This window comes from Stenotrophomonas sp. S4 (genome assembly GCF_054187805.2).
In genome coordinates this window covers 397,501-845,980 of record NZ_CM196188.1, presented here as the reverse complement: position 1 = coordinate 845,980, position 448,480 = coordinate 397,501, and the positions used below count along the sequence as shown (strand labels likewise).

Sequence of the window (448,480 nt, the reverse complement as noted above, 5' to 3'; positions counted from 1 at the left end):
CGACGATCCCGGACAAGACCATCGTGATGACCGGTGCGCTGAGCCCGGCACGCTTCCGCGGCTCGGATGCGGAGTTCAACATCGGTTGTGCGATCGGTGCGGTGCAGTCGCTGCCGAGCGGCGTGTACATCGCGATGAACGGGCGGATTTTCGACCCGCAGCACGTGCGCAAGAACGTGGCGGCGAACCGCTTCGAGTCGGTCTGAGGAACAGCGTGCCGACCAAGGTCGGCACCCACCCAGACAAAAACGCCCCGGCCGAAGCCAGGGCGTGCCCTTGGAGAGGGACTTGGGCTCAGTACTGGGCGTTGAGGGTCAAGCCCGAGAAGGTGCTGTACGCCTTCACCCGCACATACCAGGTGCCGGCGGCAGGGCTGTTGATGGTGCAGGTCTCGCTGTTGCCGCTCAGGTACGGACGGCAGGTGTAGGTGGTATCGGTCGGGGCACTGCCCTGGCGCACGTACAGGTCGGCATCACCGCTGCCGCCACTGATCACCACGCGCAGCTGGGTGCTGCCGGCAGGAACGGCGACGGTATAGTTCAGCTCGGCACCGGTCGCGGCGCCCAGGCCGGTCACCGGCACGTTGTTCTGCAGCACGTTGCCGCCCGGGTTCGGGCCACCGCCATTGATCGCCGCGGCCACGGCCGCGTTGGCGTCGACGATGCCGGCGCCGCAGCCACCCGAGCACGCGCCCGGCAGCGGGCGTGCGGTGCTCTTGATGATGCTTTCGACCTGCGCCGGACTCAGCGGGCTCGGCGCCACCGACTGCATCAGTGCCACCACGCCGGCCACATGCGGCGCCGCCATCGAAGTGCCGTTGTAGGACGCATAGGTGGCGCTGCCCGGCGTGGTGGTGCCGGTGTTGAGGGTGGACAGGATGCTCTGGCCCGGGCCGGAAATGTCGATGCCGGCACCATAGTTGGAGAAGCTGGCACGCGCACCGGCCGAGGTCGTGGCCGCCACCGCGATCACGTTCGCGCAGTTGGCCGGCACCGACGAGGACACGTTGGTGTTGCTGTTGCCGGCGGCGACCACCACGGTGGTGCCGCGGCTGACCGCGCCGTTGATCGCATTCTGGTAGGTGGCCGAGCAGGTGCCGCCACCACCCAGCGACATGTTGATGACTTCGGCCGGGTTGGCATTGGCCGGCACGCCACTGACGGTGCCGCCGGAGGCCCACACGATCGCGTCGGCGATGTCGGAGGTGTAACCGCCGCACTTGCCCAGCACGCGCACCGGGACGACCTTGGCATTGAACGCAGTACCGGCCACGCCGGTGCTGTTGTTGGTCACCGCCGCCACGGTGCCGGCGACGTGGGTGCCGTGCCAGCTGGAGTTGGAGGCCGGGATGCCCGAGCCGCACTCGTTGGCGCCGTACCAGTCGCCTTCGTCGTTCGGGTTGTTGTCGCGGCCACCGCCATCACGTGCCATCGCGGCGTCGCTGATGAAGTCATAGCCGGGCAGGATGTTGGCGTTGAGATCGGGATGGTTGGTGATGCCGGTATCGATCACGGCCACCACCACGCCGGTGCCGGTGGCCTTGTCCCAGGCCGGCTGCACGTTGATCGACGCGTTGGAGGTACCGAAGCCCCACTGTTCGCTGAAGCGGGTGTCGTTCGGGGTCAGCGTCGCACGCATGATCTGGTCGACTTCGACGTATTCCACGTTCGGGTCGGCGGCGAGCTTGCGCATCAGCAGCTCGGATTCGGCCTGGTCGAGCGGGCGATCGGTCCTGACCAGGGTCGGGCCGACGGCCAGCTTGCGGACCTCCTGCAGGCCCAGCGCGCGGCCCTGGCTGCTGGCCAGGCCGGCAGCGGCACTCTTCAGCGAAGAAGCCAGTGCGGTGGTGTTGGCCACCGGCGCACTGCCGTCGCGGTACTTCACGATGAAGCGCTGGTGCGTCGGCGCGGACTGCAGGCCGCTGAGCTGGACGTCACCGGCCAGCGCAGGCGTGGCCAGCAGCAGCGATGACAGAACGGACGCACCAAGGACCACCCACACTCGACGCACACGCGGTTGCGTTACCTGGGACATCGTATTTCCCTTTCTAGTGGTGTGAATGCCGGAATCGGCAGAAGCACCGGCCCGAACCCAGGGCTGGCTTGCGTTGGCGAGGTTCGAAGACCGGTGAGTCAGCGGATCCCCCTAACGATCCGCCGTGCAGATGACGCTAAAGACCAAAACCGGACACCACAAGATTTTCAGCGTCTTTTCAGCAAGATGAAATGTTCGTTCTGAGACTTCTCGGGTCGAGGGTTTGTGAAGGTGAAGGAACTTTCTCGTACCCTGCACGCACCTGACTGGGTCATCACGTGTCCTGCGATGACTTTGCCGACATCGGCGTCCACTGATTCGGGGTCAGATCCCTTTTCCATGGGAAAGGGATCTGACCCCCAGGCCCATAACGCAGAAAGCCCGTCACGGGGACGGGCTTTCCAGAGGAGCCGCCGGGCATGGCCCGGCGCTACCCGTTCAACGCGGGCGATCAGCCCAGCTTGACCAGCCAGTTGTGGCGGTCCGGCAGGCGGCCGTACTGGATGTCGGTCAGTTCCTTACGCAGCGACATGGTCACTTCGCCGGCCGGCGCGTTGATGTCGCCCACCGAGAAGCCCTCGCCCTTCAGCTGGCCGATCGGGGTGACCACTGCCGCGGTGCCACAGGCAAACACTTCGCTGATCGCACCGGAGGCCACGCCGTCCTTCCACTCGTCGATGCTGACCTTGCGCTCTTCGACCTTCATGCCACGGTCGCGGGCCAGCTGCAGGATGCTCTCGCGGGTGATGCCCTCAAGGATGCTGCCGGACAGTTCCGGGGTGACCAGCGTGCCGTCCTTGTAGACCAGGAACACGTTCATGCCACCCAGTTCTTCCAGGTACTTGCCCTCGACCGGGTCGAGGAACAGCACCTGCGAGCAGCCCTGTGCCTGCGCCTTCTGCTGCGGCAGCAGCGAGGCGGCGTAGTTGCCACCGCACTTGGCCGCACCGGTGCCGCCCTTGGCCGCACGTGCGTACTCCGTCGACAGCCAGATCGACACCGGAGCGACGCCCTTGGCGAAGTACGGGCCGGCCGGGCTGGCGATGACGTAGTAGCCGGCCTTGTGCGCGCCGCGCACGCCGAGGAAGGCTTCGTCGCCGATCATGAACGGACGGAAGTACAGGCTCGACTCATCGGCCGACGGCACCCAGGCGCTGTCGACGGCAATCAGCTGCTTCAGCGATTCGACGAAGATCTCCACCGGCAGTTCCGGCAGCGCCAGGCGCTGCGCCGAACGCTGCAGGCGACGGCCATTGGCGTCGGGGCGGAAGGTCCAGATCGAACCGTCGGCGTGGCGGTAGGCCTTGATGCCTTCGAAGATTTCCTGGCCGTAGTGCAGGACTGCCGCGGCCGGGTCCAGCTGCAGCGGGCCGTAGGCACGCACGTTGGCGTTGTGCCAGCCGGCATCCTTGTCCCAGCGCACTTCCACCATGTGATCGGTGAAGTGCAGGCCGAAGCCCGGCTTCTCCAGGATCTTGGCGCGCTCTTCAGCGCTGCGCGGGTGGTCCGAACGGGTGACGGCGAAGCTGGGAATGGACTGGGACACCGGAGGATTCCTGTTCTGGTTGCGGGTAGTGCCGGGCCCGCGTCACTGCGGGCCCTGGGTCAAAGCATGCCGGTCTCGAGCCGCGCCGCCTCGGACATCATGTGCTGGTTCCACGGCGGGTCGAACACCAGGTCGACGTCGGCCTCGGCCACCGTCGGGATCATTTCGAGCTTGCTGCGCACGTCGTCGACCAGGATCTCGCCCATGCCGCAGCCCGGGGCGGTCAGGGTCATCTTCACGTCGATCTCGCGCTTGCCTTCGTCCAGGTGCTTGATCTCGACTTCATAGACCAGGCCCAGTTCAACGATGTTGACCGGAATTTCCGGGTCGAAGCAGGTGCGCAGCTGCTGCCACACCAGCTGTTCCACCTGCTCATCGGTGGCGTCGGCCGGCAGCTCGAGCGGTGCCGGCGCCTCCTTGCCGATGGCGTCGCCGTCCTTGCCGGCGATGCGGAACAGGTTGCCCTCGACGAACACCGAATAACTGCCGCCCAGCGCCTGGGTGATGTACCCATAGCTGCCGGCAGGCAGGGTCACGGTATCGCCCTGCGGGACCATCACGGCCTCGCAATCGCGTTCGAAGTGGACAGGTTCGCTGCTACGGGAATACATGGGGACCGATATGGGGCCGTGGCCGGGGCCACGCAAGACGGCATTCTAGCCCAGCCGCCCCGGCACCGCCGGTGCACTGCGGCAAACCACAGTATCCTGTGGGTGATCTTCAGGGAGCTTCGATGTCCTCCAATGCCGCGCGTGCCAGGACCGTCACCTGGCTCTGGCCCCTCATGCTGTTGCTGGGTCTGCTTGTTGCTCCCCTCGCCTGGATGGTCCTGGCGCTGATGACCGGCCGGCAGGTCGGATGGATGGCGGTAGTGTCCGCCCTGGAACTGGTGTTCATGCTGCGCCTGGGCACACTGGGCCCGGGCCGGCTGCGCATCGCCCTGGTCGTGCTGGGCACCCTGCTGGTGGCCGCCGTGGCCAACTGGGCCATCGCCAGCGCCTGGATGGGCGGCTCGATCGGCCTGGACCTGTGGGACGCCACCACGCGGATGGGCCCGCACCTGGCCTGGACCCTGGTCACCCTGGCCAACGGCGCGATGGAATGGCTGTGGCTGGCCGTGGCCGTGGTCTTGGGCGCCTGGCTGGCGCGCTGAGCGCACCGGCAGGTAGTGCCGGCCGCTGGCCGGCAAAGGGGTCAGAGCCCATTCCTGCGGAAAGGGATCCGACCCCGGCCCTCAATGCCCGCCGTCGAGCGCCTTCAGCTCGCTCACCAGCGATGCGGCCGCTTCAGCGCCGTCGCCGTACAGCATGCGGGTGTTGTCAGCGTAGAACAGCGCATTCTCGATGCCGGCGAAGCCGGTGCCCTTGCCGCGCTTGATCACCACCACGTTGCGCGCATTGACCACATCCAGCACCGGCATGCCGTAGATCGGGCTGGCCGGATCAGTACGCGCGACCGGATTGACCACGTCGTTGGCACCGATCACCAGCACCACGTCGGTGTTGGCGAACTCCGGGTTGATGTCGTCCATGTCGGCGATCAGGTCGTAGGGCACACCCGCTTCGGCCAGCAGTACGTTCATGTGCCCGGGCATTCGCCCGGCGACCGGGTGGATGGCGAACTTCACCTTCACCCCGCGCTGGCCCAACCGCTGCGCCAGCTCCCATATCTTGTGCTGCGCCTGTGCCACGGCCATGCCGTAACCCGGCACGATCACCACGCGTTCGGCGTAGGCCATCATCGCCGCGACGTCCGAGGCTTCAATCGGCTTCTGCGCGCCGGTGATCGCCTGCGCTTCGCCACCGGCGCCTCCGCCGAAGTTGGAGAACAGCACGTTGCGGATCGGCCGGTTCATCGCCTTGGCCATCAGCCGGGTCAGCAGGATGCCGGCCGCGCCGACCATCATGCCGGCGATGATCAGCGCCTCGTTGCCCAGCACGTAGCCTTCGAACGACACCGCCAGGCCGGTGAATGCGTTGTACAGCGAGATCACCACCGGCATGTCGGCGCCACCGATCGGCAACGTCATCAGCACGCCCAGTGCCAGTGCCAGCACGAAGAAGGCGACGATCGCCCAGGTGTCGAGCGTGCTGGCCGCGATGATCGCCAGCACCACCACCGCCAGTGCCACCACCAGGTTCATCACCTGCTGGCCGGGCCAGGTCACGCGCTTGTCGAGGCGGCCATCGAGCTTGGCCCAGGCGATCACCGAGCCGGACAGCGACACCGCGCCGATCGCCGCACCAACCACCGCCAGCAGCAGCACCGTGCCCGACGGCTGGCGTGCGGCCAGGTCGGCCAGCGCCTGTGCGCTCCAGTGGCTGGTATCGCGGTTGGCCAGGAAGGCGTAGCGCAGCAGTTCCACCGCGCCGATCGCCGCCGCCGAGCCACCGCCCATGCCGTTGTACAGCGCCACCATCTGCGGCATGTCGGTGATGGCGACCTTGCCGGCCGACCACCAGGCCAGGCCCGCGCCCAGCAGCAGTGCCACCAGGATCAGCGGCACGTTGTGCAGTTCGGGCAGGAAGAAGGTCGCCGCAGTGGCCAGCAGCATGCCCAGCCCGGCCCAGCGGATGCCGCTGCGCGCGGTCAGTGGCGAAGCCATGCGCTGCAGGCCCAGCAGGAACAGCGTGGCGGCGACGAGGTAGCTGGCCTTGACCAGCCAGTCGAGCAGTTCGACGGTGCTGATGTTCAAGCCTGCGGCTCCTTCGGTTCGTCCTGGCCGCCCTTGGGCGCGCTCGGCTTGAACATTTCCAGCATGCGCGCGGTGACCACGTAGCCGCCGGCGGCATTGCCGGCACCGAGCACCACGGCGAGGAAGCCCAGCGCCTTCTCCAGCGGCGTCTGCGCATGCCCCAGCACCACCATCGCGCCGATCAGCACGATGCCGTGGATGAAGTTGGAGCCCGACATCAGCGGGGTGTGCAGGATCACCGGCACCCGCGAAATGATCACGTGGCCGGCGATGGCCGCCAGCATGAAGATGTACAGCGCCACGAACCCGTCACTCACTGGCAACGCTCCCGCTCTGTCTTCGTCGCCCCATCATAACCACGGGCTGAACCCGTGCGCACCCGGCGTCAACCGCGGCGGCGCTCACGCGTTGTCGATGGTGACCCCGAGCGAGGAACCGTACCCTGTGCTGGTGAGCAGCCCCCTCTCCCCGAGCGCCGAGACCGATGCCCTGCCGGCATCGCTGGAAGCGTTCCTGGCCAGCGTCGGCCCGCGAGCGTTCCGCTTCGCCGAGGCCGGCCTGCGCCAGCGCGAAGACGCCATGGATGCGGTGCAGGACGCGCTGCTGCGCATGCTGGATTACGCCGACAAGCCGGCCGCCGAATGGGCGCCGCTGTTCTGGAGCATCCTGCGCCGCCGGGTGATCGACATGCAGCGCCGGCGCCGCTTCCGCCTGCCGTTCTGGCGCGACAACCAGGACGCGGAAGGTGGCGAGATCGACTGGGCCGACCCCGGCCCGGACCCGGCGCAGGCGCATGAGCAGCGCCAGCAGTACCAGCAGCTGGTGGACGCATTGCGCACCCTGCCCGCTCGCCAGCGCGAAGCCTTCACCCTGCGCGTGCTGCAGGACCTGGACGGGGCCACCACTGCCCGCGCCATGGGCTGCAGCGAAGGCGCGGTAAAAACCCATCTGGCACGCGCCCGCCAGGCGCTGCAGGACTATCTGGAGATCCACCCGTGAACCGCTCCCTGCCTTCCGATGACACCCTGCGCAGCCTGCACGCGCAGTCGCTGCAGGCGCTGTCGCCGGCCACGCTGGCACGGCTGCGCCTGGCGCGCCACGGCGCCACGGCCGCCCATCGCGGACGCTGGCGCTGGTGGCTGGCCAGCGCCTGTTCACTGGTCGTGGCACTGGGCATTGGCCTGCAGTTCACCGGCCATGGCACGCTTGCGGGTCCGGCGCCGGCCCCCGTGCTTGCTTCAGTGGAAGACAACGGCGCGCTCTACGACGAGAATCCCGATCTGTACCTGTGGCTGGGCGATACCGACCTGGCGATGGAGTGAATCATGTCCCGACTGCCTACCCTGCCGCTGCTGTTGACCCTTGCGCTGCTGCCGGCCGTTCCGGCACTGGCGCAGAACGCCACGCCCGCCCCTGCCGCACGTCCCGCACCGGCCACACCGTTGCCTGCGTGGGAGCAACTGAGCGAACCCCAGCGCGAATCCCTGCTGGCGCCGCTGCGCGACCGCTGGAACAGCGCCGATGCCGGCCAGCGCCAGCGCATGCTGTCGCACGGCCAGCGCTGGCAATCGATGAGCCCGGAGGAGCGCGACAAGGCCCGCCGTGGCCTGCGCCGCTTCGAGCACATGAGCCCCGAACAGCGCGAGCAGGCCCGCGCCCTGTTCGGGCAGATGCGCAACATGCCGCCGGCACAGCGCGACGCGCTGCGCGAGCGCTGGTCGCAGATGACGCCGGAACAACGCAAGGACTGGGTGCGCGACAACCCGCCGCCGGCAAAGCCGCGGTAAGCCTTCCGGATACCGGGGTCAGATCCCTTTGCCAGAGGCAAAGGGATCTGACCCCATGTCACTCACGCCTGCCAGCGCGTCTTCGCCAGCAGCTCGTCGTCCCAGTCGAAACCGAGCTGCCCCTCGCGCACGAACAGCGCAACGAAGTTGAGCAGGTTGCGCGCATACATCTCACTGGCCTGGGTCGCGCCGCGACTGGCCAGGCCCAGCGGGCGATCGATGGTCACGCCCTGGTGTTCGATGCACTGCCCCGGCTGGGTCAGCGCGCAGTTGCCGCCGCTCTCGGCCGCCAGATCCACGATCACACTGCCGGTGGCCATGCCCTCCACCATTGCGGCAGTCACGATGGTCGGCGCCGGGCGGCCCGGCACCGCAGCCGTGCAGATCACCACGTCCACGCCGCGCAGGTGGTCGGCCAGCCGACGCTGCTGCTCGGCGCGCTCCTCATCGGTCAGCGCCCGCGCATAGCCGCCCTCGCCCGCCGCGCTCACCCCGAGGTCGAGGAAGCGCGCGCCCAGTGACTGGATCTGCTCGCGGGTTTCCGGGCGCACGTCGAAACCTTCCACCTGTGCACCGAGACGACGTGCGGTGGCGATGGCCTGCAGGCCCGCTACGCCGGCACCGATCACCAGCACCTTGGCCGGCCGCACGGTGCCGGCGGCGGTGGTCAGCATCGGGAAGAAGCGCGGCGCGCGTTCGGCGGCGATCAGCGCGGCCTTGTAGCCGGCCATGCCGGCCTGCGAACTGAGTACATCCATCGCCTGCGCACGGGTGGTGCGCGGCAGCTGCTGCAGCGGGAACAGCTGCAGGCGATCATCGGCCGCCAGCGCGGCCAGCGCCGGATCGTTGGCCGGGGCCAGCAGGCCGACCACGCTGGCACCGGGCCTGAGCTGCTCCAGCACCGTCGCAGGAGGCGCCTGCACGCACAGCAGGATATCGATCTCGGCCCAGCGGCCCGCGTCGAAGGCACCTGCGCCGGCATCGTCATAGGCGGCATCGGTGAAGCCGGCGGCCAGCCCGGCGCCGGCCTCGTACCAGACCGTAATGCCGAGGGCACCGAGCTTGCGCGCGGTTTCCGGCGTCAACGCCACGCGCCGTTCACCCGGCGCGGTCTCCTTGATCCCCAGCAACGCCACGGCCATGCAGGTCCCCGCTGATCGGTGAGTTTTCCCGATCCTAGCAGGCAGCCCGCACTCAGTGCAGGGTGGCGCTGCCCGGGTCGAGGCGGTCGATCACGCCCTGCATGGCGCTGTCGAAGGCCCCATCGTCAACGTGGGCACGCAGGCGGCCCAGCCGCACCATCACCGCCAGCTCTTCCGGCGAGGCCACGCAGAAGCGCACGCCGCGACGGTTGACGAACAGCAGGCGCGAGGAAATCGGGCTGACCCAGGACAGCTTGCCCGCCTGGACCTTGCCGTCCTTGTCGACGAAGTCCAACCAGTTGCCGATTTCCATGCGTCGGAAGCGGTCGGCATCGGCGTTGTCGAAATCATCGGCGTCGATCTGCCCGCTGAGCTCCACCGCTGGCGATTCAGCCACCGGCGGTGCCGGCAGTGCGACCTGCGGCAGCTCGGGCAGCGCGCGCTGCAGTTCCGGCCGCGACTCGGCGATGCCCTGCAACGTGTCATGCAGGGCGTCAATCGCCCCGGTAGCCGCATCGCCGTGCACGCCGACGCTGGCAAACACCTTGGCCAGCACCGGCTGCCAGGCCTGCAGCCACGGCTTGCCGACAATCTGCCGGCGGGCCTCGGCCACTTCCTCCAGCAGGCCGTCGCCGAGGCTCAGTGCCTCGGCCACCGACGCGCCTTCTTCGCCCTCGCGCAGCAGCGCCAGGGTCAGGTGGTGCTGCCAGGGCTGGCGCAGGAACTCGGCAATGGCCGGCGGCAGGGTGGCATCACCGATGCGACGATCCAGTTCCGCACTGGCCCGGCTGCGGGCCATTTCCAGCTTTTCCTGCCCGCGCTGCGTTTCCGCGGCACGGCGCTCGGCGATTTCCACGCGGCGGCGATGCTGCACCAGAAACTCGCGGAATTCTTCTTCCAGGGTCAGGAAGATCGCCAGGTTCTCGTTGAACTCGGCCACCAGGCGCTCGATGATCTCCTCGACCTTGGCCATCAGCATGCGCTCGGCCTGGCTCTCGCCGGTGTTGCCCTCGCAGGCCTCGGCCAGCGAGTTGAGCAGCTTGCGCGCCGGATGGGTCTTCTGCACGAACATGCGGCGGTCGAGCATGGCGACCTTGACGAAAGGCACCACCAGGCGCCCGATCAGTTCGCGCGAGCGGCCTTCCAGTTCACGTTCATCCAGCATCACGTCGAACAGCATGCCGACCAGGTCGATCGCATCCTCGTCCTGCGGATCCAGGCGGGTCTGGCCAGGATCCACGCCAAGCTGGGTGGCGCTGGACAGCACTTCGCTCTTCAGCCGTTGCGCCAGCGATTCGCCGTCCTCGCCGATGGCTGCACGCAGCGTCGCACTGGGCGTGGCCTGCAGCAGCGACAGCACCGACATCATTTCGCGCTGGCTGAGCGGACGCTGCTGGCCGATCGCCACCTGTGCGGCCGACGTCGCGTCCTCACGCACATGACGGGTCTGCTGCAGCAGTTCGTGCAGCGCTTCCAGCAGCATGCCCTGCTGGCCTGCGTAGGCCTCGCCGGCGCCACCTTCCTCGCCCCCCAGGTGCTGCTGCATGTGGCCGCGGCGCTCGGACCAGCGCGCGGCAAAGCGCTGCGCCCAGGCCGGTGCGGCCTGTTCGTCGTCGCTGAGTCCGGGATCGAAGCCTGCAGCCTGTCGCTGTTCGACCAGATCATCCAGCACCCCGGCCATGCGCGGATCCGGCGCGGCCGACAGCGGGCGCTGCGGCGCACCCATCTGCGACATCACCCCGGCCGCGGCCAGCTGCTCGTCCAGCTTCTCGTAGATGCGGCCGACCGGAGCGCGCAGGTCGCGCTCGCACAGCTTGATCAGCACCAGATGTACTTCCGGGGCCAGTTCGCAGCCGGCAAAGGCCTCGTGGATGGCCACGCCCAGATGCTCGGGGCTGATCGGATTGTGGTCGGCGTCCAGTTCCGCGCTGCCGATCAACCGGCCCAGGCGACGGTCCAGCCGCGCCAGCACCGGCTTGAAGTCGCGCAGCAGCACAGTGGCGAAATTGCGCACCGCCAACCGCGATTCCAGTACGTGTTCGGCCAGCAGGCTCAGGCCATCCTCGGCGGGTCCGGACAGGGTCGCCTCGGCCGACAGCGGCTCACCGGCCGCCAAGGCGGTCCAGGCCTGCTGCAGGTGGCCGGCAAAGGCCGCAGCGATGTCCTCACGGCGGCGGCGCAGTTCGCGCATCGCGTCCAGGAACAGCAACTGCGACGAGCCGGCATTGCCGGCACGGTCGAACAGGGCATCGTCGAAACGCGCCAGTGCGGCCCCGAAGGCCTGGCACAGCGCCGGCAGGACCATGTCCCGGGCAAGCTGGAGCTGGGCCGGGTCACGGCCCGGCGATCCCATCGGTGTGGGCACGCTCATCATTCGGGAAGGCTCCCCACCTTCTCTGGTACGACAGACAGCATGGACATCGCGACGACCGGCACACCCCATGTACCGGAACGTCGATGGTAGGCCGGCCAGCCCGTCACGGACAGTGAAACAGTCCTCACTTCAAACCTCATGACCGGCGGCCCGGCAAGACAGATATCGTAAGCCGTGCAAGGCCCACGAGGCGAGGGGAAGCGGCTGTCCGTTTCCCGCCAGTGGCATGATGTTCATCACAGTTTGGTATTCAGGGGCCGGACGCGACACAGACGGCGTCATTGACCACCCCGACTATAATCAAACACCCGTGATGACCGGTTCAGACTCCATGCCCGACCCCGCTGCCCTGCTCGCCCTGGATGCCCGCCGCTCGGTGCCCTCGCGGCAACTGGGCGAGCCCGGACCGGACCCGGCCACCCTGCAGCGGATACTGGCCTCGGCGGTGCGCGTGCCCGACCACGGCAAGCGCGTGCCGTTCCGCTTCCTGAAAATCGCCGGCGATGCACGTCACACTCTGGGCGACTTCCTGGCCGAACGCAGCCGCCAGCGCGACCCGCATGCGGGCGAGGCTGTGTTCGAGAAGGACCGCCAGCGTTTCAGCCACGCCCCGCTGGTGATCGTAGTGGTCGCCAGCCCGCGCCCGGACCCGAAGGTGCCCGAACAGGAACAGCTGATGACCGCCGGCTGCGTCTGCTTCGCCCTGCTGCAGGCCGCGCAGGCGATGGGCTTCGGCGCACAGTGGCTGACTGCCTGGATGGCCTTCGATCCGGCCGTGCACGCCTATCTGGGGCTGTCCGAGGGCGAAGGCATTGCCGGTTTCATCCATATCGGCACGCCGAAGGCCGCCGTCCCCGAACGCGAGCGCCCCGACCCGGCGGCCCTGCTGCGCGACTGGACGCCGCCGGCATGACCCTGCCGGCTCCGCCGCCGTCGCTGTACCTGGTCGACGCCAGCATCTACGTGTTCCGCGCCTGGCACTCGCTGCCGGACCAGTTCCAGGACGCCCAGGGCTGGCCGACCAATGCAGTGCACGGCTTCGCCCGCTTCCTGCTGGACCTGCTGGAGCGCGAGCGCCCGCGGCACATCGCCATCGCCTTCGACGAAGCGCTCGACAGCGGCTTCCGCCACCGGCTGTATCCGGCCTACAAGGCCAACCGTGATCCGGCACCGGAGGCGCTCAAGCGCCAGTTCGTGCACTGCAAGGCGCTGTGCGCGGCGTTGGGCCTTGCCGTCCTGGCCCACCACGAATACGAGGCCGACGACCTGATCGGCAGCGCCCTGCACGTGCACCGCGGCAGCCATCGCGGGGTGATCATCTCCGCCGACAAGGACCTGTCGCAGCTGCTGCTCGACCACGACGAACAGTGGGACTACGCGCGCAACCAGCGCTGGGACGTGGCCGGCGTGAAGGCGCGACATGGCGTGCACGCACACCAGATCGCCGACTACCTGGCGCTGTGCGGCGATGCGGTGGACAACATTCCCGGTGTCAGTGGTGTCGGCAGCAAGTCCGCCGCCGTGCTGCTGGCCCACTTCGGCAGCATGGATGCGCTGTACGAACGCCTGGACGAAGTGCCGTTCCTGCGCCTGCGCGGTGCCGCGCAGATGGCCGTGCGCCTGCGCGAGCAGCGCGAGCATGCCCTGCTCTGGCGCCAGCTGACCACCATCGCGCTGGACGCGCCGCTGGAAGGCAGCCAACCCGGCCTGCTGCGCCAGACCGCCGATCCCGAGCTGCTCGGTGGCCTGTGCCAGACCCTGCGCTTCGGCCCGATGACCCGCCGCCGGCTGTTCGATGCCGCTGGCGTGGCCGATCCCGTTCCCACTCCATCCTTTTCCAATTCCAGCGAGCCCGCATGAGCCAGCGCAACACCGAAGCCCCGCGCGTCGTCTATGAAGGCAAGTACCAGCGCATGCTGGTGCGCGGCACCTGGGAATACAGCGAACGTACCCATGCCGGTGGCCTGGCCGCGATCATCATCGCCGTCACCCCGGAGGACAAGGTGCTGTTCGTCGAGCAGTTCCGCGTACCGCTGCAGGCCCCCACCATCGAAATGCCGGCCGGCCTGGTCGGCGACATCGATGCGGGCGAATCGATCGAAGTCTCGGCCGTGCGCGAGCTGGAAGAAGAAACCGGCTGGACCGCCGACCACGCCGAAGTGCTGATGATCGGCCCGACGTCTTCCGGCGCCAGCAGCGAGAAGATCGCCTTCGTACGTGCCACCGGCCTGCGCCGGATCGGCGAAGGTGGCGGCGATGACAGCGAAGACATCACCGTGCACGAGATTCCGCGTGCACAGGCGGCGGCGTGGCTGGTGCAGAAGATGGGCGAAGGCTACGAGCTGGATGCCAAGCTGTGGGCCGGCCTGTGGATGATCGAGCACCACCTGGACGGGCGCCCGCGTGGCTGACGCCGGCCTGCACGCACTGCCGGCGCTGCTGGACGCCGACGATCCGGCGATCTACAGCCTCCACCGGCCGCAGGGCGCCTCGCCGTACCTGCTGCTGGCTGACCACGCCGGCCAGCAGGTGCCGCGTGCTCTGGGCAGGCTTGGCCTGGCGCAGGCCGAACTTGACCGCCACATCGGCTGGGACATCGGCATTGCTGGCACCACTCGTGCACTGGCCGAACGTCTGGATGCCTGGGCGATCGAACAGACCTATTCGCGGCTACTGATCGACTGCAACCGCCCACTGGCCTCGCCGACGCTTATTCCGGAAGTGAGCGACCACACCGTGGTCCCGGGCAATGCCGGGCTGTCGGCAGCACAGCGGCAACAGCGCATCGATGCGATCCACGCGCCCTACCACGCGCGCATCGACGCGGAACTGGATGCACGCCGCGATGCCGGCCGCCCCACCCTGCTGGTGATGATGCACAGCTTCACCCCGGTGATGAACGGCATGCAGCGGCCGTGGCATGCCGGTGTGCTGTACCACCAGGACACGCGCTTTGCGCATGCGCTGCTGCAGGCACTGCGCGATGAAGGCGACCTGGTGGTGGGTGACAACGAACCGTATTCGGTCAGCAGTACCAGCGACTACGCGGTGCCGGTGCATGGCGAAGGCCGTGGGCTGGTGCACGTGGAACTGGAGATCCGCCAGGACCTGATCGCCGATGCCGCCGGGCAGCAGGCGTGGGCGGAGCGGCTGGCGCGGATCTTCAGCGCGTTGCAGCCGCAGTTGCTGGGCCTGGCGTGATCCCATCCACGCATGGCGTGGATCTACTGGCCGGGTCTGGCATTCAGTAGATCCACGCCATGCGTGGATGGTGTTGTTCAACGCAGTGCAGGCGCATCCATCCACGGGAATGGCTTGAAACCGCGCACCTGCAGCGTTGCGCCAATGGCCGCGAAGTCATCCTTGATCGCCTGCGCACGCTTGCGGTCCAGTGCTTCTCCCAGCATCAGCGGCAACCCACGACAGCGCGGCAGCGCGTCGCCCACCGGAATCTCCAGCAGGCGCGCCACGCGCTGGGCCACTGCCTTGACCTGCGCCTCCGGACACGCGACCAGCACCAGATCAAACGACGCGAAGATGCCCGCACCAATGCCGGCCTCGCGTGCCGCCGCCTGTTCCCCAACACCCGCTTCGCCCAGTGCCTCGTCGATACCTTCAACCTGCTGGAAGGCATCGTACTCGGCGTAGTACGCCAGCGCCCGTGCATGGTCGGCCAGCGTGGACAGCGGCCGCTGCCGCTTCTGCACGTCGAGCACGTCGGCGAAAGTCGCCGGTTCAAGAAAGGTGGACAGGCCCAGCGCGCGCGCTTCGGCGGGGACATCACCGCCGTCGTCGAACGCCGCGTCTTCATCCGCCGGCAACCAGAAACGCGCCTGCAGCAGATCGCCCCCGGTGGCGTGCACCCAACCGAAGGAGGCGTACACCGCATCGTCATCGTTGCAGGCCGCAAAGGCGCACAGAGTCTGTTGAAGGTCCAGCAGTTCGATCATGCGTCGTTGCCCAGGCAGGCGGTCACTGCCGAGTCTACCGGTGCCGGGCGCAGGCCCAGCGCGATCACCACGCCGAACGCGGCGAACAGCGCGGCGCCGTACTGTGCATTGACCATGCCCTGCAGCGCATCAGGACTGGTTGCCGCCTGCGTGCCGCGCGCGGCGTTGGCCACCATCACCAGTACCGCCAGTCCCAACGCGCCGCCGATCTGCTGTGCGGTGGCGGTCATGCCGGACGCCACTCCCTGCTGCGGCCCCGGCACGCCCTGCCCGGCCACGATCCACATCGCCGTCCAGCTCATGCCCTGGCCCACGCTGAGCACCACGATGCCCGGCAGCAGCGGCCAGTAATCTGTGCCATGCGGCATCACCAGCGCCACCGCGGTGATGCCGATGGCACCGGCCGCGAAGCCCCAGGCCAGCACCTGCCGTGGCGAACGGCGCCGCAGCATGCGTTCGGCAACGCGGATGCCGAAGGTGCACACCAATGTCGGCAGCAGGAAGGCCAGGCCGGCCTGCAGCGGGCTCCAGCCATAGCCATCCTGGAAGTAGAGCGCCAGGAAGTAGTACTGCACGCCATAGCTACTCATGAAGGCGAAGGTCAGGCCGAGAGCCGCGCGCAGGCCAGGCAGGCGCAGCAGCGCGAACTGCATCAGCGGGTCACGGCTGCGCTTTTCGATCTGTACGAACACCGTCAACAGTACGGCTGAAAGCAGCAGGCAGATGAGCGTGGCCCGCGCCGTCCAGCCCCACTCCGGGCCCTGCACCAGGGTGGTGACCAGCAGGCTGCCGCCGGCGGTGACGGTGAGGCAACCGGCCAGATCGAAGGAACGGCCCTGCACGCGTGGGCCATCGGCCGGCAACCACGCACCGGCAGCGACCGCGCACGCCGTGGCCAACGGCACGATCACCGCCAGCACCGCCGGCCAGCCGAACGCCTGGGTCAGCACACCACCGAGCAGCGTGCCCAGCGCCAGGCCGACCGCGCTGGCCATGCTCCAGATCGCCAGCGCGCGGTTGCGCACCGGGCCTTCGGCATACAGCGTGTTGATCAACGCCAGCGTGGCCGGGAACAGCAGTGCAGCGCCGATGCCCTGCGCCGCGCGCGCGATGATCAGCAGGGTGGCATTCGGCGCCAACGCACCGAGCAGCGAGGCCAGCGCGAACAGCAGCATGCCCAGCCGGTAGAAGCGGCGGCGGCCGATCAGGTCGGCAGCGCGCCCACCCAGCAGCAGGCTGCCGCCGAAGGCCACGGTGTAGGCGCTGACCACCCATTGCAGCTGCTGCGCGTTGATCTGCAGCGCGCGCCCCATGTCATGCAGGGCAACGAAGATGATGGTGGCATCCAGGGCGATGATCAGCTGTGCGGTGGCCAGCAGGGTCAGCGCCCAGCGCGGGTATTTGAGGGGAGGCATCGGCAGTCTGGCGCGGTGGGGGAGCGCAGTCTCATTGATGCGAAGCAATCAATAAACCCCCTTCCAGCCATATCTGTCATGATTTTCAGCATGAATGGAACCTCGATGGACCTCAATGCGGTACGCATGCTGGTACAGGTAGCCGAAGCCCGCAGTTTCACCGTCGCCGCCGGACAGCTGGGCCTGAGCCAGTCCGGCCTGTCGCGCGCGATCGGTCGGCTGGAGGCCACGCTGGGGGTGAAGCTGCTGCAGCGGAACACCCGCAACGTGGCGCTGACCCCGGATGGCCGCCAGTTCGTCGACCAGGTCGCGCCGCTGCTGGGTGGTTTCGAGGATGCCGAACGCCAGTTGGCCGACCGTCCCTGCACGCCCGCGGGCACCCTGAAGATCAGCGCGCCATCGATGTTCGGACGCAAGGTGCTGGTGCCGATGCTGGCGCCGTTGCTGCAACAGCATCCGCAGCTGCAGGTGGAAGCCGTGCTCAGCGACCGCCTGGTCGATCTGGTCGAGGAAGGTTTCGATGCCGCGCTGCGCACCGGCGTCATCGCCGACCAGCGCATCGTCGCGCGCCCCCTGCGTCCGCTGCGTTGGGTGACGGTGGCCAGCGCCGCCTATCTGGCGCGCTGTGGCGCACCGGACGATGTGGCCGCACTGCAGGATCACGCGTGCCTCGCGGTGCGCAACCTGCGCAGTGGCCGGCTGGTGGACTGGCAGTTCCTGCAGGACGGACAACTGCGCGAGTTCACCCCACCGACGCGGATGGTGTTCGACAGCGGCGATCCGCTGGTGGAAGCGGCCATCGCAGGCATCGGCATCGTGCAGGTGATGGATTTCGCGGTGGCCGACGCGTTGGCTGACGGCCGCCTGCAACGCGTGCTGCAGCCGTTCGAAGGCCGCAGCCGCGCGCTGTCGTTGATCTACCCGCCGTCGCGCCAGCACTCGCCGAAGCTGCAGGTGCTTGCCGACGCGTTGCTGGCCGGGGAGTGGTAGCGCCGGCCGCTGGCCGGCGCCTACGCCGATCCAATCGTTTCGGGGTTGCCGGCCAGCGGCCGGCACTACCGGGCTGTGGTAGATCCACGCCATGCGTGGATGAGGGCAGGTAGCGCCGGGCACGGCCCGGCGCTACCGATCAGGCGAAGCTATCGGTGGCGCGCACCAGCGCGTCCACGTTTTCGGCTTCGAACGCCGAGTGGCCCGAGGCCGGCGTGATCTCCAGCTTCGCCTTCGGCCACACCTTGGTCAGGTCCCAGGCGTTGGCCAGCGGGCAGACCACGTCGTAGCGGCCGTGCACGATCACGCCGGGAATGTTGGCGATGCGGTGGGCGTCGCGCAGCAGCTGGTCTTCCACCTCGAAGAAGCCGCCGTTGACGAAGTAGTGGTTCTCGATGCGGGCAAACGCCAGCGCGAAATGCGGGTCTTCGTGGCTGTTGATGAAGTCGTCATCGACGTGCAGGAAGCTGGTCGCGCCTTCCCACACCGCCCACGCCTTGGCCGCTTCCAGGCGGGTGGTTTCGTCGTCGCTGGTCAGGCGGCGGTGGAAGGCCGAGATCAGGTCATGACGCTCCACCGACGGAATCGGCTTCAGGTAATGCTCCCACGCATCCGGGAACAGGCGGTTGGCGCCTTCCTGGTAGAACCATTCCAGCTCCCAGCGACGCAGCATGAAGATGCCGCGCAGGACCAGTTCGGTCACGCGCTGCGGGTGGGTTTCGGCATAGGCCAGGGCCAGGGTCGAGCCCCAGCTGCCGCCGAACACCTGCCAGCGATCAACCTTGAGGTGCTCACGCAGCTTCTCGATATCGGCGACGAGGTCCCAGGTGGTGTTGTCCACCAGGTCCGCGTGCGGAGTGGAACGGCCGGCACCGCGCTGGTCGAACAGGATGATGCGGTACTTGGACGGGTCGTGGAACTGGCGCATCTTGTCGCTGCAACCACCGCCCGGGCCACCGTGCAGCATCACCACCGGCTTGCCGTCCGGGTTGCCGCACTGTTCGAAGTACAGCGTGTGGCGGTCATCGACCTTCAGGGTGCCGACGTCGTAGGGGGTGATGGCGGGGTACAGCGTACGCATGCTTGCAGCTCCAGGGTGATGCCCTGCCGGGGCAGGAGAACCTCCATTCTAGGCCGGACGCCGGCCCAGGGTGATCCGGTCGCGCTGCTCCAGGTCCTGCACGGTCTGCACCTCCGCAAAACCCGCGGCGTCGAACAGCGCGCGGATCGCCGCGCCCTGGTCCCAACCGTGCTCGATCAGCAGCCAAGCGCCGGGCAGCAGGTGGGCCTGGCCACCGTCGACGATGCGGCGGATGTCATCCAGCCCGTCCACGCCGGAGGCCAGCGCAGTGGCCGGTTCGAAGCGCAGGTCGCCCTGTGCCAGGTGCGGGTCGTCGCTGGCGATGTACGGCGGGTTGCTGGCGATCAGGTCGAACCGCACGCCCTGCAGCGGCGCATACCAGTCGTGCCCGCCCTCGGCGAAGCGGACGTTGCGCAGTTCATGGCGCTCAGCATTGCGCGCGGCCACGGCCAGCGCGCCCGGGCTGGCATCGGTGGCCAGCACCTGCGCCTGTGGCCGCTCGCTGGCCAGCGCCAGCGCGATGGCGCCGCTGCCGGTGCCCAGGTCGGCCATCCGCAGCGCACGGTCCTGCGGCAGGCGCTCCAGCGCCAGCTCGACCAGCAGTTCGGTTTCCGGACGCGGGATCAGCGTGGCCGGGTCGACCTCCAGGTCCAGCGTCCAGAAACCGCGGCGGCCGGTCAGGTAGGCCACCGGCTCGCCGGCCACGCGGCGGGCCAACAGCGCTTCGAAGGCGGCCTGGTCGGCGGCGGCGAGCGGATCGGTGGCATGCGCGAACAGCCAGCTGCGTGGGCGGTCCAGCACGTGCAGCAGCAGCAGTTCGGCCTCATGGCGGGCCTCGACGCCGCCGAGGCGGGCACTGGCCTCGGCCACGACCTGGCGCAGGGTGGGTTCGGGTTGCAGAGACATTCCGCAATTGTAGAGCCGAGCCCATGCTCGGCTGCTCCACCCGCAGCCGAGCATGGGCTCGGCTCTACAAAAGCTGCAATCCGTTCAGGTTCTGGCGGAGGGAATAAGGAGGGGCTATCGGCCACATTCTGCGCCTCCGGGGGCTTTCCCTTGTCACACAGGCAGTTGCAGGATGAGGGCGGCAAGGTTCAGTGCCGGCTCATGGGCTTTTGATAGACTCCATCTATCAAATAGATGCAATCAATGGATTGTTCTTATCGCGAGCGAATCGGTAACCTAGCTCCTGTCGATTCACCCACTCCCCTTCACCAGAGGAAAAATGATGTCCCTCATCAACACCCAGATCCAGCCGTTCGAAGCCAACGCTTACCACAATGGCGAGTTCATCAAGGTTTCCGACAACAGCCTGAAGGGCCAGTGGTCCGTCCTGATCTTCATGCCGGCCGCCTTCACCTTCAACTGCCCGACCGAGATCGAAGACGCCGCTGACCACTACGCCGAGTTCAAGAAGGCCGGCGCCGAGGTCTACATCGTCACCACCGACACCCACTTCTCGCACAAGGTGTGGCACGAAACCTCGCCGGCCGTCGGCAAGGCCCAGTTCCCGCTGGTCGGCGACCCGACCCACCAGCTGACCCGCGCTTTCGGCGTGCACATTGAAGAAGAAGGCCTGGCCCTGCGCGGCACCTTCATCATCAACCCGGAAGGCGTGATCAAGACCCTGGAGATCCACTCCAACGAGATCGCCCGTGACGTCGCCGAGACCCTGCGCAAGCTGAAGGCTGCCCAGTTCACCGCCGCCAACCCGAACCAGGTGTGCCCGGCCAAGTGGAAGGAAGGCGAGAAGACCCTGACCCCGTCGCTGGACCTGGTCGGCAAGATCTAAGGCAGTACCGGCCTGCCGTGGCCCCACGCCACGGCGCGCCCTTCATCCCCGTGCCGGTCCCCCCGCCGGCGTGGGGGTGAACCCAAGACAGCCAACGCTCGCCCGCCTTGGCCAGCCAGCCCCTTCCACGGTCGCTGTCTTGGGTTCACCCCTACCCCCTGCTGGTCCGCTACCTTCTACAGCGGTGCCACGCCCCCTGTTTGCCTGAAGCCAGGAGATGACCCGATGTTGGACGCCAACCTGCAGTCGCAGCTGAAGACCTATCTGGAGCGCGTGACCCGCCCGATCCAGATCACCGCGCACGCCGACGACGGCGCCAAGTCGCAGGAAATGCTGGAACTGCTGCAGACCCTGGAAAGCCTGTCGGACAAGATCACGCTGCAGGTCCTGCGCGATGGCCAGGGCCGCGTGCCGTCCTTCGACCTGGGCACCCCGGGCCAGGACATCCACCTGACCTTCGCCGGCCTGCCGATGGGCCACGAGTTCACCTCGCTGGTGCTGGCGCTGCTGCAGGTCGGCGGCCATCCGTCCAAGGCCACCGCCGAGCTGATCGAGCAGGTGCAGAACCTGGAAGGCGAATACCGCTTCGAAACCTACTTCTCGCTGTCCTGCCAGAACTGCCCGGACGTGGTGCAGGCGCTGAACCTGGCCGCGGTGCTCAACCCGCGCATCCAGCATGTGGCCATCGACGGCGCCCTGTTCCAGGATGAAGTCGAGCAGCGCGAGATCATGTCGGTGCCGACCGTGTACCTCAACGGTGAAGTGTTCGACCAGGGCCGCATGACCCTCGAACAGATCGTGGCCAAGCTGGATACCAACGCCAGCAAGCGCGATGCCGAGAAGATCGCCGCCAAGGACGCCTTCGACGTGCTGGTGGTCGGCGGTGGCCCGGCCGGTGCTGCAGCGGCGATCTATGCCGCACGCAAGGGCATCCGCACCGGCATCGCCGCCGAGCGTTTCGGTGGCCAGGTGCTGGACACGATGGCGATCGAGAACTTCATTTCGGTGAAGGAGACCGAAGGCCCGAAGCTGGCCACGGCGCTGGAACAGCACGTGCGCGAGTACGAGGTGGACATCATGAACCTGCAGCGCGCCAGTGCACTGGTGCCGGCCGGTGAAGACGGCCTGGTGCAGGTGCAGCTGGAGAACGGTGCGGTGCTGAAGTCGCGCTCGGTGATCCTGTCCACCGGCGCGCGCTGGCGGCAGATGAACGTGCCGGGCGAAGACCAGTACCGCAACAAGGGCGTGGCCTACTGCCCGCATTGCGATGGTCCGCTCTTCAAGGGCAAGCGCGTGGCGGTGATCGGCGGCGGCAACTCCGGCGTGGAAGCGGCCATCGACCTGGCCGGCATCGTGTCGCATGTAACCCTGCTGGAGTTCGATTCCAGCCTGCGCGCCGATGAAGTGCTGCAGAAGAAGCTGCGCAGCCTGGCCAACGTCACCGTGCTGACCAGTGCGCAGACCACCGAAGTGCTGGGCGACGGCAGCCGCGTCACCGGCCTGGTCTACAAGGACCGCGTCGGCGGCGATGCCCACCGCGTCGAGCTGGAAGGCATCTTCGTGCAGATCGGCCTGCTGCCCAACACCGAGTGGCTGAAGGATGTGGTGGCGCTGTCGCCGCGTGGCGAGGTCGTCATCGACGACCGCGGCCAGACCAACCTGCCGGGCGTGTTCGCTGCTGGCGATTGCACGACGGTGCCCTACAAGCAGATCATCATCGCCATGGGCGCCGGTTCGACCGCCGCACTGAGCGCGTTCGACCACCTGATCCGCTCGTCGGTGAGCAACAGCAGCGGTGCCGTTGCTGAAGCAGCCTGATCCACCGTTCCCAGATCACCGGGAACATTGTCTGCCTGTCGGGTAACCACGCCGTCAGCCGGTCCGTTACCCCTGGGGTGTAAGGATGAACCTACGTGATCTGAAGTACCTGGTAGCCCTGGCCGACCACAAGCATTTCGGCCGGGCTGCCGCCTCCTGCTTCGTCAGCCAGCCCACGCTGTCGACGCAGATCCGCAAGCTGGAAGAAGAGCTGGGCCTGCCGCTGGTGGAACGCGCACCGCGCAAGGTGATGCTGACCCCGGCCGGCCAGGAAGCGGCGGCACGGGCGCGGGTGATCGTGTCCGAAGTGGAACAGCTGAAGGAAGCGGCGCGACGCAGCCGCGATCCGGAAGCCGGTACGGTGCGCCTGGGGATCTTCCCGACCCTCGGCCCGTACCTGCTGCCGCATGTGATCCCGCGCATCCGCGAGCGCTTCCCGGAGCTGGAACTGCTGCTGGTCGAGGAAAAGAGCGACGTGCTGCTGGATCGCCTGCGCGAAGGCAAGCTCGACGCCGCGCTGCTGGCCCTGCCGGTGATCGACGACCAGCTGCATGCCGAATTCCTGTTCGAGGAACCGTTCCTGCTGGCCGTGTCCGGGCGCCATCCGCTGGCCCGCCGCGAACACCTGGACGTGCAGGAACTGGCCACGCAGAAGCTGCTGCTGCTGGAAGACGGCCATTGCCTGCGCGACCAGGCGCTGGAAGTCTGCCGCCTGTTCGGCGCCAACGAGAAGTCCGAGTTCCGCGCCACCAGCCTGGAAACGCTGCGGCAGATGGTCGCCGCCGACGTCGGCATCACCCTGCTGCCGAGCCTGTCGGTGCAGCCGCCGGTGCCGCGCTCGAACAACATCCGCCTGCTCGACTTCACCGGCGAAGGCCGTCCCAGCCGCCGCATCGCCATGATCTGGCGCCGCAGCTCGGCCATGAACGACTTCCTGATGGAGCTGGCCGACCAGTTCAAGCGCCTGCCGCAGGCGCTGTTCACGCTGGAGGCGCTCGATGCCGGCAGCGATGCACCGGCCCTGCCCGGCCCCGCGCTGAACGGCTGAGCCCCCGCAGTACCGGCCCGGAATCGGCAGGAGTCGATTCCGGCCGCATTTGTCCCCACAATACAGACAGGCGGCGCCAGCAGGTGCCGCCTTTTGCATGGCTTTCAACCAAGGAGCTTCACCATGAACACCGCCAGCGGCCTGCCGCCGTCGATCACCGTTTCTACCTTCGACATGGACCGCCTGGACGCCATGCTCGAATCCCCTGCGCTGAGCCAGACGCCTGCCGCGCTCGCGCTTGCTGAAGAACTCAACCGGGCCACCGTGCTGGCGCCGGACCAGATTCCCGAAGGCATCGTCATGATGCATTCGCGCGTGGAGTGCGAAGATGAAGTGTCGGGCGAGAAACACGTCCTGACCCTGGTCTTCCCCCGCGAAGCCAACGTCGATGAAGGCAAGGTGTCCGTGCTGGCCCCGGTCGGCAGTGCCCTGCTCGGCCTGGCCATCGGCCAGAGCATCGACTGGAACGCGCCCGGCGGCCGCAAGCTGCGCCTGCGCGTGACCGCGGTCCACAACGACCGCCCCTGATTACCGCTGCGCACCGCGCGCGATTCGATCCCCCTGCACCAGGAGCCGTAATGAGTACCCCGTCCAAACTGTCCCAGCTGCGCGAACTGTCCGTGGTCGTTGCCGATACCGGTGACTACGACGCCATCAAGCGCCTGCAGCCGGTGGACTGCACCACCAACCCGACCCTGGTGAAGAAGGCGCTGGACCTGCCGGTCTACGCCGAGCTGATCGAACGCGAACTGGCCTGGGGCCGCCAGCAGACGGGCGACCGCGAAGCGGTGGTGCACGCCGTGGCCGACCGCCTTACCATCGGCGTCGGCGCGCTGCTGAGCACGCTGGTGCCGGGCCGCGTGTCCACCGAAGTGGATGCCGACCAGGCCCACGACACCGCCGCCACCGTGGCCAAGGCCCGCCAGTTCATCCAGATGTACGCCGATGCCGGCGTGCCGCGCGAGAAGATCCTGATCAAGATCGCCGCCACCTGGGAAGGCGTGGAAGCCGCGCGCATCCTGCAGGCCGAAGGCATCGACTGCAACCTGACGCTGATCTTCAACCCGACCCAGGCCCTGGCCTGCAGCGAAGCCGGCGCGTTCCTGATCTCGCCGTTCGTCGGCCGCATCCTGGACTGGTACGTGGCCAACGGCCAGACCCCGGCCAGCATCGACGAAGACCCGGGCGTGAAGTTCGTGCGCGGCGTGTACGCCGAATTCAAGCGCCGTGGTTCGCCGACGGTGGTGATGGGCGCCTCGTTCCGTTCGACCGCGCAGATCGAAGCACTGGCCGGCTGCGACCGCCTGACGATTTCGCCGGACCTGCTGGAGAAGCTGGACGCCGACCACGGCGAGCTGCCGCGCAAGCTGGTGGCCGGTGCGGCGGATGGCGTGGCGGTGACCCCGATCGATGCGGCGAAGTTCGCAGCCGACCTGGCGGCCGATCCGATGGCGACCGAGAAGCTGGCGACCGGTATCGATGCGTTTGCCAAGGATCTGGAAGCACTGCGCGCGCGCATTCGTTCGGAACTGTGAGGATTCCGGCCAACGGCTGAGCCCCTCGTGGCGGGGGGCTTGGTCGCGAAGAGCGGGTCATGCGGTTGGCAGGGTGGGTAGGCCGTGCAGGGGACGCTGCAAGTACGTCCATGTAAGCTCGGTCGCCGCATCCATGCGGCTCACGCCCCTGCACGGCCTACCCACCCTGCCTTCGACAGTTTCCGGCGGCCGCCCGCCACGGAAGAAAGAAAGAAGAGCAACAGCGGGTTGCGCGCTGCGCTTGCTCGGAGCGGAGCATCGCTCCGCTCTACAGAAAGCACTGCAGGACCAAACAAAAAGGACGCGGCGAAGGCCGCGTCCTTTTTGTTTTCCTTCAGTTCGTCAGTAACCCATGCTCTTGCCCACCGTCACCGGGAAACTGTCGGAGGTGGGGCGGTGTGGGTGGGCAGGACCGTTGGCGCCATGGATGGCGCCATCGAGCCCCCAGGGACGGGTTTACGGCGTGTCCTGCCCACCCACACCGCCCCGCCCCGCCCAACCCGCAGCAATCCAGAGCCGCTTTGGCTTTGGCTTTGGCAGTTGCTTTCAGCTTCTGCCCGCCGCAGGCGGACCACCGCGCGTCAGCGCGGCGCCTCCACATCCAACCCGATCGGGCAGCTCACCCCGGTGCCGCCGATGCCGCAGTAGCCGTTCGGATTCTTCGCCAGGTACTGCTGGTGATAGTCCTCGGCGTAGTAGTACTCCGGCGCCGGGTGCACGATCTCGGTGGTGATCGGGCCGTAGCCGGCTGCATCCAGCTGCGCCTGGTAAGCCTCGCGGCTGACCAGCGCGGCGGCGTACTGCGCCTCGTCGGTGGCGTGGATCGCCGAGCGGTACTGGGTGCCGGTGTCGTTGCCCTGGCGCATGCCCTGGGTCGGGTCGTGGCTTTCCCAGAACAGCTGCAGCAGCCGCTCCAGGCTTACCACCGCCGGGTCGAACACCACCTGCACCACTTCGGTGTGGCCGGTCAGGCCCGAACAGACCTCTTCATAGGTCGGGTTCGGGGTGATGCCGCCGGCATAGCCGACCGAGGTGCTGTACACGCCCGGTTCGGTCCAGAACTTGCGCTCGGCGCCCCAGAAGCAGCCCAGCGCGAAGCGGATCTGCTGCAGGCCGGCGAAACGGTCCTTCAGCGGATGGCTGTTCACGAAGTGCTGGTTGCTGTGCAGCGGTAGCGGTTGCTCGCGCCCCGGCAGTGCTTCTTCCGGGCGCGGCAGGCGCTGCTTGAAGGCGCCGATGCCAAGAATGCCCTGGCCAATTCCCAACATGATGCGCTCCTACGCCGGAAGGCCGGCTATGTCGTCTGCATCGGAAATGGGGGCGTCCGGCGCGTGGCCCAAGTCCAGCGCCGCCACGATGTCCTCGGCCTGCGGCCGTGCCGCATCAGGGATGCCCACCCGCAGCACGCCGAACAGTGGCAGCTCGCCCATCCCGCCCAACAACGACTCGCCGAACACGAAGGCCGGGATGCCGGCATCCTCCAGCGCGTGCTTGACCAGGTGGGCGTCGAACAGATTGTCGGCCTTGTACACGATGTGCATGCGGCGGCTCCTCGGGGCAGGGGTCCAGCATACGCCCGAGGGCTGAATGCCGCCGGTGACGGCGAATGACCGTTCTGCCGGCCAGCGGCCGGCACTACCCATCTGCACGTCGATCCACGTTCCGCCGGCCGGCGCTACCGGAAAGTGGGCTGGTAGTGCCGGCCGCTGGCCGGCATCCCCACGCCCCACCGGGCAGCCCTGCCCCGTACGCGCTAGACTGTTGGTCTTTCTGCCTTTCTTTTCGCCGACTCATGTCCGAGCACACCCCCGCCAGCCCCGAGACCCCCGCCGACAGCCACGAAAAGCGCGATTTCATCCGCCAGATCGTGCGCGAGGACCTGGCCAGCGGAAAGCACCAGGCGATCAAGACCCGCTTCCCGCCGGAGCCGAACGGCTACCTGCACATCGGCCATGCCAAGTCGATCTGCCTGAACTTCGGCATCGCCGGCGAGTTCAGCGGCGTGTGCAACCTGCGCTTCGATGACACCAACCCGGCCAAGGAAGATCCGGAATACGTGGCCGCGATCCAGGACGACGTGCGCTGGCTGGGCTTCAGCTGGAACGAGCTGCGCCACGCTTCGGATTACTTCCAGACCTATTACCTGGCCGCCGAGAAGCTGATCGAACAGGGCAAGGCCTATGTCTGCGACCTGTCGGCCGAGGAAGTGCGCGCCTACCGCGGCACCCTGACCGAGCCGGGCCGCCCGTCGCCGTGGCGCGACCGCAGCGTCGAGGAAAACCTCGACCTGTTCCGCCGCATGCGCGCCGGTGAATTCCCGGATGGCGCTCGCACCCTGCGCGCCAAGATCGACATGGCCAGCGGCAACATCAACCTGCGCGATCCGGCGCTGTACCGCATCAAGCACGTCGAGCACCAGAACACCGGCAACGCGTGGCCGATCTACCCGATGTACGACTTCGCGCACGCGCTGGGCGATTCCATCGAAGGCATCACCCATTCGCTGTGCACGCTGGAGTTCGAAGACCACCGCCCGCTGTACGACTGGTGCGTGGACAACGTCGATTTCGCCCACGACGACGCGCTGACACAGCCGCTGGTCGACGCCGGCCTGCCGCGCGAAGCGGCCAAGCCGCGCCAGATCGAGTTCTCGCGCCTGAACATCAACTACACGGTGATGAGCAAGCGCAAGCTGATGGCACTGGTCACCGAGCAGCTGGTGGACGGCTGGGAAGACCCGCGCATGCCGACCCTGCAGGGCCTGCGTCGACGTGGTTACACCCCGGCCGCGATGCGCCTGTTCGCCGAGCGCGTGGGCATCAGCAAGCAGAATTCGCTGATCGATTTCAGCGTGCTGGAAGGCGCGCTGCGCGAAGACCTGGACAGCGCTGCACCGCGCCGCATGGCCGTGGTCGACCCGGTCAAGCTGGTGCTGACCAACCTGCCGGAAGGCCACGAAGAACAGCTGACCTTCAGCAACCACCCGAAGGACGAGAGCTTCGGCAGCCGCGAAGTGCCGTTCGCACGCGAAGTGTGGATCGACCGCGAGGACTTCGCCGAAGTGCCGCCGAAGGGCTGGAAGCGCCTGGTGCCGGGTGGCGAAGTGCGCCTGCGCGGCGCCGGCATCATCCGCTGCGACGAAGTGATCAAGGACGCCGACGGCACCATCACCGAGCTGCGCGGCTGGCTGGATCCGGAATCGCGTCCGGGCATGGAAGGCGCCAACCGCAAGGTCAAGGGCACCATCCACTGGGTCAGCGCCGTGCATGGCGTGCCGGCCGAGATCCGCCTGTACGACCGCCTGTTCTCGGTGCCGAACCCGGACGACGAATCGGAAGGCAAGACCTACCGTGACTACCTCAATCCGGAATCGCGCCGCACCGTCACCGGCTATGTCGAGCCGGCCGCGGCCAGCGCCGCCCCGGAGCAGTCGTTCCAGTTCGAGCGCACCGGCTACTTCGTCGCCGACCGCCGCGACCACACCGAGGCCAAGCCGGTGTTCAACCGCAGCGTGACCCTGCGCGACACCTGGTCGGCCTGAGGACCTGCGCGGGCGCCAGCATGGCGCCCGCACGCCCCCGATGATGATCACCGCCCTCTCCGCCCTGCTCTGGTTCATCTCGCAGCATCCGCTGCTGACGTTCTTTGCAGCGATGGTGCTGGCCGGGCTGGTCTCGTGGTGGCGGCGCTTTCCGGGCTACGCCATCGTGGTGTTCCCGCTGGCGATGCTCAACATCTTCCTCGGCCACTTCCTCAACGCTACCTTCCTCAACGTGGTGGGCGAACGCGGTGAAGCGGTGATCGTGAAGTCGGAGCGGACCAGCTCGACGCTCAACGAGCAGTACATCTGGCGGTACGAAGCGGTGCTGCGCACGGCCGAGGGCCGCGATGTGGAAGTGGTGTTCCACACCAACACCGCCTCGCTGTGGCCGCTGGAAAACGCCATCCGCATCCCGGCGCGCGACCAGCCATTCGTGGTGAAGTACACGCCGGGCTTCGCGCGCAACTTCGTCATCCTCACCAACGAATCTCCGCACGGCATCGCCCAGGCCCGTGCCAGCGCGCGCGAGCGCGTGGAGGTAGCGGCGCGCAAGCTACACTTCAGCCCCGGCAATGCCGATTTCCGCGCGGACTATCGCCGCGAGCTGGAAACCTGGCTGCGCGACCACGGCAACGATCCGCAGCAGCAGCCCGACGCGCAGCGATATCGCGCCGAACTCGACGCGCTCGAGCGCTAGTTCCAGGCCCTGCCTGGATGTTCCGCCCCATCCATCCACAGGCCTGACATGACCACGACCTCCACCGCCCTCCTCCCGCTGCTGCAGCAGGTCCTGCAGGGCGCCAGCATCGCCAGCCGCGCCGACGGTGGCGCGCTGCTGCTGGACAGCGGCCTGCGCCTGACCCCGCATGCGATGGCCGCGCACGCGCGCGACAACGGCGGCTGGCAGACCTCCACCGTCATCGAGGCCCAACATCCGGTGTTGTTCGCCGATGGCCTGTTCGAGTACCAGCACGCCAACGGTGCCGATGAGCAGGCGTCGCTGTTGTCCGGCTTCCAGGCCTGGGTGCGGGTGGACCTCGCGACCCTGCAGACCGCGATCGGCGCCGAAGATGCACAGGGCCTGCCGATGATGGGCCTGACCTATCCGGCCGGTGACGATGGCGAGGAACATCAGCGCACCGTGGTGCTGGGGCCGTTGGCGCACTACCGTGCGCAGGAAGTGGATGCATCCACCTGCAGCGAGGACGACCACGGCTCCTGCCCCTGCTGCCTGTTCACGCGCAGCATGGAGGCCTTCGATGAGCTGCTGAAAGCCCGCCAGTTCCTCGCCATCCGCCTGTTCGCCTCGCGCGATGCCGAGGGCCTGTGCGAGGCCGATTGCCGGGTCAACGGTCACGACTTTGCCGCCGCCCTGCCCCTGCTGCGCGCCTATGCCGCCAGCTGGCCGCAGGCCGGGCTCGAGTTCCGCAAGCAGTACGTGGTGATCCGCACCGGCTCGCCTGACTAACCCACCACCACACCCGATACAGGCCGGTGCAGCTACACTGCGCGCCGGTTTCCCAAGCAACCGCACCTTCTTCCATCCCATTACGAGGCACCCCCGCGATGCTGTACGCGCAAGTCCACCTGACCCTTCCCGCCTGGATCCACGACCAGATCGACCTGGATCGTCGATATCCGGGCGATGAGGCCAAGGTCGCGCTGGCGATCGAGCTGTCGCGGCTGAATGTCGAACACGCCAGTGGCGGCCCTTTCGGCGCGGTGGTGTTCGGCCCGGATGACAAGGTCATCGCCGCCGGCGTGAACCGGGTGATGCCGCACGCGACCTCGCTGGCGCACGCCGAGAACATGGCCTACATGCTGGCCCAGCAGCGCCTGCAGACGCCGCGCCTGAACGCAGTGCTGTCGCCGGTCACCCTAGCCACCAGCTCGCAGCCGTGCTGCCAGTGCTACGGCGCCACCGTGTGGGCCGGCATCGACCGCCTGCTGATCGGTGCCAACTCGGCCGACGTCGAGGAACTGACCCCGTTCGATGAAGGCCCGCTGCCGGCCGACTGGGTGGGCGAACTCAACAAGCGCGGCATCGAAGTGGTGCAGGGCCTGAACCGCGACGCCGCACGCAGCGTGCTGCGTGCCTATGGGGAAAGCGATGGCGCCCGTTACTGAGGCCGGCATCGGCCTGCTGTGCCTGTGCCGGCAGGGCTTCGAGCCCGAGCTGGCCGGCGAACTGCAGTTCCGCGCCGGTGAAGCCGGTTTCGCCGGCTACGCGCGCACCCAGCGCAATGACGGCTATGTGCTTTTCATGTGCGACGAAGCGGCTGCCCTGGCGCCGCGCCTGCGCTGGCGCGAGCTGATCTTCGCGCGGCAGAAACTGGTGGTGCTGGCCGAGCTGCCGCAGCTGGATCCGGCCGACCGCATCACCCCGATGCTGGAGGTGCTGGCCGATGCGCCGCGCTTCGGTGACCTGTGGGTGGAGCACCCCGATTCGGAGGCCGGCAAGCCGTTGTCCGGTCTGGCGCGCGCCTTCGGCAACGCGCTGCGCCCAGCGCTGCGCAAGGCAGGCAAGCTCAGCGACAAGCCGAACAACCGCCTGCCACGCCTGCACGTGGTGTTCGTCGACGGTACCCATGCCTTCGTCTGCGTGGCCGACCCGGCAGACAGCGCGCCGTGGGCACTGGGCATCCCGCGCCTGAAGCTGCTGCCCGAAGCACCTTCGCGTTCGGCGCTGAAGCTGGACGAAGCGTTGCTGACCCTGCTGACGCCGGAAGAGCGCGAGACGCTGGCCAGGCCGGGCATGCGCGCGGCCGACCTCGGCGCTGCACCGGGTGGCTGGACCTGGGTGCTGACCCGCCAGCACATGCACGTGCTGAGCATCGACAACGGGCCGCTGCGCCAGCATGTGCTGGATACCGGCCTGGTCGAGCACCTGCGCGCCGATGGCTTCCACTGGCATCCGGAACAGCCGCTGGACTGGATGGTCTGCGACATGGTCGAGCAGCCGCGCCGCGTGGCCGAGCGCATGGCCACCTGGTTCCGCGAAGGCTGGTGCCGGCATGCGATCTTCAATCTGAAACTGCCGATGAAGAAGCGCTGGGACGAAACCCGGCTGTGCCTGGACCTGTTCCAGGACCAGGCCGGCAAGCCACTGGTGGTCCGCGCCAAGCAGCTCTATCACGATCGTGAAGAGATCACCGTATTGGCTTCGCCGCTGCGCTGACCCGTCATCGGCGGCACAGGTTGCCGGGAGTACGCTCCCGGTACCCTCTGGCAAGGAGCCTGTCATGAACATTCCGCGTTCCGCCCTGCTGTTGGCCACCCTGCTGGCAGCCGTGCCGGCCATGGCCCAGCACGGCCCGTCCACACCGGCGCAGAGCCAGCCGCTGGGCCCGACCGGCGGTGCCATCCGCCAGCAGCCGCTGGGCGCCGGCCAGGTCACCGGCAGCGTCGACATTCCGCAGCCCGCCGGCGAAGCACACGTCACCGTTCGCTCGCTGGAGCCGAGCAGCGTGATCGGCCAGTACCGCATCCGCTTCAGCGACCTCGACGTGAACGGCGATGGCTTCATCAGCCGCCAGGAAGCACAGGCCAACCCGGCACTGGCCGATGAATTCAATTCACTGGATCGCAGGCACCGCGGCAAGCTGGACCGTGCCGACCTGGCCGGTTGGCTGGTTGATTGATCCGCCGTCGCGATCTTCATCCACGCATGGCGTGGATCTACTGACGCCGGGCACACGACCCGCGCTCGGTGGGTGCCAACCTTGGTTGGCACAATGTCGGAGGCGTGCCAACCAAGGTTGGCACCTACCAGAGCGGTCTGTATTCCGGTCAGACGCCGGCGGCGCGCTTCCAGAACGCCTGCACCAGCGGCGGCCATCTGCCGACGCAGCCCAGTGCGCGGCCGCGGGCCAGGGTCAGGTGCATTTCGTCGTTGGAGAACAGGCGGTTGATCGCATCGAAGCTGTAGGCGGCGATCTGGTTGTCGCTGCGCCGTTCGCGTGCCCAGCGCTGCAGGCGCTGCGGCGACAGCCGCGGCTGGCCGCGGCGTTCGGCCGACGGCGCCAGCCACTGCTGCAGGGCGGCGACATCGCGCAGGCCCAGGTTCACGCCCTGCCCGGCCAGCGGATGCACCACATGCGCAGCATCACCTAGCGCCAGCACGCGGCCGGCCACGTAGTGACGGGCCAGTTGGCGACGCAGCGGGAAGGCCGCACGCGGTGACGCCAGCCGCAGCTCACCCAGGCGCGCCGCGAAGGCGCGGGTCAGTTCGCGGTTGAACGCATCTTCGTCCAACGCCAGCACGCGAGCCGCTTCATCTTCGGGCAGGGTCCAGACGATCGAACTGCGGCGCTCGGCCACCGGCAGCAACGCCAGCGGTCCGCTCGGCAGGAAGCGCTGCCAGGCCGTGGCCTGGTTCGGCAGCTCACTGTCCACGTAGGCCACCACTCCACGCTGGTGGTAGTCATGGCGCTCGACCTCGATCCCGGCCAGCTGGCGCAGGGTAGATTCGGCGCCGTCGGCGGCCACGGCCAGCGCCGCTTCCAGGCGGCGCCCGTCATCCAGCCGCAGGCGCACGCCATCCTCGTCCTGCTCCAGCGCTTCCACCCGTGCCGGGCAATGCAGCTGCACGCCCGCCGCCGGCAGCGCCGACCACAGGCGATCCTGCAGCAGGCCGTTCTCGACGATGTAGCCCAGCTCACGCCGACCGAAGCGGTCAGCGTCGAACAGCAGATCCTCGCCACCGGCCGCATCCCATACCTGCATGCGCCGGTAGGGCCACGCGCGGGCCTGCGCGATGGCCGGCCACACCCCCAGGCGGTTCAACAGCTGCACGTTGTCGGCGGCGAAGGCGAACACCCGCAGGTCCGGCTGCGCGGCCTGCCACGGTGCCGGTTCGCGGCCCTCCACCAGCGCAACCGACAAGCCGGCATCGGCCAGCGCCAGCGCACAGGCGGCACCGACCACGCCGCCACCGACAATGGCCACGTCCAGGCGCGTGCGCCGGCTCATGCGGCTTCTCCACGGCACAGGCGCGGCACTTCACCACGGAAGCCCATCGCACCACCAACCAGCATCGACTGCACCGAGGCGCGTTGTGCGGCCACCAGGCCGAGGCTGCGCAGCGGCCGCATCAGCGGTGCCGGGTTGCTGGTCAGGCGTGCCAGGCCACCCGAGAACGCCACCGTCTGCCGGCGGTCTTCCTGGCGGCGAGCGACATAGGCCTGCAGCAGCGCATCGCTGCCGGCATCCTCATGCGCATCCTCCAGCAGCTCGGCCAGGGTCAGCGCATCGCGCAGGCCCAGGTTGAAGCCCTGCGCACCCAGCGGATGGATGGTCTGCGCGGCATTGCCCAGCAGCACCGTGCGTTCACCGGCCAGCGCGCGCGCCAGCACCTGGATGAGCGGGTACGCGCTGCGTGGGCCGGATTCGAGCAGGCGGCCGGCACGCCAGCCGATCGCATCCTGCAGCCGCTGCAGCCAGGCCGCGTCGTCCAGCGCCATCACCGCATCGGCCTGGTCGCGCGCCACGCCATGCACGGTGCCGAAGTGGCGGTCGCCGCGCGGCAGCAGGGCGGTCGGCCCGGTATCGGTGAAGCGCTCCCAGGCCGTGCCATCCGGCGCGCGCTGGCTGCGCACGCGGGCCACGAACAGGGTCTGCTGGAAATCATGCCGGTCGACCTCGATGCCCAGTGCGCCGCGCACACCGCTGGTCGTGCCATCGGCACCGACCACCAGCCGTGCCAGCAGCACGCGCTCGCCGGTCTCGTCGGCCACCCGCACCTGGCGGTAGCCGTCGACCACCTCGCCCAGGCCCAGGAACCGCATCGGCCGGTAACGGCGCAGCTGCGGCAGCTCCTGCAGGCGCGCTTCCAGCGCCTGGCCGAAGTCACGCGCCACCACCACCTGGCCGAACCACGGCCGGTCGTAGTCGGCCGCCTCCAGCTGCACGCGGCCGAAATCACCGGCGCGGCTGACGTGGATGCGACGGATCGGGCCCGGCGCCATCGCCAGCTTCTGCATGACCCCCAGCGCGGTCAGCGCGTTGACGGTAGCCGCAGCGAAACTGAGGTTGCGCTGGTCGAACACCGCCGGCAGCTCGCCGGCCGGGCTGGCTTCGAGCAGGCCCACATCGCGGCCCAGCCGGTCCAGGGCGATGGCCAGGCTGGCACCGACCAGGCCGCCACCGACGATCAGCACGTCATGTCGTTCACTCATGGTGTTCATGATACGCGCTCGCCCCGCCCGAACACCCAACGCCCCCGACCTGCGCCAACCGGCGTGGCGGGCTAGAATGAAACCTGAATCCGCTCCGGGCCCGCTGCCATGTCCGCCACCGCCAACCGTGCCTTCGTCCTGTCCGTACTCGTGCTGTTGCTGGCGACGACCCGGGTCAACCACTTCGCGGCAATCCCCGATGCCTCCTGGGCGGTGTTCTTCATCGGTGGCTTCTACCTGGCCGGCTGGACCCGCTGGGCGTTCCCGCTGCTGATGGTGTTCGCGGTGCTGGTGGACTGGATCGTGATCCGCAGCAGCGGCCTGGATTTCTGGCAGCACTACTGCGTGTCGCCGGGCTACTGGCTGCTGCTGCCGGCCTACTTCTCGCTGTGGGCCGGCGGCATGCTGCTGGGCCGCAACTACCAGGGGGCACGCTGGCCGGTGCTGGCCAAGGGCGCGCTGCTGCTGGTGGCCTCGGTGGCGGTCTGCCACCTGCTGGCGCAGGGCGGCTTCTACTGGACCAGCCGCAACGTGGCCGAACCGACCCTGGCCGGCTGGGCACAGAACTACGCACAGTGGTTCGGGCCGTACCTGCGCACCACCGCGATCTACGTGGCGCTCGGCGCCGCCCTGCAGCTGGCCGTGGAGCAGGTACTGAAGCTCCAGCAGGCACGCCGCGACATCCGCCACTGAGCCGCGCCATGGGTCATCGCCTCTCGCGCATCTACACCCGCACCGGCGACGACGGCAGTACCGGCCTTGGCGACGGCCAGCGCGTGGCCAAGGACGACGCCCGCGTGGCGTCCTACGGTACCGTCGACGAAGCCAATGCCGCGCTCGGCCTGCTGCTGGCCACGGCGCTGCCCGAGGATGTCCGCGCGCTGGTGGTGCATCTGCAGCACCAGCTGTTCGACCTGGGCGCCGAACTGTGCATCCCCGGCCACGCCGCGATCCACGCCGCCGATGTCTCGGCACTGGAACAGCAGCTGGACCACTACAACGCCAGCCTGCCGATGTTGAAGGAATTCATCCTGCCGGCCGGTGGCGAGGCCGCCGCACGCTGCCACCTGGCCCGCACCATCGTCCGCCGCGCCGAGCGCGAGACGGTCACCCTGGCCCGTCACGAGGCCGTGCGCAGCGAGGCGCTGCAGTACCTCAACCGGCTGTCGGACCTGTTGTTCGTGCTGGCCCGGGTGCTGGCCCGTGCCGATGGCCACGGCGAAGCGCTGTGGCAACCACAGCAGCGCCAGCGCTGAGTCGGCACGATGCTGGTCTTCACCCATCCGTCCTGCCTGCTGCATGACCCCGGCCCCGGCCATCCGGAGTGCCCGCAACGCCTGCAACATGTGCTGGATGCCCTGCACGCCGCATTCCCCAGCCAGCTGGACTGGCGCGAGGCGCCGCCGGCCAAGTTCGGCGAACTGACCCGGGTCCACGACAGCGCCCTGCTCGACTTCGTGCTGCAGCCGCAGACCGTGCCGCTGCGCCAGCTGGACATGGACACCTGGACCTCGCCCGGCTCGGCCAGTGCCGCCGTGCATGCCGCCGGTGCCGGCGTGGCGGCGGTAGATGCGGTGATGCTGGGCGAAGACCCGCTGGCGTTCTGCGCGGTGCGGCCGCCGGGCCACCACGCCACCAGCAGCACCGCGATGGGCTTCTGCCTGCTCAACAACATCGCCATCGCCGCCGCCTACGCCCGTGACCGTCATGGGCTGGAGCGCATCGCGGTGGTCGATTTCGATGTCCACCATGGCAACGGCACCCAGGACATCTTCCAGCACGACGCCCGGGTCTCGTACTACAGCACCCACCAGGCCGGCCTGTTCCCCAACTCGGGCCTGCGCCGCGACCGCGGTGCCGGCAACCTGATGAACATCCTGCTGCCACCCGGCAGTGGCGGTTTCCGCTTCCGTAATGTGTGGGCCGACGAGATGCTGCCGGCCATCGACGACTTCCGGCCGCAGCTGCTACTGATCTCGGCCGGCTTCGATGCCCACCTGCGCGACCCGCAGGCCGACCTGATGCTGGAAACCGACGATTTCGCCTGGATCACCCGCGAACTGCATGCGCTGGCGCGCCGCCATGCGGCCGGCCGGGTGGTCTCGATGCTGGAAGGCGGCTATGACCTGCAGGCCCTTGCCGAGTGCAGCGTGGCCCATGTCCGGGCCTTGATACCGGCCCCTCCGGACAGCGTCTCCGGATGAACCCGAACCGGCAGGATCCGACGCCCTTCATTGCCCCTATGCAAGGGATGGGGCAAGCTACCGTCCGTTTTCGCCCGAATCCGAACCGCGTGCGCCGAGCCCTCCGCCTGCTTCCCCTGCCTCTGAGCATCGCCATCTGCCTGCCGGCAATGGCCGATGAAAAGCCGCTCAACTGGGGCCTGTGCCCGGCTACCGACGTGATTCCCGCGTTCACCGATGCCCCTGTCCCGGTCCCGGGGCAGGACAAGGCCGCCGCCAGCGCCGCGCGCGAGCAGCAGCCGACCGACATCGAGGGCGACCAGCTGCTGGGCACCACCACCGTGCCGCAGTACGAAGGCAACGTGGCCCTGCGCCGCGGCGACCAGTTCGTCGGCACCGACAAGCTCAGCTTCGATACCGAGACCGGCAACTACATCGCCGACGGCAATGTCCGCTACCAGGACTCCTCGATCCGCATGGTCGCCAAGCGCGCCGAGGGCAACCAGGAAAGCGACACCCACAAGATCACCGACATCAAGTACCAGCTGGTGTCGCGCCGCGGCAACGGTGATGCCGAGTCGGTCGACCTGCAGGGCGCGGTCGGCCAGATGCACCGCTCCACCTACACCACCTGCGACCCGTCGCAGCCGGTGTGGAAGCTGTCGGCGCCGCAGATCGAAGTGGACAACGACGAAGGCTTCGGCACGGCCCGCAACGCCGTGCTGCGCATCGGCAAGGTGCCGGTCCTGTGGGCGCCGTACTTCAAGTTCCCGATCGACGACCGCCGCAAGACCGGCCTGCTGTTCCCGCAGCTGGGCATGTCCGGCCGCAACGGCTTCGACTACACCCAGCCGATTTACCTGAACCTGGCGCCGAACTACGACGACACGCTGATGCCGCGCTACATGAGCCGGCGTGGCCTGATGCTCGACAACGAGTTCCGCTACCTCTACAACGGCGGCCGCGGCGAGCTGCTGACCGCCTACATCCCCAACGACAAGCTGCGCGACCGCGACCGCGGCCGGGTGATGTTCAGCGGTTACCACAACGTGGACAGCCACTGGCAGGCCCGCGCCAACCTCGCCTGGGTCAGCGACGAGCGCTATGTCGAAGACTTCGCCAACCGCCTGGTCGGCGTGACCGCCTCGAACCTGCAGAGCACCGTGGGCCTGTACGGCACCGGCAAGAACTGGACGGCCGGCATCATGGCCGACCGCTGGCAGCTGACCGACTACACGCTCAATGAAAGCGCGCTGCCCTACAACCGCCAGCCGCGCCTGTACTTCAACTGGGACAAGCCGGTCCTGCCGTGGCTGGAAACCGGCGTCTACGCCGAAGCCGTGCGCTTCACCCACGACGACATCAACTACAAGTACGACGCCAGTGCCGGCCCGGACCTGCAGTACACGCGCAATGGCCAGACCCTGCGCATGTACGGCGGCTCGCGCCTGGACGTGAAGCCGTATGTGTCGTTCCCGATCAGCGGCGCGGCCTGGTACGTCACCCCGACCCTGGCCTACCGCTACACCGGCTACGACCTGGACCAGGGCCTGGCCGACAGCGTCCGCCGCAACGTGCTGGTTTCGCAGGGCATCGACCCGAACACGGCCACGCCGGAGCAGCTGCGCGGCAACAAATCGCCCAGCCGCAGCCTGCCGATCGGCAGCATCGACGCCGGCCTGTTCTTCGATCGCGAGACCACCATCGGTGGCAAGTCGTTCCTGCATACGCTGGAGCCGCGCCTGTTCTACCTGCGCACGCCCTACCGCAACCAGGACGACCTGCCGATCTTCGATACCCGTGACTTCACCTTCAGCTGGGGCCAGCTGTTCCGCGACTCGCGCTATACCGGCGCAGATCGCCAGAACGATGCCAACCAGCTGACCCTGGCACTGGGTACCCGCTTCATCGACCAGACCACCGGCAAGGAACGCTTCTCGGCCTCGATCGGCCAGATCCAGTACTTCGACGAGTCGCGGGTGACCGTCACCCCGGGCGGCGCGCCGGTGGAAAAGGGCAAGTCGGCCTGGATCGCCGACGGCAACTACATGATCAACGACCGCTGGACCCTGGGCGCCACCTACCAGTGGGACCCGAAGTACAAGCGCGAGGATCTGGCCAGCGTCCGTGCCCGCTACCTGATGCCCAACGATGGCGTGATCAACCTCAGCTACCGCTACCGCATCAACTCCGGCGCCCCGGCCACCGCCAACAAGCATGACCGGACGCTGCTGGAACAGGCCGACCTGTCGTTCCTGTATCCGCTGAATGCGCGCTGGAGCCTGGTCGGCCGCTACTACTACTCGCTGCAGGACAAGGAACCGCTGGAAATCATCGCCGGCGTCCAGTGGGACAGCTGCTGCCTGGCCGTGCGTGTGGTCGGCCGCCGCTACGTCCGCAACCGCGAAGGCGAGATGAACAACGCCATCCAGCTGGAGTTCGTGCTCAAGGGCCTGAGCTCCCTGGGGCAGGACACGGACCGCACCCTGCGCCGTGCTATCCTCGGCTACAACCGCGACGACCTCTATCTCGTGCCGCCGAGCAACACCGGGGCGACCCGGGATGACTACGATCCGAACCTGATCCCATGACCAAGCGCTTCCCCGTTCTTCTCGCCTCGCTGCTGGCGGTGTCCAGCGTGTCCGCCCCCCTGCAGGTGCTTGCCCAGGAGGCGCAGCCGCTTGACCGCATCGCCGCCGTCGTCGATGAGGACGTGATCCTGCAGAGCGAGCTCCAGCGTGCGATCGCCAACATCAAGGCGCAGTACGCCGGCCGTGAAAACCAGCTGCCGCCGGAAGACGTGCTCAGCCGCCAGGTGCTCGAACGCCTGGTGCTGGTCAAGCTGCAGGTGGCCCGCGCCCAGGGCAGTGGCATCCGTGTCAGCGACCAGGAGCTGAACCAGGCGATGAATTCCATCGCCCAGCAGAATGGTTCGAACCTGGATGCCCTGCGCCAGCGCCTGGCCCATGACGGCATCGACTTCAACGATTTCCGTGCTTCGGTGCGTGACGAGATCACCGTGCAGCGCCTGCGCCAGAGCTTCGCGCAGAGCCGCATCAGCGTCAGCGAGGGTGAAGTCGACGCCGCGCTGAAGCAGCAGGCCACGGTGGGCAACCAGTACCACCTGGCGCACATCCTGATCGCCCTGCCCGACGGCGCCAACGCCGACCAGATCGCCACCGGCCAGAAGAAGGCCGATGGTGTGAAGACCCTGCTGGACAAGGGCGAGCTGGACTTCAACGCGGCGGCCGTGCGCTATTCGGACAGCCCGAATGCACTGGAAGGCGGCGATCTGGGCTGGCGCAGCCTGGATGAAATCCCGCAGGCCTTCGCCCAGATGATGGAAAAGATGAAGCCCGGCGAAGTGGTCGGCCCGATCCGTGGCCCGAGCGGCTTCCAGCTGCTGAAGCTGGTGGAAGTGCGTGACAGCAGCTCCGCCGCCGCCGGCGAACACACGGTCACCGAGTTCCACGGCCGCCACATCCTGGTGCGCGTGGACGACCACCAGACCGACGCCGCCGCCAAGGCCAAGATCGACACCCTGCGTGCCCGCATTGCCGGTGGTGCCGAGTTCCAGACCGTTGCCAAGGAGTCCTCCGAGGACAACAACAGCAAGGGCCAGGGCGGTGACCTGGGCTGGTTCCCGGCCGACGCGTTCGGTCCGGCCTTCGGCCAGCAGGTGGAAGGCCTCCAGGACGGTGGCGTCAGCCAGCCGTTCCGCACCGATGCCGGTTGGCACATCGTGCAGCGCGTGGCGACCCGCCAGACCGACGTGACCACCGACAACCAGCGTGCCCAGGTCCGCGAGACCATCGGCCGCCGCAAGCTGGAAGACGAGTACAACCGCTTCCTGCAGGAACTCCGTGGCGAAGCCTACGTCAGCTTCCGCAGTGGCGACCGCGCGGAAAACACCGCCACCCCGCCGCAGTCCTGACCGATGCGCCCCGAGCTCGCTCTGGTACCGGGCGAGTCCGCCGGGATCGGCCCGGAGCTGTGTGTCCGCCTCGTCCAGCAGCCGCGTGAAGATTGCCGGTTGCTGGCCTTCGCCGACCCGGACACCCTGCACGCGGCCGCGGCCGCGCTGAACCTGCCCCTGCAACTGCTGCCCGAGGACGCCGAAGCACGCGTCCCCGGCGATCTGCGCCTGCGTGCCGTCCGCAACGCCGCGCCCAGCCGCTTCGGCCAGGCCGATCCGGCCAATGCCGGCGCGGTCATCGGTGCCCTGCTCGGCGCCGGCCAGGCCTGCCTGTCCGGCGAACTGCACGGCGTGGTGACCGGCCCGGTGCACAAGGCGGTCATCAACGAAGGCGGCATCGCCTACAGCGGCACCACTGAACTGCTGGCCGACCAGGCCGGGGTGAAGGTGGTGATGATGCTGGCCAACCACATCGTGCGCGTGGCCCTGGCCACCACCCACCTGCCGCTGCGCGAGGTGGCCGATGCGATCACCGCACCCGGCCTGGAGCACACGCTGCGCACCGTGCATGCCGCACTGCGCCGTGAGTTCGGCCTGGCTGCGCCGCGCATCGCCGTGCTCGGCCTGAACCCGCACGCCGGCGAAGACGGCCACCTGGGCCGCGAAGAACTGGATCTGGTCATCCCGCTGCTGCAGCGCCTGCGCGCGGAGGGCATGGACCTGGTCGGGCCGCTGCCGGCCGATACCGCCTTCCTGCCCGCCAAGCTGGCCGGCTTCGACACCGTGCTGGCGATGTACCACGACCAGGGCCTGCCGGTACTGAAGTATTCCGGCTTCGAACAGGCGGTGAACCTGACCCTGGGCCTGCCCTACCCGCGCGTGGCGGTGGACCATGGCACCGCGCTGGACCTGGCCGGCCGCGGCATCGCCGATCCCTCCAGCCTGCAGGCGGCAACGACGCTGTGTGCGCAGCTTGCGCGGCAACGTACACTGGGCGCATGAATTCCCCGCATTCCCCCTCCGGCCCGGTGTTCACCGCACCGGCCAAGAAGCAGCTTGGCCAGCATTTCCTGGCCGACCGCCACTACATCGACAAGATCGTGATGGCGGTCAATCCGAAAGACGGCGACCGCCTGGTCGAGATCGGCCCCGGCCAGGGCGCGATCACGCTACCGCTGCTGCGCGTGCACCCGAAGCTGACGGTGATCGAGTTCGACCGCGACCTGATCGCGCCGCTGACCGCCGCCGCCGAGCCGCTGGGCGAGCTGACCATCGTCCACCGCGACGTGCTGCGCGTGGACTTCACCGAGCTGGCCGCCGGCCAGCCGATACGCCTGGTCGGCAACCTGCCCTACAACATCTCCTCGCCGATCCTGTTCCATGCGCTGGAGCATGCTGCGGTCATCCGCGACATGCACTTCATGCTGCAGAAGGAAGTGGTCGACCGCATGGCCGCCGGGCCCGGCAGCAAGGTGTATGGCCGCCTCAGCGTGATGCTGCAGGCCTACTGCCAGGTGACCTCGCTGTTCGTGGTGCCGCCGGGCGCGTTCCGGCCGCCGCCGAAGGTCGATTCGGCCGTGGTGCGGCTGGTGCCGCGTGACCCGGCCTCGATCAACATCAACGACCACAAGCGCTTTGCCGACGTGGTCAAGGCCGCCTTCGGGCAGCGCCGCAAGACCCTGCGCAATGCCCTGAACAACGTGGTGTCCGCCGAGCAGTTCATCGCCGCCGGCGTGCGTCCCGATGCCCGCGCCGAACAGCTGGACGTGGCCGAATTCATCGCCTTGGCCAATGCCTCCTGATTACACTGCTGGTATGGAAGACGCTGACGTTTATGCCATCTCCGTCGAAGTCGCGCCGCGCTTCCTCGACGATCAATCCGCCCCGGAAGACGGTCGCTTTGCGTTCGCCTACACGATCCGCATCCACAACCAGGGGCGGGTCGCGGCGCGCCTGGTCGCACGCCACTGGCGCATCACCGATGCCAATGGCCGTGTCGAGCATGTCGATGGCGACGGGGTGATCGGCGAGCAGCCGCGGCTGCGCCCCGGTGAAGACTTCCGTTACACGTCCGGTGTCATGCTGGGGACCGATCACGGGACCATGCAGGGGCACTACGACATGGTCGCCGACGATGGCACCGAATTTGCCGCGCCGGTCGCACCGTTCGTGCTGGCCGTCCCGCGTACCCTGCACTGACACGGAGGCCGAACGATGAGTGTGTGGGCGATCGGCGACCTGCAGGGCTGCTATGACGTCACCCAGCGATTGCTGGAGAAGATCCGCTTCGACCCGGCGCAGGACACCCTGTGGTTCTGTGGCGACCTGGTCAATCGCGGCGGCCAGTCGCTGGAAACGCTGCGGCTGGTGCATTCGCTGCGCGAGCACAGCGTGGTGGTGCTGGGCAACCATGATCTTTCGCTGCTGGCCGTCGGTGCACGCACCGAAGAGGAACAGCGCAAGGTCAACCCGGACCTGCTGCGCATCGTGCAGGCCGAGGACCGCGACGAACTTCTGGACTGGCTGCGCCTGCAGAAGCTGGTGCACGTGGACCGCGAGCTGGGCTGGATGATGGTGCACGCCGGCCTGGCGCCGAAGTGGACCACGCAGATGGCCGAGAAGCATGCCGCCGAGGTCGAGGTGCAGCTGCACGGCGCCGGCTACCGCAAGCTGTTCCGCAACATGTACGGCGACAAGCCGAGCTGGGCCCCGAACCTGTCCGGCTACGACCGCTCGCGCGCGATCATCAACGTGCTCACCCGCATGCGCTACTGCACCCCGCGGGGGCGCATCGGCATCGAGGACAAGGGCACGCCGGGCACGCAGGAACAGGGGCTGTATCCCTGGTTCGAAGTGCCGGGCCGGATCGAGCGCGACCTCAAGGTCGTCTGCGGCCATTGGTCGGCGCTGGGCCTGACCATCACCCAGGGCGTGCACGCCATCGACACCGGCGCGGTGTGGGGCGGCAAGCTGACCGCGATCCAGCTCGATACCGACGAACTGCGCGTGGTGCAGGTGCCGGGCCGCGATGTACCGGCACCGGTGCCCAACGCCCGCCCGCCGGCGCGACCGGCGCACGAGCGCCCCGCCACTGCGGCGCAGGGCAAGGAACAGGGCGGCGGCAACGCCGCCGCTGCCAACCCGGGCAACCGTGGCCCACGCCGTCGTCGCCGTCGTGGTGGCGGCGGCACGGGTGGCGGCAACAACAACAGCACCCCGCCGCAGGCATGACGCGGCGCAGCTGGGCACCATGGACGGTGCTGCTGCTGCCGCTGGCCCTGGCCAGCGGCTGCCAGCCCGGCTCGCCGCCTGCTCCCACGGCTGCGGATAGTGCTGCACATGCGCCGACGCAGCCGCAGGCCCCTTCGCCGCCACTGGTGGCCGCAGCACGCGCGCAGATCGGCGTCACCACCCGTTACGATCCCGCCTACCAGGTGCTGGCCTATCCCGGCGGTGATGTGCCACTGGATCGCGGCGTGTGCACCGACGTGGTGGTGCGCGCCCTGCGCAGCCAAGGCCTGGACCTGCAGGCACGCGTGCACGAGGACATGCGCGGCAACTTCAGTGCCTATCCGGCGATCTGGGGCCTGTCACGACCGGATCGCAACATCGATCATCGTCGCGTACCGAACCTGATGCGCTGGTTCGAACGGCAGGGCTGGCAGCAACCGATCACCGCCCTCGCCACCGACTACGCAGCCGGTGACATCGTTGCCTGGAAGCTCAACGGCAACGGCCTGCTGCACGTGGGCATCGTCTCCGACCGGCAGCTGGCCGATGGCACGCCGCTGGTACTGCACAACATCGCGCGCGGCACCCGCGAAGAGAACCTGCTGTTCCAGCACGCGATCATCGGGCATTACCGGATGCCGTAGGCAATCCTGTAGAGCCAGGCCATGCTCGGCTATGGGATGTGTCCGCGGAAAGCAGCCGAGCATGGCTCGGCTCTACAGGTGCGTTGCGATCAGCGGCGCACGTAGTGCACGAAGCGGAACGCGTACGCGTGGCGTTCGTCGGCCGGGTGCGGCTCGCTGCTCACTTCCTGCCAGTCCTGCGCATCCACTTCGGGGAAATGCGTGTCGGCGGGCACTTCGGCATCCACCCAGGTCAGGTACAGGTCACTGGCCTGGTCGAGCAGCTGGCGGAAGATCTCGCCGCCGCCGATGATGCACAGCTCGCTGGTGCCCTCGCCTTCGGCAATCGCCTTCGCCTCGTCCAGCGACGCCACCGCGCGCATGCCCTCGAACGGCACCTGGCCGCTGCGGGTCAGCACCAGGTTGGTCCGCCCCGGCAGCACGCGGCCGATCGATTCGGCGGTCTTGCGCCCCATCAGGATCGGCTTGCCGAGGGTCAGCGCCTTGAAGTGCTTGAAATCATCCGGCAGGTGCCAGGGCATGGCATTGCCCTGGCCGATGCCGCGGTTGCGGTCCAGCGCCACGATCATCGAGAGCTTCATTGCGCTCACACCGCCACCGGTGCCTTGATGGCCGGGTGCGGGTCGTAGCCGTCGATGCGGATGTCGTCGAACTGGAAGCCGAACAGGTCCGTCACCTCCGGGTTCAACCACAGCTTCGGCAGCGCGCGCGGCTCACGCGACAGCTGCTCGCGGGCCTGCTCGAAGTGGTTCGAGTACAGGTGCGCGTCACCCAGCGTATGCACGAAGTCGCCCACGCCCAGGCCGGTGGCCTGCGCCACCATATGGGTCAGCAGCGCGTAGCTGGCGATGTTGAACGGCACGCCGAGGAAGATGTCGCCGCTGCGCTGGTACAGCTGGCAGCTGAGCTTGCCGTCCACCACGTAGAACTGGAACAGGTTGTGGCACGGCATCAGCGCCATCTGCGAAAGCTCGCCCACGTTCCAGGCGCTGACCACCAGCCGGCGCGAATCAGGATTGCGCTTGATCTCGTCCACCAGCCACTGCATCTGGTCGATCTCGCCGCCGTCGGCAGTGGCCCAGCTGCGCCACTGCTTGCCGTAGACCGGGCCGAGGTCGCCGTTCTCGTCGGCCCACTCGTCCCAGATCCGCACCTGGTTGTCCTTCAGGTAGCCGATGTTGGTGTCGCCCTTCAGGAACCACAGCAGCTCGTGGATGATCGAGCGCAGGTGCAGCTTCTTGGTGGTGACCAGCGGGAAGCCTTCGTTGAGGTCGAAGCGCATCTGCCAGCCGAACACACTGCGGGTGCCGGTACCGGTGCGATCGCTCTTCTCCGCACCGTGTTCCAGCACGTGCGAGAGCAGGTCCAGGTAGGGCTTCATGCCTTGCCCTCGGCAGCCACCGGCAGCTGCGGCTGCAGTACCGGCGCGCGGCGCGACATCACCAGCAGCACCAGGCCGAAGGCGATCAGCGGCAGGCTGAGGATCTGGCCACGGGTCAGCCAGTCGAAGGCCACGTAGACGCCGTTGTCGGGCATGCGCACGAACTCGACGGCGAAGCGGAACAGGCCGTACATCAGTGCGAACAGGCCACCGACCAGATAGCGATGACGCGGCTTGGCCGACACCGTCCACAGCACCACGAACATCACCAGGCCTTCCAGGAACGCCTCATACAGCTGGGAGGGATGGCGGGCGAACTGATTCAGCGCGCCGGTCGCGAACTGCGCCTGCAGCGTTGCGTGGTCGAGCTGGTTCAGTGGGGCCGGCAGGCCGGACGGGAAGACCACGCCCCAGGTACCGTCGGTGTACTTGCCCCACAGCTCGGCACCGATGAAGTTGCCGATACGGCCGAAGCCCAGGCCCAGCGGCACCAGCGGCGCCATGAAATCCATGGTGTCGAAGAAGTGCAGCTTGTGCTTGCGCGACCACCACCAGCAGGCACCGAGCACGCCCAGCAGGCCACCGTGGAAGCTCATGCCGCCGTCCCATACCTTGAACAGCAGCAGCGGGTTGTGCAGGAAATCGCCCAGCGCGTAGAACAGCATGTAGCCGATGCGCCCGCCCAGCACCACGCCGAGCATCGCGTAGAACAGCAGGTCCGAGAAGCCGTTGGCATCGACCCCCGGCAGGCGCCCGTCGGCGATGCGCTTGCGGCCCAGCAGCCAGGCCGCAGTGAAGCCGAGCAGGTACATGATGCCGTACCAATGCACCTTGATCGGCCCCAGCGAGAGGGCGATGGGGTCGATGTCGTGGAAATAGATCATGGAAGGTGCCTTGCGGTTGAACGCCTATTCTCGGGCCAGTGCGGCCCCGGCTCAACCAAGGAGCTGGGGCGTGTTGGGCAGGCCGTCATCGTCTGACCGCATCGAGGCCGGAAAGTGCCCCTCCACCAGGGTCGAGACTTCCTCAATGGCGCCACGCAGCGCCTCGACCGGGTTCGGCCCGCGCAGCCCCTCGCGCAGGTGGGTGCAGACCCGCTGCCACTGCGCCTGGCTGACCCGGCCCTGCAGGCCACGGTCGGCGACGATCTCGATCGCGTGGTCGGCCAGCAGCAGGTAGATCAGTACACCGTTGTTGTGGGTGGTATCCCAGGTGCGCAGGCGCGCAAAGGCATGCTCGGCGGCCTGGCGCGGGGTCACCCTGTGCCACAGCGCACCCAACGGCAGGTCCGCTTCCACCGCGAACATCACCTGCCCGCCGTGGCGCTGCTCACCGGCCGCGATGGCCTCGGTGATCGCCTGCAATGTGGCGGGCGGGAACGCGCGCCGTACCGACGGCGAAAATACATGGCGACATAGACGTTGGATCATCACCAGCCTCCCGAAGCACCGCCGCCGCCGGAACGGCCACCACCGCCGCCCCAGCCACCACCACCACCGAATCCACCGCCGCCGAAACCGCCTCCCCCGCCCCAGCTGCCGCCGCCCCAGCCGCCGCCACCGGCAAAACGGCCCGGATGGCCGGAGAGCATCGCCACGATCAGGCCCACGATGCCGGCCACACCACTGGCCAGGACGGTGGAGGTGAACACGAAGGCCAGCAGCGCTGCACCGGCGCCGCCGAGCAGGCCACGCAGCGGACGCGGCACGCGCGAGAACACACCGCGCAGGATGCTGCCGGCGAACACACCGATGAACAACGCCAGGAACCAGCTGTCGCCGCCACCGCCAGGCTCCCGCCCGCGATGGCCGCTGACCGGTGCCGGCAGCGTTTCGCCATCGATCAGCTTGACCAGCACCGCCGTGGCATCGGTGATGCCGCCGGCGTAGTCGCCGCTGCGGAAGCGTGGGACCAGGTATTCCTGGATGACCCGGTTGGCGATGGCATCGGGGATGGCGCCTTCAAGACCATAGCCCGGCTCGATGCGCACACGCCGGTCATCCTTGGCCACCACCAGCAGCACGCCGTCATCCACGCCCTTGCGGCCGATCTGCCATTGGTCGAAGACCCGCGTGGTGTACTGCGCGATGTCCTCCGGCTGGGTGGTCGGCACCACCAGCACCTGCAGCTGGCTGCCCTTGCGCTGCTGCAGGTCAGTCGCCTGCTGCACCAGCGCCTGCTTCTGCGTGGCGTCCAGCGTGCCGGTGGTATCGACCACCGGCGAATCCAGCGCCGGAATCGGCGCCAGCTGCTGCGCCTGCGACGCCAGCGGCAGCCACAGCAGCAGGGCCAGCAGCGCAGTGGCCAGGCGCATCGGTCAGTGGCCCGGCTGCGGTGCCGGCTGCTGCTGCGGCGCGTTGCCGAAATCGACCGCCGGCGCATTGGAGATCTGCGCTTCGTTGTCCACGGTGAAGTTCGGCTTGGTCTTGTAACCGAAGATCTTGGCGGTGATCACCTGCGGGAACGAGCGGATGTAGGTGTTGTAGTCCTGCACCTGCTGGATGTAGCGGCCGCGCGCGACGGTGACGCGGTTCTCGGTGCCTTCCAGCTGCGCCTGCAGGTCGCGGAAGTTCTGGTCGGACTTCAGCTGCGGATAGTTCTCGCTGACCACCAGCAGCCGCGACAGCGCGCTGCCGAGTTCACCCTGGGCCTGCTGGAACTGCTTGAGCGAGGCTTCGTCGTCGGCGTTGACGTTGATCTGGCCGACACGCGAACGGGCGTTGGTGACTTCGGTCAGCACGCGCTCTTCCTGGCTGGCGAAGCCCTTCACGGTCTGCACCAGGTTGGGCACCAGATCGGCGCGGCGCTTGTACTGGTTGATGACCTCCGACCAGCTGGCCTTGACCGCTTCATCCTTCTGCTGGATGGCGTTGTAGCCGCAGCCGGACAGCAGGGAGGCCAACAGCATCAGGGGCAGGACGCGGGTGAACAGGCGCATGGCGGAGGTTCCGGGTGGGCTTGGCGCCGAGCATGCCATGGTTCGGGTGAAAGACCGGCCATCGGGCGCCGCCCCCTCCGCGGTGGGGCGTGCTCATGGATCGCCTGGGTAGTCCGGGCGGGTGGGCATGGCGGGGGACGCCGTGAATTCGTCCGTGGAGGCTTAGCCGCGCCATCCATGGCGCGGATACCCCCGCCACGCCCACCCGCCCGGCCACGGACAATTTCCTGCGCACCGCGGGAAGATCAAAAGAAAAATCAAAAGCAAAAGCCGGTTCTTCAGGCATTTGTGTCGACCAAGGTCGACACCTACCGGAGGAGGACGCCGTTCCGGCAGACTGCGGGAAACTGTCGAAGGCGGGGTGGGTCAGTTTGCGGGGGCGTGAGCGCCTTGGATGGCGCGACCGAGCCTACATGGACGTACTTGCGGCGTCCCCCGCAAACTGACCCACCCCGCCATCCCACGGAATGCACGCTGTTGCTGTTGCAGTGGCCTCGGCGGGTGCAGGGCTGCAAGCCCTGCCGGAACCCCACATCACTCAGCAGGCTTCGGCCACCGCAGTACGAGGACGCCCCAGCCACGCCAGCAGCAACCCCGAGGCCGCCAGCAGGCCACCGGCTACCGGAATCGCGGCATAGCCCAGGCCCGAGCTGATCACCGCACCGCCCAGCGCCGCACCCACGGCATTGCCCAGGTTGAACGCACCGACGTTGATCGACGATGCCAGGCCCGGCGCCTCGCTGGCCGCCTGCATCACCCGGATCTGCAGCGGCGGTACGAGGGCGAAGGTCGCCGCGCCGAACAGCAGCACACCGAGGGCAGCGGTGGCGTGGCTCATGAAGGCCAGCGGCAGCACGAACATCAGCACCGCCAGGACGGCCAGCAGGATGCGGGTGGCGCCATCCAGCGACCAGTCGGCCATGCGCCCACCGATGCCGTTGCCGAGGGTGAAGCCGATACCGATCAGTGCCAGCGACATCGCGATGAAGCCGTTGGAGGCACCGGTCAGTTCGGTCAGCACCGGCGCTACGTAGGTGTAAAGGGTGAACATGGCACCGGCGCCGAGCACGGTGGTGGCCATCGCCAGCAGCACCGGCGGCTGCAGGATCGCCTTCAGTTCGCGGCGCACGTCCGGGCGCGGCCCCGGTGCGGACGCCGGCAGCGCAAAGCCCAGCGCGGTGATCGCGACCAGGCCCAGCACCGCCGTGCCGGCGAAGGACAGGCGCCAGCCGAGCTGCTGGCCCACCCAGGTGGCCAGCGGTACACCGCCGATGTTGGCGATGGTCAGGCCCATGAACATGGTGGCCACGGCCGCGGCCTGCTTTTCCTTCGGCACCAGGCTGGCGGCGACCACCGCACCGATGCCGAAGAAGGCACCGTGGTTGAGGCTGGTGACCAGGCGCGACAGCAACAGCAGCCCGTAGTTCGGGGCCAGCGCCGACAGCAGGTTGCCGACCACGAAGATCGACATCAGCAGCATCAGCGCGGTGCGCTTGCCGAAACGGCCCATCAGCAGGGTCATCACCGGTGCGCCCAGCATCACGCCCACGGCGTAGGCGGTGATCAGCATGCCGGCGGTGGGAATGCCGACACCCACGCCGTCGGCGATGACCGGCAGCAGGCCCATCGGGGCAAACTCGGTGGTTCCGATGGCGAAGGCGCCGACGGCAAGCGCCAGCAAGGCGGCTCTGGAATTCATGGAGGTTTCCTGGGGGGCGGGAATCGGGAGTGCGTAGCCTGCGCGCTTTGCCACACCGGATTAAGCCTCGCCCCGGGAAAACACTGTTGATCCTGATTCACAAGTGGAGGCCGGAACCCCGCTGCAAGTGCAAAAACCGCAGTGCCGTTGTAGAACCGGGCCCCCACAACGCAGAACCCCCAGCCAGGCCGGGGGTTCTGGGTGACACACGTGCCAGTGGCGCGCTTACCAGTTGCCGGCGCCCGGCACGTGGTGTTCGCGGGCGCGGCGGCGCATCAGCAGGTTCAGCCATTCCACCAGCACCGAGAAGCCCATCGCGGCGTAGATGTAGGGCTTGGGCACGTGCACGTCCAGGCCGTCCAGGATCAGCACCGCACCGATCATCAGGATGAAGGCCAGGGCCAGCATCTTCACGGTCGGGTTGGCGTCGATGAAGCGGCCCAGCGGGTTGGCGGCCAGCAGCATCACCAGCACCGACAGCAGGATGGCGGCCACCATCACCGGGATGTGGTCGGCGATGCCGACAGCGGTGATCACCGAGTCCAGCGAGAACACGATGTCGATCACCGCGATCTGGGCGATCACATAGCCGAACACGGCCGAGGCCTTGGTGGTGCTGGGATCTTCGTCCTCGCCACCGCTGATCAGTTCCTTGATCTCCATGCAGCCCTTGATGATCAGGAACAGGCCGCCGACGATCAGCACCAGATCGCGGATGGAGATGCCCATGCCGGCCACGGTGAACAGGTTGGCCGCCATGTGCGCCAGGTAGGCCAACGACACCAGCAGGCCGATGCGGGTGATGCAGGCCACCGCGATGCCGAGCTTGCGGGCGAACGGGCGACGCTCTTCCGGCAGCTTGCTGACCGCGATGGAAATGAACACCAGGTTGTCGATGCCGAGCACGATTTCCAGCGCGCTGAGCGTGAACAGGGTCACCCAGGCATTGGGGTCGGCGAGGAACTCAAAGGACATGGAAACTCTTCAAGGCAGTGGGGGAATGGGGTTTCAGCCGTAGTTGCCGGCCAGCGCGTGCGGAACCACGACCAGCGCCCAGCACAGCAGCACGTTCATCATCAGCACGAACACCGCCGCCGAGCCCATGTCCTTGGCGCGGCCGGCCAGCTCGTGGATCTCGCTGCCGTAGCGTTCGATCACCGCTTCGATGGCCGAGTTGGCCAGCTCCATCGCCAGCACCAGCAGCATCGAGCCGATCAGCAGCGCGCGTTCGACCGGGGTCTGGCCCAGCCAGATCGCGACCGGAGTCAGCATCACCAGCAGGTACACCTCCAGCCGGAACGAGGACTCGTGCAGCCAAGCGGCGCGCAGGCCCTGCCAGGACCAGCGGGCGGCCTGGAAGATGCGGCGCGGGCCGCGGGGCATGTGGCCGAACTGATCAGCCACGGGTGGAACATCCAGCAACAGGGGCGCGGCGCAGCGACCGCTCAGACGCACGGCAGGGAATCATGGGTGCACAGGAATAGGCAGATGGCCGCCATTTTGCCACAAGGCCGCCAACCGCACCCCGCGCCGGCCCGCTGAACGGCCTGCCAGGGGCAAGCACCGGGCTGGGCCGTGCTCCTATGATGGAGGCCCCCTTGCCTGCTGGAGCGCCTGATGTCCCGTCGCCGTACCTGCCTGCTGATGCTGGGCCTGCTGACTGCCGCACCGCTGGCCCTGGCCCTGAGCCCGGCCAAGCCGCCGCAGGTACCCGAACAGGTCTCCAACGTGGCCTGGGCCGGCGACATGGCCCGCTTCGCCAGCGCCGACCAGTCCAACCCGCCGCCGCGTGGTGGCATCGAGTTCATCGGCAGCTCCTCGATCCGCTTCTGGGAGAGCCTGGCCACCGACTTCCCCGGCCAGCCGGTGTTCAACCGCGGCTTCGGCGGTTCGGAAGTGCGCGACAGCACCTGGTATGCAGACCGCATCGTGGTGCCTTATGCGCCGTGCAAGGTGTTCTTCTACGCCGGCGACAACGATCTCAACAGCGGCCGCAGCGCCGTGCAGGTGCGCGACGACGTGGTCGCCTTCGTGCAGCGCGTGCATCGCGACCTGCCGAAGACCAGGGTGGAGTACCTGTCGATCAAGCCGAGCCCGTCGCGCGCGCAACTGCTGCCGGCGATCAACGAAGCCAACACGCTGATCAAGGCCGCGCTGGCCAAGCTGCCCAATACCGGCTTCACCGACATCTACACGCCGATGCTCGGCGCCGATGGACAGCCCGACGCGACGCTGTTCCGCGAGGACATGCTGCACATGACCCCGGCCGGGTATGCGATCTGGACCAGGGCGTTGGCGCCGAAGGTCAACTGCAACTGAGGCGGACGTGCGCCGGGCATGGCCCGGCGCTACCGCAACACTATCCACGCATGGCGTGGATCTACTGAATTCATCCACGCATGGCGTGGATCCACTGCGGATCGCGGGGAACTGTCGAAGGCGGGGCGGTGTGGGTGTGCAGGACCGTTGGCGCCATGGATGGCGCCATCGAGCCCCCATGGATGGGTTTACGGCGTGTCCTGCACACCCACGCCGCCCCGCCACTCCTCGGAATGCCCGCTTTTGATGTTGATGTTGCCTCGGCGGGTGCCGGGCGCAGCCCGGCCAAAGCCCACTACCGGAAGATCACCGTGGCTTCGGTGCCCTTGCCGGGCTCGCTGGCCAGGCTGACTTTCCAGCCGAAGCGGTCGCACAGCCGGCGTACGATCGACAGGCCCAGGCCGGTGCCCTGCGGGCGGCTTGGCTCAGCGCGGTAGAACGGCTCGAACGCGCGCGACAGCGCCTCGGCGGACATGCCGATGCCAGTGTCGCGCACCACCACCCGGTCATTGAGCACGTGCACGTCGATACGCCCTTCGTCGGTGTAGCTGCAGGCGTTGCGCACCAGGTTGCTGACCACCACCTGCAGCACCCGCGGCGGTGCGTGCAGCTGCACCGGGCCTTCGCTGTGCAGGTGCACCGATACCGGCCGGTTGCCCAGCAGTTCGTTGGCGTTGTCCACCTCGTAGCGGACGATGTCGTTGACGTCGAACAGCTCGATCTGCGGTTCGACGTCGGCCTCGCGGGCCAGGATCAGGAACGCATCGATCACCGCCTCCATGTCACGGCCGGCACGCTGGATGCGCTGCAGGCTGCGGCGCAGGCGCGGCTGCAGGGTTTCATCGCCCAGGGCCATGTCGCTGGCCACGCGGATGACGGTCAACGGCGTGCGCAGCTCGTGGCTGGCATCACGGGTGAAGTTGCGCTCGCGGGCCACATGCGCGCTGACCCGGTTGGCCAGCGAATGCAGCGCGGCCGCCAGCTGCCGGGTCTCGCCCTGCATGTCCGCGGGCAGCTTGTTCGGCTCCAGGTCGGCCGCCTCCGGGTGGCCAGGGTCCCAGCGCGAGACGCGCCGCGCCAGCCAGTTCACCGGCGACACCAGGCGCTTGGAGGCCCGGTAGGTGACCCAGCTGGCGCCATACACCGCCAGCAAGGTCAGCAGCACCGGCACGATGCCGAACCAGAAGGCCAGCATTTCCGCGCGCGATCGCAGGAATACCAGGTACAGGCGGCCGGCCGGGCGCACATCGACCAGCACCAGCTGGTCATCCTTGGGCAGCTCGTGGAAACCGGGCTCCAGGTTGCGCAGGTTGGCCGGCAACGACAGCGCCGACTGCCCGCTTTCCAGCAGGTAGCCGCGGATGTTCTGGGTGTTGGGTGGCGGCTGCACCGGCGAGGCCTCGTGCAGCGTCCAGTAGTACGCCGCTTCCTCGCGCAGGGCCGCGCCGACCAGGCTGTGCTTGATCACCAGCGAGACCAGCCAGGCACCGAGCAGGATGCCCAGGCTGGCCAGAACTGCCTGCAGGATGAAGGCGATACGGATCTTGCGCGGCAGGCCGTGCGGCATTGCGGGGTCCCGGTCAGAGCGCTGCGATTATAGGCAGCGCACTGCGCCGTAGTCGTGCACGGACGATGACCGGCGGCAACGCCGGCCGGTCATCCCCTGCTCCGTGCATGGCCGTTGCCCGGCCGGGCCTGCAGCTGCACCGGCACGGGCCTCGATCAGGCCATCGGCTGGGCGATATCGGCAATGCGGTAGCCGGCGCTCTGCACGGTGTGCAGCAGCGGACGGTCGAACGGCTTGTCGATGATCTTGCGCAGGTTGTACAGATGGCTGCGCAGGGTGTCCGAATCCGGCAGGCCATTGCCCCAGATCTCGCGTTCGATCTCCTGGCGGGTGACCACGCGCGGCGATTCGCGCATCAGGATGGTCAGCAGGCGCAGGCCGATCGGCGACAGCTGCAGCTCGGTGCCGGCACGGGTCGCCCGCATGCTGACCGGGTCGAGCACCAGGTCGGCCACCTTCAGCACCTCCGAACCGACCTGGCGACGTTCGCGACGGATCAGCGCGCGCAGGCGGGCTTCCAGCTCCTGGATCGCGAACGGCTTGGTCAGGTAGTCATCGGCGCCGAAACCCAGCCCGGTGAGCTTGTCGTCCAGGGTGTCGCGTGCCGTGAGCATCAGCACCGGTGTGGACTTGCGCGCATCGTTGCGCAGGCGACGGCATACTTCGATGCCATCCAGGCGCGGCAACATGAGATCGAGCACCACGACGTCATAGCTGTTTTCCGCCGCGAGGCGGTAGCCATCCAGGCCGTCCTGTGCATAGTCGACTTCGAAGCCGCGACCTTCCAGGTATTCCCCGATCATCTCGGAGATGTTGCGGTTGTCTTCGACCACCAGCACCAAGCCGGAAGTCTCCTTCGTCTGACGCATGTGATTCCCTCTAACTTCAGCTTTGTGAAACATGCCGGATCGACGGTGGACGTGATGTGAAGTTCCGTCAAGAGGAAATCAAATGGTTCAGAGCAGCGGCCTGAGCAGCGGCCAGACGTTGTCCAGCACCTTCGGCTGCGCCTGTGCCGTGGGGTGCAGGCCATCGGCCTGCATCATGCCCGGCTGCAGGGCCACGCCTTCCAGCAGGAACGGCAGCAGCGGCACCTTGTACTGCGTGGCCAGCGCCTTGTAGGCCGCCGCCAGGCGCTGGCGATAGGCCGGCCCATAGTTGGGCGGTACGTCGATGCCCAGCAGCAGCACCTTGGCACCGGCCTTCTGGCTGGCCTGCACCATTTTTTCAAGGTTGCCCTGCACCTGCGCCGGGGTCAGCCCGCGCAGCGCGTCATTGCCGCCCAGCGCGATCACCACCACGGTCGGCTTTTCCTTCGCCAGCAGGCCCGGCAGGCGGGTCAGCGCGCCGGCGGTGGTTTCCCCGCTCATGCTGGCATTGACGATCCGCGCCGGGGTTTTCGACTGCTGCCTGACCCGCTGCTGCAGCAGGCTGACCCAGCCGGCGTCGGCAGGGATATTGTGGGCAGCACTGAGGCTGTCGCCGAGCACCAGCACGGTGCCGGCCGGACCTTTGGCACAGGCCAGCCCGGGCAGCAGCAGGAACCCTAGCAGCAGCACCATCATCGCGCCGGCTCGCCGGCTCCATCCCGTCTTGCGCATTGGAGTCTCCTCATCGACAGCCTGTCCCCCCGCAGCGCGTCCGTCGCCATCGCCGTCGACCAGGTCGGCAAATCCGTGCAGGGCCCGGAGGGTGAAGTCCACATACTGGACAACATCACCCTGACCGTCCATGAAGGGACCAGCGCGGCCATCGTCGGCGCCTCCGGTTCCGGCAAGACCACCCTGCTCGGCCTGCTGGCCGGGCTGGACCTGCCCAGCCGCGGCCGCATCGCGCTGTCCGGCCAGGATCTGGGCGATCTCGATGAAGAGGCGCGTGCGCAGCTGCGCGCGCGCGAAGTCGGCTTCGTGTTCCAGAGCTTCCACCTGCTGCCGGCACTGACCGCCGCCGAGAACGTCGCACTGCCGCTGGAACTGGCCGGGCGCGAGGACCGCGTGCGGGTGGACGAGGTGCTGGCGCAGGTCGGCCTGGCCCATCGTGCCCGCCACTACCCGCGCCAGCTGTCCGGCGGCGAGCAGCAGCGCGTGGCGTTGGCACGTGCCTTCGTCACCCGCCCGCGCATCCTGTTCGCCGACGAACCGACCGGCTCGCTGGACCACGCCACCGGCCAGCACATCAGCGACCTGCTGTTCGAGCTCAATGCCGGCAGCGGCACCACCCTGGTGCTGGTCACCCACGACCTGCGCCTGGCCCAGCGCTGCCAGTACATCCACCGCATCGACGACGGCCGCCTGTTGCCGGTCGAGCGTGGGGCACAGGCATGAACGTGCTGCGCCACGCGTGGCGCGCGCTGCGCCGCGAGGCCCTGGCCGGCGACCTGCTGACCGTGTTCGCCGCGCTGGTGCTGGGCGTGGCGGTGATGACCGCGGTGGGCACGCTGGTGAACCGGGTCAACCTGGCGCTGACCGGCAGTGCAGCGGAAATGCTTGGCGGCGACCTCGGCATCGCCGGCCGCGACAACCCGCCGCAGGCATTCGCCGAAGAGGCACAGAGGCGTGGACTGGCCTACACCCGCATCGCCAGTTTCGGCAGCGTGCTGTTCAACGGCGATGCCAGCCAGATGGCCAGCATCAAGGCCGTGCAGGCGGGCTATCCGCTGCGTGGCACGCTGCGGGTACGGGCCACGCCCGGCGGTGCACTGATCGCCGATGCCGGCATGCCGCCCAAGGGCCAGGCCTACGCCGACCCACGCCTGCTGCAGGGGCTGGGGCTGAAGGCCGGCGATGACCTCGAATTCGGCGCCGGCACGCTGCGTATCGCCGGCATCATCGAAGCCGAGCCGGACAGCGGTGGCGACCTGCTGACGCTCTCGCCGACCCTGCTGGTCAATCGCGCTGATGTGGAAGGCACGGGACTGCTCGGGCCCGGCAGCCGCATCAACTACCGGCTGATGTTCGCTGGCGCGGCGGAGCCGATCGCGGCGCTGCGCCAGTGGCTGCTGCCGCAGGTGAAAGGCCTGCGCCTGCTGAGCGTGGACGACACCCAGCGTGGCGTGCGCCAAGCCTTCGACCTGGCCGGGCGCTTCCTCGGCCTGAGTGCACTGCTGGCCGTGCTGCTGGCCGGTGTGGCCACGGCGCTGGCGGCCAACCGCTTCGCACTGCGCCGCATCGACCAGGTGGCGATCCTGCGCTGCCTCGGCGCGCGCCAGCGCGACATCCTGCTGGGCCTGGCGCTGCAGCTGCTGATGCTGGCGGTACCGGCCTGTGCGCTCGGCATCGGCCTGGGCATGGCCGCGCAGGAAGGTCTGGTGCAGGTGCTGGGCAGCCTGGTACCGCAGCGGCTGCCGCTGCCGGAAGCGATGCCGGCGCTGACCGGCGCCGGCATCGGCCTGTTGCTGCTGTTCGGCTTCGGCCTGCCGCCGCTGCTGCGCCTGCGCGGGGTGCCGCCAATGCGCGTGCTCAACCGTTCCTTCGCCGCGCTGCCGCCAGCCTCGTTGCTGGCCTATGTGGCGGCGTTGGCCGCCAGCCTGCTGCTGGCGGTGCAGGTCACCGGCGACCTGAAACTGGCACTGTGGGTGCTGGGCGGCCTGGCCGCACTGGCGGTGGCAGCCGGTGGGGCCGGCTTCGTGCTGCTGCAACTGCTGCGCGGCCTGCAGCACCGCCTGCATGGCAACTGGCGGCTGGGCCTGGCCGCGCTGACCCGGCGCCGGCTGCTGGCGGTGATGCAGCTGGTCGGGCTGTCACTGTCGTTGTGCGCGCTGTTGTTGCTGGCAGTGACCGGCCCCGGCCTGCTGCAGCAGTGGCGCGAGCGCCTGCCCGCGGATACCCCCAACTACTTCCTGATCAACATCCAGCCCGAGCAGCGCGACAGCGTGCTGGCCACGCTGCGTGGACTGGGCGCCAGCGACGCCAGCATCGAACCGATGGCCACCGGCCGCCTGATCGCGATCAACGGCAAGCCGCCGCTGCGCGTGGACCGCTCGCCGGAACAGAACGGGCAGCCGGCGTCCAGCGAGGCCCAGCGCGACGACGATGACGAGAACCGGCCGTTGAACTTCAGCTGGCGCAGCACCTTCCCGCCGGCCAACACGCTGGTCAACGGCACCTTCTGGAAGGCCGACAGCACCGCGGCAGAGGCGTCGGTGGAAATCGGCTGGGCCAAGCGCTACGGCGTGTACCCGGGCGACCGCATCAGCATTGCAGTGGGCGAGCAGGAACGCGAATTCACCGTGACCAGCGTGCGCAAGGCCGACTGGAACACCTTCCGGCCGAACTTCTTCGTGCTGCTGAACCCGAATGCGGTGGGCGACACCCCGCACAACCTGTTGTCGGCGTTCCATCTGCCGGCCGGCAAGGCGGCCGGACTGGGCGAGCTGGTACGCGCGCAGCCGAACCTGTCGCTGCTGGACGTGGACGCAGTGATCTCGCAGGTGCGCGATGTGATGGAACGGGTGGCGCAGGCAGTGCAGCTGGTGATGGTGTTCAGTCTGCTGGCCGGCGTGCTGGTGCTGCTGGCCGCGCTGCAGGCCACGGCCGGCGAACGCCGCTACGACAGCGCGGTGCTGCGCACGCTGGGCGCGACCCGTCGCCAGCTGCGCGGCGCGGTGCTGGTGGAGTTCGGCGCGCTGGGCACGCTGGCGGCGTTGCTGGCGGTGGGCGCCGCCGCGGCTATCGGCGTGGCGGTCTCGCAGAAAGTGTTCGAGCTGCCGTTGCTGCCGCCGTGGCCGGGCCTGCTGATGGGCGGCGTGGCCGGCATCGGGTTGAGCCTGCTGGCCGGCTGGTGGGGCACGCGGACGATCCTGCATACGCCGCCGGCACTGGCACTGCGCGAAGCCTGACGCGGCCGTGACACGCACGGGGTGGGGCCGGCGCTATGCTGCGCGCCCCACCCCACGAGATCGCCCGGATGCCCGGCACGTCGTTCGCCGCTTACCTCTACCCGGTGTTGCTGCTGCTCGGCAGCAACATCTTCATGACCTTCGCCTGGTACGGCCACCTGAAGTACAAGAGCGCGCCGCTGATGATGGTCATCCTGGTCAGCTGGGGCATCGCCTTCTTCGAGTACTGCCTGCAGGTGCCCGGCAACCGGCTGGGCAGCGCGGTGTATTCGGCGCCGCAGCTGAAGGGCATGCAGGAGGTGATCACGCTGCTGGTGTTCGCGGTGTTCTCCGCGTTCTACCTGGGCCAGCCGCTGAAGTGGAACCACTACGCCGCGTTCGGGCTGATCGTGGTGGCGGCGTTTCTGATGTTCAAGGAATAGCAATGAGACACGGCTTCTGCCTGCGCGCGCTTCTCGTCGGCGTGCCGCTGGTGTTGGCGATGCTGCCCGCATGTGCCCGTACTGCGGTGGGCCATGTCCTGGACCCGGTGCAGGCCTTCGTGCTGGAAACGGTACTGGCCGATGAGATGCGCGCCTTCCATGAGGGCCGCCAGACCTATCTGGTTCCGGCCGATGCAGCGCACGCGGGTGGCGATGCCGAGGTGCTGGCCGACCTGCGCGCGGAGTTCGACCGGTTCTACCAGGGGCAACCAACGCCGAGAAAGGAAGTGGCGCACATGGCGATCCTGGTCGCGCAGACCGCGCTGCTGCTGCCCGACCCGCAGGCGTGCAGCACGGACCGCGTGCGCTGCAGCGACGCCATCATGGGCGTCCGTACGCGCGATGACGAGGCGAGCCTGCAGGCCACGCTGCGTACGTTCCAGAACGCCGGGCTGGACCTCACCACGCTGGGTGGACCGGCGTCCTGAGTGCGAGGCAAAGGTCAGTAGATCCACGCCATGCGTGGATGCGGTGCCGGGCAAACCCGGCACCCACCGGCGCCGTGGCGATCAGCCTTCCTTCGGCGCCTTCTCAACGTACTTGGCGAACACCTCGTCGATCTGCTTGTCCTTCACCTTCTTGCCGGACTGGATCTCTTCAGCCTGGGTGAACAGCGGGATGATCATCGCCATGCCGTCGAGCTTGGTCTTCAGGTGCACGCCCGGGGCCTGGCCGAGGAAGCCGTCCCAGCGCTGGCGCACCTTGGCCCAGTAACCGGCGGTGGCCTTCCAGTAGTCGCGGGCCGGAGTGAAGTCGATCTCGGTGGTCTTCACGTAGTCGTTGAAGCCGAACTCGCGGGCGATCTCCACCTGGCTGCCGTCGGCGTTACGCTGCACCTTGGTGTTGAACTGCTCGTGGGTCCAGCCATTGGGCGTGAGCGTGTGGCGGTTGACCACGGCCAACGCGTTGTAGTCGCTGCGCTTGGTGTATTCACGACGCGGCAATGGGCGCCAGCTGAGGTCGCTGGTCCAGGTCGGCACGTTGTTGGTGTAGGTCCAGGTGCCGGTGCCGCAGTAGCGCGGTGCATCGCTCACTTCGTACACGCACTGGGTCCAGGCGCCCTTGTTCACGGCTGCCGGGATGCTGCGCACCTGCCAGGTCTGGTCGGCACTGAACTCGAAGCGGTTCGGCGCTTCGTAGACCCAGTCCTGGCGCCAGTGCTTGGTGATGTGGCCGCTCTTCTCGTCCAGCAGCAGGTGCTGCAGCACGATGCGCCTGGGGGTGTCCTCGACCACGATGACCAGCTCGTTGCCGCCGCTGCGCATCGCCGGCGCACGCTCGTAGCCGGGCTTGAGCAGCACGGTCTCGTCGAAGGCGAAATCGACGGTGTACTCGCCCTGCATGGCGAGGATGCTGTCGTGGTCGCGGGCGATGTCGGAGGGCTGCGCGCTGGCCACGCCGCTGGCGGCGAGCAGCAGCATGACGCTGGCTGTCTGGAACTTCATCGGGGTCTTCCTTCGGGGTTGCAGATGTAGTGAGAGGCCGTCCGTGGCCGACAGGCGTTCCATCAGGAAAGGGTCACAGCCGGATCAGCGGCAGGTCGCCGGGAACCCGCGGCGCCGGGCGACGCGCGGCGTCGGCGCAGCAGCAGTCGTCGATGGCCAGCTCGCCCTCGGCGCCTTCCAGCCGCGCGATGCGACGCGCAGTGGCTGCGCCCAGCGAGGACAACGTCGACAGGCTCGCAGCGAGGGTGCGGCCATCGTCGGCGGCATGCAGGCGCAGCGTGCACAGGCGCCAGCGCTGGCCGCCGAGGTGCCCGGCCAGGCGCCGCCACAGGCGTTCGCCGACACTGCCATCGCTGTCATGTTCCGGGCCCGGCGGCAACGCCGCGACCAGCCGGTCCCAGGCCAGGAAATCGCTGTCGGGCAGCAGGTACAGGCGCCACACACAACGGCCGCGGGCATCAAGGAAACACAGGCTTTCGCGCACGCCCTCGCTGTCCACGCCCTGGCAGGCATGCACGCGTACTGCCTGGCGCCAGCCACCGAGCTCGTTGCCGTCGGCGCGGTACAGGCACAACACGGTGCCGAGCGTGGCCAGCTGTGCCGGCGTCGGCCAGGCCGCGCTGCCCTGCGCGGCGATGGCGTCGTTCCTGCGTGCGGACAAGGCTCGGCTCATGAGGTCACCAGGAAACGGCAAGGCTTGCGGAGAGGGTGCGGCCCGGGCTGGTATAGCGGTCCAGCACGCGGCTGGTTGGCGACAGCGTCGAACCCACGTTGGACCAGTCGATGTAGCGCTTGTCGCCCAGGTTGAACACGCCGACGTTGAAGGTCGCGCCCGGGGCGAAGTTCCAGTGCGCCATCAGGTCGGCCACGCCGTAGCCGGCCGGACGGTACACCGTGGCCGCGGTGACGCGGTCCTTGCGCTTGACGAAGGTACCGGCCAGTTCGACGCCCCAGGTATCGGTGTCGTACATCAGGCCGACGGTGCCACGCAGCGGGTCGACCGAATCCAGCGGCGTGTCTTCGGTCTTGTTGTCGCCGCGCGACCACGCCACCGAACTGCGCAGCGCCCAACCTTGCAGCGCCGGGCTGATCTGGCCGAAGTCGACGCCGGCCTTCATCTCGGCACCGTAGATGCGCGCATCGGCGATGTTGCGCGACTGGAACACCATCAGGCCCTGTGCGTTGGTACCGACCAGCGACTGCGACTCGATGAAGTCCTTGTACTCGTTGTAGTAGCCGCTGAGGCTGACGTAGGCCGCCGGCGACAGGAAGCGCAGGCCCAGTTCCATGCCGTCACTGGTTTCCGGCTTCAGGTCCGGATTGGGAATGGCGGTGTAACCGAAGGCGAAGTTGGTGAAGCCCAGGTTGACGTCGTTGTACGGCGGCGAGCGGAAGCCATGCGAGTAGCCCGCGAACAGCGACCATTCGTCGGTGAATCGATAGACCATGCCCAGCTTCGGCGACACGCTGGTCTTGGTCAGCTTGGCCACCGCAACACCGGGATTATCTTCGGCAAAGATGCTGTCCACCTCCGGCTTCAGTTCGTAGCGGTCCACGCGCACGCCCGGCACCAGCGACAGCTTGCCGTTGGCCATGCGCATTTCATCCTGTGCGTACAGGCCCAGCTCGGTGGTCTTGCTGATCGGGAAATCGCGGACCGGGAAGGCGTCGGGCAGGATGGTGGTGCTGGTCTGGCCATTGGCCAGCACCTGGTAGCCGTCGCGCTTCTGGCGGATCTCGGTGCGCGCGCCCTCGAAGCCGTAGGTCAGCGCGTGTTCGACGCTGCCGGTACTGAACGCTTTGTTGAACTGCGCCTGCAGGCCGTACACGCGCTGGTCGAAGTTGAACTCGCGGTGGCGGCGACTGCGGTTGGCGCGGTCCTCATCGGTGATCTGGGTGGTTTCACTGTGCTGGGTATACAGCTGCCAATGCAGGCTGTCGGCGAAGCCCTTGTCCAGCGCATCCATTTCATGGGCGAACGACACGCGGATGCGGTTCTGCGTGTCGCGCGCCTTCATGCCGGTGGTGGTGGTGCGGTCGATCGAGGACAGCACGTTGGTATCGGTGTTGTCTTCGTTGCCTTCCACGGTCAGCCGGAAGCGCTGGTCCTCGCTGGGTGCATAGACCAGCTTGGCCAGGCCACTGCGGCCATCGCGGTCCTGCGGGTTGGGCGCGGTGCGGGTGTTGTCGAGGCTGCGCACGTCGCCCTTGTTGTCGGTTTCCTGGCCCTGGCGATGGTTGATGTTGACCATGCCACTCCAGTGTTCGCCGCCGAACGCGCTGGTCACGCCACCGAGCAGGCCCTTCCACTCACCGTCGTAGCCGAACTTCAGGCCGACGTAGCTGTCCTTGCCATCCTTCAGGTAATCGGCCGGATCCTTGGTGACGAAGGCGACCACACCACCGAGCGCATCGGACCCGTACAGCGAGCTGGCCGGGCCGCGCACGATCTCCACGCGCTTGAGCGTGTCCAGATCGGTGAAGTTGCGGTTGGCGTTGGAGAACGAGCCGATGTTGAAGCTGGTCGGCATGGCGATGCCATCGGTCTGCACACGCACGCGGTTGCCGTCCAGGCCACGGATGCGGATGCTGCCGAGGCCGAAGCGCGCGGCGCTGCGGCTGACCGACAGGCCCGGCTCGTAGCGCAGCAGATCCTTGATGTCCTGCACCAGGTGCCGGTCCATCTGCTCGCGGTCGATGACGTCCACGGTGGCCGCCACATCGCTCACCGCCCGCTCGGTACGGGTGGCAGTGACCTGCACGCGGTCGAATTCGCGCGCGTCGGGTGCGGCGGTGGCCGCGGCAGCAGCGTGGGCGGACAGCGGCAGGGCCATCCAGACGGCAAGGCAAAGGGCGGTTTGGCGGGTCATCGGGTTCGTTCGGTCAGGCAGGGGAACCCCCGGTTACCGGCACACCCGGAGGGTGTACGCGGTAGACCGAGGGGGAGAGAGCGGGAGCGGACGGGTCGCCCACCCTGTCGGCGCAGCCGGCAGGAGGGAGGGGGGCGGGCGACCAGGCCGCGATTACTTGGTCAGGATCAGCTTGTCGTTGCTGGTGTGCGGCAGGCGGTAGAAGCGGTCGCCGTGCTGGATCAGGATTTCACGACGGCCCTTGAGCAGGGCTTCGCTGTCGATGACCTCTTCCGGCGGAACGACACGGACCGGACGATCGCGGAGGGTCAGCGTTTCGGGGCGCAGCAGTACAGGTTGAGCATTCATGAGCATCTGGACTCGTGCGAGGGACGAGTTAAATGATAATGATTCTCAGTTGACAATCAACAACCATTCTCAATTTCATTGATGAGATTAATGATCGAATCCGCGAATTCGATAGATATCATCAATCAAATGGTGGGCACGGTGCCTTTGTAGCGCCGAGCACGGCTCGACGCTACAAAGGGTTGTCAGGCGAAGACGGCTTCGACCTGCGTCCAGCCGGCGGCGTCGACCTGCTCCAGCACGTCCAGCGCCTGCAGGTTCTGCAGCAACTGGCTGACCCGACTGGCGCCCAGGATCACGCTGGAGACGTTCGGGTTGCGCAGGCACCAGGCGATGGCCAGCGTGGCCGGGGGGTACCCCAGTGCGCGCGCCAGTTCGCTGAAACGGCGCACTCGGGCCAGGCGGGCCTCGGTGTCGTCACCCAGCACCAGCGCCTGCAGCCATTCCATGCCCTCGCGGCCCAGCCGCGCGTCGGCCGGAATGCCCTGGTCGTACTTGCCGCTCAGCAGGCCCGAGGCCAGCGGCGAGAAGATGGTGGTGCCCAGGCCGGCACCGGCATACAGCGGCGCGTACTCGACCTCGACCCGTTCGCGGTGCAGCAGGTTGTACTGCGGCTGTTCCATCGACGGGCCCTGCAGGTTGCGCGCCTCGGCGATGTCCAGCGCCTGCTGGATCTGCACCGCCGACCACTCCGAGGTCCCCCAGTAGAGGATCTTGCCCTGCCGCACCAGGGTATCCATGGCATGCACGGTCTCGGCGATCGGCGCGTCCGGATCCGGGCGATGGCAGTAATAAAGGTCCAGGTAATCCACCCGCAGGCGCTTGAGCGCAGCGTGGCAGGCGTCGGTCACATGCTTGCGCGACAGGCCGCGCTGGGTCGGCCGCGGGTCCTTGGCGCTGCCGAAGAACACCTTGCTGGAGACGCAGATGCCATCGCGCGGCAGGCGTAGGTCGGCGATCACATCGCCCATCACCTGTTCGGCGCGGCCGTTGGCATAGCCCTCGGCGTTGTCGAAGAAGTTGACGCCATGGTCCCAGGCGGCAGCCACCAGGTTGCGGGCCTCGTCGCGCGGGATCTGGTCACCGAAGGTCACCCAGGCGCCGAAGGACAGGGCGGAAATCGGCAGGCCGGTGGAGCCCAGGCGACGGTATTGCATGCAAATCTCCTGCTGCGGGCCCGCATCCGGGCCGGGATCGAGCCCCATTCTACCTGCCGCCGCCGGCCGCAAGCCCTTGCCGTTGCTGGCCTGATCGGTACCGATGGGTGCGCGCACGCTGCTTTTTCTTGCCCCGGCCCCTGCCCTGCACTAGGCTTCCCGTTTTTCGCGACGCCCCAGGGGAGTCACTCACATGGTCGAAGGTTTGGGCAGGATCGGCTTCGGCCTGTTCGGGTTGGCGGTGCTGATCGGCATCACCTGGTTGTTTTCCAACAACAAGCGCGCGGTTGACTGGAAGCTGGTTGCCACCGGTATCACCCTGCAGATCGCGTTCGCGGCGCTGGTGATCCTGGTGCCGGGCGGCCGCGACGTGTTCGATGCGCTGGGCAAGGGCTTCGTCAAGGTTCTCAGCTTCGTCAACGAAGGTTCGGGCTTCATCTTCGGCTCGTTGATGGACACCAAGAACTACGGCTTCATCTTCGCCTTCCAGGTGCTGCCGACCATCATCTTCTTCTCGGCGCTGATGGGAGTGATGTACCACCTCAACGTCATGCAGGCGATCGTGCGCGTGATGGCATGGTCGATCACCAAGGTGATGCGCGTGTCCGGCGCGGAAACCACCAGCGTCTGCGCCAGCGTCTTCATCGGCCAGACCGAGGCGCCGCTGACCGTGCGCCCGTACATCGCCAAGATGACCCAGTCCGAGCTGCTGACCATGATGATCGGCGGCATGGCCCACATCGCCGGCGGCGTGCTGGCGGCCTACGTGGGCATGCTCGGCGGTGGCGACCCGGCGCAGCAGGCCTTCTACGCCAAGCACCTGCTGGCGGCGAGCATCATGGCCGCACCGGCCACCCTGGTCGTGGCCAAGCTGCTGATTCCGGAAACCGGCACCCCGCTGACCCGCGGCACGGTGAAGATGGAAGTGGAGAAGACCTCCAGCAACATCATCGACGCGGCCGCCGCCGGTGCCGGTGACGGCCTGAAGCTGGCGCTGAACATCGGCGCGATGCTGCTGGCCTTCATCGCCCTGATCGCGCTGCTGAACGCACCGCTGACCTGGATCGGCGATGTGACCGGCCTGGCCGCCGCCATTGGCAAGCCGACCAACCTGTCGACCATCTTCGGTTACGTGCTGGCCCCGATCGCCTGGGTGATCGGCACCCCGTGGGCTGATGCCACCACCGTCGGTTCGCTGATCGGCCAGAAGGTCGTGATCAACGAGTTCGTGGCCTACACCGAGCTGTCGCAGATCGTGAACGGCCAGGTGGCCGGCGTGAGCCTGTCCGAAGAGGGTCGCCTGATCGCCACCTACGCGCTGTGCGGCTTTGCCAACTTCAGCTCGATCGCGATCCAGATCGGCGGCATCGGCGGCCTGGCGCCGGAACGTCGCCACGATCTGGCCAAGTTCGGCCTGCGCGCGGTGCTGGGCGGTACCATTGCCACCTTCATGACGGCGACCATCGCCGGCGTGCTGACGCACTTCAGTTGAACCCTTGGTTGAGAAAAGATTCCCTATGAGCAGCAGTGTCGTTGTCGTCGGTTCCTTCAATGTCGATCACGTGTGGCGGTGCGAGTCGCTGCCGGCACCGGGTGCGACCATTGCCGGCCGCTACAGCACCGGCCCCGGTGGCAAGGGCTTCAACCAGGCCGTGGCCGCCTGCCGCGCCGGCGCCGACACCCACTTCGTGTGCGCGTTGGGCGATGACGCCGGTGGCGCCACCGCGCGCGAACTGGCCGCACAGGATGGCTTCGCGCTGATCGCCGAGGCCAGCAGCGAGCCGACCGGCACCGCAGGCATCTACGTCGATGCCCGTGGCCGCAACACCATCGTGATCGGCCCGGGCGCCAATGCCGCGCTGAGCACCGACTTCCTGCAACAGCAGCAGGCCCTGCTGACGGCCGCCAAGGTGGTGCTGGTGCAGCTGGAATCGCCGGTACCGACCATCGAAGCGGCGCTGGCCACGGCCCGCGAAGCCGGTGTCACCACGGTGCTCAACACCGCACCGGCCGACGCACCCTCGACCATCGGCCTGCTCAAGCTGGCCGATGTGATCACCCCGAACGAGACCGAGTTCGCCGCCCTGCTCGGCCGCCATGTCGGCGAGCGCGTGGAAGCCAACGACGTCGCCGCGCTGGATGGCGCCAGCCTGCACGCGCTGTGCCGCAAGCTGGTCGGCAACGGTACCGTGGTGGTGACCCTGGGTTCGGTGGGCGTGTTCGTGTCGCATGCCGACGAGAACCTGCGCGGCGATACCCAGCCGTACTACCGCGTGGGTGCCGAACAGGTGCAGGCGATCGACACCACCGGTGCCGGTGATGCCTTCAACGGTGCGCTGGCCGCATCGCTGGCACAGGTGGCCGACGCCCCGTTCGCCCGCCACGTGCGCTTCGCCAACCAGTTCGCCGGCCGTTCGACCGAGAAGGAAGGCGCCGCTGCGGCAATGCCGCGCTTCACCCCGGCCGATTCCGAAGCAAAGTAGATTCACGCCATGCGTGGATGAGAGGGCCCGGATGTGCAGGCACCCGGGCCTTTCTTTTGGCCAGTTCCCAGCGGCTGCGACTGCCGGTCGCATTGCCCATACCCTGCCCCTCGCCCACCATCCGCGCAGCTTCCTTGCACGGGCAGGACATGGACGGATTCCCCTGGTTGCTGGTCGCGGCCGCCGGCAGTGCCATCGCGGCCCTGCTGCATATCGGCTGCATCGCTTTTGGTGCCCCCTGGTACGGGTACTTCGGTGCCGGCCCGCGCATGGTCCAGCTGGCACAGGCCGGGCATTGGTGGCCGCCGCTGATGACCGCCGGCATCACGGCCGTGCTGGTGGCCTGGACCCTGTATGCACTGGCCGCCGCGGGTTGGCATTCACCGCTGCCGGCCAGCCGCCTGGTCCTGCCCGCCATCGCTGCCTTGCTGCTGCTGCGCGCGGCAATGGGCTTCGGCCTGGCGCTGTTCCGCCCCGGCTACAACGGCGTACGCTTCTGGGCGGCCAGTTCGCTGGTCTGCCTGGGCCTGGGGCTGGCCTTCGCCGTGGGGACCCGCCAGGCCTGGCAGAGCCTGGGGTAGCCGCCCACCATCGCCCGCCCCTGGGGGCGGCGGAAGCAACCGTCAAGCATCTGCTGATGCCGGTACGGCATGAGGTCGGTGCCGATCGGCCTGAACCGGACCGTGCCCGACACGGCCGTACCGCCGCCCGCGCCCTACAATGGGCGCATGCAGATCGGCCCGTACACCATTGCCCCCAACGTCGTGCTGGCGCCCATGGCCGGCGTCACCGACAAGCCCTTCCGCCTGCTGTGCAAACGGCTGGGTGCGGGACTGGCCGCCTCGGAAATGACCATCAGCGACCCGCGCTTCTGGAACACGCGCAAGTCGATCCATCGCATGGACCATGAGGGCGAACCGGCACCGATCAGCGTGCAGATCGCCGGCACCGAGCCGCAGCAGCTGGCGGAGGCCGCGCGCTACAACGTGGACCACGGCGCGCAGATCATCGACATCAACATGGGCTGCCCGGCCAAGAAGGTGTGCAACGCCTGGGCCGGCTCGGCACTGATGCGCGACGAACAGCTGGTGGCGCGCATCCTCGAAGCCGTGGTCAACGCGGTGGACGTGCCGGTCACGCTGAAGATCCGCACCGGTTGGGATTGCGACCACCGCAATGGCCCGGTGATCGCCCGCATCGCCGAGGCCAGCGGCATCGCTGCGCTGGCCGTGCATGGGCGCACCCGCGACCAGCATTACACCGGCCAGGCCGAGTACGGCACCATCGGCGAGATCAAGGCGGCGCTGCGCATCCCGGTGATCGCCAACGGTGACATCGACTCGCCGCAGAAGGCCGCGTACGTCCTGAAGGAAACCGGCGTGGATGCAGTGATGATCGGTCGCTCCGCGCAGGGCCGGCCGTGGATCTTCCGCGAGGTGGCGCACTACCTGGCCACCGGCGAGGAACTGCCGCCGCCGTCGCTGGCGGAAGTGCGCGACATCCTGCTTGGCCACCTGCATGCGCTGCATGCGTTCTATGGCGAGCCGCAGGGGGTGCGCATCGCGCGCAAGCACCTGGGCTGGTACGCCAAGGACCGGCCGGAGAACGCGGCCTTCCGCGCAGTGGTCAATCGCGCCGAAGACCCGCAGAGCCAGATCGCACTGACCACCGAGTACTTCGACCGCCTGATCGCCTGGGAACCGGCGTTGCCCTCTGCTGCCTGAGCGTACTGCCACGCCATCGAGTCGAGCCTGCTCGATTCCTCAAACCGTAGCGTCGAGCTTGCTCGACTGATTTCCCGGAGCCGTCGAGCACGCTCGACGCTACAAGAGCCCGCCCCCATGACCCCGCCGATCTCCTCCCCAACCTACCTGCACGGATTCTCCGGCACCGAACAGCAGCGCCTGATGACCCAGGCCCGGCTGCTGGAATCGAGCATCTTCGGCCAGATCGACTACAGCGGCGCGCGGCGCCTGCTGGAAGTCGGCAGCGGCGTCGGCGCGCAGACCGAGATCCTGCTGCGCCGCTTCCCGGAGCTGCACGTCACCGGCGTGGACCTGAGCGAAACGCAGCTGGCCACCGCGCGCGAGAACCTGGCACGCACGCCGTGGTGCAGCGACCGCTACACCCTGCAGCAGGCCGACGCCGGTGAGCTGCCGTTCGAAGCGCGCAGCTTCGACGCGGCGTTCCTGTGCTGGGTGCTGGAGCACGTCCCCTCCCCTGCCCGGGTGCTGAGCGAAGTGCGCCGCGTGCTGGCACCGGGTTCGCCGGTCTACATCACCGAGGTGATGAATGCCTCGTTCCTGCTCGACCCGTATTCGCCGCATATCTGGCGCTACTGGATGGCCTTCAACGATTTCCAGTACGACCACGGGGGCGACCCGTTCGTCGGCGCAAAGCTGGGCAACCTGCTGCTGGCCGGCGGCTTCCGCGACGTGCATACCGAGATCAAGACCATCCACCTGGACAACCGCGAACCAGCCCGTCGCAAGACGATGATCGCGTTCTGGGAGCAGCTGCTGCTGTCGGCGGCCGACCAGCTGCTGCAGGCCGGCTCGGTGGACGAGGAAACCGTGGAAGGCATGCGCCGCGAGTTCCGCCTGGTGCAGAACGACCCGAACGCGGTGTTCTTCTATTCGTTCGTGCAGGGCCGCGCCACGGTGTATTGAGCCGTACGGTGTTGATTCGGTAGAGCCACGCCATTCGTGGCTGCTTTCGCCAATGTCCCCGCCATCCCTGCATGGCGTGGATCTACGGGTGCGACACTGCGCTGCCGATGGAGGCAGTAGAGCCACGCCATGCGTGGCTGCCTTCGCCGATGCCCACGCCATCCACGCATGGCGTGGATCTACGGGTGCGACACTGCGCTGCCGATGGAGGCAGTAGCGCCACGCCATGCGTGGCTGCCTTCGCCGATGCCTACGCCATCCACGCATGGCGTGGATCTACGGGTGCGACACTGCACTGCCGATGGAGGCAGTAGCGCCACGCCATGCGTGGCTGCCTTTGATCTGGCCCCCCGTCCGCGGACGCCAAGAGGCGATACTTTGATCGCACTTGGAGGTCCCCTTATGTCCCGTATCACCCGTCGTAGCTACACCGATGAGTTCAAGCACCAAGCCGTGGAGTTGGCCGAGTCGCTCGGGCCTGCCGCAGCGGCCCGTCAGCTGGAGATGTCGGTCAAGACGCTGGCAAATTGGATTGACGCGGTCCGTGCTGGCCGGTCGTTGACCTCTGAGGCCCGCAGGCCGGCCACTGACCTGGAAAGCGAGATCAGCCGCCTTCGGGCCGAGAACGCCAATCTGAAGATGGAGCGGGAAATCCTAAAAAAAGCGGCGGCGTTCTTTGCCAGAGAGTCCAAGTGAGGTACGCCTTCGTCGCCAGTCAAAGGACTCGCTACCCGACCAGGTTGCTGTGTCGGCTTTTTGGGGTTTCTGTCTCTGGATTCCATGACTACCTGCGCCGCCAGTGTGCCCAAACGTGCGATGTCGATTCGGCCCTCCGTACCGAGCTTCGGGCCATCCATGTGGCCAGCAAACGCAGTTATGGGCGGCGTCGGCTGGTCAGGGCCTTACGAGCCAGGAATCATCCAGTTGGCCACAAGCGCGTGGCACGGTTAATGGCCGAGGAGCGAATCCAGGGCAAGACCAAAGGCCGATTCCGGCCCAAATCCTCCGGCGGCTCATCTCAGCTCGCCCCCAACCTGCTGGATCGGCAATTTGCCCCCGGAACCGGACCGACGGCGTGGGTCGGAGATATCACGTATGTCCCCACCCGCCAGGGATGGCTGCATCTGGCCGTGGTCATCAGCGTCCAGACCCGGCAGGTGCTGGGCTACAGCGTTTCCAGGCGCCTGACTGAAGAACTGGTAGTGAAAGCATTCGCCAATGCCTGGGCTCTGCATCCACAACGACCTGGCCTGATCTTCCATTCCGATCGTGGCGGGCAGTACTGGGGGAACGAGTTTCGCCAGCTGCTGCAGTCCCATGACGTGGTCCAAAGCATGAGCCGGCCTGGCAATTGCTGGGACAACGCCGTGGTCGAGAGCTTCTTTGCGACGCTCAAGACAGAAGAGGCTGCCGAGCCTTACGCCAGTAAGGAACAAGCCAGCCAGTCCATCGCTGCTTACATCCACGGCTTCTACAATCCAGCCCGGCTACACTCGGCGCTGGGCTACCACTCGCCTAACAACTACGCCCGGCAGCTCCGGGCTGCCGCCTGAAACGGCTTCATGGCGTCCGTTTTCAGGGGGCCAGATCACTTCGCCGATGCCTACGCCATCCACGCATGGCGTGGATCTACGGGTGCGACACTGCGCTACCGTTGGAGGCAGTAGAGCCACGCCATGCGTGGCTGCCTTCGCCGATGCCCACGCCATCCACGCATGGCGTGGATCTACGGGTGCGACACTGCGCTACCGTTGGAGGCAGTAGAGCCACGCCATGCGTGGCTGCCTTCGCCGATGCCTACGCCATCCACGCATGGCGTGGATCTACGGGTGCGCGGCACCCGTCGCGGAGGCTGCCGGCTCCTGCCAGATCCGCTGCCACATCGCGGCCAACCGGCGACCGGCGTCAGCGCGGGCGGCAGGACTGCTGTAATCCACCCGCACCTGCTCGGGCGTGATCGCCCGCCACTGCCCATCAGCCTGTTCGGCCACGACGAAATTGAAGGTGTAGTCCGGTTCCAGGCCCATGCGCAGGTCACTCAGCACCAACCGGCCGTCAACCACCTGCGCACGCATGAAGCCGCGGTTGAACCACTGCAGCTGCTGCACCGCCGGGATGGCCGTCGCTTCGCGCAAGGCCTGCACGTTGGACGCATGGCCTTCGAACCGCATCGGCCCGTGGTCGGCCACCAGCGAGCGGTCGCCCACCACGTAGCCGCTGGGCGTCATCGCCACCACCCGCCACAGCAGGGTGTTGAACGGCATCGGCACCGAGAAGCGCGGCGCATCACCCAGGCCCATCGCGGCCAGGCCCTGCTGCGCGGCACGGTCGACCTGCGCCTTGGCGATCAGCCCCCAACCCAGATAGCCACTGCTGAGCAGCAGGGCCATGCCCAGCACCTTACCCGCCCAGGGCCGGGCGCGACCGAACCAGGCCAGCACGCAGCCCAGCAACAGCCACACCGTGTAACCCGGGTCGATGATGAAGACACTGGAACCCATGGTCGGGTGTGGGCGCAGCGGCCACCACAACTGCGTGCCATACACAGTGAACGCATCCAGCACGGGATGGGTGACCAGTGCCAACTGGATCGCCCAGAACCAGCGCACCGGTGACTGCGCGACGCGGCCATTGCCGAAGCGCTTGAACAACCACCAGATCAATGTCGCCACCCACGGCAGTACCAGCAGCGAGTGACTGAAACTGCGGTGCTCGATCATGTTCGCCACCGGGTCGGCGGCGGTGAAGCCGAGCCACAGGGCGTCGAGGTCCGGCAGGGTGCCAAGCGCGGCACCGGCCAGCAGGGCCGCACGGCGATGGCCGGGCGGGGCGATGGCAGCGGCGACGGCGCCACCGAGCACGATCTGGGTCAGGGAATCCATTGGCCGATGCTAGCGGCTTGCGGGCACGCCGTCTCGATGGCACACCTGCTGAAGAGCGCCGCTCGCGTTTTTTGTAGCGTCGAGCCATGCTCGACTGCGGTACGGGGGGCAGTCTGAGAAGAGCAGTCGAGCATGGCTCGACGCTACAAGAGTAGGTCAGGCCGCTTGCTTGATCCGCGCGCCCGGTAGTTCCACCAGGGTCTGGCCGTTGTGATCAAGCAGGCGCAGCGCACCATCATGGTCTTCGGCCAGTGCGGTCAGGCTCTCCACCCAGTCGCCATCGTTGGCGTAGACCAGACCATCGCGTTCGACCAGCGCCGCGCGGTGGATGTGGCCGCAGACGATGCCGTCCAGGCCGCGCCGACGCACGTCATCCAGCCCGGCCTGCACGAAACGCTCGATGTAGCGTTCGGCGGCGCCGCTGCGCTTCTTCAGGAACTCCGACAGCGACCAGTAGCGCATGCCCAGCCGGCGCCGCACGGCGTTCAGCGCCTGGTTGCCGGTCAGGATGCGGTAGTACAGCCAGTCGCCGAACTTTTCCTGCAGGCCGCCGAAGTGGGTCACGCCGTCGTAGTCGTCGCCGTGCGCGACCAGCAGCCGACGGCCATCGGCGGTCACGTGGATGGCGCGGCGGCGCACCTGCATGGCAGGCAGCATCAGCCCACATACGTGGCGCAACGATGCGTCGTGGTTGCCGGGAATGTAGATGATCTCGGTCCCTGCACGGCGCAGCGCGTGCAGGGCCTGGATGACTTCGCTGTGCGACTGCCGCCAGTTGGCGCGGCGATGCGCCATCCACCACAGGTCGATGATGTCGCCGACCAGGTACAACCGTTCGCAGCGCAGCTGCGAGAGGAACCGCGCCAGCTCGGTGGCATGGCAATGACGTGAGCCCAGGTGCACGTCGGAGACGAACACTGCGCGCCGGTGTGGCGACAGGTTCGCCAGCGTGCTCATGCCGGCGTCCCCGCGTCGCGCAGGTAGCGTTTGCGCTTGTTTGGCCGTATCGCGCACAGGTCCACTTCGATCAGGCCGTCGATCGAATCACTGAAGTCAGGGTCGACGCCGAAGGCGAGGAAACGCGCGCCGCCGGGTTCGCACAGATCGGTGTACTGGCGGTACAGCGTCGGCACGCCGGTACCCAGTGCAGCCAGGTTGGCCTTGAGCACATCGAACGCGGCACCTGCATCCAGCTCGCCGAAACTTGGCGGTGCGGCGAAATACTGGAAGGGGCGGTTCGATTCGGCCAGTCCCGCGGTACCGCTGAAGTAGCGCTGGTAGTACGCCACCAGCTGCTCGCGTGCATCACGCGGCAGCGCCGCGCTGATCGACACTGCGCCGAACAGGTAGCGGATGCCCGGCCGGCACTGCAGGTAGGCACCAATGCCCTGCCACAGGTAGTCCAGGCTGCGGCTGCCCCAGTAGTCGGGTACCACGAAGCTGCGACCCAGTTCCAGGCCTTCGGCAATGTGGGTGATGGCATCGTCGGAATAGCGGAACAGCGACGCGCTGTAGAGCCCGGACAGGCCGTGCCGGGCCAGGGCCTGCGCACCGCGCATGATGCGGTAGGCACCGGCGATGCGCTGCGCGGCGGCGTCCCAGATCACGATGTGCTCGTACTGCGGATCGTAATCGTCCAGGTCACGGCTGCGCCCGGTGCCCTCGCCCACCTGCCGGAAGGTCAGCTCGCGCAGGCGGCCCAGTTCCAGCAGCAGCGGTGAATCGGCGGTACAGGTCGCCAGCAGGATCTGCTTGCCGTCGGCGGTCTGGCCCAGCTGGGTGGCGGCAGCGATGCCGGCGGCGACCTGCGAAGGTGGCACCGGGGACGCCAGCGGCTCGGGGCCCGCAACAGCAGCGGCATCGCCCGCCGCCCCATTACGGCCCAGCGCATAGAGCGCGCGGCGTACCGCCAGCAGTTGGGCGCCCGGATCACCGCCCTTGCCCAGCTGCATCGGCTCGCCGATGCTCAGCCGCAGCGGACGGCCACGACGGGTGAACATCTCGCGCGCCAGCAGCGCGGTGCCCGCCGGCTTGAACAGGGTCGAGGCGCCGTAGAACAGTGCCGAGTTGCGCGCCTCCACCCGCACCGGCAGCACCGGTGCACCGGCCGCGCGGGCAAAGCGGACGAAACCGCGCTGCCAGCGGCCGTCGCGGATGCCGCGCAGCGACAGCCGCGAGACCTCGCCGGCCGGGAACACGATCACGCACTGCTCGGCGGCCAACGCCTCCTCGACGGCATGCAGGCTGCCGCGCTGGGCCTTGCCACCGAGGATGCGCACCGGCAGCAGCAGGTCCTGCAGTGGCGCGATCGCCCCCAGCAGGTCGTTGGCCACGATGCGTACGTCGCGGCGGATGCGGCCGACCGCGTCCAGCAAGGCCAGCGCGTCCAGGGCACCGGAGGGGTGGTTGGCGACGATCAGCAGGCGGCCGGTGGCCGGGATCTTCGCCAGCGCGGCCGGGTCCACCTGGTACTGGCCGTCGATGAACTCCAGGCCGGCGGCGACGAAACCGAAGCCACGCAGGCCTGAGCTGCGCTGCAGGAAGGCTTCGATCTGGTCCAGCCGCGACCAGCGACCGACGCTGCGCAGCAGCGGCCGCGCCAGTTGGCCACGACGGCCATGGAACCAATCGGGGAAGCGTTGCTGGAGACGCTGTTCAAGTTCCTGCATGGCAGATCCACTCATGCCCGGCGGCCGGATTGGCCGACAGCCTGCGCCCGCCAGGCGGCAGCCAGATGGCGGTTTTGGGGCAGAACGATGACGGCCGAACAGCCGCTGCCGGGCTGCTACCGGCCCGCGCAGTCGGGGCCGGTAGCAGCCCGGTGCGTTGTCACGCTGGTGGAACACTGGGCCTCGAGGCTGGGCCCCAATCCCGGCCGGACGGCCCCTGCCGGGCCTACGCGGGCTTAACCACCGGCAACCGGTACAGGTTCACAATGCACAGGCGGCGCACCCCGTGTATCATTCGCGCCCATCTTTCCATCCGAATCAAGGGATATTACGCCTGATGTCCAGCTATCTCTTCACCTCCGAGTCGGTCTCCGAAGGCCATCCGGACAAGGTTGCCGACCAGATCTCCGATGCGGTGCTGGACGCGATCCTGACCCAGGACCAGCGCGCCCGCGTGGCCTGCGAGACCATGGTCAAGACCGGTGTTGCCATTGTGGCCGGTGAAATCACCACCAGCGCCTGGATCGACCTGGAAGCGCTGACCCGCAAGGTCATCACGGACATCGGCTACGACAGCTCCGACGTCGGCTTCGACGGCGCCACCTGCGGCGTGTTGAACCTGATCGGCAAGCAGTCGCCGCACATCGCCCAGGGCGTGGATCGCAAGAAGCCGGAAGAAATGGGCGCTGGCGACCAGGGCCTGATGTTCGGCTATGCCACCAACGAGACCGACAGCTACATGCCGGCCGCGATCCACCTGTCGCACCGCCTGGTCGAGCAGCAGGCCAAGATCCGCAAGAAGAAGAACTCGCCGCTGTCGTGGCTGCGTCCGGACGCCAAGAGCCAGGTCACCCTGCGCTATGAAAACGGCGTGGTCTCGGCCATCGACGCCGTGGTCCTGTCGACCCAGCACGCCCCGGGCATCAAGCAGAAGGACCTCATCGAGGCCGTCCGCGAAGAGATCATCAAGCCGGTGCTGCCGGCCAAGTGGCTGCACAAGGGCACCAAGTTCCACATCAACCCGACCGGCAAGTTCGAGATCGGCGGCCCGGTGGGCGACTGCGGCCTGACCGGCCGCAAGATCATCGTCGACACCTACGGCGGCTGGGCCCGTCACGGTGGTGGCGCCTTCTCCGGCAAGGACCCGTCCAAGGTCGACCGTTCGGCAGCCTACGCGGCCCGCTACGTCGCCAAGAACGTGGTTGCCGCCGGCCTGGCCGACCGTTGCGAAGTGCAGGTCTCCTACGCCATCGGCGTGGCTGAGCCGACCTCGATCTCGGTCACCACCTTCGGCACCGGCAAGATCAGCGACGACAAGATCGAGAAGCTGATCCGCAAGCACTTCGACCTGCGCCCGTACGGCATCATCAAGATGCTGGACCTGGTGCACCCGATGTACCAGCAGACTGCGGCCTATGGCCACTTCGGCCGCAAGCCGAAGGAGTTCAGCTACCTCAACGGCGAAGGCGAGACCGTCAACGCCACGGCCTTCTCCTGGGAGAAGACCGACCGCGCCGCCGCCCTGCGCGCCGATGCGAAGCTGAAGTAAGAAACACGAAGGGCCGCGCAAGCGGCCCTTCTCTTTTCTGGTAGAGCCGGCCGCTGGCCGGCTTTTTCATGGCCTCCAGAAACAATCGCGTGGTTGCCGGCCAGCGGCCGGCACTACCGGTTGCCGATACAATCGCCGCATGTCGACCGAACTGAAAACCCACCAGCTGTCCATGACCGTGCTGATGTCGCCGGAGATGGCCAATTTCTCCGGCAAGGTCCACGGCGGCGCCATCCTGCGCCTGCTCGACCAGGTCGCCTACGCCTGCGCCAGCCGTTACGCCGGCAGCTACGTGGTCACCCTGTCGGTGGACCAGGTGATGTTCCGCCAGCCGATCGCGGTGGGCGAGCTGGTCACCTTCCTCGCCTCGGTGAACCATACCGGCACCTCGTCGATGGAGATCGGCATCAAGGTGGTGGCCGAGGACATCCTCAAGCGCAGCGTGCGCCACGCCAACAGCTGCTTCTTCACCATGGTGGCCGTGGATGAGGAAGGCCGGCCAACGCCGGTGCCGCCCCTGCAGCCGGTCACGTCGGACGAGAAGCGCCGCCAGGCAGCCGCACTGATCCGCCGCCAGCTGCGCCAGGAAATGGAGCAGCGCCATCTGGAACTGCTGGCGTCGAACCCGCCGTCGCCGGAAGAATGAGGGCGTGCGGGGCAAGCCCCGCACCCACCGAGGCAGATAGCGCCGGGCCATGCCCGGCGGATGCGGATCAACCCGTGTTCTGCACGCCCTGCGAAACACCGTTCACGCAGGCCACCAGCGCGCGCAGCAACTCGTCATCCTCGCGCCCGCTGGTCCGCCATCGCTGCAACAGGTCCACCTGCAGCACGCTGATCGGATCGACGTAGGGATTGCGCAGGCGGATCGACAGCGCCAGCCGCGCATCGTGGTCGAGCAGCGTCTTTTGGTCCATCAGCGCCAGCAGCCAGTGCCGGGTCAGTTCCAGTTCGCGTTGCACCTGCGGGAAGAAACGCTCGTGCAGGTCGCCCGACAACAGCGAGAACTGCTCGGCAATGGTGATATCGCCCTTGGACAACACCATCGCGATGTCGTCCAGGAACGTACGGAAAAACGGCCAGTCTCGCGCCATGTCGCGCAGGGTCTGTTCGTGGCCGGCATCAACCGCAGCTTGCAGGCCACTGCCCACGCCATACCAGCCGGGAATCACGGCGCGTGCCTGGCTCCAGGCGAACACCCACGGAATCGCACGCAGGTTGCCCAGTGCAGCGTCCTGGCCGAGCCGGCGCGATGGCCGCGAGCCCAGCGTCATCCGCTCGATCACGTCGATCGGCGTGGCGGTGCGGAAGTAGTCCATGAAGCCGGCCTGGCCAACGAACGCGCGATACACCTCGCTGCTGGCAGACGCCACCGCGTCCATCACCGGGCGCCACTCATCTTCGCGGGGTTCGGCGGCGCGCGGCCGCAGGCTGGCGCGCAGCACCGCACCGGTGGCCTGTTCCAGCGAGCGCAGCGCCAGTGCACGGATGCCGTACTTGCGATGGATCACCTCGCCCTGCTCGGTCACCCGCAGGCGGCCATCGATGCTGCCGCGCGGCGAGGCATCCACCGCGTGCGTGGTCTTGCCGCCACCGCGGCTGATCGAACCACCACGGCCATGGAAGAAGGTCAGGCGGATGCCGGCCTCGGCCGCCACCTCCAGCAGTTCCACCTGCGCACGCTGCAGGCCCCACCGCGAAGCGGCGATGCCGCCGTCCTTGCTGCTGTCCGAATAGCCCAGCATCACCATCTGCACGTCATCACGTGCGTGCAGGTGTGCGCGGTACACCGGGTCGGCCAGCAGGCCGCGCAGGGTCGCGGTGCCGCGCTTGAGGTCGTCCACGGTTTCGAACAATGGCGCAATATCCAGCGGCACCGAACCGCCCTCTTCCACCAGGCCGCCACGGCGTGCCAGCGCCAGTACCGCCAGCACATCGCTGCGGTCATGCGCCATCGAAATGATGTAGCTGCCCAGCGCATCGCCGCCATGGCGCGCACGCGCATCGGCCAACGCCGCGAACACAGCGTCCAGTCGCCGGTTGCCCTCGTCCTCGCCTTTCGGCAACGGCGCGTCACCACTGGCATGCGGCGCCAGCAGCCGCGCGCGACCCAATGCATCCAGACCGTCCCACGCTGCGTCGCCGCCCAGCACGGTGGTCAGCGCGCGCGCGTGCACGCTCGATTCCTGGCGCACGTCCAACCGCGCCAGGTGGAAGCCGAAGGTCTTCACTCGCCACAGCAGGCGCTGCACAGCGAAGCCACCGGCATGTTCGCCGCGGTTCGCGCGCAGGCTGTCGAGGATCAGCTGCAGGTCGTCTATCAGTTCGTCAGGACCGGCGTAGGCGCCTTCGCCGTCATCCAACGTGGCCTGCAGGCGTGCGCGCATGCGGTCGTTGAGCAGGCGGTAGGGCATGTCGGCGTGGCGCGGACGCGACTGCACCTGCGGCAGCAGCTGCTGGTAGTGCGCCACGCGCGCCTGCAGCGCCTCGCTCACGCCCACCCGCTCGGTGGACTGGCTGAGCAGGCTGGCCAGCTGCAGCAGTTCCTTCTGGTAGCGCCCGAGTACCGCCTGCCGCTGCGCATCCAGCGTATTGCGGATGGTGTGGGCATCCACGTTCGGATTGCCGTCCATGTCACCGCCCACCCAGGTGCCGAATCGCAGCAGGCGTGGCAGCGGCAGTTCCTCGCCGTAGGTATCGCGCAGCGCCTGCTGCAGCGATTCGTACAGCACCGGGATCACCCGGTACAGCACCTGCACCAGATAGAAACCGACGTGCTCGCGCTCGTCATCCACGGTGGGCCGCACCGGCGAGGAATCGGTGGTCTGCCACGAAGCGGTCAGCGCCATGCGGAAGCGCGCGGCATCGGCGGCCGCTTCCCCCGGCGTGCGCCGGCCGTCGAGGTTGTCGACCAGGCTGGCCACCATCAGCTGCTCTTTCTCCAGCAGCGCGCGGCGCACGGCTTCGGTCGGGTGCGCGGTGAACACCGGTTCGATATCGATGCGGGGCAGCCACTGCGCCAGCTCGTCCAGGCCCACGCCCTGCGCCTTCAGGTGCTGCAGCGCATCCTGCAGGCCGTCGGGCTGCGCCCCCGCGGTACCGGCACGCTGGTAGTCACGGCGGCGGCGGATGCGATGCACGCGCTCGGCGATGTTGACCACCTGGAAGTAGGTGCTGAAGGCCCGCACCATGGTCTCGGCCTGCTGCGGCGAGCGCCCGGCCAGCCCTTCTGCCAGCTCCGACAGCGGCGCCTGGTTCTCGCGGCGGGCGATGGCGCGGGTGCGCACGTCTTCGACATCGTCGAGGAAGGCTGCCGATACCTGCTCGACCAGCAGGTCACCGACCAGTGCGCCGAGCCGGCGCACGTCATCGCGAAGCGGAAGATCGGGGGAAGCAAACTCGATGCTGCTGCGGTACTCGTTCATCGGCGACGCACAGGCCTCGGTCAACGGATCCAGACCCCAAGCCTAAACCAGAACGGGCGTCGTGCTGCGATGCAAAAATGGTTTCATCTGGTAGTGCCGGCCGCTGGCCGGCAACCTCAGGTTGTGTGGCTCCATGAGGTTGCCGGCCAGCGGCCGGCACTACCGGGTCCGGTCAGCGCTTCTTCTTCGCCTTGCCCTGCCCAGCCGGGCCGATGGTCTGCTCCAGCCAGCGCTCGCTTTCGGCCAGCATGGTCATGATCGATTCGCGTGCGCGGTAGGCATGCGACTCATTCGGCAGCATCACCAGACGCGCGGTGCCGCCCAGGCCCTTCACCGCCGCGAACATGCGCTCGCTCTGGATCGGGAACGTGCCGGAGTTGTTGTCGTCCACGCCGTGGATGAACAGGATCGGATCCTTGATCCTGTCGGCGTAGTTGAACGGCGCCATCTTCTGGTAGACGTCCTGCGCCTGCCAGTAGTTGCGCTCCTCGGCCTGGAAGCCGAACGGGGTGAGCGTGCGGTTGTAGGCGCCGCTGCGCGCGATGCCCGCCTTGAATAGGCGCGTATGCGCCAGCAGGTTGGCGGTCATGAACGCACCGTAGGAATGGCCACCAATGGCGATGTGATCGCGGTCGGTCACGCCACGGCGCACCACTTCATCCACGGCGGCCTGCGCGTTGGCCACCAGCTGTTCGATGTAGGTGTCGTTCGGCTCCTTGTCACCCTCGCCGATGATCGGCATCGACGGGCTGGCCAGCACCACATACCCCTTGGCCAGGAACGCCTGCGGGCCCCAGTAGCTGACCGCATTGAAGCGGTACGGCGAATCGGTCACCTGGCTGGCCGCGGCCGCGCTCTTGAACTCACCCGGATAGGCCCACATCAGCAGGGGGCGCGGGCCGTCGCGCTTCGGGTCGTAGCCCGGCGGCAGCAGCAGGGTTGCGGTCAGGTCGACGCCGTCCTTGCGCTTGTAGCGGATCTGCTCCTTCTGCACGCCCTTCAGCTGCGGCAGCGGATGCGCGAAGTGGGTCAGCGCACGCGGCGCAGCACCGGCATCGGCCAGCGACTGCACGTAGAAGTTGGCCGGCTCGTCCGGGCTCTCGCGGCTCAGCAGCAGCGAACTGCCCTGGTTGTCCAGCAATGCCACCGGCAGCGAATAGCTCGGCGCCTGCGAGTGGAACAGGCGCGTTGCCTTGCCCGTGGCGATGTCGAAGCGGTCCACGAACGGACGGTCGCCTTCCGGCGAAGCGCCGGCACCGGCCAGGTACAGGCTGCTGCCATCGGGGCTGGTCTGCAGCAGCGAACGGCCCCGCTCATCACTGGCCAGCAGCGGCCGGCCCGGATCGGCATAGCGGTCTTGCGCATCGCGGTCCCACAGCAGGCGCGGTTCGGCGCTGGCATTGTCCGGGGCGATCAGCCAGGTCTTGGTCTTGCGGGTCTTCCACCACGATTCGGTCAGCAGGGCCAGGTCACCGCGGCCCCAGCTGATGCCGGCCAGGCGGCTGCCAAGCTGGGCCAGCGTCACCGGCGGCGTGTCGAACGGCGCGGCCTGCATCAGCACCGCATCGCGCACCTTGGCGTCCTTATTCGGGTCGCCTCCATCCTGCGCTTCGGCCCAGACCAGGGTCGCTTCGGCATCACCACGCCAGCCGATGTCACGCACGCCGGTCACTTCGGCATCGTTGCCGGTCGGCAGGCCTTCCACCAGCGGACGTACGGCCACGGTATGCACCAGCTTGCCGCTGGCAAGGTCGATCACTTCGATGCGGCGCGGGAAGCTGCTCACCGGCACCACGTAGGAATACGGACGCTGCACCGGTTGGCGCAGCACGAAGCGGCCATCCGGCGACACCGAGAAGCCCATGAAGATGCCGGCCGCGCCGATCGCCCGGGTGGTGCCATCCAGGCTGACTTCCACCGGCTGGGTGGTGGCGTAGTAGTCGAACTGGCGCGCGTCGGCTTCGTTCTTCAGCAGGTCCTGGTAGGTACGGATCGACACCACGCCATCGCCCTGGCGGGTCTGCTGTACGGCGGGGCCGGTCGGGATGCCGTCGGCGGCCGGGGCCGCACCGAGGTTGGCCGGGCGGGTGAACACCACCAGCCCGCGGCTGTCCGGCAGCCACTGGTAGCCGCTGCCGATCACCGTGTTCAGGCCGGCAACGAGGCGGCGGGCACTGCCGCCGGCCACGTCCACCAGCCACAGTTCGTTGGCGCCGCTGGCGGCGTCGACCTGGTTGAAGGCCAGCCACTTCTGGTCCGGCGACCACATCACACTGGCGATCGACAGCTTGGCCGGCAGGCCGCCGATCGGCCGTTCCTTGCCATCAGCCACGTTCATCAGCCACAGCTTCTCGCCGAAGCTGAAGCGGCTGTCGGAGAACGTGCGCGGGTTGATGCGCAGGCCGGCCAGCTTCAGTTCCGGCTGCGCCACCACCTGGATCGACGGCAGCGACGGCATCTGCATCAACGCGGCCACGTCGCGGCGTGGCGACAGGTACAGCGACGGCGCGCGCGGTGCATCGACCACCGCCTGCAGCGCCGCCGACGGCAGTTCGTAGCCGTTGACGCCCTGGGCTTGCGTCGCCGCAGGCTGCGGGGCCACCGCCCAGGCCAGCGGGGCCACGGCCAGCAGTCCCATCGACAGGACCAGGCCGGTCCAGCGCCGCGTACGGCGCGCGTGCATGCTCATCGTTCCACCTGTGTGATGCGTGAAAACACCGACCTTAACAGGCCGTGCACGCCCGCCCATCTGCCGATGGTTGGGTCATCCGGATGTCATGCCGGGGCCGCGATATAATGGGGGTTCTCCCCTGCCGAGGGGCGCTGCGACCGGATCCGATGAGGCCCGGCCAGGCTCGGTGAGGTGGCTTTGTAACAACGGCGCCCGGCTAGATGCGAGCACCCGCTCGCCCACAACCGGAGCACACGAATGAATGCTGTTGCCAAGACCTTCTCCACCGAAGGTGATTACAAGATCCGCGATATCACGCTGGCCGACTGGGGCCGCAAGGAACTGGACATCGCCGAGCACGAAATGCCGGGCCTGATGTCGATCCGCCGCAAGTACCAGGCCGAGCTGCCGCTGAAGGGCGTGCGCGTGACCGGCTCGCTGCACATGACCATCCAGACCGCGGTGCTGATCGAGACCCTGAAGGACATCGGCGCTGACGTGCGCTGGGCCTCGTGCAACATCTTCTCGACCCAGGACCACGCGGCTGCCGCCATCGCCGCCACCGGCACCCCGGTGTTCGCCTGGAAGGGCGAAACCCTGGAAGAGTACTGGGACTGCACCCTGGACGCGCTGACCTTCACCCTGGCCGACGGCACCCTGACCGGCCCGGAGCTGGTGGTCGACGACGGCGGTGACGTGACCCTGCTGATCCACAAGGGCTACGAGCTGGAAAACGGCAGCGACTGGGTCAACACCGCCTCGTCCTCGCACGAAGAACAGGTCATCAAGAACCTGCTCAAGCGCGTCGCCAAGGAGCGCCCGGGTTACTGGGGCCGCGTGGTCAAGGACTGGAAGGGCGTCTCGGAAGAGACCACCACCGGCGTGCACCGCCTGTACCAGCTGGCCCAGGCCGGCACCCTGCTGATCCCGGCGATCAACGTCAACGACTCGGTCACCAAGAGCAAGTTCGACAACCTGTACGGCTGCCGCGAGTCGCTGGCCGACGGCCTGAAGCGCGCGATGGACGTGATGCTGGCCGGCAAGGTGGCCGTGGTCTGCGGCTACGGCGACGTCGGCAAGGGCTGCGCCGCTTCGCTGCGTGCCTACGGCGCGCGCGTCATCGTCACCGAGATCGACCCGATCTGCGCCCTGCAGGCGGCGATGGAAGGCTATGAAGTCAACACCATCGAATCGACCCTGGGCCGTGCCGACCTGTACGTCACCACCACCGGCAACAAGGACATCATCCGCATCGAGCACCTGAGCGCGATGAAGGACCAGGCCATCGTCTGCAACATCGGCCACTTCGACAACGAGATCCAGGTCGACGCGCTGGTGTCGTTCGCCGGCATCAAGCACGTCAACATCAAGCCGCAGGTGGACAAGTACATCTTCCCGAACGGCAACGCGATCTTCCTGCTGGCCGAAGGCCGCCTGGTGAACCTGGGCTGCGCCACCGGCCACCCGAGCTTCGTGATGTCCAACAGCTTCGCCAACCAGACCCTGGCACAGATCGACCTGTGGGCGAACAAGGACAGCTACGAGAAGAAGGTCTACCTGCTGCCGAAGAAGCTGGACGAAGAAGTGGCCCGCCTGCACCTGGAAAAGATCGGCGTGAAGCTGACCACCCTGAGCCAGGAACAGGCCGACTACATCGGCGTGCCGGTGGAAGGCCCGTTCAAGCCGGACCACTACCGCTACTGATCGTGCCGGGGTCGGATCCCTTTCCGCAGGAAAGGGCTCTGACCCCAGCAACGTAAGTAGAAAGAACGGGCGCCTTCGGGCGCCCGTTCTGCGTTCGCGTGTGGCCGTACACCACGTATCCACGCATGGCGTGGATCTACTGATCGTCCGGCCCCAGTAGATCCACGCCATGCGTGGATATCCCCGGCCAACCCCCGGTAGATCCACGCCATGCGTGGATGCTCCACCCGCAATAGCCTCGGTCAAGGCAACACCCCTGCCCCGCGCTAGGATGCACCCATGACCCCGGCCATCAACCTGCTCAAGCGCGAGAAGATCGCCCACACCGTGCGCAGCTACGTGCACGACGCCCACGCCGAATCCTATGGCGGCGAAGCCGTCGACAAGCTCGGCCTCGACCCCGCCCAGGTGTTCAAGACCCTGCTGGCCAGCACTGAAGCACATGAACTGCTGGTGGCAATCGTGCCGGTCGCCGGTCAGCTCGACCTGAAGGCGCTGGCCGAAGCCGCCGGCTGCAAGAAGTGCGAGATGGCCGCTGCTGATGCCGCACAGCGCGCGACCGGGTATCTGGTCGGTGGCATCAGCCCGCTGGGGCAGAAGAAGCGCCTGCGCACCTTCCTGGACGCCAGTGCCGAAGCGCTGCCCACGCTGCATGTCAGCGCCGGGCGCCGCGGCCTGGAAGTGGAATTGGCACCGGCCGATCTGCTGCGCCTCACCGCCGGCCACTACGCTGCCATCGGCAAGTCACGCTGATGCGCTGGCCGTGGTCTGCAGCGCCGATACCCCGGCTCGACGATGCACAGGCCGACGTGCTGCTGCAGGACCTGTTGTCGCGCGACGGCACGCGCATCACCGACGCCGCACGCACGGTCGCACGGCTGTTCAGCGCGCCCTCGCTGGATGCATTGGCCGCATACGCGGAATTGATTGAACAGCGCTGCCAGGGCGTCGCGCTCGGCGGCATGCTGATCAGCAACCAGGCGCATCTGAAGGCGGCCCTGCGTCGGCTGCATTACTGGCACGCGCGCGAGGGGTGCCTGTGCGCGCTCAATCCCGGCTACCCGTTCTTCGATCCGCGTCGTCTGGTTGAACAGGGCCAGATGCAGCTGCGCTCGGTGGAAGAAGCCGAAGACGGCTGGGGGGATTGCCACATCGTTACGTGCGAACAGTGCGGCCAGCATTGGCGGGCCATCGACCGCGAGTACCACTACCCGTGGTGGGAATGGATAGCCGCCTGACGGGACTGCAGCCACGCATGGCGTGGCTCTACTGCGGCCCGGTAGATCCACGCCACGCGTGGATGGCATGACCACGCGGAACCGCACCTTCATCAACCGCATTGCCACACGTAGATCCACGCCACGCGTGGATGGCGGTCACTCCACCAGCGCGTACCGCATCGGCACCCGCACGATGGTCAACTCCGGCACTGTGCTCTCTGCTTCGGCACGGACGAAAGGCCAGCCACGCAGCTCGTCCACCGCCGCTTCATCCAGCAGCGCATGGCCGCTGGATGTCTCCACGATCACGGCGGCAACCGTCCCCTGCGCATCAATCAGTGCCTTCAGCAGGCTGCGCCCGGAAAGTCCCTGCTGCACGGCCGCCGGCGGATAGTGCGGCGACACGCCGCGTGCCGGCTTCCACGCAACACCCTCACCCGCGAACAGATCGCGGCTGCCGCGCGCCGCGCAGTGCTTCGGCAGGCGCAACTGCAGGGAAAGCCGCGTGTCGTCCACGCTCACCTCCGCCGGCGCCGCGCAGGCGTGTTGCGTGAGCACCTCCAGCATCCGCTGCTGCCGAAGCAACGCCTTGCCGTTGGCCGCCTCCACCTCCACCACGCAACGACCGCCCTCGGGCTGCATCGACAATGCGGTCACCTCCGCATCGCGCAGCGCGGGAACGGCTGCCAACGACGAGCATGCAATGTCGACAGATGGCTTCGCTGCCAGTACAGGGGTGGCGGGCAACGTGCCCGCCAGCAACACCAGGACCATCCTTGCCCAGATAGCCATGCCTTGCCCTCCATGGGTTTGCCTGGCCCGATCATAGAGCAGCCAGGCATGATCGGCCGATACGTCCCCTCCAGGTTCAGGGTCGCCAGTTGGCGTTGTTCTCCCAGAACGCCACCGAGCGCTGGTAGGCCTCCCGATCCAGTGGCACGCCGGAACCGCCCTCCTCCACGCCCAGCGCATTGCGCATCATGGTGATCGGCGCCATCGGTACCTCTTCCGGTTCGGCGGTGTAGATGCAGCCGACGATGCCCCAGTCGGCCTCGATCGGTGAACCTTCCTTCGCCAGCTGCCCGGCACTGTACAGGATCACCACCAGGTAGTTCGCACGCGGCGATTCCACGCCCTCGAACCAGCGCACCAGTACCGGCAGTTCCTCGCGGTTGCGCGCTTCGTAGCCGCTGCGCAGCTGGTGGCGGTTGGCCTCGGTGACCGGCACCGTCAGGCAGCGCGTGCTGGTCCAGTTCTCGTAGACGAACAGCTTGCAGAACGGCGCGTAGCCGTCGAGCACCTTCAGCGGCGCGTGCGCATTGAGGTGTGCCTCGAACTGCTCGGCAGTGCAGTCCTGGATGGTGTTGCCGCGCGGCACGCGCGGGAACAGGCGGGGACGGGCGAAATCGGTGAGGACGATGGACATGGCGCGGCGTGATCTGGGAATCCGCTGCACAGGGTAACCGCTGGCAGCGCCTACAACGCCATCCGCTCGCGCAGTTCACGCGCCTGCCGCCGCGACACCTCCACCTCGCTGCCATCATCCAGCGCCAGGTCGTAGCCGTCGCCGACGCTGGGCGACACCCCACGGATACGGCGCAGGTTGACCAGCGTGTTGCGGTTGGCGCGGAAGAAAAGATCCTGCGGCAGGCGTGCTTCCAGCGCGCTCAGGCTGCGGGTCAACAGGGCGTTCTGGTCGCGGAACCACAGCCGCGTGTAGTTGCCATCCACCACCAGCCGACGGATCTCGGAGACCGCCACGAACCAGCAGCGTTCACCCTCGCGCACGAACACCTGATCCTGCGCACCCAGCGTGCTTCGCAGTTCCGGCGCGCCGCTCGCCACCACGTCGCGCTCACGCGCCCGCTCCAGCGCTTCCAGCAGGCGCGGTGCCTCCACCGGCTTCACCAGATAGTCCAGCGCGTTGGCCTGGAATGCGCGTACCGCATAGGTGTCATAAGCGGTAACGAACACCACCGCCGGCACCGTCTCCAGTCCATCCAGCACATCGAAGCCGCTGCCGGAGGGCATCTGCACATCCAGCAGCACCAGGTCCGGTGCCAGCGTGGTGATCGCCTCGCGTGCGGCGGGCACATCGTCGGCCTCGCCCACGCACTGCACCCATGGCAGCGCCGACAACAGCGTGCGCAGCTCCTGCCGCGCCAGCCGTGCGTCATCAACGATCAACACGCGCAGCATGCCACTCATTGCGGAATCTCCAGCAGGGCCTGCATGCGGTCACCGACCGGTTGCAGCACGAATCGGCCACGCGTGCCCAGCTGTGCACGCAGGTAGGCCAGGCCGACGCCATGACCATGGGTGGGTTCGCTGCCGGTTGAAAGTGGATTGTCCACCTGCAACCGCAGCACGTCATTGTCCAGCGTGGCGCGGATCTGCACCTCGCCGCCGCCGGGGCGACTGGCGATGCCATGCTTGATCGCGTTCTCCACCAGCAACTGCAACGCCATCGCCGGCAGTTGTGCCTGCGTGGCATCGGCATCGATCTGCCGCCGCACCTGCAGGCGCTGTTCGAAATGGACCGCCTCGATGGCCAGGTAATCGTCGACCACCGCCAGCTCCTCGGCCAGCGTCACCTGTTCGCTGCGGTTGTGGGCCAGCGCCTGGCGCAGCGTGCGCGACAAGCGGGTGACCATGTCACGGGCCCGTTCCGGGTCTTCCAGGATCAGCGCACGCAGGTTGTTCAGCGCATTGAACATGAAGTGCGGGTTGAGCCGCGCACGCAACGCATCGCGCTCCAGCGCGCTGCGTTCGGCCTCGGCGCGCAGGCGGGCCAGCTCACTGTGGCGCGCCCGCCGCAGGCCGTGCAGGCCCGCCCACAACCCGGTCCACATCAGCAGGAACAGCGCGGTGTTCATCCAGTACACCAGCACCGAAGACCACTGGTAATCGGCATGGCCACCAGGCAGCTGCACCCAGCCCAGCGCCAGTGCCGGCAGCAGCAGCGCCGCCGTTACCGCCTGCGCGACGCTGGCCCCGACCACCACGCCGGCGGCCAGTTTCAGCACCAGGCTGCCCAGGCTTCCCTCCCACCAGCGCTGGCGCAGTGCAACCGAACGCAACGCGCCGCTGCACAGCCAGAGTGAGACCGCCACGCTGACGGTGATCAGCACGATGCCGCTGAACACCACGCCGCCGCCGATCCGCATGCCGACCCACAGCCCGTACATCGCATAACCGGCCCATGCCAGTGCATTGAGCGTCCAGAAACGGCGGGAAGGCGTGGTGGCGTCCATGCGGGCTCTCGGTGGTGGCAGGAGGGCGGACAAGGGTCAGGGATGCGCGTCGAGGAAACGCTGCACCTGTTCCTGCAACCAGCGCGGATCATCCCACATCAGGAAGTGGAAACCCTGCGCGCTCATCGCGATCTGCACGCCCTGCAGTTTCGCGTACTGGGCCTGGAACACCGCCCGGGTGCCGTCCTCGGTGCCACCCATCGGCTGGTAGCCGGCCCAGCTGCCGAGCACCAGCGTCGGCGCGGTGATCGAAGCGATGCTGTCGCGCAGGTCGGTGGTCATCACCGCATGCATGGCATCGGCCGTGGTCTGGCGGTCGCTGCCTTCGCCCCAGCGGCCCAGTTCGGCCTGGCGCTGCGGATCGCGGGTCATGCCCGGCAGGCCCGCCTTCAACTGCGCCTGCCATTGCGCGGCGTCGGCGGCCAGCATGCCCTTGCGCAGCTGGTCGGCCACCGGCCGCACGCTGTCAGTGGTGGCCTTGGGGTCACGCGCAGCCGGCAGGAATGGCAGGGCGTCGACCACCACCAGCGCGCTGACCGCCTTCGGCTCGGCCTGCGCCATCTGCAGGCCCAGCAGGCCACCGAGGCTGTGGCCGACCACCACCACCGGGCCCAGGTGCCGGTCATGCAGGTAAGCCAGCAGCTGCCCACGCATCGCCGGCAGGAAGTCGACCGGGCGCGGATCGGCCGCTGCCGCGCCGGCAAAGCCCGGCAGCTGCACGAGGTGGCACTGCACATCCTTCAGGGCCAGGCAGGTCTCGCGCCAGACCTCGGCGCTGCTGTTGAGGCCGGGGATCATCAGCAGCGGGCGGCCCTTGCCGACCACCTCGACCTGCACCCTGCCAGCGGTCGAGCCGGTGGCGGCATGCGCGGAACCGGAGCCGAGCACGGCCATCGCCATGCCGATCATCGCCAGCCGGGCCAGGGCCTTCATCGCGTACCAGAGTGCCAGGAAGATCTTCATCGTCTGCTCCTTCATCAGGTGGGTGGTGCCGGGATGGGATCAGCGTGCCGCCGGCCGCGGCATCCGGGTTGCGATTCCGGAGCAGCGGCCGGTCAGCAGGGCGAACGGTCGCGCACCACGGATGACCTGCCCTCACGCCTCAATCGCACATCCATCTTGATGAAGCGATATACTGATCCGCACCCGCCGCCGCCGCCCGTGCCATGACTGCCATCAGCTTCGAGTTCTATCCGCCCAAGACCGACGAACAGCGCAGCCAGCTGGACCGCGCCGCGGCCAGGCTGAAGGACTACGGCCCCGAATACGTGTCCTGTACCTTCGGCGCCGGTGGCTCGACCCTGAGCTATACCTCCGAGACCGTGCGCCACCTCAACCAGCACCATGGCTTCGAGGCTGCACCGCACCTGTCCTGTGTCGGCGGCACCCGCCAGGAAATCCGCGAACTGCTCAAGCTGTACCGCGCCATCGGCTGCCGCCGCCTGGTCGCGCTGCGCGGCGATCTGCCGTCGGGCATGGGCTTCCCCGGTGACATGCGCTATGCCGCCGAACTGATCGACTTCATCCGCGACGAGCACGGCGATGCGTTCCATATCGAAGTGGGCGCGTACCCCGAAACGCACCCGCAGGCTTCCGACGCACTGGCCGACCTGAAGCACTTCAAGGCCAAGATCGACGCCGGCGCCGACGCGGCGATCACCCAGTATTTCTACAACCCCGATGCGTACTTCCACTTCGTCGATGCCGTGCGCCGGCTCGGCGTGCAGGTACCGATCACGCCCGGCATCATGCCGATCGCCAACTTCAGCCAGCTGCGCCGCTTCTCCGAGCAGTGCGGTGCGGAAATCCCGCGCTGGATCAGCCGCAAGATGCAGGCCTATGGCGATGATGCCGAATCGGTGCGGGCGTTCGGTACCGAAGTGGTGGCCAAACTGTGCCAGCGCCTGATCGAGGGCGGCGCGCCGGGCCTGCACTTCTACACATTGAACCTGGCCAAGCCGACCACGTCGGTGTTGAAGCTGCTGCACGGCTGAAAGCACGCCATGCCACCGCGATCGGCGCTACCCTGCGTCGATGAAACGGTTTTCCTTCCTGCTGTTGCTGCTGTCGTTGTGTTCGGCATCGAGCGTGGTCCATGCGCAGTCCCCACGCTTGAACCGCTGCACCGACGCGCAGGGACAGAGCGTGTATACCGACCGTCCCTGCGACAGCGTTGGCGCCCAATCGCGACTACCACCGCCCGCGCCCACAGGCAGCACCCTACCGCGCGACACCCTGGGTGCGCGCTGCCCACGGCGCCTGAGCGAGCTGGTGGAGGCACTGCGCACCGGTATCGTCAGCCACGATGTGAACCGGCTGTCCTCGCTGTACCTGTGGGGTGCGGTCTCCGATGCGGGCGCGCAGCGCATCCTCGGTCAACTCGAATCGCTGGCACGACGGCCGCTGGTGGACGTGGTGCCGGTGTATCCGTCACAGGGGCTGGCGTCCTCGCAGGAGGAGGGTCAGAGCCCTGCGGCGCAGGGATCCGACCCTGAGCCGCCAGCGGCACGGCATCCGGTCGGCCTGCGCCTGGAGCAGACCTTGCCCGGCAGCGTGTCGCGCGCTTCGACCGTGCTGGGGTTGCGCCGGCAATACGGGTGTTTCTGGATCACGTTGTGATCGGGAGGGGTCGGATCTCGGCCATGGGGTCAGAGCCCTGCTGCGCAGGGATCTGACCCCGCGTGCGCGGCGTTACCCTGGCCACAACCCGCGAATCGCAGCGATGCCCTGCCCGCCATGCCGGCGCGCTTCGGCGATGTGGCCAGCGGCCATGCCGCCCAACGCGTAGATCGGCAGCGACACCTGCGCGCGCAGTGCGGCGAAGGCCTCCCAGCCCAGCGGCGCCGCTTCGGGATGGCTGGCCGTGGCCTGCACCGGGCCGAGCACCGCGAAGTCGCAGCCCAGCCGCTGCGCTGCCTGCAGCTGCTCCAGATCGTGGCAGGACGCGGCGACCAGCTGCCCTTCCGGCAAGGGCCGTTCCTGCAGGGCCAGCAATTGCTCGCTGCCCAGGTGCACGCCCACGCCCAGTGCGCGTGCCAACGCGATATCACGGTTCAGCAGCCACTGCACGCCGCGGCGATGCGCGCGCACGGCCTGTTCGATCATGGCCTGCCGCTGCGGATGTTCCGGCGGCAGGCGCAGCTGGATGCGCTGCTGGCCGGCCGCCACTGCCTGCTGCAGCCGGTCATGCCAGTGCTGCACGCTGCCGGCATCGTCGGCCGGCGCCGGCGTGATCAGGTAGCGGTCCGGTTGGCGCAGTGCGGCCACCACCGGCAGGTCGGCCGGCGGCATCGAATAGCGGCCCAGCTTGTCCTGCGCCACCCAGGTAATCGCCTGGCCTTCGCGCCCGCGCGGTGTGCCCTTCCAGCTGCGCACGTGGCGCACTTCCAGGGTCAGGTGCTTGTCTGGATAACGCTGCGGCACGTCCATCAGCCAGGGCCCGACATCGGCCTCGATGCCCAGCTCTTCGCGCAGTTCACGCACCCGCGCCTGTTCGGAGGTCTCGCCGGATTCGCGCTTGCCGCCGGGGAACTCCCACAGGCCGGCCATGTCGCGGTTCTCGGTACGGCGGTTGAGCAGCACGCGGCCACGGGCGTCGGTGATGACGGCGGCCACGACGTGGATCGATCGGGTGGGGGAAGGCATGGGGGAAGCATGCCCAGAACAGGGCGGGCCACGCAATCTCGGATCCGGCCGGATCAGCCCCGCGAAACAGCCGCCATGAAAGAAAAGCCCCGCTTGCGCGGGGCCTTTCGGGGTCAGCTCAGCTGGCCGTGGCAGTGCTTGTACTTCTTGCCACTGCCGCACGGGCACGGATCGTTGCGGCCGATCTTCGGCTCGTCGCGCTGCAGCGTGGCCACGCCCTGCTGGGCGGCTTCGACCTGCGCGGCTTCCTCGTCGGCGCTGTAGCCGCCCGCATCCTGGTGCTGGAACTGCGACTGGCTCAGGCGCGCCTGCACCTGCTGGCGCTCGGCCGCTTCCAGGGCCTGCACTTCCTCGTCGCTGCGGATACGCACGCGGGCCAGCAGGGTCACCACTTCGCGCTTGACGTTCTCCAGCATGTCCGAGAACAGCTCGAAGGCTTCCTTCTTGTATTCCTGCTTCGGCTGCTTCTGCGCGTAACCACGCAGGTAGATGCCCTGGCGCAGGTAATCCATGCGCGCCAGGTGCTCCTTCCAGCTCTGGTCCAGCACGGTCAGCATCACGTGCTTCTCCAGCGCGCGCATGGTCTCTTCGCCCAGGCCGGCTTCCTTCTCGGCGAAGTGCTGGTTGACGCGCTCCTGGACCTTGGTGGCGATGGCCTCTGCGTCCAGCTCTTCGTGTTCCTTGACCAGGTCGGTCAGCGACATCTGCAGGCCGAAGTCCGACTCCAGGGTCGCTTCCAGGCCGCGCAGGTCCCACTGCTCGTCGATCGAGTTCGGCGGCACGAAGCGCGCAACGATGTCGAAGATCACGTCGTCGCGGATGCCATCGACATTCGCCTTCACCGACTCGGCATCCAGCAGCTCGTCGCGCTGGGCGTAGATCACCTTGCGCTGGTCGTTGTTGACGTCGTCGAAGTCCAGCAGGTTCTTGCGGATGTCGAAGTTGTGGGCCTCGACCTTGCGCTGCGCCTTCTCGATCTGGCGGCTGACCAGGCGGTCCTCGATGACGTCGTCTTCCTTCATGCCCATCATGCGCATGGCCTTCTGCACCCAGTCGGAGGCGAAGATGCGCATCAGGTTGTCTTCCAGCGACAGGTAGAAGCGAGACGAACCCGGGTCACCCTGGCGGCCCGAGCGGCCACGCAGCTGGTTGTCGATACGGCGCGATTCATGGCGCTCGGTGCCGACGATGTGCAGGCCGCCCGCAGCCTTCACTGCATCGTGGCGCTTCTGCCATTCGGCCTTCACCGCCGCCTTCTGCTCGTCGGTCGCGCCCTCGCCCAGCTCGTGGATTTCCGCTTCCAGCGAACCGCCCAGCACGATGTCGGTACCGCGGCCGGCCATGTTGGTGGCGATGGTCACCGCGGCCGGACGACCGGCGTTGGCGACGATGGTCGCTTCGCGGTCATGCTGCTTGGCGTTCAGTACTTCGTGCTTCACACCGGCCTTGCGCAGGTGCTCGGACAGCATTTCCGAGGTTTCGATCGAGGTGGTACCCACCAGCACCGGCTGGCCGCGCTTGGCGCACTCTTCGATGTCGGCCAGCACCGCATTGAACTTGCCCTTGCGGTTGAGGAACACCTGGTCCGGGCTGTCCTTGCGGATGGTCGGGCGGTTGGTCGGGATCACCACCACTTCCAGGCCGTAGATGCTCTGGAATTCGAACGCTTCGGTATCGGCCGTACCGGTCATGCCGGACAGCTTCTTGTACATGCGGAACAGGTTCTGGAAGGTGATGCTCGCCAGCGTCTGGTTCTCGCGCTGGACCGGCACGCCTTCCTTCGCTTCCACCGCCTGGTGCAGGCCGTCGGACCAGCGGCGGCCGGCCAGGGTACGGCCGGTGAACTCGTCGACGATGACCACTTCGCCGTCGCGCACGATGTAGTCCACGTCACGCTGGTAGATCGCGTGCGCGCGCAGGGCGGCATTGAGGTGGTGGACAACGGTCAGGTTCTGCGCCGCGTACAGGCCTTCGGTCTCGCCGTCGAGGATGCCGGCGTCGACCAGCAGCTGCTCGGCGTGCTCCATGCCCGCTTCGGACAGATGCACCTGCTTGCCCTTCTCGTCCACCCAGAAATCGCCTTCGCCGTCTTCCGCTTCCTGCTTGACCAGGTGCGGCACGACGCGGTTGACACGGATGTACAGCTCCGGGGAATCATCGGCCGGGCCCGAGATGATCAGCGGGGTACGCGCTTCGTCGATCAGGATGGAGTCGACTTCGTCGACGATGGCGTAGTGCAGGCCGCGCTGGTAGCGGTCGGCCTTGGACAGCGCCATGTTGTCGCGCAGGTAGTCGAAACCGAATTCGTTGTTGGTGCCGTAGGTGATGTCGGCCGCGTAGGCTTCGCGCTTGTCGCTGTGCGGCATGCCCGGGTACACCACGCCCACGCTCAGGCCCAGCCAGTTGTACAGCTTGCCCATCTGCGCGGCGTCGCGGCGGGCCAGGTAGTCGTTCACGGTGACCACGTGCACGCCCTTGCCTTCCAGCGCGTTGAGGTACACCGGCAGGGTCGCCACCAGGGTCTTGCCTTCACCAGTGCGCATTTCTGCGATCTTGCCCAGGTGAAGCACCATGCCGCCGATCAGCTGCACGTCGTAGTGGCGCATGCCCAGCACGCGGCGACCGGCTTCGCGGCAGACCGCGAACGCTTCCGGCAGCACCTTGTCCAGGGCTTCACCGCCGGCGATGCGCTGCTTGAACTCCGGCGTCTTGGCCTGAAGCTGCTCGTCGGAAAGCTTCTCGATCTCCGGCTCCAGCGCATTGATCTTGGCGACGATGCGGTTGAGCTGGCGCAGCTGTCGTTCGTTACGACTGCCAAATACGCGGGTAAGCAGGCTGTTGATCATTGAAGGAACCGGGTTGGATGGACACGACGCCCGGCCTCCCCCTTGGGATCCGTCCGCCGCAAACGAAACAGGGCGCCTGGCGCCCTGTCGATGGCAACACCCATTGTAGCTTGGGACGGCCGCGAGGGGTTTCAACCCCGTGGGGTAGTGCCGGCCGCTGGCCGGCAACCTCGTTCGGGCCCCGCAAAGGAATTGCCGGCCAGCGGCCGGCACTACCAGATCAACCGCATCGGGTCAGAGCCCTTCCGCGGCGCGGAAGGGATCCGACCCGGGCATCAGCCGCGGCTGACCCGGCCGACCGGCGTGTTGCCGCCGTCGCCGAGGAACTTGCGCGGGTTGACCACGTTGCCGTTCTCCCACACCTCGAAGTGCACGTGGGCACCGGTCGAACGGCCGGTGGAACCGGCCTTGGCCACTTCCTGGCCGGCACGGACCAGGTCACCGGCCTTCACCACCAGGCGCGAATTGTGCGCGTAGCGGGTGACGTAGCCGTTACCGTGGTCGACATCGACCACGTTGCCGTAGCCGCCCTTCACGCCGGCGAAGCTGACCACGCCTTCGGCGACGGCCATCACCGGGTCACCGACCTTGGCGTGGAAGTCCATGCCCTTGTGGGTGGCGGCACCGCGGCCGAACGGGTCGGCACGGGTGCCGAAGCCGGAGGTCACGTAGCTGTTGCGGATCGGCATGCGCGAGGGCACGGCGTTCTGCTGCAGTTGGTGGTCGAACATCAGCGATTCCATCACCGACAACTGGCGGCCTGAAGCAGCAAAGCGCTGCTCCAGCACCTGTAAGTCGGCGTTGACGTCCTTGACCGGGATGTCACTGGTCGGGCCGCCTGCGTCGCCGTCACCGAGGCCGGGGGTCTCGTTGAAGTCGAACTCGCCGTCTTCCAGCTTGCCCATCTGGGTCAGCCGTTCGCCGAGGGCGTTGAGGCGGGTGGCCTGGGCCTGCAGCTCGCCGAGGCGGGCGGCCAGCGCGTTGACCTGGGTCTGCGCATCGCGCTTGACCTTGGCCAGCTCCGCATCCTGGCGGTCGACCTTGGCCTGCAGGCGCGAATCATTCAGCGCACTGGCGCCAATGCCGCCGGCAAGGCCGATAATGCAGCCTACCCCGAGCACGCTGCCCAGCAGGGCGCGGGGGCGGTCCTCGAAATAGAACCGCAAACGCGCGATGGGCGACGCCTTGGCCTGTCCTTCACGCGTTTTGATTACGATCTTTTTGAATGCCATCAGTGAGTTTTCATGTCTGAGCCGAAATCCAGCGTTCGCCCCGCGTCAGTGCCGAAACCGGCGCTGGATGCGGTGATGGCGGACAAAAGCGGGAACCCGCTGCGGCGTGCCTTGTGGCTCGACGCGCTGGACCGTCAGTTGCGCCCCCAGTTGCCGCCACCTCTGCGCAGCCGTTGCCGGCTGGCCAATGTGGACGGGGAACACCTCGTTTTTCTCGTCGAGTCCCCGGTCTGGCATGCCAAGTTGCGGCTTGCCGAAGCCCAGTTGCTCGACGCGGCCCGTTCCATCGGGCTGAAGGCCACCAGGGTGACCATCAAGACTGCGTCCACCACTCCCTCACGCTCCCCAGCGATCGACAACCGGAATGGCCCCCACGCAGTTTCAGCCGCCACGCACAAAGGGCTACGCGACGCCTTGGCTTGCCTGCAGGACATTCCCTCGAAGCCGAAGAAACGGTCCTGATGGCAACGGAGCATCCGGCTCCGCTCCCCGTCGCGCGTGTCACCACGGCGTGAAACATTTCGGGGGCCGGGTCGCATCCTAGCTGCCATCCGGGGGCCTGTCGTTAGATTGGAGTTAAAACTTCGTTAAATTCAGGCTTCCGATCCAACAGGTTCACAAAACCGTGACCTTGAACCGGCCTTGACGCCTTTCAAGCACGCTGAATGCGTCGCCGGCGCCGGAAACAACAACGCCGCCCTGGAAGGCGGCGTTTTTATCTTGAAATTCAACGATCTACGGAATCAGGCGTAGGCCGGGGTGGCATATTCCACCGGATCCGGGGTGGCCGGCGAGTCGAAGCTGACCCATTCCCAGGCGCTGGCGTCGGCCATCAGGGCCCGCACCAGCTTGTTGTTGAGCGCGTGACCGGACTTGAAGCCCTCGTAGGCGCCCAGCACCTGGCCACCGGCCAGGTAGAGGTCGCCGATGGCATCAAGGATCTTGTGGCGCACGAATTCGTCGGCGTAGCGCAGGCCGTCTTCGTTGAGCACGCGGAACTCGTCCAGCACGATGGCGTTGTCCATCGAACCGCCCAGGCCCAGGTTGCGCTCGCGCATGTATTCCAGGTCGCGCATGAAGCCGAAGGTGCGCGCGCGGGAAATTTCCTTGGTATAGGCCAGCGTCGAGAACTCGATCTCCTGGCGCGACTGCTTGGCCGGGATCATCGGGTGGTCGAACTGGATGGTGAAGCCCAGCTTGTAGCCTTCGTACGGGGTGAAGCGGGCCACCTTGTCGCCCTCGGTCACTTCCACGGTCTTCAGCACGCGGATGAAGCGCTTGGGCGCATCCTGTTCCACGATGCCTGCCGACTGCAGCAGGAACACGAACGGGCCGGCCGAACCGTCCATGATCGGCAGCTCGGCCGAGGACAGTTCAACGATGATGTTGTCCACACCCAGGCCGGCCAGCGCCGACATCAGGTGCTCGACGGTCTGGATCTTGGCGTCGTTGCAGGTCAGGCCGGTGCACAGGGTCACTTCGGTGACCAGTTCGGCCTTGGCCGGTACTTCCACGACCGGGTCCAGGTCCACGCGGCGGAACACGATGCCATGGTTGACCGGTGCCGGGCGCAGGGTCATGTAGACCTTGTCACCGCTGTGCAGGCCAACGCCGGTGGCGCGGATCGTGTTCTTGAGGGTGCGTTGCTGGATCATGGGGGATGGACCGGAAGTGACACATTAGATTAACACGCGCACTCCCCTACCCTGGCTGAAACGCCAGATGCAGCCACCGGCAGGACGCACCGGCACGCCGCGGGGACGCGCGTGAAGCAGGGCGGCCGGGCCCATCCTGGCCCGGCGCCCGCGTTTTCAGGACATGGTGACGCAACCCGGGGAGGACAACCCCGGGCCGCCCCGCTTAGTCCGCCTGGCGGCGCAGGAACGCCGGGATGTCCAGGTAATCGTTCGGCAGCTCCGCCGCCGCCGGGGCCGAAGCGGCCGGGGCCGACGGTGCGGAGGCCGCTGCGGTATCGCTGCTGGCGCGACGCAGGCCCAGGCCCATGCCGCCCACCGCCTTGGAGACGGCATCGCCGCCGTTGTCGAACTCGCCGAACTCCGGCTGGCCGGTGGTGGCGTTGCGGACCAGCTTGATCGGCGCACGCTCGCCCGGACGCTGGGTCTTGCTGGCCGAGACGCGGTTCAGGCCAGTGGCCACCACGGTCACGCGCACTTCGTCCTGCATGTCCGGGTCCAGCACGGTGCCGACCACCACGGTGGCGTCTTCGGAAGCGAAGCCATCGATGGTGCGGCCGATCTCGTCGAACTCGGCCATGGTGAAGTCGGCACCGGCGGTGATGTTGACCAGGATGCCGTTGGCGCCGGCCAGGTTCACATCATCCAGCAGCGGGTTCTGGATCGCCGATTCGGCAGCGGCCTGGGCGCGGTCATCGCCACGGGCGGTGCCGGTACCCATCATCGCCAGGCCCATTTCGGACATGACGGTGCGCACGTCGGCGAAGTCGACGTTGATCAGGCCCGGACGCACGATCAGGTCGGCGATGCCCTGCACGGCGCCCTGCAGCACGTCGTTGGCAGCGCGGAAGGCCTGGATCATGGTCGCGTTGCGACCCAGCACGGTGATCAGCTTCTCGTTCGGGATGGTGATCAGCGAGTCGCAGTGCTGGCTCAGTTCCTCGATGCCCTTCAGCGCCACCTGCATGCGGCGACGGCCTTCGAACGGGAACGGCTTGGTGACCACGGCCACGGTCAGGATGCCCATTTCCTTGGCCAGCTGTGCCACCACCGGCGCGGCGCCGGTGCCGGTGCCGCCGCCCATGCCGGCGGTGATGAACACCATGTCAGCGCCCTGCAGCGCGTCCATGATGCGCTCACGGTCTTCCAGCGCGGCCTGGCGGCCGACTTCCGGGTTCGCGCCTGCGCCCAGGCCCTTGGTCACGTTGGTACCCAGCTGCAGCTGCAGCTTGGCACCACAATTCTTGATGGCCTGCGAGTCGGTGTTGGCGGTGATGAATTCCACGCCATCCACCGCCGAGTTGACCATGTGCGCCACGGCATTGCCGCCGCCGCCGCCCACGCCAACCACCTTGATCACCGCATTGGGTGCCATCTTTTCGATCAGTTCAAAATGCGCCATGTCCGTGTCCTCGTTGTATCCGCTTTGGCTGGCATGGGCATTCGGGCGTCCTGCCGTCCTGCTGCATGCCGACGTTGCGGCTGTGTGGGTTGTGTGTTGCCGGTATTGCGTTGTGATGCGGGTACTGCGGGTGTTGCGCCCGGGCGAGGCCCGGGTTTACGGGTTCCGCGTCAGAACTCGCCGCGGAACCAGGTCTTGAGTTTCTTGAACATGCTTCCGGCGCGCCCGGTCGGCAGTGACGGCCGCCGCGGATGCTCGATCTGGCTGCCCATCAGCAGCAGGCCCACGCCAGTGGCGTGCACCGGATTGCCGACCACTTCGCCCAGGCCGGTGACGTGCTGCGGGATACCCACGCGCACCGGCATCTGCAGCATTTCCTCGGCCAGTTCGACCACGCCTTCCATCTTCGAAGCGCCGCCGGTCAACACCATGCCGGCGCGCACCAGTTCCTCGAAGCCGGAGCGGCGCAGTTCGGCCTGCACCATCTCGAAGATTTCCTCGTAGCGGCCCTGCACGGCCTGCGCCAGCGAGTGACGCGGCATGCGGCGCGGCGGGCGGTCGCCCACCGACGGCACCTGGATGCTCTCCTCGGCCGTGGCCAGCTGGGCCAGGGCGCAGGCATAGCGCACCTTGATCTGCTCGGCTTCCGGGGTCGGCGTGCGCAGCATGTGCGCGATGTCGTTGGTCACGTGGTCGCCGGCGATCGGCAGCGAGGCGGTGTGGCAGATCGCGCCCTGCACGAACACGGCGATATCGGTGGTGCCGGCACCCATGTCGACCAGCACCACGCCCAGCTCGCGCTCGTCGGCGGTCAGCACCGCCACGCTGGAGGCCAGCGAGGACAGCACCAGGTCGTCCACCTGCAGGCCGCAGCGCTGCACGCACTTGCTGATGTTGGCCGCGGCCGACTGCGCGCACACCACCAGGTGCGCATGCACTTCCAGGCGCACGCCGGTCATGCCGACCGGGTTGCGGATGCCTTCCTGCGAATCGTCCAGCACGTACTCGCGCGGGATCGCGTGCAGGATCTTCTGGTCGGCCGGGATCGCCACCGCCTTGGCCGCGTCGAGCACGCGATCCAGGTCGCCCCAGGTCACTTCACCGTCGCGGATCGGGACGATGCCCGGCGAGTTCTTGCACTGCACGTGGTTGCCGGAGATCGAGGCGTACACCGAGCGGATCTCGCAGCCGGCCATCAGCTCGGCTTCTTCCACCGCGCGCTGGATCGACTGCACGGTCGATTCGATGTCCACCACCACGCCACGCTTCAGCCCGCGCGATTCGTGCGAGCCGATGCCGATCACTTCGATCGGGTTGCCCGGCGAATACTCGCCCACCAGCGCCACCACCTTGGAGGTGCCGATGTCCAGGCCAACGATCAGCGATTTGTCACCCTTGCGATTCATGTCCTTTCCTGCGTGCTTCTGGCCGGGGTCGCCGGCGTTTTCGCCGGCGTGGCCGGGGTACCCCAGCTCAGCGTGAAACCATTGGTGTAACGGAGGTCGGCGCGCTCGATCGGCGCGTCCTGACGGTTGAGCTGCGGCAGTACCTTGACGAAGCGCTGCATGCGCGAGCGCGCGTCGTCACGGCCGACCACCACTTCGGTGCCGTTGCTCAGCACCAGCGACCAGCTGCCGCGTGCATCCATCGTCACCCGGCGCACATCGACGCCGGCCGGTGCGAACAATGCACGCGAGTCGCTGTACAGCTTCATCACTTCTTCGGTCTGGCTGTCCGGGCCATCCAGTTCGGGCAATGCCAGGTCGGACAGTTTCTTCGGCGTGGGGAACAGCTTGCCCTGCTCGGACACCAGGCGGTCGGTGCCCCAGCGTGCGAATGGCTTGTGCTCGACCAGGGTCACTTCCAGCACGTCCGGCCACTGCTTGCGGACCTGCGCGCTTTCCACCCACGGCAGCTTTTCCAGGGCGTCCTGCGCGTCCTGCAGCTTGACCGCGAAGAAACCGGCGCGCGCATACGGCAGCAGCACCTGCTGCAGCTGTTCGGCCGGCACCCGCTTGAACTCACCATGCACGCGCAGCTTCGCCAGCGGCCAGCGCTCGGCGCCGACCCAGCCATTGACCACGGCCACCACCGGCAGTGCAACCACCGACAGCGCCAACAGCCAGACGAAGATGCGCAGCACTGCGTTCATGCGTGCGAGGCCTCCAGGGTCTGTTCCAGCACGCGCCACACCAGTTCCTCGAAACCGATGCCGGCCTGGCGGGCCGCCTTGGGCACCAGCGAATGGCTGGTCATGCCCGGCGCGGTGTTCACTTCCAGCAGGAAGAAACGGCCGCTGGCACGATCACGCATCACGTCCACGCGGCCCCAGCCACGACAGCCAGCAGCGCGGAACGCGGCCAGCGCGATGCAGCGGATCTCTTCTTCGTCGTCACCGTCCAGGCCCGGGCACAGGTACTGGGTGTCCTCGGCGATGTACTTGGCGTTGTAGTCGTACCACTGGCCCTTGGGCACGATGCGGATCGACGGCAGTGCGACGTCGCCGAGGATGGCCACGGTCAGTTCGTCGCCGACCACCATCTGCTCCATCAGCAGCTGGCCGTCGTAGCGCGCGGCCAGGGCCACCGCTTCATCCAGGCCGGCGTCATCGGTGACCCGGCTGATGCCCACGCTGGAGCCTTCGTTGGCCGGCTTCACCACCACCGGCAGACCGAGTTCGGCGGCATTGGCGTGCACGTCTTCTGCAGTGACCTTGCGGTACTGCGGGGTCGGCAGGCCCAGCGACAACCACACCTGCTTGGTGCGGATCTTGTCCATGCTCAGCGCAGAACCCAGCACGTCAGAGCCGGTGTACGGAACGCCGAAGGCGTCCATCAGGCCCTGCACGATGCCGTCCTCACCGCCACCGTTGTGGCCGTGCAGGATGTTGAACACGCGGTCGATGCCACCGGCGGCGAGCGCCGTGGCCAGCGCCGGGATGCCATCCACCGCGAACGCATCGACGCCACGCGACTGCAGGGCTTCGAGCACGTTGCGGCCGGAGTCCAGCGACACCTCGCGTTCGCTGGAACTGCCGCCCAGCAGCACGGCGACGCGGCCGAACCCGGCCGGGTCGGTCACGCGCAGCGGCGGGAAGGTCAGCGTGCTCACGCCTGGCCCTCCCCCTTGAAACCTTCCACCGCGATATGGGTGGCCACGGCACCGATGTCGCCGGCGCCCATCATCAGCAGCAGGTCACCGTCCTGCAGCACGTCCGGCAGCACGCTGGCCAGCTCGGCGGCCTTGCCCACCACCACCGGCTCGCTGCGGCCGCGCGCACGGATGGCACGGGCCAGCGCGTGCGAGTCGGCGCCAGCAATCGGTTCTTCGCCGGCCGGGTAGACCTCGCTCAGCACCAGCGCATCAACGCTCGACAGCACCGCGGCGAACTTGTCGAACTGGTCGCGGGTACGGCTGTAGCGGTGCGGCTGGAAGGCCACCACCAGGCGCTTGTCAGCCCAGCCGCCACGGGCGGCGGCGAACACCGCCTCCAGCTCGCTCGGGTGATGGCCGTAGTCGTCGATGATGCGGACCTTGGCACCGCTGGCGGTGGTCACCTCGCCCAGATCGTTGAAGCGACGGCCGACACCGGCGAAGCCCTCCAGCGCGCGTGCGATCGCGTCCGGTGCCACGCCCAGCTGCCAGCCCACCGCAGCGGCGGCCAGCGCGTTGAGTACGTTGTGCTTGCCCGGCAGCGCCAGCACCACTTCCTGGCTGGTGCCCTGCGGCAGGCGCAGGGTGAAGCGCATGCGCGACCCTTCCTGCACCACGTTCTCGGCGCGCACGTCGGCCTGCGGGCTCATGCCGTAGCTCATCACGTGGCGCGGGGTCTTGGCAGCCAGTGCCGCCACTTCCGGATCGTCGATGCACAGCACCGCCAGGCCGTAGAACGGCAGGCGCTGCAGGAACTCGGCGAACGCCGCCTGCACGCGGGCGAAGTCGTTGCCGTAGTTCTCCAGATGATCCGCATCAATGTTCGTGATGATCGACATCAGCGGGTTCAGGCGCAGGAAGCTGCCATCGCTTTCATCGGCCTCGGCCACCAGCCACTGCCCGCCACCCAGCTTGGCGTTGGCACCGGCGGCCAGCAGCTGGCCGCCGATCACGAAGGTCGGGTCCAGGCCACCTTCGCTCAGCACCGCAGCGGTGAGGCTGGTGGTGGTGGTCTTGCCATGGGTACCAGCCACGGCGATGCCGCGGCGGAAGCGCATCAGTTCGGCCAGCATCGCCGCACGCGGCATGATCGGAATGCGCTGGCTGCGCGCTTCCATCAGTTCCGGGTTGTCTTCGCGGATGGCGCTGGAGACCACCACGCAGTCGGTGCCCAGCACGTTGGCCGCGGAGTGGCCGCGCATGATGCGCGCACCCAGGCTGGCCAGGCGGCGGGTCGCCACGTTGTCGGCGTTGTCCGAGCCGGACACTTCATAGCCCAGCGTCAGCATCACTTCGGCGATACCGCTCATGCCGGTGCCGCCGATGCCGACGAAATGCACGCGCGGGAACGCGCGCACCAGGTCGTTGGTGTCGTGCAGGCGACGGATCATGCGCGGCCTCGCGCAGGGCAGGCGCGGTGGCATGCCTTCTTCATACAGCTTCCTCGAGAATGATATCGGCGATGCGCTCGGCGGCATCGACCTTGGCCAGGGCACGCGCGGCTTGCGCCATCTGCATGCGGCGGGCGGGATTTTCGGACAGATCGCGCAGCAGTGCGGCAATGCCGTCGGCCAGCGTTCCGTCCTGCTTCAGCAAAACCGCCGCGCCGCGCTCGACCAGGTACTCCGCGTTGCGGGTCTGGTGATCGTCGACGGCGGCGGGGAATGGCACCAGCACGCTGCCGACACCGACCGCGCACAGCTCGGCCAGCGTGGATGCGCCGGAGCGGCATACGACCAGGTCGGCCCAGGCAAAGGCCTCGGCCATGTCGGCGATGAACGGGGTGATTTCAGCCTGCACGCCGGCCTTGGCGTAAGCCTCGACCGCTTCGGCATGCATCTTCTCGCCGCTCTGGTGGCGCACCTGCACCGGCACGCCGGCGCCCAGCGCGGCAATCGCCTGCGGCACGCCGGTATTGAGGGCACGCGCGCCCTGGCTGCCGCCCACCACCAGCACACGCAGCGGGCCTTGGCGGTCGGCGAAGCGCTGTTCCGGCGGGGCAATGGCAGCGATTTCCGCGCGCACCGGGTTGCCGACGAATTCCTCGCGCTTGGCGAAGGTGCCCGGGAAACCGGTCAGCAGGCGACGCGCATAGCGCGACAGGATGCGGTTGGTCAGGCCCGGTGCACGGTTCTGCTCATGCACGATCAGCGGCAGGCCATGCAGGCGCGTGGCCATGCCACCGGGGCCGGAGGCGAAGCCACCGAAGGCGACCACCGCGCGCGGCTGGCGCTGGCGGATGATCAGGCCGGCGGCGCGCAGCGCGCGCATCAGCCGCCACGGTGCAGCCAGCAGGGCCAGCTTGCCCTTGCCGCGCAGGCCGGTGATGGCCAGCGTGTCGATGGCGATGTCGTGCTGCGGCACCAGGCGGGTTTCCATCGCACCGTCGGCGCCCATCCAGGTCACCGGCACGCCGCGCTCGCGCAGCACGCGGGCCACGGCCAGGCCGGGGAAGATGTGACCGCCGGTACCACCGGCCAGGATCATCACCGGACGCCCACTCTCGGTGGCTGCAGTCATGACAGCCTCCCGAAGGTGGGTTCGATGCGCGACTGCAGGCGGCTGGTGCCGCGTGCGGCGTTCGCTGCAGCTGACGCGGAGGCGACCGGCTCGGCACTCATCGGCACGCTGGCGGCCACCGGTGCGGCGGGCTCGTCCATCGGCTCGGCAGCGGCGTCTTCGGCGCCACCGATGCGCACGGCCTGGCGGCGCTCGGCGCGCTTGAGTTCATACGACACGCGCAGCAGCAGGCCCATCGCCACGCAGGTCATCAGCACCGACGAACCGCCGGAGGAGATCAGCGGCAGGGTCAGCCCCTTGGTCGGCAGGATGCCCAGGTTCACGCCGATCGAGACGAAGGTCTGCATGCTGATCCACAGGCCGATGCCGAAGGCGATGTAGCCGGAGAAGTGGCGCTTCATTTCCACGCAGCGCATGCCCAGCCAGAAGGTGCGGCCAACCAGCAGCGCGTACAGCGCCACGATCACGCAGGTACCCAGGAAGCCGAATTCCTCGGCGGTGACCGAGAAGATGAAGTCGGTGTGCGCTTCCGGCAGGTAGTAGAGCTTCTGCACGGAGTTGCCCAGGCCGACGCCGGTCCATTCGCCACGGCCGACCGCCATCAGCGCGTTGGACAGCTGGTAGCCGTCACCCTGCTGGTCGGCCCACGGGTCCAGGAAGGAGGTGATGCGGCGCATGCGGTACGGCTCGATGATCGCCAGCGCGCTCATCCCGACCAGGCCGATGATCACCGGCATCGACATGCGCGGCATGTTCACCCCACCCAGCACCAGCATGCCGGCAGTGATCGCCAGCAGCAGGGTCGAGGAACCGAAGTCCGGCTGCAGCAGCAGCAGCACCACCAGCGCACCGGCCACGCCCAGCGGCTTGAGCATCGCCGGCCAGGTCGCATTGACCTCGTCGCGGAAGCGCACCAGGTAGCTGGACAGCCAGACGATGTAGAGCACCTTCACCGCTTCGACCGTCTGGAACTTGGAGATGCCCAGGTTGATCCAGCGGCGCGCACCGTTGACGGTGCTGCCCAGGCCCGGCGTGAACACCGCCAGCAGCAGCACGAAGCAGCCCAGCAGCAGCATCTGGTTGTACTGCTCGATCGACTTCAGCTCGGTGCGGGCGGCAATGACCGCCAGCACGATGCCCACCGCCAGGAAGATCAGGTGGCGGTTGAGGTAGTAGAACGGGCTGCTCATCAGTGCGATCGAGCTGGACGCCACCATCACCACGCCGACACCGGTGAGCGCGATGATCGCGCCCAGCAGCCACTTGTCGTAGCTGCCTTCGATGGCTTCAAGGCGTGTTGCCTGGCGGGACAGGTCGTTCATCTCAGCGCACCTTCAACGTGGCCAGGCCGATCAGCACGAGCACGACGGAGATGATCCAGAAGCGCACGATCACGCGCGGCTCCGGCCAGCCCTTCAGTTCGAAATGGTGGTGGATCGGCGCCATGCGGAACACGCGCTTGCCGGTCAGCTTGAACGAAGCGACCTGGATCATCACCGACAGCGTTTCGATGACGAACACGCCGCCCATGATCACCAGCACCAGCTCCTGGCGGGTGATCACCGCGATCGTGCCCAGCACCGCGCCCAGCGCCAGCGCGCCGATGTCGCCCATGAAGACCATGGCCGGATAGGTGTTGAACCACAGGAAGCCCAGGCCCGCACCGGCGATGGCCGCGCAGATGATGACCAGCTCGCCGGCGCCCGGGATCTGCGGGATCTGCAGGTAGTTGGCGAACACCACGTTGCCCGAGGCATAGGCGAACACGCCCAGCGCGCAGGCCACCAGCACGGTCGGCATGATCGCCAGGCCGTCCAGGCCGTCGGTCAGGTTCACCGCGTTGGAGAAGCCGACAATCCAGAAGTAGGCGATGGCCACGAAGCCGATGCCGGCCAGCGGCAAGGCGATCGACTTGAACATCGGGATGTAGAAGGTCAGCGCGGCCGGCACGTCGGCCGTGTAGAACAGGAACAGGCCCGCGGCCAGGCCGAAGATCGACTGCAGCAGGTACTTCCAGCGCGACTTCAGGCCGTTCGGATCACGGCGGACGATCTTGATCCAGTCGTCATACCAGCCGATGGCGCCGAAGCACAGCATCACCGCCAGCACCAGCCACACGTAGCGGTTGCGCAGGTCGGCCCACATCAGCACCGACAGGGTGATGGTGAGCAGGATCAGCGAACCGCCCATGGTCGGCGTGCCGGCCTTGGAGAAATGGGTCTGCGGACCGTCCTTGCGGATCGGCTGGCCGCCCTTGAACTGGGCAAGCTTGCGGATCATCGCCGGGCCGAGCCACAGCGACAGGAACAGGGCCGTCAGCGCGGCAAGGATGGCGCGGAACGTCTGGTAGTTGAACAGCCCGAACAGGCTCTCCAACTGCTGCAACCATCGAGCCAGTTCATACAACATGCGGGGATTCCTCTCCTTGCGCCAGCAGCGCTTTGACAATCGTGTCCATGGCGCTGCCACGGGACCCCTTGACCAGGCAGCGCACACCGGCGTGCAGCTCGTCCTTCAGCGCCTGCGACAGCGCGTCATGGGTAGCGAAATGACGGCCGCCGTCGCCGAAGGCGGCAGCAGCAGCGACGCTGAGCGGACCCAGCGCATACAGGCGCTTCAGGCCAGCGGCGCGCGCACGGATGCCGGCCTGCGCATGCAGCGCCTCGCCGTCCGGGCCCAGCTCACGCATGTCGCCCAGCACCAGCCAGCCCTCTTCCGGCGCGGCGGCCAGGGCATCGATGGCGGCCGCCAGCGAACCCGGGTTGGCGTTGTAGCTGTCGTCCACCAGCACCGCGCCGTTGCGCAGCTGATGGGCGATCTGGCGGCCCGGCACCGGTTGCGCTTCGGCCAGGCCAGTGGCGATCAGCGCCAGATCGATACCGGCGGCCAGCGCCAGGCTGGCAGCGGCCAGCGCATTGCTGACGTTGTGGCGACCCGGCAGGCCCAGCACCACGCGGGCTTCGCCGGTCGGTGCGACCAGGGTGAACTGGCTGCCCTGCGCACCGGCGCGGATGTCGCGCGCGGTCACGTCCGCCGAGTGTTCCAGGCCGTAGCGCAGCACGCGGCAGCGCGCCGGGGTGCTGATGAAATGCTGTTCGAACCAGCGGCCATAGGCATCGTCGGCGTTGATCACCGCCACGCCATCGGCCGGCAGCGCGGCATAGATCGCGCCCTTGGTCACCGCCACGCCGAGCAGGCTGCCCATCCGCTCCAGGTGGGCGGGTGCGATGTTGTTGACCAGCGCATAGCGCGGGCGGGCGATGTCGGTCAGGTAGGCAATGTCGCCCGGCTTGCCGGCGCCCATCTCGTAGACGGCGTAGTCGGCATCTTCCGGGGCATCGATCACCGCCAGCGGCAGGCCGATCTCGTTGTTGCGGTTGCCCGGGTTGGCGTAGACCACCTTGTGCGCGTGCTGGGCCACCTGCTGCAGGATCGACAGCAGCAGGCTCTTCACGCTGGTCTTGCCATTGCTGCCGGTGATCGCGAACACCTCGGTATCGCGGTCGCGCTGCATGCCGGTGGCGATCTTCGCCAATGCCAGTTCGCTGTCAGCCACCAGCACCTGCGGCAGGTCGATCGGCAGCAGGCGCTCGACCAGCAGCGCGCTGGCACCGCGCGCCTGCGCGTCGGCGGCAAAGTCATGACCATCGAAACGCTCGCCGCGCAGCGCCACATACAGGCTGCCCGGACCCAGGTTGCGGGTGTCATTGCTGACCGCATCGATGGCCACGTCGTCGCCATGGATCTCGCCGCCGGCCCAGTGTGCGATCAGCGAAAGCAGGGTGCGCTTCATGCGATGCCCTCCCCGGCCTGCGCAGCCAACACGCCAGCCTTGGCAGCCAACGCAGCGGCAGCCACTTCGGTGTCGTCGAAGTCATGACGAACGCCATTCACTTCCTGGTACGGCTCGTGGCCCTTGCCGGCGATCAGGATGATGTCGCCCGCGCCAGCACGCTTCACCGCCAGGCCGATCGCGCGCGCGCGGCTGCGCTGCACGGTCACGGCATCGGCGTTCTGGAAGCCGGCCAGGATGTCGGCGACGATCACATCGCCATCCTCGCCACGCGGGTTGTCGTCGGTGACGATGACCTGGTTGGCCAGGCGCTCGGCAATCGCCGCCATCTGCGGGCGCTTGCCGGTATCGCGCTCGCCACCGCAGCCGAACACGCAGAACAGCGCGCCGTGCAGGTGGCCATGCAGGCTGCCCAGCGCCTGTTCCAGCGCGTCCGGGGTATGCGCGTAGTCGACCACCACGGTCGGCAGGCCGTCTTCGCCGCCCAGGCGGTTCATGCGTCCACTGATCGGCTGCAGCGCCGACAGCACTTCGGCGATGCGCGGCAGCGGCTGGCCCTGCGCGTGCAGGGTTCCCGCCACGGCCAGCAGGTTGTCCACGTTGAAGCGGCCCAGCAGCGGCGACTGCACCGCCGCACGCTGGCCGTCGATGACCAGCTCGAAGGCGATGCCACGGCCGTCCAGCTGCAGCGCCTCGGCGCGCACGCTGGCGTCGCTGGCACCGCGCGAGCTCAGGCCGATCGGCTGCACGCCGGCCGGCAGGCCAGCGAACAGCTGGCGACCGAAGGCGTCGTCAAGATTGATCACCGCGGCCTTCAGGCCCGGGCGGTGGAACAGCCGCGCCTTGGCCGCCCCGTAGCTGGCCATGTCGCCGTGGTAGTCCAGATGGTCGCGGGTGAGGTTGGTGAACACCGCCACGTCGTAGTGCACGGCATCCACGCGGCCCTGGTCCAGCGCATGCGAGCTGACTTCCATCGCCACCGCGCGCGCACCGGCGTCGCGCAGCTGCGCCAGCAACGCATGCATCTGCAGCACCAGCGGCGTGGTGAAGCCGGTCGGTTCGACCGCGCCATAAAGTCCGGCGCCCAGCGTGCCGATACTGCCACTGGGCGTTCCGAGCAGATGCCAGGCCTGGGCCAGCAGCTGCACGGTGGAGGTCTTGCCGTTGGTGCCGGTCACGCCCACCATCGCCATCGCCCGCGACGGTGCGCCATGGAACTGGTCGGCCATCGCACCCATACGCGCGCGCAGGGCCGGCACGGCGATCGCATCAGCCGGTGCCGGCAGTTCGGCAGGCGCCGGCGGTTCGAACAGGATGGCGCTGGCACCGGCGGCGCGGGCCTGCTCGACAAAGCCCAGGCCATGCGCGCCGAAACCGGCGATGGCGACGAAGGCATTGCCGGGGCGCACGGCACGGCTGTCCAGCACCAGGCCGGTCAGAACGGGATCGTGCCCTGCCAGGGCCACGTCCGGAAGCAACTGCGAAAGCAACATCGAAGGACTCATTGCGTGCCTCCCGTAGCGGGCGGCGTCTGGGCTTGCGCGCTCGGCAGCGCAGCATCGAATTCGGCAGCGGCATCGACCGGCAGCGCGGCCTCGGCCGGCGGCGCCGGCAGGATCGACGCCGAATGGCCGACCTTGCCCGACTGCTGTGCGGCCAGCCACGACTGCAGGTCGTCCAGCGGCACGTCCATCAGGCGCAGGGTGCCTTCCATCACGTTGTGGTAGACCGGCGCCGACACCAGGCCGCCGTAGAACTTGCCGGCCTGCGGGTCGTTGATGACGATGACGGTGGCGAAACGCGGGTTGGTGGCCGGCACCACGCCAGCAAACAGCGCGTTGTAATGGCCGCGCTCATAACCGCCCGGGCCGGCCTTGCGCGCGGTGCCGGTCTTGCCGGCCACGCGGTAACCCAGCACCGCCGCCTGCTTGGCGCCGCCCTGGGTGACCACCGTTTCCATCATCGCCACCACCTGCCGGGCGACGTTCTCGTCGATGATCTGCTGGCCTTCGTTGCGCTGGCCCTTGACGAAGGTCGGCGCGATCAGGCGGCCGCCGTTGGCCAGTGCCGAGTACGCAGTGGCGATCTGCAGCGGCGTGACCGACAGGCCGTAGCCGTAGGACATGGTGGTCTTGGTGGTGCCCGACCAGCGTGCCGGGCGCATCACCACACCGGCCGATTCACCCGGAAAACCGCTGTGCGGCGCCGAGCCATAGCCGAAGCGGCGCACGCCGTCATAGAAGGTCTGGTCCGGCATCTTCGCCGCGACCTTGGCTGCACCCACGTTCGAGCTGCGGGTGATCACGCCGGTCACGTTCAGCACACCGTTGTTGCGCGGCACGTCGCGGATGGTGAAGCGGCCCAGGGTCATGTAGCCCGGGTTGGTGTCGATGATGGTGTCCTTGGTCACCGCACCGGCCTGCAGCGCGGTGGCGATGGTCAGCGGCTTCATCGTCGAGCCCGGCTCGACCAGGTCGGTCACCGCGCGGTTGCGGCGCGTATCGGGGATCGCGCCGGTCAGCGAATTCGGGTTGTAGGTCGGCAGGTTGACCATGGCCAGGATCTCGCCGGTGGTCACGTCCATGATCACCATCGAACCGCCGGCCGCCTTGTTGGCCACCAGCGCGTTGCGCAGTTCCTTGAAGGCCAGGTACTGGATGCGGCGGTCGATGCTGAGGGTCAGGTCCTTGCCCGGCTCGGCGGCGCGCAGCAGATCGCTCTCGACCGTCTCGCCCTTGCGGTTGCGGATCACCCGCTTGGCGCCGGCCTTGCCGCGCAGCCATTCGTCGAACGCCAGTTCCAGGCCTTCCTGGCCGCGGTCGTCGATGTTGGTGAAGCCCAGCACGTGCGCCATCGCTTCCCCCTGCGGATAGAAGCGGCGGAACTCGCGCTGCGCGGCCACGCCCGGGATCTTCAGCGCAACCACCTTCTCTGCCTCGTCCGGATTGATCCGGCGGCGCAGGTACATGAATTCCTTGTCCGACTTCTGCGACAGGCGGCTGCTCAGCTCATCCACCGACATGCCGACCGCCTGGGCCAGCTCCGGGATGCGCTCGGGCGAACGCAGCAGGTCCTGCGGGTTGACCCAGATCGAGGCAACCGGCGTGGACACCGCCAGCGGCTCGCCGTTGCGGTCGGTGATCATGCCGCGCGAGGTCTTGATCGGCAGCTCGCGCAGGTAACGGGCCTCGCCCTGGCGCTGGTAGAAATCGCTGTTGATGATCTGCACGTAGGCCGCACGCCCCACCAGCGACACCGAGCACAGGCCAAGCGCCAGCGCGACCCAGCGCAGGCGCTGGCGCAGGTTGAAGGCGTTGCGCGGGCGGTTGCGGCCGGTCTTGCTCATGGGCGCACCACGACGATGTCACCGGCCTCGGGGAACTTCATGCCCAGCTTCTCGCGGGCAATGCGGTCCACGCGGTTGGCTTCGGCCAGGGTCGCCTGCTCCAGCTGCAGGCGGCCGAATTCGAGGTTGATGTCATCGCGCGTGCGCTCGGCACGCGACAGTTCGATGAACGTCTGCCGATGACGGTGACGCACGAACACGACGCCGATCGCCGAGGCCACGGTGCAGGCCAGCAGGATGATCAGCAGCAGGCGGCTCATGCATCGACCTCCCGCTTCTGTGCCACGCGCAGCACGGCGCTGCGGGCACGCGGGTTGGCGGCCAGCTCCTCGTCGGTGGCCTTGATGGCGCCCCCGATCAGGTCCAGCGTCGGCACGAACGAAACGGCCTCGGGCAGGCGGCGGTTGGCCGGCGGCGCCTTGGCCAGGCGGTTCATGTACTGCTTGACGATGCGGTCTTCCAGCGAGTGGAAGCTGATCACCGCCAGGCGGCCACCGGGCTTGAGCCGTTCCACCGCCGCATCGAGACCGGCTTCCAGATCGGCCAGCTCGCGGTTGATGTGGATGCGGATGGCCTGGAAGCTGCGCGTGGCCGGGTGGATCTTGTCTTTTCCGCGCGGCATCACCGAGGCGATCAGCTCGGCCAGTTCGGCGGTACGCGTGAACGGCTGCTTCTCGCGGCGGGCCACGATGGCGCGGGCGATACGGCGGCTCTGGCGCTCTTCGCCATAGGTCCACAGCACATCGGCGATCTCGCGGTCTTCGACGCGGTTGATCCACTGCGCGGCGCTTTCACCGCTGTCCGGATCCATGCGCATGTCCAGCGGGCCGTCCTTGCCGAAGCTGAAGCCACGTTCGGCCACATCCAGCTGCGGCGACGACACGCCGAGGTCGAACAGCACGCCGTCCAGGCCTTCGGCCGTCGCCTCCCACTGCAGCAGCTGGGCGAAGCTGCCACGGAAGATGGACACGCGCGGGTCCGGCGCGAAATCGCGCTCGGCAACGGCGATGGCTTCCGGATCCTTGTCCATGACCAGCAGGCGCCCCTCGGGACCGAGCTGGGTAAGCACGCCACGTGCATGACCGCCACGACCGAACGTGCCATCCAGATAACGTCCGTTTTCGATCACCCTCAGGCCTTCAAGGACCTGGGTGTACAGGACCGGCAGGTGCACCGCCGGCGACTGCGACACCGGAAGGTGACCGGCCTGCGCTTCTGGGCGCATCCGGGCACCCCGGCTCACAACTTCAGGTCGAGCAACCCATCACCCAGATCCTCGTCAGACAACGTCTGCTGGATCAGGGCCCGATGCGCCTGCTCGCTCCACAATTCGAACTTGTCGCCCATACCGAGCAATACCGCCTTCTTCTCAATGCCCACCGCACCGCGGTGGCTGGCGGGGATGCTGATGCGACCGTTGCCGTCCAGCTCCAGATGGGCGGCCGAGCCGACCAGCTTCTGCTGCAACAGGCGCACGACGCGCTGGGTGTTGGGCTTGGACATCACATCGTCGCGGACCCGCTCCCATTCCGACTCTGCGTACAGCCACAGGCAGCCGGCTTCGAACGGGTTGTAGGTCAGCACGAGACGGTTGTTGCTGGCGCGCGCGACGAGGTCGCGGTAAGCGGTGGGAACCGCCATGCGCCCTTTGTCGTCAACTGTGATGGCCGTCTCGCCCTGGAACACGACGCCTGCACCTTGTCCTTCGCCCGGTGAAACATTGAACCACGAAAACCCACAAAACACCCGGATTTCCCTCTGATGCCCACCTTAGCAGCGGGCCGAGGGTTGTCAACAACTTTTCAGCAGGGAAATCGCCAGCCGCATCAATGGCTTGCAACAACCTTTAGAGAATTGTTCAAGGCTTATCCACAAGTTGCTGATCCGTCTCAATTTTTGAGATTGAACGGAAGTTCAGGGGCGTGGAGAGGGCGTGAAACATCGGCCGCGCATTCATCCGGAACGGGCCGGAAACGGCGCCAGACTGCGCAAACCGTGCACAATGAAGCCATGTGCCTGCTCGCTCTTGGCTGGATGCACCACCCGCGCTGGCGGCTGGTGATGACCGGCAACCGTGATGAGTTCCACGCCCGCCCGACGGCGGCGCTGGCCCCCTGGCAGGATGAGACGTCCGTCATCGGGGGGCGCGACCTGCGCTCCGGCGGTGGCTGGGCCGGCGTCGGCGCCTCGGGCCGGATGGCGGTGGTCACCAACGTCCGCGACCCGCTGGCGGCCCAGACCGGCCCGTCGCGGGGCGCGCTGGTGGCCGACTTCCTGCGCGGCCGCGACCCGGCCGCCGTGCATATCGACCGCTTGGCGACCGTGGCTGGCGCCTACGCCCCGTTCAACCTGTTGCTGGCCGATGGCGACAGCCTGGAGTACCTGGGCAACCATCCCGCCGAACGGCAGACCCTCGGCCCGGGCGTGCACGGCATGTCCAACGGCGCGCTGGACGCGCCCTGGCCGAAGACCCGGCGGCTGATGGCGGCGCTGTCGGCATGGCTGGAAGAAGACGGGGTCAGATCCCTTTCGCAACGCGAAAGGGATCTGACCCCACTCTGGAACGCCCTCGCAGACGAACACCGCCCTGCCGACAGCGACCTGCCCGACACCGGCATCGGCCTGGAACGCGAGCGCTGGCTGAGCCCGGCCTTCATCCGCGGCGACGACTACGGCACCCGCGCCAGCACCGTGCTGCTGATCGACGCCGACGGCCACGGCGAGATCCACGAACGCCGCTTCGGCCCGCAGGGTGTACCCAGCGGACAGAGCCACGTCATTTTCTGACCGGGTCGTGCCGGCCACTGGGCGGATTCTCTTGCCAGCGGGGTAGTGCCGGCCGCTGGCCGGCAACCTCTGGATCTTCGGATGCGCCATGAAGCTGCCGGCCAGCGGCCGGCACTAGCGGGCATCGCGTTGTCGCGATCCACGCGACGGCAGTCGTCATCGCATCAGGTTCGAAACGTCATTCAGCTTCCAACCGCGACCGCGATCCGCCCGCGCCACAGGGGCTCCGGCCTCTCAACCTGCGCACTGTGCCCTTTTCGTATCCGGCACTGTGTCTATAAATGTCGGCCCTGACCTCCCAGGGTGGTCGCGCCCGGCACCGCGCCGCGCGATCGACCGCAACCACACGGAGGCCCCATGCGCCGCATCCTCATCCTGCTCGCCACCCACCTGCTCACCCTCGGCCTTGGCTTCGGCCTGGGCGTCTACCTCCTGCCCATTCTGATCGCCCCCGATGACCCGCCGGTCGCGCAGGTGCAGGCCGCCATGAACGACGCCACCTACCGCACCACCTTCCGCCGCGACCTCAAAGGCAGCGACGCGGTGCACTGGGCCGAAGGCAAGGTCAGCGTCAGCGCCACCCAGGTCGCCTTCGACGGCAAGATGGGACCGGGCCCGGATTACAAGGTCTATCTGGTCCGCGATTTCGTCGACAACAAGGCCGATTTCCTGAAGATCAAGGCGCAGGCCCAGCGCATCGGCGAGGTGAAGACCTTCAACCGCTTCCTGGTCGAGGTCCCCGCGAACGTGGACGTGGATGACTACACCACGGTGGTGGTGTGGTGCGAGCGCTTCTCGCAGTTCATTTCCGCCGGGCAGTACCGCACGCCGGGCTGACCAGGGCATGGGGTCGGATCCCTTTCCTCCGGAAAGGGATCCGACCCCGCAATCACGGTAGATCCACGCCATGCGTGGAAGAAGAAAGAGGCGGAGCCGGCCGATAAGCCGGGTTCTGTCGTGGACAGTCATTCCTCTAGGCGTTACGTCACCGCAACGCTCAAGCAACCTACCCGGATCCAACGCGGGCCGCGCCAAAGGATCCCTATTTGGTCTTGCTCCAGGTGGGGTTTGCCGTGCCGGTCTGTTGCCAGACTCGCGGTGCGCTCTTACCGCACCATTTCACCCTTACCGGCCTTCCGAAGAAGACGTAGGCGGTATCTTTCTGTTGCACTTTCCGTCGGCTTGCGCCGCCCAGGCGTTACCTGGCACCTTGCCCTATGGAGCCCGGACTTTCCTCGGCACCCCCGAAGGGATGACGCGACTGTCTGGCCGGCTCCGCCAGCGCATATTCTAGCGTACGCACGCCCTTCCTGCCGTGCTGATCGCGGCATCCGGTTCATCCATCCATGCATGGCGTGGATCCACCGGTTCCGCTGCTCTGGTGGGTGCAGATTCCGCTTTGGTGGGTGCGAACCTTGGTCCGCACGATCCATCAACTGCCGTACAACGCCTTGCGCGGTGCGCCGGTCAACTCGGCGGCCAGCTTGGCGGCGGTCGACGGCGGCAGGTGCTCACTCAGTTTGGCGTACACGCGGCGGCCATGGGCCAGCTGCGCTTCTTCATCATCACCCGCGCCCTGCACCATCACCACGAACTCGCCCTTGCGCTGGTTGTCGTCGGCTTCCACCTTGGCCAACAAGCCGGCCAGGTCGCCATCGAGCACGGTCTCGAACAGCTTGGTCAGCTCGCGGGCGAGCACCGCCGGGCGCTCGCCACCGAAGATCGCCGCCATGTCGGCCAGCGACTCGGCAATGCGATGCGAGGACTCGTAGAACACCATGGTGCGCACTTCGCCGGCCAGCGTCTGCAGCCGGTCGCGGCGGCCGCTGGCCTTGGCCGGCAGGAAACCCTCGAAACTGAAACGGTCGCTGGGCAGGCCGGCCACGCTCAGCGCGGCGATGGCGGCGCAGGCACCGGGAACCGGGCTGACCTTGATGCCCGCCGCGCGCGCGGCACGCACCAGCCGGAAACCGGGATCGCTGACCAGCGGGGTGCCGGCATCACTGACCAGTGCCAGCGACTCGCCGGCCTGCAGGCGCGAGACCAGGCGCTGCGCGAGGGCCTCTTCATTGTGTTCGTGCAGGGCCACCAGCGGTTGCTGGATGCCGAAATGGGACAGCAGCTGGCCGCTGCGGCGGGTGTCCTCGGCACAGATGGCGGCCACCGAACGCAGCACCTCCTGCGCGCGCGGGCTCAGATCGGCCAGGTTGCCGATCGGGGTGGCGACGACGTACAGGGTTGGGACACTCATTTCAGCGGTACTCACGGGGCAAGGGTAGAATCGTAGCGTGTACCCGGCCAAGGCCGCTGCCCTCATCGCATGGACCCGATCATGAACAAGCCCGCCGCACGGATCTCCGCCCTGTCGTTGTCGCTGATGCTGCTGGCCGGTTGTGCCACCACCAGCCTGACCAGCACGCCCGATTCGCCGGCCCAGAGCCAGGCGCTGGCGCTGATCGAACAGGGCAAGCCGCGCGACGCCGCACTGCAGCTGGAAGGCCTGGCCGCCACCCTGCGCGGCGGCGCCCGCAGCAACGCACTGGCCGACGCGGCCTGGGCCTGGCACCTGGCCGGCGACAGCGCCCGCGCGCGCAGCCTGCTGGGCCAGCTCACCGCGCGCCAGCTGTCCGGCGCCAGCCTGCAGCGCTACCAGCTGACCGGTGCCGAGCTGGCCCTGGCCGACAAGCAGCCGGCGCAGGCGCTGGCCCTGCTGAAGGATCATGCCGACAGCGTTGCGGTCGGCCTGCGCACCCGCTGGCTGCTGGCCCGCGCCCAGGCCCTGCAGGGCACCGGCGATGCCTTCGGTGCCGCCAACGAGCGTGCCCGCGCCCATGCCGGTCTGACCGGCAGCGCGCGCAGCGAGAACCAGGCCGCCATTGCCGGCCTGCTCGGCACCCTCGACGACGCCACCCTGCGCAGCCGTGCCGCCGCGCTGCCCGCCAACGACCCGCTGTACAACTTCGCCGGCCGTGCACTGATCGCACGCGGCCTGCCGCTGCCGCGCCCGTTCGACCGCGATGGCGCGGCCCAGTTCGACACCAGCAAGCGCCCGCCGGCGATGAGCGACGGCTACCGGCCGCCGGCCAAGCTGGCCGTGCTGCTGCCGCTCAGTGGCCGCCTGGCCACCGCCGCACAGCCGGTGCGCGATGGCCTGTTGAGCGCCTACTACGGTGAAAGCCGTCGCCGCCCGGACATCAATTTCTTCGACACCGCCGGCACCCCGGCCGGTGCCCTCGCCGCCTACGACAAGGCCGTCGCCTCCGGTGCCGACTTCGTGGTGGGGCCGCTGGGCCGCGACGAAGTGGACGCCGTGTACGGCCGCCAGCAGCTGCAGGTGCCGGTGCTGGCCCTGAACCGCGGCAAGGACGCACCGCCGGCCGGCAGCGCCGGTTTCTCGCTGGCGCCGGAAGACGACGGCATCGTCGCCGCCGAATACCTGCGTGGACGCGAACGCAACCGCGCACTGGTGATCAGCAGCAATGACGACACCGGCCGCCGTTCCGCCGCCGCCTTCGCGCAGCGCTTCGCGCAGCGCGGTGGCCAGGTGGTGGCTACCTTCAACGTCAGCGATGCAGTGGGCGACATCGGCGCCCAGGTGCGCAATGCCGGCCAGGTCGATGCCGTGTTCCTCGCCGTGCGTGCGCCGCAGGCCCGCCTGCTGGCGCCGCAGCTGGCGCTGGCCGGTGCCGGTGGCGCCACCCGCGTCGGCACCTCGCAGCTGACCGTCGGCAGCGGCAAGGTGGAAGAAGACGTGGCGCTGGACGGCATCGTCTACCCGAACGAAGCCTGGAACGTGCGCAGCGTGTCCGGACTGCCTTCGGCCAGCCAGGTGGCCAGCACCCTGCCGAGCGCACGCGGTGCGGCCGGCCGCCTGTTCGCCTTCGGCGCCGATGCCTGGAAGATCACCGCCTATCTGGACAAGCTGTCCAACGAAGGCGGCCTGGACGGTGCCACCGGCACCCTGTTCCTGGACAGCAACGGCAACATCCTGCGCCAGCCGGCATGGTCGACCTTCAATGGCGGCCGGCCGATGCCGATCGTCGGTGGTCGCTGAGCGCAGCCAACGCGGCTCGGCGGTGGAAGCCGCCGCCGAGCAGCATCTGCAACAGGCCGGACTGCAGCCGCGTGCGCGCAACGTGCGTTATCGCGGCGGTGAACTGGACCTGGTGATGGACGATGCCGGCACCGTGGTGTTCGTGGAGGTGCGCTATCGCGCGCGCTCCGATTTCGGTGGTGGCGCCGCCTCGGTGGATGCGCGCAAATGCCGGCGCCTGGCGCATGCCGCGCAGCTGTTCCTGCAGGACAACCCGGCGTTGGCCAATGCGCCCTGCCGCTTCGACGTGGTCGAAGCCAGTGGCGAACCACCGCAGCTGCACTGGCTGCGGGATGCATTCCGGCTGGATGACTGCTGATGATTTCCGTCCGCTCTGGTAGAGGCCGACCTTGGTCGACGCTTCTGTGCCAACCAAGGTTGGCACCTACCAGAGCGCAGCCAGGCCGGCACTACCACGGTGCGTGACTGATGCCGTCGATCATCACCCATGCCGCTGTGCCGTTGGCGCTCTGGTGCGCCGCTGATCGTGGCCGCATCCCGTCGCGCCTGCTGGTTGCCGGCGTGATTGCAGCGATGCTGCCGGATGCCGATGTGCTGGCCTTCGCGCTGCACATTCCCTACGCCGATGCGTTCGGCCATCGCGGTGCCAGTCATTCACTGCTGTTTGCCGGCGTGCTGGCGGCATTGGCCGCGGTGTTGGCGTTCTTTGGTAGTCGCCGACCTTGGTCGGCGGTTTCGTGCCAACCAAGGTTGGCACCTACCAAGGCAGGGCCAACGGTGGCATCGACCGTACAAGCGGCGGTGTTCGTCTTCGTCTGCGCCGCCAGCCATCCGCTGCTGGATGCGATGACCTCCGGCGGCCTCGGCGTCGCGCTGGCCTGGCCGTGGAGTGAACACCGCTTCTTCGCACCGTGGCGACCGATCCGCGTTTCACCGTTTGCCCCACAGTTCTTCAGCGCACGCGGCGTGGCTACCCTGCTCTCCGAACTGCGCTGGGTGTGGCTGCCGCTGGCCGGCGCCGTTGTCGCCTGGAAACTTATCCAACCCGCTCCCGCTGCCCCACGAGATCCGTCATGAGTCCTGCCCTGCCCGCCACCCTGGTTGCCGAACTGTCCGCCCTGCTGGGCGCGGAGGGCTGGCGCATGGATGACGGCGCGCTGGAGGCCAACGCGCAGGACAACTCGTGGCGCCACCAGCGTCCGGCGGCGGTGGCGCTGCCTGCCGACATCGAACAGGTGCAGGCACTGGTGCGCGCCTGCCGCGCGCATGGCGTGGCCCTGGTCGCACGTGGCGCCGGAACCGGCACCACCGGCGCAGCGGTCCCGCAGCCGGGCAGCATCGTACTGTCGTTCACCCGCATGGACCGCATCGTCGAAATCCGCGCCGGTGATCGCTGCGCGATCGTGCAGCCGGGTGTGCTCAACGGGACCCTGCAGCAGGCACTGGCCCCGCACGGCCTGTTCTGGGCGCCGGATCCATCCAGCGCCGAGATCTGCAGCATCGGTGGCAACCTCGCCTGCAACGCCGGCGGCCCGCGCGCGGTGAAGTACGGCACCAGCCGCGACAATGTGCTGGGCCTGGTGGCGGTGACTGGCACCGGCGACGTGATCCGCTGCGGTGGCGCCTACACCAAGGACGCCACCGGCTATGACCTCACGCATCTGCTGGTGGGCAGCGAAGGCACGCTGGCACTGATCGTGGAAGCCACGCTGAAGCTGACCCCGTTGCCGGTCAGCCAGGCCGGGCTGCGCGTGTTGTACCGCGATGCCGATGCCGCCGCCGCTGCCGTGTCGCGGTTGATGTCGCAACCGGTGGTACCCACCCGCCTGGAATTCATGGACGCGCGCAGCCTGGAGCTGCTGCGGCTGAATGGTGCCGACGTGCCGGAGGCCGGTGCGATGCTGCTGGTCGAAGCCGATGGTGACCACGACACCCTGCCCTATCTGCTGCAGGCATTGGCCAGCGCCGCCGAAGGCGACGGCATGATCGAGCTGGACGTGGCGATGGAAGGCCGTGCACGCGACCAGCTGTGGGCCGCACGCAAGGCACTGTCGCCTGCGCTGCGCAGCGTTGCGCCGGGAAAGATCAATGAAGACGTGGTGGTCCCGGTATCGCGCATCCCGGAACTGGTGGGCGGCGTGCAGGCATTGGCACGCGACTACGCGCTGACCATCGTCACCTTCGGCCATGCCGGCAACGGCAACCTGCACGTCAATATCCTCTATCACCCGGAGGATGCCGACGAGAACGCGCGCGCGCATGCCGCGCTGCCGAAGATCTTCGAGCTGACGCTGGCGCTGGGTGGCACGCTGTCCGGCGAACACGGCATTGGCCTGGCCAAGCGCGATTTCATGGTGCAGGCATTCACTGCGGAAACGCTGGCGACGATGCGCGCGATCAAGGCCGCGCTGGACCCGGACGGCATCCTCAATCCGGGCAAGGTGCTGCCGCCGGTTTAGGCCGCGCACCTACCTGTAGAGCCGAGTCGTGCTCGGCTCTACAACAGCTTGTCGCTCGCGATATCGATCAGGGTCTGACGGAAGCTGGGCAACAGCACGCGGTTGCCATGCCCGCTCAGATGGTCATTGTCGAAGAACAACGGCTCACCGTCTTCCACTGCCGAGCAGGTCTGCGGCCCGCACAGCAACGGCAACGGGTCCCACACAGTCAACGCGGGATAGCGCGCAGCCAGCTCCGCCAGCAGTGCCATCTGCGGCACGCGCAGCATTTCCAGATCCGCACGCGGCATGCTCAGACCGCCGGCACACGCTGGATTGCGGCGATTGAACCAATCCGAACAGCGGTACGCACCCGCCTTGAACAACGGCAGCGGTGCATCCACAACCACGTGCACGCCCAGCTTCTGCAAACGCCCAAGAACACGATCAGCCTCATCACGCGCCGCCTGCGCATGGGCCGGCGTGCGCTCGTCCAGTAGTTGTTGATAGATCTGCTGTGCGTCCTGCTGCTGCCAATCGAACCCACGCAACTCCGGCATGCGCAGTGCCGCCAGCAGCACGATGTCACCGGCACGTGCCTCGTTCTCGATGGTCGACAACGCGTCCTCAATGAAGTCCTGGCAGTCCGGCGGGCTGGCCCGCAGCAGGTTGACGAAGCTGCAGCCGCCACGATCCTGCTGCTGCACCTCCATGCCGGTCTGCCGCGCGACCATGCTGGTCATCGTGCGATACGCCGCCGCGTGCGAGTCGCCCACCACGAACAGGCGCCGCCCGTCGAGCGCTTGCGCACTCACCGGCTCCAGCGGTCGCCAGGCCGGATAGCGGCGCGCCTGCCATGCATAACCGTCGCGGGTCACGCTCAGCGAGACCTGCTCGTGGTACTCCACCGTGGCCCAGGCGCCTGCGCCGCATAGCGCCACCACCGGCAGCGCCGTCGCCAGCACCTTGCCCGGTGCCAGGCGCAGCAGCGGCGCCGCACTGCGCAGCGGGCGCTCGATGAAGTGATACGACGCAGCGGATACCGCCAGCAGCAGCACCGGATACAGCCACAGCGCCGGGCCCTGCAGCCCGTACGTCCAGCGCAGCAGCACCAGCAACGGCCAATGCCACAGGTACAGCGAATACGAAAGGCGCCCCAGATAGGCCAGTGGCGCCCACCCCAGCGCGCGACCGATGCGGGACGTGCCGCTTACGGTCACGCTGGTCAACAGCAGCAGGGTACCGGCCACGGTCGCCAGCACGCCCGGCACCGGCATCGCCAGCTGCGGTGCGATCACCACGCCTGCGGCCAGCAGCGCCAGGCCGGCCGCCGCAACCATGCCACCGTTCTGGCCCGGCGTACGCGTACGCATCCACTGGTACAGCAGCGCGCCCGCGGCCAGCTCCCAGAATCGCGCCGGCAGCAGATAGAACGCTGCCGCCGGTGCCGATTTCGCCTGCCAGCCCGCCCACGCCAGCGACAACACGGTGAGCACCGGCAACAGCCAACGCGACCACGGCCAACGCTCACGCCCGCGCATCCACACGAAGAACAACAGCGGGAAAATCAGATAGAACTGTTCCTCTACGCCCAGCGTCCACGTATGCAGGAACGGATTGAGTTCAGCACCGGGTGAGAAGTAGTCGTCCTGCTGGCCGGCCAGCACGATGTTGCTGAAGCCGACCAGCGCGGCCCAACCGGTCTGGTCGAACTGCTCATTGCGCCACGCGCGGGGGATGAACAGTGCCGACAGCACGAAGGTCGCCATCAGCATCACCAGCAACGCCGGCAACAGGCGCAACACGCGGCGACGGTAGAAGTCGAGCAGCATGGCACCCAGCGATGCATGGGTGCGCGAGGCCAGCGACTGGCTGATCACGAAGCCGGACACCACAAAGAACAGGTCCACACCGGTGAAGCCGCCGGGCAGCCACGTCGCATTGGTGTGGAAGACGACGACAGCCAGCACCGCCAATGCGCGCAGGCCATCGATGGCCGCGTTGTGGGAACGTTCGGGAGGGGACATATGGGCAACGGGTGGAGAACGACCTAACAGCATCACCACCGCTGCCGCAGTCATTCAATGGATGATCGCGACAGACGTGGACATTGTTCAGCTCCTGTCCCAGCTCGGCTCTAAAGGAATGTCGCAATTGCCACACTGAAGCGCGCGCCGCACATCTGTAACGTTTTCGAATTTTCAAATCTTTCTCATTGGCATACGTGGCCCTTCATGCAAATCATGTAGCGCCACCGACAACGGGTGGCACGGGCTTCCAATCCCGTTTGGTTAATGTTGTTTACGCTTGCCTGCCGGCGTCGCTCTTTCCTTGTTGGGTGGCGTCGGCAGGCAATCTGTCCGTGCATCTATGGCGGGCGGTGCGTGGGGGCCTCGTGCCCGCCGGCATTTGACGACGTTAACCACCGGTATTGGAACCACGCACCGTCCGCCACCCTCGCTGTTAAGCGGGGTGGCCCCTTGCCGCTTGCACAAGGACGCCGCCATGACCGCCTCCCCCTACCCGCACCTGTTCGCCACCCTGGGCGACGCCGCCACGCGCCTGCCGGATGATCTGGCGCGCACACTGGAAGACACGTTCGTTGCACTACAGAGCGGCAATAGCGCCGGGGCCATCACCTTGCAGGCCTGCCTGCAGTACATCCGCCAGGGCGATGCGGCCGATGGCCAGCCGTGGCCCGGCAACAACCGCACGCCCGGGCAACGCCTGGCCCTGGCGCGCATCGACCGCGCCAATGCGGGGCTGAGCTTCCTGCTGGAACTACTGCACGCCACCGAACGCGTCCGCGTGGACGGTGATATTGACCAGCAGATGGGCGATGGCGCGCGCGAGGGCCTGCTGCTGGCCTGTCGAGGGCTGGCCGAGTATGTGGATGTGCAGTTGCGGGCGGCGTGAGCTTCCAACGACGCGAACTGCGGGCAAGCGCCCATTTCAGTCGCACGCTGCGCGCAATTGCAATGATTACGATGGTTCATCATTACAGGCGCACCAATAGTGGGCCCTTCTTTTCAGGGAGTGCCCAGATGCACAAGATGATGATTCCGCTTTCCCGCTATGCGCAGTTCAGCGGGCGCGCCAGCCGCAGTGAGTTCTGGTGGTTCCAGTTGTTCATCGTGATCGTTTCGATCCCGTTGTACATCCTGAGCTTCTATGCCGGTTACAGCGATTCGCAGGGCCTGGCACTCATCGCGACCGGTCTTAGCGTGGTGATGTGGCTGGTGTTCGCCTTGCCTTGTATTGCGGCGACCATCCGCCGCCTGCACGACACCGATCGCTCGGGCTGGTGGATGCTGCTGGCATTCGTGCCGTTCGTCAGCCTGGTGCTGCTGGTATTCCTGCTGCTGCCCAGCACGCCGGGCGACAACCGCTTCGGTGCGCCGGTTCCGCACGCGTAACCTCCCCGCTTCGGTAGGTGTCGACCTTGGTCGACGCATTCGTGCCAACCAAGGTTGGCACCTACCAGAGCAATGCCGAGGTGCCTCTGCGTTGGTAGGTGTCGACCTTGGTCGACACGGTGTTGCCACGGGCGGCTGACACATTCGTGCCAACCAAGGTTGGCACCTACCAGAGCAATGCCGAGGTGCCTCTGCGTTGGTAGGTGTCGACCTTGGTCCACACGGTGCTGCCACGGACGGCTGACACATTCGTGCCATCCAAGGTTGGCACCTACCAGAGCAATGCCGAGGTGCCTCTGCGTTGGTAGGTGTCGACCTTGGTCGACACGGTGTTGCCACGGGCGGCTGACACATTCGTGCCATCCAAGGTTGGCACCTACCAGAGCAATGCCGAGGTGCCTCTGCGTTGGTAGGTGTCGACCTTGGTCGACACGGTGCTGCCACGGACGGCTGACACATTCGTGCCAACCAAGGTTGGCACCTACCAGAGCAATGCCGAGGTGCCTCTGCGTTGGTAGGTGTCGACCTTGGTCGACACGGTGTTGCCACGGGCGGCTGACACATTCGTGCCCACCAAGGTTGGCACCTACCAGAGCAACATCGATCTGACCCCACCCCGAAGGTCGGCACCCACCAGAGCAGTACCGCTGCGGCTACGCGAAGTGCTGGTAACCGCCGACGGCGGCTTCGCCATCCACGTGCACGCCCTGCCCTTCGGCAATACGACCGATGCGGGTGAGCGGCACGTCCAGCGATTCGGCCAGGTAGTGCAGCGCGTCGCGCTGGTCGGCGGCGGCGGTGAAGCACAGCTCGTAATCGTCGCCACCGCGCAGTGCGCAGTCGCGTGCACCGTCGCGGCCGAGCAGCTCACGCAGCGCGTGCGAGATCGGCAGCGAATCGGCGTCAACATGCGCGGCCACGTTGCTGCGCGTGGCGATATGACCGAGGTCGGCCAGCAGGCCATCGGACACGTCCACCGCCGCATGCGCGAAGGCACGCAGGCGCAGGCCGAGCGTTACACGCGGCGTCGGCCGCAGCAGGCGCAGGCGCAGGCTTTCGTAGTCGGCCAGCAGCGTGGCGGTGGTTACGCTCAGCGCGCCCTGCTGCCACAGGCGCAGCGCACCGGCGGCGTCACCCAGCGTGCCGCTGACCCAGAGGTCGTCCCCCACCTGCGCGCGATCGCGGCGCAGCGCCTGGCCACGCCCGACCTGACCCATCGCGGTCACCGACAGCGACAGCGGGCCACGCGTGGTGTCGCCGCCGATCAGCGCGATGTCGTGCTGGTCGGCCAGTGCGAAGAAGCCATCGGCAAAGGCCTCGATCCAGTCTTCAGAGGCCTCCGGCAGTGACAGTGCCAGCGTGCACCACGCCGGGCGCGCGCCCATCGCGGCGAGGTCCGACAGGTTGACCGCCAGGGTCTTCCAGCCGATGTCGAAGGCCGGGGTCTCCACCGGAAAGTGCACGCCGCTGTTGAGCGTATCGGCGGTGACCACCAGTTGTTCGTTGGCGCGCGGCTGCAGCAGCGCGGCATCGTCACCGATGCCGAGCAGGATGTCGTCGCGCTCGAGAGTGCGGGCACGGATGCGGTCGATGAGGGCGAATTCGGCCAGGGACATGGGGCGTTCCCGCTGTTGTACGTGCCGCGCAAGGCGCGGTGGGCGGTAGTGCCGGCCGCTGGCCGGCAACCTCAGGATCCCTGCAGCTGCCGGCCAACGGCCGGCACTACCACAGGTGGGTCAGTGACCCGATTCGACCTTGCGCCATTCCACGGCGGCACGATCCAGCACGCCGTTGACATAGGTGTGGCCGTGTTCGGAACCGAAGCGCTTGGCCGATTCGATGGCTTCGTTGATCACCACGCGGTACGGCACGTCCAGGCGGTAGCGCAGTTCGTAGGCGGCCAGACGCAGCACCGCGCGCTCGATCGCATCCACTTCCTCGATGCCACGGTCCAGGTACGGGCCGAGCGCTTCGTCGATGTCACGACGGTTGTCGAGCACGCCGTGCAGCAGCGCCTCGAAGTACGCCAGGTCAGCGATCTCGCGGGCCTGCTCGTGGGCGAACTGGGCGATCAGCGACTGTGCGTTGCCGCCGGAGATCTGCCAGGCGTAGATGGCCTGGACGGCACGACGACGGGCGCGCGAGCGCAGCACCGGATCGACGCCATCGCGGCGGACGGGTTTACCGGAGGGCTTGCCCTGGGTGTTCTTGTTCATGGCAGCTGCTCCAGAAGATTGACCATTTCCAATGCGGCGAGTGCGACTTCCTCGCCCTTGTTACCGTGGCTGCCGCCGGCACGTGCCTCGGCATCCTCAGCGCGTTCGACCGCCAGTACGCCGTTCAGCACCGGCACGCCGAAGTCCAGCTGCACGCGCATCAGGCCTTCGGCGCAGCGGTCGGCCACGTGTTCGTAGTGGCGGGTGTCGCCACGGATCACGCAGCCCAGGGTGAGGATGGCGGCGTGTTCATGGGCGGCGGCCAGGCGTGCGGCCACCAGCGGCAGTTCCCAGGCACCCGGCACGCGGATCACGTCGATGTTGGCTTCGGTGATGCCGTTGCCGGCCAGGCTCAGGCGGGCGCCTGCGACCAGCGCGTCGGTGATGCGGGCGTTCCAGCGGCTGGCCAGGATGGCGAAGCGCGCCGATTCGGGAGTGCGAAGATCGCCTTCGTAGTGGCTCATATGCGGCTTGGGGGACTCGATAAGGGGGTAATTCTAGCGTGGATGGGCCCCGGCCGTGGCCGATGGGGGCCTGCAGGGTGTGCCGACCAACGGTCGGCACCCACCGGTAGTGCCGGCCGCTGGCCGGCAATCCCGGGGATGCGGTTGCCTGCCAGCGGCCGGCACTACCCATTACAGGGTGACCGTCTCCACCACTTCCAGGCCGTACCCGGCCAGGCCGATCTGGCGGCGCGGGGTGCCCAGCACGCGCAGCTTGCCCAGGCCCAGGTCGGACAGGATCTGTGCGCCGGCACCATTGCGGCGCCACTGGCCCACGTCCTTGTCCTTGCCCGGCACCACCGGCACCGGCTGCTGGCGCAGGCGGGCCAGCAGGGCTTCGCCGTCGCGGGGGGCCGACAGCACCACCATCACCCCCGCGCCCTCGGCATCGATCGCACGCAGGGCATCGGTGGCGGCCACGCCGAAATCATCGCGGCGCCAGTGCAGCAGGTCGGCCAGCGGGTTTTCCACCTGCACACGTACCAGGGTCGGGGTGTCCGCATCCGGGGTGCCGCGGACCAGGGCGAAATGCAGGTCGTGGGCGATGCGGTCGCGGTAGGTCACCAGCTTGAACGGGCCGAATTCGGTGTCGATCTCGCGCTCGTCGACGCGTTCAACGGTCTTCTCGGTGGCCAGGCGGTAGGCGATCAGGTCGGCGATGGAGCCCATCTTCAGGCCGTGCTCGCGGGCGAACACTTCCAGCTCCGGGCGGCGCGCCATGCTGCCATCCGGGTTCAGGATCTCCACCAGCACGCCGGCCGGCTCCAGCCCGGCCAGCATGGCCAGGTCCACGCCGGCTTCGGTGTGGCCGGCGCGGGTCAGCACGCCGCCCGGCTGGGCGATCAGCGGGAAGATGTGGCCCGGCTGGTGCAGGTCCGACGGCTTGGCATTGGGCTTCACCGCGGTGCGGATGGTGTGGGCGCGGTCGTGCGCCGAGATGCCCGTGGTGACGCCCTCGGCGGCCTCGATGCTGACCGTGAAGTTGGTCTGGAACTGCGCGGTGTTGGCCTGCACCATCGGCGCCAGGCCGAGGTCGGCGGCGCGGGTGCGGGTCAGCGGCAGGCACACCAGGCCACGGCCGTGGGTGACCATGAAGTTGATGTCCGACGGCTTGACCAGCTCGGCGGCCATGATCAGGTCGCCTTCGTTCTCGCGGTCTTCGTCATCGACGATGACCACCATGCGGCCCTGGCGGATGTCTTCCAGGATTTCCGGAATGGGGGCGAAATTCATGCGCGTGCTCCTTCGCCCAGCAGGCGTTCGACGTAACGGGCGACCAGGTCGATTTCAAGATTGACCGCACTGCCCACGCCCGAGGCGGAGAAGGCGGTGTTGCCCACGGTGTGCGGGATCAGGGCGACTTCGAAGCCTTCGTCGTCCACTTCGTTGACGGTGAGGCTGACGCCGTCCACGCAGATCGAGCCCTTCTTGGCGATGTAGCGGCGCAGCGAGGCCGGCGCGGCGAAACGCCAGCGCTGGGCACGTGCGTCTTCGTGGATGGACAGCACCTGGCCGAGGCCGTCGACGTGGCCGCTGACCAGATGGCCGCCGAGGCGGTCGGTCGGGCGCATGGCGCGCTCCAGGTTGATGACCGCGCCCTCGCCCAGCTGGCCCAGCGTGGTCAGTCCCAGGGTCTCGGTAGAGGCATCGGCCTGGAAGCTGCTGGCGTCGAACGCGATGACGGTGAGGCAGACGCCATTGATGGCAATGCTCTCGCCCATCTGCACGTTGTCGAACGGCAGATTCCCGACATTGAAGGTGAAGCGGACATCGCCGCCGATGGATTCGCGTGCGGCCAGACGGCCGACGCCTTCGATGATTCCAGTAAACAAGAAACGTTCTCCGCGAAAAGTGAGCGAAAAACGCCGCAAGGCAAACAGGCGCACGCAGGGCATGAGCCCTGTGGCACCGTCTTCTTTCATCCGGACTATGACCGTCGGCTCCGGCATTGGACCGGATCTGCTGACCCCCGGCCGTGGGCCGGGGCGCTCGCGGGCTCGTGCTTGCGCAGCTACCGCCGGTGGGGAATTGCACCCCGCCCTGAAGACGTTTGTGTACCGGCGAACCGGCGCGGCTAGTGTACCAGCCCGGGCTGAACGGGGTGGATGACCGGGGTCGATCCCTTTCCACAGGAAAGGGCTCTGACCCCCGGGACGGGTGGCGCAGCAGCACTGGGGTCAGAGCCGTTTCCCCGATGGGACACAGATTCGCCCCCCAATCCCGGCCTGCCCCGGCCTGTGATGGTCGTCTCTCGCATTCCGTGAAATTTTCATTAAACTCGACCATCGGACGACATGAGGTCGTCACGGGTCGCCCGGAGGGCAGCCCGCCAATGGACTGAAACTCACAGGAATTCCCATGCGCAAGATCCTGATCGTGGCCGCCCTGCTGGCCGCCGCCCCGTTCGCGGCTTCGGCCGACGCCCTGAGCTACACCTACGTTGAAGGCGGCTGGACGCAGCTGCAGCTGGACAATGGTGGTGGCTCGAAGCCCAGGCTGGACGGCGGCTACATTCGTGGTTCGGTAGCCATTGCCGAGCAGGTGCACGTGTTTGGCGGCTACACCGCTGTCACCAAGACCTACAACCACAACTATTACGACATTGCGGTGCGCATCAAGCAGAAGGTGCAGTCGCCGGAATTGGGCATCGGCTATCACATGCCCTGGACCGATCGCGTGGATTTCACCGCTGATGCTGCCTGGGTGCGTCTGGACGAAGAGTTCAAGATGTCGTTCGACGGCCGCCAGGTGGATCGCCTGAAGGATCACACCAACGTGGGCCGCGTCACCATGGGTATCCGCGGCAAGCCGTCGCGCATGACCGAAGCCTGGGCCAAGGCCGGCTACATGGATGGCGGCAACAACTTCAAGGGCACCTGGGTCGGCACCGTCGGCGGCCAGATCAACTTCACCAAGACCTGGGGTCTGGTGGGCGAGATCTCGGGCTACCGCGACGTCACCCAGTACTCGGCCGGCGTGCGCGCCAGCTTCTGATCCAACGATCGCTCCTCGTCGTGCGATCGAACGGGCCCCGCAAGGGGCCCGTTTTTTGGCCGGGGTACACCGCTATGTGACCTCTGGTCGCCATCGAAAGTAGCGCTGGATGCGCTAGGCTTGCGCGCCTCTGGAACAGGAAAGCTCCGTCATGAAGACCCCCTTGCGTACCCTGCTGGCCAGCGCCCTGCTGTCTGCCCCGCTGCTGGCCAGCGCCGCCCCGGCCACGCTGACGCCCGAACAGGCCTTCGACCTGTATGCGCGCGTCCTGCTGGAAGACGACGCCGCCGCGACCCGCACCCTCAACGATGCGCTGAAGCCCGCCTTCGACGGCCAGGATGCGGTAACCCCGAACCCGGGCGCATTGGCCAAGGCGCTGGCCGAACCGTGGCAGGTCGTGCTTGCCAGCAGCGGCGCAAAGGCCGACGCGGCCGCCACCGAAGCGCTGTATGCCAAGGCCCTGCGTGATTCGAAGTGCCGCGCGACCAAGAGCGTGATCGAAGACAACGAGTACGTCGAAGACCAGAAGCTGGCGCGCATCACCTTCAGCTGCCAGGTGCCCGACCTGGGCAACGTGCGCCCGCTGTTCGCCGCCAGCCTTGCATCCGACGCCAGCCCGGCCTCGCGCAAGCAGTTCACCGACGCCTACACCCAGGCGCTGCAGAGCGGTGCGCGCATACCGGTCAGCGGCACCTTCACCCTGTACCCGGCCAAGGACAACGGCTACTGGTACAGCGGCAACTTCGACGACCTGGTGGGCACGGTGGCCGGCGCACTGGCACCGTTCGAGGACTGGATGCAGGACGCGCAGGCGGCCAACGCACCGAAGGTGACCGGCGTACCCGGCTGCGACCTGCTGCTGCAGCAGCACCGCGCCTGCGTGGCGAAGATCGCACCGGACCAGCTCAGCGGCGTGGACGCGATGGCCGAGGAACTGAAGGCCAAGGCCCAGGTGCAGTCTGCCGATGAGATGACGCAGGAGTGCAAGGCGCTGCGCCCGATCGCCGAGATGATGTGGACCGACGCGTGCGCCTGAGATGGTTCCGCTGAAACACCTGGGGCTGGCCGCACTGCTGCTGGCCCCCGGCAGCGCGCTGGCCGGTACCGGGGCGGCATCGCCGGCGCAGCTGTTCGATCTGCATGCACAAGTGATCCTGCATGGCGATGCCGCTGCGCAAAGGGCGCTGGCCGCGCAGCTGGAGACGGATGACGCAAAGGCCTTCGTTGCCGCGTTGACGGCTGCAAGCCAACTGGATGAAGCACCCGAGCTCGCGGAATGGCCCGCTGCTGCGCAGGCCCTGCGCAAGCGGCAGGCCTCGGCGCAGTGCAAGGCCGTGGCGGTGCGTTGGCCACAGGGCCACGACGGCGACGTTGCCGAAGTGGCTTACCGCTGCCGACTTCCGGATCTGTCGGGCCTGCTTCCGCTCTATAGCCAGCACCGTGTGCCCTTCAACGGGCCGCATCCGCCGCAGATGTCCGCGCCCCTGGCGGCCGCTTACACGACAGCGATGCACAACGCGCCAGACCGCGTGCACAGCGGCACGCTGACCTTCCAGCGCAGCGGCGACCGGCGCGCATGGCGCATGCGCGACCCGGGCCCGCTGATGGCGCTGGTGGCCGACGCCTTCCTGCCGTTCTTCGAATGGAACGAGCACCTGCCGGACGATTCCGGGTAGCGCGGGGCCGCATTTCGGCTCACGGCCGCGGATGACGACTGCATCCGCACTTTCAGAACCGTTGCATGGCCCTATGCGGCCTTCATGATCAATGCTGTTGCCCTCTTCCACCGGGGCACCCGCATGAAACATCGTACGACGTCGACCACGGTCATGCTGATGGCGCTGCTGACGCTGACGGCGTGCGGGGAAGCCAAAGTACCCAAGTCCAGGATTACGACCTTCTCGGTCCGCCCAGCAGTTGCCTTCGAGTCAACCCTGCTGAGCGACAGGCAGCTGGATGCGTGGATGAGCGAAGACGACGACTGCCACGCGTTCCTGATGTACCACGATCAGTGCGCCGTGTTGGTATTGCCCCATGAGTACGACGACGGTTTTACCCGTCACCAGCTGCGATTGAAGGCGAAGAAACTGCCGGGCGAGGCACTGGGTGCGTACTGCCGCAACCTGCATGCGCTGTGGAAGCAGCAGTGGAAGGGCCAGTGCCCCGTCGGCGAAGAAGACGACGAAGACGCCTGACGACAAGGGCGTCGCCCCCGTTCCGCGTCATTCCATCACGGGCGCAGCAGCAACCTGATGTCCTCGCCGACCTGGCGCTGATCGACCACGCGCAGGCGGCGCTGCTGGTCCATGGCATCGATGCCAAGACCAGCCAGCAGCGGGCGACCGTTGTCGCCCAGCAGCGTAGGCGCCTGATACAGCAGCAGTTCGTCTACCCAGCCGCCGCGCAGCAAGGCACCGGCCAGCGTCGCGCCGGCTTCGGTATGCACTTCGTTGATGCCACGCTCGGCCAGCAGCGCCAGCACCGCGCCCAGGTCCAGCCGCCCATCGATGCAGGGCACGCTGGCGAATTCGGCGTCGGCCGCATCCGGTGCACTCACTGCAGCATCGTGCAGGTACAGCGTCGGTGCCCCGTCCTCGCGCACGCGGCTGCATTCGAGCGAGCGCAGGCGCGAATCCAGCACCACACGCAGTGGCGGCATCACCTCGGTATCGGTCAGGCGCACGGTCAGCATCGGGTCGTCGGCCAGCACCGTGTCGGCGCCGGTCAGGATCGCACCCGCGCGCGCACGCCAGTGCTGCACGTCTTCGCGCGCGGCCGGGCCGGTGATCCACTTGGAGCTGCCATCGGCCATCGCGGTACGGCCATCGAGGCTGGCGGCCAGCTTCACCCGCAACCACGGCCGATTGCGCTCCACGCGCGACAGGAAGCCCTTGTTGAGCTCACGTGCCTGCGCCGCCATCAGGTCTTCGGCGACCTCGATGCCGGCATTGCGCAGCAGATCGAAGCCCCCCCCATCGACCTTCGGGAACGGATCGCGCATTGCCGCGACCACGCGCGACACGCCTGCTTCGATCAAGGCCAGCGCGCACGGCGGCGTGCGCCCATAGTGCGCGCAGGGTTCCAGGGTGACGTATGCGGTGGCACCGCGGGCCTCGCTGCCGGCCTCGCGCAACGCGAACACCTCAGCGTGCGGTCCACCGGCGCGCTGGTGCCAGCCCTGCCCGACCACGCGTTCGCCGTGGGCGATCACGCAGCCGACCATCGGGTTGGGGCGGGTGGTGTAAGCGGCGCGCTCGGCCAAGCGCAGTGCGTTGGCCATGTGCAGGTGGTCGAGGACGGAGAACGGGGTGGTCATGCGACCATGGTAGCGCCGTTGGTCGCGGTGTAGATCCACGCCATGCGTGGATGAAGCGTACGGCGCCAACCAAGGTTGGCATCTACCGGGGCGGTCAGCCCTTCTTCTTCTTGGTCAGGGCGATCACATCGCCCAGCAGCTGCAGCTGTTCGGTACTGGACGGCAGGTCGCGCTCGAGCTTCTCGATCTCCTCGCGGAAATCGGCGACGTCCTCGAAGCTGCGGTAGACCGACGCGAAGCGCACATAACCCACATGATCGAGCTTGCGCAGTTCGTTCATCACGAACTCGCCGACCTTGATCGAGGGCACTTCGCGCTCGCCGCTGATGCGCAGCTGGTGAACCACCGCACGCACCGCCGCTTCGATCTTGTCTTCGGGCACCGCGCGCTTCTGCAGCGCGCGGTCAAAGCCAGCACGCACCTTGCGTTGGTCGAACGCCTCGCGGGTGCCATCGCTCTTGACGATGGCAGGCAGTTTCAGCTCGACCGTTTCCAGGGTGCTGAAGCGCTCGCCGCAGGCTTCGCACTCACGCCGACGGCGAATCGTCGCGCCGTCTTCGGAGACGCGCGAGTCGATGACCCGGGTATCGGCATGTTGGCAGAAGGGGCAGTGCATGGAACGCCTGGCTCAGGGAAGTACCTATTGCCACGGTCATGGCAGCGTCGCAAAGGTACCTGAGAAGGGGCGCAGCAGCAAATGCTGTCTGCGCGCAAGCGCCTGCATTTCGGCCAATCAGAGCATCCCGTGCAGCCAGGACAACCCGCTCAACCGGGAGCGGGTGGTGCCGATGCCGCGCGGGCCCAACGCAACCACGCCAGATACCCTGCCATCACCAGCAGCGGCGGGCCGAACCCGAGGAAGGCCAGGGTCGAGATCTCCCCGTGCTTGAAGGTGAAGTACAGCGCGGCGGCAACCACGCCGAATGCGGCCAGGGCCCCCAGCACCAGCCCTACCCAGGCGACAACCGGCGATTGGCGCAGGCCTGCAAGACCGCGCCACAGGAAGAGACCGCTCAGCCACAACCAGGACAACACGCCCAGGATTCCGGCCGATGACCACAGCAGCAGGAGCGTGTGCTCGTCGCCCGTCAGGTACTTGCCGTCCCATACGACCATCAGCCCCAGCACGGCACCCGTGCCGCCTGCCGCCACGGTGGGCAGGCCCACCAGCAGGCCGGCAATGGCCATCCAGCGTTTGTGCAGACGCTCATCCATGCGTTCGATTTCCTTCCATGGGCCGCGTCATGCGCGGCGTTTGATCCACACCAGCATCGCAGCCGGCACCAGCATCGACGGGCCCAACAGCAACAAACCGATGCCTTCGGCGTTCACGGCGATGCCCCACCACAGCGCCAGCCCCAGCGGCGGCAAGGCGGCGAGACCACCCGCCAGCAGCATCCACCACCAGACTGGACGCACCTGCAGCCCGGTACGTCCCTGCAGCAGAAAACCCGCGCTCAACCACAACCAGGCCAGGCAGCCGGCAATGCCGGCCAGGCCCCATAGCGGCATCACGGTCACCGAGACCAGCGTGCCATGGCCGAACTGGCCCAGCCCCATCAGCAGCAGCATCGTCGCCGCCGCGCCGCCCATCACCAGGCTGGGCAGGCCAAACAGCACCGCCAGCGCGGTGTACAGGTACTTGAGGCGGCGCTCATCCATGCGCGGGATTCCTGATGGCGGGGTCAGAGCCCTTCCCTGCGGGAAGGGATCCGACCCCTGCTTCGATCCGGGCTTCGGGGTCGGATCCCTTTCCGTCAGGAAAGGGCTCTGACCCCTGCTGCGATCAGCCGTAGACCGGATACTTGCGGCACTGCGCGCTGACGGCATCGCGCACGCGGGCGATGACGGCGTCATCGTTCGGTGCGTCGAGCACGTCGGCGATCCAGTTGGCCAGTTCCACGCAATCCTGTTCGACGTAGCCACGGGTGGTCACCGCCGGGGTACCCAGGCGCAGGCCCGAGGTCACGAACGGCGAACGCGGGTCGTTCGGCACCGAGTTCTTGTTGACGGTGATGTGGGCCTTGCCCAGCGCGGCTTCCGCGTCCTTGCCGGACACGTCCTTGCCGATCATGTCGACCAGCATCAGGTGGTTCTGGGTGCCACCGGAGACGATCTTGTAACCACGCGCAATGAGCGTGTTGGCCATCGCCTGGGCGTTCTTCACCACCTGCTGCTGGTAGGCCTTGAAGCCCGGTTCCAGCGCTTCCTTGAAGGCCACGGCCTTGCCGGCGATGACGTGCATCAGCGGACCGCCCTGGATGCCCGGGAACACGATCGACTGCAGCTTCTTGACCAGGTCTTCGTCGGCGCCCTTGGCGACGATGATGCCGCCGCGCGGGCCGCGCAGGGTCTTGTGGGTGGTCGAGGTGACCACGTGGGCGTGTTCCAGCGGGCTCGGGTAGACGCCTGCGGCGACCAGGCCGGCGACGTGGGCCATGTCGACGAACAGGTAGGCACCGACCTTGTCGGCGATGGCGCGGAAGCGCGCCCAGTCGATCACCTGCGAGTAGGCCGAGAAGCCGGCCACGACCATCTTCGGCTTGTGCTCCAGGGCCAGGCGCTCGACTTCGTCGTAATCGATCAGGCCCTGGTCGTTCACACCGTACTGCACGGCGTTGAACAGCTTGCCCGAGGCGTTGACCTTGGCGCCGTGGGTGAGGTGGCCGCCGTGGGCCAGGCTCATGCCGAGGATGGTGTCACCCGGCTGCAGCAGGGCGAAGTACACGGCCTGGTTGGCCTGCGAGCCGCTGTGCGGCTGCACGTTGGCGTAGTCCGCGCCGAACAGCTGCTTCAGGCGGTCGATCGCCAGCTGCTCGGCGATGTCCACGTATTCGCAGCCGCCGTAGTAGCGCTTGCCCGGGTAGCCTTCGGCGTACTTGTTGGTCAGCTGGCTGCCCTGGGCTTCCATCACCGCCGGGCTGGTGTAGTTCTCGCTGGCGATCAGCTCGACGTGGTCTTCCTGGCGCTGGGTCTCAGCGGCGATGGCCTTGGCCAGTTCGGGATCGTAGGATTCGATGCGGACGTCACGCGGGAACATCGGGTACTCCAGCAGGCAGGGAAAAGGGGTACGACTCAGCCCTTGATTGTAGCCCTGCACCGGCCTGCTGGGGCCGAAACAGACGGGGCCGGCATCCCCGAAGGAATCCGGCCCCGTATGGTTTCGATTGATGCTGTGGGGTCAGAGCCCTTTCCGTCGGAAAGGGATCCGACCCCAGCCGCGATCCTCAGCGGCCGCTGAGCACGTACTGGGCGATCACGCCGGTGGCGATGGCGACCAGCAGCATGTTGCCGCGGTCATCGCGGATCCAGTGGTGGCCATACGGCGGGCGACGCAGGTGGTAGCGCGGGTAGTCGTTCACCACGTAGACCGGGCCGGAGTAGTAATTGCGATAGGGGGAGCCGACCCGCCAGCCGTAGCTGCCGTAGCGCGGCGGCGGCGGTGCCGGGCGATAGACCACGCGCGGCGGCGCTGGGCGGTAGTAACGGTCATGGTCACGGTGCCATTCACGGCGGTCCTGGCGATAGTCGCGGCGGGCCTCGCGGCGGTCGCGCTCCCAGTCACGGCGGTCCTGGCGCCATTCGCGGCGGTCCTCGCGCCACTCGCGGCGATCATGGTCGCGGCGGTGGTCGTTGTCGGCGAAGGCCGGGGCCACGGCGCCGAACGCCAGCACAGAGGCCACGGCGCCGGCCATTACTCGATTGATGCGCATGTCAGACCTCTGCTCGGGTGGGTGGTGAGCCCATATTGCGCACCCGATCTGAACCGTTTCCGGCTGGAAACGCTTCCCGCTGCAGGACTGTGACGAGGTATTCAGGCCGCGGCCAGCCCGGCCACCCCTTCCAGGCGCGGCCCGGAACCGGTTCCGGCTATAATTGGGGGTACACCTTTTCAGTCTGTGCCCGCTGCCGCACCGGGATGTTCCCGTGACGGGCCGGGCGCAGGGCCGCGCCTACGGAGACCTCATGTCCTCGCAATACATCTACACCATGAACCGCGTGTCCAAGGTGGTCCCGCCCAAGCGGCAGATCATCAAGGACATCTCGCTGTCCTTCTTCCCGGGCGCGAAGATCGGCCTGCTGGGCCTGAACGGCGCCGGCAAGTCCACCGTGCTGAAGATCATGGCCGGCGTGGACACCGATTTCGAGGGCGAAGCCCGCCCGCAGCCGGGCATCAAGGTCGGCTACCTGGCGCAGGAACCGGAACTGGACCCGACCAAGACCGTGCGTGAAGCGGTCGAGGAAGGCGTGGGCGAAGTGCTGCAGGCCCAGGCCGCGCTGGACGCGGTGTACCTGGCCTACGCCGAGGAAGGCGCCGACTTCGACGCGCTGGCCAAGGAACAGGAGCGCCTGGAGGCGATCCTGGCCGCTGGCGACGCGCACACCCTGGAAAACCAGCTGGACGTGGCCGCCGATGCGCTGCGCCTGCCGCCGTGGGATGCCATCGTCGGCAAGCTGTCCGGTGGTGAGAAGCGCCGCGTGGCGCTGTGCCGCCTGCTGCTGCAGAAGCCGGACATGCTGCTGCTCGACGAACCGACCAACCACCTCGACGCCGAGTCGGTGGAATGGCTGGAACAGTTCCTGGCGCGCTACACCGGCACCGTGGTGGCGGTCACCCACGATCGCTACTTCCTGGACAACGCCGCCGAGTGGATCCTGGAACTGGACCGCGGCCGCGGCATTCCGTGGAAGGGCAACTACACCGACTGGCTGACCCAGAAGGACGAGCGCCTGAAGCAGGAAGACAACCAGGAAAAGGCTCGCCAGAAGGCAATCCAGAAGGAACTGGAGTGGTCGCGCCAGAACGCCAAGGGCGGCCGCACCAAGGGCAAGGCCCGTCTGGCCCGCCTGGAAGAGCTGCAGTCGGTCGATTACCAGAAGCGCAACGAGACCAATGAAATCTTCATCCCGCCGGGCGAGCGCCTGGGCAACGCGGTGATGGAGTTCAAGAACGTCTCCAAGAAGTTCGGCGACCGCCTGCTGTTCGACAACCTGAACTTCCTGGTGCCGGCCGGCGCCATCGTCGGCATCATCGGCCCGAACGGTGCCGGTAAGTCGACCCTGTTCAAGATGATCACCGGCCAGGAAAAGCCGGACACCGGCGAGATCGTGGTCGGCCCGACCGTGAAGCTGTCCTACGTGGACCAGAGCCGCGACGCGCTGGAAGGCAACCACAACGTCTTCCAGGAAATCGCTGGCGGCCTGGACATCCTCAACATCAACGGCATCGAGATCCAGTCGCGCGCCTACATCGGCCGCTTCAACTTCAAGGGCCAGGACCAGCAGAAGATGGTCGGTTCGCTGTCCGGTGGTGAGCGTGGCCGCCTGCACATGGCCAAGACCCTGCTGCAGGGTGGCAACGTGCTGCTGCTCGACGAACCGTCCAACGACCTGGACATCGAAACCCTGCGTGCGCTGGAAGATGCGCTGCTGGAGTTCCCGGGCAACACCTTCGTCATTTCGCATGACCGCTGGTTCCTGGATCGCATCGCGACCCACATCCTGGCGTTCGAAGGCGACTCGCACGTGGAGTTCTTCCAGGGCAACTACCGCGAGTACGAAGAAGACAAGCGCCGCCGCATGGGCGACGACGCTGCGCCGAAGCGCCTGCGCTTCAAGGCGCTGAAGTAAGGCAACAGGAAAGGCCGCGCTCGCGCGGCCTTTCTCCTTTTGCAATGTGTACCGACCATGCATGCCGGCCAGCGGCCGGCATCTACCCATGAGCGACCCCATGTCCCTGTTCGAGCGCCTGTTCCAGCTGCAGCAGCACGGCACCACCGTGCGTACCGAGCTGCTGGCCGGTGTCACCACCTTCCTGACGATGTCCTACATCGTCTTCGTGAACCCCGAGATCCTCGGCACCACCGGCATGGATGCGGGTGCGGTGTTCGTGGCCACCTGCCTGGCCGCTGCGTTGGGCTCGGCAGTGATGGCGCTGGCCGCCAATTTCCCGGTTGGCATGGCACCGGGCATGGGCCTGAACGCGTTCTTCGCGTTCACCGTGGTCGGTGCCGCCGGCCTGCCATGGCAGCAGGCTCTGGGGGCGGTGTTCATCTCCGGCCTGGTGTTCCTGGTGCTGTCGCTGACCGGCGTGCGGGCATGGTTGGTGTCGGGCATTCCTTCGTCGCTGCGCTCGGCGATCGTGGCCGGCATCGGCCTGTTCCTGGCGATCATCGCGCTGCAGAAGTCCGGCGTGATCGTCGGCAATGAAGACACGCTGGTGGCGCTGGGCCCGTTGAACACCGCGCCGCCGCTGCTGGCACTGGCCGGCTTCCTGCTGATCGCGGTACTGGAAGCGCGCCGCATCCGTGGTGCGATCCTGATCGGCATCCTGGCGGTGACCGGCGCTGGCTGGGCATTGGGCGACGTGCAGTACCAGGGCCTGGTCTCGCTGCCGCCAAGCCTGGCACCCACCTTCCTGCAGCTGGACCTGCCGGGCCTGCTGCACCATGACGGCGGCGCGCCGATCGCGGTGCTGCTGCAGGTGGTGCTGGTGTTCGTGCTGGTAGAAGTGTTCGATGCCACCGGTACCCTGTACGGCGTGGTCGGTCGTGCCGGCCTGCTGAAACTGCCGGGGGCGCAGAAGCGTTTCGGCCGCGCTCTGCTGGCCGACAGCACCGCAATCGTGGCCGGTTCGATGCTCGGCACCAGCAGCACCACGGCCTTCGCTGAAAGCGCCTCGGGCGTGCAGGTGGGTGGCCGTACCGGCCTGACCGCGCTGGTCGTATCGGCGCTGTTCCTGGCCGCGCTGCTGTTCTCGCCGCTGGCGGCGATGGTGCCCAGCTATGCCACCGCGCCGGCGCTGCTGTTCGTGGCCGGTCTGATGCTGCGCGAACTGGTGGAAGTGGACTGGAGCGACCTGACCGAATCGGTGCCGGCCGCGCTGTGTGCGCTGGCGATGCCGTTCACCTACTCCATCGCCAACGGCCTGGCGTTCGGCTTCATCGCCTATGCCGCGCTGAAGGCCGGCACCGGCCGCTGGCGCGAAGTGCATCCGGCGGTGTGGCTGGTGGCGGTGCTGTTCACCCTGCGCTACGCGTTGGAGTAAGCGGTAGGCGATGCCGGCCAGCGGCCGGCACTACCAGAGCACGCTTCGGCCAGCGGCGGGCACTACCGGGCGGTGGTTCACCTGCCGCGCACGGTGCTCTGGGATGATGCGGGCATGGTTCGGCCCGACCTTCCCACGGATCCGTCTTCGCCGTTGCGCCGCCGGTTGCTGCGCGCCGCGGTGCTGGCGCCATTGGCTGCTACCCTCGCCACCCTGCCCGGCTGCTCGCTGCCGGTGCAGGTGGATGGCACCTTCCTGCAGCCCTGGCGCAGCCACCTGCAATGGGGCCTGGCCGACTGGCAACGTTCGTTGAAGCTTGCCCATACGCTGGGCTGCCGGCAGCTGGTGCTGCAGTGGACCGGCATCGTCGGTGGCAGCGACGGCGACTGGTCGTTGCCGGACAGCAGCCTGCAGCAGCTGTTCACCGCCGCCAGCGAGAACAACCTCCGCATCCGCGTCGGCCTGCCCTTCCAGCAACGCTGGTGGCAGGCCATTGGTACCGACGATGCCACGCTGCAGGCGTTCCTGGCCGACAGCCTCGCGCATGCACGCAGCTGGTTGGCACAGGCACCCTGGGCACAGCAACCCGCCTTCGGGGGCTGGTACCTGCCCTACGAACTGGAGCAGTACCACTGGGCCGATCCGGCCCGCCAGCAGTCGCTGGCGCAATGGCTGCACGGGCTGGCAGACGCCGCCCGTGCGCGCGGCGGTGACTGCGCGATCTCCTGCTACTTCAGCCGCCTGCAGACCGATGGCAACCTGGTCACGCTGTGGCAGGCGGTGCTGGCACAGGCCGCGCTGCGGCCGATGGTGCAGGACGGCGTGGGGGTGGCCGGCGCCGGCAACGTGCAGCAGCTGCAACCGCTGCTCGATCATTTCCACGCGCACGGCATCAGCTTCGATGCGATCGTCGAACTGTTCCGCGAACTGCCCGGCAGCGCCGCCGACGGCAGCGCGTTCAAGGGCGAGACCGCCGATGCCGCGCGCATCCAGCGGCAGCTGGCGTGGGCACGCGACAGCGGTGCGCAGCACGTGCTGGTCTATGCACTGGAGCCGTGGCTGACCCAGGACACGCCGCAGGCCGCGGCGCTGCGACGACGTTGGGGCGTGCCTCAGTAGTAGAGGATGGCGGTGGCGAACAGGCCCTTGGCGCGCTGCGTATCACCGCCGCCGATCGCGAAGCGATACTGCACGGTCAGGTCCAGGTAGGAGCGCGGTGTGTTGTAGTGGTCCTCGCGGAACCAGTAGCGCACGCCCACGCCCGGGCCCGCGCCAAGGGACCAGCTGCGCTGCGTATCGTTGAGCGCGAACGACTGCGCCGGGAACAGCGGGTAACGGATGTCGCGCACGCGCGAGCGCTGGTCGAGCCAGTCCGCCCCCACCACCACGTACGGCGTGACCACCCAGTGGGTCTGCCCGGCACCAAAGCGGAAGCTGCGGCCAACACGCAGTTCACCGGCAGCGAACCACTGCTCGCGATGCAGGCGCCCGTTGGCATCGCCGATCCGCCGCACCGGTGTGCCGTTGGCATCGAGCGCGTCAAGGGTGAAGTGGGCGCTGTTGTCGTCCCAGGTGTAGCCGCCCTGCGCGTAACCGCTGACCATCCACCACTGGTTCACGTCGGTGCGCAGATCAGTGCCGTGGTAATAGCCGTAGGTCAGGTAGGACATCCAGCCGCCGGAACCGCTGGCCAAGCGGTAGCGGGCCAGTGTGCTGGCTTCCAGTGGTGGGTTCAGGGCCAGCTGCAGGCTGCATTGCACGGCCGCCGCTGCGGGATAGACATCGCCCGTGCGGGTGGCGCTGCCGAGGAACTGGCGGCGCTCGATGCCGGCGCTCAGGCCGGTCTGGCCGAAGGCGTAGCGCATGCCGAACGAGGCGATGGTGGACGGCCAGCCGGTGGTGGAGCGCGAATGGCTGAGACGTTCAGCGCGTGCGCGTGCATCCGGGGTCGATTCACCAGTGCACGGATCCACCGCGCGGATCGATTCGTAGGTGCCGCCCTGGTCGTACAGGGTGTTGAGCAGGCGTGCATAGAGTTCCAGCGTGCCGTGCTGGTCGTTGAAGGCCGGGGGCCGCCAGAACGCCTCCAGCGTACTGAACACCGAATCACCCGGCGTGCTGATCGCCGCGCCGCCGACATTGGTCGCGGCCTGGCGCGCCCCCCGGAAACCGGCCGAGGCGATCACGCCCCACTCGCGCGAATAGTTGGCGATGGCATTGCGCACGTTGTAGCGCTGGCGCTCATCCAGCGGCAGCTCACCGGCGTCGGCGCGGTCGACGGCGCTACGCAGCAGTGACACCGCCTGTGGATGATCGCCGTTGGCCGCACTCGCGTACGCCTGGTCGAGGACCACACTCTTCGGTGCCTTGCCGGTGGCCTCGGCGGCACGGAAGTCGGCCAGTGCCTGCGCCGGTTCGTGCGCCTTCTGGTTGAGGTAGCCGCGCTGCATCAGCGCCTCCGCATCGTCAGGGCGCTGTGCCAGCGCCGCATCCAGGCGCTGCCGTGCTTCGTCCTGCTGGGCGCGGTCGCCCGATGCCAGCGTGGTGGTCAGCAGGCCCTGCAGCTTCGCGTCGTCCGGCGCGCGCTGCACGGCCTGCCGCGCCTCACCGATGGCCTCAGCATAGTCCTGGCGCGCATAGGCAGCGTAGGCACGCTGCGCGGCACCGCCATCGCCCTGCAGATCGGCCGGCATCAGCTCGCAGACATTGCCTGTGTCGCCCGACTGGCAGTGCTGGAACGGTGCCGGGTAGGCCTGGGCGCTGATGCGGGGAAGCGCGCGACTGGAGCGGATCGCCCGGCCGCGCTGCTCGATGGCCTGTTGCAGCAGCTGCTGCGCGCGTGCATCGCCCGCATCCGTTGGCAATGCCGACTGCAGAGGTGCCAGCAGTGCCGCGGCGCGCGTGCGGTCGGCACTGGCCAGCGCCGCATCCACCGCCAGCAGGCGCACGTTGCGCTGCTGCGTTGTTGACCCCGGCGCAGCGAGTGCGGTGTCGAAGTCCTCATTGGCGAGCACGGTATTGCCCTGGCGCTGGCGCAGGTAGCCGCGCATCACCCGTGCATTGAGATCCTGGCCGTCGGCCTGCAACGCCTGGTCGGCACTGCGCTCGGCGTCGGCCAGCTGCCCCTGCTGCAGCTGCGCGGTAATCAGCAGCAACCGGTACGTGGCCACCTCCGGTGCCAGCTCGACAGCGGCACGTGCCTGCGCAACGGCCGCGGCATCATCCTGCGTGGACAGCGACCGATACGCCTGCTGGGCCTGCAGCAGCGCGCGCTGGCGATCCAGCGCCACGCGCCGGGCCTGCAGCGCCTCGGCATTCGGCGCGCCCAGCTGCAGTGCGGTGGCAATGGCGGCGTCGGCCTGTTCGGGCTGCTGCTGTGCCTCCAGCGCAGCCACCCACAGCAACGCCCAGGCCCCCTGCGTCGGCTGCTGCCGGAAGGCCTGTTCGGCCTTGCCGGCCGCCTCTCCCATCCGCCCGGCGTCATAGGCGGCGTATGCCTCGGTGGCCAGCGCATATGCCCGCTGCCTGCTGCGGTCCGCACCACTGCCGACCGGACGCGATGGGGATGTCGTGCGCGCACCTTTGCCGCCAGTCGCCGCGCTACGTGCAGCGGCGGCAGCCGCCAGCGTCGGCAACGCCGGATCCTTCAACCCCGCATCCAGTGCACGACGTGCCTGCTGCTGCGCCTCGGCACCCCGCCCCAGTTTCTGCAGCGCATAGATCTGCAGCAGGCGCAGCCGCACCACGTCCGGGCGCAGCCGGATCGCTTCCGTGGACTGCTGGTAGGCCGCCGGGTAGTCGCCGCGCTCATAGGCGGCAAACGCCTGCTCGGCGATGCGGTAGGCCGCACCGGACAGCGGCAGTGCTGCATCGGCCTGTGCCAGCACCGGCGCGGCGGCGCTGGCCAGTGCCACGGCAATGACGGTGGACAGCAGCGTGGTCTTCATGCCGGCAAGGCTCCGGGAGGCGGTGACTGCAGCGCGGCCGCACGCCGGCGCTGTTCCTGCATGGCCTGGGCCACCGCGTCTTCCGTGGTGATGCCCTGCTTGACCAGGTAATCGCCAATGCGGCCATCGCGCTGCGGCTTGTACGCGTCCAGCGCGATCTCGAAGCGCGCGTGGTCGATCAGGCGCATCTCCACCAGCAGGTCACCCAACAAGGGCACGTTGTCCAGATGCCAGTGCCGGTCGCCGCCGATCAGGCGCAGACCGGCGTTGATTTCGCTTTCGCGGGCAATGCTCTGTTCGATGTGCTCGCTGCGGGTTTCCTGCTTCAGCAGTGCCAACGCCTCTTCGGGCAATGGGCTGGCGACGGCCAGCCGCAGGGTGCCTTGCTCACGCGGTGGCAGCGGCAACATGCGCCATTGCACGCAGGCGTCGGCGCTGACCGGGAACTGGCAGGCACGCAGGTAGTCCACATCGATCACCGCACGCTGCAGGTCACCCTGGAAGGCGATCGCCTCGGCCAGCGTTTCATCATCCAGCCAGCCCTGGGTGAGCAGGATGCGGCCCAGTGGCTGCTGCCGGCCGGCATGCTGCTGGTCCAGCGCCTGCTGCAGCCGCTCGGGCTCCACTGCCTGCCAGGTGGTCAACAGCTCGCCCAGCTGCTTGCGGGTCTGCACCAGCTGCGCGGCATCCGGGAAGTCGTGCATGGTCTTGTCCCAGACCATGCGCTTGCCGAACAGCAGGTAGGCCAGGAACACCTTCCACGCGCGTGCGGTGGCCATGAAGTTGATCATGTTGCCGACCACCATGCGCGGGATCGACATCAACGCATGCTCCCAACCATACAGCCGGTTGACGAAGTAGAAGCGCTGCACGACCCGGGTCGCCAGCGCCGCCGTGGTCAGCAGCGCCACGTTCATCTGCCAGGTACCGGCCTGGAACACGCTGGGGAACTGCATCGTCCATACCCCGGTCATCTTCAGCAGCCAGAACAGCAGCAGCTGCAGGAAGATGAGGTAGGCGATGATGCTGACGAACGAGGTGATGATGCCCTTGCGGTCGCGCGCCAGCAGGTACTTGGTGGCCAGCGAGCCGCGCCAGCCCAGCGACTCCCAGCTCTGCAGGCCGATGCCGAGCACCCAGCGCGCCTTCTGCCGGTACGAGGCGCGGAAGTTGTCGGGGAAGTACTCGCGCACGCACAGCGCCATCTGCTGGGTGCGCTCGCGCACCGGCCCCCAGCCGAACCACGACGGCCGACGCACGCGGAACTGCACCGGGAAGCGCGCGAAGATCGACTGCATGCCCATCGCTGCCAGCCGCGCACCAACGTCGTAATCCTCGGTGAGGCTGTCGGTGTTGAAGGGCTGGTTGTCAGTCTGCGCGCTCAGCGCCAGCAGCGCGCGCCGCGAGAAGCAGGTACCGACGCCCGCCGATGGCACCATGCCGGATACGCTCTCGCGCACCACCAGGTCCTTGGCGTGCCATTCGGCGAACTCGTCCATGTAGACACCGGCCACCAGCTCGTACCACTCGCGGTCCAGCGAGGTGACCGGCAACTGGATCATGTCCTTGCGCGGCAGCAGGTAGTTGTAGAAGCGCAGTTCCATCGGGTGCAGCACGTCTTCGCTGTCGTGCAGGATCACGCCGGCGAACTCGATGTCGTGGCGCTTCTCATAATCGAAGATCGCCAGGATCAGCCAATTCAAGCAGTCGGCCTTGCTGGTCGGCCCGTCGTGCGGCACCTCCACGCGGCGCAGGCGCTTGTAGCGGCGGCGCATGCGTTCGACTTCGTCGATGGTCTGCTGGTCGTTGGGATAGGTGCCGACGAACACGACGTACTCGCGGTAGTCGAGCACGTTGATCATGTTCTCCACCATCTGCGCGATGACGTCGTACTCCATCCACGCCGGCACCATGATCGCCAGCGGCTGTTCCGGCCGCTGCAGCAGGTCGTCCTGGGTCAGCGGCCGGTACGCATCGCGGCGCTTGATCGTCAGCGCGCGCCAGCTCTCGCGTACCCAGTACCAGACATCGATGAACAGGTCATCGAGGCTGGATATCAGGATCAGCACGGCCACCGCCGCCGCCGTGGCTTCCAGGGCGGCGTAGTAGTTGGCCAGCTGGATGTTCCAGAACAGACCGTCCACGATGGATCAGTGCCCTGCGTTGGCGGACTTGCGGCGGCGCACCTGGGTAACGCGGGCGGCCAGCAGCGCGAACACGATCACGCCGACCAGCAGCAGCAACCACACCATGTGCCGTTCCCACTTCGATTGCGGATTGCCGTCCTGCGCGATACGCGTGCCATAGGGATCTTGGCGGTCGAATTCGCGCACGGCATCACTGCCGTCGAGCACGGCAAGATCGCCCCGCAGCAGCCGGAACGGCGCGCCGAACGACGGTGCCTGCGCACCGAGGTCGCTGTAGAGCACGCCCAGCTGGCCGCCGGACGACCCCACCTGCACCACGGCAGCACGATCCAGCCCGCTGACATCCAGCAGCGGCTGCGACGTGCCGCCGATCAGCAGGTGGCCCTCCTTCAGGCCGGCCACATCGACACCGGCCGGTACCACGCCGAAGGCCAGCCACGGTGCGCCCGGGCTGACCGCGGCACCGGCGTCGACCACCTTCAGTTCCGACGCTTCCGGCGAGGCGCCCACTGCACTGGCCACCGCGATGACCTTGCCCAGCGAGGCCGGCGCATCCTGCAGCCAGGTGCCGGGCACGAACACCTGGTTGCCGCGCGACAACTGGCTGCTGGCACCAACGAAATCACTGCCCAGCGAACGCTTGGCCAGGGTCAGGTGGCTGCTGGGCAGGATCGAGACCGGGTAGCCGGTGGCCGGATCGTGGCAGTACGGCCGTGCCGGCTGGCGCAGGAAGCTGACACGGATCTCGTTGCGCGCCGACAGGGCATAGGCCGGCACCTTGGCCACCAGCCGTTGCGGCTGGCCGTTGGCCGACAACACCTTGCCGCCCAGCAGGTAATCATTGAAGTAGATCGTCGCCACCGCGCCCTGCCCGGCCGCGTTGGGGGCCGCCGAGACATCGATCACCACTTCCTCGGGCAGGCGCCCATCGGCCGACAGCGCGCCGAGGTCGAAGCTGGCGCTGCGATCGGCGCGGGTCACCACCTCCATCGTGCCGGCGATGTTGCCGAGCCGGCTCAGCAGCACCTGGTCACCGTCCAGTCTGGGCGTGCCTGCTGCGCTGACCTGCAGGCTGCGGCCCAGCGCATAGCTGCGCCACTGTTCGGCGAACAGCCCGGCGACCTTGCCCGCCGCCGCCGGGTCGACCAGCAGCGTCGGACGCCCGGCCACGGCCACCACGCTGACCGATGCGTTGGCAGCGGGCTTTTCCAGGCCGCCCATGTCGGTACCGCGCCACGCGGCGAATGCCGTGCCCGCATCAGCGCCCGCCGCGCCAACCTGTACGGCCAGCGCATCCAGCGCCGCACGCACGCCGGCGCGCAATGCATCGCTGCCGATCATCACATCGGCGGCCAGCGGCCCGCTGTCGCGCAACGACAGCAGCGCCCCCACTTCGGCCAGGTCCTTGATCGCGTGCGCACGCTCGCCCGTAGCCAGCGCGGCATAGGCCGGCACGCCCTGCAGGCTGGCCGGGATGCTGATGCCGGCCAGGTCGACGCTGTCACCGACCTTGGGCAGCGCCACCACCTGCACCTGCTTGCCGCCGGCCTGCAACGCGGTACCGATGCGCCAGGCCGCGTCGTAGGCGGGCGCCTGCAGCGCCTTGCCATCCACCAGCAGGCGCACCTGCGGTGGCAGGGCGCCCCAGGCCTTGGCCACGGTATCCACGGCACGCCCATCGAAGCGGTAGCTGAAGCGCGAGTCCGGCGACAGCCGCAGCACGTTGGCCGGTGCGCTCTGGTCGGCACACTGGTAGTCGGACACGATCGACCACCAGCCGACGCCGACCCGCACGAAGCCGTTCTGGCGGGGTTCGCCATCGATGGCCAGCAGCTGGCTGGCGTCGCCCTGCGCGTCGGTGATCGAACGCGCGGCGATCGGATCGCCATCGACCGACCACAAGCCCGAGGTGCGCCCGGCGTGGCCGCGCACATAGCGCCCGTCCAGTTGCAGCTGCGCATCGCGGGTGGCCACGCCGGCCGGCACCGGCAGGTAGATCTCGCGCTGGCTCTCCTGCCCGCTCAGCACCAGCGGCTGGCGGAAGCCGAGTTCGCGCAGGGTCATCTGCCGGTTCACCGTGCTGTCGCCACTCCATTCGGCGAACTGGCCGGCGACGCTGTCGGCGGCATGGGCTGTGCCGACCGCGCCCGACAGGACGAACGCGGCAGCGGAAGCAAACAGGGAAGAGCGGCCGGTCTGGGTCATGGCATCACTTCATGCGGATGGAGGTGGGCGGCACCGCCACAGCGGAGACCGGGCGAGAATTCGGGAAGGGGCGCACCGCGCAGGGCGGCGACGATGCGGGCGCTGGCGCGGCCATCGCCGTAGGGGCTGGCATCGGGGTCGAAGCGGGTCGGCTGCGGGGGCTGTGCCAATACCGCGCTGACCGCATCGATGATGCGCGAGGGCGTGGTGCCGACCAGCGTCACCACGCCGGCCTCGACCGCCTCCGGCCGTTCGGTGACATCGCGCATCACCAGCACCGGTTTCGCCAGCGCCGGCGCTTCTTCCTGCACGCCACCGGAGTCGGTGAGGATGACGTCGGCGCGCTGCATCAGGCGCACGAAGCGCAGGTAATCCTGCGGTGGCACCAGGTGCACGTTGTCGAGGTGGCCGAGGTGGGCGTTGACCGGGCCCTGCACGTTCGGGTTGAGGTGCACCGGGTACAGCACCTGCAGGTCCGGCCGCCGCGCCAGCTCAGCCAGCGCACGGCAGATGTCCTCGAAGCCCTGGCCGAAGCTCTCGCGGCGATGGCCGGTGACCAGCAGCAGGCGGCGCGCGGGGTCGAGCATGTGGAAGGGTTGGTCGGCCTGCGCGCGCAATGCCGCATCTGCATCCAGCCGCTGCACGGTCTGCTGCAGGGCATCGATGACGGTGTTGCCGGTGACCAGGATCTGCCCGCCCAGATGCTCGCGGGCCAGGTTGGCGCGCGAGCCTGGGGTGGGTGCATACAGCTGATGGCCGACCACATCGACCACCCGCCGGTTCATCTCCTCCGGCCACGGCCGGTTGATGTCGCCGGTGCGCAGGCCGGCCTCGACATGGCCGATCGGGATGCGGTGGTGGAACGCGGCCAGGGCCGCGGTCATCGCCGTGGTGGTATCGCCATGCACCAGCACGTAGTCGGGGCGGACCTGCGTGTAGAGCGCGTCAAGCCGCTCGAACAGCCTGGAGCACAGGCCATTGAGGGTCTGGTTGGGCACCATGACATCCAGGTCATGGTCGGCGGTGATCTCGAACAGCGACATCACCTGGTCGAGCATCGCGCGGTGCTGCCCGGTGATGCAGACCACCGATTCGATATCCGCAGCCTGTGCCAGGGCGCGCACCAGGGGCCCCATCTTGATGGCTTCCGGTCGCGTGCCGAATACCGACAGGACCTTCACCGGAGCGCTTCCGAAGGCCGGCGCGGAAGGGGGCAAACAGCAGTAGCCACGTCTGGATCCTTTCGGCGTTGCCGTCCAATACCCGCAGGCAGGAGACGGTCACCTCATGAGGAAACTCCAAATTCGCGACATACATCACACTAAGGCGTCTGCATGCGCGTCGTGGCATCGATCTTCATCGTTGCAGGATCAAGACGCAGTCAACGCCGCCCGTGGAACGGGCGACGTTGCGGTGGAACGCAGCAGGGGCGTGGCCTGGAGCCGGCTTACTCGTACTGGATGGTGAACGTGGCCTGGCCGTTCGCGACACCGGCGCCGACCGTACCGGCCTGGGTCTGCACGTAGCGCGCGCGCAGCGGCAGCGCCATGACGCTGGTACCCGGCGCCGTGGTGCCGACGTTGATGGTCTGGCCGAAGCGCACTTCACGCTCGGTGCTGCCATCGCGCTGGACCATCTGGATACCGATGCGGGTGGCACTGTTGCTGGCCGCGCTGAGCTTCAGCACGCCCGGCATGTTCGAGCTGTCCTGGTCGGCATCGAGGCGGATGCCGATCTTGCTCTGATAGGCGGCGACGTTGCTGCCCTGGCAGTTCAGGCGGATCTCGAAGTCGCGATCAACGGCCTTGGAGCCGACACCGGTGAAGGTGGTGTTGGGCACGCTGCCGAAATCGACGGCAATGTTGCGGCTGCCGGCCTGCACTTCACAGGTCGGGCTGACCACGGTGGTGCCCGAGCCCTTGAAGGTCGAGGTCAGGACCGGGCGCCCGGGGCCATCGCCGTCGAAGTAGTACGTAGTGAAGCGGCCGTTCGGCGCGATCACGCCCGAGCCGGTCTGCGCAGCCGTCTTGATCAGCTGGATGCGGAACTGGCCACCGATGAGGCTGACCACGGAACCGCCACCGAAGTTGATCGAGTGCGGGTAGTAGGTCTGGATCGCGCCCGAATCGCGGTACAGGCGGATGCCGACGCCTGCCACATCGGTTTCATAGACGTTCGAGAAGCCGGCCACCGGGCGCTTCTGCGCCGCATTGACGTACTCACCGATCGAACGACCGCCGGTCCAGGAATCGCAGCGGGCAACGCTGTTCTGCTGGGTGATCGGTTCGCTGATTTCCTTGATCACGCCACCGACCGGGGTGCTGGGCAGGATCACGATCTGGCCCATGTCCATGGTCACGTCCTGGGCGATGAACCAGCTGTTCTGGATGCGGCAGGCGGCGCTCGCCTGCTGTGCCAGCAGCACGCCGCCCAGTACGGCCAGCGCGGCCAGCGCCTTGCGGCCACGGGAAGAAATCATCGGCATGCTGCCTCCAGCGGGATGAAGCCGGTCTTGGACGCATCAGCGCCCGCCGGAACCTGGTAATCGATGGTGCAGCGCTGGTCGGCACCGGCGCCCCACTCCACCAGCAGGCGGCCCTGGGTGTGCTCGCTGCGCACGTACAGGCGGCCGCCCTGGCTGACCATGCCCACCGGCTGGCCCTGCTCATCCTTGACCTGCGCACCGAACGGCATGCTGCGGCCATCGGCGTTGCGCACCTGGATCAGCAGCGCGTTGCCCTTGCGGGTATCGAAGCGCAGGTAGCTGATGGCACCGGCGAACGGCGCGATCGACTGGCTGGTGCTCTCCAGTTCGACGTCGTGGGCCATGCCCTGCGGATCGAGGGTGACGGTGTTGAGACGGTACGGAGACACGTACGGCACCACGGCGTAGCCGCGGCCATCGACGCGCAGGCCCGGCGCGTTGCTGACGATCGCATCGCGCGCGCCCGGCGCTTCGACCAGCACCATGGTGTCGCCACGCTGCGGGGTGAAGGTGAAGCCACCCGGATGCACCACCACGCTGCCGTTGGCGCCGACCGACGCTTGGCGGAAATCACGCGAGTGGCTGTAGGTGGCGTTCAGCGCGGAGTAGCGGCTGCGGTATTCGGCATTGGCGATCGCGGTGGTGCCACCCTCGCGGGAATCGGACAGGGCTGCGCCGTAGCTGAAGTTGTTGTCGATGCCGGCCGAACCGGTGATGCCGACGCGGCTGTTGTCGTAGCCACCGCGGTCGCGCGCGCCGAGGTCGGCGCTGAACGACACCGGGTGGGTGCCACGGCCCAGCGGCACGCTCATCGACAGCAGGTACTGGGTGTCGGAACGGCCGAGCACGCCTTCTTCGGTGCGCAGCGCCGAGAAGCCGTAGTTCACCGAGCGCCAGGCGTTGTTGTAGCCCACCTGGTACTGCTTGGAGGTGCCGGACCGGTCGTAGAAGTCACGCACCGAACCGGTCACGTACAGCGCACCGCCACGGCGGCCCAGCGGCTGGTTCAGGGTCACCTGGAACTGGCTGCGCTGACGGCCACGGGTGGTCGGATCGATGCCGCGCTTGTCCGAATCACGGCCATACAGCGCGTCCTGCAGGCTGTAGAAGCCTTCGGTCGAATAGCGGTAGGCGGCCAGGGTCAGGTTGGTCCCGGTCTCGCCGATCATGTTGCTGTAGCTCAACCGCACGCTGGCGCCGGTATGGTCGCCGTAGTGGTCGAACGAGGTCCGTGCGTGGGTGACGTCGGCGGCGAAAGCACCGATGCGCGTGGACAGGCCCACGCCGTACAGCAGCGACAGGTAGCCTTCGCTCAGCGCACTGCCGCCGTACAGGGTCAACTGGTTGCCGATGCCACGCTGGTAGGTGCCCTGCACCAGCCACGGCTCATCGGCCAGCAGCTTGTTGCGCACCTGGCCGGCGGTCAACGAGTAGCGCGACACGCCTTCGCGCAGCATCTGCGGCACCGAACCGAACGGCACCTTGAATTCGCGGCGGCGGCCGTCGGCCTCGATCACGCTCACTTCCAGGTCGCCGCCGTAGCCGGTCGGGTACAGGTCGTCGATGACGAAGCTGCCCGGCGATACGGTGGAGGAGTAGATCAGCTGCTGGTTCTGGCGCACTTCGATGCGCGCGTTGGTTTCGGCAATGCCGCGCACGACCGGCGCGTAACCGCGCAGCGAGTCGGGCAGCATGCGGTCGTCGCTGGCCAGGCTGGCACCACGGTAGCCGATCGAATCGAACAGTTCGCCAGTGGTGTAGGCCTCACCAATGGTGAGCATGCCGCGCACCTGCGGGATGCCGCGCTGCGCATAGGTGGCAATGCTCTGCCAGTGGCGGCCGTTGCCTTCGGACCAGGTCAGGTTGGAATCGTGGCGGAACTGCCAGCCCCCCAGGTTGAGGCCGGCGTTGAGGCCGAGGTAGGCGCTGCGGTTGCGCTGGCCACCTTCGACGCGGCTGTCGCTGTCGATGGCATTGAAGCTGTAGCCGACGAAGCCCGCATTGATGCCGCGGTCCCACAGCGACGGATTGACGTAGCCGCGCGCCTCGCGGCGCAGGAACACCTGCGGAATGCTGAGGTCGTAGCGCAGGTTGCCGCTGTCATAGATGCCGTAGGCATTGGCCATGCGCTGCTGCACCGGCACGCAGCTGGTCTTGTCGGTCGGCAGCGTCGGGTCCTGCTGCAGCAGCACGGCCTCGCTGTCCACACCCATTTCTTCCAGCATCGGCAGCGGCAGGCAGGCGTCGACGCGGCCCTGCTCATCGGCCTTGAACTGCAGATCGCGACGGCCCTGCCAGCCACCGTTGACGTAGACGTCGACGCGGTAGGTGCCGGCCACCATCGGGTTGCCATTGGTGAAGGACGCCAGATCGACCTGCTTGGCCTGGCCGGAGAGGAAGCTGGAGTTGAACTGGGCCGACTCGGGTGCACGCGCATTGGCCGCACCGCTCTGCGCCATCAGCGCCTGTTCGCCGAGATTGGCCGGCGCAGCCAGCGCCCATCCTGGGCAGGCCACGCCAGCAACCAGCAGGCAGATCGCCTGGTGGATCGACAATGTCAATCTGTTTCCGATCACACTGACATTCCTTCAATTCGCCGCACGGCGGCGGTGGCGGGATGCGCAGGCCCATGGCCGGCGCGGCGCGTTCAGCCCCCGGTACTGCCGAGGCGGACCTTGTGCTCCACCCGACCGCCGTAATCGTTGATGGTGATGAAGCGCACCTGGTCGGAGCCCGCCGGTGCGGTGAACTCCAGGCTCTGCTTCGGCGCGACCATGGCGCCCTTGTCCTCGACGGTCTTTTCACTGCTGCCGGTCACGGCATGCACTTCGGCCAGCGTGACGTGGAAGGGGCTGGGGTTTTCCACCCGCAGGCGATCGCCAGTGCGGGTCCAGCGCAGCGCTGCCGGCGCGTCGTTGGCGACGCCCTTCAGGCCCTGCGGCCGGTAGAACAGTTTCAGGCGCGAACGGAACGCGACCTGCAGGTAATTCTGGTCGCCGCTGTCGGCGTTGTCGGGCGACGGCGGCACATCCAGCACGTTGAGCCAGAACACCGACTCACGGTCGGTCGGCAGCTGCGCACCGGAGAAGATCACGCGCAGCGCCTGGCTGCGGCCCGGTTCGACGCGCGCGATCGGCGGCGTCAGTACGAACGGGGCATCGCTGTTGTCGGCGGTCTGGTTGGCGTCGCCACTGTCGATCCAGGCCTGGACCAGCGCCGGCGAATCGCCCACGTTGTCGACCTGCACGGTGACTTCGCGCGCCTGCGCCGGATAGATCACTCGCGTGCCGTTGACCACCACGCCGGCCAGAGCGTTCTGGCAGAAGGGCAGCGTGAACGCTGCCAGCAGCAGCGCCCGGGGAAAGATTGCTTTCATCGGAAGTACTACGCTCGAGGGGTGTGGCCAGGGGCCGCGAAGCACTGGCCGGCGCGTACGCCGGCCAATGCGGGTACGACGACGATCAGTTGTAGATGATCGTGTACTTGACGCTGCTGGTGACGTCGCCCGGGGTGGCGGCGGCAGTGGCGTAGTACTCAGCGTAGTAGTTCAGATCGGCCGAGCCGTCGGTGCCGACGGTGACCCACTGCGAGTTGGTCTGGGCCAGGCCAGCGCCGGCAGCCTTGATCGGCAGGAACTGGTTGTTCGAGCCCAGCAGCTGCAGCTGCACGTTGGTGGCAGCGTTGGCCGAGGCCTGGTTGACCAAGCGGCCGCTGTTGAAGTCGACGGTCGAACCCGGCTCGAAGTAGGTGGCGACGTTGCCGGCGCTGCACTTGGTCAGGTTGATGGCGAACGGGGTACGGCCCGCAACGGCACCGGCGGTGGCCAGGGTGTTCTTGGACACGGTCGGCAGGTTGACGGCGAAGTCCTTGCCGCCCGGGGTCGAGATGGTGCAGGTCTTGTCGGTCACCTTGCCATTGAAGGTGATGGTGCCGTCGGCGGCGTTGGCGGCCAGCGGAGCGGCGGCCAGCATCAGAGCGGCAATGAGATTGATCTTGTGCATTCGCTTTTACCTAACCCTACTGAAGAGATGAGAAGTAGAGGAGGAAGCAAGGAGCACTGCCGGGCTAACAAGACCCATCCTTGCGTCTCACCTGTGGCCGGACTCGGACATACCTTCCCCTGAATCCGTGACGCAAGTATATGCACACCTGTGATGAAAGTCTCATTATTTTTCTGAACGCCAATTCATTGACGCCATAAATGTGACGTGGTATGCGGAATCGGAGTCAGAGGCGCGTGGACGATTTGACGGCGGGGCGGCCAGGTCACAGACGACCGTGGATGACGCGTTGAGCGGCGCGTTCGGCAGGCGCGGAAACAGGCCTTTTTCAGGTGGAAATCAGCTTATTTGATGCGCATCACTCTTTCTTGGTGATGGCCCTAGCAGATTCGGATTTGTCCTATTAAAGGCGGATCGAACCTGTCGCTAACTAGGACACACCGAACCAGAGAACGTGTCATGAGGAATTCCATTCTGCTGTGCGTGGCCCTGATGTCCGTCAGTGCGCTGGCCCAGGCCAGCAGCGGCAGCATCCGTTTCAGCGGCCGCATCGCCGAGCCGGGCTGCACGACGAACCTGTCCCAGGGTGAGCTGAGCCTGGCGGCCTGCCCGCCGTCGGCCAAGGGCTCGACGGTGGCCGTAACGGCGCTGGCCGATGGCCAGGCCGCGACGCTGCGCGATGGCAAGCGCCAGGGCCAGAAGCTGTCGGTGTCGGCCAGCGCGATGCGTGCCGGCGATATCGCCTTCTCCGAGCGCTACAGCGTGCAGGCTTCGAAGCAGCAGCCGCTGCAGGGCGCTTACCTGGTGGTCGTCGACTACCTGTAAGCCCTGCAGGCCGGTCTTACTCCGGCTGCGGCAACTCGAAGACCTGGCGCAGGTAGGCCAGGTAACCCGGGTCGTCGCACATGCTCTTGCCCGGCGAATCGCTGAGCTTGGCCACCGGCTGGCCGTTGCAGCGGACCATCTTGATGACGATGTTGAGCGGCGTCGGGCCCAGATCATTGGTCAGGTGGGTGCCGACGCCGAACGCGACCTGGCAGCGACCGCGGAAGTAGTCGTACAGGCGCATCACCTTGGCGATGTCGAGCCCATCGCTGAACACCAGCACCTTGCTGCGCGGATCGACCCGGCGCTGCTGGAAATGCGCCAGCATGCGGTCGCCCCAGTCGAACGGATCGCCGGAGTCATGGCGCACGCCGTCGAACAGCTTGCAGAAGTACATGTCGAAGTCGCGCAGGAACGCGTCCAGGCCGACCACGTCGGACAGCGCGATGCCCAGATCGCCGCGATACTCGCGCGCCCACGATTCCAGTGCCGCCACCTGCGAATCACGCAGGCGCGGGCCGAGGGCCTGGAACGCCTGCAGGTACTCATGGGCCATGGTGCCGTGCGGCGTCATGCCGTACAGGCGCGCGAAGTGAACGTTGCTGGTACCGACCAGCTGCGGGCCGAGCGCGTCGCGCAGCAGCGGCAGCAGACGGGCATGCCAATCCCGCGAGTAGCGGCGGCGGCTGCCGTAGTCGGCGATGCGGCACTGTTCGAAGCCGGGGGTATCGCGCAGCAGTGCAGCCTTGGCCTGCAGGCGGCGCTCGCCTTCGGCAAAATCGGCCGTGGTGGTGTTGCGGAACCAGACTTCGTTGATGATCGCCAGCAGCGGCACTTCGAACAGGATGGTGTGCAGCCAGGGGCCGGTGATGTCCAGTTCGATCTCACCGGGCACGGCCTTCGACGCGCGCAGCTGGATGTACTTGCGGTCGAGGTGGAACAGGCCGAGGAAATCGGCGAAGTCCGGCTTCACGAAGCGCAGGCCACGCATGTAGTCCAGCTCTGCGTCGCTGAAACGCAGGTTGCACAGGTGGTCGATTTCTTCGTCGATCTGGTCGATGTAGCTTGCCAGGTCGATACCGGGCGTACGGCACTTGAACCGGTACTGCACCTGGGCGCCGGGGTGCTGGTGGAGCACCGCCTGCATCATGGTGAACTTGTACAGGTCGGTGTCGAGCAGGGACTGGATGATAGGCATGGGGCGGATTATGCGCCCGGCAGGGTGAACCGGGGTGGCTGCGGCCACGCTCGGCTCACGGGGAACAGCATTGGTAGATCCACGCCATGCATGGATGCTCCTGGGCGCTACAGCGACCTGCGCAGCAGCCTCGGCACCAGCATCAGCGCATGCGCCCAGATCGCAGCCCATACCGCCGCGCGCACCGGCAGCGAACGCTGCCCGGCCTCGAACTTCTGGAAGTAACGCCACAGGCCCCTGTGCTTGTGCCATTCCACGAAGAACGGCCGTGAGCGGCTGGAGACACCGCGCACATGGGTGACCTGCAGGTCGTTGGCGATCGCCACCACCGCACCGGCCTCGCGTGCGCGCCGGCACAGGTCCAGGTCCTCGGCGTGCAGGCGATAGCCCGCGTCCCAGCCACCGATACGGTCGAACAGCGCGCGCGGCATCATCAGCAGTGCGCCGGACAGCGCAGGGACCCGCTGCAGCGGCTGGTGCGGTTCTCGCGGAACCGCCAGCTTCGAGCCCTTTCCGGGCGAACGCAGCATCATCAGGAAATCCGGGTCGCGGCGGCGCACCGCCTCGTCGGCATGACCATGCTCGTCCACCTGTTCAACGCCCAGCAGGCAGTCGCCCAGCGCTTCGGCGCGGGAGCGCAGTTCGGCCAGCGTGTCCGGCTCGACCATCAGGTCCGGGTTGATGAAGGCCAGCCACGGGCTGTGCGAGTCGGCCACGCCCTGGTTGTTGGCGGCGGCGAAACCGGGATTGTCCGGGTTGCCGACGAAGCGCACGCGCGGATCGTGGCTGGCATGCCGCTGCACGATGTCCAGGGTGCCATCCAGCGAACCATTGTCGATCACCCGGATCTCGGCCACATCCTGCGCCTGGCGCAGGCGCGAGAGGCAGGCGTCGATGGTGCTGCCACTCTGGTAGGTAACGACGATGGCGGCAATGGCAACATTCAAACGGGGGGCTCCGGCACGGACGGGACGAACAGGTCGCCCTGTTCCTTCGGCATTATCGCCTGCCGCATGCGCTGCTGCAGGTCAGCGCGCAGCCCGTGCAGCGGGTCGTGCATCAGGAAATCGGCCAGCCGCGGGACCCAGGCCGGCCAGCGCGCGGCCAGGGCCTCCAGATCGCCATCGCGGCTGACCGCCTCCCCTGCCCGGCTGACGAAGGCGGTCTCGCACAGCACGTTGCGCCAGCCAAGGCCGGCCATGCGCAGGCTGAGGTCGACCAGTGCCGCGTTCCAGCCGGCATAGCTGTCCACGTCCAGGCCACCGGCACGACGGCGCGCGTTGCCGCGCACCAGCACCGCGTGGGTGACCGCCGATGGCAGCTCCGGGTGCAGCGTCGGCAACGTGGCGCAGGTGTGCGCCAGCAGGGCCGGGTCCTGGGGCTCGGGATTGATCTCGCCCAGCCGTGGCCACGCGGCGGTCTCGCCGGCATTGCACCAGGGGGTTGCGGTGGCGATCGCGGCATCGCGGGCGAAGGCATCCTGCAACTGCTGCAACCAGCCGGGTGATGGCACGCTGTCCGGCGCCAGCACGGCCACGTCCAGGCCATCGCAGGCGCGCAGCATCTCGTCCAGATGGGCGACTTCGCCCAGTGGCCGCGCGCGCCGGGTGTACTCGGCCTGCAGCGGCGTATGCGCCAACCAGTGTTCCACCACCGCCTGCGCGCGCGGCCCGGTCTGCGCGTCATCGGCCAACCAGACCGCGGTCCCTGGCGCCGTGCCGGCATCCAGTGCGGCCAGGCAGCGGTCGAGCGCGGCATCGTCCACGCACAGCGGCAACAACACGATCGCCCCCATCCCGCCTCCGTGGTTGTCGGTGGCCACAGCGTAGCACCGGGAGGGTATCGGCCGGGTTGCACCCGGCACCTGCAGAGGCCAGAGCCGAAGCAAGAGCGAGAGCGGGTTCCTGGGGAATGGCGGGGTGGGTCCGGTTGCGGGGGACGCCGTAAACCCATCCCTGGGGGCTTGGCCGCGGCATCCATGCCGCGGACACCCCCGCAACCGGACCCACCCCGCCTTCGACAGATCTCCGCGATCTGCAGTAGATCCACGCCATGCGTGGATGAATCTCCATCGGAATCGAATATTTCGAACTGGAATCGAAAAGCATCCACGCATGGCGTGGATCTACCGTGTCGACCAAGGTCGACACCTACCAACAGCCGCGGGAATCTGTCAGAGGCGGGGCGGTGTGGGTTGGCAGGACCGTTGGCGCCATGGATGGCGCCATCGAGCCCCCAAAGACGGGTTTACGGCGTGTCCTGACAACCCACACCGCCCTGCCCTCCCTCAGTAAACCCGCTGTTGCTGTTGCTGTTGCTGTTGCTCCAGCTCCGGCCTCTGCGGGTGCCGGGCGCAGCCCGGCCGTAAACCCCTTACTTCTTCGCGCGCGGCTGGTTCAGCGGCTCCATCGCGCGGAAGCGCTTGCTGTACTCGTCGGTCAGGTTGCGCGATTCCTGGCTGTTGCGGACGATGGTCGGGGTCAGCAGCACGATCACTTCCGAACGACGGCTGGTGCGGGTCTTCTGACCGAACAACGCACCGACCACCGGAATCTTGCTCAGCCCCGGGATGCCGCTGCTGCCGTCGGTGGCCGAATCGGTGATCAGGCCCGCCAGCATGATGGTGTCGCCGCTCTGCACCGCCGCTTCGGTGGACAGCTTCTTGGTCGAAATGCGCGGGTTGCAGTTGCGCTCGGTCGGGTTGCAGGCTTCCGGCACGTCCGAGGCGCTGCTGACTTCCTGCACGATGTCCAGGAACACGGTGCCGTCGCGGGTCACGCGCGGGCGCACCTTGAGGATCACGCCGGTGTCGATGTACTGCACCGAGCTGTAGGTGCTGGTGCCCACACCGGTGTTCACCGTGGTGGTGTTGATCGGCACCTTGTCGCCGACGTTGAGCGTGGCTTCGGCATTGTTGCGCACGAACACCGATGGCGTCTGCAGCAGGCGCAGGTCGGTCACCTTGTCCAGTGCGCTGACCACGGCGGCAGCGTTGTGGCCGGTGAATGCCCAGCCCACACCGTCATTGCCGGTCACGCCACCCGCGAAGGTATTCCAGGCACCCGCAGCGGCCGGCGGCAGGGTCAGGCCGCTGAGCGCGCCGGTCAGTGTGCGACCGGCCACGGCATTGTCGAAGAACCAGTTCACGCCGTACTTCAGGTCACCGGTCAGCGCCACTTCGGCCACCTGTGCCTCGATGTGCACCTGCAGCGGCATCACGTCCAGCTTCTCGATCACCTCGCGGATCGAGCGCCAGGCCTGCGGCGTCGAGCGCACCAGCAGGGTGTTGGTTTCCTCCACCGCCGACACGCCGACGCGGTCACCTTCCACTTCCAGGCTGACACTGACGTTGCCGGGCTGGCGCTGCGGCAGGTTCAGGCTGCCATTGCTGCTGCCACTGCCACTGCTTCCGCCCAGCGTCGACCCCAGGTTGCTGTTGGCGTTGTCCATTCCACGATCGCCGTCACCGCCCAGCTGCGACGGGATGGCGCCCGGTGCCAGCGAGGCCGGGCTGGAGCCGCCGCGGTTGCCACTGCTGGCGAAGGCCTCGCTGAGGCGCTCGGCCAGATCACGTGCCTTGATGTAGCGCAGCTCATAGGAGAACAGGCGGGCGCTGCCACCAGCGGTGTCGATGCGATCCAGCCACTGCTGGATCTGGTCCAGGTAGCGCACCTGCGGCGTGATCACCAACACGGCGTTGGCATTCTCCAGCGGCAGGAAACGGAACATGCCGGCGCTGGGCGTCTTGCTCTCTTCACCGAACACCTTTTCCAGGTCGGCCGCGACCTGCTCGGCCTTGCCCGACTGGATCGGGAACACGCCCACCGACATGCCGGACAACCAGTCGACATCGAAGATCTCGACGGTGCGCAGGTAGTTTTCCAGTTCGGCGCGGGTACCACCCAGGGTGATCACGTTGCGGCCGCTGTCCACGTTGACGATGGCGTTGGGACGCGCGTACGGCTCCAGCACCTTCTTCATCTCGGTGGCGGAGATGAACTGCAGCGGGACCACGCGGACTTCGAAGCCGCGCGCGCTGGCTGCCGGTGCGGTGCTCGGCGCGACCGTGCCGGCCAGCGCCTGGTCGGCGGCGACGATGTTGTAGCGCCCACCGCTGTAGACCATGCGCGCGTTGTTCCAGCCCAGCACCATCTCCAGCAGGTTCAGTGCCTGCGCCGGCGAGACCGGCTTGGGCGTGGCCAGGGTGACCGTGCCCTGCACGCCCGGTGCGATCACGTAGTTCTGGCCAAGCATGTCACCAAGGATGGCCTTGACCACCGCATGCAGCGATTCGCCTTCGAAGTTGAAGGTCGCCTCGCCGGTACTGGCACCGTGCAGCGCCGGTGCCGGCGCACGCGCGGCCTCGCGGTTGATCATCGTGCCGGTACCGCGACGGATCACCGCCTGCGGTGCCCCCTGGCTTTCACGGGCGGCATCGGCAGCGACGTCGGCCGCCTGGCCGGCGTCGGCGCTGGGCGACAGGTTGCCGTTGCGCTGCACGTGCGGCGCGGACACCGTACTGCAGCCGACCAGCAGCGCGAGGGCAAAGGACCAGGGAAGAAAACGCAGGTTCATGCATTCACTCTATCGGTTGGTGCCATCGCCCGGGGGCGGCGACGGTTGTTGCTGCTGTTGCTGCAGCTGGCGGCGGCGGGCCTGGATGCGTTCGCGGATGGCCTGCATCTGCGCTTCGCTGGGACCGTTGTTGTTGGCCGGTGGTGTTTTTGCAGCGGCCGCCGCAGGCGCTGGTGCATTGCCAGCGGGCGACGGCGATGGGACTGCGGCGGCCGGTGGCGGCGCCGGCGGAGCGCCCGCCGAGGGCGGCACAACAATCGCGCCTGCAGGCGGTGCACCATTTGCTCCGCGCAGCACCGTCGGCGGCTCACCGCCCTGGCCGTTGAACACCGCCAGTTCGAGGACCTGGTTGCCACCGGGGCCGATCACCGTGGCCTGGCGCGGCTGCAGCGCCACCAGCTGCCAGCCATCCACGGCTTCGCCGTTGAGGCGCAGGCGCAGCGAGCGGTTCTGTTCGGTGGTGAACGTGGCCATGCCGAAATCGCCGGTCAGCAGCACACCGGTCAGGCGCAACGCGGCGCTGGCCGCCGGTTCGCTGCCACCCAGCAGATAGGGCCGCGGCCTGCGGTCTTCGGCGAACAGCGGGCGCTCACCGATTGCGCTGTAGCTGTCGGCGCTGGCCATGCGCTCGGCCGCCAGCGGCGGCAGCGATGGCAGCGATGGCGCGGCATCGGCATCACCGCCGGCACCCGGCAGATGGCTGCCCAGCCCGAAGCCGGTCGCCAGCCAGACGGCGGCCGCCCAACCGGCCAGCGCCAGCAGGAAGCCGGTACGCAGGCTGATCTGCTCAAGCTTCATCGGCCACCTCCTGTCCTTCGGACGGGGGCGCCGGGTGGGGCGCAGGTGCGGCCTCGGCCGGCGACGCAGGCGGTGCCGGTGCCGGTACCGGTGCCGCAGCGGGTGCCGGTACCGTGCCATCGGCGGCGGCGCCTGGCAGCAGGTAGCCGGCCAGCTCGAAGGACACGTCCAGGCCCAGCCCCGATTCGTTCGGCGATTGCTGGAAGCGCTGCGCGATCAGGTTGAGGTTGTCGACGAACAGGCGTGGGCTGCCGGTTTCCAGGCTGTGCAGCACGGTGGCCAGTTCGGCCACGCCACAGCGCAGGCGCACCTGCATGGCGACGCGCACGAACTCGGCATCGCGCCGGTTGTCGGTCAGCGGCGTGCGGTTGCTGATGGTGCAGCTGCGGTTGCCCGGGCTGGCCATCGCCACCGCATCCTGCAGCCGGGCGCCCAATGCAGCGGCGGCAGCTTCGGCAGTGGCTTCGCGCAGGAAGCCCGGCCGCTGCTGCAGTGCCTCGCGGGTAGCGCGAAGGCGCTGTTCGATCTGCGGCTGCTGCTGCAGCTGCGCCTGCACGCGCGACTCGCGTTCGCGCAGGGCGGCGACATCGGCATCGATCGCACGCAGCGGCTGGGTGAACCAGGGGTGCACCAGCAGCAGATAGGCCAGGCCCAGCACTGCCAGCAGCAGTGCCAGCGCCAGCCAGCGGTCACGGCGTGCGCTTGGCATCGGCATCGGCCGCCTCCGGGGTCGGTGCGGCGGCCGGCAACGGCTGCAGTTCGGCGGTCATGGTGAAGCGGTCGCGGCCACTGGCGGCGCCATCGGCCTGCAGCACCCCGGTCAGGTTGACCTTGCGCCACTGCGGTGCGTCCTGCAGCAGCTGCACCAGCTGCGATGCCTCGCGGCTCAGGCCGATCAGCTGCAGGTTGTTGTTCTCGATCGCCAGCTTTTCCAGGTAGGTACCTTCCGGCAGGCGCCGGGTCAGTTCGTTCCAGATCTCGACGGTACCGGCGCGCTGGCTGCGCTGCTTCTCCAGGAACGCGGCGCCATCAATCAGCGCCTGCAGCTGCGCGCGTTCGCTGGCCACGCCACGCGCACTGCGCGCGCTGCGCTCGACCTGTGCACGCAGCTCATCGGCCGCGGCCTGGCGGTTGTCGAGCAACTGCACCGCGGCCAGTACCAGCATCACGACGGCAGCCACGGCCAGCAGCAGGTTCCAGCGCCGCATCGGGTCTGGCCGCAGTTGGCGCTGCGCGGGCGGCAGCAGGTTCACCTGCAGCACGTTGCCTTGCGCATCGATGGCATCGACGCCCGCCAGCGCATCGGCCCATGGGCCCACGCCGGTGCGCCATGCTTCCAGTTGCCGCAATGGCCACGCCACCAGTTCGACCTGCAGCTGGCCTTCGCCGCCCGCGCCGAGTTCACGCACGTCATAACTGACCTGGGACGATTCGAACGGGGTCTGCCGGTCGATCTCGAAACCGACCACGGCACGCAGGCGGTCGGCCGCTGCAGCGGGCAGGCGCAGGCTACGCCGCAGGACATCCGCCGCCGGCAGCAGCCACACCCGCGGCAGAGTGCGCAGGCGAGGCTCCAGCACGCGGTCCAGGTCCAACGGCGACAGCGGCCACGGCAGGCGCGCCACCGCTTCGCGGCGTTCGCCGGCTTCACGCCAGACCTGCAGCTGGTCGCCCTCGTGCTGCAGCAACAGGCGTGCCTGGCCCCAGCCCAATGCCCATTGCCAGCGCACCGGCACCCAGGCCAGCAGCGACTGCCGCCACCAGCGCAGGAAACGGCCAGCGCCCGGGCCGATCCGGCCCTGCACCTGCCGCAGACTGTCCTGCCACGCCGTCATCTTGCTGTCATTCCCTGCTCCCAGCGAAGCACTGTGTAGGTCCGCCCGGGAACCCCGCCCGAGCCACTGCGTACCACTGCCTGCAACACCGACCTGCGTCCACTGCTGTCGATGGCACCGGACTCGATACTATAGGTGCCGCTGCTGCTGGCAAGCGTTGTCGTGCCACCAGCGGAATCTGCATCACGCTCCTGCTGTGCGCGCTGCGCCATCACCATGTCCGCATCCAGCCCCAGCGCGGTCAGCACCGGCGCGCTGGCGAACTGCGGATCCGGCCGTGCCTGGCGGCTGTACAGGGTCAGGTGCGGCAGCATCGCCCGGTACAGCGGACCGCGCATGCCCAGTACCCGCTGCAGTTCGCCCAGGGTCTCGAACCGCTTGTTGCGCGGGCCGTAGGGCAATCCGGCTGCGGCGTAGTCCTGCGCTTCGGCGCCACCGCCCGGCTGCAGCAGGCTGTCCTCGTCGCGCCAGTCGATGATGGCCCCGGCCAACTGCCGGGCCTGTGCATCGTCTTCGCCAAGCGCCTTGAGGAAGGCGGTCAGCAGCGCCGCATCGGCCAGGTTCAGGTTGATCTTGCCGTTCTCGTCCAGCACCTTGATCTCGATGCTGGCGTCGTCGAACTGCCAGCGGTAGGTACGGCCATCGGCACGCCAGGGCGCCCGTTGCGGATCGGCTGACAGACGCAGGAGGGCGTATTCGAGGCCGGCGCGCGCACGTTCCTGCCCGCGTGCATCGTCGTCCAGCACGCGCTGCTGCAGGTGCTCGACCCGTGCACTCAGCGCGAACGCACCGACCAGCGCCGTCATCAACGCGATCAGCCACAGCACCAGCACCAATGCCGCCCCACGCTGACGGCTCATCGTGCGCCTCCACTGCCACCGGCACGCGGCGCTACCACCAGCGGCGGCCACGGCGCGCCCCGGGACGGCACGATCTGGATTTCCACCAGCATCGGCAGGCGGCGGGTGTCATCCCAGCGCGGCAGCCAGTCGGTCACCTGCCCGGTGCTGGCATCGATGCCGCGATAGCGCAGCTGCACCGACTTCAGGTTCTCCACCAGCACCTCGGGCGGGCGCGGCGGATTCTCGGCGATGCGCTCGCCTTCCTGCAGCAGCACCAGGTCCAGCAGCAGGCGCTGTTGGCCATCGCGTCCGTCGACCTGCAGCGCGTGCAGGTAGGGGCCGCCACGGCCGAGGTATCCGGGCAGGTCGGCGGCGAACAACATCCGTTGCTCCTCCCCCTGGAAGAAGATCGGTTCGCGGGTGGGGTCCGGAACCTCCAGCGGGGTGCGCAACGCGCCCGCCAGCTGCCTGCGCAGCAAGGACTCGACCGCGCGCATGCGTTCGCTCTCGGCGGCGATCTGCTCGCCGCGCTGGCTGACCGCCATCGCCGAGCGCACGCTGGCAAAGGCCAATGCCAGGCCGCCGGCCAGCAGCACGGTGGCCAGCATCACTTCGACCAGGGTGAAACCTGCGGTGCGGCGCCTCACCGAGCATTCTCCAGGTCGGGCGGCAACAGGCGCAGGCTGCGCCAGCGCAGCTGCTCGCGCTCGCTGTCACCCCAGCGCACCTGCAATTGCAGCTCTGCCAGCCATGGTGTGCCCGGTGACGTGGCCTGCACGACATTGCCGGCGCGTGGCTCCACCCACGGCTGAACCTGCAGTTCCCAGTGATAGCGCCCCTGTTCCCAGTCACCCTGCTGGCTACCCACCTGCAGCGGTGCGTCGATGCCGGCCTCGGCCAGCAACGACTGTGCATGCAGCACCGCGCGCGTGCGCAGCTCGGCATCACGTACCTGTTTTGCGCCGCCGGACAGGCTGCCCAGCAGCAGGGTCAACGCCAGGCCCAGCAGGGCGAAGGCGATGATCACTTCCAGCAGGGTGAAGCCACGCGCGCGCCGCTTCATTGCGCCCGCCAGGGGCCGGAGCGGACCTCGCCGGTGAGCCAGCCAACGTCGACGCGCCATTCGGCACCGTCGCGCTGCAACCGGATGCGGCCACCGCTGGAGCCGCCATCGGGATGGAATTCGATCACCCCCTGCCCCGGCGCGGTGGCCAGCTGGGCGGCACCTTCGAACTGCACCTGCAGCTGTGCCGGCACCTCACCGTGGCGCTGGTTGGCACCCTCCCAGCGCCGCCGTGCCGGTTCGATCACGAAGCGCTGCGGTTCGCCGCGGGCGATTGCCTGCGCGCGCACCATGCGCAGCTGGTTGGCGATGTCCTTGCCGGCGCTGCGCAGCTGCATGCCGGCGAACCCGCGCGACAGGCCGGCGGCCGTGATCAGGCCGATCGCCGCGATCAGGGCGATCACCAGCAGCATTTCCAGCAGCGACAGTCCAGCCGCGCGCCTGCCGTGCAGGCGCGGGCGTGGCAACCGGCGCGGCAGGAAATACGTCATGCGTGGTTACGGCTGGTAGCGGATGTCAGCGTCGACGCTGCTGCCGCCGGCCTTGCCATCCTTGCCCAGGCTGACCAGCTCATACGGCTGGCCTTCGCCCGGCGCGCGGTATTCCAGCGCGTGGCCCCACGGGTCATTCAGGTCGGCCGGCTTGGCGTACGGGCCGAGCCAGCCGCCGACACCGGCCGGCGCCGTCACCAGGTCGTTGAGCGTGCCCGGCAGCTTGCCGGTATCGATCTGGTAGTTGTCGATCTTGGACGCGACGGTCTGCACCTGCGCCTTGGCGATGTTGGCCTTGCCACGGTCGGCGCCGCCCAGCACGCGGCTGGCGACCAGGGTCAGTACCGCGCCGATCAGCACGATGACGATGATGATTTCCAGCAGGCTCATGCCCGACTGGTTGCGCGCGGCGGTGAAGGAAAGGCGGATCGGTCGGCGACGGGCAATCATGGACGGTCCTTTCAGTTGCGGAGTGTCGGGGTTGCAGGGAGTGCCATCGTCAACCGATGGCGTTGGTCAGGTCGTACAGCGGCACCAGCACGGCCACGATCACCGCGCCGACCACCGAGGCCAGCACCAGGGTGATCGCCGGCACCATCGCCGCCAGCATGCGGTCGATGCGCCGGGCGCTGTCCTGTTCGAACGTATCGGCGGCTTTCAGCAGCATGGTATCGAGCGCGCCGGATTCCTCGCCGACCTGGATCATCTGCAGGGCCAGGCGCGGGAACCGCTTGCCGCGCGACAGTGCCAGCGACAGGCCGGCACCGTTTTTCACTTCATCGGCGGCCGTTTCCACGTCGGCGGCGAGTGCGCGGTTGCCCAGCACGTTGCGGGCGATGCCCAGCGCACCCAGCAGCGGCACGCCATTGCGCAGCAGCGTCCCCAGCGTACGCGCCAGCCGCGCGGTTTCCAGCTCGCCGACGAGGCGGCCGATGCCACGCCGCTGCAGCAGCCAGCCATCCAGCGCCAGCCGGAACGCGGGTTGCCGCGCCTTGCGCTCGAAGAACAACACCACCAGCGCCGGCACCACCAGCAGCAGCACCCACCAGTCGCGCACGAACAGGCCCAGCTGCAGCACGGCGTTGGTGAACCACGGCAGCGCCACGTCCAGGCTCTCGTACATCTGCGCGAACTGCGGCACCACATAGCCGAGCAGGAACAACAGCGCACCACCGACCACCACCAGCAGGATCGCCGGGTAGACCAGTGCGTTGATGACTTTGCCCTGCAGCGCGCGGCTGCGCTCGAGGTAGTCGGCCAGGCGCTGCAGGGTTTCATGCAGGCTGCCACCGGCCTCGCCGGCGCGCACCATGTTCACGTACAGGCGCGAGAACAGCCCATGCTGGCGTTCCAGCGCGGTGGACAGCGGTGCACCGCCGCGCACTACGTCGCGGATGTCGGTGATCGCGCGGCGTGATCGTTCGTCCTCGGGCAGGCCCAGCAGGATCGACAGCGCGCGATCCAGCGGCTGGCCGGCACCGAGCAGGGTCGCCAGCTGCTGGGTGAACTGCAGCAACGCAGCACCCTGCAGCGGGCGCTGCTGCAGCAGGTTGCGCCAGCTGCTGCCACCGATCGCGCCGGCATCGGCCAGCTGCGTCTCCATCGGCAGGTGGCCCTGGTCCTGCAGGCGCGCGATCAGCTCGGCCTCGCTGGCCGCTTCCATCTGCCCATCGAAGACCTCGCCATGCGGATTGAGCGCCTTGTAGCGATAGTTCGGCATGTCAGCCCCGGCGTCCTGCGTGCATCAGCTTTCCTCGGTCACGCGCAGTACTTCCTCGATGGTGGTCTGCCCGCTCAACGCCTTGGACAGGCCATCCTCGTACATGGTGCGCATGCCAGCCTCGCGGGCGATGCGCTCGATCTCGCCCATGCCATCGCGACGCATCACCGCGCGGCGCAGCGCATCGTTCATCACCAGGAATTCCATGATGGTGGTACGCCCCAGATAGCCGGTCGGCGCCAGTGCCGACGGCTTCGGGCGGTACAGGTGGATCGGCCCTTCCGGCTGCAGGCGGCGCAGTTCGAACCGCTCGATCTCTTCCGGCGAGGCTTCGTAGCGCTCGGCGTGGGTCGGTTCCAGCCGGCGTACCAGGCGCTGCGCCAGGATGCCGTTGATGGTGGAGGTGAGCAGGTAGTCTTCCACGCCCATGTCGAGCAGGCGGGTGATGCCACCGGCGGCATTGTTGGTGTGCAGGGTGGACAGCACCAGGTGGCCGGTCAGCGCCGACTGGATGGCGATGCGCGCGGTTTCCAGGTCGCGCATTTCGCCGATCATGATGATGTCCGGATCCTGGCGGACGATGCTGCGCAGCGCGTTGGCGAAGTCCAGGCCGATCTGCGGCTTCGCCTGGATCTGGTTGATGCCCTCGATCTGGTACTCGACCGGGTCCTCGACCGTGATGATCTTGACGTCGGCGGTGTTGAGCTGGCTCAGCGCGGTGTACAGCGTGGTGGTCTTGCCCGAGCCGGTCGGGCCGGTCACCAGCAGGATGCCGTGCGGCTGCTCCAGCACCTTGCGGAACTGCGGCAGGAAAGCGTCGGTGAAGCCGAGCCGGTGGAAATCGAACACCACCGTTTCGCGGTCGAGCAGGCGCATCACCACGCTTTCGCCGTGCGCGGTCGGCACGGTACTCACGCGCAGGTCCAGCTCCTTGCCCTGCACGCGCAGCATGATGCGGCCGTCCTGCGGCAGGCGGCGCTCGGCAATGTTGAGCCTGGCCATGATCTTGATGCGGCTGATCACCGCGGCGGTGAGGTTGGCCGGCGGGCTTTCGCCCTCCACCAGCACGCCATCGACGCGGTAACGGACCTTCAGCCGGCTCTCGAACGGTTCGACATGGATATCCGAAGCGCGCAGCTCCACCGCACGCTGGATCACCAGGTTGACCAGGCGGATCACCGGCGCTTCCGAAGCAAGGTCGCGCAGGTGCTCGATATCGTCGACCGCACCGCCCTCGCCATCCGCGGTTTCCACGATCGCGCCCATCGCGCTGCGGCCCTGGCCGAACCAGCGCTCGACCAGGTCATCGATCTCCGCGCGCATGCCCAGCACCGGCGTCACCGGAACCCCAAGCGCCAACTGCACGGCCTGCTGTGGATAGGCATCGTGGGCATCGGCCAGCCACAGCCGCACCCCGTGTTCATCCAACTCCAGCGGGCACACATGGAACTGCTTCAGGAAGCGCAGCGACAGCGGCAGTCCCTCGGCCAGCGCCTGCGGCGGGGCCTCCGGCACCTGCTTGCCTTCCAGCAGCGGCAGGCCCAGCACCTCGGCGCTGGCCTGTGCCTGGTCGCGTTCAGACACCAGGCCCAGGCGCACCAGCAGGCCCAGCAGGCTGCCACCGGCCTCGGCGTGCAACGGCCGCGCGCGTGCCAGGTCTCCTTCCTTGAGCCGGCCGCGCGCCAGCAGCGCATCCAGGATGCGGCCTTCGGCGTCGTCGGTAACGGTTGCAGCGAGCGCGTTCACGTGACTCTCCTGTCAATCGGCCCGACTTTAGCAGTTAAGCCGTGATTTCCGCCGCCCTGCGGCCACCTTTCGTAAAAAGACGAAGCCCGTCACACAGGATGACGGGCTTCGGCCATTCAACTACGACACAAGGTACTTACTGCGTGGCGAGAATGCTCACACCGTTGTAGGCGGCTTCGCCCACCACCTTGATGTAGTAGGTGCCGGCGGTCGGTGCCGTCACCCGCACCGTTTCCGAGGTGCCCGGACGCGTCGAGCGGGCGTCGCTGTCAGTGGCGCTCGGCTCGCGGCCCTTGGCCAGATACACCGACACGTTGCCGGTACCACCGTAGGTGATCACGCTGAGCTGCTTGCCGGCGACGGCTTCGAAGCTGTACAGCTTGCTGCTGCCGGCGGCGCCGTTCAGGCCACCGACCGCGGCCTTGTTGGTCAGCGGCGTGGCCACCGGCCCGCAGTTCTCGGTGCAGGGCTCTTCCAGTGCCTTGGCCAGCGCGGCCTTGGCATCGACGATACCGGTGCCGATCGGGGTGGCGGCCGGGATCGCGACCGGGAACGGACGCGCGGTTTCCTTCAGCAGGGTACGCATCGCGGCCGGGGTCAGCGGATCCTTGCCCTTGGCGATCAGCGCGCTCTGCACCAGTGCAGCGACGGCCGCGACATGCGGCGACGCCATCGAGGTGCCGCCCAGGCCCATGTAGCTGGGCGTACCCGACTCCGGCGTGGTGGCGGCGTTGGAGCCAGCCTGCCAGATGTAGCCGCCCGGATTGCCGTCGACGCTGCCGCCACCGCCCGGACCGGACAGGTCCACGCGGGTGCCGTAGTTGGAGTAGTAGGTGATGCCGCCGGTGATGCGGGTGGCACCGACGGTCACCACGCCGTCGCAGCTGGCCGGCTGGTACTTGGACGCGTTGTCGGTTTCATTGCCGGCGGCCACCACCACCGTGGTACCGCGCGAGATCGCGCCGCTGATCGCATCCTGGTAGGTGCTGGCGCAGGCGCCACCGCCACCCAGGCTCATGTTGATGATCTCGGCCGGATTGGTGTTGGCCGGGATGCCCGATACGGTGCCGCCGGAGGCCCAGGTCACGGCGTCGGCGATGTCGGAGAGGTAGCCACCGCACTTGCCGAGCACACGGACCGGCAACACCTTGGCCTTGTGCGCGACACCGGCCATGCCGACACCGTTGTTGGTCTGCTCGGCGACAGTGCCGGCCACGTGGGTACCGTGCCAGGAGCTTTCCTCGGCCAGCGAGCCGTCATAGCACTCGTTGTCGTTCTCGACCCAGTCACCGTAGTCCTGTGCGCCCGGCACGCGATCGTTGGTCGGGCGCCGCGAGGTCTCCGCATCGCTGATGAAGTCGTAGCCTTCCAGCAGGTTGCCGACCAGGTCGGGGTGCTGCGGCAGGATGCCGGTGTCGATCACCGCCACCACGATGCCCTCGCCCTTGGAGACATCCCACGCCGACGGCGCGTTGATGCCACCGGTGGCGTTGTAGTAGTGCCACTGGTACTGCTGGTACAGCGGGTCGTTCGGCACCAGCGCCGGCTGCACGTCACCGGCACGCAGTTCGGTGCGGCGCAGCTTCACGTCGGCTTCGGCGTACTGCACCGACGGATCGGCCTTCAGTTCCTTCAGCACACGCTGCAGTTCGGCAGGCGCCAGGCGGCCCTGCACACGGATGAGGTCCGCACCGGTAGACAGCTTGCGGACCACCTGCGGGCCGAGCGTGCTGGCGCGGGACGTACCGCCGGAGAGGCTGGCACGGCTCAGTGCGGACTGCACGGTGGACAGCTTCGCCGAGCGGTCGGTGGCGGCAGCAGCACCAGCCCGGTACTTGACGATGATGCGCTGGGTGCCCGGCTCGGCGGTGCTGGCCTGGCGCACCGGTTCACGGGTCGGCAACCCGGCGGCGTGGACGGCACCGACCGCCGTCATCGACAGCACGGCGGCGGCAAGCACATTGATGCGAAGGTTCTGCTTCTTGATCACGTCGAATTCCTCTTCTGGGTCATGGATCGAACCAACACTGCGGCCATCATTCCTTGACGACTCCCGGCCGGCCCAGCCGGGATTGCCGTGACCTCCCCCCAGGCCCTCACTGCAGGTACGGCGCCGGCGTGGGTGGCCGCCGGCGCAATGGAGTGGCTTACCAGCCGAAGCCAGCACCGACGCCGACCGAACTGTCGTCGCTGCTGAAGGCACCGCCGAAGGTGACCGTGGCGCGATCGCTGATCGCACGCTGGTAACCCAGCGACAGCGCCGATTCGCCGCCCTGGAAACCGATGCCGACACCAACACGGTTCTGGGTGCGGATACCGGCGGCACTGGTGGCCATGTTGAGCATCGCTGCGCTCATCGCGCCCTGGCGGTCGATGCGGCGGTCCATGTGGCGCAGGCGTCCATCGATCTCGCCCTTGAACACATCGAAGCTGTCAGCAACGGCTTTGACGCGGCTGTCGGTGTAGCTGTTCGCCGTTGCCATGCCGCGGTCCAGCTGGCCCTTGTTGACGGCGTCGGTGGCGGTGGTGCCAGCGGCGACGTTGGTGACCTGGCGTTCGTTGCCTTCGCTGCCCACCGAGACCGTGTTGGCACGATCGGCAACCGAGCCCTGTCCCAGCGCAACGGCATTTGCCGCAGTCGCATTGGCGCCCTGGCCGATGGCCGTGGACGAAGCGCCGCTGGCCACTGCGCCATCGCCCATGGCCACGGCGTTGAAGCCGGTGGCCGGGGTGCCAACCGGAATGCCCGCCCCCGCCGCGGCCACCGTCGGCGTGCCCTGCACGCGTGCGGTACTGGCCGGTGCGGCATCGGCCGTTGCCGGTGCGTCGGCCACGCTGGCCAGCGGGCTTTCATCCAGCGACGCACTCATTGCACGCAGGCTGGACGCGCCTGCGCGGGTGCCACCCGCAGTACGACGGTCAATCTCGCTGACCTTGCGGTCCAGCGCCCCCAGCGCATCGCCGACGTTGCCGTAGGTGGCGCCCTGGATCACGTAGTTCGGCGCCACGAACACACCCTGCATGCCGACGCTGGCGCCACCGCCGAGGAAGCTGGCGGCATCGCTGAGCGACTGGAACAGCTGCCCGCCATTGATCGCCTGGCGGCTGCCGGCGGCAATGTTGCCCGCGCCGACGTTGTCGATGGTGGTGCCCTGGAAGCCGGACAGGGTCAGGCGGTCACGGCTGGCGTCGTCATAGCCGACTGCACTGGCCGCCGTGGTCTCGACCGTGGCGATGCGCGAGTCGAAATCACCGACGCGGGTTTCCACTGCGCCCACGCGCTGGTTGGTGACGTTGAGCTGCGAACCGGTGATGGCATCGCTGCTGCCGGCAGCGATGCGGCCATCGGCCACATTGACGATGCGGCGCGTGGCCGGGCCGTCGGTGCCGTTGCCACCACCGACCGACACCACGTTGGCATCGAGCGCTCGCGAGCCCGCACCCAGCGCCACCGAGTTCGCACCGGACGCGCCGGCACTGTTGCCCAGTGCAAGCGCACCATTACCGATGGCCATCGCGTTGGCACCCAGCGCATTGCTGCGTGCGCCGCTGGCACTCGCGGCCGAACCGATCGCGGCGGCATCACTGCCGCTGGCACTGGCGGTACCACTGCCGGTGGCCTTGATGTAACGCGCCGTGCCATCAGCCGTTGCGGCAACCGCATCAAGCTGGCCGCGGTTGACCGCATCGGTGCGCTCGGTACCGGCGGCGACACGGGTGATCTGACGATCACTGGTGCTGCTGCCCACCGACACGGTATTGGCACGGTCGGCCACCGAGCCAGCGCCCAGTGCGATGCTGCCGGCCGCAGACGCATTGGCACTGACACCCACTGCGGTGGCATTCGCGCCGGTGGCCTTGCTGCCGTAGCCGACCGCCGTACCGAGGCGGCCACTGGCTTCGGCATAGCTGCCCAGCGCCGAAGCGCCATCGGCCGAGGCAGTGGCGCGGAAACCACTGGCCTGCGACTGCGTGCCGCTGGCCGTGGCCTGCGCACCGCTTGCCGTGCTGTAGGCGCCCTTGGCCTGGGCGCCAGCACCACTGGCGCTGGAACCGAGTTCGCTGGCGCTGGCGCCGCTGCCCACCGCCACGCTGTCGACACCACTGGCCTGTGCGTTGGTGCCCAGTGCCGCCGCGTTGTTGCCGGTCGCCAGGGCATCGACGCCTACCGCCGTGGCGTTGGCGGCCATCGCGTTGGCACCACTGCCCAGCGCGGTGGCGCCATTGCCGATGGCGTTGGCCGCGTTGCCGGCGGCCAGTGCGTTGTCACCGTCCACCAGGGCACCGGCCTCGCCATCGGCGTTGCCGCTGGCCTGGAACTGGCGGCTGGTCTTGTCGGCGACGCTGGCAACGGCATCGAGCTGGCCCTTGTTCACCGCGTCGGTAGCGTCGGTACCGGCTGCCACATGAGTTACCTGGCGTTCGCCACCGGCTTTGCCGACGGCCACGGTGTTGTCACGGTCGGCCTTGGAGCCGGCACCGAGGGCGACGCTGTTGCTGCCGTTGGCGGTGGCATTGGCCCCCAGGGCCGTGGCATTGCTGCCGGCGGCCCACGAGTTCCAGCCGATTGCCGTGGCGTAGTCTTCGGTCGCCCATGCGCCGGCACCAAAGGCAGCGGCACCGGTGCCGCTGGCACGCGACGGGATCAGGCCGAAGAAGGTACTGCCACCGATGGCCACGCTCTCCTCGCCGCTGGCCTCGCTGGACTGGCCCACCGCCACGGCACCGGTACCGGCTGCAGCAGCACCGAAGCCGACGGCGGTCGTGTTGGCACCGCTGGCCGCCGAGCCGTAGCCCAATGCGGTGCCGAGGCGTCCACTGGCCTCGGCATAGCCACCGACGGCAGTGGTGCCATCGGCGGAAGCGGCACTACGGAAGCCGCTGGCCAGTGCCTGCGTGCCGCTGGCGTTGGATTCGGTGCCGGTTGCCGTGCTGTACGCACCGCTGGCCTGTGCACGTGCACCTACCGCGCTTGCGCCCAGTTCACTGGCGCTGGCGCCAGTGCCGAGCGCAAGGCTGTCTTCACCGGTGGCCTGTGCCGTGCTGCCCAGCGCCGCCGCGTTGTTGCCGGTGGCCAATGCATCGATGCCCACGGCCGTGGCGTTGGCAGCCAGCGCGTTGGCACCGCTGCCAAGTGCGGTGGCACCGTTGCCGATGGCGTTGGCCGCATCACCGGCCGCCAGCGCGTTGTCACCCTCGACCAGTGCTCCCGTTTCGCCATCGGCATTGCCGCTGGCCTGGAACTGCCTGCTGGTCTTCTGCGCCGCGGCGGCCACCGCGTCGAGCTGGTTCTTGTTGACCGCGTCGTTGCCCTGCGTGCCATCGGCCACGTTGGTGATCTGGCGGGTGTTGCCACCACCGCCTACCGATACGGTGTTGTCGCGGTCGGCGATCGAATCCGCACCCAGCGCCACGCTGTTGGCACCGCGCGATTCAGCGGCGTTGCCCAGCGCGGTGCTGTTGATGCCGCCGGACCAGGCGCCGCCACCGACGGCGGTGGAGTAGTTGCCCGATGCCTCGGTGGCCAGCACGCCGAACAACGAACCACCGACGGCGACGCTGTTGGTGCCGGTGGCCAGGCTGCCCTGGCCGGTGGCCGTGCTGTAGGCGCCCGACGCTTCCGAGTCGCCACCCAGCGCCACGCTGTTGGAGCCGGAGGCATTGGCGAAGTTGCCGAAGGCGGTGGCGTTGAAGGCCGATGCCTGTGCATAGCCACCGATGGCGGTGCTGTAGCCGCCGGTCGCTTCGGCGCCGATGCCGAACGCTGCCGACGCGGTGCCACTGGCCACGCTCTCGCTGCCGACCGCAGTGGCGCCACGGCCACTGGCGTTGCTGAAGTAACCCACCGCCACGGCCTCCTCGCCGGAGGCTTCGGACAGCACGCCGGTAGCGGTGCTGCCTGCGCCGCTGGCGATGCTGGCCGCACCGAACGCCGCACTCTGCTCGCCACTGGCCTCGCTTTCCGCACCCTGCGCGGTCGCATATTCACCGGTCGCCTGTGCGTTGGCACCGACCGCACTGGCGTTGGCGCCGCTGGCCAGGGCGTTGAAGCCCAGTGCCTGCGCGTTGTTGGCCAGCGCGTTGGCGCCGCTGCCGAGTGCGGTGGCCCCGTTGCCGATGGCGTTGGCTGCATCACCGGCGGCCAGCGCGTTATCACCGTCCACCAGTGCACCGGCCACATCACCGCCGTTGCCGCTGGCCTGGAAGAAGCGGCTAGTGGTGGCTGCTGCGCCTGCCACGGCATCCAGCTGCGCCTTGTTCACCGCATCGGTAGCCTGGGTACCGGCAGCGACATTGGTCACCTGGCGTTCGTTGCCAGTGCTGCCCACCGACACCGTGCGCGCACGGTTGGCGACCGAGCCGGCGCCCAGTGCGACGGCGTTGCTGGCGCTGGCGTTGCTGCCGGCACCGAGTGCGATCGCGCTTTCACCGCCAGCCACCGTGTTGGTGCCGATGGCGATGCTGTTGAGGCTGTTGCCCAGCGCCTGGAAGCCAAGCGCCACGCTGTTGTCGCCATAACCGAATGCGCCGCGACCGACGGCGGTGGAGCTGGCGCCGTTGGCCCAGCTGTTGTAACCGATGGAGGTCGCACCACTGCCACTGGCCCAGGCCGCGTTGCCGAATGCCGAGGCATTGGTGGCCGTCGCCCATGCGCCGGAACCGAACGCACTCGCGCCGCTGGCGGTGGCCCAGCTGTAGCCGCCGACGGCGGTGCTGTCGTCACTGCTGGCGAAAGCGCTGTCGCCGACCGCGACCGCGTAGCTCCCGGTCGCACGCGATTTGCCACCGGCCGCGAAGCTGTTGTCTCCGCTGGCCTTGGCGGCATTGCCGAACGCACTACTGGCAGCGCCGGTCGCCTGCGCACCGCTGCCGACCGCCGTGGCGTCGGCAACGGCGGTGGTACCCACCTGCTGCGCCGTGCCGTCGGCACCGATGATCGGCTGGTTGTATTCGTCGTAGGCCTGGCCGAGGCCACCGATGGCGACCCCGCCATTGCCGGTGGCGTTGCTGTTGCGACCCACCGCCACGGCGTCATCACCGATGGCCGAGGCCGCTGCGCCATGCGCGACCGCGCCGGCGCCGATCGCATTGCTCGACGAACCCGCCGCAACCGCACCTTCGCCCTCGGCCAATGCACCGGCATCGCTGCCTGCTTCCGGCTGCGCCTGGAAGAAGCGCGCGGTGCTGTCGGCGGTGCTGGCCACGGCATCGAGCTGGGCCTTGTTCACTGCATCCGTCGCTTCGCTGCCAGCGGCAACGCTGGTGATCTGCCGTTCGTTGCCGGCGCTGCCCACCGCCACGCTGTTGGCGCGGACGGCTTCGGAGTTCGCGCCCAGTGCAACGCTGTTGGGACCGCGTGCGGTGGCGTAGTAGCCCACGGCGGTGCTCTGCGCGCCGCTGGCCCAGGTCTGCGCGCCGAGCGCGCTTGCGTTCTCACCCGGGGCGTAAGCGAAGTAGCCGACGGCGGTGGATTCCGCACCGGACGCTTCGGTCAGACTGCCGTTGGCCACCGCGCGATCACCGCTGGCGATGGCGCCGGCGCCGACGGCGGTGGCCGCTTCGCCGCTGGCCTGGGTCTGCACGAAGAAGCCCAGGCCCGGAATCAGATCGGCCGGGCCGCCGATGGCCACGCTGCTGGTGCCGGTGGCGTTGCTCTGCGTGCCCAGCGCAGTGGAGTAATCACCGATGGCATTGGCAACCGCACCGAACGCGGACGACTGCGCGCCGGCGGCATACGCACCAACGCCATAGGCCGACGCGGCGAATCCACCGGCCTCGGCACTCGCACCCACGGCCGTACCGCCGACACCGGCACTGGTGGCGCCGGTTTCCACCGGCACGCCGCCACTGGTGATCAGCGGATTGCCATTGGCATCCACCGCAGCACCACCCACGGCGACACTACCCGGGCCGTTGGCCTGCGCGTTGTTGCCGAACGCGGCACTGTTCTGGCCCGTGGCCAGCGCGTTGTTGCCAACGGCGGTGGCGTTCTGCGCGACGGCGGTAGCACCGGCGCCCACGGCCGTCGCGCCCTTGCCGATCGCATTGGCGGCCTCGCCGGCCGCCAGCGCCTCGTCGCCCTCGGCCAGTGCACCCGCATCACTGTTGCTGCTGCCGTTGGCCTGGAAGCGCTTGGCGGTGGCATCGGCCACGGCGGCGACGCCCTTCAACTGGCCGACGTTGACCGCATCGGTATCTTCAGTTCCCGCGGCGACGCTGGTGATCTGCCGGGTCAGGCCGTATTCGGCGGCGCCGACAGAGACGGTATCGACGCGGTCGGCCAGCGAGCCGGCGCCCAGCGCCACGCTGCCGGTAGCAACCGCGGCCGAGTTCGAACCCAGCGCTGTGCTGTACTCACCGACGGCGGTGCTGAACGCACCCACCGCGATCGATGCTTCGTTGGCGGCGGTAGCGCCGCGACCCAGTGCGGTGCTGCCCGGGCCCATCGCCACGGCACCGCCGCCGACAGCCGTCGCGCCATCAGCAGTGGCTTCGGACAGCGCACCGAGTGCGGTGGCCGCGCCGTTCTCGCTGGATGCGGTAGCGCTTGCGCCGACCGCGGTGTCGCCGAGACCGAATGCCGCCGCGCTCTGCCCGACCACCACGCTGGCGTCGCCGATGGCCAAGGCACCCTGGCCGAAGGCACTGGCACCGAGACCGGCGGCAATGGCCTGCGTGCCAATGGCGGTGGTGGCGTTGGCCAGCGACTGTGCACCGGCGCCGGCCGCGACTGCGCCCTGCCCCTCGATCTTCGCCGCGTCGCTGTCATCGCCTGCGCCGTCGGCCTTGAAATAGCGGTTTCCATCTGCGGCGACATCCGCCAGCGCGGCCTGCGTGGCGCGCGCCTGCGCATCCAGCTGCGCCTTGTTGACCGCATCAGTGCCCTGGGTACCCGCGGCCACGTTGGTGATCTGCCGTTCCTTGCCGGCATCGCCGACGGATACGGTGTTGGCCCGCGTGGCCTTGGAGCCAGCGCCCAGCGCCACGCTGTTGGCGGCGCTGGCACTGCTGTTGCTGCCGATCGCCACCGCGTTGCTGCCCTTGGCCGTGGCCGAGCCTTCGATCAAGCACTTTTCCAGCAGCTTGCCGCTGAATGCAACGCAGGTGGCGCTGCCGCCGATCTGCACCGACTGTGCCGTCGCGCTGCCGCTCATGCCCAATCCCAATACCAGGCCCAGTGCCACCGCCAGCAGTGCGGGCGTGGCCTGTGTCGCATCGCGGCGCTGGTCGACGACCCCGCCACTGCTGCTGTCGGAGGAGGCCAGTTCCGAGGCCACCACCAACTGACCCAATGCTTTGTTCCAGACCTTGCGATAAATCCGATTCATCGGTACGGCTCCTGATTGGACTGGTTTTGGGCAAAGCAACGCCACCGCTGGGCTTTCCGGCCCAACGTCCCCTGGGGGCGTTTATTCGCGTGATTTACTGCGGGGTATTGCCGAACGGCGCGCAGCGACAGAAAACCGAGCGCGTGCGCCAACCGGTTACTGCGAAATGAATGATTCTGAAACGGGGTTCAAGTGTTAACGGCAACTTTGCAGATCGTCAAGACTTTGACACGACAAATCCTATTGCCGTGAAGCAGTTCACTATTTCACGTGTTTATAAAAGTATTTTGTTAGGTATACGTGACGAACTGTTGGCGCATGAAAACGGATGTAACTAGCGGGCAGAACAGGAATTTCACGCACGCAAAGAAAAACCCGCCGACACAGCGGCGGGTTTCTCCATACGCGATGGCATTGCGGCCTGCGCGGAACGATGCGATCAGCCGCACCACACCCGCGCGTTGCGGAACATGCGCATCCACGGCGAATCACCCTGCCATTCAGCCGGTGCCCAGCTCAGGTTGAGCGCGCGCGGGGTGCGCTCCGGGTGCGGCATCATGATGGTGACGCGGCCGTCGCTGCTGGTCAGGCCGGTGATGCCGTCGGGCGAACCGTTCGGGTTCAGCGGATACTGGCTGGCGATGTTGCCATGGCCATCGATGTAGCGCAGCGAGACGCGGGCGGCAGCCTGGTCGACGGCGTTGTCGAACACGGCCTGGCCTTCGCCATGCGCCACCGCTACCTGCAGGCGCGAGCCGGCCATGCCACGCAGCAGGATCGACGGCGATTCCACCACTTCCAGCAGCGCAGTGCGGGCTTCGAACTGCTCGCTGGCGTTGCGGCGGAACTGCGGCCAGTGCTCGGCACCCGGGATGATGTTCTTCAGCTGGCTCATCATCTGGCAGCCGTTGCACACGCCCAGCGCAAAGCTGTCTTCGCGCGCGAAGAACGCGGCGAAGGCATCACGCAGCGCGCTGCGCTCCAGGATCGAGGTGGCCCAGCCACGGCCGGCACCGAGCACGTCGCCGTAGCTGAAGCCGCCGCAGGCGACCAGGCCAGTGAACTCCTGCAGCGCCACGCGGCCTTCGATCAGGTCGCTCATGTGCACGTCGAAGGCGCGGAAGCCGGCACGTTCGAAGGCGTTGGCCATTTCGATCTGGCCATTGACGCCCTGTTCGCGCAGCACGGCCACGCGCGGGCGCGCACCGGTGCTGATGAAGGGTGCAGCCACGTCTTCGTTGAGGTCGAAGCTGAGCTTGGGCTTCAGGCCCGGCGCAGTGAAGGCACGGGCGACCTCGCGCTCGGCATCGGCGTTGGCCGGGTTGTCGCGGCGCTTCTGCATCGCGTGGGTGACCGACCACCAGGCGTCGAACAGCGCGTCCCAACGCCATTCGGCCAGGTTCTCGCCGCCCAGCGACACGCGCACCACCGGCGCGGTGGTCGGCTTGGCGATGCGCTGTGCGCATTCGGTCAGTGCGTGGCGCTCGACCAGGTCGGCGAAGGCAGCGCGGTCTTCGCGCGCGATCTGCACCACCGCCCCCAGTTCTTCATTGAACAGGCTGCGGAACGGATCATCGCCCCAGGCATCAAGGGTGATGTCCAGGCCCAGGCGCGAGGTGAACGCCATTTCGCACAGGGCGGCGAAGGCACCACCGTCGCTGCGGTCGTGGTAGGCCAGCAGCAGGCCGGACTGGCGTGCATCGCGGATCAGTTCGAAGAAGCCACGCAGGCGCTGCGGGTCGTCCAGGTCCGGAGCGGCACCGGCGAAGGCTGGCAGCTCGCCGTGGTCGGCATGCACCTGGGCCAGGATCGAACCACCCAGGCGCTGCTTGCCGGCGCCGAGGCCGATCAGCCACAGCTCGCTGTCCACGTCGCGGTCGAGCAGCGGGGTCAGTTGCTGGCGCACGTCGGCCACCGGCGCGAACGCCGAGATCACCAGCGACACCGGCGACACGCTCTTGTGCGCTTCGCCCTGGTCGTGCCACTGCGCCTGCATCGACAGCGAGTCCTTGCCGACCGGGATGCTGATGTCCAGCTGCGGGCACAGTTCCATGCCCACCGCCTTCACCGCGTCGTACAGCAGCGCGTCTTCGCCCGGGTGGCCGGCCGCGGCCATCCAGTTCGCCGACAGCTTGATCTCATCCAGCGCATCGACCGGGGCCGCGCACAGGTTGGTCAGCGCTTCGCCCACCGCCATGCGTGCCGACGCAGCGGCGTCGAGCAGGGCCAGCGGGGTGCGCTCGCCGATCGACATCGCTTCACCGGCCACGCCATCGAAGTCGGCCAGGGTGATCGCCACGTCGGCCACCGGCAGCTGCCACGGGCCGACCATCTGCTCGCGCGCGGTCAGGCCGCCGACGCTGCGGTCACCGATGGTGACCAGGAAGTTCTTCGAGGCGACGGTCGGGTGCGCGAGCACGCGCAGGCCCGCTTCCTGCAGGTCCAGGCCGCCGGTCTTCAGCGCCGGCCAGCGCGGGGCCGGCGGGTGCGCGGTGTCGCGGTGCATCTTCGGCGGCTTGCCGAACAGCACGTCCATCGGCAGGTCGATCGGCGCATCGGCCGGGGTGTGGCCCGGCACGGCGCCGTAGGCCACCACCAGGTGTTCCTCGGCGGTGGCCACGCCAACCGCGGCGAACGGGCAGCGCTCGCGGGCACACAGCGCGGCGAACTCGGCCAGGCGCTCCTGGGCCACGCCCAGCACGTAGCGCTCCTGCGACTCGTTGCACCACAGCTGCATCGGCGACAGCGACGGATCGTCGGTGGGCACCTTGCCCAGGTCGATGACACCGCCGACCTTGGAGTCGTGCAGCAGTTCCGGGATGGCATTGGACAGGCCACCGGCGCCGACGTCGTGGAAGAACTTGATCGGGTTGTTGGCCCCCATCGCCACGCAGCGGTCGATGACCTCCTGGCAGCGACGCTCCATTTCCGGGTTGTCGCGCTGCACGCTGGCGAAGTCCAGGTCCTCGGCGCTCTCGCCCGAGGCCACCGAACTGGCCGCACCGCCGCCCAGGCCGATCAGCATTGCCGGACCGCCCAGCACGATCACCGCGTCACCGGCCTGCAGCTGGATCTTGTCGACCTGCACGCGATCGATCGCGCCGAGGCCACCGGCCAGCATGATCGGCTTGTCGTACGCACGCACCAGATCGGCGCCTTCCGGCAGCTCGAAACTGCGGAAGTAGCCGAGCAGGTTCGGGCGGCCGAACTCGTTGTTGAACGCAGCACCGCCGAGCGGGCCATCAGTCATGATTTCCAGTGCCGGCGCCATGCGCGGGTTCAGCGCGCGCGGCGCTTCCCACGGCTGCGGCAGCTCGGGAATGCGCAGGTGCGAGACCGAGAAACCAGACAGGCCCGCCTTCGGCTTGCCGCCGCGGCCGGTCGCGCCCTCGTCGCGGATCTCGCCACCGTTGCCGGTCGATGCGCCCGGGAACGGCGCGATCGCGGTCGGATGGTTGTGCGTTTCCACCTTGATCTGGAACGCGCTGGGCACCTGCGGCTCGCGGCGGTATTCGCCACTGGCCGGATCGGGGCGATAGCGCGAGGCCGGATGGCCTTCGATCACCGCGGCATTGTCGCTGTACGCGCTGAGCGTGTGCTGCGGGGTCTGCTGGTGGGTGTTCTTGATCATCCGGAACAGCGAGCGGTCCTGTTCCTGGCCGTCGATGGTCCAGCTGGCGTTGAAGATCTTGTGGCGGCAGTGCTCGGAATTGGCCTGCGCGAACATCATCAGTTCGACGTCGGACGGCGCGCGTCCGAGCGCGGTGAAGCGTTCGCGCAGGTAGTCGATCTCGTCCTGGGCCATGGCCAGGCCGAGGCTCTGGTTGGCGGCCTCCAGCTGGTCCACCGGCACGCGCTCCAGTTCACCCCGGGCCGGCGCCGAGAACAGCGCCTGGCCCTGTTCCACGGTCTCCAGCACCGACTGCGTCATCGGGTCGTGCAGCGCCTTGACCAGCGCCTGCTGGGCGGCGGCATCGGCCGGCCAGCCCTGCACGTCGATACGCAGGCCACGCTCGACCCGGCTGACCGGCTGGCCGGCACCGCGGACCAGTTCGGTGGCCTTGCTCGACCACGGCGACAGCGTGCCCAGGCGCGGCACCACGATGCGGCTGACCGCGCCGTCGGCCACGGCTTCGGCCTGCGGCGCCGCTTCGAGGATGCGGCACAGGGTGGTCAGGTCGGGGGCGGCGCTGCCTTCGGGCTGCACGAAGTAGACGTGCCAGGCGCCGCTGATGCGCAGGGAGGGAGCGATGGACTGCAGGCGGGATTCAAGACGTTCGCGGCGGAACGGCGACAGGGCGGGCGCGCCCTCGAGGACCATCATGTCCGGGGAACCGTAGTTGGGAAACGGGCCCGACATTGTACCGGAAGCGGGGGAAGGGCTCTGGCCGGGCGGCGCCCGGCACCCGCCGAGGCCAAGGCAACGGCAACGGCAACAGCAGCAGCCAAGGCAACAGCAGGCATTCCCTGGGCTGGCGGGGTGATGGGGGCCAGCAGGACACGCCGTAAACCCATCCATGGGGGCTCGATGGCGCCATCCATGGCGCCAACGGTCCTGCTGGCCCCCACCACCCCGCCCCCGACAGATTTCCGCGATCTGCGGTAGATCCACGCCATGCGTGGATGCTCCCCGGTAATGCCGGCCGCTGGCCGGCAACCAGGAAATTTCAGAAATCAGGCATTGAAGAGCGAAGCGACCGGCTTCTGCTTTTGATTTCTTGTTCTGTCTTCCGTGGCTGGCCGCGCAGGAACCTGTCAGGGGCCGGGCGGGTGGGCATCGCGGGGGTGTCTGATCTGGCCCCCTGAAAACGGACGCCATGAAGCCGTTTCAGGCGGCAGCCCGGAGCTGCCGGGCGTAGTTGTTAGGCGAGTGGTAGCCCAGCGCCGAGTGTAGCCGGGCTGGATTGTAGAAGCCGTGGATGTAAGCAGCGATGGACTGGCTGGCTTGTTCCTTACTGGCGTAAGGCTCGGCAGCCTCTTCTGTCTTGAGCGTCGCAAAGAAGCTCTCGACCACGGCGTTGTCCCAGCAATTGCCAGGCCGGCTCATGCTTTGGACCACGTCATGGGACTGCAGCAGCTGGCGAAACTCGTTCCCCCAGTACTGCCCGCCACGATCGGAATGGAAGATCAGGCCAGGTCGTTGTGGATGCAGAGCCCAGGCATTGGCGAATGCTTTCACTACCAGTTCTTCAGTCAGGCGCCTGGAAACGCTGTAGCCCAGCACCTGCCGGGTCTGGACGCTGATGACCACGGCCAGATGCAGCCATCCCTGGCGGGTGGGGACATACGTGATATCTCCGACCCACGCCGTCGGTCCGGTTCCGGGGGCAAATTGCCGATCCAGCAGGTTGGGGGCGAGCTGAGATGAGCCGCCGGAGGATTTGGGCCGGAATCGGCCTTTGGTCTTGCCCTGGATTCGCTCCTCGGCCATTAACCGTGCCACGCGCTTGTGGCCAACTGGATGATTCCTGGCTCGTAAGGCCCTGACCAGCCGACGCCGCCCATAACTGCGTTTGCTGGCCACATGGATGGCCCGAAGCTCGGTACGGAGGGCCGAATCGACATCGCACGTTTGGGCACACTGGCGGCGCAGGTAGTCATGGAATCCAGAGACAGAAACCCCAAAAAGCCGACACAGCAACCTGGTCGGGTAGCGAGTCCTTTGACTGGCGACGAAGGCGTACCTCACTTGGACTCTCTGGCAAAGAACGCCGCCGCTTTTTTTAGGATTTCCCGCTCCATCTTCAGATTGGCGTTCTCGGCCCGAAGGCGGCTGATCTCGCTTTCCAGGTCAGTGGCCGGCCTGCGGGCCTCAGAGGTCAACGACCGGCCAGCACGGACCGCGTCAATCCAATTTGCCAGCGTCTTGACCGACATCTCCAGCTGACGGGCCGCTGCGGCAGGCCCGAGCGACTCGGCCAACTCCACGGCTTGGTGCTTGAACTCATCGGTGTAGCTACGACGGGTGATACGGGACATAAGGGGACCTCCAAGTGCGATCAAAGTATCGCCTCTTGGCGTCCGCGGACGGGGGGCCAGATCAGTCCGCGGCATGGATGCCGCGGCCAAGCCCCCATGGACGGGTTTACGGCGTCCCCCGCGATGCCCACCCGCCCGGCCAAACCCATGAATTCGCGTGCCGACCAGCCACGAGGGGCTCCGCCGATGGCCGCCGACCGCGCGCAGCGCCGCCCTCCGCCCGAATCCCCGAACCATGCGCTTGCTCACGGATTGACCACACGATTGATGACAACGTTGTCCCCACCTGGCGCCGGACTCTCTCCCCGGCCTCCCAGGTACCCCGTCCGCCCCCTCCGTCGCCTTCCCGGGCGACGCCCGGACCTGCGTCACGCGCGGCGCCATCGGGGCCCGCGCGCCTTTTGATCGGAGACTTACCCATGTACGACCCGATTGTGCGCAGTGCCGAACGTGCGACCCGAAGCTGTCGTCCCCGCCGCCTGGCCTGGCTGCTTGCCCTGGCCGCCGGTACCGCCGCCCTGCCCGGCCTGGCGCAGGCCGCCAGCTGTGCCGGCGTGGCCCAGTGGGACCAGGCCAAGATCTACCGGGCCGGCGATACCCTGCAGAAAGGAGGCGTCCTCTATCGGGCGAACCAGGACATCTGGAACGCGCCGCCGGACCATCCGGCCGGTGCGCCCTACTACACCAACCTCGGTGCCTGCGATGGCAGCGGCAGCAACCAGCCGCCGGTGGTCAGCCTGACATCGCCGGCCAACGGCGCCACCTTCAGTGCCGGCAGCACGGTCAACGTGACCGCCACCGCCAGTGATCCGGACGGCAGCGTCGCCAAGGTCGAGTTCTTCCGCGACGGCAGCTCGCTGGGGGTGGCCACCAGTGCGCCTTATGCGGCCAGCTGGGCCAATGCCAGCGCCGGCAGCCACACCCTGCGTGCGGTCGCGACCGACAACAACAACGCCACCACCAGCACCCCGACCATCACCATCACCGTCAACGCCGCCGGTGGCGATACCACCGCGCCGAGCGTGCCGGGCGGGCTGGCGGTTGGTACCCGCACCGCCAACAGCATCGCGCTCAGCTGGAGCCCGTCCACCGACAACACCGGTGGCAGCGGCATGGCCGGCTATGACGTGTACCGCAACGGCAGCCTGGTCGGTTCGCCGTCCAGCGCCAGCTATGTGGATGGCGGGCTGACCGCGTCGACCACCTACCGCTACCGCGTACGTGCCCGCGACAACGCCGGCAATGCGTCGGCACAGGGCACCGAGATCAGCGCCACCACGCTGGCCGGTGACGGCGGCACCACCGGCAAGCGGGTCATCGGCTACTTCACCCAGTGGGGCATCTACGGCCGCAACTACCGGGTCAAGAACATCGACAGCAGCGGCTCGGCCGCACGCCTGACCCACATCAACTACGCGTTCGGCAACGTGCGCAACAACCGCTGCGAAGTGGGCATCACCCAGCCGTCGGATCCGAACAGCGGTGCCGGTGGCGATGCTTTCGCCGACTACACCAAGGCCTTCAGCGCCGCCGAGAGTGTCAGTGGCAGCGCCGATACCTGGGACCAGCCGCTGCGCGGCAACTGGAACCAGCTCAAGCAGCTCAAGGCCAAGTACCCGGGCATGAAGGTGCTGATCTCGCTGGGTGGCTGGACCTGGTCGCGTGGTTTCTCCAGCGCAGCGCGCCCGGAAAACCGCCAGGCCTTCGTCGCCTCGTGCATCGACGCCTACATCAAGGGCAACCTGCCGGTGACCGACGGTGCCGGTGGCGCCGGTGCCGCGCTGGGCGTGTTCGACGGCATCGACATCGACTGGGAATACCCGGTGGCCTGCGGCATCGAATGCGGCAAGCCGGAAGACAACGCCAACTTCACCGCGCTGATGGCCGAGTTCCGCCGCCAGCTCGATGCGGTGCGTCCGGGCCTGTTGCTGACGGTGGCGGTGGGTGCCGGCATCGACAAGATCCGCGTCACCGATCCGGCCGCGTACCACCCGTACCTGGACTACATCAACGTGATGACCTACGACTTCCACGGCGCGTGGGATGCGAAGACCAATCACCAGTCGGCGCTGTTCGATTCGCCGAATGACCCGTCCACCGGCGACCAGAAGCTGTACAACAGCAACGATGCCATCGAGGCCTTCATCAGCCGTGGCGTGCCCGCCGCCAAGCTCAACCTGGGCATCGGCTACTACGGGCGTGGCTGGACCGGCGTGGCCAACGCCAACAACGGCCTGTACCAGACCGCGACCGGCGCCGCCCCGGGCACGTATGAAGCCGGCATCGAAGACTGGAAGGTACTGAAGAACCTGGCGTGGCCGGGCTACACCGACAACACGGCCGGTGCCACCTGGATCTACAACGGCAGCACGCTGTGGAGCTTCGATACCCCGGCCAACATCACCCGCAAGATGGGTTACGTGAAGACCCAGGGCCTGGGCGGCGCGTTCGTCTGGGAGTTCAGCGGTGACGATGCGCAGGGCACGCTGACCAAGGCGGTCAGTGATGGCCTGAAGTAAGCAAAAAAGCCGGGGATGCGATACGCATCCCCGGCCTCGAATCTGTAGAGCCGAGCCATGCTCGGCTGCCTCATGCGGAACCGCAGTCGAGCATGGCTCGACGCTACAGTTCCGCGTCAGCGCTTCTCGGACAGCTTGTCCAGCGCCCCACGCAGCTGCGCCGGCGGCAGGTAACCGCCCAGCTGGGTGCCATCCGGCGCGAAGATCGCCGGCGTGCCATTCACGCCCAGCTGCTGGCCCAGCGCGTACTGCATCGCCACCGGGTTGGTGCAGTTCTTGGCCGGCACGCTGCCACCGCGCTTGGCGTTGGTCAGGGCCTGGCGACGATCCGCTGCACACCAGACCGAAATCATGTCGGTGTAGTCCTTGCTGCCCAGGCCCATGCGCGGGAACGCCAGGTACTCGACGGTGATGCCGTTGCGGTTGAGCTCGGCGATGTCCTGGTGCAGCTTGCGGCAGTAACCACACTCGATGTCGGTGAACACGCTGATGGTGTACTTGGCGTTCGGCGCGGCGAACACGATGCGATCGCCGTGGTTGGCCTTGGCCAGCAGGCCACGACGGTAACCGAGCAGGCCTTCACTGTTGGCCGGGCCCTTGGCGCGGGTGTCGTAGGGCTGCGACTGGAACAGGTAACGACCGTCATCGGACACGTACAGCAGCTGTCCGGAGACCACCACTTCGCGGAAGCCGGGGAACGGCGCGGCACCGATGTAATCCACCTGGAAACCCGGATTGAGCGCGGTCAGCGCGGCACGTACCGCCTGGTCGGCCGGCGCGTTGGCGGCCGGGCCGGCCTTGGCCGCAGCGGCAGGTGCCTTGGCGGCCGGCGGGGCCGGCTGGGCGCAGGCGGTCAGGCTGAGCGCACCGAACACGGCGGCGATGGCAAATCGGAGCATGGAGCGATCCGCAACAGAAGAAGATCCCGGATTCTGACACAGCCACCGGAACCGGGCCGCGACGCCCGGCACGGCCCCGGGCAGCGATTCAGCCCGGCGCTCAGCCGCGCGGATGGTGGCGGGCGTGCAGCTTCTGCAGATGCTCGCGCGCCACCAGGGTGTAGATCTGGGTGGTCGACAACGAACTGTGTCCGAGCAGCATCTGCAGCGCGCGCAGGTCGGCACCGCGGTTGAGCAGATGGGTGGCGAAGCTGTGGCGCAGGCCATGCGGGCTGATCCGCGCCGGGTCGATGCCGGCCACCTGCGCGTGGCGCTTGACCAGGTGCCAGAACGCCTGCCGGGTCAACGCATGCAGCGTCGGCTCGATGAACAACGGCGTCTGCCCATCGGCCAGCGCGTGCACCTTGCCCTTGCCGACCAACAGCGGGCGCGACTGCTGCAGGTAACGCTCCAGCCAATGCTGCGATTCCTCGCCCAGCGGCACCAGCCGTTCCTTGCTGCCCTTGCCGGTAACCCGCAACACGCCCTGGCGCAGGTTCACTGCTGTCGCCGGCAACAGCACCAGCTCGCTCACACGCAGGCCGGCGGCATACATCAGTTCCAGCATGGCGCGATCGCGCAGGCCCAGCGGACTGTCGATGTCCGGTGCCGCCAGCAGCGCATCGATCTGGCTTTCGGCCAGCGCCTTGGGCAACAGCCGTGGCAGCTTCGGCGGGTCGAGCAGCGCACTGGGGTCTTCGCTGCGTTCGCCACGGCGCACGCCATCTGCGAAGAACGCCCGCAAGGCCGACAGCAGGCGCGCATTGCTGCGCGGCGACCAGCCATGACGGGTGCGCCAGGCCAGGTAGTCGAACAACCCGGGACGTTCGATACCGGCCAGGCCACCGTCACGTCCATCCATCCAGCGCGCCAGTCCTTCCAGGTCGCGCCGGTAGCTGTCGAGGGTGGCGCGGGCCAGGCCGTTCTCGGCCCAGATCGCATCGAGGAAGCGCTGGATGCGCATGCTGTCGTCGGCGCGCAGCTCGGGCAGTTGCTGGACCAGCTGGCGGCGTTCGGCGGGGGTGGAAACAAGGGCCATGCGTGCAGGATACGAGGGCCACTGCGGGCACGGCCAGCTTTGCGTATGCTCGGCGCATGTCCCGCCCTGCCACCGACACGGCCCCTGCGGCCGCTACCGAAATGCCCCGCCCACGTGCCTTGTTGGCCTGGCGCGTGCTGGCGATGGTCTACGACGCACTGCCGGTGCTGGCGCTGTGGATGCTGGCCGGCACGCTGTTCACCCTCGCCTACACCTTCAGTGGCCACGCGCAGCGCGAGAACATCGCACCGTTCAGTGCCTGGCAGTGGCTGCTGTGGGCGGTGTGCTGGGGAATCACGGGGTGGTACGCCACGGCCAGCTGGCGCCGTGGCGGACAGACGCTGGGCATGCGTCCGTGGCGGCTGAAACTGCAATCGAGCGATGGCACGCCGCTGCGGCGCGGCCAGCTGTGGCTGCGCTACGCAGTGGGCACGCTGTCACTGCTGCTGGGCGGGCTGGGATTCTGGTGGGCCTGGGTCGACCGCGACCGCCTGACCTGGCATGACCGCGCCAGCGGCACCCGCGTGGTGCGCATGCCGAAGCGGTAAAGCGCTGTCTGTAGAGCCGAGCACGTGCTCGGCTGCTTTCCGCACTGTACGCGACAGCCGGGCACAGGCTCGGCTGCTCTACAACAACCAGAATCAGCCCGATTTGCGCCGGAACAGCAGGCCGGACACCGCCAGCATCACGATCGGCGGCAACGCATAGGCGATGCGGTAATCGAACTTCAGCGCACCGGCCATGCGGCCGAAGAACAACTGCAGCAGCCAGAAGCCCAGGGCGAACAGGATGCCCAGGAACAGGCGCTTGCCCATGCCGCCGCTGCGCAGCGACCCGAACGCGAACGGCACCGCCGCCAGGCACAGTGCCAGCACGTTCACCGGGTAGAACCAGCGGCTCCAGTACACATCCTCGAAATCGCGCGCATCCAGTCCGTTGCGCTGGCGGTAGGCAATGCTGGTGCTCAGCTCGGCCACGCTGAGGTTTCGCGGCTTGGCGATGCCGGTGGCCAGCGCCGCCGCATCCAGCTTCGAGTTCCACGGCTCGCGCGCCACTTCCTGGCGGGCCGCCGAGCGCTCGCCGAAGGTGTCGCGGCGCACCCCGGTCAGCACCCAGCCGTCCTTGTCGTGCTCGGCGGTGGCGGCATGGGTCAACGAGGCGATATTGCCGTCTTCGGCGATCCGGTACAGGCGCACGTCACGCAGGATCAGCCTTGTGCCCTTGTCGCCCACCAGCTGTTCCTCGCCGCTCTGGGCGTTGAGGAAGGTGTCGCCTTCGCGTGCCCATAGGCCGGAGTAGCGGGTGGTGGAGATGTCCCGTCCCCACTTGGCACTGGCCTTCAATGCGTCGGCACGGTCCTGGCCCCACGGGCCGAGCGTCTCGGCGCTGAGCACCATCACCGCGGTCAGCAGCGACAGCGCGATCGCCACCGACACGCTCAGGCGCTTGCGCGACAGGCCCAGCGCACGCAGTGCGGTCAGCTCCGAGGTCGCGGCCAGCTGGCCCAGGCCCATCAGTGCGCCGATCACCGCGGCGGTGGGGAACATCGTGTAGGCGCGGCGCGGCACCGTGTACAGCACCCACGCGGCGGCATGGCCCAGGGTGTAGCCGTTCTTGCCGATGTCCTTGAACTCGCCGGAGAAGGCCATCACCACGTCCAGGCCGACCAGCACCGCCCAGGTCAGCAGCACCGTGGTGAACACCGACTGGCCCAGGTACAGGTCGAAACGCATCGGGCGCAGCCTCATGCGCGGGCTCCCTTCGGGCGGCCCAGGCGGCCATCACGTGCATACATCCAGATCGACAGCGCCAGCAGCGGCAGGGTCAGCCACCACAGGCCCAGCGCAGGGGGGATCTTGCCGTTGGCGATCCAGCCGCTGCCGATGAACATCAGGTTGGTACCCACCATGTAGGCCATCAGGGCCAGCATCATGCGGCCGTAGCGCTGCTGGCGCGGCGAGCTGCGGCCCAGCGGCACGGTCAGCAGGGCAAAGGCCAGCGCGATCAGCGGCGGTGCCAGGCGGCGGTGCAGCTGCGCCTGCGCCTGCGGGCGCTCATCGCCGATCAGCTTCAGGGTCGGCATCAGTTCCGGGTCGTCCTCGGTGCGGGTCTGTGCGCCATCGGGCAGGGCCACGTCGTTGCGGGCAAAGGTCGCCAGGCGGTAATCCAGCGCGCCGGCCACCGGCCCTTCCACCTGGTGGCCGTCGTCCAGCTCCAGGAAGCGCTGGCGGGTGCCCTCGAAGTACATGCGGCCGCTGTTGGCCGACACCACTTCCAGGCGGTCGTCCTTCTGCCGCTGCAGGAACACCTTGCCCAGCTCGGTGCCGTCGGGCGAGATCGAGGACAGGTAGACCACGCCGCCATTGGGCAGCGGCGTGAACCGGCCCGGCTCCAGCCCGGCCATCAGCACGCTGCGGTTGGCCTCGATGATCATCTGCTCGGCCACCCGGCCGGCCCACGGGCCCAGCCACAGCGAGCAGGCGCCGACCAGCAGCACCACCGGCACCACCAGCATCAGCAGTGGCCGCAGCAGCCGCTTGGGCCCCACGCCGATGGCGGTGATGACCGCCATCTCCGAGTCGCGGTACAGCCGGGCCACGGCCAGCAGCAGGCCCAGCATCAGCGCCAGCGGCAGGATCAGCGGCAGGTAGGCGATGAACTGCAGGCCCAGCTGCGAGAACAGCAGCTTGGCCGGCAGGCGCCCGTCGGCGATGTTGCCGAGGATGTCCACCAGCACGCCGCCCACGCTGACCACCAGCAGGACGATCAGGGTAGCCAGGAAACTCTGGACGAAATCGCCCAGCAGGTATCGGTCGAGCTTCAGCATGGGGCGGTGGTTTAAACTCTGGGGTTCGTTCGCGGTGCCGCCCAGTCTACTGTCTGGGCGTAAACGGCCTGCGATTGTACGGACTCGCCAATGGAATCTGCTCAATGGCCCTCGAATTCACCCTGAACCACGTTGCTCCGGCCGCCGCCACCGTTGATTGCCTGGTGGTCGGCGCGTATGCCGACCATACCCTGACCCCGGCCGCGCAGGCCCTGGACGCCGCCAGTGGTGGCCGCCTGGCCGCCCTGGCCCAGCGCGGCGACCTGTCCGGCAAGACCGGCGCCACCACCCTGCTGCACGACCTGCCGGGCGTGACCGCCCCGCGCGTGCTGGTGGTCGGCCTCGGCGAAGCTGCCCGCTTCGGCGTGCCGCAGTACCTGAAGGCCGTCGGCGACGCCGTGCGCGCGCTGAAGGCCGGCGCCGCCCGCAGCGCGCTGCTCACCCTGTCCGAAGTGGCCATCAAGGACCGCGACGCGGCCTGGGCGATCCGCCAGGCGGTGATCGCCGCCGATCACGCTGCTTACCGCTACACCGCCACCCTGGGCAAGAAGAAGGCCGACGATGCCGGCCTGGCCCAGCTGGCCGTTGCCGGTGATGACGCCCAGGCGCTGGCCCAGGGCCAGGCCATCGCCGCCGGCGTCGAGTTCGCCCGCGAGCTGGGCAACCTGCCGCCGAACTACTGCACCCCGGCCTACCTGGCCGAAGTGGGCGTGAAGTTCGCCGGCGAACACGACGGTGCCGAGGCCGAAATCCTCGACGAGACCCAGATGGAAGCGCTGGGCATGGGCTCCCTGCTGGCCGTGGCCCGCGGTTCGGCCAACCGCCCACGCCTGGTCGTGCTGAAGTGGACCGGTGCTGGCGACGCCAAGCCGTACGTGCTGGTCGGCAAGGGCATCACCTTCGATACCGGTGGCGTCAACCTGAAGACCCAGGGCGGCATCGAGGAGATGAAATACGACATGTGCGGTGGCGCCAACGTCATCGGCACCTTCGTCGCTGCGGTCAAGGCCAAGCTGCCGCTGAACCTGGTGGTGGTGGTGCCGGCGGTGGAGAACGCCATCGACGGCAACGCCTACCGTCCGTCCGACGTGATCACCTCGATGTCGGGCAAGACCATCGAAGTCGGCAACACCGACGCCGAAGGCCGCCTGATCCTGTGCGACGCGCTGACCTACGCGCAGCGCTTCGAGCCGGCCGCGCTGGTCGACGTCGCCACCCTGACCGGCGCCTGCATGGTCGCCCTCGGCCACCAGACCGCCGGCCTGATGAGCAAGCACGACGACCTGGCCAACGAGCTGCTGGCCGCCGGCGAGCACGTGTTCGACCGCGTCTGGCGCCTGCCGCTGTGGGACGAATACCAGCCGATGCTGGATTCGACCTTCGCCGACGTCTACAACATCGGCGGCCGCTGGGCCGGTGCGATCACCGCCGGCTGCTTCCTGTCGCGCTTCGCCGAAGGCCAGCGCTGGGCCCACCTGGACATCGCCGGCGTCGCCAGCGATGAAGGCAAGCGTGGCATGGCCACCGGCCGTCCGGTCGGCCTGCTGAGCCAGTGGCTGCTGGACCAGGTCGCCCGCGCCTGATGCCGTACCCGACCCTGGCCGGCCTCCGCCGGCCAGGGCCTCGCCCGGCACTGCCGGGCCCCTGCCTGACCCGGACCCTGCCATGCCCCGCGCCGACTTCTACCTGATCGCCAAGCCCCGCTTCCTGACCGAGCCGTTGCGCCTGGTCTGCGAACTGGCGCGCAAGGCCAACGACGCCGGGCTGTTCACCCTGGTGCTGGCCCGTGACCAGGCCCAGGCCGAGGAACTGGACGAGCTGCTGTGGGCGTTCGACAACGATGCCTACATCCCGCACCAGATCGCCGGGGAAGACATGGACGAGGAAGAGGCCCTGGTACTGATCGCGGTACCCGGCACCGAGGCACCGGCGCGTCCGCTGGTGATCAACCTGCGCGACGAGCCCTGGCTGGGCCAGTGCGAGCGCGTGCTGGAAGTGGTTCCGGCCGATCCGGAAGCGCGCGAACCGCTGCGCGAGCGCTGGCGCCAGTACAAGGCCGCCGGGTACGACCTCAACAAGCACGACATGTAAGCCCAGCGAGGACCCCTTGATGCGCCTGCTGATCGCCCTGATTCTTCCCTGGCTGTCCTTCTTCACCATTGGCCGACCGCTGGCCGGCACCGTCTGCCTGATCCTGCAGATCACCCTGATCGGCTGGCTGCCCGCCGCCATCTGGGCCGCCTACGCGGTCAGCCAGTACCACACCGACCAGAAGATCCGGCGCGCCCTCGGGTCGCGCTGATCTCCCTTCCGCCTTGATTACCGGTTCCCCCGCATGACCCAACTCGCCTCCAGCTACGACCCGAAGTCCTTCGAGACCGACCTCTACGAGGCCTGGGAGAAGGCCGGCCACTTCAAGCCGTCCGGCACGGGCGAGCCGTACACCATCCTGCTGCCGCCGCCGAACGTGACCGGCACCCTGCACATGGGCCACGCCTTCCAGCAGACCCTGATGGACGCGCTGGTGCGCTACCACCGCATGCGCGGCTACGACACGCTGTGGCAGGTCGGTACCGACCATGCCGGCATCGCCACCGAAATGGTGGTCAGCCGCAACCTGGCGCTGGAAGGCAAGGGCGAGACCCGCGATTCGCTGGGCCGCGAAGGCTTCATCGGCAAGGTCTGGGAGTGGAAGCAGCAGTCCGGCGACACCATTGAACGCCAGATGCGCCGCCTTGGCACTTCCGCCGACTGGTCGCGCAGCACCTTCACCATGGACCCGCAGCCGTCGGCAGCGGTCAACGAAGCCTTCGTGCGCTGGTACGAGCAGGGTCTGATCTACCGCGGCCAGCGCCTGGTCAACTGGGACCCGGTGCTGAAGACCGCCATTTCCGACCTGGAAGTGGAGAGCGCCGAGGAAGACGGCTTCCTGTGGTCGATCGCCTACACGCTGGATGACGGCCTGAGCTACGAGCACGTCGAGCGCGATGCCGACGGCGTGGAAACCCTGCGCGAAACCCGCGACTACCTGGTTGTCGCCACCACCCGTCCGGAAACCCTGCTGGGCGATACCGCGGTGATGGTGCACCCGGAAGACGAGCGCTACGCGCACCTGATCGGCAAGAGCGTGGTGCTGCCGCTGACCGGCCGCCGCGTGCCGGTGATCGCCGATGACTACGTGGACCGTGCGTTCGGCACCGGCGTGGTCAAGGTCACCCCGGCGCACGATTTCAACGACTACGAAGTCGGCGTGCGCCACAGCCTGCCGATGATCAACCTGTTCACCCCGGTGGCGGCGCTGAATGAAAACGCGCCGGAACGCTTCCAGGGCCTGGACCGCTATGCCGCGCGCAAGGCCGTGCTGGCCGAGCTGGAAGACCTGGGCATCCTGGTCGAGACCAGGGCGCACAAGCTGCAGGTCCCGCGCGGCGACCGTACCGGCCAGGTGATCGAGCCGTACCTGACCGACCAGTGGTTCGTGAAAATGGACGACCTGGCCAAGCGTGGCCTGGAACTGGTCGAGGACGGAAGCATTTCCTTCGTGCCGCCGAACTGGATCAACACCTACCGCCACTGGATGAACAACATCCAGGACTGGTGCATCAGCCGCCAGCTGTGGTGGGGCCATCGCATTCCGGCATGGTTCGATGCCGCCACCGGCAGCTGCTACGTCGGTCGCAGCGAAGAGGAAGTGCGGGCAAAGAACAACCTGGGCAGCGACGTGGTGCTGAACCAGGAAAGCGACGTGCTGGAGACCTGGTTCTCCTCGCAGCTGTGGCCGTTCTCCACCCTGGGCTGGCCGAACGAGCAGACCATGGCCGAGCGCGGCTTCGACCGTTACCTGCCGTCGTCGGTGCTGATCACCGGCTTCGACATCATCTTCTTCTGGGTGGCGCGCATGATCATGGCCACCGACAACCTGGTCGGGAAGATCCCGTTCAAGGACGTCTACTTCACCGGCCTGATCCGCGACGGCCAGGGCCAGAAGATGTCCAAGAGCAAGGGCAACGTGCTCGACCCGCTGGACATCATCGACGGCATCACCATCGACGACCTGGTCGCCAAGCGCACCGGCGGCCTGATGCAACCGAAGATGGTGGAGAAGATCGAGAAGGCCACCCGCAAGGAATTCCCGGACGGCATTGCTGCCCACGGTGCCGATGCGCTGCGCTTCACCATCGCCGCGCTGGCGACCCACGGCCGCGACATCAAGTTCGACATGAACCGCGCCGAGGGCTACAAGAACTTCTGCAACAAGCTGTGGAACGCCAGCCGCTTCGCGCTGATGAACACCGAGGGTGCTGCGTTCACCGGCGTGCCGACCCCGCGCACCGATGCCGAACGCTGGATCCTGGCGCGCCTGGCCGCGGTGTCCACCGAGGCGCAGGGCCACTACGCCAACTACCGTTTCGACCTGCTGGCGCAGTGCCTGTACGAGTTCGCCTGGAACGAGTTCTGCGACTGGTTCCTGGAACTGAGCAAGCCGGCACTGAACGGTGCCGACGCCGCCGACGCCGAAAGCACCCGCCACACCCTGCTGTACGTGCTGGAAGCGCTGCTGCGCCTGCTGCACCCGCTCACCCCGTTCATCACCGAACAGCTGTGGCAGCAGCTGGCCCCGCGCCTGGGCCTGGCCGAAACCACGCTGTCGCTGCGCCCGTACCCGACCGCCGCCGAGTTCGAAGGCGATTTCGCCCAGGCCGAGGCCGACGTGGAATGGCTGAAGGCGGTGATCAGTGCGGTGCGTCGCGTGCGCAGCGAACTGAACGTCGCCCCGTCCAAGCAGGTGCCGCTGCGCCTGCAGGCCGGGCTGGAGCAGGATCGCGTGCGCATCGAACGTTTCAGCGCCTCGCTGTCGTTCCTGCTCAAGCTTGACAGCGTCCAGTGGCTGGCCGAGGGCGAAAGCGCACCGCCGGCCGCCGCCGCGATCGTGGGCGAGCTGAAGCTGCTGGTGCCGCTGGAAGGCCTGGTCGATCTCGATGCCGAGCGCGCGCGCCTGGACAAGGAGATCAAGCGCGTGGAAGGCGAGCAGGAAAAGAGCGAAGCCAAGCTGGCCAAGTTCACCGACAAGGTGCCGCCGGCGGTGGTCGAGCAGGAGCGCGTTCGCCTGGTCGACTGGAACACGCAGCTGGCCGGCCTGCGCGAGCAGCGCGCGAAGCTGTAACGCCGCGCTCTGGTGCGTGCCAACCAAGGTTGGCACCTGCCACGGCGGGAGAGGTTGGCACCCACCGAAGCGGAATCGGAAACGCCGGGCGATGCCCGGCGTTTCCATTTGCCCCGCATGGCATCATCGGCGGATGCCGCTTTCCATCTTCCTGCTTGTCCTCGCTGCCGCGGCGCTGCATGCCAGCTGGAATGCGATCGTCAAGCGCGGGCCGGACAAGTTCCTCGGTACCGTGCTGGTGACCGGCAGTGCCGCGCTGCTGTCGGCCGCTGCCCTCCCCTTCCTGCCCTTCCCGGCTGCGCACAGCTGGCCCTGGCTGGGCGCGTCGGTGCTGTTGCAGGTGACCTATTACGGGCTGGTCGCACGCTGTTACCAGCAGGTCGACATGAGCCTGGCCTACCCGCTGATGCGTGGCAGCGCGCCGATCCTGGTCGCGCTGGCGGGCACCGTGCTCGGTGAGCCATTGCCCGCCGCAGCGTGGCTGGGTGTGGTGCTGGTGAGCACCGGCATCCTGTGCATGGCACTGGGTGCACGCGGCGGCCAGCTGCGCCTGCCGCTGCTGACCGCGGCGATGATCGCCACCTACACACTGGTCGATGCGCAGGGTGCGCGGCAGTCAGGCAGCGCGCTCAGCTACACGCTGTGGCTGTTCCTGCTGTCGGGCATTCCGCTGCCGCTGTGGGCGTTGTACACGCGCGGCGGCGCGGTGCTGGACTATGCGCGGCAGCATTGGCCACTGGGCCTGGCCGGTGGCGTCGGCACCACGGCCTCCTATGCGATGGCGTTGTGGGCGATGACCCAGGCACCGGTGGCGATGGTCTCGGCGCTGCGCGAATCGTCAATCCTGTTCGCGCTGCTGATCTCGGTGTTCCTGCTGCGCGAACGCATACCACGCGCGCGCTGGCTGGCAGCGTCGCTCATCGTGGGCGGCGTGCTTGCACTGCGGATGGCGTGAGGAAAGCGTGCCAACCAAGGTTGGCGGCTACCGGTAGTGCCGGCCGCTGGCCGGCAACCCTTCTCCGCTACAGCGGCGGCATTGTCTGCAGGTCGCCGTCGACCAGTTCGATCGCCATCACCACCGCATCCTCGCGGCCCTGTGCCGCCGGGTAGTAGCGCGGGCGGCGGCCGATCTCGTTGAATCCTTCGCTGTGGTACAGCGCCAGCGCCGGCGCGTTGGACGGACGCACTTCCAGGAATACGCGCTGTGCGCCGCGGTCGGCGGCCAGCTGCACCAGTGCGCGCAGCAGCTGGCGACCCAGCCCGCGTGACTGCGCCAGCGGATCGATGCAGATGTTCAGCACGTGCGCTTCATCGGCGGCGATGCTGAGCACGCCATAGCCGATCAGCAGGCCATCGCGCTCCATCGCCAGGCCGGGATAGCCGGCGCGCAGGCAGTCGATGAAGATGCCGCGGGTCCAGGGGAAAGGGTAGCCGCGCAGTTCGATCGCCATCACCGCATTGAGGTCGCTCTCGCGCAGCGCACGCAGGCTGACCGGGCCGGGACGGGCGACCGCACTCATGGCGTGCCTCGCTTGCGCAGGGCACGCAGCTGCGGCCACAGCGCACGCTTGGCGGCCGGGTCGTGGCGCAGCTGGTCCAGCGGCCAGCTGTCCATCAATCGCTGCGTTGCCGGGTCGTTTGGGTTGCAGCCGGACGCACGCAGCAGCGCAATCTGCAGGCGATCCGGCAGGCGGACCACCGGCTGGCGTGCGTTGCCGCTGGGCATCGGGCGCTCAGCCGCCGGTACGGTGTCCGGGGAGCTGACCGGCGTTTCGCGGCGCGGCGGTGCCGGGCGTTCCGGGCGGGCTGCGGGCGCCGGCCCGGCATGCTGTTCGCGCGACGGCACGGCGGCACGCACCGGTTCCGGCGCGGCGACGCTGGCCTCGGCTTCGGCCACGCTCAACTGCAGCGCGGCATCCAGCTCGGCAGCCAGCTGGCCGTCGTGATAGACGGTATAGCCCATGGCCTGCAGCCAGGCCTGCTGGGCCGGTGACCACAGCACGGGCAGGTCCTCGCTCACGCCGCCTCGGGCTTCTTGCGCAGGCGCTGCACGGCCCACATCACCGGGCCGGACAAGGCGTACAGGATGCCGACCGCGAACAGCACGCGCGGCAGGTCGATGACCGCAATGGCGATGGCCACCGGCACCAGTGCCAGCACCAGGAACGGCACGCGGTCCGACCGGGTGCCCTTGGCAGCGCCGCCCTTGAAGCTCCAGAAGCGGATGCGGCTGACCATCAGCAGCGCAGCGATGATCGTCACCGCCAGTGCCACGTAGCGCAGCTGGTTGCCGTCCCAGCCCAGGTTGCCATCGGCGAACGCCCAGACGAAGGACATCATCAGGCCTGCGGCAGCCGGGCTGGCCAGGCCGACGAACCAGCGCTTGTCGACAACCGCCACCTGCGTGTTGAAGCGGGCCAGGCGCAGTGCCGCGCAGGCCGCATACAGGAAGGCCACCGCCCAGCCGACGCGGCCGAGCAGCGGATCGTCGAACTTCAGCCACGACAGCGACCAGTGGTACATCACCAGCGCCGGGGCCATGCCGAAGCTGACCAGGTCGGCCAGCGAGTCGTACTGCACGCCGAATTCACTGCTGGTGCCGGTCAGGCGCGCCACGCGCCCGTCCAGGCCATCCATCACCGCCGCCACGAACACGGCGATGCTGGCATTGACGAAATCCCCGTTGGCCGCGGCGATGATCGCGTAGAAGCCGGCGAACAGGCCGGCGGTGGTGAACAGGTTGGGCAGCAGGTAAATCGTGCGCGAGCGCGGCGGCGGTGTGATCGGGTCCATGGAATCCAGTTTAATCGACTTGCCAGCGGTCGGCGCCAATGCTGCAATCGGCGTTCTGCGCCCATTCCGTGGAGTTTGCCATGCGTGCCCTGTCCTGCCTTGGATGCCTGCTGCTGTTGGCCAGTGCCAACGCCGTGGCCGGCCCCGTCTACAAATGGAAGGACGCCCATGGCGTGACCCAGTACTCGGAGACCCCGCCGGCGGGCAAGAAGTTCGAGACCCGCGAGCAGGCCCGCACCCCGCAGGCCGCGGCCAGCACCGAGACCCCGGCCGCGCCGGTCCCCGAGCAGTGCAGCACGGCCCGGGCCAACCTGGCCCTGCTGGACGGTGGCGGCCAGGTGATGCAGGACACCGATGGCGATGGCAAGCCCGATACCCCGTTGACCCCCGAGCAGCACACCGCGCAGAAGGGATTGGCCGAAGCCGCCATCAAGGCCTACTGCCCAGCACAGTGAGGGTATCGGCAGGGCTTGCAGCCCTGCACCCGCAGAGGCAACAGCAAGGGCAACAGCCAGCTCTGGGCTTTCTGTGGGTTTGGCGGGGCGGTGTGGGGTGGCAGGACACGCCGTAAACCCCGCTCCGCGGTCCGGCCCAGCCGCAGGCGGCTGTGCGTTCGGGCGCTTGCGAAGCAGTGCTTCGCAAGCAAAGCGCCCTCACCCATGGGGGCTCGATGGCGCCATCCATGGCGCCAACGGTCCTGCCACCCCACACCGCCCCGCCCCTGACAGACCGCTAGTGACGGTCAGTAGATCCACGCCATGCGTGGATGAAATCTGTCAGATATCGAATTGAATCCGGGGTCAGATCCGTTTTCCTGCGGAAAACGGATCTGACCCCACGAGCTGTTCCGACAGCTCGCAGGAAACTGTCGAAGGCGGGGTGGGGCCGGTTGCGGGGGCGTGAGCCGCATGGGCCCGAGGCATGCCTCGGGCGGGTTGGGCAGGAAGCCCAACCCTGGTCTTGCCGTGTGCGCAGGACAGCGCACACGAGCAAGCCGCGACCGAGCCTACATGGACGTATTCACGGCGCCCCCCGCAACCGGACCCACCCCGCCATCTCCCAGGAAACCCGTTCTTGCTGTTGCCGTTGCCGTTGACGTTGCTTCAGGCGGGTGCAGGGCGCAGCCCTGCCGATACCCCTCCCCCCGGCCGGGCTGGCAGAATAGACGTCTCTGCCGTTATCCGAAGCCGACGATGCGCCTCTCCCAGTTCCACCTGCACACCACCAAGGAAACCCCCAGCGACGCCGAGCTGACCAGCCATCGGCTGATGCTGCGCGCGGGCATGATCCGCAAGCTGGCATCGGGCCTGTACACCTGGTCGCCGCTGGGCCTGCGCGTGCTGCGCAAGGTCGAACGCATCGTGCGCGAGGAAATGGACCGGGCCGGTGCCGTGGAATTCCAGATCCCGACCATCCAGCCGAAGGAACTGTGGGAGCAGACCGGCCGCTGGCAGAAATTCGGCCCGCAGCTGCTGAAGATCAAGGATCGCAAGGACCAGGTGTTCTGCTACAGCCCGACCGCCGAGGAAGCCGCCTGCGACTTCGCGCGCAGCGAGCTGTCCAGCTACAAGCAGCTGCCGGTGAACTTCTACCAGGTGCAGACCAAGTTCCGCGACGAGATCCGCCCGCGCTTCGGCGTGATGCGTTCGCGCGAGTTCCTGATGAAGGACGCCTATTCGTTCCACCTGCACGATGAGTGCCTGGTGCGCGAATACGAGAACATGAAGTCGGCCTACAGCCGCATCTTCACCCGCCTCGGCCTGGATTTCCGCATGGTGCAGGCGGACTCCGGTGCGATCGGCGGCGATGCGTCGCAGGAATTCCACGTCATCGCCGATTCCGGTGAGGACGCGCTGGTGTTCTCCACCGGCTCGGACTACGCAGCCAACATGGAAGCGGCGATCGCCGCCGATCCGGCACCGCGTGCGGCCGCCACCGAAACGATGCGCAAGGTGGATACCCCCACCCAGAAGACCTGCGAGGACGTCGCGGCCCTGCTCGGCATCGACCTGCAGCGCACGGTGAAGTCGGTGGCGCTGATCGCCGGCGAAGGCAAGGCACAGCAGTTCGTGCTGGCGCTGGTGCGTGGCGACCATGAGGTCAACGAGATCAAGCTGGCCAAGGTCGCCGGCCTGGACGAGCAGCGCTTCGCCAGCGAGGCGGAAATCGCCGAGCACCTGGGCAGCGTGCCGGGCTTCCTCGGCCCGGTCGCCCCGGCCAAGGCCATCCGCGTGGTCGCCGATCGCGAAGTGGCGGCGATGGCCGACTTCGTCGTCGGCGCCAACGAGGCCGGTTTCCACCTGGCCGGCGTCAACTGGGGCCGCGACCTGCCGGAACCGGAAGTGGCCGACATCCGCAACGTGCGTGCCGGCGACCGTGCCGTGGACGGCGGTGAACTGAAGATCGCCCGTGGCATCGAAGTCGGCCACGTGTTCCAGCTCGGCCGCAAGTACGCCGAAGCGCTGGATGCCACCGTGCTGGATGAAAACGGCAAGGCGGCGGTGATGGCGATGGGCTGCTACGGCATCGGCATCTCGCGCGTCGTGGCTGCCGCGATCGAACAGAACCATGACGATGCCGGCATCATCTGGCCGGACGCGATGGCGCCGTGGCAGGTGGTGGTGTGCGTGATCAACCCGAAGGGCGACGCCGCCGTGGCCGACGCCGCTGCCAACCTGCTGCAGGAGCTGCGCGACGCGGGCCTGGACGCGGCACTCGACGACCGCGGCCTGCGCCCGGGCGCGATGTTCGCCGACATGGAACTGATCGGCATCCCGCACCGCGTGGTGGTCAGCGAACGCGGCCTGGCCGCTGGCACCTACGAGTACCGCTCGCGCCGCGCCAGCGACGCGGAGAGCCTGGACAAGGCGACCCTGCTGCAGCGACTGCAGGGCTGACGTGGAAAGACCGGGGCCTGCCCCGGTCTTTTTTTGCCTGCGCCAGCGCGGGCCGATATTGCAGCGGACATAATCCGGTCAAAATCACCGCGACAGCGTCGGCATGCCGCCACGGCATGTCCTGCCTGCATTTGTGCTTGGATTAATTCATCTCTATTCTGTCCGCCGACGCCATGGACTGGCTTGTCCCGTCCACTTATTAGTTTCCGGAGTAACCGTAAATGAGCATTGACCTGACCGGCCTGTCGGCGCGCGAGCTGGGCGCCCTGATCCGCACCGCGAAGAAGCAGCAGACCATCGTCGCCAAGCGCCGGCCGATCACCAAGGTTCGCGCCCAGCTGACCAAGCTGGCCAAGACCGAGGGTTACACCATCGAGGAACTGTTCGGCGACGCCCCGGCCCCGCGCGCGCGCAAGGTGGCCAAGGTCACCAAGGCACCGTCGAAGACCGCCGGCCGCAAGCTGGGCAAGGTTGCCCCGAAGTACCGCAACCCGGCCAACCCCAAGGAAACCTGGACCGGCCGTGGCAAGCAGCCGCGCTGGATGGCTGAACTGACCGCCAAGGGCAACAAGAAGCCGGAAGATTTCCTGATCAAGAAGGCCTGAGGCCGGATCGGGATGCACTGAAAAACGCCGGCGAAAGCCGGCGTTTTTTCACTCCCCGGAAAGGAAAGGTGTGTGGACCAACGGTCCACACCCACAGGAAGCAGCCCAGAGGGGGATTACAGGGTTTTGCGCGCGGGCATCAGCAGGTTGCCGAACAGCAGGCCCGCCACCAGCGCCATCACCACGTTGAGCACGGTGAGGAACACGCTCTGGCCGGCGCCCACGTCCTGCTGCTGGACCAGGGTCAGCACGCCGCGCAGGCTGGTGCTGCCGGGCACCATCATGATGATGCCCGGGAGGCGGATGATCGCGCCCGGACGCCCGACCAGGCGACCGAACAGATTGCCGCCGGCGGTCAGCAGCATCGCCGACAGGAAGATGCCAGCCGGCGCGCCCCAGGCGTGGCCGCCGAACTTGGAGATCGCATAACCGGCCACCGAGGCGGCGATCACCCACGGGTAATCGCGGCGGTTGGCCTTGAACAGCATCGCGAAGGCGAACGCCGCCGTCAGCAGCGACCCCCATTCCACCCATGGCCCCTGCGGCCGCGTGGCGCGGATCACCGGGTCCAGGCCGAGCACGTCGGCCAGGGTCACTGCGATCATCGCGCCGACGCTGAGCTTCATGATGGTGGTCAGCGCACCGGCAAAGCGCGCGGTACCCGACACCCAGTGCTGGCTGGCCAGCTCATTGACCGCATTGGTCAGCGACATGCCGGGCAGCAGCACCACCAGCGAGGCGATGATCACCGTGTTGAGGTTGAGCGCGCCAATGAAGGACGCCACCAGGGTGGCGACCATGCCGGCCAGCAGCGCCGCCAGCGCCTCGGCCGCTTCGCGGGTGGCCGGGCGACGATCGGTGACCATGCCGAGCAGGCCGATCATCAGGCCGATGACACCGGCCGTGGCAATGTCCAGCCACGGCAGCTTCCACATCCCGGCCACGCCGGCCGCGCCGAGGCTGAACGACAGGATGGTGCGCAGCTTGCCGCGCCGGCCCGGATCCTTGTCCAGCTGGCGCAGTGCAGTGTGGCCCTGGGCGATGCTCATCCGCCCGTTGGACACTTCTTCGGCGATATGGTCGGCGACGCTGAGCTTGTGCAGGTCGTTCTCACCGGGCGCCAGGCGGATCACGCGGGTGATGTCGCTGGAGCCGATCGCCTGCGCCGGATCGCTGAAGCTCAGGATGATACCGGTGGGATTCGACCACGGTTCACAATCCAGATCGAGCTGGCGGGCCAGTGCCACCACCGCCGTTTCCAGGCGCTGGGCCGTGGTGCCATAGCTGTGCAGGCGTCCGGCGATCTCGGAAACAAAGGCCACGCGCTGTGCGTAGGTGGCCTGGGGCGTGGGGATCGTGTGAGCGTCTGCGGACATGCGCCGTAGTATTACCTACGCTGGGGCCCACCGGAGAAATTCATCCGAGTTCGACGCGAAGCCCGATACAGAACGGTTATGCTGCGATCCGAATGGCCCAAGTGACCCCGAACCACGCCCCCCAGCTCGAACAGGATGCCCACGACCCGGGCCTGATCCGCCTGTCCGGTACCTGGACCTTGAAGACCGCGCTGGCCGCGGCCGAGGTCCTGCACGGCGTTCCCGACAAACTGACCGGCATCGATGCCACCGGCATCGAACAGCTGGATTCGGCCGGCGTGCTGCAGGTGCTGCGCGTGGCCCATCGTGCCGATCTGCACGAAGACGCACTGCAGTTCCGCGCAGACCACCAGGCGCTGGTGTGCACCATCGAGGAAGTGGCCGACGACCGGCCCAAGCCCAAGCGCGATTTCGGCGTGCTGGCCGCGCTGGAACGGCTGGGCGTCAGCGTCCACACCACCGGCCACAACATCAAGGCGCTGTGCAGCTTCCTCGGCGAGAACCTGGTCAAGGCGGCCCGGCTGGTCAAGGAACCCCGCCGCTTCCGGCTGACCGCCACCGTGCACCAGATGGAGCAGGTCGGGCTGGACGCGGTACCGCTGGTGGCGTTGCTGTCCTACCTGGTCGGCGCGGTGATCGCGTTCCTCGGTTCGACCATCCTGCGCGACTTCGGCGCCGAGATCTACGTGGTCGAGCTGGTCAACATCGCCTTCCTGCGCGAGTTCGCGGTGCTGCTGACGGCGATCGTGCTGGCCGGCCGCACCGCCAGTGCGTTCACCGCGCAGATCGGTGCGATGAAGGCACGCGAGGAAATCGATGCGATGCGCACGCTGGGCCTGGACCCGGTCGACCTGCTGGTGCTGCCACGCTTGCTGGCGTTGCTGGTCACCCTGCCCCTGTTGACCTTCATCGCGATGGTCGCCGGCCTGGCCGGCGGCATCACCGTCGGCGCGTTCGACCTCGACATCCCGCCGCAGATGTACATCGCGCGCATGCACGAGACGATGGAAGTGCGGCACATGCTGGTCGGCCTAGCGAAGGCACCCGTGTTCGCGCTGGTGATCGGCCTGATCGGCTGCCTGGAAGGACTGAAGGTCGAGGGCACCGCGCAGTCGGTCGGCGAGCGCACCACCTCCAGCGTGGTGCAGACGATCTCGCTGGTGATCATCATCGACGCCTTCGCGGCGTTGTGGTTCATGCACATGGACTGGTGACATGAGCACATCCGCCCTCCCCGAACCCATCGACATGCGCGACGACCAGGGCCACGAACTGGCCATCCGCGTGCGTGGACTGGTCAACCGCTTCGGCAGCCAGACCGTGCACGAAGACCTGGACCTGGACGTACGCCGCGGCGAAATCCTGGGCGTGGTCGGCGGCTCCGGTACCGGCAAGTCGGTGCTGATGCGCTCGATCCTCGGCCTGCGCGTGCCCGATGCCGGGCAGATCGAAGTACTCGGCCGCGACGCGCGTGCCGACGATACCGAGAGCCGCCTGCACATCGAGCGCAACACCGGCGTGTTGTTCCAGGACGGCGCCCTGTTCTCCTCGCTCACCGTGGGCGAGAACGTGCAGGTGCCACTGAAGGAACACCATCGCGAGCTGCCCGAGCGCTGGCACTACGAACTGGCGCTGTTGAAAGTGAAACTGGCCGGCCTGCCCGCCGACGCGATCAACAAGCTGCCCTCGCAGCTGTCAGGCGGCATGCGCAAGCGCGCCGGCCTGGCCCGGGCACTGGCGCTGGATCCGCCGCTGCTGTTCCTGGACGAACCCACCGCCGGCCTCGACCCGATCGGCGCGGCGGCGTTCGACCGCCTGATCAAGACCCTGCAGGAAGCACTGGGGCTGACCGTGTTCCTGATCACCCACGACCTGGACACGCTGTACGCGATCTGCGACCGGGTCGCGGTGATCGCCGACCGCAAGGTGGTGGCCAACGCACCCTTGCCTGACATCGAGAAACTGGATCATCCGTGGATCCAGGAATACTTCCACGGACCCCGCGCGCGCGCCGCGCGTGGCGAACAGATCGAGAGTGCCTGAGCCATGGAAACCAAAGCCAACTACGTGCTGATCGGCGCGTTCACCCTGATCACCGGCCTGGCCCTGCTGGCCTTCGGCCTGTGGGCCGCCAAGTACTCCTCCGACCGCACCTGGCAGGAGTACCGCGTGGTGTTCCGCGAAGCGGTGACCGGCCTGTCGGTGGGCAGCCCGGTGCAGTACAACGGCATCGCGGTGGGCTCGATCACCGAGCTGAACCTGGTGCCGGACGACCCGCGCCAGGTGGTCGCGCGCATCCGCCTGAACTCCAACACGCCAGTCAAGACCGATACCCGCGCCAAGCTGGCGATCACCAGCCTGACCGGCCCGTCGATCATCCAGCTCAGCGGCGGCACGCCGCAGTCGCCGGCGCTGACCACGGTCAACAAGGACCCGGCGCCGATCATCCCGACCACACCCTCTGCGCTGCAGAACATCACCGACGTCGCCAACCGCATCGTCGAGCGCATGGACCAGATCCTCAGCGACCGCAACGTGGCCTCGATCAACGCGACGCTGGCCAACCTGGAGACAATCAGCGGCGGCCTGGCCGACCGTGACCAGGGCACGCAGGCGCTGCTGCTCAGCGCGCGCGACGCCGCCCGCAGCCTGGACACCACGCTGAAGACCACCAACGGCACCATCGAGCGCCTGGACAAGAACCTGGTGCAGCAGCTGCCCGGCATCATCGACAAGCTCGACGGCACCCTGGCCAAGCTCGATTCGGCCGCCGGCAACGCCGATTCGATCCTTGGCGAGAACCGCGCCGCGATCAACAGCTTTGCCAACGATGGCCTCGGCCAGCTGGGCCCGACGCTGACCGAACTGCGCGGCCTGATCCGCGACCTGCGCCGGGTCAGCGACCGTCTTGAGAACAACCCCGCGCGCTACCTGCTGGGCCGCGACGCACCGAAGGAGTTCGAACCCAAATGAGCCCGACCACCCTCCCGCGCCTGCTGCTGGCCGCTTCGATGGTCACCCTGCTGGGCGGCTGCTCCATCCTTGGCAGCAGCGAGAAGACCGCGGTGACGCTGTACTCGCCGTCCGTGCAGGTCAAGGCAGACCCGGCCTGGCCGCAGGCCAGCTGGCAGCTGGTGCTGGCCAAGCCCAGCGCCGCGCGCATGGTCGACAGCCCGCGCATCAACGTGCGGCCGACACCGTCGCAGCTGGAGATCTACAAGGGCGCCAGCTGGGCCCAGCCGGCCACCGACATGATCGAGGACACCCTGTTGCGCGGCTTCGAGGATTCAGGTCGCATCCGCGGCGTGGCCCGCAGCACCGCCGGCATCCGCGCCGACTACAAGCTGTCCACCGACGTGCGCCGCTTCGAATCGGATTACCAGGGCCAGGCCACGCCGACGGTGGTGATCGAGGTCAACGCCAAGCTGATCCATGTCGCCGACCAGCGCGTGGTCGCGGACCGCACCTTCCGCCAGGCGCAGCCCGTCGGCAGCACCGATGTACCGGCGGTGACCGCGGCCTTCGAGCGCGGCCTGCAGCAGCTGGCACAGGACATGGTGGGCTGGACGTTGCAGAGCGGGCAGGCCGACCAGCCGACCGTCGCGCGCTGATCGCCGCAGTCGCCGGGCATGGCCCGGCGCTGCCGCCTCCAGATTCAGGTAGCACCGGTCCATGCCCGTCGGCGCTGCAGCAGGTGCGTGCGATAATCACAGGCCACGGCCCATTCCCTCGCTGATGCCCGCATCCGTCTCCATCGCCGTCTGCACGTACAACGGTGAGCGCTTCCTGCAGGAGCAGCTCGACAGCCTGCTGGCACAGACACGCCGACCGGACCAGATCGTGATCCGCGACGACGTGTCCTCCGATGGCACGTTGGTGCTGCTGCGGGCCTTCGTGCCACGCGCCGAGGCTGCGGGTATCTCGGTTGACCTGCAGGTCAATCCACAGAACGTGGGTTATCGGCGCAATTTCGATGGCGCACTGCGCGCCTGCACCGGCACGCTCATTTTCCTGTGTGACCAGGACGATGTCTGGCATCCCGACAAGGTCGCACGCTTCTGCACCGAGTTCGATGCACGCCCTGGCCTGCGCGTCCTGCACTGCGACGCTCGCTTGATCGATGATGCAGGTCAGCCCATGCCGCAGACCCTGTTCACCGCGCTGCACTACGGCACCGCGCAACAGGCACGGATGCATGCCGGCGACGGGTTCCGATTGATGCTCAAGCGCAAGCTGATGACCGGTGCCGCAATGGCCTTGCACCGGTCGGTCCTGGCCGACGCACTTCCGCTGCCGGCATCGGACTGGGTACACGACGCCTGGATCGGCACACTGGCTGCCATGCGCGGGGAGATCGACAGCCTTTCCGAGACGCTCATTGATTACCGCCTGCACAGCAACAATCAGTTGGGCCTTGGTGGCAACGATGCCACGCCACGCGCGGTACGACGCAAGCGCCAGCTGGAAAGCGAGCGGGTGGAATGCGGCCAGCTGCTGGAGCGCGCGCGCGCGCGCGGCCTGCCCGCTACCCAGCTGGCCTGGATCGAACGCAAGCGACGTCATATCGCCGTGCGCGCCAGTCTGCCGAGCTCGCGCCTGCGGCGTATCCCGACAGTGTTCGGTGAACTGCTACGCGGCAACTATGGCCACTTCGGCCGCGGCGTGCTGTCTGCCGGCATCGATCTGCTGCGCGCCTGACACTTCGGCCCAGGATCAGCCGGGCTGGATCCACCGGAACGTCAGGTTGATCCGCTCTCCCTGCACCCGCGCCATCTTCGGCAGCGCGTGCTGGTAGAAGCGCTGGGTCTGCCCGGCCATCAGCAGCAGGTCACCGTGGCCAAGCACGAATTCAGCCTTGCGCGCCGGGTCGTCGCGTCGGCGCAGCAGGAAACGGCGTGCGGCACCCAGGCTCAGCGAAGCGATCACGGGGGCCGGCCCCAGCTCCGGCTCGTCATCGCTATGCCAGCCCATGTAGTCACCGCCACTGCGATAGCGGTTCAGCAGCACGCTGTTGAAGTGGCCGTGTCCTTCGGCCTGCAGGTGCTCGCGCACGGCCAGCAACACAGGCGGCCACGGGTGCGGCACGAACTCGGCACCAGAGTAACGGTAGCGGGCCTGCGGGTCGCCGATCCAGCAGCTCAGCCGTGGCGAGTCCACCCAGCTGCCGAACATGCGGATGCGGTGGACCTCCCACGGCACGCCGGCCTGCAGCGCCTCCATGAGCCGGTCGGCATCGGTCGCGGCCAGCCAGCCCGGCAGGTGCAACACATCGGCATCGGGCAGCGTATGGGGAAACAGCATGGCACCCCCTCAAGAAACAGGGCGGCCCTGGGCCGCCCTTGCACCTTCAGCCGCGAAGAAACGCGACGCCGGTCTTTTCCTGCAGTTCCTCATCACTGACACCTGGCGCGGCTTCCACCAGCAGCAGGCCCTTGTCAGTCACGTCGAACACGGCCAGGTCGGTAATGATGCGGTCGACCACGCCCACGCCGGTCAACGGCAACGTGCATTCGGCCAGGATCTTGTGCTCGCCGTTCTTGGCGGTGTGCTCCATCAGCACCACCACGCGCTGCACACCAGCGACCAGGTCCATCGCACCGCCCATGCCCTTGACCATCTTGCCGGGCACCATCCAGTTGGCCAGGTCACCCTTGTCGGTCACCTGCATGGCACCGAGGATAGCCAGGTTGACGTGGCCACCGCGGATCATCGCGAAGCTGTCGTGGCTGCCGAAGTAGCTGGCGCCCGCACGTGCAGTGACGGTCTGCTTGCCGGCATTGATCAGGTCGGCGTCGACTTCGGCGTCGGTCGGGAACGGGCCGATACCGAGCAGGCCGTTTTCCGACTGCAGCCACACGTCCACGCCTTCGGGAATGTGGTTGGCCACCAGCGTCGGCAGGCCGATGCCCAGATTCACGTAAGCACCATCGGTCAACTCGCGCGCCGCGCGTGCGGCCATCTCATCACGGGTCCACGCCATGTCAGTTGCCCTCCGCGCGGATGGTGCGCTGTTCGATTCGCTTCTCGGGATGCGCGTTGTGCACGATGCGGTGCACATAGATGCCCGGCAGGTGCACCTGGTCCGGGTCGATGGCGCCGACCGGCACCACCTCTTCCACTTCCACGATGCAGACCTTGCCGGCCATCGCGCAGGCCGGGTTGAAGTTGCGTGCGGTCTTGCGGAACACCAGGTTGCCGGCCTCGTCGGCCTTCCAGGCCTTGACCAGCGCCACGTCGGCGCGCAGCGCAGTCTCCATCACGTAGTGCTTGCCGTCGAATTCGCGGGTTTCCTTGCCCTCGGCCACCACCGTGCCGTAGCCGGTGGCCGTGAAGAACGCCGGAATACCCGCGCCACCGGCACGCAGGCGCTCGGCCAGGGTGCCCTGCGGGTTGAATTCCAGCTCCAGCTCGCCGGCCAGGAACTGCCGCTCGAATTCCTTGTTCTCGCCCACGTAGGACGAAATCATCTTCCTGATCTGCCGCGTTTCCAGCAGCTGGCCCAGGCCGAAGCCATCGACGCCGGCATTGTTGGAGATCACGGTCAGGCCCTTGGCGCCGCTGTCGCGCAAGGCAGCGATCAGCGCCTCGGGAATGCCACACAGGCCAAAGCCGCCCACGGCCAGGGTCTGGCCATCGGCGACCACCCCCTGCAGGGCCTCCGCCGCACTGGCGAAGCGCTTGCCGCGCTTGCCGCCGGTCGTTGCCGGGTTGCTCATCTACGCCCTCACCTGGTTGATGTAATCCGCTCATTCTAGGCCAGCGCGCCGGCCGGTCACGTGGCGTTGCGGCATGGAGACGATTCCCATACCGGGCTGGCGGTACAATCAAGGGCTGTGCCCACATTGGACCTGATCAATGCCCCTGCCCGCCTTCAAGGCCTATGACATCCGTGGCCGCGTCCCGGAAGAACTGAACGAAGACCTCGCCCGCCGCATCGGCGTCGCCCTGGCCGCTCAGCTCGCCCCGGGCCCGGTGGTCCTGGGTCATGACGTCCGGTTGACCAGCCCGGCACTGCAGGACGCGCTGGCCGCCGGCCTGCGTGGTGTGGGCCGCGAAGTGATCGACATCGGCCTGTGCGGCACCGAGGAGGTCTACTTCCAGACCGACCACCTGGGCGCCGCGGGCGGTGTGATGGTGACTGCCAGCCACAACCCCATGGACTACAACGGGATGAAGCTGGTCAAGGAAAACGCACGGCCAATCAGTTCCGATACCGGCCTGTTCGCGATCTCCGACGCGGTGGCCGCCGATGCCGGCGCCGCACAGCCACCGGTTGCGGCGCAGACCGCGCGCCACGACAAGAGCGCCTACATCGATCACCTGCTGGGCTACGTGGACGCCAGCAAGCTCAAGCCGCTGAAGCTGGTGGTCAATGCCGGCAACGGCGGCGCCGGTGCCATCGTCGACCTGCTGGCGCCGCACCTGCCGCTGGAATTCATCCGCATCTGCCATGAACCCGATGGCAACTTCCCCAACGGCATCCCCAACCCGCTGCTGCCGGAGAACCGCGCCGCCACCGCCGAGGCCGTGCGCGAACACGGCGCCGACTTCGGCATCGCCTGGGACGGTGACTTCGACCGCTGTTTCTTCTTCGATCACACCGGCCGTTTCATCGAAGGCTATTACCTGGTCGGCCTGCTGGCAAAGGCCATTCTCGCCCGCCAGCCCGGTGGCAAGGTCGTACACGATCCGCGCCTGGTCTGGAACACGGTGGAAATGGTCGAAGCCGCCGGCGGCGTGCCGGTGCTGTGCAAGAGCGGCCACGCCTTCATCAAGGAGAAGATGCGCGCGGAAGATGCGGTGTATGGCGGCGAGATGAGCGCCCACCACTACTTCCGCGAGTTCGCCTATGCAGACTCCGGGATGATCCCGTGGCTGCTGATCGCCCAGCTGATTTCGGAAAGCGGACGTTCACTGGCCGACTGGGTCGAAGATCGCATGGCGGCCTATCCGTGCAGCGGAGAGATCAACTTCAAGGTGGCCGATGCCAAGGCCGCCGTGGCACGCGTGATGGAGCACTTCGCCGCGCTGGCGCCCGCACTGGACTACACCGATGGCATCAGCGCCGATTTCGGCGACTGGCGCTTCAACCTGCGCAGTTCCAACACCGAGCCGCTGCTGCGCCTGAATGTCGAAGCCCGCGGTGATGCCGCGCTGATGCAGGCGCGCACCGACGAAATTTCCCACCTCCTTCAGCAATAACCAAGGAAGACCATGAGCATCATTCAGCCCGTCATTCTCTCCGGTGGCTCCGGCACCCGCTTGTGGCCGCTGTCACGTGAGTCCTACCCGAAGCAGTTCCTGCCACTGGCCGGCGAGCTGACCATGCTGCAGGCTACCTGGCAGCGGGTGGCCCCCATTGCCAGCCGTGGTCCACTGGTGATCGCCAACGAGGAACACCGCTTTGTCGCCGCCGAGCAACTGCACCAGGTCGGTGCCGAGCCGGCTGCGATCATCCTTGAGCCAATGGGGCGCAATACGGCGCCGGCCATCGCGGTAGCGGCATTGGAAGCGACCCGCGACGGCGCCGATGCGCTGCTGCTGGTGCTGCCTTCGGACCACGTGATCAGCGATGAAGCCACCTTCCGCAGCGTCGTCCAGGCAGCCACCAGTGCTGCCGAGGCGGGCAAGCTGGTGACCTTCGGCATCGTGCCCACGGGCCCTGAAACCGGCTACGGCTACATCAAGGCCGCCGACGGCCAGGGCCTTCGTGCCGTCGAACGCTTCGTCGAGAAGCCGGACCTGGACACCGCTACCGGGTACGTGGCCAGCGGCCAGTACTACTGGAACAGCGGCATGTTCCTGTTCAAGGCATCGCGCTACCTGCAGGAGCTGGAACGCTTCCAGCCGGAGATGCTCGCCGGCAGCCGCAGCGCATGGCAGCTGGCCCGCCGCGACACCGACTTCACGCGCCTGGACAAGGCCGCCTTCGCCGCCGTCGCCTCTGATTCCATCGACTACGCGGTGATGGAGAAGACCGCCGATGCGGTGGTGATCCCGCTCGACGCGGGTTGGAATGATGTCGGTTCGTGGACCGCACTGCGCGACGTCTCGCAGCAGGATGGTGACGGCAATGCCCACCAGGGCGATGTGATCGCCATCGACTGCCGCAACACCTATGCCTATGGCCAGCGCCTGGTGGCGATGGTCGGCCTGGACGATGTGATCGTGGTGGAGACCGACGATGCGGTACTGGTCGGCAAGGCTGACCGCATGCAGGAGGTCAAGACAGTGGTGTCACAGTTGAAGACCGAAGGCCGCAGTGAAGCGACCTGGCACCGCAAGGTCTATCGTCCGTGGGGCGCCTACGATTCGATCGACAACGGTGCCCGCTTCCAGGTGAAGCGGATCACGGTCAAGCCCGACGGCACGCTGAGCCTGCAGATGCACCACCATCGTGCCGAACACTGGATCGTGGTCAGCGGCACCGCCGAGGTGACCCGGGGTGACGAAGTCATCCTGCTGAGCGAGAACCAGAGCACCTACATTCCACTGGGCGTGACCCATCGCCTGCGCAACCCGGGCAAACTGCCGCTGGAACTGATCGAAGTGCAGTCCGGCAGTTACCTGGGCGAAGACGATATCGTTCGCTTCGAGGACACCTACGGGCGTAGCTGACGGGTTCAACTCTCAGCGCCGCTGAGCTCCGGCGCCCTCCAGGGGCGCCGATCCGGCACGGTCTACAGGAAGGATCCGGCGCAGGACCGGATCATCCAGATAGGACTTGAGGCGGTTCGTGTCGGGATACGGCAGCTCGAACTCGCCCGCCTGCGGCGCACGGAGGTCAGCGCCCGCAAGGTAGCGCCGGACATTGTCCTGTTGCAGCCGCGCTGCCGCGCTGAAATGCTGGAGCTTGGCAACATCCTTTCCGATCCGGCCCAGCAGTGGATATGCAACGACAAGCGCGAACAGGAGCACCGCCGTACGCCTTGCCGTGCGCAGTCGCGGGCCCTTCGAAGCCAGGCCCCACAATTGGATGGCAAACCACGCGTTGGCAAACAAGCCAGGCACAAACAGTTCCGTATAGCGGGACATCGGCGCCCTCATGTCATGGCCGCGGCCATAGGCGATGGCCAATGCCTGAAGCGCAGACCAGATGCAGAGTCCTGCCATCAGCAGGTCGGTGGGCGATGCTTGCCGGCGGATCACCATGCGCACGACCATCACGGTGGCAGGCAGCCAGATGACCAGTGCGAACCCACCTGACCGCATGGGCCACGCCAGAACCCGAGACGCGGCGTAGATGAACTCGCCTGCGCTCTGCGCACGCAAGACCGTATTGACCTCGATCACGGGAACCTGAGCGTAGGCGACCATCGCGACGGCCGCCAGCACTGCTGTTGCGCACAACGCCGGCACTCGTCGGCCGGGAAGGCAGATGCAGGCCAGGACACAGGTCGCAGCTGTTGCCACTGCGGTCAGCAGGCCCGATGCCATGGTGACACTCGCAAACACGCTCAGTGCGATCGCAGCAGGCAATGCCACAATATTCTGATGGTGCCTGGCCACCAGTGCGATGGCCACGATGCTGGACAGGATCAGGAAGTAGAACTGCGACTGGAAGCCAACGAGGAAGTTCTCCCACGCGAACGGCAGGACTGACAGCAGAATCGCCAACAGCAGCAGCATCCAGCGACCCACAGCAGCGCCCGCGTCGCGAAACGCGTGCCAGACCAGCAATGCGGGGATGAAGCAGAACACGACCGCCGCGACCCGTGCTTCGTAGACGTTGTTCCACTGCCCGGTGACGGCATACGACAGCAGGGTGACCAGGCGCGTGGGCAGGATGCGATGCTCATTGTGCGGCGCGAGCAACATCTGCCACTGCAATGTTCCTTCCAGCCATGGTTTGAGCGCAGAGGCCCACTCCCCATCCCATTGATCCATGTAGGGCATCGGCGTAGCGAAGAACTGTACGTACAGCAGTCGTGCCAGCAGCGCCAGCGCACCGACACCCAGTGCCAGCATGAGTGGAGACCACTTTCGCGATGCGCGGGCGTGCAAAGCAGGCAGATTCATGGAGCGTCCTTCCAGGTACAAGCGCAGCAACTTCGACGCACTGCGCGGGAGAATCCAGTTGCGCATGGTAGTTCAGCAGCACCGGATTCGCGCGTACTCACGCTCAGCAATGCCTGGTTCGAAACGTTGCACAGCGCGAAAAAGCAGAAACCCGGCCAAGGCCGGGCTTCCGTCATCCGCCGCACCGCGCGGCCGGCGATCAGAACTGTGCGATCACCCGCTTCAGGCCGTCCCGCCACTCCGGCAGCACGATGCCGAAATCCTGCTGCAGCTTACGGTTGTCCAGCACCGACCAGGCCGGGCGCTTGGCCGGAGTCGGGTACTCGGAACTGGCAATCGCTTCAACCGACGGCACCTTGGCCAGTACTCCCGCCGCCAGCGCCTCGGCAAAAATCGCTTCGGCAAAACCGTGCCAACTGGTCTGGCCACTGGCGGTCAGGTGCCAGGTCCCCGAAAGCTGGCCCGGATGCTGCAGTGCCTGCGCGGTGACATCGGCGATCAGCGCCGCCGGCGTCGGCGTACCGATCTGGTCGGCCACCACACGCAATACGTCACGCTCGGCACCCACCCGCAACATCGTGCGCAGGAAGTTGGCGCCGTGCGATGCATACACCCACGCCGTGCGGAAGATCAGGTGACGGCCACCGGCAGCGCGCACCGCATCCTCGCCATCGCGCTTGCTGGTGCCATACACGCCCAGCGGTGCGGTCGGCTCGTCCTCGCGGTAGGGCGCGCTGCCCTGGCCATCGAACACGTAGTCGGTGGAGTAATGCACGAGCGGCACGCCATGCGCCGCACACCAGCGCGCGATCACGCCCGGCGCCTGCGCATTGGCAGCAAAGGCAGCTTCGACCTCCTGCTCGGCTCGATCAACTGCGGTATAGGCGGCCGCATTGACCACCAGCGACGGCTGCACGCGGTCCAGCAATGCCGGCAGGCTGTCGGGCTGGCCGAAATCGGCCGTTTCGCAGGCACTTCCGTCGGGCAGGACGCCGCTGCGGGTGGTCGCGACCACCTGGCCCAGCGGTGCCAGCGCGCGCAGCAGTTCCTGGCCGACCTGGCCGTTGCCACCAAACACCAGCACCGTCATGCGACGTAGACCGGCAGACGGTCTTCGGCGATGTCCTTCAGGAACGGCGCGTTCTCGTCCTTGGCCGACAGGGTCGGTGCGCTGACCGGCCAGTCCACTGCGATGTCAGCATCGTTCCAGCGCACGCCGGCATCAAAGTCCTTCAGGTAGACCTCGGTGCACAGGTAGCTGAACACCGCACGCTCGGACAGCACGGCGAAACCGTGGGCGAAGCCCTCCGGAATCCAGAACTGCTTCTTGTTCTCCGCGCTCAGCACCACCGCTTCCCACTGACCGAAGGTCGGCGAGCCCCGACGGATGTCGACGGCCACATCGTAGACCTCGCCTTCGAGCACGCTGACCAGCTTGCCCTGCGGGCGCGGCCACTGGTAATGCAGGCCGCGCAGCACGCCCTGCGCGGACGTCGACACGTTGCTCTGCACGAAACGATCCGGCAGGCCCAGCGCAGCGAAGCGCTCGGCATTCCAGGTTTCGAAGAAATAACCGCGGGCATCGCCGAACACCGCCGGCTCGATCACCACGCAGCCGGGCAACTTGGTTTCAATCACTTTCACGGAACGACTCCACGCAGAGCGAGTTTATGCAGGTACTGGCCGTAGCCATTCTTGATCAGCGGCGCCGCCAGTGCTTCCAGCTGTTCAGCGTTGATCCAGCCCTTGCCGAAGGCAATTTCCTCCGGGCAGCAGACCTGCAGGCCCTGGCGGGTCTGGATGGTTTCGATGAAGTTGGATGCTTCCAGCAACGACTGGTGCGTGCCGGTATCCAGCCAGGCATAACCACGACCCAGCGCCTCCAAGTGCAGCTGCCCTTCGCGCAGATAGTGCTGGTTCAGATCGGTGATCTCCAGCTCGCCACGCGGCGAAGGCTTCAGCTCGGCCGCATAGTCGCTGGCATTGCCGTCGTAGAAGTACAGGCCGGTCACCGCGTAGTTGGAGCGCGGATTCTCGGGCTTTTCCACCAGGTTGATGACCTTGCCGTTGTTGTCGAACTCGGCCACGCCGTAGCGTTCCGGATCATTCACCCAGTAGCCGAACACGGTGGCGCCCTGGTCACGCTGGTCGGCGTTGCGCAGCACCTCGCGCAGGCCGTGGCCGTGGAAGATGTTGTCGCCCAGCACCAGGCAGCTCGGCTTGCCGGCGACGAACTCACGGCCGATCAGGTAGGCCTGGGCCAGGCCATCCGGACTTGGCTGCACTGCGTACTGGATGTCCATGCCCCACTGCGAACCGTCGCCCAGCAACTGCTGGAACAGCGCCTGCTCGTGCGGGGTATTGATGATCAGCACTTCGCGAATGCCCGCCAGCATCAGCACGCTGAGCGGGTAGTAGATCATCGGCTTGTCGTACACCGGCAACAGCTGCTTGCTGACGCCCTTGGTGATCGGATACAGCCGGGTGCCGGAACCCCCGGCTAGGATGATGCCCTTGCGCTGGGTCATGAGATCTCCTGGATTCAGGCTGCGGTGCCGATGCGCTGCAGACGGTAGCTGCCGTCGAGCACGCCGTTGACCCATTCCTGGTTGTCCAGGTACCAGTCGACGGTGAAGGTGATGCCCTGCTCGAAGGTGTAGGCCGGTTCCCAGCCCAGGTCGTTCTTCAGCTTGGACGCATCGATCGCATAGCGGCGGTCATGACCAGGACGATCGGTGACGTAGGTGATCTGGCTGCTGCGCGGCTGGCCGTCCGCACGCGGGCGGCGCTGGTCCAGCAGCGCGCAGATGGCCTGCACCACCTCAATGTTCTGCTTTTCCGAGTTGCCACCGACGTTGTAGGTCTCGCCGACCTGGCCCTTGGCCAGCACGGTGCGAATCGCTTCGCAATGGTCGGACACGAACAGCCAGTCACGCACCTGCTTGCCATCGCCGTACACCGGCAGCGGCTCGCCGGCCAGCGCCTTGGCGATCACAAGCGGGATCAGCTTCTCCGGGAAGTGGTACGGACCGTAGTTGTTCGAGCAGTTGGTGGTCAGCACCGGCAGCCCGTAGGTGTGGTGGAAGGCGCGGACCAAGTGGTCCGAAGCGGCCTTCGACGCCGAATACGGGGAATTCGGAGCGTACGGCGTGGTTTCGCTGAACTTGCCGGTCTCACCCAGGGTGCCGTACACCTCGTCAGTGGACACATGCAGGAAGCGGAAGGCGGCACCCGGCCCGGCCGGCAGCGCCTTCCAGTAGTCGCGCACCGCTTCCAGCAGGCCCAGGGTGCCCACCACGTTGGTCTGGATGAACGCACCCGGGCCATCGATGGAACGATCGACATGGCTTTCGGCGGCGAAGTTCAGCACCGCGTCCGGCTGGTGCTCGGCCAGCAGGCGGGCGACCAGATCACGGTCGCCGATGTCGCCTTGCACGAACACGTGGTCGGGGTTGCCCTCCAGGCTGGACAGAGTCTTCAGGTTGCCGGCGTACGTCAGCACATCAAGGTTGACGACCTTGATGCCGCGGGCGACGGCTTCGAGGACGAAATTACCGCCAATGAATCCGGCGCCGCCGGTGACAAGCCATGTGGGCACTACCTGTTCTCCTGATCGAAATGTCATCCATGGGGCGCACTTGGGCGCTCCCGCACAGCGGCACAGCATACATGTCCCCCGTCTTCACGACTGCCAGCGTGTCGTGAATGGCGCACTTGCTCCGTCCGTCCCATGCCGCGCCGCAACATAACCATACGCATTCGCATGGTCCCCTCAAGCCAGCTAGAATCGGGATCCCACCCCCGAACCGGTTGCTGTGCGAGGACCGGACGTTCTCCCCGTTATTGAAGGACCCCGTACCAGATGAAAATCCTCGTCGCGTACAAGCGCGTGGTGGACTACAACGTCCGCATTCAGGTCAAGCCGGACGGTTCCGGCGTGGTCACCGACGGCGTCAAGCTGTCCCCCAATCCCTTCGATGAAATCGCTCTGGAAGAAGCCCTGCGCCTGCGCGACAAGGGCATCGCCAGCGAAGTCGTGGTCGCCACCATTGCTCCGGCCGATGCCCAGGCGCATCTGCGCAACGGCCTGGCCATGGGTGCCAACCGTGCCGTCCATGTGGTCACCGACCAGGCCATCCAGCCGCTGACCGCCGCACGCACCCTGCTCAAGCTGATCGAGAAGGAACAGCCGGACCTGGTGATCCTGGGCAAGCAGGCGATCGACGACGACGCCAACCAGACCGGCCAGATGCTGGCCACGCTGTGGGGCCGTCCGCAGGCGACCTTCGCCAGCAAGCTCGAGATCGCAGACGGCAAGGCCACGGTCACCCGTGAAGTCGACGCCGGCCTGGAAACGCTGGAAGTCGATCTGCCGGCGGTGGTCACCACCGACCTGCGCCTGAACGAGCCGCGCTTCATCAAGCTGCCGGACATCATGAAGGCCAAGGCCAAGCCGCTGGAGGCCCTGCAGCTGGCCGACCTCGGCGTTGAAGCCGCCGACACCTTCAAGACCACCCAGTACGCCGCGCCGTCCAAGCGCAGCAAGGGTGTGATGGTCAAGGACGCGGCCGAACTGGTTGCCGCACTCAAGCAGAAGGGGTTGCTGTAATGAGCAGGATTCTCGTCATCGCCGAGCACCACGACGGCAAGCTCAACGCCGCTACCGCCAAGACCGTCAGCGCTGCTGCCGCCATCAGCGGTGCCAGCATCGACGTGCTGGTGCTGGCCGCCGACCCGGCCGCCGTTGCCGCCGAGGCCGCGAAGATCACCGGCGTCGCCAAGGTCCTTACCGTGGCCAACGCTGCCAATGCGCAGGCCATCGCCCAGGTGCTGGCGCCGCAGATCGCGCAGCTGGCCAAGGGCTACACCCACGTGTTCGGCCCGTCGACCACCTTCGGCAAGGACCTGATGCCGTGCGTGGCCGCCCTGCTCGGCGTCAACCAGGTCTCCGACCTGATGAGCGTTGAAGGCAGCCACACCTTCAAGCGCCCGATCTACGCCGGCAACGCGATCATCACCGTGGAAGCCCCGGCCGACCAGATCGTGGTCGCCACCGTGCGTGCCGCGTCGTGGCCGGAAGCCGCCCAGGGCGGCAGCGCCGCCATCGAAGCGGCCAGCGTCGATGCTACCCTGCCGACCCACACCCGCTTCGTCGGCCTCGCCGCTGGCGCCAGCGACCGCCCGGACCTGCAGAGCGCCAAGCGCGTGGTCTCCGGTGGCCGTGGTGTCGGTTCGGAAGAGAACTTCAAGGTCATCTTCCAGCTGGCCGACAAGCTCGGTGCCGCCGTCGGTGCCTCGCGCGCCGCGGTCGATGCCGGCTACGTGCCCAGCGACCTGCAGGTCGGCCAGACCGGCAAGATCATCGCGCCGGAACTGTACGTGGCCGTAGGCATCAGCGGTGCGATCCAGCACCTGACCGGCATCAAGGATGCCGGCACGATCGTCGCGATCAACAAGGATGGCGACGCGCCCATCTTCGAGATTGCCGATATCGGCCTGGTGGGGGATCTGTTCGCGATCCTGCCCGAGCTGGAACAGGCGCTGTAATGACGGACTGCTCGTCCCCGGCGCCGGTAAAGCCGGTGCGCCGGGGGCGCGCAGGCTCATGGGTCGTCGCCATTGCGGCTGCATATCTCGCTGCACTGTGGTACATCGACCGCGAGCGCAACATCCTCGCGCAGCTGAGCAACCTCAACGGCACTCTAGCCCTTTGCGCCGGGCTGGTACTGGTCAGCTATGCCTTCCGCTACCAGCGCTGGCGATCGGCGCTCTCCGCGCAGGGGCTGCGACTGCAAGGCTGGCGCCTTGGCGCCTTGGCCTACCTCGCCGGCTTCGCCTTCACCGCTTCGCCTGGCAAGGCAGGTGAACTGCTCCGTATCCGTTACTTCGGCTGGCAAGGCGTACCGGCTGGTGCCACCTTGGCGACATTCATCTTCGAGCGCGCACTGGATCTGCTGGTGATCACCGTACTGGCTATCGGTGCGGCCCACATGATCCCTGCGTTCGGCGTGCTGGCCACCATCATTCTGGGAGTCCTTCTGATCCTCGGTTTGCTGGCCTGCTGGCCACCTCTGGCTCGCGGCGCGCATCGTCTCATCGAGTACCTTCCGGGCTCGCCGGTACGCCGACTTGGCCATTTCCTGATCGCTGGCACCCGCGCGCTCGACCCACTGCTGTGCTGGCGCCTGCTGCTTCGCTCCGCCCTGCAGGGCGGAGCGGCGTGGCTGCTGACTGCCCTGGCCTTTACCTTGCTATGTCAGGCCATGGGCATCAGTCTGCCCTGGCTGCTGATGCTGAGCATCTATCCGCTGGCCATGCTGATCGGCGCACTGTCCCTCGTCCCCGGTGGCGTAGGGACCACCGAGGCGGCCATCGTGCTGATGCTCGGTGCTTCCGGGGTCGAGGTGGATGCTGCATTGACCGTGGCCATCGGCATCCGACTGGTCAGCCTGTGGCTGGCGGTCATTGTCGGCATGCTGGCCATGGCACGCCTGGAGCTGGCGGCCAGACCACATCCCGCGCCCTGATCCATGGCTGCGCGCTCAACATGGTTCCCTTATCATTCAGGATGATTTCATCCGTGCGAAAAAGTACCTACATGCAGAACCATGCCGCCTTCTGCGACGAGGCACCTCGGCTGTGACCTCTTCTCGTGCCCTATGCGTCGATCTGGATGGCACCCTGCTCCGCTCGGACATCCTGTACGAATCGTTGCTGGCCCTGCTGGCCCACAACCCGCTGTACCTGTTCCTGGTGCCGTTCTGGCTGCTGCGGGGCAAAGCCTACGTAAAGCGCCAGCTGGCCTCGCGCGTGCAACTGCCCGCCGAGACCCTGCCCTATGACGAGCGGGTGCTGGACATACTGCGCACCACCACCCAACGCCCCCGCGTGCTGTGCACCGCCTCCGACCGCCTGCTGGTCCAGCCCATCGCCGACCATCTGGGACTGTTCGAGGAAGTGATGGCCAGCGATGGCCAGACCAACCTGTCCGGCAGCAACAAGGGGCAGGCACTGGCAGCGCGCTTTGGCGAACGAGGCTTCGACTACATGGGCAACGGCACGGTCGACCTGAAGGTCTGGGCCCATGCTGGCGGCGCGATCGTGGTCAACAACGGGGCCGGGCTGGCCAGTGCTGCGGCAAAGCAGACCGAAGTGCTTGCCCACCTGCCCTCTCAGAATGGCGGTCTGATCACCTGGATCAAGGCGTTACGCGTCTACCAGTGGCTGAAGAACCTGCTGGTGCTGGTACCGCTGCTGACTGCCCACCGCTTCTTCGATCTCACCTCGATCATCGATGCAGGCACGGCCTTCCTGGCCTTCGGTCTGTGCGCGTCAGGCGTCTATCTGCTCAACGATCTGCTGGACCTGACTCCAGACCGGATGCATCCGCGCAAGCGCAAGCGCCCATTTGCCGCGGGCACGCTGCCGCTGCTGCATGGCCTGCTGGTGGCGCCGTTGATCACCCTGGCCGGCTTCGCCCTGGCGCTGGCCTGCAGCCCGGCCTTCGCGGGCGTGCTGCTGTGCTACTACGTGATGACCCTGAGCTACTCGCTCAAGCTCAAGCGCATTGTAATGATCGACGTGGTGATGCTGGCAGCGCTGTACACGGTGCGCATCATCGGCGGCGCGGTGGCGATCAACTCTGAACTGTCGTTCTGGCTGCTGGCGTTCTCGATGTTCGTGTTCCTCAGCCTGGCCATGCTCAAGCGCTACACCGAACTGGCCTCGGCACTGGCCAGCGGCAAGGAAATGGCGATCGGCCGCGGCTACTCGGTGTCCGACCTGCCGCTGGTGCAGTCGCTGGGCGCGGCCGCCGGCTACATTGGCGTCGCGGTTTTCGCGCTGTACATCAACAGCCCGGAAAGCCTGGAGCTGTATACCAGTCCCAAGCTGCTGTGGCTGCTGTGCCCGATCCTGCTGTACTGGATCAGCCGCATGTGGATCGTCTCGCACCGGGGCGACATGCATGACGACCCGATCGTGTTCGCGGCGATGGACCGCGGCAGCCAGATCGTCATCGCACTGTGCGTGCTGATCGTCCTGATCGCCATATGAGTGCAGCGGTTGGCCAGTCCTGGGGGCGCTACCCGCGGGTAGAGCAGCGGATCCTTCCGGTGCTCGACCGCGCTGCTGCCCTGCCGCTGCCCGCAGAGGGCGGCACGGTGCTGCCCCACGGCAATGGGCGCAGTTACGGCGACAGCTGCCTGAACCCAGGCGCGACCCTGCTGACCAGCCGCGCTCTTGACCGTTTCATCGATTTCGATCCGGCCACGGGCATCGTGCGCTGCGAGGCAGGGGTAACCCTGGCCGACATCCTGGACATCGCGCTGCCGCGCGGCTGGTTCCTGCCGGTCACCCCCGGCACCCGTTACGCCACCGTGGGCGGCGCAATCGGCAACGACGTGCACGGCAAGAACCACCATCGCGCAGGTACGTTCTGCCACCACGTGCTGCGCCTTGAACTGCTGCGCAGCGATGGTTCGCGCCAGCAACTCACGCCGGACGACAGCAGCGGCCTGTTCGCCGCCACCGCAGGTGGGCTGGGCCTGACCGGCTTCATCACCTGGGCCGAGCTGCAGCTTCGTCGGGTACCAGGCCCATGGATCGAAACCGAGTCGATCCGTTTCGACAACCTGGACGAGTTCTTCGCGCTGTCGCGCGAGTCGGCCAATGATTTCGAATACACCGTTGCCTGGATCGACTGCCTGGCCAAGGGCCGCGCGCTTGGTCGTGGGCATTTCCTGCGCGGCGACCATGCACCCGGCGACGCCCACGCGGCCACGCCCAGTTCGGCCCCTCGCCGCAGCATGCCCATCGTGCCGCCGGTTTCGCTGGTCAATCCGCTGACCCTGCGTCCGTTCAACACGCTGTACTACTGGCGCCAGCCGGCTCGCCGGGCCCGCCACGTATCGCACTACCAGAGCTATTTCTATCCGCTGGACGGCATCAACCACTGGAACCGCATGTACGGCCCGCGCGGCTTCCTGCAGCACCAGTGCGTGCTGCCGCCGGCCACCGCGCGCGACGCCACCGCGGCACTGCTGGGCGAAATTGCCCGCAGCGGGCGCGGTTCGTTCCTGGCGGTGCTGAAGGAATTCGGCGACCGGCCCTCGCCGGGCCTGCTCTCCTTCCCGCGCCCGGGCACCACTCTGGCGCTGGATTTCCCCAACGACGGTCCCGAGCTGTTGAAGATGCTCGACCGCCTGGACCACATCGTCAGCGAAGCGGGCGGTGCCGTATACGCGGCCAAGGACGCGCGCATGTCCGGCGCGTTGTTCCGCCAGGCCAACCCGGCCTGGGAAGCCTTCTCCCGCTTCATCGACCCTCGATTCTCATCCGGCTTCTGGCGCCGGGTGATGGAGTAACCATGCAGAAGATCCTGATCATCGGCGCGACCTCGGCCATCGCCGAATCGGTTGCGCGCCTATACGCCGCACGTGGCGCCGCGCTCTACCTGGTGGGTCGCAGCGCCGGCAAACTGGACGCCATTGCCGCCGACCTGCGCGTGCGCGGTGCCCCGCACGTGCACAGCGGCGTGCTGGACGTGAACGATGTGGCCGCCCATGGCGCCCTCCTGGACAACGCATGGGCCGCGCTGGGCGGCGTCGATACCGTCCTGATCGCCCACGGCACCCTGCCCGACCAGGCTGCCTGCGATGCCTCCGTGGAGCTGTCGCTGCGCGAGTTTGCCACCAACGGTACGTCCACCATCGCCCTTGCAGCGGCCCTGGCACAGCGCCTGCAGTCCGGTGCGAGCCTGGCCGTCATTTCTTCGGTAGCCGGTGATCGTGGCCGCGCCAGCAATTATCTGTACGGCAGCGCCAAGGCAGCGGTCACCGCCTACCTGAGCGGCCTGGGCCAGCGCCTGCGTCCGGCTGGCATCAACGTGCTGGTCATCAAGCCCGGCTTCGTCGATACGCCGATGACCGCCGCGTTCAAGAAGGGCGCCCTGTGGGCGACACCGGACAAGGTCGCCGCCGGCATCCTCAAGGCGATCGGCAAGCACAAGGCCGTTGCCTACCTGCCCGGCTTCTGGTGGGCCATCATGATGATCATCAAGAACATCCCCGAATTCGTCTTCCGCAGGATCAAGCTCTGACATGACCGACAAGCACGCCAAGATCGTCATCACCGGTGCTGCCGGCCTGGTGGGGCAGAACCTGATCGTCGAGTTGAAGCAGCAGGGTTACACCCAGCTGGTCGCCATCGACAAGCATGCCCACAACCTGGATATCCTGCACGGCCTGCACCCGGATGTCCGCGTGGTGAAAGCCGACCTGGCTGAACCTGGCGCGTGGGCCGGTGAATTCAACGGTGCCGCCTGCGTGGTGCAGCTGCACGCGCAGATCACCGGCAAGACCACCGACCTGTTCGTGCGCAACAACATCACCGCCACCGGCCACGTACTGAAGGCCACCCAGGACGCCGCAGTGCCCTACATGGTGCACATCAGCTCCTCGGTGGTGAACTCGGTGGCCAAGGATGACTACACCAACACCAAGCGCGAGCAGGAAGAGATGGTGGTCGCCAGCGGCCAGCGCCACTGCGTGCTGCGCCCGACGCTGATGTTCGGCTGGTTCGACCCCAAACACCTGGGTTGGTTGTCGCGTTTCATGGCACGCACGCCAGTATTCCCGATCCCGGGCGATGGCAGGTTCATGCGCCAGCCCCTGTACGAACGCGACTTCTGCCGCTGCATCGCCAAGTGCATCGAAACCGAACCGGACGGCGAGGTCTTCGACATCGTCGGCGATACCCGCGTGGATTACGTGGACATCATCCGCACCATCAAACGGGTCAAGAAGCTGCATACGGTGATCGTGCACATCCCGATCGGCTTCTTTGGCTTCCTGCTGAAGGTCTACAGCCTGTTCAGCAGCAAACCGCCCTTCACCGCCGACCAGCTGAAGGCACTCAGTGCCGGCGATGACTTCAAGGGCATCGACACCGAGGCCGTGTTCGGGGTGAAGCAGACGCCGTTTGAAGAAGCGATTCGCGAGAGCTATACCGATCCGCGCTACGCGAAGATCGTACTGGAGCGTTGACGCGTGCGGGAAGGACGCTGGTATCTGGGCCAGGGACTGGCTGCGGCATGCCTGCTTGTGGCGTTGCTGCTGTGGATCCGACCGCCGGTATCGGAGCTCCCAATGGGCGCTACAGCCCCCAAGGGTGGCTGCCCGTCGTCGGCATCGTCGTTCCTGCGTGCCGATCCGGACATCCACCATGCCGCCATCACCTACTGCGCAAACGGCGACGAAGCGCGTGGCACGATCGAACTGCGACTGCCTGCCAACCACGCCATGCGCCCACGACTGGCGGTGGCCGGCTACATCGATGGACACGCAGTACGCCTGCGCATCGCCTTGGAGGATGATGAGGAATCACTGTATGTGATCCAGCGTGCGGGCGAGCAATGGCAGCCGTTGAACATCCGGGTGCCGCAGAGTTGGGCGGGACGGCCCCTGCGCGTGGTCCTGGATGACCAAGGGACTGGATTCCAGCAGTGGGCGGGCATTGGCATGCTGCCCGAGCCTGGGCGTCTGGGCATTCCGATCATGTCACTGCTGTTGGCCAGCATCCTGCTGAGTGCGCTCGCTCTGCCGCCCCCACGGAGCGAAGGCGTGCCTACACCTCCCAGGAAAACACCTGTCCGCCGCACCGTTTCACTGGTTCTTCTGACTGCATCGGTAGCACTGCTGGCCGCGAAGCTCTACCAGGGCGACGTCGCTGGTGTCTGGCATCATCCTGACCAATCCATTCCGGTGAAAGTCATGGTCGCCATGCATGAACATGGCGATCTGAATACCGATTGGGCTCGCGCTGACCTTCCTGAGTTCCATGCATTCCGCTACAACTTCTCCGGGTACATTCAAGCGGTCTACCTGACCATCAAGGCGATTGCACCAGCGGCATTCAAAAGCGAATTCGACCTGCTGCACTACCTGCTCGAATTCTCGCGCTGGTCCGCCGCCCTCACCTTGGCAGTCTGCCTCCTGCTGCTCGTACGTACGTTGGGTGTTGGTTATGCGCTGGTCGGGGTGCTTCTGGTCGCGACCACCCCCCAATTCCTGCAGGACGCGCATTACGCCCGGCCAGAGGCATGGAGCACGCTGCTCTCAACGCTGGCGTTCGCGCTCGCATGCCTGAAGCCTCAGCAACGCTGGGCCCAGTTCGGCCTCCTGGCCCTTCTGGGCATGTTGGCTGGCGTGCTGACGACCATAAAGTTCACCTATGCCGTTTTCAGCCTGTACTGCGTCGCTGCCGCATGGCAGCCTGTACGCCAGTTACCGGGATTGACGCGGAAGCTCCAGCATCTTGGCATGTTCGGCGGCGCATCGCTGGCAGGTGTTGTCTTCGGCATCTGCGTCGGTTCACCGGCCATCGTGGCTGACCTTCCCGGATTCCTGGCGGGCATCCAGGCGCTGGACCACCAGTACGGCGGGGGCCATCCCCCGTTTGGGCCGATGACGCACGGGCTGGTTCCGCAATGGCATTGGATCACCGGTTACTACCTGGCCACCCTCGGCTTGCCCTTGGTGGTGCTGCATGTGATGGGCTACTTCCGCACCTCGCTGGCACCAGCCAAGGCCGGCTTCCTGGCGGTCTTCGCCATTACGTTTGGCGCCTTCCTGGTCCAGTCGGTGTTCTTCGAACGCAATCTGACCGCATTGATACCAGCCTTCATGATGGTTGCCGTGGCTGGCGCTGCCAACATCGAGCGGTTCGCCGCGGCCCGCCTCGCGCTGCAGCGCCCCTTGGCCCGCAGGCTGCTGCACCTGGCCTGCATGGGGCTGCTGGTACTGGCAGGCGCTTGGGGCATGTCGGTCAGCGCCCGACTGGCCCCCTATTTCGACCGCATCCACCTGCAGCAGATACTGGATGAACGCACCGACCGACTGCAGGGCATCGCCGCGGAAGTGGGCGCCGTACGCACCGAGGTCATCACTTACCCCCAGGTATTGGGCATGGACCTCCCGCCACCATCGACGGACTGTGTGCTGTTCATCGGCACCTCGTTCAACGACGACTGGTCAAGGCGCTATTATTCCCAGATGGATCAGTCATTTATCCGCATTGGCAGAATCGCCTCGGATTTCAACGACGTCCCGACCGGTACCCTGCACATCTACCACAGCCCGGCGTACGAATTGTTCGCCACGCGCCCGGGGTGCCGTCTCACGGCGCTCCCCACTTCCTTCCATTGATACGATTGCCATGACCCAGAAGCGATTTGCCATCATCGGCGCAGGCCCCATGGGCCTGATGGCCGCCGTGAAACTCCTCGACCAGGGCCACTCGGTCACGATCTACGAGCGTGACGATCGCATTGGCGGCATGTCGGCCAACTTCGATTTCGACGGCCTGTCGATCGAGCGCTATTACCACTTCATCTGCAAGACCGACTATCCGCTCTTCGCGCTGCTGGAGCGCTACGGCCTGTCCAAGGCGCTGCGCTGGACCGACACCAAGATGGGCTATTTCTACAAGGGAAAGCTCTACAAGTGGGGCAACCCGTTTGCACTGCTCGCCTTCCCCCACCTTGGGCCGATCAGCAAGTTCCGCTATGCGCTGCACGTGATGTACACCAAGGGCATCAAGGACTGGACGGCGCTGGACAAGGAAGAGGCCGGCGCATGGATCCGGCGCTGGGTCGGCCAGAAGGCCTATGACGTGATGTGGAAGGATGCCTTCCGCCTGAAGTTCTTCGAGTTCAAGGACAACCTGTCGGCCAGCTGGATCGGCACGCGCATCAAGCGCGTGGCACTGTCCCGCCGCAACCTGATGAACGAGAGCATGGGCTACCTGGAAGGGGGCTCGATGACGCTGCTGGAACGCATGGTGCAGGACATCCAGGCGCGCGGCGGCCGTATCGAGCTGTCGCAGGGCATCGATGAAGTAGTGTCCGAGAACGGCAAGGTCACCGGTGTATCGGTGGGCGGCGAATTCACCGCTTACGACGGCGTGATCTCCACCGCACCCATCCAGTACGTGCCGGCGCTGGTGCCGGGGCTGCCGGAGGACTTCCGCGCCAAGGTCGCGGCGGTGCAGAACATTCCCGTCGCCTGCGTGATCCTCAAGCTCAAGCACGCGGTGAGCGAAAACTTCTGGATGAACATCAGCGATCCGGGCATCGAGATCCCGGGCGTGATCGAGTACAGCAACCTCAACCCGGGCCACGACCCGGGCCAGAAGATCCTGTACGCACCGTACTACATGCCCAAGACCCACCCGAAGTGGCAGCAGTCCAACGCCGAGCTGATCGAGGAAGTGCTGGGCTACCTGGCACGGATCAACCCGGCCTTCAAGCGTGACTGGGTGCTGGCCTCGCACTGCCATCGCTATGAGTTCGCGCAGACGATCTGCCCGCCGGGCTTCCAGGACATGCTGCCGTCGATGCGCACGCCGGTGCAGGGCTTCTTCATGGCCGACACTGCGTATTACTACCCTGAAGATCGCTCGATCAACGAGAGCATCAACACGGCCGAGGCCCTGGTGAACGAGGCGCTGCGCGCATGACCCCCAGATCAGGTGCCGTGCGTACCCGATTGTTGCAGTGGTTCCATCCGCAGCACCCGGTGTTCCTACTGGCCATCCTGCTGGTCCCGATGATGGCCGTGCGCGCCTATCTGGTGCTCCGTTTCGGCAGCAGCAGTCCGTTCTGGGACCAATGGGATGCCGAGCTCGACAACCTGTTGTTGCCTTATCTGCGGGGCGAGCTCCACTTCAGCCAGTTGTTCGCGGCACACAATGAACACCGCATTCTTTTCACACGGCTTGTTTCACTCGGCTTGTTTGCAGCCAATGGGAACCAGTTCGATGCCAAGGTGGAAATGCTGTTCAACATCGTCCCGTACGCGGCCGCGTTGGGCACTATGGCTTGGGTCGGCATGCGTACGCTGGTGCCCGCTGCCCGTCCGTTCCTCATCCTGGGCATTTTTGCGTTGGCCTCTGCGCCTTTCGGCTGGGAAAATCTGATCGCTGGGTTCCAGAACCAGTTCTTCATCCTGGCACTTCTGTCATTGATCACCATCTGGCTGGCATCGGCTGAGGTACTGGATCGCAGGCGCCTGCTGGCCATTCTGATCTGCTCGGTACTCGCCCTGTTCACCATGGCCAGCGGTATCTTTGCCGCTGCGGCAGCGGCGGGTCTGCTCGTTTATCGCCTGCTCGCCGCTGATGTTGACCGCCGTAGGGGCGGTCTTGCCCTGTTGCTGATGCTGGCGGTCACCGTCGTGGGTCTTGTGACCCTTCCCGCACCACCACATGGCGACACCTTCCATGCTCGTTCCATCGGCCAGTTCCTGGAGGCCTTGCGCAATACCCTTGCCTGGCCGTTGCGACCGCGCTGGATCAGCGTAGCGGTGCTTTGGCTGCCGACGGTCGCTCTTACCCTCGCAATGCTGCGCCGCACGCTGACCCGACAGAGCATTTCGCGGGGAGAGCGTTTCGCTTTCGCAGTCGCAGGTTGGGTGCTGGTGCAGGCCGTAGCCATGGCCTACTCGCGGGGCACAGAGGTGCACAACGTGGTGACCTCGCGCTACACCGACCTGCTGGCCATCGGTGTGATCAACAACCTGTGGCTGGTACTGCACGCTTGCTTCGGCAATGGATCGCGGCTCCCTTCATGGGGTCGCACCACAGTACCTGCGGTATTCATCGGCTGGATCGCGCTTTCCTCGTTCCCGACCTTCGTCGCCGCCAAGGGCAGCATGCAGGAGCGCTCGATTGCTGGCGCCATGCAGGAAAAGATACTGGCGACCTACCTGCGCGATGGTGATCTCGACGCGCTGCGCGACACCCCCGGTCGCTTCCCCTATCCAGACGCCGAACGCATCGATCACGTCCTGAGCCGCTCAGACGCAGCTTCCATCATGCCCATCGAGATTCGCCGGCCATTGGCGTTCCCGACGGACCACTGCAGCGGACTGGAGCACCCCGGCGCCTTCGCGGGGTTGCCCAACCGTCCACAGGCCATCGGTACTTATCTTGTCGATGGCGGCGACGCCAACATCATCGACTGCAGCAGTGCGCCGGTGCTGGTGAAGGGCGGCAGGATGCTGTACTTCCAGGGTGGCTACGGGCCACCAGGGGTGGCCGCCACCCTGGTCGGCAAGCAACACACCATAGAATTGGTGACCCAAGGCGTAGCCGGCGATCGTTGGAGGCCGCGTCTGCTGGATCTGCCTGCGGATGAGTACCAATTGCATATCGTGGACAACGATCCCCACGGCTGGGTCGCGGTAACACCGCCGATCGAAGCGGGCCGTCTTACCCAGTTTCGCGTCGTAGCAGAAGAACGTTGCGGCCCCGGCCTGTACATCGCCCTGGTGCTGACCCTCATGATGCTGATCGCCGCCGTATCCGGCGCAGCCAATCGCCACCGAGAGACGCAGGCATGAGTCGCCAGTTCCTCCTGTTTGTTATTTGTGGTGGCACTGCGGCGGCGGTCAATGTCGGTAGCCGCGTCCTGTTCAGCCTTGCTTTCCCTTTCGAGGTGGCGGTCTGCCTTGCCTATGGGCTGGGCATGCTGACGGCTTTCATCCTCAATCGAGTCCTGGTGTTCAAGGGTTCGAACCGGCCTATCGCACAGCAGGTCGCCTGGTTCGTCGGCATCAACGCAATCAGCCTGCTGCAGACCTTGGGCATCAGCATCGTTCTCAAGCGCTGGGCCCTGCCTGCACTGTCGTGGCCATTGGATATCCCACTGAGCGCCCATCTGGTCGGCGTAGCCGTCCCGATCGTAACGGCTTATCTCGGTCACAAACACTTCACATTCGCACGCCGCGGGGTCGATTGAACCTGAACGATAACGCTGCACCCCCCTCCGGCGCGAAGTAAACTAGGGGGTCGTCCCCTTTGTCACCGATGAATGGAAGCCTACCCCAGTTCCCCGCTGCATCTACTGCGCAGCCTGCGCCATAATCGCGGCTTGGTCGTAGCCTTGGCCGCCCGAGAAATTGCAGCCCGCTACCGGGGGTCCCTGCTGGGACTGGCTTGGGCGCTGGTGCAGCCAATTTTCATGCTGGCCATCTACACCTTCGTGTTCAGCGAGGTCTTCAAGGCGCGTTGGCCCGGTGGCAGCGGCTCGCGCACCGAGTTCGCCCTGGTCCTGTTCAGTGGCCTGCTGGTGTTCAACCTGTTCTCGGAAGTATTCAACCGCGCTCCCACCCTCATCGTGGGCAACGCGAACTACGTGAAAAAGGTCGTCTTCCCGCTCGAAGTGCTGCCATGGGTGAGCGTGCTCACGGCCATGTTCAGCCTGGCCGTGAACCTGGTGGTGTGGCTGCTGTTCTATCTGGTCTCGACGGGCCTGCCGCCGGTGACCGCCCTGCTCGCCCCGGTGGTCATGCTGCCGATGGTCCTGTTCATGACCGGCGTCGCCTGGCTGCTGTCGGCACTGGGCGTGTTCCTGCGCGACACCGCACAGATCACGGCGATCATCACCACCGCGGTGATGTTCCTGACCCCCATCTTCTATCCGATCGACGCGATCCCGGCCTCGCTGCGGCCGTTCCTCAACATCAATCCACTGGCGCCGATCGTCGCTCAGATGCGAGATGTCCTGATCTGGGGCAAGGGCCTGGACCCGGTGCTGTACCCCGTCTGCCTACTGGTTTCAGCATTGGTTTTCATCGCCGGCTTCGCCTTCTTCCAACGCACGCGCAGGGGGTTTGCCGATGTGCTCTGACATCGCGATCCAGGTGCGTGACCTGGGAAAGTGCTTCAACATCTACGAAAAACCCGCTCACCGCTTGATGCAGATGCTCTGGCGTGGCCATCGGCAGTACTACCGCGAGTTCTGGGCACTCCGCGAAGTGGGCTTCACGATCCGTCGCGGCGAGACGGTCGGCATCATTGGCCGCAACGGCGCCGGCAAGTCCACGTTGCTACAGATGATCTGCGGCACCCTCACCCCGACCGAGGGCGAGATCACCGTCAATGGCCGGGTCGCGGCGCTGCTGGAACTCGGGGCCGGCTTCAATCCGGAGTTTTCCGGCCGCGAGAACGTCTACCTGGCCGCTTCGCTGTATGGCGTCGATCGCGAGACGGTGTCCAAGCGCTTCGACGCCATCGCGGCGTTTGCCGATATTGGCGCCTTCATCGAACAGCCAGTAAAAACCTACTCCAGCGGCATGTACGTCCGGCTGGCGTTCGCGGTAATCGCGCACGTGGACGCCGACATCCTCATCATCGATGAGGCGTTGAGCGTGGGTGATGCCTACTTCCAGCAGAAGTGCATGCGTTTCCTGGCCGGCTTCCAGCGCCAGGGCGGCACCCTGCTGTTCGTCAGCCATGACATGGGTGCGGTCAACGCGCTGTGCGCGTCCGCCGTGCTGCTTCGCCGTCAGGCAGGGCACTACCTCTGCGATGTAGGCAGCGCCCGTGAAATCTCCGCTATCTACCTCCGGGACCTTTACGCTGACCGCATGGAGGCTCCTGAAGCCGTGGGCCCGCAATCAGCGCGACCGGGCAACTATCAAGCAGCCAACGTGCAGGCCACCCGCTTCCATGCTGGCAGCTTCCGCACCGAGGCCGATGGATTCGGAGCAGGCGGCGCGGTGATCGAGCACGCTGTGTTCACCGATGTGGATGGAAATGCGCTGACCGAGTTCACCTCCAACGATGACGTTCACCTCTCCATCACTGCACGCGCAGGCAAGACGCTTGCCTATCCGGCAATCGGCTTCATGCTGAAGGATCGCAAAGGGCAGTTCGTCGTTGCGGAGAGCTCGGACAGCTACCTGCGGGAGGAGGCCATCTCAGTCGAGGCCGGCAGCACATTCACGGTCGCCTTCCAGATGCGCCTGCCGCGGCTCGTCCGTGGCGAGTACAGCCTGGATGTAGCCTTAGCCGAAGGCCCCGGCGATGATCACGTCCAGCATCATTGGCTGCACGACGTAATCGTGCTGACGGCCCTCAATTCCCAGCTTGTTCACGGCATTTCCGGTGCGCAGCCGCTGGATGTCTCGTTCCGAACGTCGCACAGCACATGACCACGATCAACGGGCGCCATGGCGTCTTCGAAACCCTTCCGGGCGACTCTGTCGTCGCTGATTCGCTCCGCTGGTATGGCGAATGGGCTGAAACAGAGCTGGACCTTCTGCGTCGTTTTGTCCCGACGGGCGGCGTGGTGGCCGATGTGGGCTCCTTTATCGGCACCCACGCCGTCGCACTGGCGCGCGCAACTGGCACGTTGGGGCAGGTGCTGGCGTTCGAACCCCGCCGCAATACGTTCGCGGTGCTTGGCCGCAACATCCATCGCAATGCCCTGGATGCTGTCATCAAGGCCCGGAATGTGGGGGTATCCGACCAGCCGGGCACGATTCACCTCCTTGATCCGGAGGAAGGCAGTCAGAACCTGGGCAGCTTGGCTCTGGTAGATCAGGGTGGCGGCTACGAGGTTGAACTGATAACCCTCGACATGCTTGAACTGCCGCGACTGGACCTGATCAAGATCGACGTCGAAGGCATGGAGGCAAATGTCATCCGCGGCGCGCGACAAACACTCGAGCGCTGCCGGCCAGTGGTGTTCGCCGAATGCAACTCGGTCAGCGGCGCTGCGTCAACGCTGGCTGCATCGGAAAACTTGGGCTATCGCGCATTCGGATCGATCTATCCCGCGTACAACCCTGACAATATCAACGGCTGCCCGGATAACTTCTTTGGTAGCAACGCCGAATGCGCGCTGTTCCTGGTGCCAAAGGAGCGCGTGGATGACCTGCCCCTGCAGGACATGCGCGTGATCAACACTCTGGAGGACGTGGTGGCTCTGCTGCTCGAAAAGCCGCAGTACCTGCCAGAGATGCTCCCGGATGCCCCGGAGGTGGAAGCCGTGCACCGGCAGGCACCGCACGCCGTCGACGCAGAGGCGCAGGTTCACCCGCCACTGCACGTGGTGGTCCCCTTCTATCGCAACGAACAGCTCGTCGCACCGCTGATGCGTGGACTGCGCAGTGTCTCCGGAGAGCTGATCGCCGCACGCGCATCAGTCTGGTTCTACAACGACAGCCCTGGCCACGAGGGCCTGGCGCTTGCCCTGGATGAAGCACTGCAGGCCGGCCTGGAGGGCGTACCGCTCGAGGGCATCGCCAACGAGGACAACCTTGGCTTCATCGGTACCTGCAACCGCGCGTTTGCCCGCGCGATCGAAGAGGGGGCCGACGTACTTCTGCTCAATTCCGATACCGAAGTGATGCCCGGTGCAATCGCCGAAATGCTGGCCGTCGCCGGGTTAGATCCCATGTTCGGTTTCGTCTGCCCTCGCAGCAACAATGCCACCCTGGCCAGCCTGCCCCACTCGTTCGAGCACAAGGATGTCACCGCCGACGAAGCCTTCGCCCGCTTTGCGCCGCTGGCACGAAGGCTGCCACGCTGCACCCTGGCACCGACTGCCATCGGCTTCGCGCTCTGGATCCGTGGCACGTTGCTCTCCGAGTTCGGCGTATTCGACACAGCGTATGGCAAGGGCTACAACGAAGAGAACGACCTGATCATGCGCGCCAATCGCGCAGGCTATCGGGCGGTGCTGGCCAACCATGCCTTCGTATGGCACCAAGGCGAGCAGTCCTTCGCCACCACCCAGCAGCAGCGAAGCGAGCGTGACGCACACAACGGAGCGTTGCTGCGCGCGCGTTATCCGGAATACCCGAAGCTGGTCGAACGCTACTATCATTCACCCGAGTACCGTGCCGAGACGCTGCTTGAGGCGCTCGAACCAACGGATTCGCCGCGAACGATCGCGTTCGATTTTTCCTCGTTCGGCGCCTTCCACAACGGCACGTTCGAGTCGGGGGTGAAGCTCGTCGCTGCGGCACTACGCTCCTGGCCCGACGAAGTGCGCATCGGCGTGATCATGACTCTGGAGGCATGGGACTTCCACGGCATGCCGCGTCTAACTGGCCTGACCCGGCTTGAGCCCGGACAGAGCAATGGGCAGGCGGCAGCCGTCGTGCGCATCGGCCAGCCCTACCAGGTGGACGTACTCACCCGGCTGTTCAGCACGGCTCCAGTAGTGGGCATTTTCATGCTCGACACCATCTCCAGCGACTGCGGATATCTTGCGCTGGACATGGATGAAGACATCTGGCGCTTCGCGCTGGAGAACATGAGCGTGCTGTTCACCAACTCTGCGTTCACGCTGGATCGCATCCGCCAGCGCTACTCGATCGCCCCCCACGTGATGCAGAGCGTGTCGCGCCATTCACTGGATCCGGCTGATTATGCCGAGCACGAGCCGGGTGCGGCAGCTGGCAACCATATCCTGGTGATCGGTAACCACTACGCACACAAGTTCGTGAAGGAAACGGCAGACGCATTGGCCGATGCCCTACCGGGCCGCAGGATCATCGCCATCGGTTACCCGCAGGATGTGGAGCGATCAAAGGACATCGAAGCATTCCAAGCCGGCCATATCGATGACCAGACGTTCCGTGCGTTCTATCGCGATGCCGAGCTGGTGGTGTTCCCGAGCCACTATGAGGGCTTCGGTTTCCCGGTCCTGCACGCACTGGCGCACCACCGCCCGGTGTTCGTGCGCGATACCGGGCTGAACCGGGAGCTGGCCGGGCAGATAGCCACGTCAGCCAACATCCACCGCTATGAAACCACCCGCGAACTGGTCACACGCCTCAGCGCCGGCATCCCGGCCTGGAGCAACCAACGACGGCCAGGCGAAGCGGATGGATGGCGGCGTTCAGCTCTCGAGGTCTACGCCACTCTCAACGAGGCAATGCGTCGCGTCGATGCGAAGCAGGTCGCCACAGCCCTGCGTCGACTGGATGGACTGGCCGCGACATTGCCTCCTCCGTCGCTACGTACCACCGGCCAGCGTACCGGCGTCCGCTTGGGTCGCATGATTGACAGGCTGTTGCGTGTTCCGGGAATGTCCAAGCTGGCGCGCGGACTTGCTCGGGTGTATCGCGGCACACGTGGCTGATGATGGATCGTGCCAGCACCCATGCTGGCACGATTACTGGCAGATGAAAGCATCGCCGCCGACAGGCGGAGGCGGATGTGGTAGCTTTCGCTAGCCTGTCCCACAGCTACCACCCCTTCCATGTCCCGGATAGACCTGATCCATGGCCCTTGCTGAAAAGCTGCTACCTAATCCGGACAAGAACATTCCCTTCCTCGACGCGGTGCGCGGAATCGCCGTGCTCTTCGTTCTGGTGCGTCATGCATGGGGCCTTTCATGGTCGCCATCGGCAAGCATCGCAGGCGTCGAGCTGTCACGCATCATCGTAATGATGTCCTCGGGTGTGGACCTGTTCTTCGTCCTCAGCGGCGTCCTGCTCTCCACCCGCTTCCTTCGCGCTGATGCAAATGGCAAGCCGGCGCCCGAATACCTACCCTACATCAAAGCACGCATCCTTCGGATCGGCCCGCCCTACTGGCTGGTGCTGTTCCTCGTGGTCCTGTTCTATACCCCGGTGTTCATTCCACAGGAGAAGGTCTGGAGCACGGCCGGCGCAGCCATATTCATCAGCCACCTGGCATTCGGCCAATCGCTGTTCCTGTTCTCCTTCGGCGCTTACAGCGTAGGGACGCCCTTCTGGACGCTGACCATTGAGATGCTCTTCTATCTCGTGCTGCCACTGGTGGTCCGTGCCTTCTACCGCGGCCGATGGTGGCAGGGCATTCTTGCTGCCTTCCTGCTCAGCAGCGTGTGGCTATACCTGTGCCGCTACCACCTCGATGGCTTGGTTGATTTCCTCCAGCGGCATACCTTTGGCCTCGGTTGGTCGAGCGAGGGCGTCCGCTTCTTCCTCAGCCACCAGATCCTGGGCTATCTACCTCACTTCGCGATCGGCATCGGCATCAGTGCGCTGCTGCTGAAGCCACGCACGCATCCCTTGCTGACCGAAACCGCCGGCCTGCTTTATGCACTGCTTGGGGCTGCGCTGCTGCTTGCGCTCATGTTCAAGCTTGGTGGCCTGTCTCTGGCCTACGGATTCCAGGATCCCACGGCCTACTTCCGAGCAGACGATCGGGCTGCACGGCTGTTCTACTACTTTGAATCAATGCCATTTGCCGTCGCGTACGGCCTCATCATCCTGGGCCTTTCGCTTGGCAGCAGCATGCTCAAGCGCAGCTTCGCCAGTATTCCAGGACTGGCATTGTTCGGCGTGCTGGGGTACTCGATCTACCTGATTCACATGCCGCTGCTGTACACCATGAACAACCACTACTGGATCGCTGCGGAAACGCATCCCTGGTGGCATTTGGCGAAGTTCCTGACCGCGGGAACCGGCGTGATCCTGCTGCTTTCGCTGATCCTGTTCCTGACCGTCGAAAAGCCTTCGATGATATGGTCCGCACGCGCCAGCCAACGCGTGCGGACGCCCCCACGGCCCAGTGCCACAGGGCATTGAGCCGCAAAGACCGCGATCCGGCGATGTCAGATCGTCGCCGGATAGTTTCCAAAGCCGGGGCGAGCCACCGAAGCGAATTCGGCCGACAGGGACTCCGCCACGCTCCCGCGGTCGAACAGGTTCAATACAGAGGGCTCCGCGCCAAACACGGAGCGGATCTGCGCCCCCAAGCCTCCGGATGTCAGCTTCATGGGCAGACGGAAGCCGCGGAACGATGCCACTACCTCGCCCTGCACTGCGTCGGGTGAGAACTGAACAATGACCTGGCTCTCGTCACTGCGATCGCGCGCCACCCAGCCTACATCAATCCCGTAGCCGAACTGCCGGCCCGCGCTGATCACCAACTTGCGAATCGCATCCTCGTGCGCCCTGGAAAGGACACCGGACTGTACGAACGCGTCCACCTGCTGGCGGAACAACGGATAGCGCAGATCGATGATCGCCTCATTCCCAGGTACCGTGGTCGCATTAAGCGACACGATGCCCGCGTCCAGATTGGAACCACGTCCGTGGTGGAACACATAGGTCCCCGGCGCCAGTGCAACGCGGTACCCAGCCGCCAGGCTTCGCAGGCTCCAGTCCGTTTCTTCGCAGTAACCACGACCAAAACAAGGATCCATGATCCCGACCTCGCGCACGACATCGGTTGAGATCAGGATGCAGAAGGAAATACCTGCCGGAATATCCATCGCTGCGTTGCCGAAATGACCCGCCAGACCCGCATGCACCCAATCCACCACACCCTGGTCATGCAGGAAGCGGTTGGGATCTTCATTCGGCAACGAATAGATCGAAACGTTGTTGGACCAGGCAGTGACCGAACCGACGCCTGGCTGCCGGGAAACCTCCAGCATCTGCCCCATCAGGTCGCGCGGATACAGCACGTCCGAATTGCTGATCACCACGTAGTCATAGCCACGCTTGACCGCAGTCAGCATGCCAAGGCTCACGTTGCGCGGAATGCCCAGGTTGCGCGGCGTCCGGTAGTACATAACGTCGCGCTCACGACAGAACTCAGCCAGTTCCTCGCTCCAGCCCGGCTCAGGGCTGGCATCGTCCAGCACCAGTACGTCGATCTGTGCGTGCGTCTGGTCCATGCGAATCGCACTTTCGATGGCTGCGGGCACAAAGGCCCGTCCGTTGTAGACGGTGATGCAATGGAGAATGCGTGGCCGCGCCATCAGAGGAACCGCCGCAGCTTGCCACTGAAGATCGCCGCAATCTGCACCGCGCGCGACGACCGCACGCGCTCGAACCGCTCCTGCAGTTCAGCATGCTCGGCAACGAGAGCTGGCGGAACCACCGGTGCAACCCGATGTGTGGCCTGCTCCACCTTGATGCGCTCCAGTTCGGAACGTGCGCTGATCAGTTCACGGCTCATCGACGTCAAGCGCGAGGTCAGGTCCATTACACGGGCGTTGGCGACTTCGAAGTCGATCAGCGCCTGCTCCAGGGAAATTCCATCTAGGTCAGTGGTATTCATGCGTTCAATCTTCCATTAATGGCGCGGTGCGCCAGCCAGGATCTGGCGGTAGGCGTGGACCAGGTCAGTGGCGGTTGCGTCCCAGGTCAGCGGGGCACCACTTGCAAGGATGTGACGGATGTTGCGTGCGCCCTGCTGCGGATCTTCCAGCAACTGCTGGCAGTAGTCGGCCATGTGCTCCGGGTCCCAGTCGCGCGGCAGTTCCGGTGAGTCAATCAGCTCACGCAACGGCCCGAAGTTCACATGGGCCGTGGGCGTGCCCATGGCTGCGGCCTCAAAGGGCACCAGGCCGAATCCCTCGGCGGATGTTGGATACAGCACGATGGCCGCATGGCGCAGCAGCCAGTTACGCGTGGCACTGCTGACGTCCGGCAGTACCAGCAGCGCATCTTCGTCCGACGTCCGCCTTGCCAGAGCCTCTTCCTGTCGGGACGATCCCTTGGCAACGACGGCACCTGCCAATACCAGCCCGATGGCATGCCCACGCTTGCGCAGGGTGTTCCAGGCACGGATGGCCAGGTCACGATTCTTGTGCGAGTAGCTGGCGCCAAGCACGAGCAGGAAGGGCATCGCGGCCATGCCACGAGCCACCAGCTCCGCCGGAATCTGTTCCACATCGGTATCCGCCAGGTGATCGCCGCCATTCTTCGCAATGTGGATACGCTGGAGGTCGATCGGCAGCCGCTCTTCAACGAGGGAATCGCGGGTGTCGGCAGAAATGGCGATGATCGCATCAGCGTTGCGCGAAGCAGTCTCGATGTTGCCTCGGTACTGCAGCCAACGCTCGCCGCTGTCGTGGTAACTGCCGATGCGATAGGCAATCAGGTCCTGCAGGGTCACCACCGTGCGCTTGGCGAGTTGGCGCCAACGATCCCACGGGATCAGGCTGTCGGGCTGGAAGGGGCGATGCAGTATGTCCACTTCGTCAGCACCCTCGAAGCGAAGGTTCGCCGCATTGCAGAGGTTGACCTTCGGCTGCAGCATCAGGTCGGCGGCATATACTGGGAGATGACCGTGCGGCACGGCCAGGATCACCCGACTGACATCTTCGCGGCGCAGCAAAGCGCGCACCAGCGCCAACGTTTGCACCTGGGTTCCCATCTCCATCGGCCCCAGACAGGAGCCATCGATCAGAATGCGCAGCCCCTGCACCTTCGACCTGGCAACGTCCAGGGCGATTGCCAACGGCGATTTCGCCGATGCACGAAGCTCGTCATGCAAGGCTGGGAAACTGGCATCCGCAGCATGCAACGACGCGCGCGACGCCGGATCTTCGGTCGCTTCCACGGGAGCACCCGTACCCGTCCACTGCGCGGTCACATAGCTGCCAGCGTCAAGCACATGGCGGAAGCCGCGGCGCGCACTGCGCAGACCGAACTCAGCCAGTGACAGCGAAACCAGATTGTCGCGCTGGTCGTCCAATCCCCCCAACGCACGCAGAACAGACGCGTTGACCAGCACGACCGGCCCCACCGGAACCTGCAGCGACACCGGCCCACTGTCCGGCAAGGTCTGCCGGAGGCGCTCGCACACTGCCGCTTCATCCATACCACCGATTCCATAGGGCGTGGGCGAGTTACGGTAGGGGAAGCTCAGCGTTCCAGCAGCATTGGACAGGAACGATACCGATGCGATACGCGGATCGTCGCGCATCCAGGCAAGCGCCCGCTGCAGCAATGCGGGCGGCACCGCCACCGGAGAGCCGGCCACGAGCACCGCTTCGAGGCCAGGATGCTGTTCGAGCACAACGGCCATGCCCGCCGACAACGTCCACGTCGGCATGAGCTGTGCCTTGGCACCCTTGAAGCAGCGCTCTGCGTTTACGTTGTCCCAGGCAGCAATGAAGCAGCCGTTGCTGTCATGCAAGTTCTCCAGCGAACGTACCGAATCCAGCCAGTCCCTCGGTGAGCCCGTGATCGCCGCCAGGGTGACGACAGCGCAGGGCTCGTCCATGGACGCAGACTGGCTCATGCGTACCCCCGCTCGATCAGCCACTGGCCAACGCGGCGCGCGCCTTCGTCGAAGGACACCTGGGCATGCACATCCAGAGAGGCTGCCAGCGGCGCCGCATCGGCAACCGCCCAGCGCACGTCGCCATCGCGGAACTTTCCGCAGACCACCGGGGCCGGAGCGTCGTGCATGGCTGCGATCGCCCGGGCGGCATCGGCAATGGTGGTGACCACGCCGCTGCCAACGTCAAGAGTACGTACACTCGACGGCGGACTGCGCAGGCCTGCGATCAAGGCAGCCACCACGTCGTCGATGTAGACGAAATCACGCCCGATCAATCCATCTTCATAGATATCCAGCGCCTGCCCCTTGCGCGCCAGACGGTGGAACAGCGTGATGATGCCGGTATAGGCATTGAAGGGTGACTGGCCCGGCCCATACACGTTCTGCAGGCGGAAGACCGACAGCGGCACCTGCATCGCACCACACCAGGCTGCAAGGATGTGCTCCTGCGCCAGCTTCGTGCCGCCATACACGCTGGTCGGGGCCGGGAACACAGCGTCTGCGCGATGCGGCAGGGGCTGCGCCGGACCGGTGGCCGAAGGGGAGACCGCGTCCCACTGTGCCCGTGCCAACACGGCATGCGAACGCGGCGGCGGATAGAACGTCGTGCCATCGGCATCCAGCCATGCGCCTTCGCCATACACCGCGCGACTGGAGGCCAGCAGCACATGGTCAGGCACCAGATTGCGGGCCGAGAACGCATCGATCATTGCCGTGGTTCCCACGACATTGACGTGCGCGTGACGCGACGCCTCGGTCAATGACTGCCCAGTGCCGGTTTCTGCCGCAAGGTGAACCACGATGGACGGATGCCAACGGTCCAACACCTGCTCCCACGTCTGCATTTCTGTCACATCGCCAATGTAAAGTTCGGCGCTGGGGTCAAGAGCATCCGGGCGACGGGATTCTGCGTGAATCTGCGGATGCAGGTTGTCCACCGCAACGATCGGCAATCCAAACTGCTTGAGGTGCGCGGAGAGTGCGCACCCGATGAAACCTGCGCCGCCTGTGACGATTACTGCTTTCTGCATTGTCATCAATTCCTTGTTCGTTCTAGTGGCCGTTGCCACGCAACATCTTTCAGTCGCGGGATAGCAACAGATCTACCTGGCCCGACGGGCCGGCAGTTGCGCAGTGGCGAAGAATCTCGCCGTTGTTCAATTCCTGCAGCGAGCCATCCCCTATCACCAGCAGGCGCAGGCCGAACGCGCGATAGGCATCCAGCGCCTGCAGGGGGTCGATGTGCTCGGCACGCAGCAGCGCCGGGCTGAATTCCACGACGATGCGTATGCCCGGCGATCGCGCGATCACGCCGGTCATGCCACGCAGCACCTGCAGCTCGTACCCCTGCACGTCGATCTTGACGACGTCGGCCTGCAACTCCGGATACAGGGCATCCAGGCTGATGCAGGGCACCAGCATGTCCACGGCATCGTCATCCACGCCACGGGTATCGCCCAGGTTGTTGGGCGAGCTGCGCAGCCCGATGACACCGCGTGCCTCACCCAGCGCACAGGCATGCACGCGGACGCGATCACCGTGCGGCCAGACGTTGAGCCGAAGCAGATCACTCATCCTCGGCTGCGGCTCGAACGCCAGGGTGCGCAAGGCGGGATACCGCTTCGACAGCAGGCAGGAGAAATAGCCCACATTTGCGCCGACATCGATGAACACGCCCTCGGCGCGGTTCCTTGCTGCGTCAAGCAGCACCTTGCCAACCTCGGCGTCCCAGTGCCCGCTGTTGCGGGCATGCTCGCGCATCACCTGATCTTCCACTGGAAACCAAAGGTCGCCAGCATCGGTGGCAACGCGCTCCACGCGCCAACCCTGGATACCTTTCGGCACGCGCGACGCCATGCTGTCCCCGTCTCCACGGTCAAATGCGCTCATTGCTGCTCCAGGTTGCAGTTGCACCATGTCACGCCCACAGGTGGGGGCCTATACCGCCAGCGCCCTCTCCAGATCCACCTGCAGGTCCCCCAATTCTTCAACACCCACGCTCAGCCTTACCAGCGCATCGCTGATCCCCAGCTGCTCCCGGCGCGCCACCGGGATCGAAGCATGCGTCATCACCGCCGGGTGGTTGACCAGGCTTTCCACGCCGCCCAGTGACTCGGCCAGGGTGAACAGCTCGGTCTTCTCGCAGAAGCGCTTGGCGGCCTCGAAACCGCCCTTGAGCACGATCGAGACGATGCCGCCGTAGCCGGCCATCTGCTTGCCGGCCAGTTCATGCTGCGGGTGCGAGGGCAGGCCCGGGTAGATCACCTTCTCCACCGCCGGGTGCTTTTCCAGCCACTGGGCCAGCGCCAGCGCGTTGGCGCAATGCGCCTTCATGCGCAGCGGCAGGGTCTTCAGGCCACGCAGGGCCAGGAAGCTGTCGAACGGGCCCTGCACGCCACCCACCGAGTTCTGCAGGAAGGCCATCTGCTCGGCCAGTTCGGCGTTGTCGCCGACCACGACCATGCCACCAACCATGTCCGAATGGCCGTTGAGGTACTTGGTGGCCGAATGCAGGACCAGGTCCGCACCCAGTTCCAGCGGACGCTGCAGCATCGGCGAGGCGAAGGTGTTGTCGACCACCACGATCAGGCCATGGCGCTTGGCGATGGCGGCGACCGCGGCGATGTCGACGATCTTCAGCATCGGGTTGGTCGGGGTCTCGATCCACACCATCTTCGTCTTCGACGTGATGGATGCCTCGAACGCGGCCAGATCGGTCAGGTCGACGAAGCTGAAATCCAGCCCGGCGGTGCGGCGACGCACGCGCTCGAACAGGCGGAAGCTGCCGCCGTAGATGTCATCCATCGCCACCACGTGGCTGCCGGCGTCCAGCAGCTCGATCACGGTCGAGCTGGCCGCCATGCCCGAGGCGAAGGCGAAGCCGCGGGTGCCGCCTTCCAGCGACGCCACGCAGCGCTCATAAGCGAAGCGGGTCGGGTTGTGGGTACGCGAGTACTCGAAGCCCTGGTGCTCGCCCGGGCTGGACTGGGCATAGGTCGAGGTGGCGTAGATCGGCGGCATCACCGCGCCGGTGCTCGGGTCGGGCGACTGGCCGCCGTGGATGGCCAGCGTGGCCAGAGCCAGCGCGCGGTCCGGGGAAGAAGCGTTGGACATGTCGTTTCCTGATTGGCGCCGATGACCGGCGCCGTCGAAGGAGCGGGAGTCTATCAGCGCGGCCTTAACGAGCTTTGACGCGGATAAACCGGGATTCAGCAGCGATCTGCGGCGATAAACGCCTTACTGAACGCGCCGACGCAGGTAATTCAGCAGGTCGATGCGGGTGATCAGGCCGAGGAAAGCGTCGCCGTCCATCACGATCGCCACCTGGCCGCGGTCGAACACCGGCAGCAGGGCCTCGATCGGCGACTTCACGTCCAGCCGGTCCAGCTTGCTGACCATCGCGGTGGCGACGGTGTCGCGGAAACGTGCTTCATCGCCGTAGACATGCAGCAGCACGTCGCTTTCGTCGACGATGCCGACCAGCTGCTCGCCGTCCATCACCGGCAGCTGCGACACGTCGTACAGCTTCATGCGCTGGTAGGCGGTGGTCAGCAGGTCGTTCGGGCCGATCACCACAGTGTCGCGCTGGCCATACGGACGCAGGATCAGGTCACGCAGGTCGCCGTGCTGCGGGCGCTGCAGGAAGCCGTTGTCCAGCATCCAGTAGTCGTTGTACATCTTCGACAGGTATTTGTTGCCGGTGTCGGGCACCAGCACCAGCACCTTCTTCGGCGTGGTCTGCTCGCGGCAGTACTTCAGGCCGGCGGCCAGCAGGGTGCCGGTGGACGAACCGCCCAGGATGCCTTCCTTGCCCAGCAGTTCGCGTGCGGTGTGGAAGCTCTCGGCATCGCTGATGGCATACGCCTTCTTGACGCGGCTGAAATCGGAGATCGACGGCAGGAAATCCTCGCCGATGCCTTCCACCAGCCAGCTGCCCGACTTGTCGTTGAGATTGCCGTCGTTGATGTACTCGGCCAGGATCGAGCCGACCGGATCGGCCAGCACCAGCTCGGTCTTCGGCGACAGCTTGGCGAACGCGCGCGACAGGCCGGTCATGGTGCCGGAGCTGCCGCAGCCGAACACGATGGCGTCGAGGTCACCGCCCATCTGCTCGAGGATTTCCGGGCCGGTGCCGAACTCATGCGCGGCCGGGTTGTCCGGGTTGCCGAACTGGTTGATGAAGTAGGCGCCCGGGGTCTGCTCGGCGATGGTCTTGGCCAGGTCCTGGTAGTACTCGGGGTGGCCCTTGGCGACGTCCGAACGGGTCAGGCGCACTTCGGCGCCCATCGCCTTCAGGTTGAAGATCTTCTCGCGGCTCATCTTGTCGGGAACGACGAGGATCAGCTTGTAACCCTTCTGCTGGGCCACCAGCGCCAGGCCCAGGCCGGTGTTGCCGGCCGTGCCCTCGACCAGGGTCGCGCCCGGCTCCAGGTCGCCACGCTGCTCTGCCGCCTCGATCATCGACAGGCCGATGCGATCCTTGATCGATCCGCCCGGGTTGGCGCTCTCCAGCTTCAGATAGAGCTCGCAGACGCCGGTGTCCAGGCGCTGGGCCTTGACGATCGGGGTCTGGCCGATGAGTTCGAGGACGGAAGAATGGATGGGCATTCGGAGGACTTTCGATTCGCGCCACGCAGGGCCGGACCGATGATTATCCGACGGATGGCGCTGAATGTCAGGTCGGTGCGGGCATGCCGCCCGCCTGCCCCATGAAGGGATGCGGGCGGCCCCGGATCGACGAGGAGACCGGTACCGCCCGCATCGGTGAGTTGTGCCTGCAGGCCAAGGCACCACCGCCTGTGGTGCCTTGGCGCGGCCGCCTCATCGGCGGTGCCGCGATGCCGGGGCAGGAGCGCCCGGCGGGGCCATCGATGGCCGGGTCACGCCGTTCCGGGCGCGACGGGGTGCGTCAAAGCGTGGGGGACGTCGTTGGGAGCGGTGTTTCGTACATTCGCAGAAGTCGTTGCTTGGCCAGCAGCTTCTCACGCTTCATGCGACCCAGGGTGACATCATCGATCGGGAGTACACCCAACTCCGCGTCCATGCACTTCTTGTTCAACTTGCGGTGCTGGTCATGGAGTGCCCTGAACTCCGGATCACGCGCGCGACGGGCGTCGATCTCGCTCTGGGGCTGATCTTCAAACATGATGGACCTCCTTCGACAGATACACGAACGCCCCGGCCGCAAGGCACGGGGCGTTGTTCATGGAGGAGCGCCGGTCGATGGCCACCTGGACGCCTGCAACGACCTGCGGCACTGGCCTGCGCACGTCGATCTGCTGCGGTTCGCGCCCTGCTTGCATCGGCCCGGCCCTCCCATCGTCCGGTCCGCGGCATTGCGTCCCGGACGATTGACCCTACGCCTGCTCAAGGCGGGGTACAAGACCCCTGCGTCAAAAAGACCGAACCCCGCCGGGGCGGGGTTCAGGCTGAATGCTCATCGCAACGAAAAACAAACAATATCAATGCATTACGGGGCGATGATGACCTCGGCCGAGCGCGCCCGGGTGGAGGCTGCCTTCTTGCCGCTGACCTGGATCCGGTTGCTGGCGACACCGGCTGCGACCAGGGCGTCGCGCAGCGCTTCGGCACGCTTCTGACCCACGCCATTGGCGTTGTCGTAGGCCTCGATGCGCAGGCGGCCCTTCTTGCCGATGTTCAGGTACTCGGCCAGCGCCTTGGCCTGGTTGCGGGCGCCACCGGACAAGCTGGAGGCGCCTGCGGCGAACGCGTCGCCATTGAAGGTGAAGACTTCGCCACGGCCATCGAACTTCGAACCCGGCAGCTTCTGCCCGGACACCAGCTCGGCTTCCTCGCGGGCCAGCTTGGCGGCGTTCTGCTGGGCGGCGCTGAGGCGCTGCTGCTGCTTGCCGGCCACGCTGGTCAGGGCATTCTCGGCGTCCTGGCGGGCCAGGGTCTCGGCTTCGGCCGCCTGGCGCAGGCGTTCGGCCTCCTCCGCCTGCATCTGCGCCTGCATGCGCAGCTGCTCGGCTTCCTGGCGGGCACGGGCGGCGTCGCGGCGGCTGGCTTCGATCAGCAGGTCGCTGCGGGTACGTTCCAGGCGGTCGACCTCACGCGCGGCCATCGCGGTGCGCACGGCGGTCTCGGCAATCTCCACCCGGCGCTCGGCCAGGTAGGTGGCCAGCTCCTGGTCGCGGCGCTTGGCCTTGTCCAGGGTGGCGATGGCCTGCTGGGCCTGCATGCGCTCGAAGGCGCCCAGCTCAGCGGTGTCGGGGTTGGCCTGGATGGCCATCAGGCGCTGGCTCAGCTGCGCCACCATCGGGTTCTCGGCGGCCATGGCCAGGGTCGGCAGCGCCAACAGCGCGGCCAGGGTTGCGGCGGTCATCGGCTTCACCGGCGATCCTCCCCGGTCGACAGCTGGCGTTGCAGCTGGTTGACCTCGTTGCGGCGCAGCTGCAGCTGCGCGGTGACAGTGGCTTCCTCGCTGCGGACGCGGGCCAGGTCGGCATCGGCGGCGGCGCGCAGGGCCATCGCCGGGGCGTTCTTGCGCTCGCGGCGGTCGCCGGCGGCGCGCTGGGCCTGCTCCAGCCCCTGCCGGGCCAGCCCGATCAGGTCCGGGGCGTACTGGTCGGCATCGGCCTGGGTGGCCTTGTCGACCGCCTGCCGGGCCTGCGCCAGTTCCAGGGCGGCGTCCTGCGCCCAGGCGGGGGCAGACAGTGCGAATGCAAACGCCATCACATACAGGCCATGGCGCATTCGTGCGAAGCTAAGTCGTTTCATTGGGGAGGCCGTACCGGTTGTCGGTTCACGGCCATTGTCGTCAAGCCGACACCGTGCTGGCAACGGGCGTCGGCCGTTTCGTTGGGGAAAATTCGCAATGGATATCGGCTACTTCCTGAAGCTGATGACCGAAAAGAACGCTTCGGACATGTTTCTGACCACCGGGGCACCGGTCTACATCAAGATCGAGGGGAAGCTTTATCCGCTGGGCAACACCGGCCTGCCGCCGGGCATGGTCAAGAAAATCGCCTACTCGCTGATGGACGAAGGCCAGGTGCCGCAGTTCGAGCGCGAGCTGGAGCTCAACATGGCCATCGCCCTGCCCGATGCCGGGCGCTTCCGCGTCAACGTGTTCAAGCAGCGGGGCGAGGTCGGCATGGTCATCCGTGCCATCCGCAGCCGCATCCCGAGCATCGAGGAGCTGAACCTGCCGCAGGTGCTGAAGGACGTCATCATGACCCCACGCGGGCTGGTGCTGGTGGTGGGGTCCACCGGTTCCGGCAAGTCCACCTCGCTGGCGTCGATGATCGACCACCGCAACAGCACCACCACCGGTCACATCCTCACCATCGAGGATCCGATCGAGTACCTGCACAAGCACAAGATGTCGATCGTCAACCAGCGCGAGGTCGGGCTGGACACCCACGCCTTCCACAACGCGCTGAAGAACGCGATGCGTGAAGCGCCGGACGTGATCCTGATCGGCGAAATCCTGGATGCGGAAACGATGGAGGCGGCGATCGCCTTCGCCGAGACCGGCCACCTGTGCCTGGCCACCCTGCACTCCAACAACGCCGACCAGACCATCGAGCGCATCCTCAACTTCTTCCCGGAAAGCGCGCACAAGAACGTGCTGATGAACCTGGCGCTGAACCTGCGTGCGGTGATCAGCCAGCGCCTGGTGAAGAACAAGGAGGGCCGTCGCCTGCCGGCCACCGAGGTACTGATCAACACGCCAATGATCCGCGACCTGCTGCGTCGCGGCCAGGTGCACGAGATCAAGGCCGCGATGGAAGGCTCGCTGGAAGAAGGCATGGAGAGCTTCGACCAGTGCCTGTTCCGGCTGGCCAAGGCCGGCATCATCGAGCAGGAGGAAGCGCTGCGCGCGGCCGACTCGCGCGATGGCCTGGCCCTGAAGTTCCGCCTGTCCGAGGGCAGCAGCGGCGAGCACGACCCGTACGCCGATTTCTCGGCCGGCGCACCCAACATCACCCACGGCTTCTGACCGCACGGAAAAGGGGACGGAGGGGATTAAGTCGTATATGCACTTGCGACGCCCCTCCCTCCGCCCCCTCTTCTGAAGCGTTCAGGGGCGGTCTCATCCAATGAGACCCCTCATCCGTAGGTTTCCTCAATGGAAACCATCCGCAAGCTGGCCATTCTGGCCGACGCCGCCAAATACGACGCCTCCTGCGCCTCCAGCGGTTCGGGCAAGCGCGATTCTCGCGCCAGTGGCGGTATCGGCAGCACCGAGGGCATGGGCATCTGCCACAGCTACACACCCGATGGCCGCTGCGTTTCGTTGCTGAAGATCCTGCTGACCAACTTCTGCATCTACGACTGCGCTTATTGCGTGAACCGGGTTTCCAGCAACGTGCCCCGAGCACGTTTCAGCGTGGACGAGGTGGTCGCGCTCACCCTGGACTTCTACAAGCGCAACTACATTGAGGGCCTGTTCCTGTCCAGCGGGATCATCCGCAATGCGGACTACACCATGGAACAGATGGTGGAGGTTGCCCGGCAGCTGCGCGAAGAACACCGTTACGCCGGCTACATCCACCTCAAGACCATTCCCGAGGCCTCGCCGGAACTGCTGGCCAGTGCCGGGCGCTATGCCGACCGCCTGTCCATCAACGTGGAACTGCCGACCGAAGCCGGCCTGAGCGCCTTGGCGCCCGAGAAGACGGTGCATTCGATCCGCGGCGCGATGGGCGAACTGCGCTGGCGCATCGAGGAAGCCAAGGAGGCACGCAAGGCCCCCGCCGCGGTGGCGCCGACGGCAAGCTGCGGCGCACGCCCGCGCCCTCCCCGTTTCGCACCGGCCGGACAGAGCACGCAGATGATCGTCGGCGCGGACGGGGCAAGCGACCAGCAGATCCTGGCAAGCGCCGACAGCCTGTACGGCAACTACCGCATGCGCCGGGTGTATTACTCCGCGTTCAGCCCGATTCCAGACGCCAGCCGGCAGCTGCCACTGCAGCCGCCGCCGTTGCAGCGCGAACACCGCCTTTACCAGGCTGACTGGCTGCTGCGCTTCTACGGGTACGGCGTGGATGAGATTACCGATACCACCCAGGACGGCATGCTCGATCTGGACATCGACCCGAAGATGGCCTGGGCGATCCGCCATCCCGAGCGCTTTCCCGTGGACCTCAACCGCGCACCGAAGGAAATGCTGCTTCGCGTACCCGGGCTGGGCGTGCGCAATGTCAAACGCGTGCTGATGGCGCGCCGCCACGCGCGGCTGCGCGTGGCCGACATCGCGCGCCTGAAGGCACCGATGAGCAAGCTGCTGCCGTTCGTGCAGCTGGCCGACCACCATCCGCGCAGGGCGCTGGACGATCCGGCGGCGCTGCGCGCGCAACTGGCCCCGCCTCCGCGACAGGGTTCGCTGTTCGATGCACCGTCCGCGGCCTGACGCGCAGCGCTGGTCGCTGCGGGTGGATCCGCCATGGTCGCTGGAGGCTTGGCGCAACGGTGCGCGTGAAGCCCTGCTGCGAGACGTCGCGCCGGAGCAGCTGGACTGGCTGGAGGGCAGCGACGCATCACTGCTGGATGCGCCCGCGGTCACCTCGGCGCCTGTGCAGGCCGATGCTGGCGCACCGAACGTACCGCGCGACTTCCTGGAGCTGGCGGCCACCTGCCTGTGTCATCGCGACGGGCAGCGCATGGCCCTCCTGTACCGGTTGCTGTGGCGCATCACCCATGGCGAACGCTCGGTGCTGTCAAACCCCGCCGATGCCGACGTACTGCGGGCGATGGCCATGGCCCAGGCGGTCCGCCGTGACACGCACAAGATGAAGGCATTCGTGCGCTTCCGCGAGGTGCCTGGCCAGCCTGATGCGTTCATCGCCTGGTTCGAGCCACAGCACCACATTGTCGATCGGGTCGCGCCGTTCTTCGCGCGCCGCTTCACCGGCATGCGCTGGGCGATCCTAACGCCTTCGCGCAGCGTCGCCTGGGATGGGCAGGCGCTTGCCTTCGGCCCCGGCGCACGGCGCGAGGATGCCCCGGCCGAGGACGCACGCGAGTCGCTGTGGCAGACCTACTACGCGAGCATCTTCAATCCGGCACGGCTCAACACACGGATGATGATGCAGGAGATGCCGGCAAAGTACTGGCGCCACCTGCCTGAAGCACAATTGCTGCCACGCCTGGTGAGGGACGCGTCCGACCGCGTGCAGGAAATGCATGACCGTCCCGCGCAGGCACCGCAACGCCGGATTCCCCTGCGAGCGAACGCTGCGACATCGGCGACCGATGCCAGCAGCCTGGAGAATCTGCGCGGACAGGCCAGCGCCTGCCGCCAGTGCCCGCTCTGGGAGCAGGCCACGCAGACCGTGTTCGGGCAAGGGCCGGCAGGCGCCGAGGTGATGCTGGTCGGAGAACAGCCTGGCGATACCGAGGACCTGCGCGGACAGCCGTTCGCAGGACCTGCCGGCCAGGTGCTGGACCGCGCACTGGCGGAACTGGGAATCGATCGCGCCCAGCTGTACCTCACCAACGCGGTGAAGCACTTCCACCATGAACGGCGCGGCAAGGTGCGGCTGCACAAGCGGCCGGAAAGCCGCCACGTCCAGGCCTGCCGCCCTTGGCTGATGGGTGAGATCGCACGCGTGCGGCCGCAGGTGATCGTGTGCCTCGGCGCGACAGCGGCAGCCTCGGTATTCGGTCGTGATTTCGACCTCTCACGCGACCGCGGACGCTGGCACACCCTCGAGGACGGCACGCGCGGCTACGCCACGGTGCACCCGGCATGGGTGTTGCGGCAGACCGACGATGCGCGCCGCGAGGATGCCTACCGGTTGTTCCGCGATGACCTGGCCCGATTGCAGCAAAAAGGAGACGGAGGGAATTAAGTCGTAAGTGCATTTACGACTTAATCCCCTCCGTCCCTTTTTCTTTCAGGCGGCGTCGGGCTGGTTTTCCGGGCGGGCGCGGTCGAAGGCGTCCAGTGCCTGGCACGCCGCTTCAATGCGGCGCAGGGTCGGGTACGGCGTCAGGTCCAGGCCGAAGCGATGCGCGTTGTACAGCTGTGGCAGCAGGCAGATGTCGGCCAGGCCGGGACGGTCGCCGTGGCAGAAAGTGCCGGTGTCTGTGCTGTTGGCCAGCAGGGCTTCCATCGCAGCGAAGCCCTCGGCGATCCAGTGCAGGGTCCACTGCGTGCGGGCATCGGCCGGCAGCTGCAGGCTGCGCTCCAGGTACTGCATCACCCGCAGGTTGTTGATCGGGTGGATGTCGCAGGCCACCAGCTGGGCCAGTGCACGCACCCGCGCGCGGCCGGCGGCGTCGGCCGGCAGCAACGGTACCTGTGGGAAGCGCTCGTCCAGGTATTCCACGATCGCCAGCGACTGGGTCAGCGCATGCCCCTCGTGCAACAGGGTCGGCACCAGCTGCTGCGGATTGAGCGCACGATAGGCGTCCAGGTGCTGCTCGCCGCCTTCGCGCACCAGGTGCACCGGCCGCGCGTCCCAGGCCAGGCCCTTCAGCTCCAGGCCGATGCGCACGCGGTAGGCGGCGCTGGATCGCCAGTAGGTGTACAGCACGATGCCGTCGTCGACCGGGATCTCCATCGCCGCCTCCCTGCTCAGGGCTTGGCCGCCTGTTCGATGCGCTGCTCGATCGCACCGAAGATGCTGTTGCCTGCGGCATCGAGCATCTCGATGCGGACCACATCGCCGAAGGACATGAACGGCGTGCTCGGCTTGCCATCACGCAGGGTTTCGACCACGCGCTGCTCGGCGAAGCACGATGCGCCCTTGCTGGTGTCCTCGTTGGCGATGGTGCCCGAGCCGACGATGGTGCCGGCGCCCAGCGGACGGGTCTTGGCCGCATGTGCGACCAGCTGGGCGAAGTTGAACTGCATGTCCACGCCCGCTTCCGGTGCACCGAACCACTGGCCGTTGATGTGGGTCAGCAGCGGCAGGTGCACCTTGCTGTCCTGCCATGCAACGCCCAGTTCGTCGGGAGTGACGAACACCGGCGACAGCGCCGAGCGCGGCTTGGACTGCAGGAAGCCGAAGCCCTTGGCCAGCTCGCCCGGAATCAGGTTGCGCAGCGAGACATCGTTGACCAGGCCGACCAGCTGGATGTGGCCCGCCGCCTGTTCCGGGGTGGCCGCCATCGGCACGTCGTCGGTGATCACCACGATCTCCGCTTCCAGGTCGATGCCGTAGTCCTCGCTGACCACCTTGACCGCATCGCGCGGGCCGTAGAAGCCTGCGCTGGTGGCCTGGTACATCAGCGGGTCGGTGTAGAAGCTCTCCGGCACCTCGGCACCACGGGCACGGCGCACGCGCTCGACATGCGGCAGGTAGGCGCTGCCATCGACGAACTCATAGGCGCGCGGCATCGGCGCGGCCAGTGCCTGCGGGTCGAGGTCGAACACGCCATCGGCATCGCCGGCATTGAGCGATTCGTACAGAGCGTTCAGGCGCGGCGCGATGTGGCTCCAGTCCTCCAGGGCCTGCTGCAGGGTGGCGGCAATGCCGGTGGCGCGCACGCCGTGGCGCAGGTCACGCGAGACGACGATCAGGGTGCCGTCGCGGCCGCCTTCCTTCAAAGAACCAAGCTTCATGGGTGGGTGTCCGGAGTCGTGGGCAAACAAGTTTCAAGTGTAATCAAATCTACGGCGGCGCCAAGCTGCAGCGCGGCATCGGCCCACCCTACCGCAGGAGGGGGTTCGGCAGGGCTTGCAGCCCTGCACCTGCTTCAAGCCAAGGCAACAGCCGACGCAACAGCAACAGCGGACATTCCGTGGGATGGCGGGGTCCTGTGGGTTTGCGGGGACGCCGTAAACCCATCCATGGGGGCTTGGTCGCGGCATCCATGCCGCTCACACCCCGCAAACCCACAGGACCCCGCCTTCGACAGTAGGCCGGTGGCCAGTAGATCCACGCCATGCGTGGATGAAATCTGTCAGATATCGAATGAAACTCCGGGGTCAGATCCGTTTCGGGAGGAAAATGGATCTGACCCCAAGCCGTTCCGACAGATCGCGGAAAACTGTCGAAGGCGGGGTGGGTCCGGTGGCAGGGGCGTGAGCGGCATGGATGCCGCGACCGAGCCTACATGGACGTATTCACGGCGTCCCCTACCACCGGACCCACCCCGCCTACCCACAGGAACCCGGCTTTTGACGTTGCTCTGGCCTTGGCTCCGGCCCCTGCAGGTGCAGGGCGCAGCCCTGCAGAGAGCCCCCCCTACCTGAACAGGCCTTTTTGCGTGAAGTCTCAAATATCGTTTAGACTTGCGGGGTCTGCAGCGGCCGTCCGTTTCCCTCCGGGATCGCCGGCGACCTGGGTCCGCCCTCTTCGCCCGCCCCCACTCCGACGCCGTTCGTCACGCATTCCAGCCTGCGCTTCGTGCCGGCTGCACCCAATTCTCGCAGCGCGGTTCACGGGAACGCTCCGAGTCAGCCGATCAGTTTGATCTGCCCCCGTCTGTCCGTTCGGACAGGCGTTTCTTGTACTTGGAGCAAACTCAATGTCTTTTGAATCGCTGGGCCTGGCGCCCTTCCTGCTGCGCGCGCTCGCCGAGCAGGGCTACGAAAACCCGACCCCGATCCAGCAGCAGGCGATCCCGCTGGCGCTGGCCGGTCGCGACCTGCTGGCCGGCGCACAGACCGGCACCGGCAAGACCGCTGCGTTCGGCCTGCCGCTGCTGCAGCACCTGGGCACCGCCTCGCAGGAAGTGCGCGCCGGCCCGCGCAAGCCGCGCGCGCTGATCCTGGCCCCGACCCGCGAGCTGGCCACCCAGGTGCATGACAGCCTGCGTGGCTACAGCAAGTACCTGCGCATCCCCAGCGCCTGCATCTACGGCGGCGTCGGCATGGGCAACCAGCTGGACATCCTGCGCCGTGGCGTGGACCTGCTGGTGGCCTGCCCGGGCCGCCTGATCGACCACCTTGAGCGTCGCAGCGTCGACCTGTCCGGCATCGAAGTGCTGATCCTGGACGAAGCCGACCGCATGCTCGACATGGGCTTCCTGCCGTCGATCAAGCGCATCCTGGCCAAGCTGCCGAAGCAGAACCGCCAGACCCTGCTGTTCTCGGCCACCTTCGAGGACAACATCCGCCAGCTGGCGCTGGAGTTCATGCGCAACCCGGAACAGATCCAGGTGACGCCGAAGAACACCGTGGCCGAGACCATCACCCACCGCGTGCACCCGGTCGATGGCAGCCGCAAGCGCGACCTGCTGCTGCACCTGCTGGCGCAGGACAGCCGCGAGCAGACCCTGGTCTTCGCCCGTACCAAGCACGGCAGCGACAAGCTGGCCACGTTCCTGGAAAAGTCCGGCATCAAGACCGCGGCGATCCACGGCAACAAGAGCCAGGGCCAGCGCCTGCGTGCACTGGGTGACTTCAAGGCCGGCCGCGTGACCGTGCTGGTGGCCACCGACATCGCCGCGCGTGGCATCGACATCAATGAGCTGCCGAAGGTCATCAACTTCGACCTGCCGATGGTGGCCGAGGACTACGTGCACCGCATCGGCCGTACCGGCCGTAACGGTGCCACCGGCCAGGCGATTTCGCTGGTGGCGCAGGATGAAGTGAAGCTGCTGCGCGCGATCGTGCGCCTGCTGGGCCGCGACATGGACATCCGCGATGTGCCGGGCTTCGAGCCGCAGACGCCGATCCGCTGGGGCAACAGTGCGCCGGGCAAGGCCGAGCACGATACCGGCGAGCGCGCACCGCGCAAGAGCCACGCGCGCCGTCCGCACGGTGATGCGCCGCGCCACGCGCATGCCGGCCCGAAGAAGGCCGGTGGTGGCCGTCGCGAGGGCGGTGGCAATGGCCAGCAGCGTGCAGGTGCAGGCGCCGGTCAGGGCCAGCGTCGTGGCGGTGGCGGTGGCGGTGGCGGCAATGGTGGCGGCCGTGGCCGCGGCCAGGGTGGCAACGGCGGCGGTCGCGCCGGCTGACCGCAGCTGACATGGGTGGTGCTTCCCGCTGCGCGGGGGGCTTATCGAGGGACGGCGCTGGCGCGCCGTCCTTTTTTGTTGCTGGCTACCGTGAGTGGAAGCCGGCGGTGCGGTGCGCTGAGGGCGGATGGGCGTGGGGCCAGCGCAAAACCGTGAGGCGCATGGATGCGCCGACCGAGCCCCCATGGATGGGTTTACGGCGTGTTTTGCGCTGGCCCCACGCCCATCCGCTTCAAGCATTGCCTGCGCCTTCTTGTCCCGCCGGGTAGCCGGGCGAAGAAAGATCAAATTCAAATTCAAGAGCAAATGCCGATGCTTTTGCCCTTGCTCCTGCCTTGGGGTTCGATGCGTCCGCGCCCGCAGGAAACTGTCGAGGGGAGGCCGGGCGGGCTGCGCAGGACCGTGAGGCGCATGGATGCGCCGATCGAGCTTACATGGACGTATTTACAGCGTGTCCTACGCAGCCCGCCCGGCCTCCCCACCCATATATCAACTGAAGCGCGTGCAGCCTCAACCCCGCGCCTTGCTCGGATTCACCAGATTCCCGAAGAAGATCGCGTTGATCAGCAACCGATCCGTCCCGTGCCAATACTTGCGATGCGCCGGGTCATCGGCAAACAGCACCACGTTGCCCTGCCCCTGCGCCGACACCAGCAGCCACGCGCTGCCCGCCACCCGCGTGCGATTGCGCTCGGACAGATAGCCATTCACCCGCGGTGGCGTGTCGATGCGTACCACCGTCGAGAACGGGTTCGCGCTTGGCTGCAGCGTCACCGTGTTCTCCTTGTTGATCGCCAGCTGCCGGCGTGGCACGCCAAACGCCAGCGGATGGCTGGTATCCACGTCGGCACTGAGGATGTTGCCGCTGACCCGCTCGATCGCGGCGATGTCGCGCTGGTCGCCGAACGCACGGCGGCTCTCGTCAGCAGTCTCTTCTTCCTTGCCAAGCTTCTCGCCGTCGGCCAGCTTCTGTTCGATCGCCCACTTCGAGGCACTGCCGTAGGCCACCAGTGAACCACCGGCCTGCACCCAGCGCTTCAGTGCAGCCACCGCCGTGGCATCGATGCCTGTGTAGGTTCCAGCGGACAGCACGATCGTGGTGTAACGATCCAGCGGCGCTTTGCCCAGCTGCTGGGGATCCAACTTGCTGGCAGGCAGATGCAACTGCTGGTCGAGCAGGAACCAGGCCGAGCCGATCTCGGTGGCCACCACGCCCTCGCCCATCACCAGCGCAACCGCGGGTTTGCGCAGCGCTTTGACGCCATCACTGCCGAGGTCGATGCCCTCGCGGCTACGGCCGCTGGACAGCGAGTGCACCTGCACGCCGGCAGCGCGCGCGGCAGACGTCACTGCTTCAAGCAACGCCGTGCCCTGCAGTGATTGCCCGGCCACCGGAATCACCAGGCTGCCGGCGGCGAAGCTGACCTCGCCCTGCGTGGTCGCGGTGGTGAACGGCTGGAATGCCGCGCGTGCATTCACGCCCTTGTCCTGCAGCGCGGCCAGCGCGCGCCCGGCGTTGTAGTCGCGCCAGTCGATCGCATAGGCGAATCCGGCCTGGCCGCCCAGCACGGCGCCCTGCTCCACCGGCGGCGCGGTCACGCGTGCACCGCCGTCGATACGGCTGCGGCTACCGGCGAAGGCCACGCCGTAGGCCGGTGCGATCGCGTAGCTGGTGCTGCCGTAGAACACATCGCCCTTGATCGGCGGCGTCTCGGCAAAGATCGAATGCACCAGCCGGAACTGCGCCTGTTGCACCGGCACCACGTAGGCGCTGCCGGCATCGAAGCGCTGGCCATCGACAGTGACGGCACGATCCAGTGTGCGCACCTCGATGCGATGCAACAGCAGCAGTTCCAGCAGGCGACGGGTCAGGGCCGGGTCATGCACATCACCGAACACGAAACTCTTCACCGGCTGCTGTGCGGCCTGCTTCAGTGCGCTTTGGAAGAACTGCTTCTGCAGGTCGAACAGGCCGCTGCGCTCGGTCACTGCACCACGCACCGTGCCCAGCCCGGTAGCGACCTGGTTGCGGATGGTGAACGGGAAGGTCAGCAGGCCATTCACCGATTCCTGCACGCGGCCGCGCGAGCTGGCCTGCTCGACGGTAACGCCGACGGCGCCATGGAAGTCCGGGTAGGTGGAGCCGTAGACCGGCGAGAAGTTGTCGAAGTTCTCGCCGGTGTAGTACAGCGAACCCAGCGCATCCAACGCCTGCGCGTGGTACTTGGCCAGGGTCTTGTTGAATTCATACGACGACGCCGGAATCAGCGGGCTGTGCATGCTCTTCGGCGACGGTTCGAAGTAGTAGGTGCTGTCCTTTCCCATCTCGTGGAAATCGATCTGCACGTTCGGGTACCACTGGTGGAACACCTCCACCTTCGGCCGCGAGTCCTGCTGGGTCAGGGCCAGCCAGTCGCGGTTGAGATCGGTGAAGTAGTGGTTGGTGCGGCCCTGCGGGAACGGCTCGACGTGTTCCTTGTCGGCCGGGTCGGCCGAGGCCGGATCGGAGGCCCACGCGTTGTGCCAGTTGGTGGCGCGATCGCGGCCGTCCGGGTTCTGCGCCGGGTCGAACAGCACCACCGCCTGCTGCAGCCACTGCTGGGTTTCGGCGCTGCGGTTGGCTACCAGATAGTACGCCGTCAGCATCGCCGCCTCGGCACTGGAGGTCTCGTTGCCGTGCACGCTGTAGCCCAGCCACACCACCACCGGGCTGTCGCCCGCCGCGCTGCGCGGCTGTGCCGGATCGGCCAGGGTCGCGTGCTGCTGGCGGATCTGCTCCAGCCGCGCATGATTGCCCGCAGCAGTGACGGTGGCGATCAGCAGCGGACGGCCTTCATAGCTGCGGCCGATCTCGCGCACGCTGATCTTGTCCGAGCGTTTCGCCAGTTCCTGGAAGTACGCCACCAGCTGGTCGTGCCGGGTGTAACGGCTGCCGATCGGATAGCCGAGGAACTGTTCCGGCGTGGGCACGGCGGTATCGAACGCCGCTGCGTCGGCCACCTGCGGAAAGAAGTAGGCGCTCTGTGCCTGCACCGGCTGCGATGGAAACAGTGCGGTGGCGGCGGCGATCAGCAGCGGAAGAACGGCACGACGATGCAAGGACACGGTGACTCCCCTGGAACACAACGGCAGGCGGTCGCGCGGCCGGCCCCCTGGGGAGGCCGGCCGCAGCGGGTGGATCAGAAGCGGTAGTCGAAGCCGAGCGTGAAGTAGCGGCCACGCAGGTCGTACTGGCTGAAGTCGTACGGCGCGCGGATGCCCGGGAACGAGGCGTCGTACGGCGGCGTCTTGTCGGCCAGGTTCTGCACCTTGGCATACACGGTCAGCTTGTCGATGCCGGTGTAGGCCAGGTACAGGTCGTACTGGCTGTAGCTGCCGACGCGCTGCTGCACGGCCTTGGCGGCGGTGCTGGCTTCCTGGCGGTAGCCGCTGGTGTAGTACCAGGTCACCGCTGCGTTGAAGTCGCCGTACTTCCAGTCCAGCGTGGTGGTGGCCTTGTCCTTGGGCAGGGTCGCACCGAGGTTGCTGCCGGCGTAGTCGACCAGCGGGCCGCCGACCACGGTCGGGCGACGGTAGTCGCGCACGTGGGTGTAGGCCGAGGACACGGTGAAGTCGCCCAGCGCAGCGGTCGGGATGCGCTGGCGCAGCTCGACGTCGATGCCCGAGGTCTTCAGCTCGCTCAGGTTCTGGTAGCGGTTGTAGACCGCCTGCAGCTTGCCGCGCTCGTCGCGCTGCACGGCGCCGGCCACGTTGTCGTTGACCAGGGTCTGGGTGTTGTTGGTGCCGACCAGGTTGTCCAGCTGGATGCGGTAGTAGTCCACGCTCAGGTTGGTGTTGGCCCACGGCGACAGCACCACGCCGAAGTTCACGCTCCTGGTGCGCTCGGGCTTCAGTTCGTTGTTGCCAACGGTGAAGAAGGTCGGGTTCTGGCGCGAGCCCGGCACATCCGGATCACGCGGATCGACCACGCTGCCGTAGGCGATGCTGGTGCTGTTGGAGTTTTCCGACAGCGACGGTGCGCGGAAGCCCTTCGACGCCGAGGCACGCACCAGCAGGAAGTCGAGCGGCTGCCAGCGAAGGCCGATCTTCGGCGAGAACGCATCGCCGAAATCATCGTAGTGATCGGCACGCGCGGCGGCGGACAGCTCCAGGGTCGACGCCAGCGGCACGTTCACTTCGGCGTAGGCGGCGCTGACCTGGCGCTGGCCATGTACTTCGGCGATGGCCGGGCGCACCTGCAGGCCGGCATCGATCTGCCACGGGTTGTTGGAATCGAGCTTCTCGCGGCGCCACTCGGCACCAGCGGCGAAACCAATTTCGCCGGCCCAGATGTGGCCGAGGCTTCCGGAAATCTTCGCGTCGACGCCCTGCAGCTTGGACTCGGCCGGGCGCAGCGTGGCGATGTTGATCGAATCACGTACCGACTGCGGCGTGGCCGCCGGGTTCAGCAGGTTGTAGCTGCCGGTGGCCAGTGCGTTGGCCAGCGCCCAGCGGTTGGCGAAGCCGCCGGACACACTCTCGCGCTCGCTGCTGCGCGCACCGAATGCGGCCACTTCCCAGTCCCAGTTGGCAGTGGTGCCGCGCAGGCCGAACACGCCGCGATAGGCGGTGGAGCGGTTGGTCTTGATCGTGCCGCCGAGGTCGAAGAAGGTGTATTCGATCGGGATCGCGCGACCGTACGGGTTGTACGGATTGTTGGCCGGCAGCAGCGATGACACCGGCTCGGCCAGGCCGCTGTCTGCGTTCAAGGCGAAGCGGCCACTTTCCAGGGTGAAGAACGGGCTGCTGCCGAACCACGCGGCGCTCTTGATCTGGCTGTACAGCACTTCGCCGAAGGCTTCGACATTGTCGTTCAGGCGGAAGGTGCCGTTGGCATAGGCCTGGTAGCGCTTGGTCGAGGGGATCAGCGTGGTGAACGGTGCCTGGTTGAAACCACAGGTGTCGCCGGCCAGGCCGTCGATCGGCGCGCTGGCGACGCGGGTGGTACCGGTCGGGCAGTTGCCGTTGGCGTCGAGCATCGGCACCGACACGCCGTTGACCAGATAGCGCGCGCCCTTGGCCGACCAGCCGTTCCAGCGGCCACCCGGCGCATCGGTGTAGATGCCGCTCTTGGTCAGGTTGCGCTCGTCCTGGTCCAGGCGCTCGCGGTTGTAGCCCTGCAGGCTGAAGAGGATGTTGTAGCCATCGGTATCGAGATCACCGAGGCCGCCGACGAACTTCAGGTTCTGCTCGTGCAGGCCGCCCTGGTCGGCACCGCCGAAGCTGCCGCCGATCTCGGCGCCTTCGAAGTTCTGCCGGGTGATGATGTTGACCACGCCGGCCACGGCGTCGGAGCCGTACACCGCGGAGGCGCCGTCCTTGAGCACTTCGATGCGCTCGACCGCAACCAGCGGCAGCGCGTTGAGATCGACGAAGGTGTCGGACAGGCCACCGGCCGGGAAGCCGTAGTTGGCCAGGCGGCGGCCGTTGAGCAGCACCAGCGTGTTCTTCTGCGACAGGCCACGCAGGCCGATGCCGGCCGAGCCGGAGGCCCAACCGTTGTTGGTGGTTTCGTTGCTTGCGTTGCCGGTGTTGGCCGAGATCGAACGCAGCACATCGGCCACGGTGGCCTTGCCGGTCTGTTCCAGCTGCTGGCGACCGATCACCTGCACCGGGTTGGAGGCCTCGGTATCGGTGCGCTTGATGTTGGAACCGGTGACGCGCACGGCGGCCAGGGTGCTGGCTTCGCCACTGGCGTCGGCGGAGGTTTCGGCGGCGGCGGACAAAGGCGCGGCCAGAGCGACGGCCAGGGCCGCCACGAGCAGGGTGTGCTTGGGCATGACGATGTGGGGGAGGTGGTAAGGGCGACGAAGTTCCGCAGTAGTCCATGCCTGGCCGGGGTCCGGCCAATAACATCTCTTCATACGGATATAAGAGAAGCTATCATCTCTTCATCCGGATGAAAAGACTTTCTTCACGAAAGCCCAACCTCCGCTCAGGCTGCCCGGCGGCCTGCGGCGTACAATCGCGGCATGGAAATCTTCAAAGTCTTCATGCTCGAGGCGGCGCACCGCCTCCCCAACGTGCCGCCGGGGCACAAGTGCGCGCGCCTGCACGGCCACTCGTTCCGGGTGGAACTGAAGGTCGAGGGCGAACCCGGCGCGCAGACCGGCTGGATCATGGACTTCGGTGACGTGAAGGCGGCCTTCCAGCCGATCTACGACCGCCTGGACCATCACTACCTCAATGACATCCCCGGCCTGGAGAACCCGACCAGCGAGAACCTGGCGGTGTGGATCTGGAACGAGCTCAAGCCGAGCCTGCCGGCGCTGAGCGAGATCACCGTGCACGAAACCTGCACGTCGGGGTGCCGTTACCGCGGCCCGGCGGCCTGATCAACCCATTGATCTGAAAGGTTTTTCAAAGGCGTCTTGGGCGCCTTTGTTATTTTTGTTGCATTGCCGCATCAAGGGCGTATGCTGCATTGCATCAAGCCACTCCCTGATGCCCCATGGCCGCCGCCTTCAGCGATCGCTTCAGTGATGCCACCCGCCAGCTCGCCGCCGCGGCAACGCGTGCGAACCGGTTGGCGTTGGAGAACGCGGAAAGCATGTTCGGCGTGCAGCTGAAGGTGATGGAGCGCAACCTGACCGCGACCGGCGGTTGGCTGGGTGAACTGGCCCGCGGCGAGGATGCGGCCGGGACGCTCTCCAAGGGTGCGCAGCTGTGGCAGGACAACCTGCAGCGGCTGGGCCAGGCCCAGCAGGACGTGGTCGGTCTCGGCCTGCAGGCCAGCAAGGCCTGGTCCGAACTGGTGCAGGGCTACAACGAATCAACGGCGGACGCGAACAACCACTGACGCGACGCAACGCTCATTGCGTGGGTCCCTCCCCCCACGCAATCCGGACCCGGCAGATCCCTCCCTCTGCCGGGTCTTTTTTTGCCTGGCGTCTGGATTGAGGAGCGCTTCTTCGTCTGGACTCTCTGCGAACTGATGGGCCCCGCCGGGGTGGGCAGGGGTCTGGGCAAATGTCCCCCGGCGCCGGCCGTTGGCCGTCACCTCCTCCTTTACTTTGCCCAGACCCCTGCCCACCCCGACGAGGCTCGGCGTGCGGTGAGGAGAGCGCAACGCGCGCGGGCGACTTTCAAGGAGGCGCCGACGAACTCCGAACGCAGGGCGGAGGCCCTTGCGTACGAAGTAAAGGGGGAGGTGACGGCCAACGGCCGGCGCCGGAGGACATTCGTACGCAAGGGCCTCCGCCCGGCGCCACGCAGAACACACCGCCACAAGCGCGTCTTCGACCGGGTTCGCCGCGAACTGATGGGCCCCGCCGGGGTGGGCAGGGGCCTGGGCAAATGTCCCCCGGCGCCGGCCGTTGGCCGTCACCTCCTCCTTTACTTTGCCCAGACCCCTGCCCGCCCCGACGAGGCTCGGCTTGCGGTGAGGAGAGCGCAACGCGCGCGGGCGACTTTCAACGAGGCGCCGACGAACTCCGAACGCAGGGCGGAGGCCCTTGCGTACGAAGTAAAGGGGGAGGTGACGGCCAACGGCCGGCGCCGGAGGACATTCGTACGCAAGGGCATCCGCCCTGCGCCACGCAGAATGAACCCGCCGCACGCGATGCAGGAACGGCTCAGCGCCCGCGACCACCGTGCCAATGCTGGTGCCACGCCTGGAACATCAGCACGTTCCACAGGTGCGTGTGCCACTTGCGCTCGCCACGCAGGAACGCCTCCCAGATGCCACGCACGCGCGCCACATCGAAGCAGCCCTGGTTGCGCAGCAGCTGCGGGTCCAGCAGCGCCTCCGCCCAGTCGCGCAGCGGACCGGCCAGCCAGCGCGCCATCGGCGGACCGAAACCGCGCTTGGGGCGATACACCAGCGGTTCCGGCAGGTAGCGCGCCAGCAGGTGCTTCAGAATCCGCTTGTGCTCGCCATCGTGGTACTTCAGGTGCTGCGGCAGCCGCCAGGCCAGGCGCACCACCTCCATGTCCAGCAGCGGCGCACGGGTTTCAACGCCCGCCGCCATGCCCGCGCGATCAACCTTGGCCAGGATGCCCTCGGCCAGGTCCATGCGGAAATCCAACAGCTGGATGCGCGCCTCGGCCGGCAGCGCCGTGTCCTGCTGCTGGAAGATCGTCACCGGCTCACGCGCGCCCAGCACCACCTGCGCCGGTTGCCGCCAGCGGGTCACGCGCTGCAGGTAATGACCTTCCACATCGTTGGCAGCCACCTCGGCCACCAGTGCGCGCCAGCCACCGAGGCGGCCGCGTTCGACATTCATGCGGTTGCCGCTGCGCCGCGCCAGGTCGCGTACCCAGTCCGGCAGGCCACCACACAGGCGCGCATTGCGCAGCGCGCGGCCATAGCTGGGGTGGCCGAAGAACAGTTCATCGCCACCGTCACCGGTCAGTGCAACCGGCTTGCGCGCCCCCAGCAGTTCACTGGCCAGCAGCGTCGGCAGCTGCGAGGCGTCGGCGAAGGGCTCGCACCAGACTTGCGGCAGGCGCTGCAGCAGGTCCAGGCCCTGGCGCGCGTCCATCCGGTGCAGGTGGTGCTGCACACCCAGGTGGCGCGCGACCTGCGACGCCCAGTCGCTCTCGTCATGCCCCGGATCGTCGAAGCCGACCGTCCACGCCTCGATCGGCAGGGTCGATTGTGCCTGCATCATCGCCGTCACCAGCGAGGAGTCGGTGCCGCCGGAAAGGAACGCGCCGCACGCCAGGGGCGAGTGCATGCGTGAAGCGATGGCCTTCTGCAGTACCGCTTCGAGCTGGTCGGTGGCCTGTTCCAGGCTCGGCGCCGGCTGCAGCGGCTCCTGCAGTGCACTCTGCATCGCGTCGCGTGCGCACCAGTAGCGCGTCCCCCCCTGCGCGGCCTGGCTGGAGCAACCCGCGGCATGGTCGCTGAGATCGATGCGCAGCATCGCGCCCGCCACCAGCTTGTGGATGCCACGGTAGATGGTGTGCGGCGCCGGCACATAGTCATGGCGCAGCAGCAGGCTCAGCGCATCCTGGTCGATGCTCGGCGCGAAACCGGCGAAGGCCTGCAGCGCCTTCAACTCGGAGGCGAACAGGAACTGGCCCTGGTACCAGCCGTAATACAGTGGACGCTCGCCCACCGGATCACGGGCCAGCCACAGCACGCGCGACTCGCGGTCCCAGACACTGAAGCCGAACGCACCTTCGATACGGGACAGTGCCCGCTGCACGCCCCATTCGACGATCGCCTGCAGCAGCAGCCGTGCATCGCTGCAGCTGCGGGGCAGATCGCGCAGCTGCGCCTGCAGGTCGCTGCGGTTGTACAGGCGGCCGTCCAGGCACAGCACGTAGCGACCGCAGTCCGAGCTCAGCGGCTGCAACGGCGTATCGGTCGGCGCCCGGCAATGGCCCAGCGCGAGGCCGGCCTCGGCGTCGGTCCAGTAGCCGATGCGGCCACGCCCACGCTGCTGCAGGGCGCGCAGCATCGGGGCCAGCTGCTGCAGCAGCTGCTCGTCCTCGGCGGGCGGCAGCCAGGCCCCGACCACGCCGCTCATCGGAAGCCTCCGCACTGGCAGCGGCGGGACGGGTTCGGCAGGCAGGGGGCGGCGGGCGACATGGGGACGGCACGCGGAGCGGAGGAGACTCCATGCTCGGCCCCGGGCTGCGCGGCGTCAGTCGCTTTGCTGTCAGCGATCGTCACCAGCCGTATCACGAAGGTAACGTTTTGTAACAGCAACAGGCTATGCTGGACGCCAAGTTGTTGCCGGGACTGAGACCCGGCCCGTGCGCCAGCAACCCCGGCTGAATGGCGCCCGCCCCCGGGACCCGGGCGGCCCGAAGGCTGGGATAGCATCGCCGCGCTCGTGCCGTGGCGGTACGTTTGCGCCCACGGAGGCCTTGGAAATGCTGGATATCGTACTGGTCGAAGACGATGCCCGCCTGGGAACGATGGTCAGCGACTACCTGCAACGGCATGGCTACCAGGTGGCCCACGAGCGCAGCGGCGAGCGCGCAGTGGCCCGGATCCTGGCCGAAAAGCCGGCCCTGGTGCTGCTCGATGTCGGCCTGCCCGACCAGGATGGTTTCGAAGTGTGTCGGCAGATCCGGCCCCACTATGACGGCATCATCTGCGTGCTGACCGCCCGCACCGACAACATCGACCAGGTGCTGGGCCTGGAACTGGGGGCCGACGATTACATCGGCAAACCCATCGAACCGCGGGTGCTGCTGGCCCGGCTGCGTGCCCACCTGCGCCGCCATCGCCGGGTCGAGCCGCGTGACGGCAGCCTGCGCTTCGGCGAGCTGAACATCGACCCGTCCACCCGTAACGTGCACCTGCAGGGCGGCCTGCTGGAGCTGACCACCGCCGAGTTCGACCTGCTGTTCCTGCTGGCCAGCAACGCCGGCCAGATCCTGGACCGCGACGCGCTGCTGCGCGGCCTGCGTGGCATCGCCTTCGACGGCCTGGACCGTTCGATCGACGCCCGCATCTCGCGCCTGCGCCGCAAGCTGGGCGACAACCCCGAGCAGCCGGAACGGATCAAGACCGTCCGTGGCCGCGGCTACCTGTTCAGCCGCTCGGCATGGGGATGAAGCGCACGCCTTCGGCGATGCGCGGCCACGCCTTCCACTTCCTGCGCTACGGCATCGGTTTCCTGGTCGCCCACCTGTTGTTGATCGTGCTGGGCCTGTGGGCCTGGGACGCCTTGCTGGAAGACCGCACGGAAGCCGGTCTGCAGGCCGAGATGCGCGGCACCCATGCGCTGCTGCAGCACCGCTTCGCCGAAACCCCGCGCGAGCAGTGGCCGGCACTGGCGCGCGAACTCGACGCCGATTTCGCCTACGCGCTGCGCATGGTGCCGCTGGCCGAGGCGGTGAAGGAGCTGCCGGCCAGCCAGCGCCCGCCGTTCAACAACGGCCGCGTGCAGATCGACCTGGAGCACATGCGCAGCCTGCAGCGGATCGGCGACAGCGACTACGCCGTGATGCTGGGCCCGTTGGACGAAGCGCTGCCGGATGAAGGCTGGCAGGACAGCGAAGTGTCCGGCGTGGCGATCCTGCTGCTGATCCTGATGGTGGCGGTGGCACTGCCGATGTACGTGATGGTCTACCGGCTGTGGCGCGACGTCTCGCAGCTGGCCCAGGCGGCGCGGCAGATGCGCGACGGCCAGCTGGATACCCGCGCGCCGCGCGCCGGTACCGCGCTGGTGCGGCCGTTGGCCAACGCCTTCAACCACATGGCCGAGCAGCTGCAGCAGCTGCTGGAAAGCCAGCGCGTGCTGGCCCAGGCGGTGGCGCACGAGGTGCGCACGCCGTTGGCACGGATGCGTTTCGGCCTGGCCGACCTGGAAGACACCGCGCTCGACGATGTGCAGCGCGATGCGCTGGGCGGGCTGCGCACCGATGTCGATCGGCTGCAGCACCTGACCGATGCCGGCGTCGAATACGCCGCACTGGGCCGCTGCCATCAGCTGACCCGCCAGCGCCTGCAGCTGGCGGCGCTGGTGCGCGGCGTGGTGGCCCAGTTCGCACCGTTGCCGATGCCGGTGCAACAGGTGCTGTCGCCGGTGGGCCTGGTCAACGTCAACCGGCACATGCTGGAGCTGGCGCTGCGCAACCTGCTCGGCAATGCACTGCGTTACGCACGCCGGCAGATCCGTATTGCCAGCACGGTCAATGACGGCTGGCTGTGCGTGCAGGTGGAGGACGACGGCCCCGGCATCGCGCCGGAACTGCGCGGCCAGGTACTGCAGCCCTATGTCCGGCTGGACCCGGGCAGCCCCGGTTTCGGCCTTGGCCTGGCGCTGGTGCAGGTGGTCGCCGACAAGCATGGTGGCCACGTCGAGGTGACCGATTCGGAGTTGGGCGGTGCCTGTATCCGCCTGCACCTGCCGCTGGAATCCGGCGGCACCGTCGAGTGCGAAGCGGCCTGCTAGGCCGCCGGTTCCGCACGCGGCAAGGCAAACACGAACAGCGCGCCACGCTCGCTGTCGCGCAGTTCGATGTGGCGGCCGTGCAGCTGCACGATGCGCTGCACGATCAACAGGCCCAAGCCACCGTTCTCCCCGCGCCGAGCCCCCAGCGCGGCCGGTGCCTGGAACAGCTGGGTACGCAGCGCTGGCGCCACGCCGGGGCCGTCATCGGCCACGCTGACCTCCACGCTGTCGGGGGTCGCGCGCAGGCGCACCTCGATCTGGCCACCGTCGGGCGCATGCCGCAGCGCGTTGTCGAGCAGATTGGTCAGTACCCGCTCGACCAGGCCCAGGTCGGCGCGGACCAGCGGCAGGCCGGGCGGAAACGCCGCGTGCAGCTGCTGGCCGCGCGCCTGTGCCGCCAGTTCGAACTTCTGCAGCACGTCCTGCAGCAGCTCCGGCAGCGCGAACACCTCCCACTCCAGCCGCACTTCGCCGTGCTCCAGCCGCGCCAGCTCGAACAGCGCGCGTGCCAGCCGGCCGACCTTGGCGCTCTGCGCCAGCGCAATGCCGAGATAGCGGCGGCGCTCGTCCGGTGACAGCGTGGCGTCCTTCAACGCCAGCGTTTCCAGGTAGCCATGCAGCGACGACAACGGCGTGCGCAGGTCGTGCGAGATGTTGGCGACCAGCTCACGGCGCTGCAGGTCCTGCTGGCGCAGCTGCTGCCACTGCTCGCCCAGCCGCTGCGCCATCTGCGCGTGCGCATGTTCGAGGATCACCAGTTCGTCGCGCTCACCGGGGCGCAGCGGCTCCGGCGGCGGCAGTGGCGTGGGCGCATCGATGTCGAAGGCCTGGATCCGCCGGGTCAGCCGCCGCAACGGGCGCGTCACCCAGTAGAACGCCACCAGCCCGGCAAACAGGCCGAGGCCGCCGACCAGCACCACCGACCACAGCGTGGTGTTCCACTGGCTGCCGGCGGCAAGATCATCGGAGAGCATCTGCCGGTGCTCGCCGACCAGCACCACGTATACATAGCCAGCCGGCCGGCCCTGCACGATCAATGGTGCGGCGCTGAACACCTTGCGGCCGTCCGCGCTGCGCGGGTCATCGCCGAGGATCGGCAGCGGCGCACCGGCCAGCAGGCGTCGCAACGGCGCCACGTCCACCCGGTTGCGCACCAGATGTCCACTGGGTGCATCGTGGCCGAGGATGCGGCCCTGGTCGTCCAGCAGGTAGACCTCGACGCTGGGGTTGACCGCCATCAGCTGGCCGAACAGTGCGCGCACCGCGGCATCGCGCATGCCGCTGGTGTCCATCAGCTCGCTGCGCTGGGCGATGTGCTCGGCCAGGCCCAGCGACAACCGCTGTACCACCTCCTGCTCGTGGCGGGTGTTGGCACGCATCTGCAGTGCCAGCAGCGCCATGCAGCACATCAGCATCAGCGCGGCGGTCACCACCGCCAGCTTCTGCCACAGGTTGGGCTTGATCATGCCGCCGCCCCGGCCGGGTCGACCAGCTTGTAGCCGCGGCCCCACACCGTCAGCAGCCGCCGTGGGTTGGCCGGGTCGGGTTCGATCTTGCTGCGCAGGCGGTTGATGTGGGTGTTGACCGTGTGCTCGTAGCCATCGTGCTGGTAGCCCCAGACCTGGTTGAGCAGTTCCATGCGCGCGAACACCTGGTCCGGATGACGGGCGAAGAACAACAGCAGATCGAACTCGCGCGGGGTCAGCTCCAGCGCGTTGCCATCCACCGAGGCCGTGCGCGCGACCGGATCGAGCTGCAGCCCACCCAGCTCGATCGCGCCGGCATCGATGCGTGCGCTCTGCGCCATCGCCTCGGCGCGTCGCAGCAGCGCGCGCACCCGTGCCACCAGTTCCGGCATCGAGAAGGGTTTTGCCAGGTAATCGTCCGCGCCCAGTTCCAGGCCGACGATGCGCTGCGTTTCGCTGCCGCGCGCGCTGATGATGATGATCGGTACATAGCGCGCCATCGCGCGTGCACGCTGGCACACCTGCAGCCCATCCACGCCGGGCAGCATCACGTCCAGCACCAGCGCATCCCACGGGCCGTCCTGCTCGAGCAGGCGCAGGCCGGCATCGCCGCTGGCGGCATGGGCGACGTCGTAACCCTCATCGCCCAGATGCATGCGCAGCAGGTCGGCGATGTGGGCATCGTCTTCAACGATCAGCACGCGTTTGGTGGACATCGGCAGCTCGGGGCCAGTGGGGAGGCTGGCTGCATTGTGGCGCGGGACGGCCGCCGATACCTCACGAAAAATTGAATCCTGCGTGAGGATTCGTTGACCCGGGCGGGCGCAGCATGGCCCCGTCGCCCCTTCCCGGAGTCCGCCATGTCCCTCTCCCGCCGCCATCTGCTGGGCCTGGGCGGTGTTGCCACCGCCGCCGGGCTGCTCGGCCTGGGGGCGTGCAGCCGCGCCGCCCCGGCCGCCGCCGAAGCGCGTCCGTCGCGACAGTTCGAGGTCATGCACAGTGATGCCGAGTGGCGCCAGCGCCTGACCCCGGCGCAGTACGCGGTGCTGCGCCAGCAGGCCACCGAACGGCCGTGGAGCAGCCCGCTCAACAAGGAACACCGGCAGGGCACCTTTGCCTGCGCCGGCTGTGCACTGCCGCTGTTCTCCTCCTCCACCAAGTTCGAGAGCGGCACCGGCTGGCCCAGCTTCTGGGCGCCGCTGCACAACGCCATCGGCGAAGACCGCGACGTCACCTTCGGGATGCTGCGGGTGGAGGTGCATTGCCGCCGCTGCGGCGGCCATCTCGGCCATGTGTTCAACGATGGGCCACGCCCGACCGGGCTGCGCTACTGCATGAACGGTGCGGCGATGGTGTTCGTTCCCGGTGCCACTGATGGCACTGCCGAGGGCTGGCGGGTACCGGTCGGTTCTTCCACTGCTTCCGGAGCCTGACCATGCTGCTGTTGCTGCTTGCCTACCTCGGGGGCGCACTGACCCTGCTCAGCCCCTGCATCCTGCCGGTGCTGCCGTTCGTGTTCGCGCGTGCCGACCGTCCGTTCCTGCGCAGCACGCTGCCGCTGCTGCTGGGCATGGCGCTCACCTTCACCGTGGTCGCCAGCCTGGCCGCGGTGGGCAGCCAATGGGTGGCGCAGGCCAACCAGGTGGGACGCTGGATCGCCCTGCTGCTGATGGCGCTGTTCGCGATCGCCCTGCTCTGGCCACGGCTGGCCGACCACCTGATGGCACCGTTCCAGCGCGTGGGTGCCCGCCTGAGCGCACGCGCCGATGCGGCGGATGCCGCGGGGCACGGCGGCGCGTGGACCTCGCTGCTGATCGGCATCGCCACGGGTCTGCTGTGGGCACCGTGCGCCGGGCCGATCCTTGGCCTGGTGCTGACCGGCGCCGCCCTGCATGGCGCCAGCGTCGGCACCACTGCGCTGCTGCTGGCCTATGCGCTGGGTGCGATCACCGCACTGGCGCTGGCGGTATGGATCGGCGGCCGCGTGTTCCGCGCGATGCAGGCGCGGCTCGGCCTCGGCGATGTCCTGCGCAAGGTACTGGGTGTGGCCGCGCTGCTGGCCGTGGTGGCGATCGGCCTCGGCTGGGATACCGGCCTGCTGACCCGCTTGTCCACGGTCAGCACCGCGCGAATCGAGCAAAGCCTGCTGGATGCGGTACCCGGCGCGCAGCCGGCGGCACCGCCGATGATGATGATGGCTGGCGCCAATGCCGGTGCCGATGCACCGCTGCCGGTGGAGGGCACCCTGCCCGCGCTGGACGGCGCCACTGGCTGGCTCAACAGCCCGCCGCTGAGTGCACAGCAGCTGCGCGGCAAGGTGGTGCTGGTCGATTTCTGGACTTATTCCTGCATCAACTGCCTGCGCGCGATGCCGTTCGTGCACGAATGGGAGCGACGCTACCGCGACCACGGCCTGGTGGTGGTCGGCGTGCACACGCCGGAGTTCGCCTTCGAGCGCGACCCACGCAACGTGATGAAGGCGGTGCAGCAGCTGAAGGTCGAGTACCCGGTGGCGCTCGACAACCAGTACACGATCTGGCGCGCCTTCAACAACCGCTACTGGCCGGCACAATACTTCGTCGACGCGCAGGGCAACATCCGCGGCCACCAGTTCGGCGAGGGCAACTATGCGCGCTCGGAACAGATGATCCGTCGCCTGCTGGCCGAAGCCGGGCAGACGAATCTGCCGCCACCGGCCGATCCCGCTGCCGCCGACCTGAAGGGCGTGGCCGTGCAGGCCGACATGGGCAACCTGCGTTCGCCGGAAACCTACCTGGGCCACGCCCGCGCCGAGCAGTTCGCCTCGCCCGGCGGGCAGCGCAGCGACGCCGCGTTCGACTACACGCTGCCGGCCACCCTGGCGTTGAACCAATGGGGACTGTCCGGGCGCTGGACCGTCACCGACGAGGCCGCACAGCTGCACCAAGCCGGTGGCCGCATCGCCTTCCAGTTCCACGCACGCGACCTGCACCTGGTGCTGGCACCGAGCGAGGACGGCAAGCCGGTGCGCTTCCGCGTCTGGCTGGACGGCAAGCCGCTGCCCGTCGCTGATGCCGGCAGTGATGTCGGCACCGATGGCAGCGGCGTGGTCGACGAGCACCGCCTGTACCAGCTGGTCCGCCAGCGCGGCACGGTCGGCCCGCACCGCTTCGAGATCGAATTCCTCGATGCGGGCGTGCAGGCCTATGCCTTCACCTTCGGTTGAACCGGGAGGACACCATGAAACTCTCCTTTGAACAGGGCATCGCCGCCGGTGTCGCCGGATTGGTGGCTGCCGCATTGATCACCGGCGTGCTGCTGGTCGACCACAGCGCGGTCGCGGCACCGGTCGAGGCCAGCGCGCAGGTCAAGACGCTACCTGCGCCCAGCGGCGACGCCGCGTTCCGCGATGACGCCACCCATGCCAGCGTGGTGTTCGCCGGTGGTTGCTTCTGGGGCGTGCAGGGCGTGTTCCAGCACGTCAAGGGCGTGAGCAATGCGGTGTCCGGCTACATCGGTGGCAGCGCTGCCAATGCGCGCTACGAGCGTGTCAGCAGCGGCCAGACTGGTCATGCCGAAGCGGTGAAGATCGACTACGACCCGCGCCAGGTCAGCTACGGCCAGCTGATGCAGGTGTTCTTCTCGGTGGTGCACGACCCGACCCAGCTCGATCGGCAGGGCCCGGACCACGGCAGCCAGTACCGCTCGGCGATCTTCAGTGACGATGTACGCCAGCAGGCGGCCAGCCGCGCCTACATCGCCCAGCTCGGCCAGGCCGGCAGCTACCGCGCACCGATCGTCACCCAGCTGGTCAGCGGCCAGCGCTTCTACCCGGCCGAGAGCTACCACCAGAACTACATGAGCAACTACCCGCAGGCGGCCTACATCCGCTACTACGACGCACCGAAGCTGGCCGCGCTGGGCAAGCAGTTCCCGGCGCTGTACCGGCGCGACGCGGCGCTGGTGCCGATGCGCTGACGCCCGGGTGGTGCCGGCCGTTGGCCGGCAACCGCGCCGTTCCGGATCTGGGGATTGCCGGCCAGCGGCCGGCACTACCTGAAAAAAAGACGCACGGCCATCCAGCCGTGCGCTTGGGAAGTATCGGCCGTGCCCCGATCAGGCCCGGCCGACAACGACATGCTAGGCTCGCCATCATCATGGGTACAGCACCAGATGGCGGGAACTTCGATGGATACAGATGACCAGAGCGCGATGATCCCACCCCGCTACCAACGGCTGTCCGACGAACTGGCCGAGGCCATCCACGGCGGACGCCTTCCGGTCGGCAGCCGCCTGCCTTCGCTGCGGCAGATGGCCCTGCAGCGCAGGCTCAGCCTGAACACGGTGATTGCCGCCTATCGCCAGCTGGAGGACGCCGGCCTGGTCATTCCGCGGCCCAAAGCCGGCTTCGAGGTGGCGCCGCGATTGTCGGTGCCGGAGCGTTCGCTGCGTGATACCCCGTCCGCACCCACCGCGCCGCTGCAGCAGGTGTTGATGGCGCGCGTGCTGGAGGCACAACGTCGCCCCGGAGTGATCGACCTGGCCTTCGCCGGTCCGCGCGGGCGCCAGTTCTATCCGGGCGCGCAGCTGGCCCGGCATACCGCGCAGGTGCTGCGCCACGGCCAGCAGACGGTGGAGACCTACGCGCGCCCCAACGGCTCGCCACGGCTGCTGGCACAGATCGTGCGGCGTGGGCCACGCATGGGCCTGCATACCCACAGCGAACGCCTGCTGCTGACCCATGGTGCGATGGAGGCCCTGCAGCTGGCGCTGCGCGCGGTCACCCAGCCCGGTGATGCGGTGGGCATCGAGGCGCCGTCTTACTTCAACCTGTACCCCCTGCTCGCCAACCTCGGCCTGCAGGCCATCGAGCTGCCCACCCATCCGCAGCACGGCCTGGATGTGGATGCGCTGGATGCGCTGCTGGAACACACGCCGCTGGCCGCGCTGGTGGTGATGCCGACCGTGCACAACCCGCTGGGCTGCACCATGCCGACCGCCGCCAAGCAGCGCCTGGCCGAGCTGGTCAACGCACGGCAACTGCCGCTGATCGAGGATGCGGTGTACGCCGAGCTGCAGTTCTGCGAACCGCCGGCGCCGTTGCTGAAAGCCTTCGATCGCGACGGCTGGGTGATGGTGGTCGGAGGTTTCTCGAAGACACTGGCACCGGACTACCGCATCGGCTGGCTGGATGGCGGCCGCTTCGCCGAGCGCATCGCGCTGCTGAAATTCCAGTCCACCGGTGGCGAGCCTCAACTGCTCGGCGATGCGGTGGCGGCGTATCTGGAAGCTGGCAGCTACGAGCACCACCTGCACCGCATGCGCCGGCTGTATCGCGAACAGGTGGGACGGCTGCGCCAGCTGGTGGCCGAACACTTCCCGATAGGCACCCGCGCCACCGAACCGCAGGGCGGCTTCCTGCTGTGGCTGGAACTGCCCGGCGTGGATACACGCGAGCTGTTCGAGCGTGCATTGCAGGAGGACATCGTGTTCATGCCCGGCCAGGTGTATTCACGTGGCGCGCGCTACCGCCACTGCCTGCGGCTGTCGTGCTGCCAGACGCTGGATGCGCGCTTCATCGGCGCGGTGGAGCGGCTGGGTGCGATCGCGCGGGAGCTGGCAGCTGCAGAACGGTAGTGCCGGCCGCTGGCCGGCAATCCCGGGATCGCCGGGTGGATGCAGTTGCCGGCCAGCGGCCGGCACTACCCAGGATCACTCAAGCAGGTGCACGCCCAGCGCCGCGTGTATTCGCGCGGCGCGCGCTACCGCCACTGCCTGCGGCTGTCGTGCTGCCAGACGCTGGATGCGCGCTTCATCGGCGCGGTGGAGCGGCTGGGTGCGATCGCGCGGGAGCTGGCGGCTGCAGCACGGTAGTGCCGGCCGCTGGCCGGCAATCCTGGGAGCGCCGGGTGGATGCAGTTGCCGGCCAGCGGCCGGCACTACCCAGGATCAATCGAGCAGATGCGCCGACAGCGCTTCGCCTTTCGCACCCGGCAGATGCGGCAGCCGTCCCCAGCACGGCATCGGCAGGCGCTGCTGCAACGTGGCGATGTTCTCGTCCTGGCGCTGCATCGCCGGGTCGATGTGGTTGCCGATCCAGCCCAGGCACTCCACGCCGCTTGCCTGCAGCGACTGCGCAGTCAGCCGTGCGTGGTTGACGCAGCCCAGCCGCATGCCCACCACCAGCAGCACCGGCAGCCGCAGTGCACGTACCAGGTCCAGCTGGTCCAGCGTGGCCGAGACCGGCGCCAGCCAGCCGCCAACGCCCTCCACCACCACGACATCGGCCTGCGCGCGCATTCGTGCGAACGCGGCCACGATCGGCGCCAGCTCCACCTGCACGCCATCCTCGGCAGCGGCCAGCTCCGGTGCCAGCGGCTGCCGCAGCGCATACGGGTTCAGGTCGGCATAGTCCGGCACCGGCCAGCTGGCGGCCTGCAGGGCCAGCGCGTCTTCGTTGCGCAGGCCCTGCCCCAGGTCTTCGCTGCCGCTGGCCACCGGCTTCATGCCCACCGCGCGCAGGCCGCGCCGGCGCAGCGCATGCAGCAGCGCGGTGCTGGCCGCGGTCTTGCCGATCTCGGTATCGGTGCCGGTGACGAACAGGGCGGGCGGCAGCGTAGCGGGCAATGGCATCGATGGGCTCCAACGGGACGACAGAGCGTGCATTATCGCCGGCCCGGCGTGCTTGCTAGACTGCGGGCATGTTCGCCAATGCCTCGCTCACCGGCAGCAAGCCGGAACAATACGCCCAGCTGCTGGAACAGGCCCGTGGCCTGGTCTACGCCGAGTCCGACCGCATCGCCAACGCGGCCAACCTCTCCGCACTGGTCTACCACGCCCTGCCCGACCTGAACTGGGTGGGCTTCTACCTGTATGACGGCAAGGAGCTGGTGGTCGGCCCGTTCCAGGGCCTGCCGGCCTGCGTGCGCATCCCGCTGGACAAGGGCGTGTGCGGTGCCGCCGCCAGCCAGCGCGTGACCCAGCGCGTGGACGACGTCGATGCCTTCCCCGGCCATATCGCTTGCGATTCGGCCTCGCGTTCGGAACTGGTGGTGCCGCTGCTGCGCGGCGATGAACTGATCGGCGTATTCGACATCGACAGCCCGAAGGTCGGCCGCTTCGACGCCGACGACCAGGCCGGCCTGGAAGCCATCGCCCGCGTGTTCGTCGAGGCACTTGGATGAGCGCGCCGAAGCTGCGCAACATCGGCCCCAAGAGTGCAGCCTGGCTGCGCCAGGTCGGCCTGCGCAGCCGCGAGGACCTGGTTGCGATCGGCGCGGTCGGCGCCTTCGTCAAGGTCAAGCGCGCGGGCTTCAAGCCCAGCCTGAACCTGTTGTACTCGCTGGAAGGCGCGCTGCTGGACTGCCACTGGCAGGAACTGAGCGAGCCGCAGCGTGAGGCGCTGGTGCAGGATTACGAAGCACGCATCGCCGCGCACCCTCTGAAGGCGGCCGGCCCCGCTTCGGGTCCGGTGCATGAGCAGCGTTTCGATGCCGACGATGACGCGGAAGACAGCGTGGCCGAGCACACCGACGAGGATTGAGGCACCCGCGTTCCTGGGCATGCCGGCCAGCGGCCGGCACTACCGTCGGGTCAGGGCTGCTGCAGCTCCAGCAGCTCGCCCACCAGCCCGACCTCGCCGCGCTCCAGCCACACCCGCAGACGGGTGCCGTGGTCGATGCGCAATGCCCAGCACAGCGACATCGGCAGGCCACAGACCTGCGACAGCACCATGCGCAGCGGGCCGCCATGACTGACCACCAGCGTCGGCACCGGATCATCATCATCGAGCAGGCGATCCAGCGCGCGCGCGATGCGCCGCTCGAAGTGGCCCCAGCTTTCACCGTTCGGCGGCGGGAATGCATGCGGATCGGCATGGAAGGCCGCCAGTGCGTCCTCCGGCAGGTCGAACAGCGACTGCCCGTCCCAATCGCCGAAATCCAGCTCTTCCCATTCCTCGTCCGCTTCCACGTCCAGCCCACGCGGGGTAGCCAGGGCCATCGCCGTGTGCAGCGAGCGGAGCCGTGGCGAACTGATCACCCGCTCCCACGGCTGCGCGGCGTAGGCATCGACCAGTTCCTGCGGCAGGCGGGCCAGCTGCGGTGGATCGCTGCGGCCATCGAGGAACTCATCGCGACCGTTGCCGGCGTGGCGGACCAGGTCGAGGATCATGCGTGCGTCCTGTACAGGCAACGCGGGAACAGCGGAAAACGGGCGGACATCGGCAACGGCACCACGGGATCGAGGGACCATTCTAAGGGCACAGCAAAGGCAGTCGAGCAGGCTCGACGCTACGGGCCGCCTGTGATGCCGTAGACTGCGCGCACTTCCAGGTGACCTGCGGCCACGGCCGGCAGGTTGAAACGGGAAGCCGGTGACGCGTGATGCCACGCCAGGCCGGCGCTGCCCCCGCAACGGTAAGCACGTCAGTTCCAGGCAACAACGCCACTGTGCCGCAGGCATGGGAAGGCGCCTGGACGGTGGCCTCGCGCCACCCGGCGGCAAGCCCGGAGACCGGCCAGGAAGCCTCAGGTCGCGATGCGGTGGGCATGGCGCTGGATGACCGCAGCCTGCGCTGCGGCGTCGGCGCATGCCTGCCTTCGCGGCTCCTCCCCTTCGCCACGCGGGCGTGCGTGGCACCTGGAGTCCCCCATGAAGCTGCAGTCCCGAATGCTGTCCCTGGCCGTGCTGGCCGCCCTGCCCGCGCTGGCCCAGGCCGCCGATGACACCACCGCGCTCAACCAGATCCTGGTCACCGCCACCCGCACCCCGATCGCCCTGCAGGACAGCATCGCGCCGGCGCAGGTGATCGACCGCGCGCAGATCGAATCCAGCCAGGCCACCTCGCTGCAGGAGCTGCTGCGCGGCCGTGCCGGCATCAACCTGACCAATGCCGGCGGCCTCGGCAAGCAGAGCTCGCTGTTCCTGCGCGGCACCAACTCGGGCCACACCGTGGTGCTGGTCGATGGCGTGCGCATCAACAGTGCCGACCTCGGCCTGGCCATGTACCAGGACCTGCCGCTGGCGCAGATCGAACGCGTGGAAATCGTGCGTGGCCCGCAGTCCAGCCTGTACGGCGCCGACGCCATCGGTGGCGTGATCCAGATCTTCATCCGCCGCAACCAGGGCGATTTTGCTCCGCACGTCCAGCTCGGTGGCGGCAGCAACGGCCTGCGCGAAGCCAGCGGCGGCATCGGTGGTGGCACCGAACGCGGCTGGTTCGGCGCCGACATCGCCTACCAGCATTCCGATGGCATCGATGCCTGCCGTGGCTCGGCGACGCTGTTCGCCGGCTGCTTCGCCGATGAACCCGACCGCGACGGCTACCGCAACCTGTCCAAGAGCCTGCGTGGCGGCTACACCTTCAACGACCAGTGGACCGTGGAAGGCAGCGCGCTGCGCGCCGACGGCAAGAACCACTACGACGGCTATTACAACTACTCCGAGACCCGCCAGCAGGTGCTGGCCGGCAAGGTGCGCTACACCCCGTCCGAGCGCCTGGCGTTCACCGCCAACGTCGGCCGCAGCGACAACGAGTCGGACAACTTCGGCGACTTCGGCGCACGCGGCAGCGCACAGACCCACCGCGACAGCGCCTCGCTGCAGGGTGACTTCACCTTGGCCGAAGGCCAGCTGCTGAGCACCGGCGTGGACTGGAGCGAAGACAACCTGGATGGCAGCAGCGCGGGCTACCTCGTCGACAGCCGCCGCAACACCGGTGTGTTCGTGCAGTACCAGGGCCGCTTCGGCCGCCACCAGCTGCAGGCCAGCGCACGCAACGACGACAACCAGCAGTTCGGCAACCACGCCACCGGCAGTCTCGGCTGGGCGATGCAGCTGGACCACGGCCTGCGCCTCAACGCCAGCTACGGCACCGCGTTCAAGGCGCCGACCTTCAGCGACCTGTACGACCCGTGGAGCGGCGTGCCGACGTTGAAGCCGGAGAAGTCCAAGAGCGCCAACCTCGGTGTTTCGCAGCAGGGCCAGGGCTGGCATTGGGGCCTGGACGTCTATGAGACCCGCATCGATGACCTGATCACCTACGACGCGGCAACCTTCAAGATGCAGCAGGTGGAGAAGGCACGCATCCGCGGTGCCGAGCTGACCGGTGGCGTGCTGCTGGCCGGCTTCGACATCAACGCGCAGCTGAGCTACACCGACCCGCGCAACCGCACCCACGGCAGCACCCAGTTCGACAACTGGCTGCCGCGCCGTGCACAGCAGACCGCACGCCTGGACGTCGACCGCCGCTTCGGCGATTTCCGCGCCGGCCTGACCGTGCAGGGTGCGGGCAAGCGCTATGACGATGCGGCCAACGCAGTGAAGGTCGGCGGCTACGGCACGCTGGACCTGCGCGCCGAGTACGCGCTGACGCCGGAGTGGTCGCTGCTGGCACGTGCTGCCAACGTGTTCGATCGCCACTACGAGACGGTGGCGTGGTTCAACCAGCCCGGCCGCGAGTACCAGCTGAGCGTGCGTTACCAGCCGAAGTGAAGGAACGCGCCGGGCATCGCCCGGCGCCGCCGGATGCCATCGACGCATGGCGTCGATCTACTGTAGAGCCGAGCGTGGGTTCGGCTCTACACCCGAACGCCCGCGGCCAACCCCGGCAGCTCACGCAGGTCGTCAATCACTGCCACCGCCTCTGCGGTGGCCAGGTCCAGGCCACGCGGGTAGCCGTAACGCACCAGTGCGATCGGCATGCCCGCATCTTCGGCGGCGCGGTAGTCGGTCAGCGAATCACCCACCATCAGGCAGGCATCGGCCGGCAGCCCGAAGTGCGCAGCGATATGCCGCAGCGGCTCACCGCTGGGCTTGCGCTGCGGCAGCGAATCACCACCCAGCACCAGCGCGAACGCATCACCGATGCCCAGGTGCTGCAGCAGCGGCGGCACCAGCGCTTCGGGCTTGTTGGTGCAGATCGCCAGCGGCACATGGCGTGCACGCAGCTGCGTCAGCGCGTCGGCCACGCCATCGAACAAGCGCGGGCTGCGCAGCAGGCACTCACGGTAGTGCACCATGAACACCGGCATCACTTCGGCCAGGTCGACCTCGCGATCGGCGGCATGCACGGCCTGCTCGACCAGGCGGCGCACGCCATCGCCGATCCAGCCCAGCACCGTGGCTTCCGGCACGCGTGCTACACCGATGTCCTCCAGCGTGCGGTTCAGCGCTTCAGCGATATCAGCCGCGCTGTCGACCAGCGTGCCATCGAGGTCGAACACGACCAGCGGATAGGGATACGACAAGGGACGGCACCTAGGGAACGTGGGGCCGTCCATTGTACGCCGCCGCTTTTTCCGCAGATCCTCCTGCCGCTGCGCCTCAGCCGATCCTGCGTGCGCGGGTGGCGAGGAAGGTGGGCAGATAGCGGTCGATCAGGAAGCGCGGCTGCGGCTGCCAGTCTTCCATGAAGCGGTCGATGACGAAGCCGGCATCCAGCTGCCCACCGATCAGTTCGGTCAGGCTGTGGCCGAAAGTCAGCGCATCGCCGCGGGCCAGCTTTGCCTCGCGCTCGGCCGGCGCGAGGTCTTCCAGGTCCGAATAGGGAATGGCGTACTGCGGCCGGATCAGACCCTGTGCATCCAGCTGCGGATCACGCGCACCGACGAACAGCACCGGGTTGTAGAAGCTCGCCATCAGCATCCCGTCGCGGGCCAGCACACGGCGGCATTCGGTCCACACCGGGCGCACATCAGGCACATACAGGTTCGAGATCGGGTGGAACACCACATCGAAACTGTCGTTGGCGAATACGTGCAGATCGCGCATGTCGCCCTGCACCGTGCGCAGCTGCAGGCCATCGCGCGCAGCGACCTGGCGGTCCTGCTCCAGCTGCCCGTCGGACAGGTCGAACACGGTGACGTCGGCGCCGGCCGCCGCAAGCACTGGTGCCTGCTGGCCACCGCCCGAGGCCAGGCACAGGATGCGGCGGCCGCGCACGTCGCCCAGCCAATCCAGTGGCAGCGCACGTGGGGTCAGATGCACCTGCCAGCGGCCTTCGCGCGCGGCGGCAATGGTTGAACTTTCCACCGGGCGCGACCATTCGCGCACTTCGCTGGCCTGGCGGTCCCAGGCAGCACGGTTGTGGTCGATCAAGGCCTGTCCATGGTTCATGTGTTCTCCTTGCCCGGTGGGCGCCAATCCAGATCCTGGAAGGCCGGGCTGGCGAAACACTCGGCCAGGTAGTCCAGGAATCGGCGCATGATAGCGGGCTGCTGGCGCCGTGATGCGTACACGGCATGAATGCCGAGTTCGTCCAGACTGAATCCGGGCAGCAGTTCGATCAGCTCGCCACTGCGCAGCAGCGGCGCCACCTGGTAGGTCGGCAGCATGGCGATGCCGGCACCGGCGCGCACCGCCTCCAGCAGCAGCGAGGCCTCGTTGGCACTGATGTTGCCGCCTACCGCCACCGACAGCGAACGACCGTCGCGGTGCAGCTGCCACAGGCTCTTGCCGACGTAGTGATGGGTCAGGCAGTTGTGCGCGGCCAGGTGCTCGGGAGCGGTCGGCGTGCCGCGTGCCTGCAGGTAGGACGGCGTCGCGCACAGCACCGAGCGGCAGGTGGCCAGCCGCCGTGCGATCAGGCTGGGGTCAATCTGGCGCGCGATACGCACCGCCAGGTCCACCCGCTCCTCCACCAGGTTCACCGTGCGGTCGACCAGCAGCAGTTCGATGCGTGCCGCCGGATGACGCGCAACAAAGCCGGCCACCGCCCGCGCCAGGTGGCTCTGCCCGAACGAGACGCTGGCAGTCACGCGCAGCGTGCCGTGTGGCTCGGGATCATCGCTGGCCAGCTCGCCCTGCAGTTCTTCGCCGATTGCCAGCATCTGCCGGAAGCGCGCCAATGCCGCTTCGCCCGGACCGGTCAGGCTGACCCGGCGCGTGGTCCGGTGCAGCAGCCGTGCACCCAGCCAGCCCTCGACCTCGGCCAGGTAACGGCTGACCATCGCCCGCGACATGTCCAGCACCTCGGCGGCGGCGGTGAGGCTGCCGCGCTCGGCGACCTCGACGAACACGGTCATGGCGGTCAATCGGTCCATATGCTCGATCCATGCAACAAACAAGCGCGTTATACGCTGTTTTTCGAGCGACTGCAGCGGCCTAGAGTGGCCCCATTCCCACCCCAAACCGCCCCACGGAGTCCTGCCATGAAGATCGCCCTCGTTGGTTCCACCGGCAACATCGGCCGCCAGATCGCCCGCCACGCGCTGGCCCGCGGCCACGAACTCACCGTCATCGTGCGCAGCGCACAGGACCTTCCGGCTGAACTGGCCGGTGCCCATCCGGTGATCGCCTCGCTGGATGACCCGGACGCGCTGGTCGCCGCCATCGCCGGCCACGACGTGCTGGCCAGCGCCTACGGCCCGCGCCCGGGCGATGACATCGGCCGCGTCGGCGAGGTCGCCGCACAGCTGGCCGCCGCCGCACGCAAGGCCGGTGTGCCGCGCCTGGTCGTGGTCGGTGGCGCCGGCAGCCTGGAAGTCGCGCCCGGGGTGCAGCTGGTCGATACCCCCACCTTCCCGGACGCCTACAAGCCGTACGCACTGGCCCACCGTGAGGCGTTCAACCGCCTGCAGGCGGTGGATGACCTGGACTGGACCTTCTTCTCGCCGGCCGCCGAGATCGGCCCGGGCGAAGAGCGCGGCCAGTACCGCGTGCAGCCCAAGGCGTTCCTGGCCGATGCCAGCGGTCACAGCCGCATCAGCTACGCCGACTACGGCGCGGCGTTCGTCGCCGAGCTGGAAGCGCACGCGTATCCGAAGCAGATCATCACCGCGGCGTATTGATCCACGTGCGTCCCTTGTAGCGCCGAGCCCGCGCCCGGCGCTACGCGAACCTGCAGCCGGGCATTGGCTCGGCTCTACACAAGGAATTCCGATGCGTACCGCTGCCCTGCTGCTTCCCCTCGCCCTGGCCGCCACCTTCACCAGTGCGCCGCTGATGGCCGCGCCGGCCACCGCAGCGCCGGCCACGGCGACGAAATCCCAGCTGCACCTGCAGACCTTCCATCCCGGCCCGCAGGCGATGTTCTCGGTGTCCTCGGTGCTGATCGAAGGCCGCCACGACGCGATCCTGGTCAATGCGCAGTTTGGTGCCAGCGACGCGCGCAAGCTGGTCGAGCTGATCCGCGCCAGCGGCAAGCAGCTGACCACGATCTACATCAGCCACGGCGATCCGGATTACTACTTCGGCCTGGCCACGCTGCAGGACGCGTTCCCGCAGGCACGCATCGTCGCCACCGCGCAGACCGTCGCCCACATCCAGCAGACCCAGGCCGGCAAGCTGGCCTACTGGGGACCGAAGATGGGTGCCGACGTGCCGGCACGCATCGTGGTGCCGCAGGTACTGGACGGCGACGCCCTGCAGCTGGAAGGCCAACGCCTGCCGCTGATCGGCCTGGATGGGCCGACGCCGGACCGCACGGTGCTGTGGGTACCGTCACTGCGCGCGATCGTCGGTGGCATTCCGGTGGTGGCCGGCGAGCATGTGTGGATGGCCGACACGCAGACGCCGAAGTCGCACACCGACTGGCTGCAGACCCTGCAGCGGTTGCAGGCACTGAAGCCGAAGGTGGTGGTGCCGGGGCATTACGCGCCGGGTGCGGCGCTGGATGCCAGTGCGTTGCGCTTCACCGCGGACTACATCCGCGCGTTCGATGTCGAGACGGCAAAGGCCAAGGACAGTGCGGCGCTGGTGAAAGCAATGCAGGCGCGTTATCGGAAGCTGGACGGCGTGGCGTCGCTGGAGCTGAGTGCGAAGGTGGCCAAGGGCGAGATGCAGTGGCCATGAGCTAGGGGGTTTTCTTTTGCAGGGCTGCGCCCTGCACCTGCGGTAGTGCCGGCCGCTGGCCGGCACCCTCAACATCCAAAGCCAGCCTGAACGTCAACCGCTGTACGATGGATTGCGTAGGTGAGTAAACCGATGGAACGGAGAATTCACGATGAAGATCAAGAGTGTGTTGGTCAAACTCCTGCTGCCCATCACTGTACTGGCCGCGCACCCCGCGTTCTCTCAACAGGTGACGCCCTCCACCGACCCCGTTGTTCAAGCCTTTGCCCAGCATGAGGGATTGTCCACCCAAGAAGCCGACAGGCGGCTCAGACTTCGAATTGCGGCAGGGGAAGAGCTTGGGCGTATTCTGGAAGGAATGCCTGATCGCTTCGCTGGCAAGAGCTTCAGTGAGAATCCGATGATCGTGACGGTCCGTTTAACCGGGACCGAGCCAGTGCCATCCCGAACCGTGAGCACTGTCCATGGCACCATCACCTACCGCTTCACGGTCGGGGCAACCCACTCTCTGACGCAACTGAAGCAGATAGTGACGTCGGGAAAGGTGGCAGAACTTTTCCCGAAGCATCAGGGAATCATGATCGACGGACAGCGCGGTGTGATTGTTGTGGAGCTGCCCAGCACAGATTTCGAAAGAACCCATGTCGATGAGGAGCAGAAAGCGCGACGCATTCTATCCGCCCCCATTGAACTGAAGAAGTCCTAGGGGCGCTCCAAACTACTGTCAGCGCCACAGGTTCGTGCGGGTGGGAGCGCTGTTTGGCGAACGATCAATTGCCTGCAGAATAGCTCGATCCGTGCTCGAACAGCTCCCCCTGCACCACCGGCTCCTTTTCACGGAAGCCACCAAGTCCGACACCCACCAGCCGGTAGCGGGTCTCCGCCGGCAAGTCGACGCGGGCGCGCAGGGCCAGGGCGATGTCGCGCAGTTCTTCCATCGACTCGGGCGGGCGCTCGGGGGTGAAACTGCGGGTGAGGATGCGGAACTGCGCGGTCTTCAGCTTCAGCACCACGGTGTGGCCGACGCGCTCGGTCTTGCGCGTGGCATTCCAGGTCTTCTCCGCCAGCTGCACGATCGCCTCGCCCAGGTCTTCCAACGGCAGGTCCTCGGCGAAGGTGTCCTCCGAGGAGATCGACTGCACCTGCTGGTCCGGTTCCACCGGGCGCTCGTCGATGCCGCGTGCGCGGTTGTACAGGCTGCGGCCGAAACTGCCGAACGCCTCTTCCAGGTCGATCAGTGCCCACTGCCGCAGGTCGCCGCAGGTGACGATGCCGCGCGCGGCCAGCTTGCCTTCCATCACCTTGCCGACGCCGGGTACCCGGTTCACCGGCAGTGGCAGCAGGAAGGCGTCCACCCGCTGCGGTGGAATCACGAACTGGCCGTCGGGCTTGCGCCAGTCCGAGGCGATCTTGGCCAGGAACTTGTTCGGCGCGATCCCGGCTGAAGCAGTCAGCCGGGTTTCCTCGCGGATCTGGGTGCGGATGGTACGGGCGATGTCGGTGGCCAGTTCGATGCCGCTCTTCGGCTCGGTCACGTCCAGGTAGGCCTCGTCCAGCGACAACGGCTCGACCAGGTCGGTATGGCGCAGGAAGATCTCGCGCACCTGCTGTGACACCGCCTTGTAACGTGCGAAGTCCGGCGGTACGAAGATCGCATCCGGGCACAGCCGCTCGGCACGCACGGCCGGCATCGCCGAGCGCACGCCGAACACGCGCGCCTCGTAGGACGCCGCGCACACCACCGAACGCGCGCCACGCCATGCCACAACCACCGGCTTGCCCCGCAGTGACGGATCGTCGCGCTGCTCCACCGACGCGTAGAACGCGTCCATGTCGACGTGGATGATCTTGCGCAGTCGGGTCATGTCAGGCGGAAAGGGCGGGGGCGGGCCGGGCGGGCCACACGCCGAAGTATGGTCGTTGCACATCAACAGGATGCGCGTATTCCCTTGAAAACACTACGGTTGCGTACGGTTGAAATGTTTGATCGGGGCAGTTTCCACGGGCATCCTCGAGCGCTTGTTTCCCGTTTCCCCGCTTCCAGGATTGTGCTTCATGACCCGTCTCCACGCGTTCAACCGCGAACAGCTGCTGGCCAGCGCACGCGGTGAACTGTTCGGCACCGCTGCCGGCCGTTTGCCCAACGATCCGATGCTGATGTTCGACCGCATCACCGACATCCACGAGGACGGCGGACCGCACGGCAAGGGCATGGTACGCGCCGAGCTGGATATCCGCCCGGATCTGTGGTTCTTCGGCTGCCACTTCATCGGCGACCCGGTGATGCCCGGCTGCCTGGGCCTGGACGCCATGTGGCAGCTGACCGGCTTCTTCCTGACCTGGCTGGGTGCCCCCGGCAAGGGCCGCGCACTGGGCTGCGGCGAGGTAAAGTTCACCGGCCAGGTACTGCCGGACGCCAAGCTCGTGCGCTACGAGATCGACATCAGCCGGGTCATCAACCGCAAGCTGGTGATGGCCCAGTCGGACGCCCGCATGTACGTGGATGACCGCGAAATCTACAGCGCGCGCGACCTGCGCGTCGGCCTGTTCACTGAAACCGGGAGCTTCTGATGCGTCGCGTTGTCATCACCGGCATGGGCATCACGTCCTGCCTCGGCAATGATCTGGATACCGTTTCGACCGCGCTGCGTGAAGGGCGCTCGGGCATCACCCTGCTGGCCGACCATGCCGATGCCGGGCTGCGCAGCCAGGTTGGCGGCCGTGTCGACCTCGACCTGGACGCATTGATCGACCGCAAGCAGAAGCGCTTCATGAGCGATGCGGCAGCCTTCGCCTACCTTTCCATGCGCGATGCCATCGCCGACGCCGGGCTCAGCCCCGAGCAGGTCAGCAACCTGCGTACCGGCCTGATCGCCGGTTCCGGTGGCGGCTCCAGCGAGTGGCAGATTGGTGCGGTCGACCTGCTGCGCGAACGTGGCGTACGCAAGGTCGGCCCGTACATGGTGCCGCGCACGATGTGCTCGACGGTCTCGGCCTGCCTGGCCACGGCCTACCAGATCAAGGGCGTCAGCTACTCGCTGTCGGCCGCCTGCGCCACCTCGGCGCACTGCATCGGCGCCGCCGCGGACATGATCCGCCACGGTGCGCAGGACATCATGTTCGCCGGTGGTGGCGAAGACCTGCACTGGTCGATGAGCGTGATGTTCGACGCGATGGGCGCACTGTCGACCAGCTTCAACGAAACCCCGGCCAGCGCCTCGCGCCCGTACGACAAGGACCGCGACGGCTTCGTCATCGCCGGTGGCGGCGGCATGCTGGTGCTGGAGGATTACGACCACGCCGTCGCGCGCGGTGCGCACATCCATGCCGAGCTGATCGGCTATGGCGTGACCTCCGATGGCGCCGACATGGTCGCCCCGTCCGGTGAAGGCGCGGTGCGCTGCATGAAGATGGCGCTGCAGGGCGTCGATCGCCCGCTGGACTATCTCAACACCCACGGCACCTCGACCCCGCTGGGCGACGTCACCGAGCTCAACGCGATCCGCGAAGTGTTCGGCGACGCGGTGCCGCCGCTGTCCTCGACCAAGGCGCTGTCCGGCCATTCACTGGGTGCGGCCAGCGTGCACGAGGCGATCTACTGCCTGCTGATGATGCGCGATGGCTTCGTCGCCGGTTCGGCCAACATCGGTGAGCTGGACCCGAAGGTGGTGGATTTCCCGATCCTGCGCGAGAGCCGCGAGCAGAAGCTGGACACCGTGATGTCCAACAGCTTCGGCTTCGGTGGCACCAACGCCGCGCTGGTGTTCGGGCGCGTGTGACTGGGCAGGTGTGCCGACCAACGGTCGGCACCCACCTTATTTCGGCAGCAGCGGCAACAGCAGCGCGTGCGCGTCCACCAGCGAGCCGACGATGCGGTGGCCCAGTGCGCGCAGCTCTTCATCCGGATGCACCAGGTCCGGCACCTGGATCACGGTCATGCCTGCGGCCAGCGCTGCACGCGTACCGGCCGGTGAATCCTCCAGCGCCAGGCAGCGCTCGGGCGCCTGGCCCAGCCGCTGCGCGGCCAGCAGGTAGATGTCCGGCGCCGGTTTCGGCCGCGCCACGTCGCCACTGGTGATCACGGCATCGAAGTACGGCAGCAGGCCGGCAGCGGCCAGCTTGCGATTGGCGCGCGGCTGCCGCGTGGTGGTCGCCACCGCACGCGGTACCGCATGCGCCTTCAGCAGCTCCAGCAGCTCCAGGATGCCCGGCCGCAACGGCAGCCCGGTCTGCGTGCGTGCTTCGTACAGTTCATGGCATCGTGCCGCCACCGCGTCGATCACGCTGTCCTCGATGCCCTGCGCGCGCAGCAACGCATGCGTATCGCGGTCGCCGAGGCCGACCATGCGCAGGAACACCGCCTCGTCCAGGCCCAGCCCGAATTCGTCGGCGGCCTCGCTCCAGCAGGCCAGCGAGACCCGCTCGCTGTCGATCATCAGGCCGTCCATGTCGAAGATGACGGCGTCGGGGAGGAACGGCAGCGCAGCGATGGTGGTCATGGAGCGAACAGCGTGTCCAGGTCGGTGGAAGTGAGCTGCCGCCATTGCCCTTCGTCCAGTCCCTGCAGGTCCAGCCCGCCGACGCGGCTGCGGTGCAGGGCCTGCACGTGGTTGCCGGTGGCGGCGAACATGCGGCGTACCTGATGGTAGCGGCCCTCATGCAGTACCAGGCGCGCACGTCGCGTATCCAGCACTTCGAGTTCAGCCGGCAGCAGGGGGGTCTTCTCGGACTCCAGCATCAGCGTGCCGCTGGCGAACAACGCCACTTCGTCGCCGCGCAGGTCGTCGCTCAGTTCCACTTCGTAGACCTTGGGCAGCTTCGACTTCGGCGAGATGATCCGGTGCAGCAGGCCGCCATCGTCGGTCAGCAGCAACAGGCCGCTGGTCTCGCGGTCGAGGCGGCCCACGGTGGACAGCACCGGATCGCGGTCGCGGAAGCGCGGCGGCAGCAGGTCGTAGATCAGGCGGCCGGTGTCCTTGGTCGAACAGGTGTAGCCGGCGGGCTTGTGCAGCGCGATCGACAGCCCCACCGGCGGGTCCAGCGGCTCGCCATCGACGCGGATCGTCTCGTGCGGCACCTGGTCATCGGCGTACAGCACTTCGCCGTCGGCGTCGGTGACGCGGCCTTCGCGGAACATCCACTGCACCTGCTTGCGGCTGCCATAGCCCAGGTTGGCGATGAGCTTGACCAGCTTCACTTGCCCTTCCCCTTCACTGCTTCAACCAGCTTGAAACCGTCGCGCTCGGCAACCACGCGCACCGCACCGAAGCTGTCGTTGAGGGTGTGCTCGTACGGCAGGTGGCGATTGGCCACCACGTACAGGCGCCCGCCCGGGCGCAGCGCCTGCGCGGCCACGGCGATGAAGCGCTGGCCGATGTCCGGGCGGTCGGCACGCGACGGCGTGTGGAACGGCGGGTTGCTGATGATGACGTCGTAGCCCGGCTCGATGCCGGCGGTGACGTCCTGCCACAGGAAGCGCAGCGGCAGCGCGCGCGGCGGCGGCGCCAGGTTCAGTTCGGCCAGGGCCAGCGCGCGCTGCTCGGCCTCGTACAGATCCAGCGCGGTGATCTTCGGGCAGCGTTCCAGCAGCTCGCGCGACAGATAGCCGTAGCCGGCGCCAAGGTCGGCGGCGCGGCCGGCCAGGTCGGCGGGCAGGTGCTCGGCCAGCAGCGCCGACGCCGGATCGATGCGGTCCCAGGCGAACACGCCCGGGCGGCTGAGGAAGCGGCCGCCCATGATCGGGCGCACCGCATCCAGCGCCGACCAGCGCTTGGCCAGGTCGGCGTCGTGCTGGCCCTGCAGCGGGGCGGTCCAGTACACGCGGCAGTGGTTCTTGGTCAGGCAGCCACCGAGGCCGGTCAGCTGCTTGAGATCGCCTTCACCGGAGCGCGCGCCTTCGTTGTTGGACTGGCAGGCAACGATACGGCCGCCTTCGGCGACCAGCGCCAGCGCGCGGGCGAACAGCGCACGGGCTTCTTCACGCTGGCGCGGGGGCAGCACCAGCACCAGCGGGTAACGGCCCTTGCCGGCCCCATCGTCCAGCTGGCCGCTGACGGTCCAGCCGTCGGCCTGCTGCAGCGGCTGCGCGAACGGGGCGAAGCTCTGTTCGCAGTGCACCTCGTGGTTGCCGGCGGCTTCGCGCAGCGGCCAGCCATCGCGGGCACGCAGGAAGGCCACCGGGCCCTCCGGCCAGCGCAGGGCGCCTTGGGAGAACGGCAGGAGCAGGGTCTGCAGGGGGGCGTCGTCGCTGGAGGCCATCGGCGCGGGTACTTCAAGCGTGAGGGCCGTCCATTGTACCGGCTTGGCCGGGCCGGCCCCGGCAGGCCGCTTTGCGAAACCCGAACGGGGCCTTGATCCGCCAGAAACATTGAAACGTTCAGGGTAGAGGTTCCCCCGGAAACCCAGGAGAACCTGCATGCGAGCCTTGTTCGTCGGTGGCGTGGTCGACAACAGTGAAATGGATCTGGAAGGCAGCCATCCGCCCGTGCATTACCCCGAGGACACCGGCGGCGGCCACTCGCGTTACCGGCTGCACCAGGTCGGCCATGGCGCCGATGGCAGCGTGGCCTATGCGGTATACGGCGCGCCGGACCTGGCCGATGACGAGGTGGCCCGGGTCGCTGAAGAACGCGCCTACGCGCGCCGGTTCGAGGCGACGCCGACGTTGTTCGAGCACTGATCCCAACAGCCACGCATGGCGTGGCTCTACTGCAACCCCTGGAAAATCCACGCCATGCGTGGATGGCATGAGGCCAGGCCGATGACGAGGTCACGCATATCCATGCGTGGCCCTTTCCAGTAGATCCACGCCATGCGTGGATGGGGTTGGCAGGTTGCCGTCAGACCCTGGGCGGCAACCTGCGGATGCTGGCGATCTCGTCCAGCCACACGTGGTGCTGCTGCACCGGCGTGTCGTAGTCATCCAGCCGCAACTGGCCGTTGCTGCCTTCGTCGCCAGCCTCGTTGCGGTACTGCTGCACCGTCGGTTTCACCGCGACGGTGCCGAGCAGCCGGCGACCACCGTGCAGGGTCAGTTCCACCTGCGTTTCGCCTTCCAGCTGCGGCAGCAGGGCTTCCAGGCGCGCGATCTGCGCCGGGTCGGTATGGATGCGGGGAGCTATGCGGGACATCGGCGACCTCCTGCATGCAGGGTCGCCGATCGGCCGTGAATGCTCAGTGCAGCGCGCTGTCCGCGCGTGGCACCTGCACCTTGCGTACCGCAGCCACCAGCTGTGCCACCGAATACGGCTTGGCGACATGCTCCTGGAAGCCTGACGCCAGCGCTCGGCGCCGGTCATCGGCACGCGCCAGCGCGGTCACGGCTACCGCGGGCAGGGTCATGGCATCCACGCCCATGTCCTCGCGCAGCGTGCGCACCAGGCCATAACCGTCCATGCCCGGCATGCCGATGTCGGTCAGCATCACGTGGTAGTGCAGATGGCCGGTGTCGGCCAGCAACGCCAGTGCCTCGCCGGCCGAACTGGCCGCGGACACGCTGGCGCCCTGCTCTTCCAGCATGCGCCGCAGGTACTCCAGTACTTCCGGCTGGTCTTCCACCGCAAGCACGTGCATGCCGCGCAGCGGATACGGCTCGACGATCACCGGCTCCAGGATCGGCCCGCTGATCACTTCGCGCAGCGGGCGCCGCTCGGCATCGGGAATGTGCTGCGGCAGGCGCACGGTGAACGTAGCGCCATGGCCGTGGCCCTCGCTGGCCGCGGCGACCGTGCCGCCATGCAGTTCGACCAGCTGCTGCACGATCGCCAGTCCCAGTCCCAGTCCGCCATGGCGGCGGGTGGTGGTGCCATCGGCCTGGCGGAAGCGGCTGAACAGATGATTGAGGAATTCGGGCGCGATGCCATCACCGGTATCGCGCACGGTGATCTCCCAGTGGTTGCCGTCGGCCCGCAGCTGCAGGTCGATGCGGCCTTCAGCCGGGGTGAACTTGATCGCGTTCGAGAGCAGGTTCCAGAACACCTGCTGCAGGCGCGTGGCATCGCCCAGCACCAGGCTCGGTTGTTCGGGCAGCTGCAGGTGCACGTCCAGCGCCTTGCCTTCGGCCACCAACTCCTGCGCGCCGATGGCCTCGCCCAGCAGCGTGCTCAGGTCCAGCACTTCCACCTCCAGCTGCACCTTGCCCAGCAGCATGCTGCTGAGGTCGAGCATGTCCGAGATCAGCCGCTTCTGCGCACCGGCGCTGTTGGCGATCACGTTCAGGCCCTTGTACAGCGGGCTGGTGTTGTCCACGCGCTGCAGCAGCAGCTCGCTCCAGCCGAGAATGGTGGTCAACGGCGTACGCAGCTCATGCGACAGCGTGGCCAGGAACTCATCCTTCAGCCGCGCCATGTTTTCCGCAGCACTGCGCGCAGCACGCTCGGACTGCAGCAGTTCCTCGCGGGCCAGTTCGATCTCGCGGCGTTCGGTCACGTCCGGGCTGCTGCCGGCCAGGCCGATGAAGCGCCCCATGCGCGAGAAGCGCGGGCGGGCGTTCATCTCCAGCCAGCGCCACTGGCCATCAGCACGGCGCGCACGCACCAGCGCATGCATCGAGCGCTGCGCCTTCAGCGCTTCCTGCAGTTCGTACTCGAATACCGACGCATCATCCGGATGCACCAGGCCACGCCAGACGTCTTCCGGCACACGCGTCTCGTCACCGCCGAAGAACTCGCTGAAAGCGCTGTTGACGAAGCGGGCATGGCCGCGCTCGTCGAGCACCCACACCGGCATCGGCAGGCCATCGGCCAGCGCACTGAAGCGGGCTTCGCTCTCGCCCAGCTCCACTTCCATCTGCTTGCGCGCGGTGATGTCGAAGAACAGGATGCCGACCTTGTCCTCGCCCGGCCGGCCCACGCGCACCGCGTCAACCGCGAACGAGCGGCCCAGCGCGCGCGCTTCCATCTCGAACTGGGCGGGGCGACCGCTGCGTGCGACCTCGCCGTAGATGCGGAACCAGTCTTCCTCGTGGTGCGGCTCCAGCAGGCTCATGCGCTGGCCGCGCGCATCCTTCAGGCCGGTGTGGCGCTCGAAGGCGTCGTTGACCTCGATGAAACGATAGTCGACCGCACGGTCGCCCTCGAACAGCACCTGGATCACGCAGAAACCGGCGTTGATGCGCTCAAGCACGCCATGATGCAGGTCGGGTTCGGGCGCCGGCACCATCATCGGTGGGCGCTCCACGAGGGGCGGCAGTGTGGACAAGGGCGTCTGTGCAGGCCGGGTTGGAGGCACAGCATCTTCCAAAGGGCGTATTCACAGCGTCAAGCGCCGTCAGTCATGGTTGACGACGATGAATTGGCGGCAACCACTCTTGCGGATGTCGCAATCGGCCGTTGCGGCCACGGGAAAGCGGGATCACACTCGATCTGTAAACCGCATCGTCCCCATCGAAGGGGCGCAGGAGACCGTCATGAACCGCTCATTGGCCACTGCCCTGCTGCTGGCAGGCGCCCTCATGGCGGGCAGCGCGAACGCCGCGCCGCGCGCCGTCACCGATCCGGATGCGCCCCGTGCGCTGCAGGCCAATGGCCCGGTCAGCGTGAAGTGGGACGATCCGGCCAAATTCACCGAAATCCGCCAGAGCACCAACCGCTTCGAGGCCGAACGCGGCAACTGGGTGCAACAGCTGGCCAGCTACGTGCAGACCACGGCGGCCAAGCCGCTGCAGCCGGGGCAGACCCTGGACGTGACCCTGGTCGACATCAAGCGCGCCGGCGACTACGAGCCCTGGCACGGCCCGCGCGGCAGCGACATCCGGATCATGCGCGACATCTATCCGCCGCGGATCACCCTGCAGTACACGCTGAAGGACGCCAGTGGCCGTATCGTCGATGAGGGCGAAGCCAAGCTCAGCGACACCGGCTACCTGCACAACCTGGGGCTGAAGAGCGACAGCGACCCGCTGCGCTACGAGAAGCGCCTGATCGACGACTGGGTCAAGCGGCAGCTGACAACGCAGGCCACTGCTGCACGCTGATCCCGGGCGGCGCCACCCACCGGTAGGTGTCGACCAGTCCCTATCGGTAGGTGTCGACCTTGGTCGACACGCATTCAAAGCGCCGACCAAGGTCGGCCGCTACCAGAGCCGAGCGTGGGCTCGGCGCTACACGTACACCTTCGCCACGCGCTTGACCGCGCACGGCAGCTGGTAGGCACTCACGCCACAGCGCGGCGCCAATTCCGACAGCGTCGGCGCAGAACCCCACAGCTCCACCACGCTGCCGATGCCGGCCTGCGCATGCGCGGTCAGGTCCACGGTCAGCATGTCCATCGACACGCGCCCGATCAGTCCGCCCGGCTGGCCGTCGATCAGCACCGGCGTGCCATTCGGTGCGAACTGCGGATACCCGTCGGCATAGCCGAGCGCGACCACGCCCACGCGGGTGCGCGCCTTGGCCACGAAGCGGGCGCCATAGCCCACCGGCTCACCGGCCTCGATCCAGCGCTCGGCGATCACCTTGGACTGCATCGTCATCACCGGGCGCAGGCGCTCGGTCAACGCGGTGTTGTCCGGCAGCGGGTTGGCGCCGTACAGCATCAGGCCCGGGCGGACCCAGTCGCTGCGCACATCCGGCCAGCCCAGCAGTGCCGGCGAGTTGCACACGCTGGTCTCGCCGTGCAGGCCGTCGATGGCCCGCGCGAAGGTCGCCGCCTGCTCGTGCGTGCGTTCGCTGTCCAGCTCGTCGGCGCGCGCCAGATGGGTCATCAGCACGATGCGCTCGACCTGCGGCAGCGCCGACAGGCGTGCATGCGCCGCGCGGAAGCTGTCCACGTCCAGGCCGAGGCGATGCATGCCGCTGTCCAGCTTCAGCCACACCGTCAGCGGGCGCGGGCTGTCGAACGCGACCAGCGCTTCCAGCTGCCACGGCGAGCCCACTGCGAACCAGAAATCGTGTTCGGCCACCAGTGCCATGTCACTGGGTTCGAAGATGCCTTCCAGCAGCAGGATCGGCGCACGGATGCCGGCCTGGCGCAGTTCCAGTGCCTCTTCGATGGTGGCCACGCCGAAACCATCGGCCTCGCCTTCCAGCGCCTGCGCACAGCGCACCGCGCCATGGCCATAGGCATCGGCCTTGATGATCGCCAGGGCCTTGCCACCGCCCAGTTCACGAGCAAGCCGGTAGTTGCTGCGCAGGGCGCCCAGATCGATCAGCGCGCGGGCAGGACGCATGTGCGGTTCTCATGTTGCGGGGCGTGACCGTACTGGCCGTAGCGGAAAATATCCAGGCCTTCGGTGCTGATCTGCGGCTGGCGCGCGCTCATCAGGTCGGCCAGGTAGCGACCGGAGCCGCAGGCCATGGTCCAGCCCAGGGTGCCGTGGCCGGTATTGAGGTACAGGTTGCGGAACGGCGTGGCGCCGATCACCGGCGTGCCGTCTGGCGTGGCCGGGCGCAGGCCGGTCCAGAACTGCGCGCGCGACAGGTCGCCGCCCTTCGGGTAGAGGTCGCTGACCACCAGTTCCAGGGTCTCGCGGCGGCGCTGCGACAGCGACAGGTCGAAGCCGGCCACTTCGGCCATGCCACCGACACGGATGCGGTCGTCGAAGCGGGTCACCGCCACCTTGTAGCTCTCGTCGAGGATGGTCGAGGTCGGCGCCATCGCCGGGTCGGTGATCGGCAGGGTCAGCGAATAGCCCTTCAGCGGGTACACCGGCAGGCGCATGCCCAGCGGTGCCACCAGCGCCGGCGAATAGCTGCCCAGCGCGACCACGAAGCGGTCGGCGGTTTCCAGCTTGCCGTCGATGCGCACGCCAGTGATGCGGTCGCCATCGAACTCCAGGCCAGTGATGTCCTGGTCGAAGCGGAATTCGACGCCGGCATCCACGCACATCTGCGCCAGGCGGCGGGTGAACAGCTGGCAGTCGCCGGTCTGGTCACGCGGCAGGCGCAGCGCGCCGACCAGGCCATCGACATGGGCCAGGGCCGGTTCGGCCTGGATGATGCCGGCGCGGTCCAGCACCTCGTACGGCACGCCGTACTGGGCCAGGATCTCGATGTCCTGCGCCGAGGCATCCAGCTGCTGCTGGGTGCGGAACAGCTGGGTCGTACCCAGGTCGCGGCCTTCGAACTCGATGCCGATCTGCGCGCGCAGCTCGTTCAGGCAGTCGCGGCTGTACTCGGACATGCGCACCATGCGCGCCTTGTTGATCGCGTAGCGCTCGTGGGTGCAGTTGCGCAGCATCTGCCACAGCCAGCGGTACTGGGCCAGGTCCATGCCCGGCTTGATCGCCAGCGGCGCGTGCTTCTCGAACAGCCAGCCGATGGCCTTCTTCGGCACGCCCGGGGCCGCCCACGGCGAGGTGTAGCCGAACGACAGCTGGCCGGCATTGGCGAAGCTGGTCTCCAGCGCCGGGCCGGGTTGGCGGTCGATGACCGTGACTTCAAACCCGGCTTGTCGCAGGTACCAGGCACTGGTGGTGCCGATCACGCCGCTGCCGAGAACTAGGACTCGCATGGGACTTCTCCAACCCGATCATTCCCTGCACTGGAGCGTGCCGGGACCATAATTGGGGAAGTATAGACAGCCAATACCAGTTGATTTGCCTGATTTGAAATCAACCGGCAGGATGTTCTCCTGCAATTCATTCCCCAAGGTTGACGGCCATGGCCACCCGTACCCGCGAACTGGACAAGATCGACCGCAAGATCCTGCGCATCCTGCAGGCCGAGGGCCGTATTTCCTTCACCGAACTGGGTGAGCGGGTCGGCCTGTCGACCACCCCGTGCACCGAGCGCGTGCGCCGGCTCGAGCGCGAAGCGGTGATCACCGGCTACCACGCCCACCTCGACCCGGCGGCGGTGAAGGCCAGCCTGCTGGTGTTCGTGGAGATCAGCCTGGCCTACAAGTCCGGTGACATCTTCGAGGAGTTCCGGCGCGCCGCCCTTAAGCTGCCCAACGTGCTGGAGTGCCATCTGGTCTCGGGCGACTTCGATTACCTGCTGAAGGCGCGGATCAGCGAGATGGCCTCCTACCGCAAGCTGCTCGGCAGCACCTTGCTGACACTGCCGCATGTGCGTGAGTCGAAGAGCTACATCGTGATGGAAGAGGTGAAGGAGACGCTGAGCCTGCCGATTCCGGATTGAGGCCGGCGAACGGTTGGGGTCAGAGCCCGCAACGCGGGCTCTGACCCGGAGTCCGTCTCAGCGCTGCTGCGGATGCTTCTGCGAGCGCTGTTCCTGCTGCTTGCCACCCTTGTGCGGCTGCTGCGGCTCCATCTGCTGCTGTTGCTGCTGTTGCTGCTGCGGGTTGCGGCCCTGCGGTTCCTTGCCGGGATGACGGTTCTGCTGGTTTTTCATGATCGCGATCCAGTGGACGAAGGACATGCGGCGGCGGGATGCCGGCGCAGGGCCACGGTGGTCCCGGAACGGTTAATCGCAGGCGAAAAAGCAGTGATTGGCAGGAAGCCGTTTTCGTGCGTTCAGCCCGCACGGCGCGCAGTCGCTGCCAACCTTGCCTGGCACCCGAGGTCAGCGCTTGATCTGCTGGCCGTCGCCGGCCGGCACGCTGTCGTAATAGCGGCCGGTGCGTGAATCGAACACGCGGTTGGGGCCGGCCGGGCGCACGCCAGGCACGATGCGGCCATTGCGGTCATAGACCTTGTCGGCCGGCTTCGGCGCCGGGGTGGGTGCGATCGGGGCCGGACCGGTGGATTTGATCGGTTGCGCCGGCTGCGGCGACGGCAACACCTGCGGCTGCGGGCGGGCGGCCTGCGGCGGCGGTACCACCGGCGCCGGTGCCACGGTGGTCGCACTGCGGGTGGCGGTGGGGTCGGCGGTAGGCACCTGGGCCAGCGCCAATGCGGGCAACAGGGCCATCAACAGCAGGGGAAGGGTCGGTTTCATGGCACGCTCCGGCGTGGATCACATTCACCTTGCGCCTGTACCTGTGTGCCGCCCATGAACGGCCGTCACACTTGCAAGCGCGCGCCGGCACCCCCACGTTTTCCGGCATCCCCAGGCCATCGACCCCACGGAGAGCCGGCATGACTGCCTTCGACCTGACGCCCCCCACCGCCACCCAGACCGAGGCGCTGATTGCCGGCCTCAGCAGCGAAGAGCGCCGCGTGCTGCTGCAGCACGGCACCGAAGCGCCATTCTGCGGGGTGTTCCTCGACAACAAGCGCGAGGGCGTCTACTGCTGCCGGCTGTGTGCGCTGCCGCTGTTCCGCTCCAGCACCAAGTTCGATTCCGGTACCGGCTGGCCCAGCTTCTTCGCCCCGTTCGACCCGGCGCACGTGCGCGAGATCCGCGATACCAGCCATGGCATGGTGCGCACCGAGATCACCTGCGCGCGCTGCGGCAGCCACTTGGGCCATGTGTTCCCGGACGGCCCGCCGCCCACCTACGAGCGCCACTGCCTGAACTCCGTCTCACTTTCGTTCACCGGCAATGGCGAGCCCTGGCCCGACCCGTTGCAGCGTGGCGGCGCAGAAAGCGGCGTGGCGGGCTGAAACACCCCGCTGACCGATTTCACAGAATTCCCTCTTCAGAAAACCGGGCGACGGGCCGACAAGGAGATATCCCCTCTCCTTGCGTCGCCCCATGCTCATCATCGTTGGATTCCTGGTCGTCATCATCAGCGTGATCGGGGGCTACCTCGGTGCCCACGGCCGCCTGGGTGCCCTCTGGCAGCCCTACGAACTGGTCATCATCGGCGGCGCCGCGCTCGGCGCCTTCCTGGTCGGCACCCCGGCCAAGACGGTCAAGCAGACCCTGCAGGCCATGGTCGGCGTGTTCAAGGGCCCGCGCTACAAGCAGCAGGACTACATCGATGTCCTCAGCCTGCTCTATGAACTGCTCAATAAGGCCCGCCGCGAAGGCTTCATGGCGCTGGAAGACCATGTGGAGCGCCCGGCCGAGAGCGCGCTGTTCGGCAACTACCCCAAGGTGCAGGCCGATCACCACCTGATCGACTTCATCACCGACTGCCTGCGCCTGATGATCGGCAGCAACATCGAGCCGCACGAGCTGGAGCCGCTGCTGGAACTGGAGCTGGAAAAGCACCATGCCGAGGCGATGGCACCGTCGCAGGTACTGACCAAGGTCGCCGACGGACTGCCCGGTTTCGGCATCGTCGCGGCGGTGCTCGGCATCGTCATCACCATGGGCTCGATCGGCGGCGACATCGTCGAGGTCGGTGGCCACGTGGCTGGCGCGCTGGTCGGTACCTTCCTCGGCATTCTGCTGGGCTACGGCTTCGTCGGCCCGATGGCGGCCGCGATGGAGGCCCGCGCCGAGCAGGACAGCCGCATCTACGAATCGGTCAAGACCGCCCTGCTGGCCTGCCTGCGCGGCTACAACCCGAAGATCGCGCTGGAGTTCGCCCGCAAGACGCTGCCGTCGAACGTGCGCCCGGCCTTCTCCGATTTCGAGCAGCACCTGAAGACGGTCAAGTAAGCCATGGCCGAGACCAAGCCCACCGTCATCGTCCGCCGGGTCAAGAAGACCGGCCACGCCGCCCATCATGGCGGCTCGTGGAAGGTGGCCTATGCCGACTTCGTGACCGCGATGATGGCGTTCTTCCTGGTGCTGTGGCTGATGGCCACGACCAACAAGAACGACCGTGCGGCCATTTCCGAGTACTTCCGCAACCCCAGCCCGCTGAGCGGGCAGAACGCCACGCCGGCGCCCGGCATGGCCGGCCCGGGCGGCGCCAGCACCTCGATGATCAAGCTGGGTGGTGCCACCGACATCTCGCGGGGCAGCAGCAACGATCCCTTCCAGAACCAGAAGGAAGCGGTGCCGCAGCCGGTGGACCAGCAGCAGCGCGACAAGCAGCAGCTGGAAGCACTGATGAAGGAACTGCAGGAAGCGATCAGCAAGAGCCAGGCACTGGAGCCGTTCAAGGACCAGCTGCTGCTGGACCTGACCCCGGAAGGCCTGCGCATCCAGATCGTGGACAAGCAGAACCGGCCGATGTTCGACCTCGGCAGCGCCACGCTGAAGCCGTACACGCAGCAGATCCTGCACGAGCTGGCCAACTACCTGAACCACGTGCCGAACCGGATCAGCCTGACCGGCCACACCGACATCACCGCCTATTCGGCTGCGCGCGGCTACGGCAACTGGGAACTGAGCGCCGATCGTGCCAACGCCGCACGCCGCGCGCTGGTGGACGGCGGCCTGGAGGACAGCAAGATTACCCGCGTGGTCGGCCTATCTTCGTCGGTGCTGTTCGACAAGGCCGACCCGCAGAACCCGATCAACCGCCGCATCAGCATCGTGGTGATGACCCAGGCCGCCGAAGCAGCCGCCCTGGCCGGTGCCGGCCCGCAGGTGGGGCTGTCGGCCCCCGCCGCCGACCCGGACGTGCAGGCCGCGCAGGGGCCGGCGCGCTGAATCGGGGTCAGATCCCTTTCCATGGGAAAGGGATCTGACCCCACCTGCACGCGGCCGCTACAATGGCGGTCTTTCCGTTTCCAGGTGACCCCACCCCATGTCCCAGAACTCCAAGGCCAAGCGCGACAAGCGCAAGAAGCAGCAGGCCAAGCGCCCGTTCCTCCGCCTGAACGCCCAGCAGCAGGTGCAGAACCATGCCGTGCTGACCAACGAAGACGGCCAGGTGGTTGCGGCCATCGGCCTGCAGGGCCGTGAGTGGCTGCTGGCCATCGGCGGCCAGACCATGGGCAACGCCGAGAATCCGGTGCCGATGCTGGCCATGCTCAAGCACCTGGCCAACGTGCAGGAGAAGGAAGGCCGCAAGGTCAACCTGGAATACTCCGAACTGCTGCAGAAGCTGCTGGACACCCTGGCCGCCGAATCCGAGCAGACCGCTGACGAGTACCTGGACAAGCTGGTCGCCGAGTTCGAAGGCGTCGACGCTGCAGAGGGCGAGGAAGGCGAAGCCGCCGAGGGCGACGTGGCCGAAGACGCCGCTGCCGAGGCCACCCCGGCCGCTGACAGCGACAGCAAGCCGCAGGCCTGAACCGGCCGCGGCGGTGACGGTCTACGTCGATGACGCGGTGCATCCCTGGCGCGGACAGCGCTGGGCGCACCTGATGGCCGACACCCTGGCCGAGCTGCACGCGATGGCGGCGCAGCTCGGCATTCCCCCGCGGGCCTTCCAGAACAAGGCCAGCGGCGCCCACTACGATGTCACTGCCGAGCTGCGCGCGCAGGCGATCGCGCTCGGTGCGCGGGCGATTTCCCGGCACGCCGACCGCGAGCTGGTCAAAGCAGTGATCGCCAACGCCAGGGCGCAATACCGGCCGTAGGCAGGCGTGGGTGGCTACCGCTTGCTGTGCTGGGTGGGGCTACCACTTGCTGTGGTGGGTGCGGACCTTGGTCCGCACATCAGGCACAGGGCATGCCGAGCAAGGTTGGCATCCCCCATAGGCGGGCTCCGCACCCACCTGCCCTGCTCAGAACGGGTCGCTGCCCAGCCGGATTTCCACGTTCAGCAGCGAGCACAGCGCCAGCATCGCGTCGTCGTCGCGGGTCAGCGCCATCACGCCGGTGAAGCCGTCGCTGCCGGCATCCACGCTCCACAGCGTGTAGTTGTGCTCGCGCAGGCGGTCGAAGGCGGTGGACATCAGCTGCACGCCGTCCAGGTCTTCGGTGAAGTCCTCGTCGTCCAGGTCGCCGCCCCAGTCCAGCTGCAGGTTGAAGCGTGCCGACAGCTCGTTCACCGCCGACTGCAGCGATTCCAGGTCGTCACGCTCGACCTCGAAACCGGACTGCCAGGCAATGGCCGTGAACAGCGCCGGCAGCCAGTCGCTGTCCGCTTCCAGCGGCTGCCCGTCCTCGGACAGGTGCTCGCGCCAGCGGTTGAACTGCTGCAGGGCCAGCTCTTCGTCGCCCGGGTTGATCAGCACCAGCAGGTTCCAGACCCGCGCCTCGAAGCCCTCCTCGTCGAAGTCGTGGATGTCTTCCTCGAAGTCGAAATAGTCGCTGTTGTCGGGCATGGCGGAACTTCCTCTGGGGCAGGCCGGCATTCTACGGTTTATCCTGTGCCGCTGAAGCCGGCCTTGGTGGCCGTCACTGTGAATGAAGCGATGAGCGATACCCCTCCCGACCACCTGGCGATCAACCCGGCCAGCCCCTTCCATGATGCGCAGGCGCTGGAGCGCGGCGTCGGTGTGCGTTTCAACGACGTCGAGCGCGACAACGTCGAGGAATACTCGATCAGCGAAGGCTGGATCCGCGTGCAGGCCGGCAAGGCCCGCGACCGCCGCGGCAACCCGATGACCATCAAGGTCAAGGGCAAGGTCGAGGCGTATTTCCTGGAAACGAAGCCGGAATAAGCACGGCTCCCGGATCCTGGGGTCAGGTCCCTTTCCTGCGGGAAGGGATCTGACGCCGATCGACGGCGCCCAACCGCAGCGTCACTCGCGCTTGCGCGATTCCAGCAGGTCCAGGTTGCGGATCAGGCGCCGCGAGATCTCGTCGGAAATCACCCCGCGCCGGGTCAGCCGGAACAGTTCCTCGCGCTCGGCATTCAGGCCCGCGCTGCGCAGCTGGCGGTAACCCAGTTCCATGCGCCGCACTTTCTCCGGGTCCACGTCGGGCCCGTCGTTGTCCTTCTCCAGGTGCCGCTGGTACAGCAGGCTCACCCGCGAGGCAGCATCGTTGTACAGCTGCACGTTCTCGGTGTTCTGGTTCATCACCAGCTGCTGGCGCATGCGTTCGACCCCGGCCAGCGCAGCCTTGGAGGACAGCTTGCGTGCCAGGTCCTCTTCCTTGCGCTCGCCCGAATCGGCTGGCAGCTGCAGGCCCTTCAGCAGCTGCGGCAGCGCCACGCTGGCGCCGATCAGCGAGAACAGGATCACCGCCGCGGCCAGGAAGATCACCAGGTCGCGCGCCGGGAACGCACTGCCATCGGGCAGGAACAGCGGCAGCGTCAACACACCGGCCAGGGTGATCGCGCCGCGCACGCCGGCCACCGAAGTCGCCACCACGATGCGCCAGTTCGGTGCCTCGCCCCGCTCCAGGCCACGCCGACGCGCGCGCAGCAGGTTCCAGCGCAGCGACAGCCATACCCACAACAGGCGCAAGGTAATCAACGCCAGGTTGATCACCACCACGTACACCACCAGCCACCACGCACTCTGGTGGCCGGACTCGTTCATGGTGGTGGTGGCGCGTTCTACGATGCCCGGCAGCTGCTCGCCCAGCAGCACGAACATGATGCCGTTGAAGCTGAACTGCAGCATGTTCCAGACCCCCGCACGCTGCACGCGCATGCTGCCGGAGACACGGCCGGTCAGCTCGACGTAGCTCATCGCGATACCGGCGGCGACTGCGGCGAGGATGCCCGAGGCATGGATTTCTTCGGCCAGCAGATAGGCCGCGAACGGGATCAGCAGGTTGACCAGCATCGCGGCACCCGGCTCTTCGCCGAAGCGGCGCCACAACCAGCGCTGGAACGTGGACACGCCGAGGGTGACCGCCACGCCCACGGCAAGGCCAGCCACCGCCACCCACAGGAAGGTCAGCGAGGCCGTGGCCAGCGAGAAGGAGCCGGTCATCACCGCCGCCACCGCGAAACGGAAGCAGACCAGGCCGGACGCATCGTTGAGCAGCGACTCGCCTTCCAGGATGTGCATCAGCCGCTTCGGGATCGGTGCCTTGGAGGCGATCGCCCCGACCGCCACCGGGTCGGTCGGCGACACGATGGCCGCCAGCGCGAAGCACACCGCCAACGGCATCACCGGAATCATCCAGTGGATCAGCAGGCCGGCACCGATCACGGTGAACACCACCAGGCCGAACGCCAGTTCGAGGATCGCGCCCTTGTCGCGGAACAGGCCCTGCTTGGGAATGCGCCAGCCATCCAGGAACAGCAGCGGTGGCAGGAACAGCAGGAAGAACACCTCCGGCTCCAGCGCATGGCCGCGGTTGAACACGCCGGCGATCACCGCGCCCAGGCCGATCTGCACCAGCGGCAGCGGCAACGAGAACGGGAGGACGCGAACCAGGTAGCCGCTGGCGACAACGGCCACCAGCATCGCCAGGACGACTTCAATGGTATGCATGCTTCTTCCAGGAAGCGGCGCGCGGGGAGGCTCGAGGGCCAGCGCCGGAAACCCGGAAAAAACTACCACATGCGGCCATGACCGCGACGGCCGGGGCCGTCGCGCGTCAGCCCCGGCTCATGCCCCGTCGAAGCGGTACAGATCCATGGCGAGGAAGCCAGCATCGATGCCGGCGTCGATGCGGCGTGCACCGAAGCCGCCCTCGCCGGCCGCGCCCATCGCGAAGAACAGCGGCAGCAGGTGCTCGTCGGTCGGGTGCGCACGTTCGGCGAACGGCGCCTGCCGGCGGTAATCGAGCAGGGCCTGGCGGTCGTCGGCGGCCAGGCGCTGCTCCACCCACTCGATGAAGGGCCGCACGTACGGCGCTTCCTTGCCGTCCTGGTAGTCGCCCCAGTCGTGCAGGTTGTGGGTGATGCTGCCCGAGCCGACCAGCAGCACGCCCTGCTCGCGCAGCGGTGCCAGCGCGCGGCCCAGCGCGAACTGGTGCTCGGGGCCGAGCAGCGGCTGGATCGACAGCGGTACCACCGGGATGTCGGCCTGCGGGCGCAGCAGCCGCAGCGGCACCCACGCGCCATGGTCGAGGCCACGCTGCGGGTCGAGTGCCACCGGCAGGCCGGCGGCGGCGATGCGGCCGGCCACCTCTTCGGCCAGCGCCGGATCACCCGGCGCCGGGTACTGCAGTTCGAACAGCGCGCGCGGGAAGCCACCGAAGTCGTGGATGGTGGGCGGCTGCGGATGCGCGCCGACCAGCGGCTGCCGGCCCAGCCAGTGCGCCGAGGCCATCACGATGGCGCGCGGCGTCGGCAGGTCGCGCGCCAGCTCGGCCAGGCGCACGCCGACCTGGCCCGGCTGCAGGGCGGTCATCGGCGAACCATGGGAGATGTACAGCGAAGGCAGGCGGGACATGGAATTCTCCAGTTGCAGGGTCAGGCGGCGATCAGCGCGAACGCAGGGTCCACTTGCCGTCGCCGACCAGGAACAGCACCACCAGCGCCAGTGCCCAGAACGCCGGGTATTCCCAGCCGCCGCCGGCATTGGCGAAACCGAAGCCGTTGGCACCATGCACGGTGACGATGGTGCCCAGCAGCAGCGGCACGCCGACCAGGCCCACCCAGCGCGCGTAGATACCCAGCAGGAGCGCGACGGTGATCACCAGCTCCACGCCGATGGTGAGGTAGCCGAGCACGCCGGGCAGCCCCAGCGACTCGAAGAACGCCGCCGTGCCGGCCGGGGTGAATACCAGCAGCTTGATCAGCGCATGCACCAGGAACAGCACACCCAGGGCCAGGCGCAGCAGGGTGGCGCCGTACGGGGCCAGCGGCGAAACAGGAGCGGTCGTGGTGTGCATGGGGAAACACCTTGAAGGGAGTGGGCACAGGTTATTGCGCCTTCGCGAGCCAATAAATACGATGGATTGACCGTATTTATTTCAAAAGGCGCAACAATGGACACCCTCGAGGCGATGCGCGTGTTCGTGGCGGTGGTCGAGCGCAACGGCTTCAGTGCCGCCGCCCAGGCCCTGGACATGTCCACCGCCGGCGTCACCCGCCAGGTCGCCGCGCTGGAAAAGCGCCTGTCCACCCGCCTGCTCCACCGCACCACGCGCCGGGTCAGCCCGACCAGTGCCGGCGCCGCCTACTACGCCCAGTGCGTGCGCCTGCTGGCCGAGTTCGATGCACTGGAAGCCAGCATCGGTGCGCAGGCGCTGGAGCCTTCCGGCACGCTGCGCATCAACGCACCGGTCAGCTGGGGCATCGCCCGCCTCGGCCCGCTGCTGGCCAGCTACCGCGAACGCTACCCGCAGGTGGAACTGGACCTGGCCCTGTCCGACCGCCTGGTGGACATGGTCGAGGAAGGCTACGACGTGGCCATCCGCATCACCCGCGAGCCCGGCCCCACCCTGATCGCGCGTCGCCTGGGAGAGTCGCGGGTGAGCCTGTGCGCCGCGCCGGCCTACCTGGCCGCACGCGGTACGCCACAGACGCCGCAGGAGCTGCAGGCACACGCCTGCCTGAGCTACAGCTACTGGGCCGCCGGTGACCACTGGCCGCTGCAGGGGCCGGGCGGCGAAGTGAAGGTCTCGGTGAGCAGCCTGCTGCATGCCAACAACGGCGACGTGCTGCGCGAAGCGGCGATCGCCGGCATGGGCGTGATCCTGCAGCCCGACTTCCTGCTGGAAGACGCGCTGGCCGATGGCCGCCTGGTGCGTGTCCTGCCCGAGTGGGAGGCCTCGCCGATCGGCATCTTCGCGGTCTATACCAGCCGCAACCACCTGGCACCGAAGGTGCGCAGTTTCATCGACCATCTGGTGGAAGCCGGGGTATAGCCGAGTCTGGCGCCTGCCGGTAGTGCCGGCCGCTGGCCGGCAATCCGACACATCCCGGTCCTGGGCGAATGCCGGCCAGCGGCCGGCACTACCACTTAGGCGGCCACTTCATCCAGCGCGTCGATGATCCGTTCCAGCGGCGCCGGTCGCCCCAACAGGTAGCCCTGCACCTGGTCGCAGCCGTGCGCAGCCAGCCAGTCCAGCTGCCCCGGCGTTTCCACGCCCTCGGCGATGATGGTCAGGCCCATGCTGTGGCCCAGTGACAGCAGCGCACGGCAGATCGAGGCATTGCGTGGATTGGTTTCCACGTCAGCGACGAAGCTGCGGTCGATCTTCAGGATGTCCAGCGGCAGGTGCTGCAGGTAGGACATGCTGGAATAGCCGGTGCCGAAATCATCCAGCGACACACTGATGCCCTGCTCGTGCAGGCGCTGCATGGTCTGCATCGCCTGCGCCGGCTTGCGCATCAGGCTGCTCTCGGTCAGCTCCACGTGCAGCGCACCGCGGGCCAGGCCGAAGTCCTGCTGGGCGCGGGTGAACTCGGCCACCAGGTCGCTGTTGAAGAACTGCACCGCCGATACATTGACCGCGATCGGCAGCTCACCCCAACCGGCCTCGACCAACCGGCGCTGCGCCTTCGCCGCCGCGCGGATCACCCAGCGGCCCAGCGCCAGGATCAGCCCGGTGTCCTCGCATAGTTGGATGAACTCGTTGGGCGGAATGAAGCTGCCGTCGGCCTGTGGCCAGCGCAGCAACGCTTCCAAGGCCGCCGGGCTGCCATCGCTGGCATGCCGGATCGGCTGGAAATACAGCTGGAACTCGTTGTCGATGGCGGCGTGGATGCGCCCGGCCAGGCGCAGCCGGTCGGCCAGCCGCGTGGTCACCGCCGCATCGAACCAGACCACCACGTTGCCTTCGGCGCGTGCCGCGTGCGCGGCCTGCGCGGCCATGCCGATCACCTGCTCGGCGCTGTGGCCGTCACCGGCGATGTGCACGGCCACACCGATGCGTGGTTCGAACTGGTGCAGCGAATCCTTGCCGCGCATCGGCGCCGACACGATCTGCAGCAGGTCGTCCAGCACGCGCTGGGTATCGTGCTCGGCACCGATGGCGAACACGAAGTCCTCCGCCGGCTGGAATGCCAACGTGCCACAGCGCGCGCCCAGGCCACCGAGCCGGGTCGCCATCGACTGCAGCACCGCATCGCCGATCTCGCGGCCCAGCGTATCGGCCACCAGCTGCAGGCCGCGCAGCTGCACGAAAGCGATGGTGTAGCCCTCCTGCTGCTCGTCCAGCTGCTCGGTCAAGGCGCGCACGTTGAGCAGGCCGGTGGCCGGGTTGTGCCGTGCCTGGTAGGCCAGGTCACGCTCGTAGGCCAACCGTTCGCTGACATCCTCGGCCAGCACCAGGCACGCGGGCTGTCCGTCGAAATCGAGCCTGGACAGGTGGGCGCGCACTTCGAACACGCTGCCGTCCTTGCGCCGGTGCAGGCGCACGGTGGCGTCCTGCAGCTCGCCGACGCGGGCCTTGGCGATCGCCCCCTTCACCTCATCCCAGCCTTCGCGCGGGCGGATGTCGAGGATGCTCATCGCCAGGAACTCGTCGCGGCTGTAGCCGTACTGGCGCACCGCCGCATCGTTGACCTCGATGAAGCGCAGCGTGTCCGGGTCGAACACCCAGAACGGCGCCGGGTTGCGGTCGAACAGCAGGCGGAAGCGGCGTTCCACCTCGCTCACCTGTTCGCGGGCCTGGTAGCGCTCACTCAGGTCGGTCAGCGCACCGATCATGCGCCGCTCGCTGTCGGCCACTTCCACCCGCTGCCCACGCGCGCCCACCCAGCGCACCTCGCCCCCGGGCAGTACCAGGCGGAACACCTGGTCGAGCACGGCGCTGCCGGCGAAGGCCTGGTCAAAGGCCTGCTGCAGGCGCGCGGCATCATCGCGATGCACGCGTGCAAAGAAATCGGCAACCGGCAGGGCATCGGTCTGCACCCCGAAGATCTCGCGCGCCAGCGGTGACCAGCGCAGCAGTGCGGCGTCCTCGTCAACGTACCAGGTACAGACGCGCCCGACCTGGTGTGCAAGGCGCAGCTCGGCGTGGCCTGCCTTCAGCTCCTCGGCCATCGCCTGCTGGCTGCGGGTGCTGCGGCGCACCGCGTACAGCAGCACCAGCAACACCGCGATGTAGGCCAGTACGATCGCCACTGACGCCTGCAGGTACGGCCACCACGGCGCCAGTACGTCTTCGTCGGCCAAGCCGACCTGCACCGCCAGCGGGCTGCGTTCCAGCGTGCTGATGGTGATGATGCGCGGCACGCCGTCGACGGCGCCGGGCAGGCTGCCCAGCTCGACCACCGCCTGCTTGCCGAGCAGGTCACGGCGCGGCAGATCATAGCGGCGACCCACCGTGCCGTGCGGATCGGGCACGCGGGCCAGCATGTAGCCCTCGGCATCGCTGATCGAGACCAGTCCGTTGGGGCCGACATCGAGGCCACCGACGATGCGCTGCAGTTCGCCACAGCGCAGCCGCGCCAGCAGCCAGCGGTCGCCGGCCATCGGCAACGCCAGCGGGACCACCCAGCCGCCATCACTGGCCCGCTGCGGCGGGCCGATATACAGCGCGCTGCCCTGGCCGCGGCGCTGCGGGTCGGTCCACAGCGGCAGCTGCAGGTCGCCCTTGCCGGCCGTCAGCGGTCGGCCATAGCTGTCGAGCACGACGATGCTGTGCAGCTCGGCATGCCGGCGCAGCACGCCGCCGATGGAGGCATCCAGCAAGGCCGGCGCCTGTGCCGGCACGCTGCGGAACAGTTCGGCGGCGTCGGCGGCGATGCCGGACATGGCCCGTTCCAGGTTGCGCAGCTCCAGCGCCAGCAGGCGCTCGCTGCCCACCGCCAGCGCACGGCTCTGCCGCTGCGCCGCTTCCAGGCGGCGGTGGTGGTCATTGACCAGCATGGTGGTCAGGCCGGCCACCAGCAGCACGCCCAGCAGCACGCCGCCCCAGGTGATGGCGCGCAGCGGCCGGGCCAACGCCCGTTTCAGCGCGGGCATCGGTTGATCTTCCTTGTGCAGTCGGCTGGCTTCATGCGCGAACGAATCCTCCACGTCCCCGACCTCAACGGCCGGCGGACGCCATTCTTGACGCCTGACCCCGTCCTGCATGGCCACCTCCCCGTGTCCGCGCAGGGCTCCAGGGTCCAGCATGCACCACCCCGGTGACGGCGTGAAGATCGCGTCTGCGCGTTCAGCCAGATCCTGCACAGGGCGGGCCGCCCAGGGGGGCGGCCAGTGGCGCTGGAGCGGATTAGACTTGGGGTTTTCCGCTGCAAGAGAAGTCCATGTCCAAGCTGCGCCGTCCCACCCTGGCGCTGGCCATCGTTGCCAGCCTGTCCCTGGCCGCCTGTGACCGCCCGGCCGACCCGGCCGCCGGTGCCACCGCGCCGGCCGATGCCGCCCCCGCTGCGGCCAAGCCGATGCTGGGCAGTTTCGGCTTCGATGCCAGCGGCATGGACCGCAGCATCGCCGCCGGCGATGATTTCTTCGGCTTCGCCAACGGCACCTGGGTGAAGAACACCGAGATTCCGGCCGATCGTTCGCGCTTCGGCAGCTTCAACGTCATCGCCGAGAAGACCCTGGCCGATACCCGCGCGATCCTCGAAGGCGCCGCCGGCAACACCCAGGCCAGCGGTGACGACAAGCTGATCGGCGATTACTACGCCGCCTACATGGACGAAGCCGGCATCGAGCAGCACGGTCTTGCGCCGGTGCAGCCGCAGCTGAAGGCCATCGATGCGATCGCCGACAAGGCCGGGCTGGCCCGTGCCCTGGGTGGCGACCTGCGCGCCGACGTCGACCTGCTCAACGCCACCAACTTCTACACCGACCGCCTGTTCGGCCTGTGGGTGTCGGTGGACATGCTGCAGCCGGACCGCACCGCGCCGTACCTGGTGCAGGGCGGCCTGGGCATGCCCGATCGTGATTTCTACCTGGGCGATGGCCGCATGGCCGAACTGCGCAAGCAGTACCAGGCCTACATCGCGCAGATGCTGCAGCTGGCCGGCGTCGCCGATCCGGCGGGCAAGGCGCAACGCATCCTCGCGCTGGAAACGAAGATCGCGCAGGCGCACGCCACCCAGGAAGAAACCAACGACGTGACCAAGGGTGCCAATCCGTGGACCCAGGCCGACTTCGCTGCGAAGGCACCGGGCATGGACTGGAACGCTTTCCTCGACGCAGCCGCGCTGGGTAACCAGCAGGACTTCATCGTGTGGCAGCCCAAGGCCGTGGCCGGCCTGTCCAGGCTGGTCGCCACCGAGCCGCTGGACGCCTGGAAGGACTACCTGGCCTTCCACGCGCTGGATCGTGCCGCCGCCTACCTGCCGAAGAAGTTCGCCGATGCCCGCTTCGCCTTCCACGGCACCGCGCTGAGCGGCACGCCGCAGCAGAGCGACCGCTGGAAGCGCGCGGTGGACGATGCCAACCATGCGGTCGGCGAAGCGATCGGCAAGCGCTACGTCGAGAAGCACTTCGATGCGAAGACCAAGGAGCGTGCGGACGAGATGGCGAAGAACATCATCGCCGCCTTCGCCAAGCGCATCGATGCACTGTCGTGGATGTCGCCGCAGACCAAGGCGCATGCCAAGGCCAAGGTCAACGGCCTGACCGTGGGCATGGGCTATCCGGAAAAGTGGCGCGACTACACCGGCCTTGAGATCCGCCGTGATGATCCGCTGGGCAATGCACAGCGCGCCGAGCTGTTCGAGTATCAGCGCAACATCGCCAAGCTGGGCAAGCCGGTCGACCACAGCGAGTGGGCGATGCTGCCGCAGACCATCAATGCGATGAACGTGCCGCTGGAAAACCGCCTGGTGTTCCCGGCTGCGATCCTGCAGCCGCCGTTCTTCGACGGTGCGGCCGACGACGCGGTGAACTACGGTGCGATCGGCGCGGTGATCGGCCACGAGATCAGCCACGGCTTCGACAACGCCGGCGCCCTGTTCGACGAGACCGGCAAGCTGCACAACTGGTGGACTGCCGAGGACCTGAAGCAGTTCAATGCTGCCGGTGATGCGCTGGCCGCGCAGTTCAGCAGCTACGAGCCGTTCCCCGGCGTGCACGTGAACGGCAAGCTGACCCTGGGCGAGAACATCGCCGACGTGGCCGGCCTGGGTACCGCCTACGACGCTTACCAGCTGTCGCTGCAGGGCAAGCCGGGCCAGACCCTGGAAGGCTTCACCCCGGATCAGCGCTTCTTCCTCGGCTTCGCCCAGGCGTGGCGCAGCAAGAGCCGCGAGCAGGCGCTGCGCAATTCGCTGCTGACCGATGTGCATGCACCCGGCCAGTTCCGCGCATTGACCGTGCGCAACATCGACGCCTGGTACCCGGCGTTCGAAGTGAAGGAAGGCCAGAAGCTGTACCTGGCCCCGGACAAGCGGGTCAAGGTGTGGTGATGTAACCGGAACGGGCGCCGCAAGGCGCCCGTTTCATTTCCGGGTAGCGGCCAACCTTGGTTGGCACTGCGTGGATCTACCGACGCGTTGTGGCAATCACCAGCGTGGCGACCATGGCAAGCCCGGCCGCTGCCCACAGATTCGCATGCTGGCCCACGCCATCGAGCAGCCGGCCACCGCCCCATGCACCCAGTGCGATGCCGATGTTGAACACCGCGACATACAACGCCGTGGCGATCTCCACGGCCTGCGGCGCCGCCTTCATCATCCAGCTCATCAGGCCCACCGATACGCCGCCGTAGGCCAGGCCCCACAGCAACAGCACCGCAATGCCACCGGCCGGCGTGCCACCCAGCCACAGGAACAACAGCGGCGTCAGCAGCAGGCCCGATGCGATCGCCAGCAACGTGCCACGTGGATGCCGCGCGGCCATCGGCCCGGCAATGAAGTTGCCAGCGATGCCGGCCAGGCCATAGGCGAACAGCAATGCACCGATCCACGACGCATCCACGCTGGAGGCGGATGTCAGCAACGGCCGCACATAGGTGAAGGCGATGAAGTGCCCGGCCACCAGCAGCAGGGTCAGCCACAGGCCCCGCTGCAGGCTGCGATGTCCGAGCTGCTGCACGAACTGGCCTGGCCGCACCGACGAGGTGACCGGCAACGCCGGAACAACGCGCAGATGCAGCAGCATCACGGCCGCGCTGAACAGCGCCATCGCCGCAAACGCGCAGCGCCAGCCCAGTGCATCGCCGATCAGCGCGCCCATGGGCACGCCCAGCACGGATGCCGCCGCCACGCCACCGAAGATGATCGAGGTGGCCAGGCCGATACGGTGCGCAGGTGCCAGCCGCGCTGCCAGCCCACCGGCGATGGCCCAGATGCCGCCCATGCAGAACCCCACCAGTACGCGCGCGGCCAGCAACCAGCCGATGCCCGGTGCCAGCGCCGAAGCGATATTGGCGACCAGCAGCAGGCCCAGCAGCGTGCACAGGATGCGACGGCGATCGATGCCACCGGCCGCGATCACCACCAGCGGTGCGAACAGCGCCGCCAGCAGGGCCGGCAGCGAGATCATCAGCCCGGCGGTGCCGTTGGAGGCGCCGAGATCGTCGGCGATAGGGGTCAGCAGGCCCACCGGCAGCATTTCGGTGGTGACCACCGAGAACGTGGCGAGGCCGACAGCGGACACCGCCCACCAAGAATGGCGGGGCACAGGCGCGGCATGCGCAGGCGATGAAGCGCTCACGGGATGATTCCTTCAGGGGATGTGGATGCAGCAGACGGGTGCAGTGCACGTTGCGCGAGCACGGCGAACAGCAGCACGCCACCGCCTGCCACCAGCGCAACGACAAAGCCGCTGCGCACGCCACCGGCGTCGATGCTCTGTCCGGACAGCGCAGCCCCCAGCGCCACACCGATGTTCAGTCCGGCCAACAACCAGGTCATGCCTTCGGTAAGACGCGTTTCGGGCACGCGCTGTTCGACCAGCGACATCGCCACGATCATCGTCGGCGCGAAGAACGCCCCGGCCAGCAGCACCGCCACGGCCAGCGCCGGCAGGCTGCCGACCCACAGCAGCGGCAGCGTGGTCAGCGCGGTGGCTGCAGCGCCCAGCAGCAACAGCCGCTGCAACGGCACCTGCAGCTTCAGCGCACCGAACAGCAGGCCCGCCGCACAGCTGCCCAGCGCATAGGCCGACAGCACGACGCTGGCGGCAAGCGGCTGCCCCCGCTGTTCGGCGAAGGCCACGCTGGTGATGTCGACAGTGCCGACGATCACGCCCATTGCCAGCATCAGCAACGCGAGCAGCCGGATCTCCGCTTGCCGCAGCAGTGAGCGCGAGGGCGTTGAACCTTCGCCGTTCTGCAGCGGCGGTTCGGTGCCACGCTGCAGCACCAGCGCAGCCACGCCTACCACCAGCAGCAGGGCGGCCGCCAGCACGCCGGCCTGCGGCCATACCGCCACCGACAACCCGACCGACAACGGCGGGCCGGCAATGAAGGTGACCTCGTCGAACACGGTCTCCAGCGAGTACGCGGTCTGCAGTTGCGGGCGACCGCGGTGGATCGCGGTCCAGCGCGCGCGCACCATCGCCGACACGCTGGGCATGCAGCCGGCCAACATCGCTGCGACGAACAGCATCCAGTCCGGCGCGGCCAGCAGCGTGCACGCGAGCAGCAACAGCAGGCCGGCCGCACTGGCCGCCGTGGCCCACGGCAGCACCCTGCGCTGCCCACGCCGGTCGACCCAGCGCGATACCTGCGGCGACAGCAGTGCGTAGGTCAGCACGAAGGTGGCCGACACCGCACCGGCCAACGCGTAGCTGCCGCGCAACTGCGACAGCAGGGTGATGATGCCGATGCCGGTCATCGGCAGCGGCAGGCGTGCCAACAGGCCCGCGAGGGCAAGGCCAGCGGTGCCGGGGGCGGCGAACAGGTCGCGGTAGGGGGTAGCCATCGAATTCTCCAGGGCAGCGGCTTGCCTGGCGCACGCGGCGCCACGACAATACATACAGAGCGTATGAATAAGAGGCTACATTCATACGCACCGTATGTAAATAATCATGCACCGCGTATGTAAGGAGCTCCGGATGGTCCGCCGCACCCGCGCCGAGATGGAAGAAACCCGCGCCAGCCTGCTAACCACCGCCCGCCGGGTGTTCAGTGAGCATGGCTATGCCGCGACCTCGATGGATGACCTGACCGCCCAGGCCGGTCTGACCCGGGGTGCGCTTTACCACCACTTCGGCGACAAGAAGGGCCTGCTGGCGGCCGTGGTCGCGCAGCTCGACGCCGAGATCGACCTGCGCCTGCAGGCGATCAGCGACGGCGCAGACGATGCCTGGGACGGCTTCGTGCAACGCTGCCGCACCTACCTGGAATTGGCGCTGGAACCGGAGATCCAGCGCATCGTGCTGCGCGACGCGCGCGCGGTGCTCGGTGGCGCCTCACCGGAATCGCAGCGCCACTGCGTGCACTCGATGCAGCAGTTGATCGAACAGTTGATCGCGCAGGGCGTGGTGGCAGCGGTGGATGCGCAGGCACTGGCGTCGCTGATCTACGGCAGCCTGGCCGAAGCCGCGTTCTGGATCGCCGAGGGCGAAGACGGTGGTGCGCGCCTGCGGCGGGCGACGGCAGCGCTGGAGATGTTGTTGCGTGGGTTGAAGGTCGCCGGGTAACGCCCATCCACGCATGGCGTGGATCTACTGCGGAATCCGCTCTGGTAGATGCCAACCCTGGTTGGCGCTTCTGTGGCATCGCGAAGTGCGTGCCAACCAAGGTTGGCACCTACCAGGCAACCGCGGGCCACTCGCGCAACACCGCCACCGGCACGCCCATGCGCGCGCAGGCGCGGCTGGCCAGGCCATCGGGTAGCGCCCGGCGGAACAGCGGCGCCATGCCCTGCATCAGCTTCGCCGACGCCGCCGCCTGCGCGCGCTGGCGCGCACTGCGTTCAAGCATGCCTTCGGCCCAGTCCGGCAGCAGTGCCGCGCCCGCACCCAGGAACACTTCGCGCGACAGCCCCGGCACCGGTACCGGCAGGCGCACCCCGGACAGCACCTCCAGCACCTCGCGCGAGCGTTCGTCGACGCGCAGCTCCGGCTGCCGCGCACAGAAGTACGCCGCCACTTCCGCTTCGCTGCGCGGCACGTCCACCGCGCCCAGCGCCTCGGCCACGCAGCGGTATTCGTCGTAGTAGCGATCGGCGATGTGCGCCGGCACCTCGCGTCCGTAGCGGCGGAAGCCCTGCAGGAACCCGAACGCCTCGGTCACATGCACCCAGGTCAGCAGCTGCGGATCATCGGCGGCGTAGGGTTCGCCCTGCGCGGTCTGCCCGAGGATCTGCGCATGGATGCGGCGCACCTTGGCCACCAGCGCCTCCACCTCGCCGCTGGGCGCATAGCTGGTGCCGGCCACGAAGGCCGTGGTGCGGCGCAGGCGACCCACCAGGTCCTGGCGGAAATTGGAGTGGTCATAGACCCCGGCCAGCGCGCGCGGGTGCAGGGTCTGCAGCATCAGCGCGCAGAGGCCACCGGCGAGCATCGAGGGGAATTCGGCATGCAGCCGCCAGGTGACGCTGTCCGGGCCGAACCAGCCCGGATCGCCCTGCGGATGGTCGTAGTCGATGCCGCTCTGGCCACGCGGGAAGGCCTCCAGTACCCAGCGCCGGATCGGCGCGGTGACGGGGCGGGAGAGTCGCTGCAGCAGAGCCGGCATCGCAGGTCCAGGAAAGGCGGAAGAACGGCCGCAGGTTGCGCGGTCGCCCCCGATTCTGGGCGATCACGACGGCGGCGGCGAGTCTCCGCGCTCAGCCACGGTTCCATGTGCGGCCGCAGCACGTTTCACCCTGCGACATCCTGTCGCAGGCTGCGACCACGATGCTGCGCCGCACCAAGATTCACCCATTCAGACAAAACCCTTACGCCGCTTGGCATTGCGCCCATTGCACGGCTCGCTGGAAGTGCTAGAACTGAACCCGCCACACCGTCCAACGCTGATCGACGCACGTTCCACAAGGAGCCAGCCATGATTGCTTTGTTCAAGGGTTTGGGACTACTGCTTCGCGACAACGAGCTCTACAGCAGCCCGTTCGAAAAACAGGTCGCGCACTGGCGCAGCCTCAGCGAGCAGCAGATCCGCGATGAAGTGGCTGTGCTGGCCCAGGCCAAGTGCCAATGGCTGATCGCCTCGATCGTCGGCTGGCAGGCGGCCTCGCTGCTGATCCTCGGCCTGATCACCAACTACCTGTGGCGCGACGACTACCACATCACCTTCACCCGCGTGGTCGTGGTGTTCGGTTCGTGGATCTCGATCCTGTTCGTGATCTGGTTCATGGCCAACATGTTCGACCGCACCGCCGGTTTCGAGCGCTGGATGAAGGCCTTCAACAGCCGCGCCCGCATCAGCTCCAAGGCTGACAGCGTCGAGCACGTGGCCGAGGCGCTGGACCTGGCCGAGCACTACCCGGAAGTGCTGGACTACAAGCAGGCGGTTACCGCCAAGCGCGAACTGCGCCACGAGGACATCCGCATCATGACCGAGATCGGGCGGATGAAGCAGCACTCCGAACTGGTCGGCCGCCTCAACCATGTGGGCGAGACCGAACACCACCATGACCTGACGCTGCAACCTGCCTACTGACCCTTCAGGGAAGCGGGGGACCCACAATGCCACCGTGATCACTCACGGTGGCATTGTTCTATCGGGTCCTGGCTGACGCACTGGCGGAAGCCGTTGGGCAGGCCACGCATGGCCTCGGTCTTTCCCACCGCCACTGCGAACCGGCGCAGCGGCGGCGTGGCACACGCGGCGTCGGGGCTGCAGGCCGGATCAAGCACCAGGTAGTGGCAGGCGCCACTGCTGCTGGCAATGCACTGGAAGCGTGCCTCGCCATCGACGACGGTGCCCTTGCTGTACAGCGTATCCACGCCGTTGGCCTGGGTGCGGGTGATCGAGGTGTTGCGGGATTTTTCGCAGCCGGCCAGCGCCAGCACGACGACGCACGCAATCAACAATCGGGGCATGTTCGTTCCTCGGTGCAAGGGCGATGCTGCTGCGGCTACATGCCGCGGAACAGGCTCATGAACGGCTGGCTGACCACCAGTGTTTCCGTGCGCCCGCGCAGGCGCAGCACGCCGCGCCCGGTATCGTCGCGGCTCACCGCCGCCACCGCCTTCATGTTGACGATGGTGGAGCGATGGATCTGGCGGAAGTGCTGCGGATCGAGCACTTCCAGCAGCTCACGCAGCGGTGTGCGCAGCAGGCTTTCGCCGGCGGCGGTGACCACGGTGGTGTACTTGTTGTCGGCGCGGAAGTAGGCCACGTCTTCCAGCATGATCAGCTGCGTCTCGCGGCCATTGCTGGCGGTGATCCAGGCCAGCGGTGGGCGCTCCACTGCACCCTGCGATGGGCCCAGCCGCTGCAGCAGGCGCTCCAGCACGGCATCGTCCTGTCGCGTCGATGGCAGCCGCGACAGGATGCGCTCGCGGGTGGCCAGCAGGCGCTCGTCGCTGACCGGCTTCAACAGGTAATCCATCGCGCCCTGCTCGAACGCATCGATGGCGTACTGGTCGTAGGCGGTGACGAACACTACCTGGGTGCGCGGGCTCAGTTCGGACAGCGAGCGCGCGACCTCGATGCCGCTGATGCCGGGCATGCGGATGTCGAGGAAGGCGATGTCCGGCTGTTTCTCGGCCAGCTGCTCCAGCGCGCTGGCACCGTCCTCGCACTCGGCCACCAGTTTGAGGTCCGGCCACAGCCGGCCCAGCTGCTCCACCAGTGACTGCCGCAGCAGTTCTTCGTCTTCGGCGATCAGGGCTTCAAGCGGCATGGCTGCGCTCCTTGTGCGACTGCGGCAGGGTCATGGTCGCGGCCACGCCGCTGGGAAAGTTGGCAACGATTGCCACGCCGGCCTGCTCGCCGCAGGTCAGGCGCAGGCGTTCGCGCAGGTTCTTCAGGCCGATGCCGGTTCCGCTGGTGCCCTGGCCGAAGCCGAGCCCATCGTCGGCCACGGTCACGGTCACGTGGTCATCGAAGCCGCGCGCCAGGATCCAGATCGTGCCACCGCCGGGCTTGGGTTCCAGGCCGTGCTTGATCGCGTTTTCCACCAGCGTCTGCAGTGCCATCGCCGGCAGGTGCACGCCGTGCAGTTCGTTCGGCACCTGCACTTCCACCGCCAGGCGTGCGCCCATGCGGATGCGCAGGATCTCCAGGTAGGCGCGGGTGCGGTCCAGCTCCACGCCCAGCGTGGATACCGATTCGTCCACCTGCGGCAACGAGCTGCGCAGGTACTGGATGAGGTGGCCGAGCATCTGCTCGGCACGCGCCGGGTCGGTGCGGGTCAGCACCTGCGCATTGGCCAGCGTGTTGTAGAGGAAGTGCGGCTCCACCTGCGCGTGCAGCAGGTTCAAGCGCGCCACCGACAGCTCCTTTTCCACCTGTGTCTGTTCGGCGGCGGCCTGTTCGTCGCGGCGCTGGTCGGCGACACGGCGGCTGATGGCACGGGTGACCGCTTCAGCGTTCTCGAAGTTGCTGCCCTCGTCCAGCGCCAGCAGGTCGGCCCACCAGCCGGCATCGGGTTCGAACAGCAGGGTGACGGTGCTGGTGCCCTGCCCCGGCGTGACCGTGGCCAGCACGCTGTTGCGCTTGATCGCCAGCCGCGCCGGCAGGTTCCAGCGCGACGGCTGGCGGCCGTTCCAGAGGTCGACCCGGCGAACATAGGCGCGCACCTGCAGGCTGCCGGCCGAGCTTTCCACATCCTCGACGCGTGGCAGTTCGGCGATTGCCGCTTCCACCACGGCGTAGGCCTGGCCGGCATCCATCGGCAGTTCCACCTGGCGGCGCTGGCGCCCGGACAAGGTGGTCGAATCCAGCCGTCCGGCGACCAGCCAGACCCGGCGTACATGGGTGATCGCGCTACCCAGCGCGGAGATCATCAGGAACATCGCCAGCAGGCCGAAGACCCAGCCGGGGCCATCGTTCATGCCGCTGAAGATGCCGCTCCAGACCATGCCGGCGACAACCAGCGCGGCAGCCCAGGCCAGCAGGTGGCGGATCAGGAGAGAGAGGCTGGCGAACACGGCGGCGCCTTGGAGGAAGGGGGTGAGCCGAGCATAGGGCGGCCCGCCGGGCAAGCAAGCGGGCTGCGACGAAGGCCGGGAAAGTGGGGATGGAAGCCGTTACGGAAAGGCCGGGCATGGCCCGGCGTTTCCGGGGGGCAATGCCGGCCAGCGGCCGGCACTACCGAACGCCGTTATTTGCGCTGGTCGGCGCTGGCGTCACGCACGGCGCGGAACGACTCGTCCTTGCTCCAGTTCGGCCAGCTGCGCGAGTTGGCCAGCTGGTTGCCCAGCGTGTACAGCACTTCCAGGTCGCGGGCGGCACCGGCGAACACCCAGTCCGGCTGCCACTCGTCGCCCTGCTGGTGGTAGCGCTTGGCGGTGTAGTCCTCGGAGGCCTTCTTGCCTGCGGCCACGCCACCGTCCACCCAGTCCTGGCCGGCCGACCAGGACAGCGCCGGCACGCCGCGCTTGGCGAACGGGAAGTGATCGGAGCGGAAGAACAGGCCCGCTTCCGGCTTCGGGTCCGGCGTGTAGCGGATATCCCAACCCTTGGCCACGTCCTTCAGCTGGTCCAGCAGCTCGAAGCGCGCGGCACCGTAGATGCCGAAGTCACGCGATGGGCCGAACGGCGCCATGCCATCCATGTTGATCACCGCCACGGTCTTTTCCAGCGGGTACAGCGGATGGGTGGCGTAGTACTCCGAACCCAGCAGGCCCTTCTCCTCGGCGGTGACCGCCAGGAACAGCAGCGAGCGCTGCGGGCGCTTTTCCTTGGCAAAGCCACGGGCCAGTTCGATCAGCGAGGCAGTACCGCTGGCATTGTCCAGTGCGCCGTTGAAGATGCGGTCACCGCGCGCGTCCGGCTCGCCCACGCCGATGTGGTCCCAGTGCGCGCTGTAGATGATCGTCTCGTCCGGGTGGCGGCTGCCTTCCAGGCGCGCGGCCACGTTGTGCGAGGTGATCACTTCGGTCTTCACCGCGTACTTCGCGTCCAGGCTGGCGCCGGTCAGCGGCACCGGGGTGAAGTCGCGCTGCTGCGCCTTCTTCTTCAGCGCCTCGAAGTCCTGCCCGGCGGAGCGGAACAGTTCCACCGCCAGGTCACGCTGGATCCAGCCTTCCAGCAGCGGATGGCTCTCGGCCGGGTTGTCGCGTACCACGTCGAACATGGTGTTGGTGTTGGAGCCGGCCACGGTGGCCCAGCCATACGACGCCGGCGCGGTCTCGTGCACGATCAGCACGCCCAGCGCACCCTGGCGGGCGCCTTCCTCGTACTTGTAGGTCCAACGGCCGTAGTAGGTCATGCCCTTGCCGTCGAAATCACCCTGTCCGGTTTCGAAGTCCGGGTCGTTGATCAGCACGACAGCGATCTTGCCCTTCAGGTCCACGCCCTTGAAGTCGTCCCAGTTGCGCTCCGGGGCTTTCACGCCGTAGCCGAGGAACACCAGCGGGGCCTTGCTGATGTCGACGTTGCTGGCGCCGTTCATGGCGGCGCGCACGGCGATCTGCTTGCCCTGCTCCAGCGGCACGGTCTTGCCACCCTGGTGCAGTGCCAGCCGCGGTGCGCCGACGATGTCGCCCTTGCGCAGCGGCACGGCCTGGGTCCACAGGCGCTTGCCGTCCTTGAGATCGCCGCCCGGCTGCAGGCCGGCGTCGGCAAACTGCTTGCTGAGGTAGGCGATGGTCTTCTCTTCGCCGGCAGTGGCCGGCGAGCGGCCTTCGTAGGCGTCGGAGGCCAGTTCCTTGACGTCGGCGGAGATCCGCGCGCCATCGAATTTCGGGGTGGCCGCCATCAGTGCGCTCGACACCGACAGGGCCAGCACGCCCAGTACCACTCGTTTCATTGCTCTCTCCAGCAGGGAAATCCTTCTGGAGTGTAAGGGGTTCGGCAGGGCTGCGCCCTGCACCTGCAGAAGCCAGGGCAACAGCAACAGCCGAAGCAACAGCGGGAGCTGGCTTCCTGAAGGTAGGCGGGGTGGGTCCGGTTGCGGGGGACGCCGTAAACCCTTCCTTGGGGGCTTGGCCGCGGCATCCATGCCGCGGACACCCCCGCAACCGGACCCACCCCGCCTTCGACAGTTTCCCGCTGCTGTTGGTGGGTGTCGACCTTGGTCGACACGAACGGAAACAGGAAGGGGTCAGACCCCTTTCCCGGCGGGAAAGTGCTCTGACCCCATCTGTGTGTTGCTTGAGCCTGTTACCAGTTCGGGTCTTCGGCCGGGGCGGCCGCAGCCTTGGGCTTCGGCTTGGCCGCCGGGCGCGCGGCGGCGGCCGGTGCTGCCGAGGCCGTTGCGCCAGCAGCGGCGGCAGCCGGCTTGCTGCCCAGCTTCTGGCGCAGTTCGATCTGGCCCGGACGGAAGCCGCCGCGCATCGCGTCGACACCGTCTTCGATGGTGCCGTACGAGGTCTGTGCAGCGACGCGGTCGATACGGATGGTGCAGCACGGGTGTTCACTGCGGCCCAGCGAGCGGCCGGTCTGCGGGTCCTTCAGTTCCTCGCCCAGGCGCACGGCCTGCCAGCGCTGGCCGGCCTGCAGGGTTTCGCCCCCCTGGCTCAGCACCACCTGGTCACCGTCCACCGACACCACCGACACCGGGAACAGCGTGGTGACGATGGTGGTGCCGATCTGGCCGGACAGCGATTCCATCATCGCCGCGGCCATGTTGCGGCCGTTGACCACGCGCGGCAGGGTGCTCGGGCCGGTCGAGGCCAGCTGGTGATCGAAGCTGTCGGACATCACCACCTGGCCGGTGGTGGCGTTGATCAGGCGCAGGGTGATGCGGCCGCCACCGGAGTACGAGGTCACCTGGCGGTCGGACATGCGCAGGTTGCGTACGCTGCGCGGGTACTCGAAGCGTTCGATGGTCGGGATCAGGATCAGGTCGGTCGCCAGCTGCTGGCCGACGCGTGCGGTGTCCTGCAGGCGTACGTTACCGCTGTTGATGTGGTCGATCTCGGCCTGCAGTTCGTCGCCGAACTCGCGGTCCAGCACGATGAAGCGCTGGGTCTGGGTCAGCGTGTCGGACAGGCGCGCGCGGATCGCGTCGGCCACTTCATCGGCACTCACGCGGCCATCGCCCACGGCATAGCTGCCGGACTTGGTGCGCGGCAGCGCGACCACGATCTTCGGCTTGCCCTGCTCGTCCGGTGCGCGGTACTGGGCAATCTGTGCACGCACGCGCACCTTCCAGTAGCTGCGCATGCTGCGATGGGTCACGTCGGAGTCGAACGAGCTGGCGCCACGCTTGGCATCGACACTGACCTTCTCGTCGTAGCTTTCCCTGACGCTGGCCGAGCCGCCGGCGCCCTTGGCGGTGGCTTCGCCGGAAGCGCTGGCGGATGCCGAGCCCTTGAAGCTCCAGCCTTCATCGCTGGCGCGCACGCGCGCGATGGTTTCCTCGTCCAGCTGCCGCACTTCGTCCTGCGACAGGATTTCATAGCCCAGCACCGCGCCCTGCGAGCCGGCGATCATCTGCTGGGTGAACGCGTCGGCGCGGATATCGCCGACGTGTTCGTCATCCACATCCACATGCAGGCCTGCACGCAGGCTCTGCATCTGGCTGGCCACGCGTACGCCGTTGACCTGCGCCACCGCCGACTGCAACGCCGCCAGCACCGCCAGTTCCGGGGTGCTGCCGATGCCGTCGGCCTCGCGCGCGACCTGGGTGGTGCCGCCGAAATCCGGCGTGCCACGCAGGGGCGCTGCTTCCACTGGCGCATTGCTGGCCAGTGCACTGGTTGCCTTGTCCTTGGCGGGTGCGGGCGCTTCGGCCGGGGTGTCCTGCTTGCCACAGGCTGCAAGCAGCGCGGCAGCCAGGCCCAGGCCGATCAAACGGGAGGTCGTACGCATGGGGATTCGCCTCGGATCAGTTCATCTTGTCCAGCTGGCCCAGCATCGAGTCGGCGTTGGACGGCACCTTGACCTTGCTCTTCTTGGCGAAGGTCACGGCCGACTTGGTCGAACCGTACAGGCCCTGGATGAAGCCCGGCGATTCCTTGGCCACCCATGCACCAGCGGCCAGCTTGCGGCCGACGGTCGCCATCTGGGTGGCGCCCAGGTTCTTCATGCCGGCGGTGAAGTTGCTGGCTTCGCCACCCAGCTTCTGCGCTTCGGCCGCCGAGGACAGCAGCGAGACCAGGCCTTCGGCGTAGTGCTGCTTGGATTCAGCGTTCAGCTCCGGCTGCGCGGCCTGGCGCTCGTCGATCGCGGCCTGGGCGGCTTCGCTGACCGACACCGACTTCTTCATCGCATCGACGCTGACCGAACCCGACGACAGCGCCTGGCGCTCGGCTTCCAGCAGCTGCACCTGCTCGGCCAGGCCGAAGGCACGGGCGAACGAAGTCTGGGCCTGCAGCGAGTGCGACTGCGAGCTGACGAAACGACGCACCAGTGCTTCCTGCGCAGCTTCGTTCGGGGCGGCGGCGCTGGAGGTGCTGCTGGAGGTGCCGGTGGAGGCGCCCGTCAGGTCCTTCAGCTTGCCCAGGCCTGCATGGGCCGGCATCGACAGGGTGGCGGCCGCGATGGCCAGGACAAGAGCGGTATTGCGGATCATGTGAGAGTCCTTTGGGAGAGACGGCCGCGGTGCGGCACGTGGGGAATCGGTAACCCCGGGCGATGCCGAGCAAGCTCGGCACCCACCGGGGTGGCGGATCAGCGGACCGCCTTGACGTTCAGTTCGTTGATCATCTGCTGGGCGGCCTTTTCGGCAGCCAGCTGCAGGGCATTGGTACGGGCCACGGTTTCATTCGGGCCGGTGCCGGAGAACTGCACCGGGCCGACCGACGACACGGTGCGCGGGAAACGACCGGTCACGTCCAGCACCTTGCCGGTGACAGTGACGAACACGCGGGTGTTGCCGCTGGCCGGATCGCGATCGCGCATGCCGACGTCGAGGGTGCCGACGGCGATGTACGGGATGTTGGCCGCGCGGATGCCGTTGGCGGTGTCGCGCAGGGTGGCCGGGGCCAGGTCGTTGCCGGTGCTGAAGTCCTTGCGGATGCGCTCGATGCTGAGCAGGCCGCGCGACTCGCCTTCCACGTATTCGGCTTCAACCACTTCGTAACCGGCGGCGCTGAAGGCACCGGTCATCGCGGTGTTGACCTCGGCGGCGTTGGCCACCTTCCAGGTGATGTTGTCGGCGCGGGCGGTGGTGCTGCCGCCGCTGGTGACCGACACCGAACCGTTCTGGTTGATGCTGCCGTTGGTGCTGACCGAGTTGCCGCGGAAGCTGTCGCCCTCACGGGTGTTCTCGCTGTAGCTGCTGCTGGCGTCGACGCGGCGGTATTCCTTGTCCTGGAACGACTGCACGGTGTCCTGCGAGCGCGCCATGAACAGGAAGGTCAGCAGCGAGCGCTGCGCGGCGGTGGCACCGGCCACGGCCGAACCGGCGTCCAGCTTGGTCTGCAGCAGGGTGGTGTTGATCTCGGCGCGGACGGTGACGCTGTAGGTCTTGGCCTTCTTGTCTTCGGTGTCCGACAGCTGCACCGCGCTGAGCACGTAGCGGTCGATCTCGCCGATGAACTCGGCGCGGCGTGCTTCGAACAGGCGCAGCTTGGCCGCACCGGTTTCGGCGATGTACGCCTCCAGGGCATTGACCTTGGCCTTGTTCAGGGCCTGGGCGCGGGTGTCGGCACTCAGGCGCAGGCCGTAGCTGGCCGAGCCGGTACCGCGCGAACTCGCGGTCTGCGCAGCGACCGGCGAGGCCACCACCAGCGCGATGAGGATGAGCAGGATGGTACGCATCAACGACATGACTTGATCAACTCCTGGAGGGCTTGGGTCTGCTGCTGCAACGGGCGGCCGCCCGGCTTCTGTTCGTCCAGCCAGGCGCGCGAGTCGGCACGCTTGGCGGCGGCGCCGGCGAAGGCGTCGAAGCCGGCCAGCAGGGTTTCGTAGCTGGCCGACCACTGGTCGACCTGCCACTGCGTGACCGGCACCACCTTGGTGGCCCCCTTGCGCAGCGGCTGTTCGAAATAGACCTTGCCCGAGAACGGCTCGGTCACCTTGGCGGTGAAGAAGGCGCCGAACAGCATCGTCTTCATTGCCGGGGTTTCTTCGATCACGCCGTTCTTCAGTGCATCGACCTGCAGGTTGATGACGTAGTCGGGTTCGGGAATCTTCAGCTGGTAGACCTTGCCGTCGGCAAAGCGGGCGGCCATCGCACCACCGATCGCCTGGCCCGAGGCCGGCGGCAGCAGGCCGACGCCGGTGTTGGACGACAGCGTCTTGGACAGCTCATGGGCCAGGGTGGCGCGCAGCGGCGCATCCCACTTCGGGTCGGGCAGCTTGGCGCGCACCGCGTCGGACAGGGTCACCGCACCCACCTGCAGGCGACGCACAGCGGCGTCGGGCAGCCGGGCCTGCGCCAGGCTGGCCGCCAGTACCTGCGACAGGCTGGTATCGGCGCCGCCGTACAGCAGATCGGCGACGATCGCGTCGATATCGTCGTTGTCCGGACGGTAGTCCTGCACGTCGATGCGCTGCAGGGTGAGCGGATAGGAGGCGATCACCTGGCGCTCGCGGAAGTCGAAGAACAGCGCCTGCAGCGCCACTTCCACCAGCACCTTGTACTGGTCGCCGATCGGTTCGACCGAGACCAGCTCGCGGTCCAGCGCAGCGGCCAGCACGGTGGCGCTGGTGGTGCCGTCGAGCATCGCCACCGGCTGGTCGATCAGCTCCAGGTGGGCCGGTGCGCGGCGCTTGAGCGACTGCGCCAGCGTCTGGTTCAGCGGGACCAGGCCACGCCGTTCCAGCACCGCATGCGCATGCGGCGTGGTCGCCTGCACGGCGGCGGCGTCAGCGGTATAGGCAAAACCGGCCCAATAGGCCTGCTGTGATTTGTCCGCGGCCTGCACGGCCATCGGCCATACGGCCAGGCACAGGGCACAGGCAAGCAGGCGCGCAAAAGCGCGCGATGCGCTCTTCGTCCTTGAATACATCCAACCGCTCCTCGGTCAATACGCACGGATCGCGGACGCTCATGCGTCCGCTGGGCGCGAAACATAGCCGCTCACGGGCCCGCCGACAAGTGCTGCCTTTGTCGGTTCACTCCGTGGGAGGCAGGCCCGCCCGTTGCCGCAGCAGTCCGCGCTCGGCCTGGTTCTGGCTGAGCCGGGCGGCTTCGGCAAATGCATCGCGCGCGTCCTGCTCCCGTCCCAGTGCCTGCAGCAGCTCGCCGCGCACTACCTGCAGCGGCGCGTAGTCGCGCAGGCGCGGATCGACCAGCAGTGGCTGCAGTTGCGCCCATGCGGCGAAGGCACCATCGCTGCGCAGGATCGCCACCACCCGGTTCAATGCCACCACCGGCGAAGGTTGCACCTGCAGCAGCTGTGTATAGAGCGCAGCAATACGCGGCCAATCGGTGGCGTCAGCGCGACGCGCAGCCGCATGGCAGGCCGCGATGCGCGCTTGCAGCACATAGGGGTCCTGGTCGCCACCCATGGCCAACGCGCGCGCCAGCACCTGCTGCCCGCGGTCGATCTGCAGCCAGTCCCAACGCGCACGGTTCTGCTGGTCCAGCAGCACCGGTGCACCCTGCGCATCCACGCGCGCCGCTGCGCGCGAGGCCTGCAGTTCCATCAATGCCAGCAGGCCCAGCACCGGCGGCACCGGCAACCGATGCGCCAGGATGCGGGCCAGCCGCAGTGCTTCCTCGCACAGCGCCGGGCGCATCCAGTCATCACCGGCACTGGCCGCATAGCCTTCGTTGAACACCAGATAGATCACCTCCAGCACCGAGGCCAGGCGCTCCGGCATCGCCTCCGCGCGTGGCACTTCATAGGGCACCTGCTTCTGCGCCAGGGTGCGCTTGGCGCGCACGATGCGCTGGGCGATGGTCGGCTCCGGCTGCAGGAACGCACGCGCGATCTCGATGGTGGTCAGGCCACCGAGCAGGCGCAGGGTGAGTGCCACGCGCGCATCGGCCGGCAGCACGGGATGGCAGGCCACGAACATCAACCGCAGCAGGTCATCGCCCAGGTCATCCTCCAGCGCCTGGCTGTCATCGGGTGCCGGCAGCGCGGCCGGATGCAGTTCCTCGCCCCATTGCGCGTGCTGCTGCGCCACCCGCTGGTGCTGGCGCAGCACATCGATGGCACGGTTGCGCGCGGTGGTCATCAGCCAGGCTCCGGGGTTGTCCGGGATGCCCTGCTCCGGCCAACGCTCCAGCGCGGCCAGCCAGGTGTCCTGGGCCAGTTCCTCGGCACGGCCGACATCGCCACCGAGCAGCCGCGCCAGGCGCGCGATCAGCACTGGCGACTCCATCCGCCAGAGGGTTTCCAGACGCTGCGTCAGTGCGGGCTCGAGCATGCGCCGATCACAGCACGCACGCCCGGCCCGCACAAGCGCCGCAGCTCACGCTTCAACAATCGGCTTGAAGCCGCCCCAGAACATGCGCCGGGTATCGAACGGCATGTCCTTCGGGCCCAGCGACGCCAGCCGCGGGTCGGCCATCACCTTTGCGTTGATGCGGTCGCGTGCCGCGCGCGAGCGGAACACCACGAAGGCGACGATCACCGTCTCGCCCGGTTTCGCCTTGACGGCGCGCGGGAACGAGGTGCTCTTGCCCGGTTCCACATCGTCGGCTACGCATTCCATGTACTGCAGCGCGCCATGGTCCTTCCACACCGCGCCGGCCTTGCGGGCAAGGCGGCGGTAGGCCGCCACCTTGTCCTGCGGGCACGGCAGCACGTAAGCATCCACGTAAGCCATGCGGGTTCTCCCTGCGGCGGCCGTCAGCCCGGCTCGCCGTCCATGTGTGCGATTTCCCAGAGATGGCCATCCAGATCCTGGAAGCCACGCTGGTACATGAAACCGTAGTCGCGCGCGGGCTGCGGTTCGCTGGCGCCGGCCGCCAGTGCCTTGTCCACCATCACGTCCACGGCCTTGCGGCTGTCGGCCGACAGGCAGGTGATCACCTCGGTCTGCTGATGCGCGTCTGCAATCGACTTGGTGGTGAACTGCTTGAAGAACGGCTGGGTCAGCAGCATCACGAAGATGCTCTCGCTGATCACCATGCAGGCCGCATCGTCATTGGTGAAGGTCGGGTTGAAGCTGTAGCCCAACGCGGCGAAGAAGGCCTTGGACGCGTTCAGATCCTGCACGGGCAGGTTGACGAAGATCATCTGCGGTTGCGGTGCACTCATCGGTAAAGCTCCTGGGTGGATCAAAGAGACGGGATCAGGGCTGCTTCATGCAGTTGACCATCCACGGCTTGCCGTAGCGGTCGATCAGCATGCCCCAGCGGTGTGCCCAGAACGTTTCGGCGATCGGCATCTGCACCTGGCCACCCTCGGCCAGCGCGGCGAATACGCGTTCGGCTTCTTCAATGCTGTCGACGTCGACATTGATGGTGGTCGAGCCACCCTCGCCGCCGGGGCCATCGGCCGCCATCACGATGGCGTTGCCGATCTCCAGCTGGCTGTGCGCAACGTGGTCCAGGGTCTGCGCCGGCATCTCGTTGCAGCCGGGCATGCCATCGGACGGCGGCATGTCGCGGTACTTCATTTCCGAGGTGACCTGGCCACCGAGTGCCTTGGCGTAGAACGCCATCGCGTCGTGGGCCTGGCCGCTGAAGCCGAGGAAGGGAATCAGTCTCATGGCAATACTCCGTGGTGTGGTTCAGGGCAGTAGCGCCGGGTCGTGCCCGGCAGGGAGATGAATCGGGTCAACCTTCCAGCTGTGCACGCAGACGCTGTTCCTGCTGCTGTAATTCAGGGGTGAAGGCTTCGCCGAAGTCTTCAGCGGAGATCAAGGGACGCAGTTCGAGGGTGCCGCCACTGCCGAACGGCGCACGGCTGGCCCACTCGACGGCCTCGTCCAGCGACCGCACCTCCCACAGCCAGAAGCCGGCGATCTGTTCACTGGCAGGACCGAACGGACCGGCCTCGACCATGGGTGCCGCGCCGCCGAAGTGAATACGGCGGCCGCGCTGGGTGGCGTGCAGCCCTTCACCGGCCAGCATGATGCCGGCGGCCACGAGTTGTTCGTTGAAGGCGCCCATTTCGGACAATTCCTGTTCGCTGGGCATGCGGCCGGCTTCGGAGTCGGCGTTGGCCTTCACGATCACCATCACTTTCATTGTGGTCTCCCGTGGGGACGCGTGGTACGTGCCCTTCACTGGGTACAACGAACCAGGGGGCTGGGAATCGACACGTCTTCTGAAAATTATTTCTTCCGTGGAAAGCGCGCCTTCGGCGGCGATCGGCGAACGGCGGAGCCCCTCCGTGGTGGGGGTGGGTTGGTCGCTGAAAAGCTCGGGTTCATGGGTTTGGCCGGGTGGGTAGGCGGGTCGGGGGACGCCGTAAACCCGTCCCTGGGGGCTTGGCCGCGGCATCCATGCCGCGGACACCCCCGCCCCGCCTACCCACCCGGCCTTGGACAAGTTCCTGTCTCCGTTCCACCACGGGAAGATCAAGAAAAAAAACAAAAGCAACAGCAACGGCGGTTGGCTGGCGGCCTCGGCTTTGCGAGCGAAGCGACCCGCTTTCGCTCTTGTTGTTGATTTCCCGTGGTGGTTCGGCGACCGGAATCTGTCAGGGGTCGGGCGGGTGGGATTGGCGGGGTATCCGCGCCATGGATGGCGCGGCTAAGCCTCCACGGACGGATTCACGGCGTCCCCGCCAATCCCACCCGCCCGGCCCACCCGCAGAAACCCAGCTTTCAGCGACCAACCCACCCCACCACGGAGGGGCTCCGCCGTTCGCCGTTCGCCCGCCGCAGGCGGCTTTTCGCGCTGCAGCATGCCGGCAGACAAACCTGCGCCATCATGGGCACCCCGCCCCCGCCAGGACCGTGCCATGCAGCAGTACCTGCTTCTGATCTATATCGAGCCTGCCCTGCTGCAGGCGCTGCCCACCGAAGAATTCAACGCGCTGATGCGCGACTGCCTCGCCCACGCCGACAAGCTGCAGGCCGAAGGCACGCTGCTGGCCGCGCAGAAGCTGCAGCCGGTCGACACCGCGCAGACCCTGCGTGTGCGCGATGGCCACAGCCGTGTGCTCGATGGCCCGTTCGCCGAAACCCGCGAACTGCTGGCCGGCTTCAACCTGATCGTCGCCCGCGACCGCGACGAAGCCATGCGCATCGCCCGCGACTTCCCCTGGGCGCGCTTCGGCAGCATCGAGGTGCGGCCGCTGGAAGACATGGACGCCGAACGCGAACGCTGCGGCGCCCCGGCTGCCGCTATGGCAGCAGCCGTACTCTGATCTCGCGCGGGCCGACGCCTTCGTTGCCGCTGTAGTCGCGCACGCTGGCGCGCACGATGTACTCGCCCGGCGGCAGCGCCGCCGGCTGCCAGCGCCCGGTCTCCATCAGGCCGTCACGCACGGTGTTGGTGGCCAGGTAGCGGAAACGGGTGACCGCGCTGCCATGCACGGTGATGCCGCTGTCCGGTGCGTAGGCCACGCGCACCGCTTCCTTCTGCGGCGGCATGCGGTTGAACACGATGTTCCAGCGCGGCTGCTCGTAGCCCTGCAGCGGCTGTCCAGCGGCATCGAGGATCTGGTAGCCCACCTGGTACATGCCCAGGCGGCGACGCGGCAGGTTGTTGTCGACCTGGTCCCAGGCCTCGATCACGATCTGCACGCCGCGGCCCTGGCGCGCCACCATCACTACGCCGTCGCTGCCCGCCGCCATCGGCTGGTCGTTGTCGTCCAGCAGGGCCACATCGGTGATGCGCGGCGCGAAGTGGTCGGCGTAGTTGTGGAAGCCCAGCGCCACCGCGTTGGTCTCGAAACCGCCGGTACCCACCGCCAGATGCACGTGCGCCTGGTTGTTGATGCTGCCCAGGCGGTCACCGACGTGGATGCGCATGCCACGGCGCACGCGCATCCGTTCCAGCTTGCCCTGCTCGTCATACAACGCCTGCCAGCGCGCATCGAACGGCTGGTCGCGCGGACTGCGGCCGACCCGCATGTGGATGTACTTGAGACGATCCACGGCCAGGCCCTCGGCCTGCTCGCCCAGGTTCCAGGCCGCCACCGGGCTGCTGATCTTGCCGTCGGCGATCGCCAGCACGGTCTGTCCCACATCACCGCGTACATCGAAGCCGCCGTGCAGGTGGTGGCGGCTCTCGCCGCTGAAGTTGCCACGCACTTCGCCCAGCGTACCGACCACTTCGTGCCAGCCCTCCTGCGGTGCCAGCGGCCAACGGCCCCCGGTCTTCGGCAACGCGGCATCGGCGGCCGGGCCGACCAATGCCGGCGCCGGCAGGTCGCCCACCGGCAACGGGCGCAGGCGGTGCAGGCGGTAGCTGGCGGCGTCGGCCACCAGCACGCTGCCATCGGCATCCATCGCCAAGCCACTGGGGCGGGCCAGGCGCGGCAGGCGGCCGTTGCCGACCAGCGCGATCTGGTGGCCCTGCGGCGTCACCTGCACGATGCGGCCATCGAGGTCACCCACGTACAGCACGCCGTCGTGCGTGGTGGCCAGTGACAGCGGCCCATTGATCACGCCACCGGCGGCGACCACGGTGCTGACCGTGCCATCGGCCCCCACCCGGCGAACCGCGTTGTTGAACAGGTCGGCCACCAGCAGCGCACCGTGTGCATCGAAGGCCAGCGCCACCGGCGTATCAAATCGCGCGGCGGCACCCACGCCGTCGGCAAAGCCGGGCCGATCGCCACCGGCCAGGGTGCGCACGCTGCCATCGGTGCCGATCACCCGGATGCGATCATTGAACGTATCGGCCACGTAGATCTGGCCCTGCGTGTCCACCGCGATGCCCATCGGCGCATCGAAACGCGCCTGCGCGGCGGGGCCATCGTCATGGCCCTGTTCGCCACCGGCCAGCGTGGTCACCTGGCCATCGGTGCCGATGCGGCGGATCGCGTGGTTGCCGGTGTCGGCCACATACAGGTTGCCCTGCGCGTCGGCGGCAATGCCCGAGGGCGTATTGAAACTGGCCTGCAGTGCCGGGCCGTCGACGCGTCCCTCGCCCTGCCCGGCCACGGTTTCGATGCGGCCATCGGGCAGTCGGCGACGGATGCGGTTGTTGTCGCCGGCATCGGTGAAGTAGATGCTGCCATCGGCACCGCGCAGCAGCGCGTAGGGATCGGCGAAACGCGCCTGCGCGGATCCACCGTCCCGGTCACCGGGATGGCCGTCACCGGCCAACGGCTCGATCTGTGCGGTCCAGGCCAATGGCGTGGGCGCCGGGCCCGCAGGCTCGGCCAGCGTGTGCAGCGGCGTCTCCCACCAGGTCGCTGCCAATGCCACCGCCGTTGCAGACGCCACCCCTGCCACCATCCATTGCCACCGTGCCATCGTGCTGCGCTGCTCCTGCCTGAAGAGGCACCGACAATAGACGGTGAAGGTGCGATCCGCCACGGCCAATCGTACGGGGGAACAGCAGAGTTCCATGCGCCCTGCTTGTTCTCACTGGCTGCAGCAGGTTCAATGCGGTTCCCACGGATGGAGATCCTCCATGCCCCGCATCATCCCCCTGGCCGCCCTGCTGCTGGCCGCATTGGCCAGCGCGTCCGCCTCCGCCTCGATCACGGTGGCCCCGCAGAAGCCCTCCGCCACCGCCGATGCAGTACACGCGGCGTACGCCACGCGCTGGGATGAAGCGATCCAGCAGGCACGCAGCGGCAATACGCTGGGCGCACTGATCAGCATGGAGCGGCTGATGGAGGATCCGCTGCTGGACGACTTCGATGCCGAGCATCGTGGCCGCGCCGCGCAGGTGGCCGGCTGGACCGCGCTGATGCAGAAGAAGCCGGACCAGGCCCGCCGCTACCTGCAGCGGGCGCAGGAGGCCCTGCCGGAGGATGCCCAGGTCCTGCTCACCCAGGTGTCGGTGGAACTGTCGGACAACCAGCCGGCCGCAGCCACCACCTTCCTGGTGAAGGCACTGCAGCATGCCGACGCACCGCTGCCGGTCGATCACCACGCCATCAACTACCTGCAGTACCGCCTGCGTGACCAGCCACAGAAGCGCATGGACCTGCTGCAGGCGCTGTTCGACAACGGCTGGAAGAGTGGCGGCCTGGAACCCACCGGGCTGTGGCTGGCGCTGGCCACGCTGCAGGCCGACAACGGGCGTGGTGACGGCATCCCAGCCACGCTGGCGCGCATCGACAGCCCGGCCGAGATCATCCGCCTGCGCAGCGACAAGCGCTTCGACCGCTATGTCGATCGCGGCGATGCGCGCTTCGATCCGGTGCAGGCGGCACAGCGCCACCTCGATCAACTGCGCGTCTCCGGCCTGCTCGACCGCGCACTGGATGCGCGCATGGCCGAGTTCAGCACCACCCTGCTGATGCTGGACCGCAACGAGGAAGTGCTGTCGTTGACCGAGGGCATGGCTGGTGCGGCGAGCAACGGCGAATCGCCTTCCGCCGCGGAAGCGGAATGGGTGGCCTGGCTGCTCAACAGCCGGCTCACCGCGCTGCGCCGGCTGGGCCGCACCGATGAGGCGCTGGCCACCGCGAAGCAGGCCGCACGCATCGGCGCGCTCGGCCCGGATGGTGTCGAGCACCAGATGAATGTCGGTTTCGTGTTCAGTTCGCTGGGCCGCATGCAGGACGCTGCGCAGGCAGTGAATGACATGCCGGGGCTCGCTGGCTACGGCAAGGCTGCGCAGGCGCTGCTGCAGTTCGCCGCCGCCCGCGAGCGTGGCGATGCCAAGGCACGCGATGCGGCGCGCGCGGTGATCCTGGCCCAGCGCGATGATGCCCGCCTGTTCCATCGCGAAATGCTGCTGGAGGAAGGCAACCTGGACGGGGCCGCCGCCGTGCTGATCGAACAGCTGCGCTCGCCGGTTGAACGCGGTGAAACCCTGGCCAGCCTGCAGGACATGCGCACCTATCCGTCACTGCCGGGCGACGTACGCATCGATGCCGCCTGGCGCGCACTCAAGCAGCGCGCGGATGTACAGGCCGAGGTGGCACGTGTCGGCCGCATCGAGCGCTACGACCTGGTCAGCACTTCCACCTCGCGCTGAGTGCCTGCTAGCGCGCCGGCACCTCGGTACGGATGCCCATCGCTTCACGGTAGCGCGCGTACAGCGCCATCACCTTGTCCACGTAGGCCAGGGTTTCGGCATAGGGCGGTACGCCCTTGTAGCGGGTGACCGCACCGATGCCCGCGTTGTAGGCGGCCGCCGCCAACGGACGGTCGCCGTTGTAGCGGCGCAACAGCGCGCGCATGTAGCGCGCGCCACCCTCGATCGACTGCTGCGGCGAGAACGGATCGCTTACCCCGTATTCCAGCGCGGTATCGGGCATCAGCTGCATCACCCCCTGCGCGCCCTTGCTGGATACCGCCAGCGCATCGAAATTGCTTTCGGCGTGGGCGATCGCACGCAGCCAGGCATCATCGACGCCGGTGGCCTTGGCCGCGGCCTTGAACTGCCTGGCGTGCTGCGCCAGCTGCGGCTTGCCGACCTTGCCCAGGCCTTCGTGCGCCGGCTCGCCCGGCGGCGTGGCCACGGTGAACTTCAGGAACACTCGCGAGCCAGGCAGGTTGCGCGTGGAGTAGACCATCGCCCCGTCCTGTTCGCGTTCGTACAACACGCCACTGAACACGCCCATGTTGCCCCACAGGTTCGGGGTCTGGACGGCGTTGTCGTCGATCTCCCTGGCGGTACAGCGCGAGCCGGGTTCCGGCGCGGTGGCCAGGCTGACGGTGTTGCCCTGCACGCAGCGGTAGACCGTGCGCGCGGTGGCCAGCCCGGGCCATAGGCTGGGCAGCAGCAACAGCACGAGCAGGAGGGGGCGAGGGGACATGGCGGCCGGATGATCCGGCCGGGCCCGCTAATGTTGGGTGAATGGGGGTCGGCAGGGCTGCGCCCTGCACCTGCGGTAGTGCCGGCCGCTGGCCGGCAACCTCAACAGCAACAGCCGTTTTCCTGCGAGGAGGCGGGGTGGGTCCGGTTGTGGGGGACGCTGCAAGTACGTCCATGTAAGCTCGGTCGCCGCATCCATGCGGCTCACGCCCCCCACAACCGGACCCACCCCGCCTTCGACAGTTCCCGGCAGCGGGCAGTAGATCCACGCCATGCGTGGATGAAACGTCCGGAGACAGTGGATCAATCAATGGAACAAAAACGCCGGGTTACTTCGCAGCCCTCCGCCGTACCCAATAGCCCACGCCCAGCAGCACGAACCACGCCGGGCTGGCGATCAGCGCCTGGCGGGTGTCGCCCTGCAGGCTCAGCAGCACCAGCACGCCGGCGAAGAACACCAGGCAGGCCCAGCACATCGCAACGCCGCCGGGCATCTTGAAGATCGATGCAGCGTGGCGCTCCGGGTAGCGGCGGCGATAGGCCATGTAGGCCACCAGGATCAGCGACCAGACGAAGATGAACAGCACCGTCGCCAGCGTCGTCACCAGGGTGAAGGCGGTCACCAGGTTGGGAATCAGGTAGATCAGCAGCGTGCCGCCCAGCAGGCACAGGCATGAGAACAGCAGGCCGCGGGCCGGCACCGCGGCGCGTGACAGCTTCGACAGCCCGCGCGGGGCGTGGCCCTCTTCGGCCAGGCCGTACAGCATGCGGCTGGTGGAGAAGATGCCGCTGTTGGCCGAAGACGTGGCCGAGGTCAGCACCACGAAGTTGATCAGGCTGGCGGCGGCGGGAATGCCGGCCAGCACGAACAGCTGCACGAACGGGCTCTTGTCCGGCACCACCTGGCGCCACGGGGTCACCGCCATGATCGCGATCAGCGCCAGCACGTAGAAGATGATGATGCGCACCGGGATCGAGTTGATCGCCTTGGGCAGGTTGCGCTCGGGGTCGGCGGTTTCGGCGGCGGTGGTGCCCACCAGCTCGATGCCGACGAAGGCGAACACCGCAATCTGGAAACCGGCGAAGAAGCCGACCAGTCCCATCGGGAACATGCCACCGTCATTCCACAGGTTCGACAGCGATGCGGTGTGACCACTGGGCGAGGTGAAGCCCCACGCCACCAGCCCGGCGCCGGTGATGATCAACGCGCAGATCGCCACGATCTTGATCAGCGCGAACCAGAATTCCATTTCACCGAACAGCTTCACCGTCACCAGGTTCAACGCCAGCAGCAGCATCACGCAGGCCAGCGCCGGTTTCCAGGCTTCAAGCCCGGGGAACCAGAACTGCGCATAGGCGGCGATCGCGATCACGTCGGCAATGGCGGTGACGATCCAGCAGAACCAGTAGGTCCATCCACAGAAGAACCCGGCCCACGGGCCGAGCAGGTCAGTGGAGAAATCGATGAAGGATTTGTACTGCAGGTTGGACAGCAGCAGCTCGCCCATCGCGCGCATCACGAAGAACAGCATCGCGCCGATGATCAGGTAGACGAAGACGATGGACGGGCCGGCCAGGCTGATGGTCTTGCCTGACCCCATGAACAGGCCGGTACCGATGGCACCGCCGATGGCGATCAGTTGCAGGTGGCGGTTGGACAGGCTGCGGCGCAGGTGCTCGGGGGGCGTTGCGGGCTCGGTCATGGGCGCGGGCTAAGGGACGGGCGAAGCATCCGACGGTAGTCCTCCACGGCGCCAAGCGCCAGCGCCGGACGGACCTATTACGTCAAAGTCGGCCGCTTTCACCACAATGTGACCGAATACCGTATTGATCCCATTCCGCCCGGCCCAGCGCCATGCTCAGATAGCCGCACCTGCCCAAGGACCGGCCCGACCATGTGCCCTGCCCCGCCCGCCCCGCTGGAGCCCCGGCCATGAGCCGCCTGCGCGTCATCATCGGCGGCACCGCGCTGGCGCTGCTGGCCGCTGCGGTGCCGATCGCGGTCATGGCCTATGCCACCTGGGACCGCGCGATCAGCGTCGAACAGCAGCGCCTGCGCGACATTGCCGACCGTACCCTGCGCCGCTCCGACCTGTCCTACCAGGAAGCGCTGGCGGCACTGAAATCGGCCGGGGCCGGTGGCTACGTACCCTGCAGTCCCGAGCACATCCGGCGCCTGCAGACCCTGGTCATGACCACCCCATCGATCGACCAGATGGGCTACTTCGAAGGCGGCAAGCTGCGCTGCACCTCGTGGGGACCGTTCCTGTCCGACGTGGATCAGCCCACGCCGGACCACGTCACCAGCGATGGCGCCGGCATCGCGGTGGATGTGCGCCCGGAAAACAGCGGGCGCCGCCAGGTGCTCGCGGTCCTGTATGGGTCCTACGACGCACTGGTGGACCCGCGCCGCTTCGTCGATGTCATTGCCGACCCGAACGTGCGGCTGGCGCTGGCCAGCCCCGATGGACGCCTGCTGGCCCAACAGCCAGGCCTGGATCCGGACCTGCTGCAGGCACTGCTGCGCGACCCCGGCGAAGGCCTGGATCACAGCACCCTGTTCGCCACCGCGCGCAACGAGGAATGGCTGGCCATCGCCACCACGCCGCGCACCGCGCTGGCCGCGGCCTTCCGCCAGCAGGCGTGGCTGTACGTGCCGGTGGGCCTGCTGCTGGCCGCCGCCGGTGCCGGCCTGGTGATCTGGCTGTCGCGGCGCCGCCTGTCGCTGCGCGGTGAACTGGCCACCGCCATCCGCCGCCGCGAGCTGTACCTGCATTACCAGCCGATCATCGAACTGGACACCGGCATCTGCGTCGGCGCCGAGGCACTGGTGCGCTGGCAACGCCCGGATGGCACCCAGGTGCGGCCCGACCTGTTCATTCCGCTGGCCGAAGAGGCCGGCATGATCGCCGACGTCACCGACCTGGTGATCGAGAACGTGGTGCGCGACATGCGCGAGCTGCTGGTGGCCGACCGCAGCGCGCACATCGCGATCAACCTCGCCGCCGAGGACATCAGCAGCGGCCGCGCCCTGAAGATGATTGCCCGGCACATGGCCGGCAGCGGCATCCTGCCGCAGCAGATCTGGATGGAGGCCACCGAGCGCGGCTTCCTCGACCTGGACCGCGCACGCACCATGCTCGCCGCCGCCCGCCGCGCCGGCCACAGCGTGGCCATCGACGATTTCGGCGTCGGCTTCTCCAGCCTGCAATACCTGGAACAGCTGCCGCTGGATGCGCTGAAGATCGACAAGTCGTTCATCGATGCGATCGGTACCGAAAGCGCGACCAGCCCGGTCACGCCGCACATCATCGACATGGCCAAGGAGCTGGGCCTGTGGGTGGTGGCCGAGGGCGTGGAAACCGAGGCGCAGCTGGCCTACCTGCACAGCCGGCACGTGGAATTCGGCCAGGGCTGGCTGTTCTCGCGGCCGCTGCCACGTGATGAATTCGTCGCTTTCCACCACAAGCGGCAGCAGCGATACGGCGCGGCGCGGGAGCACATGCAGAATCCGCGCAGCGTGCCGATCGAGCGTGAGGGGATCGAGTAGGACGGGCAACGGCAGAGCCCCTCGTGGTGGGTCGCGTACAGCTATCCCGGAGTTGGCCGGGGCGGTCGGGTTCGCGGGGGACGCCGTAAACCCATCCATGGGGGCTTGGCCGCGGCATCCATGCCGCGGACACCCCCGCGAACCCGACCGCCCCGGCCTCTGACAGGTTCCGGCTGCGTCCCACCACGGAATCAACAGAAGAAAGCAAAAGCAAACGCGGGTCGCTGCGCTCGGTAGTTCCACGCCATGCGTGGATGGCGCGGACCACGGTAGTGCCGGCCGCTGGCCGGCACCACGTGACACTGATCGGCCGCCTACGCCCACGCCTTCGGCCGTGCCAGCAGCCACGCCACGGTCACCGCCAGCAACAGCAACGGCAGCCATCCCAGCTGGCTCGTGCCGCTGGCCTGCAGCAGCACGCCGCCTGCCACGCCGCCGGCAGCAATGGCCAGGTTCCAGCCGGTCACCAGCATTGACTGCGCCAGGTCTGCGGCGGCACCCGCACGGCGTGCCAGTGCGGTCTGGAACAGCGTCGGCACCGCGCCGAACGCCACGCCCCACAGGATCGTCGCCAGCAGCAGCGCGCTCGCCACGCCCGGCCACACCAGCAAGGCCAGAACCGGCACGATGAAGCCGACTACCGCCGCCCACACCAGTACATGCAGGTGGCGATCCACACCCCAGCCAGCAATACCGATGCCGGCAATCGCCGCCACGCCGAAGGCGAGCAGCAGCCGGTCCAGCCATGCACCGGCCCCCGCGTCGACCGCCAGCGGCTCGATGTACGTGTACAGCACGTTGTGTGCCAGCACGTACAGCACCATCACCAGCAGCGTGCTGCGCACGCCGGGCATCCGCCAGACCGTGGCCAGCGAGGTGCGCTGGCCGGCACCGGCCGCCGGCAGCGCCGGCAGTGTCCAGCGCGCGTATGCCAGCAGACCCACGCCCAGCACGCTCATCAACGCGAACGCCCAGCGCCAGCCGATCTGCTGGCCAAGCAGCGTGCCGGCCGGCACCCCCAACGACAGCGCCAAGGGTGATCCCACCATCGCCACCGCGATCGCCCGCCCCTGCAACGAGGGCACCACCATGCGCGCCGCGTAACCGGCCACCAGCGACCACAGCAGGCCACCGCTCACGCCGGCCAGGAACCGCGCGGCGAGGATCAGCGCGTAACTGCTGCTCAGCGCGGTCAGCGTGTTGACCACCACGAAACCGGCAACGGCGGCCAGCAACAGCGGACGCCGCGGCAGGCGCTGGGTCAGCGCGGTCATCGGCAGCGCGGCCATCACCGAGCCCAGCGCATACACGCTCACCAGCTGGCCGACCGCCGCATCACTCACGCCCAGGCTGTCGCCCATCGGACGCAGTACACCGGCCGGCAGGGTCTCGGTCAGCAGGGTGATGAAGCCACCGCCGGCCAACGCCAGCAGGCCCGCCCATGGCAGACGCGTAGCCTCACCGGCCGGGCTGGCCGCATCAATGGCATGGCCACTCATCGGACGGTCTCCAGATCGGCGTACACCGCATCACGCAGCTCATCGACGAAGGCCCCATCCATGCCTTCGTACAGGGTGTTGGTCAGCGCCACCACGCTCAGCCCACGCGACGGGTCGACGAACCAGCTGTGACCATAGGCGCCGCCCCAGCGCCAAGTCCCTTCGCGCTGCGGCGTGCCACTGGCGGCAGCATCGCGCAACACCGCAAAGCCCAGCCCGAAGCCCCAGCCAGCCGGTTCCGGCGGCCCCTGCTCGCCCACCTGTGGGCTGGCCATCTCTGCCGCCAGCGCGGGCGGCAGCAGGCCGGAGCGCTGCACATCACGCAAGGCCTCCAGCACCACCATCACCTCATCGGCAGTCCCCACCAGGCCGGCGCCGGCGGAAGCGAAACGGCTGGCATCAAGGGCACGCGCAAGGCTGTACTCGATGCCGACCGTACCTTCGAACGGCGCGACCACCTCGCCTTCGCGCAGGCGATGCGGCTGCGGCGTGTCGCTCACATAGGGCGTGGCCAACCGCGCACCCTCGCGCGTGGCGAACGCGGTATCACGCAGGCCCAAGGGGGCGGCCAGCAAACGCTCGAGCAGCACCTGCAGCGTTTCACCGGTCGCGGCTTCGGCCACCGCACCGGCCACATCCACGCCCAACGAGTACAGCCATTGGCTGCCCGGCTCGAACAGCAGCGGTGCCTGCGCGATCCGGCGTACGTTCTCGGCCAGGGAAAGCGGGTTCGCATCCAGCCCATCGCTGACCCCAGCGCGCGCATAGGGGCCCTCCGCATCGGCTTCCAGGAAGCGGTAGCCCAGCCCGCTGCTGTGGCTGAGCAGCTGGCGCAGGCTGATCGGCGGCGTGCGGCCATCGGCCAGCGCCGGGCGGAACTCCGGCAACCAACGCTGCACCGGCGCATCGAGGTCGAGCACGCCCTCGGCTACCAGGCGCAGGATCACCGTGGCCAACAGCGGCTTGCTGACCGATGCCAGCCGGAACAGCTGGTCGCGCTGCATCGGCAGGGCCGATTCGCGATCGGCCAGCCCGGTCGCGCTGGCATGGCGCAGCATGCCGTGCTCGCACACCAGCACCACCGCACCGACCAGGCGCAGGGGGTGGACCTGCTGCAGCAGCTGCTGCACCGAGGGCAGCGTCGGTGCGGGTTCAAGGGAAAGAGCGGCATGCATCGCGGTGATCCGTGGGGAGAGGCCCGCCACGTTAGGCGGCACGGCACGGCGCAAAAAGCCGGTTGCCGCTCCGGGCATCATGGACCGTGCAGTCCGCAATCGGCATCATGGCCGGAACTGAAAGGCCGCAACGGCCGGCCACCCGCCCCGCACCACAGTGTTGCGGTGGCGGCGCCGCCCGCCGCGATCGCGCGCCCCTACCCTGCTGCTTTCATCGCCCGCACGCCCATGTCAGTCCTGGACAACCTCGCCAACCTGCAGACCTTCGTGCACGCCGCCGACACCCGCAGCTTCGTCGAGACCGGGCGCCTGCAGGGCATCTCCGCCTCGGCCGCCGGCAAGTGCGTTGCCCGGCTGGAGCACGCACTGGGCGTGCGCCTGTTCCACCGCAGCACGCGCAGCATCACCCTCACCGCCGAGGGCCAGCTGTTCCTGGCACGCTGCCGGCGCATCCTCGACGAGCGCGATGCCGCGCGCACCGAACTGGCGCAACCGCACGCTGCACCGAGCGGCACGCTGCGCATCGGCCTGCCGTTGGTGGGCGACCTCACCCTGCCGTTGATGGCCGAATTCATGGCCGCGTATCCGGACATCCGCCTTGACCTCGACTTCAGCGACCGATTGGTCGATGTCATCGAGGAAGGTTTCGATGCAGTGCTGCGTGTCGGTGAACCCAGCGATTCGCGCATGAACGCACGTCGCCTGGGGGTGTTTCCACGCCGCATCGTCGCCTCGCCGGCCTACCTGCAGCGCCGCGGTACGCCACGCACACCCACTGAACTGCTGCAGCACACGCTGCTGCACTACCGCTTCCCCAGCACCGGCAAGCTGGAACTGTGGCCGATCCACTGGCCCGATGAGGAAACCCCGCAGGAGCTGCCGGTACACATGGTGGCCAACACCATCGAGGCGCGGGTGGCGCTGTCGCTGCGCCACGTCGGCCTGGCCTTCGTGCCGGTGCACTCGGTGCGCGATGCGCTGGCCGACGGCCGCCTGGTTACCGTGCTGGACGAACACGTGCATTCCTGCGGCATCTTCCACCTGCTGTGGCCCTCGGGCCGCCACGTACTGCCGAAGCTGCGGGTGTTCATCGATTTCGTCAGTGCCCGCCTGGAGACCGTGCCCTAGGCGCGCCCCCATGCCCGGCCCACAGTAGATCCACGCCATGCGTGCCTCGTGCAGTAGATCCACGCCATGCGTGGATGCCTTGTAGCGTCGGCCATGCCGGGCGGTGCCACACCCGACCATTCAGCCAGCCCCGCTATACTGCCCGCTCATTCCTCCAAGAGGCTCGCGACCAATGCGCCATTGATGCCGCCGTCTTCCCACCAGACGGCCTGACTCTTCCCGCCCCTGCGCGCAGGGGAGAACCCGGCATCCATGGAGGTCGCATGACCACACATTCCCTCACGCTCGATCGCGTGTCGTATCGGCTGGCCGACGGCCGCCCACTGTTTTCCGATCTGTCGTTTTCCTTCGAACCGGTCGCCACCGGCCTGGTCGGTGCCAATGGCACCGGCAAAAGCGTGCTCGCACGCCTGCTGGCCGGCCACCTGCTGCCCGACAGCGGGCAGATACGCAGCAGCGGCCGCGTGTTCCTGCTGCCGACGCCCGGCTATCCCCCCACCGGCACGGTTGGCGAACTGGCCGGCGTAGGCCCGGAACTGGCCGCACTGCAACGCATCGAAGCCGGCAGCGTGGACGAGACCGACTTCGCCTGTGTTGGCGAGCGTTGGGATCTGCGCGAGCGCCTGCAGCAGCAATGGCAGGCGCTACGGCTGCCCGACGATCTCGATCCCGCCCAACCCGCCGCGCGCCTCAGTGGCGGCCAGGCCATGCAGGTGGCGCTGTCCGGCGCCTGGGCCAGCGGCGCCGATTGGCTGATCCTGGACGAGCCCAGCAACCACCTCGATGCACGCCATCGCCAGCAGCTGTACCAACAGCTGCAGCAGTGGCGCGGTGGCCTGCTGGTGATCAGCCATGATCGCGAGCTGCTGGCGCAGATGCAGCAGATCGTTGAGCTCGACGCGCGCGGGCTGCATCGCTATGGCGGGCCGTGGCAGCACTACGCCGACGCGCGTGCCGCCGAACGCGAAGCCGCTGCTGCACAGCTCGACCATGCGCGCGCCCAGCACCGGCAGCAGCAACGCAGCGCGCGCGAACAACACGAACGCCAGCAGCAACGCCAGGCACGTGGCAACCGCGATGCAAAGCAGGCCAACCAGGCACCGATCCTGCTTGGCCGGCAGAAGCAGCGTGCCGAGGCCAGCCACGGCCGCGCGCAGCAGGTACAGGCCGAGCGCCTGCAGGTCAGCGCAGACCAGCTGCGCGCTGCAGCCTCGGCGGTTCAGGCCGCGCCGGAACTGGCACTGTTTGCCGGTGAGGGTGAACGCGGCAGCGCACGCCTTCTGCAGGTGGACTCGCTGGTTTTGCCGCATGGCTGCAGTGCACCGTTGCAGCTGGAGATCCGTCGAGGGCAGCGCATCGCCGTGGTCGGTGACAACGGCAGTGGCAAGTCCACGCTGCTGCGCGTGCTGGCCGGCCAGCTGCCTGCACGCAGCGGCACCGTGCAACGCCATGCACCGCTGGCGCTGCTCGACCAGCAGCTGCTGGGGTTGTCCGGCGAGTGCAGCATTCTCGACACCGTGCAGGCCGCCAACCCGGCGGCTGATGCGGGTGAACTGCGCACACGGCTGGCCCTGCTCGGGCTGGACGCGCAGCGCATCCAGCGTGCAGCCCATAGCCTCAGCGATGGCGAACGGGTGAAAGGCGCGCTGGCCAGCGTGCTGTATGCCGACCCCGCACCGCAGCTGCTGCTGCTGGACGAGCCCGGCAACGCACTGGACCTGAGCGCGTTGCAGGCACTGGAAGAACTGCTGGCGGCATGGCCGGGTGCCCTGATGATGGTCAGCCACGACCGGCACCTGCTGCAGGCGCTGCAGCCGACGCAGGTGTTGCAGGTCGGTGCCGATGGCTGGCAGTGGCGCGACGCCTTGTAGATCCACGCCATGCGTGGATGGATGCATGGCGGGCAGTGCCGGCCGCTGGCCGGCACACCCCGCACCCTCAACGCCCGCTCAGCGCTTCCACACCGGGAACGCCTGCGGCAGCTGATGCCATAGCAACGGGCCGGCGCGCAGCTCCTGTTCGTTGAGCAGGCAGGCATCCAGTTCCGCGCGCACCGCGCGCTCATCCATGTGCACGCCGATCACCACCAGCTCTTGGCGGCGATCCCCCCACAACGGGTGCCACAGCCGCTGCATCGCCGAATGCGCGGCCGCATCCGGGAATTCTTCCAGCCCCGGCAACGGCGCGCTCCAGCAGTCGGCCTGCTGCCGCGCCCACCCCAGGTCGCTGTAAGGCAGCGGCGTCGGCGGCAGCAACGGCGCGGTGTCTTCCAGCCCGGCGCGCACGCGATCGCGCGCGGCGTACCAGAATCCCGCCGCCTGCGTCCGCGTCGCGGCACCCACGGTGTTCAGCTCGCCCACCCAGTCCATGCGGTTGGCCAGCCAGAACCAGCCCTTGCTGCGGATCACGCCGGGCATGCCCGACTGCAGCGCGCGGGCGAAGCGCGCAGGATGGAACGGTCGCCGCGAGCGGTAGACGAAACTGGCGATGCCGTACTCCTCGGTTTCGGGTGTGTGCTCGCCACGCAGTTCCTTCACCCAACCCGGCGCACGTTGCGCACGCTCGTAATCGAAGCGGCCGGTGTCCAGCAACTCGGCCAGCGGCACATCACCGAAGCTGGACAGCAACAGCTTCGCGTCGCGGTTCAAGCCACGCAGCACGGCCAGCGTGTCCTGCAGCACTTCGTCATCCACCTGGTCGACCTTGCTGACCACGATCACATCGGCGAACTCCACCTGCTCGCACAGCAGGTCGACCACGCCGCGATCGTCGTCTGGCCCGGCCTGTTGCCCGCGCTCGGCCAGGCGCAGCGTCGAACCGAAGTCGGCCAGGAACGCGCTGCCATCCACCACCGTCACCATCGTGTCCAGGCGCGCGATGTCACTCAGGCTGAAGCCCTGCTCGTCGCGTACCGCAAAGGTGGCCGCCACCGGCATCGGTTCACCGATTCCGGTCGACTCGATCAGCAGGTAGTCGTAGCGACCGGCATCGGCCAGCCGCCGCACTTCCTGCAGCAGGTCGTCGCGCAGCGTGCAGCAGATGCAGCCATTGCTGAATTCCACCAGCGTCTCTTCGGTGCGGCGCAGTTCGGCGCCACCCTCGCGCACCAGCTGCGCATCGATGTTGACCTCGCTCATGTCGTTGACGATGACCGCCACGCGCAGGCCCTCGCGGTTGCGCAGGATCTGGTTGAGCAGGGTGGTCTTGCCGGCCCCGAGGAAGCCGGACAGCACAGTGACCGGAAGGCGACGGTCGGCGCGGGAAACAGTGTTCATGTCGGAGCGGGTTGGCTGCGGAACGGAAATGTTACTGTATAACAATTGTCGCGCAAGGAACCTCCCCCGATGAAGTCGCCTTCTGCCGCCCTGCTCGATGCCGGCGCGGTCGCCCTGTCCAGCCTGTGCCTGCTGCACTGCCTGGCGCTGCCCCTGCTTGCCGCCGCGCTGCCACTGCTTGGCACCTGGGCCGAAGCGGAGTGGGTGCACCTGCTGTTCGTGGCCATCGCCCTGCCACTGACCGGCTACGCGCTGTGGCGGGCCGAGCGCCGCCACCCACTGCCCGTGCTGGCCTGGGCCACCGCCGGCACCGGGCTCGGCCTGCTGCTGGCCAGCGCGCTGGCGCTGCCCTCGCACGATTGGGAAACGCCGATGACCGTCACCGGCAGCCTGCTGCTGGCCGCCACGCACATCTGGAACGCGCGGCACCGGCACGGGTAGTGCCCGCCGCTGGCCGGCAACCCCATGAACGCCGCACGCAACCTGCTGGTGCCGGCCAGCGGCCGGCACTACCCGGTCATTTGCCGTAGCGACGAAGCAGCTCCACCAGCACCGCGGCCTCGTCCGCCCGCTGCTGCGGATCTTCGGCGCCCACCACGTGTTCCTGCAGGTGCTCGTGCAGCAGCTCCATCAGCAGGCTGTGGGCGGCACCGCGCACGGCGGCAACCTGCACCAGCACGTCCGCACAGTCGCCGGCCTCACCCTCCGGCCTGTCCAGCGCCTGCTCCAATGCCGCCACCTGGCCGCCGATACGGCGTACCCGGGTCAGCAGCTGCTTTCGATTCTTGTGTACATGGGCCATGGATGGATCGTATACCCTATGGGGGTATCCTTCCACCCTCTGGTCTTCCCATGCACTTGGACGCCCTTGCCGCCGCCCGTCGCCACGAACACCGCTTCGACGACGGCAATCCGCTGGCCGAACGCAACACCCGCCGCGCCCTGTGGCTGACCGTCAGCATGATGCTGGTGGAGATCGTCGGCGGATGGTGGTTCAACTCCATGGCCGTGCTCGCCGACGGCTGGCACATGAGTTCGCACGCGCTGGCGCTGGGCCTCTCGGTGTTCGCCTACCGCTGTGCGCGCCGCTACGCGCACGACCCGCGCTTCGCCTTCGGCACCTGGAAGATCGAGATCCTGGCCGGCTATACCAGCGCCATCGCCCTGCTCGGCGTCGCCGCGCTGATGGCCGTGCAATCGCTGGAACGGCTGTGGGTGCCGGCGCCGATCCACTACAACGAAGCCATCGCCATCGCGGCAGTCGGGCTGGGCGTGAACCTGCTGTGCGCCTGGTGGCTGCACGACAGCCCCGGACACGCGCATCATCATCACGGTCATACCCATGGCCATGGCCATGACCACGGGCATGGCCACGATCACCACGACCACAGCCACGCACACGGCCACGACCTCAACCTGCGCTCGGCCTACGTGCACGTGCTGGCCGACGCCGCCACCTCGGTGCTGGCCATCGTCGCCCTGCTCGGCGGCAAGCTGCTGGGCCTGACCTGGCTGGACCCGGTGATGGGCCTGGTCGGCGCCGTGCTGGTGACGGTCTGGGCGATCGGCCTGCTGCGCGACAGCGGCCGCATCCTGCTCGACGCGCAGATGGACGCGCCGGTGGTGGCCGAAGTGCGCGAAGTGATCGAACAGGGCCCGTGGCCGGCACGCCTGGCCGACCTGCACGTCTGGCAGGTGGGTCGCGGCAAGTACGCGGTCAGCGCCAGCGTGGTCACCAGCGACGCCAGCCTCGATGCCGATACCGTGCGCAACGCGCTGGCCATCCACGAAGAGCTGGTGCATGTAACCGTGGAGATCCACCGCAGCGCGTGAATCACATCGGGTAGTGCCGGCCGCTGGCCGGCATGGCATGCGCCGGCCGCCGCTGCCCAGTAGAGCCAGGCCATGCCTGGCTGGTCCTATCCATGAGTCGAGCATGGCTCGACTCTACCGCTACAGCTTCAGCATCATCCGCAGCAGGTACATCAGCAGCGGCAGCGCGCTCAGCACTGCGCCAGCAATGCCGATCCACGGCCAGCGCTCACCGCGCACGCGCGCGGCCACCGCCAGGCCGCAGCCCACCAGCGCCGCACCCAGCACGCCCACGCCCAGCCCTGCGGCCATGCCATTGCCGCCTGCAGCCACCGCTGCCTGCGCTGCCACGGTGCCTGCACCCCACCCCACAGCGATCCCCAGCCAACTGCCCACGCCGCACCACGGTGCCTTGCCCTGCGCCATCCGAAAACCCCTGTGTTCTTGCCGAATTTCTGTACGGGCCGCGCCCGCGTGCTGCCTACACTAGCCGCACCTGCCCTGTAGGGACATCCCATGCGCACGCTCCGCCTGCTGCTGCCCGGTGCCCTCCTGCTGCTGACCACCGCCTGCAGCGGTGACGCCGGGCTTCCCTTCTCCGCCGACCCATTGCAGGGCTGCTTCGCCACCAGCGCGCGCAAACCCGCTGACTTCCGCATCGACAAGGAAGGTGGCCAGTACTTCGTCTCCTTCAGCCGTGGCGAGCAATGGCAGCGCGAGCCCAATGCCCTGCACAAAGCCAGCCGCAGCGAGATCAGCCGCTACTTCCGTGATGATGCCGATCAGATCGACAGTGCCCTGATCCGCATGGCCGGCGGCTTCGGTATCTTCCACTTCAACAAGGGCGCGACGCTGAAGGGCAAGGCCAGCGACAGCGACTACATGGCGCTGATGCTGATCGGGGCTGGGCCGGTGTATGCGGTGAAGTGCGATTAGCGACAGCAATTTTTGAGGAATGTTTGAAATCCCAACAACTGCGTGATGCTACCCAGTGCACCACTGGGTAAGTAGAGAAGATGGAGCCTCACCCAGATTGGAGAGGTCCAGATGAAATCGCAGCTAGCCGCTCTCATGTTCATCGTCTCAGCATCCATGCAGGCGGCAGATGGAATGCCGGCTGAAGGACAGACCGGTGACGAAGCGAAGTCCCCAGCGAGAATTGTTCGCAGCGCAGAATGGCCTGACTCCATCGGGGGAACGGTCAGTGTGGAGCAGTCCCTCACCCGCAACTCGAAGGGTCAGTATGTATATCGCTACGATGATCAATCGGAAGCAACGAAGCGGTACCACGAGGCTTCCTGCGCAGATATCGGGATGAATCCCGCCAAGGGAGAGTCAATCACGGTGGGGCCAGGAAGCGCTGCATGGCATTGCTCAAGCATCGAGTCGAACGGTGCTATTGACGCAAAGAGTACTGACTATGTATTCGCCTATGCACCAAATGGACAGGTATCAGCCGGCCAGAACTTCGTTTCCTACGGAACCGTGAGATTCAACAGCTCTGTCAGCGGGAATATCCAAGGTAGCGCGCAAATCGACAACGGAAGGTGCCAAACCTTCTATAGCGAGTACTACCCACCGAATACCGTGGGAAACCACACCGCAAGAGTACTCTGCTTCGCTCATACTCCGCAGACCATGAATACGTTGATGGAGGGGTGCGTACCGCGCGCCTGCGCAAGCGATCGCGGTTCCATCAGGGCCGACTGATACCAGGCTCCTGCCACGGAGGAAAGGGCGCCAAGGCGCCCTCTCCTGCTCGGGCTTAATGATTCGGCTTCAATCATCACTGACATCATTCAGTTCATGATTTCACCAGCTGGCCCTTGGCTTTCGGGCGGTCTACGCATCGACAAGGAAAGCGGCCAGTACTTCGTCTCCTTCGGTCGCGATGGCCAGTGGCAGCGCGGCCCGAGAGCCCTGCACAAGGCCAGCGACAGCGACTACATGGCGCTGATGCTGATCGGGGCCGGGCTGGTGTATGCGGTGAAGTGCGATTGAACTGTAGAGCCGAGCCCACGCTCGGCTACGTTTGCAGTAGATCCACGCCATGCGTGGATGCAGGCATGGTGGAGCCATGGGTAGACTCGGCTCTACAACAGCTGCGGTACCATGCCCTCCCCCCGAACCGCCCCGGTACCCGCCGTGTCCCATTACACCGGCCCCCTGCTGACCCGCGACAGCGCCGACACCCTGCGCCGTGCCCATGACAAGGGCGCCGCCGAATGGCAGGGCTCGCTCGACCTCGGCCGCAGCCAGGACACCGTGGTACTGCACGCCGACGGCTTCCACTTCCGCGGCCAGCCCTACCCGTGGCCGGGCAAGCTGAAGGACCGCACGCTGTACTACTGGGATGGCGATGCGTTCGAGCCGATCTCGCGCTACAGCGGCTCACTGATCAAGCTGGTACCGACCGAATGGGGCGCACCGACCTTCGAGATCGACGGTATCAAGATGCTGCCGACCTCGAAGCTGTCGCCGTTCGAGGATGCGCGACGCAAGGTCGAGCTGGTCGCCCCCGCCGGCAAGGTCATCCTCGATACCTGCGGCGGCCTGGGCTACTTCGCCGCGTGCGCGCTGGAGGCCGGTGTCGGCCAGATCCGCTCGTTCGAGAAGAACGCCGATGTGATGTGGCTGCGCACGCTCAACCCATGGTCGCCGGATCCGGACTCGGCTGCCGCCGGTGGCCGCCTGCAGTTCAGCCACGGCGACGTCTCGCAGCAGATCGAACAGGTGGCCAGCAACAGCGTCGACGCGATCCTGCACGACCCGCCGCGCTTCGGCATCGCCGGCGAGCTGTACTCGCAGGTGTTCTACGACCACCTCGCCCGCGTCATCCGCAAAGGTGGCCGCCTGTTCCATTACACCGGTGCGCCGAACAAGCTGACCAGCGGCCGCGACGTCCCGCGTGAAGTCGCCAAGCGGTTGGAGAAGGCCGGTTTCAAGGCCGAGCTGGCGCTGGACGGCGTGCTGGCCGTCAAGCGCTGAGCCTTACTCCGAATCGACCTTTGCCAGTTTCATCACCCACGCCGGCACCTCGGGTTCGCCGGCGTAGAAGTCCTTCGGCTTTTTCTCCGCCATCGCCCAACGGTGCAGCCAGCTCGGGCCGTAGCGGCCGTTGTAACCCTCGGCACCGCGTGCGTAGGCCGGGTCACGCATCGCCTCGTCCAGTGAAATGAAGCGATAGCCTCGGCGCCTGGTAGCCGCCACCAGTTCGGCGAACGTCGCCGCATTGAGCTCGTTGGCGTGCATCAACCACACCTGCGGCAGCGCGTAACCCAGCAACGCCTGTGACTGGTTCTCGTAGTAGTCCAGCTTGTTCAGCATGTACGGCACGTAGCCCTTGCGCAGCTGCGCCAGCGTCGCTTCGCGTGCAGGTGAGTCCGCCTGCTCGTTCATCACGTTGGCATAGGCGAACGCCCACACCCACTCGCCGTTGTCCACCGTCACCGGCGCCACGCGGTAGCCGTGCTGCTTGAAGAACGCGTCCATCTGCGCACGCTCATCCGGGGTGCGCCCGGCGCGCAGGTAGGGATGGCGCATCCACTGCGGCGCCTGCCCCTTCTCGGCCAGCAGCGGCCGCAGCACCGTTTCGCCGCGCAGGAAATCCTGCTGGAACGCCGGCACGCCCTTCGCATTCAGATCCATGTGCGAGTACGTGTGGTTGCCCAGCACATAGCCCGCATCGCGCCAGTCGCGCAGCATCTGTACCCGCGCCGGCTGCGCCTGCCCGTCCACCTCAAGCTTGTTCTCGTTGACGAAGCCGACCACCGGCACGCCCGCCTGATGCAGCTGGGCCATCAACGCCGCATGCCGCGCCTGCAGGTCCGGCGGCGTAATCTGGTCCAGCCGTGCCCATGGCAGGTCATCGATGGTCACCGCAATCCGGCGGTCCACCTCGGCGGCATGTACCGCCAGCGAACACAGCAGCAACGGCAACGCACGCAGCAAGCATCGCATCGGGTCTTCCCTGGAGTGGCGAGGCGTCGACTGTAGCGCGATTGCCGCGCGCCGCCGAGCGTGTGCTCAGCCGGCGATGTACTGCGGCGGCACGTGCGCGGTCAGCCACACGCCATTGGCCGAACGGTGGAACACATGACCATCGGCATGCATGCGCCCGGCATTCACGCTGAGGATGACCGGCGCACCGCGGCGTGCGCCCACCTGCTGCGCGGTCTGGCGATCCAGCGACAGGTGCACGTGCTGGCGCTCGCCAGGCCGCAGGCCCTGCTCACGGATGGCACCGACGAAGCGAGCCACCGTGCCGTGGTACAGCCATGCCGGCGGCTGCAGCGCCTCCAGGCCCAGATCCACCTGGATCGAATGCCCCTGGCTGGCGCGGATGCGCAGACCGTCGTCGCTCAGCGCGAAGCGCTGCTTGTCATTGGTCTCGACCACCGCCTGCAGGGTGTGCCGGTCCAGCGCCACGCCATGATCGGCCATCCGCTGCAGCAGATCATCGACATCGGCCCAGCCCTGCGCATCCAGCTGCAGGCCGATCTTCTCTGGTTCGTGGCGCAACACCAGGCTCATGAACTTGCTGGCCTGCTTGTGTGAAGTATCCGTACTCATCGGCATAGGCTGCCGCAGATCACCGCCGGATGCCAGTTACGCCCCTGCCGATCGTGCCGCCCGGGCCCGTGCGATCGCGCGCCACAGGGCCACGCCGCCGGCCATCGCGGCCAACAACAGCACCGCCAGCACCAGCGCCAGATCATCCGGGTTGCGCAGCAAAGGAGCGTTCACCCGCGTCAGGATGTGGAATACCACGCGCTGCGACTGCTCCAGCGGTACATCGCCCTCCGACACCAGCTCCACCAGGCACGCCGTGGGTGACAGCCGAGCCACATTGCGCCACGCATTCTCGTACAGGTGCAGCACCCATCCGGCCAAGGCCAGTGCGCCACCGTGCAGCAGCATCAGCGCCAGGTTCGCCGTGCGTAGCCGATCGCGCAGCCACAGCGCGCGGCTCGCGCATACCGCCATGGCCCCCAGCAACGCCAGCACGATGCCTGCCACCGGAATCCAGCTCAGGGGTTGCCAGTCATCCAATGCGCCGGCACGTGCCATCACCTGTTCGGCCACCTGCAACCGTGCCTGCTCATCCGGGCCACCGCAGGCTGCGTTGATCGGCTCCAGCAGCAGGTCGACCCGATAGTGGAAGAAGCCCGCTGCCAACGCGACGGACAGCAGCGCGACCAGTTGCAGCATCATCAGGATCGGGCCCTGCCCAAAGATGCGGCGGATTCGGGACGTGGCAGGGCTCATCGGTTCATCCATGACAGCAAAGAGCCATCCTAACCAAGCGCCCCGTGCGTGTCGGCTGGCGGATGCAACACGCACCACGCAGCACCGTTACGATGGCACGGTTGTTTGGATCCGAAATTTCCCTGGTAATCCTGATGGTGATGCTGTATCTGGTCGTGCGGACGCTGCTGCCACTGCTGGCGTTCGTGCTCGCGTGGTGGCTGCTGTCGCGCCTGATCAAGGCCCGCGTCGCCCGGCTGCCACGCGTCCCGTTGAACCTGCCCGAGCACAGCAGCAGCCCCCGCAGGAAGGATCGCCGCATCTACGCACGCAAACTGCGGCGCAAGCCAGGCCTGCGCACGGCGAGCCGCGCGGCCACCGCACCCCGCAGCTGGCACTTCGCTTCGGCTGTCCTCTCGCTGATGGTGCTGATCGCCACCGTGATCGCCGTGCCCGATGGCGCACGCTTCCAGGTAATGGTGGGCAATCTCATCGGTTATCCGGGAACCGTCGTCGAGGTGCAGGTTCCCGTAGCCGCACAGTCCGTCGTGCTGCAGGCATGGCAACCCGCGCTCGCACAGCTGGGGCGGCCCACGGCGATGCGCTACCCGATCGCTCGCACCGGCGGCGAGCATGAAGCCCATGCCGTCGTTCCCGTGCAGGTACGACTGCTGGGCGATCGCATGCAGGTGGCCATCGCGCGACCGGTGGACGCTGAAATGCTGCGTGCAGAACTGGCACGACTGGCAGGGTTGCCGGTCGAAGCGATCCACGTGCAGCAGCGCGACGTGGCGCCATGGCGGGAGTCAAGCTGGCAGCCACTGCCTCGCCTGTAGAGCCGAGCCCAGGCTCGGCTGCCCCCAATCACGCTCCTCGCGGCAGCTTCGACGCCCACATGTTGTCCACCAGGTTCGGATAGCGCCGCCCGTTCTCCTCCGCCCGCTGCCGCGCCGCTGCCTTCTGTGCATCGGACAGCGGCTGCGGCGCCTGCCCCTTGGGCTTGGGCTTCTTCCACGGAGGTGTATTGGTCTGGCGCATCGCAGCAGCTTACCGCTTCAGGAAGTTCAGCAGCGCCAGATTGAAATGATCCGCGTGGCTGGTGTTGCAGCCATGCGGCGCGCCTTCCAGGATCACCACCTCGCTGCCCGCAATCGCCTCATGGGTGCGCTGGCCGGAGCCCTCGAACGGCACGATGGCGTCACTGTCGCCGTGCAGGATCAAGGTTGGCACCGTGATCTTCTTCAGGTCATCGCGGAAATCGGTGGTGGCGAACGCCTTCATGCAGCCCAACGCCGCCGCCTGGTCGGATTGATGGCACAGCGCGATCGCCGCCTGACGCGTCTCTTCAGTCACCATCAACTGGCCGTTGGCGCTGAAGAAATCGCGGGTAAAGCCGTCGAAGAAGGCTTCGCGGTCGTTCTCCAGCCCACTGCGCATGTCATCGGCCTTGTCCTGCGTCAGCGGGCCGTCCGGATTGTCGTCGCTGCGCAGCAGGAACGGCGGCACCGCCGCGGCGAACACCACACTGTGCAGGCGCTCCTGGCCGTGGTTGGCCACGTAGCGCGCCACCTCGCCGCCGCCCATCGAGAAACCGACCAGGGTGACGTCACGTAGGTCACGTTCCTCGATCAACCCCGCCAGGTCCGCCGCCAGCGTGTCGTAGTCATAGCCTTCGGCCGGCTTGTCGGAGCGCCCGAAGCCGCGCCGGTCGTAGCTGATCACCCGGTGCTGTGCATCACGCAGGATCGACACCTGTGGCTTCCAGGCATCGGCGGACAGCGGCCAGCCGTGGATCAGGATCACCGGGCGGCCGTCGCCACCACTGTCTTCAACATGCAGGCGGATGCGGGAAGCAGGCATGGGAGCTCCTGTGGAAGGGGAGGAGTGCAGGCTAGCGGCCACGACCTATGGCAGCCGTGAGGGAATCGCGCCCGCCCGTGACATCGCCTGCACACGCCGCCGCACGGCGCCGCACCGGCATTCCCGGCCTTCGCACCGCGCCTTCCCGGTTTCGTCGCAGCGCCGTACCGCCGTGGTCACCGGCATGCCAGCCTGCGCACATCACTCCCGGGAGTTTCGCCATGTTGCTGCTCACCCTGCCCCTGCTGGCTGCCGGCCTCGCTGCCGCACCGTCGCCCGCCGATGACCTGCGCGAACAGATCCGCCAGGCCGATACCCAGCTGTTTGCTGTGGCCTTCGAGGCCTGCGATGCCGACAAGGCCGCCGCGATGACCACCGAAGACATGGAGTTCTTCCATGACAAGGACGGCAAGTCGGCCAGCAACCGTGAGGACTTCCGCCGCAGCGTGGCCAGCATGTGCGACAACGCGCGCAAGGGCGGCTGGCACCTGCGCCGCGAGCTGGTGGATTCCTCACTGCAGGTGTTCCCGCTGCACGATGAGCGGGCGCTGGAAATCGGTGACCACCGCTTCCACGAACGCGGCAAGGACGGCGTGGAGCGCTGGGTCGGCCAGGCCCGCTTCATCCAGGTCTGGCGCCGCGTGGACGGGCGCTGGCTGGCCGAACGGGTGATCAGCTACGACCATCACGCAGCGGACTGACCCATCGGGCGTGCTTCACGGGCCGGATCTATACTGGCGGGGTCCACCCCGACCCACCGCAACCGTTCGATCGCCATGGCAGAGATCACCCCCAACCATCCCGAGTACGGCCTCAACCAGCAGATCCGCCAGGGCGTGGCCGCGCTGGACGCCCAGCATGGCCGTCCGTTCGACCAGACCAGCGAGCGCCTGACCGCCAGCCTGACCGTGCTCGCCCGCGAGCAGGGCCTGCAGCAGGTCGACCATGTGCTGGTCAGCACTGCGACGGCCCAGCACCCGGCCGGGCACAACGTCTTCGTGGTGCAGGGCGACCCGGCCAACCCCGCGCATCTGCGCGCGATGATGCCGACCGCTGTGGCGGTACAGACTCCGGTGGAGCAGTCGCTGCAGAAGCTGGGGCTGGGTGTGCAGCCGCCGGCGCAGGCTGAGCAGCAGACGCTGGATGCACAGGCGCAGGACCCGCAGCAGAATCCCGTGCATCGCCTGGGGTGAATGCCACCAGACGTCGATGCCATCGACGCCTGTGGAAAACCCTGTATCAGCCCATTCGCGGCTGAGCGTGCTGCGTCTGCTGCTGCAGCTGATCGTCCTGCGCGACGCGGCTGGCCTCGCGGCCCTGATGCTGCACGCTGGCGAGCTGGTACACCTCTTCAACCGTGCCCTGCTGGGTATCGGCCAGCGAAAGGCGCTGGCGGTTCGCCGCCGGGTCCGGTGATGCGGTCTCGCCCATGCGCTGCAGAAAGACATAGCCCGGCGAATCCGCTGCACCGCCACTGCTGAAGGCCACCTGCAAGGTATCGCGTTCGGTGTAGCCACCCTGCACCGCCAAGCGCGTCAGGTGACCCGCCAGCAGTTCGGGCTGCTGTCCCGGCGGCAGCCCCTGCCGATCGGCGGCCTCACCCAGCGCCGCACGCACGCGCTGGTCCAGCGGATGCAACGCATCACCCGGCGCACGTGCGTCGTTGGCCAATCGCTCACCGCTGCGCTCACCCATGTCGTCGGTCTCGCTCAGCAGGTGCTGCTTCCACGTGCGATCGGGCATCGGGTTGGTCTTCGTACGGTTGAGCTCGCTGTCGGGGAACGGCGGATCGATGCTTTCGACGCCGTGGATGTTGCGCAGCGGGCGATAGGCGTCCTTGCCTTCGCCCTTCATGCCCAGGGGAATGCGCACATCCGGAAGAAGCTGCGCGGCAGGACCGACCAGCCCGTTCACGTCGATACTTCTCTTCCGCTCGATGCCGGCGTGATTCAGTGCTTCCCAGGTGAAGTCCACGCAGTTGTGGCGCACGTCCTTATATTGCAGATCGAAGCCGTACTTGTCCGGGTGCGCGCCGAACGCCTCAAGCTTTTTGTACTGTTGCTCGCTGATCTCGAGCGTGCGGCTGTAGTGCGGGTTCTGGTACTCGGCCGCATCGGTCTTCATGACCTCGCCCGGCCCGTTCATGCTTCCATGCTCGGAAGGCGCGAAGCCGAAACTCCGCGTGGTCTTGTCCGGCCCATGGAGCACGTAGAACATGTGCCCGGGCCCGGATGTCTGCGGAACCCCGTCCACAACTTTCTGTACACCTCTCTCGTCCACCAACGGCGTACCAGGTGCGGCAATGACGATTTCTACGGTGTAGCGCGGCTTGTCCATAAGAAGAATCCTTCAGTTCCTTCCAGCGGTGGGATGGTGACTATTTTCCAGAGAGTGGGTCTGCATGAACCCGCAGCTGTGCCGGGTAATGCTGGAGCGCAGCGGTGGGCTGCACCGTGCGTACATCCAGGCGGTAGCGGGCACCCGTTTCCAGCGGCAGCGGGACGATGCTCAACCTGTATCGGTTGGCGTCCATCGATACTTGCTGCGCGTAGCGCCAGTCTGCCGATGCATGCCATTCGGGGAGCGGCTCACCCAGATTGCGCGCCCTTGCCTGATGGACATCAGAGGTTGCAACGTCCTGCCAGGCACCTGCTACCCAGCGCTGCAGGGACAGCTGGAAGGGAACATGAACACTGTCCATGTCTGGCTCACTGCCAGGCCCGGGTCCATGTCGCTGCACTTCAAGATCCAGCACATAGGGTCGACCCGGATAGAAGTTGCGGGCATTCGTCTCGAACTCGAACCGCACCGCCTGGCCGGGTTCGGCCACGTCGATCGGCTTGACCAGATCCAGCGGCTCCGGCGCATCCGGTATGCGGCTGTTGCAGGCGCCGAGTGCGCCCGCCAGCGTGAAGAACAGGCCGGCACGCAGCCAGCGATGGATACCCAGCATGATTCAGACCCTTTGGCTCCCTGCCATGGGCTTCAACCCTAGCGGGCGGCCTCCGGCACTGCAACCGGGCAATGAAGAAGGCAGGGTCTGCACCCTGCCTTCTTCACGCGGCACGTCGGCGGGCGGGGCCCGGCGTCAGCGCCTTACAGCTGGATCCGCGCCACGCTCTCGTCAGCGCCCTTGTCGTCCTTCTCGCCGTTCTTGATGCTCACGAACAACACGTTGTTCTTCGCATCCAGCGCCAGGCTGTTCGGGTGGGTCGGCACCGTGTAGGTGGCCACCTTCTGGTAGCTGTCACTGTTGTAGGCGGTCACCGTACCCGCTTCGCGGTTGGTCACGTACAGGCGCTTGCGCGGTGCGTCCAGCAGGATGCCCAGCGGGCCGGCGTCGGTCGGGATGCTGGCCAGTTCCTTGCCGGTGCTGCGGTCCAGCACCAGCACGCGCTGGCCCGGGTGCTTGCTGACCAGGCCGCTGCTCTTGGCCTGGTAACCACGCAGGAATTCCGAGCCCTGGTCGGTCACGAACAGGCGCTTGCCGGCCGGGTCCAGCGCGATGTTCATCGGCTGCTCGGCGGCGATCTTGTGCTGCGCCACCACCTTGTTCGAATCGGTGCCCACCACCACCAGGTCGGCCAGCAGGTTGCTGGTGTAGACGCGCTTGTTGGCCGCATCCAGCGCCAAGCCCGGTGCCTTGGCATTGCCCAGGCCGTCGATGGTGTTGATCACCTTCAGCGTGGTGGTATCGATCACGAACAGCACGCTGCTCACGTCCGGCTGGCTGCTGTGGCCGGTCACGTACAGGCGGTTGGCGGCGCTGTCGACCACCAGCTCGCGCAGGTCGTGGGTGTAGGCGGCCTTGCCGTCCTTGCCGGTCTTCTTCTCCATCAGCTGGATGGTGCCGACGGCCTTGTTCTGCGCGGTGTCGACCACGGTCACCGACAGGTCCACGGTGTTGCCCACGTACAGGCGATTGTGGGCGTCATCCAGCACCACGCCGAACGCCTTGCGCTCCAGCGGGATGCGCGTTTCCACAGCCAGCGTGGTCGGGTTCAGGCGCAGCACCTGGGCCGGGCCGGCGTCATCACCGAAGCCACCGGACGAGGCCACGAACACGGCGTTCTGCTTCGGGCTGTAGGCCAGCTCGTACAGGCCCTTGGCCACGGCCTGGCGCTGCACCGCGGTTGCGGCGCTGGCGGCAGGCGCGTTGTCGGCGAAGGCCGAAGGCACGCCGAGGCTGAGCGACACAGCAAGGGCCAGGGCGGCCGAACGGAAGAGAGGATTACGGAACATGCGAGCGTCCTTGAATGGGCACGGGAAGGTGTCCTGGCTCGCTGGGCCGTACTGCGACGGCCCGACCTGCATCTGTCTGCGCGGGTGGGCTGGCTGGGGTTGCCGGGGAATGGTAGCAGGTGGGGGGCGTGGCGTGCGTCTGCGCGCGCATGGCAGACGCGCGGATTACTGCTCCTTCAACCGCAGCGAATCAGCCACATCGGTCTTGGCCGCCACCTCGGTGGCGATGCTGGCGCGGCGGTGCCCCGGGTCGTTGCGGTCACCCTGCACGATGAAGATGCTCTCGGCGGCATGGCTGTTTTTGGTCGGCTGGCTGAGCAGCACGTGGTCCACGCGCGAGAGATTGTTCTGCTTGGCCAGCACCAGCAGGCTGGCACTGATGCGCTGGCTGGCGGCATCGAATGGACGTCCATGCGCGGCGTCCAGCTCGGCCACCTTCTGGATCAGCTGCGAGAACAGGCGATGGTCGGGATGCGAAGGGTCCAGCAGCGTGCCGGCCACTTCGATCGGCGTCGGCGGCGGCTCATCGCTGGCACGGTCGCCCTGGCGATGGTGTTCGGCCTCGCGCTCGGGCATCGCATGGTGGGTTTCGGCATTCAGATCGCTGCCCGGGAACGGCGCGGCGATGCACTGGATTTCCGGCAGGTTGAACAGCACCGCGAACTCGCCCAGGTTGCTGCCGCCGTCCAGCGGCGCTGGCAGCGGATGCAGGCCGGCGTAATGCAGCGCCGCCCAGACGAAATCGCTGCAGCGGTTGATGGTGGCCGGGCGATCCACATCGAATTCGAACTCGGCCGGCTCCTCGGCGAAATCACGCAGGCAGCCGTAGTGCTCCTCGGAGATTTCCAGGGTGCGGCTGTAGTACGGCTGCAGATGCTCGTCGGCATCGTCGTGGCGCACCTGCGCGTACTGCACGCCGGAGCGAGTTTCGCCCGGGACCTGGCGCGGCGGTGCGAAGCCATAGCTGTGGGCCTCGTCGCCTGCCGCCACCTGCAGGTACATATGGCCGCGCGGCGAGATGCCCCCACTTTTCAGCGGGGTGCCGGGGGCGGCCAGATAAAGCGTTGCGGTGTAGCGTGTTGCCTGCTCCATGCCTGTTCAGCCTTGATGGGTGCTGCGGTCCTGGGCGGATGATGGCATAGGTGGGATGGGAGGCAGGTGGAGGAATCGAGGGCGCCGATCACGGCTTGCTGAATTTGTGAGCCAGCGTGCAGTACCAGCGCCCCGAATGCTCGCGGGTGGCCGCACTAGCCCATCTGCATGCCGCCAGACGTCTGCGTCGCCGCCTCGCGCTGCTGCGTTTCCTGACGGGTCTGCTCAGTCACCCGCGTGTCGATCTGCTGACTACGGGCCAGCCCCTCTTCAAGGCTTTGCTGAGGCTGGTTCAGATCCACCATGGCCCTGAAGCCAGGCGTCGTGCCCATCACGAAGATCTTCTCTTCCTGCAGCACCACATCGCGCAACTGTTGCGGCTGGTGAATGCCGTTCTCCCGCGCAGCAACCATCGCTGACATCACCTGTGCATCGCTCACCTTCTCAGGCAAGTCCGATCGCATGCGATCAAACAGCTGCCGTGATTCCGGCGATAGTGCAGCCACCCGCTCCTGCGGCGGCAGTTCGCCCTCCACCTCGGTCAGCAGCTTCTGCAACGTGGTCTGCTTCTTGGGAAGGGGATTCTCGTGCGTCGAATTGAGCTTGCTATCGGGGAACGGCTTCGGAATGCTCTTCAGCGCATCGATGTTCGGAAGCACCTTCATCGTCCCTTCGAAGCTGGGATCGGGCTTCTCGAGCTTGGGTCGCAAACCGGCCTGACCAAGGCCTGTCCACACATAATCGACGCAGCTGTTGGACAACCCGTTGTAATAGAGATTGAAGCGGTCCTGATCGCGATTGACGCTCGCCTCGCCGTACGCCTTCAATTTGTCGTACTGATCCTTGGTGATCTCGAGCGTGTAGGAGAACCGAGGGTTCTGATAGGTCTCGAATTCCCCCTTCACCACGTGCCCAGGGCCGGTGATCCCCGTTTTTATCGGCGAGAACCCATATCCGTCCTTCTTTTCACCATCGGCAACCATGAAGTAGGCATGGCCCGCCGAAGATGAGTGGGTCGTGCCATCCTTGCCTGCAACAGGTGTCCCCGGAGCAGCGAGGTAGACCGTGACGGTGTAAGGCCCCTTCTTGCCTTCCTGAGGTGCGGCTGCATTATTCGATTGACTGTCCATAGTCCTATTTCACGTTGTAGTTGGCGACGAGAAGCTCGATGTTGAGATGTGCAACGTCCGGGTTGCTCTGAAGGTTGGTCACCTTCAGCCGGTACTTCCCGGGCGTGAGATCCGCGGAATCAGCACGGGCCACCTCGTATTCCCTGTAGGCCAGAGACATGTCGTACTTCCCTGCATTGACCAGGCTGTTCGAATCCGCGCCGACGGCGCTCCTGTACTCGTACACATCGCCCTTGGCCGGTTGATATCGGCTGCCCTGCCAGACAGCAGGCAGATCGCGATTCAATACCTGTAGCGCTACGGGCGTTTCGGTTTCGCCCTCCAGCTTCCACAGCTGCACCTTCAGGGGAATCCGGGCGTCTTCAAGGAAGTCGACATCGCCCGGCTTCATGTCCGGACGCTTGGCAGGCCCACCGGTACGGAAACCGATCAGGAACGTGCGAGGTTTGGGATCCTTCTCCCAAGGCGGTGGCAGCTCAAAACGCGCCTCTACCGTCGCACCTGCATGGACCAGGTCCATCGGCTTGGCGACAGGGAAACCGTCGCCATACATCTGGGGTGCCTGGGCGCCACAGCCGCCCACAAGCAGCGGCAGCAGTACCATCCATGGCCTCAGTAGGTGTCGCATCCGTTCCTCGCATTCGGGCACTCACGTGTCGGCAGTTTATACACCGCACCGGCCGGCAGGACCTGAACTGGCTTCACATTGCCGCGTGGCGGAATTGGGATGCCTGCCGACGAACATTGCGCGGGACCATTCTGCAGGTAGGAGGCACGCGATGGTGCAGGCACTATTCCTGCACTCAGGAGGATGACCATGACCAAGATCGACCCCGCATGGCTGGAAGCGTTCGACAAGGAACTTCTCCACCTGTTCGCCATCGACCATCGCGATGCCGGCATGGATGAATACCTGCTGGACTGCTATGCAGACCTTCCGCCGCGGGAGGCGGCGCTGGCCTTCGGCAGCGACTACGACCTGGAGCGCGACGATGCACTGTGGCCACGGCCGGGGGTGGCGCTGCAAAGTTAAGTCGTGTCGCAATCGGCCAACTTCGGATCTCAGCCATGCGGGCGGACTGTCGCTTTTGAGACCCCGATCATCTGCAAACCGTGCCTTTCAATGCGCATTCGGGCGATAACTTAACACCGGCCGAAACCTCTGCACCGCAAGGGTTCTGCCACGCGCGCGCCATGCAACAATGCCGTAAGCGTCAGCATTTGCGGCCTCTGCGGCCTACGGTTTCTTGGCATCTCGCAACCATGCGAGTACACCTTGGCGTGCCACCGGAAAAGGGTGGCGCGGGACTCGAAAACCCGTGTTTATGCCAGCTGTATGCGCTTGCCAGCCGACGTCACCTTTTATGTGGCGTCGGCTGGCAATCCGTTCGCGTTCCATGGCGGGCGGTGCGTGGGGGTCTTCGGACCCGCCGGTCTGGCATTTACCGGTTTTCGAGCCCGCACCGTCCGCCACCTTTATTGGTGGCGCTGCTATCTGTCCTGTACGGAGCATTGCCATGAACACATCGGACTTCCGTTCCCTGCACGCGCAGTACGATCCGGACAACGCTGAACCCGAGCGCGAATCGTCCGTCGATCCCAACGCCTTCGTCGCCACGCTGCGCCGCATCGGAACCGGTGCGGCTGCGGATGGCCAGCCTTGGCCGGAACGGCATCAACTGCCTGGGCGGTGCCTTCAGCTGGCGGATGCGGATTGCGCATTGGCAGGGCTGCGTGTGGTGGCGGAGCTGATGCTGGCTGCGGAGCGGACTCGGCAGAACGGCGCGCCCGAGGAGTACCTCGGGGATCGGGTTATGGAAGGACTGAAGATGGCTTGTGTGGCGTTGACGGCGCAGGTGGCTGAGCGGTTGCATGCGCGCGAGTAGCACCTAAGTCTTGAACCTCAAGCAATAGGCTGCGGGCTGTCGCCGCGGCCCCATTATCCGTTCGCCTCTGATCTGCAGGACTTCCAATGAAGTCTCTGACGTACGCACTAATGTGTTTGGCAGCACTGATTGGTTCAGCACTCGGCCACTTGCACCTGCCCAAAGGCGGGCTCGAGCTAAGAACCTTCCCCAGTGTTTCAGATGCCGAGTTTGCTGTCATGCGCGAAGAAGCCATAAGCCTAGTGGATGAAGATGCTGCGCTCGGGGCCGGGCGCTTTGCGGCTAGGCACCTTGAGCTCAACTGCCGAGATGAGCTCGCTCTGCTCGTGGACAACTCATCATCACAGTTGCTCATCGTCGGCTTTGATAGGCCAAGCCGCTGAGACGCGCTGCGTTCAACCTCTACTCCGGCGCTGGAACGGAATTCCCCGTACGAAACGTATCGGAAGCCCGAACAGACTGCGGTGCACACTGACAAACTACATCGTTCGTTCCCGGCTTTGGCCGCACAGCGGCCTCCACCAAGCAAGCGTACGCTGCAGCAACAAAGTTCCCGCCGAACAGCTTCAGCGGGGACACCAAGCTACCTACGACGACTTACGCCCTCGTCAGTCCTGCGAAACTACAGGTGTACCAATGCGACTAAAGTATGCTCCGAACCGCTCGACGAGAGACGGTACAAACTGGGGCGTTAGCGAGGCGACTCTATTCATCGCCTTGAGTCCCTGATCCCCATCAATTGGAACAACCCTGAGAGAGGTGAAGTCCACGAACCAAGGTCCCATTCCATTACCTGCAGAGTCCACCATCTCCGGAAGGAAGTGGTTCTTATGTGACCCGCCATGCTGAGAAATCTTAGTTCGCTCCCTGGCATTCGCGCCCCTCCACCGTGTGGAAATGTCCTGGAACTCGGCCAGCAGAACCAACGAGACCTTACCGTCAGTCGCCAAGTCGCATCTCGGTGTTACCACCACCCAAAGCCCCTGCCCATCTCGAACGATATCACCTGTATCGAATCTAACCTTGATGGGCGGAACAAAGTAGGTCTCCTCGGGATGGGAGACGCCTCCATTCGCATTCATCAAATTGTCGTGGATGTGAGCAATAACGTGGCGGAACAGCATCGGCTTGATGGCCGGTCCCCGCTGAGCTGTCCAACCTGACCAACGGGGCCAAACCGAGCTGAAGAACACCTTGGCCGTCTCAGCCTCGATGGAATTACGAAGCTCCTTGAGATGTTCCAACATACCTCGCTGCTTCCCCAGCCATTCAAAAACTGGCACGAGTCCAGCACCGCGATCAAACACCTCTACTTGAGGAAAAGCTTCGACCTCAGCCTCTTGCCTCTGACCAGTGTAGACGGCTATGGCAACAGGATGAGCGCTGTGGGCGTATCGGACCACATCGTTTCCGTGATCATTAGGTGCCGCATTACCTTCGGTTCGTAGGCGAAGATCAACCACCACTGCATCAGCGCGATTCTCGACAAGCGCGTGCCTTGCTTCGGCCGCGCTCTTCGCAACAATCGTTATGACCTTGAATCCTGTGTTCTGCACATCCGCGTTATGCATCGCCGCATGGTCCTGCCATGCTTTGATGTTAGCGCCCTCGTCCTCAACTAACACAACATTAATACAGGCAACGTCCATTTCAGCCTCCCCTCTATTCGCTCTTCATGTAAATAGAAAAACTAGTCAATTCGGATGCGGAATCATACTCGACCTTTCCCTTGCTCGCTTTCATCGCCTCTCTCGCGATTGCCAATCCGATTCCAGAACCCTCAGTCTTGAGTGTAAAACCAGGCCGGAACAAGTTCGGCTCGACGATGGGGTCGACGGCGGGCCCGTTGTTTGATATTGAGACCTTTACCCACCGCTTCGACTCTGACGCGGAGATAACGATTTCCTTATCAATACGATCTGAAGTTCCCAACCAGTGAATTGCGTTATCAAGTATGTTCAACACCGCTGCCATCAGGTCAGCCTCATATATAGTGGCCTTCCGCGTGGCACCGAGCTTAGGCTCAACTAGGTTGATTCCCCCATCTCTGAGTGCATCCGCGTTCAACTCGACACACTTTCTTATAACTTCCACGGGATCCATGGTCTTTGGCCTCCCGCGCTTGCGACTTGCTAGAGGATCAAGCGCCCTAAACAGACGGGTAAGGTGGGATGCCGACTCTTTGATCGATGCAGCATTATTTCCAAATACAGCTCGGAAGTGCTCACCGAATGGAGACTGTTCCAGAAGTCGCTGAGAGCCATCACTAAGCGTTTTTGATCTTGTATTAATATCACCAAGAAAACGACGTCCATCGTGCAGCACCTGCGACACGACCAACCCAATGCTTGATTGGGCGGCCAGCTTTAGCTGAAAGTTCTCAAGCTCCACAATCGAGGTTTTCAAGGCCGCAGATTCTTGGCGCAATGCTTTCCGCATCCCGTCGCGATACTGCACCGGGAGCCTCTCAATAGCCCTTGCCATAGACTGTAGTCCGGCCTTCTCTCGAACGGCACCTGCGTCCCCCTCAGCCTTTCTGCTCAGCCCCGCTTTCCCTCTAAAGTCAAACCTGATCAACTCGACTCTAGCCATGACATCGTTGATTAGGCGCCGCAACCTCATAAAAGATCCGTTGTGCTCAAGCCCTTCCCGACTGCTACGCTCGATGAGCCCTGAATCACCTTCCCCGAGGATAAATACCCCACCCCAAAGTTGATTCAATCCAAGCTTCTGAGATGGGTTCTGAACCCTTTTTCTCTCAAGCTCAAGCCAATCAGTCTCAGCGTCACCATAGGGCCGAATTCTAAATCCGTCTCGATAGATCCCGACGCCGATATTCTCATCAAGTATTTTCCGCGCATCCACTCTTCCAAGTGCCGACAAGCCCATCCTCTTGAATAGATCAAGGATCGCCTCAGGCTCACGGTCGTAGATATTGATTGCAATGGACACTTCGCCACAACTTAATTCGTCAGGAAGATACGATGGTGCCTCAACCCGAATCTCCTGAGGTGCACCGTCAGCTCGCTTGTTCACGAAGCGGCCGAGGAATCCGCCTGAAGAATCAAAATCTCCTTCCAGCCGGTAGTGATAGACGCTGCCAAGCGAAAACGGCCGGATCAAATGAGGCTCAATCTCAGCTTCATCATTCTCGCCTATCACTCGGCCAGATACCAGCGATGCACCGTCGAAGCCAGCGCTCACCTCCGTGAAACCACTCAAATCCAAGAGTATCCTGAATCCGGCTTCTCGAAGGGCCATGGGAGAGGACAATCGACGCAGCTCTTTAATCAAGCTCTCAAGCTGCTTCTGGGTCCACGCATCTCTCAGATCGACAATCTTTAGAGAGACTCCGGTATTTTCAGACACCACCGATTCACGCGAGGCAATGACCTCTACATCAATTTGATCAAGATACTCATGTCGCTCAAAGTCATCCCAATCCAGTTCAAAATTTGAAACTTCTAGTTCATCTGAAATTTGCACTCGACTAAGCAGTTCCACCTTCTTGCCAAGCCTTGCGGTTGCAAATCGACCCACCCCTTTTGCCCCAAGAAGCCTCCTACCAAGAGGGCTTACTTTGCGCGCAATTTTGTCCCCCGTAGCCGGCTCAAGCCACTTACTCAAGATATCGGATGCGCTCATACCGTGGCCGTCATCTGACACAGTCATGAACGACAGAGCATCATTACCCTTCGGAACAATGGCAATTCTCACGGTCGACGCGTCTGCGTCGTAGGCATTTTTTACAAGCTCAATCAGCGCAGCTTCCGGCCCGCTGATCAGCTGATCTCCAATGGTACGAATGATCCTTGCACGTGGTCTAAGCTTTGCCATCCCGCCTCCAAAATTTTCCTGGCAAACTTCATCCGAAATTGATAGCCTGGCGGCTTTCACGCTTTTAGATCATTTCACACGATGAAGAGCTTTGTCGACCTGTTCTGCGGTGGAGGCTTGGGGGCCCGCGGGGCCGTCCTAGCGGGGCTTGAGCCGGTCGTGGCAGTTGACCTGTGGTCGTTTGCCTGCAAGACATACGAGCTGAACTTCCCAAGCGCGATCGTGATCAACGACCGCATAGAGAGCATTGATCCGCTTCAGTACTGTGCCAAAGGCACCCTAGACTTGCTCATTGCATCGCCTGAGTGCACGAACCACTCCGTCGCTAAGGGAAGTGCGCCTCGGGACGAGCGAAGTAAGGAAACCGCTCTTTACACGATTGATTGGATTTCGGCACTCCTACCCAAGTGGGTTGTGATAGAAAATGTAAAGGAAATGAAGCAGTGGCATAGATACCAAGACTTGGTGGATTCACTCCGCAAGCTAGGGTATCTCGTGGAGGACTTTATTTTAAACTCGTCCGATTTTGGATCCGCCCAAAGTCGAAACCGCCTCTTCTTAATTGCAGGCCTCGGAGTCGCTCCACCCTCCATCGTCCCACCGAAAGGTGCTTCAGCTCAGTCCGTCCGTGACATTCTTGACCCGGACGGAACTTGGCCGATGAAGCCTCTCTTTGTTCCCAGTCGCGCAGAAGCAACCGTTGCTCGCGCGCGGGACGCGATCGCGACTTTAGGACCTAGTGCGGAGTTTTTGATCGTCTACTACGGCTCTGGTGGTGATAAATCGTGGCAGACGCTGGACACACCGTTGCGAACAGTAACCACGGTTGACCGCTTTGCATTGGTAAAGAAGAAGAGCAACCGCTGGCACATGCGCATGCTGCAACCGAGCGAGTTAGCCCGAGCAATGTCACTCCCTTCCGATCACCAATTTGCATCAGGAACGAGGAGGGACAAAGTGAAAGTATGCGGAAATGGCGTTTGCTCCATTGTAATGAAGAGCGTCATTGAGCAGATAAAAATGATTGACGACACCCTGCAAGGGAGCCCCGCTCCCGAGATATCAGAAATAGAGCGAGATGATCTCTCCGTCGCCCAATAGCTCACAGAAAAGTATAGACCACATCATCCATCATACTTTACAACCATAATCTTCAGTACGACATCCGCCAAGAAATCGCAAGATTCCTGATTTAGCAGCAAGAAGAATTCAATATAATTGTGCAGTTCGGCACGATGACGAACGAGCCGAGAGCTAACCAACTTGAAGTGTCACACCTAGATCGCCGAATTGGAATTTCCTGGTGAACGGAATCACTTCGCCTTCGACCTCTCCGATCAGCATCTCTTCGGAAAGCTTGGCAACGTCCCGAATTGGATCGTCATTAGCATGCGCCACAACATACTTGAGCTCCGGCCAAGAGAGCCATGTCGCCCCCGAATCCACACGATCATCACCAGCGAACCGAGCCGCGTATCTCGAGATAACAAAGACCTCGGGGGAGCGGGTGCATTCAGATGGAGGTAACTGCAACGCGCAGCTTATCTCAGCGCAAGTTCTTCCACCAACCCATTCGTTGACTTTATCTACCCAGTCAGTCGCTCTTGCTAAGTTCTTCCGGCGGCTTTCTCGCTCAGATATGGACCTTCCGTAAGGATCATGCCACTTCAACTGGACTAGTGCGACACTCCCAGTTACGCAATCCATAATCACCGCATCGATATCTGTCAGATGTGTTCCATCGGATCGTTTAAGCTTATAGCCGTGCCGAGGTACTACATACCTCGGCGCCGGAAAGATCGACGCGAGATCCTCCCTAAAGACACCCTCCCTAGCATCTACGGCTTTATCCCAATCTTTTCTATGGTGCTTCCGGATGTGTCGAAACATTGCATAGTAGGGATTTCCGAGCATTCCAAAGCATGGGATAAGTACGAAGTCCCTGTCGAGCGACACGTACTGACTCGCTGGAGGTTCGTAAGTTTTCGACCACTCTTCAAGATCCTCTGGCTCAAGCGTTAATGCCCTTAGAACTTGATCACCACCCACTTCAGCGCCTTCTCCGTCGTTCAGTACAGCAGCGGCGTCCGCTTTTGTACAAAACATGGTGAGCACGTCCCTCAAGCGCGTCGCTGGCCGATCTTGGCAGAGTAGAAGCGAGAAATTGATGTGTGCAAGTGTCCTGCCGAGCGCCCGCTCACACTCACGCCGCCACGCCTTGAATGGCCGCCCACCAATTATGGAGTTTTCCGGGATTGCCTCAGACTCTGGAAACCTCGACCGGAAGCCTTCCGCTAGCTGCAAATGCTGACTGACAATCTCGGAATCACTCTCGTACGCGATGTGGTACACATCGTCATGACGAACGTAGAGACGCATCCTTTCTTTCACAGCTTCTGTTGGAAGATCACCTTTCGGCGGCTGCTCGAGGTAACTACTTTTTAGCAAGCGACGCGCGAACCGTTCCTTTGCATCGGTCGTGGTGGTTATCTGAATGAGCTTGGTCTTGACTTCAACTGTCGCGACCCCGTGCGCTGAGATGCGAACCAGTCTAAGAAGATCAACCAGCTTTCCCAGTTCTTCCAAACAAGTGGCGATCAAGGATCCAAGAAGCTCGTGCGACTTTCCCCACGGCACACCACGCGGGCGTTCATGCGCCTTCGCCAATATGGGCGCCAACGCCTCAGGCACACCACATCTAACGTAGTAGGCACGCAGTCGCGCATCCTCATCCACGTGCCCCCCCAGCATCTGGCTTACAAACATCAGATCGAGCAGCCGGAATACCTCGATTACAGCCTCTTTCTCTCTTCCCTCGAAGATCGAAGCTATGCGACTCTGAATCTCTGAAACTTTATTAAGAAGTATTTTCTCGGCACCAGAACGCATTTCTGATTCGATCATGCTTCCCATGTCCCCCTCGGCCTATCAGCTGATAGTGAAGCACGTGCAGAGTCTATAAAGCCAAACGGCGACCCAAGAGGTCGCCGTTTGCATTTTCAGAAACTCACTGCATCAAACCCCAACAGGATTAGCCTTCTCCGGATCAATCTTGTACTGCTTGATCGCCCGGGCCACATCCTTCGCGGTCATCTTCCCTTCCTTCGCCAGTGCCGCAATCGCGGCATGCGCGATGTAGTAGCGGTCAACCTCGAAGAACCGGCGCAGGTTCGCACGGGTATCCGAACGACCGAACCCATCGGTACCCAGCACGGTATACGACATCGGCACGAACGCACGAATCTGGTCCGCATACGCACGCACATAGTCGGTGGCGGCAATCGCCGGGCCCTGGCGGCCTTCCAGCAGCTCGGTCACGTAGGCCTTGCGCTGCTCGCCTTCCGGATGCAGGCGGTTGGCACGCTCCACGTCGAAACCATCGCGACGCAGTTCGTTGAAGCTCGGGCAGCTCCAGATGTCGGCGGTCACGCCGAAGTCCTTGTCCAGTAGCTCGGCCGCGGCAATGGCTTCGCGCAGGATGGTGCCCGAGCCCAGCAGCTGCACGCGCAGCTCGCCCTTCTTCGGCTTGCCGGCGTCGGTCAGCAGGTACATGCCCTTGACGATGCCTTCGGCGGCACCTTCCGGCATTTCCGGGTGGGTGTAGTTCTCGTTCATCAGGGTGACGTAGTAGTACTCGTCCACCTGGTCTTCCATCATGCGCTTGGTGCCGTGCTGCAGTACCACGGTCACTTCGAAGCCGAAGGTCGGGTTGTAGCTGCGCACGTTCGGGATGCCACCGGCCACCAGATGGCTGAAGCCATCTTCGTGCTGCAGGCCTTCACCGTTCAGCGTGGTGCGGCCGGCGGTGCCACCCAGCAGGAAGCCGCGGGTACGCATGTCGGCGGCCTGCCAGGCGATGTCGCCCACGCGCTGGAAGCCGAACATCGAGTAGTAGATGTAGAACGGCAGCATCGGCACGTTGCTGACCGAGTAGCTGGTACCGGCGGCCATCCACGAGCTGATCGCACCCGGCTCGCTGATGCCCTGCTGCAGCACCTGGCCGCTCTGGTCTTCGCGGTAGAACATCAGCTGGTCGGCGTCGACCGGCTTGTACTTCTGGCCGAACGGCGCGTAGATGCCGATCTGGCGGAACAGGCCTTCCATACCGAAGGTACGGGCTTCGTCGGCCACGATCGGCACGATGTGCGGGCCCAGTTCCTTGTCACGCAGGGTGATGTTCAAGCTCTGCACGAAGGCCATGGTGGTGGAGTAGCTGCGCTCGCCACTGCTCTTCAGCAGGCGGTCGTAGGCTTCCAGCTTCGGCGCCACGAAGGTCTTGTCGGCCTTGCGGCGGCGCTGCGGCAGGTAACCACCCAGCGCGGCACGGCGTTCCTGCAGGTACTGCACTTCCGGCGAATCCGGGCCCGGGTGGTAGAACGGCACCTGGCCGTCGGCCAGCTGCGCGTCGGTCACCGGAATGTTGAAGCGGTCGCGGAAGTGGCGCACCGCTTCGTCGTCCAGCTTCTTGGTCTGGTGGGTCGGGTTCAGCGCTTCACCGGCGCTGCCCATGCCGTAACCCTTCACGGTCTTGGCCAGGATGACGGTCGGCATGCCCTTGGTGTTCACGGCCTGGTGGTAGGCGGCGTACACCTTGTGCGGGTCGTGGCCACCACGGTTCAGGCGCCAGATGTCGTCGTCGCTCAGGCCGGCAACCATCGCAGCGGTTTCCGGGTACTTGCCGAAGAAATGCTCGCGGGTATATGCGCCGCCGAAGGCCTTGCAGTTCTGGTACTCGCCGTCGACGGTTTCCATCATCAGCTTCTTCAGGACGCCGTCGCTGTCCTTGGCCAGCAGGGCATCCCAGTAACCGCCCCACAGCAGCTTGATCACGTTCCAGCCGCCGCCACGGAACACGCCTTCCAGTTCCTGGATGATCTTGCCGTTGCCGCGCACCGGACCGTCCAGGCGCTGCAGGTTGCAGTTCACCACGAAGATCAGGTTGTCCAGGCCTTCACGGCCGGCCAGCGCGATGGCACCCAGGGTTTCCGGCTCGTCGCTCTCGCCGTCGCCGATGAAGCACCACACCTTGCGGTCGGACTTCTCGATCAGGCCACGGTTTTCCAGGTAGCGCATGAACTGCGCCTGGTAGATGGCGGCCAGCGGGCCCAGGCCCATCGACACGGTCGGGGTCTGCCAGTATTCCGGCATCAGCCACGGGTGCGGGTACGAGGACAGGCCACCGCCGTCCACTTCCATGCGGAACTTGTCCAGCTGCTCTTCGCTGATGCGGCCTTCCAGGAAGGAGCGCGCGTAGATGCCCGGGGCGCTGTGGCCCTGGATGAACAGCAGGTCGCCCGGGTGGTTTTCGCTCGGGGCGCGCCAGAAGTGGTTGAAGCCCACGTCGTACAGGGTGGCGCCGGAGGCGAACGAGGCGATGTGGCCGCCCAGGTCACCCGGCTTGCGGTTGGCGCGCACCACGGTGGCCATCGCGTTCCAGCGGATGATCGAACGGATGCGCCATTCCAGCTCGGCATTGCCCGGGCTCTTGGCCTCGAGCTGCGGCTCGATGGTGTTGACGTACTCGGTGGTGGGAGAGAACGGCAGGTAGGCGCCCGAACGACGGGTCAGTTCCACCATGCCTTCCAGCAGCTGATGCGCGCGCTCGGAGCCCTCGACATCAATAACGGCCTTCAACGACTCGATCCACTCCTGGGTTTCCACAGGATTCGGGTCGTTGTTCAGCACCTCGTTCAACCAGTTCATTAGCGCTCCCATAACCGCACGCACGCGCGCGACTGTTGTATAGATTTCTAGACCGCAAAGTGTAGCGCACCAAGGGCTTTCGTCACTTGGCTACGCAGGCGTATGGATGCAACCGGCCAGTGTCCGCAAGGGGCTTGCCGGACCCGCTGACGGCCCTGCGGCGGGCCTTGGCAGCTGCGCGGGCTGTCGCTTGCGGGCCGCTGCGCCCATGTGCAGGACGCAGTGTTACCGCTGCCGATGACGGTTGTAGGGCAACTCCGGCACCACCGTAGGTGCGCCCCGGGCGGGTGTACTGAACCGGCGACAACATGTCGCATCTGCCTCTGGAATGGTGCCGGCAGCGGGTCCAGCGTGGGCCGCGAGTGAGGGGCCTGGCGGCCCTGCTCCCTTCCACAGCATCGCCGGGGCGCCCTGCAAGGGGCGCCCCTTTTGCTGTGCGCGTGGCCGGCCGTGGCCCAAAACGGACCTGCTTGTGGCCGGATCGATGATTGCCGGCTTCGATATATCGATATATCGTTTGCACACTCGTTTACCGATATATCGAAATGAGCCATACCGCTTCTCCCAGAGCCCGTTCCACCGATCCGGCAGTGCCGCGTCGCAACGGCCAGCCGCGGGTGCTGAGCCGCGGCGACCTGCGCCTGCTGGTGCTGGCCCTGATCGGCGAGCAGCCGCGCCATGGCTACGAGCTGATGCAGCTGATCAGCAACCAGTTCATGCAGGCCTATACGCCCAGCGCCGGCACCATGTACCCGCTGCTGGCCAGCTTCGAGCAGGCCGGTTGGATCGAGGCCGAGGAAGTGGACGGCAAGCGGATCTTCCGCATCACTGCCGCTGGCGAGTTCGAGCTGAAGGTGCAGCGCACCCAGGTGCGTCTGGCGCAGCGGCGTGCCTTCGACCGTGCCCGCGAGATCACCAAGGCTTCGCTGCCGCCGCCGCTGGCCACGGCCCTGCGCGAGTTCAAGCGGGCGCTGGTGCATCACCACGGCCGCTGGGCCGAGGGTGAGGCGGACGAGGTGGCGGCGCTGCTGACGCGGGCGTCTGCCCTACTGAACGGTACCGCCGGTAGCGAGGCATCACCACTTTCAACGACCCAGCCAGACTGACTCCAGCCAGGTCCTCCCCCATGCCGCGCGCCCCCGCGCGACACCTTTGCAGGTATCCCCATGACCGAACACAACAACACGCGCCTGCGCCTGGATGTGCGCTTCCGTGAACTGACCGTGCTGCGCACCGAAGACGTCACCCCGCACATGCGCCGCGTGGTGCTGGGCGGCGACGATCTGGCCGGCTTCGATTCGCCCGGCGCCGACGACCACATCAAGCTGTTCTTCCCCAACGCCAGCGGCGAGATGGTGCTGCCGGTGCTGACCGCCGAAGGCCGCAGCTACCCGGCCGGCAAGGAGCCTTCGCCGTCGCGCGACTACACCCCGCGCTGGTGGGACCACGAATCCGGCGAGCTGGCCATCGACTTCGTGCTGCACGACCAGGGCATTGCCGGGCCGTGGGCCGAGCAGGCCCAGCCGGGCGACGTGCTGGTGATCGGCGGCCCGCGCGGCTCGTTCGTGGTAGCCGACAGCTACGACGCCTATGTGCTGATCGGCGATGAAACCGCGCTGCCGGCCATCGCCCGCTGGCTGGACGTGCTGCCGGACGGCGCCGAGGTGCAGGCCTTCATCGAAGTGAGCGATGAGGCCGAGCGCCAGGACCTGCCGCAGTACGAGAACGTGCGCATCCACTGGCTGGAGCGCAACGGCTTTCCGGCGGCCAGCAGCACGCTGCTGGAAGACATGCTGACCGACTTCGAAGCGCCGGACGGCGATGTCTTCTACTGGATCGCCACCGAATCGCGCCGCGCACGGATGATGCGCAAGTTCATTGAAGGCCACCTGGGCGTGCCGCGCGACTGGATCCGCTCGACCGGCTACTGGAAGGCCCACCCCGACGAAACCGACGGCGATTGAGCAAAAGATGGTGGGTGCGGACCGTTGGTCCGCACGCCCTCCGATGGGTAGTGCCGGCCGCTGGCCGGCAACCTCATGAACCTTCGGCAGGAACCCGCAGCTGCCGGCCAGCGGCCGGCACTACCGCGTTGGATGCCACCTGCCACGTCCACCCGAACCGCTGCGCGGCCCAGATCTCCAGCGTCACCAGCAGCGCGATGATCAACAACGGCAGCAGCAGCCCGAAATACACGCCGGGCATCATGCCGTTGATCTGCGCTTTCACCAGCCGCAGCACGCCACGGGTGTGCAACAGCTCATCGACGTGCATGGTCAGCGCTTCGCGCACCACCTTGGGCTCCAGGCCAATCGTGCCGGCCTTGTCCACCAGCGTGTCTTCCACCATGCCGCGCAGCACGCCTTCGCGCACCTTGCCGATCACCCAGCCGGTGCCGCGCGCCAGCGGGCCGTTGCCAAGGCGGTCCAGGCCGGGCAACGGATGTTCTCTGAGGTAGGCCGAGGCAATGGTGTCGGCCACATCGCCCACCGTGCCCTGGCTGCGCAATGCCTCGCGCATGCGCGGGTCGTCCAGCGAGTCGGTGAAGCCTTCGCTCCAGCCTTCCACCAGGGTCTGCAGGTGCGGCTGGAAATGATCGAGCTGCTTGAACAGCGCGCGGTGCGCACCGGCAGTGAAGCCCAGCTGCAGGCCGAAGAAGGCCGTGGCCAACGGCAGCAGCACCACGTAGCTGGCCAGCAGCCAGTGATGCCAGCGATTGCGCCGCTGCAACCAACCACGGCGGTGCAGCCAGCGCCAGGCGACGATGCCCAGCACCAGGCCCAGCAACGTGCCGAGCAGGCTGCCGCCCAGCAGATCGAGCACGCTCAGGCCCGTCCAGAATTCGTTCAACCAGTACTGCGCGTCCTGCATGGATCTTCCTTCCGTGGGTGATACAGCGGGCCATTGTAGAGCCGAGCCCATGCTCGGCTGCTTTTCGTTCCGCCATCGGAGAACCCTCGCGCTGCGCGCGATGAGCCGAGCATGGGCTCGGCTCTACAGGGATTCCGCCACCTGGTTCAACGCATTAACCGGCAAGCAATGCGACAATCGCGCTCCTTTCCTGCAGCAACGAGGCCCACATGGCCAAACTGGCCCTGGCCAGCGTGGACGCGCTGCGTACCCGCTTTGCCGATGACGCCGCCTGCGATGCGGCACTGGCCGCCTTCGCCGACACCGCTGCGCTGCGCGTACCGCTGCGTGAGCTGGTGGAGGCACAGCACCGTTACCTGCAGGCCGAATTCGAAGTGGCGCAGGTAGCCGATGTGCTGCGCCGCGACCAGAAGTACGCACCGGTCGGCCGGCCTTCGATCAACATCGTGCAGCTGCGCAAGCAGCAGGCCGCGACCAAGCAGGCGGCGCTGATCGCACGCCAGGTGGTGGCACAGGCCGCGCAGACCTTCGTGCGCGTGAGCGGGCTGGCGGTGAAGGCCAAGCAGAGCCCGAGCGAAGCGTGCGTGGCATGGTTGGGCGCGCTGCGCTGAGGGATCGTGCGGACCAACGGTCCGCACCCACCAGATGCAGGTCCGCTCCCAGCCGATGCAGGTTGGCACCTACCGGGTAGTGCCGGCCGCTGGCCGGCAACCCCATCGGCATCGGGCACCTCGCATGCAGCACCCAAAAAGAAGGCCCGCTTTTCAGCGGGCCTTCTGCCTTCTCACGACGAGTGAGTGGGGTGCATCAAGCGGCCGGCTTTTCGCCGGTGGCTTCGGTGGTGATGCGGATCTTCACTTCATCGCTGACGTTCGGGGCGTAGGCGCCGACGCCGAAATCGCTGCGCTTCAGGGTGGTGGTGGCATCGAAGCCGGCGGCCGGAACCTTGGCCATCGGGTGCTCGCCGCCGCCGTTGACGGTGACGTCCAGGGTGACCGGCTTGGTGATGCCCTTGATGGTCAGGTCGCCGGTGACGGTCAGCTTGTTGGTGCCAGCGGCTTCCACCTTGGTGCTCTTGAAGGTGGCATCGGCGAACTTGGCGGCGTCGAAGAAGTCGGCGCTCTTCAGGTGCTCGTCGAACTTGGCGGTGAAGCTGTTCAGGCCGCTCAGCGGCAGCTTCACTTCCACGGTGGACTTGGTCACGTCTTCGGCGTTGTACACCAGGGTGCCTTCGACGTTGCCGAAGTGCGCGCTCGGGTTGGAGAAGCCGAAGTGGCTCCACTGCGCCAGCACGTCGGTGTGGCTCGGGTCCAGCTTGTAGGTGCCCGAGGCGATCTTGATCGCTTCGGCGGCCGGCGCAGCGGCGGCGGCATCAGCAGCCGGGGTGGCGGCCTGCTCGGTGGTGGCCGGGGCGGCGGCGTCGGCCGCCGGGGCAGCGGTGTCGGCCGGCTTGGAGCAGGCGGCGATGGCCAGGGTCAGGGCCAGCGGCAGCAGCAGTTTACGGGTGGCGCTCATCTCAGGAACTCTCCGGATCGTAGGGTGGGTACAGCAGGGACCGCCAAGGGGGCGGCCCGGAATCGATACAGCGACTTACGCGATGCGCGCCGCTTCGTCGAACGACAGGCGCGGCAGACGCGGGAACAGGCCCGCCGGGTCACCGTAACCCAGGTTGACCAGGAAATTCGACTTGATGGAGGTGCCAGCGAAGAAGGCTTCGTCCACCTTGGCCGCATCGAAGCCGGACATCGGGCCGGCATCCAGGCCCAGCGCGCGTGCGGCCAGGATCAGGTAGGCACCCTGCAGGCTGCCGTTGCGGATGGCGGCTTCGTGGCGGCCTTCCTGCGGGCCGTCGAACCAGGCCTTGGCATCGGTGTGCGGGAACAGGTACGGCAGCTTCTCGTGGAAGTCCAGGTCGAAGCCGATGATGGCGGTGACCGGGGCGGCCATGGTCTTGGCCAGGTTGCCTTCGGACAGGGCCGGGGCCAGCTTGTCCTTGGCTTCCTTCGAGGTGACGAAGACGAAGCGGGCCGGCGTGGTGTTGGCCGCGGTCGGGCCCCACTTCACCAGGTCGTACAGTTCCTGCAGCAGGCTGGCCGGGACCGGCTTGTCGAGGAAGGCGTTCTGGGTACGGGCAGTGCGGAACAGCTGATCGAGGGCAGCAGCGTCGAGCGCGTGGGACATCGGTGGATCTCCAGGGCGGCTAAGGGAAGTCAGTGCCCGCGGGCGGCGCGGGGCGAATCGACGAGCCGCAGTGTAGAGTGTCGCGACTGTTGCAACACCCAGCAGGGCTGAAACGAATTAATGCCAATGGTGAAACGATCGAGCGCGCCCTGGACGGTCACGGACGGCCGTGCGGGCAATGTCCGCCAGGCGGTCGCGCTGGCCTCGGCGCTGCGCCAGGGCACCCATCGGCCGCTGCTGCTGCAGCCCCGCGCGCCCTGGCGCTGGCTGTCGCCGCGACGCCTGCCCGGTGATGTGAACGGCTACGGCGAGGCCTTCGCGACGCTGGCTGCCGAGGCTCCGGCGCTGGCGATCGGTTGTGGCCGACAGGCCGCTGGCGCCCTGCGCGTGCTGCGCGCACGTGGCAGCCAGGTGGTGCAGATCCTGGACCCGCGCATCGGCGCGCGTCACTGGGATGTGGTGGTGGTGCCCGAACACGATGCCCTGCGCGGCAGCAACGTGCTGACCCTGCTCGGCAGCCTCAACCCGGTGGACGATGACTGGCTTGCCTGGGGCCGCGCCGCGTTCGCCGGCTTCAGTACCCTGCCCGGCCCGCGCACCGCGCTGCTGGTGGGCGGCCCGACGCCGCTGGCACCGTGGGACGAGACGGCGATGGTCGGCGTGTTCCAGGCGCTGGCCGACCAGATCCGCAGCGAAGGCGGCAGCCTGCTGGCGACCACCTCGCGGCGCACGCCGCCGGCCTTGGCCGAGATCCTGCGCGCGAAATTCGCCGACCTGCCAAACGTGATCTGGGGCGATGGTGGCGACGGCACCAATCCCTATGGCGGCCTGCTCGGCTGGGCCAACCGCGTGGTGGTCTCGCCCGATTCGGTGAACCTGCTCTCTGAAGCCTGCGCCACGCGCATGCCGGTGATGGTGGCGCTGGCCGATACCGTGCAGGGGCGGCTGGCGCGCTTCCAGCAACAGCTGCGCGAGCGCGGGCGATTGCAGGCGCGCTGGCTGGACTGGCAGTACGACCGCATCGAGCCACTGCGCGAAACCGCACGGATTGCGGCGGAAGTGAAAGCGCGGCTGGCATTGCGGTAGTGCCGGCCGCTGGCCGGCACGCCCCGACCGCCCAGCGATTTCTGAACATTTCGATCCAGCTGCGCGGGTAGAGTCCAGCTTCCCCCATCACTCTGAACGTCTTCATGCGTACCCTGCTCCTGCTGCCCCTGGCCCTGCTCGCTGCGTGCTCCACCGCGCCCACCGAGCTGGACCCGATCTCCTATCAATGCCAGCAGCAGCTGGACGCCTACCGCGAACAGCCGGCGCTGCGCGATCCGAAGACGGGCGAGCGCCCACCGCTGCCGATCGCCCCGATCAGCGATGCCTGCGACAGGGAACTCAAGCGCAAGGGTGTGGATCGCCCGCTGCGCTGAGCAGCGTATGATCGGCGCGCGGGCCTACCCGCCGTTGAAGGTACCGACATGGATCGTTTTTCCCGCCTGCCCCGCGCCGCGCTGCTGATCGCCAGCCTGCTGGCGACCGCACCTGCATGGGCCAACAGCACCGAGTGCCGCGAGCGCTATCCCAGTGTGGCGTCGCAGGCGGCAATGCTGGACGTGGCCTGGACCACCGCCGAGCGGCTGGACGCGCTGCCCGACGTGGACGTGGTGGTGGCCGCGCGCGGTGGCCAGGATCTGAGCCGCTACGGCCTGCGCCACAGCCACCTGGCCTTCCTGCTGCGCGAGGACGACGGCCGCTGGCGCGCGATGCACCTGCTCAACCGCTGCAAGACCGACAGCTCGCAGCTGTATCACGAAGGCCTGGGCAACTTCGTCGGCGAAAGCGGTGGCCATACCGACCTGCGCATCGGCGTGCCATCGGCGCCGTTGCGTGCGGCGTTGAAAGCGATGCTGGTGTCGCCCTCGATCCAGCCCAAGGCGCTGCACGAAACCAAATACAACGTGGTTGCCTACCCGTTCGCCACCGACTACCAGAACTCCAACCAGTGGGTGCTGGAGGTGCTGGCGGCAGCAATGGCGCAGGCCGAAGGCGCGCCGGCCATCGTCAAGCGCGAACAGGCGCAGCAGTGGCTGCGCCAGCAGAAGTACCAGCCCAGCGTGCTGCATATCGGCCTCGGCAAGCGCGTGGGTGCGCGCCTGTTCGTGGCCAACGCCACCACCACCGACCATCCGGCCGGCGAGCGCATCTCCGGCAACTATTCGGTGGTGACGGTGGAATCGGTGTTCGACTTCCTGCACCAGCGCAGCCAGCTGCAACAGGAACTGGTGATCCCCCACGTGCCGGTGGCCGGTGCCGCCGCAGCCTCGCCCTGAATCCCGCAAGGAGAACGACATGCGCCTGCTGCACAACTCCCTGGTATCGATGCTGATCGTCAGCGCGCTGGCCTGGTCATCGGCCGCGCACGCCGAGCGCCGCATCGTGATCATCCACGACCCGGGCCCGCAGGGGCCGAGCCTGGAGATGTCCACGCAGATGGTGGCCTCGGCCCGCGCAGCGGCGGCGAAGGAAGCCCAGGATGCTGCCGAGGCGGGCCAGCCGCTGGCCCGACCGCAGCAGATCAAGCTGCCACAGATGGAGGTGAGTGGAATCGCCACCACCGTCGATGGCCGCCGCGAAGTGCTGCTGCGCGATGCCAATGACCCGCAGAACACTGCATCGATGCAGTACCCGCGCGGCATCGGCGATCCCGCCGTGCAGTTCACCGTGGGCCAGACCGTGAACTTCGAGCCGACCGGCGCCGACCAGGGCTGGCAGCTGAAGGACAACCAGGGCCGTGCGCTGGAATACCTGCCCGAGGCCACCGGCCCGCGCGACATTTTCGATAACCGGCGCTGAGTCGCCGTCCCCACCCTGACCAGGAGGTCTCCATGTTCCGTTGCCTGCGCGTTCCCGCTTCTGCCCTGCTGCTCTCGGCGCTGCTGGTGCCCACCGTCCATGCCGGCGCCGCGCCGCAGTTGAACAGCAGTGAGGCCAGCGTGCTGATCACCTCGCTGATCGTGGTCTCGGTCCCCCTCGCCGCATCGGCGGGCCTGTCCGAACTGTCGAAGGCGCCGTTCAAGGCCAGCGAACGCAATGCCAGGGCTGCCCGCACCAAGGCGGTGCCGCTGCCGCCGATGGAAGTGAAGAAGGTGGAGACCACGCCGGCGGGCGAGCGCCAGGTGCAGCTGCAGGTGCCCGACAAGGCCGACCAGACCGCCACCCTGCGCTGGCCGGCGCGCGTGTACGAAGACCAGACGGCGGCGTTCGTGGTTGGCCAGCAGGTGCATTTCGACCCCACCGAAGCCGGTGCCGGCTGGACCGTGAAGAGCGCACAGGGCCAGGCGCTGGCCTATGTGCCCACCGCCTACGCCGCTGGCGACGTGATGAGCGAAGCGCTGTAAAGCTGAACGACCGGTTTTGGCTTTGCCGCGGGCCGGGCGGATAATGGGCGATCCCCTTTGTCCCCCTGGCTCGCCATGTCCGTGCGTCCTGCCCCTGTGTTTGCCCCGCTGACCGCCCGCGCCCTGGTGCTGGCGGTACTGGCCATGGGCGCGGTGGTGCTGCTGTCCAACGTGCTGGTGCAGTACCCGATCAACGATTGGCTGACCTGGGGTGCCTTCAGTTATCCGGTCGCGTTCCTGGTCAGCAACCTGATCAACCGCCGCTTCGGCCCGGGCCCGGCGCGCCGCGTGGCGTGGATCGGTTTCGCGGTGGCGGTGCTGCTGTCGATCTGGGTGGCCACGCCGCGCATCGCCATTGCCTCGTGCTCGGCCTTCATCGTGGCGCAGCTGCTGGACATCACCGTGTTCGACCGCCTGCGCCGTGGCAGTTGGTGGCGCGCACCGATGGTAGCCACCACCTGCAGTGCGACGGTGGATACCACCATTTTCTGGTCGATCGCGTTTGCCGGTTCCACCCTGCCGTGGGTGAGCTGGGCCGCCGGCGACCTGGCGGTGAAGCTGGCGATCGGCGTCTGCCTGCTGGCCCCGTTCCGCGCGCTGCTGTGGAAGATGGCGCCGCTGCGCGCGGCCAGCTGACCGCCGTCGCTCTGGTAGCTGCCAACCTTGGTTGGCACGCTGTTGCCGGGCTCATGAACGCTGATGGATTGTGCCAACCAAGGTTGGCACCTACCAACAGCAGGTCATCGCCAGGCCATAGCCCTGGTAGGTGCCAACCTTGGTTGGCACGCTGTTGCCGGGTTCATGAACGCTGATGGATTGTGCCAACCAAGGTTGGCACCTACCAACAGCAGGACAACGGACAGCTCATTGATCCGGCGGGTCATCGCCGGGCCATTGCTCTGGTGGGTGCCAACCTTGGTTGGCACGCTGTTGCCGGGGTCATGAACGCTGATGGGTTGTGCCAACCAAGGTTGGCACCTACCAACAGCAGGACAACGGCCAGATCATTGCTCCGATGGTGCTTTGTGCTGGCTGTCAGGCGAACGGCAGCGCTGCAGCACTACACGCCGCCGTGATCGCCGCGCAGGCCTCTTCAATGGCCGGGGTGGTCGGTGCCAAACGTGGCCGCCGATCCAGCGTGCAGGCCAGGCCAACCTCCAACAACGTCGCGTGCGCGGTGTGCAGCGCCTGCGCGGTGGCATCGGGCAGGAAACCGGCGGCGCCCAGCGCATCGATCAACGACGGTGTGTCGCGCGGCTGCAGCAGCGCGGGCACCTGCGCGCTGCGTGCCAACACACCGGTCTGCAGCAGGAACTCCAGGTCCACCACGCCGCCAGCACCCTGCTTCAGGTCCAGCCGCGCGGCATCGCTGCGGTCCAGTTCGGTGCGCATGCGGCCGCGCATCTTCAGCACATCGGCATACAGCACGCCGGCATCGCGTTCGCGGCCCAGCGTCTGCGCACGCACCTGTTCGAAGTCGGCCAGCAGGCTGGCATCGCCGGCCACGCCGCGCGCGCGCACCAGCGCCTGGTGTTCCCAGGTCCACGCACGTTCGCGCTGGTACTCGGTGTAACTGGCCAGCGAAGACACCAGTGAACCCTTGCCACCATCCGGGCGCAGGCGCACGTCGATGTCGTACAGGCGCCCGGCGGCGGTGACCGCACCGAGCAGTGCCATCACCTTCTGCGCCAGGCGCGCATACCAGCGCCCCGGCTCCAGCGGACGTGCACCATCGCTGGCGTCCACCCCGGCCGGGTTGTCGTGCAGGAACACCAGATCCAGATCGGAACCGAAACCCAGCTCCAGACCACCCAGGCTGCCGTAGCCGATGATCGCGAAACGGCCACCGGGAATATCACCATGTGCGGCGCGCATATCGGCTTCGGCCATCGCCAGCACGGTGACCACCACCGCCTGCGCCAGTTCGGCCAGTTGCCGGGTGCTGTCCACCGCGCCTTGGCGACCATCCAACGTGGCCATCGCCATGCGGAAGCTCAGCGCCAACCGCGTTTCATTGAGCCAGCGCAGCGCGGATTCGGGATCTTCCACCGCCAGCACCTGCTGGCACTCGGCCAGCATGCCAGCCGCATCCGGCATCGGCCCGGACACGCGCACGTCCAGCAGTTCGTCCAGCAGCAGCGGATACGCGGCCAACCGCTCGGCCAGCAGCGCGCTGCGCGCCAGCACATCGACCAGCCGCGCCAGTGCGCTGGGCTGTTCGTCCAGCAAGGCGAGATAACTCGTTCGGCGCAACACCGCCTGCAGCAGGCCAAGCACGCGCTTGAGCGCGGCATCCGGTTGTGGCGAGCGCGTGGCCGCATGCAGCAACGCGGGCAGTACGCGATCCAGCCGCGCACGCGCGGCATCGGACAACGACTTCACGCCGGTGCCCTGGGCGAAATCGCGCAGCGACTGGTCGGCGCCATTGGCGTCGAGGAAACCGGCTTCGGCCAGCAGCGGTGCGTTGCTGCCTTCGGGCAGGCTGCGCCAGTAGTTGGCCAGTGCATCGGGCGCGGCCTGGCCCTTGCGCGGCGCCAGCAGTGCGGCGAATTCGGTACTGACCCGCTGCTGCTGCACGGCCAACGCCGCGCGCAGCACCTCCCAGTCCGGGTAGCCCAGGCCGATGGCGATGCGCTCGCGGTCCAGCGCGTCGCTGGGCAGCACGTGGGTCTGCGCGTCACGCAGCATCTGCAGGCGGTTTTCCAGCCGGCGCAGGAACAGGTAAGCCTCGCGCAGTGCGCTGCCATCCTCGGGCGCGATCTGCCCGGCCGCCACCAGTGCCTCCAGCGCCACCAGCAGGCGGCGCTCGCGCAAGGTTGGTTCGCGGCCGCCACGGATCAACTGCAGTGCCTGGCACAGGAATTCGATTTCGCGGATGCCGCCGGCGCCGCGCTTGATGTCTTCGTGTAATTCGCGGCGCGCGACTTCGGCGGTGATCGCCGCTTTCATCTCGCGCAGGCCGTCGAGCGCGGTGAAATCCAGGTAGCGGCGATACACGAACGGGCGCAGGGTCTGCAGCCACGCTTCACCGGCGTCGATATCGCCGGCCACCGCGCGCGCCTTCAGCCACGCATAACGTTCCCAGTCGCGGCCTTCGCGCTGGAAGTACTGGTCCATCGCCGCGAACGACAGCGCGACGCGACCGGCGCTGCCGAATGGGCGCAGGCGCAGGTCGACGCGGTGGCTGAAGCCATCGACGGTGGTTTCGTCCAGCAGCTTGGCCAGGCGCTGGCCGAGGCGCGCGAAATACTCTTCGGCAGCCAACGCGCGCGGGCCGTCGGATTCGCCACCGTGCGGGTAGGCGTAGACCAGGTCCACATCGGAACTGAAGTTGAGCTCGCCACCGCCGAGCTTGCCGAGGCCGAACACCACCAGCTGCTGCGGCGTGCCTTCGCCATCGCGGACCACGCCGTGGCGCTGGGCGAATTCCTGCTGCAGGGCGTCCAGTGCCAGCTGCAGGCAGTCTTCGGCCAGGGCGGTGGCGCCGGCCAGGGTCTGCGCCACGTCGTCCAGGCCGGTCAGGTCGCGCCAGATCAGCCGCGTCGACATGGCGGTACGCCAACGCCGGATCTGTGCCGGCCAGTCGCTGGGCTGCAGCGGATCGAGCACCGGCGCCGGGATCGGCGGACAGCCCGGTGCGGCCAGCTGTGCCAGCAGCGCCGGTTGCCGCACCAGGGTGTCCAGCGCGAAGTCGCTGGCCACCGCCAGCCGGGTCAGCAGCGGCAGCAGCTCGGCAGGAGCGGGCTCGGGCAGGACCTGGGCCAGGCGCGCCAGGGCACGGTCGACAAGGGGCTGCAGGGACGCGGGAAGGTCGGCGGGGGCGAGGGTCATGGGCTGATTGTATCGACCCGGTAGTGCCGGCCGCTGGCCGGCAGATCCGATGATTCCGCGGCTGCTTCCTGCAGTCGCCGGCCAGCGGCCGGCACTACCGATAATGGAGGCTGCGTATTCATACTGGGCGACAGGCAATAAAAAAGCCCGCTTGCAGCGAACTGCCAGCGGGCTCTGCTCCCTCCCCCACGTCGGGATGCAGGGCCATCGTGCGGGCTGCGAAAGCACTTTGCACGCTGCACTGCAAAACAAAACCGGTGGGTATGGGTGACCCCTGCGGGGAAAAGCCATTCCACGAAGGTAGAACCCCCCGTACGGATGAGGATGGCCGATAATCGGAATTCCCCCCAGCAACACGTGTCGTCATGTCTGTTGATCGCATCGCCAACGCGCGTCTCCGTGACCGCGTGGTCTCCGCAGAGGCCGCAGCCGCGCTGATCCAGCCCGGTGAAACCGTGGCCATGAGCGGCTTTACCGGCTCCGGGTATCCCAAGGCCGTCCCCGTTGAACTGGCCCGTCGCATCGAAACGGTGCACGCCGAGGGCCAACCCTTCCAGATCAAGCTGATGACTGGCGCCTCCACCGCGCCGGAACTCGATGGCGCGCTGGCCAAGGCCGATGGCATCGCCATGCGCATGCCGTTCCAGAGCGACCCGGATGCGCGCAACCGCATCAACGAGGGCAAGCTGGACTACATCGACATCCACCTCAGCCACGTGGCCCAGCACGTGTGGTTTGGCTTCTATGGCGAAATCGATACCGCCGTGATCGAAGTCTCGGCCATCCGCGAGGATGGCTCGCTGGTGCCCTCCACCTCGGTGGGCAACAACAAGACCTGGCTGGACCTGGCCAAGAAGGTGATCGTCGAGGTCAACGAATGGCAGCCGGCCGGCGTCGACGGCATGCATGACATCTACTACGGCACCGCGCTGCCGCCGCACCGCAAGCCGATTCCGCTGGTCAACGCCAACGACCGCATCGGCGACACCGCGCTGCGCTGCGACCCGGACAAGATCGTGGCCGTGGTGCGCACCAACGGCCCGGACCGCAACAGCCCGTTCAGCCCGATCGATGCAACCAGCGAACAGATCGCTTCGCACCTGATCGAGTTCCTCAAGCACGAGGTGAAGAAGGGCCGCCTGCCGCCAAACCTGCTGCCGCTGCAGTCGGGCGTGGGCAACATCCCCAACGCAGTGCTGGCCGGCCTGGCCAAGAGCGGTTTCCGCGACCTGGCCGCGTTCACCGAAGTGATCCAGGACGGCATGCTCGACCTGCTGCGCGACGGCGTGCTGAGCTACGCCTCGTGCACCGGCTTCGCGTTGAGCCCGCAGGCCAACGAGACGTTCAAGGAGAACATCGATTTCTACCGCGAGCGCATCATCATGCGCACGCAGGAAATCTCCAACCATCCGGAACTGGTACGCCGCCTCGGCTGCATCGGCATGAACGGCATGATCGAGGTGGACATCTACGGCAACGTCAATTCGACGCACGTGATGGGCACGCGGATCATGAACGGTATTGGCGGTTCCGGTGACTTCGCCCGCAATGGTTTCCTGTCGGCGTTCCTGAGCCCGTCCACGGCCAAGAACGGCACCATCTCGGCGATCGTGCCGATGGCCAGCCACGTGGACCACACCGAGCACGACGTGTCGGTGATCGTGACCGAACAGGGCCTGGCCGACCTGCGTGGCCTGACCCCGCGCAAGCGCGCGCAGGTGCTGATCGACAACTGTGCGCACCCGGATTTCCGCCCGCAGCTGCAGGACTACTTCGACCGTGCCAGCCGCGAGAGCTACGGCAAGCACACTCCGCACCTGCTGCCGGAAGCGCTGTCGTGGCACCAGCGCTGGCTGGATACCGGCACGATGAAGGGCTGAGACCCGCTGTTGTAGAGTCGAGCCATGCTCGACTTCTTTTCTCGGCAGCCGAGCATGGCTCGGCTCTACAGAGGGCAGCGCCATGACCCCAGGCACGGACATCGGGTAGAGCCGGCCGCTAGCCGGCTTCTCCTACAGCCGGCCAGCGGCCGGCTCTACCTTTACGCGGTGCGCAGGCTCGCCAGCGATTCGGCCTGCAGCCGCTCGTAGATTTCGAACTCGTCATTCACCGCCACGCCCAAGGCCTGCTCGAAGGCCTCGCGGTTGGCATGCGCGGCGTAGGCACGCTGTTCTTCACCGCCCAGGTTCGACTGGAAAATGCCCGCGGCACTGACCGGCAGGAAATCCTCGTAGACGATCGGGTCGGCGGTGGCCAGGCCGGCGGCCACCAGCACTTCGGCCGGCAGATCGGCCACGCGCTCCGGCGCGGCGCGGCCGGCGTCGGTCAGCTGGTAGCGGTAATAGCCCAGGCCTTCCTGGCGCAGCGTGTCGTGGTCATCCGGGAAGCTGGCGAAGACCGCCTGCAGGCGCTGGCCGTAGTCGCCACCCGTACTGCCTTCGCCACCGGCATCGCGTGCCTGCGACAGCAGCTGGTCGTACAGCGCGCGGCCCTTCGGGGTCAGAGCAAGGCCACGTTGCTCGATCTCGCCGAAGCGCGCGGTATGGGTACCGGCATCGCCACCCTCGCTGTCGGGGAAATGCACCGCTTCTTCCAGTGCCTTGAAGCTGGTCTGACGCAGCAGGATCGGGCAGGCACGGCGCGGCGGGCCTTCGATCACCGCCTTGGCCGCCATCCCGTGTTCGATCATCGCCGCCTGCGCCGCGTCGATATCCAGCGTGCGCGGGGTCAGGTGGTTGATGTGCGGGCCACGGAAACTGACCACGTCGGCCACCAGGCGATGCGCGTTGTGCAGGGCGTGGTAGGTCGGCAGGTCGACGGTGGCATCGCCGTGCCAGCGGAAGGTTTCCAGTGCTTCATCGACGAAACGCTCGGCATCGGCCTGCGACAGCCCGCCATCACGCTCGGCCTGGTCGATCAGCGCCAGTGCGCCATCGGTGAAGATGCGGCGGCGTTCGAGGATGCGCGCCGATTCGGCACGCAGCGCTTCGTCTTCGATCAGCTCAAGGCGCAGCAGCGAGGTGAACACGCGGAACGGGTTCTGCGCCAGCGCGGCGCCGGTCAGCGGCCGGAACGCGGTGGAGTGCACCGGCACGCCGGCCACCGACAGGTTGTAGTAGCCGACCGGGAACATGCCCATCACCGCGAACAGGCGGCGCAGCGTCGCCAGTTCCTGCACGGTGCCGACGCGGATCGCGCCATGGCGCTCTTCGTCCAGGCGCGCGCGCTCGTCGTTGCGCAGCAGCTGCGCGGCCAGCGCCGGGTCCTGGTCAAGCACCTGCGCGTTGATCCGCTCCACCAGTTCCACCAGCGTGCCGTACAGCGGCACTTCGGTGCGGTACATGCGGGACATGGCCTGCGCGAACAGGCGGCGGATCACATCAGGCGAAACGAAAGAGGCGCTCATCAGTCACTCGATTACGGGAACGGGGAACAGCTCGAACCCGTATTGTCGCCGGAGCACGCGGCGGCGGCGATATGCACAGCAACATGAAGGAAACCGGTAGTGCCGGCCGCTGGCCGGCAACCTCCGGATGCCTGGAAGGGTGCCGTTGCCGGCCAGCGGCCGGCACTACCGCTTGAGCTGGCGCTTCAGGGTGGCATCCAGGGTGATCGGCCGGTCCCAGTGCTGGTAGCTGGCCACGATGGCGTGGCGCAGCGCGCGGTAATGCAGGTTCTCCGGCTTGGTCGGCATCCGCTTCACCACCGCCTCCCAGCCACCCTCCGGGTCCTGGCTGAAGGCGCGCACGCTGTCGCGGCACGTCTGGCCGCTGGCCTTGGCCCAGAAGCAGGCGAAGTAGATATCCCCGGCCTGCCAGCCATGGGTGGTGAACAGTGCGCTGATATAGCCGCGCGGTACGTCGGCATAGCGCGACACCTCGTCGAGGAAGGCGTCGGGGTAGCGCTCGGCGTAGTGGTTGATGTCCTGCAGCTGGGCATCGACCCAGCTGTCACCGGTTTCCACCGCGTAGGCCGCCGAACGCTCGGCGGTCTGCTGGGCCAGCACGGTGGCCGGCACCAGCAGCAGGGACAACAACAGCGCGCGCAGTCGGACGTTCATGGCCCGATTCTGCCGCAGCCGCCGGGCCCTGTCAGGCCGCTGCAGCGGCCTTGGCCTCGATCGCCGCCAGTGCAGCCGGCCAGTCGTGGGCGGTATCGGCGGTGACCATGCGCGGTTCATCGTCGGCCACGCCGTGCTGGGTCTCGTGGGCCCAAGTCACCGCGTACGGGGTATGCACGCCCCAGCCACCCAGGGTCACCACCGGCTCGATGTCCGAGCGCAGCGAGTTGCCGACCATCACGAAGCGCTGCATCGGCAGGTCGAATTCGGCCAGCACGCGGGCGTAAGTCTCCGGGTCCTTCTCGGAAACGATCTCGATGCGCGGGAACAGCTCGGCCAGGTTGGCCACCTTGATCTTCGCTTCCTGGTGGAACAGGTCACCCTTGGTGATCAGCACCACCGGGTAGTGCTCGGCGATGGCCGCCACCGCTTCGCGCACGCCGTCGATCAGCTCGACCGGGTGGCGCAGGGTGTCATGGCCGATATCCAGGATGCGCTGGATGTCCTTGGCCTCGATGCGCTGGCCGGTGATGTCGATGGCCGCTTCGATCATCGACAGCGTCATGCTCTTCACGCCGTAGCCGAAGGTTCCCAGGTGGCGCTGCTGCACTTCCAGCAGGTGGCGCGCGGTCTGGGTGTCATGCACGTCGACGTAGCGCGACAGCAGGTCAAGATAATCCTGCTCGGCCTTGCGGTAGTAGTCCTCGCTCTTCCACAGCGTATCGTCACCGTCAAAACCGACCAGGCCGATGGCGCGCGACGGCGCAGGCGTGGGGGTGTTCATCAGCCAAGGATACAGGGGGGGCGATGACGAGAAAAACCCGGGCGGCCGCAGCCGCCCGGGTCCCCATGCGCCGGTCTTCCCGAATCAGGTCTGGATCAGCGGCCCTGCGCCGCGCCGGCACCTGCGCCGGCCTGCTGCGCGGCCACGTAGGCCTTGTACTCGTCGGCGCTCAGCTCGCCGTCCTTGTTGGTATCGGCCTGGTCGAACACCTGGGCCAGGCCGGCGTTCACCTGCGCCTCGGTCTTGCTGATGGTGCCGTTGCCATCGGTATCGATGCTGGCCCAGGTCTGGCCACCGCCGTTGGCCTGCGCCGTGGCCGCTGCGGCCGCATCGGTCGCCTGGTCAGCTGCCTGCCCAGCCTGTGCCGCCGCCTGCTGGGCCTGCGCCGCTTCGTTCTGCGCATGCGCGGCCTGCTGCTTGGCCGACTGTGCCATCGCCGGGATGGCCAGCACACTGCCGGCGGCGACGATCAGGGCGATCAGGGGCTTGCGGTTGCGAATAGTCATCAGGGGTGTCTCCTACCAATTGGGTGGTGTTGCGCGGCCTGTTGTTTCCGCACGGCACCTACCCTGCCACCGCCTTTCTGAATCGATTTTGGGCCGCGGCCGGCCTCCACACGCGCGATTAACCACTCGCCTCCACGCATGCTTTAGCGCGCTGGTTAGCGGGGAGTGAGTGGCTCATAAGATGCGCATTCAGCGCCTCTGGATTTAACCGGCAGGCAACGAAAAACCTGCGTCAGTCGACGGTTTTTTCCAATGACCGCGAACTGAACAACACCCATCCCAGGGCGACACCGGCGAGCGCGCCGGCGATTTCCAGCACGACACGGCTGCCAAGTTCGTTCGGATCGTGGATGGTGGCGAGGAACAGGCGCGCGTACAGCGGCGACTCCAGCCGCACGATGCCCATGTAGAACAGCTTCCACGCGTCGATGCCGGCGGAGGCCACCACCGAGATGACGCAGGACCAGCCGATCGCATGCCCCACCGACCAGTGCAGCAGCCGGCACAGCCGCGACCACAGGAAGTACACCAGCAGGCCGACCAGCAGGGCGATGGCGCCGGCTTCCAGGGTGCCGAGCAGGCCGAAGTGCAGGGGAAGGTTCATCGGGCGGGCTGGGATGAGAAGACGGCCAGTGTAAGGGATCTGCCCCGGACCCGATCCGGTGGCCACGGTAGATCCACGCCATGCGTGGATGAATCTCCTTCGAGCTCGAATATCTCGACGATTGAAAAAAGAGCAGCCGAGCATGGGCTCGGCTTTACAACGGACTCCGCGGGAAACTGTCAGAGGCGGGGCGGTGCCGGAGTGCGGGGTGTCAGCCGCATGGATGCGGCTGCCAAGCCTCCATGGACGGATTTACGGCGTCCCCGCACTCCGGCACCGCCCCGCCAACCCACGGAACGCACGCTGTTGCTGTTGATTCGGCCGTTGCCTCTGCAGGTGCAGGGCGCAGCCCTGCCGAAACCCCCTAGAGCACCGGAACGTCGTACGCGGTGCCGGGATCCGGTTCCGGCTGCAGGGTGTAGTGCCACCACTCCTGCGGATAATTGACGAAGCCCCGCCGCGCCATCGCGCGCACCAGCTGCTGGCGGTTCGCCTGCTGCGCATCGCTCAATCCGCTGGTCTGCGTATGCGCGCGTGGTCCGAAGAAATCGAAGTCGGTGCCCATGTCCAGCGGCGTACATGCACCGCTGCGGCAATCCAGCAGCCCCAGATCCACCGTGGCGCCGCGACTGTGTCCGGAACGTTCGGCGATGTAGCCGTCGGCCAGCAGCCGCGGCTTGTCCAGATCCGGATACTGCAATGCCTTGCGCGAGCGCTCGCGCGGGTCGTTCACCCAGGCCATGAAGGCCTGCACCGAGCGCACCGGGCGGTAGCAGTCGTAGATCCGCAGGCCGAATCCATCCGCACGCAGGTCCTGTTCCACCTGCGCCAGCGCCTTCGCCACCGGCGCCAGCAGATAGCACGAAGGCGCCTCGTAGCCCGGTACGCGCGCGCCAGTGAAGTTGTTGGCGCTGGCGTAGCGGATGTCCATGTCGATTTGCGGTGCCAGCGATCGGATTTCAACCAGGCCGGCGCTGGCGGCATCGGTGGCCGGCGAAACGCGCGACGGCTCAGCGGCGCTGGCGCTCGCTGCCAGCGCAGTCGCCAGTACGAGTGAAATGCAGGTCCTGGAAGTCATAGCTGAAGTCGATGTCCGGGTCGATGGCACGCAGGTCCAGTGTGGGCGGTGCACCGTCACCGGGCTGCAGCCAGGCCTGTGCGTCTTCGCCCAGCGTATCCCAGCGCAGCAGCCAACGCCCCTGCAACTGCAGCACCGTGGCCTGCAGTCGGGGCGACTTGTCGACGCTGAAACGCAGGCCGTCCTCGCCCGGGCACAGTGAGGCCGCACCCAGCCACGGATCGCGGTAGCGGCCCTGCCAGCGTGGCAGATCAGTACGGCTCGTCTCCTGCGCCGCAGCGGTGGATGGCCGTGAATGGCCGGTCGCCGCCCGCGTTGCCTGGTCAGCCTTCAGCTCGCCCAGGTACTCCATCGCCGGACGCGCATCGTCGGGGGTGGTGAAGCGCTTCAGCGCTGCCTGCATCAGCGCGGTGCGCGCATCCTCGCCTTCACCGTTGATCAGCATCACCACGCCCACTTTCCGGTCGGGCAGCAGCGCCAGCGACGAGTACATGCCCGACAGCGTGCCGGTGTGCGCCACCTTCCACTGCCCATCCATGTCGGACACGCGCCAGCCATAGCCGTAACCGTAGAAGTGCGCGTTGTCCCAGCGCCGCTGGCGCTCGCTCAGCGGCATCGGCATGTGCAACGTCCACAGCGTGCGGCGCTGTTCACTGCCCAGCCAGTCCGGCACCACGGCAGGATCCAGCAGCACCTGCATCCAGCGCATCATGTCGCGCAGCGAGCAACGGATGCCACCGGCCGCCATCGACGGCAGGTCCGGGCTGATGTCACGGTCGGCGTTCGCCACCTCATTGCGGTCACCGCGCCAGGCATGCGGTTGCGCCACGTTGCCCACGCGCTTCAGCGACCACGCGCCCACCTGACAGCGTGACAGGCCCAGCGGCTCGAACACCTGCTCGCGCATCAACTGGTCATAGGGTTTGCCACCGGCCGCAGCGGCCACTTCGCCCGCCACTACATACATCAGGTTGTCGTAGGCGTAGTGGCTGCGGAAACTGCTGACCGGCTTGAGATGCGCCAGCCCGGCGATGATATCGGCGCGGGTGAACGCGTTCGGCTCCGGCCACAGCATCAGGTCGCCGGCACCCAGTCCGAGACCGCTGTTGTGGATCAGCAGGTCACGTACCTGCATCTGCTGGCCCACCCATGCGTCGTACATGCGGAACTCCGGCAGATGGCGCTGCACCGGATCGTCCCAGCGCAGCTTGCCCTGCTGCACCAGCCGCGCCAGCAGCGCGGCGGTCATCGCCTTGCTGTTGGAGGCGATCTTGAACAGCGTGTCCTCGTTGATGCGGCCGCCATCACCACGCGCACCCTCGGCGCGCTGGTAGACCACGCGCCCCTGTTCGACCACGGCCATGGCCAGCCCGGGCAGATGCTCGTGCTGGACCACGGCCGCGACGTCGGCATCGATCGAGGCGGTCGCGCTCGTCTGCGCCGCCGCAACCGGAAAGACCGCCAACGCCGCCATGCAGAAGCAGCGTCGAGCGTGCTGGGCTGGCTTCAGTACGCCCATGTGACGGTCAGCTGCGCATAGCGCGGTGACTGGAAGCCGGTGCCGTAGCGGTACAGCGGATTGGGTGAGCCGATGCCGTTCTGCGGCTCGTAGTCCTGGTCCACGGTCACCACGCGCTGCTGGTTCAGCACGTTGTACACCGCCAGCTTCAGGCGCAGGTCGGTGGGAATCGGCACCTTGTAGGAAACGCTGACATCGAGATCGTAGGTCCACGGCGTGCGCCCATCACCGCCGCGCGGCGAGTGCACGAACACACGTTCGGATGGCACCGTCGCCTGGCAGTTGGACACGCAAACGTAGTAACTGTGGAAATCGGTCGCATCGAACGGATTGCCGGCACCGAAGCGGGTGATCGGGCTACCCGACTGCACGCCCAGGGTTGCGGCCACACTCAGGTTCTCGGTCAGCGCATAACTGCCACGGAACTTGAACTGATGGCGGCGATCATTGGCCAGGTAGCCATAGCCCCGGTAGTTCACCCACGGATTGTCGAAGTTCTCGGTGCGACCGGCATCGGCGAAGTCGGTATCGGAGTTGACCGGCCCCTCGGCGTTGCCGCGGCCATAGGCCAGCGTGTAGGACGCATTGAAGCCCCACTTGCCGTCCCATGCGCGGTCGACCTGCAGCTCCAGTGCCTTGTAGTCGCGCTTGGGCTTCACCCAGCCGCGCTGGCCGACATAGTTGCCGTTGTCGTCATACAGCGCCCAACCTTCCTTCGAGGTGTCGATGCTGATCCAGCCATCGTTGCGGCCATCGCAGTCGGTGTCGCCCCACACGGTGTTGGTGCGCCCCGGGTTGCCCATGATCCACACGCTGTCGATGGCACCACACTGCCCGGTGGCGGTGATGTTCATGTCATCGATGGCGTTGTGCAGGCGCCGGTAGGTCACGCTGGCACCCACCGACCAGGCCTCGTTGATCATCTGCTGGAAGCCCAGGATGGCCTCATCCTGGTAGACCGGGTCCATGTCCCGGTTCACTTCCGCGCGCAGGTCCGGCACGCTGCCGTCGCCCTGCGAGTTGTCCACCGGGCCGATCTGCGCACCCAGGTTGGGGATGTTGTTGGCTGCGCCGGTGTAGCCGAGGAACTCGTACCAGGTGCGCTCGTCGAGGAAGCCACCGGCCTGCTTGATGTTGATGACGTTGGCAACCGGCAGGAAGTAGCGGCCGAGGTTGCCGAACACCTTGGTGGTGCCATCGCCGCGCACGTCCCAGGAGAAGCCGGCACGCGGGGCCAGCATGTTGTCGATCTTGATGTAGCTGTTGCCGTCGCCGCCCTTGTTGTCGAACGCCTCCATGCGCAGGCCGAGGTTGAGCAGCAGGTTCGGCGTGACCTGCCAGTTGTCTTCCAGGTAGTAGGCCGAGTTGATGGTCTTGAACGCACCTTCCACTTCATAGCGGCGGGTGCGCACGACCACGCCGCTGGCCGGCACCACGCCACCGTTCAGCGAACTGCCGGGGGTACGGTAGTAGATGTCGTAGCGGAAGCCGCCCGGGCCAGGGTAGGCGCGGCTGTAGTCGGACGTGTTCTCTTCCCGGTCCAGGCCGAACCGCAGCAGATGGTTGCCCAGGGTCCATTCGAAGTCCGCGCGCGCCGCCTTGCGCGTATCCAGCGCCGACTCCAGCTGCGAGCTGCTGGTGCAGCTGCGGTCGCCCTGCAGCGACGGCGGCACACCCTGGCCGGCCGTGCGGTTGTCGAAGACGCGGTTGCAGTTCTCGTCCATCAACGAGCTCTGCACGCGGTTGCGCTTGTTCTCGCCGTACATCAGCTTCATGGTCAGATCATTGTTGACCTGCCAGCTGTAGGTGCCCGACCAGTTGCGGCCACCCACGGTGTTCATGATCTGGTTGGCACGCTCGCCCACGCTGCTGCCAAGGTCGTAATCGTAGGCATAGACGTCGGTGAGCGTCTTGTTGCGATCGGAGAAGCCGAACAGCGAGAACATCTGGTTATCGGTGATGCGCCAATCGATCTTGCCGCCCCAGAACGGGTCATCGGCTTTGCCCTGGTTGAAGCGGGTGCCGGCGTCGTTGGTCGATGTCGGGCGGTAGTCGCGGGCTTCGTACATGCCGAAGAAGAACAACCGGTCCTGCACCAGCGCACCGGAAGCGAATACGTTCAGCGCGCTGCGGCTGTAGTCGTCGCGGCTGGCGGTGATGTAGCGGCTGCCATTGCCGTCGTAGCGGTCACGTGCCTGCGACTGCCATGCGCGCGGCTCGAACACCAGCTCGGCACCGGCCTTGAAGTCATTGCTGCCCGAGCGGGTCACCGCATTGATGACACCGCCGGTGCTGCGCCCGAACTCCACCGAATAGCCGCCAGTCTTGACCTGGAACTCCTGGTAGAACGAGAACGGCACCGACGAGAAGCCGACCCGGTTGTAGAAGTCGGTGACGTTCAGGCCATTGATGTAGACCGTGTTCTCGGCCACCGACGAACCGCCGAAGGAAATGCCCTGCCCGCCCAGCGACCCCTTGCCCTTCACCGCACCCGGCGCCAGCAGCGCCACGGCGGTGATGTCACGGTCCACCGGCAGGCGCGAGAGTTCCTCGCGGGTGATGTTGGTGGCCGACTCTGTGGACTTCACATCGACCATCGACACCACCTGCGGTGCCCGCACTTCCACCGTACCCAGCGTGCTGACCGCGCCGAGCGGCACGTTCACCGTGGTCGCGCTGCCGAGGCTGACGGTCACCTGGCCAACACGGCTGGCGCCGCCACCGGGCAAGCCGACCTCCATCTCGTAGGTGCCTACCGGCAGCAGCGGAATGCGGTAGCTGCCGTTGGCCTCGGCCTGCACCGAACGGACGAAACCCGTTGCCGGATTGCGTACGGTCACCGTGGCACCGGCCGGCACCTGCCCGCCCTCGCTGACCAACCGGCCAACCACCGAACCATCCTGTGCGAATGCGCTGGGCGCGATCACGCCCAGACACGCCCCGAGGGCGACGCACAACGCCGCCCGCTTGATGCTGTAAGCCTTCATCCCCTGCTCTCTCCTGCAAGAATTGAATGGTGTGGAGTGCGATGTGTCGCGCTAGCGTTGCCTGGCTGGCAGTACCCGCCACTGGAAGTCGTAGCTCCATTGGTCGAAGTACAGGTTGTCGCCTGCCCACTCGGCCTCGCCACGCTGCGAGTCGACCGTTTCCGAGCGGTAATGCTGTTTGGCCGGCACGAAGGGCTGGCCGAAATCATCGTTGAAGGCGATGCGATAGCCGTCGAGGCCACCCAGGTAGAAGTCGCGCAAGGCCGGCACGTCGCTGGCCAGCGCCCCGGTGGTCACGTCCATCGGCAGCCAACCATAGGGCGCCAGGTAGACCTGCCCCCAGTCATGCAGGTTGTTGTAACCACTGCCATCGTCGGAGAACACCATGCCCGACTGCCAGCGCGCGGGAATGCCGTTCAGGCGCAGCAGCGCGATCAGCAGCAGGGTCTGCTGCCCGCAGTCAGCATGGCCGGCACGCAGCGCGTAATCGCTGATGTTGCTGATCGTTGAGTACTCGCGCGCGCCGGCCCAGGGAATGCGGTCAACCGCAGCAAACAGCTTGCGCACCACTTCATACGGGCGCGTCTCGCCCTGCAGCACCTGGTCGGAGAACAGCTTCAGTGCAGGGGTGAAGCGCACATGTGGCAGCTGCTCGGCCAGATACGGCTTCAACGCCGGATCAGCCGGGGTCGGCTGCACCCTGGCCGGATCAATCGCGGTATGCCGGGCGAAGATCGTGACCGCATAGCGGACCTCGAAGCGGGTCGGCTGCCCGGCCACCGCTTTGGCTTCCAGATAGGCCGTGCGCTGCAAGGTGCTGGCCGGTGCCACCCGCGCCTTGCCCGGGCTGCCGCCCAGCCACTGCACCTGCTCCTGCTGGCCCGGGATCTCGCGCGGGTACGGAATCCAGGCGCGTACGGTTTCGCCGGCCGGCACGGCATCGGCCTTCACCGTAAGCGATTGGGTGAATTCGATACGCTGCGGCAGCACCGACGCCTGGCCACTCTGTTCGGCCGCGGCAACCACGCGCGCGTGGTGTGCGTTAAGCACTTCGTTGGGGCCCGGAGACGGCATCGGTGCATCCGCGCGGCGACGTGCACGTGCTTCGTCGCTGAGCAGGAACAGGTTCGATGGTGCGCGCTTGAAGTACCAGCGCTCGCCATCGATATCGAGATGCTCGATCAGGCCAAGCTGGTCCCAGCGCGCGAATTCCTCGTCGGTCAGGTCGGGAATCCAGCGGCGCACGGCCGCCTTCGCGGCTGCCTGGTCCAGGCTGAAATCCAGACGGATGCGGCGCATGCGCTCGAACTGGAAGTCGGCCGGTGGGAAGACGCCTTGCGTGGCAAACGCCATGACCACGCTGTTGAACTGGCCACTGTCGACCCAGTCGATCAGCTGCCATTCCCGCTCACGATCGATCGCCAGATCAAGCGCACTGCGGGGATCCTTTGCCCCCGCCGACCACGCCCACAGCAGCAGCGCGGCACACAGGCCGGCGGTGGCAGGCAGACGCGGTTTGCGAACGGCAGGATCCACAGCGACACTTCCCCAGCGCGGGTGGTAACGGCTGTGTAACACGGGCCGGGATGCCGGTCAATAATTTATTCTTGCTTTCGATGCCGAAAGGAATAAATATTCCAACAGGCATTCGAGGAGGGTGTGCAGCGCATGATCCTGGCTTCCCGCGAACGGCATCGGCATTGGCCACGCCGCTTGACCCTGGCCCTGTGCCTGCTGGCCGCACCGGCCTTTGCACAGGCGGCACCGCTGCCCGACCCGGGCGCGCCGCTGCCCTATGTGATCGGCCTGCACGAGGCCTACCTCACCCCGCAGTACTGGGCCGCGCGCCTGGACAACGCCGACGTGCCGATCCTTGACCGCGGCCAGATCGAGGCACAGAACGTGCGGATGCAGGCGCAGGACAGCCACATCCAGGACATCGCCGCATTGCCAGCCCAGCTTGATGCGGCGACGGTGCGTGCCAGCATCACCGCGCTGTCGAGCTGGCCCAGCCGCACCCTGTACAACGACAAGGGCCAGGCCATCGCGCCGGCAGTGCGCAGCATGATCGAAGCCAACCTCGGCCTCGATGCGATTCCCACGCAGGTGGCACCGCAGTATGGGCTGGTGGTAAAGCGCGCGGCACTGCGCACCTTCCCCACCCGCGAGCGCGTGTTCAGCAGCATCGGCGACACCGACATCGATCGCTTCCAGGAATCGGCGCTGTTCCCCGGCGACAAGGTTGCCGTGGTCCATCGCAGCGCCGACGGCCGCTGGCTGTTCGTGCACAGCGAGCGCTACAGCGCGTGGATCGAAGCCGAGGCCATTGCCAGCGGCGACAAAGCCACCGTGCTCGGTTATGGCGCCAAGGGGCCGTACCGGATCGTCACCGGCTCCACCGCGCAGACCGCCTACACCCCGGAAGAGCCGCGCGTCTCGCGCCTGCAGCTGGACATGGGCGTGCGCTTGCCGGTGCTGGCCGACTGGCCGGCCGCCGAACCGGTGAACGGTCAGCAGGCGCATGCGTCGTGGGTGGTGCAGTTGCCGGTACGCGAAGCCGATGGTCGGTTGAAGCTGGTGCCGGCGCTGCTGCCACGCTCGCAGGACACCGCCGCCGACTACCTGCCGCTGACCCCGCGCCTGCTGCTGCAGCAGGCCTTCAAGTTCCTCGGCGAGCGCTACGGCTGGGGCCACGACTACGACACCCGCGACTGCAGCGGTTTCGTCTCCGAGATCTACCGCAGCTTCGGCGTGCTGCTGCCACGCAATACCAGTGCACAGGCGGTCAGCCCTGCCCTGGATCGCCTGCCGTTCACCGGCAAGGACGGCAAGGCGGTGCGCGACCGCGCCGTCACCGACCTGCAGGTGGGCGACCTGGTCTACATCCCCGGCCACGTGATGATGGCCATCGGCCACGTCGACGGCCGTACCTGGGTCATCCACGATACCGCGGGCGGCAGCTGGTTCGGTGCCGACGGCACGCGCGTGCAGGCCCATCTCAATGGTGTTTCGGTCACTCCGCTGGAACCGATGATGGCCAGCGATACCGTCCGCTACATCGACCGCATCACCAACATCCAGCGCCTGCGGGCCAAGACTCCTGAATGAAGATCACCGCCATCGAACTGGGCATGCTGCGCGTGCCGTTGAAGACACCGTTCAAGACCGCCCTGCGCACGGTGGAGACCGTGGAAGACGTGGTGGTGCTGATCCGCACCGACACCGGTCACACCGGCTACGGTGAAGCCCCGGCCACCGCAGTGATCACCGGCGATACGCACGGCTCGATCATCGAAGCAATCCGCCACTTCATCGCGCCGCGCCTGATTGGCCAGGACGTGGTCAACCTCAACCGCCTGTGTGGGCTGGTGCAGACGGCGATGGAGCGCAACACCAGCGCCAAGGCCGCGGTGGAAATCGCGCTGTATGACCTGTGGGCGCAGCTGCACGGCGCACCGCTGTACCAGATGCTCGGTGGCGGCGACCCGGTGATCACCACCGACATCACCATCAGCGTGGACTACATCGACAAGATGGTGGGCGACTCGCTGTCGGCGATCGAACGCGGCTTCGAGTCGCTGAAGATCAAGGTCGGCAAGGACATCGGCCTGGACATCGAACGGGTCAAGGCGATCCACGCCGCGGTGGAAGGCCGCGCCCTGCTGCGGCTGGATGCCAACCAGGGCTGGACCGCCAAGCAGGCGGTTCACGCGATGCGCACGCTGGAGGAAGCCGGCGTGGTCCTTGAGCTGCTCGAGCAACCGGTGAAAGCGGCCGACATCAGCGGCCTGAAGTACGTCACCGACCGCGTCAACACGCCGGTGATGGCCGACGAAAGCGTGTTCAGCCCGAGCCAGGTGATGGACCTGATCCAGCAGCGCGCGGCCGACATCATCAACATCAAGCTGATGAAGACCGGCGGCCTGTCCAACGCGATCCGCATCGCCGACATCGCCGGCATCTACGGCGTGCCGTGCATGATCGGCTGCATGATCGAGTCCAGCATCAGCGTGGCTGCGGCCGTGCACCTGGCCGTGGCCAAGAGCGATGTGATCACCAAGGTTGACCTCGACGGCCCCTCGCTGGGCCAGTTCGACCCGGTCAGCGGCGGTGTGCATTTCAACGAATCGGAGATCAGCATCAGCGACGTGCCGGGGCTGGGCATCACCGAAGTGCGTGGGCTGGAGATGCTGGGGTGATCTCTGCCTTGCGGCTGACGCTGCGTGTCACTGACGTTGGGTCGCGCGTTACTTTTCTTTTCGCGAAAAGAAAAGTAACCAAAAGAAACGCTCCGCCATCCGCGAGCCGACGTGCTGCGCACGCCGGTGCCCTGCGCTCCTCGGTCCGTCGAGGGACGGCGCGGAACTCGCTACGCTCAGACACCCGCGCCTCTTCGCCCCCGCCGGACCTGCGGTGCTCGGCTCGCTTGAAGGCGGACTCAACGTCAAAGGCAACAACCGCACTCCATATCCTCTTCGCTGCTGGCACCCGCCCGACCCATCCCATGACACGCTCCACGCAGCCAACCGCAACGCGCCTATCCATGCCCGGACACCCCGCATGCCGCCCCTGCTGAAGATCCGTTCCGAGCGCGGGCAGATGTCGGCCATCGAGCGCCGCATCGCCGACTTCATCCTCGACAATGCCCACCTGCTGCGTGACTACTCGTCCCAGCAGCTGGCCAGCGCACTGGGCATCAGCCAGTCCAGCGTGGTGAAGTTCAGCCAGAAACTCGGCTTCAAGGGCTATCCGGACCTGAAGTACTCGATCGGCCAGGATGTGGCTCGCGCCGGTGCCGATCCACAACAGGCCCCCAGCGAACCCGACAGCGGCGACGACTACCTGCGCCTGGGCGAGGCCCTGCGCCGCAGCAAGGCGCAGGCCGAAGAGGAAACACGGCAGGCCAATCCACGCGATGAAATCGAGCGCATCGTGCAGCTGCTCGACGGCGCGCCCAAACTGTTCGTCTACGGCCTGGGTGACGACGGCCTGTATGCCCGTGAGTTCGCCATGCGGTTGTCGCTGCTCGGCCTGCTGGTGGTACCGCACACCGACCCGATCCTGATGCTGGCCAACCTGTCCGCCGCGCGCCCCGGCGATGTGCTGCTGGTGTTCTCCGAGTTCGGCAACCTGCCCCAGCTTTCGCAGCTGTCGCGCCAGTTCCAGGACATGGGTGGCAAGGTGATTTCCATCACCCGCCACACCGCCAACCCGCTGCGCGCGCATGCTGATGCGGCACTGGTGGTGTGTGCGCACGACCGCACGCCGCAGGTCGCGCAGCTGCTGTACCGTAGTGCCATGCACGCCCTGCTCGATTTCCTGTTCGTGCTGCTCTGCCACGCCAATCCGGACCGCCAGCAGCAGCTCGCGGTGAACCTGGAGCGGATCGACCACCTGCTGGATTCCTGACCGGAGCGCATGTTCATGATATCGCTGGTCCGCCTTGCCGCCACCGCGCTGCTGCTTGCCGCGGCGGTGTCCGTCCACGCCGCGCCGCTGGATGGCGCACGCCAGCTGATCGTGGTCACCAGCGAAGGCTGGGACAGCACCGAGGGGCAGCTGCAGGCCTATGTGCGCGACGGCAAGGGCTGGCACACGCATGGACAGGCGTTCCCGGTGGCGCTCGGCCGTACCGGCAGCGCCTGGGGCCTGGGCCTGCATCCGGCACAGGCCGATGGTCCGCAGAAACAGGAAGGGGATGGCCGCAGCCCGGCCGGCATATTCGCGCTCGGCAGTGCATTCGGCTATGCCGTCACTCGTGCTGGCACCGCGATGCCCTACCAGCCGATGCTGGACAGCAGCTACTGCATGGACGTGCCCAGCTCGCCGTTCTACAACCGCATCGTCGATGAGAAGAAAGTCGGCAGTGCGGCGGTCAAGGGCTCCACCGAGCCAATGCGGCTGGACCTGCACAACAAGGGCGACGTGCGCTACCGGGAAGGCTTCGTCATCGCCCACAACCCGGACAACCAGCCCGGCAAGGGCAGCTGCATCTTCGCCCACCTGTGGCGCACGCCCGGTGAGGCCACCGCCGGCTGTACGGCCATGCCACAAGAACGCATGCAGGCGCTGATGAACTGGCTGCGCCCGCAGGACGCGCCGCGCTTCGTCCTGCTGCCGCGTGCCGAGTACAAGCGCCTGCAGGCGCAGTGGCAACTGCCCGCGCTGGCCGGAGACGCCCGTTGAGCGCGCAGGACGAACCGCAGCTGCAGCGCGCGGTCAGCCGCTGGCAGATCGTCGGCCTGTCGATCAACGATGTGATCGGCAGTGGCATCTACCTGCTGCCGGCCGCCACCGTCGCTCTGCTCGGCCCGTTCAGCCTGTGGGGCGTGGTCGCCGCTGGCATCGTCGTCGCGCTGCTGGTGCTGTGCTACGCGCAGGCCGCCAGCTATTTCGACGAGCCCGGTGGCAGCTACCTGTATGCACGCGAGGCGTTCGGGCGATTCGCCGGGTTCGAGATTGGCTGGATGATCTGGCTGACCCGCATCAGTTCGGCGGCCGCACTCAGCAATGCGCTGGCCGATGCGGTCGCGCGCTTCTGGCCGTGGGCCGGCGCCGGCATGGGTCGCATCGCGGTGATCGTGGTGTCGCTGGGCTTCCTCACCGGCGTCAACATCATTGGCGTGCGCTCGGCTGCGCGCACCGGCGTGGTGCTGGTGATCGGCAAGATGCTGCCGCTGCTGCTGTTCGTGGCCATCGGTGCGTTCTACATCGATCCACAGCTGGCCTTCTCCGGCCAGCGCCCGGACCCGCACGACCTGCAGCGCATGGGCGAAGCCGCGTTGCTGCTGCTGTACGCCTACGCGGGCTTCGAGAACATCCCGGCCGCCGCCGGCGAGTACCGCAATCCGCGCCGTGATATTCCGTTCGCACTGATCACCATGATCATCACCGTCACCGTCATCTACGGCGCGGTGCAGGTGGTGGCGCAGGGCACGCTGGCCGGCCTGTCCAGCTCGGCGACGCCGCTGGCCGATGCCGCCGCCGGCTTCGGTGGCGAGGCACTGGCACTGATCCTGACCATCGGCGCCACCATCTCCATCCTCGGTACCAACAGCAACACGATGATGATGGGCCCACGTTTCCTGTTCGCACTGGCGCGCGATGGCTACGGGCCGAAGATCCTGGCGCAGGTGCATCCGCGCTTCCACACCCCGGCAGCATCGATCCTGTGCCAGGGCCTGATCGCACTCGGCCTGGCCCTGTCCGGCTCGTTCGTGCAGCTGGCCCTGCTGTCGATGACCACGCGCCTGTTCGCCTACATCGGCACTGCCGCGGCGGTACTGGTACTGGCCAAGCGCTACGCCGACCGCCCCGGTGCGTTGAAGTTGCCGGGTGGCCCGCTGATTCCGGTGCTGGCGCTGCTGCTGTGCCTGGCGCTGTTCGCCAGTGCCAGCTGGCAGAACATCGCTGCTGCACTGGTCGCGTTCGCCATCGGCGCGGTGATCTACAAGCTGCCGCGCAAGGATGCCGACGCTGGGTGAGCGTAGCGCCGGGCCATGCCCGGCGGATTGATCTGGCGATCACGCTGCGGGACCGGGCCGTTAACCGCCACGCAGGCACGATCAGGCTTCGTCCACAACGGAGCCCTTCCATGACCGAGTACCAGATTCCCGGCCGCGTGCCGGACGACAGCACACCGCGCGACGCGGTCAGCAACTACTGGCGTGAGCGCTACACGGCCGAGCCTTACTACGACGACCAGTTGTTCTTCGAGGACTACGAGCCGGCCTACCGGATCGGCCACGCAGCGCGTGCGCAGGACATGATCCGCGCCTACGAGGAAGTGGAACGCGAGCTCGAATCACGTTGGGCCAGCGAACGTGGCCGCAGCCGCCTGGACTGGGTGCAGGCACGCAACGCGGCGCGTCGTGGCTGGGAGGAAGCTCAGCTGGCGGATCCGCGGTTGAAGCGATAGCGCCAGGCTGCTTTAGAGCCGAGCCTACGCTCGGCTCCACACCGGATCGATCAATCCTGCTCCGGCAGCGGCTGCACGATCGCACTGCGCTTGATCTCGCCGCCACCGGCGGCGATCAGGTCGCGGGTGTTCTTCTGCACCGCCACCGCACCGAACAGCGACAGCGCGTACGCCATGCCATAGAAGCCCTTCTCGCTCGGCGCCAGCGTGGCATTCCACAGGCCGACCAGCAGCAGCATCAGCGCCGACAACAGCGCGAACCAGCACAGCGCGTAGTACAGGCCACTGACCGGAATGCCCTCGACGCGGTCGCGCACGCTCTTCTGCAGCGACACCGCCGCGAACAGGCCGAACAGCAGCAGCGTCAGGTAGTAGCCCTTCTCGTTGAGCGCCATCGTGGCGGCGTTGAACAGGCCGATCAGGTAGGCCGCCGCACCCAGCAGCAGGGCCACCCAGGAGGCGGCAATGAAGGCGGTGGACGGCTTGTGGGGCATGGCAGTGTTCATTGCAGATCCTTGGCAGGCAGACGGGCCCGCTTTGCCCGGGCGTGCCCACCCTAGACGATCCCGCTGCCGTCGCACAGGGGGGCGCAGGACCTTCGGGCCACGACGGTCACCGCTGCAGTGGTATACAAGGGACAGCCCGGCCATCCGCATCCCCGCCCTGGAGATACCCATGACCCGCACGCCCCTGCTGCTCGCCCTCGGCCTCGTGCCGATCCTCGCCACCTCCGCCTGCAATGCGGCCGACCCCGCCGCCAACGGCGGCGCCCAGGCTGCTACGCCGGCAGCCACACCGGCTGACCAGCGCCCATTCACCGCCACCGAGATCAGCCGCTTCGACCAGCCGTGGGCAATGACCTTCCTGCCCGATGGCAGCCTGCTGGTCACCGAAAAGCGCGGCAAACTGCAGCACCTGGACCTGGCCAGCGGCCAGAAACACGAAATCACCGGCGTTCCGAAGGTTGCCTACGGTGGCCAGGGTGGTTTCGGCGACATCATCCTGCACCCGGACTTCGCCCGGAATCATGTCATTTACCTCAGCTACGCCGAGGAAGGCACACTGGATACCCGCGGTGCTGCCGTGGCCCGGGCCACGCTGGCGCTGGACGCCAGCGGCGCTGGCCAGCTGAAGGACCTGAAGGTGATCTGGCGGCAGAGCCCGAAGGTCAGCGGTGAGGGCCACTACGGCCACCGCCTCGCCTTCGGCCCGGACGGCAAGCTGTGGATCAGCTCCAGCGAGCGGCAGAAGTTCGATCCGGCCCAGGACATGGGCAGCAACCTCGGCAAGATCATCCGCCTCAACGACGATGGCAGCCTGCCCGCCGACAACCCGTTCGCCTCGCAGGGCGGGGTTGCCGCACAGGTGTGGTCGCTGGGCCACCGCAACATCCTGGGCATGGCCTTCGATGCCAACGGCAAGCTGTGGGCGCACGAGATGGGCCCGGCCGGCGGCGACGAACTGAACCTGATCGTGCGCGGCGCCAACTACGGCTACCCGATCGTTTCCAACGGTGACCACTACGACGGCCGCCCGATTCCCGACCACGATACCCGGCCGGAATTCGCCGCCCCGAAGGTGACCTGGACGCCGGTGATCTCGCCTGCCGGCTTCGTGATCTACAGCGGCAGCCTGTTCCCGCAGTGGAAGGGCAGCGGCTTCATCGGCGGCCTGTCGTCCACGTCGCTGGTGCGCGTAGCCTTCGATGGCGACAGCGCGCGCGAAGCCGAGCGCTTCAACATGGGCGAGCGCATCCGCGAAGTGGAACAGGGCCCGGATGGCGCGCTGTGGCTGCTGGAGGACGGCAGCAAGGCGCGCCTGCTGAAGCTCACGCCGAAGACCTGACAGGGTGGAAGTGCCGGCCGCTGGCCGGCACGTTTTCCCGCAACGGCCCCGCACGCGGGGCCGTCTGCGTTCACTGGATGGTGATGACCTTCACTTCGGTCTTCGTGCAGGCCTGGTCCAGGCACTGCCCGTTCAACCACACCTGCCCGTCACCGATCATCACGCCCTGCTGGTTGACGAACACTTTGCCGAAGTCCTGCCCGGACACCGCCTTGACCACCGCCGGGGTGATGATCTTCTCGTAGTTGCGCTGGAACTCACCGGGGCCGGTGATCTTCTTTCCGCCGCTGATGTTCAACGGGAAGCGCACTTCCTCGACCACTGCAGCCCGATCTCCGCCGACCACGGCGGTCTTGAACGCGTTGAAGACCTTTTCATACTGCGCGGCATCGCCGAGCAGGGTTTCGATGCGTGCACGCGTATCCTCCGCGGGCTCATCCGCAGCAGGCGCGACCGGTGCGGCTGCGGCAGGTTCAGCCGTGGGCGTCGCTGCAGCACCGGCCTCCATCGGCGGCGGCGCATCCACCGCAGGCTCGGCCGGCGGCGCCGGCTGCGAACAGGCCGCCAGCAACAGGGCGGGAATCAACACAGCGATCGTGCGCATGCGGGGCCATCCATCGGTTCAAGAACACCGATGGTAGCGCCGCCGCAGTGAGGACAACAAAAAAGGGGACGGAGGGGATTAAGTCGTTTTGGCACAAACGACTTAATCCCCTCCGTCCCCTTTTTGCGTTGATCAGGCCTTCAGCAGCTCGAACTGCACGGCGTCGCCTGCCGCCGACGAGGCGCAGACCCACAGGTCGAACTGGCCCGGCTCGGCACGCAGCACGCCATCGCGGCCGGTGAAGGCCAGCTGCTCGCGGGTCAGGGTGAACACCACCTCAGCCGACTCGCCCGGCTGCAGCGCCACCTTGCGGAAGTCCTTCAGTTCACGCACCGGACGCACGCGGCTGGCCACGCGGTCATGGATGTACAGCTGCGCCACTTCCTCGCCGGCCACATCACCGCTGTTGGTCAGAGTGGTCGTGATGGTCAAGGTGTCGTCCCAGCCAAGCTGGGCTGCACTCAGCTGCGGCACGCCATAGGCGAAGCTGGTGTAGCCGATGCCATGCCCGAACGGATACAGCGGCTCGTTCGGAATCTCGCGCCAGCGGGCCTTGAACTCCGACATCGTCGGCAGTTCCGGGCGGCCGGTGCGCGGGTGGTTGTAGAAGTACGGCTGCTGGCCGGACACCTGCGGGAAGCTGACCGGCAGGCGGCCGGACGGACTGTAGTCACCAAACAGCACATCAGCCACGGCATGGCCGGTCTGCGTGCCCAGGTACCAGGTCACCGCCACGGCCTGTGCATTGCGCACCGCGCCCTGCAGGGCCAGTGCGCGACCATTGCGCAGCAGCACCACCAGCGGCTTGCCGGTCATCGCCACGGCCTCGGCCAGCGCCTGCTGTGCCGGCGGCAGGGTGATCTCCACGCGCGACTGCGCTTCACCGCTGTAGCGCTGCGGTTCGCCCAGCGCCAGCACCACCACGTCGGCGCGCAGCGCGGCGGCCACGGCCGCTTCGGTGCCGCCAGGAATCGCGGCTTCCAGTTCGCAGCCCGGCACGATCTCCAGCAGCGCCTCGTCGCCGATGGCGGCACGCACGCCGGTTTCCAGGTCCACATAGCGCTGCTTGTCGCCGAACAGCGTCCAGCAGCCTTCGATGTTCTCGCGGTCCTGCACGAACGGGCCGATCAGCGCGATCTTCTGCCCGGTCTTCTGCAGCGGCAGCACGTTGTCACGGTTGTTCAGCAGCACGATCGAACGGCGCGCGGCATCGCGCGACAGTGCGTCATGGTCGGCAATGTGCGAGGTATCCGCTTCGCGCGCCGGATCCAGCGAACGGTACGGGTCGTCGAACAGGCCGATGGTTTCCTTCAGCCACAGGATGCGGCGCACGCCTTCATCCAGCACCGCCATCGGCACGTCGCCGCTCTCGACCAGGCCCGGCAGGTGTTCGGCGTAGAAGCCGCTCTGCATGCTCAGGTCCAGGCCGGCGGTGAACGCCTTGGCAGTGGCATCACGGTCATCGGCGGCATAGCCGTGCGCGACCAGTTCCATGTCGGCGGTGTAGTCGGAGATCACCACGCCCGGGAACTTCCACTCACCGCGCAGGATGTCGGTCAGCAGCTCGGCATTGGCGCTGGCCGGCACACCGTTGATGTCGTTGAACGAGGACATCACGGTGATCGCGCCCGCATCGAAGGCGGCCTTGAACGGCGGCAGGTGCACGTCGCGCAGGGTCTGCGGCGAGATGTCCACCATGTTGTATTCCATGCCCGCCATCACCGCGCCGTAGGCGGCGAAGTGCTTCGGCGTGGCCAGCAGCGAATCGGCGGCGCGCAGGTCGCTGCCCTGGAAGCCACGCACGCGGGCGGCGGCGAACGCACACCCCAGCACCACGTCCTCACCGGCACCTTCGGCGCCACGGCCCCAGCGCTGGTCTCGGGCGATGTCCACGGCCGGGGCATAGGTCCAGTGCAGGCCAGCAGCGGTGGCTTCGATGGCGGTGGCGCGCGCAGTGCGCTCGGCCAGCTCCGGCTCGAAACTGGCGGCCTCGCCCAGCGGAATCGGGAACACGGTACGCATGCCGTGGATGACGTCGGCGGCCAGGATCACCGGAATGCCCAGGCGGCTCTCCTCGGTGGCGACCTGCTGGATGCGGCGGCCCAGCTCGGCGCCCACGCCATTGAACAGGGAACCGACCTTGCCCTCGCGCACCTGCTGCAGCACCTGGTCGGCATTGCGCACGTTGGCTTCCGGGTTCACGTCCGGGGCGAACGGGCGGACCATGTCCGCGAAGACACCCAGCTGGCCGACCTTTTCCTCGACGGTCATCTGGGCAATGAGGGATTCGATGCGATCGGAGGCCACCAGCAGTCCTTGATGAAAACGTTTACAAGCCCGGCATTCTAGCGATCCCGAGCCATTTGGCGAGAGGTTTCGTCGTTCAGTTTCAGCCACCAGCGGGGTCCGTATGGCCCCGCCGGGGGCACCGCAGCTTACTCCGAGCCGGCCAACTGGCGCTGCCCGGCCATCAACATGGCGTCGCTGGAGGCCTGGAACACCCGCAGGCCGAACGCCGGCAGGATCGCCAGCAGGTGGTCGAAGATGTCCGACTGCACCGCCTCGTACTCACCCCAGGCGGTGCTGCGGGTGAAGCAGTAGAGCTCCAGCGGCAGGCCCTCGGTGGTCGGCTGCAGCTGCCGTACCAGCAGGGTCATGTCGGTATGGATGCCCGGATGGCTGCGCAGGTAGCGCTCCACATACGCACGGAAGGTGCCCAGGTTGGTCACCCGGCGGCTGTTGACCTCGGCCACGCCCTGCTCGCGCAGGCGCCCGTTCCACTGCCCCAGTTCCTGCTCCTTGGCCTGCAGGTAGTCACGCAGCAGCGCGAATTCGCCGAGGAAGGCCAGGTCGCCCTCGTCCAGGAAACCGACGCTGTGCTGGTCCAGGTACAGCGCGCGCTTGATCCGGCGGCCACCGGCCTCTTGCATGCCGCGCCAGTTCTTGAACGACTCGGTCACCAGCTTCTTGGTCGGGATGGTGGTGATGGTCTTGTCGAAGTTCTGCACGGTGATGGTGTGCAGCGCGATGTCGATCACATCGCCGTCGGCGTTCTGGCTGGGCATCTCGATCCAGTCGCCGATGCGCACGCGGCCATCGCCACTGATCTGCACGCTGGCCACCAGCGACAGGATGGTGTCCTGGAAGATCAGCATCAGCACTGCCGTGGCAGCACCGAGGCCGGTCACCAGCGGGCCCAGCGCTACGCCCAACAGGGTGGCGACGATCGACAGGCCGGCGGCCACGAACACCACGATCTTGACCACCTGCAGGTAGCCCTTGATCGGCTTGTTGCGCGCATCGGGCTTGCGCTCGTACAGGCTGTTGGCCGCGTCCAGCGCATGCGAGAACGCCATCGACACCGTCAGCACGGCCCACACGATGCACAGCTTGATGATGACCTTGACCAGGCCTTCGGGCAGATCGGGGATGAGGGTGACGCCCGAGGCGATCACCTGGCTGGGCACCACGTTGGACAGGCGCGAGATGACCCGCATCACGTGGCTGCCGCGCCCGGACTCGGCGCCCGGCAGACGCTGCAGCAGGCGCCGCAGGCCACGCACCAGGATGCGCTTGGTCACCCAGTTGGCCAGGCCGGCTGCGATCAGCAGCGCCGAGATCATCAACGCCAGGTAGGCGCCGGGATAGGGTTCCAGTGTGTTCTGCAGCCGTTCCAGCCACTGTACCGCCACCACCGCATCCACCATCAGTTGTCTCCTTGCCTTGCTGTTGTTGTTGGGGTTGCCGGCCAGCGGCCGGCACTACCGGGTCAGTCCCGCGAGCGCTCGATGATCACGCCCACCGCGCGCGCGCCGCGCACCGCGCCCGGCTTGCTCAGCTTCAGGCGCAGCCACTTCACGTCGAATTCGTCCAGCACGATCTGCGCGCAACGCTCGGCCAGGGTCTCGACCAGGCCGAACTCCGACTCGCGCACGAACTGCTCCAGGCGCTTGCTGACCGCCTTGTAGTTCAGGGTGTGGGCGATGTCATCGGTGGCTGCAGGGCGACGGTTGTCGAAGCCCATTTCCAGGTCGAACACCAGGTCCTGGCGGATCCTTCGTTCCCAATCGTAGATACCGATCAGGGCGTCGATCGTCAGCCCCTCGATGAAAACCTTGTCCATTGCGCTTACCAGCCCGAATACAGGGGGCCATGGTAACGGCACGGCGGTGAGCCTGCCCGAAACGGGCGGTGGGTGGCCGGCAGGAACGCGGCTCCAGAAAAGACAAAGGGCCCTGCTAGCAGGGCCCTTTGGTACTACCGTTTGTCCCCGGGGGGAGCTGTTGAACAGCCGCGAGTCCCGGTGGCGCAGGCACGCAGATTAGGCAAGGACCCGATCGCCGGTCAAGGCCAATTCCGACAGGGCAGGTCAGGTAGTCGTCCGAGGCCAAACGCAGAGAATCAGCCGCGCGGACAACGACGTTCCCTGATGGTGGTCGCCGCCCACTCTCGCGAACATCGATTCCTCCTTCACCACCGCACATGACGATGGCTCCATACGATGTACTGCGGCGCGCGTTGTCAGCGGAGCGTCTGTCTACTTACGAGAGAATCGCATCGACCTGCAGCCCCGACGTCACAGCCGAATCCCTGTACCTGTGGAACATGCGGATGTGCAGTGCACTGATGATGCCGGTCCATCTGTGCGAAGTGGTCACCCGTAACGCCGCTGCTACCGTGCTCGCCCGGCAGCATGGCCCGCGTTGGCCTTGGAATGATGCCTTCCGACGCAGGCTGCCAACCTCGTCCTGTACTTCCGCACGTGCAGCACTGGAACAGGTTGCTGGCCGCACGACCGATACACCCGAAATCGTCGCCAAGCTGCCGATGGTGTTCTGGCAGCAGCTTTTCACCTGTCGCTTCGACGCCACGCTGTGGATACCCGCACTCAACGGAGTTCTGCGGCATGCACCCTCAGCTCATCCCAGCGTCATCAGAAAAGCCATCCACGCTGACATCGGACGCATTCGCCTCCTGCGCAATCGGATCGCCCACCACGAACCCATCCTGGAACGCGACATCGGTGCCGACCTGGCGGCGATCGGGCGGCTGATCCATGCGCGCTGCCCGCATACGCTGGGCTGGTTGCAACGCCATGAGCGGGCGACGACGGTATTGGCGGCGTCGCCGTTGGCAGGGCGCCCGTAATGCGTCCGCCGGGTATGGCCCGGCGCTACCGGTTCCGGGGCTCACACCGCCGGCAGGGTCGCCATGTCCCAGCGCGGGGTCACATCCACCTTCGGCGGGCTGTGCTGGCCGGCCTGCAGGCGCAGCGCACCGGCGAAGGCGATCATCGCGCCGTTGTCGGTGCACAGTGCCGGCCGCGGGAAGCAGGCACGGCCGCCGAGACGCTCGGCCATCTGCTTCAGGCGCGCACGCAGGCGCGTGTTGGCACCGACGCCACCGGCCACGACGATCACGTTGGTGCCCGCCGCTTCCAGCGCGCGCTCGCACTTGATCGACAGGGTCTCGACCACCGCGTCCTCAAAGCCACGGGCGATGTCGGCACGGGTCTGCTCGCTCTGGTCACTGTCGCGCCAGGCCATCAGGACCTGGGTCTTCAGGCCAGAAAAGCTGAAATCCAGCCCCGGGCGGTCGGTCATCGGCCGCGCGAAGCGGTACGCGCCCGGCGTGCCCTGCTCGGCCAGCCTGGCCAGCTGCGGGCCACCCGGGTACGGCAGGCCCATCAGCTTGGCGGTCTTGTCGAAGGCCTCGCCGGCCGCGTCGTCCAGGGTCTCGCCCAGCAGGCGGTACTGGCCGATGGCGTCCACCGCCACCAGCTGGGTGTGGCCACCCGATACCAGCAGCGCCACGAACGGCGCTTCCGGCGGATCGTCCTCCATCAGCGGGGCCAGCAGGTGGCCCTCCATATGGTGTACGCCCACCGCCGGGACCTCCAGCGCCCAGGCCAGCGAGCGGGCCACACCCGCGCCGACCAGCAGCGCGCCGACCAGGCCGGGGCCGGCGGTGTAGGCCACACCATCGATATCGCCCACGCCCAGGCCGGCGTCAGCCAGGGTCTGGCGTACCAGTGGCAGCAGCTTGCGGACGTGGTCGCGGCTGGCCAGCTCGGGCACCACACCGCCGTATTCGGCGTGCAGGGCGATCTGGCTGTAGACCGCATGGGCGCGCAGGGCCGCGCTGCCGGCCAGGTCGGTGTCATACACCGCCACGCCGGTCTCATCACAGGAAGATTCGATGCCAAGGACTCGCATGCCTGCTATTATGACGCCCCTGCCGCCCCCTCGGGGGACGTGCAGATCTCACTGCTTTCGAACCCCCGGCCCGTATTCAGGGTTGGCCGCTTGCAGTTTGTTGATTCGCCGCTATAATGTGCGGCTCGCCGGGCGTGACCCGGTTCTACTGTGTCCCGGAGATTCCATGCCCAGCGTCAAAGTCCGCGAGAACGAGCCCTTCGAGTTTGCTCTTCGCCGCTTCAAGCGCACTTGCGAAAAGGCCGGTGTGCTGGCCGAAACCCGCAAGCGCGAGTTCTACGAAAAGCCGACCCAGGAGCGCAAGCGCAAGGCCGCCGCTGCTGTGAAGCGTCAGCTGCGCCGCTCGTCGCGCGACGTCACCAAGCGTCAGCGCCTGTACTGATCGGACGCATCTTCATTGCGGCGGGCTTGCCTGTCGTGATGGAGCCGAAGCCGGCACGCGCGAGCGTCGCCGGCTTTTTGCGTTTCCGGGTTCGGGCATCCGCCCCGCCCCACCTACCACCACGAGGTTCCTCATGAGCATGAAGCAGCAGCTCACCGAAGACATGAAGGCCGCCATGAAGGCGGGCGAGAAGCACAAGCTGGGCGTGATCCGCCTGATCAACGCCGCCATCAAGCAGCGCGAAGTGGACGAGCGCATCGAGCTGGATGACACCGCCGTGATCGCCGTGCTCGACAAGATGGTCAAGCAGCGCAAGGACTCGGTCAGCCAGTTCGAAGCCGCCAACCGCGAAGACCTGGCCGAGATCGAGCGCGCCGAGATCGTGGTCATCGAAGCCTACCTGCCGGCCAAGATGGGCGAAGCCGAGATCGTGGCCGCCATCCAGGCCGCCATCGCCGAGACCGGTGCCGCCGGCCCGGCCGACATGGGCAAGCTGATGGGCGCGCTGAAGCCCAAGCTCGCCGGCCAGGCCGACATGGGCCTGGTCTCCAAGCTGGTCAAGCAGCAGCTGGCGTAAGCCATTGCCGGGGTCGGATCCCTTTCGCAACGCGAAAGGGCCCTGACCCCAATGTGGAACTGGCAGGGTCGGATCCCTTTCGCTCGCGAAAGGGCTCTGACCCCATCGATGCACCCGCTTCACCGCCTCTTCGACCCCCGGCTGCTACAACACCCTCATGGTCGAGCAATCGCACTCCCCCGACGACACGCGCCCCCACGGTTTTCCCGCCCGGCTTCGCCACTACGCTGACCGACTGCAGGACAGCTTCCCGATGGCCGTCGCCAAGCGCTTCGTCGAAATCGACGTGCTGACCCAGGCCGCCTCGGTCTCCTTCTACGCCCTGCTGTCGATGGCACCGTTGCTGGTGCTGCTGCTGTGGCTGACCGCCTCGCTGTACCCACCGGCACAGCAGACATTGATCAGCCAGATCGGTTCGGTGGCCGGTAGCAGCGTGGCGAGTGTTGCCGATACCGTGCTGCATAACGCCAACAGCCAGCCCAGCGTCGGTTCGCTGGCCGGGCTGTGGAGCACCCTGCTGCTGTTCGTCGGCGCCACGGCGGTATTCGCCCAGCTGCAGAACGCGCTGAACCGGATCTTCCACACCAGCGGCCAGCGCCTGGAAGGCGTCAAGGCTTGGCTGCGCAAGCGCGTGTTCTCGTTCGGCGTGGTGCTGGCGCTGGGTTTCCTGCTGATCCTGTCGATGACCGCCACCACCGCCCTGCAGGTGGTGTTCGCGCAGCTGCCTTCGGTACTGCCGGCGATCGGCTACCTGACCTCGCTGCTGCTGTATACGCTGGCCTTCGCCTTCCTCTACCACTACCTGCCGGACCGCCGCGTGGCCTGGCGCCAGGCCTTCATCGGCGGCGCCATCACCTCGGTGCTGTTCACCCTCGGCCGCTACGGGATTGGCGTCTACATCGCCACCGTGGCCCCGGGCAGCGCCTACGGTTCGATGGGCGCGCTGGTGATCTCGCTGGTCTGGATCTACTACGCCACTGCCGTGTTCTTCGTCGGTGCGTTGATGACTGCAGTGATCGACGAACGCCAGCATGCACGGGCGCAGCTGGCCAGGGCCGGCGTCGACGCCGAACAGGCCAGCCCCGGCACCGCCAGCGAGTAAACTAGGGGAATCCGCCGCCCCTGCTGCGCGCCCTGGCGGCCGCGCCCTGCCCTGTTGCCCATGGCCCGTATCCCCGACGCTTTCATCGACGACCTGCTGGCCCGCACCGACATCGTCGAGGTGGTGGGCAGCCGCGTGCCGTTGAAGCGCCAGGGCAAGGAGTACGCCGCCCGCTGCCCGTTCCATGACGAGCGCTCGGCGTCGTTCACGGTCTCGCCCACCAAGCAGTTCTATCACTGCTTCGGCTGTGGCGCGCACGGCACCGCGATCAGCTTCCTGATGAACTACGACCGCCTCGAGTTCCTCGACGCGGTGGATGAACTGGCCAAGCGCGCCGGCATGGAAGTGCCGCGCAACGAGAACCCGCGCAGCCCGCAGCAGCAGGACGACAGCCGCGAGCTGTACTCGGCGCTTGAGGCGGCCACGAAGTTCTTCCAGAACAACCTGCAGGGCAGCGACAAGGCCCGCAGCTACCTGGATGGCCGCGGCGTGGATGAAGAGAACCGCGCGCGCTTCCAGATCGGCTACGCGCCGGATGGCTACAGCGGCCTGCGCGATGCGCTGGGCAAGGACGAGCGGCGCATGAAGCTGCTCGACCGCGCCGGCCTGTTCTCCAAGAACGATCGCGGCCACGTCTACGACAAGTTCCGCGACCGGGTGATGTTCCCGATCTTCGACCGCCGTGGCCGGGTGATCGCCTTCGGCGGCCGCGTGTTCGAGAAGGACGACGGCCCCAAGTACCTCAACTCGCCCGAGACCGCGCTGTTCCACAAGGGCCGCGAACTGTACGGCCTGTGGCAGGTGCGCCAGGCCAACCAGAAGATCGAGCGGCTGATCGTGGTCGAGGGCTACATGGACGTGGTCTCGCTGTTCCAGTTCGGGGTCACCCAGGCGGTGGCAACGCTGGGTACCGCGACCACGCCGGACCATGCCGAGCTGCTGTTCCGCAACGCACCGGACGTGTTCTTCTGCTTCGACGGCGACGCCGCCGGCCGCCGCGCCGGCTGGAAGGCGCTGGAGTCGGTGCTGCCGCGCATGAAGGATGGCCGCCAGGCCTTCTTCCTGTTCCTGCCCGATGGCGAAGACCCGGACACCATCGTGCGCAAGGAAGGCGCCGAAGCGTTCAACGAGCGCCTGAAGCAGGCCACGCCGCTGTCGCAGTTCTTCTTCGACGAGCTCACCCGTGAGATCAACCTGGGCACGCTGGACGGCAAGGCACGCCTGGCCGAGCGGGCCAAGCCGATGCTGGCGCAGATTCCCGACGGTGCCTTCGGCGACCTGATGAAGCAGCAGCTGGCGCAGCTGACCGGCCTGGGCGGCAATGCCCCGTCAGCGCGCGCACCGATGCCGCAACGGCAGCCGCAGCGGACGATCCAGCCGGTGGCCAAGCGCAGCCTGGTGCGCGGCGCGATCGCCGTACTGCTGCAGCAGCCGTCGCTGGCGCTGACGCTGGGTGGCAAGCACCACTTCCAGGGCCTGCGCCTGCCCGGCGTGGAACTGCTGCTGGAACTGCTGGGCCTGGTCGAACAGCGCCCGGACATCAGCACCGGCGCCCTGCTGGAGCACTTCGACGGGCGCGAGGAACAGACGTCGCTGCACACCCTGGCCGCGCAGACGTTGCCCGGCGACGACGCGATGTGGACCCAGGAACTGCACGATGCCGTGGCCCAGCTGGAGAAACAGCTGCTGGTGCAACGTCTGGAGGAGTTGTTGGCAAAGCAGCGCCAGCAGGGCCTGGACGATACTGACAAGTACGAACTGCGCGAGCTGCTGAAGGCGCGCGCCGGACTGCGCCTGTAGCGGCAGAACGTTTTCACGGAGAGGACCATGCTGCTGCGCCTGACCTGCCTGCTGTTGTTGTCGCTCTGCCTGCCACTGACGGCCCTGGCCGAAGACGCGCCCCTCAACGAAGTCCGCCCCGGCCTGTATGCCGGCGGCCAGCCCAGCGCCGCACAGCTGCAGGCCTTGGCCGCACAGGGCGTGCGCACCGTGATCGACCTGCGCCAGCCCGGCGAGGACCGGGGTTTCGATGAAACCCGTGCCGCCGAATCACTGGGCCTGCGCTACGTGCGCATTCCGGTGGCCGGTGCCGAGGGGCTCGATGCGGCCAACGTCCGCGCCGTGCACCAGGCCCTGCAGCAGAGCCAGGGGCCGGTGCTGCTGCACTGCGCGTCCGGCAACCGCGCCGGCGCCGTTCTCGGCCTGGTCAACGCACGCTACGAACACGCCAGCCCCGAACAGGCACTGCAGCTCGGCCAGCGCGCCGGCCTGAAGTCGCTGGAGGCCGCTACCCGCCAGCGCCTGGCCACGCCGGTCACTTCGCCCTGAACCCTCCGCACCAAGGACTCTGCCCACCATGACCCGCTGGTGGTCGCGCCTGCGACCGGACAATTTTACCCTCGCCCTGCTGTGCACCGTCGGTCTGGCCTCGCTGCTGCCGATGAAGGGCGCCGCCGCCATCGTCCTCGACGATGTCACCACGGTCGCCATCGCCGCGCTGTTCTTCCTGCATGGCGCACGCCTGCCGCGCGAATCGATCATCGGCGGCATGCTGCACTGGCGGCTGCACCTGACCATCCTGGCCTGCACCTTCATCCTGTTCCCGCTGCTGGGGCTGATGTTCAAGCCACTGTCGGGCTGGCTGCTGACACCGGAGCTGTACCTGGGCGTGCTGTTCCTGTGCACCCTGCCCTCCACCGTGCAGTCGTCCATCGCGTTCACCTCGATGGCACGCGGCAATGTACCTGCAGCGGTGTGCAGCGCCTCGCTGTCGAGCATCCTCGGCGTGTTCCTGACCCCGCTGCTGCTGACCGCGCTGGCCGGCACCTCTGGCGGCATCCACGACCCCCTGCATGCGATCGGCGGCATCATGCTGCAGCTGCTGGTGCCGTTCGTGGCCGGCCACCTGCTGCGGCCGTGGATTGCCGGCTGGGTGGAACGCCAGCGCGCGCTGCTGCGCTACACCGACCAGGCCACCATCCTGCTGGTGGTGTATTCGGCCTTCGGCGAAGCCGTCACCGAGGGCCTGTGGAGCAAGACGCCGCTGCTGTCGCTGCTGGCCGTGGCGGTGGTTGCCGCCGTGCTGCTCGGCATCGCCATGCCGCTGATCACCTTCATCGCGCGTCGCCTGCGTTTCAACCGCGAGGACGAGATCGCCATCGTGTTCTGCGGCTCGAAGAAGAGCCTGGCCACCGGCGTGCCGATCGCCAAGGTGCTGTTCGCCGGCGGCAGTCTCGGCGCGATCGTGCTGCCGGTGATGATCTACCACCAGATCCAGCTGATCGTCTGCGGCGTGATCGCGCAGCGGTATGCGAAGCGCACGCCCTGATTGGGCGCGCGGGTTGTTGTGGAGAGCCCATCCACGCGTGGCGTGGCTCTACTGACACCATCCACGCATGGCGTGGATCTACCAAACCGCGGATGGCGCTAACCCGCAGTAGATCCACGCCATGCGTGGATCGGTTGCCTGGCGCTACGGATCCACGAGCGTGCCGACGCTCAGATGCGGCATCCAGACCCACAGGTCGTATTGGCGTCCGGCTTGGGTATCGACCCGTGGGCCACGCACGGGCTGCTCGGGAATTGAGCGCGCCACGCAAGGGTCCGCGCATCCCCACGCCTCGCCACGCAACGCGCCCAGCCGCACGCTGTAGATATCCAGATCCCGCAGCAACGAGCCCATCGGCTGTGTCTGCATTTCCGGCGGTGCACCTGCCGGCCGCTGCAGCATGGCGTGCACATTGCCGGTCAGCACCAGCATGCGTGCGCCAGCCGGCGCGCGCCGGTACAGACGCCGCAGCTCGGCCGCCATGCGGCTGTCGCGTGCCTGGTTGCCGCCATAACTCTTGTCGACGTCGTAGCCGACCACGTCGATGACGCGGCCCTGTGCCTTCAGCGCGCGCAGGTCTTCGATCATCGCCAGCATGTCGCGGCTGCGACGGCCATCGTGCTGGTCATCACGCACGGTCCAGAACCCGCGGCCGTGCAGGCGCTGGCGTGCCGCGGCCCCGCCATCGGAAGCCAGGTAATCGCGCAGCGTGGGGTTCTCGGCACGTGGCAGTTCCAGCGCCAGCAGTACCGGCGCGCCATCGCGGCTGTAGTCGTCCACCAGCTGCCGCACCAGCAGTGGCGTCTCGCGTGTGCCGTGGAATTCGCCCAGCACCAGCATGCGATGGTCAGCGGCGTATTGGCGGATCTGCGCGGTAGTGTCGTCGGCATGCGCGGTCACGGCCATGCCCAGCGCCAGCATCAGCGCGGTGGTCCAACGGAAGATCGAATGCATCCCTGCTGCTTCCTTTCCCTGGGGTCAGGAACAGCAATGGCGACGCCGAGACGGCGGTTCAAGGGATCCACGCCATGCGTGGATGTCCGCGCGATCAGGCGGGGTCAGAGCCCCTTCGGGGATCCGACCCCGAGGTCACAACCAGGGAAGGATCCAGTGGTCCACCAGCAGGAAGGCGAACAGCGCCATCAGGTAGACGATGGAGTAATAGAACATCTTCATCGAGAACAGCTCGTCCGGCGGGTCCAGCATGCGCCAGGCGTACCAGAGGAACACGGCGTTGAGCACGATCGCGCCGCCCAGGTAGAACGCACCGCTCATGCCCACCAGGTAAGGCAGCAGGCAGACCAGCGCCAGCACCACCGAATACACCATGATCTGCTTGCGGGTGTGCACCACGCCGTGGGTCACCGGCAGCATCGGAATTTCCGCCTTGGCGTAATCCTCGCGGCGGAAGATCGCCAGCGCCCAGAAGTGCGGCGGTGTCCAGATGAAGATGATCAGCACCAGCAGCGACGAGTACGCCCAGTCCGACGAACCCTGCATGCCGGTCACTGCAGCCCAGCCCAGCATCGGCGGCATCGCGCCGGCCAGGCCACCGATGACGATGTTCTGCGAGGTCGCACGCTTGAGGTACACGGTGTAGATCACCGCGTAGCCGATCAGCGAGGCAAAGGTCAGCACCGCGGTGATCAGGTTCACCCACAGCACCAGGATGGTCATCGACAGCACGATCAGCACGCCGGCGAACACCAGCACCTGCCACGGCTTGACCTTGCCCACCACCAGCGGGCGCCACGAGGTGCGGGCCATCTGCGCATCGATGTGCGCGTCCAGCAGCTGGTTGATCGCGGCGGCGGCCGAAGCCGCCAGCCAGATACCGAGGAAGCCGAGCACGCCGGCGCGCACCTGCTCCCAGCTGGGCACGCCGGGGATGGCCAGGACCATGCCGACCAGGGCGGTGAAGACAATGAGGGCGACGACCTTGGGCTTGGTCAGGTCCCAGTACTGGCGGTAATTGGAAAACATGGAATCAGTCCGGGGCACGCAGGCGGGCCAGCAGGCTGACCAGCACGAACAACAGGGCAACGGCCACGCCGTTGTGGGCCACCGCCACTTCCAGCGGCAGCGCCAGCTTCACATTGAGGATGCCGAGGGTGACCTGCAGCACCAGCAGCGTGATCAGCGCGCTGGCCCAGCCACGCATGCTCGGCAACCGGAACAGGCGCACGCCCAGCCACAGCAGGTAGACGGCCACCACCACCGCGAACAGGCGGTGCGCCATCTGGATGGCGATGCGCGAGGCGCCATCCAGCACGCCGCCTTCGTAATCCACGCCGATGCCGCGCCACAGGGTGAAGCCTTCGACGAAGTTGTGCTGCGGCCACCACTGGTTGGCGCAACGCGGGAAGTTGTCGAGCGAAGCGCTGCCACCGCCGCAGGCGAGTGCGGCGTAGTTGGCACTGACCCAGCCCCCCAGCGCGATCTGGGTGACCAGCACCGCCACGCCGATGCGCAGCAGCCACTTCAGCTTCGGCGCTTCAGCCAGGGTGATCGGCATGTGCGTCGCGCGCCAGGCCATCCATACCAGCAGGCCGAACATCAGCATGCCACCCAGCAGATGGCCCATCACCACGATGGGTTTGAGCAGCAGGGTCACCGTCCACATGCCCAGCAGGGCCTGGAAGATCACCACGGCCAGTGTCAGCAGCGCCGCACGCGCCAGGTCGATGTTGCTCCAGCGCAGCGCGGCGATCAGCAGGATCGCCTCGCCGATCAGCGCCAGCACGCTGGCCGTGCCATGCCAGCCCATCATGTACAGCGGTATGCCGGCGGCCACCAGTACGCAGGCGGTCACCACCGCCGTGCTTCCGAATCGCCGCTTGCGCGTGGCCAGCAGCGCCAGGGTCAGGATCTCGATGCCCAGCGCGCCGGCCAGGAAGCGGTGCACCTGCTCACGCCAGGCCTTGTGGGTCTCCAGCGGGCGGATCTCCGCGGCAGGGTGCCCGATGGTCTCTTCCACGTGCTGCGGCCAGGTGGCCTGGCCATAGCAGGTCGGCCAGTCCGGGCAGCTCAGGCCGGCATCGGACAGGCGCACGAACGCGCCGAACATGATCGTGCTCGCGGTCATGATCATGGCGAACCACGCCAGGCGGTGGAAATTGCGGTGCAGCGCCGGACGCGCGGAAAGGCTCATCAAACGGGACTCACTTCAGTTTCAGCAACGTGGCCATGTCCTTGCGCAGGCCACCGAGGTCGGAACCCGGGGCATGGCGCATGATCACGAAGCCGTTCGGATCGATCACGTAGACCGGCAGTCCCGCCGGATCATCGACGCCCGGCAACGCCGCGCGCAGGGCTGGCGACGGAGCCAGCGGCCGCAGCGCGGGCAGCGAGGCGATCGACGCCGGTGGCGTACCCAGCCACAGGATCTCGACATTATCGGCGTTATGGCCGAACAGCTGCCACACCTTGCCCAGTCCCTGCGACAAAGTGACGCACTGCGCGTCGCAGGCGCCAGGCGGGGCCACCAGCAGGCGCCAGGTGCGGGCCTCGGGGTTCCAGGGATACGGCTGGCCGCTGGCCAGGGTCGGCGCCTGCTGGCGCAGGTCCACCGGCGGCTTCAGCAGCTGGCCGGCATTGCGGTGCCCGGTCGGCTGCCAGCCGGAGAAGCGCAGCACGGCGGCCAGCGCCATCGCCCCGAAGAACACGGCAAACAGCAGCACCAGGGTCCGGCGGCCGGAACCGCGCGCCTGCGGGGACGTAGCAGTGTTCATGCGGGGCATTTTCTCATGGTTGGGTAGGGGTTGCGGGTGTGGTGCCCCGGTAGTGCCGGCCGCTGGCCGGCATCCAGGAATCCGAGGGCGTGCCGGCCAGCGGCTGGCACTACCGGGCGATGGGGCGTCTCCTGCGCCGCTCCAGCACTACGGCCACCACCAGCACGGTCAGGGCCAGCCCGAACCACTGCACGGCGTAGCCCAGGTGACGCTGCGGCGGCAGCGTGTTCGGCAGCAGGTCCAGGTCGCGCTCATCGCCGAATGGCAGCGCCGGGTCCAGGCGCAGGACGCGGTCGGGTAGCGCCTGCAACCCCAGCGCGCGTGCCAGGCCTTCTGCCGGCAACCGGCTGGCCAGCCAGCGCCCGGCCTCACCGGTGGCGGAGAACGCGGGGCCCAGTACCAGTCCCGCCGACGGCGGCGGTGCCAGCAACCCACGCACCGCCACCGGCGAAGGCGGCGCCGGCACATCCGGCAACGTGCGATCTGGCGGCAGCGCACGCCAGCCGAGGTCGACCAATAGCACGCTGCCGTCGTCACTGCGGAAGGGGCGATAGATCTTCACCCCGGCGCGGCCATGCCGGGTCTGGTTGTCCAGCAGCACCACGCCGGGCAGGAAGCGGCCGTGGTCGGCCACGCCGTGCAACGCGCCGGGCGCCGCCAGGGCCTGCGACAGCGGCAACGCCTGTGCCACGGCTGGACCCTGCGCATCCAACATTGCCTGTTTGGCATGCATGCGCTGCAGCTGCCACAACCCCAACGCGCTGAAACCCGCCATCACCAGCACGGCCAGCAGCCATCCGATCACGCGCGTGTGCTGGCGCATCATGACAAGTCCGCGCAAACGCGGTCAGATAGGCACATCCACCCTGCCCTCGAGCCGCGCATGAGTGATTCGCTGAAGACCCTGCTGGTAATCGCGTTTCTGATCGTCATCGTCTGGAACCTGGGCGCCGGCCTGTACTACCTGGTGGTCGACCGCGGCCAGACCAAGCGCACGGTCAACGCACTGACACGTCGCATCTCGGTGTCGGTGGCGTTGATCCTGCTGGTGATCGTGAGCATCTACATGGGCTGGATCAAACCGCACGGCATCGGCGGCTGAAGCCACCGCTGCCTGCGCGGTCAAAGCACGTAGACGAACAGGAACAGCATCAGCCACACCACGTCGACGAAGTGCCAGTACCACGCGGCCGCTTCGAAGGCGAAATGGTTGTCGCGGGTGAAGTGCCCCTTGGCCGAGCGCAGCCACATCACGATCAGCATGATCGTGCCCAGCAGCACATGCGCGCCGTGGAAGCCGGTCAGCATGAAGAACGTCGACCCGTAGATGCCGGAGCCGAGCGTCAGGTTCAGTTCCTTGTAGGCGTGGATGTACTCCTCTGCCTGCAGGGTCAGGAAGCCGAGGCCGAGCACCACGGTCAGGCCCAGCCAGATCAGCAGCTGGCGGCGGTTGCCGGCCTTCAGTGCGTGGTGGGCAATGGTCAGGGTCACGCCGGAGGTCAGCAGGATCAGCGTATTGATCAGCGGCAGGCCCCAGGCCGGGATGGTCTGGAACGCGCCACCGATCGCCGCCGGGCCATTGGTCGGCCATCCCGCGGAATAGCCCTGCCAGAGCAGCTCGTTGGTCATCACCCCGCGGCCTTCGCCACTGAGCCACGACAGGCCCAGGTTGCGGGTGTAGAACAGCGCGCCGAAGAACGCGCCGAAGAACATCACCTCGGAGAAGATGAACCAGATCATCCCCATCCGGAATGATCCGTCGACCTGGTGGTTGTAGTTGCCGGCCTGCGATTCGCGCACCACGTCGCTGAACCACCAGAACAGGGTCAGCACCAGCATCGCGATGCCGATGTAGAACGTCCAGCGTCCCCAGCTGGCATCGTTGAGCCAGCTGGCCACGCCCACCATGGTCACCATCATCGCGATGGAACCCACGAACGGCCATTTGCTCTGGGCCGGGACGAAGTACACGTTGGCGTCGGTCGGTGTCTGGGCCATGTCGGTATCCGGGTCAGGGTGCGGCGTGCGCGCCGTCCGAGGTGGCGGCCGGGGCCAGCCGATCGGACAGCGCGTCGTTGCGGTAGAAGGTGTAGGACAAGGTGATCGTCTTGATCTCCGGCGGCAGGTCCGGATCGACGATGAAGCGCACCGGCATGTCGCGCTTCTCGCCGGCCTGCAGCGTCTGCGCGGTGAAACAGAAACACTCGGTCTTGCTGAAGAAGCCCGACGCACGCGCCGGCGCCACCGAAGGTACCGCGCTGCCGACCACGGCCGCCGCGCTGTCGTTGCGGGCGAAGTACAGCGCCTCGTTGAGTTCGCCGGGCACCACGTCCATGGTCAGCTGCTCAGGATGGAACGACCACGGCAGGCGCGAATTGACGCCGCCATCGAACTCCACGCGCACGGTGCGCTTGCCGGCCGCGGCACCTGCACTGGCTTCGCCACCGGGGCCGCGCTCCAGGCGCACGCCGAACACCTTTTCGCAGGCGATGCGGTACAGCGGCACCAGCGAGAACGTCAGCAGGAACACCGCCACCGCCACGCCGATCAGGCGCGGCAGCCCGGCGCTGCGGGACGGTGTGCTGGCCGGTGCCTCGCTCATCGGCCGATCACCCCGCTGAGGATGAAGCCGACGTAGACCAGCACGGCGATGGCGCCGACCCACATCGCCGTGCGCTTCGCACGCTGGCGCTGCTGCTCGATGCTTCCGCCCTGGTAGAGCCGACCGCTGCTCGGCTGCTTTTCGTCAGTCGAGCCTGGCTCGACGCTACTGATCGGAAGCGGGCTCTCGTTATGCATGCCCCACCTCAATGCGTGATGTCGTCATGCGCCAGATCCCCCGGACGTATGGTCGGCGGCGTGGTGAAGGTATGCGCCGGTGCCGGCGACGGCAGCGTCCACTCCAGGCCACGCGCGCCTTCCCAGGAACGGGCCTCGGCCTTCTCGCCGTTGCGCAGCGAGGACAGCAGGATCGCCGCCATCATGAACGGGGTGACGAACATGCCGAACGCACCGATCGAGCTGATCAGGTTCCAGTCGGCGAAGGCCACGCTGTAATCGGGAATACGGCGCGGCATGCCGGCCAGGCCGAGGAAGTGCTGCGGGAAGAACAGCAGGTTGACGAACACGATCGACCACCAGAAGTGCACCTTGGCCCACTTCTCGCTGTACATCCGCCCGGTCCACTTCGGCCACCAGTAGTACACCGCCGCGATCAGCGCGAACACCGCACCGGTCACCAGCACGTAGTGGAAGTGGGCGACCACGAAGTAGGTGTCGTGGTACTGGAAGTCGGCCGCCACGATGGCCAGCATGAGGCCCGAGAAACCACCGATGGTGAACAGGATGACGAAGGCCACCGACCACAGCATCGGCGCCTCGAACGTCAGCGAGCCACGCCACATGGTGCTGACCCAGTTGAACACCTTCACGCCGGTCGGAATCGAGATCAGCATGGTGGCGAACATGAAGTAGATCTCGCCGCCCAGCGGCATGCCCACGGTGAACATGTGGTGGGCCCAGACGATGAACGACAGGAACGCGATCGCGGCGGTGGCGTACACCATCGCCTGGTAGCCGAACAGCGGCTTGCGGCTGAAGGTCGGGATGATCTCGCTGACCACGCCGAAGGCGGGCAGGATCATGATGTAGACCTCGGGGTGGCCGAAGAACCAGAAGATGTGCTGGAACATCACCGGGTCACCGCCACCGGCGGCGTTGAAGAAGCTGGTGCCGAAGAACTTGTCGGTCAGCAGCATGGTCACCGCACCGGCCAGCACCGGCATCACCGCGATCAGCAGGAAGGCAGTGATCAGCCAGGCCCAGCAGAAGATCGGCATCTTCAGCAGGTCGATGCCCGGCGCACGCATGTTGAGCACGGTGGCGATGATGTTGATCGCGCCCATGATCGAGCTGATGCCGGCCACGTGGATGGCGAACACGGTGAACGCAACGTTGTAGCCGCCCTGCAGCGACAGCGGCGGGTACAGCGTCCAGCCGCCGGCAGGCGCACCGCCAGGCAGCAGGAAGGTCAGCAGCAGCAGGCTGAAGGCCACCGGCAGCAGCCAGAACGACCAGTTGTTCATGCGCGGCAGCGCCATGTCGGGCGCGCCGATCTGCAGCGGGATCATCCAGTTGGCCAGGCCGACGAAGGCCGGCATCACGCCACCGAAGATCATCACCAGTGCATGCACGGTGGTCAGCTGGTTGAACACCTCCGGCCGGATGAACTGGATGCCGGGCTGTGCAAGCTCAAGCCGGATCAGCACGCTCATGAAAGCGCCGATGACGAACATGATGAAGCTGAAACCCAGGTACAGCGTGCCGATGTCCTTGTGGTTGGTCGAGAAGAACCAACGCTCGAAGAAACTCTGCTGGTGATGGTGATCGTCGTGCCCAACTGCCGAGTGCGCCATTGCAAAACACCTCTCAGAATCGGTTGTCACCACGGCCGCGGGCGGCCGCGGGCTTTACATCACGCGCCGCTCGCTGCGGTGGCAGGCGTGCTGCCGGTTTCGGCAGCGGCGGGTGCGGCCGGCGCTGCCGGAGCCTCGCCAGCCGGTGCAGTCGGTTCGGCCGGTGCCGCAGGCGTTGCAGGCGCGGCAGGCGGCGCCGGCTTGCGCTGCGCCAGCCACTGCTTGAACTCTTCCTTGGACACCGCCTCGACCACGATCGGCATGAAGCCGTGGTCCTTGCCGCACAGTTCGGCGCACTGGCCGCGGTACACGCCGGGCTGCTCGATGCTGGTCCAGGCCTCGTTGATGAAGCCCGGGATGGCGTCCTGCTTCCAGCCCAGCGCGGGCACCCACCAGGCGTGGATCACGTCATCGGAAGTGATGACGAAGCGCACCTTGGTATCGACCGGCAGCACCAGCCGGTTGTCGACATCCAGCAGGTAGTGCGGATGGCTTTCGCGGGTCGGCACCTTGCCGCTCTGCCGCATGCGGTCGGACTCGCGGTCCAGGCGGCTGGTGAAGGTGACGTTCTCGCCAAGGTATTCGTACTTCCACATCCACTGGTAGCCGGTGACCTTCACCGTCATCTCGGCATCGCGGGTGTCGTACATCTTGATCAGGTTGGCCGTGGCCGGCCACGCCATCACGATCAGGATGATCACCGGGATCACCGTCCAGATGATCTCGGCCTTGGTGTTGTGGCTGAAGGTGGCGGCGACCGCGCCCTTGGATTTGCGGAACTTGAAGATGGCGTAGGCCATCGCGCCGAACACGATGACGCCGATCACCGTGCAGATGATCAACGAGAGATTGTTCGATTCCCAGGCCAGGCGTGAGGTCTGGGTCACCCCCTTGCCCATGTTCAGCTGCCACGGCTTGGGATCGGCCGCCTGGGCCCAGGCCAACGCCGGCATCAGTCCCTCGGCCACCATGGCGGCGACCGCTGCAACGCACTTCGTGCCCCACCTGCTGCTTTGCTTCATTGCCTAGACCCTTAGCGTCGTCGGTTGCCGCCATCGCTGGCGGCGAGCAAGCTTTCAAGTGTCTCTGCGAGCGTCTGACGTTCGGCCGGCGCGAGGAAACTCCCCACCTCCACCTGCCGGCCGCTGGATGCCAGCCGGACCCTCTCATCGTCGGTGAGCAGGCGCACCCAGTGGGGGTGGGCCCGGAACACCGGCGATCCACCGGGTACGGGGATGACCTCCACGTACGCCGGCACTACCCGGATCTCCTCCTGCCGTTCACCACTGCGCCACAAGGCACGCAGCGCCGCCGCCAGCACCAGGCTGTACAGCAGCGCGAACAGGGGGGCGAATGCATTGCCGGCCAACCACCCGAAGGCGGACACCAGCCACATCGCACCCGACAACACGGTGAACAACAGGACGAACTGCCGGGCATCGAGCGCCCGTGGGGGACGCAGCCGCAGCTGCGTACCTGACCCATCCGGAGCTGGAAGCACCTCGATCATGTCGCAACCGCGTTCCTGCCGCGGGAAACGTCTCGATGGTAGCCCCGCCCTCTCGCCGGTAGCAAGGGTGCATTCACACTTTTTCCAATGCTGCAACACAGCATGAGGTCGGCGGAACGAATGACGAATTCAGCACAAATATTGCCGGGCTTGCTGAACACGCTGAATTCACCACCGTTAGGGGCTATCAGCCCTTCACGAAGGTGGCTGCGGGGCACTTCCGCAACCCGCAAAAATGATTAAAATCGCCAAGTTTTCCATTGGCCGGACCGGCATGAACGCACCTTCCTCCTCCCCTGCCGCCAGCGACGCCCTGCGTCCCGGCGCGCTGCTGTCGCCGGAACTGCCGGCGCCCCCCAACCCGTTCCGCCAGGCCATCACCGATGCCTGGTTGAAGGACGAGGCCAGCCACGTCCGCGAGCTGCTGGCGCAGGCCCGCCTGCCGGCCGAAGAGCAGGCCAGGGTGCAGGCGCTGGCCGCCGACCTGGTCGGCCGCGTGCGCGTGCGTGCCAAGGACCAGGGCGCGATCGAAGCCTTCATGCGCCAGTACGACCTGGGCAGCGAAGAAGGCGTGCTGCTGATGTGCGTGGCCGAAGCGCTGCTGCGCATTCCGGACCAGGACACCGCCGACAAGCTGATCCGCGACAAGCTGGCCGACGCCGACTGGGAAAAGCACCTGGGCGGCAGCGACTCGGTGCTGGTCAACGCCTCCACCTGGGGCCTGATGCTGACCGGCAAGCTGGTGCAGATGAACGACGCCACCCGCGCCGATGCGCCCAGCGCGTTCAAGCGCCTGGTCGGCCGCGTCGGTGAGCCGGTGGTGCGCCTGGCCGTGCGCCAGGCGATGAAGATCATGGGCCACCAGTTCGTCATGGGCCGCACCATCAGCGAAGCGCTGTCGCGCTCGCACAAGGGCGACAACGCGAACTACCGCTACTCCTTCGACATGCTCGGCGAAGGTGCGCTGACCATGAAGGACGCGCTGCGCTACCTGGAAGACTACCGTCGTGCGATCCACGCCATCGGCGGCGATCACAAGGCACGCGGCGGCCGTCCGGACGGCGACGTCAACAATGCCCCGGGCATCTCGATCAAGCTGTCGGCGCTGTACCCGCGCTACGAGCACGCCAAGCGCGAGCGCGTGCTGAAGGACCTGGTGCCGGGCGTGCTGGAACTGGCGCAGCTGGCCAAGAGCTACGGCATCGGCTGCACCGTCGACGCCGAAGAGTCCGACCGCCTGGAACTGTCGCTGGACATCATCGAGCAGGTGTTCTCCGATGCCTCGCTGGCCGGCTGGGATGGCTTCGGCGTGGTCGTGCAGGCCTACCAGAAGCGCACGCCGTACACGATCGACCACCTGGCCGACATGGCGCGCCGCGCCGGTCGCCGCCTGCAGGTGCGCCTGGTCAAGGGCGCCTACTGGGATGCCGAGATCAAGCGCGCGCAGATCGAAGGCTATCCGGGCTACCCGGTATTCACCCGCAAGCAGAACACCGACGTGTCGTACCTGGCATGCGCGAAGCGCCTGTTCACCCATGCCGACGCGATCTACCCGATGTTCGCCACGCACAACGCGCACACCATCGCCGCTGTGCGCAGCATCGCCAACGGTGGCGTGTACGAGCACCAGAAGCTGCACGGCATGGGCGACGACCTGTACGCCGAAGTGGTGCCAGCCGATCGCCTGGGCCTGCCCTGCCGCGTGTACGCGCCGGTCGGTTCGCATGAAGACCTGCTGCCGTACCTGGTGCGCCGCCTGCTGGAAAACGGCGCCAACTCCAGCTTCGTCAACCGCATCACCGACGAGCGCGTGCCGATCGCCGACCTGATCCGCGATCCGGTCGAGATGGTCGCCTCGTTCGCTTCGATTCCGCATCCCAAGATCCCGCTGCCGGTAGACCTGCTGCGCAGCCAGAACCACGACAGGAAGAACTCCATGGGCGCCAACCTCGCCAACGACAACGAACTGCGCGCCCTTGCCGAGCAGATCAATGCGGCCGTGAAGCCGTGGCAGGCCGCCCCGCTGGTACCGGGTGCCAACCCGGCCGGCGCCGCGCTGCCGGTGACCAACCCGGCCGACACCCGCGAAGTGGTCGGCCAGTGGCTGGCCGCCGATGCCGCCACCGTGCAGAAGGCCCTGGCCAATGCCGTGGCCGCGCAGCCGGCCTGGAACCGCACCCCGGCCGCCAGCCGCGCCGCCATCCTCGAGCACGCCGCCGACCAGCTGGAAGCGCGCATGCCGGAGTTCATGGCGCTGTGCGTGAAGGAAGCCGGCAAGAGCCTGCCCGACGGCATCGCCGAAGTGCGCGAAGCCGTGGACTTCCTGCGCTACTACGCCAAGCAGGCGCGCGAGCAGTTCAGCCACGCCGAGAAGCTGCCGAGCCCGACCGGTGAATCCAACGAGCTGCAGCTGCATGGCCGCGGCGTGTTCGTCTGCATCAGCCCGTGGAACTTCCCGCTGGCGATCTTCCTGGGCCAGGTCGCTGCTGCACTGGCCGCCGGCAACAGCGTCATCGCCAAGCCGGCCGAGCAGACCAACCTGATCGGCTACTACGCGGTGAAGCTGCTGCACGACGCCGGCGTGCCGGCCGAGGTCGTGCAGTACCTGCCGGGCGACGGCGCCACCGTCGGTGCCGCGCTGACCGCCGACCCGCGTGTGGCCGGCGTGGCCTTCACCGGCTCCACCGACACCGCCCGTGCAATCAACCGCGCGATGGCCGCACGTGACGCCGCCATCGGTGTGCTGATCGCCGAGACCGGTGGCCAGAATGCCTTCATCGCCGACTCCTCGGCGCTGCCGGAACAGCTGGTCAAGGACGCGATCGGTTCGGCCTTCACCTCCGCCGGCCAGCGTTGCTCGGCCGCTCGCGTGCTGTTCGTGCAGGACGACATCGCCGACAAGGTGATGACCATGCTGGCCGGCGCGATGAAGGAACTGAAGGTCGGCAACCCCGGCCTGCTGTCCACCGACGTCGGACCGGTGATCGACGCCGACGCGCTGAAGATCCTGCAGGACCACGCCGAGCGCATGGACCGCGAAGCGCGCCTGATCGCCGCCGCCGAGCTGTCCGCCGAAGCGGCCAACGGCACCTTCTTCGCGCCGCGTGCGTATGAACTGAAGGACCTGGGCCAGCTGCAGAAGGAAGTGTTCGGTCCGGTCCTGCACGTGATCCGCTGGAAGGGCGACCAGCTCGACACGGTGATCGACCAGATCAACGCCACCGGCTACGGCCTGACCCTGGGCGTGCATTCGCGCATTGACGAGACCGTTGATCGCATCAGCAACGGCGTCCACGTCGGCAACGTCTACGTCAACCGCAACCAGATCGGCGCGGTGGTCGGCGTGCAGCCGTTCGGCGGCCAGGGCCTGTCCGGCACCGGCCCGAAGGCCGGCGGCCCGCACTACCTGCTGCGCTTTGCCACCGAAAAGACGGTGACGGTGAACACCACCGCCGCCGGCGGCAACGCCTCGCTGCTGACCCTGGGCGACTGATCGCCTGCGTCAGGCGGTGAACGAAAAACCCCGCGAAAGCGGGGTTTTTTGTGCTTTTTATTCCTGTAGAGCCGAGCCCACGCTCGGCTTGCATGGTGCATGCGGGCACTGGATCGGCTCTACAGAGGCGGGGTGACACTGAACCGGTTGTCCGCCCGCTTCGCCAGCTCGCCCTGCACGCGTGCGATGCGCGTCTCCAGATCGCCTTCCAGCAGCACGTACTCGACACCCTCTGCCTGCAGCTGCGCCAGGTACCACGCATGCTGCTGCGACCGGAAGGCTTCGCCCACGCGCGTGCCATCCTGGTCGAACGGAATATCCGGCGCGCACAGGAACAGCAGGTCGTAGCGTCGTCGTGCCGCCTGCCGCAGCGGCTCCGGCGCCGTGCCGAACATCCAGCCGCTGTACCCCAGCGTTACCCACGGCGTGGTATCGCAGAACAGCCAGCGATGCGCGCGCCGCGCGGCCTCGTCTTCGTGCTGTGGCTGTGTCATTGCAATGCGAAGCAGATCGTCCGGCGTCAGTTCTCCGCCCTGCTGCTCCCACAGGGTGCGGCCATACTCCGGCACCCAGGCGGTCTGCAGGCGCTCGGCCAGCACGCGCGCCAGCGTGGTCTTGCCACTGGACTCGCCACCGATGAACGCCACGCGCTGCACGTAGTCCGGATACACCTCGGCGGAAAGGCTGTGCCGATGCGCATGTGGATCGGCACGCAGCTGGGTGCCGCAGGCCTGTCCGACGTCCAGCGCGCGCTCCAGCCGCTCATGTCGCACCGGAGTGCCGAAGTGCGTGGCCAACGCCTGTGCGAAGCCGTCTCCATAGTCCTCACCGGTGTACACCGCCTGCACCGGCCCACCGAACAGGTTCAGGCACAGCCAGGCGGTGAAGTCGCGCTGCACCTGTTCGTCATCACTGTCCTGCGGCAGCGTGCGCACGGGCAAACCGTGCTGCGTGCACAATGCCGCCAGTCGCGAGTCATCCAACACCGCCACCGTCGCCTGCGGGAAACGCGCACGCAGCCAACGCTCGCGGCGCTCGGCACTGTAGCCGGCAAAGCCCGGCTGCGACCAGCCGATCACCAGCAACTGCTGGCAGCGCGTGGCGGCGAAGTCGATCAATCGTTCATGGCCGAGGTGCAGCGGGCAGAACTTGCCCACCACCAGCCCCCGCGCAGCACGCTCAGGCAGCGGCATCGGCCGCCCTGGCCTCGTTGCGCATCAGGTGCCGCCAATGGCGCAGGGCCACCAGCGCGTTGATCCAGAAGCCCACGTACAGGATCGAGGTCAGGTGCAGGCCACGGCTGTAGTACAGCGGCACTGCAACGGTGTTCACCAGCAGCCACACCCACCACGATTCCAGCTTGCGCCGCATCATCAGGACCTGTGCAATCACGCTCAGTACCAGCACCGCCGAATCAATGTAGGGCGCATAGGCATTGGTCAGCCGGGCCAGCATCCAGCCGTAGCCGAACGTGGCCACCACCGCCAGCGGCGCCAGCCAGGCCCATGCCCGCGGCCGCAACGAGGTGATCGGCAGCGGCGCGCCATGGTCGCCGCGCAGCCACTGCCACCAGCCCAGCACGCTGATGGCGATGAAGAAGAACTGCAGCACCATGTCCGCGTACAGGTGCGATCGTTCGAACACGGCGGCAAACAAGGCACAGCCGACGATGCCCAGCCACCAGGTATGCACGTTGTTGCGGCCGGCCAGCAGGATCGAGCCGGCGACGGCGATGTTGGCAGCCAGCTCCAGCTGGAAGCTCGGGTCGGACAGGTTCATGGGGCTATTGTCGTGGATCCGCGCGCTGCGTGGACAACTCGGCAGAACCACGCCATGCGTGGATGCCCCACAGACCACCCCACAAAAAAGGCCCCGCTCGCGCGGGGCCTCCTTCGTACTGCTTCAGGCAATCGCCCGAATCAGAACTTGTACTGCATCGAAGCTGCCAGCACGTCGCCGCTGACCTTGTACTTGCCGGTCACGGTGTTGCCGGTGGCCGAGGTCGAGGTGACGTTCGGATCCTTGGTGAACAGGTGGGTGTAGCCCACGCTGTATTCCATCTTGTCCGAAGCCGCGTAGGTCAGACCCAGCGACAGCCACTTGCGGGTGGTGTCCGGCACGCGCACGTCGCGGTGGGCGTCGGTGGTCGGGGTCTGGTCGTAGGCGAGACCGCCGCGCAGGGTCAGCTTCTCGTTCATGCGGTACTCGGTACCGATCGACGCGAAGGTGGTGTCGCGGTAGTGGAACGGCAGCACGCTGTCCGGCTGGTTGGAGTCATAGTCGACGGTAACCTGGTCGAACTTGCTCCAGGCGGTACGCGTGACTTCGGCCATGATCTTCCACTGGTCGTCCACGCGGTGGGTGAAGCCGATGGTGGCGCTGGCCGGCAGGGTGATCGAGGCACGACCCTTGCTGTCGATGAAGGTGCCCGGTGCGGCGGCGGCCAGGAAGGTCGCGGCATTGCCCGGAATGGTGAAGTCGGCCTTGCCGTCGTTGATCTTGTGCTTGACCTGCGAACGGTAGCTGAAGGCGATGTTGGTGCCTTCCACCGGGCTGACGGTCATGCCCAGGGTGTAGCCCATCGACACTTCGTCACCCTTGATGCGCAGGTAGCCATCGGCGGTGCCCGGAGCAAAGCCCTGCTGGGCCATGGCCACGGCGGCCTGACGCGAGGCGGCGGCAGCCTGGGCGGCGGTGCCACCGGCGGCCAGAACGGCAGCGGCGGCCTTCTGCTGGGCGCTGGCGTTGATCGCGGTGCCGGTATCGACGGCACTGGTCAGGTCGACGTTCAGGCGCTCGGCGAACACCGAAGCACCGAACGACAGGTACGGGTTGATGTCGTAGGAGAACGCGACGCCCAGGTCGATCGCCTGCAGCTCGGTCTTGACGCCGTTGTAGCGGCCGACCCAGTCACGGTCGTATTCGGTCTTGAAGCCGAACGGCACGGTCAGCGATGCGCCGAAGTGCATGTTGTCGTTCTCGCCGAACGGCAGGTGGAAGTAGGCCGCCGGAACCGGGGCGATCATGCCGGCGTCGCCGCCGTTGCCGCCGGAAATCGGAGCGCCGTTGGCGTACTTGCCCTGGCCACGGAACTTGGCGCCGAAGCTGATGGCGCTGACGTCGCCCTGCAGCATGGTGCCGTCGAGCAGGCGCATGGAGGCCGGGTTGGTGGCGATGACCGAGGCGTCGCCTTCGGTCGAGGTGGAGCCGGCGAACGCACGGCCGAGGCCCTTGGCGCTGTTTTCCTTCAGCTGGAAGGCGGCGGCGTTGGCATCGGCGGCGGCCAGCGCACCGGCAACGCCGACGGCCAGCAGGGTCAGACGGGCAATGGTGGAAGCGGTTTGCATCGTAGTTCTCTCTCCGGTAAGCGGTGATGTTGCTCTGAGTGCGCCTGCGCCCGGCCGGCCCTGGGGCCCTTCGGAGCGCGCCGGATTCCCCTCCCGACATACGACGCCGTATGCGAGTATTACCCAGAGCTGTTAATGAAACAATAACAGCACCTGCGCTTTTTTCGTCTCAAAAGCTGAACAGGACAATCCCCGCCGCAGGCGTCGTCACGCTAGGCTTATGCCCATGTTCGTCTCCCTCCCGTCGCGCAAGAAGGCGGCCCTGCGCTGGGCCACGCCCGTGCTGTTCGCGTCATTGTGGCTGGCATTCCTATGGTCGATCTCGCGCCCGGACGATGCCCGCGGCAGCCTCTGGCTGGACTGGGGCGCCCTGTCCACCGGACTGACCCACCCGCTGGACTGGTGGGCGACCCTGCAGGACGGCAGCGTACTGCGCCTTTTCACCGCGCTGTTCCTGCACGCCGACTGGTCGCACCTGCTGGGCAACCTGGTGTTCCTGCTGATCTTCGGCCTGCCCGCCGAGCGGGTGCTGGGGCCCTGGCGGTTGCTGCTGTTGTTCCTGGTGGGCGGCGCGGTGTCCAACCTGGTGGCGATCTACACCATGGGCAGCCCGGACCAGATCATCATCGGCGCCAGTGGCGCGGTGTCGGCGCTGATCGGCGCCTACCTGGCCCTGTTCCCGGGCGCGCGGCTGGGCGTGGTGATCCCGCTCGGCCTGTTCCTGGAGTTCGTGCGCGCCCCGGCCTACCTGCTCATCGGCGTCTGGGCCGCGCTGCAGGTGGTGTTCGCCCATATCGGCCCCAGCTTCGGCATGGTGGCCTGGTGGGCGCACATCGGCGGCTTCCTGTTCGGCCTGCTGTATGGCGTGTACGTGCGCGCGGCGATCGCGCGCCGGCTGCGCAAGCGCCACGGGTTCTGACACTGGGTAGTGCCGGCCGCTGGCCGGCTCCTCGCTCACCCGCTCGTTCGTAGATCAGTCGAGCATGGCTCGACTCTACAGAATCAGGGCTTGGCCGGGACCGGAGCGGGCTTGGCTTCCGGCGTGCTGTCCGCCTTCGGTTCGACCTTCGGCTCCGGCTTGGCTTCGGGCTTCGCCGCAGCGGCCTTCGCGGCCTTGGCCGCATCCGCTTTCGCCGCTTCGGCCTTCAAGCGTGCAGCCACCGAACCCGGGTTCTTCAGCTCGGCCAGCGCGTCGTTGATCGGGCCATCGCCCGGCAGCACCGCACCGGCGTGGTAGCCCTCGGTGCCTTCGTCGTCGCCGCGCAGATGGCCCGGCAGGGTCGCTTCGCTGTAGTCGCTCAGGCTGGCCGGCAGTGCATCCTCGGCCGGCGTGGCGACGGGCTTCAGTTCGACGTCCGGCACGATGCCGGTGGCCTGGATCGACTTGCCGCTGGGCGTGTAATAGCGCGCGGTGGTCAGCTTCACCGAATCACCGTTGTCCAGCGGCAGCACGGTCTGCACCGAGCCCTTGCCGAAGGTACGGCTGCCAACCACGCGCGCACGCTTGTTGTCGCGCAGTGCGCCGGCAAGTACTTCCGATGCGCTGGCCGAACCGGCATCGGTCAGCACGACCACCGGTGCGCCCTTCAGCAGATCACCCGGGGTCGCGTCGAAACGGGCATCGCTGATGCTGATGCGACCGCGGGTGCTGACGATGTTGCCCTTGTCGAGCAGATCATCGGCCACCTGCACGGCGGCGGTCAGCAGGCCACCCGGGTTGCTGCGCAGGTCCAGCACCAGGCCCTTGAGCTGGCCACCGGACTGCTTCTGCAGCTGCTGCACGTGCTTCTGGAAGTCCGAACCGGTATCGGCCTGGAAGGTGCTCAGGCGGATATAGCCATAGCCGGGCTCCAGCAGGCGGCTGCGCACGCTGGTCACGCGGATGGTCTGGCGGGTCAGGCTCACGTCGAACGGCTTCGGCTTGCCTTCGCGCACGATGGTCAGCACCACCTTGCTGCCGGCCGGGCCGCGCAGCGGCTCGCTGGCGTCGATCGCGCTGATCGGCTTGCCGTCGATGGCAATGATCAGGTCACCGGCGAGGATGCCGGCCTTGGCCGCCGGGGTGTCGTCGATCGGCGAGATCACCTTCATGCTGGCGTTGTCCGGCTGCTGCTGCAGCTCCACGCCGATGCCCTCGTAGGCACCATTGGCCTGCTCGTCGAAGGCCTGCGCGTCTTCCTTGTTGAAGTAGGTGCTGTGCGGATCGAGATCGAGCAGCAGGCCACGCACGGCCGACTGCATCAGCTTCTTGTCATCGACCGGGTCGACATAGGCGGCGCGCACCGCGTTGTACACGGCCACGAAACGGCGGATTTCCTCCAGCGGCACCTTCGAGGTCACCGCCTCCTCGCTGTTCGCTGCCTGCCCGCTGGTTTCCTGGCTCGGGGCGGGCGCGGTCTGCTGCGCCCAGGACAGCGCTGGCAACAGGGCCAGCAAGAGGGTGGCGGTACGGGCTGCGCGCATGGATCACTCCTGTCGACGTTGGCATCGTGCCCAAGGCACATGCACCGATTATGCGCGAAGCACAGCTAAATTCCCGTTGAATCCGGCCCGCATCCGGCAGGCCTGGATTCAGCGCCGCTGCAGCCAGCTGTCCGGGTTGACCGGCTGCCCGCCACGGCGCAGCTCGAAGTACAGCGCGGTGACACCCTGGCCACCGGAATTGCCGACCTTGGCCACCGCATCACCGCGGCTGACCCGTGCGCCGGCATCCTTCAGCAGGGTGTCGTTGTGGGCATACAGGCTCATGTAGCCATTGCCGTGGTCGACGATCAGGATCATGCCGTAGCCGGTCATCCAGTCGGAGAACACCACGGTGCCGTCGGCCACGGCCGTGACGGTGCTGCCGGCCGGCGCGCCGATCAGCACGCCGCTGCTGGTACGGCCATCGGGCAGCTTGCCGCCATAGCGGGCCAGCAGGTTGCCGGACAACGGCCAGCCCAGGCCACCGACCTTCGGTGCCGGTGCCGATGCCACCGCAGGCGGAACCTTGGTGGGCGGCGGCGGTGGCCGGCCCTGTGCGGCGGCCTGGCGTGCGGCCCGCTCGGCAGCGGCCTTTTCGGCGGCGGCCCGACGCGCCGCCGCGCGACGCTCGGCTTCGGCCCGGGCGGCCGCGGCACGCAGGTTGGCCAGCAGCGTTTCCAGCGCCTTGGCATCCTGCCCCAGTGCCTGTTCCTTCTCGCGCCGGTCCTTGAAGCGTTCGTCCAGCGAGGCCACGGTCTGCGCGCGGTCGCGGCGGTCGGCCGCCAGCGTCGCAGCCTGCTGCTTCTGGTCCTGCTGCGCCCCCTGCAGCTTCTGCTTGCGCTCGGCGATCTGCGCCTGCAGCGCTTCCAGTTCCTTCAGGTCGGCGGTGAGCGTGGTGATGCGCTGCGCACGTTCGCGCTGCAGGTAGCGGTGGTAGGCCAGCGCACGATTGGCATCAGCCACCGTGTCCTGCGACAGCAGCAGCTTCAACGGTGCATGATTGCCCAACTGGTAGGCCGCGCGCAGCAACCCGGCCAGTTCGCGGTGCTGCTGGGCCAGGTTGGCCTGCAGCGTGCTGCGGTGCTGTTCGGCTTCGGCCAGCGCCTGGTTCTGCTCGCGCAGGGCCGACTCGGTCCGCGCAAGGGCGCGGCCACTGCGGGCCACCTTCTCGTCGGCCTCGCGCAGCTGCTGGGATGCCTGGCCACGCTGCCCCTCGATCTGCCGTCGTTCCTGCGCCACGCCCTTCAGCTCGGTGCGCAGTTTCTGCAGCTTGCGCTCGGTCTCGCGGGTGGTCTGCGCGGCGCCGGGCAGCGGCAAGGCCAGTGCCAGGACCAGCCCCAGCAGCAGGCAACGCCCGCCGCGTACGGCGGCGATGTGATGTCGGCGTGATGGGAAGGCGTTGTCGCGCAAGGGCTTTCCAGTGACTTCAGGCAGTTGCGGGGGGTACCGGGGAATGGTGACATCTCCGCACGCGGCCTGCCAGCCGCACATCCATCGAGGTCCCCATGAAAACTCTATCCATTCCGCTGCTGTTGGGCGTACTGCTGGTCACCGGGCCGGTCTGCGCCCAGGAGAACATCAGCAAGGTCAACGGCAGCATCAGCGCCGAGCCGGGTCAACGCTACGGCAAGCTGGACACCGTCAACGGCGGCATCCGCGTCGGCGAAGGCGTCGAGACCGGCAGCATCGACACCGTCAACGGCGGGGTGAAGGTCGCCGACCGTGCGCGCACCGGCAAGATCGAAACGGTCAACGGCGGTGTCCGCCTGGGTCGCGAAGTGATCGCCAGCGGCGGCGTCAGCACCGTCAACGGCAGCATCTTCACCGATCGCGGCAGCCAGATCGAAGGCGGCGTCGAGACCGTGAACGGCGGCATCGGCCTGGTTGAAAGCCGCGTCGGCAAGGACGTGGAGACCGTCAACGGTGACATCACCGTCGGCATCGGTTCGCAGGTCAACGGCAGCGTGCATGTGCGCAAGCCGAACTTCAGTGTCTCGCTGACCGCCAGCCGCAAGCCGCGCGTGATCATCGGCCCCAACGCGGTGGTCAGTGGGCCGCTGCAGTTCGAGCGCGAGGTGGTGCTGTACGTGCATCGCACCGCGCGCATCGGCCCGGTCACCGGTGCCGAGCCGATCCCGTTCGATACCGAAACCGCGCCAGCCGACTGAATCCATCGAACCTGCCGGTTCGGTGATACTCGCGTTTACCGGTCGCGCATGAGGTGCGACCGCCCTTTGTTCTCCAGGAATCGACGATGCCCCGCAAACTCCTCCTGTGCCTGGCCGCCGCGGCCGCGCTCAGTGCCTGCAAAGGCGAAGACACCCCGGCAGCCACGCCGGCCACCGATACCGCTGCCGCGAAGCCGGCCGCCCATCAATTCTCTCCGGAGATCAACGCCGGAGACTTCGCCGAGATGGTCAAGACCCTGGCTTCGGATGAGTTCGAAGGCCGCGCCCCGGGCAGCAAGGGCGAAGAACTGACGGTCAACTACATCCGCGACCAGATGCAGCGCATCGGCCTGCAGCCCGGCAACGGCGACAGCTGGTTCCAGGACGTGCCGATGACCGAGACTACGGCCGACGAATCGACCGTGCTGACGATCACCCAGGGCGGCAAGACCACCGAACTGAAGTTCGGCACCGACATGGTGGTCGGTACCCGTACCGGCCAGGCCGAGGTGAAGGTCGATGCCAGCGACCTGGTGTTCGTCGGCTACGGCGTCGATGCGCCGGAGCAGAAGTGGAACGATTACGCCGGCCAGGACTGGAAGGGCAAGACGGTCGTCATGTTCGTCAACGATCCGGGCTTCCATGTTGATGACGCGAAGCTGTTCGACGGCAAGCGCATGACCTATTACGGCCGCTGGACCTACAAGTTCGAGGAGGCCGCCCGCAAGGGTGCTGCTGCCGCACTGATCGTTCACGACACTGCCGGCGCGTCCTACGGTTGGGACGTGGTGAAGAATTCCTGGGCCGGCCCGCAGTACAACCTGCCCGCCAAGGATGACCCGGAGGCCCGGATCCCGGTGCAGGGCTGGCTGAGCGCCGACGCCGCCAAGGCGCTGTTCGCCGGTGCCGGCCTGGACCTCGCCCAGGCCTACAAGGACGCCAGCAAGCGTGGTTTCAAGCCGGTGCCGCTGAAGGCCACCGCTGCGGTCGACCTGAAGAGCCAGATCGCACAGAAGCAGTCGCGCAACGTGGTCGGCGTGCTGCCGGGCAGCAAGCGCGCTGACGAAGCCGTGCTGTACATGGCGCACTGGGACCACCTGGGCAAGCATGAGGGTGAGACCGGCGACAACATCTACAACGGCGCAGTCGACAACGCCACCGGCGTGGCCGGCATCCTCGAGGTGGCAGAAGCCATGGCCCACCAGGAGCCGAAGCCGGAGCGTTCGGTGGTGTTCCTGGCGGTGACCCTGGAAGAGTCCGGCCTGCTGGGTTCGAAGTACTACGTCGCCCACCCGACCTTCCCGCTGGACAAGATCGCCGGTGTGATCAACATCGATGCGATGTCGATGGCCGGCCGTGCCAAGGACGTGACCGTCACCGGCTTCGGCAGCTCGGAGCTGGAGGACATCCTCAAGCCGCTGGCCGCCGCCCAGGACCGTACCCTGCACGGTGAGACCTCGGTGCAGAGCGGCTTCTACTTCCGCTCCGATCACTTCAACTTCGCCAAGGCCGGTGTGCCGGCCCTTTACGCCGATGGCGGCGAAGACCTGCGCGAGGGTGGCGTGGAAGCAGGCCGCAAGGCTGCGGCGGATTACGGCGCCAACCGTTACCACGGCCCGAAGGACGAGTTCGACGCGGCCACCTGGAAGCTGGACGGCACCGTCGAAGACCTGCAGCTGATGTACGGCGTGGGCAAGGAACTGGCCGGTGGCGATCGTTGGCCGAACTGGTATGCAGGCAATCCGTTCAAGGCGGCCCGCGACGCGATGATGAAGGACAAGGCCCCGGCCAAGTAAGTCGGGCCATGCTCGACTGAACATCGTTTGGAGCAGAGCGGCGCCCCACGGGGCGCCGCTTTTTTTGCGCGCTGCCATTGGTGGGTGCCAATCTTGGTTGGCACCTCTTTACACGGCGAGCGCCCCATCCACGCGTGGCGTGGATCTACTGGTAGTGCCGGCCGCTGGCCGGCAAACGGCAGCGGGTGCATCGACTCATCCGCCAGCCAGCGGGCGCCACCACCCGCATTTCCTGCGCACAAAGAAAAACCCCGCTGCATGAGCAGCGGGGTTTTGGGTGTAAACCCTGGCGATGACCTACTCTCGCATGGCTTGAGCCACACTACCATCGGCGCAGCTGCGTTTCACTTCCGAGTTCGGGATGGGATCGGGTGGTTCCACAGCGCTAATTTCACCAGGGAGACGGTTGCAGCAGCGCTTGCAGCGCCAGCTTCGCGATCTTGCCCGTGGGGCGGAAGGGACCCGGAAAATGCAGTGCCTTCACTTAATAAGAAAAACCCCGCTGCGTGAGCAGCGGGGTTTTGGGTGTAAACCCTGGCGATGACCTACTCTCGCATGGCTTGAGCCACACTACCATCGGCGCAGCTGCGTTTCACTTCCGAGTTCGGGATGGGATCGGGTGGTTCCACAGCGCTAATTTCACCAGGGAGGCTTTTGGAGAGTCGCACTCGTCCCGGTGGGACAAGGCGCCAGCCTCGCATAGTTCTTGTGACGTAGCGTGCACTTGGATGCTCTTACGACGCTGTCGTAAAGCCAAGGCAACTTGAGGTTATATGGTCAAGCCGCACGGATCATTAGTATCAGTTAGCTCAATACATTGCTGTACTTACACACCTGACCTATCAACCACGTAGTCTACATGGTTCCTTCAGGGGGCTTGTGCCCCGGGAGATCTCATCTTGAGGCGCGCTTCCCGCTTAGATGCTTTCAGCGGTTATCGCTTCCGAACATAGCTACCCGGCAATGCCACTGGCGTGACAACCGGAACACCAGAGGTTCGTCCACTCCGGTCCTCTCGTACTAGGAGCAGCCCCTCTCAAATCTCCAACGCCCATGGCAGATAGGGACCGAACTGTCTCACGACGTTCTGAACCCAGCTCGCGTACCACTTTAAATGGCGAACAGCCATACCCTTGGGACCGACTACAGCCCCAGGATGTGATGAGCCGACATCGAGGTGCCAAACACCGCCGTCGATATGAACTCTTGGGCGGTATCAGCCTGTTATCCCCGGAGTACCTTTTATCCGTTGAGCGATGGCCCTTCCATACAGAACCACCGGATCACTAAGTCCTAGTTTCCTACCTGCTTGATCCGTCGATCTTGCAGTCAAGCACGCTTATGCCTTTGCACACAGTGCGCGATGTCCGACCGCGCTGAGCGTACCTTCGAGCTCCTCCGTTACTCTTTAGGAGGAGACCGCCCCAGTCAAACTACCCACCATACACGGTCCCCGACCCAGATAATGGGCCCAGGTTAGAACGTCAAGCACGACAGGGTGGTATTTCAAGGATGGCTCCACTGCAGCTAGCGCCACAGTTTCATAGCCTCCCACCTATCCTACACAGACGAACTCAACGTTCAGTGTAAAGCTATAGTAAAGGTTCACGGGGTCTTTCCGTCTTGCCACGGGAACGCTGCATCTTCACAGCGATTTCAATTTCACTGAGTCTCGGGTGGAGACAGCGCCGCTGTCGTTACGCCATTCGTGCAGGTCGGAACTTACCCGACAAGGAATTTCGCTACCTTAGGACCGTTATAGTTACGGCCGCCGTTTACTGGGGCTTCGATCAAGAGCTTCGCCTTGCGGCTGACCCCATCAATTAACCTTCCAGCACCGGGCAGGCGTCACACCCTATACGTCCACTTTCGTGTTTGCAGAGTGCTGTGTTTTTGATAAACAGTCGCAGCGGCCTGGTTACTGCGACCCTCTTCAGCTATAGCTCGCACGAGCCACCAAAAAGGGTGCACCTTCTCCCGAAGTTACGGTGCCATGTTGCCTAGTTCCTTCACCCGAGTTCTCTCAAGCGCCTGAGAATTCTCATCCTACCCACCTGTGTCGGTTTACGGTACGGTCTGCGTAAGCTGAAGCTTAGGAGCTTTTCCTGGAAGCGTGGTATCAGTGACTTCGCCTTAAAGGCTCGTCTCGGTGCTCGGTCTTAAAGGATCCCGGATTTGCCAAAGATCCAAACCT

Annotated in this window: 407 protein-coding genes, 3 rRNA genes, 1 other RNA gene, 1 pseudogene and 3 riboswitches (2 of these 415 running past the window's edge); of the genes and pseudogenes, 181 read left to right on the top strand and 231 right to left on the bottom strand. The window is 67.0% G+C overall.

Features of this window, described 5'->3' with window-relative positions:
• Positions 1–206 carry the 3' portion of an asparaginase domain-containing protein gene (locus ACUZUJ_RS03790; protein WP_010481766.1) on the top strand. The gene continues 280 nt to the left of window position 1, outside the view, so the window shows 206 of its 486 coding nt (coding positions 281–486); the start codon falls outside the window, past its left edge; its stop codon occupies positions 204–206.
• Positions 207–294: 88 nt separating this feature from the next.
• Here the strand turns inward: ACUZUJ_RS03790 and expR are convergent, their stop codons facing one another.
• From expR to sufT, 3 genes are all read right to left on the bottom strand, one after another.
• Positions 295–2,034, bottom strand: coding sequence for a serine protease ExpR (expR, locus tag ACUZUJ_RS03785; RefSeq protein ID WP_458220907.1), 1,740 nt, complete (start codon positions 2,032–2,034; stop codon positions 295–297).
• A 451-nt stretch (positions 2,035–2,485) separates the two neighbouring features.
• Positions 2,486–3,580 (bottom strand): branched-chain amino acid aminotransferase, encoded by a 1,095-nt coding sequence (locus ACUZUJ_RS03780; RefSeq protein WP_049443161.1) that lies wholly within the window; start codon positions 3,578–3,580, stop codon positions 2,486–2,488.
• A gap of 59 nt (positions 3,581–3,639) precedes the next feature.
• Positions 3,640–4,191, bottom strand: coding sequence for a putative Fe-S cluster assembly protein SufT (gene sufT, locus ACUZUJ_RS03775; RefSeq protein WP_005415385.1), 552 nt, complete (start codon positions 4,189–4,191; stop codon positions 3,640–3,642).
• A gap of 122 nt (positions 4,192–4,313) precedes the next feature.
• Here sufT and ACUZUJ_RS03770 point away from each other — a divergent pair, with 122 nt between their 5' ends.
• Complete coding sequence (locus ACUZUJ_RS03770) at positions 4,314–4,733, top strand: hypothetical protein (protein WP_049443160.1); 420 nt, start codon at positions 4,314–4,316, stop codon at positions 4,731–4,733.
• Between the two features lie 81 nt (positions 4,734–4,814).
• Here the strand turns inward: ACUZUJ_RS03770 and ACUZUJ_RS03765 are convergent, their stop codons facing one another.
• Together ACUZUJ_RS03765 and ACUZUJ_RS03760 are read right to left on the bottom strand one after the other, a co-directional pair.
• A complete protein-coding gene (locus ACUZUJ_RS03765) occupies positions 4,815–6,275 on the bottom strand; it encodes an NAD(P)(+) transhydrogenase (Re/Si-specific) subunit beta (protein ID WP_101764962.1) in 1,461 nt (486 codons plus the stop codon).
• Positions 6,272–6,592, bottom strand: a complete 321-nt coding sequence (locus ACUZUJ_RS03760; RefSeq protein ID WP_019661150.1) for an NAD(P) transhydrogenase subunit alpha part 2 — start codon at positions 6,590–6,592, stop codon at positions 6,272–6,274. The genes ACUZUJ_RS03765 and ACUZUJ_RS03760 overlap by 4 nt, the downstream gene beginning before the upstream one ends.
• Before the next feature lie 97 nt (positions 6,593–6,689).
• Here ACUZUJ_RS03760 and ACUZUJ_RS03755 point away from each other — a divergent pair, with 97 nt between their 5' ends.
• From ACUZUJ_RS03755 to ACUZUJ_RS03745, 3 genes are read left to right on the top strand one after another with little or no spacing between them, the layout of a single operon-like run.
• Complete coding sequence (locus ACUZUJ_RS03755) at positions 6,690–7,274, top strand: RNA polymerase sigma factor (protein ID WP_080347455.1); 585 nt, start codon at positions 6,690–6,692, stop codon at positions 7,272–7,274.
• On the top strand, positions 7,271–7,597 hold the full coding sequence (locus tag ACUZUJ_RS03750) for a hypothetical protein (protein WP_014036067.1): 327 nt from the start codon (positions 7,271–7,273) through the stop codon (positions 7,595–7,597). The genes ACUZUJ_RS03755 and ACUZUJ_RS03750 overlap by 4 nt, the downstream gene beginning before the upstream one ends.
• Before the next feature lie 3 nt (positions 7,598–7,600).
• Positions 7,601–8,062, top strand: coding sequence for a DUF3106 domain-containing protein (locus tag ACUZUJ_RS03745; RefSeq protein ID WP_049443157.1), 462 nt, complete (start codon positions 7,601–7,603; stop codon positions 8,060–8,062).
• Positions 8,063–8,124: 62 nt separating this feature from the next.
• On the opposite strand, the gene ACUZUJ_RS03740 is transcribed toward ACUZUJ_RS03745, so the two are convergent.
• Together ACUZUJ_RS03740 and pacR are read right to left on the bottom strand one after the other, a co-directional pair.
• On the bottom strand, positions 8,125–9,204 hold the full coding sequence (locus ACUZUJ_RS03740) for an NAD(P) transhydrogenase subunit alpha (protein WP_458220908.1): 1,080 nt from the start codon (positions 9,202–9,204) through the stop codon (positions 8,125–8,127).
• A gap of 52 nt (positions 9,205–9,256) precedes the next feature.
• Positions 9,257–11,578 (bottom strand): PacR family protein, encoded by a 2,322-nt coding sequence (gene pacR, locus ACUZUJ_RS03735; RefSeq protein WP_101764961.1) that lies wholly within the window; start codon positions 11,576–11,578, stop codon positions 9,257–9,259.
• Between the two features lie 331 nt (positions 11,579–11,909).
• On the opposite strand from pacR, the gene ACUZUJ_RS03730 reads away from it, so the two are divergent.
• The 4 genes from ACUZUJ_RS03730 to ACUZUJ_RS03715 are packed head-to-tail and all read left to right on the top strand — an operon-like array spanning position 11,910 to position 14,779.
• A complete protein-coding gene (locus tag ACUZUJ_RS03730) occupies positions 11,910–12,491 on the top strand; it encodes a nitroreductase family protein (protein ID WP_101766376.1) in 582 nt (193 codons plus the stop codon).
• A complete protein-coding gene (locus ACUZUJ_RS03725; protein WP_119007254.1) occupies positions 12,488–13,438 on the top strand; it encodes a 5'-3' exonuclease in 951 nt (316 codons plus the stop codon). The genes ACUZUJ_RS03730 and ACUZUJ_RS03725 overlap by 4 nt, the downstream gene beginning before the upstream one ends.
• The gene (locus ACUZUJ_RS03720; protein WP_075675308.1) at positions 13,435–13,989 is read left to right on the top strand and encodes an NUDIX hydrolase; all 555 of its coding nucleotides are present in this window, start codon (positions 13,435–13,437) and stop codon (positions 13,987–13,989) included. The genes ACUZUJ_RS03725 and ACUZUJ_RS03720 overlap by 4 nt, the downstream gene beginning before the upstream one ends.
• Entirely contained in the window at positions 13,982–14,779 is a 798-nt protein-coding gene (locus ACUZUJ_RS03715; RefSeq protein ID WP_458220909.1) for an N-formylglutamate amidohydrolase, read from the top strand. The genes ACUZUJ_RS03720 and ACUZUJ_RS03715 overlap by 8 nt, the downstream gene beginning before the upstream one ends.
• A 77-nt stretch (positions 14,780–14,856) precedes the next feature.
• Here the strand turns inward: ACUZUJ_RS03715 and ACUZUJ_RS03710 are convergent, their stop codons facing one another.
• Positions 14,857–15,528, bottom strand: a complete 672-nt coding sequence (locus ACUZUJ_RS03710) for a DUF7716 domain-containing protein (protein ID WP_101764958.1) — start codon at positions 15,526–15,528, stop codon at positions 14,857–14,859.
• The gene (locus ACUZUJ_RS03705) at positions 15,525–16,943 is read right to left on the bottom strand and encodes an MFS transporter (protein WP_101764957.1); all 1,419 of its coding nucleotides are present in this window, start codon (positions 16,941–16,943) and stop codon (positions 15,525–15,527) included. Before ACUZUJ_RS03705 ends, ACUZUJ_RS03710 begins: the two co-directional genes overlap by 4 nt.
• 105 nt (positions 16,944–17,048) lie before the next feature.
• Here ACUZUJ_RS03705 and ACUZUJ_RS03700 point away from each other — a divergent pair, with 105 nt between their 5' ends.
• Complete coding sequence (locus ACUZUJ_RS03700; protein WP_458220911.1) at positions 17,049–17,933, top strand: LysR family transcriptional regulator; 885 nt, start codon at positions 17,049–17,051, stop codon at positions 17,931–17,933.
• 139 nt (positions 17,934–18,072) lie between these two features.
• On the opposite strand, the gene pip is transcribed toward ACUZUJ_RS03700, so the two are convergent.
• Positions 18,073–19,014 carry a prolyl aminopeptidase gene (gene pip, locus ACUZUJ_RS03695; protein WP_101764955.1) on the bottom strand — a complete coding sequence of 314 codons (942 nt, stop codon included), beginning with the start codon at positions 19,012–19,014 and terminating at the stop codon, positions 18,073–18,075.
• A gap of 48 nt (positions 19,015–19,062) precedes the next feature.
• Positions 19,063–19,920: a peptide chain release factor N(5)-glutamine methyltransferase gene (gene prmC, locus ACUZUJ_RS03690; protein ID WP_119007256.1), complete on the bottom strand. Its 858-nt coding sequence runs from the start codon at positions 19,918–19,920 to the stop codon at positions 19,063–19,065.
• A 322-nt stretch (positions 19,921–20,242) separates the two neighbouring features.
• Here prmC and ahpC point away from each other — a divergent pair, with 322 nt between their 5' ends.
• The 5 genes from ahpC to ACUZUJ_RS03665 all read left to right on the top strand — a co-directional run bounded on the left by ahpC (position 20,243) and on the right by ACUZUJ_RS03665 (position 25,207).
• Positions 20,243–20,806: an alkyl hydroperoxide reductase subunit C gene (ahpC, locus tag ACUZUJ_RS03685; RefSeq protein WP_014036055.1), complete on the top strand. Its 564-nt coding sequence runs from the start codon at positions 20,243–20,245 to the stop codon at positions 20,804–20,806.
• Positions 20,807–21,031: 225 nt separating this feature from the next.
• Entirely contained in the window at positions 21,032–22,624 is a 1,593-nt protein-coding gene (gene ahpF / locus ACUZUJ_RS03680) for an alkyl hydroperoxide reductase subunit F (protein WP_458220910.1), read from the top strand.
• 85 nt (positions 22,625–22,709) lie between these two features.
• Positions 22,710–23,672: a LysR substrate-binding domain-containing protein gene (locus ACUZUJ_RS03675; RefSeq protein ID WP_014646003.1), complete on the top strand. Its 963-nt coding sequence runs from the start codon at positions 22,710–22,712 to the stop codon at positions 23,670–23,672.
• Between the two features lie 123 nt (positions 23,673–23,795).
• On the top strand, positions 23,796–24,200 hold the full coding sequence (gene rnk, locus ACUZUJ_RS03670) for a nucleoside diphosphate kinase regulator (RefSeq protein ID WP_014036052.1): 405 nt from the start codon (positions 23,796–23,798) through the stop codon (positions 24,198–24,200).
• Positions 24,201–24,250: 50 nt separating this feature from the next.
• Positions 24,251–25,207, top strand: a complete 957-nt coding sequence (locus tag ACUZUJ_RS03665) for a transaldolase (RefSeq protein ID WP_101764952.1) — start codon at positions 24,251–24,253, stop codon at positions 25,205–25,207.
• 581 nt (positions 25,208–25,788) lie between these two features.
• Here the strand turns inward: ACUZUJ_RS03665 and msrA (ACUZUJ_RS03660) are convergent.
• Entirely contained in the window at positions 25,789–26,454 is a 666-nt protein-coding gene (msrA, locus tag ACUZUJ_RS03660; protein WP_049443672.1) for a peptide-methionine (S)-S-oxide reductase MsrA, read from the bottom strand.
• Positions 26,455–26,484: 30 nt separating this feature from the next.
• Positions 26,485–26,748, bottom strand: coding sequence for a putative signal transducing protein (locus tag ACUZUJ_RS03655; protein ID WP_010481810.1), 264 nt, complete (start codon positions 26,746–26,748; stop codon positions 26,485–26,487).
• Between the two features lie 251 nt (positions 26,749–26,999).
• Between ACUZUJ_RS03655 and ACUZUJ_RS03650 the strand changes: the two genes are divergently transcribed.
• From ACUZUJ_RS03650 to ACUZUJ_RS03625, 6 genes are all read left to right on the top strand, one after another.
• Positions 27,000–28,748: a glutamine--tRNA ligase/YqeY domain fusion protein gene (locus ACUZUJ_RS03650; RefSeq protein WP_014036049.1), complete on the top strand. Its 1,749-nt coding sequence runs from the start codon at positions 27,000–27,002 to the stop codon at positions 28,746–28,748.
• A gap of 43 nt (positions 28,749–28,791) precedes the next feature.
• Entirely contained in the window at positions 28,792–29,445 is a 654-nt protein-coding gene (locus ACUZUJ_RS03645; RefSeq protein ID WP_458220783.1) for a hypothetical protein, read from the top strand.
• 48 nt (positions 29,446–29,493) lie between these two features.
• Positions 29,494–30,216 carry a DUF6348 family protein gene (locus tag ACUZUJ_RS03640; protein WP_049443656.1) on the top strand — a complete coding sequence of 241 codons (723 nt, stop codon included), beginning with the start codon at positions 29,494–29,496 and terminating at the stop codon, positions 30,214–30,216.
• A gap of 98 nt (positions 30,217–30,314) precedes the next feature.
• Positions 30,315–30,875, top strand: a complete 561-nt coding sequence (locus ACUZUJ_RS03635) for a nucleoside deaminase (RefSeq protein ID WP_004154307.1) — start codon at positions 30,315–30,317, stop codon at positions 30,873–30,875.
• Entirely contained in the window at positions 30,859–31,926 is a 1,068-nt protein-coding gene (gene rlmM, locus ACUZUJ_RS03630) for a 23S rRNA (cytidine(2498)-2'-O)-methyltransferase RlmM (protein ID WP_049443654.1), read from the top strand. Before ACUZUJ_RS03635 ends, rlmM begins: the two co-directional genes overlap by 17 nt.
• Positions 31,927–31,990: 64 nt before the next feature.
• Entirely contained in the window at positions 31,991–32,389 is a 399-nt protein-coding gene (locus ACUZUJ_RS03625; protein ID WP_049443652.1) for an EF-hand domain-containing protein, read from the top strand.
• 148 nt (positions 32,390–32,537) lie between these two features.
• On the opposite strand, the gene ACUZUJ_RS03620 is transcribed toward ACUZUJ_RS03625, so the two are convergent.
• Both ACUZUJ_RS03620 and ubiH read right to left on the bottom strand, forming a co-directional pair.
• Positions 32,538–33,719 (bottom strand): UbiH/UbiF family hydroxylase, encoded by a 1,182-nt coding sequence (locus ACUZUJ_RS03620; RefSeq protein WP_101764951.1) that lies wholly within the window; start codon positions 33,717–33,719, stop codon positions 32,538–32,540.
• Positions 33,716–34,924, bottom strand: coding sequence for a 2-octaprenyl-6-methoxyphenyl hydroxylase (gene ubiH / locus ACUZUJ_RS03615; RefSeq protein WP_049443649.1), 1,209 nt, complete (start codon positions 34,922–34,924; stop codon positions 33,716–33,718). The genes ACUZUJ_RS03620 and ubiH overlap by 4 nt, the downstream gene beginning before the upstream one ends.
• Before the next feature lie 108 nt (positions 34,925–35,032).
• On the opposite strand from ubiH, the gene ACUZUJ_RS03610 reads away from it, so the two are divergent.
• From ACUZUJ_RS03610 to ACUZUJ_RS03565, 10 genes are all read left to right on the top strand, one after another.
• Entirely contained in the window at positions 35,033–35,617 is a 585-nt protein-coding gene (locus tag ACUZUJ_RS03610; RefSeq protein ID WP_049443648.1) for a hypothetical protein, read from the top strand.
• A gap of 8 nt (positions 35,618–35,625) precedes the next feature.
• Positions 35,626–36,180: a cob(I)yrinic acid a,c-diamide adenosyltransferase gene (locus tag ACUZUJ_RS03605; RefSeq protein WP_014036041.1), complete on the top strand. Its 555-nt coding sequence runs from the start codon at positions 35,626–35,628 to the stop codon at positions 36,178–36,180.
• A gap of 9 nt (positions 36,181–36,189) precedes the next feature.
• Positions 36,190–37,128, top strand: coding sequence for a histone deacetylase family protein (locus tag ACUZUJ_RS03600; protein WP_101764950.1), 939 nt, complete (start codon positions 36,190–36,192; stop codon positions 37,126–37,128).
• 89 nt (positions 37,129–37,217) lie between these two features.
• Positions 37,218–39,698 carry an LPS-assembly protein LptD gene (gene lptD / locus ACUZUJ_RS03595; protein ID WP_168356108.1) on the top strand — a complete coding sequence of 827 codons (2,481 nt, stop codon included), beginning with the start codon at positions 37,218–37,220 and terminating at the stop codon, positions 39,696–39,698.
• Positions 39,695–41,041: a peptidylprolyl isomerase gene (locus ACUZUJ_RS03590; protein ID WP_075675326.1), complete on the top strand. Its 1,347-nt coding sequence runs from the start codon at positions 39,695–39,697 to the stop codon at positions 41,039–41,041. The genes lptD and ACUZUJ_RS03590 overlap by 4 nt, the downstream gene beginning before the upstream one ends.
• A 3-nt stretch (positions 41,042–41,044) precedes the next feature.
• Complete coding sequence (pdxA, locus tag ACUZUJ_RS03585; RefSeq protein WP_101764948.1) at positions 41,045–42,025, top strand: 4-hydroxythreonine-4-phosphate dehydrogenase PdxA; 981 nt, start codon at positions 41,045–41,047, stop codon at positions 42,023–42,025.
• Positions 42,022–42,825, top strand: coding sequence for a 16S rRNA (adenine(1518)-N(6)/adenine(1519)-N(6))-dimethyltransferase RsmA (gene rsmA / locus ACUZUJ_RS03580; protein WP_101764947.1), 804 nt, complete (start codon positions 42,022–42,024; stop codon positions 42,823–42,825). The genes pdxA and rsmA overlap by 4 nt, the downstream gene beginning before the upstream one ends.
• Before the next feature lie 13 nt (positions 42,826–42,838).
• The gene (apaG, locus tag ACUZUJ_RS03575; protein ID WP_008268668.1) at positions 42,839–43,222 is read left to right on the top strand and encodes a Co2+/Mg2+ efflux facilitator ApaG/CorD; all 384 of its coding nucleotides are present in this window, start codon (positions 42,839–42,841) and stop codon (positions 43,220–43,222) included.
• 15 nt (positions 43,223–43,237) lie between these two features.
• Positions 43,238–44,254, top strand: coding sequence for a symmetrical bis(5'-nucleosyl)-tetraphosphatase (locus tag ACUZUJ_RS03570; RefSeq protein WP_119007417.1), 1,017 nt, complete (start codon positions 43,238–43,240; stop codon positions 44,252–44,254).
• Positions 44,251–44,898 (top strand): DUF1287 domain-containing protein, encoded by a 648-nt coding sequence (locus ACUZUJ_RS03565; protein ID WP_049443630.1) that lies wholly within the window; start codon positions 44,251–44,253, stop codon positions 44,896–44,898. Before ACUZUJ_RS03570 ends, ACUZUJ_RS03565 begins: the two co-directional genes overlap by 4 nt.
• 89 nt (positions 44,899–44,987) lie before the next feature.
• On the opposite strand, the gene ACUZUJ_RS03560 is transcribed toward ACUZUJ_RS03565, so the two are convergent.
• The 9 genes from ACUZUJ_RS03560 to ACUZUJ_RS03520 form a co-directional block, all read right to left on the bottom strand.
• A complete protein-coding gene (locus tag ACUZUJ_RS03560) occupies positions 44,988–45,479 on the bottom strand; it encodes a dihydrofolate reductase (protein WP_014036033.1) in 492 nt (163 codons plus the stop codon).
• 5 nt (positions 45,480–45,484) lie between these two features.
• Positions 45,485–46,279 (bottom strand): thymidylate synthase, encoded by a 795-nt coding sequence (locus ACUZUJ_RS03555; protein ID WP_049443628.1) that lies wholly within the window; start codon positions 46,277–46,279, stop codon positions 45,485–45,487.
• Positions 46,276–47,163 carry a prolipoprotein diacylglyceryl transferase gene (lgt, locus tag ACUZUJ_RS03550; protein WP_049443626.1) on the bottom strand — a complete coding sequence of 296 codons (888 nt, stop codon included), beginning with the start codon at positions 47,161–47,163 and terminating at the stop codon, positions 46,276–46,278. The genes ACUZUJ_RS03555 and lgt overlap by 4 nt, the downstream gene beginning before the upstream one ends.
• A 51-nt stretch (positions 47,164–47,214) precedes the next feature.
• Complete coding sequence (locus ACUZUJ_RS03545) at positions 47,215–47,709, bottom strand: TPM domain-containing protein (RefSeq protein WP_049443625.1); 495 nt, start codon at positions 47,707–47,709, stop codon at positions 47,215–47,217.
• The gene (locus ACUZUJ_RS03540; RefSeq protein WP_119007419.1) at positions 47,709–48,593 is read right to left on the bottom strand and encodes a TPM domain-containing protein; all 885 of its coding nucleotides are present in this window, start codon (positions 48,591–48,593) and stop codon (positions 47,709–47,711) included. Before ACUZUJ_RS03540 ends, ACUZUJ_RS03545 begins: the two co-directional genes overlap by 1 nt.
• 3 nt (positions 48,594–48,596) lie before the next feature.
• Positions 48,597–49,217, bottom strand: a complete 621-nt coding sequence (locus tag ACUZUJ_RS03535; protein WP_014036028.1) for a LemA family protein — start codon at positions 49,215–49,217, stop codon at positions 48,597–48,599.
• Positions 49,218–49,755: 538 nt separating this feature from the next.
• Positions 49,756–50,916, bottom strand: coding sequence for an MFS transporter (locus ACUZUJ_RS03530; RefSeq protein ID WP_101764943.1), 1,161 nt, complete (start codon positions 50,914–50,916; stop codon positions 49,756–49,758).
• A 225-nt stretch (positions 50,917–51,141) separates the two neighbouring features.
• Complete coding sequence (locus tag ACUZUJ_RS03525; RefSeq protein ID WP_458220782.1) at positions 51,142–51,891, bottom strand: TerC family protein; 750 nt, start codon at positions 51,889–51,891, stop codon at positions 51,142–51,144.
• Positions 51,892–51,924: 33 nt separating this feature from the next.
• Entirely contained in the window at positions 51,925–52,320 is a 396-nt protein-coding gene (locus tag ACUZUJ_RS03520; protein ID WP_049443619.1) for a diacylglycerol kinase, read from the bottom strand.
• Between the two features lie 213 nt (positions 52,321–52,533).
• Here ACUZUJ_RS03520 and ACUZUJ_RS03515 point away from each other — a divergent pair, with 213 nt between their 5' ends.
• On the top strand, positions 52,534–53,235 hold the full coding sequence (locus ACUZUJ_RS03515) for an SGNH/GDSL hydrolase family protein (RefSeq protein WP_458220781.1): 702 nt from the start codon (positions 52,534–52,536) through the stop codon (positions 53,233–53,235).
• Positions 53,236–53,530: 295 nt separating this feature from the next.
• On the opposite strand, the gene ACUZUJ_RS03510 is transcribed toward ACUZUJ_RS03515, so the two are convergent.
• The 3 genes from ACUZUJ_RS03510 to ACUZUJ_RS03500 form a co-directional block, all read right to left on the bottom strand.
• A complete protein-coding gene (locus ACUZUJ_RS03510; protein ID WP_164115831.1) occupies positions 53,531–54,802 on the bottom strand; it encodes a sensor histidine kinase in 1,272 nt (423 codons plus the stop codon).
• A 155-nt stretch (positions 54,803–54,957) separates the two neighbouring features.
• Entirely contained in the window at positions 54,958–55,671 is a 714-nt protein-coding gene (locus ACUZUJ_RS03505; RefSeq protein WP_002811889.1) for a response regulator transcription factor, read from the bottom strand.
• Between the two features lie 87 nt (positions 55,672–55,758).
• A complete protein-coding gene (locus ACUZUJ_RS03500; RefSeq protein WP_049444410.1) occupies positions 55,759–56,403 on the bottom strand; it encodes an arylesterase in 645 nt (214 codons plus the stop codon).
• A gap of 75 nt (positions 56,404–56,478) precedes the next feature.
• Here ACUZUJ_RS03500 and ACUZUJ_RS03495 point away from each other — a divergent pair, with 75 nt between their 5' ends.
• The 4 genes from ACUZUJ_RS03495 (at position 56,479) to ACUZUJ_RS03480 (ending at position 60,549) form a co-directional block, all read left to right on the top strand.
• Positions 56,479–57,126: an ABC transporter ATP-binding protein gene (locus ACUZUJ_RS03495; RefSeq protein ID WP_049444409.1), complete on the top strand. Its 648-nt coding sequence runs from the start codon at positions 56,479–56,481 to the stop codon at positions 57,124–57,126.
• A complete protein-coding gene (locus ACUZUJ_RS03490; RefSeq protein WP_510468066.1) occupies positions 57,123–59,639 on the top strand; it encodes an ABC transporter permease in 2,517 nt (838 codons plus the stop codon). The genes ACUZUJ_RS03495 and ACUZUJ_RS03490 overlap by 4 nt, the downstream gene beginning before the upstream one ends.
• 68 nt (positions 59,640–59,707) lie before the next feature.
• Entirely contained in the window at positions 59,708–60,061 is a 354-nt protein-coding gene (locus tag ACUZUJ_RS03485; RefSeq protein ID WP_049444405.1) for a DMT family protein, read from the top strand.
• A 2-nt stretch (positions 60,062–60,063) separates the two neighbouring features.
• Complete coding sequence (locus tag ACUZUJ_RS03480) at positions 60,064–60,549, top strand: hypothetical protein (RefSeq protein ID WP_458220780.1); 486 nt, start codon at positions 60,064–60,066, stop codon at positions 60,547–60,549.
• 81 nt (positions 60,550–60,630) lie between these two features.
• Here ACUZUJ_RS03480 and ACUZUJ_RS03475 read toward each other — a convergent pair whose 3' ends face one another.
• The 5 genes from ACUZUJ_RS03475 to ACUZUJ_RS03455 form a co-directional block, all read right to left on the bottom strand.
• Positions 60,631–61,566, bottom strand: a complete 936-nt coding sequence (locus ACUZUJ_RS03475) for a DUF6607 family protein (RefSeq protein ID WP_049444401.1) — start codon at positions 61,564–61,566, stop codon at positions 60,631–60,633.
• Positions 61,567–61,639: 73 nt separating this feature from the next.
• Entirely contained in the window at positions 61,640–62,239 is a 600-nt protein-coding gene (locus tag ACUZUJ_RS03470) for a Hemin transport protein (protein WP_049444399.1), read from the bottom strand.
• Positions 62,240–62,243: 4 nt separating this feature from the next.
• On the bottom strand, positions 62,244–64,436 hold the full coding sequence (locus ACUZUJ_RS03465) for a TonB-dependent hemoglobin/transferrin/lactoferrin family receptor (protein ID WP_458220779.1): 2,193 nt from the start codon (positions 64,434–64,436) through the stop codon (positions 62,244–62,246).
• A 153-nt stretch (positions 64,437–64,589) separates the two neighbouring features.
• Positions 64,590–64,784, bottom strand: coding sequence for a hemin uptake protein HemP (gene hemP / locus ACUZUJ_RS03460; protein WP_458220778.1), 195 nt, complete (start codon positions 64,782–64,784; stop codon positions 64,590–64,592).
• A 185-nt stretch (positions 64,785–64,969) separates the two neighbouring features.
• Positions 64,970–65,941, bottom strand: a complete 972-nt coding sequence (locus tag ACUZUJ_RS03455) for an aldo/keto reductase (protein WP_458220777.1) — start codon at positions 65,939–65,941, stop codon at positions 64,970–64,972.
• A gap of 193 nt (positions 65,942–66,134) precedes the next feature.
• On the opposite strand from ACUZUJ_RS03455, the gene ACUZUJ_RS03450 reads away from it, so the two are divergent.
• The 7 genes from ACUZUJ_RS03450 (at position 66,135) to ACUZUJ_RS03420 (ending at position 72,646) form a co-directional block, all read left to right on the top strand.
• Positions 66,135–67,433 carry a NupC/NupG family nucleoside CNT transporter gene (locus ACUZUJ_RS03450; RefSeq protein WP_049444396.1) on the top strand — a complete coding sequence of 433 codons (1,299 nt, stop codon included), beginning with the start codon at positions 66,135–66,137 and terminating at the stop codon, positions 67,431–67,433.
• A 25-nt stretch (positions 67,434–67,458) separates the two neighbouring features.
• Positions 67,459–68,424 carry a ribokinase gene (locus ACUZUJ_RS03445; protein ID WP_014036012.1) on the top strand — a complete coding sequence of 322 codons (966 nt, stop codon included), beginning with the start codon at positions 67,459–67,461 and terminating at the stop codon, positions 68,422–68,424.
• Between the two features lie 149 nt (positions 68,425–68,573).
• Positions 68,574–69,005: a hypothetical protein gene (locus tag ACUZUJ_RS03440; RefSeq protein ID WP_049444394.1), complete on the top strand. Its 432-nt coding sequence runs from the start codon at positions 68,574–68,576 to the stop codon at positions 69,003–69,005.
• Between the two features lie 147 nt (positions 69,006–69,152).
• A complete protein-coding gene (dusB, locus tag ACUZUJ_RS03435) occupies positions 69,153–70,148 on the top strand; it encodes a tRNA dihydrouridine synthase DusB (RefSeq protein WP_458220776.1) in 996 nt (331 codons plus the stop codon).
• Between the two features lie 117 nt (positions 70,149–70,265).
• Positions 70,266–71,093, top strand: coding sequence for a class I SAM-dependent methyltransferase (locus ACUZUJ_RS03430; RefSeq protein WP_005408109.1), 828 nt, complete (start codon positions 70,266–70,268; stop codon positions 71,091–71,093).
• A gap of 402 nt (positions 71,094–71,495) precedes the next feature.
• Entirely contained in the window at positions 71,496–71,789 is a 294-nt protein-coding gene (locus ACUZUJ_RS03425; RefSeq protein ID WP_087921478.1) for a transposase, read from the top strand.
• Positions 71,786–72,646 carry an IS3 family transposase gene (locus ACUZUJ_RS03420; RefSeq protein ID WP_101764920.1) on the top strand — a complete coding sequence of 287 codons (861 nt, stop codon included), beginning with the start codon at positions 71,786–71,788 and terminating at the stop codon, positions 72,644–72,646. The genes ACUZUJ_RS03425 and ACUZUJ_RS03420 overlap by 4 nt, the downstream gene beginning before the upstream one ends.
• A 270-nt stretch (positions 72,647–72,916) precedes the next feature.
• Here ACUZUJ_RS03420 and ACUZUJ_RS03415 read toward each other — a convergent pair whose 3' ends face one another.
• The 3 genes from ACUZUJ_RS03415 to olsF form a co-directional block, all read right to left on the bottom strand.
• A complete protein-coding gene (locus ACUZUJ_RS03415; protein WP_458220775.1) occupies positions 72,917–73,975 on the bottom strand; it encodes a metal-dependent hydrolase in 1,059 nt (352 codons plus the stop codon).
• A 156-nt stretch (positions 73,976–74,131) separates the two neighbouring features.
• Complete coding sequence (locus ACUZUJ_RS03410; protein WP_014036008.1) at positions 74,132–74,932, bottom strand: UDP-2,3-diacylglucosamine diphosphatase; 801 nt, start codon at positions 74,930–74,932, stop codon at positions 74,132–74,134.
• Positions 74,929–76,644, bottom strand: a complete 1,716-nt coding sequence (gene olsF / locus ACUZUJ_RS03405; RefSeq protein ID WP_049444388.1) for a bifunctional ornithine lipid synthase OlsF — start codon at positions 76,642–76,644, stop codon at positions 74,929–74,931. Before olsF ends, ACUZUJ_RS03410 begins: the two co-directional genes overlap by 4 nt.
• Positions 76,645–76,981: 337 nt before the next feature.
• On the opposite strand from olsF, the gene metK reads away from it, so the two are divergent.
• Together metK and ACUZUJ_RS03395 are read left to right on the top strand one after the other, a co-directional pair.
• Entirely contained in the window at positions 76,982–78,193 is a 1,212-nt protein-coding gene (metK, locus tag ACUZUJ_RS03400; RefSeq protein ID WP_010481882.1) for a methionine adenosyltransferase, read from the top strand.
• 139 nt (positions 78,194–78,332) lie between these two features.
• Complete coding sequence (locus ACUZUJ_RS03395) at positions 78,333–78,839, top strand: acyl-CoA thioesterase (protein ID WP_014036006.1); 507 nt, start codon at positions 78,333–78,335, stop codon at positions 78,837–78,839.
• 67 nt (positions 78,840–78,906) lie between these two features.
• Here ACUZUJ_RS03395 and ppc read toward each other — a convergent pair whose 3' ends face one another.
• Both ppc and ACUZUJ_RS03385 read right to left on the bottom strand, forming a co-directional pair.
• Positions 78,907–81,618 (bottom strand): phosphoenolpyruvate carboxylase, encoded by a 2,712-nt coding sequence (ppc, locus tag ACUZUJ_RS03390; protein WP_458220774.1) that lies wholly within the window; start codon positions 81,616–81,618, stop codon positions 78,907–78,909.
• A gap of 172 nt (positions 81,619–81,790) precedes the next feature.
• Positions 81,791–84,307, bottom strand: a complete 2,517-nt coding sequence (locus tag ACUZUJ_RS03385) for a S9 family peptidase (RefSeq protein WP_458220773.1) — start codon at positions 84,305–84,307, stop codon at positions 81,791–81,793.
• Positions 84,308–84,427: 120 nt separating this feature from the next.
• Positions 84,428–84,511, top strand: a riboswitch (S-adenosyl-L-homocysteine riboswitch).
• Positions 84,512–84,547: 36 nt separating this feature from the next.
• Here ACUZUJ_RS03385 and ahcY point away from each other — a divergent pair.
• The 3 genes from ahcY to ACUZUJ_RS03370 all read left to right on the top strand — a co-directional run bounded on the left by ahcY (position 84,548) and on the right by ACUZUJ_RS03370 (position 87,231).
• Positions 84,548–85,993, top strand: a complete 1,446-nt coding sequence (ahcY, locus tag ACUZUJ_RS03380) for an adenosylhomocysteinase (RefSeq protein ID WP_004154241.1) — start codon at positions 84,548–84,550, stop codon at positions 85,991–85,993.
• Between the two features lie 279 nt (positions 85,994–86,272).
• Positions 86,273–86,746 carry a Cys-tRNA(Pro) deacylase gene (ybaK, locus tag ACUZUJ_RS03375; RefSeq protein ID WP_014036002.1) on the top strand — a complete coding sequence of 158 codons (474 nt, stop codon included), beginning with the start codon at positions 86,273–86,275 and terminating at the stop codon, positions 86,744–86,746.
• Positions 86,746–87,231 (top strand): hypothetical protein, encoded by a 486-nt coding sequence (locus ACUZUJ_RS03370; RefSeq protein WP_049444793.1) that lies wholly within the window; start codon positions 86,746–86,748, stop codon positions 87,229–87,231. The genes ybaK and ACUZUJ_RS03370 overlap by 1 nt, the downstream gene beginning before the upstream one ends.
• Before the next feature lie 138 nt (positions 87,232–87,369).
• Here ACUZUJ_RS03370 and ACUZUJ_RS03365 read toward each other — a convergent pair whose 3' ends face one another.
• From ACUZUJ_RS03365 to ACUZUJ_RS03345, 5 genes are all read right to left on the bottom strand, one after another.
• Positions 87,370–88,005 (bottom strand): energy transducer TonB, encoded by a 636-nt coding sequence (locus tag ACUZUJ_RS03365; RefSeq protein ID WP_049444795.1) that lies wholly within the window; start codon positions 88,003–88,005, stop codon positions 87,370–87,372.
• Positions 88,006–88,081: 76 nt separating this feature from the next.
• Positions 88,082–88,639 carry a DUF3228 family protein gene (locus ACUZUJ_RS03360; RefSeq protein ID WP_049425078.1) on the bottom strand — a complete coding sequence of 186 codons (558 nt, stop codon included), beginning with the start codon at positions 88,637–88,639 and terminating at the stop codon, positions 88,082–88,084.
• Positions 88,640–88,689: 50 nt separating this feature from the next.
• Positions 88,690–89,421 carry a LytR/AlgR family response regulator transcription factor gene (locus ACUZUJ_RS03355; RefSeq protein ID WP_049444798.1) on the bottom strand — a complete coding sequence of 244 codons (732 nt, stop codon included), beginning with the start codon at positions 89,419–89,421 and terminating at the stop codon, positions 88,690–88,692.
• On the bottom strand, positions 89,418–90,467 hold the full coding sequence (locus ACUZUJ_RS03350) for a sensor histidine kinase (RefSeq protein ID WP_049444800.1): 1,050 nt from the start codon (positions 90,465–90,467) through the stop codon (positions 89,418–89,420). The genes ACUZUJ_RS03355 and ACUZUJ_RS03350 overlap by 4 nt, the downstream gene beginning before the upstream one ends.
• A gap of 36 nt (positions 90,468–90,503) precedes the next feature.
• On the bottom strand, positions 90,504–91,430 hold the full coding sequence (locus ACUZUJ_RS03345; protein ID WP_458220772.1) for an alpha/beta fold hydrolase: 927 nt from the start codon (positions 91,428–91,430) through the stop codon (positions 90,504–90,506).
• Positions 91,431–91,633: 203 nt separating this feature from the next.
• Between ACUZUJ_RS03345 and metF the strand changes: the two genes are divergently transcribed.
• Both metF and ACUZUJ_RS03335 read left to right on the top strand, forming a co-directional pair.
• Positions 91,634–92,461, top strand: a complete 828-nt coding sequence (gene metF / locus ACUZUJ_RS03340; protein ID WP_458220771.1) for a methylenetetrahydrofolate reductase [NAD(P)H] — start codon at positions 91,634–91,636, stop codon at positions 92,459–92,461.
• 40 nt (positions 92,462–92,501) lie between these two features.
• The gene (locus tag ACUZUJ_RS03335) at positions 92,502–93,086 is read left to right on the top strand and encodes a DUF4124 domain-containing protein (RefSeq protein ID WP_049444804.1); all 585 of its coding nucleotides are present in this window, start codon (positions 92,502–92,504) and stop codon (positions 93,084–93,086) included.
• A gap of 72 nt (positions 93,087–93,158) precedes the next feature.
• On the opposite strand, the gene ACUZUJ_RS03330 is transcribed toward ACUZUJ_RS03335, so the two are convergent.
• The 3 genes from ACUZUJ_RS03330 to ACUZUJ_RS03320 form a co-directional block, all read right to left on the bottom strand.
• A complete protein-coding gene (locus ACUZUJ_RS03330; RefSeq protein ID WP_458220770.1) occupies positions 93,159–94,112 on the bottom strand; it encodes a Nudix family hydrolase in 954 nt (317 codons plus the stop codon).
• A gap of 113 nt (positions 94,113–94,225) precedes the next feature.
• Entirely contained in the window at positions 94,226–96,958 is a 2,733-nt protein-coding gene (gene secA / locus ACUZUJ_RS03325) for a preprotein translocase subunit SecA (RefSeq protein ID WP_458220769.1), read from the bottom strand.
• A gap of 275 nt (positions 96,959–97,233) precedes the next feature.
• Positions 97,234–98,190 carry a M23 family metallopeptidase gene (locus ACUZUJ_RS03320; protein WP_164116059.1) on the bottom strand — a complete coding sequence of 319 codons (957 nt, stop codon included), beginning with the start codon at positions 98,188–98,190 and terminating at the stop codon, positions 97,234–97,236.
• Positions 98,191–98,202: 12 nt separating this feature from the next.
• Between ACUZUJ_RS03320 and ACUZUJ_RS03315 the strand changes: the two genes are divergently transcribed.
• Entirely contained in the window at positions 98,203–98,652 is a 450-nt protein-coding gene (locus tag ACUZUJ_RS03315; RefSeq protein WP_014035989.1) for a DciA family protein, read from the top strand.
• A 281-nt stretch (positions 98,653–98,933) separates the two neighbouring features.
• Here ACUZUJ_RS03315 and lpxC read toward each other — a convergent pair whose 3' ends face one another.
• The 15 genes and pseudogenes from lpxC to mraZ form a co-directional block, all read right to left on the bottom strand.
• Positions 98,934–99,845 (bottom strand): UDP-3-O-acyl-N-acetylglucosamine deacetylase, encoded by a 912-nt coding sequence (gene lpxC / locus ACUZUJ_RS03310; protein WP_008267619.1) that lies wholly within the window; start codon positions 99,843–99,845, stop codon positions 98,934–98,936.
• Between the two features lie 205 nt (positions 99,846–100,050).
• Positions 100,051–101,286: a cell division protein FtsZ gene (ftsZ, locus tag ACUZUJ_RS03305; RefSeq protein WP_005415297.1), complete on the bottom strand. Its 1,236-nt coding sequence runs from the start codon at positions 101,284–101,286 to the stop codon at positions 100,051–100,053.
• Between the two features lie 170 nt (positions 101,287–101,456).
• The gene (ftsA, locus tag ACUZUJ_RS03300) at positions 101,457–102,692 is read right to left on the bottom strand and encodes a cell division protein FtsA (protein WP_005408083.1); all 1,236 of its coding nucleotides are present in this window, start codon (positions 102,690–102,692) and stop codon (positions 101,457–101,459) included.
• 68 nt (positions 102,693–102,760) lie between these two features.
• Positions 102,761–103,438: pseudogene (locus ACUZUJ_RS03295) on the bottom strand (cell division protein FtsQ/DivIB); the annotation flags it as partial.
• Entirely contained in the window at positions 103,435–104,397 is a 963-nt protein-coding gene (locus tag ACUZUJ_RS03290; RefSeq protein ID WP_049443147.1) for a D-alanine--D-alanine ligase, read from the bottom strand. The gene ACUZUJ_RS03290 and the pseudogene ACUZUJ_RS03295, both read right to left, overlap by 4 nt.
• Positions 104,394–105,830 (bottom strand): UDP-N-acetylmuramate--L-alanine ligase, encoded by a 1,437-nt coding sequence (gene murC / locus ACUZUJ_RS03285; RefSeq protein WP_014035986.1) that lies wholly within the window; start codon positions 105,828–105,830, stop codon positions 104,394–104,396. The genes ACUZUJ_RS03290 and murC overlap by 4 nt, the downstream gene beginning before the upstream one ends.
• A 40-nt stretch (positions 105,831–105,870) precedes the next feature.
• Positions 105,871–106,959, bottom strand: coding sequence for an undecaprenyldiphospho-muramoylpentapeptide beta-N-acetylglucosaminyltransferase (gene murG, locus ACUZUJ_RS03280; protein ID WP_049443146.1), 1,089 nt, complete (start codon positions 106,957–106,959; stop codon positions 105,871–105,873).
• A complete protein-coding gene (ftsW, locus tag ACUZUJ_RS03275) occupies positions 106,956–108,281 on the bottom strand; it encodes a putative lipid II flippase FtsW (protein ID WP_049443145.1) in 1,326 nt (441 codons plus the stop codon). The genes murG and ftsW overlap by 4 nt, the downstream gene beginning before the upstream one ends.
• Position 108,282: 1 nt before the next feature.
• Positions 108,283–109,368 carry a phospho-N-acetylmuramoyl-pentapeptide-transferase gene (mraY, locus tag ACUZUJ_RS03270; RefSeq protein WP_010481929.1) on the bottom strand — a complete coding sequence of 362 codons (1,086 nt, stop codon included), beginning with the start codon at positions 109,366–109,368 and terminating at the stop codon, positions 108,283–108,285.
• Positions 109,358–110,752, bottom strand: coding sequence for a UDP-N-acetylmuramoyl-tripeptide--D-alanyl-D-alanine ligase (locus ACUZUJ_RS03265; RefSeq protein WP_458220768.1), 1,395 nt, complete (start codon positions 110,750–110,752; stop codon positions 109,358–109,360). Before ACUZUJ_RS03265 ends, mraY begins: the two co-directional genes overlap by 11 nt.
• Complete coding sequence (locus tag ACUZUJ_RS03260) at positions 110,749–112,257, bottom strand: UDP-N-acetylmuramoyl-L-alanyl-D-glutamate--2,6-diaminopimelate ligase (protein WP_458220767.1); 1,509 nt, start codon at positions 112,255–112,257, stop codon at positions 110,749–110,751. The genes ACUZUJ_RS03265 and ACUZUJ_RS03260 overlap by 4 nt, the downstream gene beginning before the upstream one ends.
• Positions 112,254–114,098: a peptidoglycan D,D-transpeptidase FtsI family protein gene (locus tag ACUZUJ_RS03255; RefSeq protein WP_014035981.1), complete on the bottom strand. Its 1,845-nt coding sequence runs from the start codon at positions 114,096–114,098 to the stop codon at positions 112,254–112,256. Before ACUZUJ_RS03255 ends, ACUZUJ_RS03260 begins: the two co-directional genes overlap by 4 nt.
• Positions 114,095–114,358 carry a cell division protein FtsL gene (gene ftsL / locus ACUZUJ_RS03250; protein ID WP_014035980.1) on the bottom strand — a complete coding sequence of 88 codons (264 nt, stop codon included), beginning with the start codon at positions 114,356–114,358 and terminating at the stop codon, positions 114,095–114,097. The genes ACUZUJ_RS03255 and ftsL overlap by 4 nt, the downstream gene beginning before the upstream one ends.
• Complete coding sequence (gene rsmH, locus ACUZUJ_RS03245) at positions 114,355–115,323, bottom strand: 16S rRNA (cytosine(1402)-N(4))-methyltransferase RsmH (RefSeq protein ID WP_049443142.1); 969 nt, start codon at positions 115,321–115,323, stop codon at positions 114,355–114,357. The genes ftsL and rsmH overlap by 4 nt, the downstream gene beginning before the upstream one ends.
• A 14-nt stretch (positions 115,324–115,337) precedes the next feature.
• Positions 115,338–115,784: a division/cell wall cluster transcriptional repressor MraZ gene (mraZ, locus tag ACUZUJ_RS03240; protein WP_004143635.1), complete on the bottom strand. Its 447-nt coding sequence runs from the start codon at positions 115,782–115,784 to the stop codon at positions 115,338–115,340.
• A 324-nt stretch (positions 115,785–116,108) separates the two neighbouring features.
• On the opposite strand from mraZ, the gene ACUZUJ_RS03235 reads away from it, so the two are divergent.
• Together ACUZUJ_RS03235 and ACUZUJ_RS03230 are read left to right on the top strand one after the other, a co-directional pair.
• A complete protein-coding gene (locus ACUZUJ_RS03235; protein WP_049443141.1) occupies positions 116,109–116,885 on the top strand; it encodes an NRDE family protein in 777 nt (258 codons plus the stop codon).
• 357 nt (positions 116,886–117,242) lie between these two features.
• A complete protein-coding gene (locus ACUZUJ_RS03230) occupies positions 117,243–117,722 on the top strand; it encodes a DM13 domain-containing protein (protein ID WP_119007430.1) in 480 nt (159 codons plus the stop codon).
• 88 nt (positions 117,723–117,810) lie between these two features.
• Here the strand turns inward: ACUZUJ_RS03230 and rnpB are convergent.
• Positions 117,811–118,162: RNase P RNA component class A (rnpB, locus tag ACUZUJ_RS03225), an RNA gene on the bottom strand.
• Between the two features lie 155 nt (positions 118,163–118,317).
• Complete coding sequence (gene rsmI, locus ACUZUJ_RS03220) at positions 118,318–119,136, bottom strand: 16S rRNA (cytidine(1402)-2'-O)-methyltransferase (RefSeq protein ID WP_014035976.1); 819 nt, start codon at positions 119,134–119,136, stop codon at positions 118,318–118,320.
• Positions 119,137–119,217: 81 nt separating this feature from the next.
• On the opposite strand from rsmI, the gene ACUZUJ_RS03215 reads away from it, so the two are divergent.
• From ACUZUJ_RS03215 to ACUZUJ_RS03200, 4 genes are all read left to right on the top strand, one after another.
• Positions 119,218–120,939 (top strand): penicillin-binding protein activator, encoded by a 1,722-nt coding sequence (locus tag ACUZUJ_RS03215; RefSeq protein WP_458220766.1) that lies wholly within the window; start codon positions 119,218–119,220, stop codon positions 120,937–120,939.
• A complete protein-coding gene (locus ACUZUJ_RS03210; RefSeq protein WP_180879035.1) occupies positions 120,929–121,297 on the top strand; it encodes a YraN family protein in 369 nt (122 codons plus the stop codon). Before ACUZUJ_RS03215 ends, ACUZUJ_RS03210 begins: the two co-directional genes overlap by 11 nt.
• 110 nt (positions 121,298–121,407) lie before the next feature.
• Positions 121,408–122,016, top strand: coding sequence for a metal-dependent hydrolase (locus ACUZUJ_RS03205; protein WP_458220765.1), 609 nt, complete (start codon positions 121,408–121,410; stop codon positions 122,014–122,016).
• Positions 122,013–123,398: an FAD-binding oxidoreductase gene (locus ACUZUJ_RS03200; protein ID WP_458220764.1), complete on the top strand. Its 1,386-nt coding sequence runs from the start codon at positions 122,013–122,015 to the stop codon at positions 123,396–123,398. Before ACUZUJ_RS03205 ends, ACUZUJ_RS03200 begins: the two co-directional genes overlap by 4 nt.
• Before the next feature lie 38 nt (positions 123,399–123,436).
• On the opposite strand, the gene ACUZUJ_RS03195 is transcribed toward ACUZUJ_RS03200, so the two are convergent.
• Positions 123,437–125,458, bottom strand: coding sequence for an acyltransferase family protein (locus ACUZUJ_RS03195; protein ID WP_049443136.1), 2,022 nt, complete (start codon positions 125,456–125,458; stop codon positions 123,437–123,439).
• 424 nt (positions 125,459–125,882) lie between these two features.
• Here ACUZUJ_RS03195 and ACUZUJ_RS03190 point away from each other — a divergent pair, with 424 nt between their 5' ends.
• Positions 125,883–126,293 carry a hypothetical protein gene (locus tag ACUZUJ_RS03190; protein ID WP_049438571.1) on the top strand — a complete coding sequence of 137 codons (411 nt, stop codon included), beginning with the start codon at positions 125,883–125,885 and terminating at the stop codon, positions 126,291–126,293.
• A gap of 128 nt (positions 126,294–126,421) precedes the next feature.
• Entirely contained in the window at positions 126,422–126,793 is a 372-nt protein-coding gene (locus ACUZUJ_RS03185) for a DUF805 domain-containing protein (protein ID WP_049443135.1), read from the top strand.
• 653 nt (positions 126,794–127,446) lie between these two features.
• On the opposite strand, the gene thiL is transcribed toward ACUZUJ_RS03185, so the two are convergent.
• The 5 genes from thiL to ACUZUJ_RS03160 all read right to left on the bottom strand — a co-directional run bounded on the left by thiL (position 127,447) and on the right by ACUZUJ_RS03160 (position 131,344).
• Complete coding sequence (thiL, locus tag ACUZUJ_RS03180; protein WP_049443134.1) at positions 127,447–128,409, bottom strand: thiamine-phosphate kinase; 963 nt, start codon at positions 128,407–128,409, stop codon at positions 127,447–127,449.
• Between the two features lie 120 nt (positions 128,410–128,529).
• Complete coding sequence (gene nusB / locus ACUZUJ_RS03175; RefSeq protein ID WP_005408062.1) at positions 128,530–129,009, bottom strand: transcription antitermination factor NusB; 480 nt, start codon at positions 129,007–129,009, stop codon at positions 128,530–128,532.
• Positions 129,006–129,473, bottom strand: coding sequence for a 6,7-dimethyl-8-ribityllumazine synthase (gene ribH, locus ACUZUJ_RS03170; protein WP_049443133.1), 468 nt, complete (start codon positions 129,471–129,473; stop codon positions 129,006–129,008). Before ribH ends, nusB begins: the two co-directional genes overlap by 4 nt.
• A gap of 171 nt (positions 129,474–129,644) precedes the next feature.
• Positions 129,645–130,745, bottom strand: a complete 1,101-nt coding sequence (ribB, locus tag ACUZUJ_RS03165) for a 3,4-dihydroxy-2-butanone-4-phosphate synthase (RefSeq protein WP_458220883.1) — start codon at positions 130,743–130,745, stop codon at positions 129,645–129,647.
• Positions 130,742–131,344 (bottom strand): riboflavin synthase, encoded by a 603-nt coding sequence (locus ACUZUJ_RS03160; RefSeq protein WP_049443131.1) that lies wholly within the window; start codon positions 131,342–131,344, stop codon positions 130,742–130,744. Before ACUZUJ_RS03160 ends, ribB begins: the two co-directional genes overlap by 4 nt.
• A 74-nt stretch (positions 131,345–131,418) precedes the next feature.
• Positions 131,419–131,564, bottom strand: a riboswitch (FMN riboswitch).
• Between the two features lie 306 nt (positions 131,565–131,870).
• On the opposite strand from ACUZUJ_RS03160, the gene ACUZUJ_RS03155 reads away from it, so the two are divergent.
• From ACUZUJ_RS03155 to ACUZUJ_RS03140, 4 genes are all read left to right on the top strand, one after another.
• Entirely contained in the window at positions 131,871–132,506 is a 636-nt protein-coding gene (locus ACUZUJ_RS03155; RefSeq protein ID WP_049443130.1) for a hypothetical protein, read from the top strand.
• Positions 132,507–132,657: 151 nt separating this feature from the next.
• Complete coding sequence (locus ACUZUJ_RS03150) at positions 132,658–133,542, top strand: hypothetical protein (protein ID WP_458220882.1); 885 nt, start codon at positions 132,658–132,660, stop codon at positions 133,540–133,542.
• Between the two features lies 1 nt (position 133,543).
• Positions 133,544–134,182, top strand: a complete 639-nt coding sequence (locus ACUZUJ_RS03145; protein ID WP_458220881.1) for a hypothetical protein — start codon at positions 133,544–133,546, stop codon at positions 134,180–134,182.
• A gap of 84 nt (positions 134,183–134,266) precedes the next feature.
• Complete coding sequence (locus tag ACUZUJ_RS03140) at positions 134,267–134,701, top strand: hypothetical protein (protein WP_233490833.1); 435 nt, start codon at positions 134,267–134,269, stop codon at positions 134,699–134,701.
• Positions 134,702–134,736: 35 nt separating this feature from the next.
• Here the strand turns inward: ACUZUJ_RS03140 and ribD are convergent, their stop codons facing one another.
• The 6 genes from ribD to ACUZUJ_RS03110 all read right to left on the bottom strand — a co-directional run bounded on the left by ribD (position 134,737) and on the right by ACUZUJ_RS03110 (position 139,535).
• Positions 134,737–135,822, bottom strand: coding sequence for a bifunctional diaminohydroxyphosphoribosylaminopyrimidine deaminase/5-amino-6-(5-phosphoribosylamino)uracil reductase RibD (ribD, locus tag ACUZUJ_RS03135; RefSeq protein WP_458220880.1), 1,086 nt, complete (start codon positions 135,820–135,822; stop codon positions 134,737–134,739).
• 94 nt (positions 135,823–135,916) lie between these two features.
• Positions 135,917–136,438, bottom strand: a complete 522-nt coding sequence (gene nrdR / locus ACUZUJ_RS03130; protein ID WP_005415256.1) for a transcriptional regulator NrdR — start codon at positions 136,436–136,438, stop codon at positions 135,917–135,919.
• A 149-nt stretch (positions 136,439–136,587) separates the two neighbouring features.
• Entirely contained in the window at positions 136,588–137,037 is a 450-nt protein-coding gene (locus ACUZUJ_RS03125; protein ID WP_458220879.1) for a hypothetical protein, read from the bottom strand.
• Positions 137,038–137,064: 27 nt separating this feature from the next.
• Positions 137,065–137,484: a hypothetical protein gene (locus tag ACUZUJ_RS03120; protein WP_458220878.1), complete on the bottom strand. Its 420-nt coding sequence runs from the start codon at positions 137,482–137,484 to the stop codon at positions 137,065–137,067.
• A 124-nt stretch (positions 137,485–137,608) separates the two neighbouring features.
• On the bottom strand, positions 137,609–138,862 hold the full coding sequence (gene glyA / locus ACUZUJ_RS03115; RefSeq protein WP_049443124.1) for a serine hydroxymethyltransferase: 1,254 nt from the start codon (positions 138,860–138,862) through the stop codon (positions 137,609–137,611).
• A 187-nt stretch (positions 138,863–139,049) separates the two neighbouring features.
• Positions 139,050–139,535 carry an RcnB family protein gene (locus ACUZUJ_RS03110; RefSeq protein ID WP_119007443.1) on the bottom strand — a complete coding sequence of 162 codons (486 nt, stop codon included), beginning with the start codon at positions 139,533–139,535 and terminating at the stop codon, positions 139,050–139,052.
• Between the two features lie 253 nt (positions 139,536–139,788).
• On the opposite strand from ACUZUJ_RS03110, the gene ettA reads away from it, so the two are divergent.
• The 3 genes from ettA (at position 139,789) to ACUZUJ_RS03095 (ending at position 143,989) form a co-directional block, all read left to right on the top strand.
• Positions 139,789–141,453 carry an energy-dependent translational throttle protein EttA gene (ettA, locus tag ACUZUJ_RS03105; RefSeq protein WP_014035954.1) on the top strand — a complete coding sequence of 555 codons (1,665 nt, stop codon included), beginning with the start codon at positions 139,789–139,791 and terminating at the stop codon, positions 141,451–141,453.
• A 100-nt stretch (positions 141,454–141,553) separates the two neighbouring features.
• Entirely contained in the window at positions 141,554–142,870 is a 1,317-nt protein-coding gene (locus tag ACUZUJ_RS03100; protein WP_005408048.1) for an NCS2 family permease, read from the top strand.
• A gap of 114 nt (positions 142,871–142,984) precedes the next feature.
• Positions 142,985–143,989 carry a DUF4434 domain-containing protein gene (locus tag ACUZUJ_RS03095; protein WP_458220877.1) on the top strand — a complete coding sequence of 335 codons (1,005 nt, stop codon included), beginning with the start codon at positions 142,985–142,987 and terminating at the stop codon, positions 143,987–143,989.
• On the opposite strand, the gene ACUZUJ_RS03090 is transcribed toward ACUZUJ_RS03095, so the two are convergent.
• The 8 genes from ACUZUJ_RS03090 to ACUZUJ_RS03055 all read right to left on the bottom strand — a co-directional run bounded on the left by ACUZUJ_RS03090 (position 143,983) and on the right by ACUZUJ_RS03055 (position 157,655).
• Positions 143,983–146,817, bottom strand: a complete 2,835-nt coding sequence (locus ACUZUJ_RS03090; protein ID WP_458220876.1) for an NfrA family protein — start codon at positions 146,815–146,817, stop codon at positions 143,983–143,985. The two genes, ACUZUJ_RS03095 and ACUZUJ_RS03090, sit on opposite strands and share 7 nt — an antisense overlap.
• Complete coding sequence (locus ACUZUJ_RS03085) at positions 146,814–148,961, bottom strand: glycosyl transferase family protein (RefSeq protein ID WP_458220875.1); 2,148 nt, start codon at positions 148,959–148,961, stop codon at positions 146,814–146,816. Before ACUZUJ_RS03085 ends, ACUZUJ_RS03090 begins: the two co-directional genes overlap by 4 nt.
• 6 nt (positions 148,962–148,967) lie before the next feature.
• Complete coding sequence (locus ACUZUJ_RS03080) at positions 148,968–151,169, bottom strand: hypothetical protein (RefSeq protein ID WP_458220874.1); 2,202 nt, start codon at positions 151,167–151,169, stop codon at positions 148,968–148,970.
• Positions 151,166–152,350, bottom strand: a complete 1,185-nt coding sequence (gene wecB, locus ACUZUJ_RS03075) for a non-hydrolyzing UDP-N-acetylglucosamine 2-epimerase (RefSeq protein ID WP_049443118.1) — start codon at positions 152,348–152,350, stop codon at positions 151,166–151,168. The genes ACUZUJ_RS03080 and wecB overlap by 4 nt, the downstream gene beginning before the upstream one ends.
• A 266-nt stretch (positions 152,351–152,616) precedes the next feature.
• Positions 152,617–153,654, bottom strand: coding sequence for a fimbrial protein (locus tag ACUZUJ_RS03070; RefSeq protein WP_014035948.1), 1,038 nt, complete (start codon positions 153,652–153,654; stop codon positions 152,617–152,619).
• Positions 153,645–156,209 carry a fimbria/pilus outer membrane usher protein gene (locus ACUZUJ_RS03065; RefSeq protein ID WP_049443117.1) on the bottom strand — a complete coding sequence of 855 codons (2,565 nt, stop codon included), beginning with the start codon at positions 156,207–156,209 and terminating at the stop codon, positions 153,645–153,647. The genes ACUZUJ_RS03070 and ACUZUJ_RS03065 overlap by 10 nt, the downstream gene beginning before the upstream one ends.
• Before the next feature lie 92 nt (positions 156,210–156,301).
• Positions 156,302–157,030, bottom strand: a complete 729-nt coding sequence (locus ACUZUJ_RS03060; RefSeq protein WP_014035946.1) for a fimbrial biogenesis chaperone — start codon at positions 157,028–157,030, stop codon at positions 156,302–156,304.
• A gap of 85 nt (positions 157,031–157,115) precedes the next feature.
• The gene (locus ACUZUJ_RS03055; protein ID WP_049443116.1) at positions 157,116–157,655 is read right to left on the bottom strand and encodes a fimbrial protein; all 540 of its coding nucleotides are present in this window, start codon (positions 157,653–157,655) and stop codon (positions 157,116–157,118) included.
• A gap of 459 nt (positions 157,656–158,114) precedes the next feature.
• Here ACUZUJ_RS03055 and ACUZUJ_RS03050 point away from each other — a divergent pair, with 459 nt between their 5' ends.
• Positions 158,115–158,480 carry a fimbrial protein gene (locus ACUZUJ_RS03050; protein WP_014645902.1) on the top strand — a complete coding sequence of 122 codons (366 nt, stop codon included), beginning with the start codon at positions 158,115–158,117 and terminating at the stop codon, positions 158,478–158,480.
• Between the two features lie 16 nt (positions 158,481–158,496).
• On the opposite strand, the gene pncB is transcribed toward ACUZUJ_RS03050, so the two are convergent.
• The 19 genes from pncB to ACUZUJ_RS02955 all read right to left on the bottom strand — a co-directional run bounded on the left by pncB (position 158,497) and on the right by ACUZUJ_RS02955 (position 188,056).
• On the bottom strand, positions 158,497–159,678 hold the full coding sequence (gene pncB / locus ACUZUJ_RS03045) for a nicotinate phosphoribosyltransferase (protein WP_049443115.1): 1,182 nt from the start codon (positions 159,676–159,678) through the stop codon (positions 158,497–158,499).
• A gap of 107 nt (positions 159,679–159,785) precedes the next feature.
• Positions 159,786–160,625: a glycosyltransferase family 2 protein gene (locus ACUZUJ_RS03040; RefSeq protein ID WP_049443114.1), complete on the bottom strand. Its 840-nt coding sequence runs from the start codon at positions 160,623–160,625 to the stop codon at positions 159,786–159,788.
• On the bottom strand, positions 160,622–161,473 hold the full coding sequence (locus ACUZUJ_RS03035) for a glycosyltransferase family 2 protein (protein ID WP_087921493.1): 852 nt from the start codon (positions 161,471–161,473) through the stop codon (positions 160,622–160,624). The genes ACUZUJ_RS03040 and ACUZUJ_RS03035 overlap by 4 nt, the downstream gene beginning before the upstream one ends.
• A 578-nt stretch (positions 161,474–162,051) precedes the next feature.
• The gene (gene gspD, locus ACUZUJ_RS03030) at positions 162,052–164,253 is read right to left on the bottom strand and encodes a type II secretion system secretin GspD (RefSeq protein ID WP_119007455.1); all 2,202 of its coding nucleotides are present in this window, start codon (positions 164,251–164,253) and stop codon (positions 162,052–162,054) included.
• Between the two features lie 9 nt (positions 164,254–164,262).
• On the bottom strand, positions 164,263–165,051 hold the full coding sequence (locus ACUZUJ_RS03025; protein WP_135968371.1) for a type II secretion system protein, XpsN-like: 789 nt from the start codon (positions 165,049–165,051) through the stop codon (positions 164,263–164,265).
• On the bottom strand, positions 165,041–165,766 hold the full coding sequence (gene gspM / locus ACUZUJ_RS03020; protein WP_049443110.1) for a type II secretion system protein GspM: 726 nt from the start codon (positions 165,764–165,766) through the stop codon (positions 165,041–165,043). Before gspM ends, ACUZUJ_RS03025 begins: the two co-directional genes overlap by 11 nt.
• A complete protein-coding gene (locus ACUZUJ_RS03015; protein WP_458220921.1) occupies positions 165,741–166,886 on the bottom strand; it encodes a PilN domain-containing protein in 1,146 nt (381 codons plus the stop codon). Before ACUZUJ_RS03015 ends, gspM begins: the two co-directional genes overlap by 26 nt.
• On the bottom strand, positions 166,883–167,746 hold the full coding sequence (locus ACUZUJ_RS03010; RefSeq protein ID WP_014035936.1) for a type II secretion system minor pseudopilin: 864 nt from the start codon (positions 167,744–167,746) through the stop codon (positions 166,883–166,885). Before ACUZUJ_RS03010 ends, ACUZUJ_RS03015 begins: the two co-directional genes overlap by 4 nt.
• Positions 167,743–168,375: a type II secretion system protein J gene (locus ACUZUJ_RS03005; RefSeq protein ID WP_049443108.1), complete on the bottom strand. Its 633-nt coding sequence runs from the start codon at positions 168,373–168,375 to the stop codon at positions 167,743–167,745. Before ACUZUJ_RS03005 ends, ACUZUJ_RS03010 begins: the two co-directional genes overlap by 4 nt.
• A complete protein-coding gene (gene xpsI, locus ACUZUJ_RS03000) occupies positions 168,372–168,791 on the bottom strand; it encodes a type II secretion system protein XpsI (protein WP_049443107.1) in 420 nt (139 codons plus the stop codon). Before xpsI ends, ACUZUJ_RS03005 begins: the two co-directional genes overlap by 4 nt.
• Positions 168,788–169,282, bottom strand: a complete 495-nt coding sequence (xpsH, locus tag ACUZUJ_RS02995; protein ID WP_119007459.1) for a type II secretion system protein XpsH — start codon at positions 169,280–169,282, stop codon at positions 168,788–168,790. Before xpsH ends, xpsI begins: the two co-directional genes overlap by 4 nt.
• Before the next feature lie 6 nt (positions 169,283–169,288).
• Positions 169,289–169,732 (bottom strand): type II secretion system major pseudopilin GspG, encoded by a 444-nt coding sequence (gene gspG, locus ACUZUJ_RS02990; RefSeq protein WP_014035933.1) that lies wholly within the window; start codon positions 169,730–169,732, stop codon positions 169,289–169,291.
• Between the two features lie 49 nt (positions 169,733–169,781).
• Positions 169,782–171,002 (bottom strand): type II secretion system protein XpsF, encoded by a 1,221-nt coding sequence (gene xpsF / locus ACUZUJ_RS02985; RefSeq protein ID WP_014035932.1) that lies wholly within the window; start codon positions 171,000–171,002, stop codon positions 169,782–169,784.
• A 24-nt stretch (positions 171,003–171,026) separates the two neighbouring features.
• Entirely contained in the window at positions 171,027–172,748 is a 1,722-nt protein-coding gene (gspE, locus tag ACUZUJ_RS02980; RefSeq protein WP_014035931.1) for a type II secretion system ATPase GspE, read from the bottom strand.
• Positions 172,749–172,884: 136 nt separating this feature from the next.
• Positions 172,885–174,738 carry a S8 family serine peptidase gene (locus ACUZUJ_RS02975; RefSeq protein WP_049443105.1) on the bottom strand — a complete coding sequence of 618 codons (1,854 nt, stop codon included), beginning with the start codon at positions 174,736–174,738 and terminating at the stop codon, positions 172,885–172,887.
• Positions 174,739–174,895: 157 nt separating this feature from the next.
• A complete protein-coding gene (locus ACUZUJ_RS02970; RefSeq protein ID WP_458220920.1) occupies positions 174,896–182,077 on the bottom strand; it encodes an ESPR-type extended signal peptide-containing protein in 7,182 nt (2,393 codons plus the stop codon).
• A gap of 439 nt (positions 182,078–182,516) precedes the next feature.
• Positions 182,517–186,401, bottom strand: a complete 3,885-nt coding sequence (gene purL / locus ACUZUJ_RS02965; RefSeq protein ID WP_458220919.1) for a phosphoribosylformylglycinamidine synthase — start codon at positions 186,399–186,401, stop codon at positions 182,517–182,519.
• Between the two features lie 504 nt (positions 186,402–186,905).
• Positions 186,906–187,766, bottom strand: coding sequence for an IS3 family transposase (locus ACUZUJ_RS02960; RefSeq protein WP_101764920.1), 861 nt, complete (start codon positions 187,764–187,766; stop codon positions 186,906–186,908).
• A complete protein-coding gene (locus tag ACUZUJ_RS02955; protein WP_087921478.1) occupies positions 187,763–188,056 on the bottom strand; it encodes a transposase in 294 nt (97 codons plus the stop codon). The genes ACUZUJ_RS02960 and ACUZUJ_RS02955 overlap by 4 nt, the downstream gene beginning before the upstream one ends.
• 419 nt (positions 188,057–188,475) lie before the next feature.
• Here ACUZUJ_RS02955 and ACUZUJ_RS02950 point away from each other — a divergent pair, with 419 nt between their 5' ends.
• Positions 188,476–190,575, top strand: a complete 2,100-nt coding sequence (locus ACUZUJ_RS02950) for a glycosyl hydrolase family 18 protein (RefSeq protein ID WP_101764919.1) — start codon at positions 188,476–188,478, stop codon at positions 190,573–190,575.
• Between the two features lie 116 nt (positions 190,576–190,691).
• Here the strand turns inward: ACUZUJ_RS02950 and ACUZUJ_RS02945 are convergent, their stop codons facing one another.
• On the bottom strand, positions 190,692–191,474 hold the full coding sequence (locus tag ACUZUJ_RS02945) for a thioredoxin fold domain-containing protein (protein ID WP_458220623.1): 783 nt from the start codon (positions 191,472–191,474) through the stop codon (positions 190,692–190,694).
• 100 nt (positions 191,475–191,574) lie between these two features.
• Positions 191,575–192,552: a site-specific tyrosine recombinase XerD gene (xerD, locus tag ACUZUJ_RS02940; protein WP_049443100.1), complete on the bottom strand. Its 978-nt coding sequence runs from the start codon at positions 192,550–192,552 to the stop codon at positions 191,575–191,577.
• Positions 192,553–192,608: 56 nt separating this feature from the next.
• Here xerD and ACUZUJ_RS02935 point away from each other — a divergent pair, with 56 nt between their 5' ends.
• Entirely contained in the window at positions 192,609–193,100 is a 492-nt protein-coding gene (locus ACUZUJ_RS02935; RefSeq protein WP_049443099.1) for an RDD family protein, read from the top strand.
• A gap of 93 nt (positions 193,101–193,193) precedes the next feature.
• Here ACUZUJ_RS02935 and lptG read toward each other — a convergent pair whose 3' ends face one another.
• Positions 193,194–194,300, bottom strand: a complete 1,107-nt coding sequence (lptG, locus tag ACUZUJ_RS02930) for an LPS export ABC transporter permease LptG (RefSeq protein WP_119007465.1) — start codon at positions 194,298–194,300, stop codon at positions 193,194–193,196.
• Positions 194,297–195,379: an LPS export ABC transporter permease LptF gene (lptF, locus tag ACUZUJ_RS02925; RefSeq protein WP_014035922.1), complete on the bottom strand. Its 1,083-nt coding sequence runs from the start codon at positions 195,377–195,379 to the stop codon at positions 194,297–194,299. Before lptF ends, lptG begins: the two co-directional genes overlap by 4 nt.
• 104 nt (positions 195,380–195,483) lie before the next feature.
• Here lptF and ACUZUJ_RS02920 point away from each other — a divergent pair, with 104 nt between their 5' ends.
• The 5 genes from ACUZUJ_RS02920 (at position 195,484) to ACUZUJ_RS02900 (ending at position 201,498) form a co-directional block, all read left to right on the top strand.
• On the top strand, positions 195,484–196,962 hold the full coding sequence (locus ACUZUJ_RS02920; RefSeq protein WP_458220624.1) for a leucyl aminopeptidase: 1,479 nt from the start codon (positions 195,484–195,486) through the stop codon (positions 196,960–196,962).
• Between the two features lie 82 nt (positions 196,963–197,044).
• Positions 197,045–197,470 (top strand): DNA polymerase III subunit chi, encoded by a 426-nt coding sequence (locus ACUZUJ_RS02915; protein WP_005415211.1) that lies wholly within the window; start codon positions 197,045–197,047, stop codon positions 197,468–197,470.
• Between the two features lie 19 nt (positions 197,471–197,489).
• Positions 197,490–197,681, top strand: coding sequence for a YqaE/Pmp3 family membrane protein (locus tag ACUZUJ_RS02910; protein ID WP_049443096.1), 192 nt, complete (start codon positions 197,490–197,492; stop codon positions 197,679–197,681).
• 33 nt (positions 197,682–197,714) lie between these two features.
• On the top strand, positions 197,715–200,543 hold the full coding sequence (locus ACUZUJ_RS02905; protein WP_458220625.1) for a valine--tRNA ligase: 2,829 nt from the start codon (positions 197,715–197,717) through the stop codon (positions 200,541–200,543).
• Positions 200,544–200,676: 133 nt separating this feature from the next.
• Entirely contained in the window at positions 200,677–201,498 is an 822-nt protein-coding gene (locus tag ACUZUJ_RS02900) for an EamA family transporter (protein WP_049443094.1), read from the top strand.
• Positions 201,499–201,565: 67 nt separating this feature from the next.
• Here ACUZUJ_RS02900 and rimI read toward each other — a convergent pair whose 3' ends face one another.
• Genes rimI through pssA form a run of 3 tightly spaced genes read right to left on the bottom strand, consistent with a single transcriptional unit; the run spans position 201,566 to position 203,336 of the window.
• The gene (gene rimI / locus ACUZUJ_RS02895; protein ID WP_049443093.1) at positions 201,566–202,063 is read right to left on the bottom strand and encodes a ribosomal protein S18-alanine N-acetyltransferase; all 498 of its coding nucleotides are present in this window, start codon (positions 202,061–202,063) and stop codon (positions 201,566–201,568) included.
• Entirely contained in the window at positions 202,060–202,563 is a 504-nt protein-coding gene (locus ACUZUJ_RS02890) for a hypothetical protein (RefSeq protein WP_049443092.1), read from the bottom strand. Before ACUZUJ_RS02890 ends, rimI begins: the two co-directional genes overlap by 4 nt.
• A complete protein-coding gene (gene pssA / locus ACUZUJ_RS02885) occupies positions 202,560–203,336 on the bottom strand; it encodes a CDP-diacylglycerol--serine O-phosphatidyltransferase (RefSeq protein ID WP_005415206.1) in 777 nt (258 codons plus the stop codon). The genes ACUZUJ_RS02890 and pssA overlap by 4 nt, the downstream gene beginning before the upstream one ends.
• Positions 203,337–203,416: 80 nt before the next feature.
• Between pssA and ACUZUJ_RS02880 the strand changes: the two genes are divergently transcribed.
• The 3 genes from ACUZUJ_RS02880 (at position 203,417) to ACUZUJ_RS02870 (ending at position 206,838) form a co-directional block, all read left to right on the top strand.
• Positions 203,417–203,791 carry a DUF4124 domain-containing protein gene (locus ACUZUJ_RS02880; RefSeq protein WP_049443177.1) on the top strand — a complete coding sequence of 125 codons (375 nt, stop codon included), beginning with the start codon at positions 203,417–203,419 and terminating at the stop codon, positions 203,789–203,791.
• Positions 203,792–204,529: 738 nt separating this feature from the next.
• Positions 204,530–206,233, top strand: coding sequence for a proline--tRNA ligase (locus ACUZUJ_RS02875; RefSeq protein WP_049443091.1), 1,704 nt, complete (start codon positions 204,530–204,532; stop codon positions 206,231–206,233).
• Between the two features lie 221 nt (positions 206,234–206,454).
• Entirely contained in the window at positions 206,455–206,838 is a 384-nt protein-coding gene (locus ACUZUJ_RS02870; RefSeq protein WP_049443090.1) for an H-NS histone family protein, read from the top strand.
• Positions 206,839–206,954: 116 nt separating this feature from the next.
• Here ACUZUJ_RS02870 and ACUZUJ_RS02865 read toward each other — a convergent pair whose 3' ends face one another.
• The gene (locus ACUZUJ_RS02865) at positions 206,955–208,214 is read right to left on the bottom strand and encodes a threonine/serine exporter family protein (RefSeq protein WP_014035912.1); all 1,260 of its coding nucleotides are present in this window, start codon (positions 208,212–208,214) and stop codon (positions 206,955–206,957) included.
• Positions 208,215–208,306: 92 nt separating this feature from the next.
• Here ACUZUJ_RS02865 and ACUZUJ_RS02860 point away from each other — a divergent pair, with 92 nt between their 5' ends.
• The 5 genes from ACUZUJ_RS02860 to ACUZUJ_RS02840 all read left to right on the top strand — a co-directional run bounded on the left by ACUZUJ_RS02860 (position 208,307) and on the right by ACUZUJ_RS02840 (position 212,912).
• Positions 208,307–209,428: an MlaE family ABC transporter permease gene (locus ACUZUJ_RS02860; RefSeq protein ID WP_049443089.1), complete on the top strand. Its 1,122-nt coding sequence runs from the start codon at positions 208,307–208,309 to the stop codon at positions 209,426–209,428.
• A 1-nt stretch (position 209,429) separates the two neighbouring features.
• Entirely contained in the window at positions 209,430–210,257 is an 828-nt protein-coding gene (locus ACUZUJ_RS02855) for an ABC transporter ATP-binding protein (protein WP_049443088.1), read from the top strand.
• Positions 210,258–210,260: 3 nt separating this feature from the next.
• Positions 210,261–211,187, top strand: a complete 927-nt coding sequence (locus ACUZUJ_RS02850; RefSeq protein ID WP_014035909.1) for an MlaD family protein — start codon at positions 210,261–210,263, stop codon at positions 211,185–211,187.
• A complete protein-coding gene (locus tag ACUZUJ_RS02845; protein ID WP_049443087.1) occupies positions 211,184–211,825 on the top strand; it encodes an ABC-type transport auxiliary lipoprotein family protein in 642 nt (213 codons plus the stop codon). Before ACUZUJ_RS02850 ends, ACUZUJ_RS02845 begins: the two co-directional genes overlap by 4 nt.
• A gap of 124 nt (positions 211,826–211,949) precedes the next feature.
• Positions 211,950–212,912 (top strand): glycosyltransferase family 2 protein, encoded by a 963-nt coding sequence (locus ACUZUJ_RS02840; RefSeq protein ID WP_049443086.1) that lies wholly within the window; start codon positions 211,950–211,952, stop codon positions 212,910–212,912.
• Between the two features lie 15 nt (positions 212,913–212,927).
• Here the strand turns inward: ACUZUJ_RS02840 and ACUZUJ_RS02835 are convergent, their stop codons facing one another.
• The 3 genes from ACUZUJ_RS02835 to ACUZUJ_RS02825 are packed head-to-tail and all read right to left on the bottom strand — an operon-like array spanning position 212,928 to position 214,930.
• A complete protein-coding gene (locus tag ACUZUJ_RS02835) occupies positions 212,928–213,515 on the bottom strand; it encodes an alpha-ketoglutarate-dependent dioxygenase AlkB family protein (RefSeq protein WP_049443085.1) in 588 nt (195 codons plus the stop codon).
• A gap of 46 nt (positions 213,516–213,561) precedes the next feature.
• Positions 213,562–214,194: a CoA transferase subunit B gene (locus ACUZUJ_RS02830; protein ID WP_049443084.1), complete on the bottom strand. Its 633-nt coding sequence runs from the start codon at positions 214,192–214,194 to the stop codon at positions 213,562–213,564.
• A 1-nt stretch (position 214,195) separates the two neighbouring features.
• A complete protein-coding gene (locus ACUZUJ_RS02825; protein WP_049443083.1) occupies positions 214,196–214,930 on the bottom strand; it encodes a CoA transferase subunit A in 735 nt (244 codons plus the stop codon).
• Between the two features lie 139 nt (positions 214,931–215,069).
• On the opposite strand from ACUZUJ_RS02825, the gene ACUZUJ_RS02820 reads away from it, so the two are divergent.
• Positions 215,070–216,416, top strand: a complete 1,347-nt coding sequence (locus ACUZUJ_RS02820; RefSeq protein ID WP_049443082.1) for a phosphohexomutase domain-containing protein — start codon at positions 215,070–215,072, stop codon at positions 216,414–216,416.
• Between the two features lie 12 nt (positions 216,417–216,428).
• Complete coding sequence (locus ACUZUJ_RS02815) at positions 216,429–217,832, top strand: mannose-1-phosphate guanylyltransferase/mannose-6-phosphate isomerase (protein WP_458220626.1); 1,404 nt, start codon at positions 216,429–216,431, stop codon at positions 217,830–217,832.
• Positions 217,833–217,844: 12 nt separating this feature from the next.
• On the opposite strand, the gene ACUZUJ_RS02810 is transcribed toward ACUZUJ_RS02815, so the two are convergent.
• From ACUZUJ_RS02810 to rfbB, 5 genes are all read right to left on the bottom strand, one after another.
• Complete coding sequence (locus ACUZUJ_RS02810) at positions 217,845–219,233, bottom strand: hypothetical protein (protein ID WP_101764916.1); 1,389 nt, start codon at positions 219,231–219,233, stop codon at positions 217,845–217,847.
• Between the two features lie 199 nt (positions 219,234–219,432).
• A complete protein-coding gene (gene rfbD, locus ACUZUJ_RS02805) occupies positions 219,433–220,323 on the bottom strand; it encodes a dTDP-4-dehydrorhamnose reductase (RefSeq protein WP_049443079.1) in 891 nt (296 codons plus the stop codon).
• A complete protein-coding gene (gene rfbC / locus ACUZUJ_RS02800) occupies positions 220,320–220,877 on the bottom strand; it encodes a dTDP-4-dehydrorhamnose 3,5-epimerase (RefSeq protein WP_049443078.1) in 558 nt (185 codons plus the stop codon). The genes rfbD and rfbC overlap by 4 nt, the downstream gene beginning before the upstream one ends.
• Positions 220,874–221,761, bottom strand: coding sequence for a glucose-1-phosphate thymidylyltransferase RfbA (gene rfbA, locus ACUZUJ_RS02795; RefSeq protein ID WP_049443077.1), 888 nt, complete (start codon positions 221,759–221,761; stop codon positions 220,874–220,876). Before rfbA ends, rfbC begins: the two co-directional genes overlap by 4 nt.
• 14 nt (positions 221,762–221,775) lie before the next feature.
• Entirely contained in the window at positions 221,776–222,831 is a 1,056-nt protein-coding gene (gene rfbB, locus ACUZUJ_RS02790) for a dTDP-glucose 4,6-dehydratase (protein ID WP_049443076.1), read from the bottom strand.
• Between the two features lie 264 nt (positions 222,832–223,095).
• On the opposite strand from rfbB, the gene ACUZUJ_RS02785 reads away from it, so the two are divergent.
• From ACUZUJ_RS02785 to ACUZUJ_RS02715, 15 genes are all read left to right on the top strand, one after another.
• Complete coding sequence (locus ACUZUJ_RS02785) at positions 223,096–223,842, top strand: electron transfer flavoprotein subunit beta/FixA family protein (protein ID WP_049443075.1); 747 nt, start codon at positions 223,096–223,098, stop codon at positions 223,840–223,842.
• Complete coding sequence (locus ACUZUJ_RS02780) at positions 223,842–224,780, top strand: electron transfer flavoprotein subunit alpha/FixB family protein (protein ID WP_049443074.1); 939 nt, start codon at positions 223,842–223,844, stop codon at positions 224,778–224,780. Before ACUZUJ_RS02785 ends, ACUZUJ_RS02780 begins: the two co-directional genes overlap by 1 nt.
• Positions 224,780–225,760 carry a lysylphosphatidylglycerol synthase transmembrane domain-containing protein gene (locus ACUZUJ_RS02775; RefSeq protein WP_049443073.1) on the top strand — a complete coding sequence of 327 codons (981 nt, stop codon included), beginning with the start codon at positions 224,780–224,782 and terminating at the stop codon, positions 225,758–225,760. Before ACUZUJ_RS02780 ends, ACUZUJ_RS02775 begins: the two co-directional genes overlap by 1 nt.
• Positions 225,761–225,872: 112 nt before the next feature.
• On the top strand, positions 225,873–227,288 hold the full coding sequence (locus ACUZUJ_RS02770; protein WP_049443072.1) for a UbiA family prenyltransferase: 1,416 nt from the start codon (positions 225,873–225,875) through the stop codon (positions 227,286–227,288).
• Positions 227,285–228,598, top strand: coding sequence for an FAD-binding oxidoreductase (locus ACUZUJ_RS02765; protein WP_049443071.1), 1,314 nt, complete (start codon positions 227,285–227,287; stop codon positions 228,596–228,598). Before ACUZUJ_RS02770 ends, ACUZUJ_RS02765 begins: the two co-directional genes overlap by 4 nt.
• 2 nt (positions 228,599–228,600) lie before the next feature.
• A complete protein-coding gene (locus tag ACUZUJ_RS02760; protein ID WP_049443070.1) occupies positions 228,601–229,332 on the top strand; it encodes an SDR family oxidoreductase in 732 nt (243 codons plus the stop codon).
• 1 nt (position 229,333) lies between these two features.
• Entirely contained in the window at positions 229,334–230,278 is a 945-nt protein-coding gene (locus ACUZUJ_RS02755; protein WP_458220627.1) for an NAD-dependent epimerase/dehydratase family protein, read from the top strand.
• 3 nt (positions 230,279–230,281) lie between these two features.
• Positions 230,282–232,438, top strand: coding sequence for a hypothetical protein (locus tag ACUZUJ_RS02750; protein WP_458220628.1), 2,157 nt, complete (start codon positions 230,282–230,284; stop codon positions 232,436–232,438).
• 10 nt (positions 232,439–232,448) lie between these two features.
• Positions 232,449–233,750, top strand: a complete 1,302-nt coding sequence (locus tag ACUZUJ_RS02745; RefSeq protein ID WP_101764912.1) for an NAD(P)/FAD-dependent oxidoreductase — start codon at positions 232,449–232,451, stop codon at positions 233,748–233,750.
• 17 nt (positions 233,751–233,767) lie between these two features.
• Entirely contained in the window at positions 233,768–235,633 is a 1,866-nt protein-coding gene (locus ACUZUJ_RS02740; protein ID WP_458220629.1) for a hypothetical protein, read from the top strand.
• On the top strand, positions 235,630–236,031 hold the full coding sequence (locus tag ACUZUJ_RS02735; protein WP_101764910.1) for a GtrA family protein: 402 nt from the start codon (positions 235,630–235,632) through the stop codon (positions 236,029–236,031). Before ACUZUJ_RS02740 ends, ACUZUJ_RS02735 begins: the two co-directional genes overlap by 4 nt.
• Positions 236,032–236,103: 72 nt before the next feature.
• A complete protein-coding gene (locus ACUZUJ_RS02730) occupies positions 236,104–236,922 on the top strand; it encodes an ABC transporter permease (protein ID WP_101764909.1) in 819 nt (272 codons plus the stop codon).
• Positions 236,912–238,228, top strand: a complete 1,317-nt coding sequence (locus tag ACUZUJ_RS02725) for an ABC transporter ATP-binding protein (protein ID WP_101764908.1) — start codon at positions 236,912–236,914, stop codon at positions 238,226–238,228. The genes ACUZUJ_RS02730 and ACUZUJ_RS02725 overlap by 11 nt, the downstream gene beginning before the upstream one ends.
• Positions 238,225–241,170: an FkbM family methyltransferase gene (locus ACUZUJ_RS02720; protein WP_101764907.1), complete on the top strand. Its 2,946-nt coding sequence runs from the start codon at positions 238,225–238,227 to the stop codon at positions 241,168–241,170. Before ACUZUJ_RS02725 ends, ACUZUJ_RS02720 begins: the two co-directional genes overlap by 4 nt.
• Positions 241,171–241,312: 142 nt before the next feature.
• A complete protein-coding gene (locus ACUZUJ_RS02715) occupies positions 241,313–242,605 on the top strand; it encodes an acyltransferase family protein (RefSeq protein ID WP_101764906.1) in 1,293 nt (430 codons plus the stop codon).
• 26 nt (positions 242,606–242,631) lie between these two features.
• On the opposite strand, the gene ACUZUJ_RS02710 is transcribed toward ACUZUJ_RS02715, so the two are convergent.
• The 10 genes from ACUZUJ_RS02710 to ACUZUJ_RS02665 form a co-directional block, all read right to left on the bottom strand.
• Positions 242,632–243,702: a glycosyltransferase family 2 protein gene (locus ACUZUJ_RS02710; RefSeq protein ID WP_510468065.1), complete on the bottom strand. Its 1,071-nt coding sequence runs from the start codon at positions 243,700–243,702 to the stop codon at positions 242,632–242,634.
• Positions 243,703–243,785: 83 nt separating this feature from the next.
• Complete coding sequence (locus ACUZUJ_RS02705; RefSeq protein WP_101764904.1) at positions 243,786–244,088, bottom strand: hypothetical protein; 303 nt, start codon at positions 244,086–244,088, stop codon at positions 243,786–243,788.
• A 15-nt stretch (positions 244,089–244,103) separates the two neighbouring features.
• Positions 244,104–246,059 carry a glycosyltransferase family 4 protein gene (locus ACUZUJ_RS02700; RefSeq protein WP_458220631.1) on the bottom strand — a complete coding sequence of 652 codons (1,956 nt, stop codon included), beginning with the start codon at positions 246,057–246,059 and terminating at the stop codon, positions 244,104–244,106.
• Positions 246,056–247,132: an SDR family oxidoreductase gene (locus ACUZUJ_RS02695; protein ID WP_101764902.1), complete on the bottom strand. Its 1,077-nt coding sequence runs from the start codon at positions 247,130–247,132 to the stop codon at positions 246,056–246,058. The genes ACUZUJ_RS02700 and ACUZUJ_RS02695 overlap by 4 nt, the downstream gene beginning before the upstream one ends.
• A gap of 49 nt (positions 247,133–247,181) precedes the next feature.
• Positions 247,182–247,991: an FkbM family methyltransferase gene (locus ACUZUJ_RS02690; protein WP_458220632.1), complete on the bottom strand. Its 810-nt coding sequence runs from the start codon at positions 247,989–247,991 to the stop codon at positions 247,182–247,184.
• 48 nt (positions 247,992–248,039) lie between these two features.
• Positions 248,040–249,215: a cystathionine gamma-synthase gene (locus ACUZUJ_RS02685; RefSeq protein WP_135966945.1), complete on the bottom strand. Its 1,176-nt coding sequence runs from the start codon at positions 249,213–249,215 to the stop codon at positions 248,040–248,042.
• A 123-nt stretch (positions 249,216–249,338) separates the two neighbouring features.
• On the bottom strand, positions 249,339–250,709 hold the full coding sequence (locus ACUZUJ_RS02680) for a pyridoxal-phosphate dependent enzyme (RefSeq protein WP_458220633.1): 1,371 nt from the start codon (positions 250,707–250,709) through the stop codon (positions 249,339–249,341).
• Positions 250,710–251,010: 301 nt separating this feature from the next.
• Positions 251,011–251,247: an HP1242/YdcH family protein gene (locus ACUZUJ_RS02675; protein WP_005407964.1), complete on the bottom strand. Its 237-nt coding sequence runs from the start codon at positions 251,245–251,247 to the stop codon at positions 251,011–251,013.
• 324 nt (positions 251,248–251,571) lie between these two features.
• Positions 251,572–252,456, bottom strand: a complete 885-nt coding sequence (locus tag ACUZUJ_RS02670) for a hypothetical protein (protein ID WP_188487628.1) — start codon at positions 252,454–252,456, stop codon at positions 251,572–251,574.
• Entirely contained in the window at positions 252,453–252,818 is a 366-nt protein-coding gene (locus ACUZUJ_RS02665; protein WP_005415160.1) for a DUF4398 domain-containing protein, read from the bottom strand. The genes ACUZUJ_RS02670 and ACUZUJ_RS02665 overlap by 4 nt, the downstream gene beginning before the upstream one ends.
• 121 nt (positions 252,819–252,939) lie before the next feature.
• On the opposite strand from ACUZUJ_RS02665, the gene ACUZUJ_RS02660 reads away from it, so the two are divergent.
• The 3 genes from ACUZUJ_RS02660 (at position 252,940) to ACUZUJ_RS02650 (ending at position 256,921) form a co-directional block, all read left to right on the top strand.
• A complete protein-coding gene (locus ACUZUJ_RS02660; protein ID WP_458220634.1) occupies positions 252,940–254,067 on the top strand; it encodes a PilT/PilU family type 4a pilus ATPase in 1,128 nt (375 codons plus the stop codon).
• A 129-nt stretch (positions 254,068–254,196) separates the two neighbouring features.
• Positions 254,197–255,480 carry a putative DNA modification/repair radical SAM protein gene (locus ACUZUJ_RS02655; RefSeq protein ID WP_458220635.1) on the top strand — a complete coding sequence of 428 codons (1,284 nt, stop codon included), beginning with the start codon at positions 254,197–254,199 and terminating at the stop codon, positions 255,478–255,480.
• Positions 255,461–256,921, top strand: coding sequence for a UdgX family uracil-DNA binding protein (locus ACUZUJ_RS02650; protein ID WP_458220636.1), 1,461 nt, complete (start codon positions 255,461–255,463; stop codon positions 256,919–256,921). The genes ACUZUJ_RS02655 and ACUZUJ_RS02650 overlap by 20 nt, the downstream gene beginning before the upstream one ends.
• Before the next feature lie 45 nt (positions 256,922–256,966).
• Here ACUZUJ_RS02650 and maiA read toward each other — a convergent pair whose 3' ends face one another.
• Both maiA and ACUZUJ_RS02640 read right to left on the bottom strand, forming a co-directional pair.
• Positions 256,967–257,635: a maleylacetoacetate isomerase gene (maiA, locus tag ACUZUJ_RS02645; protein WP_458220637.1), complete on the bottom strand. Its 669-nt coding sequence runs from the start codon at positions 257,633–257,635 to the stop codon at positions 256,967–256,969.
• A gap of 14 nt (positions 257,636–257,649) precedes the next feature.
• The gene (locus tag ACUZUJ_RS02640) at positions 257,650–258,639 is read right to left on the bottom strand and encodes a fumarylacetoacetate hydrolase family protein (protein WP_458220638.1); all 990 of its coding nucleotides are present in this window, start codon (positions 258,637–258,639) and stop codon (positions 257,650–257,652) included.
• Positions 258,640–259,547: 908 nt separating this feature from the next.
• Here ACUZUJ_RS02640 and ACUZUJ_RS02635 point away from each other — a divergent pair.
• Complete coding sequence (locus ACUZUJ_RS02635) at positions 259,548–260,981, top strand: DEAD/DEAH box helicase (RefSeq protein WP_458220639.1); 1,434 nt, start codon at positions 259,548–259,550, stop codon at positions 260,979–260,981.
• A gap of 510 nt (positions 260,982–261,491) precedes the next feature.
• Here the strand turns inward: ACUZUJ_RS02635 and ACUZUJ_RS02630 are convergent.
• On the bottom strand, positions 261,492–264,086 hold the full coding sequence (locus tag ACUZUJ_RS02630) for a M14 family zinc carboxypeptidase (protein ID WP_458220640.1): 2,595 nt from the start codon (positions 264,084–264,086) through the stop codon (positions 261,492–261,494).
• Positions 264,087–264,160: 74 nt separating this feature from the next.
• The gene (locus ACUZUJ_RS02625; protein ID WP_458220641.1) at positions 264,161–266,800 is read right to left on the bottom strand and encodes a TonB-dependent receptor plug domain-containing protein; all 2,640 of its coding nucleotides are present in this window, start codon (positions 266,798–266,800) and stop codon (positions 264,161–264,163) included.
• A gap of 192 nt (positions 266,801–266,992) precedes the next feature.
• Between ACUZUJ_RS02625 and queD the strand changes: the two genes are divergently transcribed.
• Both queD and ACUZUJ_RS02615 read left to right on the top strand, forming a co-directional pair.
• Positions 266,993–267,355: a 6-carboxytetrahydropterin synthase QueD gene (queD, locus tag ACUZUJ_RS02620; protein ID WP_049444904.1), complete on the top strand. Its 363-nt coding sequence runs from the start codon at positions 266,993–266,995 to the stop codon at positions 267,353–267,355.
• Between the two features lie 116 nt (positions 267,356–267,471).
• Entirely contained in the window at positions 267,472–267,819 is a 348-nt protein-coding gene (locus tag ACUZUJ_RS02615) for a phasin family protein (protein ID WP_014035870.1), read from the top strand.
• A 775-nt stretch (positions 267,820–268,594) separates the two neighbouring features.
• Here the strand turns inward: ACUZUJ_RS02615 and asnB are convergent.
• Positions 268,595–270,496: an asparagine synthase (glutamine-hydrolyzing) gene (asnB, locus tag ACUZUJ_RS02610; RefSeq protein ID WP_101764888.1), complete on the bottom strand. Its 1,902-nt coding sequence runs from the start codon at positions 270,494–270,496 to the stop codon at positions 268,595–268,597.
• Between the two features lie 349 nt (positions 270,497–270,845).
• On the opposite strand from asnB, the gene ACUZUJ_RS02605 reads away from it, so the two are divergent.
• On the top strand, positions 270,846–271,535 hold the full coding sequence (locus ACUZUJ_RS02605; RefSeq protein ID WP_010484092.1) for a winged helix-turn-helix domain-containing protein: 690 nt from the start codon (positions 270,846–270,848) through the stop codon (positions 271,533–271,535).
• Complete coding sequence (locus tag ACUZUJ_RS02600) at positions 271,532–272,878, top strand: ATP-binding protein (protein WP_119007504.1); 1,347 nt, start codon at positions 271,532–271,534, stop codon at positions 272,876–272,878. Before ACUZUJ_RS02605 ends, ACUZUJ_RS02600 begins: the two co-directional genes overlap by 4 nt.
• Here the strand turns inward: ACUZUJ_RS02600 and ACUZUJ_RS02595 are convergent.
• Both ACUZUJ_RS02595 and ACUZUJ_RS02590 read right to left on the bottom strand, forming a co-directional pair.
• Positions 272,875–274,344: a sensor histidine kinase gene (locus ACUZUJ_RS02595; RefSeq protein WP_458220750.1), complete on the bottom strand. Its 1,470-nt coding sequence runs from the start codon at positions 274,342–274,344 to the stop codon at positions 272,875–272,877. The genes ACUZUJ_RS02600 and ACUZUJ_RS02595 overlap by 4 nt on opposite strands.
• On the bottom strand, positions 274,341–275,060 hold the full coding sequence (locus tag ACUZUJ_RS02590) for a response regulator transcription factor (RefSeq protein ID WP_014035866.1): 720 nt from the start codon (positions 275,058–275,060) through the stop codon (positions 274,341–274,343). The genes ACUZUJ_RS02595 and ACUZUJ_RS02590 overlap by 4 nt, the downstream gene beginning before the upstream one ends.
• A 144-nt stretch (positions 275,061–275,204) precedes the next feature.
• Here ACUZUJ_RS02590 and msrB (ACUZUJ_RS02585) point away from each other — a divergent pair, with 144 nt between their 5' ends.
• The 5 genes from msrB (ACUZUJ_RS02585) to ACUZUJ_RS02565 all read left to right on the top strand — a co-directional run bounded on the left by msrB (ACUZUJ_RS02585) (position 275,205) and on the right by ACUZUJ_RS02565 (position 280,197).
• Complete coding sequence (gene msrB, locus ACUZUJ_RS02585; RefSeq protein ID WP_458220751.1) at positions 275,205–275,777, top strand: peptide-methionine (R)-S-oxide reductase MsrB; 573 nt, start codon at positions 275,205–275,207, stop codon at positions 275,775–275,777.
• Between the two features lie 2 nt (positions 275,778–275,779).
• Positions 275,780–277,549 (top strand): cytochrome c biogenesis protein DipZ, encoded by a 1,770-nt coding sequence (locus ACUZUJ_RS02580; RefSeq protein ID WP_458220752.1) that lies wholly within the window; start codon positions 275,780–275,782, stop codon positions 277,547–277,549.
• A 14-nt stretch (positions 277,550–277,563) separates the two neighbouring features.
• Positions 277,564–278,301 carry a peptide-methionine (S)-S-oxide reductase MsrA gene (gene msrA / locus ACUZUJ_RS02575; RefSeq protein ID WP_458220753.1) on the top strand — a complete coding sequence of 246 codons (738 nt, stop codon included), beginning with the start codon at positions 277,564–277,566 and terminating at the stop codon, positions 278,299–278,301.
• A 210-nt stretch (positions 278,302–278,511) separates the two neighbouring features.
• Positions 278,512–279,960 carry an aminotransferase-like domain-containing protein gene (locus ACUZUJ_RS02570; RefSeq protein WP_458220754.1) on the top strand — a complete coding sequence of 483 codons (1,449 nt, stop codon included), beginning with the start codon at positions 278,512–278,514 and terminating at the stop codon, positions 279,958–279,960.
• Positions 279,961–279,999: 39 nt separating this feature from the next.
• Positions 280,000–280,197, top strand: coding sequence for a hypothetical protein (locus ACUZUJ_RS02565; protein WP_119007509.1), 198 nt, complete (start codon positions 280,000–280,002; stop codon positions 280,195–280,197).
• Positions 280,198–280,272: 75 nt separating this feature from the next.
• Here the strand turns inward: ACUZUJ_RS02565 and bioD are convergent, their stop codons facing one another.
• The gene (gene bioD / locus ACUZUJ_RS02560) at positions 280,273–280,956 is read right to left on the bottom strand and encodes a dethiobiotin synthase (RefSeq protein WP_119007510.1); all 684 of its coding nucleotides are present in this window, start codon (positions 280,954–280,956) and stop codon (positions 280,273–280,275) included.
• 68 nt (positions 280,957–281,024) lie between these two features.
• On the opposite strand from bioD, the gene msrC reads away from it, so the two are divergent.
• Positions 281,025–281,507, top strand: coding sequence for a free L-methionine (R)-S-oxide reductase MsrC (gene msrC / locus ACUZUJ_RS02555; RefSeq protein ID WP_004140850.1), 483 nt, complete (start codon positions 281,025–281,027; stop codon positions 281,505–281,507).
• Positions 281,504–281,866 carry a TfoX/Sxy family protein gene (locus ACUZUJ_RS02550; protein ID WP_101764882.1) on the top strand — a complete coding sequence of 121 codons (363 nt, stop codon included), beginning with the start codon at positions 281,504–281,506 and terminating at the stop codon, positions 281,864–281,866. The genes msrC and ACUZUJ_RS02550 overlap by 4 nt, the downstream gene beginning before the upstream one ends.
• 50 nt (positions 281,867–281,916) lie before the next feature.
• Here ACUZUJ_RS02550 and ACUZUJ_RS02545 read toward each other — a convergent pair whose 3' ends face one another.
• Complete coding sequence (locus ACUZUJ_RS02545) at positions 281,917–282,495, bottom strand: histidine phosphatase family protein (RefSeq protein WP_032128728.1); 579 nt, start codon at positions 282,493–282,495, stop codon at positions 281,917–281,919.
• Between the two features lie 142 nt (positions 282,496–282,637).
• Positions 282,638–282,860, top strand: a riboswitch (cobalamin riboswitch).
• Positions 282,861–282,975: 115 nt separating this feature from the next.
• Between ACUZUJ_RS02545 and btuB the strand changes: the two genes are divergently transcribed.
• Entirely contained in the window at positions 282,976–284,817 is a 1,842-nt protein-coding gene (gene btuB / locus ACUZUJ_RS02540; RefSeq protein ID WP_458220755.1) for a TonB-dependent vitamin B12 receptor, read from the top strand.
• Between the two features lie 86 nt (positions 284,818–284,903).
• Here btuB and gph read toward each other — a convergent pair whose 3' ends face one another.
• The 3 genes from gph to ACUZUJ_RS02525 form a co-directional block, all read right to left on the bottom strand.
• The gene (gene gph, locus ACUZUJ_RS02535) at positions 284,904–285,572 is read right to left on the bottom strand and encodes a phosphoglycolate phosphatase (RefSeq protein WP_101764880.1); all 669 of its coding nucleotides are present in this window, start codon (positions 285,570–285,572) and stop codon (positions 284,904–284,906) included.
• Between the two features lie 76 nt (positions 285,573–285,648).
• Positions 285,649–286,440 carry a class I SAM-dependent methyltransferase gene (locus ACUZUJ_RS02530; protein ID WP_101764879.1) on the bottom strand — a complete coding sequence of 264 codons (792 nt, stop codon included), beginning with the start codon at positions 286,438–286,440 and terminating at the stop codon, positions 285,649–285,651.
• Complete coding sequence (locus tag ACUZUJ_RS02525) at positions 286,437–287,366, bottom strand: LysR family transcriptional regulator (RefSeq protein WP_005415135.1); 930 nt, start codon at positions 287,364–287,366, stop codon at positions 286,437–286,439. The genes ACUZUJ_RS02530 and ACUZUJ_RS02525 overlap by 4 nt, the downstream gene beginning before the upstream one ends.
• A 108-nt stretch (positions 287,367–287,474) precedes the next feature.
• On the opposite strand from ACUZUJ_RS02525, the gene ACUZUJ_RS02520 reads away from it, so the two are divergent.
• The 3 genes from ACUZUJ_RS02520 to ACUZUJ_RS02510 all read left to right on the top strand — a co-directional run bounded on the left by ACUZUJ_RS02520 (position 287,475) and on the right by ACUZUJ_RS02510 (position 289,822).
• Positions 287,475–288,113 (top strand): NAD(P)-dependent oxidoreductase, encoded by a 639-nt coding sequence (locus tag ACUZUJ_RS02520; protein ID WP_135966923.1) that lies wholly within the window; start codon positions 287,475–287,477, stop codon positions 288,111–288,113.
• Positions 288,114–288,204: 91 nt separating this feature from the next.
• A complete protein-coding gene (locus ACUZUJ_RS02515; protein ID WP_458220756.1) occupies positions 288,205–289,116 on the top strand; it encodes an MBL fold metallo-hydrolase in 912 nt (303 codons plus the stop codon).
• A gap of 151 nt (positions 289,117–289,267) precedes the next feature.
• Positions 289,268–289,822: a hypothetical protein gene (locus ACUZUJ_RS02510; protein WP_101764876.1), complete on the top strand. Its 555-nt coding sequence runs from the start codon at positions 289,268–289,270 to the stop codon at positions 289,820–289,822.
• Between the two features lie 64 nt (positions 289,823–289,886).
• Here the strand turns inward: ACUZUJ_RS02510 and dinB are convergent, their stop codons facing one another.
• The gene (dinB, locus tag ACUZUJ_RS02505) at positions 289,887–290,981 is read right to left on the bottom strand and encodes a DNA polymerase IV (RefSeq protein ID WP_458220757.1); all 1,095 of its coding nucleotides are present in this window, start codon (positions 290,979–290,981) and stop codon (positions 289,887–289,889) included.
• Positions 290,982–291,171: 190 nt separating this feature from the next.
• Between dinB and fabA the strand changes: the two genes are divergently transcribed.
• Both fabA and fabB read left to right on the top strand, forming a co-directional pair.
• Positions 291,172–291,687: a 3-hydroxyacyl-[acyl-carrier-protein] dehydratase FabA gene (gene fabA / locus ACUZUJ_RS02500; RefSeq protein ID WP_014035851.1), complete on the top strand. Its 516-nt coding sequence runs from the start codon at positions 291,172–291,174 to the stop codon at positions 291,685–291,687.
• Positions 291,687–292,895, top strand: a complete 1,209-nt coding sequence (fabB, locus tag ACUZUJ_RS02495; RefSeq protein WP_101764874.1) for a beta-ketoacyl-ACP synthase I — start codon at positions 291,687–291,689, stop codon at positions 292,893–292,895. The genes fabA and fabB overlap by 1 nt, the downstream gene beginning before the upstream one ends.
• 36 nt (positions 292,896–292,931) lie before the next feature.
• Here the strand turns inward: fabB and ACUZUJ_RS02490 are convergent, their stop codons facing one another.
• From ACUZUJ_RS02490 to ACUZUJ_RS02480, 3 genes are read right to left on the bottom strand one after another with little or no spacing between them, the layout of a single operon-like run.
• On the bottom strand, positions 292,932–293,615 hold the full coding sequence (locus ACUZUJ_RS02490) for an HAD family hydrolase (protein WP_101764873.1): 684 nt from the start codon (positions 293,613–293,615) through the stop codon (positions 292,932–292,934).
• Complete coding sequence (locus ACUZUJ_RS02485) at positions 293,612–294,313, bottom strand: pseudouridine synthase (RefSeq protein WP_101764872.1); 702 nt, start codon at positions 294,311–294,313, stop codon at positions 293,612–293,614. The genes ACUZUJ_RS02490 and ACUZUJ_RS02485 overlap by 4 nt, the downstream gene beginning before the upstream one ends.
• Entirely contained in the window at positions 294,310–295,374 is a 1,065-nt protein-coding gene (locus ACUZUJ_RS02480) for a class I SAM-dependent methyltransferase (RefSeq protein WP_458220758.1), read from the bottom strand. Before ACUZUJ_RS02480 ends, ACUZUJ_RS02485 begins: the two co-directional genes overlap by 4 nt.
• A 157-nt stretch (positions 295,375–295,531) precedes the next feature.
• Between ACUZUJ_RS02480 and ACUZUJ_RS02475 the strand changes: the two genes are divergently transcribed.
• Positions 295,532–295,795 (top strand): hypothetical protein, encoded by a 264-nt coding sequence (locus ACUZUJ_RS02475; protein WP_005407925.1) that lies wholly within the window; start codon positions 295,532–295,534, stop codon positions 295,793–295,795.
• Positions 295,796–295,955: 160 nt separating this feature from the next.
• Here the strand turns inward: ACUZUJ_RS02475 and ACUZUJ_RS02470 are convergent, their stop codons facing one another.
• Complete coding sequence (locus tag ACUZUJ_RS02470) at positions 295,956–296,246, bottom strand: DUF3247 family protein (protein WP_101764870.1); 291 nt, start codon at positions 296,244–296,246, stop codon at positions 295,956–295,958.
• Positions 296,247–296,289: 43 nt separating this feature from the next.
• Positions 296,290–298,278, bottom strand: a complete 1,989-nt coding sequence (locus ACUZUJ_RS02465; protein ID WP_458220759.1) for a hybrid sensor histidine kinase/response regulator — start codon at positions 298,276–298,278, stop codon at positions 296,290–296,292.
• Positions 298,279–298,522: 244 nt separating this feature from the next.
• Here ACUZUJ_RS02465 and ACUZUJ_RS02460 point away from each other — a divergent pair, with 244 nt between their 5' ends.
• Positions 298,523–299,089: a DUF3016 domain-containing protein gene (locus ACUZUJ_RS02460; RefSeq protein ID WP_075675473.1), complete on the top strand. Its 567-nt coding sequence runs from the start codon at positions 298,523–298,525 to the stop codon at positions 299,087–299,089.
• 126 nt (positions 299,090–299,215) lie between these two features.
• On the opposite strand, the gene alr is transcribed toward ACUZUJ_RS02460, so the two are convergent.
• Together alr and ACUZUJ_RS02450 are read right to left on the bottom strand one after the other, a co-directional pair.
• Positions 299,216–300,283 carry an alanine racemase gene (gene alr, locus ACUZUJ_RS02455; RefSeq protein ID WP_101764868.1) on the bottom strand — a complete coding sequence of 356 codons (1,068 nt, stop codon included), beginning with the start codon at positions 300,281–300,283 and terminating at the stop codon, positions 299,216–299,218.
• Complete coding sequence (locus tag ACUZUJ_RS02450) at positions 300,262–301,566, bottom strand: D-amino acid dehydrogenase (protein WP_014035841.1); 1,305 nt, start codon at positions 301,564–301,566, stop codon at positions 300,262–300,264. The genes alr and ACUZUJ_RS02450 overlap by 22 nt, the downstream gene beginning before the upstream one ends.
• 149 nt (positions 301,567–301,715) lie before the next feature.
• Between ACUZUJ_RS02450 and ACUZUJ_RS02445 the strand changes: the two genes are divergently transcribed.
• Positions 301,716–302,195, top strand: coding sequence for an Lrp/AsnC ligand binding domain-containing protein (locus ACUZUJ_RS02445; protein ID WP_004140558.1), 480 nt, complete (start codon positions 301,716–301,718; stop codon positions 302,193–302,195).
• A 57-nt stretch (positions 302,196–302,252) separates the two neighbouring features.
• Here the strand turns inward: ACUZUJ_RS02445 and ACUZUJ_RS02440 are convergent, their stop codons facing one another.
• Positions 302,253–302,435 carry a hypothetical protein gene (locus ACUZUJ_RS02440; RefSeq protein WP_032128744.1) on the bottom strand — a complete coding sequence of 61 codons (183 nt, stop codon included), beginning with the start codon at positions 302,433–302,435 and terminating at the stop codon, positions 302,253–302,255.
• Between the two features lie 144 nt (positions 302,436–302,579).
• Positions 302,580–302,954, bottom strand: a complete 375-nt coding sequence (locus ACUZUJ_RS02435; protein ID WP_101764867.1) for a classical arabinogalactan protein 4 — start codon at positions 302,952–302,954, stop codon at positions 302,580–302,582.
• A gap of 140 nt (positions 302,955–303,094) precedes the next feature.
• Between ACUZUJ_RS02435 and msrB (ACUZUJ_RS02430) the strand changes: the two genes are divergently transcribed.
• The 5 genes from msrB (ACUZUJ_RS02430) (at position 303,095) to ACUZUJ_RS02410 (ending at position 306,325) form a co-directional block, all read left to right on the top strand.
• Positions 303,095–303,562: a peptide-methionine (R)-S-oxide reductase MsrB gene (gene msrB / locus ACUZUJ_RS02430; protein ID WP_005415117.1), complete on the top strand. Its 468-nt coding sequence runs from the start codon at positions 303,095–303,097 to the stop codon at positions 303,560–303,562.
• A gap of 91 nt (positions 303,563–303,653) precedes the next feature.
• Positions 303,654–304,508, top strand: coding sequence for a flagellar motor stator protein MotA (gene motA, locus ACUZUJ_RS02425; RefSeq protein WP_005407915.1), 855 nt, complete (start codon positions 303,654–303,656; stop codon positions 304,506–304,508).
• Between the two features lie 3 nt (positions 304,509–304,511).
• Complete coding sequence (gene motB / locus ACUZUJ_RS02420) at positions 304,512–305,450, top strand: flagellar motor protein MotB (protein WP_101764865.1); 939 nt, start codon at positions 304,512–304,514, stop codon at positions 305,448–305,450.
• A 97-nt stretch (positions 305,451–305,547) separates the two neighbouring features.
• The gene (locus ACUZUJ_RS02415; protein ID WP_014035836.1) at positions 305,548–306,036 is read left to right on the top strand and encodes a hypothetical protein; all 489 of its coding nucleotides are present in this window, start codon (positions 305,548–305,550) and stop codon (positions 306,034–306,036) included.
• Between the two features lie 13 nt (positions 306,037–306,049).
• Positions 306,050–306,325: a DUF4031 domain-containing protein gene (locus ACUZUJ_RS02410; protein WP_004153991.1), complete on the top strand. Its 276-nt coding sequence runs from the start codon at positions 306,050–306,052 to the stop codon at positions 306,323–306,325.
• A 147-nt stretch (positions 306,326–306,472) separates the two neighbouring features.
• On the opposite strand, the gene ACUZUJ_RS02405 is transcribed toward ACUZUJ_RS02410, so the two are convergent.
• A complete protein-coding gene (locus ACUZUJ_RS02405) occupies positions 306,473–307,015 on the bottom strand; it encodes a DUF6630 family protein (RefSeq protein ID WP_075675476.1) in 543 nt (180 codons plus the stop codon).
• A gap of 90 nt (positions 307,016–307,105) precedes the next feature.
• Between ACUZUJ_RS02405 and ACUZUJ_RS02400 the strand changes: the two genes are divergently transcribed.
• Entirely contained in the window at positions 307,106–307,354 is a 249-nt protein-coding gene (locus tag ACUZUJ_RS02400; RefSeq protein ID WP_101766371.1) for a DUF3297 family protein, read from the top strand.
• Between the two features lie 81 nt (positions 307,355–307,435).
• Here the strand turns inward: ACUZUJ_RS02400 and ACUZUJ_RS02395 are convergent, their stop codons facing one another.
• The 3 genes from ACUZUJ_RS02395 to ACUZUJ_RS02385 all read right to left on the bottom strand — a co-directional run bounded on the left by ACUZUJ_RS02395 (position 307,436) and on the right by ACUZUJ_RS02385 (position 310,433).
• Positions 307,436–309,085: a Na+/H+ antiporter gene (locus ACUZUJ_RS02395; RefSeq protein WP_014035832.1), complete on the bottom strand. Its 1,650-nt coding sequence runs from the start codon at positions 309,083–309,085 to the stop codon at positions 307,436–307,438.
• 117 nt (positions 309,086–309,202) lie between these two features.
• On the bottom strand, positions 309,203–309,991 hold the full coding sequence (locus ACUZUJ_RS02390; RefSeq protein WP_101764864.1) for a dioxygenase family protein: 789 nt from the start codon (positions 309,989–309,991) through the stop codon (positions 309,203–309,205).
• Between the two features lie 31 nt (positions 309,992–310,022).
• Positions 310,023–310,433: a DoxX family protein gene (locus ACUZUJ_RS02385; RefSeq protein ID WP_049424804.1), complete on the bottom strand. Its 411-nt coding sequence runs from the start codon at positions 310,431–310,433 to the stop codon at positions 310,023–310,025.
• A gap of 96 nt (positions 310,434–310,529) precedes the next feature.
• On the opposite strand from ACUZUJ_RS02385, the gene ACUZUJ_RS02380 reads away from it, so the two are divergent.
• Positions 310,530–311,411, top strand: a complete 882-nt coding sequence (locus ACUZUJ_RS02380; protein ID WP_101764863.1) for a LysR family transcriptional regulator — start codon at positions 310,530–310,532, stop codon at positions 311,409–311,411.
• A 95-nt stretch (positions 311,412–311,506) separates the two neighbouring features.
• Here ACUZUJ_RS02380 and ACUZUJ_RS02375 read toward each other — a convergent pair whose 3' ends face one another.
• Complete coding sequence (locus ACUZUJ_RS02375) at positions 311,507–314,569, bottom strand: bifunctional diguanylate cyclase/phosphodiesterase (protein WP_101764862.1); 3,063 nt, start codon at positions 314,567–314,569, stop codon at positions 311,507–311,509.
• A gap of 176 nt (positions 314,570–314,745) precedes the next feature.
• Between ACUZUJ_RS02375 and ACUZUJ_RS02370 the strand changes: the two genes are divergently transcribed.
• Positions 314,746–316,857 carry a M13 family metallopeptidase gene (locus tag ACUZUJ_RS02370; protein ID WP_014035827.1) on the top strand — a complete coding sequence of 704 codons (2,112 nt, stop codon included), beginning with the start codon at positions 314,746–314,748 and terminating at the stop codon, positions 316,855–316,857.
• 76 nt (positions 316,858–316,933) lie between these two features.
• Here the strand turns inward: ACUZUJ_RS02370 and ACUZUJ_RS02365 are convergent, their stop codons facing one another.
• Together ACUZUJ_RS02365 and ACUZUJ_RS02360 are read right to left on the bottom strand one after the other, a co-directional pair.
• Positions 316,934–318,106 carry an MFS transporter gene (locus ACUZUJ_RS02365; protein WP_101764860.1) on the bottom strand — a complete coding sequence of 391 codons (1,173 nt, stop codon included), beginning with the start codon at positions 318,104–318,106 and terminating at the stop codon, positions 316,934–316,936.
• Positions 318,103–319,317, bottom strand: a complete 1,215-nt coding sequence (locus ACUZUJ_RS02360) for an MFS transporter (protein WP_101764859.1) — start codon at positions 319,315–319,317, stop codon at positions 318,103–318,105. Before ACUZUJ_RS02360 ends, ACUZUJ_RS02365 begins: the two co-directional genes overlap by 4 nt.
• Positions 319,318–319,450: 133 nt before the next feature.
• Here ACUZUJ_RS02360 and ACUZUJ_RS02355 point away from each other — a divergent pair, with 133 nt between their 5' ends.
• Complete coding sequence (locus ACUZUJ_RS02355; RefSeq protein WP_101764858.1) at positions 319,451–320,038, top strand: TetR/AcrR family transcriptional regulator; 588 nt, start codon at positions 319,451–319,453, stop codon at positions 320,036–320,038.
• Positions 320,039–320,147: 109 nt separating this feature from the next.
• Here the strand turns inward: ACUZUJ_RS02355 and ACUZUJ_RS02350 are convergent, their stop codons facing one another.
• Positions 320,148–321,077 (bottom strand): oxygenase MpaB family protein, encoded by a 930-nt coding sequence (locus ACUZUJ_RS02350; RefSeq protein WP_101764857.1) that lies wholly within the window; start codon positions 321,075–321,077, stop codon positions 320,148–320,150.
• A gap of 309 nt (positions 321,078–321,386) precedes the next feature.
• Here ACUZUJ_RS02350 and ACUZUJ_RS02345 point away from each other — a divergent pair, with 309 nt between their 5' ends.
• Positions 321,387–322,001, top strand: a complete 615-nt coding sequence (locus ACUZUJ_RS02345; protein WP_014035825.1) for a hypothetical protein — start codon at positions 321,387–321,389, stop codon at positions 321,999–322,001.
• Between the two features lie 38 nt (positions 322,002–322,039).
• Here ACUZUJ_RS02345 and ACUZUJ_RS02340 read toward each other — a convergent pair whose 3' ends face one another.
• The 13 genes from ACUZUJ_RS02340 to ACUZUJ_RS02280 all read right to left on the bottom strand — a co-directional run bounded on the left by ACUZUJ_RS02340 (position 322,040) and on the right by ACUZUJ_RS02280 (position 334,497).
• The gene (locus ACUZUJ_RS02340; RefSeq protein ID WP_014035824.1) at positions 322,040–322,384 is read right to left on the bottom strand and encodes a hypothetical protein; all 345 of its coding nucleotides are present in this window, start codon (positions 322,382–322,384) and stop codon (positions 322,040–322,042) included.
• 35 nt (positions 322,385–322,419) lie between these two features.
• Entirely contained in the window at positions 322,420–323,190 is a 771-nt protein-coding gene (locus ACUZUJ_RS02335) for a LytR/AlgR family response regulator transcription factor (RefSeq protein WP_101764856.1), read from the bottom strand.
• Positions 323,180–324,439, bottom strand: a complete 1,260-nt coding sequence (locus ACUZUJ_RS02330) for a sensor histidine kinase (RefSeq protein WP_101764855.1) — start codon at positions 324,437–324,439, stop codon at positions 323,180–323,182. Before ACUZUJ_RS02330 ends, ACUZUJ_RS02335 begins: the two co-directional genes overlap by 11 nt.
• A 173-nt stretch (positions 324,440–324,612) precedes the next feature.
• Positions 324,613–326,262 (bottom strand): M28 family metallopeptidase, encoded by a 1,650-nt coding sequence (locus ACUZUJ_RS02325; protein ID WP_101764854.1) that lies wholly within the window; start codon positions 326,260–326,262, stop codon positions 324,613–324,615.
• Between the two features lie 353 nt (positions 326,263–326,615).
• A complete protein-coding gene (locus ACUZUJ_RS02320) occupies positions 326,616–328,268 on the bottom strand; it encodes a CsgG/HfaB family protein (protein ID WP_458220969.1) in 1,653 nt (550 codons plus the stop codon).
• Positions 328,269–328,284: 16 nt separating this feature from the next.
• Positions 328,285–328,971: a hypothetical protein gene (locus tag ACUZUJ_RS02315; protein WP_458220970.1), complete on the bottom strand. Its 687-nt coding sequence runs from the start codon at positions 328,969–328,971 to the stop codon at positions 328,285–328,287.
• Positions 328,972–329,069: 98 nt separating this feature from the next.
• Positions 329,070–330,170: a hypothetical protein gene (locus ACUZUJ_RS02310; RefSeq protein WP_014035818.1), complete on the bottom strand. Its 1,101-nt coding sequence runs from the start codon at positions 330,168–330,170 to the stop codon at positions 329,070–329,072.
• Positions 330,161–331,357, bottom strand: coding sequence for a hypothetical protein (locus tag ACUZUJ_RS02305; protein ID WP_458220971.1), 1,197 nt, complete (start codon positions 331,355–331,357; stop codon positions 330,161–330,163). The genes ACUZUJ_RS02310 and ACUZUJ_RS02305 overlap by 10 nt, the downstream gene beginning before the upstream one ends.
• Before the next feature lie 106 nt (positions 331,358–331,463).
• Entirely contained in the window at positions 331,464–332,726 is a 1,263-nt protein-coding gene (locus tag ACUZUJ_RS02300; RefSeq protein ID WP_458220972.1) for an RNA polymerase sigma factor, read from the bottom strand.
• A gap of 45 nt (positions 332,727–332,771) precedes the next feature.
• Complete coding sequence (locus ACUZUJ_RS02295; RefSeq protein WP_014645774.1) at positions 332,772–333,128, bottom strand: DUF1428 domain-containing protein; 357 nt, start codon at positions 333,126–333,128, stop codon at positions 332,772–332,774.
• A 23-nt stretch (positions 333,129–333,151) separates the two neighbouring features.
• Positions 333,152–333,562, bottom strand: coding sequence for a VOC family protein (locus ACUZUJ_RS02290; RefSeq protein WP_101764849.1), 411 nt, complete (start codon positions 333,560–333,562; stop codon positions 333,152–333,154).
• Between the two features lie 34 nt (positions 333,563–333,596).
• Positions 333,597–334,016: a VOC family protein gene (locus ACUZUJ_RS02285; RefSeq protein WP_458220973.1), complete on the bottom strand. Its 420-nt coding sequence runs from the start codon at positions 334,014–334,016 to the stop codon at positions 333,597–333,599.
• A 67-nt stretch (positions 334,017–334,083) separates the two neighbouring features.
• Entirely contained in the window at positions 334,084–334,497 is a 414-nt protein-coding gene (locus ACUZUJ_RS02280) for a YciI family protein (RefSeq protein ID WP_458220974.1), read from the bottom strand.
• A 295-nt stretch (positions 334,498–334,792) separates the two neighbouring features.
• On the opposite strand from ACUZUJ_RS02280, the gene ACUZUJ_RS02275 reads away from it, so the two are divergent.
• Positions 334,793–335,008 (top strand): hypothetical protein, encoded by a 216-nt coding sequence (locus ACUZUJ_RS02275; RefSeq protein WP_458220975.1) that lies wholly within the window; start codon positions 334,793–334,795, stop codon positions 335,006–335,008.
• A 207-nt stretch (positions 335,009–335,215) separates the two neighbouring features.
• Positions 335,216–335,623, top strand: coding sequence for a YciI family protein (locus tag ACUZUJ_RS02270; RefSeq protein WP_005412102.1), 408 nt, complete (start codon positions 335,216–335,218; stop codon positions 335,621–335,623).
• Here the strand turns inward: ACUZUJ_RS02270 and ACUZUJ_RS02265 are convergent.
• Positions 335,601–337,682, bottom strand: coding sequence for an NHL repeat-containing protein (locus ACUZUJ_RS02265; protein ID WP_049442823.1), 2,082 nt, complete (start codon positions 337,680–337,682; stop codon positions 335,601–335,603). The genes ACUZUJ_RS02270 and ACUZUJ_RS02265 overlap by 23 nt on opposite strands.
• Before the next feature lie 160 nt (positions 337,683–337,842).
• On the opposite strand from ACUZUJ_RS02265, the gene ACUZUJ_RS02260 reads away from it, so the two are divergent.
• On the top strand, positions 337,843–339,363 hold the full coding sequence (locus ACUZUJ_RS02260; protein WP_049442821.1) for a tetratricopeptide repeat protein: 1,521 nt from the start codon (positions 337,843–337,845) through the stop codon (positions 339,361–339,363).
• A gap of 7 nt (positions 339,364–339,370) precedes the next feature.
• Here ACUZUJ_RS02260 and ACUZUJ_RS02255 read toward each other — a convergent pair whose 3' ends face one another.
• Positions 339,371–340,147, bottom strand: a complete 777-nt coding sequence (locus ACUZUJ_RS02255) for a lytic transglycosylase domain-containing protein (RefSeq protein ID WP_049442820.1) — start codon at positions 340,145–340,147, stop codon at positions 339,371–339,373.
• Positions 340,148–340,475: 328 nt separating this feature from the next.
• Positions 340,476–341,849 (bottom strand): D-serine/D-alanine/glycine transporter, encoded by a 1,374-nt coding sequence (gene cycA, locus ACUZUJ_RS02250; protein ID WP_049444868.1) that lies wholly within the window; start codon positions 341,847–341,849, stop codon positions 340,476–340,478.
• 230 nt (positions 341,850–342,079) lie between these two features.
• Here cycA and ACUZUJ_RS02245 point away from each other — a divergent pair, with 230 nt between their 5' ends.
• Positions 342,080–343,696 carry an EAL domain-containing protein gene (locus ACUZUJ_RS02245; RefSeq protein ID WP_458220983.1) on the top strand — a complete coding sequence of 539 codons (1,617 nt, stop codon included), beginning with the start codon at positions 342,080–342,082 and terminating at the stop codon, positions 343,694–343,696.
• A 314-nt stretch (positions 343,697–344,010) separates the two neighbouring features.
• On the opposite strand, the gene ACUZUJ_RS02240 is transcribed toward ACUZUJ_RS02245, so the two are convergent.
• Both ACUZUJ_RS02240 and ACUZUJ_RS02235 read right to left on the bottom strand, forming a co-directional pair.
• Entirely contained in the window at positions 344,011–345,195 is a 1,185-nt protein-coding gene (locus ACUZUJ_RS02240; protein ID WP_458220872.1) for an MFS transporter, read from the bottom strand.
• Positions 345,192–346,370 (bottom strand): serine hydrolase domain-containing protein, encoded by a 1,179-nt coding sequence (locus ACUZUJ_RS02235; protein ID WP_458220871.1) that lies wholly within the window; start codon positions 346,368–346,370, stop codon positions 345,192–345,194. The genes ACUZUJ_RS02240 and ACUZUJ_RS02235 overlap by 4 nt, the downstream gene beginning before the upstream one ends.
• A 228-nt stretch (positions 346,371–346,598) precedes the next feature.
• Between ACUZUJ_RS02235 and ACUZUJ_RS02230 the strand changes: the two genes are divergently transcribed.
• Both ACUZUJ_RS02230 and ACUZUJ_RS02225 read left to right on the top strand, forming a co-directional pair.
• Positions 346,599–347,498 (top strand): LysR family transcriptional regulator, encoded by a 900-nt coding sequence (locus ACUZUJ_RS02230; RefSeq protein ID WP_458220870.1) that lies wholly within the window; start codon positions 346,599–346,601, stop codon positions 347,496–347,498.
• Between the two features lie 263 nt (positions 347,499–347,761).
• The gene (locus tag ACUZUJ_RS02225; protein ID WP_458220869.1) at positions 347,762–349,369 is read left to right on the top strand and encodes an ATP-binding cassette domain-containing protein; all 1,608 of its coding nucleotides are present in this window, start codon (positions 347,762–347,764) and stop codon (positions 349,367–349,369) included.
• Between the two features lie 78 nt (positions 349,370–349,447).
• Here ACUZUJ_RS02225 and ACUZUJ_RS02220 read toward each other — a convergent pair whose 3' ends face one another.
• Entirely contained in the window at positions 349,448–350,773 is a 1,326-nt protein-coding gene (locus ACUZUJ_RS02220; RefSeq protein ID WP_101764837.1) for a GTP-binding protein, read from the bottom strand.
• A 69-nt stretch (positions 350,774–350,842) separates the two neighbouring features.
• Between ACUZUJ_RS02220 and ACUZUJ_RS02215 the strand changes: the two genes are divergently transcribed.
• Entirely contained in the window at positions 350,843–351,214 is a 372-nt protein-coding gene (locus ACUZUJ_RS02215; RefSeq protein WP_458220868.1) for a MerC domain-containing protein, read from the top strand.
• Between the two features lie 76 nt (positions 351,215–351,290).
• On the opposite strand, the gene ACUZUJ_RS02210 is transcribed toward ACUZUJ_RS02215, so the two are convergent.
• Complete coding sequence (locus ACUZUJ_RS02210) at positions 351,291–351,575, bottom strand: metal-sensing transcriptional repressor (protein WP_049443556.1); 285 nt, start codon at positions 351,573–351,575, stop codon at positions 351,291–351,293.
• A gap of 50 nt (positions 351,576–351,625) precedes the next feature.
• On the opposite strand from ACUZUJ_RS02210, the gene dmeF reads away from it, so the two are divergent.
• On the top strand, positions 351,626–352,606 hold the full coding sequence (dmeF, locus tag ACUZUJ_RS02205; RefSeq protein ID WP_101764836.1) for a CDF family Co(II)/Ni(II) efflux transporter DmeF: 981 nt from the start codon (positions 351,626–351,628) through the stop codon (positions 352,604–352,606).
• A gap of 120 nt (positions 352,607–352,726) precedes the next feature.
• Here dmeF and ACUZUJ_RS02200 read toward each other — a convergent pair whose 3' ends face one another.
• The gene (locus ACUZUJ_RS02200; RefSeq protein ID WP_014035798.1) at positions 352,727–353,011 is read right to left on the bottom strand and encodes a hypothetical protein; all 285 of its coding nucleotides are present in this window, start codon (positions 353,009–353,011) and stop codon (positions 352,727–352,729) included.
• A gap of 90 nt (positions 353,012–353,101) precedes the next feature.
• Between ACUZUJ_RS02200 and ACUZUJ_RS02195 the strand changes: the two genes are divergently transcribed.
• The 4 genes from ACUZUJ_RS02195 (at position 353,102) to ACUZUJ_RS02180 (ending at position 355,573) form a co-directional block, all read left to right on the top strand.
• Positions 353,102–353,521 (top strand): hypothetical protein, encoded by a 420-nt coding sequence (locus ACUZUJ_RS02195; RefSeq protein WP_101764835.1) that lies wholly within the window; start codon positions 353,102–353,104, stop codon positions 353,519–353,521.
• Positions 353,522–353,632: 111 nt separating this feature from the next.
• Positions 353,633–354,295 carry a hypothetical protein gene (locus tag ACUZUJ_RS02190; protein ID WP_158297977.1) on the top strand — a complete coding sequence of 221 codons (663 nt, stop codon included), beginning with the start codon at positions 353,633–353,635 and terminating at the stop codon, positions 354,293–354,295.
• 96 nt (positions 354,296–354,391) lie between these two features.
• On the top strand, positions 354,392–354,586 hold the full coding sequence (locus tag ACUZUJ_RS02185) for a hypothetical protein (RefSeq protein WP_101764834.1): 195 nt from the start codon (positions 354,392–354,394) through the stop codon (positions 354,584–354,586).
• Between the two features lie 144 nt (positions 354,587–354,730).
• Complete coding sequence (locus ACUZUJ_RS02180; protein ID WP_458220867.1) at positions 354,731–355,573, top strand: class I SAM-dependent methyltransferase; 843 nt, start codon at positions 354,731–354,733, stop codon at positions 355,571–355,573.
• Between the two features lie 3 nt (positions 355,574–355,576).
• Here ACUZUJ_RS02180 and ACUZUJ_RS02175 read toward each other — a convergent pair whose 3' ends face one another.
• From ACUZUJ_RS02175 to ACUZUJ_RS02165, 3 genes are all read right to left on the bottom strand, one after another.
• Positions 355,577–356,545, bottom strand: coding sequence for a polysaccharide deacetylase family protein (locus ACUZUJ_RS02175; protein WP_101764832.1), 969 nt, complete (start codon positions 356,543–356,545; stop codon positions 355,577–355,579).
• Between the two features lie 66 nt (positions 356,546–356,611).
• Complete coding sequence (locus ACUZUJ_RS02170) at positions 356,612–357,157, bottom strand: RNA 2'-phosphotransferase (RefSeq protein ID WP_049443664.1); 546 nt, start codon at positions 357,155–357,157, stop codon at positions 356,612–356,614.
• A gap of 36 nt (positions 357,158–357,193) precedes the next feature.
• Positions 357,194–357,853: a hypothetical protein gene (locus ACUZUJ_RS02165; RefSeq protein ID WP_080347471.1), complete on the bottom strand. Its 660-nt coding sequence runs from the start codon at positions 357,851–357,853 to the stop codon at positions 357,194–357,196.
• Positions 357,854–357,987: 134 nt separating this feature from the next.
• On the opposite strand from ACUZUJ_RS02165, the gene ACUZUJ_RS02160 reads away from it, so the two are divergent.
• Positions 357,988–358,668, top strand: a complete 681-nt coding sequence (locus tag ACUZUJ_RS02160) for a hypothetical protein (protein WP_458220873.1) — start codon at positions 357,988–357,990, stop codon at positions 358,666–358,668.
• A 28-nt stretch (positions 358,669–358,696) separates the two neighbouring features.
• On the opposite strand, the gene ACUZUJ_RS02155 is transcribed toward ACUZUJ_RS02160, so the two are convergent.
• On the bottom strand, positions 358,697–358,870 hold the full coding sequence (locus ACUZUJ_RS02155; RefSeq protein ID WP_182474440.1) for a hypothetical protein: 174 nt from the start codon (positions 358,868–358,870) through the stop codon (positions 358,697–358,699).
• A 9-nt stretch (positions 358,871–358,879) separates the two neighbouring features.
• Entirely contained in the window at positions 358,880–359,692 is an 813-nt protein-coding gene (locus ACUZUJ_RS02150; RefSeq protein ID WP_101764830.1) for an alpha/beta fold hydrolase, read from the bottom strand.
• 221 nt (positions 359,693–359,913) lie between these two features.
• Here ACUZUJ_RS02150 and ACUZUJ_RS02145 point away from each other — a divergent pair, with 221 nt between their 5' ends.
• Positions 359,914–360,393, top strand: a complete 480-nt coding sequence (locus ACUZUJ_RS02145; protein WP_101764829.1) for a nuclear transport factor 2 family protein — start codon at positions 359,914–359,916, stop codon at positions 360,391–360,393.
• 75 nt (positions 360,394–360,468) lie between these two features.
• Positions 360,469–360,885 carry an XVIPCD domain-containing protein gene (locus ACUZUJ_RS02140; RefSeq protein WP_458220866.1) on the top strand — a complete coding sequence of 139 codons (417 nt, stop codon included), beginning with the start codon at positions 360,469–360,471 and terminating at the stop codon, positions 360,883–360,885.
• Positions 360,886–360,931: 46 nt separating this feature from the next.
• Here the strand turns inward: ACUZUJ_RS02140 and ACUZUJ_RS02135 are convergent, their stop codons facing one another.
• From ACUZUJ_RS02135 to ACUZUJ_RS02110, 6 genes are all read right to left on the bottom strand, one after another.
• Positions 360,932–361,909, bottom strand: a complete 978-nt coding sequence (locus ACUZUJ_RS02135; protein WP_424143750.1) for a hypothetical protein — start codon at positions 361,907–361,909, stop codon at positions 360,932–360,934.
• A gap of 160 nt (positions 361,910–362,069) precedes the next feature.
• Positions 362,070–362,645: a hypothetical protein gene (locus tag ACUZUJ_RS02130; protein ID WP_458220865.1), complete on the bottom strand. Its 576-nt coding sequence runs from the start codon at positions 362,643–362,645 to the stop codon at positions 362,070–362,072.
• A gap of 143 nt (positions 362,646–362,788) precedes the next feature.
• The gene (locus ACUZUJ_RS02125; RefSeq protein WP_458220864.1) at positions 362,789–363,934 is read right to left on the bottom strand and encodes a YncE family protein; all 1,146 of its coding nucleotides are present in this window, start codon (positions 363,932–363,934) and stop codon (positions 362,789–362,791) included.
• A gap of 165 nt (positions 363,935–364,099) precedes the next feature.
• A complete protein-coding gene (locus tag ACUZUJ_RS02120; protein WP_458220863.1) occupies positions 364,100–365,026 on the bottom strand; it encodes an XVIPCD domain-containing protein in 927 nt (308 codons plus the stop codon).
• A gap of 155 nt (positions 365,027–365,181) precedes the next feature.
• On the bottom strand, positions 365,182–366,156 hold the full coding sequence (locus tag ACUZUJ_RS02115; protein WP_458220862.1) for a lytic enzyme: 975 nt from the start codon (positions 366,154–366,156) through the stop codon (positions 365,182–365,184).
• A 4-nt stretch (positions 366,157–366,160) separates the two neighbouring features.
• On the bottom strand, positions 366,161–366,760 hold the full coding sequence (locus ACUZUJ_RS02110; protein ID WP_458220861.1) for a hypothetical protein: 600 nt from the start codon (positions 366,758–366,760) through the stop codon (positions 366,161–366,163).
• A gap of 213 nt (positions 366,761–366,973) precedes the next feature.
• Between ACUZUJ_RS02110 and ACUZUJ_RS02105 the strand changes: the two genes are divergently transcribed.
• From ACUZUJ_RS02105 to ACUZUJ_RS02095, 3 genes are all read left to right on the top strand, one after another.
• A complete protein-coding gene (locus ACUZUJ_RS02105) occupies positions 366,974–367,189 on the top strand; it encodes a hypothetical protein (RefSeq protein ID WP_458220860.1) in 216 nt (71 codons plus the stop codon).
• A 484-nt stretch (positions 367,190–367,673) separates the two neighbouring features.
• The gene (locus ACUZUJ_RS02100; RefSeq protein WP_458220859.1) at positions 367,674–368,042 is read left to right on the top strand and encodes a hypothetical protein; all 369 of its coding nucleotides are present in this window, start codon (positions 367,674–367,676) and stop codon (positions 368,040–368,042) included.
• A gap of 86 nt (positions 368,043–368,128) precedes the next feature.
• Complete coding sequence (locus tag ACUZUJ_RS02095; RefSeq protein WP_458220858.1) at positions 368,129–368,425, top strand: hypothetical protein; 297 nt, start codon at positions 368,129–368,131, stop codon at positions 368,423–368,425.
• 225 nt (positions 368,426–368,650) lie between these two features.
• On the opposite strand, the gene ACUZUJ_RS02090 is transcribed toward ACUZUJ_RS02095, so the two are convergent.
• Both ACUZUJ_RS02090 and ACUZUJ_RS02085 read right to left on the bottom strand, forming a co-directional pair.
• Positions 368,651–369,691 carry a response regulator gene (locus ACUZUJ_RS02090; protein WP_458220857.1) on the bottom strand — a complete coding sequence of 347 codons (1,041 nt, stop codon included), beginning with the start codon at positions 369,689–369,691 and terminating at the stop codon, positions 368,651–368,653.
• Positions 369,692–369,704: 13 nt separating this feature from the next.
• Positions 369,705–371,939 carry an ATP-binding protein gene (locus ACUZUJ_RS02085; RefSeq protein WP_458220856.1) on the bottom strand — a complete coding sequence of 745 codons (2,235 nt, stop codon included), beginning with the start codon at positions 371,937–371,939 and terminating at the stop codon, positions 369,705–369,707.
• 21 nt (positions 371,940–371,960) lie between these two features.
• Between ACUZUJ_RS02085 and ACUZUJ_RS02080 the strand changes: the two genes are divergently transcribed.
• Entirely contained in the window at positions 371,961–372,980 is a 1,020-nt protein-coding gene (locus ACUZUJ_RS02080; RefSeq protein ID WP_458220855.1) for a DNA cytosine methyltransferase, read from the top strand.
• A 153-nt stretch (positions 372,981–373,133) separates the two neighbouring features.
• Here ACUZUJ_RS02080 and ACUZUJ_RS02075 read toward each other — a convergent pair whose 3' ends face one another.
• Together ACUZUJ_RS02075 and aceE are read right to left on the bottom strand one after the other, a co-directional pair.
• Positions 373,134–374,792, bottom strand: coding sequence for a hypothetical protein (locus tag ACUZUJ_RS02075; protein ID WP_510468064.1), 1,659 nt, complete (start codon positions 374,790–374,792; stop codon positions 373,134–373,136).
• A gap of 102 nt (positions 374,793–374,894) precedes the next feature.
• The gene (gene aceE, locus ACUZUJ_RS02070) at positions 374,895–377,582 is read right to left on the bottom strand and encodes a pyruvate dehydrogenase (acetyl-transferring), homodimeric type (protein ID WP_510468063.1); all 2,688 of its coding nucleotides are present in this window, start codon (positions 377,580–377,582) and stop codon (positions 374,895–374,897) included.
• A 545-nt stretch (positions 377,583–378,127) separates the two neighbouring features.
• Between aceE and ACUZUJ_RS02065 the strand changes: the two genes are divergently transcribed.
• Both ACUZUJ_RS02065 and ACUZUJ_RS02060 read left to right on the top strand, forming a co-directional pair.
• Entirely contained in the window at positions 378,128–378,688 is a 561-nt protein-coding gene (locus ACUZUJ_RS02065; RefSeq protein ID WP_458220730.1) for a PadR family transcriptional regulator, read from the top strand.
• 60 nt (positions 378,689–378,748) lie between these two features.
• Positions 378,749–379,546, top strand: coding sequence for a siderophore-interacting protein (locus tag ACUZUJ_RS02060; RefSeq protein WP_101764816.1), 798 nt, complete (start codon positions 378,749–378,751; stop codon positions 379,544–379,546).
• A 73-nt stretch (positions 379,547–379,619) separates the two neighbouring features.
• Here the strand turns inward: ACUZUJ_RS02060 and ACUZUJ_RS02055 are convergent, their stop codons facing one another.
• A complete protein-coding gene (locus tag ACUZUJ_RS02055) occupies positions 379,620–380,453 on the bottom strand; it encodes a hypothetical protein (protein ID WP_458220729.1) in 834 nt (277 codons plus the stop codon).
• 209 nt (positions 380,454–380,662) lie between these two features.
• Between ACUZUJ_RS02055 and ACUZUJ_RS02050 the strand changes: the two genes are divergently transcribed.
• Positions 380,663–381,064 carry a hypothetical protein gene (locus ACUZUJ_RS02050; RefSeq protein WP_458220728.1) on the top strand — a complete coding sequence of 134 codons (402 nt, stop codon included), beginning with the start codon at positions 380,663–380,665 and terminating at the stop codon, positions 381,062–381,064.
• Positions 381,065–381,260: 196 nt separating this feature from the next.
• Here ACUZUJ_RS02050 and ACUZUJ_RS02045 read toward each other — a convergent pair whose 3' ends face one another.
• Together ACUZUJ_RS02045 and ACUZUJ_RS02040 are read right to left on the bottom strand one after the other, a co-directional pair.
• Positions 381,261–381,968 (bottom strand): YceI family protein, encoded by a 708-nt coding sequence (locus ACUZUJ_RS02045; RefSeq protein ID WP_005415047.1) that lies wholly within the window; start codon positions 381,966–381,968, stop codon positions 381,261–381,263.
• Between the two features lie 75 nt (positions 381,969–382,043).
• Positions 382,044–382,634 carry a malonic semialdehyde reductase gene (locus tag ACUZUJ_RS02040; protein WP_049443517.1) on the bottom strand — a complete coding sequence of 197 codons (591 nt, stop codon included), beginning with the start codon at positions 382,632–382,634 and terminating at the stop codon, positions 382,044–382,046.
• Between the two features lie 126 nt (positions 382,635–382,760).
• Here ACUZUJ_RS02040 and ACUZUJ_RS02035 point away from each other — a divergent pair, with 126 nt between their 5' ends.
• The 6 genes from ACUZUJ_RS02035 to ACUZUJ_RS02010 all read left to right on the top strand — a co-directional run bounded on the left by ACUZUJ_RS02035 (position 382,761) and on the right by ACUZUJ_RS02010 (position 386,659).
• The gene (locus tag ACUZUJ_RS02035; RefSeq protein WP_458220727.1) at positions 382,761–383,720 is read left to right on the top strand and encodes a mitochondrial fission ELM1 family protein; all 960 of its coding nucleotides are present in this window, start codon (positions 382,761–382,763) and stop codon (positions 383,718–383,720) included.
• Positions 383,721–383,824: 104 nt separating this feature from the next.
• Entirely contained in the window at positions 383,825–384,055 is a 231-nt protein-coding gene (locus ACUZUJ_RS02030; RefSeq protein WP_049443513.1) for a hypothetical protein, read from the top strand.
• Positions 384,056–384,103: 48 nt separating this feature from the next.
• Entirely contained in the window at positions 384,104–384,955 is an 852-nt protein-coding gene (locus ACUZUJ_RS02025) for a DUF2145 domain-containing protein (RefSeq protein ID WP_458220726.1), read from the top strand.
• A 19-nt stretch (positions 384,956–384,974) separates the two neighbouring features.
• Positions 384,975–385,478 (top strand): hypothetical protein, encoded by a 504-nt coding sequence (locus ACUZUJ_RS02020; protein ID WP_135968412.1) that lies wholly within the window; start codon positions 384,975–384,977, stop codon positions 385,476–385,478.
• Between the two features lie 32 nt (positions 385,479–385,510).
• Positions 385,511–386,023 carry a hypothetical protein gene (locus ACUZUJ_RS02015; RefSeq protein WP_458220725.1) on the top strand — a complete coding sequence of 171 codons (513 nt, stop codon included), beginning with the start codon at positions 385,511–385,513 and terminating at the stop codon, positions 386,021–386,023.
• Between the two features lie 75 nt (positions 386,024–386,098).
• Entirely contained in the window at positions 386,099–386,659 is a 561-nt protein-coding gene (locus tag ACUZUJ_RS02010; protein WP_049443507.1) for a queuosine precursor transporter, read from the top strand.
• A 399-nt stretch (positions 386,660–387,058) separates the two neighbouring features.
• Here the strand turns inward: ACUZUJ_RS02010 and glnE are convergent, their stop codons facing one another.
• Positions 387,059–389,854, bottom strand: a complete 2,796-nt coding sequence (glnE, locus tag ACUZUJ_RS02005) for a bifunctional [glutamate--ammonia ligase]-adenylyl-L-tyrosine phosphorylase/[glutamate--ammonia-ligase] adenylyltransferase (RefSeq protein ID WP_458220724.1) — start codon at positions 389,852–389,854, stop codon at positions 387,059–387,061.
• 365 nt (positions 389,855–390,219) lie between these two features.
• Here glnE and scpC point away from each other — a divergent pair, with 365 nt between their 5' ends.
• Positions 390,220–391,734, top strand: a complete 1,515-nt coding sequence (scpC, locus tag ACUZUJ_RS02000; protein ID WP_458220723.1) for a succinyl-CoA:acetate CoA-transferase ScpC — start codon at positions 390,220–390,222, stop codon at positions 391,732–391,734.
• 161 nt (positions 391,735–391,895) lie between these two features.
• On the opposite strand, the gene hglS is transcribed toward scpC, so the two are convergent.
• The 9 genes from hglS to ACUZUJ_RS01955 all read right to left on the bottom strand — a co-directional run bounded on the left by hglS (position 391,896) and on the right by ACUZUJ_RS01955 (position 402,928).
• The gene (gene hglS, locus ACUZUJ_RS01995) at positions 391,896–393,260 is read right to left on the bottom strand and encodes a 2-oxoadipate dioxygenase/decarboxylase HglS (RefSeq protein ID WP_510468062.1); all 1,365 of its coding nucleotides are present in this window, start codon (positions 393,258–393,260) and stop codon (positions 391,896–391,898) included.
• A gap of 165 nt (positions 393,261–393,425) precedes the next feature.
• Positions 393,426–393,914, bottom strand: a complete 489-nt coding sequence (locus ACUZUJ_RS01990) for a hypothetical protein (RefSeq protein WP_458220722.1) — start codon at positions 393,912–393,914, stop codon at positions 393,426–393,428.
• A gap of 31 nt (positions 393,915–393,945) precedes the next feature.
• The gene (locus ACUZUJ_RS01985; RefSeq protein ID WP_049412263.1) at positions 393,946–394,698 is read right to left on the bottom strand and encodes an HAD family hydrolase; all 753 of its coding nucleotides are present in this window, start codon (positions 394,696–394,698) and stop codon (positions 393,946–393,948) included.
• A 95-nt stretch (positions 394,699–394,793) separates the two neighbouring features.
• Complete coding sequence (locus tag ACUZUJ_RS01980; protein ID WP_458220721.1) at positions 394,794–395,204, bottom strand: EF-hand domain-containing protein; 411 nt, start codon at positions 395,202–395,204, stop codon at positions 394,794–394,796.
• 232 nt (positions 395,205–395,436) lie between these two features.
• Positions 395,437–395,808, bottom strand: coding sequence for a hypothetical protein (locus ACUZUJ_RS01975; protein WP_014035757.1), 372 nt, complete (start codon positions 395,806–395,808; stop codon positions 395,437–395,439).
• Positions 395,809–396,172: 364 nt separating this feature from the next.
• Positions 396,173–396,886: a M15 family metallopeptidase gene (locus ACUZUJ_RS01970; RefSeq protein ID WP_458220720.1), complete on the bottom strand. Its 714-nt coding sequence runs from the start codon at positions 396,884–396,886 to the stop codon at positions 396,173–396,175.
• A complete protein-coding gene (locus ACUZUJ_RS01965; RefSeq protein WP_458220732.1) occupies positions 396,819–398,360 on the bottom strand; it encodes a serine hydrolase domain-containing protein in 1,542 nt (513 codons plus the stop codon). The genes ACUZUJ_RS01970 and ACUZUJ_RS01965 overlap by 68 nt, the downstream gene beginning before the upstream one ends.
• Before the next feature lie 32 nt (positions 398,361–398,392).
• Complete coding sequence (locus ACUZUJ_RS01960; RefSeq protein WP_049444543.1) at positions 398,393–401,392, bottom strand: TonB-dependent receptor; 3,000 nt, start codon at positions 401,390–401,392, stop codon at positions 398,393–398,395.
• A 51-nt stretch (positions 401,393–401,443) separates the two neighbouring features.
• Entirely contained in the window at positions 401,444–402,928 is a 1,485-nt protein-coding gene (locus ACUZUJ_RS01955) for a transglutaminase-like domain-containing protein (RefSeq protein WP_049444540.1), read from the bottom strand.
• Between the two features lie 132 nt (positions 402,929–403,060).
• On the opposite strand from ACUZUJ_RS01955, the gene ACUZUJ_RS01950 reads away from it, so the two are divergent.
• The 6 genes from ACUZUJ_RS01950 to ACUZUJ_RS01925 all read left to right on the top strand — a co-directional run bounded on the left by ACUZUJ_RS01950 (position 403,061) and on the right by ACUZUJ_RS01925 (position 409,310).
• The gene (locus ACUZUJ_RS01950) at positions 403,061–404,500 is read left to right on the top strand and encodes a C40 family peptidase (RefSeq protein WP_049444538.1); all 1,440 of its coding nucleotides are present in this window, start codon (positions 403,061–403,063) and stop codon (positions 404,498–404,500) included.
• Positions 404,497–405,591 carry a dipeptide epimerase gene (locus tag ACUZUJ_RS01945; RefSeq protein WP_049444537.1) on the top strand — a complete coding sequence of 365 codons (1,095 nt, stop codon included), beginning with the start codon at positions 404,497–404,499 and terminating at the stop codon, positions 405,589–405,591. Before ACUZUJ_RS01950 ends, ACUZUJ_RS01945 begins: the two co-directional genes overlap by 4 nt.
• 361 nt (positions 405,592–405,952) lie before the next feature.
• On the top strand, positions 405,953–406,801 hold the full coding sequence (locus tag ACUZUJ_RS01940) for a MurR/RpiR family transcriptional regulator (protein WP_049444535.1): 849 nt from the start codon (positions 405,953–405,955) through the stop codon (positions 406,799–406,801).
• Between the two features lie 15 nt (positions 406,802–406,816).
• Positions 406,817–407,578: a L,D-transpeptidase family protein gene (locus tag ACUZUJ_RS01935; protein ID WP_458220719.1), complete on the top strand. Its 762-nt coding sequence runs from the start codon at positions 406,817–406,819 to the stop codon at positions 407,576–407,578.
• Entirely contained in the window at positions 407,575–408,876 is a 1,302-nt protein-coding gene (locus tag ACUZUJ_RS01930) for an APC family permease (RefSeq protein WP_049444533.1), read from the top strand. Before ACUZUJ_RS01935 ends, ACUZUJ_RS01930 begins: the two co-directional genes overlap by 4 nt.
• Before the next feature lie 110 nt (positions 408,877–408,986).
• Positions 408,987–409,310: a hypothetical protein gene (locus ACUZUJ_RS01925; RefSeq protein WP_101764800.1), complete on the top strand. Its 324-nt coding sequence runs from the start codon at positions 408,987–408,989 to the stop codon at positions 409,308–409,310.
• 50 nt (positions 409,311–409,360) lie between these two features.
• On the opposite strand, the gene yiaA is transcribed toward ACUZUJ_RS01925, so the two are convergent.
• Positions 409,361–409,816, bottom strand: a complete 456-nt coding sequence (gene yiaA, locus ACUZUJ_RS01920; protein ID WP_101764799.1) for an inner membrane protein YiaA — start codon at positions 409,814–409,816, stop codon at positions 409,361–409,363.
• A 169-nt stretch (positions 409,817–409,985) separates the two neighbouring features.
• On the opposite strand from yiaA, the gene ACUZUJ_RS01915 reads away from it, so the two are divergent.
• Entirely contained in the window at positions 409,986–411,155 is a 1,170-nt protein-coding gene (locus tag ACUZUJ_RS01915) for a PQQ-dependent sugar dehydrogenase (protein ID WP_458220718.1), read from the top strand.
• A gap of 70 nt (positions 411,156–411,225) precedes the next feature.
• Here ACUZUJ_RS01915 and ACUZUJ_RS01910 read toward each other — a convergent pair whose 3' ends face one another.
• The 4 genes from ACUZUJ_RS01910 to folB form a co-directional block, all read right to left on the bottom strand.
• The gene (locus tag ACUZUJ_RS01910; RefSeq protein ID WP_458220717.1) at positions 411,226–411,759 is read right to left on the bottom strand and encodes a hypothetical protein; all 534 of its coding nucleotides are present in this window, start codon (positions 411,757–411,759) and stop codon (positions 411,226–411,228) included.
• A 132-nt stretch (positions 411,760–411,891) separates the two neighbouring features.
• On the bottom strand, positions 411,892–414,066 hold the full coding sequence (locus tag ACUZUJ_RS01905; RefSeq protein WP_458220716.1) for a glycoside hydrolase family 3 N-terminal domain-containing protein: 2,175 nt from the start codon (positions 414,064–414,066) through the stop codon (positions 411,892–411,894).
• Positions 414,067–414,194: 128 nt separating this feature from the next.
• Positions 414,195–415,466: a mechanosensitive ion channel family protein gene (locus tag ACUZUJ_RS01900; RefSeq protein ID WP_197588130.1), complete on the bottom strand. Its 1,272-nt coding sequence runs from the start codon at positions 415,464–415,466 to the stop codon at positions 414,195–414,197.
• A gap of 62 nt (positions 415,467–415,528) precedes the next feature.
• On the bottom strand, positions 415,529–415,882 hold the full coding sequence (folB, locus tag ACUZUJ_RS01895; RefSeq protein WP_005415016.1) for a dihydroneopterin aldolase: 354 nt from the start codon (positions 415,880–415,882) through the stop codon (positions 415,529–415,531).
• A gap of 359 nt (positions 415,883–416,241) precedes the next feature.
• Between folB and ACUZUJ_RS01890 the strand changes: the two genes are divergently transcribed.
• Positions 416,242–416,907 carry a hypothetical protein gene (locus ACUZUJ_RS01890; RefSeq protein ID WP_458220715.1) on the top strand — a complete coding sequence of 222 codons (666 nt, stop codon included), beginning with the start codon at positions 416,242–416,244 and terminating at the stop codon, positions 416,905–416,907.
• 41 nt (positions 416,908–416,948) lie between these two features.
• Here the strand turns inward: ACUZUJ_RS01890 and tsaD are convergent, their stop codons facing one another.
• Positions 416,949–417,974 (bottom strand): tRNA (adenosine(37)-N6)-threonylcarbamoyltransferase complex transferase subunit TsaD, encoded by a 1,026-nt coding sequence (gene tsaD / locus ACUZUJ_RS01885; protein ID WP_049444518.1) that lies wholly within the window; start codon positions 417,972–417,974, stop codon positions 416,949–416,951.
• Between the two features lie 166 nt (positions 417,975–418,140).
• Between tsaD and rpsU the strand changes: the two genes are divergently transcribed.
• From rpsU to ACUZUJ_RS01855, 6 genes are all read left to right on the top strand, one after another.
• Positions 418,141–418,356 carry a 30S ribosomal protein S21 gene (gene rpsU / locus ACUZUJ_RS01880; RefSeq protein ID WP_002808376.1) on the top strand — a complete coding sequence of 72 codons (216 nt, stop codon included), beginning with the start codon at positions 418,141–418,143 and terminating at the stop codon, positions 418,354–418,356.
• A 133-nt stretch (positions 418,357–418,489) separates the two neighbouring features.
• On the top strand, positions 418,490–418,933 hold the full coding sequence (locus tag ACUZUJ_RS01875; RefSeq protein ID WP_049444516.1) for a GatB/YqeY domain-containing protein: 444 nt from the start codon (positions 418,490–418,492) through the stop codon (positions 418,931–418,933).
• A gap of 157 nt (positions 418,934–419,090) precedes the next feature.
• Positions 419,091–420,035, top strand: coding sequence for a YihY/virulence factor BrkB family protein (locus ACUZUJ_RS01870; protein ID WP_135968197.1), 945 nt, complete (start codon positions 419,091–419,093; stop codon positions 420,033–420,035).
• Positions 420,036–420,095: 60 nt separating this feature from the next.
• Positions 420,096–421,835, top strand: coding sequence for a DNA primase (dnaG, locus tag ACUZUJ_RS01865; protein WP_049444512.1), 1,740 nt, complete (start codon positions 420,096–420,098; stop codon positions 421,833–421,835).
• 27 nt (positions 421,836–421,862) lie between these two features.
• Positions 421,863–422,363: a protein tyrosine phosphatase family protein gene (locus ACUZUJ_RS01860; RefSeq protein WP_049444510.1), complete on the top strand. Its 501-nt coding sequence runs from the start codon at positions 421,863–421,865 to the stop codon at positions 422,361–422,363.
• Positions 422,364–422,391: 28 nt separating this feature from the next.
• A complete protein-coding gene (locus ACUZUJ_RS01855) occupies positions 422,392–423,363 on the top strand; it encodes a bile acid:sodium symporter family protein (RefSeq protein ID WP_458220714.1) in 972 nt (323 codons plus the stop codon).
• Positions 423,364–423,507: 144 nt separating this feature from the next.
• On the opposite strand, the gene ACUZUJ_RS01850 is transcribed toward ACUZUJ_RS01855, so the two are convergent.
• The 5 genes from ACUZUJ_RS01850 to ACUZUJ_RS01830 all read right to left on the bottom strand — a co-directional run bounded on the left by ACUZUJ_RS01850 (position 423,508) and on the right by ACUZUJ_RS01830 (position 427,920).
• On the bottom strand, positions 423,508–424,317 hold the full coding sequence (locus tag ACUZUJ_RS01850) for a TraB/GumN family protein (protein ID WP_101764792.1): 810 nt from the start codon (positions 424,315–424,317) through the stop codon (positions 423,508–423,510).
• Positions 424,318–424,452: 135 nt separating this feature from the next.
• Complete coding sequence (gene cyoE, locus ACUZUJ_RS01845) at positions 424,453–425,346, bottom strand: heme o synthase (RefSeq protein ID WP_014035731.1); 894 nt, start codon at positions 425,344–425,346, stop codon at positions 424,453–424,455.
• Between the two features lie 4 nt (positions 425,347–425,350).
• A complete protein-coding gene (locus ACUZUJ_RS01840; RefSeq protein WP_049444506.1) occupies positions 425,351–426,514 on the bottom strand; it encodes a COX15/CtaA family protein in 1,164 nt (387 codons plus the stop codon).
• Between the two features lie 10 nt (positions 426,515–426,524).
• The gene (locus ACUZUJ_RS01835) at positions 426,525–427,094 is read right to left on the bottom strand and encodes a redox-active disulfide-containing membrane protein (RefSeq protein WP_042358441.1); all 570 of its coding nucleotides are present in this window, start codon (positions 427,092–427,094) and stop codon (positions 426,525–426,527) included.
• Between the two features lie 109 nt (positions 427,095–427,203).
• On the bottom strand, positions 427,204–427,920 hold the full coding sequence (locus ACUZUJ_RS01830; RefSeq protein ID WP_049444504.1) for an SURF1 family protein: 717 nt from the start codon (positions 427,918–427,920) through the stop codon (positions 427,204–427,206).
• Positions 427,921–427,977: 57 nt separating this feature from the next.
• On the opposite strand from ACUZUJ_RS01830, the gene ACUZUJ_RS01825 reads away from it, so the two are divergent.
• A complete protein-coding gene (locus tag ACUZUJ_RS01825; protein ID WP_049444502.1) occupies positions 427,978–428,196 on the top strand; it encodes a twin transmembrane helix small protein in 219 nt (72 codons plus the stop codon).
• Between the two features lie 20 nt (positions 428,197–428,216).
• Here ACUZUJ_RS01825 and ACUZUJ_RS01820 read toward each other — a convergent pair whose 3' ends face one another.
• The 6 genes from ACUZUJ_RS01820 to ACUZUJ_RS01795 are packed head-to-tail and all read right to left on the bottom strand — an operon-like array spanning position 428,217 to position 433,019.
• Positions 428,217–429,092, bottom strand: coding sequence for a cytochrome c oxidase subunit 3 (locus tag ACUZUJ_RS01820; RefSeq protein ID WP_014035726.1), 876 nt, complete (start codon positions 429,090–429,092; stop codon positions 428,217–428,219).
• Between the two features lie 13 nt (positions 429,093–429,105).
• Positions 429,106–429,696: a cytochrome c oxidase assembly protein gene (locus ACUZUJ_RS01815; RefSeq protein WP_014035725.1), complete on the bottom strand. Its 591-nt coding sequence runs from the start codon at positions 429,694–429,696 to the stop codon at positions 429,106–429,108.
• Entirely contained in the window at positions 429,693–429,893 is a 201-nt protein-coding gene (locus ACUZUJ_RS01810; RefSeq protein ID WP_049444499.1) for a hypothetical protein, read from the bottom strand. Before ACUZUJ_RS01810 ends, ACUZUJ_RS01815 begins: the two co-directional genes overlap by 4 nt.
• 8 nt (positions 429,894–429,901) lie before the next feature.
• Positions 429,902–431,509, bottom strand: a complete 1,608-nt coding sequence (gene ctaD / locus ACUZUJ_RS01805; RefSeq protein ID WP_014035723.1) for a cytochrome c oxidase subunit I — start codon at positions 431,507–431,509, stop codon at positions 429,902–429,904.
• A gap of 59 nt (positions 431,510–431,568) precedes the next feature.
• The gene (gene coxB, locus ACUZUJ_RS01800) at positions 431,569–432,531 is read right to left on the bottom strand and encodes a cytochrome c oxidase subunit II (RefSeq protein ID WP_458220713.1); all 963 of its coding nucleotides are present in this window, start codon (positions 432,529–432,531) and stop codon (positions 431,569–431,571) included.
• Positions 432,532–432,542: 11 nt separating this feature from the next.
• Complete coding sequence (locus ACUZUJ_RS01795) at positions 432,543–433,019, bottom strand: DUF2244 domain-containing protein (protein ID WP_014035721.1); 477 nt, start codon at positions 433,017–433,019, stop codon at positions 432,543–432,545.
• A gap of 274 nt (positions 433,020–433,293) precedes the next feature.
• Between ACUZUJ_RS01795 and putA the strand changes: the two genes are divergently transcribed.
• Complete coding sequence (gene putA, locus ACUZUJ_RS01790) at positions 433,294–436,512, top strand: bifunctional proline dehydrogenase/L-glutamate gamma-semialdehyde dehydrogenase PutA (protein WP_458220712.1); 3,219 nt, start codon at positions 433,294–433,296, stop codon at positions 436,510–436,512.
• A gap of 119 nt (positions 436,513–436,631) precedes the next feature.
• Here putA and ACUZUJ_RS01785 read toward each other — a convergent pair whose 3' ends face one another.
• From ACUZUJ_RS01785 to ACUZUJ_RS01775, 3 genes are all read right to left on the bottom strand, one after another.
• Positions 436,632–437,705: an AAA family ATPase gene (locus tag ACUZUJ_RS01785; protein WP_458220711.1), complete on the bottom strand. Its 1,074-nt coding sequence runs from the start codon at positions 437,703–437,705 to the stop codon at positions 436,632–436,634.
• A complete protein-coding gene (gene pnuC, locus ACUZUJ_RS01780) occupies positions 437,692–438,291 on the bottom strand; it encodes a nicotinamide riboside transporter PnuC (protein ID WP_458220710.1) in 600 nt (199 codons plus the stop codon). The genes ACUZUJ_RS01785 and pnuC overlap by 14 nt, the downstream gene beginning before the upstream one ends.
• Positions 438,292–438,431: 140 nt before the next feature.
• On the bottom strand, positions 438,432–439,859 hold the full coding sequence (locus ACUZUJ_RS01775; RefSeq protein ID WP_087921279.1) for an outer membrane protein transport protein: 1,428 nt from the start codon (positions 439,857–439,859) through the stop codon (positions 438,432–438,434).
• 226 nt (positions 439,860–440,085) lie between these two features.
• Between ACUZUJ_RS01775 and ACUZUJ_RS01770 the strand changes: the two genes are divergently transcribed.
• Positions 440,086–440,778, top strand: a complete 693-nt coding sequence (locus ACUZUJ_RS01770) for a rhomboid family intramembrane serine protease (protein ID WP_014035716.1) — start codon at positions 440,086–440,088, stop codon at positions 440,776–440,778.
• Between the two features lie 83 nt (positions 440,779–440,861).
• Here the strand turns inward: ACUZUJ_RS01770 and ACUZUJ_RS01765 are convergent, their stop codons facing one another.
• Positions 440,862–442,322 carry a S41 family peptidase gene (locus ACUZUJ_RS01765; protein ID WP_101764786.1) on the bottom strand — a complete coding sequence of 487 codons (1,461 nt, stop codon included), beginning with the start codon at positions 442,320–442,322 and terminating at the stop codon, positions 440,862–440,864.
• 108 nt (positions 442,323–442,430) lie between these two features.
• On the bottom strand, positions 442,431–443,732 hold the full coding sequence (locus ACUZUJ_RS01760) for a murein hydrolase activator EnvC family protein (RefSeq protein WP_101764785.1): 1,302 nt from the start codon (positions 443,730–443,732) through the stop codon (positions 442,431–442,433).
• A 95-nt stretch (positions 443,733–443,827) separates the two neighbouring features.
• Here ACUZUJ_RS01760 and ACUZUJ_RS01755 point away from each other — a divergent pair, with 95 nt between their 5' ends.
• Both ACUZUJ_RS01755 and ACUZUJ_RS01750 read left to right on the top strand, forming a co-directional pair.
• On the top strand, positions 443,828–444,490 hold the full coding sequence (locus ACUZUJ_RS01755) for a DUF4097 family beta strand repeat-containing protein (RefSeq protein ID WP_197621979.1): 663 nt from the start codon (positions 443,828–443,830) through the stop codon (positions 444,488–444,490).
• Between the two features lie 86 nt (positions 444,491–444,576).
• Positions 444,577–446,286, top strand: coding sequence for a M28 family metallopeptidase (locus ACUZUJ_RS01750; RefSeq protein WP_510468061.1), 1,710 nt, complete (start codon positions 444,577–444,579; stop codon positions 446,284–446,286).
• 284 nt (positions 446,287–446,570) lie between these two features.
• On the opposite strand, the gene rrf (ACUZUJ_RS01745) is transcribed toward ACUZUJ_RS01750, so the two are convergent.
• From rrf (ACUZUJ_RS01745) to ACUZUJ_RS01735, 3 genes are all read right to left on the bottom strand, one after another.
• Positions 446,571–446,685, bottom strand: a 5S ribosomal RNA gene (rrf, locus tag ACUZUJ_RS01745).
• A gap of 133 nt (positions 446,686–446,818) precedes the next feature.
• A 5S ribosomal RNA gene (gene rrf / locus ACUZUJ_RS01740) occupies positions 446,819–446,933 on the bottom strand.
• Positions 446,934–447,059: 126 nt separating this feature from the next.
• A 23S ribosomal RNA gene (locus ACUZUJ_RS01735) occupies positions 447,060–448,480 on the bottom strand; it runs 1,457 nt beyond the window's last position.

Bases quoted from the DNA above. Each gene is read 5' to 3' on its own strand.
- ACUZUJ_RS02830 (WP_049443084.1), bottom strand. From the start codon at position 214,194: ATGGCGTGGACCCGTGATGAGATGGCCGCACGCGCGGCGCGCGAGTTG.
- ACUZUJ_RS02315 (WP_458220970.1), bottom strand. From the start codon at position 328,971: ATGATCCGCAATACCGCTCTTGTCCTGGCCATCGCGGCCGCCACCCTG.
- ACUZUJ_RS02780 (WP_049443074.1), top strand. From the start codon at position 223,842: ATGAGCAGGATTCTCGTCATCGCCGAGCACCACGACGGCAAGCTCAAC.
- ACUZUJ_RS03470 (WP_049444399.1), bottom strand. From the start codon at position 62,239: ATGAGCCGAGCCTTGTCCGCACGCAGGAACGACGCCATCGCCGCGCAG.
- ACUZUJ_RS02950 (WP_101764919.1), top strand. From the start codon at position 188,476: ATGTACGACCCGATTGTGCGCAGTGCCGAACGTGCGACCCGAAGCTGT.
- ftsW (WP_049443145.1), bottom strand. From the start codon at position 108,281: ATGAACGACCTGTCCCGCCAGGCAACACGCCTTGAAGCCATCGAAGGC.
- rfbD (WP_049443079.1), bottom strand. From the start codon at position 220,323: ATGACGGTGCTGGTGTTTGGTGGCAACGGCCAGGTCGGCCAGGAACTG.
- ACUZUJ_RS02545 (WP_032128728.1), bottom strand. From the start codon at position 282,495: ATGATCCTCGACCTGGTCCGCCACGCCGGCAACGGTCGCGATGAGTTC.
- ACUZUJ_RS01815 (WP_014035725.1), bottom strand. From the start codon at position 429,696: ATGAGCGAGGCACCGGCCAGCACACCGTCCCGCAGCGCCGGGCTGCCG.
- ACUZUJ_RS03465 (WP_458220779.1), bottom strand. From the start codon at position 64,436: ATGACCCGCCAAACCGCCCTTTGCCTTGCCGTCTGGATGGCCCTGCCG.
- ACUZUJ_RS03725 (WP_119007254.1), top strand. From the start codon at position 12,488: ATGACCCTGCCGGCTCCGCCGCCGTCGCTGTACCTGGTCGACGCCAGC.
- ACUZUJ_RS03640 (WP_049443656.1), top strand. From the start codon at position 29,494: ATGACCACGACCTCCACCGCCCTCCTCCCGCTGCTGCAGCAGGTCCTG.
- ACUZUJ_RS03255 (WP_014035981.1), bottom strand. From the start codon at position 114,098: ATGAGCAAGACCGGCCGCAACCGCCCGCGCAACGCCTTCAACCTGCGC.
- ybaK (WP_014036002.1), top strand. From the start codon at position 86,273: ATGACCCCGGCCATCAACCTGCTCAAGCGCGAGAAGATCGCCCACACC.
- ACUZUJ_RS02320 (WP_458220969.1), bottom strand. From the start codon at position 328,268: ATGCGTACGACCTCCCGTTTGATCGGCCTGGGCCTGGCTGCCGCGCTG.
- ACUZUJ_RS03365 (WP_049444795.1), bottom strand. From the start codon at position 88,005: ATGGCTATCTGGGCAAGGATGGTCCTGGTGTTGCTGGCGGGCACGTTG.
- ACUZUJ_RS01945 (WP_049444537.1), top strand. From the start codon at position 404,497: ATGAAGATCACCGCCATCGAACTGGGCATGCTGCGCGTGCCGTTGAAG.
- ACUZUJ_RS02255 (WP_049442820.1), bottom strand. From the start codon at position 340,147: ATGTCCCCTCGCCCCCTCCTGCTCGTGCTGTTGCTGCTGCCCAGCCTA.
- ACUZUJ_RS02835 (WP_049443085.1), bottom strand. From the start codon at position 213,515: ATGCTGTTTCCCCATACGCTGCCCGATGCCGATGTGTTGCACCTGCCG.
- lptG (WP_119007465.1), bottom strand. From the start codon at position 194,300: ATGAGGCTGCGCCCGATGCGTTTCGACCTGTACCTGGGCCAGTCGGTG.
- ACUZUJ_RS03410 (WP_014036008.1), bottom strand. From the start codon at position 74,932: ATGAGCACGCTGGCGAACCTGTCGCCACACCGGCGCGCAGTGTTCGTC.
- ACUZUJ_RS02415 (WP_014035836.1), top strand. From the start codon at position 305,548: ATGTCCCAGAACTCCAAGGCCAAGCGCGACAAGCGCAAGAAGCAGCAG.
- ACUZUJ_RS01765 (WP_101764786.1), bottom strand. From the start codon at position 442,322: ATGCGCGCAGCCCGTACCGCCACCCTCTTGCTGGCCCTGTTGCCAGCG.
- bioD (WP_119007510.1), bottom strand. From the start codon at position 280,956: ATGCCATTGCCCGCTACGCTGCCGCCCGCCCTGTTCGTCACCGGCACC.
- gspD (WP_119007455.1), bottom strand. From the start codon at position 164,253: ATGAACCTGCGTTTTCTTCCCTGGTCCTTTGCCCTCGCGCTGCTGGTC.
- ACUZUJ_RS02865 (WP_014035912.1), bottom strand. From the start codon at position 208,214: ATGTCCGCAGACGCTCACACGATCCCCACGCCCCAGGCCACCTACGCA.
- ACUZUJ_RS03545 (WP_049443625.1), bottom strand. From the start codon at position 47,709: ATGATCCAACGTCTATGTCGCCATGTATTTTCGCCGTCGGTACGGCGC.
- ACUZUJ_RS01855 (WP_458220714.1), top strand. From the start codon at position 422,392: ATGACCCGCTGGTGGTCGCGCCTGCGACCGGACAATTTTACCCTCGCC.
- ACUZUJ_RS03060 (WP_014035946.1), bottom strand. From the start codon at position 157,030: ATGAAAGCAATCTTTCCCCGGGCGCTGCTGCTGGCAGCGTTCACGCTG.
- ACUZUJ_RS03055 (WP_049443116.1), bottom strand. From the start codon at position 157,655: ATGCACAAGATCAATCTCATTGCCGCTCTGATGCTGGCCGCCGCTCCG.
- ACUZUJ_RS02715 (WP_101764906.1), top strand. From the start codon at position 241,313: ATGGCCCTTGCTGAAAAGCTGCTACCTAATCCGGACAAGAACATTCCC.
- ACUZUJ_RS02160 (WP_458220873.1), top strand. From the start codon at position 357,988: ATGGTGATGCTGTATCTGGTCGTGCGGACGCTGCTGCCACTGCTGGCG.
- dmeF (WP_101764836.1), top strand. From the start codon at position 351,626: ATGCACTTGGACGCCCTTGCCGCCGCCCGTCGCCACGAACACCGCTTC.
- ACUZUJ_RS03395 (WP_014036006.1), top strand. From the start codon at position 78,333: ATGTCGACCGAACTGAAAACCCACCAGCTGTCCATGACCGTGCTGATG.
- ACUZUJ_RS03700 (WP_458220911.1), top strand. From the start codon at position 17,049: ATGGACCTCAATGCGGTACGCATGCTGGTACAGGTAGCCGAAGCCCGC.
- ACUZUJ_RS03265 (WP_458220768.1), bottom strand. From the start codon at position 110,752: ATGAAGCGCACCCTGCTTTCGCTGATCGCACACTGGGCCGGCGGCGAG.
- ACUZUJ_RS02470 (WP_101764870.1), bottom strand. From the start codon at position 296,246: ATGTCCCGCATAGCTCCCCGCATCCATACCGACCCGGCGCAGATCGCG.
- ACUZUJ_RS02010 (WP_049443507.1), top strand. From the start codon at position 386,099: ATGTCCGTGCGTCCTGCCCCTGTGTTTGCCCCGCTGACCGCCCGCGCC.
- ACUZUJ_RS03515 (WP_458220781.1), top strand. From the start codon at position 52,534: ATGTCCCGTCGCCGTACCTGCCTGCTGATGCTGGGCCTGCTGACTGCC.
- ACUZUJ_RS02820 (WP_049443082.1), top strand. From the start codon at position 215,070: ATGCCCCTGCCCGCCTTCAAGGCCTATGACATCCGTGGCCGCGTCCCG.
- nrdR (WP_005415256.1), bottom strand. From the start codon at position 136,438: ATGCACTGCCCCTTCTGCCAACATGCCGATACCCGGGTCATCGACTCG.
- ACUZUJ_RS03195 (WP_049443136.1), bottom strand. From the start codon at position 125,458: ATGACTGCGGCAGCGGTGGTGATGCTGTTAGGTCGTTCTCCACCCGTT.
- glyA (WP_049443124.1), bottom strand. From the start codon at position 138,862: ATGTTCCCGCGTGACGTCCGCATCGAATCCTACGATCCCGAACTGGCC.
- ACUZUJ_RS02570 (WP_458220754.1), top strand. From the start codon at position 278,512: ATGGATACAGATGACCAGAGCGCGATGATCCCACCCCGCTACCAACGG.
- motB (WP_101764865.1), top strand. From the start codon at position 304,512: ATGGCCGAGACCAAGCCCACCGTCATCGTCCGCCGGGTCAAGAAGACC.
- ACUZUJ_RS03080 (WP_458220874.1), bottom strand. From the start codon at position 151,169: ATGACCCAGACCGGCCGCTCTTCCCTGTTTGCTTCCGCTGCCGCGTTC.
- lgt (WP_049443626.1), bottom strand. From the start codon at position 47,163: ATGATCTATTTCCACGACATCGACCCCATCGCCCTCTCGCTGGGGCCG.
- ACUZUJ_RS01825 (WP_049444502.1), top strand. From the start codon at position 427,978: ATGAGTGATTCGCTGAAGACCCTGCTGGTAATCGCGTTTCTGATCGTC.
- prmC (WP_119007256.1), bottom strand. From the start codon at position 19,920: ATGTCTCTGCAACCCGAACCCACCCTGCGCCAGGTCGTGGCCGAGGCC.
- glnE (WP_458220724.1), bottom strand. From the start codon at position 389,854: ATGACCCTCGCCCCCGCCGACCTTCCCGCGTCCCTGCAGCCCCTTGTC.
- ACUZUJ_RS02910 (WP_049443096.1), top strand. From the start codon at position 197,490: ATGCGCCTGCTGATCGCCCTGATTCTTCCCTGGCTGTCCTTCTTCACC.
- ACUZUJ_RS03600 (WP_101764950.1), top strand. From the start codon at position 36,190: ATGCTGGTCTTCACCCATCCGTCCTGCCTGCTGCATGACCCCGGCCCC.
- ACUZUJ_RS02220 (WP_101764837.1), bottom strand. From the start codon at position 350,773: ATGAACACTGTTTCCCGCGCCGACCGTCGCCTTCCGGTCACTGTGCTG.
- ACUZUJ_RS02040 (WP_049443517.1), bottom strand. From the start codon at position 382,634: ATGTCCCACGCGCTCGACGCTGCTGCCCTCGATCAGCTGTTCCGCACT.
- ACUZUJ_RS02285 (WP_458220973.1), bottom strand. From the start codon at position 334,016: ATGAGACTGATTCCCTTCCTCGGCTTCAGCGGCCAGGCCCACGACGCG.
- tsaD (WP_049444518.1), bottom strand. From the start codon at position 417,974: ATGCGAGTCCTTGGCATCGAATCTTCCTGTGATGAGACCGGCGTGGCG.
- ACUZUJ_RS03535 (WP_014036028.1), bottom strand. From the start codon at position 49,217: ATGCGCCTGTTCACCCGCGTCCTGCCCCTGATGCTGTTGGCCTCCCTG.
- ACUZUJ_RS03440 (WP_049444394.1), top strand. From the start codon at position 68,574: ATGGACGGATTCCCCTGGTTGCTGGTCGCGGCCGCCGGCAGTGCCATC.
- ACUZUJ_RS02840 (WP_049443086.1), top strand. From the start codon at position 211,950: ATGCCCGCATCCGTCTCCATCGCCGTCTGCACGTACAACGGTGAGCGC.
- ACUZUJ_RS02355 (WP_101764858.1), top strand. From the start codon at position 319,451: ATGGTCCGCCGCACCCGCGCCGAGATGGAAGAAACCCGCGCCAGCCTG.
- ACUZUJ_RS03665 (WP_101764952.1), top strand. From the start codon at position 24,251: ATGAGTACCCCGTCCAAACTGTCCCAGCTGCGCGAACTGTCCGTGGTC.
- ACUZUJ_RS02905 (WP_458220625.1), top strand. From the start codon at position 197,715: ATGACCCAACTCGCCTCCAGCTACGACCCGAAGTCCTTCGAGACCGAC.
- putA (WP_458220712.1), top strand. From the start codon at position 433,294: ATGAACGCACCTTCCTCCTCCCCTGCCGCCAGCGACGCCCTGCGTCCC.
- ACUZUJ_RS03090 (WP_458220876.1), bottom strand. From the start codon at position 146,817: ATGAAGACCACGCTGCTGTCCACCGTCATTGCCGTGGCACTGGCCAGC.
- ACUZUJ_RS02515 (WP_458220756.1), top strand. From the start codon at position 288,205: ATGCGTACCGCTGCCCTGCTGCTTCCCCTCGCCCTGGCCGCCACCTTC.
- ACUZUJ_RS03645 (WP_458220783.1), top strand. From the start codon at position 28,792: ATGATCACCGCCCTCTCCGCCCTGCTCTGGTTCATCTCGCAGCATCCG.
- ACUZUJ_RS02385 (WP_049424804.1), bottom strand. From the start codon at position 310,433: ATGCACACCACGACCGCTCCTGTTTCGCCGCTGGCCCCGTACGGCGCC.
- ACUZUJ_RS02955 (WP_087921478.1), bottom strand. From the start codon at position 188,056: ATGTCCCGTATCACCCGTCGTAGCTACACCGATGAGTTCAAGCACCAA.
- purL (WP_458220919.1), bottom strand. From the start codon at position 186,401: ATGATGGTCCTCGAGGGCGCGCCCGCCCTGTCGCCGTTCCGCCGCGAA.
- ahpF (WP_458220910.1), top strand. From the start codon at position 21,032: ATGTTGGACGCCAACCTGCAGTCGCAGCTGAAGACCTATCTGGAGCGC.
- ACUZUJ_RS03610 (WP_049443648.1), top strand. From the start codon at position 35,033: ATGTCCGCCACCGCCAACCGTGCCTTCGTCCTGTCCGTACTCGTGCTG.
- yiaA (WP_101764799.1), bottom strand. From the start codon at position 409,816: ATGAACACTGCCATGCCCCACAAGCCGTCCACCGCCTTCATTGCCGCC.
- ACUZUJ_RS02490 (WP_101764873.1), bottom strand. From the start codon at position 293,615: ATGACCACCATCGCTGCGCTGCCGTTCCTCCCCGACGCCGTCATCTTC.
- ACUZUJ_RS02050 (WP_458220728.1), top strand. From the start codon at position 380,663: ATGGCCAAACTGGCCCTGGCCAGCGTGGACGCGCTGCGTACCCGCTTT.
- xerD (WP_049443100.1), bottom strand. From the start codon at position 192,552: ATGGCCCTTGTTTCCACCCCCGCCGAACGCCGCCAGCTGGTCCAGCAA.
- ACUZUJ_RS03360 (WP_049425078.1), bottom strand. From the start codon at position 88,639: ATGTCCATCGTCCTCACCGATTTCGCCCGTCCCCGCCTGTTCCCGCGC.
- ACUZUJ_RS01820 (WP_014035726.1), bottom strand. From the start codon at position 429,092: ATGGCCCAGACACCGACCGACGCCAACGTGTACTTCGTCCCGGCCCAG.
- ACUZUJ_RS02105 (WP_458220860.1), top strand. From the start codon at position 366,974: ATGACCAAGATCGACCCCGCATGGCTGGAAGCGTTCGACAAGGAACTT.
- ACUZUJ_RS01890 (WP_458220715.1), top strand. From the start codon at position 416,242: ATGACGATGGCTCCATACGATGTACTGCGGCGCGCGTTGTCAGCGGAG.
- ACUZUJ_RS03345 (WP_458220772.1), bottom strand. From the start codon at position 91,430: ATGAAGATCTTCCTGGCACTCTGGTACGCGATGAAGGCCCTGGCCCGG.
- ACUZUJ_RS03770 (WP_049443160.1), top strand. From the start codon at position 4,314: ATGTCCTCCAATGCCGCGCGTGCCAGGACCGTCACCTGGCTCTGGCCC.
- ACUZUJ_RS02520 (WP_135966923.1), top strand. From the start codon at position 287,475: ATGAAGATCGCCCTCGTTGGTTCCACCGGCAACATCGGCCGCCAGATC.
- rsmA (WP_101764947.1), top strand. From the start codon at position 42,022: ATGAATTCCCCGCATTCCCCCTCCGGCCCGGTGTTCACCGCACCGGCC.
- btuB (WP_458220755.1), top strand. From the start codon at position 282,976: ATGAAGCTGCAGTCCCGAATGCTGTCCCTGGCCGTGCTGGCCGCCCTG.
- ACUZUJ_RS03620 (WP_101764951.1), bottom strand. From the start codon at position 33,719: ATGAGCCGGCGCACGCGCCTGGACGTGGCCATTGTCGGTGGCGGCGTG.
- ACUZUJ_RS02195 (WP_101764835.1), top strand. From the start codon at position 353,102: ATGCGCACGCTCCGCCTGCTGCTGCCCGGTGCCCTCCTGCTGCTGACC.
- ACUZUJ_RS01875 (WP_049444516.1), top strand. From the start codon at position 418,490: ATGAGCATGAAGCAGCAGCTCACCGAAGACATGAAGGCCGCCATGAAG.
- ahcY (WP_004154241.1), top strand. From the start codon at position 84,548: ATGAATGCTGTTGCCAAGACCTTCTCCACCGAAGGTGATTACAAGATC.
- ACUZUJ_RS02625 (WP_458220641.1), bottom strand. From the start codon at position 266,800: ATGCCCAAGCACACCCTGCTCGTGGCGGCCCTGGCCGTCGCTCTGGCC.
- ACUZUJ_RS02225 (WP_458220869.1), top strand. From the start codon at position 347,762: ATGACCACACATTCCCTCACGCTCGATCGCGTGTCGTATCGGCTGGCC.
- ACUZUJ_RS02775 (WP_049443073.1), top strand. From the start codon at position 224,780: ATGACGGACTGCTCGTCCCCGGCGCCGGTAAAGCCGGTGCGCCGGGGG.
- ACUZUJ_RS02140 (WP_458220866.1), top strand. From the start codon at position 360,469: ATGGCAGAGATCACCCCCAACCATCCCGAGTACGGCCTCAACCAGCAG.
- ACUZUJ_RS01850 (WP_101764792.1), bottom strand. From the start codon at position 424,317: ATGCATTCGATCTTCCGTTGGACCACCGCGCTGATGCTGGCGCTGGGC.
- ACUZUJ_RS01925 (WP_101764800.1), top strand. From the start codon at position 408,987: ATGACCGAGTACCAGATTCCCGGCCGCGTGCCGGACGACAGCACACCG.
- ftsZ (WP_005415297.1), bottom strand. From the start codon at position 101,286: ATGGCGCATTTTGAACTGATCGAAAAGATGGCACCCAATGCGGTGATC.
- queD (WP_049444904.1), top strand. From the start codon at position 266,993: ATGGAAATCTTCAAAGTCTTCATGCTCGAGGCGGCGCACCGCCTCCCC.
- ACUZUJ_RS02945 (WP_458220623.1), bottom strand. From the start codon at position 191,474: ATGCTCCGATTTGCCATCGCCGCCGTGTTCGGTGCGCTCAGCCTGACC.
- ACUZUJ_RS02595 (WP_458220750.1), bottom strand. From the start codon at position 274,344: ATGATCAAGCCCAACCTGTGGCAGAAGCTGGCGGTGGTGACCGCCGCG.
- ACUZUJ_RS02435 (WP_101764867.1), bottom strand. From the start codon at position 302,954: ATGAAACCGACCCTTCCCCTGCTGTTGATGGCCCTGTTGCCCGCATTG.
- sufT (WP_005415385.1), bottom strand. From the start codon at position 4,191: ATGTATTCCCGTAGCAGCGAACCTGTCCACTTCGAACGCGATTGCGAG.
- ACUZUJ_RS02175 (WP_101764832.1), bottom strand. From the start codon at position 356,545: ATGCGATGCTTGCTGCGTGCGTTGCCGTTGCTGCTGTGTTCGCTGGCG.
- ctaD (WP_014035723.1), bottom strand. From the start codon at position 431,509: ATGGCGCACTCGGCAGTTGGGCACGACGATCACCATCACCAGCAGAGT.
- ACUZUJ_RS02305 (WP_458220971.1), bottom strand. From the start codon at position 331,357: ATGTATTCAAGGACGAAGAGCGCATCGCGCGCTTTTGCGCGCCTGCTT.
- ACUZUJ_RS01750 (WP_510468061.1), top strand. From the start codon at position 444,577: ATGCCCCGCAAACTCCTCCTGTGCCTGGCCGCCGCGGCCGCGCTCAGT.
- ACUZUJ_RS03720 (WP_075675308.1), top strand. From the start codon at position 13,435: ATGAGCCAGCGCAACACCGAAGCCCCGCGCGTCGTCTATGAAGGCAAG.
- ACUZUJ_RS01915 (WP_458220718.1), top strand. From the start codon at position 409,986: ATGACCCGCACGCCCCTGCTGCTCGCCCTCGGCCTCGTGCCGATCCTC.
- maiA (WP_458220637.1), bottom strand. From the start codon at position 257,635: ATGGAGATCCCGGTCGACGACGGCATCGTGCTGTACACCTACTGGCGA.
- ACUZUJ_RS03095 (WP_458220877.1), top strand. From the start codon at position 142,985: ATGGTTCGGCCCGACCTTCCCACGGATCCGTCTTCGCCGTTGCGCCGC.
- ACUZUJ_RS03140 (WP_233490833.1), top strand. From the start codon at position 134,267: ATGATCAATGCTGTTGCCCTCTTCCACCGGGGCACCCGCATGAAACAT.
- rimI (WP_049443093.1), bottom strand. From the start codon at position 202,063: ATGAGTGCGGTCGCCCGTCCCGGCCCGGTCAGCCTGCGTGCGCTGCGC.
- ACUZUJ_RS03260 (WP_458220767.1), bottom strand. From the start codon at position 112,257: ATGAGTCCTTCGATGTTGCTTTCGCAGTTGCTTCCGGACGTGGCCCTG.
- ACUZUJ_RS02785 (WP_049443075.1), top strand. From the start codon at position 223,096: ATGAAAATCCTCGTCGCGTACAAGCGCGTGGTGGACTACAACGTCCGC.
- ACUZUJ_RS02720 (WP_101764907.1), top strand. From the start codon at position 238,225: ATGACCACGATCAACGGGCGCCATGGCGTCTTCGAAACCCTTCCGGGC.
- ACUZUJ_RS02655 (WP_458220635.1), top strand. From the start codon at position 254,197: ATGGAAACCATCCGCAAGCTGGCCATTCTGGCCGACGCCGCCAAATAC.
- gspM (WP_049443110.1), bottom strand. From the start codon at position 165,766: ATGCCGATGCCAAGCGCACGCCGTGACCGCTGGCTGGCGCTGGCACTG.
- hemP (WP_458220778.1), bottom strand. From the start codon at position 64,784: ATGAATGCTCAACCTGTACTGCTGCGCCCCGAAACGCTGACCCTCCGC.
- ACUZUJ_RS02360 (WP_101764859.1), bottom strand. From the start codon at position 319,317: ATGGCTACCCCCTACCGCGACCTGTTCGCCGCCCCCGGCACCGCTGGC.
- ACUZUJ_RS02615 (WP_014035870.1), top strand. From the start codon at position 267,472: ATGGCCGCCGCCTTCAGCGATCGCTTCAGTGATGCCACCCGCCAGCTC.
- ACUZUJ_RS02335 (WP_101764856.1), bottom strand. From the start codon at position 323,190: ATGCCGCTTGAAGCCCTGATCGCCGAAGACGAAGAACTGCTGCGGCAG.
- ACUZUJ_RS02380 (WP_101764863.1), top strand. From the start codon at position 310,530: ATGGACACCCTCGAGGCGATGCGCGTGTTCGTGGCGGTGGTCGAGCGC.
- pncB (WP_049443115.1), bottom strand. From the start codon at position 159,678: ATGCCTATCATCCAGTCCCTGCTCGACACCGACCTGTACAAGTTCACC.
- ACUZUJ_RS03625 (WP_049443652.1), top strand. From the start codon at position 31,991: ATGAACATTCCGCGTTCCGCCCTGCTGTTGGCCACCCTGCTGGCAGCC.
- ACUZUJ_RS03485 (WP_049444405.1), top strand. From the start codon at position 59,708: ATGCCCGGCACGTCGTTCGCCGCTTACCTCTACCCGGTGTTGCTGCTG.
- ACUZUJ_RS03370 (WP_049444793.1), top strand. From the start codon at position 86,746: ATGCGCTGGCCGTGGTCTGCAGCGCCGATACCCCGGCTCGACGATGCA.
- ACUZUJ_RS02235 (WP_458220871.1), bottom strand. From the start codon at position 346,370: ATGCATGCCGCTCTTTCCCTTGAACCCGCACCGACGCTGCCCTCGGTG.
- gspG (WP_014035933.1), bottom strand. From the start codon at position 169,732: ATGATTGCCCGTCGCCGACCGATCCGCCTTTCCTTCACCGCCGCGCGC.
- ftsA (WP_005408083.1), bottom strand. From the start codon at position 102,692: ATGAATCGCAAGGGTGACAAATCGCTGATCGTTGGCCTGGACATCGGC.
- ACUZUJ_RS01940 (WP_049444535.1), top strand. From the start codon at position 405,953: ATGCCGCCCCTGCTGAAGATCCGTTCCGAGCGCGGGCAGATGTCGGCC.
- ACUZUJ_RS02860 (WP_049443089.1), top strand. From the start codon at position 208,307: ATGGCCCAAGTGACCCCGAACCACGCCCCCCAGCTCGAACAGGATGCC.
- ACUZUJ_RS02935 (WP_049443099.1), top strand. From the start codon at position 192,609: ATGTCCCGCCCTGCCACCGACACGGCCCCTGCGGCCGCTACCGAAATG.
- ACUZUJ_RS03455 (WP_458220777.1), bottom strand. From the start codon at position 65,941: ATGCAATACCGTCGCCTGGGCTCCACCGGCCTGCCGATTTCCGCCCTG.
- ACUZUJ_RS02460 (WP_075675473.1), top strand. From the start codon at position 298,523: ATGAACCGCTCATTGGCCACTGCCCTGCTGCTGGCAGGCGCCCTCATG.
- rlmM (WP_049443654.1), top strand. From the start codon at position 30,859: ATGGCGCCCGTTACTGAGGCCGGCATCGGCCTGCTGTGCCTGTGCCGG.
- ACUZUJ_RS02480 (WP_458220758.1), bottom strand. From the start codon at position 295,374: ATGGCCTCCAGCGACGACGCCCCCCTGCAGACCCTGCTCCTGCCGTTC.
- ACUZUJ_RS02350 (WP_101764857.1), bottom strand. From the start codon at position 321,077: ATGCCGGCTCTGCTGCAGCGACTCTCCCGCCCCGTCACCGCGCCGATC.
- xpsF (WP_014035932.1), bottom strand. From the start codon at position 171,002: ATGCCGAACTATCGCTACAAGGCGCTCAATCCGCATGGCGAGGTCTTC.
- ACUZUJ_RS01755 (WP_197621979.1), top strand. From the start codon at position 443,828: ATGAAAACTCTATCCATTCCGCTGCTGTTGGGCGTACTGCTGGTCACC.
- ACUZUJ_RS03350 (WP_049444800.1), bottom strand. From the start codon at position 90,467: ATGGACGCCACCACGCCTTCCCGCCGTTTCTGGACGCTCAATGCACTG.
- ACUZUJ_RS01785 (WP_458220711.1), bottom strand. From the start codon at position 437,705: ATGCCGCTGCCTGAGCGTGCTGCGCGGGGGCTGGTGGTGGGCAAGTTC.
- ACUZUJ_RS01775 (WP_087921279.1), bottom strand. From the start codon at position 439,859: ATGCAAACCGCTTCCACCATTGCCCGTCTGACCCTGCTGGCCGTCGGC.
- ACUZUJ_RS02580 (WP_458220752.1), top strand. From the start codon at position 275,780: ATGCTGCTGTTGCTGCTTGCCTACCTCGGGGGCGCACTGACCCTGCTC.
- ACUZUJ_RS01975 (WP_014035757.1), bottom strand. From the start codon at position 395,808: ATGAACCTTCCCCTGCACTTCGGCCTGCTCGGCACCCTGGAAGCCGGC.
- cycA (WP_049444868.1), bottom strand. From the start codon at position 341,849: ATGACCGAGCCCGCAACGCCCCCCGAGCACCTGCGCCGCAGCCTGTCC.
- ACUZUJ_RS02900 (WP_049443094.1), top strand. From the start codon at position 200,677: ATGCCGCTTTCCATCTTCCTGCTTGTCCTCGCTGCCGCGGCGCTGCAT.
- ACUZUJ_RS03555 (WP_049443628.1), bottom strand. From the start codon at position 46,279: ATGAAGCCCTACCTGGACCTGCTCTCGCACGTGCTGGAACACGGTGCG.
- ACUZUJ_RS02295 (WP_014645774.1), bottom strand. From the start codon at position 333,128: ATGGCTTACGTGGATGCTTACGTGCTGCCGTGCCCGCAGGACAAGGTG.
- ACUZUJ_RS01810 (WP_049444499.1), bottom strand. From the start codon at position 429,893: ATGCATAACGAGAGCCCGCTTCCGATCAGTAGCGTCGAGCCAGGCTCG.
- ACUZUJ_RS02120 (WP_458220863.1), bottom strand. From the start codon at position 365,026: ATGGAGCAGGCAACACGCTACACCGCAACGCTTTATCTGGCCGCCCCC.
- lptF (WP_014035922.1), bottom strand. From the start codon at position 195,379: ATGCTGAAGCTCGACCGATACCTGCTGGGCGATTTCGTCCAGAGTTTC.
- ACUZUJ_RS02155 (WP_182474440.1), bottom strand. From the start codon at position 358,870: ATGCGCCAGACCAATACACCTCCGTGGAAGAAGCCCAAGCCCAAGGGG.
- ACUZUJ_RS02745 (WP_101764912.1), top strand. From the start codon at position 232,449: ATGACCCAGAAGCGATTTGCCATCATCGGCGCAGGCCCCATGGGCCTG.
- rpsU (WP_002808376.1), top strand. From the start codon at position 418,141: ATGCCCAGCGTCAAAGTCCGCGAGAACGAGCCCTTCGAGTTTGCTCTT.
- xpsH (WP_119007459.1), bottom strand. From the start codon at position 169,282: ATGACGTATTTCCTGCCGCGCCGGTTGCCACGCCCGCGCCTGCACGGC.
- ACUZUJ_RS02230 (WP_458220870.1), top strand. From the start codon at position 346,599: ATGTCAGTCCTGGACAACCTCGCCAACCTGCAGACCTTCGTGCACGCC.
- ACUZUJ_RS02130 (WP_458220865.1), bottom strand. From the start codon at position 362,645: ATGCTGGGTATCCATCGCTGGCTGCGTGCCGGCCTGTTCTTCACGCTG.
- ACUZUJ_RS03190 (WP_049438571.1), top strand. From the start codon at position 125,883: ATGACCGCCTCCCCCTACCCGCACCTGTTCGCCACCCTGGGCGACGCC.
- ACUZUJ_RS01840 (WP_049444506.1), bottom strand. From the start codon at position 426,514: ATGAGCCTTTCCGCGCGTCCGGCGCTGCACCGCAATTTCCACCGCCTG.
- pip (WP_101764955.1), bottom strand. From the start codon at position 19,014: ATGCGTACGCTGTACCCCGCCATCACCCCCTACGACGTCGGCACCCTG.
- ACUZUJ_RS02760 (WP_049443070.1), top strand. From the start codon at position 228,601: ATGCAGAAGATCCTGATCATCGGCGCGACCTCGGCCATCGCCGAATCG.
- ACUZUJ_RS03540 (WP_119007419.1), bottom strand. From the start codon at position 48,593: ATGCGCCTGGCCACTGCGCTGCTGGCCCTGCTGCTGTGGCTGCCGCTG.
- ACUZUJ_RS01990 (WP_458220722.1), bottom strand. From the start codon at position 393,914: ATGAACGTCCGACTGCGCGCGCTGTTGTTGTCCCTGCTGCTGGTGCCG.
- ACUZUJ_RS03570 (WP_119007417.1), top strand. From the start codon at position 43,238: ATGAGTGTGTGGGCGATCGGCGACCTGCAGGGCTGCTATGACGTCACC.
- ACUZUJ_RS02240 (WP_458220872.1), bottom strand. From the start codon at position 345,195: ATGAGTGGCCATGCCATTGATGCGGCCAGCCCGGCCGGTGAGGCTACG.
- fabA (WP_014035851.1), top strand. From the start codon at position 291,172: ATGACCCGTCTCCACGCGTTCAACCGCGAACAGCTGCTGGCCAGCGCA.
- ACUZUJ_RS02445 (WP_004140558.1), top strand. From the start codon at position 301,716: ATGGCCACCCGTACCCGCGAACTGGACAAGATCGACCGCAAGATCCTG.
- mraY (WP_010481929.1), bottom strand. From the start codon at position 109,368: ATGTTGTATGAACTGGCTCGATGGTTGCAGCAGTTGGAGAGCCTGTTC.
- ACUZUJ_RS02875 (WP_049443091.1), top strand. From the start codon at position 204,530: ATGCGCCTCTCCCAGTTCCACCTGCACACCACCAAGGAAACCCCCAGC.
- ACUZUJ_RS03445 (WP_014036012.1), top strand. From the start codon at position 67,459: ATGAGCAGCAGTGTCGTTGTCGTCGGTTCCTTCAATGTCGATCACGTG.
- ACUZUJ_RS02725 (WP_101764908.1), top strand. From the start codon at position 236,912: ATGTGCTCTGACATCGCGATCCAGGTGCGTGACCTGGGAAAGTGCTTC.
- ACUZUJ_RS02390 (WP_101764864.1), bottom strand. From the start codon at position 309,991: ATGTCCCGCCTGCCTTCGCTGTACATCTCCCATGGTTCGCCGATGACC.
- metF (WP_458220771.1), top strand. From the start codon at position 91,634: ATGACTGCCATCAGCTTCGAGTTCTATCCGCCCAAGACCGACGAACAG.
- coxB (WP_458220713.1), bottom strand. From the start codon at position 432,531: ATGAAGCAAAGCAGCAGGTGGGGCACGAAGTGCGTTGCAGCGGTCGCC.
- ACUZUJ_RS03505 (WP_002811889.1), bottom strand. From the start codon at position 55,671: ATGCGTCAGACGAAGGAGACTTCCGGCTTGGTGCTGGTGGTCGAAGAC.
- ACUZUJ_RS02395 (WP_014035832.1), bottom strand. From the start codon at position 309,085: ATGCATACCATTGAAGTCGTCCTGGCGATGCTGGTGGCCGTTGTCGCC.
- ACUZUJ_RS02850 (WP_014035909.1), top strand. From the start codon at position 210,261: ATGGAAACCAAAGCCAACTACGTGCTGATCGGCGCGTTCACCCTGATC.
- ubiH (WP_049443649.1), bottom strand. From the start codon at position 34,924: ATGAGTGAACGACATGACGTGCTGATCGTCGGTGGCGGCCTGGTCGGT.
- pssA (WP_005415206.1), bottom strand. From the start codon at position 203,336: ATGGACCCGATCACACCGCCGCCGCGCTCGCGCACGATTTACCTGCTG.
- ACUZUJ_RS03025 (WP_135968371.1), bottom strand. From the start codon at position 165,051: ATGAAGCTTGAGCAGATCAGCCTGCGTACCGGCTTCCTGCTGGCGCTG.
- ACUZUJ_RS02260 (WP_049442821.1), top strand. From the start codon at position 337,843: ATGCCCCGCATCATCCCCCTGGCCGCCCTGCTGCTGGCCGCATTGGCC.
- ACUZUJ_RS02345 (WP_014035825.1), top strand. From the start codon at position 321,387: ATGATTGCTTTGTTCAAGGGTTTGGGACTACTGCTTCGCGACAACGAG.
- ACUZUJ_RS02400 (WP_101766371.1), top strand. From the start codon at position 307,106: ATGAGCGATACCCCTCCCGACCACCTGGCGATCAACCCGGCCAGCCCC.
- ACUZUJ_RS01870 (WP_135968197.1), top strand. From the start codon at position 419,091: ATGGTCGAGCAATCGCACTCCCCCGACGACACGCGCCCCCACGGTTTT.
- ACUZUJ_RS02090 (WP_458220857.1), bottom strand. From the start codon at position 369,691: ATGGACGTTGCCTGTATTAATGTTGTGTTAGTTGAGGACGAGGGCGCT.
- ACUZUJ_RS02080 (WP_458220855.1), top strand. From the start codon at position 371,961: ATGAAGAGCTTTGTCGACCTGTTCTGCGGTGGAGGCTTGGGGGCCCGC.
- ACUZUJ_RS02290 (WP_101764849.1), bottom strand. From the start codon at position 333,562: ATGAGTGCACCGCAACCGCAGATGATCTTCGTCAACCTGCCCGTGCAG.
- msrA (WP_458220753.1), top strand. From the start codon at position 277,564: ATGAAACTCTCCTTTGAACAGGGCATCGCCGCCGGTGTCGCCGGATTG.
- ACUZUJ_RS02845 (WP_049443087.1), top strand. From the start codon at position 211,184: ATGAGCCCGACCACCCTCCCGCGCCTGCTGCTGGCCGCTTCGATGGTC.
- ACUZUJ_RS02475 (WP_005407925.1), top strand. From the start codon at position 295,532: ATGCGAGCCTTGTTCGTCGGTGGCGTGGTCGACAACAGTGAAATGGAT.
- ACUZUJ_RS01950 (WP_049444538.1), top strand. From the start codon at position 403,061: ATGATCCTGGCTTCCCGCGAACGGCATCGGCATTGGCCACGCCGCTTG.
- ACUZUJ_RS03230 (WP_119007430.1), top strand. From the start codon at position 117,243: ATGCGCCGCATCCTCATCCTGCTCGCCACCCACCTGCTCACCCTCGGC.
- ACUZUJ_RS01830 (WP_049444504.1), bottom strand. From the start codon at position 427,920: ATGATGCGCCAGCACACGCGCGTGATCGGATGGCTGCTGGCCGTGCTG.
- ACUZUJ_RS02015 (WP_458220725.1), top strand. From the start codon at position 385,511: ATGTTCCGTTGCCTGCGCGTTCCCGCTTCTGCCCTGCTGCTCTCGGCG.
- ACUZUJ_RS02675 (WP_005407964.1), bottom strand. From the start codon at position 251,247: ATGTTTGAAGATCAGCCCCAGAGCGAGATCGACGCCCGTCGCGCGCGT.
- ACUZUJ_RS02685 (WP_135966945.1), bottom strand. From the start codon at position 249,215: ATGTCCAACGCTTCTTCCCCGGACCGCGCGCTGGCTCTGGCCACGCTG.
- ACUZUJ_RS02550 (WP_101764882.1), top strand. From the start codon at position 281,504: ATGAGCGCGCCGAAGCTGCGCAACATCGGCCCCAAGAGTGCAGCCTGG.
- ftsL (WP_014035980.1), bottom strand. From the start codon at position 114,358: ATGAGCCGCCTGCTGCTGATCATCCTGCTGGCCTGCACCGTGGCCTCG.
- pnuC (WP_458220710.1), bottom strand. From the start codon at position 438,291: ATGAACCTGTCCGACCCGAGCTTCCAGCTGGAGCTGGCTGCCAACATC.
- ACUZUJ_RS03215 (WP_458220766.1), top strand. From the start codon at position 119,218: ATGAACAAGCCCGCCGCACGGATCTCCGCCCTGTCGTTGTCGCTGATG.
- ACUZUJ_RS02695 (WP_101764902.1), bottom strand. From the start codon at position 247,132: ATGCAGAAAGCAGTAATCGTCACAGGCGGCGCAGGTTTCATCGGGTGC.
- ACUZUJ_RS03415 (WP_458220775.1), bottom strand. From the start codon at position 73,975: ATGGATTCCCTGACCCAGATCGTGCTCGGTGGCGCCGTCGCCGCTGCC.
- ACUZUJ_RS02590 (WP_014035866.1), bottom strand. From the start codon at position 275,060: ATGTCCACCAAACGCGTGCTGATCGTTGAAGACGATGCCCACATCGCC.
- ACUZUJ_RS02245 (WP_458220983.1), top strand. From the start codon at position 342,080: ATGAGCCGCCTGCGCGTCATCATCGGCGGCACCGCGCTGGCGCTGCTG.
- dnaG (WP_049444512.1), top strand. From the start codon at position 420,096: ATGGCCCGTATCCCCGACGCTTTCATCGACGACCTGCTGGCCCGCACC.
- ACUZUJ_RS01960 (WP_049444543.1), bottom strand. From the start codon at position 401,392: ATGAAGGCTTACAGCATCAAGCGGGCGGCGTTGTGCGTCGCCCTCGGG.
- ACUZUJ_RS03015 (WP_458220921.1), bottom strand. From the start codon at position 166,886: ATGACGGCGTGGCAGGACAGTCTGCGGCAGGTGCAGGGCCGGATCGGC.
- ACUZUJ_RS02135 (WP_424143750.1), bottom strand. From the start codon at position 361,909: ATGTTCTACGTGCTCCATGGGCCGGACAAGACCACGCGGAGTTTCGGC.
- ACUZUJ_RS03235 (WP_049443141.1), top strand. From the start codon at position 116,109: ATGTGCCTGCTCGCTCTTGGCTGGATGCACCACCCGCGCTGGCGGCTG.
- ACUZUJ_RS03490 (WP_510468066.1), top strand. From the start codon at position 57,123: ATGAACGTGCTGCGCCACGCGTGGCGCGCGCTGCGCCGCGAGGCCCTG.
- ACUZUJ_RS02920 (WP_458220624.1), top strand. From the start codon at position 195,484: ATGGCCCTCGAATTCACCCTGAACCACGTTGCTCCGGCCGCCGCCACC.
- ACUZUJ_RS02145 (WP_101764829.1), top strand. From the start codon at position 359,914: ATGTTGCTGCTCACCCTGCCCCTGCTGGCTGCCGGCCTCGCTGCCGCA.
- ACUZUJ_RS02035 (WP_458220727.1), top strand. From the start codon at position 382,761: ATGGTGAAACGATCGAGCGCGCCCTGGACGGTCACGGACGGCCGTGCG.
- ACUZUJ_RS03145 (WP_458220881.1), top strand. From the start codon at position 133,544: ATGGTTCCGCTGAAACACCTGGGGCTGGCCGCACTGCTGCTGGCCCCC.
- nusB (WP_005408062.1), bottom strand. From the start codon at position 129,009: ATGAACAAGAACACCCAGGGCAAGCCCTCCGGTAAACCCGTCCGCCGC.
- ACUZUJ_RS02565 (WP_119007509.1), top strand. From the start codon at position 280,000: ATGCAGTTGCCGGCCAGCGGCCGGCACTACCCAGGATCACTCAAGCAG.
- ACUZUJ_RS02405 (WP_075675476.1), bottom strand. From the start codon at position 307,015: ATGCCCGACAACAGCGACTATTTCGACTTCGAGGAAGACATCCACGAC.
- lpxC (WP_008267619.1), bottom strand. From the start codon at position 99,845: ATGATCCAGCAACGCACCCTCAAGAACACGATCCGCGCCACCGGCGTT.
- ACUZUJ_RS02465 (WP_458220759.1), bottom strand. From the start codon at position 298,278: ATGATGGTGCCGGCGCCCGAACCCGACCTGCATCATGGCGTGCTTGAG.
- ACUZUJ_RS02125 (WP_458220864.1), bottom strand. From the start codon at position 363,934: ATGTTCCGTAATCCTCTCTTCCGTTCGGCCGCCCTGGCCCTTGCTGTG.
- hglS (WP_510468062.1), bottom strand. From the start codon at position 393,260: ATGAGCGCCTCTTTCGTTTCGCCTGATGTGATCCGCCGCCTGTTCGCG.
- ACUZUJ_RS02700 (WP_458220631.1), bottom strand. From the start codon at position 246,059: ATGAGCCAGTCTGCGTCCATGGACGAGCCCTGCGCTGTCGTCACCCTG.
- ACUZUJ_RS03330 (WP_458220770.1), bottom strand. From the start codon at position 94,112: ATGCCTTCCCCCACCCGATCGATCCACGTCGTGGCCGCCGTCATCACC.
- ACUZUJ_RS03525 (WP_458220782.1), bottom strand. From the start codon at position 51,891: ATGTCCTTTGAGTTCCTCGCCGACCCCAATGCCTGGGTGACCCTGTTC.
- expR (WP_458220907.1), bottom strand. From the start codon at position 2,034: ATGTCCCAGGTAACGCAACCGCGTGTGCGTCGAGTGTGGGTGGTCCTT.
- ACUZUJ_RS02210 (WP_049443556.1), bottom strand. From the start codon at position 351,575: ATGGCCCATGTACACAAGAATCGAAAGCAGCTGCTGACCCGGGTACGC.
- ACUZUJ_RS03590 (WP_075675326.1), top strand. From the start codon at position 39,695: ATGACCAAGCGCTTCCCCGTTCTTCTCGCCTCGCTGCTGGCGGTGTCC.
- ACUZUJ_RS02265 (WP_049442823.1), bottom strand. From the start codon at position 337,682: ATGGCACGGTGGCAATGGATGGTGGCAGGGGTGGCGTCTGCAACGGCG.
- ACUZUJ_RS02030 (WP_049443513.1), top strand. From the start codon at position 383,825: ATGCGTACCCTGCTCCTGCTGCCCCTGGCCCTGCTCGCTGCGTGCTCC.
- ACUZUJ_RS02680 (WP_458220633.1), bottom strand. From the start codon at position 250,709: ATGCCCATCCATTCTTCCGTCCTCGAACTCATCGGCCAGACCCCGATC.
- ACUZUJ_RS02855 (WP_049443088.1), top strand. From the start codon at position 209,430: ATGAGCACATCCGCCCTCCCCGAACCCATCGACATGCGCGACGACCAG.
- ACUZUJ_RS01910 (WP_458220717.1), bottom strand. From the start codon at position 411,759: ATGCGCACGATCGCTGTGTTGATTCCCGCCCTGTTGCTGGCGGCCTGT.
- dinB (WP_458220757.1), bottom strand. From the start codon at position 290,981: ATGACCCGACTGCGCAAGATCATCCACGTCGACATGGACGCGTTCTAC.
- ACUZUJ_RS02530 (WP_101764879.1), bottom strand. From the start codon at position 286,440: ATGAACCATGGACAGGCCTTGATCGACCACAACCGTGCTGCCTGGGAC.
- folB (WP_005415016.1), bottom strand. From the start codon at position 415,882: ATGGACAAGGTTTTCATCGAGGGGCTGACGATCGACGCCCTGATCGGT.
- ppc (WP_458220774.1), bottom strand. From the start codon at position 81,618: ATGAACGAGTACCGCAGCAGCATCGAGTTTGCTTCCCCCGATCTTCCG.
- ACUZUJ_RS02880 (WP_049443177.1), top strand. From the start codon at position 203,417: ATGCGTGCCCTGTCCTGCCTTGGATGCCTGCTGCTGTTGGCCAGTGCC.
- rnk (WP_014036052.1), top strand. From the start codon at position 23,796: ATGAACACCGCCAGCGGCCTGCCGCCGTCGATCACCGTTTCTACCTTC.
- ahpC (WP_014036055.1), top strand. From the start codon at position 20,243: ATGTCCCTCATCAACACCCAGATCCAGCCGTTCGAAGCCAACGCTTAC.
- ACUZUJ_RS02150 (WP_101764830.1), bottom strand. From the start codon at position 359,692: ATGCCTGCTTCCCGCATCCGCCTGCATGTTGAAGACAGTGGTGGCGAC.
- ACUZUJ_RS01900 (WP_197588130.1), bottom strand. From the start codon at position 415,466: ATGGTGGATGCGGTGGTGGCGGTACAGTGGCTGGAACGGCTGCAGAAC.
- ACUZUJ_RS03530 (WP_101764943.1), bottom strand. From the start codon at position 50,916: ATGAATTCCAGAGCCGCCTTGCTGGCGCTTGCCGTCGGCGCCTTCGCC.
- ACUZUJ_RS01980 (WP_458220721.1), bottom strand. From the start codon at position 395,204: ATGACTATTCGCAACCGCAAGCCCCTGATCGCCCTGATCGTCGCCGCC.
- ACUZUJ_RS02450 (WP_014035841.1), bottom strand. From the start codon at position 301,566: ATGCGAGTCCTAGTTCTCGGCAGCGGCGTGATCGGCACCACCAGTGCC.
- ACUZUJ_RS02640 (WP_458220638.1), bottom strand. From the start codon at position 258,639: ATGAAGCTTGGTTCTTTGAAGGAAGGCGGCCGCGACGGCACCCTGATC.
- pacR (WP_101764961.1), bottom strand. From the start codon at position 11,578: ATGATGAGCGTGCCCACACCGATGGGATCGCCGGGCCGTGACCCGGCC.
- dusB (WP_458220776.1), top strand. From the start codon at position 69,153: ATGCAGATCGGCCCGTACACCATTGCCCCCAACGTCGTGCTGGCGCCC.
- ACUZUJ_RS02340 (WP_014035824.1), bottom strand. From the start codon at position 322,384: ATGCCCCGATTGTTGATTGCGTGCGTCGTCGTGCTGGCGCTGGCCGGC.
- ACUZUJ_RS02075 (WP_510468064.1), bottom strand. From the start codon at position 374,792: ATGGGAAGCATGATCGAATCAGAAATGCGTTCTGGTGCCGAGAAAATA.
- ACUZUJ_RS03475 (WP_049444401.1), bottom strand. From the start codon at position 61,566: ATGAAGTTCCAGACAGCCAGCGTCATGCTGCTGCTCGCCGCCAGCGGC.
- ACUZUJ_RS03710 (WP_101764958.1), bottom strand. From the start codon at position 15,528: ATGATCGAACTGCTGGACCTTCAACAGACTCTGTGCGCCTTTGCGGCC.
- ACUZUJ_RS02200 (WP_014035798.1), bottom strand. From the start codon at position 353,011: ATGGCGCAGGGCAAGGCACCGTGGTGCGGCGTGGGCAGTTGGCTGGGG.
- ACUZUJ_RS02270 (WP_005412102.1), top strand. From the start codon at position 335,216: ATGCAGCAGTACCTGCTTCTGATCTATATCGAGCCTGCCCTGCTGCAG.
- ettA (WP_014035954.1), top strand. From the start codon at position 139,789: ATGTCCTCGCAATACATCTACACCATGAACCGCGTGTCCAAGGTGGTC.
- ACUZUJ_RS01935 (WP_458220719.1), top strand. From the start codon at position 406,817: ATGATATCGCTGGTCCGCCTTGCCGCCACCGCGCTGCTGCTTGCCGCG.
- ribH (WP_049443133.1), bottom strand. From the start codon at position 129,473: ATGAGCCACTACGAAGGCGATCTTCGCACTCCCGAATCGGCGCGCTTC.
- ACUZUJ_RS02310 (WP_014035818.1), bottom strand. From the start codon at position 330,170: ATGTCGTTGATGCGTACCATCCTGCTCATCCTCATCGCGCTGGTGGTG.
- msrB (WP_458220751.1), top strand. From the start codon at position 275,205: ATGTCCCTCTCCCGCCGCCATCTGCTGGGCCTGGGCGGTGTTGCCACC.
- pdxA (WP_101764948.1), top strand. From the start codon at position 41,045: ATGCGCCCCGAGCTCGCTCTGGTACCGGGCGAGTCCGCCGGGATCGGC.
- asnB (WP_101764888.1), bottom strand. From the start codon at position 270,496: ATGAGCGGCGTGGTCGGGGCCTGGCTGCCGCCCGCCGAGGACGAGCAG.
- ACUZUJ_RS03450 (WP_049444396.1), top strand. From the start codon at position 66,135: ATGGTCGAAGGTTTGGGCAGGATCGGCTTCGGCCTGTTCGGGTTGGCG.
- ACUZUJ_RS03745 (WP_049443157.1), top strand. From the start codon at position 7,601: ATGTCCCGACTGCCTACCCTGCCGCTGCTGTTGACCCTTGCGCTGCTG.
- ACUZUJ_RS02440 (WP_032128744.1), bottom strand. From the start codon at position 302,435: ATGTCCTTCGTCCACTGGATCGCGATCATGAAAAACCAGCAGAACCGT.
- msrC (WP_004140850.1), top strand. From the start codon at position 281,025: ATGTTCGCCAATGCCTCGCTCACCGGCAGCAAGCCGGAACAATACGCC.
- ACUZUJ_RS02815 (WP_458220626.1), top strand. From the start codon at position 216,429: ATGAGCATCATTCAGCCCGTCATTCTCTCCGGTGGCTCCGGCACCCGC.
- rsmI (WP_014035976.1), bottom strand. From the start codon at position 119,136: ATGAGTGTCCCAACCCTGTACGTCGTCGCCACCCCGATCGGCAACCTG.
- ACUZUJ_RS02710 (WP_510468065.1), bottom strand. From the start codon at position 243,702: ATGGACCAGACGCACGCACAGATCGACGTACTGGTGCTGGACGATGCC.
- ACUZUJ_RS03705 (WP_101764957.1), bottom strand. From the start codon at position 16,943: ATGCCTCCCCTCAAATACCCGCGCTGGGCGCTGACCCTGCTGGCCACC.
- ACUZUJ_RS02060 (WP_101764816.1), top strand. From the start codon at position 378,749: ATGACCGAACACAACAACACGCGCCTGCGCCTGGATGTGCGCTTCCGT.
- ACUZUJ_RS02375 (WP_101764862.1), bottom strand. From the start codon at position 314,569: ATGCAGGACGGGGTCAGGCGTCAAGAATGGCGTCCGCCGGCCGTTGAG.
- ACUZUJ_RS02510 (WP_101764876.1), top strand. From the start codon at position 289,268: ATGAAGATCAAGAGTGTGTTGGTCAAACTCCTGCTGCCCATCACTGTA.
- ACUZUJ_RS01970 (WP_458220720.1), bottom strand. From the start codon at position 396,886: ATGACTTCCAGGACCTGCATTTCACTCGTACTGGCGACTGCGCTGGCA.
- ACUZUJ_RS01965 (WP_458220732.1), bottom strand. From the start codon at position 398,360: ATGGCGGCGTTGGCGGTCTTTCCGGTTGCGGCGGCGCAGACGAGCGCG.
- murC (WP_014035986.1), bottom strand. From the start codon at position 105,830: ATGATCCGTCGCCTGCACGACACCAACGACCTGGTGCGCGCGTTCCCG.
- ACUZUJ_RS02525 (WP_005415135.1), bottom strand. From the start codon at position 287,366: ATGGACCGATTGACCGCCATGACCGTGTTCGTCGAGGTCGCCGAGCGC.
- ACUZUJ_RS03755 (WP_080347455.1), top strand. From the start codon at position 6,690: ATGGTGACCCCGAGCGAGGAACCGTACCCTGTGCTGGTGAGCAGCCCC.
- ACUZUJ_RS02165 (WP_080347471.1), bottom strand. From the start codon at position 357,853: ATGAGCCCTGCCACGTCCCGAATCCGCCGCATCTTTGGGCAGGGCCCG.
- ACUZUJ_RS02665 (WP_005415160.1), bottom strand. From the start codon at position 252,818: ATGCGCCATGGCCTGTATGTGATGGCGTTTGCATTCGCACTGTCTGCC.
- ACUZUJ_RS02215 (WP_458220868.1), top strand. From the start codon at position 350,843: ATGAAGTCGCCTTCTGCCGCCCTGCTCGATGCCGGCGCGGTCGCCCTG.
- apaG (WP_008268668.1), top strand. From the start codon at position 42,839: ATGGAAGACGCTGACGTTTATGCCATCTCCGTCGAAGTCGCGCCGCGC.
- ACUZUJ_RS02110 (WP_458220861.1), bottom strand. From the start codon at position 366,760: ATGGTACTGCTGCCGCTGCTTGTGGGCGGCTGTGGCGCCCAGGCACCC.
- ACUZUJ_RS03675 (WP_014646003.1), top strand. From the start codon at position 22,710: ATGAACCTACGTGATCTGAAGTACCTGGTAGCCCTGGCCGACCACAAG.
- rfbA (WP_049443077.1), bottom strand. From the start codon at position 221,761: ATGACCCAGCGCAAGGGCATCATCCTAGCCGGGGGTTCCGGCACCCGG.
- rsmH (WP_049443142.1), bottom strand. From the start codon at position 115,323: ATGCGCCCAGAAGCGCAGGCCGGTCACCTTCCGGTGTCGCAGTCGCCG.
- ACUZUJ_RS03740 (WP_458220908.1), bottom strand. From the start codon at position 9,204: ATGGCCGTGGCGTTGCTGGGGATCAAGGAGACCGCGCCGGGTGAACGG.
- ACUZUJ_RS03565 (WP_049443630.1), top strand. From the start codon at position 44,251: ATGACGCGGCGCAGCTGGGCACCATGGACGGTGCTGCTGCTGCCGCTG.
- ACUZUJ_RS03385 (WP_458220773.1), bottom strand. From the start codon at position 84,307: ATGAGCATGCACGCGCGCCGTACGCGGCGCTGGACCGGCCTGGTCCTG.
- ACUZUJ_RS02115 (WP_458220862.1), bottom strand. From the start codon at position 366,156: ATGGACAGTCAATCGAATAATGCAGCCGCACCTCAGGAAGGCAAGAAG.
- ACUZUJ_RS02170 (WP_049443664.1), bottom strand. From the start codon at position 357,157: ATGAGTACGGATACTTCACACAAGCAGGCCAGCAAGTTCATGAGCCTG.
- ACUZUJ_RS02765 (WP_049443071.1), top strand. From the start codon at position 227,285: ATGAGTGCAGCGGTTGGCCAGTCCTGGGGGCGCTACCCGCGGGTAGAG.
- ACUZUJ_RS02660 (WP_458220634.1), top strand. From the start codon at position 252,940: ATGGATATCGGCTACTTCCTGAAGCTGATGACCGAAAAGAACGCTTCG.
- ACUZUJ_RS02690 (WP_458220632.1), bottom strand. From the start codon at position 247,991: ATGAGCGCATTTGACCGTGGAGACGGGGACAGCATGGCGTCGCGCGTG.
- ACUZUJ_RS01835 (WP_042358441.1), bottom strand. From the start codon at position 427,094: ATGAACACTGCTACGTCCCCGCAGGCGCGCGGTTCCGGCCGCCGGACC.
- ACUZUJ_RS02100 (WP_458220859.1), top strand. From the start codon at position 367,674: ATGAACACATCGGACTTCCGTTCCCTGCACGCGCAGTACGATCCGGAC.
- scpC (WP_458220723.1), top strand. From the start codon at position 390,220: ATGTCTGTTGATCGCATCGCCAACGCGCGTCTCCGTGACCGCGTGGTC.
- ACUZUJ_RS02185 (WP_101764834.1), top strand. From the start codon at position 354,392: ATGATTTCACCAGCTGGCCCTTGGCTTTCGGGCGGTCTACGCATCGAC.
- ribD (WP_458220880.1), bottom strand. From the start codon at position 135,822: ATGACCACCCCGTTCTCCGTCCTCGACCACCTGCACATGGCCAACGCA.
- ACUZUJ_RS03185 (WP_049443135.1), top strand. From the start codon at position 126,422: ATGCACAAGATGATGATTCCGCTTTCCCGCTATGCGCAGTTCAGCGGG.
- ACUZUJ_RS03150 (WP_458220882.1), top strand. From the start codon at position 132,658: ATGAAGACCCCCTTGCGTACCCTGCTGGCCAGCGCCCTGCTGTCTGCC.
- ACUZUJ_RS02300 (WP_458220972.1), bottom strand. From the start codon at position 332,726: ATGCTCGAGCCCGCACTGACGCAGCGTCTGGAAACCCTCTGGCGGATG.
- xpsI (WP_049443107.1), bottom strand. From the start codon at position 168,791: ATGAAGCGGCGCGCGCGTGGCTTCACCCTGCTGGAAGTGATCATCGCC.
- ACUZUJ_RS03480 (WP_458220780.1), top strand. From the start codon at position 60,064: ATGAGACACGGCTTCTGCCTGCGCGCGCTTCTCGTCGGCGTGCCGCTG.
- ACUZUJ_RS03205 (WP_458220765.1), top strand. From the start codon at position 121,408: ATGCCGTCGATCATCACCCATGCCGCTGTGCCGTTGGCGCTCTGGTGC.
- secA (WP_458220769.1), bottom strand. From the start codon at position 96,958: ATGATCAACAGCCTGCTTACCCGCGTATTTGGCAGTCGTAACGAACGA.
- ACUZUJ_RS03155 (WP_049443130.1), top strand. From the start codon at position 131,871: ATGCGCAAGATCCTGATCGTGGCCGCCCTGCTGGCCGCCGCCCCGTTC.
- ACUZUJ_RS03035 (WP_087921493.1), bottom strand. From the start codon at position 161,473: ATGGGGGCGATCGTGTTGTTGCCGCTGTGCGTGGACGATGCCGCGCTC.
- ACUZUJ_RS02280 (WP_458220974.1), bottom strand. From the start codon at position 334,497: ATGAAAGTGATGGTGATCGTGAAGGCCAACGCCGACTCCGAAGCCGGC.
- murG (WP_049443146.1), bottom strand. From the start codon at position 106,959: ATGACTGCAGCCACCGAGAGTGGGCGTCCGGTGATGATCCTGGCCGGT.
- ACUZUJ_RS02870 (WP_049443090.1), top strand. From the start codon at position 206,455: ATGAGCATTGACCTGACCGGCCTGTCGGCGCGCGAGCTGGGCGCCCTG.
- fabB (WP_101764874.1), top strand. From the start codon at position 291,687: ATGCGTCGCGTTGTCATCACCGGCATGGGCATCACGTCCTGCCTCGGC.
- ACUZUJ_RS03500 (WP_049444410.1), bottom strand. From the start codon at position 56,403: ATGCGCAAGACGGGATGGAGCCGGCGAGCCGGCGCGATGATGGTGCTG.
- ACUZUJ_RS02605 (WP_010484092.1), top strand. From the start codon at position 270,846: ATGCTGGATATCGTACTGGTCGAAGACGATGCCCGCCTGGGAACGATG.
- ACUZUJ_RS02045 (WP_005415047.1), bottom strand. From the start codon at position 381,968: ATGAGCGCCACCCGTAAACTGCTGCTGCCGCTGGCCCTGACCCTGGCC.
- ACUZUJ_RS03335 (WP_049444804.1), top strand. From the start codon at position 92,502: ATGAAACGGTTTTCCTTCCTGCTGTTGCTGCTGTCGTTGTGTTCGGCA.
- ACUZUJ_RS01860 (WP_049444510.1), top strand. From the start codon at position 421,863: ATGCTGCTGCGCCTGACCTGCCTGCTGTTGTTGTCGCTCTGCCTGCCA.
- ACUZUJ_RS02650 (WP_458220636.1), top strand. From the start codon at position 255,461: ATGCACCGTCCGCGGCCTGACGCGCAGCGCTGGTCGCTGCGGGTGGAT.
- ACUZUJ_RS02370 (WP_014035827.1), top strand. From the start codon at position 314,746: ATGTCCAAGCTGCGCCGTCCCACCCTGGCGCTGGCCATCGTTGCCAGC.
- ACUZUJ_RS02730 (WP_101764909.1), top strand. From the start codon at position 236,104: ATGGAAGCCTACCCCAGTTCCCCGCTGCATCTACTGCGCAGCCTGCGC.
- ACUZUJ_RS02020 (WP_135968412.1), top strand. From the start codon at position 384,975: ATGCGCCTGCTGCACAACTCCCTGGTATCGATGCTGATCGTCAGCGCG.
- ACUZUJ_RS02095 (WP_458220858.1), top strand. From the start codon at position 368,129: ATGAAGTCTCTGACGTACGCACTAATGTGTTTGGCAGCACTGATTGGT.
- ACUZUJ_RS03100 (WP_005408048.1), top strand. From the start codon at position 141,554: ATGTCCCTGTTCGAGCGCCTGTTCCAGCTGCAGCAGCACGGCACCACC.
- ACUZUJ_RS03560 (WP_014036033.1), bottom strand. From the start codon at position 45,479: ATGAAGCTCTCGATGATCGTGGCGCTGGACCGCAACCGCGGCATCGGC.
- ACUZUJ_RS03355 (WP_049444798.1), bottom strand. From the start codon at position 89,421: ATGAGTGGCATGCTGCGCGTGTTGATCGTTGATGACGCACGGCTGGCG.
- ACUZUJ_RS03425 (WP_087921478.1), top strand. From the start codon at position 71,496: ATGTCCCGTATCACCCGTCGTAGCTACACCGATGAGTTCAAGCACCAA.
- ACUZUJ_RS02025 (WP_458220726.1), top strand. From the start codon at position 384,104: ATGGATCGTTTTTCCCGCCTGCCCCGCGCCGCGCTGCTGATCGCCAGC.
- ACUZUJ_RS03110 (WP_119007443.1), bottom strand. From the start codon at position 139,535: ATGCGCATCAATCGAGTAATGGCCGGCGCCGTGGCCTCTGTGCTGGCG.
- motA (WP_005407915.1), top strand. From the start codon at position 303,654: ATGCTCATCATCGTTGGATTCCTGGTCGTCATCATCAGCGTGATCGGG.
- ACUZUJ_RS03730 (WP_101766376.1), top strand. From the start codon at position 11,910: ATGCCCGACCCCGCTGCCCTGCTCGCCCTGGATGCCCGCCGCTCGGTG.
- ACUZUJ_RS01795 (WP_014035721.1), bottom strand. From the start codon at position 433,019: ATGATCGAGGTGCTTCCAGCTCCGGATGGGTCAGGTACGCAGCTGCGG.
- ACUZUJ_RS03650 (WP_014036049.1), top strand. From the start codon at position 27,000: ATGTCCGAGCACACCCCCGCCAGCCCCGAGACCCCCGCCGACAGCCAC.
- cyoE (WP_014035731.1), bottom strand. From the start codon at position 425,346: ATGTTTTCCAATTACCGCCAGTACTGGGACCTGACCAAGCCCAAGGTC.
- alr (WP_101764868.1), bottom strand. From the start codon at position 300,283: ATGCGTCCTGCCCGCGCGCTGATCGATCTGGGCGCCCTGCGCAGCAAC.
- ACUZUJ_RS03070 (WP_014035948.1), bottom strand. From the start codon at position 153,654: ATGCCGATGATTTCTTCCCGTGGCCGCAAGGCGCTGGCCGCGCTGGCC.
- msrB (WP_005415117.1), top strand. From the start codon at position 303,095: ATGACTGCCTTCGACCTGACGCCCCCCACCGCCACCCAGACCGAGGCG.
- ACUZUJ_RS03655 (WP_010481810.1), bottom strand. From the start codon at position 26,748: ATGCACATCGTGTACAAGGCCGACAATCTGTTCGACGCCCACCTGGTC.
- olsF (WP_049444388.1), bottom strand. From the start codon at position 76,644: ATGCAGGAACTTGAACAGCGTCTCCAGCAACGCTTCCCCGATTGGTTC.
- ACUZUJ_RS03510 (WP_164115831.1), bottom strand. From the start codon at position 54,802: ATGCCGCACGGCCTGCCGCGCAAGATCCGTATCGCCTTCATCCTGCAG.
- ribB (WP_458220883.1), bottom strand. From the start codon at position 130,745: ATGAATTTCGCCCCCATTCCGGAAATCCTGGAAGACATCCGCCAGGGC.
- ACUZUJ_RS02190 (WP_158297977.1), top strand. From the start codon at position 353,633: ATGAAATCGCAGCTAGCCGCTCTCATGTTCATCGTCTCAGCATCCATG.
- ACUZUJ_RS03430 (WP_005408109.1), top strand. From the start codon at position 70,266: ATGACCCCGCCGATCTCCTCCCCAACCTACCTGCACGGATTCTCCGGC.
- ACUZUJ_RS03050 (WP_014645902.1), top strand. From the start codon at position 158,115: ATGAGGAATTCCATTCTGCTGTGCGTGGCCCTGATGTCCGTCAGTGCG.
- ACUZUJ_RS02735 (WP_101764910.1), top strand. From the start codon at position 235,630: ATGAGTCGCCAGTTCCTCCTGTTTGTTATTTGTGGTGGCACTGCGGCG.
- ACUZUJ_RS02600 (WP_119007504.1), top strand. From the start codon at position 271,532: ATGAAGCGCACGCCTTCGGCGATGCGCGGCCACGCCTTCCACTTCCTG.
- thiL (WP_049443134.1), bottom strand. From the start codon at position 128,409: ATGTCCCTGGCCGAATTCGCCCTCATCGACCGCATCCGTGCCCGCACT.
- ACUZUJ_RS03605 (WP_014036041.1), top strand. From the start codon at position 35,626: ATGGGTCATCGCCTCTCGCGCATCTACACCCGCACCGGCGACGACGGC.
- ACUZUJ_RS02915 (WP_005415211.1), top strand. From the start codon at position 197,045: ATGCCCCGCGCCGACTTCTACCTGATCGCCAAGCCCCGCTTCCTGACC.
- ACUZUJ_RS03635 (WP_004154307.1), top strand. From the start codon at position 30,315: ATGCTGTACGCGCAAGTCCACCTGACCCTTCCCGCCTGGATCCACGAC.
- ACUZUJ_RS03320 (WP_164116059.1), bottom strand. From the start codon at position 98,190: ATGGCATTCAAAAAGATCGTAATCAAAACGCGTGAAGGACAGGCCAAG.
- ACUZUJ_RS02325 (WP_101764854.1), bottom strand. From the start codon at position 326,262: ATGAAACGAGTGGTACTGGGCGTGCTGGCCCTGTCGGTGTCGAGCGCA.
- ACUZUJ_RS02970 (WP_458220920.1), bottom strand. From the start codon at position 182,077: ATGAATCGGATTTATCGCAAGGTCTGGAACAAAGCATTGGGTCAGTTG.
- ACUZUJ_RS02810 (WP_101764916.1), bottom strand. From the start codon at position 219,233: ATGAATCTGCCTGCTTTGCACGCCCGCGCATCGCGAAAGTGGTCTCCA.
- ACUZUJ_RS02055 (WP_458220729.1), bottom strand. From the start codon at position 380,453: ATGCAGGACGCGCAGTACTGGTTGAACGAATTCTGGACGGGCCTGAGC.
- ACUZUJ_RS02065 (WP_458220730.1), top strand. From the start codon at position 378,128: ATGAGCCATACCGCTTCTCCCAGAGCCCGTTCCACCGATCCGGCAGTG.
- ACUZUJ_RS03125 (WP_458220879.1), bottom strand. From the start codon at position 137,037: ATGGATGAGCGTCTGCACAAACGCTGGATGGCCATTGCCGGCCTGCTG.
- ACUZUJ_RS02635 (WP_458220639.1), top strand. From the start codon at position 259,548: ATGTCTTTTGAATCGCTGGGCCTGGCGCCCTTCCTGCTGCGCGCGCTC.
- ACUZUJ_RS03010 (WP_014035936.1), bottom strand. From the start codon at position 167,746: ATGAGCCGTCAGCGTGGGGCGGCATTGGTGCTGGTGCTGTGGCTGATC.
- aceE (WP_510468063.1), bottom strand. From the start codon at position 377,582: ATGAACTGGTTGAACGAGGTGCTGAACAACGACCCGAATCCTGTGGAA.
- ACUZUJ_RS02825 (WP_049443083.1), bottom strand. From the start codon at position 214,930: ATGAGCAACCCGGCAACGACCGGCGGCAAGCGCGGCAAGCGCTTCGCC.
- ACUZUJ_RS01770 (WP_014035716.1), top strand. From the start codon at position 440,086: ATGTTCGTCTCCCTCCCGTCGCGCAAGAAGGCGGCCCTGCGCTGGGCC.
- metK (WP_010481882.1), top strand. From the start codon at position 76,982: ATGTCCAGCTATCTCTTCACCTCCGAGTCGGTCTCCGAAGGCCATCCG.
- ACUZUJ_RS03200 (WP_458220764.1), top strand. From the start codon at position 122,013: ATGAGTCCTGCCCTGCCCGCCACCCTGGTTGCCGAACTGTCCGCCCTG.
- ACUZUJ_RS03315 (WP_014035989.1), top strand. From the start codon at position 98,203: ATGTCTGAGCCGAAATCCAGCGTTCGCCCCGCGTCAGTGCCGAAACCG.
- ACUZUJ_RS02755 (WP_458220627.1), top strand. From the start codon at position 229,334: ATGACCGACAAGCACGCCAAGATCGTCATCACCGGTGCTGCCGGCCTG.
- ACUZUJ_RS02705 (WP_101764904.1), bottom strand. From the start codon at position 244,088: ATGAATACCACTGACCTAGATGGAATTTCCCTGGAGCAGGCGCTGATC.
- ACUZUJ_RS01985 (WP_049412263.1), bottom strand. From the start codon at position 394,698: ATGAACACCCCCACGCCTGCGCCGTCGCGCGCCATCGGCCTGGTCGGT.
- ACUZUJ_RS03120 (WP_458220878.1), bottom strand. From the start codon at position 137,484: ATGGATGAGCGCCGCCTCAAGTACCTGTACACCGCGCTGGCGGTGCTG.